Origin of the sequence: Dactylosporangium roseum (genome assembly GCF_025264685.1) — a bacterium.
GTDB classification, from domain to species: domain Bacteria; phylum Actinomycetota; class Actinomycetes; order Mycobacteriales; family Micromonosporaceae; genus Dactylosporangium; species Dactylosporangium roseum.
The window spans coordinates 3,483,431-3,944,803 of record NZ_CP073721.1; the positions used below are offsets into that span (position 1 = coordinate 3,483,431).

Here is a 461,373-nt window from a genome sequence, read left to right on the forward strand (position 1 = left end):
GGTCATGGTGCAGGAACCGACCTTTCCCGGCTGCCTCATCCGTTGCCGGGCCATTGGCATGTTCCGCATGCACGACGAGAAGGGACCCGACCCGAAGGTGCTGTGCGTGCCCACGGCTGACCCCCGCCTCGGGCACCTGGGCGACATCACGGATCTGGAACACTTCTACAAGCTGGAGATCGAACACTTCTTCCAGATCTACAAGGACCTTGAGCCGGGCAAGAGCATCGACGTCGAACGCCGGACCTGGGCCGACCGGGCCGAAGCCGAGGCGGAGATCACACGCTCGCAGGAACGTGCCCGCGCATCGCTGCCTTCCGGGTGAGCAGGACGCGGTCGATGTTCGTCGAAGTATGGCACCTGGCCAGGGCGCCGGTGATCGGACGGCAGACCTTCGCGTGTCGAGAGCGTTGCGCCACGCCGCCGGCGACGGTGTTGTCCGGGTCGCCACGCAGGACCTCGGCTGCGCCGAGGCCCGCGAACGTCATCGCGCGCAGTGCGGTGGACCGGCGGCTCGCGGCGACGGTGAACGCCGTCAACGCCTCGACGCGGATCCAGGGTGCCGGGCTGCGGGCCGCCGCAGTGCCCAGGCCCCACAGCGCGCGCCCCACCAGTCGCCGAGCCCGGGCTCGTCGGTCCAGCGCCGGTCGTGGGACAGCCGGTTGTGGAAGGCGCTGCTGCCGTCCTGTGCATGAGTGAGAAAACGCCAGGTAACACTCTGCGAACCGCAGCACGGTGTCGGAGGGGTCAACTTCCCGGCTGGTGACGACGAGCCCGCGGGCCACATCGTCGGTGCAGTAGCCGTGCCGGCGGCGAGGGATGGCGTGCCGCGCGTGCTCGAACAGTCCGGTGTCGTCGGTCAACCGGGCCAGATGTGCGAAGCTGGGGGCGGGCACGGCCGGGCTGGCTATCGGCACGGTCACGCCCGCGCCACCGTGGCGGAGACCGGGCTGCCGGCGCTCCGGAGCCGTTCGGCGAGCGTCTCATAGCGGGCCGCGACCGCTGGCCACAGCAGGGCCGGCGGCCGAGAGTGGCTGCTGAGAGCGAGACCGCCCGGATCGGTGAGAATCCGCCGGATTCCGGCCGCCGCAGGATCGCGGTGGGGCACGAGCAGCCCGGGGCCGTTGGTGAGCACAGTTCGACGGCGTGCGGGAAGGGCCTCACCGTGCCGCTCGCGGACTTTCGGGTGGGTCCGGCCGGCGACGGTGTAGGTCACAGCCGGCCGGAAATCCCGCAGGCGGGCCACCGCCCGTAGCGCCCACTCGATGCCTTTGCCCGGACCGAGTAACCCCCAGGTGAGCAGGTGCGGGCGCGGGCGCGGCTCGGCGAGCGCGCCAGCATGGTCGGCGGCGCCGTGCGGGATGACGCTTACCTTGGCGGCGTCCACCGCGTATCCGACAAGGAGCCTGTCACGAGCGGTGCCGGTCATGGTCACCACCGCACCGGCCGCGGCCACAAGCTGCTCCAGCACACCCTTCTGCCCGGCCGAGGGATGGGCAGGAACGTATGGAGGACCACGATGCTGGGTGCTCGCAGCCGACGCAGCAGTGGCACGACGTCGCCGCCGTCAGGCCCCGGATAGATGCCGTACTCGTGTTGCACGATCACGGTGTCGAAGCGGTCGAGGGCCATGGCCGCAGCCCTGCCAGCCGGCGATACCCGGCGTCGACCACGTGTGAACGACGGGCGGAACGGCTGCTCCAGGACGCATGCCCTGGCCGGCGTCGTCACCGCCCACATCGACCCTCACGACGCCCCCCGGCGAGTCGTCCGAGGTCAGGTGGGCGGCCAAAGCGGCGTTGAACGTGGCCAGTCCGCACTGCGTCGGTGGACGGGTGCTCAAGAAACCATAGCTGCCGGCCATCTATTGGCCCTTCCGGGTCATTGGCCGCCTTCGCTCGGGAGCACCGGCGACCCCACGCGATGAAGGGCGCCCACCGGCTAGCGTGTGTAGCGGGGCGAACGAATCCACGGGCGACCACCGCTGAGGCGGGACCTGGGGCCGACCAGGATATGACACCGGATCTCGGAGATTCATCGGTAGGGCTAACACTAGCACGTCGCGGCCGCTGGACCTGCGCGCCGGACTCAGCGTGATGGCCTCGTGGGCGGCAGCCCTTCCTCGTGATCGAGTTCCCGTTCGAGCACGCGGAGGCCCTCATCTGGCAGTCTGCCGGCGTCACGCCACTGCAGCAGTTCCTCCCGTTGGGCATCGATGACCTCCCTGCGGACGTACAACGCGGCTTCGTGTCGCGGCGACGTCGGCACGTGGACCAGGTCGGTGCTGCTCAGCTGATTTCGTCGATCCTGATGGTGGGTCAACTGGCCGCGGAGTTGCCCGCGCATCGTCTCGATCGCGTGGGTCTTGACGTCGTCGTGCGGTTGAGCCGCCAGCTCGTCGAGCCTTGCCATGGCAGCCTCGACAGCGGCCGAGCGCGCCTCGTTGCGTAGCCGCGCCTGGTCGACCTCATCGGCGCGCAGGCCGAGTGCCCGGACAAGCGGTGCGAAGGTGAGGCCTTGACCCACCAGTGTGACCAGTACGACGACGAACGTGCAGAACCGCAGCAGGTCGCGGTTCGGGAATGGAGCGCCGTTGGCGGTGACCAACGGCAGGGTGGAGATCGCCGCGAGGCTGATCACGCCTCGGGTACCGGACCAGCTGAGGGCTATGACGTCGCGGCCCGTGAGCCGCTGGGATACGCGTTCGTGTGGCGGTGCCGCCCGGGTCTTGTCAGTCCCAGCACGGTCGTCGTCGACGGTCTGGCCACCCAGCCAGGTGTGCAGCGATCGGGGCAGCGACTGGGTCAGCACCAGCCACACCGGGCGCAGCAGCAACACCACACTGACGGTGATCGTAACCGCGATGACAATCGTGGCCGGATCGTACTGCGCGAGTCCGCGTACAACCTCGGGCAACTGCTGACCGATCAGCAGGAACACGAAACCCTCGAGCAGGAAGTCGGCCAGCCGCCAGACCGCGCTCGTCTGCAGCCGGCTCGCGCCTGAGGCTGACCGTGGCCGGTGGTGCCCGACAATCAGCCCCGCGACGACCACCGCGAGCACACCCGAGACATGAACTTTTTCGCCGAGCAGGTATGCCCCGAACGGGGTGGCCAGGGAGACGGCGTTCGCCATCAACGGGTCGCCGCCCAGAGGTCGCGTCAACAGCCGGACACCGTAGGCGACCAACGCTCCGGCCGCGACGCCACCAGCCGCAGCGATCAAGAACTGACCGAGCGCGGACGGCGCTGAGAAACCGCCACCGGTGGCCGCGGCGACGGCCACACTGAGGATCGTGAGCGCCGTAGCGTCGTTGAGCAAACCTTCGCCCTGGATGAGGGTGAGGACTCTGGGCGGTAGGCCGACCTTGCGCCCGACTGCGAGCGCGGCCACCGGATCGGGCGGTGCGACCGCCGCTCCGACCGCGATACCGGTGGCCAGGGTCGCTCCCGCGACAAACCATTGGAAGCCGATGCCGATGATCAGAGCATTGAGGAAGACCAAGAGCACCGACAGGCTCACCACAGTACGTAGATTGCGGCGGATCGCGAGCAGCGACGAGTCCAATGCTGCGCTGTACAGCAGCGGTGGCAGGACGAACGCCAAAATTATGTCGGGGGCAAGGACGACCTCGAGTCCCGGCAACAGGGCGTAACCGACGCCGATGATCGACAGAAGCGCCGCAGCCGGCAAGCCGGTCCGGTTCGCGACCCACCGCACCAATACGACCACAGCGACGGCGGCAAGCACGAACAGCAATATCGACTCGACGCTCATTGCGTCCATTCTCTCGGACCTGACCAGCTAGGAGATGAGATGGGCGGCCTTACCGCGGTGACCGCCGAGGCGCCGCGAACCACCCGCTGACGGCACGGTTCGGAATCCGGAGAGGCACCATCGATGCTTACACGGTTCAGAACGAACCAGTACGCGTCTCACGGTACGGGGCCAGGCGTGCCCCCGATGACATGTGTGAAGTTCAGCAACAGTGTCGACGGCTGCGACTCCTGGCCGCCGTGGAGTGAGACAACCAGAGGCTGGATGGCCCCGTCGCTCGTCCACCCCGTGATGGCATCAGTATTCAAGGCGATGTCGTGCATGCGAATTACCAGTTCGGTTTCCCTGCCGACGACGAGCAGATACAGCAGGCCGGTCGGGCGTTCGTTCGTCATGGCGTCACAAGCTTCTTTGTCTTGCCCTTGGGTTTCTGTGCCTTGGTGCGCCGCGCCCGAGGTCCAAACAGCTGACGCCGCGAGTGGAATACGTCCTCCGTTTGGGCGCCGTACGGCGCCACGTGTAGCCTGTCCGCGCCGGCGTTGTGTGACCGCGCACACATCCTTACCCTATGCCGAATCGCACCGAGTCCAGGGTGAGCCCCTCTCCTCCCCGCACGACTAGCGGTCTCGCATACCGCGAGCCGGCACATACGTGCGTCCGCCGCGGCGATGTGAGGGCCTGGATGGAACCGCGTCGCTGCCCCTTTCCCGAAGATACGAGCCTCGTTCGGCGGGCACCGTCTCGACGGTCTCGGTGGCGGGCGTGCCGCGGCAGCCACCGCCGACGGCTGCGGCGATGTTGTATACCGCCGGAAGAGGAGCCGCACGTGCCCGCACTGCCGCACGACGCGCCCAGTCCGCCGCCGGCCTCCACGACGTGAACGCGCTGCCGCGTTCGGCGGGATGCCGGGCGTGGTGGCTCAAGGATCAATCCGGACAGGGAACACAGGTCGGCGGGTCAGGTGTCGAACAGATATTCCTCGTCGGCGCCCCGGCACTTGCGACACTGTAGGCCAGCACCGAGACGGCGCGCCGCTGCGGCGACACATTCCAGCGGGCTGCGGATGATACCGATTCGGCTCGGAGACGCTGCTACTTGTGAGGTCCGTTGAGGTCTCGACCGGGTACCAGCGTCAGCCGGACGCCGTCCCGCAGTTCCTCGACGCGGAAACGTTCCGCTTGGCCGTTCTCGGGCAGCATGGCGTCGTAGAGCTCAGCGTTGCTGATCTCGATCGTGCCGCCCGCTCTGCCGATCAGGACGCTGAGAACGGCGCGTAGGTTGACGTCACTGAGGTACTGCACGTGGACCGCCTCTATCTGTGAGACGGCGTCCCTCGCACCGGGTGGTACGTAGTGTGCCGTCCGGTCATCGATACTACCCGTGCAGGCACCGGCGCTCCGCCAGACGTTGACGGGGTTCGCCGTGGTCGTTCCGTCGCATGTGTGGCACGGCTCGTACCCACCCGGGCGTGGTACCGTGGGCGCGTTGTAGTTGTGATTTCCGAATACTTGGCCAGCGCCTGGTGGGTATCTGATCCCCTAGGCGCTCTGTGTTTTCCGGTCATCTCCGGATATGGGCGATCAACACCGCGACGCTGGGACCCGCACGGTGCGGGCCAGATCCAGCGTTTCAAGGAGAAGACCTGGCTATCGGCACCGTGAAGTGGTTCAACGCGGACAAGGGCTTCGGGTTCATCACCCCGGACGGCGACGGCGCCAACGTGTTCGCGCACTTCTCGGCGATCCTCTCGAACGGCTTCCGCGGCCTTGAGGAGAACCAGCGGGTCGAGTTCGACGTCACGCAGGGCGCCAAGGGCCCGCAGGCCGCGAGCGTCCGCGCCATCTGAACCCACCGTCGGCCGCGTGCCCGCCGTCCCAGGCGGTCGGCACGTGGCGGCGTCGGCGTATCACCCGCCCCGAGGAGGAGCGCATGTCCACAACGCCGCCGCAAAGCCGCACCGGAAGCCCGTACGCGCATCTGCTGCACCAGATCCGCGGCGCCGGACTGCTCGATCGCCGCACCCGGTACTACATCTGGAAGATCGCCGTCACCGGTCTGCTGTTCGCGGCCGGCTGGACGGCCTTCGGGTTCATCGGCGACTCATGGTGGGTGCTCATCGCCGCCGGATTCCTCGCGTTCGTCTTCACCCAACTCGGGTTCCTCGCACGGCTGCGTGGCGGCGCCCTCCCTGTCACGCTGAGATGAAACAACGGGGCACCTGCTGGCGGCCTACCGAACCCTGTTGCAGTGCGGGTCATTGCTGTTGCAGCGCGGGCTAGTACTGGATGGCAACGGTTGCGGATTACCGGGCAGCCGTTATGGTCGGCTTTCCGCGACGTGAGCTGAGGTGAGCGGTGACACTGTCGGTGGAGGTCCGGACCCGGTTGGCCGGACAGGTCGAGATCACCCTGCGCGGCGAACTCGATCAGGGCACTGCCGGGCACCTGCGCGACGCCGTCACCGCCGCCTTGGCGACCCGGCCCGCCCAGGTGTGCCTCGACCTGGCACAGGTCTCCTTCGTCGACTCCTCCGGTCTGGGCACGTTGGTCGTCGTGCACAAGATGTGCGGCCAGGTCGGCTGCCGACTGGCGCTGGAAGGCGTCGGCCCGACCCTTCACCAACGCCTACAGGTCACCGGTCTGACCGGCGTGTTCGACCTGACCGGGCCGCCACACTGGCCGGCTCAGAACCACGGCTGATCGTGGCGCTGTTCCGGCGAGCGGGCAACACCTGCTCGCGGCTGACGGGATCCAGATCGACGACGTCAGCCTCGTCGTCCACGCCGCTCCGCCGGTCGAGCATAAGGCGTACGTACCCGCACCGCTCCGGCCGCACGGCCCGGGCCGGTGCGCAAGGAACGGTCGTGACGCTCATGACCGGCCCGGCGTACAGCGGGACCTGACAGCAGGTCGGCCTTGTGGTCGCGGAGGCGACCCGGCGCACGAACACGTACTGCAGTAGTCCCACAACATAGTTCGGCACGGGGGCGTGCGCGTCATCGTGGAACTCCGCGAGGCCCTCCTCTGCTTGCCTGTTCCTCATCAACTACTCATCAACTACTCGTCGCCACTGCCGCTGCTGTGGTCGGCGGGGATCGGGTCAGTCGCCGGTGCCGGCTTGTCGGTGTCGCGGCACACCAGTTTGGTGCGTTTGGCTTGGGCTCGGCTATCGTCGCAGTCGACGAGGACGATGTGACCGTGCTGTAGCCGGCCGTGCAGGATCTGCTCGGACAGTGGGTCCTCGATCTGGCGCTGGACGGGGCGGCGCAAGGGCCGGACGCCCAGGACGGGGTCGTAGCCGATGGCACAGCAGGCGAGCGGCACAGAATCCCAATCGACCGCGGCGCAGTCTCGACCCATCGTTGAGGTTGCGTCCGCGTGGAACCAGATGACACACGCGCCTGGAACCCTATGTACTGTCCCCATCTGCAACGCCCATGTGCTGTGGACGATAACTACGTTGCCTGGCGGCGCTGTGGCTGTGATACGTCGCCCCGGCGAACTCCGGGGCGACGGCGCGTTAGATGGGCTGCCGAGCCTACCGGACGGTCCTCACCGCCGTGCTCAACCGTGTACTGCGTCAGTGATGCAGCGCGCTTACCGGCGCCCCTTGAGGCCGCCGATCGGCCGCCGTCGGTCGCGCTGATGAACCGCATTGACCAGTCCGTGAGTCCTGTCGATGGCGACAAGACACCGCTGGATGACCCGCGGAAGGACCGGGCAGCGGTGGGGCCTCCGCGGGCTCGGCGGGTGTCAGGCGGCAACGACGAATTGAACTTCAGGGGCGTTGGGGATCGATGCCCTGTCCTTGTGGCCGCGCTCGTAGTCCAGCACCGCGCGGATCTGGCCCTCGTCAACCTCCCGCAGCCGGGCACGGATCTCGCCGACGTTCATCCGGTCGTACCCCGGCCACGGCTCCGCGCCGTGCAGCTCCTGGATGGCCTCCAGGACCGGCACCCGGTCGAGCGTCGCCGCCTCGTAGGCCTCGACGGTGGACAGCTCCGACTGGGACAGCCGCGCCAGCCGGTCACGGATCTGCTCCACCGACAGGTTGTCGTAGTCCGGGATGATGGACTGTGCCTCCTGCCGCACGGCCCCGCGCCGGGCGAACCGCAGCACGTCAGCGGCCTCGTCTCGTAGCCGGTGCAGGCTCTCCCCCAACTGCGGCAGCCTCAGCATCTGCACCGCGCCGATACGTCCGATCTGGTAGACCGGCTCACCGTCGACCTCCTCGGAAATCACCGCCTCCGCGAGCCGGTCCAGGGACGCGTAGCACTCCGACAGCATCTCCTCACTCTCCGCCTGTAGGTCGACAGCGAGCTTCTCGGTGATCTTGTCTCGACAGGTGCGTGTGATCTGAGCCAACGCCCGATAGTTGGCGTCCACCACCGCCGTGGCCGCACACAGGTCCCGGGCGTTCTTCAACACCCGCTCCTCACCACCGGGGCCACGCAACAGTTGCACCGGTACCGTTACCAACGCCACGGCCTGCCCGCCGGTTACCCGGACGACGTCCATGCCCAGGTGCCGGATGCTGCGGCGAGCTCCGAGCTCACTCAGCCGGTCCGACACCCGGGATACCCGCTCACGGGACCGTCGCCGCTGCGTCTCCAGCCGCCGTCGATAGTCCCTTCCGGGGTGACGGCGATGTTGACGGCGAGCATGGTGGTCAAGGCGTACTCCGCCGCACGTGCGTCTTGCAGATATTGAACGACCTTGTCTCGGACAGTCGCCATGTCGTTTACTCCTCGGAAATCGGCGAAATCGTGGTGAGATCGATTCTGGTTCGGTTCGGATCGGTTCCGCGTCGGCTGTTCCTGCAGACAGCCGGTTCCCCGCAGACGCCCGGCAAACCGGCCGGCCCCCACATCGGCACACGGCACGACCGTCATCACCCGAACCCGGCCAAGAACTGACCCGTCCGGAGCGTGTAACGCAGCTTCCCGCCCACGCTCCCCTCGCGGCACGCCCTGCGCGGCAATGCCACCACCCCAGGTGCTGTCGTGGCCTCGGACGGCTGTGACAGCGGCCCAATGCTCATGCAGTCGCTACCGCCGGGGCGCCCGCCCACTCGTCGCCCGCCCTCCAGACACATGACCAGGCGTGCCTGTGGGACGGCGGCGGCGATGTTGGTGGCGCAGGCGAGGGGGTGAGCCGGTCACGGGCACCGACGAGCACCGTCACCGGGATCTGGGGCAGCGCTGCCAGTTCGGTCAGGCGCCGGTGCGTGTCAACCGCCGCGCCGAACGCGTCATAGCGCCGAGCGAATGACCGACAAGCACCACCCGATGGCTCGCGTGACAGCACCGAGCATCTCAGCAAGATCATCAGCGAGCCGGGCCACCGTCGCGGTGGTCCGCGTAACCGGCCCCGAACGGCCATGACCACGCGCGTCGTAAGCAACAACTGCGACGTCGCCCAGAGCGTCGACCTGCCAGGACCACACACGCCGGTCCAGCGACCAACCATGCAACAACACGACCGTCGGTGCGCCCTTCGCAGGGCCGTGCCGTTCATAACTCAGGCGGACCCCACCGCAGCCCCCATCGCTGGTCACGAAGTCCATGGAAGCCGCCCCGCAGCCTGACGATTCCAGCACACCATCTCAATCACGTCATCATCAGTTCGACACGCGAACCGCGACGGCTATTCCCCGAGTTGAGCAAGGAGAAACGCAATCCGACATCGTGTGGGGACGGCCGGCGGCATCATCCCGGCATAAGCTGGCAGCGTTCGCGCGGCAGGCTGTCGTACGGCGCCCCGGTGACCAGCGCTTGGGCGTCGACCCGGTGGGCGAGCATCCTCAGCGAGGCCGACTTGGCCCGCAACCTCGAGGAGCACCAGCTCGCCGAGTTCATCGAGAACGTCTACGCCACGTCCTGACCGTGACGAACCCGTCCATGACCGTCGCCGGCCGAGTCGGCGTATCCCTCGCTTCCCGGCCCACACCGCCCAGGGCAGCTTCCGTCAACTCGCGGCAGCCGCCGCGCACCTGCCCGTGGCTCGGCCTGCATACCGGGCGCAGGAGTGCACGCCAGAACTGCTGTACGAGCCGGTGTGCCGTGCGCTGGATCGCGGAGTTCGGGTCAGGATGTTACTGCGCGGCCGAACATCTCCGAGGCATCGCGGGCGGACGCATCGGCGTTCCAGAAGGCGGGGGGAATCTACGCCGACCGTCTACTCACGCCAAGGGATGCATTGCTGACGGAAGAACCGGTTCCGTGTTCTCCACGAATTTCATGACGGCGATGGGCCTCACTCGTGGTCACCGCCTTGCTGCTCGCCGCGGCCGCCGCAGCCGGGCGCGCATCGACGCGGCAAGTGACCGGCTCCGCAGTCGCAGCGAGGCGCTCCGGTCGACCACGGACCGCCTGCGCGGCGAGCGGGAGGGGGACCGGCAGGAGCGGGGTGAGCGGGAGGAGCGCGGACGGGCGTACGGCCGCGGCGACGAGCGGTACGAGCAGCGGTACAGGGATCGTGACGACGAGCGCGCGGAAGGCCGCTACGAGCGGCGGTACGAGGAACCGGTGCCGGTCGGGGCGGGGCGGGGCCGGTCACGGGGTGAGGACAGCGAGCCCCCGGTCCGCCGACGTGGATCGGCGGCGCTGCGATGAGCGCGGTACCGCACAACGGCCCCACGGGTGGCATCGGCGAGCGAGTCTCTCGTCTGGTGGCCAAGGAGTTGGGCAACCTCGCCGGCGCGGTCGGCGAGCGGGCCGTGGAGTCCCTGCGTGGCAGGGTCGGCGGCCTCACCGATCGGCTGACCGACTTCGCCGAGCGCTCCGAGAGCCCCAAGCTGGTGGCTGCGGCCAAGGGCGCGGAGCATCTGGCCGGGGGCGGGTCCCCGACGAAGGCCGCCGCCAAGGGCGGGATCGCCGGCGGGCTGGCCAAGCTGAAGCAGGCGTTCGGCAAGGGGAAGAAGAGCAAGAAGCTCAAGCTGACGAACATCGTGGAGTTCGTCGACGTCGGTGTGCCGGTGCGGGTGGCGTACAACCAGTGGACGGAGTTCGAGGACATCCCGCGTTTCACGAAGAAGGTCGAGAAGGTCGAGCGCGAGCAGGACGAGAAGCTCCACTGGCGGGCACAGATCTTCCTGTCGCACCGCGACTGGGACGCGCAGATCGTCGAGATGGTCCCGGACGAGCGGATCGTGTGGCGCTCGAAAGGGGCGAAGGGCTATCCGGACGGCGCCATCTCGTTCCATGCCCTCACGCCCACGCTGACCCGGGTGGTGCTGATCATCGAGTACCACCCCAAGGGCTTCTTCGAGCAGACCGGCAACCTCTGGCGCGCACAGGGCCGCCGGGCCCGGCCCGCGGCGAGGATCGGGAGCGGCGCGGGCGCGGGTGAGAGAGAAGGACCGCAAGGGCGCCCGGAACGCGGTGAAGGCCGCGAGGAGCACGAGCGCGGCGCCCGGCTGTTCCTGATCGGCGGCGCGGTTTACCTCGTGCTGTGGCTGTATGGCATGGTCATCGACCACGGCGCCGTCCGCGACCCGGCGCTCGGTTGTCGAGCGTAGCCAACCGGGTGTCATCCGGTTTCTCAGCCGGGGTGGGGTTAGGTGCCGGTCGTGGTAGGGCAGGTGACAGTCCACGTGAAGGGGGTGCGCGGGTTGGCTCTTGGGTCCGAAGCGAAGACCGAGGCCACGGTGGAGGGGGTCAGGGGGGCAAGCCGGCTCAGCGTTCGCGACCGCCTGCTCGGGGCCGCCGTGTGGTTGACCACGCCGCTGCTGCCGGACGACTATCTCGGGTTGCTCAATCCGCTGTGGTCGTCCCGGGAGGTGCGTGGGCGGGTCGAGGCGGTTGTGCCGGAGACTGCGGACGCGGCCAGCCTGGTGATCCGTCCCGGGCGTGGCTGGGGGCGGCACCGGGCCGGGCAGTTCGTCCGGGTCGGTGTGGACATCGGAGGGGTGCGGCATGCGCGCAGCTACTCGGTGTCCTCGCCGCCGGAGCGGGCCGACGGGTGTATCACGATCACGGTGAAGGCGGCCCGGGACGGGCTGGTCTCGCCCTACCTGGTCCATCGGACGGTGCCGGGAACCATCGTCCACCTCGCGCCGGCGCAAGGTGCGTTCGTGCTGCCGGAGCCGTTGCCGGCCCGGTTGCTGTTCCTGACGGCCGGTAGCGGGATCACTCCGGTGGCGGCGATGCTGCGCGGCCTGGCCGCGCAGGGTGAGATGCCGGACGTGGTGCTGGTGCACTCGGCGCCGACCGCGCAGGACGTCATCTTCGGTGTGGAACTGCGCGCCCTGGCCGCCCGGTTTCCGCGGCTGCGGTTGCACGAGTGGTACACCCGTGACGGCGGCCGGCTGACGATGGCGCAACTGCGCGGGATCTGCCGGGACTGGCGTCTGCGCGACGTCTGGGCATGTGGCCCGGCCGGTCTGCTCGAGCGGGCCGAGCGGCACTGGCGACGCGCCGGGCTCGGCGACCGGCTGCACGTGGAGCGATTCCGGCCCGACGTGACGTCGGGCGGCTGCGGGGGCCGGGTGATGTTCACTGTCAGCGGTCGGCACGCCGACGCCGGCGGCGCCACTTCGCTGCTGGTCGCCGGTGAGAACGCCGGTGTGCTGATGCCCAGCGGCTGCCGTATGGGCATCTGCTACACCTGCGTGGCCCGGCTGCGGGCCGGCCGGATACGTGACCTGCGCACCGGTCGGGAGCACGGCGACGAAGGAGCGCTGATTCAAACCTGTGTGTCGGCGGCCGCGGGCCCCGTCGAGATCGACCTGTAGCGACCAGTTGGAAGAGCTCTCAGATGACAGGTACCGTACCCGCGTCAGCCGGCCCCGCTGCCCATCTGTCCGAAGTCGACATCAAGGAGATCGGCCGCGAACTGGACCAGATCCGCGACAAGGTGATCGCCGGTCTCGGCGACGGCGACGCCCGGTACATCCGCCGGGTCATCACGCTCCAGCGGGGCCTGGAAGTCGGCGGCCGGGCACTGCTGATGGCCTCGCTGTTGCCGCCGGCCTGGCTGGCCGGCACCACGTGTCTGGCCGTCGCGAAGATCCTGGAGAACATGGAGATCGGTCACAACGTTCTGCACGGGCAGTGGGACTGGATGCGTGACCCGCAGATCCACTCCAGCACCTGGGAATGGGACTTCGCGTCGCCGGCCGGCATGTGGAAGCATTCGCACAACTTCGTGCACCACACCTACACCAACATTCTCGGTAAGGACCGCGATATCGGTTACGCATTCCTACGGGTCAGCCCCGAGCAGCCGTGGCACCCGGTCGACCTGGCCCAACCCGTCTCCAACGCGATCCTGGCGGCCGGCTTCGAATGGGGCATCGCCATCTACGACGTCGAGCTCGAACGGGCCTGGCGCGGCGAGAAGAGCTGGGCCGAGGCGCTGTCCCAGCTCGGCAGCGTCCTGCGCAAGGCCACCCGCCAGGTCGTCAAAGACTACGTCGCGTTCCCGCTGCTCGCGGGTCCGGCGTTCCTGCCCACTCTGCTCGGCAACCTCACCGCGAACGTCACCCGCAATGTTTGGTCGCACGCGGTCATCTTCTGCGGCCATTTCCCGGACGGCTCGGAGGTCTTCACCGAAGACCAACTCGAGGACGAGAGCCGCGGCGAGTGGTACATCCGCCAACTGCTTGGTTCGTCCAACATCGACGGCGGCCCGCTGCTGCACATCATGACCGGCAACCTCAGCCATCAGATCGAACACCATCTGTTTCCAGATCTGCCCAGCAATCGGTACACCGAGATCGCTCCCAAGGTCCGTGACCTGTGCCAGCGCTACGGGCTGCGGTACAACACCGGCTCTTTGGTCCGTCAGACCGCCAACGTCTGGAAGAACATTTTCCGTCTGGCGCTGCCTGGGCCGAAACCCCGGCCGCCGGACAACCCGCCGATCTCGGCGACCGCCTGATCAGCCGGGACGGAGCCATACCCCGGTCGCCGGTCACTACCGTCGACGGCGACCGGGACAACCCCGGCGCCCGGCCCTGAGGGCTTGTTGGCCGCTGCCAGACCCGTTTGGAGGGTCAGTGGGGCGTGCTGGTGGCGGTCGCAGGTGGAGGGTGCAGCGAGCCGTCGGCGATGGCCTGGGCGAGGTCGGACAGGCGCCGGTTGTGATTGCGGGCGCTGCCGCGCAGCGCTTTGAACAGCCGGGTCCGTTCGGAGGTGGGCGCAGCCACGACCTGCAACGTGGCACGGAAGACGTCCGCGACGCCGAAGCGGGTGACCGGGTTGGCGGCGTAGGCTCGCGAGTGGCAAGCCGGTGCGTGGCTCATCGCGGTCGACCCAGCCCTTGTCGTACGTCACCCGCCGGTCGCGACCGCACGGACCTTTGAGGTGCCGGAGGTACCGTTGAACTCGCGACGTGTTGTCGTGTGTCAACGCTACGGTCGGCGCTTGCGTCGCCGGTGCTGATCCGGTGACCGCTACCTCCGTTGTCGTCCAGGTGCCCGCGGTGCGGGCACCTGGACCATCGGGACCGGGTCGAATCCGCGCGCCCGGACCCGGCTGGATCGAAACGGGACGTGCGTTGGGGGCTTACCGACCGCGATCACCTGCTTCTACGGCCAGGACCTGCCCTACCCTGAGTGCTGGCAGCCACTGGGGTGCGCTGGCATCCAACGACGCTCATCGCAAGCCTGTCCACCGTGTTGTACCCCGTCTACAAACGAGACGGGCTCTCGCCGCACCGAGGAAGGACCGACCTCCGTCCCGGGTAGAGCAGTGGGAGGCACACGCGATTTGGAGGCACGACTATGAGTGAGATGCAGCGGCCGGCGTCGTTGTCGGCCGAGGATGTGTTGTATGAGGCGGCCCGCGTGGCGTGTCTGGCACCGTCGATCGAGAACTCTCAGCCCTGGCGCTGGCGCATCCGCGGCAACGCCCTTGAACTGCGCGCGGACCGCTCCCGCCAGTTGACCGTCACCGATCCGCAGGGCCGGTTGATGATTGTCAGCTGCGGTGCGGTCCTGCACCATGCCACCGTCGTGCTCGCCGTCCTCGGGGCCGCGGTCACCGTCGAACGGATCGACGATCCAGCCGATCCGGACCTGCTTGCCAGACTGACGCTCACCGGCCCGCACCAGGTTACAGCCGACGACATGCGCCTGCATCATGCCCTGCGCACGCGCTGCACCGATCAGCGCCCATTCCTGGGCGTCCGGCCGCTACCGGACGAGGTGATGGACCTGCTGCGCCACACCGCCGAACCGTTCGGGGTCAGCACGCACGCGTTCGACCCAGCACAGGTGGACGTCCGTGCACTCGTCGCACGGTCAGCGGCGACAGTCGAGCAACGCGACATCGGCTACCAGGACGAGATCGCCACCTGGCCGACCCACCGCATACCAGCGACCCGCGGCGGTGTGCCGACGACGGCGGACGTCCCGGCGGTGACACGGACTGGGCCGGCCCGCGACTTCGCTCCGGGAGCGTCGCCGGGCCTGGCTCCCGGCCCCGGCGACGACCGATACACCACCTACCTGGCGTTCGCGACCGCACAGGACACCAGGGCAGACTGGCTGCGCACCGGGGAGGCGCTCAGTGCGGTCCTGCTCACCGCCACAACCATCGGGGTGGCCTCGTCGGCGATGAGCGATGTGGTCGAGGTCCCCGGTGCGTGGACGGTACTACGCGGGGCGATCGCACCAGCCGGGTACCCACAACTGACCGTCCGGCTCGGCGTCAACGAGAGCGCGCCCCCGGCAGCGCCGGTACCGCGCCGCCCATGCGACGAGGTCATCGAAGTCATCGCGGTGGGTTGACCCGCGTCGCGCCGCAGACCACCCCGTACGCATCGTCGCCGCCGATGCGCGGCCGTCGGGAGGTCGGCACGCCAACGGCCGGTTCAGCCCTCGCTACGGCCGTTCGATGATCTGGTCGGCTGGCAGCCGCGGTGCGTGTGGCGCAACCTTTTCGGTCGGTTCGGTCGGTTCGGTCGGTTCGGTCGATCCGAGCCGCAGGACGAGGTAGGGCGGCCGAGGCCGGCGAGTGGTGCCCGCATCGCCTCATGGGTGGCGGCCACCTCGACGGTGGCGCTGAGCGGCAGGACCGATACACCCAACTCGGTGGTGGTGAGCCAGCCGGCTGAGAGCGCTTCGCCGGCGTGTAGCCAGTCCAGGGGGCGGTCCTCGCGGCCGTAGAGGATCGCGAAGATGGCGGATCGACGGGGCGTAGCCTGCAGCGGTGACAGCCCCAGCAAGCGCCTGGCTCGCGGCTTGCGCGTCGGGCCGGGTATCGGTCGGGTGGCACGACGTGTCATTCTGCGAGACCACCCTGCTGCGCTCCTACGCCGGGCCCTGCACCACCTCCGCCACGTCGGCCAACCACTACGCGCCACAACCGCAAGCTGACCCTCGTCAGGCCGTGACGACGACCTTGCCTCGGAGGGCGAGCTTCCCTTCGCGGGCGAGCATTTGCAGAACCTCGATCAGGTCGAACCGGCGGTTCCGAACGCAGGTCATGAGGTGTTCGCCGGCTCGGCTGGGACATGCCGTCGCGAGGGCTCCCGGGCGCTGTGGCCGCCTTCGTTGTCCCACACGGTGCCCGGGTCGACGCCTTCACTGCGCTCGGCGGTCGGTGCGGTGCGGGATGCGGCGAGGATGGCCGGAGCGCGCAGTTGGTTGGTCGGATCGGCGGCCGTGGCCATGGCGATGGCCGCAGTGGCGGTGGTGGCCTCGGGGGGCACGACGAGCAGGTCGATCTGGTCGCCGCGCTCGGTGGTGGCGATCAGCATGCCGGGGTCGACGGTGCTGAACCACCCGGCCCGCACCACGCGGGTGCCGACCGCGAGGCGCCGAAAGTGGCCATTCCAGGTGCTGCTGTTGAGCATCATCTGGCGGATCGGTCCGTACCGTTCGTTCAGGGCGAGGATCAACCCCGGTAGTTCCGCCACCGGATCCCGGGAACGGGGCCACCATCCGCCGTCGAGGACAGCTCGACTTGCCCGCACCGCAGCGAGCGATATCCTCGGCTGGGTCGGTGGTCCCGGCGGAACGACTGTGACGCGTTGGGCGGCGGTGAACATAACTGGCCCCTCTCCCGACCTACGGGCTGCCACCGGGAGGTGACCGGTATGGAAACCTGCAGCTTTACTCGGCGTGACTCGATTCGTGCTGCGCCGGCCGCGGTCCGTCGGCGGTGCATATTTCGGTCACCGGGGTCTCGGGTGCCAAAGCCAACTCTACGCCTGTAGCACGAGAACGGCGCGATGCCTCGTCGACGTTCTGACGATCCCTGCGATCTCAGCGTCACGGGTTTGCCGGGGGAGTGGAGGTGCCGGCCGCTGTACCGTCGGAAACGCCGTCGCGGCGAGCCGACGGTCAACGGATCCGACCGCAGCGCCGCACGATTCCCCGGGTGAGACGGTGGCCGCGAAGCACGCGAGGGGCGGAGCGTATGGAGTTCAGATCCGGTGCCGGGAGATCTACGAGGATCTCGAACCGGGCAAGACCATCGACGCCGAGCGTGGCGTCTGGGCCGACCGTGCCGAGGCGGAAGCGGAGGTCCGCTGAGGTCGATCGTGATCCGCCGCAAGTCCAGCTCAGCGTTGCGCCGCATCGCGGCCTCGACCGTTGCCTTGGTGCCGTCGGACGGCGGCGGCGACTCGAGCGAGATCTCGTTTGCTGACCTGCGTGACGCCCTTGAGGTAGGTGACCGCCCGTGCGGCGGCGTTGCGCTGGTACTCCCAGGCGAAGTGTCCGGAGAGGGTGATCTTGTGGTCCTGGACGTCGGCGGTGACCGCGTTCGGGGGGACGTCGACGGCCCACTCGAGGAACTGGCTGGCAGCCTGAGCGATGTCCTGATCGGTGATGCCCGAGGCGGAAGGCGTGCATACGGTGGTCTTGTGGTGACGTTCTTGACGCCGACCCGCATCGCGGCGTGTTTCACCGCGGGCCGTTCCGGCAGGCTGGCGACCTCGCCGACAACGTCACCGTTCCGCGGCTGACCTGCACTTCGAGGCCAGTCGCGTCAACGCTCGGGGTGTATTGCAGTTCCTCGGTCGCGACCGATGCGCCGTGTCGCCCGTCGAGCATGAAGTTGTCGTCACGGCCACGATTGGCGCGGTCGCCATCATTGTCCGATCGGGCCGGCCGGTTTGGGTGAGTCCGAATGAGCGTGGGGCCAATGTGTCGCCCTGGTCGACCGGTGAGGCGACGCGCCCTCATGCTCCCGGGTGCGGGCGATCTGCGACTACGTGTGGCGGCACGCGATGTACACGTCCGAGTCGAGCGGGCCCGCCACCGAGGCGGTGGACACACTGCTGTCCGCCTGTGGTGTGTGCCGCGACCTCGCACACCTCGCCGCCGCATTCTGCCGGGCGGTCGAGGCCCCCACGCGCGTTGCCGCCGTGTACGTCCCCGGCCTGGCCCTGATGGACTTTTACTCCGTGGTGGATCGAGGTGGACGGCCACTGGCAGGTGTGGGACGCGACACGGTTGGCGCTCCGCCCGACGTTGGTCCGCGTCGCTATCGACCGGGACGCCGCCGACATCGCGTTCACCACCGTGACGGCCGGTCGTGCCGAGCTGCGTAGCCTGGAGGTGAGGGCGGTGTCCGCCGGTGCTCTCCCCGTGGACGACCACGACCGCCCTGATCGCCTCGGCTGAGCCTCGAGAGTGCCGCGGCGAGTGTTCGAGATGGTGTCGTCGTGCAGGGAAGAGCGCGACGCCCTTGTTCCTGTGTCTTGGGCCGCGCATAGGCGTCATGGTGCAGCGGCGCAGGTCGTCGCTGCTGGGCTCAAGGCCAGATGATGCCGCGATGTCAACACCATGTCGCTTACGACCGGGACCCGGCGGTCCGCGCTGAAGAGCCCCGGCCGGTTGCCCGACGCAGCGATGAGCCGGGCCGCGAGCGCCTCGTATCCATGTGGCGACCGCGGGCCAGCGCAAGGTGGGCGTACGGGGCCGGGAAAGCCGGGCGGCCATGGCGGGGCCGGTGAGGGTGCGCCGGCCTTCGGCTTCCACCGTTTCGGCCGGGCGAGAAACCCATCCGCGACGGGCACCGCGAGCCGCCGGTCGGCCGACGTCATCGCCGCGGGCGGGACCCCGGAACGCCGCCCCTAGCGCCCGCCTTGTGTTGCTGGCGTGATCCGCACACTGACCGCGCCAGCCGGCCGCGGGGGCAAGACAGGCTCCGGGCGGGTAATCGCCCGGAGCCTGTCGATCCCCCCTCGAAGAAGGCCTCAAACTGTTACGCGGACGCCGGTCATCCACCCGGCCGGGCTTCGCGGCTTCGCACGGTGTTGGCACTGCCGCCGCATGCGGGCAGGTGAGCGCCGCCGCGCGCGGTGTTTGCCGTCGACCGGCACAGGGTCCGCCCTGCGGGAGCGGTGAGCTAGCGGGGTTGCCGCGTCGGCACAGATCATTGACGCCAACGGTCCGCAGGTAGCGCCTCGTGCGCGGCTGCTGCGCTGGATTACACGCGACGTGCTGGTCCCGCCCATGAAGGCCCTTCAGATAGCTGGCCAAAGCTGGAAGGTGCCACCGGGGACCAGGGAGGCGTCATCACTGTACACTCCGTCTGCCGGTGATCGCATGGATCTCGCTTCGGAGCGTAGGGTGGGCGTGTCGCCCAGGTCCCCAGTGGCCGCATATGAGTCGTCAACATCGCTCTGCGGCCGAGCTGATGGCTCGATGGGCATCGACAAGACCGCCATGGTCACGTCGCCGCTGTCCCGGTCCCGCCGCTCGTCGCCGGGCCAAGTGCCTGCGGGCGGTGCCACTGCGGTTGCGGTCGCGGGCGGAACGGCGGAGCAGGGCGAATGCCTCGTCGAGGTCGACGTGGAGGCCCCAGGCGAAGACGTCCATCGCCGGCGTTGCCGGCGTGATCCACAGATGTTCCGGTGCGGCCCAGCCACGGCTGCACTGCACGACTCCGTCCGCGTACCGCTCCCCGTGGTCAAGCGTCGGTGCGGTGCAGGCCGCGTCCATCATGGACGCCAGCCGGAACTCGCGCCGGCACGTCACAGGCGCCCACGCCCCGGCACGGAGGATCTTGATGGCGGCACGACGGCCGGTCGGCGTCACGGCCAGACAGACGTCGGCCGTCCCACCGGAACCCGAACGGTAATCGGCAACGCCGGCCGGGTCGGTCTCGCGAAGCGGCCAGGTGTTGTCTGCGCGGTCCGGGTCCAGTGATGCTGAACCACCCGGATGATGTCCACCTTGGCCGGTGTCGTCGGCTCGGCGGGGTCGGTGATAGTCGTGTTGGTTGCCGTTGGCGCGGCGCGAGCGGTCATGCTGATCGACCTGCACCGCTGGCGTTTTGCTCTCACGGTCCCGGGTGGCCGGCAGTCGGCGAAGTGCCGGATTTGTGGTCAGGCGGCGACTGGCAGGTCGAACGACGGCGTCACGGCCTCGGGGGTGGGTCCGATCCCGGACGGAACTTCAGATCTGACCGGTACGAGCGGCGGCGTGCTGGAAGGGGCGGCGAGGATGCCGAGCAGTCCGGTCAACGCCAGAACCCGACGGACGATGGGCTGCGGGTTGACGACCCGCAACTGGCATCCCGTCCGTGCGGCGGCCCTGCGCATGGCGACAAGCACGCCGAGTCCGATGCAGTCCATAAAGGTGACCCCGGCAAGGTCAACATCGAGGAAGTCGGGAGCCTGCGTGTACAAGGCGCTGAACAGCCCATCATGCAGCATGTGTGCGGTTGTCAGGTCGATCTCTCCGACTGCGACGGCCCGGACCGTGGCCGGGCACGAGCAGCTTATACCGATACGGAGCTGCGCCGATGGGGTCACCGGGGAAAGTGTGGACATGATTCCTCCAGCCCGATTGGTTCCAGGAACGGCTTGACAGGCGGGCGAGGGCTGGACCCGGGCCGGGAAGGCAACAACCCAACGTCGTGGGTGTTGCTGGCTCGACAAGGTGCGTGCGTCGGTACGGGCACCTGCCAGTAGAGTACACGTCAGATGTTCCCTTGGGCCCCCTCGCGGGTGTCTCGATCAGACATTGCCTGGTCGCCCAGCCAGCCGACGGCCTTTGTGGTGCAGCTTGCGCCCCGTCCGGCAACAACACCGAACCGCGCGCGACGGGCGTTGACACGGGCGAGATCCGCGCCATTCATGGTGAGCACAGGGCGCATCGCGGTGGCGCTGCGCCGGCGCGACCGCCGGGTCAACCGTAACTGGGTCGAGTGCATCATGCGCCAGCACCGCATCGCCGGCATCACCCGACGTCGGCGTGATCCCTGACGAAGCCCGGCGGCGCGGCGCCGGATCCGATCTGGCGGGACTTCACCGCACCGGCGGCGGGTCATGGTTCGCCGAGGGACTTCACCTCCCTGCCCACCGCCGAGGGCTGGCTGTATCTGGCCACCGCGATCGACCTGTTCAACCGTGAGGTCGTCGGGTACGCGATGGCCGGGCATAGGCGCGCGGAGCTGGTTAGCCCCGCGGCCTGGTCGAGCCCGGCGCAATCTGCACTCCGACCGCGGATCGCAGGGTAGTACACCTCGATCGAGTTCGCTTGGATATGGGTCCGTGGCCGGCTGTCCGGGTTCCGGGGCTGTCCAGGGGTGGGCTCAGTGGTGCTGGCGGCGGGTCAGGCGGCGTAGTTGGGTGATCCGGGCCGCGCCGATCACCATGGTCAGGATCGCGGCGCCGACGGCGGCGACCAGCAGGGCCATGGCCAGGGGCAGGTTGCCGTGCATTCCCAGGAAGGTGACCTCAACGCTGCGGGTGTTCTGCAGCATGAACACGATCAGCACCACGAGGATCAGCGCCGCGACGCAGATGCCGAACCAGGTGGCGCCGGTACGGGTGCGCGGGACCCGGCTGGCCGGTGACGTCACAGCCTGATCCGCCGGGTTCTGCGAGGGAGTTGCGGGGCCGGGCGGGGGTCCCGCGACGGACGGCTCGGCGGACGCACTTCGAGTGCGATGGAGGTCGTTGGCCGACATGACATCCCCTCTCATCGGGTTGGGCCGGTGCGGCGGGCACCTCAGGGCAGGGATGTCGTCGATTCCGGGATGGTTCGATCGTACTCTTGTTGTCCGTGTTCGACTGCGTCCGCAAGGAGATCGAATTCGGCAGGCACGACGATACGCATGGGGGCACTCCGTCACGTGATGTTGGCGACGGGCACGAGCCATCGATATACGTCGGATGATCAAGCGGGTCGGTGGGACGTCGAGCTGTCGGGACCAGCGAGGGTTGGGTAGTAGGGCCAGCCCACAGCCGGACAAGCGGATCGTTCTCGCGGCGGAGCTGGATGGCGAGCCGCGCGGCCCGGTGTGACAGCCACCCGGCCCGTTGCGGCCTGCGGCGGTGTGACGGCGGCTGGTGCGGCCGCGAAGCCGCAGCAGCGCCGTCGATGGCACCGTGGCGCGGACGTCAGCGTTCGTCGCTGCGGGGGCCGCGTGGTGACAGGGCGAGGCCGAGGCCGATCATGCCCAGGCCCAGGATCAGGTGCAGCCAGTTGTCCGCGGCGTTGACGGGGACGAAGTTGGCGTCGCTGCCGTGTCCGATCACCAGTCCGTACAGGAAGAGCACGAGGTAGATGGCGCCGCCGCCGATGAGGTACAGCCGGGCGGTGTCGGCGCATCGGGCCAGGGCCAGTCCGGCGACGCCGAACAGCAGGTGCACGATGTTGTGCAGGATCGAGACCTGGAAGACGCCGAGCAGCTCGGCGCCGGAGTCGTGGCCGGCGAACTGCAGCGTGTCGTAGTTCGTCGTGATGCCGGGGATGAACCCTGCCAGACCCACCACGAGGAAGACGATGCCGACGACGCGCGCGGCCGTGCGGATGGTGTGTCGGTCCGTGGTGCCGCGGGTGATGCCGGTATCGGATCTGCTGACCATAGTGTTTCCCTTCAATGGGCGTGCATTGATGCGTTGAGTGGCGTGCTCGCGGACGCCAAGGTCGCGGTACCGGGGTTATCGGGTGGTGCGTTGCCGCTGGGCGGCCAGCCGGAGCGGGGCGCCGACGTCGTGCAGGTGGCGCAGTGCCTGGCGGTATGACTCGATCAGGCTCGTCTGCGCGTAGGGAACCCCAGCCTGTTCGCAGTACTCCTGCACGATCGGCTGGGCTCGGCGCAGGTTCGGTGCGGGCATGGCCGGGAACAGGTGGTGCTCGATCTGGTAGTTCAGGCCGCCCAGCGCGATGTCGGTGAGCCGGCCGCCGGTGACGTTGCGGGACGTGAGTACTTGCTTGCGCAGGTAGTCCTCGTTTCCGGCGGGGTGCGGCATGCCTTTGTGGTTCGGTGCGAATGTCATGCCCAGGTACACGCCGAAGACGGCATGGTGTACCGCGAAGAACGCCAGGGCCTGCAGCGGGGACAGCACCAGCAGCAGAGCCGCGACGTAGGTGGCGAGGTGCAGGCCCATGAGGCTGGCCTCCCGGCCGCGGTGCTTCATCCTGGGTTGCCGCAGCGCCTTGAAGCTGGAGATGCGCAGGTCGATGCTGAGCAGTGTGAGCAGCGGGAAGAACAGTCCCGCTTGGTGGCGGTTGATGAAACCCTTGAGCCCGCGCCGGCCCCACGCGGACTCGGTGGCCCAGATCAGGACTTCCGGCTGCACGTCCGGGTCCAGGTCGTCATGGTTGGGGTTGTTGTGGTGGCGGGTGTGCTTCTCCGTCCACCAGCCGTAGCTCATCCCGACCGCGACGTTCGCCGCGAGCCAGCCGGCCCGTTCGCTGGACTTCTTGGTCCGGAAGACCTGCCGGTGGGCCAGGTCGTGCGCGACGAGCGCCACCTGGGAGAACACCAGACCGAGCAGCGCGGCGACCGCGAGCGTCCACCACGACCGTCCCACCAGCAGGAACGTCGCCCACCCGCCCAGCAGGGCCACGGCCACCACCGTGATGCGGACGGCGTAATGGGCGGGACGCCGTCGCAGCAGCCCGGCCTCGGTGATGCGCCGGTTCAACGCCGCGAAGTCGCTGCCGCCCGCAACCCGCGGCCGCTGCGCGGTGACTGTCACGACGCCACGCTTGTGAAAGAGTCGCTCTGCAATGTCGTGGTCGGACGGATTGGCAAACTATGGAGGGGACGGCGAGCGCCACCGGCTACGGCGGCAGCAGTCACAACACAAGCGCGCATGGAAAGACTCCTCAAGAAACCCACCGCCCGTGACGCGAGCGACATCGCTCGACGTACGGGCAGACGGACGCTGCCGGTGAGAGGCGACCGCAGGAGTCTGGGCGGCCCGCTGCGCTCCGCCGGCAGAGGCGGCACAGCGACAAACCCTCGGTCCACTGATACCCGTGGGTCGACCCCGCAAACGAGCCCGTCAGAGCCACGCCGTCCTCGGTGCACCGCGAAGAGCGACAGGCGTCGGCCCCGTACGGCACAAGGCTAGTTCGAATCCCTTCGGGCGCGCTTGATCGACTGGCGTCTGGCCTGCGGACACGCTTGCCGGGCGCCGTCCTCGTTTGTCCGGTGTGGACGGTGGGTGTCACGCGGGTGCCAGCGGTTGCGCGGCCCGCTCGGCGCGTTTCGGCTTCCTGGCCTGGGCTTCGCCCTCGACCCGGGAGTGGCGGGTGCGGGGCACCTGCTCGGTCCGTGCCGTCGTCGGTGGCGGCTTGCCGACTGCTGCGCACGTCCGGGGTCGTGGCCAGGTCAAGGACACCGCCCACCTGCACGACAAGACATCCACGGCCCGGCCGGGTTGTCAAGGACAGGTCCACGAACGGCCTCCAGTCGAAACGTACGAGCCACCGACTCCGGACGCCAGCTTAGGGGCCGGACGGATCCGCTGCCCGTACGTGGGTGTGCGCCTGCAGGCCAGGGCCATGCGAAGCAGCACATGCCCCGGTGCCGTCACGACGAACTGCGCGCCGTCCGACAACGCGGCGATCGACGGCAGCCCACGGCCGTTCGCCTGCGCGGGATCCGGGGGACGTGTCGGGAGTCTCCCACCTTCGGGCACGCGGCCGCGGTTGCCGACCTCCAGCACGCACGTGCCGGACTCGATGGTGATATGCAGATCGATGGTGGTCCCGGTGTCGCCGCGCCGCACGACGTTTGGCGCAGGCTTCGGTGAGCAGGATCGCCAAATGGTCCCGGACCTGGTCTTCGGCGGTGGTCAAGCTCAGCAGCACGGCAAGCATGTGCCGGGCTTCACCGATCGACGACGGCTGCCGCGGCAGCGACACCGTCATCATCAGCCGCATCCGTGACCCCTGGTCCGCGGATCGCCTCCCGGCCACGACGTGCTGTCGGTCACATCGAGACACTACCCCAACCGGATGAATGGAAACGGTGCACGAGAGGCCGTCCATGTCGGGCGATGCCGCGCCGGCCATCCCACATCGGTGCTCTGGTCGAGGGCGCCACCGTTGGATCGCCCGCCACCGACCGGTACCTGAGGTCGGGGCGGACACCGCAGGCTCCATCGAACGAGAGGTGGTCTCCGGTCACGCTTACGCGATCCTCGCACCCGAAGCCGTCGTTGACGGCCGGTGCGGACACGACAAGCCGACGTTCCTGTCGGTAGATGGTGTTGCAGACCCGATAACCCTGGGCCCCGGCGCACATGCGCCGGGGCCCTCGACCCGGAGGTGCCATGGCCCAACCCGACGACATACTGGACGACGAGGACTACCCCGCCTGCACCATGGGACGCGCCGCGGAGATCATCGGCGTCTCCCAAGACTTTCTGCGCCGTATCGGCGACCTGAAGCTGATCACCCCGCTGCGGTCCGCCGGCGGCCACCGCCGCTACTCCCGCTACCAGCTACGCCTCGCCGCACGCGCCCGGGAACTCTGCGACCAGGGCACCGCGCTGGACGCCGCCTGCCGCATCATCATTCTCGAAGACCAGCTCGAAGAAGCGCTCCGCCGCAACGAACAACACCGACAGCACTGACCGCGTGGCGGTGCCGCGACCGGCCGCCCGGTCCCGCGTCCCGCCGACGGCTGTCGACACCACCATGGACCTGTGGGGCTCCTAATCAGATTCGGCTACGCTGCCTGCGAGTATTCGTTGATCAACCCGCCCAGGCTCGGGCGCCTGTGGTGGTGTTCGAATCACGTCGATACCCGCGGCGGTGAAGACCGTGTCGAAGGCGGTCGTGAACTTGGTGTCGCGGTCGCGGAGCAGGAACCGGAATCCGTGGGCCCGCTGATCGAGGCGCATCAGCAGGTTCCGGGCCTGTTGCGCAACTCAGGCGCCGGCCGGGTGCGCGGTGACACCGACGGTATGGACCCGGTGGGTGGCCAGTTCGATGAAGAACAGCGCGTAGACCCGCTTCAGGAGCACGGTGTCGACCGCGAAGACGTCGCAGGCCAGCGTCGTGTGCGCCTGGGCGGTGAGGAACTGCTGCCAGGTCGGTCCCGTTCGGCGTGGGGCCGGGTCGACGCCGGGCCTGGTGCAGGATCTTCCAGACCGTGCTGGCCGCTGTCTGGTGGCCCAGCCGAGCCAGCTCACCCTGTATTCGGCGATGGCTCCAGGTCGGGTTCTCCGCGGCCAGACGCAGGACCAGTTCCCGGATCTCACGGCCGACGGGTGGCCGGCCGGGTCGCGCGTGTGGGTAGGTCCAGTGTCGTGCGATAAGCTGTCGATGCCAGCGCAGCGGGGTCGCGGGGGTGACGAAGAACGCCGCCCAGCGTTGCCGGGGCAACAGCCGCGACAACGCCGCCAGCACTACTCGGTCAGCGGGCTGCAGATCGGGTCGGTGTACCTGCCGGCGCAACACCGCCACCTGATGCCGTAACAATGCCCAACTGGACCATCACCATGCCCTGGGCCTGGAACAGTGCGGCACGGTGCTCGAACGCCTCGTCCAGCTCGTCCACGCCGGCGGTCCGTTCCTGACCGTCCAACAAGGTCGTCACGACCTGGTCGGCGAGCGTCAGCGCCCGGCCCAGCTCCGGTCTGGACATCGCCCCGGAGCTGGCCCGGAACACATCGAGGACGCCGAGGCGAGCTGCCCCGATCTGCAACGGAAACGCGAACACCGCCCGGACTCCCGCAGCCAGGACCGCGGTCGTGTACATCGGGCATCGGCGCATCGCCCCGTCGGCCAGGTCCGGTCAGCACGGGGGGGCCAGCCGCGGCCGCGTCGATGCACGGGCCTCCCGGAAGGTGAACTGCAACTCCTCGATCCGCGCGGTGTCGGGTCCGACGCCGCGGCCATGCCGTGAGCGCCGTCGGAGGTCATCAGACTCACCCCGACCCCGAGGCCGACAACAATACCTGCGCAGCGTAGACGCAGATCCCTTTGAGGACCGCACGAATCAGCGTACTGTTATGTCCAGGATGCGGTCTGCATCCCCGCGCCCGTCAGCCTTCGTGTCGGGCGCCTCTTCCGCCGCCCGGACCTCGCGGTGACGACCAGTGAGTCCGGCGCTTTAGCAGAGGCGCCGTCCCTGCCGATTGCTGCGGCTGTCCCCTGATGGGGCGTGGACCATGACTGTGCTCGCCGTGCCGACCCCGATCACCGAACCACCTCCGGATACTGAACGCACACCGCGGCCCGTGCCAATCCCTTCCGGGCCGCCGGCAACCGGCTTCGATGCTCCTGCCCTCAGCAGGCTGCACCTGCGCAGGGATACTCCGTTCCCGACGGAACACCTGCTTCGCGCACGCGGCCGCCTGCCGCTGGATCACCCTGACCGTGATGTCCTGCGGAGCCGAGCCGTCGAGGACAACCTGGCGCTGGCCAACCGGCTCGCGCGGCGTTATGCCGGTCGTGGGGAACACTACGACGACCTGCGACAGGTCGCCGCGCTGGCGCTGGTTAAGGCCGTCGACGGCTACGACCCGAACCGGACCACCCCGTTCGTCAGCTACGCCGCTCCGACCATCGTCGGCGCACTCAAACGGCACTTCCGGGACACCGCCTGGGCCATGCGCGTGCCCCGGGCTGCCCAGGAACTCCTCCTCGAGATACCGGCCGCCACCGAGCACCTCACGCAGCTACGTGGCCGTTCACCGACGTCGGCCGAGCTCGCAGACCACCTCCACGTCACCATCGCCCTCCTGCGGGCGGCGGTCAGCGCCGGTCAGGCGTACCGGCTGCCGTCGCTCAACGAGTCCGTCACCGGCCACGACAGCGCCGAGCTCATCGACCTCGCCGGCGCCGTCGATCCCCACTACGGCACCATCGACGACCACCTCACGCTCGGGCCGCTCGTCGCCGCGTTGCCGTCCCGGCAACGGCGCATCCTCACCATGCGGTTCTCCGAAGAGATGACCCAGGCCCGCATCGGCGCCGAGCTCGGCATTTCACAGATGCACGTCTCCCGCCTGCTGCGCGAAGCCATAGTCCAGCTCCGGGCCGGTTTCCTCGCCGAGACCGACGCATCACCGGTGGAAAGGCCACCGTATGCACACCGTTGACGTACAGCCTGCCCGAGATTCGCCGGCTGGGCCGGTGGCACCCGAATGGGCGGCACCAGCATCCCTGGCATAGCCATCCCCGGCCGGGCCCCCGGACCACTGGGCCCGGCCGCGACTTCGCCACCACGGCGACCTGGCCGTCAGCGCCACACGACAAGGCGGCGACGTTCGCCATCCTCCACGGCCGTACCGACACCACGGCCGTTCCAATCCAGCCCACGAACCATTCGTGTGAAGTCGGCGGGCGGAGCGGCTCAGGCCAGCCGGCGGGCGTGCTGGAGGGTGGAGAGCAGGGCGAGCGTGGACTCCGCGCCCTGGTTGGCGTTGTGCCCGTCGGCGGTGAGTCCGTCGTAGCCGCCGCCGGTGTCGGGATCGCGGAGGCTGACGCCGGTGTCGTTTTTCCCGATGAACCAGTCCACCGCCGAGACGAGCCCGGCCTCCCACCGCTCGTCCCCAGTGGTGTCGAGGGCACGCACGCACGCCTCGGCGATCGTGGCCGCCTCGATCGGCTGCTGGTCGAAGCCCGGCTTCCGGTTGCCCGGCTGCCCGCCGCCGGCCGGCGTGCAGGACAGGTGCCCGTGGTACGTCTCCTCGTCCAGCAGCCAGCGCAGCATGTTCAGCCCGTCGGTCAGCACGGCTGGGCGCCCGAGGTGCTGCCCGGCCGCGATCACGGCGTCCGCGAGCAGCGCGTTGGCGTACGTCAGCCGGGGCTCGGGCCACGGCCGGCCAGGGTCGTCGCGAGCCGGGCCGATGGTCGCCGCCGCGTCGTTGAGCAGCCAGCGCGCGCCGGAGTGATCCGGGCGCACCGACAGGATCTCGGCGGCGCCGAGCGCGGCGTAGGCCATCGACCGCGGCCAGCGCGACCGGCACCGCGCGGCGAGCTCGAAACATGTCAGGGCGCTCTCCCGTGCGGAGCTCAGTGGGCTGCGCACGGCGGCGGTTCCGGCGGCCCACACCGCTCGGCCCCACCAGTCGCCGGTGCCGGGCTCGTCCAGCCAGTGCCGGTCGTATCCGAGCCGGTTGTGGAACGTCCCGTCGGGCGACTGCGCGTGGATGAGGAACGCGAGGTACACCTCCGCCTGCCGCAGCAGCGCCTCCGGCGGGTCCGGCTCCCGGCAGAGCACCACGAGGCCGCGCGCCACGTCGTCGACGCAATAGCCGTGCCGCCGGAGAGGCACAGCGTGGTCGGCGTGCTCCAACAACCCGGTGTCGTCGCTGAGCCGCAGCAGGTGCTCGTATGAGGGCTCCGGGTACCGCGCCGTCACAGCGGCACCGGTGCCCGGCTCAGCAGCGTGACCGCGAGGGTGCGATACCGCTCGGCGACGACGGTCCAGCGGCTGTTCTGGGAGATGCGTGTGGCCTGGTGGTGCATGCCGCTGACCAGGTCGGGTTCGGTGAGGACTCGTTTGAGGGCGGTGCCGATCGCCTGTGCGTCGTGGTGTGGTACGAGTAGGCCGGCACCGTCGCTGAGTACTTCTACGGCGTGTGGGAAGGTGGTGGCGATGACGGGTTTGTGCGCGGCCAGTGCCTCGACGAGCACGCCCGAGGTGGCCTGGTCAGGTGAGTCGTACGGTAGCAGTACGACGTCGGCGCGGCCGACCAGCCGGTCGAGGCGGTCCTGCTCGAGGTAGGCGCGTTCGAAGGTGACCAGGCCGGCGACGCCGAGGGCTCGGACCCGGGAGTAGAGCATGAGCCGGTAGGCCTCGCCCTGTTCGGCGAGGACCTTGGGGTGTGTCTGGCCGGCGATGACGTATCGTGGCCGCGGCGTCAGGTGGCGGACCAGGCGGAGCCCGGCGATTGCCCACTCGATGCCTTTGCCGGGGCCGAGCAGGCCCCAGGTAAGGATCACCGGCTCGCCAGATGGGTTGAGCAGTCGCAGTGGCGGTGCCTCGGGCGCGCCGTGCGGTATGACGCAGACCTTGGTCGGGTCGACGTCATACCCGGCGATGAGCCGTGCTTGGGCTGCCTCGGTCATGGTGACGGCGGCGCCGGTGAGCGCGACGACTTGTTCGAGTACCGTTTTCTGGTGGGCGGTGGGCCGGCTCAGCACGGTGTGCAGTACAGCGATCGCGGGGGTGCGTAGCCGGCGCAGCACGGGCAGCAGGTTCTCGCCGTCGGTACCGCCGTAGATGCCGTACTCGTGCTGGACGATCACGATGTCGTGGCGGTTGAGCGTGTCGGCGGCCGGTATGTGGCTGTCGGGGGCGTGCGGCACCAGGTGTCCGACGACCTCTGGGCGATCGTTGTAGGTGGCTGATTCCACCACCCTTACCACGCCCGCGCGGTCCCCGCCGGCCGGCGAGGTGAGGGCGTGTACCAGCGAGGCCGTGAAGGTCGCCAGTCCGCATTGTGTCGGCGGGTATGTGCTCAGGAATCCGTAGGAGATCGTCATCGCCGTCGGCCGGCCGGCCGGGGATCGGCATGGACGCAGCGGTTGCCAATGGCTGTTGGCATGAGACCCACCCCTCAATGGCGGGTGCGGCGCCGGCCGGCGAGCGCAGAATGCTTACCCGGCGCTGGTCATTCGGTGCGAGCACCATGGTGGCGGCGGTTCGCCGCCGCAGACCCGGGACGTTGATCGAAACGGGTCAACACTGCCACCGTAGCACGTGGCTGAGCCGAGGCGACGACTCGATCTCGCAGGTGACGCGAGACGATTCACGGCGGACGCCACACGTCGCGTACCGCCCGGCACCCGTGACGTTGCGTCAGAGGCAAGGCGGCCCGAGTAGGGTATCTCAGCGATGTCAACCTACGCGCCGTACTCAACGTGCTGATCGGCCGGGCGGGCGGCACGATCGAGATCAGCAACGCTAGGTTCTACGACGCTGTGCTGCCCGACAGCGGCCAGGTCGAACGCTTCCGCGTCGAGGAACTGGGCGACGCCCTGCGCCTGACAGCGATGCCCCGGCCGGACCAACATTGATGCGCATCCGTCCCTGGCCGACGGTGATCAGGGCTCGATGACGAAGACCTCGGTCAGGCCGGTGATCTCAAGCATTCGCCGGAGGTCGGGTGCCGGTGCGTGGAGGATGAGCAGTCTGTTGTAGCGCTGGCCGGCTCTGTGGATGCGGACGAGGGCGCCGAGGCCGGCTGAGTCGCAGAAGCCGAGGTCGGTGAGATCGAGCACGATGGTGGCGACGGTGTTGGTGGCGGTGGCGTCCGTGGTGGCGGCGAGCAGGTGGTGGCAGGTGGTGAGGTCGAGGTCGCCGTGGGCGGTGATGGTGAGCATGTCGTCGTTGGTGGCGACTTCAAGGGTCAGCGCTGCTGTCATCCGGGCCGCTTGATGGTCGCCGGCGCCGCCTGCGGCGGGTGCGGGGTGCGCCGGTGGACGTGCTGATGGGTGGCGGTGGGCGGTGTCATGCGGGGAGGCGGACGGTGTCGGGCCAGAAACTGGTTGATCTGTCGGATGACGGCGGTAAGTCGTCGTAGGTCATGTCAGGGTCTCCTTCAGCCGTACCGTTCGTGGCCCGCGGAGTGTCGCCGGCGAAGGAGAAGCCGCTCGTTGCCGGCCGCCGCCGTAACGGACACCGTCACCGTACCCGCTGCGCGTGGCCCCGGCGACCGCTCCACGGCTCTGGCCGCGCCGCAATAGCTGCTCTCGGGTCCGCGTCAACCTCGCCATCGACGACCTGCCGCCCGCGGCCGAGCCGTTCAGAACGATCCGGTGCGCGTCTCGCTGTAGGGAGCGAGCCGTGCGCCGACCACGTGCCGGAAGTTCAGCAGGAGCGTGGAGGTCTGTTCGTCGCCGAACCGCGAGACCGTCAGCGCGTGGACGGACTCTTCCGCCATCCACGCGGTGAGCTGCTCGATGGAGAGTTCGGTGCCGTGCACACGCAGCACGAGTTCCTTGTCGCGGCCGACGGTGAGCAGGTACAGCAGGCAGGTCGGATGCTCGACGGTCATGGCGTGTGTCCCCTCGACGGGTTGCGACGACGTCCATCGTCCACAATGGACAATGACCACTGCGGTGCCGGCTCGAACCGCCGATGGGCGGCACGCCCAAACCTACACCTCCGGCGCGGATCCTGGCACGGCGCGAGGCGGTCGACAATGGACCGGCCCTGCTGCCAGCCCCGCTCGAACACCGGCCGGATGTCGCGGTCATCGACGTCCGCCCGCCGCCGACCGTCACCGACGAGGGGCTGCAGGCGGCGATCGCGGCCCGCACCCGCATCCCCGGCCCGCCGACGCTGATGCTCTCCCAGCACGTGGAGCCGCTCTACGCGCGCCGGACGAGCACGTCGACGCCGGCGTCGAGTGTTGCCGAGAACAGCAACCGCTGGCCGGACGGCGGGTCAGATCCAGCAGCCGCCGTACCGCAGGAAGAATGCCCAGGCCGGCCATATGATCGGCCTCGTCAAGGACGGTGATCTCCATCGCGCCCAAGCACGCGCGCCCGGACGCCACGTGGTCGGCGAGGCGGCCCCGGCAGGTCACAAGGACGTCCACGCCGGCCGCAGGTCGGCGATCTGAGCGGCCTCCCGACCCGCCGAAGACGGCCAGCGTCCGCAGCGACAGCGCCCTGGCCTGTGGTGCCATCGAGGCCTCGATCTGCGCGGAGAGCTCGCGGGTGGGCGCCAGGCTCAGCGCCCGCGGCCGTCCGGGCCGTCTCGGCGGGCTGCCGGCAGCCCGCCGGGCCAGCACCGCCAGCACGAACGCGTATAGGTCTTGCCCGACCCGGTCCGGCCCCGGGCGAGCACGTCACGCCCGGCGAGCGTGTCCGGCAGCGTCGCCGCCTGGATCGGTAGCGGCTCGGTGATCCCAGCGGCAGCGAGGACCGGTCAAAAGCCCGCCAGGCCTGCAGGCTGCCCAGGTCCGTGACGGCGAGTTGAGCGACGTCGCTGAACCGGCGGTTGTTGCCGCGGGCGTAGGCACGCAGCCGGGTGAATGCGGTGTCGACGGTAAGCGGACACGATGCTCATGACGGCCTCCCGACCTTCCCGAGTCTGGTGTTCGCGAAGAGCCCTCCGCGCTGTGCTGGTCCAGGCGCAGGCGACGGGTCACGATGTCCGTGGTCACGTCGTACATAGGGCCTCGGCGAGCGGGACACCGAGTTGGACCATCGCCATGCCCAGGGCTTGGAACAGCCCAGCGGTATGGTCGAATGCCTCGTCGAGGCCGTCCGTCCCGTCGGCGGTGCGTTCCTGGCCGTCGAGCAGGACCGTCACGGGCCGATCCGCGAATGTGAACTCCTGACCGAGTTCCGCCCGGGACAGCGACCCAGGGCGATCGCGGAACACATCCAGGACCCCGAGCGGAGCCGCGCCGACCTGCGACGGGAACGCGAACACCGCCCGCACCCCGGCATGGCCGCACCTTCCTCCGCAGGCGCTGCCATGGGCCGGGGCAGCCGGACGCCGGACCGGCGTCCCATCGTCCGAGCGTACTCGGCGACACCGGACCAGAGCCAAATCACCCGTAGGCGGGGGTTCCCTGGCCACGGCCACGGAATGGCACAGATCCTCATCGGAAAGCGCGTTACCCACTTCCCGTCCGGGGGTTATGACAGTGTAAGGTCAAGTCGCTCAGGACCCCGGCGACGGCTCGGTTCGTTGTAGATCGTGTCCGTGGGAGTCCGTATGCGCAGCGCTGTGCCTGCTGGCCGCCGTATCCCAGAGGCGGTCGTGCCTCAGGGAACCGCCTATTCCGAACTGTCCCGCCGCATCAAGCAAGCCGGCCTGCTCGACCGGCGTCCCGGTGACTATACGGGCCGGATCGCCGCCACCGTCGTGGCATGCGCCGCTGGCGTGGCCGGTTTCCTGCTCGTCGGCGATTCGTGGTGGCAGACGGCAGTCGCCGTCTACTTCGCGGTGATCTCCACGCAGTTGGGTTTCCTCGGCCACGATGCGGGGCACCGGCAGATCTTCCGGTCCGGCCGCGCCAACTACATCCTCGGCGTGGTCCTGGCGAACATCGGCGTCGGGTTCAGCTACGGCTGGTGGGTCGACAAACACAACCGCCACCACGCCCACCCCAACGACGAGGAGCGCGCCCCCGACGTCGGCGCGGGCGTCCTGGTGTTCACCACTGGACAGGCTGGAGCGAGCGGACCCGTCGGCCACTTCTTCCACCGTTACCAGGCATGGGGATTCTTCCCGCTACTACTGCTGGAAGCGCTGAATCTGAGGGTCGCCAGCGTGCGATACCTTATCAAGGACCGCACCCGGTCCCGGCTCCGTGAAGGACTCATGATGGGGCTGCACGTCGGGGTCTACCTGGCCGGCGTGTTCCTGGTCCTGCCGCCGGTGAAGGCGCTCGTGTTCATCGCGATCCATCAGGGCCTGTTCGGGCTGTACCTGGGCTGCTCCTTCGCCCCGAACCACAAGGGCATGCCGCAGCTCGACGCGCGCGACAGCGCCGACTACCTGCGCCGGCAGGTCCTGACCTCCCGCAACGTGCGCGCCCACTGGCTCACCGACCTCGCGCTGGGCGGGCTAAACTATCAGATCGAACACCACTTGTTCCCCTCGATGCCCCGAGGCAATCTGCGCCACGCACAACGCATCATCCGGGAATTCTGCGGCGCTCACGGAGTCTCGTACCTCGAAACCGGACTGATCGCCTCCTACATTCAGGCACTCCGGCACCTCGACACCGTGGGACGTTCACCCGCGACTCCCGCCGAAGCCTGACTGGCGGGTAGACTATTCGCAGTCCAACTTTATCTGCTCTGGACCTCGGCAGTCATGACTATCCTCCTGCCGAGGTGGTTGCGATGGGGGAAGAATCCGTCCGGCCGTGCGTCGTAGTTGATCGGCCGCACAGCCCGCGGTCGGTCGAGATCTCGTTGTTCGGCGTCATAGACATGGCCATCGAAAATGAACTTGGTAACGTGCTCGATCATGTGAGCAATGCCCTGCCATCGAGCATCGTGATCAATGTAGCGAATGTAACATTCGCGTGCTCGACGCTGGCGAATTTCATCGCTCGCCTGCGGAACATCGCTCCTGCCGCCCCTGTGGTGCTTTCGGGCTGTACACCGATGATTCATCGGATTCTGTGTCTCACCGGTGTGGACGACCTCGTCACACCCCACGACCACGCCGGGTTTCAAGCAATCGCCAACAGCTCGGGCGCCGGACGATCGCTTGGACCCTGCGACATACCTATTGATCACCGCGCCGTTAAGCCGGTCCGCCCAGGGCGCTTCCAGGACGTATTCAAGAGCTGATCGAGCTCAGCGCGGGACGGGACTCCCCGTGGGGTCTCGCCCTTGCCCGTCTTCTCTACAGTGGACAGACTGCCGCGGCGGCTGCGGCCCGGCCGCCCACTTGCGGCACCGGACGACGCGATCACGCTCAGCGCAAGCGGCGGTGTCGTCGAGGGGGGAGGGTTTGCCATGGAGTTCGACATGACCGTCGAGATCCCCGGGGGAAACGCGTAACAAGCACGAGGTGGATCGCCGCATGGGTCGAATCCGGCTGGACCGGACGCTGTTACCGCGACTCAGTGTCCGGCCGGCTACGGCTTCATCGAGGACACCCGGGGTGAGAGGACCGACCCGCTGGACGCCCTGGTGGTGGTGCGTGAGCCTACTGTTCCCGGCTGTTTGGTGCGATGCCGGGCCATCGGCATGTCCCGCATGCGCGACGAGCACGGGCCCGACCCGAAGGTGCTGTGTTTGCCCACCGCCGATCCGTGTCTGGGCCACCTGCCCGACATCGAGGATCTGGAACACTTCTTCCGGCTCGAAATCGAGCACTGCTTCCGGATCTACGTGGACCTCGATCCGGGCGCGAGGATCGACGTCGAGCGCCGGACCTTGGCTGACCGGGCCGAGGCCGAAGCGGAGATCGGACCGGCGCGGCGCCGCGCCCGTTCCTCGACGCCTACCGGGTGAGCGCCGTCCGCGAGCCTTTGCATGCCGGGCGCTCGTGCCAGGTCAAGCCGCAGCCATCATCCGGCCGGGACGGACAGCACGGCGAGGATGGCCGGAGCCTGCAACCGATTGGCCGGATCCGCCGCCTTGTCCATGGCGGCCTGGGCGGTGGCGGCCTTGACGCCGGGCGGTACGACCAGCAGGTTGATCTGATTCCCGGGCTCGGTGATCGCGATCAGCAGACTCGGCTCAGTCGTGCTGAACCAGCGGACCGGAACCGGGCCGGAGTTGACCGCGGTGGACTCCAGGCCGGTCCGCCAGACCTGGCTGTTGAGGATCAGTCGGCGGATCGGTCCGTAGTGCTCGGTGAGCGCAGCGATCAGACCCGGCAGCTCGGCAGCGGGCTCCCACGAACGTGGCCACCAGCCGCCGTTGAGGGTGGCGTTGGGCATCCGGCCCCCGGCCAGCGTGAGGCGGGGCTGGACGGGCGATTCAGGGGTTTGAGCGCCGGCAAGCATGGCTGGCCTTTCTGTCGGTGTGTGTCCAAGTGGGGGAGTGGCCGTCGAAGGCCGCTGGATGCCGCCTAGCGGCGTGCTCACCGGTGTCGGGCGAAGCGCCACCGGTCATGGAAGGTGGACGTATGTCCACACTACGTCCGGCCGCGGGTTGCGTCTGGTCACGCCGGGCGTCGTGACCGCGGATTCTCCAGGCAGGCACCGGCCAAGCGCTCATGTCCGCGTTTTCTCGCGCTCATCGGTGGGTATCAGTATGTTGGCCGTCTGGACGCCGCGGCACACGATCAGTCTCTCCGCTCGGCTGTCGCGGCTGCGTCAACGGCGCGGCGGGCTGCCGACAATCGCCCCGCCACCCCGCCGGGCAGCGACGCTCGGGCGATGCGCACAGTGCATGGCCGGGCGTAGCCCCTGACTCCCACAGAAGAGAGCTGCCGCTGTGAGCTGGCTGAGGCATACCCGTGACCGGGCGCAGCCGCGCCTGATCGCCGCCCGTCGCGGCACCCCGCCGCCGTTCATCGGCGGAGAGCCCGCCGATCGGACCGCACCGGCGCTGGTCGTCGAGGCGGCGCCCACCGTCGATGACGGCATCCCGCGGAGCGTCCGCGTTGCCAGCGCCTGGTCGTGGCGGGTGATCCTGTTCGTGGTCGCCGCCTACCTGCTGCTGCGGCTGCTCGGTGTGCTCAGCGTTGTGGTGATCCCGGTGGCGGTGGCGCTGCTCCTGGCGGCACTGCTCGAACCGGCCGCGGCCGCGCTGCGCAGCCGCGGCGTCAACCGCTCCCTCGCCGCCGGGACGGTGCTGGTCACCGGTCTGCTCGTGGTCGGTGGTGGCCTCACCCTGATCGTGCAGACGTTCATCAGCCAGTTCGACGCCCTGGCCGCCCAGGTCGGTCAGGGCGTCGACCAGGTGCAGACCTGGCTTGGCCAGGGCCCGTTGCACCTGTCCGACGCCCAGCTCAGCAGTGCAGTTGACAAGCTGCGGCAGACCGTCACCGCGCACCAGGGCGCGTTGACGTCCGGCGCGCTGAACACCGCGACGACCCTCACCGAGCTCCTCGCCGGCTTCTTCGTCGTGTTGTTCACCCTGTTCTTCTTCCTGCGCGACGGCGGTCAGATCTGGCAATTCCTGTGCCGTCTGCTGCCCCGGCCGGCCCGGGTGCCGGTCGCGCGCGCCGGTCACTACTCGTGGCTCACCCTGGTCTCCTACGTCCGCGCGACGGTCCTGGTGGCGTTCGTCGATGCGGTCGGCATCGGTATCGGCTTGGCGATCCTGCGGGTCCCGCTGGCGCTGCCGCTGGCGGCCCTGGTGTTCCTGGGCGCGTTCATCCCGGTCGTCGGCGCCACCCTGTCCGGGGGCATCGCCGTGCTCGTCGCGCTCGTGACCCACGGCCCGGTGACCGCGCTCATCGTGCTGGGGATTGTGGTCGCCGTCCAACAGCTGGAAGGCCACGTCCTGCAGCCGCTCATCATGGGCCGGGCGGTCGCCCTGCATCCGCTCGCGGTCATCCTGGCCATCGCCACCGGCGTCGTCACCGCCGGCCTCGTCGGCGGCCTCGTCGCCGTGCCGCTGCTGGCCGTCGGCAATACCGCCGTGCGCTATCTCGCCGACCAGCCCGCCGGGGAGCCGACCCCGGACCGGGAACCTCCTGGCAGCGAACCGACCGACCCCGACGTGGCCGCGGCGCAGCACGCCGTCGCGGTCGAGGAGGCGGCCCCCGACGCGCCACCCGCCGAGGCCACTTCGGTAGAGCCGCATCCCGGTCGCGCCGACTTCGGAGCCGGCGCCGTCGTTGCAGGCACCTGGACCCACCTGGACCGCGGATTACACCCCGGGCAAACCCGACGGTCCTGCTAGTGTGGGGCGGCGCCCATCGGACGATTCCACCGCAACCCGTCATCGAGCAGTCGCGAGCATCGCTGGATGCTCCGCAGCTCCTCGAGGTGGCCGCGGTCAGCACCACGAGGGCACGCCCGAGCACCCATTCCAGCCGCGCCGGGATTCCGACCTCGGCTGCGGCCTTCAGGCACAGCGCGTCCCGCCGGCGGCACCGCCTGGCAACCGCCCAAGACGATCGATCACCCTTCGGAGCGGACATGCGTGCAGCACACCCAGAGACTCGGCGGCGAATGAACGTCGACCACGACGCGGTCCGCCCGAGCCAGGCCGAGGCCGCCGACGACGGGCTCGACGCGCTCACGAGCTCGCACGCCAAGGGCCGGGCCGACAACGCCGACGTTGACGACATGGCCGGGCCGCTCTCGGCATCCGATCTCGAATCCATCGACGAAGAGATGTCCGTCCCCGTCGTGCCCATGCGGGGTGACGAATTCAGGTGCGGACGATGCTTCCTGATCCACCATCGCAGCCGGCTCGCCGACGATCACGGCGTTCAGGTCTGCCGCGACTGCGCCTGAACGGCACGGCGGTCAGACGCGGAGCGGCACGTGCGGGGCGCGCAGAGCGGTATCGCGCTGTGGTCCTCGGCGCTCTCGCTCCGGCAATGTGTCGCGCTCAACCGCAGGTCGTTGCCTCATGCGACAGGCGCGACCTGCCTGTCGGGGGTCAGGTCGCGGCGGGCGTTTGAGTCGGTGCCATCGCCGCGACGAGGGTGCGAAACACGCACGACGTCATGCGCGACCCGATGGCGGACCACAATGTCCAGAGCGCCACCTGGCCGTGCGATGGCGCCCGGATCTCGTCACGCGAACGACGCCTGGCTCGCTCACGCCGTCACCGGCGCCTTCGTCTCTCCCGGCGACCGCGCCGCAGTCGTCGGCGTGCCGCGCTCGCTTCCGGACGGGGCCTGTCCCTTGCCGGTCGGCGAACAGTAGCGAGCCGGTCCGCGGTGAGGTAGTGGAGGCGGCTGATCGGCGACGCATCGGCGGTCGGTGAGCTACTCCGCGGCGTTCGGCCGGTAGCCGTCGGCGGCGCGGGCGCGTACGGTAACTGTGTCACCCCGGTCCCCGGTGGCTGAGTCCTGCTGACATCGCGGCTCACCGACCACCTTGGGGTTCGCACGACCGGGTTTCTGCATTCGTTGTTCGTGGCCTGTCCGGCCGCTCCCCGGGCTGCGGTGGTGCCGTCGTGACCACGCCTGTCCGCATCGATGCTTTATTCGGAGGGGGAAGGTGGTATCCCGGACGGCACGCTGCCCGGGATACCACCACCACTCTCGGCGCTGCAGCGCGGAGGCCGAGAGACGGTGTCATCGCGGCGACCAGCAGCAACCCACCGCCCAGCAGATCTCCGACGCTCGTGCCGACCAACTGGCCCTCGCGAAGGTGGAGCTGGTCGAGAAGGGTAACCGGGCCCGGGCTCGGCGGCGGGCTGTGCGGGCAGGGACGATGCTGGCCTGGTTCGGGTCGGGCTGCTGCTCATCCTGATTTGTGGCTGCGCTGAACCTGGTCTGGCCGCTGTGGCTCGCGGGTACTGGTGAGGCGGTCGACGACGCCAAGCAGCGCCTCGGCGCCGCGGCGGAGTGGACACGCCGGACGGTGAGCGATACGGCGCCGTCGACAGTGGCGGACAAGGGTGGTACCGCGATTGGCCTCATGGCGGATCGGCGCCGCGGTGACGTCGACGCGCGACGCCGTCCGGCGCGCCGGCCTGCCGGCCGAGGCGCGCCGCCCGCTGTTTGTGGCAGTGATTGCGGTCATCCCCGCTGTGGCGGGGCGTGGTCGTGCCTGGGGCCATGCTTCACCGCGACGCGCGCCGCCTGCCGCGGACCCACAGGATCCAGCGCGATAGCCCATGAGCTACCAGTAGTGCCGCCGGCCGGCGACCGGCTTTCCAACTGAGCCCAGGATAAACAGCACCGCCCCGACCACGAGCAGGACCGCGCCGATAATCGTCAGGATCGGGATGTGCAAGAACAAGCCGAGTAACAGCAGGATGACGCCGAGTATGAACATTTGAGCTCCCAGAACGAATTTCGACTAGGAGCCGGGCTACCCTCGCGCGCTTGCGATAACCGTTGCGACCGCGGCGGTCCGTACCGGTGCCGCATGGTTCGGCTCCCCGAACGCCGCAACCCGGGCGCCGACCCTGGCGTTACCCGTACACCGGCCGGCGAGGGCACACTACCGGTTCGCGCACCAGTAGCACACAGCCCAAGTACGACGGGCCACCGGCCGATAATCACGCGTTCACCGCGAAGGCGACCTGCGTTACGGCACCGGCGTGTTCGCATTGGCCAAGGGCTGTGTACGCACACTGCGGCTGGCTGTTCAACCGCGAGGTCACCAACAAGCCCGCGTCTACGCCGGGCCAGACTGCGGCACCGACGTCGTGCAGCGTGCGGACGAGTGTGTCTGCGTGTAGCCGGCGTTTGGTGTTTACCTCCGCGCACGCGGGAAAGTGCAGGAGGTGCACATCGGCGCCATGCGGTCCGTCGTGGCGGACCTGGCGTCCTCGGCCCCTATACCCCCGCAGCCGGGCATGAGCTGGTTCGGGCCTTGGCGCGTACACCGACGGACCTGGCCCGCATACCCGCAACAGTGAAGACACCGCGGACCACGGATGCCGTTGTGGTGTTCGGGATGCGGCGTCCCTGCCGATCGTGGCTTTCTGTCCAACAGCCGAGGTGGACGTTGGTACAGGGGCAGCCGCCGGACCAAGCGATCATCCACCATCTGTTGGAGGACTGATGAGCTACGAACGGGACGCATACGGAGCCGGTGAAGGGCGGAGCGACGAGCCCATGCCGGCCCGGCGTGACACAGGTCGCGCCCGTGACCGCGATCCGCGCTTCGATGGTGCAGAGCCGGACGACGGTGCCCGCTCGGTGCCCACGGACCGGCACACGGTCCTCGACAGCGAGCAGCGCTACGGCGGGATCAAATGGGGTTCGGCATTCTTCGGCTGGCTCACCGCCATCGGCACCGCCGTCATCCTCACTGCGTTGCTCGCCGCCGTCGGCACCGCTGTTGGCGTGGCCGCCGGTACCAACGCCACGAACGCCGCCGGCAGGGCTGGCCAGCAGACAACCACGATCGGTATCGTCGGGGGTGTCGCGCTGCTGGTGATCCTGTTGGTCGCCTACTTCTGCGGCGGCTACGTCTCCGGCCGGATGGCGCGATTCAACGGTATCAAGCAGGGCATCGCCGTCTGGGTGTGGTCGATCGCGATCGCCGTGATCATTGCCGTCATCGGGGCGCTGCTGGGCAGTAAGTACGACATCCTCAGCAAACTCAACGGCTTTCCCCGGATCCCGATCAACGAGGGCGACCTGACGACCGGCGGCATCATCGCCCTGGTCGTGGCCATCGTCGCAGCTCTGGTCGGCGCAATGCTCGGTGGCGTGGCCGGCATGCGATTCCACCGCAACGTCGACAAGGCCGGTCTCGATCGTTGAGGACGGGTTACCCGGCCGCTGGAGGGAACAACGCCGACCCGCGCCTATGGGGCGCGGGTCGCTCGGTGGCCGGTCCGGGTCCGTAACGGGGTGCCATGGGTACTGCCGTCCCGCTGGCTGATTTCCGGCCCGACAGGGCGAGGCGGGCTGTGGTCTTGCAGACGCCGACGCGGGCGGAGTTGGCCTCTGCCTACCGACCGCCGAGAGCGCCGACCGCGGCACCGCGGAGGCATCGTTCTTCTGCTCATCATGGCCCAATCTTTCGATCGGCGGCCCGGGCGGGACTGTACAAATGACGGCGGACCTGCTGATCAAGGGAGAGACGCCAGATGACGACGGAGACCACCGTCGAGCAGGAGCCGGCTGCCGTGTCGGCGTCGACGGCCACCGCGACGTCCTCGGCATCTGGGCCGGTGACGGTGGTGAAGGCGCCAAGCACTGCACGTCCTCACCGAGCTCAAGAACCGCGGTGTGGCGGACGTGCTCATGCTCGTGTGACGGGTTGAAGGGCCTGCCGGACGCGGTCGCGACCGTGTGGCCGCGAACCATCGTGCAGACATGCGTGGTCCACCTCCTGCGCAACTCGTTCCGGTACGCGGCCCGGCAGGACTGGGACAAGATCGCCAAGGCGCTCAAGCCCGTCTACACCGCGGCGACCGAGGACGCCGCGACCGAGCGGTTCATGGAGTTCGCCGAGGCGTGGGGCAAGAAGTACCCGGCGATCGTGAAGCTGTGGTCGGACGCGTGGGCTGAGTTCGTGCCGTTCCTGGCCTTCGACGTGGAGATCCGCAAGGTTACCTGCAGCACCAACGGGATCGAGAGCGTCAACGCGCGTATCCGCAAGGCGGTGCGGGCTCGTGGGCACTTCCCCAATGAGCAGGCCGCGCTCAGGTGCGTGTACATGGCGTTGATGAGTCTGGACCCCACCGGGGTCGGCCGCCGGCGATGGACCATGCGCTGGTTGAGTCGGCACGAGGCGCGGTGACGGCATTGCTGCCGTTCCGTTTCCTCGTGCCGCTCGCCGAACCCGCCGTGCGCCTTGCGACGCAACGGGCTCTCCACGGTCGCTGCCGTCAGGCGCGGTTCGCTTTGATCCACGGGCTGGGGATCCGAGTTCCGCGATACCGGTAACGGGAGACCCGCACCGACGCGATGTTGAACAGCTCGATCCCGTCCGCCGACAACGGCAGCCATCGCCCATTAGGGAGGGTGAACCGTCGGCGGATGTCCTTCCACGTCCAGCGATGCAGTTTCATCAACCAGCGGAACACTCGCCAGTTGACGAAGTGTCGCAGTTGGTTGAGGGTGTGCTTGCACACCGCATGCCGGAAGTAGTTGGCCCAGCCTTGCTGGATCTGGTTGATCCGGGTCAGGATTCTGCCCGGGTCGGCTTGCGACAATCTGCTCGTCAAGGCACGGATCTTCGCTTTCACGGACCGGACCGGCCGGTCAGCGATGAATGTATAGACGTACCAGTGGTTCGTGCCCCGCTTGCGTTTCCACTGGATGCGGAAACCTAGGAAGTCGAACCCGTCGCTCATGTGCACGATCCTCGTCTTGGCCGGCGACAGTCGCAGGCCAAGCGGAGCAAGCACACCGGCGATGTCTTCGCGCAGGTCCTCCACGTCGCTGCGCTGGCCATGCACGAGCACGACAAAATCATCCGCATAGCGCACGATCCGCCAAGTCGGCAGGCCCTTGCCCCGACGTGCGTGACGGCGATACAGAGTCCCCATCGTGCCGTCCGGCCGCCACGGCGCCATCACCTGCTCATCGAGCACGTGCAACGCGACGTTAGCCAGTAACGGCGATAGGATCCCGCCTTGCGGGGTGCCGATGTCGGAGTCCTCAACGTCGCCGTGCTCGGTGAGCACACCGGCCTTGAGGAACGCCTTCACCAGCGCCAGCACCCGCTTGTCCTTGACCCGAACGCGCACCCGATCCATCAGGGCCGCGTGATCGATCGAGTCGAAGCACGCCTCGATATCGGCGTCCAGCACCCCACTGATAGCCGCGGGAGCCGAACATGTGAATCTCGGCGATCGCGTCGTGCGCCCGCCGCATCGGCCGGAACCCATACGAGACCGGCAGAAAGTCAGCCTCGAAAATCGGTTCCAGCACCAGCTTCAACGCCGCCTGGACCACCCGGTCAGCGATCACGGGAATGCCCAGCTTGCGGACCTTCCCCGATTCACCCGGCTTCGGGATCGCCCGTTCCCGCACCGGCAACGGCCAGAACGAACCGTCCTTCACCCGAGCCCGCAGGTCGTCCAGGAACCCCGGCACCCCAAGGTGTTCCTCCACCAACGCGACGGTCAACGCGTCCACGCCCGGCGTGTTCGCACCCCGGTTCCCGGCAACCCGGTCGAACGCCACCAACAGCGTCGCCGGGTCATACACGAAGTTGAACAGATCGTCGAACCTGCGGCCAGGATCGGCCGCCGCCCAACGGTGAAGCTTGGCCTGCATCTCCGATACCCGCCGGAACGGGCCAATGGCCGGTTCCGGCGGAGCGTCACCATTCGATGGCGCGTCTTCCGGCATTGCAGCATCCTCCCCACTCGCAACCGCTGCCGCCCTTCCCCATGTGACCGGCTTTCCCGGCCTCGGAGTACTACGACGGCTCCGCCCCGCTCCGGCCCGATCGGTCGACGGTGGACCCAACCCAACCGTCCACTCAGGACGAGCAGCGGCGGGTGAAGACCGGAACGGTTCCCGTGTTCACTGCTGTTCGCTCGACGAAGGAGGAGCCCGACTCTGCCCCAGCAGCCTCGCCGTGAGTACGCCGCAGACCTTCCTCACGGCCTCCCAGTCACCGGCTTCACGGCTTCCGGGAGTTCCCCGCCGACGTCACCGCCCACGGGTGCGCACTGCTCCCGACCCGCATCCACCAGGTTCGAGTCGGTATAGCGTTGAGGGGCTTTACACCGCCGGTTCCTCGCGTACTCCTCTCCATCCCGCTCACCAGACCCACGCCATCTGATGGTGCTGACGCGCCCTGGCTTTGTCGGGGCTGCTCCCACCCTCCCCGGCACCTCCCGGATCAGGCTGCCCCCAGCTCCTGCCGAGCCGCTGCGACGACCCGACGGTGGTGGCCTCTCACCTCCACTCGAACAACAGCGCCTCACGGCGCACGAAGGCACCGCTCAACACCTTCCAGATCGCGTTCGAGGGCCGGCTGACCCCGACCAACCACTGACCAATTCAACGAACGGCCAACGAGTCTTTGCGCAGTTCATGGCGGGGAATCCAGGCAACGATCACAATCTCGCGCAATGGGGGAGTCGACGTCCAACGACGCGATCGTGCTACTCAAGGACGACCATAGGGGTGTCGAGCGGCTGTTCGAGGGCGTTCCAGGCCGCGGATGACGGGACGGCCGCCCGCAGGCACAGATCGTGACGCAGATCCTCGAGGCGCTGACCGATGCCGCCGGCCCGACGTTACCGCTGGAATCCCGCCGTGCGTCTCGGGTCAAGGGCGCGTACGGTGAGCGTGTCGCCTGGGACCCCGGTGACTGACAGACTCGGCGCAGGTGTCGATCTGTCCGTGAGTTCGGGACGTCATGATCCGGGTTTGAACCGCCTTCGTGGCGCATGACCGGTCGTGCACATCGCCGCCGGACGGATCGGGTGCGTCATGGCACGAGTGATCGCGACGCGGCGCGGCGTTCGCCGGTGCCGTGCGTCTGGCGAGGCAACACTTCGCGAGCCATCGCATCGCGGAGACCCTGCTCCATGAACACCGATAAGGAATGTGAGTGCGATGGTCGACATCGCCGACACCCACAGCACCGCAGATCGCGGCCTGCCCGGCACCACCACCAACCCGCAGGTGCCCGACGGGAATCTGGAGCGAGACGTGACCGGATACCGGCGCACGGACCCCGACGGTGTCGCCTGGGCTACCGACGCTGGTGATCGTCGGACGTCCGTATCGGCGCCGGCGGCCCGGCGTTCGGCGACCGGCACCCGGTATCTCCTGGCCGCGATCCGGCTGGCGCTCGGCCGGATCTTCCTGCGGGCGTTCCTGGACAAGACATTCGGGCTCGGTCACGACACCGCCGTGGCAACGTCGGGGCTCAACGGCGGCGCCCCACCAAGGGATTTCCCGGCTCCGCGGCGAAGGGCGCCGTTCGCCGGGTTCTACCACGCGATTGCCGGGGCGGGTGTCACCGACGGGCTGTTCATGGCCGCGCTCCCCTCCAGGCCGACGGTGCGGGCGTATCGGCGAGGGTGGGTGGAGGACCACCCGGGGTCAGGGGCGCGACGGCGCAACGATACGCGGCGTCGGGCGGCGGCGAGATGAACGCTGGGGTTGCGGCCTGCGTCGCGGCGGGGCGTGCGGTACGTGGGCGTAGCGTGCAACTGCCATCCGTTGAGGAGTCAGTCGCGTTCGATCCGGTCTCTCGTCTTGTGCTGCCCGCCCGTCGCGGCCGCACGAACCGTTGGGGTATCGGAGGCGGCGTTCATGAGCGTTTCGTCGGTGCTCGGATGTCCGGATCAGGCAGCGTGGTGAGCACCGGCCACAGGCTGCGGCTGTGGAGCCTCGTCCCGGCGTATCCGGAAGGTGAACCCGTTACGGTCGAACATGTTTGCAACGCGGCGATGGCCGCGACGGCGACGGATGCCGTCGCCGCTGCGCTCGCGGCTGGTGTTTGAGATGGCTGAGACCACGCTTGCCGATGTGCTCGTCGAGATGGCGGACACGCTCGTCGATGAGTTCGACGTGATCGATTTCCTGCACGCGCTGACCGAACGGTGCGTGCAACTGCTCGGCGTCTCGGCCGCCGGGATCCTGCTCACCGACCAGCCGGAAACCCTGCAACTCGTGGCGGCGTCCTCAGAGCGGACCCGGCTGCTGGAGCTGTTCCAGCTGCAGACCGACCAAGGACCCTGCGTCGACTGCTTCAACACCGGAATGCCGATCTCGGTCCCGGATATCCGCTCCGCCGGCCGCTGGCCCCGGTTCACCGCCGCGGCCGCCGAGGTCGGTTTCGTCTCCGTCCACGCCCTGCCGATGCGCCTGCGCACCCAGGTCATCGGGGCCTTGAACCTCTTCGGCGTCCAACCGGGGCCGCTGGACGACGCGAGGCTGCGCGCCGGCAAGGCCCTCGCCGACGTCGCCACGATCGGCCTGCTGCAACAGCGCGCCATCCGCCACCGCGACATCCTCACCGACCAGCTACAGACCGCGCTGAACAGCCGGATCCTCATCGAGCAGGCCAAGGGCGTCCTCGCCGAACGCCTCCACGTCGACCTTGACCAGGCATTCGCCCTGCTCCGCCGTTCCGCGCGCGACCGCAACGGCCGCCTCGCCGAACTCGCGCAAGCCATCGTCGCCGGCACCGAAACCATCCCGGACACTCCAGTCGTAGCGCCCGCACACTGACCATTGGGCAGCTCGGGATCGAGTGGGGACCGAGTGGCGAGGCATCGTGAGTAGCGCGGACGGTCGAGGTCGATTTCGGTCACTGGCGCCGCGTTGACGGACCCCGAGGCCCGCGGTGTCGGCGGCGGGTCAACAACCATGACTGTCGTGCGCGATGGCCGGAGGCCGGACCACGTCGTCTTCGGTGACGTTGATCGTGACGTGGGTGCAGGCCGATAGTGGTCGCGGAGTTCGTCGATGACGCGGCGCTGCACCTCCCGGGCGATGCCGTTGACGGGTTCGCCGTAGGTGACAGCGAGGGCGAGTTCGATGGCGGCGGTCTGTCCGAGGACGCCGACGGCCGTGCGGGGATATCTGTGATGCCGTGGGGCGGTGTCGGCCAGGGTCGCCAGTGGCTCGTAGGTGCTGCGACCGAAGGCGATGCGTACCCCCTGGTCCGCGCATGGCGGCGTCACGGACCAGGACCGCCACGGCGCGGGCGGCCACCCGGATGCTGCCGGCGCCGGTCGGCTTAGGGTGTACAAGACGTCGTGGAGCAACTGGGCGAGGCGGCGCATGATGGTGGCGGTCATGGCCGGCGGCGCGGTGATTGGGATGGGGCGAAGGCGAGGATCGCGGTCCACAGCTCGGTCTACTGGGCGCGCGACGACAGCGCGGTCCGGCTCGGTGCCGGCCCTGCCTGCACCGGAGACAGCGAAACGGCTGCGGGCATGCATGTGTCCCGCGGCCGTTGACAACAGGGACAAGCCATCACCAGGGGTTCACGCATCTCCACCACAGCGACTTACCCGGACGATCGCTGTCACGGCCTCGGACGTCTGTGACAGCGGCCCAGTGCTCATGCAGTCGCTTCCGCCGGGGCGACCGCCCACTCGTCGACGTTCGACGCGCGTACCCGTGGCGATCGCCCAGGCCGCGGGATAGCCTCGGCGACCTGCGGCTCCCCGCCGTGAGCGACAACGTCTGACCCCGGTCAGCGTGGCGGAATCTTGTCCTTTGTGACCGCGTTTTCGAGATCCCGGGCGAAGGTGTCCGGATCGCGGGTACGCACGTAGGTCGACACGGCGTCGTAGAAGCCCTCCTGGAACTCCGGGCTCATGGCCTCGCCGTGGGCGATCGAAAGCAGCACCGACGAGCCCCAGAGGCTCTTCGAGGCGTCCCGCTGGTAGGCGGACAGGGACGAGATATCGACGTTCCGGAGCACCGGTACCGACCCCTTCGCCTTGCTGAACGGAATCTGGGTCGCTGGCTTGCTGATGTCGCTGAGGAAGGCGAGGGCGTTCTTGGCGTTCTTGGCCCTGGTCGCGGCCACGAAGACGTCGACAACCGCGAGGAAGCTGTCGCCGGTGCCGGGAAACGCCACAGCTCCGAACTCCTTGCCCTCCTGTGCGCCATAGGCGACCAGCTCGCCGTACGCCGAGTCGTTCAGGGACTCGAAGGCGCAACCACCGGTGGCGAGCTTCTTTGTCGCTGCGTCCCAGGTCAACGTGCCGGCCTCGGGATCGGCGTAGGCGAGGATGTCGTCGAAGGTCCGCAGCGCCGTCCGCACCTGCGCACTGCGCCAATTGAGGCGGTCGCCGGCCATGTCCTGCCAGCCCTTCACCCCGATGGTGCTGAGTAGCACGTTCTCGAACAGCTCGATGGTGGTGAACGGGTCCTTGCCACCGAGACACAGAGGGGTGGCTCCGGACGCCTTGACCTTTTGCAGGCCGTCCAGGAAGGCGGCGAGGGAGTAGTTGCTGGAGGGCAGCGTGACGCCGGCTCGGTTGAGTAGCCCGGTGTTGAACCACAGCATGTTGCTGCGATGGGCACCCGTCGGCACCCCGTACGGCTTGCCGTCGTGCATGAGCGAACGCAGGATGGTCGGCTGCATCGTCGCGTGCAGGTCAGCATCGGTGAAGATCGACGCGACGTCGCGGATGACGCCGCGATCGGCGTAGCCTTGCACGGACTTGCCCGCGAAGGTCTGCCAGACGTCGGGTGGCCTGCCACTCTGTAGCCGCTTGGCCAGCGCCACGACCGCCTGTGACCCGGCGCCGCCTGCGACCGCGGCGTTGACGACGTCGACATTCGGATTCGTCTGGTGCATGGCGGAGAAGAGCACGTTCAGCGCGGCGGCCTCCGACCCAGACGTCCACCACGACACGACCTCGAGCTGCTTGGTCTCCGTCGTGGCGCTCGTCGGCTTCTGCGCGCCGCAGCCGACCACGGCGAGCGCCATGGCCGCGACTGCCGCGGCCGCGCGGCCCCAGCGGCTCATGCCGCGCCTCCGGGCAGGCCCGGCTCGGTGCTCCTGCGGATGGACTCGGGCGCGGCCCTGAGGTCGTAGAGGGCGTAGAGCCCGACGACGGCGAAGCAGGCGGCCGGGACGACGAAGGAGATCGCCGCGCTCGTCTTGTCCACGAGTTTGCCCTGTGCGAGCGGCATGATCGCGCCGCCAACGATGGCCATCACGAGGCCGGCGGCGCCGAACTTGGTCGCTGGCCCGAGTCCTTTGAGGGCAACGCCGTAGATCGTCGGGAACATGAGCGACAGGCAGAAGGACAGGGCGACCACGGCGAGGACTCCGGCGAGGTTAGGACTCGAGATCGCGAACATGCAGAGCCCCACCGCCAGGAAGGCCAGCACGGCGAGCACTTTGGTGGCGCGCACGCGACCGATCACCCACGTCATCAGGAAGCGCGCTCCGAGGAAGACGAGCAAGCTGGCCTGAAGGTAGGCGCCGCCCTTCTGCAGGCTGCCGCCCAGTGCCTGCTGCACATACTGGATCAGAAACGTCCAGGTGCACACCTGAGCCGCGATGTTCGCAAACTGGGCGATCACCCCGAGGCGGTACCGCTTGCTGCGCCACAGCACGCCGAACAGGTGGCCGATGCCGCCGATGTGCGGGCCGGCATCGGGAAACTCCTCGACGATCGTCGGCGCCTTCTGGCTCGCGATAGCGACGGCGATGAGTACCAGGAGGAGGCCCAGCCCCAGGTAAGGGGCCATCACGGCGCCGAGCTCGGCGGCGCGGATGGCGTGCAGTTGGTCCTGACTCAGCGACGCGATGTCGACCGGTTCCGCGAGTTTGGGCAGGATGAGGGTCGATGCCAGCAGCACACCGATGTTCGTTCCCAGCGGATTGAATGCCTGGGCGAAGTTCAGCCGCCGGGTCGCCGTCTCTTCCGGGCCGAGCGACATGACGTACGGGTTCGCGGAGGTCTCCAGGATCGAGCACCCGGCGGCCATCGCAAACAGGGCAAGCAGGAACGCCTCGTACGTCATGATCTTGCTTGCCGGATAGAAGAGGAAGGCGCCCAACGCCGCCAGCCCCAGTCCGGTGAGGATTCCCGTCTTGTAGCCGAAGCGCTGGTTGATAAAGGCCGCTGGGAGCGCGAGCAGGAAGTAGGCGCCGAAGTAGGCCAACTGGACGAGCGACGCCTGGAAGGTACTCATCTCGAAGATGCGCTTGAAGCCCGCCACCATCGGCGTGGTCAGGTCCTGCGCGATGCCCCAAGCGGTGAAACAGCCGACCAGAGCAATGAAGAGCAGTAGCATCCCACGGCCGAGCAGCGGCGGCCGCTTTCCCTGCTCGTCTTCATCCGCTAGTGGCGGCGCCATGCTGGCCGTCGGCACTCCTTCCGTGAATCGCGCGCACCGGTGTGCGTGTCACGTGCGCGCCGTAACCCGGCCCGCACGGCACGGGTACGACCTAGCATGGAGGCAAGCCTGCACGGTTGCGCCGCCACGCGGGGCGCAAACCCTGGAAATCGCCCGGGATCCCGCTGGCCCCATTGCCGTATTCGACAGCTCGTGTGGGTGGCGGCCCCGTGTTCGAAGGCCCGCACGCCTTGTGCCTGCCGAAAGTGGTATCCGGCCAGGTCAGGCCTGTTGGGCTCGTTGACCGCCCAGAGCAGCCGGCTCCGGGCCCGTCCATCTGTGCGTGGCAGCGACCGGCGGGCGTTGCGGAGCACCGTGGCGGCTTCAGCGGTGGCCTGGTCGAGCAGACCGGCCAGCTCGCCGGTGATCCGCGCAACAGTCCGGTGGGCCTCCGCGCGGGCTGCCGCACCTCGCAGGTGCAGGCTCAGGGCGATCGCGCCGACCCGCGTGGCGGCGGCGCGGCCACAGCCGTGGAACCTCATGCGGGGTGCGGCGCCCACTGTCTTGATCCGCTGCACCAGCCGGCCGATCTTCACCACTGCCCTCTCGAGGAGGCAGGAGTCGGTCGGGTACTGCACGTTCGCCGACACCACGGTGGTGTCGGCGCGAACTTTCCCCGTCTTCGCCACCCCTGGCCGCGACCGCTGTGGCGATGAGTTCCTCGTTGAGTTCGGCCACCGCCTATTCCCCGCACCGGGTCGTGATCTTCATCAGTGTCGTCGGGTGCGGCACCCGGCTGTCGGGGGCACAGCCGAACACGCCGACAACCATCAATCTACTTATTCAGGCCGAAGTAAATAGGAAACCGGGCCGCAGCGAGCAGCGCGAGCGCCGCGACGACCGGCGCCGCGGAGAACAGGATGAGGCTCAATGTCACGTAGACGAGCGGTGCTCGCTCCCTATCGCCAGCGGCCTCGCTCGCCCTACAATGCCAGGAAGAGCGGAGCCGGATCGGCTTGCCGCTCCAGGTCGCCGGTGGCATCAGCTAGCTAGGTTCATTCTCAAATGTGGCTGATGCTGGTCGCGCTCGATCCTGGACCTGATCACCGGGTGGCGGCTCGAATGCCTGCGACGAGCGCGGCAACCAGTAGCACGAGCACGAGCACGAGCAATACAACAGGAAGCAGCAATAGCGTCAATATCAAGATCAACACCACAGCAAGTTTCACCTCGGGGCTTGCGCCCGACCAGGCACCCTTGACCGCGGCCCAGACAGGGTTCTTTCCCAGCAGCTTGGCTTTCAGCCCCTCGACGATCGCCTGCGTGGTGGGCCCTCGGCTCGCCACAAAATTGTTCAGATCGTCAGCCCAGTGCTCCACCGTCCGTGACGCCTTCGCAGTAGCGTACTGCAAGGCCGCTTCTCGCAGGTCACTTAGCGCGGGTGCGAGGCTCGTCGCCGCGGGGGCGCCCTTGGTCGCGCCGCTGGCGGTGCTCGATGGTGTCATGTCTTGGTCTCCTCTGCAAGACTACCCCCACGGTGCAAGCGGACGCTGGAAAATGGTTTGGCGCGAGAACCACCCCGTTTAGACTGCGAACGGTCTTGTTCACTCTTTATGGCAGTCCATGCTTCGTTTGGCCCCAAGCTGTCTAACGTCTCTCCGGCCTCGGCAAGCTCGTCTCGTTGCTTAAGGACATGGACCCAATCTCGCGTTTCGCGCCCGGTCGACGCTGGCCCGCTCTGATTGCACGGCGTTGCGTTCGACGGGGTAGATCCGGACTCGCCGGTGTTCGTTGTCGAGCTGGCCGTGCCGGGCGAGGTGATCCTGCCATGTTGGGCACTGATCGATCGGCTTGGCGGCAAGCTGCCATGAACCGATTTGGTCGGCTTCCGGCTACGCTCAGAAACACTCAGCCGCTTGGCAGCCTCTAAGTACGTGTAGAAGTTCTCGTCGTTGAGTTCCAACCCGAGCCTCCGTTCCGTGACCGTCGTTGCAGAGGGTAACGGTCGGCGGCATCCGAACCCGAATGGCGATTCGCGTTGATTGATGCGATTTGGCGCGGTTGAGGGGTTCGAGTCCCCTCAACCAGTGGGCCGTTCCGCCCCTGGTTGGGGCCGCGTGTGATGACTGACGGTAGCTTCTGTTGGAGCGGATGCGGTTCGCCGGTGAGCGCGGTTGTCGCTGCGGCGACCTCGTGGACGCCCGCGCGCACGTAGGCGGCGGTCGGGCCGGCATCGTTGCGGCCGGTGTGCCCGGCGAACGCGCGAGCAACGGCGTAGCTGAAGTTGCGTTCGACCCAGGTTTGGGTCGTGTGGCGCAGCCAGTGTCTGCTGATGTGCTGTGTGGCGACCCAGGGGAGGCCGCCACTGTTGCGTTGGGAATGGGAGGCCGTACGGCTCCGCCCGCGGCGTGACATCGGTGGATTGGGGGCTCAGGGTGTGGGGGTTCGACTCGTCGAGCGCGAACTCGTGTCGCCTCCGATAGATGGAGCTGGCTTCGGATGATGATCGGCGGCCTCGTCCGGCGAGCGGGCTTCGAGGTGCGGGTGGCCGCCGCAACGATCGTGTGCAGATCGTCCCCGTCGAGGGGTCGAGGTTCCCCAGCTTTCTCGGCACCCCTTGGCACCTCCCGATCATTCAGTCGATCGGGGAGGGTGGGCAAGTGTTCACACACTCCAGTACCGTCCAACCTCCGCCGCCGGGTAGGCCCGACTTCGCTGCGCTGTACGGGACATACGACCGAACCGGCGAGCCCCGCTTCACACCAAGGACCGCGTCCGCTGAGGTGGTGTACGACTCGCCCACTTTGAGTGGGGATGCCGGAATGGGAACGGCCACCGCTTGATCCTTCGAACTGACCAAAGATCGAAGGAGAGACCAAGCGATGGCCGCACCTGTGAGTGTGGACGGTGCCGCGTTCCTGCGCGAGCACATCGAGTCCGCGTCACCCGATCTGCTGCGCACGATGGTGAAAACGTTCGCCGAAGCGCTGATGTCCGCCGAGGCCGACGCGTTGTGCGGCGCGGCGTACGGCGAGCGCAGCGATGAGCGGGTCAACTCCCGCAACGGCTACCGGCCGCGGGACTGGGACACCCGCGCGGGCACAGTCGAGCTGGCGATCCCGAAGCTGCGCCACGGCTCCTATTTCCCGGACTGGCTGCTGACCCACCGCCGCCGCGCCGAGCAGGCCCTGGTGTCGGTCGTGGCCACCGCGTATCTGCTGGGGTCTCGACCCGGCGGGTGGAGAAACTCGTCGAGCAGCTCGGCGTCGCCTCGCTGTCGCGCAGCCAGGTCTCGAAGATGGCCGCCCATCTGGACGCGCAGGTCGAGGCGTTCCGCTCCCGGCCCCTGGACGCGGCGCACTACACGTTCGTGTGGATGGACGCCCTCGTGATCAAGGTCCGCGAGCACGGCCGGACGGTCAACGTCCACGCCCTGGTCGCGGTCGGGGTCAACGCCGACGGCCAGCGTGAAGTCCTCGGCCTGGACGTCGCCTCCGACGAGGACGGCGCCGGCCGGCTGGCTGGCGTTCCTGCGCTCGCTGACCGCCCGCGGGCTGTCCGGCGTCAAGCTTGTAATCTCCGACGCCCACCGCGGCCTAGTCTCCGCCATCGGCGCTGCGCTGCCTGGTGCGTCCTGGCAGCGCTGCCGCACCCACTACCTGCGCAACCTGCTCGCGAAAGTCCCGAAAACGGCGCAGCCGTGGGTGGCCACCCTGGTCCGCACGGTCTTCGACCAGCCCGACGCCGCGAGGTAGCAGGCAACCATGATCGTGAGCGCGGCGAAGAAGCCGCCGGGTAGGGGATGGAATCCCAGCACGTTGGCGAGGGGGGTGGCGGGCAGCAGCGTACCGACGGTGACCACGCCGAGGGCGGCGAGGGTCAGCGGGAGGCTGGGGTGGCTACGGAAGAACGGGATGTGGCGGGTGCGGATGGCGAAGATGACCAGGGTCTGGGTGGCGAGGGACTCGACGAACCAGCCGGTGCGGAACTGGGCCGGTCCGGAATGGAACACCCACAGCATGACGGCAAAAGTGGCGAAGTCGAACACCGAACTGAACGGCCCGAAGTAGAGCATGAAGCGGCGGATGAACCGGATGTCCCAGTGCGACGGGCGGCGTAGCTGCTCCTCGTCGACATTGTCGGTGGGGATGGCGAGTTGGCTGGTGTCGTAGAGCAGGTTGTTGAGCAGGATCTGGGAGGGCAGCATCGGCAGGAACTTCAGGAACATCGACGCGCCCGCGGCGCTGAACATGTTGCCGAAGTTGCTGGACGTGCCCATCAGGACGTACTTGACGGTGTTGGCGAAGATCCGTCGGCCCTCGGCGACACCGTCGGCCAGGATTTCTCCAGCAGGATGACGTCGGCGGCGTCCTTGGCCACGTCGGTGGCCGAGTCGACCGAGATGCCGACATCCGCCGCGTGCAGGGCGAGGGCGTCGTTGACCCCGTCGCCGAGGAATGCCACGGCCCGCCCGGTCATGCGTTGGAGCCGCACGATGCGTGCCTTGTGTTCGGGGCTGACCCGGGCGAACACTGTTGTGGTCGTGATCGCCGCCGCGAGGTGCGGGTCGTCGAGGTTGTCGATGTCCGCACCGGTCAGTGTCGTGCCGGCGGGCAGGCCGACGTCCTGGCAGACCTTGGCGGCCACCGCCGGGTTGTCCCCGGTGACGATCTTCACCGTGATGCCGAGCGTGGCGAGACGGCCCAGCGCGGCTGCCGCGTCGGGCTTGGGCGGGTCCAGGAAGACCAGCAGGCCGGCCAGCCGCAGGCTGTGTTCTTCGGCCGTGGTGAGTTGGGTGAGGCCGGGAGCGGGGCGGGTGGCGACACCCGGTTGCCGGCCGTGAACTCGGCGGCCAGGGCCGTCGCGGCGGTGGCCGGCACGTTGACGCAACACTCCAGGACGGCCTCCGGCGCACCCTTGGTGACCATCGTCTGAGCGCCGTGCTGGTCACGGACGAGCACGGACGCCATGCGCCGTTCGTGGTCGAACGGCAGGGTCGACAGCCGGGTGTCCCCGGCCACGGCAACGTGCTGGCTCAGCGCGGCCGGCGAGTCCCACAGCGCCATGTCGAGGGGATTGCCGCCGATCGCACGGCCGTCCTCGACGGCGGCTTCGGTGCAGGTCAGACCCCACCGCAACGGTGCGTCGGGGGAATCCGGATCGGTGGCGCCGGCGCGCATGAAGCTGATCCGGCCCTGGGTCAGGGTGCCGGTCTTGTCGGTGAACAGGGTGTCGACGTCGCCGAGGTCCTCGATGCAGACCAGGCGTTTGACCAGGACCTTGCGCCGGGCCATCTGCCGGGACCCGGCGGCCAGGCTCATCGACACCACCGCGGGCAGCAGCTGCGGGGTGATTCCCACCGCGATGGCCAGGGAGAACAGCAGCGCTTCGAGGATCGGCCGGTGCAGCACCACGTTGATGACGAAGATCGAGGTGGTGAGACCGGCGGCGACGTAGACCAGCAGCATCGAGAACCGTCGCAACCCGGCCTGGAACTGCGTCTCGATCGGGTGGCCGCCCAGGCCCCTCGCGATGCACCCGAACTGCGTGCGCGTCCCCGTTGCCGTCACCACCCCACGCCCGCTCCCAGCGTGTACCACGGTGCCCATCAGCGCGCAGCCGGACAGCCCGGCCAGCGGCGTGCCAGCCGGCACCGGAGCGGTGTTCTTGTCGACCGGCAGCGACTCGCCGGTCAGCACCGACTCGTCACACTCCAGCCCGGATGCCTCCAGCAGCCTGATGTCAGCCGGCACCACGTCACCCAGCCGCAGGTCGACGACATCACCCGGGACCAGCGCGGTCACGTCCACCGCGACCGGATGCCCGCCGCGCACGGCCAGCGCCCGATGGCTGATCTTCGAGTGCAGCGCCTCGGCCGCCTTCTCCGCCCGGTACTCGTTGACCAGTCCCAGACCGACGGACAGCGCCAGAATCACCCCGATGATGATCGCGTCGCTGCGCTCACCGACGAAGTACGACGCCACCGCGGCGACCAGCAACAGCACCAACAGCGGGGAACGCACCTGATGCCACAGCACCGGCAACAGCCGAGCCCGGTGCGTGGAGACCGCGTTGCGCCCGTACCGGGCCAATCGGCGCGCCGCCTCCCCGGCCGACAGCCCGCCGTGGCCCACGCCGAGGCCGTGCAGCACCTGCTCGGCGGGCAGTGCCGCGGCCCTGGACACGTCCAACCCGGACTCGAAGAGCTTAGGCAGCGCCCCGCCGGTCACCGTCACGATCGCCGACCATTCAACCCGGTACCCCCGCCCGCCTTTACTGCCGTCACACCGTCAGCCTGCCACGCACGCCCCCGGTGGATCAGGGCCGCTCGCCCGGACCGGCCGGGACCAACGAACCACGAGCGTTCGAAGCTGGCTGGCCGAAAAGAGCTGTTATGCGCCTCATGCACCTGATTCGGGTCGAAATGGGGACCTTCGGCCCTGCCATCCGCGCTGAGATCGAGCAACGGTTGAGTTTGAACGGGGCCGAAAACGCTACTCCTCGACTGCGAACACGTACGGAGCAAGCCGATGAAAACCTTCTTCATTGCCGTCGTCGTCATCCTGGTCCTCATCACGCTGGCGCTGGCGGTGCGAATCGTCAAGCAGTACGAACGCGGCGTGCTGTTCCGCCTTGGCCGGGTCATCGGCGCCCGCAAACCCGGACTGCGGCTAATCATCCCGATTGTCGACCAGCTGCACCGGGTATCGCTGCGCATCATCACGATGCCGATCCAGTCCCAGGGCATCATCACCCGCGACAACGTCAGCGTCGACGTCTCCGCAGTCGCCTACTTCCGCGTCGTCGACGCGGTGAAGTCGGTTGTCGCTATCGAGAACGTCCAGGCGGCGATCAACCAGATCGCCCAGACCACGCTGCGCAAGGTCGTCGGTCAGCACACCCTCGACGAGACACTGTCCGAAACCGACCGCATCAACATCGGCATCCGCGAGATCCTGGACGTCACGACCAGTGAATGGGGCGTCGAGGTGACCCTGGTCGAGCTCAAGGACATCCAGCTACCCGAAACCATGAAACGCGCGATGGCCAAGCAGGCAGAAGCCGAACGCGAGAAGCGCGCAAAGATCATCAACGCCGAAGGGGAATCCCTCGCCGCCGCCGCCCTCGGCGACGCCTCCGACACCATGATGGCCCACCCCCTCGCCCTGCAGCTGCGCAACCTGCAGAGCCTCGTCGAGATCGGCGTGGACAAAAACACCACCGTAGTGTTCCCCGCACCGCTGATGAGCACCATCGGAGAGCTCGGCTCCTTCCTGACCCGTGAGGCCACCGCCGCCGCGTCCCGGACCGTACCGTCCGGCGTTACCAAACTGACCCCGGTGGTCGTCGCGCCGACTGGAGCATCCGAGGCGGCCGCCGCACCTGCGAGGTAGCGCAACCGCGGGGGAGGTCATGGTCAGATCGCCGCAGGGCGGGTGGTTCACCCGGAGCAGTGGCGCCCACGGATCGGTCGAGCATGCTCACCTCGATCGCTTTGTAGATCCCGGAATGGTCGGTGATACCGGCCCGCGGGACCGTGACGCCCGGCCGGGCGGCGAAGACCTTGTCGAAGGCGGTCTCGGCGCCCTCGTCGTGCGAGGTGGCCTCGACGTACATCGGCGGCACGGGGCGGGAGCGCCAACGGCCGTCGTCTCATTCGGCGGTGCCGGGCACGCGGAACAGGGCGCGCTGGACCAGAGCGGGATGCCTGGGCGATCGCGGCGACGGCCGCGCCGGCGTCGATGACCAGCTGGGCGGTCCGTTCGGCGACCGGACGGTGGCCGTGGGAACGGCGTGGTAGGTCAATGAGCCGCGTTCGGCTCCGATCCGGAGATCTGGTCGGTGCCGTCGACGATGGCCAGCGCCAGCTCGGACAGATTGCGGTTGCGGTTGCGGGCCGCACCGCGGAGCAGGGCGAATGCCTGGTCGAGGCCCACGTGGAGGCGCTCGGCGAGCACGCCCTTGGCCTGCTCGATCAGCACCCGGCTGTTCAGCGCGGTCTGCAGCTGGTCGGTGAGGGTGTCGCGGTAGCGGATGGCGCGCTGCTGCAGCAGTCCGATGGTGGCGACGTCGGCGAGGGCCTTGCCGGCCCGCAGTTTGCCGGCGTCCAGTGTGCCGGGTTCGACGCCGAAGAGGTTCAGCGCTCCGATGACGTCGGCGCGCAGGCGCATCGGCATGGCGTGGACGGAGACGAAGCCGACCTCGGCGGCGGCGGCGGTGAAGCGTGGCCAGCGGCCCGCGGAGCGAATGTCCGGCACCGAAACGGGCTGGCCGGAGTTGAAGCAGTCCACGCAGGGTCCCTGGTCGGTCTGTAGCTGGAACAGCTCCAGCAGCCGGGTCCGCTCCGATGAGGCCGCTACGAGCTGCAGCGTGGCCTGCTGGTCGGTGAGCAGGATGCCGGCGGCCGACACGTCCAGCAACTGCACGCACCGCTCGGTGAGCACCTGGAGAAAGTCGATGACGTCGAAGTCGTCGACGAGCGTGTCCGCCATCTCGACGAGCACATCGGCAAGCACGGTCACGGCCATTTCAGACACCTTCGTCAAACGTCATGCCGTCAGGCGTTGGGGCACCTGTGGCGATGGGCCGACCGCAGGACAGTCGGTTCGAGCTTCCAGGGGTTGTCGAGCCGCTGGCCGTCATTGCTCACCCTGCGGGTCGCCGCCGGGATCGAACCGCAGCCGCCGGGCGACGACGTCACGGGCGACGTCCCGCAGCCGCCGTTCGTGTGCGTAAGCGTAGGCCCGAATCCGGATCAGAGCGAGCGCGGCCGACAGTCCGAGCTGCACGCTGACCATGCCGGTGGCCTGATGCACCTCCGGATGTTGCAGGCCGGCCGGCTCGGGGATCCGTCCGGGCGTCGCGGGCACGCCGGGCCCGGTGGTGTCGAGCAGCACCGCGCAGGCCGTGTCGGCCAGTAGCAGGGCGGCGAGCAGCTGCTCGTGGTCCAGTTCGCCCGGCTCGGTACGGCAGAGGGCCAGCACACCGAGCCGGATGGCGCCGATCTGCAACGGCAGTGCGAAGATCGCCCGGACGCCGGCGTGCACGGCGTCCGGGGCGAAGACGGGCCATCGACTCGTGCACGAGGCGTCACCCAGATCGGGAATCAGCGAAGGACCCCCGAAGAGCGCATCCACGCACGGACCCTCGCCGAGCGTCAGACTCAGCTCCTCCAGCTGCGAAGCGAGCTGACTACTGCTGAAGATCGTCTCGCGCGGGGTGGCGGCTAGCGCAACGGCGATCGCCGCACCGTCGGTCCCGGTCGCGATCATCGCCGCGGCGCACACGTGGCCGACCGTCACCGGCCCGCCGTCGGACTGTTCGACGACGAGGTGCCACAGCCGCACCCGGCGGTCGGGACTCACCGCGTCGCCCGAGCCGGGCGTCGGCGCATCGACGATTCGGTCACGTGTGCCGCCTCCGGTTTCCAACGGTTCACGCGGCCGCGACGATGGCCAAGCAGGGAAATTTCCGGATCGAAGGCGACTGACTCCGCAGCGTTGACGTCGTCACCCTTACGCGGTCTGGAACACGGCGGTGAGGACGCGCTCGCCGGCGCGCAAACCATGGAAGACGTTGTCACTGTACACCCGAATACTCGTCATCAGGTGGCTCCGCTCCGGCGCGTAGACTCGAGGCGCTGCTCCGGACCCCGGTGGCTGACGACCCGTCGATCGACTCGTCCCCACCGCCGCGGGGTTCTCTCGCGCCGCGCGCGTTTGACGATCGGAATGTAGCAATGGCAGTTTCGTACGGACTTCTCAGCACCCACCCGCCGACCCGATGCGGTCTGGCCACCTTCAACGCTGCGCTGGCCCAGCAGCTGACCGCCGCACCAAGGTCCGGCGGGATCGTCCGGGTCACCGCGACGGGCGACGATCCGCACCCCGGCCCCGGCGTGGTGCACACCTGGGCGGCCGGCAGCGTGGCCGGCTGGCTCGGTGCGGCGATGGTACTCAACGCCTTCGACGTCGCGGTGGTGCAGCACGAGTTCGGCATCTACCCCGGCCCGGACGGCCGGGACATCCTGCCGCTGCTGCGCCGGCTCACCGTGCCCAGCATCGTCGTGCTGCACACCGTGTTGAGCACTCCCACGTCGGGGCAGCGGGAACTCCTGGAGGCCATCGCCGGCACTACCGGGGCGGTCGTCACCATGACCGACACCGCCCGCGCCCGGCTGCTGCACGGCTACGCCATCGATCCCGGCAAGGTCGTGGTCATCCGCACGGCAGCGCCGCGCACACTGACCGGGCGGCCCCATCCGAGGGCGGGCTGCAGCTGCTCACGTGGGGGCTGCTCGGACCCGGCAAGGGCGTCGAATGGGCGCTGCGGGCCGTCGCACTGCTGCAGGACCTCGACCCGCCGCTGCGGTTCACCGTCGCCGGTCAGACCCACCCAAGGTCCTCGCGCGGCACGGCGAGGCGTACCGCGCCGGGCTGCACCGCCTCGGCGCGCAGCTCGGGGTCGCGCACGCCGTGGACTACCGGCCCGGCTACCTCGACGAGCAGGCCCTGGGCAGCCTCATCCGCTCGGCGGACGTGGTGGTCCTGCCCTACGACTCGACCGAGCAGGTCACCTCCGGCGTGCTCACCGAGGCGGTCGCCGCCGGCGTCCCGGTCGTCGCCACCACCTTCCCGCACGCCGTCGAGCTCCTGCATCACGGGCACGGGCTGCTCGTACCGCATCGCAACCCGGCCGCGCTGGCCGCCGCGATCCGCCGCGCCCTCACCGACCCCGCCGTCGCCACCCGGCTGGCCCGACCCCGCGCGGCCGCCGTGCGCTGGCCGGCCGTCGCCGCACAGTACGAGGCGCTCGCGGCCGGCCTCCTCGCCGCTCTGCCGGACGATCGCGCCCTGCTGGCCCGGCCCGCCGGGTCGCGGACGTGAACGGAACGGTCCGGACGACGCGCAACGCGTTGCAGCTGGTCCCCGACCCGCGGCGGGTGATCGTCAAGCTGTTCCTGCCCGGCGAGGATGCCGTGCTGGTCCATCGGCGCAGCCATGCGCTGGTCGACCGCATCGCCGGCCTGGACGACGCGGAGGCGGACAGCCTGCTGCGCCAGACCCTCGCCCGGTTCGGCCGGCGGCACCGCGATCTGGAGGACACGTTCCGCCAGCACTACGAGGTGATCCGCCATCAGGTGTCCCGCGCCGATGCGCTGTCGCCGGTGGGTCGGCTGCTGGTCGGCGCGTACTGCTCGCACGAGTACGCCGTGGAGGGTGCGGCGCTGTGCAACCCGTCGCTCGTGGAGCATCCGGACCAGACCGGACTCGACGAGGGCCAGTTGCGTGTCGTCATCAGCTTCCGGCAGATCGGCGAAGGGCATCTGTCGTCCGTCGGGTTCGCCAGCGCCGTGGTCGGGCCGGTCGGCCGCCTGGTCGTCGCCGGCCGGTCGGGCCCCCTCGTGGTTGGCCGGCGGACGGGCGCGGATCACCGGCGCGATCTGCTCGCCGCCGGCATCACCGACGCGGGCGGCAACAACGAAATCTCTGCCGGCGTGCTCGACGCCTTGCCGGCGTTCTTCGACGAGGCGGCGCTGGAGCGGGCCATCGGGCTCCTGCCTTCCGCCCTGCACTCGCGGGTTGCCGCGCAGGGCACCCTCGAGCAGCTGCGGCGGACCAACGCCGACAGCTACGCGACCGCCTTCCCTACCGACACCCTGCTACCGCAGCGGGTCCTGTGGCCCGGTACCCCCGCCGAGAGCAACGGCATGGAGGACGCCCGCTTCGTCAGGTTCCGGGACGCCGACGCCGAACCTGTCTATCAGGCCACCTACACCGGCTTCGACGGCCGGCGCATCGCGGCGCGGATGCTCAGCAGCAGCGACCTTCGCCGCTTCACCATGACGCCGATGCGTGGCCCCGGAGCCCAGAACAAGGGCATCGCGCTCTTTCCCCGCACCGTCGGCGGCCGGCACCTGGCGCTGAGCCGCAGCGACGGCGAGACCATCGGCCTCATCACGCTCGACGGGCAGAGCCGATGGAGCGCACCGGTACCGCTGCACGGCCCTCGTCGCAGCTGGGAACTCATCCAGGTCGGCAACTGCGGCCCGCCCATCGAGACCCCCATGGGCTGGCTCGTGCTCACCCACGGCGTCGGGCCCATGCGGCGGTACGCCATCGGAGCGCTCATGCTCGACCTGCACCATCCCGAAGACGTCATCGCCGAACTCGACGGCCCGCTCCTGGAGCCCGACGAGACCGAACGCGACGGCTACGTTCCCAACGTCGTCTACTCCTGCGGCGGCCTCGTCCACGACGGCGTCCTGTGGCTGCCCTACGGCGCGAGCGACGTCCGCGTCGGCTTCGCCACCATCCCGCTGGCCACCCTCATCGAGGCGATGACACCGATCCGGACGTCCACCGCTTTGAGGCCGTAGCCCGTGACCTCCAGTGCCGTCCGGCGGCCCTTCACCCGCGCGCCGGTCGGCCGGACGCAGCATGCGGAAGGTCGTCAGCGGGATTTCGTCAGCGGGATCTCGCCCGGGCTCTGAGCTGCCGGCGCTCCTCGGCCGACGAGGCGGTCGAGGCGGACGGCGGCGTAGCCGAGGGACGCCGCGGCCCCGACCAGGAGCAGGTCCGCGCCGCCGACCGGTTGGGTGTGGAGCAGCTCGCGCAGCGGCGGCACGTACACGGCGGCGAGTTGCAGTACCAGTGCGCTGCCGACGGCGGCGAAGAGCATCGGGTTGGTCCGGGTGCCGGGTCGGGCCCGGGAGCCGAGCGCGACGGCGAGCTGGGTGCCGCCGAGGGCGAGGAAGACCAGCGTCTGCCAAGGCCGGTCGGTTGCGTCGGCCCACACGCCGGTGCCGAGGGTGACGGCCGCGATGACCGCGCCGACGCGGGCGATGCGCTGCCACAGGCCGGCGCCGAGGACGGTCTCGGCCGGGGGTCGCGGCGGCTGCCGCATGGCGCTGGGGTCGCCGGGTTCGCTGCCGAGGGCGAGGCCGGGCAGGCCGTGGGTGAGCAGGTTGATCCAGAGCAGCTGGGCGGGCAGGAGCGGCAGCGCGAGCCCGAGGAAGGGGCCGGTGAGCATGACGAGGATTTCGGCGGTGCCGCCGGCGAGGGCGTAGAGCAGGAACCGGCGGATGTTGGCGTAGACGCGGCGGCCCTCCTCGGCGGCGGCGACGACGGTGCTGAGCTCGTCGTCGGCGAGGACGAGGTCGGCGGCTTGGCGGGCGACCTCGGTGCCGCGTTGCCCCATCGCGACGCCGATATCGGCGGCGTGCAGGGCGGGGCCGTCGTTGACGCCGTCGCCGGTCATCGCGACGACCGCGCCGGTGCCGCGCAGGGCCTCGATGATGGTGACCTTCTGCTGCGGAGTGGCGCGGGCGAAGACCCGGGTCCCGAGTGCGGCGGGTGGGCCGGGGTCGCCGGCGCGGCAGTCGTGGACCGGGTCGCCGGCGGCAATGATCCCGAGGTCGGCGGCGATCGCGGCGGCGGTGGCCGGGTGGTCGCCGGTGATGAGGACCAGGGCGATGCCGGCCCGCGTGCACGCCGAGATGGTGGTGGCGGCGGTGGCGCGGGGCGGGTCGAAGATCGCGACCAGCCCGAGCAGGTGCAGCCCTCGTTCCCCCTCGCGGGTGAGGTCGGGCCGGCTGGCCCGGTCGGCCCGGGCGACGGCGAGGACCCGGAATCCCGCGCCGGCGAGCTCGTCGGCCCGGGCGGCGGCGCGGTGCAGCAGGTCGGCGTCGTCGGCCAGCAACGGTGACTGGAGCAGCGCTTCGGGTGCGCCTTTGCAGATCACGCGGGTGGCGCCGGACCCGAGCCGGTGCGCGGTCGTCATGCGCTTGCGGTCACTGTCGAACGGCACCTCCGCCTGCCGGGGAAGGTCCTGCTGGAGCACGGTCCGGTCGATGCCGAGCTTGCCGGCCGCCGTGAGCAGTGCGACCTCGGTGGGGTCGCCGACGGGCAGCCAGGTCGTGGTGTCCCCGTCCGGTGGGCGGAGCGCGGCGTCGTTGCACAGCGCGACGGCGGTCAGCAACGCCATCAGGTCGGGTGCTTCGGCGCCGGATACGGTACGGCCGTCGCGGGTGACGTCGCCGGCGGGACTGTAACCGGCGCCGGTGACGGTGGCCTCGCCGGTGGGAGTCCAGAGCCGCCGGACGACCATGGTGCCTTCGGTGAGGGTGCCGGTCTTGTCCGTGGCCAGGATGGTGACGGACCCGAGGGTCTCCACCGCGGGGAGCCGCCGGATCAGCGCGTGGCGGGCCGTCATCCGCCGCGCGCCGAGGGCCAGGCTCAGCGTGACCACGGCGGGCAGCGACTCGGGAACGGCGGCGACGACGAGGCTGATCGCGGTGACGATCATGAGATCGAGGGGTTGCCCTCGGACCAGGCCGAGGGCGAGGACCACGGTGCACAGCACGAGCGCGACCCCGGCCAGGATCCGTCCCACGCCCGCGAGGCGCCGCTGCAGCGGGGTGAGCCCGGACTCGGTGACCAGCATCGCGGCGATGCGGCCCGTCGCGCTGGCGGCGCCGGTGGCGGTCACGACCGCGCGGCCGCGGCCGTGGACGACGACGGTGCCCGCCGACACCACCGCGTCGAGCGCGTCAGCCGCATCTGGACGCTGCGAGCCCGTGGGTCGGTGTTTCCCGACCGGGACGGACTCGCCGGTCACGGCGGCCTCGTCGACGAGCAGCGCCGCGGCCTGCACGATGCGGGCGTCGGCGGGCACGATGTCGCCTTCGGCGAGGACAAGCAGGTCACCGACGACGAGATCCGCGGCCGGGACCTGCCGCTGGGCCTCGTCGCGGACGACCCGGGCGTCGGGGGCGGTCAGTTCGGACAGGGCGGTGATCGCCCGTTCGGCCTTGACCTCCTGCACGACGCCGACGGTCGCGTTGACCACGATGACGAAGAGGATGACGCCCGCATCGGTGAAGTCGCGGGTGGCGATGGTGAACACGGCAGCGGCGAGCAGGACCAGGACGAGCGGGTCCCGCAGTTGGGTGACGACCCGCCGCCACAGCGGGGTTGCCGGACGCCGCGGCAGGACGTTGCCGCCGTCGCGGGCCAGCCGGGCCGTGGCCTCCGGCGACGACAGTCCCTGGTGCAGCGCTGTCGGCTGCACGAGGTCGCTCGTCATGCCACCTCCTCGTCGTGCTGGGCGGGCTGGACGGCTGGTCACAGTTTCTGCGCGAGCGTGGCGAGCATGCCTGTGACGACGGGTGCGGTGTCCCGGACACAGGTGCAGTCGTCGCCGTGGGTGGTGCGGTGCCAGGCGATGAGGTACTGCAGGGCGAGCTGGTTGACCTGGTAGTCGTGTTCGGCCTTGACGCGGTCGGTGTCCGCCTGGCGGTTCTGGCTGAGCAGGATCAGCGGCGCGGCGTACGCGGCCTGCGTGGAGAACAGCAGGTTGAGCAGGATGAACGGGTACGGATCCCAGCGCAGCGCGACGGCGACGATGTTCGCGGCGATCCAGGCGATGACGATGACGGTCTGCACGACGATGAACCGCCAGGAGCCGAACACGCCGGTGACGGAGTCGGCGAGGCGCTGCCCGGCCGTGCGGTGGTCGTGGCGGTACCGGTTGGCCGGATGCAGGTAGTGGCGGCGTGCGGCATGCTCGCCGTTCTCCGGCACGGCGATCGGTGGTGCCGGACAGGGTGTCTCCTGCATGAGTGTCGCCGCGCTACGACTGTTCGATGAGCTGGTCGGCCGGCAGGCGGGGGGCGTGCGGCGGTCCGGCGTCGGCCGGGTCGACGGCGCCGAGGCGCAGCACCAGGTACGGGTAGCCGGTGGAGGCGAGCACCGCCCGCATGGCCTGCCGGGTGCCGACGACCTCGATGGGGGCGCTGTGCGGCAGCACGGAGACGCCGTGTTCGGTGGCGGTCAGCCAGCCGGCGGACAGGGCCTCCCCACCGCGGAGCCAGTCGCGGGGCTCGTCGGTGCGACCGTGGAGCAGGACGAACACCGCGGCCTTGTCGTGTTCGGCGCTGACCGGCAGGGTCCCGCGGTGGCCGAAGTCGCGGCCGGGCACCGTCGTCAGGGTCGCCTGGCCGGGGATGGCCGCGTCCGGGATGCCGGCGCCGCCGGGCCGGGTGCCGCCGGTCCAGTAGGCGAGCTCGTCCCGCCAGGCCGACTCGTCGGCTTGGGTGCGCTGGGCATGGTCGGCGGCGCTGGCCAGTTCGAGGACCTGGTCGGCGGTCAGCGTGTGCAGCCAGGCGCCCTCGGCTTCGACGGCGGCGGTGATGGCCCGCAGATCCTCCGGTCGTACCTGAGCGCCGGTGACGGGTCGGCGGTCGGTGTGCCGCAGCGGGATGGTCCGCAGATGCAGCGCCGTCGGCTGGTCGGCCCGGGCCCGGCCGCTGACCTGAACGGTGGCGAGGTGGTCCGGATCGGCGGGTTCGGGGAACCGGGTCGTCGTGGCCTGCCAGCCCTGGGCGGCCAGTGACAGGCGGGCGTGGTGCAGGGCGACGCCACAGCTGAGCGTGGCCAGCCGGGCGTCGGGATCGGTCACGGCGAGGACGCGGCGGCGGTCGGTGTACAGGTCCAGGGTGTTGGCGGTCAGGCGCCACCGCCATGGCTGGGTGTTGTGGATCGACGGCGCGTAGCCGGCGGTCGTGGCCGCCTCGGTGAGCGCGTGGCGCATGGCCACGGCGTCGGTCGGGTGGGTCAGGGCGTCGTTGGACATGACAGGACTCCTCATGCGGTCGGCCAGGTCCAGTAGCGGACCTCGGGCAGGTCTTCCCCGGTACCGCGGACGTAGCCGCGGTGCTCGGCGCGTTTGTCGACCATCTGCTGCCGCAGGACGGCGGCGCGGCGGGCCAGACCGGGGACGCGGTCGATGACGTCGATGACGAGGTGGAAGCGGTCCATGTCATTGAGGACGAGCATGTCGAACGGGGTTGTGGTGGTGCCGTTCTCCTTGAAGCCGCGCACATGGAGGTTGGGATGTCCGGTGCGGCGGTAGGTGAGTCGGTGGATCAGCCAGGGGTAGCCGTGGTAGGCGAAGATGACGGGCCGGTCGGTGGTGAAGATGGCGTCGAACTCGGCGTCGGGAAGACCGTGCGGGTGCTCGGCGGTGGGCTGCAGCCGCATCAGGTCGACGACGTTGACGACGCGGACCTTCAGGTCGGGCAGGTGTCGGCGGAGCAGGTCGGTGGCGGCGAGGATCTCCATGGTGGGCACATCGCCGGCGGCGGCGAGGACGACGTGGGGGTCGCCGGCGTCGTTGCTGGCCCAGTCCCAGATGCCGAGGCCGCGGGCGCAGTGCAGGGCGGCGTCGTCGATGTCGAGCCAGGTGGGTGCGGGCTGCTTGCCGGCGACGATGACGTTGACGTAGTTGCGGCTGCGCAGGCAGTGGTCGGCGACGGACAGCAGGGTGTTGGCGTCCGGTGGTAGGTACACCCGGACGACCTCGGCCTTCTTGTTCATCACGTGGTCGATGAACCCGGGGTCCTGGTGGGAGGTGCCGTTGTGGTCCTGCCGCCAGACGTGCGAGGTGAGCAGGTAGTTCAGGGACGGTACCGGTTTGCGCCAGTCGAGGTGGCGGATGGTGCGCAGCCATTTGGCGTGCTGGTTGACCATCGAGTCGACGATGTGCACGAACGCCTCGTAGCAGGAGAACAGTCCGTGCCGGCCGGTCAGCAGGTAGCCCTCCAGCCAGCCCTGGCAGGTGTGCTCGGACAGGATCTCCATCACCCGCCCGTGCCGAGGTGCTCGTCGACCGCGGCGACGGGTGCCTGCCACGCCTTCTCGGTGACCTCGAGGACGGCGCCGAGCCGGTTGGATTCCGTCTCGTCCGGTCCGACGATACGGAAGTTGTGGTGGGCGTCGTTCGCGGTGAGCACGTCGCGGAGCCAGCCGCCGAGGACCCGGGTGGCTTCGGCCGGCTCGAAGGCCTTGACCCCGTGGACGCGGAAGTCGGGCAGTTCCAGCTCGTGCGGGCGCCGGCCGCCGTTGGTGTGGGGGTTGGCCGACATCCGCAGGTCGCCGCGGGGCAGCCAGTCCACGACCGATCGGGCCGGCGCGCCGAGCGCGTCGAAGAGCTCCTCCGGCCGATACGACCGCATCCACTCCTGCAGCAGGGCCAGGTGTCCCGGGTCGTTGCGGGCGGCGGAGAGCGGGACCTGGTGGGCTCGCCACGTGCCTTCGACCGGCAGGCCGTCGACCTGCTTCGGGCCGGTCCAGCCCTTCGGGGTGCGCAGCACGATCATCGGCCACCGCGGCCGTCCGGCGGCGCCGTCGAACCGGGCGGCGTACTGGATCGCGGCGATCTCGTCGAACACCACGTCCATGGTCGCGGCGAGCCGCTGGTGGACCTCGGCCTGGTCGTCGCCCTGCACCAGGTACGGCTTGTGTCCGTAGCCGGTGAGCAGCGCGGTCAGTTCGTCGTCGCCGATGCGGGCCAGGACCGTCGGGTTGGCGATCTTGTACCCGTTGAGGTGCAGGATCGGCAGGACCGCGCCGTCGCCGACGGGGTCGAGGAACTTGTTCGAGTGCCACGATGCGGCGAGGGGCCCGGTCTCGGCCTCGCCGTCACCGATGACGCAGGCGACGACCAGGCCCGGGTTGTCCAGCGCGGCGCCGTAGGCGTGCGACAGGGAGTAGCCGAGCTCACCGCCCTCGTGGATCGATCCGGGGGTCTCCGGCGCGACGTGGCTGGGGATGCCGCCGGGGAACGAGAACTGGGTGAACAGCCGGCCCATGCCCGGCTCATCGACGGAGATCCGCGGGTAGGTCTCGGAGTAGGTCCCTTCCAGCCAGGCGTTCGCGACCAGCCCGGGGCCGCCGTGGCCGGGACCGGTGACGTAGAGCAGATCCTGGCCGCGGGCGGCGATGATCCGGGACAGGTGGGCGTAAAGCAGATTGAGGCCGGGCGTGGTGCCCCAGTGCCCGAGCAGCCGGGGCTTGACCTGCTCCGGGAGCAGCGGCTCACGCAGCAGGGGGTTGCCCATGAGGTAGATCTGCCCGACGGACAGGTAGTTCGCCGCCCGCCAGTACGCATTGATCTGCGTCGCCTCCGCGGTACCCAGGGGTCGTGCGTCGACCACATGCATGGCTGTCCATTCTCGATTTCGCAAGGCGCGCTGTGCGGACAGGCCGAAGCCGGGCGGCCATGCGGTCGGCTGCGTCCGGCCGGCATGAACCGCAGTGTGCTGACGGTCAGCCGGCCCGGTCGGCCCGATGCAGAACGAGACCTCGGTGCGGCCCTTGCCCAAGCGACGGACGGATCGGTATGGGTTATGGCCGGTGGTGGCGGGACAGCCGGCGGATCTGGGCGATCCGGGCCGCGCCGATCGCCATGGTCACGATCGCCGCGCCGACGGCAGCGACCAGGAGCGCCATGGCCAGCGGCAGGTTGCCGTGCATGCCGAGGAAGGTGACCTCGACGCTGCCGGTGTTCTGCAGTATGAAGACGATCAGCACCACGAGGAGCAGCGCCGCGACGCAGATGCCGAACCAGGTCGTCCCGGTGCGGGTGCGCGGCTCCCGGTCGGCCGGCGACCTGCGCACATCATCCGCCGTGGTCTGGGTGGTCGCCACGGGACTCGAGGGCGGTCCTTCGGGCGCGGGGTTTGTCGTCGTCATGATCGCTCCATCAGCGGGCCGGAAATCCACAGCCGCCGGGGTCCAGGGCGAACACCATGTGCATACCCCGGCTGAGCGACGCGCCAAACGTCGCGAGGAACCGGAGACCGGGCCTGTCGTGCGGTGCAGAACGCTCCGGCGCGTGACGACTGCTCCAGCGCTTCGCCTGCGGGCGGGGTACCGTGACATTGCGGCCCAAGACCCCGGCGGCATCTCCCCAGCGCCGAACTGAAAGCCGCAGGCCATGATTTCTCAGCAGCTCCGCGCGGCCCAGACGCCGCCGCGCATCGGCAGCCAATACGCCCAGATGTCCCGCCAGGTGAAGCAGGCCGGCCTGCTGGAACGGCGGTTCGGCCATTACGGGCTCCGCATCGGCATCGTCGGGTTCGCGCTCGCCGCGACCTGGACCGCCTTCGTGATGATCGGTCCGTCGTGGTGGCAACTGCTCACCGCGGCCGTGCTGGCGGTGTTGTTCACGCAGGTCGGGTTTCTGGGCCATGACGCGGGGCACCGGCAGATCTTCCGGTCCGGCCGCGCCAACGACCTCCTCGGGCTGCTGCATGCCAATCTGCTCATCGGGTTGAGTTTCGGCTGGTGGATCGAGAAGCACAATCGCCACCACGCCAACCCGAACACCGAGGGCGCCGACCCGGACATCGTGGTCGCGCCGCTGGCGTTCACCGCCGGTCAGGCCCGCCCGCTGCGGGGGCTGCGGGCCGCGTTCGTGCGCCGCCAGGGGTACCTGTTCTTCCCCCTGCTCACGCTTGAGGCGCTGAGCCTGCACGCCAACAGCGTGGCGGCCGTGTTCGGGCGCCAGATGAAGCGCCGCCCGGCCGAGGGCGGCCTGCTCGGCCTGCACGCCGCGCTGTATCTGACGGCAGTGTTCATGGTGCTCAGCCCGCTGCAGGGCGTCCTGTTCGTCGCGGTGCACCAAGCGCTGTTCGGCGTCTACCTCGGCAGCGCGTTCGCCCCGAACCACAAGGGCATGCCGATCCTGCCGGCCGGCAGCACGCTGGACTTCTTCCACCGCCAGGTGCTGACCTCCCGCAACGTGCGCGGCAACACGTTCACCGACATCGCCCTGGGCGGGCTGAACTACCAGATCGAGCACCACCTGTTCCCGAGCATGCCGCGGCCCAACCTGCGCCGGGCCCAGATCCTCATCCGCCAGTTCTGCCACGACCACGGCGTCGAATACAGCGAGACGACGCTGCGGCGGTCCTGGCGCGAAGTCCTGCGCCACCTCGACACCGTCGGCAGCAGCGCCGCCCACCCGGCCTGAGCGGCGGCTTTCGCGCACGCCGGTGCGCACCGCCCGGGCAGTCCCGGACGGAGGCTGTTGGGCCCGGGCCTGGAGGCGTACCGCACCGGCGAATCGATCGTCAATGCCGACCCGGACTCGGCCGGTGAACGATGGCCGTCCACCCGACGGCGACGTCCGGGCCAGGCCGCCGTTTGTCGTGTCCATCGGCGGGTATGGGTGTGGTGTTCGGCCGTTGCGGCGGTGATGCCGTCGCGGGCCGAACCGGGCCGCCCGGACACCGCGGCAAACCTTCAGTATGTTTCCTTCGCAGGCGATCGCGCCACCGCACCGCGTCCGGGCAATGCCACCTTCGGGCAAGAATGACGCGCGCGGCCGGGTACATAGTAGAGAGCTGCCGCCTTGAGCTGGCTGAGACACACTCGTGACCGTGCGCAGACGCGCCTGATCGCCGCTCGTCGCGGCGCCCCGCCGCCGTTTACCGGAGGCGATCCCGCCGACAGGCAGCCGTCGGTGCTCGTCATGCGGTCGGACCCGACCATCGACGACGGCATTCCGCGCGGTGTCCGCGTGGCCGGGGCGTGGTCGTGGCGGGTGATCCTGTTCGTGGCCGCCGCCTACCTGTTGCTGCGGGTCCTCGGCGTGCTCAGCGTCGTGGTGATCCCGGTGGTGGTGGCCCTGCTGCTGGCGGCGCTGTTCGAACCGGCCGCCGCGAGCCTGCGCCACCGGGGCGTCAACCGCTCCCTCGCCGCCGGGATCGTCCTGGTCACCGCACTGCTCGTGGTCGGCGGCGGGTTCACGCTCATCATCCAGACGTTCATCAGCCAGTTCGACGACCTGGCCACCCAGGTGGGCCAGGGCATCGACCAGGTGCAGCACTGGCTCGCCCGCGGTCCGCTGCACATCTCCGACGCCCAGCTCAGCGACGGCGTCGACAAGCTGCGCCGAACCGTCAGCACCAACCAGGGCGCGTGGGCGTCCGGCGCGCTGAGCACCGCCACGACCCTCACCGAGGTGCTCGCCGGGTTCTTCGTCGTGTTGTTCACCCTGTTCTTCTTCCTGCGCGACGGCGGCCAGATCTGGCAGTTCCTCTGCCGGCTGCTGCCCCGCGCGGCCCGTGTGCCGGTCGCGCGCGCCGGCCACTACTCATGGCACACCCTCGTCTCCTACGTCCGCGCGACGGTCCTGGTCGCATTCGTCGACGCGGTCGGCATCGGCATCGGGCTGGCCGTCCTGCGGGTCCCCCTGGCACTGCCGCTGGCCGCCCTGGTCTTCCTGGGCGCGTTCATCCCGGTCGTCGGCGCCACGCTGTCCGGCGTCGTCGCCATCCTGGTCGCCCTCGTCACGCAGGGCCCGGTGACCGCGCTCATCGTCGTGGGCATCGTGATCGCCGTCCAACAGCTGGAGGGCCACGTCCTGCAGCCGCTCATCATGGGCCGCGCGGTCGCCCTGCACCCCCTCGCCGTCATCCTGGCCATCGCCACCGGCGTCGTCACCGCCGGCATCGTCGGCGGCCTCGTCGCCGTGCCACTGCTGGCCGTGACCAACACCGCCGTGCGCTACCTCGCCGACCACCCGACCGGCGAACCTACCCGGGACCACGAACCACCCGGCACCAAACCGACCGACCCCGGCCAGGCCGCCGCTGAACAGGCCGCCGACGACGCGGCCGGACAGGCCGACCCCGACCCCGATGCGCCCCCCGCCGGGCACACCTCGGTCGTGACGGGGCCGGAGCCACAGCACAGCCCCGCCGAAGTCGGTGGGGCCAGGTGACACGAGGGAAGCACAGCCCCGCCCTCACCACCGGCGATAGTTAGGAGCCCCATGAGCGTCGACTTCGATGCACCCCGCTTCGCCCCGACCGACGACACCAGGGACGGGATCGGTGTTCTCACAGTCTCCCGGCCCTCCGGCCACGACGACCCCGACGACGCTGCCGATCCTGACGGACGTGCCGGCTCAGGCCGGGTCGACGACCCCGAATCCGTCGACGAGGAGATGTCGGTTCCCGTGGTACCGATGCGCGCCGACGAGTTCCGATGTGGACGGTGCTACCTCGTGCATCACCGCAGCCGGCGCGCCGGCGGTCACGACGGACCGGTCTGCCGCGACTGCGCCTGAACTGGCCGAGTCGATCCGGATCAGCGGCAAGGCGCCGGAGGTCGGTGGTGGCGGGCGGAGCGCTATCGCGAGGATCGCGGCGGGAGGGAAGCACGGCAGCCGGCACGATGCCGGTCAGGGGCCGGCTCCACAACGAACGTGAGGAGAATCCCGTGCACATCGAAAAGGCTGAGATCGTCGCAGCCCTGCGGCGCAGAGGACTGGCCGCCAGGGCCGACTGGGTCGACGGGGAACTGCCTGGGCTCGTCGACACGAACCGGAACGCTGCGCTGCTGCAGATGCTCGGTATCGACCCCGCCGACATGTCACCGGCCGGGGCCACCACGCGGCAAGGATGACAGGACCTGCCCGATGACCGAGGCGGGAACGGCGCCGAGCTTCCCCGCGCTCCGGTGGCGAGCATCGCCCGGCGAACGGGCAGACGGTGAACGGCTGCGGGCGCACATGCGCTCGCAGCCGTTGGTGCTACTCGTGGTCAGGACGCGATGTGCAGCTCGTTGCGTACACTCGTCACGCCGGCGGCGCTCCAGGCGGCCCGCTCCGCCTCGCGGCGCTGCGCCCACGATCCGACGCTGCCGTGCAGCGTCAGCTCGGACCCGTCCAGATCGATCGTGATGTTGACGGGATTCAGCTCGGCGCTGCGCCGCAGGGCGGCCTCGACCGCTGCCTTGGTGCCGGCGGTCGGCGTCGTCGACGCGAGCTGGATCTCGTTGCTGACCAGTTTGACGCCCTTGAGGTAGGTGACGGCTCGCGCCGCGGCGTGGCGCTGGTAGTCCCAGGTGACCTGACCGGTCAGGGTTACCCGGCGATCATGGACATCGGCCTTCACGGTGTTCGCCGGCACGTCGACGGTCCACGTGAGGGCGCGGTCGGCCGCAAGGGCGAGGGCCTCGTCGTTGACGTCCGCGGGCATCGGAGCCCGCACGGCGGTCTTGTTGGTGACATTGGTGACGCCGCCCACCCGCATGGCGGCCTGTCTTGCCGCGAGCCGTTCCGGCAGGCTGTTGACTTCGCCGGAAAGCGTTACCGTTCCGCCGTCGACCTGAACCTCGACGCCGGATGCATCGACGTTCGGGGTGTAGTGCAGCTCCTCGGTCACGGCGGTCTTCAGTTCCTGGTCGGTCTTGTGCATTGTCTGTGTCACAGACACCACGATGTGCCACCTCCAGCTCCGGCGCCAGGCCAATTCGGCGTATATTTCCAAGTACTTTTGTGATGCGTGAAAATCGTCAGCATTTAAGGCGATACATGCCCTTCTCGAATGGCAACTCTTTGACGGTCGATCACCTCGTCGAGCGGGCCGGGAGACGCGGCCACCGCGGGCCACGAGTCGTCGATGCACTCCCGCGGGTCTGACGCCATGGCGCTTTCTGCGGCGATCAGGCGTAGGGTGATGGTGTCGCTCCGGTCCCTGGTGGCCGTCGAGCCGTTGCATCTTTGCTGCGAATGCGGCCTTCGGTTCCCCGTCCATCCGGGTCCTGCTCGATATGCCTCCGTCGTGAGGCGGTTGCACAGCTCTGCCTGCAAGCGCTCGCGCTGCGGGACACGATCCACAAGTCATGCAAAGGAATGTGAGCGCGATGGTCAACATCGCCAAGGACCACAGCACCGCAGTCAAGGGCGCCATCGGTACTCCCGCCAACCCCATCGTCCCGGACCTGGCTCCGGACAGCACCGGATACCGGCCCGTCGACCACACCAGCGTCGTGACGACCGCCGGTGACCGGCGCTCGTCCGCACCGGCATCGACCGCTCGGCGGAGCGCATCTCCGGCCGCCGCCCGATACCTGCTGGCCGGTATCCGGCTCGCGCTTGGCTGGATATTCCTGTGGGCTTTCCTGGACAAGCTGTTCGGCTTCGGGTTCGCCACCCCCTCGGCGCGGGCCTGGCTCAACGGCGGCAGCCCGACCAACGGATTCTTGAGCTCGGCCAAGGGCCCGTTCAGTGACTTCTACCATGCGATCGCCGGGACCACCGGCGCTGACGTGTTGTTCATGGGCGCGCTCCTGGCCATCGGCGTAGCGTTGATGCTCGGTGTCGGCATGTGGCTCGCCGCTGCCGGTGGCGCACTGCTGACGGTCATGATGTGGACCGCCGTGCTGCCTCCGGCCGGCAACCCGTTCATGGACGAGCACCTCGTCTACGCCGCCGTTCTGGTCGTCTTGGCCCTCCTCGGCGCCGGGAACACCTTCGGAGCGGGCCGTGCGTGGGCCGCCCTGCCGCTGGTGCGCCGCGCCCCCTGGCTGCGCTAGCCACACCGATGCGGACCAGGTCGGTCCGTGTCCCGGCCGCCCCTCGGGTTCCGGTGCTTCGGCGGACCTGACGGGGCGGCCACATCACACTCCGCAGTACGGCGAGCCGTCCGAGCAAGTACAAGCAGCCGGGCCGGCCCGTCACCGGCGGTGCCGGCCGGGCGGTCTGCGAGGAGCCCGCGAACGGCCGGGGTCATCGACCGGGCGCTGCTCATCCGCGCGTGGCAGCTGCTCGGTGGGGTGTCCGCCGTGCTGGTCATGGGTGGCTTCCTCGCGGTCCTTTGAGCGGGGCCGACCCCCGAGGGCGCCGCAGCGACGTCCAGCAATGCGCAGGGCAAGGAATCGAGGAGGTCACCATCGCCACCACCGCTGAGCGTGCCACGGCCGTTCCGACGGGACCGCCTACCCATCCGAGACTGGTACTCGCCCCGGACCGGTTGAACCGCGCTGTGCTCGACGGCGGGTGGTGGCCGCGCTCCGCGGACGCCCTCGCCGAGCTGCCGGGGCTCGTGCTGACCCTCGCCGCCCGCTTTGGACCCATCCGCCGGCTGATGCTCAACAGCGACAGCTGGGACGGGCACTTCCGCCGGCTGGCGGTGGGTGACCGGGTCGTACGGGCCGGATGGTTCGCCACCGTCGACGCGGCGGTGGTGATCGCAACGACCGAACAGGGCATGCAGATCGACCTGCTGGTGGTGCCTCCGGGCACCGGCGCGGCTGCCGCCGAGGCGGCAATGGCGACTGCGGCCGATCCGGCCAACCGGCTGCGCGCCCCCGCGATTCTCGCCGAACGGCCGGCGGTGGACGGTCGGCCCGGCGCCGGCGATTCGCAGTCGGTCTGGGACAACGAGGGCGGCCACGGCGCCGGCCCCGCGGTGCGCTGAGGCACTGCACCGGCCGCAGCGAGGCCGCGCTGTGACCGTCATCGTCGCCGGCGGGGTGGACCGGTCGGGCGGCGTCGCGCCGGCCGGCGGCGCGACGGAGTCCGTCCGTGGCCCGGGGCGGGGCCGGCCCGGACCGGCGCCGTCGATGGGGTCGGCGAGGGCCGGGTGGCGAGGTCGGTGACGGTTCCCCGGGTGCTGGTGGCGGCGAGCGCGGCGGCGAACAGGATGAGTTGGTTGAGCAGGCTCAGGAAGAGCAGGATGGCGACGGCGGCCGTGACGAGCTGGTAGGCCGGGTTGGCCTGGGCGCGCTGCACGTAGATCCGGCCGACCGTCTTGAGTAGCTCCAGGCCGGCGGCGACGAACAGCGCCGGCCCGAGCACCCGGCGCAGCGGCATCCGCAACCGTGGCAGGGCGGTCAGTGCGGCCACGGCCAGCAGGACGTTGACGGCGACGCCGAGCAGGTATCCGGCCGCTCCGAGGAGCCAGTGGCCGGCCGGGCCGGCCCGGTCCGCCGCGTCGTGCAGCAACCAGGCCAGCAGCGCCTGCGTGCCGGCCGTCAGCGCCAGCGACACGGCCAGCAGCAGCCCCAGCCCGGCCAGCACGGCGAAGTCGAGGACCTGGCGGAGAACGTAGTTGCCGGGGTACTGCGGCAGCCGCCAGACCGCCCGGATCGAGGAGCGCAGGGCGTCGACCCAGAACACTCCGGAGACGGGAAGCACGATGAACGCGACGAGGCCCGCCGCGCCGCGGGCCTCACGCAGCGCCGCCGCGTTCAGGCCCGGCAGGTTCTGCGACAGGTACGCCTGCACGGAGCGCAGCACGGGCGGGTCGTCGAGCACGTAGCCGAGGATCGCGAATCCCAGCAGGGCGAGGGAGAACGTGGCGAAGAAGGCGTAGTAGGTGACCGCCGCGGCGAGCCGTCCCCCGTCGGATCGGTCGTAGCGCCGGGCCGCTCGCGCGAGGTGATCGAGCCAGCCGAAGCGACGGCGGGCCCGCCCGAAGGTCGCCTTCACGCGCCGTGGCACACCCGGACGGTGCGCCGTGGTGGTGTCCGTGCCGCTACCGGTCGCCGGCCGCAGGAGGGCCGGCGACCGGGACTTGGGCGCTGAGCTCAGGATGCGCCGGCCGGGAGCGGCTTGCCGTTGGGCGGCAACGGGTTCGGCGTCGCCGCGGCGGTGGCCTCGCGGGCCAGGAACGCGCCGAGCTCGCCGATCGTGCTCATCAGCGGGGCCGGGAACACCACGGTGGTGTTCCGGTCGACGCCGATCTCGACCAGGCTCTGCAGGTTGCGCAGCTGCAGCGCGAGCGGATGCGCCATCATGACGTCGGCGGCGGTGCCGAGGGCGTCCGCGGCCAGTGCCTCGCCCTCGGCGGCAATGATCTTCGCGCGCTTCTCCCGCTCCGCTTCCGCCTGCCGGGCCATCGCCCGCTTCATGCTCTCCGGCAGCTGGATGTCCTTGAGCTCCACCAGCGTCACCACCACACCCCACTCCTCGGTCGCCACATCGAGAATCCGGCGGATGTCGACGTTGATCCGGTCGGTCTCCGACAGCGTCTCGTCGAGGGTGTGCTGTCCGACGACCTTCCGTAGCGTGGTCTGGGCGATCTGGTTGATCGCCGCGCCCACGTTCTCGATCGCCACGACCGACTTCACCGCGTCCGCGACCCGGAAGTACGCGACCGCCGAGACGTCGACACTCACGTTGTCCTTGGTGATGATGCCCTGTGACTGGATTGGCATCGTGACGATCCGCAGGCTCACCCGCTGCAGGACGTCGACCAGCGGAATGATGACGGTCAGGCCCGGTTCCCGGACGCCGACGACCCGGCCGAACCGGAAGAGCACGCCCCGCTCGTACTGCTTCACCACCCGCACCGCGAGCGAGAACAGTAGGAGCAGCAGAAGCATTACAGCAATGACGATCCATACGTACGGCATGAGACGACCTCGATCGTGGGACGTGTCCGTGAGCGACGGACGGTCGGCCACCGGGGTCTGGAGCAGCACCTTTCACGGTACACCGGATCGCCGGGATCGAGACGAGCCTCAATACCCTTCAGGCGCACCGTCAATATCGGCAAAGACTGTGATGCACTCGAGTTCGGTGACTGCTACGGTGAACCGCAACTTGCCACCCCGGTCCCCGGTGGCGGACGGCCGTTCGACTCGGCACCGCCGCGATGGGACACGAGGGAGGCCGTCGATGCCGCATCGGGTCCCGACCGGCCGGAAACCTCTGCTGCGCTCAATGCGAGCGGTGGGCCGGGCGTGCCGCCCAGCTGACGTTACTCCAGCACCAGGGGGAGGGCTCCCGGGCGGCATGCTGTGCCGGCCGGGAGCCCGGCACGCAACCAGCGCGGTGACCGGGTCCGGCCCCGCGGGCAAACCGTCCGGCGACATCTGCATGGCGCCGGGCTTCAGGCGGCGCCTGACGGCCGGAGCAGGGCCGCCAGCTCGGCGGCGATGTGTTCGTCGTAGCCGGCCGTCAGCTCCGCCGGCCGGGCGGATGATCGCCGGTATTCGGGGATACGCCGGTCCGCGATGGCCAGCAGCCACGCCTGTATGTCGCACGGCTGCTGCCTGGTGGGAGCCAGTCTCCAGACCTCGACGAAGACCGCGCGCGTGATCACCACTGCGGCTGCGGCGTCGCGCAGCTGCGTGCGGGAATGCACGAAGACGGGACGGACCATGAGGCGGTACAGCGCGTGGAAGGCGGCTGCTTCGCGGTCGGCGATCCGCTGGACCAGCCGGTCGTAGGCCGCTGTGGCGATGAGCGGTTTGGCGTGCTGGAGTGCCATCGACGCTCCTGACGATGCCCGGATGAAGGACACCGCTGGGGTCCGGAGCGGTGGGGAGTGCCCCGATGATAGGCCGTCGCCGGACCCGGTTGCCGATGTGACCGCCGGTTTCACCCGGCCGGGTCGCAGCGGGCCGCCGGACCCTGCTCGTCAGTCGCTTCGTCCGGCGCGGACGGGCACGCGGTCGATGCCGGTCGTGCGCGGTGAGGTCACTGCAGTTCCCGGGTAATTTCGGCGTGCGCGAGGGCTGATGGTGCCCGGCGGCCGACGATCGCCGGTGCCTCGCGGATGAGCGTGTCGTCGGTCAGGGCGGCGACCATGAACAAGGCGAAGTCCACCCGCCGGGTCTGGTTGCTGGACAGTTTCGGGTCGCCGACGTGCCGGCTCCACACCGGCAGGCCCTGGCTGGGACCTTCGGTGAGGTCGCTGCCGCGCACCACGGTCCACCGGGTGTTGCTGGCGAACACGCGCTGGCAGGCGTCGACCTGATCGTCGAGGTCGGCGAAGCGGGCGAGCTTGGCGAGCGGACTGGCGATCTTGACGATCGCCCTGAGTTTCCACGGGTAGACGTCGAGGCCGTCGCGGGAGATGTGCCATCCGCAGGAGAACACCAGGCGGGCACCGCCGCGGGTGTGGTCGAGCACCGCCTGCGCCGTGCCGGCCGCGTAGTGGTTGACCCCGCGCGGGACCAGCACCGTCAGGACGCCGTCGCATCCGTCGACCGCGCGGGCGATGACCGCCTCGTCGTTGGTCGCCCCCGTCACGACGGTGATGTGGTCGCGAAGCGCGCCGAGCTTGGCCACACTGGCGGCCCGGCACACGCCGACGACCTCGTAGCCCCGTTCGAGCGCGTGCTGCACCATGTATCGGCCGAGCTTCCCGGACGCCCCGATCACGCAGACCTTCAGCTTGGCGTTGCGATCGGCGGCGTATCGGTCCCGTACTGGCTCCATGGCTGCTCTTCTCGTCGGCGGCCGGCCGGGATGACTCCGGGGCGCGACCGCGCCCTGCGAACGGATTCGTGCCTGTGTACGGTGCGCCCGCCGGCGGGGGACACGATGCTCGGTACGGACCACGGCGGGCGGGCAAACGCGGCAGCCGTGCGCCACATACAGGCGTGCAACCGGTACCCGGACACGCCGCGCACTGCTGGTCACCAGGGTCCGGAGCGACGCTTGGACTGTACGCGCGGATTGGCCCGACATCGATAAGCAATGGCGGTCCCGGTCTCGGTGATGATCAGCCGGGCCCGGCTGTGAAACCTGTCGTGTCAGTGGCGAGCAGACCGGCCCGGAGCCGGTCCAGGGTCTGCCGCAGCAGCCTCGAGACGTGCATCTGCGACACGCCGAGCGCCGCGGCGATCCGCGCCTGGGTCATCTCGTCGTGGAACCGCATGGCGAGGATGCGCCGCTCGCGCGGTGGCAGCGCTGCGACGAGCGACCGGAGTGTCAGGTGATCGTCGATGCCGGTGTAACGCGGGTCGACCGCGCCGATGAGGTCGATGCGTTCAGCGGCGTGGGGTCGTCAAGAGGTTCGTTGAGTGACGGCAGCCGGTACGCCTGCGCTGCCTGTTTCGCGGCGTGGAGGGCGCCGATGTCGATGCGGAGATGCTCGGCGAGCTCGGCCGCGGTCGGTGCCCGACCGTGCAGGTGGGTGAGGTCGGTAACGGCTGGGCGTAGCGCGAGGAGCAGTTCCTGGCTGGAGCGCGGCACCCGCATGCCCCAGGCCGAATCCCGGAAGTGCCGTTTGAGCGCGCCGATGATCGTCGGGGCGGCGTAGCCAGCGAACGGGACGCCGCGCCCCGCATCGTAGCGGTCAACGGCCCTGACCAGCGCCAGCGCGGCGACCTGCCGCAGGTCGTCGAGGGGTTCCCCACGACCGGCGTATCGACCCGCAAGCCGGTGGGCCATCGGCAGGCAGCTCTCGATCGCCCGCCCTCGCAGGAGGTCTCGATCCGGGTGACCGGCCGGCAGCCCGCCGCGGGTCTCCAGCAGGTGTTCCGGCGCCCCCCAGTCGCCGCTACCGGCGGGGATCGCGGCGGACGCTCTGGACGGGCGGGGATAACGGTGGCCGGTACCGATACGAATGCGGTGAGCATGGGTTACGCCCCTTACGGGCCAGCCGCGAAAACCGGCAGCGATGACGCTTCCGGCCAAGCGCCCGGGCGTCGTGGGAATGACCGCGGGGTCCAGGCGGCGGTGGAGGCACCCTGCGCCGAGGCATATCGGCGCAGGGACGAGAAGCCGGTCCGGCCTCAACCTTAGAGGACGTCTGATTCACGAAGTTTGTGAGTTGTGTACGTTCAGGTGTCTCGCCAGGTTGGGGTGGTTTCGTCGGTGAGGCGTTTGGCGAGGTTGTCGATCATCGCGATGGTGATCATGCTGGCTGAGTTGTCGGGTCGGGTTTCGTAGTCACGCACGAGCCGGCGGTGGTGCATGAGCCAGCCCAGCGTTCGTTCCACGACCCAGCGGCGTTTGACGACCGAGAATCCTTTGATGGCAGGGTTTTTGGTGACGACCTCGACGTCGATGCCAAGTCTGGCACCGTGTTCGACGACGGTGTTCTTGAATCCGGCGTCGACCCATGTTTTGGCGAGCGTGGGATGGCGGGTGGTGGCCTCGTTGAGCAGGTCGACGCCGATGGCGTTGTCGCTGACGCTGGCGGCGGTGACGATGACGGCCAGGAGTAGGCCCAGGGTGTCGGTGATGATGCCCCGCTTGCGTCCCACCACTTTCTTGCCCGCGTCGGTGCCCTGTGTGGACAGTGGAACGTTGGTGGAGGTTTCACGCTCTGGGTGTCCATGATGGACGCGGTGGGGGTGGTCTGCTTGCCGGTGTGGTCACGGACCAGGCCGGTGAGGTCGTAGTTCAGTTCGGCGAAGATGCCTTCGTTGGTCCAGGCGGCGAAGTAGCCGTAGACGGTGCGGTAGGGCGGGAAGTCGTGGGGCAGGTAGCGCCAGGGGATGCCGGTGCGGTTGATGTACAGGATCGCGTTGAAGATTTCGCGTAGGTCGTGCGTCGGTGTGCGGCCGCCGACGCCGGCGTCGGTGCGGGTCTGGCGCCACGTGGTGAGTCGGGGGGCGATGAGGGCCCAGCGGGCGTCGGACAGGTCGGAAGGGGTACGCGCTGCGTTCAGTCATGCCGGTGTGCGTACGGTGGCGGTGGGCCGGTGTGACGGACAGCGGGTCCGTTGTTTCCGTGACGAAAGTGAATCAGACACGATCCGCTGCTGAAACGTCTCGTATGCGGCCGACTCGAATCGGCTGAAATGATGATGTTCTTGGCAACTTCAGGCACACGTGGGCAGTGACTGTCGATGGGCGGACCGGACGTTATCCATCCCAACCAGAACCAAACGTCCAGTAACGACGGCATGTCATCGGAGGCTGTAGAGGGCCTGGAGCCTGTTCTCGGTGAGCCGCTGCGCGGCTGGCGAGTCGATCGCAGGCGTGGCTGCCTCCACGGCTTGTCGCATCATGTCGATGGTGGCGAAGGCGTAGAACGCCGCCGTGGTCGACATGTTCTCGTGGCCGAGGAGCCGCATGATGACCGGCAACGGGATGCCCTGCTGGTAGAGGCCCATGGCCTTGGTCTTGCGCAGCATGTGGCAGTGGATGTTGTTCGGGATCGAGGGGCATCTCTGCCGTGCGGTCGTGGCGGCGTGCGTGAGCACTGCGGCGACGGTGTCGGTCGACAGCGCTGTCGGCTTGCCGTTGTGCAGGCTGTAGAACGCCGGCCGGGTCGCAGGAAGCTGCGTCGTGCCCGGGTGGAACTCGGCGAGGTAGGCGCCCAGGTGCTCGATCGTCTTGCCGGCGAGGGGGACGATGCGGGTCTTGTTCCTCTTGCCGGTGAGGACGACGTGTCCGGGCTTGCCCAAGCGGAGGTCCTGCAGCGTCAGGCTGGTGATCTCACCGACGCGGGCCGCGGTGTCGTAGAGCAAGATCAGCAGCATCCGGTTGCGGCGCGATTTCGCGGTGCGGCCGGTGCAGGCGGCGAGCACGGCCCGTGTCTCGGGTCCGGTGAGGTACTCGATCGGTTTCCTCGCGCTGGCCGGCGCGCGTAGCGCCGTGGCTGCCTGACTGAACGCGACGAGGGTGATGTCCTCGGCGGAGCAGTAGGTCAGGAACGCTTTGACGGTGGTCAGCCGCAACGCGATGGTCCTGGGCGCGTAGTGCCGCTGGTCGGCCATCCAGGCCAGCCAGCCTTTCAGGTGTGGCCGGTCGAAGTGGTCGAAGCTCACGTCGCCGCGGTCGATGTGCTCGCGCTCGGCGAGGTAGTGCAGGAAGCATTCCAGGCTGATCCGGTAGGCCTCGATCGTGTTCGGTGAGCGCCGGGCCACGGTGGGCAGGTAGGTGTGCAGGTAGGTGTGCAGGTAGTCCTGTAGTCCTGGGCGAAGCGGTAGAAGTCCGGGGCGCGGGTTGCCGGGTCACGTTTCATCGAACCCGACCTCCGGTAGCAACGACTGGCTCGCGGTGGTGAGGTGGGCGTAGGCGTGCAGGAACTCCGGCGAGGTGTGGATGTAGTAGAAGCTCGACTCGATGTCCGCGTGCCCCATGTAGCGGGCCAGGTAGGGAAGCATCGCCATGACGTCCTTGCCTTGGGCCATCCATCGTTCGACGTTGGCGTAGGCGAAGTGATGGCGCAAGTCGTAGGGCCGAGGCTGCTGAGCGCCCACCGGCCGTGGGAGACCGGCCTGGTCCCAGGCACGGTTGAACATCTTCCCGACGGTCGCGGCGGTGACCTGGTTACCGGCCGCGGAGACGAAGAACATGCCCCGCGTGGGGCCGAAGCGTGCGCGGGTGACCCGGTCGCAGTTGGCCAGGATCTCGGTGACTTCGCCGGTGATCGGCAGGCGTCGGGAGCGGTTGCCTTTGGAAGCCACGATGTCGAGGTGCCGGTCGCGAAGGTGCACGTGCTCGGGGCGCAGCAGGCGGGTTTCCCCGGTCCGCAGCCCGCACGAGTGCATCAGCGTGAAGAACGCGACCGCCTGCCACCGCCGCGGGGAGACGGCGTTCAGCGTTGCGGCGGCCGCGAAGAACGCCTCGATCTCGTCGGTGTTCAGCAGGTAGGGGTGGGCGGGAACGACTGCGGCCTTCCACCGATCGGACAGGACGTAGGCGTCACGCTGCCCGTGGGCCTGCAACCATCGGCCGACGTCGCGGATGTAGGACATCCAGGACCGGTACCGCCCTGAGCGAGTCAGCTGCTGGCTGACCCATCCCTCGACCGTGTCGCGGTCGAAGACGGTCCGCTCGTGTGTGGTGCAGTAGACGTCGAACTGCTTCAGGTACCAGATCCGGGAGGCGCCGTAGAAGCCCATCTTCTCCTTGAACGCGAGGTAGGCCTCCAGTTGCGGTGTGAAGGCACTGGTGAAGCCGCGGGCGTTCATGACCGCGTTCCGGCGGGGATGTCGAGGACGCAGTCGAGCAGACGTTCCTCATCGACGCTCAGATACAGGTCAGTCGATTCGGGGCTCGCGTGGCCCAGCACGGCCGAGATCGTCGGCAGCGGGACCGCCGCGCGCAGCAGCCGCGACGCGGCGTTGTGGCGCAACAGGCGAGTACCGGCCCTCACCCCGGTGACGCCTGCCTTGCCGAACACGGTGGCGATCACCCGGTGGATCGATGCGTGGTCCGACAGCCGCGTATGTGGCGCCACGCAACGGAGGAACACGTGGTCGTCGGGCGAGTCGGGCCGTTGGTCGAGGACGTAGTCGGCGAGCCTGCCGACCAGCAGATCGGTCAGCGGCACGGTCAGCGGGTTGTGCGTCTCCTGCTGCACGATGCTGGCGGTCCGTGCGCGCCAGTCGATGTCGGCCAGTCGCAGGTTGATGATGTCGCACGCGCGCAGCCCCGTCGTCACCGCGAGCAGGGTGATCGCGGCGTCCCGCGCGGCGATTGCCGGTGTCGCGCATGCGTGCACGACCAGGCGTTCAACCTCGTCGGGAAGCACCGGCAGGATCGCGTGGGAACGCCTGACCCTGGCCAGCCCGGCCGCGTCGACCAGGTCGTTACGGCCGGTGAACTTCAAGAACGGCCGGAAGTTCGACACCACCCAGAACAGCGACGACGTCGCCCACGTGCCTGTCAACGAGTCCAGGAACCCCAGAACGCTGGACCCGTCGGCGTCACCGAGGCAAGCGATCCCGCGTGCCTCCAGGAACACCAGGTAGGCGCGGCATACCCGGCCGTAGGCGTCGCGGGTGGCCAGCGCCAGGTCACGGCCGGCCATGTCGGCGTCCCACGCGGCAGCCAACGCGATGAACTCACGCGAGACCGGTCGTGGGCCACCCCCGCCACGCTTGCGGCACGCCAGCCCCACCCGGCCGGTCAGCACGTAGGCGTCGAACACGCCGACCAGCCGGCTGTAGTCGAAGCTGCGCTGCGCACTGAACCTGCCAGTACGCGGACTGATCGTCATCGACGCGAACGCAGCACCCAGGGCGGGCGTGTAGACGCCACCGCGCTCCGCGGCGAAGCACGCCAACGCTTTGATCGACTTCTCGTATTGGCCGATCGTCGACTCCATGTAGCCGGCTGCCCGCAACTCCGCGACAACCACCGACCCGATCCCTGTGACCGTCGTATCCATGGCCGTCTCCTCTCCACAGGGCGAATGGATACGGCGGACGGTAGCCACCAACCGCAGGATCGTTAAGCCGAGGAAACAGCCAAGTCCACCCGGCCACCACAGGCCATCCCACGATCCCTCGGCTTAACGCACGGCTCGGCGTAATCGGAGTGGTGGATCAACTGTTGGTCGCGCACGTCGCGGGTCCAGATGCCGTACTCGAGGGCACCGAGGATGAGGTCGGTGTCGCATCGGTCGCCGGCTTTCCAGCCGACGATGCGGTTGGAGAACGCGTCGCGGACGGCGGCGAGCCAGAACACCCCTTCACCGCAGCGGATGCGGGTGGCGTCGGCGACCCACAGCCGGTTCGGTACGGTGGCGGTGAAGTTGCGGTTTACCAGGTCCGGGGCGGGTATCGCGCGCGGGTCCTGGACGGTTGCGCCGCCGCGCCAGCCGCGGCGTAGGGACGCGCCCTGCCAGCCTTGCTGCGCCATCAGCCGCTCGACACGTTTGCGGCCCACGTGGATGCCGTCACGGCGCAGTTGCCGGTGGACCCGGTCCGCGCCGTAGGTGCAGCCGGACGCGGTCCAGATGTCGTGAATGTTGGACAGCAGCCCGAGGTCGACCAGGTCCCGGTCGCACGGCTGGGTGAACCGCGCGCGCCAGGCGTAGTAGGTGGAGGTGCTGATCTGCAGAACCCGAACAGGAGCGCGACCGCGAAGCGGTCTGAGTGTTCGTCGATGAACGTCATGACCGTCGCCGGGTCGGGTCGAACTCCGAGGCGAAATACGCGCTCGCCGCTTTGAGGATCTCATTCGCCCGCCGCAGCTCAGCGTTCTCCCGCGCCAGCCTGCGGTTCTCCTCCAGCAGGTCACTGGAGGGCCGGTCGGTGCGCTCCCCGGCGTCCGCCTCAGCCTGCCGGATCCAGTTGCGAAGCGCCTCATGATGCACGTTGAGCTGTTCGGCCAGCCGGCGGATCACCGGCTTCGGGTCCGACTCCCGATACAGCCGCACTGCACGCTGCCGCAGGTCGTCGAGGTACTTCTTCGGTGCTGGCACGGACCTTCCCTTTCCACGGCCATCAGACCATGATCAAGAAGCTCCATGAAAGCGGGGGTGACTCAACTCGACCTGCATGACGGTGCCCAGCAACGGCTGGTGTCACTCGCGATGAAGCTCGGCCTCACCCGCACTTCCATGGCCGATGTGCCGGAGTCCCTGCGCGATGCGATCGCCGAGGCACATGAGGAGGCGAAGATCGCCCTCACCGAGTTGCGCAGCTTCGTGCGCGGGCTGCATCCGCCAGTTCTGGAGGATCGCGGGCTCGACGCCGTGCTATCCGGGCTCTGCACAATCGCACCGATTCCGGTGCGGCTGCGGGTACGAGCGCCCCAACGCTGTCCACCGGTAGTGGAGGCGGTTGCCTACTTCGTCGTGGCTGAGGCGTTGACGAACGTGGCCAGGCACGCCCAGGCCGATCGCGCCGAGGTGGTTGTCGAGCGGCATGCGCATGGGCTGCATATCGAGGTCAGCGACGACGGCCGCGGCGGCGCTCGACCCGGCGCCGGCACCGGCCTGGTCGGCTTGGCGCAGTGGGTGGCCGCCGTGGATGGCACATTGAGCATCGAAAGCCCCACCGGCGGTCCAACCCGCATCACCGTGGACCTGCCGTGCGCATCGTGATCGCCGAAGACTCCGTGCTGCTTCGGGCCGGACTCACGACACTGCTCGAAGCGTTCGGCATCGCCGTCGCAGCTGCGGTACCCGACGCGGAGACGTTGCTGCGCTCGGTCACACAACACCGGCCCGACCTGGCCATCGTGGACGTACGGATGGCGCCGACCTACCGGGACGAGGGCGTGAAAGCGGCCCTCGTCCTGCGCCAACAATGGCCGCAGATCGGCGTACTGCTGCTGTCCCAGCACGTGGAAGAGCGATACGCCACCGAACTGCTCTCCACCTCGACCAGCAGCATCGGATACCTACTCAAGGACCGGGTCGCCGACGTCACAGAATTCCTCGACGCGTTGCGCCGGGTCGCTGCCGGCGGCACCGCACTAGACCCGGAGGTGGTCGCGCAGCTACTACAGCGACGCCAGGATCCCTTGGTCCGCCTCACCCCCCGCGAACTGGACGTACTGCGACTCATGGCCGAGGGCCGCTCCAACCAAGGCGTCGCAGCCGGCCTCAACATCAGCCCGAGCGCAGTGGAGAAACACGTCAACAACATCTTCACCAAACTCGACCTTCCACCCACCGACGTCGACCACCGCCGCGTACTCGCAGTCCTCCGCTACCTCGACGGCTGAGCATCTCCCATCCAGCCGTGGCGCTTGGCGGCACAAGTAATCCGACCGCAGCGAAGCCGCACGACAGACCACGCCGCAAGGTCGCCAGCCGCGACGCGGACACCGCGCACTCGTTGAACGACAGTCCAGATGCCGGGGACTCTCGAACCCGAAGAACACATCCAGGATCGCCACCGTCCACGACAAGGGCGTCGAGGCGATCCGGATCGCCCGCGCCGCCGGCGTCCGGATCGCCTCCGGGTCGGACCTGCTCGGCCCGCTGGCCCGCGACAAGGCCCTGGAACTGCACCTGAAGACGCAGGCCATGACCCCGCTGGAGGCTGTCGTCTCGGTGACCCTGACCAATGCCGAGCTGCTCGGTATCGCCGACGAGACCGGCACCGTCATCGACGGCAGGTACGCCGACCTGCTGGTCGTCGACGGCGATGCCCTGGCCGATCTGCGCATCCTGCGGGACCGCTCGCGGCTGGCGTTGATCATGCGGCAGGGCCGGGTGCGCAAGGCCGCCTACAAGATCGTCTGAGGTGGATCGTACCGTCCCCCGGCTGCGGTCAGTTGATATCGAACTCGTTGCCTTCCGGGTCCTTCATCCCGACCGCGTAGTGGTTGAGCCCTTCCTCGGACAACGCGCCAGTGAAAGTGGCGCCCAGGTCAGCCAGCCGCCTGGCCTCCGCGTCGACTCGATTCCTGCGGGTCTCGATCGGGTCCGTCCGTACGCCACTGGCGTGAATGTCCAAGTGCAGCCGGTTCTTGACTACCTTGGCATCCGGGACGGCATGGAACCAGATGCTCGGCCCGTGGCCCTCCGGATCGCTGATCCTGTCCGACCCGTCGACGAGATCCTCCTCAGGGCCCCCCAGCTCGCGGTAGAAGTCGTTCCAGGTAGCGAATCCAGCCGGGGCGGGTGCGAGCTCATAGCCCAGCGCGGCGGCCCAGAACTGGGCCAACCGGTCCGGGTCGGCGCAGTCGATGACCAACTGAATGCGGCCAGGCACCGGTTCCTCCTCAGGTCGTCGTTCGGCGTACTACAGCCCGAACAGATTGAAGCCGAACCACAGCAGCAAGAGCGCGGCTATGGTCACCGCGGGTGCCCACATCGCGTTGATCATGCTGCGTCGCAACCTGCGGCGGGCCAGGGCGAGCTGGTGTCGCGAGGTCCTCGCGGCACCTGGTGTGGTGACAGCCCCTAAGGTCAGGGGCAGCCGGGCGGTGACGGTGAAGCCGTCGACCGCCGGCCACGCATCGAGGGTGCCGCCGGCCAGCCGGACGCGCTCGTCCAGGCCGGCCAGTCCGTGGCCCGGTGCACCGGGCCGCCGGCGGGACGCGGTAGCTCGGTTAACGACAGTGACCACCGCCTCGGCACCCTGCCGCCGCAGCGTCACAGTGACCGGGGCACCCGGGGCGTGCTTCGTAGCGTTGGTCAGCGCCTCCTGCACCACCCGGTACGCCGCCCGGTGGGTCATCGGCGGTAGCGCCGTTCCTTCGTCATCCCCGGCCGGGGTCAGCTCGTCGACCAGCGTCACCGCGACACCGGAAGCCGTCGCCCGGTCCACCAACGACCGGACCGTGTCCCCGGCGGGCAGCATAGGAGCGGTCTCGTGGTCTTCTCGCAGCACCCCGATGACCTCGCGCAGCCGCGAGGTAGCCTCGGCCGCGGCCCGGCGCAGTTCGGCCGCGGCGTGTCGACCCTGCTTCCCGACGTCGGGCGCCACCTGCAGTGCGGCGGCGCGCAGCGCGATCATGCTCAGCTCGTGCCCGAGTGAGTCGTGCATGTCCCGGGCGATGCGTGAACGCTCACGTAGTCGAGCCTGCTCGCCGGTCAGTTCGTGTTCGCGCTCCAAGCGCTCCGCGAGCTCCCATCCGGTACGCACAAGCTCCGCCTGCTGACGAACGTATCGGCCGACGAGCCAGGGCAGGACGAGCGTGGTGAGTGCCAGGAAGACCAATGATGTCCCGCTGGTCATCACGGTGGCCGGCGTCACCAGGATGACCAGCAGGCCCGCTGCGCACGCCGCGATGAACAACAGTAGTGCCACCGCCTGCCCCGCCGCCCGGCGGCCGAGCAGATAGGCGAGCACCACTTGAGCGACGAGGTAGTTGTTGGTCAGCATCTCGGGTGTGGCCGCCAGCCCCAGCGCTGGGGGCACCGTCGCGGCCACCGTCGGATATCGGCGGCTCGCGAGCGCGGCCACGCCGAAGAGCGGCACTGCCGCGACCTGCGTCCACTCCAGCGGCACCACGGCGACCTGCCGGGCGTCCGGAAGCTCGTCGAAGCCGAACACAGGCGCCGCGATCACCAGCCACAGCGCCAGATCAAGCATCAGCTCCCGGCTCGGCAACCGTTGCACGACTGCCACCCGGCCACGGTACCGGACCCGGCCGGGCGCAGTACACCTGACGAAAGTCAGGGTGACTTCCTGCCGATCGTGCACGGCGGCGGGCACCGCCGGTTTCCTAGCTTCGACGGCATGAACGACGCGAATCCAGCGATTGCCGCCCGGGCCACCGAGCTGACCAAGATCTACGGTCAGGGCGAGACCCGGGTTACGGCGCTCGACGGCGTGTCCGTCGAGTTCCGCCCGGGTGAGTTCACCGCGATCATGGGGCCTTCCGGTTCCGGCAAGTCCACGCTCATGCTCTGCATGGCCGGCCTCGACACGTTCACCTCGGGGTCGGTTCAAATCGGTGCGACCGAGCTGACCGGGCTGAGCGACAAGCGTCTCACCCGGCTGCGCCGTGACAAGATCGGCTTCGTCTTCCAGGCGTTCAACCTGTTGCCGGTGTTGAACGCGACGGAGAACATCACCCTGCCGACGGACATCGCCCGCCGCAAGGCCGACAGCGACTGGCTGGGCCAGGTGGTGGAGTCGCTCGGCTTGGCCGACCGGCTCACCCACCGGCCGAGCCAGCTCTCCGGCGGCCAGCAACAGCGCGTGGCGATCGCCCGGGCGCTGGCCGCCCGACCGGAGATCATTTTCGCGGACGAGCCGACCGGCAACCTCGACTCCCGCTCCGGCGCCGAGGTGCTGAGGTTCCTGCGTAGCGCGGTGCGCGACCTGGGCCAGACCGTCGTCATGGTCACACACGACCCGGCAGCCGCGGCCACCACCGACCGCGTCGTATTCCTCGCCGACGGCCGCATCGTCGACGAACTGCGCGACCCGAGCGCCGAGGCGGTCCTCGACCGCATGAAGGACTGATCCCGATGCTCCGCATCGCACTGCGCAACGTGCTCGCGCACAAGGCCCGGCTGACGATGACGATCCTGGCCGTGCTGCTCGGCGTGGCCTTCGTCGCCGGTACCCTCGTCTTCACCGACAGTATCTCCGAGGCGTACCGAAGCAGCGCCGAGAAGAGTTTTACCAGCGTCGACGTCAGGCTGCGGCCGGCCCGCAGCCCGGCCGGCCCCGACACCGGCCGGCTGCTCGACCACGCGCTGCTGGACCGGGCCGCCGCGCTGCCCGGTGTCGCGAGCGCCAAGGGTGTGGTCTCCGGCTTCACCGCGCTCTCCGACAAGCACGGCCGGATGGTCGGTGAGGGCTGGGCCACGACCGGCGCCAACTACGACGCCCGGTATCCGATGCTCCGGGGGCGTCCGCCGACGACCCGGGGAGAGGTCGCCATCGACGCCCAGACCGCCGAGCGCACCGGCTACCGGGTCGGTGACACCGTCCGGCTGTCAGTGAGCGGGCCCGCCCTGGTGGCGACGGTCACCGGCATCTTCACCACCGACGACGGCAACGTCGCCGCCGGCGGAAGCCTCGCCCTCTTCGACACGGATACCGCGCAGCAGCGCTTCGCCGAACCCGGCCGGTACAACTACGTCGACCTCACCGCGGCTCCCGGGACCACCGCGGAGCAGCTGCGGCAGCGCGTCGAGGCGCTGCTGCCGTACGGCGTCGAGGCGATCACCGCAACCCGGCTGGCGGCCGAGCAAGCCGATGACAACGTCAGGGACTTTCGCACCCTGTCGCAGGTGCTGCTCGCCTGCGCCGGTGTCGCGCTGTTCGTCGCGGCTTTCCTCATCGTCAACACCTTCACCGTGCTGGTCACGCAGCGCAGCAAGGAGCTCGCGCTGCTGCGCGCGGTCGGTGCCAGCCGCCGCCAGGTGACCCGGTCCGTACTCATCGAGGCGGCCGTGATCGGTCTTACCGCCTCAGTTGCCGGCCTGGCGATCGGTATCGGACTCGGCGCCGCGGTGCGCTCCATGCTGTCCGCCACCCGCAGCACGCTGCCAGACGGGCCGCTGCTCGTGGAAGTCCGGACGGTCGTGGTCGTGCTGGCCCTCGGCGTTGGCGTCACCGTGTGTGCCGCGTGGCTGCCGGCCCGCCGTGCCACCAAGATTCCGCCGGTGGCAGCGATGAGCACACTGTACGCGCCGGCCACGGTCCGCTCACTGGTGGTGCGCAACACCGTCGGTGCCGTCCTGGCCAGCGTCGGCACCGGTCTGACGCTCGCCGCCGGCACCATGGCCGATGGCAAGGTCACGTTGGGGCTGGGCACCATGCTGCTGCTGACCGGTGTGTTCGTGTTGACACCGCTACTGTCCCGGCCGGTGATCGCGGCCGCCGACCCCGCGTTGCGGCGGTTCGGCGTGACCGGCAAGCTGGCTCGACAGAACGCCGTGCGCAACCCGCGCCGCACGGCCGCCACCGCCTCGGCGCTGACCATCGGTCTCACCCTGATCGCCGGTCTGAACGTGATCGGCGCGAGCGCGGACCGGGCGGTCCACAACCTGGCCGCCTCGGACTATGTGCGCGGCGACTACGTCGTCAGCATGGCCAACGGTGCCGCGCTCGCGCCGGACGCAGCGGCGACGCTGCGTGAACTGGACGAGGTAACCGCCGTGTCGCCGCGGCGCGAGATCCCGGCTGTGGTCGACGGCGTCCCACAGACGGTGGTCGGCTTCCGCAGCGCCGACATCGACAAACTGCTCAACCTCGGCATGACCGAGGGCACCTTCGGCGCCGGCAAGACCGCCATCGTCGACGTGGAGACCGCCGACGGCAGCGGCTGGCACGTCGGCGACAGCATCGACATCACTTGGCCGGACGGCATCCAGGAGCGGCTAGAGCTCACCGGTCTGTACCACAGCAGGTTCGACGGCGGAGTACGGACCGACCTCTCCTTGATGGACCAACACCTGGACCGCGTCGCCGACACGTCGATCTTCGTCAAGGTCGACGGCGGTGCCAGCCAGGCGAGGCAGCGGACCTTGCGCACCGCGCTGGGCGACAGCCCCGCGATCCGAGTCAAGGACCGGCGCGAACTCACCAACGACATCACCGGCGCGATCGGTCTCGTGTTGAACATCCTCTACGGCATGCTCGCGCTGGCGGTCGTCGTGGCCGTCCTCGGTGTGGTCAACACGCTGGCGATGTCGGTACACGAGCGAACCCAGGAGATCGGGCTGCTCCGCGCGATCGGGCTAGACCGCTCTGGCGTCAAGCGGATGGTCCGCCAGGAGTCGGTGGTGATCTCACTGTTCGGCGGGGTTCTCGGCGTCGGGCTCGGCATCTTCTTCGGCTGGGCGGTCGGCCGGCTGGTGGCCGCCCTGGGCATCGACACCTGGGCGTTCGTGGTGCCTTGGGGCCGGTTGGCGCTCGTTCTGGCCGCGGCCGCGGTGGTCGGCGTGGTCGCTGCCGAGTGGCCGGCCCGACGAGCCGCGAAGCTCGACATCCTCGCCGCGGTCAGAACCGAGTGACGTGGTGATTCGGTGCCCGGGCCCCGCACCACGGGCCCGGCACGAGGCCGGCTGCGAGCGTCCGCCGTTCAGGACGCCCTGTCCACCAGCCCCGCCTCGTACGCGAGCAGGGCCGCCTGCACCCGGTTCTTCACGCCCAGCCGGTTCAGCGCGGCGCTGACGTACGCCTTGACCGTCCCCTCCACCAGGAACAGCCGCCCGGCGATCTCCGCGTTCGACAGGCCGGCGCCCACGAGCGCCAGCACCTCCCGTTCGCGGGCCGTCAGCGCGGTGATCCGTTCCCTGGCCGCCGCCTGCCGGGTCATCCGGCCGCCGCTGAACTGCTGGATCAGCCGATGTGCGATCTGGGGAGAGAGGAATGCGGCGCTGCCGTGCACCGCACGCACCGCCGCCATCAGCTCGTACGGGTCGCCGGACTTGAGCAGGAAGCCGCTCGCACCGCTGTCCAGCGCCTCGATGATGTACCCATCCTCGGAGAAGGTCGTCAGCATCACCACAGCGGTGTCCGGTGCCGCCCGACGGAGCTCGGCCGCCGCGGTCAGCCCATCGAGCACCGGCATCCGCACGTCCAGCAGAACGACGTCCGGACGGTGGGCCCGGACCAACTCGAGCGCCTCGCGCCCGTTTCCGGCCTCCGCCACGACCTCGATGTCCGGCGCCGCGGCCAGAATGGCCCTCACACCGGCCCGCACCATCGCCTCGTCGTCGGCGAGCAGCACCCGAATCACACCCCGACAGTACAGCCGGGCACCGTTGCATTGGGCAGGGCCATCGAAACGTCGGTGACCGGTGGAGCCGCGTCATGCCGTGTTCCCGTCACGGTTCCTGGCCGCAGTTATTGATCCGTAAGGCAAATATGCCGTGATCATTCGGCGGCGTAGCGGACTTCCAGCTTGCCGAACAAGGCTTTCACGACATCGGGCCGGTTCTGCCGTCGGCGCAGGTGCCGGTCGGCTTCGACGGCCAGTTCGGCCTTGTCGGCCGGGTTTGCTTGCGCCACATGGCGTTTGAGATCCCCGTTGAGGAGTTCTTAGGGATTCAGCTCGGGGCTGTAGCTGGCAGGAAGTGCATCTCAATAGGGTGCTCATCAACCGGGTCAGGTCGGCGTTCGAGCGGCCGAACCGGGAAACCTCCAGCCCGAACACCGCGCCGACCTCGCCCATGCACAGCCGGGCGACGATCTCCCGGTAGCCGTCGCGGTCGGAGCCGAACCGGCCCGACACGCCCAGGTCGGCGTCGATGAGGACGATCTGCTCGGCCAGCCAGCCCAGCTCGGCGGCGGTGCCGGCCAGCGCGTACTGGCGGGTGGTCGACTCGGTGTTGTACCGCACCTGAGCCACCGTCGACTGGCGCACGTACACGATCGCCAGCCGGGACAGGTGAGACGAGGTGATCTTCGAGTTCGGGTTCACCGGCCGCGCTCCCGCGCAGCAGCGACTCGACCATGTTCGCCACTGCCATCACTGCCTGCCGACTGTCCCAGGTGGACATCCGCCCCCATCCTCGCTCGCACGTCGTTCTCCTCACCCGTCGCCGGCGCGACGCCGGTCCGATCTGCGCTGCCGATCGCGTCGACCAGCGCCCGCGCTGCGGTCAGCCCGTCCAGCGCCGACCGGTCCACCGACGGGGCACCCCACGGTCGGTCCACTCCTGGCGCACCGTGATCCGCCGCCTCTCCTCGACCTCGCACACGAAGAACAGCCCAGTGCGCGTGCGCAGCGTGTACAGCACCGGCAGGCACTGCCCCTTCGACGGATGGAAAGGATGAGTGATCACCAATGAGTCCAACGAACGACCCGACTGACGGGTTCTATAGAGCGAAGATTCCAACCAGAATCAAACGTCCATTTACCGGACGTTTGATTCTGGTTGGGACGGATAACGTCCGGTCCACCCATCGACAGTCACTGCCCACGTGCGCCTGAAATAGCTAAGAACACGATTATTACAGCCGATTCGCGCCTGCCGCATACGAGATGTTTCAGCAGCGGATCGTGTCTGATTCACTTTCGTCACGGAAACAACGGACCCGGTGTCCGTCACACCGGCCCACCGCCACCGTACGCACACCGGCATGGCTGAACGCAGCGCGTACCCCTTCCGACCTGTCTGACGCCCGCTGGGCCCTCATCGCCCCCCCGACTCACCACGTGGCGCCAGACCCGCACCGACGCCGGCGTCGGCGGCCGCACACCGACGCACGACCTACGCGAGATCTTCAACGCGATCCTGTACATCAACCGCACCGGCATCCCCTGGCGCTACCTGCCCCACGACTTCCCGCCCTACCGCACCGTCTACGGCTACTTCGCCGCCTGGACCAAAGAAGGCATCTTCGCCGAACTAAACTACGACCTCACCGGCCTGGTCCGTGACCACACCGGCAAGCAGACCACCCCCACCGCGTCCATCATGGACACCCAGAGCGTGAAAACCTCCACCAACGTTCCACTGTCCACACAGGGCACCGACGCGGGCAAGAAAGTGGTGGGACGCAAGCGGGGCATCATCACCGACACCCTGGGCCTACTCCTGGCCGTCATCGTCACCGCCGCCAGCGTCAGCGACAACGCCATCGGCGTCGACCTGCTCAACGAGGCCACCACCCGCCATCCCACGCTCGCCAAAACATGGGTCGACGCCGGATTCAAGAACACCGTCGTCGAACACGGCGCCAGCCTCGGCATCGACGTCGAGGTCGTCACCAAAAACCCTGCCATCAAAGGATTCTCGGTCGTCAAACGCCGCTGGGTCGTGGAACGAACGCTGGGCTGGCTCATGCACCACCGCCGGCTCGTGCGTGACTACGAAACCCGACCCGACAACTCAGCCAGCATGATCACCATCGCGATGATCGACAACCTCGCCAAACGCCTCACCGACGAAACCACCCCAACCTGGCGAGACACCTGAACGTACACAACTCACAAACTTCGTGAATCAGACGTCCTCTCAGAAGCACTGACCAACACGGCCAGACACGCCCACGCCACCGTCGTACACGTGCGGGCGACAGCCCAGAACGGCATCCTGCACCTGTCCATCCGCGACGACGGCATCGGCGGTGCCGACCCACACCGCGGGACCGGCCTCACCGACCTCCGCGACCGCGTCGAGGCGCTCGGCGGACACCTCACCATCACCAGCCCCGCAGGCGGTGGCACCCAGCTGCAGGCCATCATCCCGACCGCATCCTCACAAACCGGCTGATCGCAACGTCACTGCGGTGGCGCCTCCGGCCCGGCCTCGGCGCTGCTCGGTTCGGCAGGCCCGCTGACCGTCCCACTGTTCCTGGCCTGCGGGCTGACCCGCGCGGCGTACATCGGCATCGGCCCGAGGCGGCCAGCGCGCGCACCATGCACGCCTCGAAGATCGCCGCCCCGGGGCGCCGGGATCTGCGCACCTGGCGCGGTCTGCACACACTTCACGACCTTGACCGCAACCGTTGTCCGATGACAAAAAACCCACCTGATCGCAGTCCGATAGCTTCACCGGACCAGCTTCGATCATCCGGGTGGGAACATGGACTTCGCGCTGCACGTGCAGGGCCGCGCCGACGGGGGTACGGCCATCGCCGTGCGCGGCGACCTCGACTACGCCACGACCGCACGGTTCCTGGAGTGCATCGATCGAACCCTCCAGCAGTCACCGGCCACCCTGTACATCGACCTGCGCCTGACCACATTTCTCGACTCCGGCGGCATCGCCGCCCACGTCACCGCGCACAAAGGTGCTGCACGGGCCGGCATCCGCCTCATCGTCGAACACCCCATGTCAGCGATCCACCGGGTACTCCACCTGACCGGCCTCACGAATCTCCTGGGCCTTCCCCCGCTCTGATAGAGCTCGGAACCCCACCGTAATCCTTGGCGCTCCCTGCATCAGCTCGATCAGGTTGGCAGCCGCGGCAGAGAGTTGGTGCCGTCATCCTTGTTGTGCAGCTGCCACCCGCCGCAACCGCGGATCGGGTGATTCCCGTCGTCGCCGCGTTGGCCCGCGCCAAGGAACTGGTGCTGGTGATCGCCGAGCCGCCCGGCGGTGATGACCACCGAGCCACGATCGAATTTGTCGCGCAGTTGCGTGCGGCGCTACCCCCGTTCACCATCGGCGAGGTTGCCGCCGGTGGCGGGACCACGTGTGAAACCGATGACTATGCCACGGTGGCCGACCTGCTCAATGACGGCGCTCTCGTCGTGGTCGTCACTGACACCATCGATGCGCCGAACCTGGCCGCCTCGCTCGCTGACCGATTCGGCGCGGTGAAGCTCCTCCTCACCGCTGACAACGCCGAGAAGATCGCCAACGGCGTGCTGCACCACAACTCCCACCAGCACCGCAGCAACTCAGGATGATGACCCTGACACGGCGCGTCGTTGAGTGATCGGCAGCTCACCTATCCGCGTCACCTGCCGGGGTTGCTGCACGCCGATACCTCGTGCACATGGTCGTACGCGGTCTCCCCACGGAGCGTAGCGGTGCATGTGACACTCATCCTCGGCACAGGCCCCATGAAGGTGATGTGTGGAAGGACCACCCTCATACCGTGGCTCTACACCTTCTCCTTGCGTCACAAGGGCTTCGGGTATCACGACCGCCCGGACCGGGCGATTACCTACCGTTCTCTTGTCGTGGGAGCGGGTTGTCGGGGGTCAACCCCACGCTTGCAGACGGTCGCGGCGGACCCAGCGGTGTGAACCGCAGCAGCACCCGAGCGCGCGCACCGTCGTGCCGGCCTCCGTCGCAATCGGAGGGTGCCTGTTCAGACCACGCCGGTGAGGTACTGCGCACGTCGTTGCGGCTCGAACTTCTCGATCGCGTACCGCAGCATGACCCGTGGCATGGCCCGATGGTGTCGTGCCAAGAACTCCTCCTCCGCCGTTCGGTCGCGTTTGCCTACCTCACGTAGCATCCAACCCGCCGCCTTGTGCACGAGGTCGTGGGGGTCGTGTAGGAGCCGTTCCGCGAGCCGGAAGGTTCAGTCGAAGTCTCCGGCTTTGATGAACGCGAACGTCGCCATGATGGCGATCCTGCGGTCCCACAGCAGCCTCGACTCGACCAGCCGATCCAGCACGCCGCGGTCCTTGCCGATCAGCCACGGACCGACGATGTACGGTGCCGACGAGTCCACCAGGTCCCAGTTGTTGATTCGGCTGGTGTTGGCCAGGATGAGGTTGAAGACCCGGCCGCGCTCTTCCTCGTTCCCCTTGCGAACTTGCGTACCAGGATGAACAGCGACGTCAGCCGCTCCTCATGCACACCGCTGGTCAGCAGGTTCGCTGTTTCGGCCAGCGAGAGATCACACCAGTACAGGCCGGCCACCCTGCGCTGTTCGAGCACCGACACGCCGATGGCCCGGTCACCCTCGCCATACCCACCGGGAGTCATCCGCAGAAACCGGGCCACTTCCTTCGCCCGACGCGGGTCGGCCAGGCTGGCGAGTGCATGACGGACGTCGGCGGTCGTGGCCATGACTCTGCAACCTACCGCGGGCCGCCGGCACCGACGTCGACCACCGCCGGACCACCTGAGCACATGAGGCAATCGGCCGCGCGAGCACGTTCAGGCCGCACGAACGGGTTGGCGCAGGGTCGTACGCATCTTCGCCGTATCGATCTCGGCCACATCGGACAGATAGATCTCGTGGTGCAGACCATTGTTCACCAAGCCCTGTTCCGCCATGAAGAGGTCCATCCGGGCGAGGGTTTCCGGTTCGTCGTCGTAGGAACCGTGGTGCATCGCCTGCACACACGTACCCTCGGTGAACGTGACCAACTGGACTCGCGCCGCGCTGTTCAGCCCTGTCATCTCCCTTGCCTCGTCCACCCGAGCCGGCTTGACCGACTCGGGCAGGCGCAGGAACAGATGCCAGCGCCACTGCGAGCGCGGAACCGTCAGGGGCGGCCGGTCATCCTCGACCCACCAGCGTCCCTCCAGCGCTGGTGGCGCGTCGGCCAGCAGCGGCACGGCGACCGCGCACAGGGTCTGGATGGCGGCCATGTGCTCGGCGCCGCGAGGCTGACCCACGCCAGTCACACCCAACCCGCGTACCGGCCCGAACTCGACCAACTCGGGCCTGTCCGATGCCGAATACCAGTCGTTCACTCGCTCTCCTCAATCTTGATCATGACGTGGGTTACCAGTTGATCCGGGGCGGTCTGCCGCGGATCGCAGACGTAGACCTCGCGCAGCTCGCCGCGCGTCGTGTGGCCGTGCTCGCCGGTCCAGGCCAGTAGGGCGTGTGCGGTAAGGGATACCTGGTCATAGGGGCCGACATAGGTGGCCACAGCGAACAGCCCGCCGCTGAGGATGCCTCGCGTCGTCCCGGGAACCTCCTGCTCAACCTGCGCGGCGACCGTCACCGTCGCCTGCTCGGCGATGTCCAACGGGAACAGCCCGACCAAGGGCCTGTATGGTTGTACGCCCGCCGCTGCGAGCGCTGCGGTGAGACGCGCTACGCAGCCCGAGGTCACAACTGAGATCTCGCTGATGGTTCCCGCATCCTGCGTGGTCGCCACCGGGCGAGCGTCTTCGCGGCCCAGCCGGACCTCGGCCTGCGGCAAGCCATCGGTAAGGACTCGATCCAAGGTGGCAAGCATCCGGCGACGCCGAAGCAGATCGGCCTCCATCCGATCACGCACACCACCGAGCACGCCGGCGATGCCCCCTGCCCGCCAGCACCTGCCCGATCACCGGCAGAGGGACGTCAAGCGAGCGCAACAAGCCGATTGACAGTGCCTCGCGGGCCTGCCCGGATCGGTAGTAGCGGTAGCCCGAATCCAGATCGACCCACGCCGGTCGTAACAGGCCCACATCGCCGTAGTGCCGCAGCTGCTTCACACTCAGCCGGCACAAACGCGCGAAACGCCCGATCGGCATCAGCTCCCCGTCCACGCCATTAGCGCGGGTCTTTCGTTAAGGGTTGTCCAGATGCTGGGTCAATAGAGAACAGGTGCCGTCTGAGCTGGGAAGATAGGACTTGTCGAGGGTCCTTGTCCATCCCGCCCGGAGGGCACCTGCATGGTGAAGCGTACCGGAACGCGTCCGAGAATCGTGGTGAGCGCCGACGGTCGTGGCGTGGTCGGTCACGCCGGCGCCCGGCTGCTCGCCGATATCGCTGATGCGACGGGTCTGACCAGGGCGTGCAGTGAAGCGTTCGCCGGGTTGCGGCAGCGTCGTGGCGGCCACGAACCGGGTCGGATCGCGGTCGATCTGGCGGTGACGCTCGCCGACGGCGGCAAGGCGATCTGCGACCTGGCCGTGCTGCGGGACCAGGCAGCCCTGTTCGGTCCGGTCGCGTCCGACCCGACAGCGTGGCGGCTGTTGTCCATCATGGACAGCGCGGTGCTGCGCCGGCTGTCCACTGCGCGAGCACAAGCACGCGAAATCGCATGGGCTCAACGGATCGACACGTCCGGTGGGCTGCCACAGACCACCGCGGCCGGGCAACCGGTCCCAGGTCTGGTCCTCGACATCGACGCCTCCATCGTGATCTGCCACTCGGAGAAGGAGGCAGCGACCCCGACCTGGAAGAAGTCATTTGGGTACCACCCGATGTTCTGCTTCCTGGACAACACCCGCGAAGCGCTGTCCGGGCTGCTGCGCGAAGGCCGGACCGGGTCGAACACCACCACCGACCACATCACCGTCCTCGACGATGCCCTCACCCAGATCCCGGACGAGTACCGGCACGGCACCCCGATCCTGATCCGGTCCGACTCCGCCGGCTGCACCCACGGCCTGCTCACCCACATCCGCAACCTGCGCGCCACCGGCATCGACGCCCGGTTCTCCGTCGGGGTCGCGATCACCGAACCGATCCGCCAGGCGATCCTCACCGCCAAACAGCACCTGCAATGGGTGCCGGCCCTCGACAGCGACGGCGAACCCCGCGACGGCGCCGACATCTGCGAACTGACCGGCCTCGTCCCCGACGACGGCTACCCACCCGGAACCCGGTTCATCGTCCGCCGCGAAGAACCGCACCCGGGTGCGCAACTGTCGCTGTTCGACACCGTCGAGGGCCTCCGCCATCAGGTGTTCGCCACCGACACCCCACCCGGCAACGGCAGCATCCAGTTCCTCGAGGCCCGCCACCGCGGCCACGCCCGCGTCGAAGACCGCATCCGCACCGGAAAGGACACCGGCTTCGGCCGGTTCCCGTCCCGCATCTTCGCCATCAACGCCGCATGGCTGCAACTCGCCCTCACCGGCATCGACCTGCTCGCCTGGACCCAGATGCTCCTCCTGCACGGCACGCTCGCCACCGCCGAACCCAAGAAGCTGCGCTACCGGCTCCTACACGTCGCCGCACGGATCACCCACACCGCCCGCCAAACCCGGCTACGAATCGCCGAAACCTGGCCCTGGGCAACGGATCTCGTCACCGCGTTCGACCGCCTCACCGCACTCCCGCAACCAATCACCTGAGCACCACACCCAGACCCGACGAACATCCGGAGGAACCCGGCCACACGCCGGGCCGTCACCACGCCCAGATACCGAAACCCAGCGATGAAAGATCAACACACCGGACACGACCCTTGATCAACACCTAGCGAAAGACCGAGGCTAGTCTGACCCGCGACCAACGCCGCACCCGCCTCGCAAGACCGGGGCAGATGGGATGCGAACGGTTCGTGGATCTTGCATCCAGGCGTGCGTAGGCAAAAGGCCCGTGCGGGTCAAGGGCGCACCGCCTGCCGTCTCGATCGCTCCGCCCGCGAGCGGATCCGTGCCGCCTGACGCCAGCATGTCGCCTGCACAAGGGGTAGGGTCAAGCGCGGCAAAGCTCCGGCGGCGACAGCCGCCCTCGCCCGTTGGACGCTGTTCGCGGCGAGGACACGCGGGCCGGTCGAGGGTGGAAAAGCGACGAGGAGATCGACGTCGCTGTCTGGGCCGTCCTGGCTCAGGGCCGGCTGCTGAGGGTCAGGTTGACCGTGGGGGCCTCCCCGGGGCCGCCGGACGGGCCTGCTCACCGTAGCGGTCGATGCAGAACTCGCGCAGCCGCCCGGCGATGCGCTCTATCGTGGTCGCCCCGTGGTGGTCGATACGCCATGCGGCCCATAAGCTGATCTGCACCGGTCCGTCTCCTCCCACGAGCACCAGGGGATGCAGCCCGAACCTCGGGTCGTCCGACACGACCGCTACGCCCTTGCCGGAGGCCGCCACGGCCTGTGCCACCTCGGCCGTGTCGAACTCGTAAACCTCGCCGTACGCCAAGCTCGCCCGTGCCATTGCCTGGTCCAGCGCCCGGCGGGGGTGGAATTCCCGGTCCTGGACAAGCAGCCGCTGGCCCACGAGGTCCTCGATGGGCAGAGCGCGGCGATGGCGCCACCGGTGGGTGCGCGAAACGTAGGCGAACACTGGCAGGTTCGCCAGGGCCAACCCGGTCAGCGTCGACGGGGGAGGGGTGGTGCCGATCGCGAGGTCGGCGCCATGCTCGAGGGTGCCGTACACGACCGTGGGAATCTCCGCGCGAACAGAGGGCATCGGGTCGTCCTCGCGCAGCGTCGCGAGGAACGGAGCAACCACGTCGGTCAGTGTCGTACCGGGCGCCGCGATGATGATGTGCTCCATGCGTCCCGCCGCGATGGCTGCCGCCGTGGCCAGCGCCTCGTCTGCTTGGGCCACGAGTCGTCGGGCCGCTGGAAGGAACTCGCGGCCCGCGGCCGACAGCCGCAGCGGGCCCTCGTCCCGGGTGAACAGGATGAGGCCGAGATCGCGCTCGAGCTGGCGCAATTGGCGGGACAAGGAGGGCTGCGTCACGTGGACGACGCGCGACGCGGCGGTGACCGACCCGGCGCGCTCGACCGCGAGCAGGTAGCGCAGGGTGCGTAGCTCCATCGGCATGCCTCCCGGGCATGGACACAAGGCAAATCAGGCATTGGACAGCATGCCATGTCAAGGCGCACGCTGGGCGGGCCGGGACAGCCGGTGGACCCCCTATCCCTCCCACGGTTAGGAGCGCCATGGCCGCCGTCGAGCAACAGCGCCGAGTCGTCACTGCCATCCCCGGCCCGAGGTCGCAGGAGCTGCAGGCTCGCAGGCTGGCGACCGTCTCCGCCGGTGTGGGCACGGGGCTTCCGGTGTACGTCGAGCGAGCGGGCGGCGGCATCCTCGTCGACGTCGATGGCAACCAATTGATCGACTTCGGCTCCGGCATTGCGGTCACGACCGTCGGGGCGTCGAACCCGCGCGTCGTGGAGGCCGTCCAGCGGCAGGTGCGGGACTTCACCCACACCTGCTTCATGGTAACGCCATATGAGGAGTACCTCGCGGTTTGCGAAAAGCTTGCCCGGCTCACCCCCGGCGACCATGACAAGCGCTCGGCCTTGTTCAACTCCGGCGCCGAGGCCGTCGAGAATGCTGTGAAGATCGCGCGGGTCTACACCGGGCGCAGCGCCGTCGTCACGTTCGACCACGCCTACCACGGGCGCACCAACCTCACCATGGCTCTGACCGCCAAGTCGATGCCCTACAAGCAGGGCTTCGGACCGTTCGCCGGCGAGGTCTACCGCGCGCCGATGGCCTATCCCTACCGCTGGCGCGGCGCCGCCGATGACGTTGCCCGCGAAGCGTTCGAAGCGTTCGCCGGGCAGGTGCATACCCAAGTGGGCGAGCAGAACGTCGCAGCGGTTGTCATCGAGCCGATCCAAGGCGAGGGTGGCTTCATCGTGCCGCCGGCCGGGTGGCTGCAACTCATCGCCGACTGGTGCCACAAGCACGGCGCTCTGCTCGTCGCCGACGAGATCCAGACCGGCTTCTGCCGCACCGGAGACTGGTTCGCATGCGACCACGAAGGCGTCGTGCCCGATCTCATCACCACCGCCAAGGGCATCGCAGGCGGCCTGCCACTGGCCGCAGTCACCGGACGCGCGGACGTGATGAACGCGGTGCACCCCGGCGGTCTCGGGGGCACCTTCGGCGGAAACCCGGTGGCCTGTGTGGCTGCGCTGGCCGCCATCGAGACCATGGAGGCCGAGGATCTGCCGGCCAGGGCCCGCGCGATCGAGGAGCTCTTCACCACGAGGCTGCGCCGGCTTGCCGAGAGTTTCGACGTCATCGGCGACGTCCGCGGCCGCGGCGCGATGCTCGCCATCGAGTTCGTCCGCGGGGGCGGCGACACCACGCCGAACCCCGAGCTCACCGCCGCGGTCAACCAGCATTGCCACCGCGAAGGCTTGGTGACGCTCACCGCCGGCACCTACGGCAACGTGCTGCGGTTCCTGCCCCCATTGTCGATCTCGGACGACCTGCTCAACGAAGGGCTCGACATCCTCGAGCGTGCTTTCGTCACCCACGCCTGAGCAGCCTCTCGCGGGGAGGGGCCACTTCGACGGGTCTCGCCGCCCAATGGCGGTCCTGCTCCCCGCATCCGTCGTCAACCAAGGAGATCCGTATGTCGCTCACTCCCGCCGAGGCTGAACTCGTCGCATCGGTTCCCACCGGCCTGTTCATCGACGGAGACTGGCGCGAGTCGGGCGACGGGGCACACGTGGATGTGGAGGACCCGTCGACCGGTCTGGTCATCGCGTCCGTCGCCGACGCGACCGTCGCCGACGGCGACGCAGCCCTGGCGGCTGCCGCGCGAGCGCAGGAGCGCTGGGCTCGCACGCCGCCGCGCGAGCGAGCAGAACTTCTCCGCGTGGCATACGAGAAGCTCGTCGAACGGACCGAGCAGTTCGCCACCCTCGTGACGCTCGAGATGGGCAAGCCCCTGCCGGAGGCGCGCGGCGAGGTCGCCTACGGGGCAGAGTTCTTCCGCTGGTTTTCCGAGGAGGCAGTGCGCGTCTCCGGGCGGTGGATGACCGCCCCGAACGGCGCCACCCGCCTGCTGACCGTGAAGAAGCCGGTCGGACCGACCCTCATGGTCACGCCGTGGAACTTCCCCTTGGCCATGGGTACCCGCAAGATCGGCCCGGCCATCGCGGCGGGCTGCACCATGGTCGTCAAGCCGGCCACTCAGACGCCGCTGACCATGCTCGCGCTGGCGGAGCTGCTGCGCGAAGTGGGTGTGCCGGCAGGGGTGGTCAACGTCATCACCACAACCCGCACGGCCGAGGTCATGGAGCCACTGGTGCGCGACGCGCGTGCCCGTAAGCTCACCTTCACCGGCTCCACGCCCGTCGGTCGCACCCTCGTGGAGCAGTCGGCGACACAGCTCCTCCGCTTGTCCATGGAACTCGGCGGCAACGCCCCGTTCATCGTGTTCGAGGACGCCGACCTGGACGCCGCCGTGGACGGCGCGATACTGGCAAAGATGCGCAACACCGGCGAGGCGTGCACGGCCGCCAATCGGTTTCTGGTGCACGAGTCCGTGGCCGATGCCTTCGCGGCCCGACTGGCGGAACGGATGAGTGCAATGCCGGTCGGTCGCGGCACGCAGGATGATGTCAGCGTCGGCCCGCTGATCGACGCCGCCGCGGTCGCGAAGGTGTCCGCCCTCGTCAACGACGCCACCCGCAAGGGCGCCCGGATCGCCTGTGGCGGCGAGGAACTCGGGGAGCGAGGCTACTTCTATGCGCCAACGGTGCTGACCGACGTACCGACGGACGCCCGCCTAGTCCGGGAGGAGATCTTCGGCCCCGTCGCAGCCATCGGCACGTTCACCACGGAGCCGGAGGCGATAGCGAGAGCCAACGATACCGAGTATGGCCTCGCGGCCTACATATTCACCCGGGACCTGTCCCGGATGGTGCGGCTCGGCGAGGCCCTCGAGTACGGCATGGTGGGCGTCAACACGGGAATCGTGTCCAATCCCGCCGCCCCCTTCGGCGGGATGAAGGCATCGGGCTTCGGCCGCGAAGGCGGTTTCGAAGGGATCGAGGAATACCTCGAGACGACGTATCTCGGCATCGCCCCCTGACATAGCTCGGATGAATGAACGTGGGCCTTCGGCGGGGCGGGTCCAGTAAACCGCCCCGGCATGTCCGGAGACCGACTGGTGTGAAAGCCGAGCTGTTTGCCGGGCCGGGCGTTGAGCGTAGTAAAGGTCTCCCGCATGGGCCGGGCGTACCGCGTCGACCGCCGGGGTGGGTCCCGCGGTCGACTCACCGGAACGAAAGCAGGTGCGCCGACACGGCACCCGCCACAGTTGGCAGGGGCCCAAACCCGGGAAACGAGGGAAAGGTGGATCGCCATGGCCAAGCACGTTCTGGCGCCCCAGCAAGTGCGCGTCTCCGGCGCCAACAACTGGATGAAGCTCTACGACCAGGACCAGCTCGTGGGGCACGCGAGTCATTGGAGCGTCGAGTGGTCCGAGCACGGCCCCGGCTCGACCCTGTTCTTCTGGAGCAGCGCCACCGACAACGCGCCCAGGCTCCTGACTGACAACCTGAACATGGCCGCCTGGCTGCTGGACGAGCTCGAGTCGGCGGATTCACCGTTCACGACAAAGGCGAGCGAGCTCGTCCTTGCGACGTTCACCGTGCACAACGAAACTCCCCGACGCTTCGCAGTCACCGCAGCGTTCGACGGCGATCATCAAGTGGATGTCATCTGGGACGATTTGTCGGCGCCGGTGTGGGGCAACACCGAGCTAGAGTCGAACGAGACGCACAGCCACAGCTCTTGCTACGTGCCGGCCACGACGGCGCAGATGATTGTCGACGGTGTCTCCTCCGCGGGGATGGCATTGCCCGAGGACTGGTTCGGCACCCCGTCGTCCTCGGCATTCCTTGCGCAGTCGGAGGTCTGGCTCAGGCACTAGCCTCGCTCTTCGCTAAATGTCGATCATGGGATGCGCAGCCTGGTTCGTCTGGCGGTGTGGGTGATGCGGGCGGCGGCGTCCAGCAACCGGTAGCGCAGTTTCTTGGGTTCGGCGGCGGTCGGGCCGCCGTCCAGGAGCAGCGTCCGGGTCCGGGCGAGCAGATCGATGGCGGTGCGGGCCAGTTCGAGCCAGGCGGCGTTGATGGCGAAGACGCGGGAGGGAATCGGCCGAAGCCGGTGCCCTCGCGGGCGTGGCCGCGGTGACGGGCTTCGAGGTGCTGGACAGAACCGCCGCCAGATGCGGTGTCGGTGGCCATGACCCGGTAGCGCATGCCTTCGATGGTGTTGAACAGTGACAGTTGCGCGCGGGGTGCGGCCGCTCGCGGCGCACGATGAACCGGGTCCCGGCCGGGTACCGTCGTCGGGGGAGCAGGCCGGTCAGTTCGCAGATCTCGGCGCCGTGGCGGGGTTCACCGCCGGTGTCGAGGGCGGGCACCCACCGGCTGTGCTATTTGGCGGAAAGGATCGCCTGCCGGATCGGTTCGGTGATCTGAAGGGCCGAGGCTAGACGCAATGCCGGGTAGTTAAGCCCAGCGGTGGCTGGTCAAGTGGTGTGTTGGTGTGGATGTGGGCAGCGGGACTCCGGTAGAGAGGTACGTCCGCCAAGACATGCCTTGCTGCCGGGAGTCCCGCTGTTGGTTCAGTCTGTCATTACGCGTGTGGTGCGGGTCGCGGCAGGTCCGTTCGCGCCGGGTCATCTGGGTGAGTTGACCCAGCAGGTGCCGTTCGAGATGGTCGATGCCGTACTTGCTCAGACCCGCTGCATGCAGCGGCGGGTGCGGGATCTGCCGTCGCGGGTGGTGGTGTATCTGCTGCTGGCGGGTTGTTTGTTCGCCGAGTTGGGGTATCGGCAGGTGTGGCAGCGTCTGGTCGCCGGTCTGGACGGGCTGCCGGTCGCGTACCCGAGCGAGGCCGCGTTGACCAAGGCCCGCCGGCGGGTCGGCCCGCAACCGTTGCGGGCGTTGTTCGACCTGCTGCGCGGCCCGGCGGCGGCGATGGCGGGGCCGGTGCGCTGGCGGGGGCTGCTGGTCTGCGCGATCGACGGGACCATGTTGTTCGCGGCGGACAGCGCGGCGAACCTGACCCGGTTCAGCAAGCAGCGCGGCGGGCGCACCGGCGGGTCGGGTTATCCGATGCTGCGGCTGGTGACGGTGATGGCGTGTGGCACCCGGTCGGTGATGGACGCGGTGTTCGGGGCGATCACCTGCGGCGAGACCACCTATGCCAGGGATCTGTTGGCCCGGCTGCCCGCCGGGGTGCTGCTGCTGGCCGACCGTAACTTCGCCGCCGGGCATCTGCTCAAGATCGTGACCGGCCGGCAGGCGCATCTGCTGGTGCGGGCCAAGACCGGCCGCGGCGGCCCGAAACTGCCGATGCTGCACCGTTTCCGGGACGGCTCCTACCGATCGGTGTTCGGCGGCCAGCCGGTACGGGTCATCGACGCCGAGATCAGCATCGCGACCAAGGCCGGCACGGTCACCGGTGTCTACCGGCTGATCACCACCCTGCTGGACCCGCAGGCCCATCCGGCCACCGCGATGCTGCGGCTCTACCACGAACGGTGGGAGATCGAGACCGCCTACCTGGAGATCAAGTCCAGCATCCTCGGCGGCCGGGTCCTGCGGGCCCGGACCCCGGCCGGCGTCGACCAGGAGATCCACGCCTTGCTGGTCACCTACCAGATCCTGCGCACCGCCATGACCGACGCCACCAACAGCGACACCGCAGTGGACCCTGACCGGGCCAGCTTCACCATCGCCCTGCACGCTGCCCGTGACCAGATCGTGCACGCCGCCGGGGTGATCGCCGACACCGTCATCGACCTGGTCGGCAACATCGGCCGCCTCGTCCTGAACGATCTCCTGCCCGAGCGACGGCTCCGCGTCAACGCCCGCACCGTCAAACGAGCAATCTCCAAATACAACGCCCGCGGCCCGAACATCGACAGACGCACCTACCAAGCCACCATCAGCCTCACGATCCTCGCCGAACCCCCTTGACGACCAGCCCCGACCCTTAACTACCCGGCATTGAGGCTAGACGGGCACTCAGGGGACCGGTGTCAATGAGTCCCGTGCCGCGCCGTACGCCGTGATCATCGCAGATCTGTTCACCGGCGCGGCTCACTCGACACGTAAATCTCGCCGGCCTCCAACTTGACCGCATAGGTCAAGAGGCGCCGTCGCGCCGGCTGCGTAAGGACCTCACCAGTACGCACGCAGAACCGGGCGAAGTGATATGCGCACTCGATCACGTCTCCGGCGAGGAACCCTTCGCTCAAGGAGAAGTCCTCGTGGGTGCACGTGTCCTCGAAGCAGTGGATCGTCTCGCCGACGCGCGCCAGTGCGCGTGGCGGATCCATGGGCAGGTAGACGGGCTCATCCCGCACGGCTTCGATGGTCACTCCGGTGGCGATCCAGTTCCCGACGGTTTCCGCGCTCAGATCCATGCTTGCATGCTTGCATACTTGCATGGTGCATGCCAGAGTCTGTGCATGGGCGAGCGTGTGCGAATCGAGGACAACCGGTATCCCAGCGTGCTGTCGAAGGTGGACGCGATCCTGTCCGCCTTCACCCCGCAGCGCCCGACCATGTCGCTTTCGGAGCTGTCGCGTCGATCCGGTGTTCCGAAGGGGACGGCCCACCGCCTCACGGGGCAGTTGGTGGCCATGCGCCTGCTCGAGCATTCCTCGGACGGCGGCCTCTGTGTCGGCCTGAGATTCTTCGAGCTGGGCACGCTCTGGCATGTCGCGCAGTCAGTGCGGGACGCCTCGCGGGCCCATGCGGTGCACCTGCGCAACAACACGCGGCAGACGGTGCACGTCGGCGTCCTGGACGGCGACCAGGTCCTCTACATCGACAAACACATCGGCGTGCCGCTGCAGGCTCGACTGCCGTCCAAGGTCGGTGCCCGGATCCCGGCGCACGCCACCGCCCTTGGGAAGGCGCTCGCGGCCTTCCGTGAGGACTGGCGACCGGCCGCCGAGCTCCCGCGGCTCACCTCACAGACCACCGTTCTGCACCGCCAGCTCGAGCGCGAACTGGACCAGATCCGCGCGACGCAGATCTCCTTCGACCGGCAGGAGTCGAGCCCGGGCATAGTGTGCGTCGCGAGCCCGATCCTGGACTTCGGGGGTGCGGCCGTCGCCTCGATCTCCATCTCGGGGGAACTGGGCGTCATGGACCCCGAGGCGCACGCCGGAGCGGTGCTGACTGCCGCACGCGCAATCGGTATGCGCCTGCAGGACGGGCTCAAGGCATCATGACCACGGGGAAGGGATCTGAGCGAGATAGCTTCGACGCAAGGCGTCCGGAGGCCGTTCTGCTGGGCCAGTGGATCGAGGCGGCTCACGGGGCCGCCGAGCTCTCCCGGTGGCGCCCAGCGCTCGGCTGGCTCCGCCCCGAGTCGTTGGTGCTCAGCCCTGCGAGCATGCGGACCGCACTGACCAGCAGCGCGAGCTTCGAGGCGACGCTGGTGCGCAGGATCGCCACTGAGAACTGGGGCTTTCAACGGCTCCACTGCGAGGTGGACGAGCAGGCCGGTGGGGATCTCGCCTATCGCATCATCACCCCGGGCGAGACCTTCACGTTCGGCGCCAGATCAGTGGTCCGGCCCGACACCGGCACGAGAGCGGGTCGGCTTCGGGAGAATGATTTCGATCTCTACGGCGTGGTCTTCCCGGGCTCCGTGGATCGCGCAACCTTGTATGCCGAGCACGCCGAGCAGGTCGCCCGCGGCTGGAAGGGGCGCACGACCGCCTCCGCGCTGGGCTGGTCGTTCGCGAACCGCAGTTCCAGAACCTTCGACCACACGATTGAGTTGTTGGCCCGCGGAACGACACCAGAGGTTCGCTCGGTGTTGGGTGACGGTGGTTACCTCGTCCGCAACGCAGGCTTCTACGGCAACGGTCGGCACGGAACGATTCCGTGGCTCTCCCTGGACGAGCAGGGTCCGCTGGGCCATCCGTACCACCTCGACCTGCTCACGTTGTTCCTGTGGAAGCTGGCCTCGTTCGATCTGGTCGAAGGTGCGGCCGTGGCCCGAAACCGATTCGCCGCCCGGCTGCCGGGCGAGTTTCGCCGCGCTGTCGGCGTCGGGAACTCCTCGGGCATCGGCACTATCGCAACCCTGGTTCGGTGGCCGACAACATTGGCCGCCATGACCGTTGGCCGCGAGCTGGTACTGGCGCACGGACGCGCGGGCATGGCCCGGGGAGCGGCGACGGAGGGTCTGGGACAACGACTCGCGCACAGCCTGGACGCGCACCGGGCTGAGGCGATCGACCTCGTTGACGAGCAGACGGCGACCGCCCTGGACACCCGGATCGATCACCTGGTGGCCAGTGCGTGCGCGGGGAACTACCGGCCTGTCCAGCAGTTGCTCACGGAGAACGTCCCCACCCTCGCTGCGGCGATCGCCGCCGCAGCCGTCATCGACTCGGATCCCGCCGCAGCGACCGAGAGCATGCCGATCGTCGCTGGGCTTATGCGCTACCTCGTCGAGCCACGCCCGGAGATGACCGTTGCCGAGCTGGCCACGATCCTCACCTCCCGGTTCGGCTGGGCGCTCGCGCTCGGGCGCGCGGGGGACGTCGATCGCACGCACTTCTGGTACAAGTCGTCGGAAAACGGTGAGAATCGCCGTGGGGAGCGGGCCGTGGATCCGGGCCCGGAGTTCGAGACGTTCGTCGACGTCGCCTCCGCCGTCCGGCGGCTCGGCGAGTTCCTTTCGCATAGCGACCCAAGGTCTCTGGTGGGCCGACTCCTGCTGGCGCACCCCGAACTGACCGGGGTGGTGGCTCGAGTGCAGTTGGCCGCTCGTGTCCCCTACACCGAACTCTCGGCGAACCTCGTTTCGCGACACTTCGCTCCTGCCGACGTCATCCGGTACTTCCTGACCGGTCTTGGCACCCGCTGGCCGAAGCCCGCGAGTGATCTGTGGCTCGCCGGGGTCTTTATGAGCCTGTTCGAGGACGACGTACCCGTCGAGGTGGCGCCGGCGACCTGCGCCGCAACCGTCGAGCCTCTTGGTCAGGATCGGACTCCTGCATGCCACCCGTCTCCTGCGGAGGGTCTGGTGCTCGACCGCGTCGATCGCCAGATCCAGGTCGCCTACCCCGAGTTGCGCCGGTCAATGCACGACGTGCTTCGCGCGTTGCGCATTCCGTCGGCCATGACCAGCGAGGTCGCCGAGCTGATCGTGTGGACCCAGGCGGAGTTCGGCTGCGGGATCGACATCGTTCGGAGGTTGGCTGCCCGCTTGTCTGGGGAGGAAGGTGGGACAGGTTTGACCGGTGGGGCCGACGGCACTGGACCTGGGGGGTTCGGCGGACTCGGCGCGACCCTGCACGATGGCGTGGTCGACCTGAGGGGCCAGTCGCTCGCCGTGATGGGTATGCGGCTGGTCGACGTCGTTGCCATGGCCGGGGCTGGGCCAACCACCTTGAGCATCCGTAACGCTCGCGATCCGATGGCTGCGCCATACATGTGCAGGAGCTTGGCGGTTCGCGGGTTCCACGTCTCCTGCACGGTCCATGACGGCGTTGCACCGCGGACCATCGTTGCCACGACGGAGTCAGGCTCGCCCGTAGTGCGCGTGCAGCGGGCGGAGTCGGGGTGGGGAATCGCGACTCCGTGTGCCGGCCCGGCGGGCTCCATCCGATCCGGGGGAACGGGGGTCTCGACGCTCGAGCTCCGGGTCTCCCGACACGCGCTGCTGGGGACGCAGGCGGCCCGGAACACGGACCTTGTCGGCTCGGCCGCCGATGTCGCGATGAGGGGCGGAATGTACGTCCTGGCAACTGATTACGAAGCGCTTCTGGCACTTGCCGCGCGACTTCGAGTGGCGACATCGGAACGCTCAAGGAGCCAGGCCGGGTGAGCGTTCCTGCTGCGCTTCGGTTCGGGATTCGGCTCTTGAAGATGGCGTTCAGCTAGACGGAACGCTCCCGCCGGTTGGGCGTGGCCAGGTGGGAGTCTGGCTACCTGGGCCGCAGATCGTGAGGGAGGATGGCGGTGTTCGACTTCGCACTAGAGCTCGCGTTCGTCGAGATCGACACGACTCGACTTGGAGCGTGGAAGTCTCTTGCCGAAGAAGTTTTGGGCCTGGCAACCGAGTCCGTGGACGCTGACGGTCGAGCCGCCCTCCTTCTCCGCGCGGATCGGGCCCGCTATCGCGTTGTGGTCCGAGAGGCCGACGTCGATCGCATTGTGCGAATCGTCTACCGCGTCGGAGACCAGGCCGAGCTCGATCGCTTGACGCGACGTTTCGAGGAACTCTCGATCCCGCACGGCCGGGGCTCCGGATGGCCGTTGCCGACCGGTCGGCCGAGCGAGGCATACGTTGACGTCACGGACCCTGCCGGCAACGACCTTCGCTTCACCTGGGCCGTGCCCGAAGAGAGCGACAGTGCCCTTCCGTCGTCAGGAATCACGTACAGCGACCATCGTCTGGGGGCGCTGGGACACGTCGTTCTCATCGTTCCGGACCTCGTCGAGTCGGTCACGTTCTACACCGAGGTTCTGGGTTTCAGGATCAGCGACTACATCGGCGACGGACCGGGCCGACTGGCCTTCCTGCGTTGCAACGAACGGCACCACACTGTCGCCTTCCAGGCCGGGAGCACTCCACGGGTCGACCACCTCATGTTGGAGGTCGACGACATAGATGACCTTGGTTGCGTGTATGACAAGGCTCGGGCGCTGCCCGCAACGGTGCTCTCCGAACCGGGGCGCCATACGAATGACCTGGCGATCTCCTTCTATCTCAAGACTCCGCTGGAAGGTCTTGAAATCGAATTCGCGACAGGGGGCATCGACGTCACCGAACCCTGGAGCGTCAACTGGCACGAGGGCGGAAGTATCTGGGGTCACAAGCGACCGTGATCAAGGGCAATCGGGTATTGACGGCATGAAGAGGAACACGATGGAACAGAAGCTCTTTGATCCGACGGACGGCTCGGTGAGTACCGAGATCTATGCGAGCCCTGCCATCTACGAGCAGGAGCTCCAGTCGATCTTCGGACGCAGTTGGCTCTTCCTCTGCCCTTCGAGCGAGGTCGTGGGTACGGGCAGCTTCTACAGCACCTACATGGGTGAGGACCCGGTGATCGTCGCGCGCCAGAAGGACGGCAGCCTGAAGGTCTTCCTGAACCAGTGTCGCCATCGCGGCATGCGGGTGTGCACGGCCGACGCCGGCGTGACTCGGGCTTTCACCTGTGTTTACCACGGCTGGGTCTATGGCCTCGACGGCGGGTTGGCCGGCGTTCCCCACCTGGCCGATGCGTACTTCAACGACCTGGACCGGTCGAGATTTGGCCTGCACGAGGCGCCGCGCGTGGCCGAGTACAAGGGGCTCGTCTTCGCCAACTGGGACCCGGACGCGGTCGACTTCACCGACTACCTCGGCGACATGGCTTGGTACTTGGACGCCTTCCTCGACCGCTGGGACGGAGGGTTGGAGGCGATCCCCGGCGTCCACAAGTGGGTCATCAACACGAACTGGAAGCTGCCGTCGGAGCAGTTTTGTGGCGACCTGTACCACAGTGAGACGACACATGTCTCTGCACTGATGGCGCTTGCCGGGGACGATGCGGACCCCGATGAAGTGGACCCGTTCAAGAGTCTCGCGGGGTACCAATTCTCCTCCCCGATGGGTCATGGCCACGGCTTTTCAATCGTGGAGTACCCGGACTTTGCCGGTCCCGTGGTCGATCGGTACCGGGTCGCCACGTTGCCGAGCGCCGAAGCCCGACTCGGGTACTACCGAGCCCGGATGCGCGGGCACGGGACGGTGTTCCCGAACTTCTCCTTCCTCAGCGGCTACCACACGGTGCGCGCCTGGCACCCGCGCGGCCCCGGTCAGGTCGAGGTATGGGCGTGGGGTCTTGTTCCCAAAGAGGCACCCGCGGACGTACGGGACGCGTGGCGCAAGTCGATCCTGCAGACCTTCAGCCCTGCCGGCTATATCGAGCAGGATGACGGCGTCAACCTGGTCGAGATTCAGCGCATTCTTGCCGGTCGGCGGGCGCGCCAGTCCCGGTTCAACGTCGCCATGGCCCTTGGACACGAGCAGGCGCCCGTCGACGGGTTCGACGGTCCGGGACGCGTGCACAACAGCATGTTTGCAGAGATGGCTGCGCGCGGCTTCTACTCCCGATGGGGGGAGCTCATGCGGGCAGCACCCGGACAGAACGAGTCACCCGCCCGGCTGGGAGCCGACAGCGCACAGGGGCCGTCGCGATGACGACCGCAAACGGGACGACCACCCTCGACGACCTGCTCCGCCGGCACGAGCTGGAGAACTTCGTCTATGCGGAAGCCCGTGCCCTCGACGACCGGGACTATCGAGCCTGGCTCGGCTTCTTCGGCAAGGACATTCGCTACTGGGCGCCGACTCGCCTCAACCGTTGGCCCCGTGAGGCCCACTTGGAGATCGCCGGCGCTGACGGCGCTGCCATCTTCGACGAGGACTCTGCCTCCCTGAATGTGCGGGTCCGCCGGCTCGAGACCGATCGGGCCTGGGTTGAGTACCCCGCGTCGCGATCACGTCGCTTCATCACCAACGTCCAAGTCGATGGCACCGACGATCCGGATGTCTGGCGTGTCCGCTGCAACTTCCTCGTCTATGTGTCGCGGCGGGAGCGGGACGAGCAGTACTTCTTCGGAACACGCGACGACCTGATCCGGCGCGACTCGGGCGACCACGGCTGGGCCATCTGCTCGCGAACGGTGACCTTCGACCACACGACGATCCTGGCCGACGGCATCAGTGTCCTCTTCTGAGGCTGGAAGGAATCGCATGACCACCGTCTCCTCACCGGCTTCCCTCGGGACGCCCCCCACCGTGGCGCAGCTACTGCTTGGCTGCGAGACGCGCATTGTCCATGGCCAGCGTTGGCGACACCGCATCATCGAGTACGGGACCGGAAAGCCGCTCATCCTCTTGCACGGCAGCAACGGCCATGCCGACGTCTTCGCCAAGAACATGCATACGCTCGGTCAGGACTTCCGCGTCATTGCCGTCGACGCCCTCTATCACGGGTTCTCCAGCAAGGAGCCCTGGGTCAGTGGCTTCTACAAGCGCTTGGACATCCAGGCGGAAGGGTTGCTGGACCTCGTCGATGCCCTGGACCTGCCCACCGTCAGCATCGAGGGCGAGTCCATGGGCGCCGGGATCGGCCTCGAGTTCGCCTACCGATGGCCCGATCGCGTCGACAAGCTGATTCTGAGCACGGGGTTCGGCAGCGTGGACCTTGAGGGCTCGGTGTACATGCGCCGGAACGTGCCGGAGTCGGAGCTCACGCGACTCTCCCGCGTCGCCGTGACGCAGCCATCCTTCGAGTCGATGAGACGGCGTATGGAGTGGCTCGTCGCCTCGCCCGAGAGCGTCACGGACGAGCTGGTCAACCTGCGACTGAGGTTGTATGCGTTGCCTGAGATCGCCGAGATGATGCGGCGGATGTCGGAGCCCGGTGACGACGAGCCAACCCCCAAATACCAGGAGTCGGATCTCGCCGCGCTCACGGTCCCGACCCTCGTCATGTGGACCGACAAGAACCCCGGGGACGGGCCGGAGATCGGTGCTCGGCTGGCTTCACTCCTACCCAACGCGACGCTCGTCGTGATCCAAGACGCTGGACACTGGCCGCACTGGGAGCAACCGGCTCAGCACGACGCCATCGTGCGGGACTTCCTGCTTGGCGGTCCAGGCGCGGTGGCGTGATGAGCGAGCCGAGCGCGACCGGTTGGGGTGTCGGAGGGCTGCTCCGACTGTTCGTCGACGAGCGCGGCACGCCGGCGTTCGAGACGGACATCCACAGGCAGGTGGACGAGGTCGGGCGCCAGGAGCCCGGAACCGCCATCTACGGGTTCTTCCGGGAGCGGACTGCCGACCGGAGCGGACTCGCCGCGTACCTCCACGTCATGGTGTACCGGGACGAAGCAGCACAGCAGGCACACTGGGACGCCGAAGAGGTGTGGTGGTGGCCGGCACTCAGCGGTCATCTCAAGGCTCCGATCGAGTCCGAGCGCTTCACCGAAGACCAACTGCTTGATGCATGGCGGACCGGGGGCACGTCGCCCATCGGGCTGGTCGTCGCCGACGGCGACACCTCAGCGCTGGTCGCGTCGACGCGCGCACACAGTGCGTTCGGGTGGCTGGTCGGAAGGGCCGATTCCGAGAGTCCTGTTGTCTCCCCTGCGGGTGGGTCGCTGCTCGTCGTCGGCATTCATGAGGCACCACACCAGCGCGTCTTGGTCACTGCTCTGGGCGGAACCAGCCACGACGCCGTCGCCTGTCTGGTCCGAGGCTGAGTGGACCGTGAGGCAACCGTGAGCCCACTGTTCGCCGACGCAGGAGTTGCGCCATGGGAGAGCACCCACCGACTCCGCCGGGAGGCATGAGCGATGCTCCGCGCCATTCACTACTTCGGCAGTGCGCCGGGCTCGGCAGTCGACACTCACCGTTCCTCCCTGCCGGAGGAGGTCGAGGCCACCTCCTTCGTCTCCGCGAGCGGGTTCACCCTTGTTCTCGAGCTGTGGCCCACCGAGACGGGCTATGCGGAGCATTCCTTCAGTGCCTTCGAGTCCGGGCAACCGTTCTGGCAGGATCATGCACAGCCGAGTGAGCTCTATCCGCTCACTCGATTCACCCGGACCGATGGTGTCTGGCATCCGATCGAGGAACCGGATCACCGCATCGGCTGGGGCAACAGCCGGCCGGTGCGCGTGCTCTACGCGTTCAGTGCCCCTGCCGAGTCCGACTTCGCCAACGACATCCAGACCTTGGAGACGTTGCGCGAGCCAGGGTGCGAGCAGTTCGAGTACTTCGTGTCCGTCGAGGATCCCGCGCGCCATCTACTCCTCGAACTCTGGGGTGATCAGTATCTCTACGACCGGCACTGGGACCTCCGCCTCCGGACCGGGACGCCCCCAACCACGACCCTTCACCCAACGGACACGGTCGAGTTCTATCGGTTCGCCCAGTTCGACTGCAGCTACGGATGGTGGCATCCGACCGCCGAAGGGCCCGACCTCATTCCCGGCACCGTGCGGTGGTTGGGCTGAAGCCATCACAACAGGAAGGCAGATCGACACACCATGGCACACGACGACATCGATATCCGGAAGGTCATCACGAAGACCGAGATCCTGTGGCGAGAGGGAGGTCGCCCACTGGAGGATCGCACGCGCATCGCCGTTGCGGCGGCGGTCCTTCGGAATCCTTGGGCAGGGCAAGGTTTTGTCGAGGACCTGGCACCCAAGATCCACGAGATCGCCCCGGTGCTCGGGCAGATCCTCACCGATGTTCTCGTCGAGCAGATGGATGGGGCGCCCATTGAGGCCTACGGCAAAGCGGCGACAGTTGGTCTTTCCGGAGAACTGGAGCATGCCTCCGCGCTCATCCACACGCTCCGCTTCGGCAACATCCTGCGTGACCGGGTGGGAGGCAGTTCCTTCCTTCCCTTCACCAACCGCCGGGCGTCCGCGGACACGGTGACCTCGATCCCCATGGTGCACATCAAGGATTCCGGGATCCGCTCGCACTACTTGACCGCCGAGCTCCATGTGTCCGACGCCCCGCGCGACGACGAGCTCCTGGTGGCGATCGCCGGTGCCAGCGCCGGCCGCCCCTTCGCCAGGATCGGCGACCGTTACCAGGACATGGCCATCCTGGGAGTCGACCAGCGGAAGCGCCCGTGAACGCCGTACCGAGGTATGAGCACTGGATCGAGGGAGGTTGGCACACTCCGCTCAGCAGGCGCTACCTGGAGACGTTCGATCCGAGCGACGGGCGACCCTGGGCCTACATCGCGTCGGGTGACTCGGCAGATGTCGACCGTGCCGTGGAGGCGGCCCGGAAGGCTTTTCCTGCCTGGTCGGCGCGAAGCCCCCGGGAGCGAGGGGCTCTCCTCATGGCGTTGGCGGACGCGTTCGCAGACCATGCCGAAGAGCTTGCGCTGGTCGAGTCCAGGGACAATGGCAAGCTCCTGCGAGAAGTCAGGCCCCTGATCCAGTACCTGCCCGAGTACTTCCGGTACTTCGGTGAGTGGGCGGACAAGATCTCGGGAGACGTGATCTCGGCGGACAAGGCCGACATGTTCGCATTCCGCGAGTGGGCACCGATCGGGGTGTGCGCGCTCGTGACGCCGTGGAACTCGCCGCTGTATCTTCTGTCCACCAAGCTGCCTGCGGCGCTAGCGGCGGGCAACACAGTGGTGGTCAAACCATCGGAGCACGCCAGCGCCTCGACGCTGGAGCTCGTGCAGGTGCTCGAGAAGGCGGGCCTGCCGTCGGGCGTCGTCAACGTCGTGACTGGTCTGGGTCCGGACGTCGGTGCCGCGTTGGTCCGACACCCGCACGTGGGGAAGGTCGCCTTCACAGGCGGTCTGGCAGGTGCGCGGTCGGTCATCAAGGCATCCGCGGAAAACCTCGCCAAGCTTTCCTTGGAGCTCGGTGGGAAGTCGCCCCAGTTGGTGTTCGGCGATGCCGACACTGGGGCGGCGGTGGCCGGTGTACTTGCCGGCGTCTTCGCTGCCAGCGGTCAGAGCTGCGTGGCCGGCTCGCGCGTCTATGTCCAACGGGGCATCTACGAGCCGTTTGTCGCCGAGTTGGTGTCACGGGCCCAGCAGATCAAGATCGGCCCACCGAGCGACCCGGACAGCGACATCGGCCCCGTCGCCGTCCGAGACCAACTGGACAGTACCAGTGGGCTCATCAGCGACGCGGTCGCGCTGGGAGCCCGCGTGGCTGTCGGCGGGACCCCTTGGGAGGCGCCGGGCGGCTCAGGTTGGTATTTCCGACCGACGGTGCTGTGCGACGTACCGTCGGAAGCTGCGATCGCCCGTGAGGAGGTCTTCGGACCGGTGGTGGTGATCACGCCCTTCGACACCGAGCAGGAGGCGGTGCGGCTGGCCAATGACACCGAATACGGGCTGGCAGCCGGGATCTGGACCCGTGATCTCGCGCGGGCGCATCGGCTGATTCCGCAGATGCAGACCGGCCTGGTGTGGGTGAACACCTACCGGGTCGCCAGCCCGACCGTGCCCTTCGGCGGATGGGGCCTGAGCGGATACGGCCTGGAGGGCGGTCGCGAGGGCCTGCTCGAGTTCATGCACTCCACGTCGGTGTGGATCAACACCTCATCGGCGGCTATCGACGACCCCTTCAGGATGAGGTGAAGGATGGACGAGGAAGACACGAAGCTGCCGGGTCGCCAGTTCCGGGTGGAGCTGTTCGGGCAGGATGCGGTCGAACATGCCCTGCTCGGGGCAACAGCAACTCTGGCGCCCTGGATCACCGAGATGACGGATCGGGCCCTGTTCGAGGACATCTGGCAGGCAGAGGGACTCTCGACGCGCGATCGCTCGATGGTGACCGTCGCCGCACTGACCGCAATGGGACGCACCAACGAGCTTCGCGCCCACCTGAGTGCGGCGCTGCGCCTGGGCATCACCAAGGAGCAGCTTGTCCAAGTCATCGGCCAGCTAACCTTCTACGCCGGACTCCCGGCCGTTCACGCCGGACTCGCCGCCGCGCGAGATGTCTTCGAGGACGAGCATGGGGCTGACTGACTGGCACAGCCACATATGGGAAGCTGAGCACCTCGGCCCCGAGTTCGGACCGCAGTTGGACATGCACTACACCCACGTGCCATCACACAGCGGGACCCCTGAGGCCCACCGTGCCGCGATGGAGCGAGCCGGCGTCGAGGAGTGCATCGTGATCGGGCTGGTCAGCGACCACCTGGGCGTCCGAGTGCCCAACGACTACGTGGCGTCCTATGTCAGCACGTGGAACGGCAGGGCGGTCGGCGTCGCGTCGGTCGACCCGAACCGGGCATCTGCGTGCGACGACCTCCGCGAGGCGCACGAACTGGGGCTGCGCGGGGTCAAGCTCGCTCCCCCTTATCAGAACTTCCATCCGCACAGCAGAGACGCGTATGCCGTCTACGAGACCGCTACCTCACTTGGCATGTTCATCATCTTCCACCAGGGCGGCGTGAGTCATCGGCGGGGAGTGCTCGAGGTCGCGCAGCCTGTGCTGCTCGACCGGGTCGCTCGGGACTTCCCGGACACGACGATCATCGTCGCGCACATGGGACAGCCGTGGCACAACGAGGTCGTCACGCTGCTGCGCAAGCACCCACGTGTGATTGCCGACCTCTCCGCGCGGTGCGCGCGTACGAACCAGCTACGGCGGATCCTCAAGGACGCCAATGACTACGGCTTGCTGCCCAAGCTCGTATGGGGGTCAGACTTTCCGACGTTCGACCCGAAGGTGCACGCGGAGCAGTTGCTGGAGGCAGCGGAGACGTCGGGTGGGGAACTGCCGACCCCCGCTGAACTCGAACTGCTGCTCTCGCGGCCCCTGAGCGCGGTTCCCGGGATCGTCCAGTGAGGGTTGAAGGCTTGTGAGGTCACTTACCGTCGTCGGTGCCTCGGTTGCCGGCTGGCACCTCGTCCATGCCTTGCTGGCGCACGGCTACGAGGGGCCAGTAACGGTCGTGGATCGGCAAACGCACCATCCGTACGACCGCCCGCCCCTCTCGAAAGAGTTCCTGTTGGGGCGCCGAGGCGTCGAAGGCATGCGGTTCGGCGACTACCCGTCCGAGTCCAACGTGGTCTGGCGCCTAGGGGTCGAAGCCACGGCGCTCTCCGACGGGGCCGTCGAGCTGTCCGATGGCTCGATCCTCGCCCATGACGATCTGGTGATCGCCACCGGGTTGCGACGGCCTGATCTCAATCTCCTCACGTCGCCGCCCCAGGGTGTCCACGAGCTCCGCACCCTCGACGATGCCTTGAAGCTCCGCCTCGGCCTGGTGCGCGCCCGGAACGTCGTTGTCGTCGGTGGTGGCTTCATCGGCTGCGAAGTGGCCAGTGCGTGCCGACACCTCTCAGTGCCGGTCACTATCGTTGAGGCCGATGAGCGGCTGGGGGAGCGCTCCCTCGGGGTGCACGCCCATCTCGTTGAGGCCCTGCACGAGACCCACGGGACGAGTGTGATCACCGGAGCCAGGGTCACCGAGTTCGTCGGCGACCCGGTCACCGCGGTACGGCTCGCGGACGGCCGCAACCTTTCGGCCGACCTTGTGGTGGTCGGCATCGGCTCGATGCCCGCGACCAAATGGCTCGAGGGGTCGTCTCTCGAGCTGGGAAACGGAGTTCGTTGTGACACCCTGGCACGGACGAATCTCCCTGGTGTCTACGCCATCGGGGACGTCGCGGAGGTCGAGTCCGAATGGGCGTCGGGGCCCCGACGCTTCGAGCACTGGACCTCAGCGGTCGATCAGGCGATGACCCTCGCCGATCACCTCGTTGGGCGTCCACCGCGCAGCCCTTCGCCGCCGTACTGGTGGTTCGACATCTACGGCCATCGGATCCAGGTCGCCGGCCGCCTCGATCTGGAGGACGACGTGCGGGTCGTCGATGTCGGTGGCGGCTACCTGGCCACGCATCACGTCGACGGAGCACCGGTCGGAGTTGCCGCCGTCGACTCACCGCGGGAGTTCGCCCGTGTGCGTCGCACCCTCACCCCGCCGTTTCCGGGCCCCTCGGGCAGTTGGTCTGCGCGCTGATCAGTCGTCGAACTTCGCGTCAACCCGCAGCACGCATTCGCTTATATACTTGCATGGCACACGACCAGTTGCGCAGCACCGCAGTCGTGGGATCTACTCCGTTAGATCGGATCTCGGGAGGGGCAAATGGCGAGCACTGAGCCGTTCAGGGTGCACCAACAGCTTGTCGGTGCACGGCGCAATGCTCGAAGTGTCGTATTTGAAGAGCTGCGACGGATGATTACCTCAGGGGAACTGGAGCCCGATACCCCGCTCTCTGAGACCCGTCTGGCCAAGCACTTCGCGGTGAGCCGGACACCCGTGCGTGAGGCGTTGAAGGAACTGCAGGCCGAGGGGCTCGTCGAGATCAGGGCGCAGGTGGGAACCTTCGTCTCCCGACCGTCCCTGCAGCACGTCGATGAGATGGTCATCGTCACGGGCCTCCTGGAGTCCAAGGCAGCCGGCCTTACTGCAGCGAATCCGAGCGACGAGCTCTTGGGGCTGATGGCGGAGAACCTGCGTGACTCGGAGGAGGCGGCGAGTCGTGGAGATGCGGATGCGTATGCCCTTCTGGTACCGCGCTTCCACGACCTGATTCTGAGCGGCAGTGGCAACAGCACCCTCCGTCGCCTGCACAAGCTTCTCGCGAACCAACTCGCCTACCCCTCATTGGTGCGTAGCTCGCTGCATCAGCCCGGGAGGTTGCCCAAGTCAGTGGCTGAGCACCGGTCCATCTACGAGGCCATTTGTGCCCACGATGTCGAGCGGGCCGAGAGGGAAATGACGTCGCACGTGCAGTTCAGCCACGAGAACACGATGCGGGCACTTCGGGATGCCGACCGTGAGATCACCGGAGATCTCCCGAGGGCTGAGTCCCGGCTGTCGTGATGCCCTGTGTTCCAGCGTCGGGCTCTCCGGCACTGCTGACGTTCTGACCTACCCAGGAGCCATTTCCAAGCTGATCTTGTAGCTCGGAGCAGGTGCGGGGAGCCCGGCTATCGATGAGGCCGAGGCTCCGGGTAAGACGGCAGTCACCGCGATCGTGCAGGCCACCCTCGTCCTGCACCACGCCGACGTGAACCGCTACGCAGGATGAGAACGGCTCAAGAATGGCGACCTCGTGTCCCGGACGCTGAAGACGAGTATGGCGGCGTCGTTCGTGGCGAGTTTATCGGTGGTGTGAGAAGGCCCCGCGGGATGTTCTCGGCGGGGCCTTCGGCCGCAACCTGCCGGTCAGTGCGCGCTGTGCGCAGGCCACGCACATCCGTGAAGAGCCAAAAAGGCGTTCCACTCGACAGAACGAGGTATGGCCGGCACTCACCAGCACTGCGAGCCTCAGAACGGCTCGTAGACCTCGCTCGACCACCGAACGGTGCACCGCGATGGTCCAGAGGGCGATCGCCAGCTTTCATCATCGGACCGGACCTGCGATCCGGCCGTTGATGGCTCACCGAGTGACTAGGAGCGGGCATGTTCAGCAACTATCCCAAGCAGGAACGTCTCTCAGACTCGGACGCCCAGGCCGGGCGGAAACTCACGCGTCGCGGCGTCCTCCAGCTCGGTGGTCTCGGGTCGGCCTTCCTCATTGCCGGACCAGGTCTGCTGGCCGCGTGTTCGTCGGACACCACCCCGAAGAGCAGTGGCCTCCAACGCGGAGGTTCGTTGCAGATCGCCATCGGCGACGCTAGCACGACCGACGTGCTGGACCCGGCGAAGAGCATCAACCAGTTCACGGCGCTCCTGGGTGGGTTGATCTTCGACCCACTGCTGCGTCAGGACCTGGACTTCAAGCCGCAGCCGGCGCTGGCGACGAAGTGGTCGGTGTCCAGCGATGCGCGCCAGTGGACGTTCGACCTGCGTGACGACGTCGTCTTCCACGACGGTACCGCACTGACGTCGGAGGACGTCGCGTTCTCCATCGCGCGCCATCTCGACAAGTCCATCGGGTCGAGGCTGTATGGCCGTCTTTCGGCCAGCCTCAAGCCGGAGGGCATCAAGACCCCGTCGAAGACTCAGGTGGTCCTCAACCTCGAAACCCCGGACGGTCTGTTGGCGGTAGCCCTCGCAAGCCGGTACATGTTCGTGCTCAAGAAGGGCACCACCTCATTCGACGGCAAGGTTTCGGGAACCGGCCCGTTCGAGTTGGCCAACTGGACTCCTGGAGCCAGCTTCGTGGTCAAGCGTTCTGAGAAGTACTGGGCCTCCGGTCGCCCCTATCTGGACGAGATTCGGGGGATCGTCGTCGCTGACCCGGCATCGAGGCTGCGCAGCGTGACTTCCGGGCCTAGCGACATCCTGGACACGGTTGACTTCACCTTGGCGCCGAGCGTCGAGAAGCAGTCCAACGTGAAGCTCGCGAACCTGAAGTCCTCGTTCTTCGTAAATTTCGCCATGGACCAGACGCAGGCGCCCTTCGACGACGTTCGAGTCCGGAAGGCATTCAAGCTGGCGCTGGACAGGGAGAAGTTCCTCCAGGTGGTTTTCGGTGGCCACGGCACCATCTCCGGGGACGTGCCCGTGCTCCCCTCCGATCCCACCTATCCCGCCAACACCCTCGTGAAGCGGGACGTCGAGCAAGCCAAGAGACTCCTCGCCGAGGCTGGCTACCCCAACGGCATTGACGTGGAGCTCGTGACGGCACCACTCCGGGCGGGAATGGTGGACGCGGCGGTCGTCTTCGCGGAGTCCGTCAAGGACGCCGGGATTCGCGTCCAGGTCAAGCAGCAACCTTCGGCCAACTACTTCACCTCCATCTGGCTGAAGGTGCCGTTCTACGTGTCCTACTGGGCGACGCGCCAGTCAACCGAGGAGGCCGCGCTGACGCTGGTCTCGAACGGGACCTCGAATGAGTCGCGGTTCGCCAACCCGGAGTTCGACAAGTTGATCCAGGAGGCCAGGACCAGCGCAGACGAAGCGACACGTAACCAGAAGACCAAGCAGGCGCTCGAGATAGCTGCCATTGAATCGGGATGGATCATCCCCGCCATCATCGACACTCTGACCGTGATGAAGCGCAGCGTTCAGGATGTTGCCCTGAACTCGATGCAGATCCTGGACATGAGTGGCGCGTGGAAAGGGAACTCCTAGGCGTGGAACACTCCGCAACGTTCATCGAACCTAAGCAGCGACCGGTGACCCGCCTCCGCGCATTCCTCGCGTGGGCTCCGCGAGAGATCGCTGGTTTCCTCGGGGCCCTGCTGCTCATTTCCTTCGTCACATTCATTGCGGTGCGGGTAGTGAGTGGCGACATCGCGCTGAAGGCCCTTGGTCGAGAGGCGACGCCCGGGCAGTTGAGTGCCTTCCGGGAGACGCACGGCCTCGACGACCCGATGCTTGTGCAGTATTGGGACTGGCTACGCGGTTTCGTGTCCGGCAACTGGGGCCAGGATCTGATCAGTGGACGCGGCGTTTTCGCCAGCATCGTGAGTCCGTTCGCGTACACCGTCGTCCTTGCTGTCGCAGCTCTGGCGGCCAGCATTCCCCTGTCCATGATCCTCGGCGTCGCATCAGCTCTAAGGATGGGGGACGCTCGGGATCGGACGCTGATGACCATGAGTATCGTCACTGTTGCCACACCCGAGTTCGTGATTGCCGTCGGCGGGATCCTGGTTTTCGGCGTCTGGCTCAAACTGCTCCCAGTCGACAGCACGGCGTTGACGTACGAGGCGCCGTTCTTGGACAAGTTCTGGGCGTTTCTCTTGCCATGGGCGACACTCGTGATCGCGCTGACCGCGTATTTCTATCGGGTGGCGCGGGCTTCCTGCTATGACGTGCTGAAGAGCAAGTATGTGGAGGCGGCTCGGCTGCGTGGGTTCGGGCAATCGTTCCTTATCCGTCGGTACGTCATTCGTAACTCGGCCGGGCCGTTGATCAACGCGGTCGCGATCGGCGCGGTCCACCTCATCGGCGGTGTTGTGCTCGTGGAACAGGTTTTCGGATATCCCGGACTCGGTCAGGCGCTCATACAAACGGTCACCGGGGGCAGTCTCAAGATCGTCCAGGCGATCGTCGTTGTGCTGGCGGCAGTGTTCCTGCTCATCGGGGCGGTAGCCGACCTCGCCGTGAAGTACGTGGTCGGGCCGACCGGTCGTCAGTCGATGGATGCCAGGTAATGCGGGGCCGATCGTTTCCGCGCCTCTCTTGGGAGGCAGTCGTGGGCGCCGTGCTGTTGACCGCGACGCTCGCGGTCGTCGTCGTGGGACCGTTGGTGACCCCCTATTCGCCGACGCAGGTGGCGGTTGCTGCGCCCAACCTCTCGCCCTCTGCCGATCACTGGCTCGGTACGGACTGGCTGGGGCGGGACGTGTTCTCCCGATTCTTGGCCGGGGGTCGGGAGGTGCTGCTCCTGCCCTTCATCGCGGTGGTGTTCGCGTACGTGGTCGGAGGCATGATCGGCATTTACGCGACGCTCCGTGGCGGCTGGGTCGACGCTGTCATCGCGCGGGGCTTCAACCTCCTCTTGGTGCTGCCCCCGATGCTCCTGGGACTGGTGGTTCTTGGCGCTGCCGGAAGTTCGCGGCTCGCGATGGGGGGTCTTCTGGCCCTCGTGTCGCTTCCGCGTGCCGGACGCGTGATCCGAGGTGCCGCACAGACGGTGGCAGGGTCGGAATATGTGATGGCCGCCGTGGGGCGGGGCGAACACTCCCTCTACATCGTGAGGCGAGAGCTGCTTCCCAACATCGCGCTGCCAGTGCTCGCCGATCTCGGCGTGAACCTCACCTACCAGATCATCTTTGCCAGCAGCCTGAGCTTCCTCGGTTTCGGTGCCCAGCCGCCGACCGCCGACTGGGGAAGGATGGTCGCCGACTCTATCCCCATGCTGACAACCACACCCCTCGCCGCGCTCGTGCCCGCCGTCGGCATCGCGCTGGCCGCCATTTCGGTCAACCTGCTCGCCGAGGCGTTGGCGCAACGTCTCGGCGGCAACCGGGGAACCCGCCTGGGTAGAGGACGATCGCGTTCAGTGATCTCCGCACGCACCACGAATGTCAAGGCGGTGTGAGACATGCGGGTCGAGAACCTTCAGATTCAGTACCGGGGCCAGTCAGCCGCAACGGTCCGTGGCGTCAGCTTGGAATTGCGTCCAGGCCACATCATGGGCCTGGTCGGAGAGTCCGGCTGCGGGAAGTCGACGCTCGCGCGGACTCTCATGGGGATGCCGCCGGAGGGCGCCGAGATCGTCGACGGACGCATCCTGCTCGATGGAGTCGATTTGTTGAGACTGAATCCGGCGGACCTGCGGGCCTATTGGGGCATGCGGATCGCTTACATCAGCCAGGATCCCTCGTCGGCCTTGAACCCGACCCGGACCGTTCGAAAGCAGATCCTCGACACCCTAACCTGGCACGGTAGGTCACGGGGCGCGGAGCGTGCGCAGCGGCTCGGCGAGACACTCGCAATGGTGGGCTTCACGGAAGCCGAGAAGAACTTGCTGGATCGCTTCCCGAGCCAGCTTAGCGGCGGCCAGCGTCAGCGGCTGGCCCTGGCCACCGCCTTGGCCTGCAACCCACAGGTCCTGATCCTGGACGAGCCGACGACGGGCCTCGACGTCTCGACGCAAGCACGTCTGGTGGCCCTGCTCAAAGCGGCGATTTCGGCCACGCAGACCGCCGTGCTCTGGGTCAGCCACGACCTGGCCCTCATGAACGAGGTCGGTTCGGAGATCGCGGTCATGTATGCCGGGCAGGTGGTTGAGCGCGGCCCGGCAAAGCTCGTGTGCGCGAAGGCCAGACACCCTTATACACGGGCCCTGCTCGCGGCCACGCCCAACGTGCGGACCTCGGCACTCTCGAAGGGAATTCGGGGCCAGGTCCCCGATCCCTTCCATGCAGAGGGGTGCGGCTTCCGTGATCGCTGCGACTTCGCCGTGGTGGCGTGCGACACGGGGAACATCTCCATGTACGACATCACGCCGAAACATGAGGCGCGCTGCCTCCGTCTCGACGAAATCGAGGAAGGGAACCGCGACGACGTCGACGCGAGTCCCGGTCGGGGGCTGGTGCGGCCCACCGTCGACACCCCGGTGCTGAGGGCGAAAAACCTGGTGGTGGCGTATCGCGGCGCACGGACCAGAGCGTTGGACGATGTCTCACTCGAGCTCTGGCCGGGCGAGATCCTGGGTGTCGTCGGCGAGAGCGGCAGCGGCAAGTCGACCCTGCTGCGCGCCCTGGGCGGCTTCACTCCCGTTGATTCAGGTGAGGTCCGACTCGACGGGGTCACACTGGCCCCGAGAATCGAGAAGCGTTCGCGGAAGCACCGCCGACGGGTTCAGATGATCTTCCAGCATGCGGATCAGGCCCTCAACCCTCGGCACACCGTGCGAGAGATCCTGGGACGCGCGCGCTATGTCACAACCCAGTCGCGGGATGTCCAGACAGACGTCACCGAGTTGCTGCATCGGGTCCGGCTCTCCGCGAGCCTCCTCGATCGCTACTCGGGCGAGCTCAGCGGTGGGCAGCGGCAGCGGCTCGCGATCGCACGTGCGCTTGCCGTCGATCCGGAGGTTCTGCTGTGCGACGAGATCACCTCCGCGCTCGATGTCTCTGTTCAGGCCGCCATCCTGAACCTCGTTCGCGATCTGGTGGACGGGCAGGGCCTCAGTGCGATCTTTGTCAGCCACAACCTCGGTGCAGTGCGGTCGATCTGTGACCGCACGGCCGTCATGCAACAGGGTCAGGTGGTCGAGTTGAATGCCAGCGACGACGTCTGGGACGGGCCGACCCATGCCTACACCAAACACCTGATCGAGGTGACGCCGCTGCTGACCTGACTCGCGAACCACGTTGATGCGGTGCTGTGCGCAGATGCCGTGTCGTCAATCAAATTGTCACCGGTTACCACCACGCAGAGAAGTGAGGTAAGTCCGTTGTCCGAATTTCCACGCGAGGAGAGCACGTACTCCTTCGCCAGCCGGCCCGTTCGATACACCTGGTACTGCGACGTTGCACCCGGGGTGCGGAAGCAGGATGTCGACGACTTCCTCCTGGGCGCCGCCAAGGACCACTGGACGAACGAGCCGTACTGCCGAAGCTACGAGGTGTACGGGAACTTCCTTGCCGGCAGCCCCGATCGGATGGTCGTCATGGAGGTCGACGACATGGCGTCGCTTCAGGGTGCGTTCGCTCTGCCCGTCCGAGGTGACCTCCAGCCGGCGTTCATGCGGTTGACCGTCAATCGTCGGGCGAGCCTGTACCACCGGATGTACCCGGACTACACCGATCTGTCTTCGTAGTCCGCGAGAGCAGCTCGCTGGGCGGCGCCTCGACAGGCCCCGCCCGGCGAGCGCCAGCGCTCCGGTGTCACGGTGCTGGGGTCTGTACCACCGGATGTACCCGGACTACACCGATCTGTCTTCGTAGTCCGCGAGCGCCAGTTGAACGCACGCATTGAGGTAACGAGTCACTGCGCGTTCTCGCCCTTCGAACACCATCGACCTGTTGAGGTTGCCGATGCGCTATCGGATGCTTGACGGAACCGGCCTAGAGGTTTCGGAGCTCTGCTTGGGATCTGCGACCTTCGGTGTCGCGCCGGTGGCCGAGGCGGCGATCGCGCTGGTGCATCGTGCGATCGACGCCGGCATCAACTTCATCGACACGGCGAACAGCTATGGCAACCAGAGCAGGTTCGACCGGGCGGGCGTGGTGGCGGCACCTCACCGGGCATGGGCCGAGGAAATCCTCGGAACCGCACTCATGGGGTGTCGCGACAGAGTGGTGCTGTCCTCAAAGGTCGGCGAACCCGTCGGATCCACCCCGAACTCTGGCAGTTGGGAGGGCGGCGGACTGACGCGGCGCCACATCGTCGGGCAGTTGGAGACGACCCTCCGTCGCCTGGGAACGGACCATCTCGACATCTACTACGCACACCACCCGGACCCCAAGACACCTGTCGAGGAGTGGCTCTCGACCTTCGATGACCTGATCCGGGCTGGCAAGATTCGGCACTATGCGCTCTCCACCTTCACCGGATGGCAACTCATGGAGTCCGTGTTGTCTGCGCGGCCACGCGGGTTGCGTGCGCCGGCCTGCCATCAAACCCGATACAGCGTGGTCGACCGCTGGGTGGAGCGAGAGGTGCTGCCAGCATCGCGCCACGGCCACCTCAGCACGGTTGTGTTCAGCCCCCTCGCGGGTGGTCTCCTCACGTCGTCATACGGGAGTGCCTTGGTGGGTGCCTCGAGGTGGGGCGGGCCGGCCCCATCGCTGGCAACGGAAGCTGCGGTGCGGCGGTGTCACGACCTGGCGAGAGATTGGGGTCGGCCGGTCGAGGAGCTCGCACTTGGGTGGCTGCTCGCTCGGCAGGACGTGGGGAGCCTGGTGGTTGGTCCGGAGTCGAGTGTCCAATTGGAGGAGCTGGTCGCGGCGACCGAAGCCTCCCTCTCCGCGGAGGAGCTTGCCGAGCTGGACGGTGTTACACCCCCACCAGAACCGTTCTGGCATGGCCAGAGTTGATCAAATCGGCCATCGGGCCGAGGCCGAGGCCGATGGCCCGGCGCGCCTTCCGGCTACCCCTTACCTGTGGCGTTTGCTCTGCGGTGATCAGTCGTGACGGAAGGCGGGGATCCCGGTCAATGCCTGGCCGATGACGAGGGTGTGCATCTCGGCGGTGCCCTCGTAGGTGAGGACGGACTCGAGGTTGTTGGCGTGTCGCATGACGGGGAACTCGAGGCTGATTCCGTTGGCGCCGAGGATGGTTCGGGCGGTGCGACAGATCTCGATGGCCTTGGTGATGTTGTTGTACTTGCCGACGCTGACCTGCTCGGGACGCAGCGTGCCGGCGTCCTTGCGGCGGCCGAGGTGCAGCGCGAGGAGCTGGCCGCCCGCCAACTCGACGGCCATGTTCGCGAGTTTGGCCTGGGTCAACTGGAATCCCGCGATGGGCTGGCCGAACTGGTGGCGCTGCATGCTGTAGATGCGGGCGGCATCGAGGGAACTGCGGGCCGCGCCGAGCGCGCCCCAGACGATGCCGTAGCGGGCCTCGTTGAGGCACGAGAGCGGTCCCTTGAGCCCGCGCACGTCGGGGAAGACGGCGTCAGCGGGCAGGCGCACGTTGTCCAGGACGAGCTCGCTGGTGACCGAGGCGCGCAGCGACATCTTGTGCTTGATCTCCGGGGCGGAGAATCCGGGCGTGTCGGTCGGGACGACGAAGCCGCGGATGCCGCCGTGCTCCTCACCGGCGTTGGCCCACACGACGGCGACGTCTGCGATGGACCCGTTAGTGATCCACATCTTGGCGCCGTTCAGAACCCAGTCGTCGCCGTCCTTGCGGGCGCGGGTGCGCATCGAGCCGGGGTCGGAGCCGTGGTCGGGCTCGGTCAACCCGAAGCAGCCGATGACTTCGCCGGCGGCCAGTTGTGGCAGCCACTGCTCCTTCTGCTCCTCGGTGCCCCAGCGCCAGATCGCGCACATTGCCAGCGACCCCTGCACAGACACGAGGGAGCGGATACCGGAGTCGGACGCTTCGAGCTCCAGGCAGGCCAGGCCGTAGTCGACCGCGCTCATACCGGCGCAACCGTATCCGGTCAGGTGCATGCCCAGCAGGCCGACCTGCCCGAACTCCTTGGCCAACTCGCGCGCCGCGGGCAGCTCGCCGCGCTCGAACCAGTCGGCGATGAAGGGGTCGACGAATCGCTCGCATACCTGCCGCACGGTGGCGCGGATTGCCTTCTCCTCGTCGGTCAGGACGTCGTCGATGCCGACCAGGTCGGTCGGGTCGAGCCTGCCCTTAGGGGCTGTTGCGGACATGCGGTCACCTCTGGTCAGTCGTGGTCGTGGGGGCGGTCGGGGTGGGTCGGTCCGCGCCGAGCCAGGCGCGCACGTCATCGGTGTGCGTGCCGAGTTCCGGCGGTGGCGTGGGCGTCGCGATGCCGTATGCCGCCCACTTGATCGGGTGCCGTACCTGCCGCGCGTGTCCACCGCCGAGGTCGACGGTCGGCGCCAAGCCCAAACTCTCGGCTAGGGCGATGCCACCGCCGATCGTTTTCACCTGCCCGGCCGGTACTTGCGCGTTGTTCAGGACGTCGGCCCAGTACGCGGCCGGTGCGGTGATCAGGACACTCTCCAGCCGGTCGACGAGTTCCAGCCGGTTCGTGACGCGGGCCGGGTTTGTGACGAACCGCGGGTCGTCCGGCAGAGCGCTCAGCCCCAAAGCGGAGGTCAGCCGGCGGAACTGCTCGTCGTTGCCGCACGCGACCGCGAGCAGCCCGTCGGCGCAGCGCAGCGTTTCGTAGGGTGCGATCGATGGGTGGCGGTTGCCCGTGGGGACCGGCTCGATCCCGGTGGCCAGTTGGGCCTGGGCCTGGTTCGCGAGCGCCCCGAGGAGGCTCGTTAGGAGCGTGACCTCGAGGCGGTCACCGCGACCGGTGCGAGTTCGGGCTGTCAGGGCCGCGAGGATGCCGATGACGGCGTCCTTGCCCGTGAGCACGTCGACGAGGGCGACACCGGCCTTGGTCGGCTCCCCGCCGGGGTGGCCGGTGATGCTCATCAGCCCCCCGACGGCCTGGACGATGAAGTCGTAGCCGAGCAGCCCGGCCCCCTCGGCCGACCCAAACCCGCTGATCGAGCAGTAGACCAGCCCGGGGCTGGCCGGGGCGAGGTCCTCGTACGACAGACCGAGTCGGGTCATCGTGCCCGGCTTGAAGTTCTCGATGACCACGTCCGCCCGCTCGGCCAGGCGCCTGGCGGTGGCCAGGTCATCCGGGTCGCGCAGGTCGAGGGCGACCGACTCCTTCGACCGGTTGGCGCTGGCGAAATAGGTCGACGCGTGCTCGGTGAACGGCGGCCCCCACGAGCGCGTGTCATCACCGGCCCCCGGGCGCTCCACCTTGATGACCCGGGCCCCGAGATCAGCCAGAGTCATCGTCGCCAGCGGCCCCGCGAGCACCCGGCTGAAGTCGGCGACGACGATACCGGCGAGTGGCAGTTCGACGGTGGGAGCGGGACTGCCGTCCACGGTCGGGTCAGCCGCCTCGGTGACGGTCTCGGACTGGGTCACCGTCCGGTCCTCACAACGGGCAGGCCCCACGGGTTGTCGTCGCGCAGGAAGGCGGGCAGGTACGCCTGCGGCACATTCTGGAAGCAGACCGGGCGGGTGAACCGGAGCAGGGCTGCGGAGCCGACGCTCGAGGCGTCTGGGCGAGAGGTTGCAGGCCATGGCCCGCTGTGGTGCATGCCCCAGCTCGTCGCGACCCCGGTGGGCCAGCCGTCGGCGACAACACGGCCGACCTGGCGGGAGATCGTCTCGACGGCCGCAGCCGCATCGGGGTCGTCCTGGCCCGAGGTCATGACGCCGCCGGCGAGCGAGGGCTGCAGCCGGGCCACCGCGGCGAGGGCGTCGTCGAATGAGGCGTACTCGGCGACCAGGGCCACCGGGCCGAAGCACTCCTCCAGCAGGAACGAGCCGGGCTGGAGTGTGTCGAGGTCGACCCGCAGGGCCGCCGGGTACGCGGCGAGCCCCGTCTCACCACCTTCTTTGCCCTCACCGAGCGCCGTCGCACCGGCGTCGACCAGCCGCGCGAGCCCGTCACGGTAGCTGTCCGCGATGCCCTGGGTCAGCAGCCACCCGAGGGTCACCCTCGAGATGAGTGTCCCGACAGCCTCGGCGATACCGGAGCCCTCCGGGGCGAGCAGGAGCCCCGGCTTCGTACAGAGCTGCCCGTGGCCCAGGGTGAACGACGCGACGAAACCGGCGGCGACCTGCTCCGCCGAGGCGTTCCCTGCCGCGGCGGCCGACGGCGTCACGACGACCGGGTTGACCGTGCCCATCTCGGCGAAGACCGGAATCGGGCGCTCACGCTGCACGGCCCGGTCCACGAGCGCGAGCCCGCCACGCCGCGACCCGGTGAAAGCGACCGCGGTGATCGCCGGCGCGTCAACGAGCGCAAGCCCGGCCTTGAACCCGGAGACGAGGCCGAACGTCCCGTCCGGCGCGCCCACCTCCCGCAGGACCGTGGTCGCGAGCTCGGCAAGAGCGAATGATAGGCGCGGGTGGGCCGGGTGGGCCTTGACGACGACACTGCATCCGGCCGCGATGGCCGAGCACGTGTCGTGGCCGAGCACCCCGAACCCGAAGGGAAAGTTGCTCGCCCCGAAGACCGCGACCGGCCCGAGGGAGACGTTGGCCCGACGCAGCTCGGTCGGCACGGGACCGGGGACCGTGTCGACGAGCGCACCGACCCAGTGCCCACTGGTGGCGACGGTGCCGTAGAACCGAGCCGACGCGGCGCACTTGGCGAGCTCCCCACTTAACCGCGGGTCGCCGAGGGCGGTCTCCTCGTCGGCGAGCGCGCAAAGCTCGTCAGCCTTCGTCTCGAGCTCGCGCGCAATCGCCTCGAGCCACGCCTGCCGGATCGCGGGTGGCGTCGCCGCGACCAGCGGGAACGCCTCCACCGCGGCCGCGACGGCCGTCTCCACCTCGGCGGGGGCGCTCTCGGCGGGCCCGTCGACGTGGTTGCCGGTGCGCGGGTGGTATGACACTGAGCGGGCGATCGTGGTCATGATGAGACCCCCACGGGGTCGGCCGCCGCAGCATGCTGGCGGACCGCGTCAGCGAGGACGTCGAGCGCGTCATTCAGCAGGTCGTCGTCGATGACGAGGGGCGGCAGGAGCCGGATGACGTTGCCGAAGGTTCCGCAGACGAGGACGAGAACACCCTGCTCGTGACACGTCCTGGCGACGGCGACCGCGGTGGCGGGAGCTGGCTCGAGCGAGCCGGGCCGGACGAACTCGACGGCGAGCATCGCGCCGCGTCCGCGTAGTTGGGCGACCCCGTGGTCGATGTCGACGAGGGGGCCGAGCGCGGTGAGCACGCGTTGCTCGATGGCCCGGGCCCGGCCGGGCAGGTCCTCCCGCTCGAGGATGTCGAAGACGGCAAGGGCGGCCTCGCAGGCGAGGGGGTTGCCGGCATACGTGCCGCCGAGCCCACCGGGCGGGACGGCAGCCATGATCTCGGAGCGGCCCGTGACGGCCGAGAGCGGCAGCCCACCGCCGAGGGCCTTCGCGGTGCACACCAGATCGGGCACGAAGCTGTCGTGCTCTGAGGCGAAGAGGGTGCCGGTGCGTCCCAGCCCGGCCTGGACCTCGTCACCGACGACGATGATCCCGTGGCGACGGGCCGCCTCGGCGAGGCGCAGCAGGTAGCCGTCCGGTGGGACGATGAAGCCGCCCTCACCCTGGATGGGCTCGATGACTACGCACGCGAGCTGCTCCGCGCCCACCTCGGCGACGAGGTCCTCGAATGCCTGCAGCGCCTCGTCGGCCGCCTCCTCCGGACTCGGGGTTTCGGGCCAGCGCACCAGGTCGGGGAACGGTGCGCGGTACACGTGGTCGGTCGGCAGGGGCCCGAAGCCGGTCTTGTAGGGCGTGTCCTTCGCGGTCATCGCGAGAGTGAAGAGGGTTCGACCGTGGTAGGCGTTGCTGAAGACTACGACACCGGGACGGCCGGTGGCGGCCCGCGCGATCTTGACCGCGTTCTCGACCGCCTCGGCGCCCGTCGAGAAGAGGGCCGTGGTCTTGGCGAAGTCGCCGGGGGTGTGCGCGTTGAGCCACTCGGCGACACGGACGTACCCTTCGTACTGCGTCACGAGAAAGCATGTGTGGGTGAACCGCTGCGCCTGCTCGGCCACCCGGCGGACGACCTCGGGGTGGCTGGCGCCGACGCTCGTGACCGCGATGCCCGAGGCGAGGTCGACGATCCGGTTGCCATCGACGTCGACGATGATGCCGCCCGCCATGCGGTCGACGAAGACGGGCAGCGTCCTGCCGAGGCCATCGGGCAGCGCGGCGTCGCGATCGGCCTGCAGCGCGAGAGACTTCGGGCCGGGGATCGCGGTCTGCAGGTGTCGGGTCTGGGGGACCGCTGCCGCGGCGGTCGCGGTGTCGTTGGACATGTGACTATCCTTCGTCGAGTTGGGGCAACGGTAAGGCGGCCGCGGCGGAGCTGTCGTCGGATGATGCATCCCAAATCGAGAAGATGGTGGACGATATCTCCATGACCACACTTGCCGGGCTCAGCCGGTCGTTGGGCGACGACCTGGCCCGGGTCGGATCGGTCGAAGCGGCAGACGAGCCGCTCAGCGGGGTGCACGTCAGCGAGCTGCGCGACCCCCGCCCCTATCTCGCGGGCGGTGAGCTGCTGCTCACCACCGGGATGAACCTGACTATGCACACGGCCCCGTTGCGCGCCTACGCGACCATGCTCGTCGGGCACGGCCTGCGTGGGTTGGCCCTCGGCCTCGGACCCGTCCACACACGGGTGCCCCCGGTGCTGGTCCGGGTCTGTAACGAGGCGGGACTGCCGCTCTACGTCGTGCCCGAACCGACGCCGTTCCAGCTCGTTGCACGGCGCTACTGGGAACTGCTCGCCGCTGCCGGCCGGGCAGACCTCGACCTCGCGCTCGGGGCACAGCGCGACCTCGTGCGAGCCGCGACCGACCGCAACCCCGTAGCCGCAGTCGTGCGCGTGCTCGCCTCTGCCATGGACGGGTGGGCAGCACACCTCGACCCCGACGGCTCGGTCGTGACGGTCTGGCCCCGAGCCAGCCGATCGAGCGCGAGCCAGGTCGGTGCCGAGGTCCGTCGTCTGCGGGCGGCCGGGCCACACACGGCCGCGACGTTCCCCCTCGGCGACCTCGACGTCGCGGTGCAACCGCTCTCCCGGAGCGGACGCCTGCGTGGCTTCGTCGCGACCGCCGAACGGCAGCCGGGGACCCCGCGCAACCGGCAGTTGCTCGTCACAGCGACCTCACTCCTCGCCCTCGCGGTCGAGCTGCGCCACACCGGAGTCCTGCGTCGCCGATCCGAGCGGGAGGCCGTCGCCGCGCTGCTCCTCGCCGGTCGCGTCACCGCCGCACACGAGCTCGTGACGGCCATGTCACTCGACGTCCTGCCGGGCGCTGCCCACCTTGTCGTCACGGGGCCGCTGGGACGCGACGCCGCCGACGAGCTCCTCGACGACTGTGAGCGCCACCATCTCCAGGTCTGGGGCCACTGGCGGGCCGACCGGCTGCGCCTGCTCGTGCCGGTGGGCAAGCTCGCGCAGGTGATGGCCCTGCCGCTGGGCGACAGGGGACTCGTCGCGACCGGCGAGCTGGCGCTCACGGCAGCGATGGGCGGGGCGATCGCGACCACCCTGCGCGGAGCCGAACGGATCCTCGCCAGCGTCGGTGCCTGCACCCGGGTCGACCTCACGGCCAGCCCCGAACCGGTCGACAGGGGGCGCCGCGACTGGCTCGCCCTCCAGGCGCTGGGACAGCCGGAGCTCGAGGCCGCCGCTGCCGCCTACCTGCGCCACCGCGGAAGCTGGGAACGCGCGGCCACCGAACTGAACTGTCACCGCAACACCCTGCGCCACCGCATCGCGGCGGTGCAGCGCAGGGCCGGCATCGACCTCGACGACCCCACGAGCGCGGCCGGGCTCTGGCTAGCTCAACTGGAGCTTTCCGCATCGGCAGGCATGCAAATGCGTCCGCTTGACGGCTTCGCGCTGCCTCGAGGCGACGCAACTGGATCAAGGCGACGGCTCCCGGAGGATACGTCGTCATCTTCCCCTCGTTGACCAACACCCGCGCGGACGTCGCGACCGAGAGGGTGAGGCATGCGCAGCTCATCATCAAATCGCTACGCCGAGGCGGGGCGTGAGGGCGGGGCATCGATGCGGCGTGCACCCAGGCGTCCAGCAGGGGGCTGCGACGTCCGTACCGCCCTTCGAGACGAGGTCCCAACCGCGTCTCGCTGCGGGGGATCAGCGGAGATGATGTCGTCGAGGGCTTGGTGCCATGTCGTCGCCGCGGGTGGGTGCCGAGCTGAGGACAGCCTCACTGCGTTGACGGGGCAGAACTCGGCGGTCGAGCAGTCACCCAGCGCCGCGGCGTGGAGGAGGCAGCGGACGGCCTGCTCGGTAGACGCCTGTCAGAAGCTCGATTCCGCTGTGCCGGAAGCGGTGGCCGTGAGCGCTTCGGCCCTGACCACGGCTACGTGGGGTGGCTACGTCGGGTCCTTGCATCCACGGATCGGCGATGAGCGGGTCGCCGAGCGTATCGCCCGAGCGAGGCCCTGGGGCGAACACCGCAACCGGGCCGTGCGCCCTGCGCGACCTCAGCGTTGTGACGAGGTTGTCGGGCCGAGTGCTCGCGACCAGGACCGTGCCGGCCAGCCCGGCATCGACCCAGGTCACGGCCGCGACGCCGAAGTTGCAACTCACACGGTCCGACTCGAGGCGGACCGCCATGATCGTCTTTATCGACTGTGCACCATCGGGTCCGACCCGGCGAGCGTAAGGGCGATGTCGATGATCATGTCTTCCTGGCCCCCGACCAGCCGCCGACGGCCGCACTCCATGAGGATTTCGCGCACATCTACGTCGTACTGAGCCGCGGCACGTTCCGCGTGGCGTAGGAACGAGGAGTAGACGCCAGCGTAGCCAAGGGTGAGGGTCTCGCGGTCGACGCGCACCGGGCGGTCCTGCAACGGCCGCACGATGTCGTCAGCGGCATCCTGTAGCTTGAACAGATCGCAGCCGTGCTGGAAGCCGGAGATGTTGGCGACGGCGATGAATGCCTCGATCGGACAGTTGCCGGCACCGGCCCCGTGGCCGGCCAGCGAGGCATCGACCCGGTGGACGCCGCTCTCGACGGCAACGACCGAATTGGCAACGCTGAGGGAGAGGTTCTCGTGGGCGTGGATCCCGATCTCGGTCGACTGGTCGAGCACGTCGCGGTAGGCCCTCACCCGAGCGGTGACGTCGTTCATCGTGAGGCGGCCGCCCGAGTCGGTCACGTAGACGCAGTGTGCGCCATAGGACTCCATCAGCTTGGCTTGCTGCGCGAGTGCGGCGGGCTCGGCCATGTGCGAGAGCATGAGGAAGCCGGAGACGTCCATGCCGAGATCCCGGGCCGCCGCGATGTGCTGGGCAGAGATGTCGGCCTCGGTGCAGTGCGTGGCGATGCGTACTGACCGCACGCCCAGGCCGTACGCGTGCTTGAGCTCGTGGATCGTCCCGACCCCGGGTAGCAGCAGCGTGGTGAGGCGGGCGCGGCGCAGCACGCTCGCGGCTGCCTCGATCCACTCCCAGTCGGTGTGGGAGCCCGGCCCGTAGTTGACCGACCCGCCGGCCAGTCCGTCGCCGTGGGCGACCTCGATCGCGTCCACGCCGGCATCGTCGAGGGCGAGCACGATGCGCTGGACGTCCTCGGGGGTGATCCGATGGCGAACGGCGTGCATGCCATCGCGAAGGGTGACGTCCTGGACATAGACCGACGGCGTTTTCATGCGTTCACCTCCTGTAGTCGCTCGGCGACCTGCAGGGCGGCCGATGTCATGATGTCGAGGTTGCCCGCGTAGGCAGGTAGGTAATGCGCGGCGCCCTCCACTTCGAGGAAGACCGACACCTGGTGGGTCGGCCTGCGCCCATCAGCGTCGAGCAGAGTCCGCACGGGCTGGTCCTCAGGAATCTCGGTGACCTGTACCTGCTGCTTGAGCCGGTACCCTGGGACATAGACCGCGACATCAGCGACCATCTTCTCGATGCTTCGCCGGATCTCACTCGCGACGTCGGGTGCCGCCTCCAACGCGTCGACGAGCGCGAACACCGTGTCGCGCATGATCAGCGGCGGCTCGGCCGGGTTGAGGATGATGATCGCTTTGCCCCGCTGTGCGCCGCCGACCTGCGTGATCGCCGCGGACGTCGTTTCGGTGAACTCGTCGATGTTCGCCCGAGTGCCGGAACCGGCGCTCTTCGACGCGATCGACGCGACGATCTCGGCATACGGCACCGGCACAACACGGGAGATCGCCGCGACCACCGGGATGGTCGCCTGACCGCCACAGGTCACCATGTTCACGTTCGGGGCGTCCAGGTGCTGATCGAGATTGACCGCAGGGATGACGTACGGGCCGATCGCCGCCGGCGTCAGGTCGATGAGCCGCTTACCGAACGGTGCGAGCCGGCTTGCGTTGTACTCGTGCGACTTGGCGCTCGTCGCGTCGAAGACGATCTCGATCTCGTCGAAGTTCGGCAGTCTGATGAGGCCCTCGACGCCGTCATGGACCGTCGGCACCTTCATCCGCGCCGCCCGGGCGAGGCCGTCGGAGCTCGGGTCGATGCCGACCATCGCGCCCATCTCCAGGTGCTGCGCGGTACGGAGGACCTTGATCATCAGGTCTGTGCCGATGTTGCCCGACCCGATGATCGCGACCTTCGTCCTGCTCATGCTCACTCCTTGCTGAAGTTGAGGGTCACCGAGCCAAGGCCGGTAATCGTGGCGGCGGCGGTGGCGCCGGGGGCGACGGCGCGCATCGGCCCGAGAGCGCCCGACAGGACGATCTGGCCGGAGACGAGGGGGTAGCCGAACTCGCGCGCCTGAAGCGCCAGCCATCGGAGCGCGAGGAGCGGGTCGGCCAGACAGGCGGTGCCGGTGCCGGTCGACTCGTCTTGCCCGGTGACAGTCATGGTCATCGCGACGTCCTTGGGCCTGAACTCCGCGAGCGTCTTGCGGTCGTTTCCCAGCACGTACACGCCTGCCGAGGCGTTGTCGGCGACGGTGTCGACGAACGTGATGTCCCAGCCGTCGATGCGGCTGTCGGCGACCTCCATCGCCGCCACCGCGTAGTCGACCGCGGCCGCGACCTGGTCCAGCGAGAGGTCCCCCACGGCGAGGTCGTCCTTCAGCACGAACGCGACCTCGGCCTCGATCCGTGGCTGCATCAGCCGGTCGTAGGGCACCGTCTCGCCATCGGCGTACTGCATGTCGTCGAAGAGAATCCCGAAGTCCGGCTGGTTGACCCCAAGTTGCTGCTGCACGGCTGCCGAGGTGAGACCGATCTTGCGCCCCACGACGCGAGCACCGCCAGCGCGGCGCTGCGCCGCAATTGTGTCCTGGACGGCATAAGCCAGTGCGAGGTCGTCACTTCCGATGAGGTCGCGGACAGGCGAGCAGGCGACGCCAGCGGCGGCGGCCGTCCTCAGCCGCCGGGCTGCGGCCTCGACCGCGTCGCGGGTAGGGGCTTGCGTCATGCGGTCACTCTCGCCGTCGAGCTCACTCGCAACAAGCGTTCGTATCACTCAGTGATACGGTGCCGTGATGAGCCCGACGGGCGACCTCGACACCGCGCTGGGCAAGCGGTAACAATCCTGCGTGCCTTCGGCGTCGAGGTTGGTCAGCACAGCGCCAACGGCAAGCCATAACAGACCGAGTGAGGGCTGATAGTTTCCGGATATGTCGATCATCGTTTGCCCCGCCGCCGCGTCCGACATCCCATGACGCCGAACCTGCGCCGGTCTGTCCGTATCGTTCCAGGTTCAGGCCACGCAGCACCGGCGATGCGACGCCGAGCGGGTAGAACGGCACTGAAGTGGTCCATGACGTGGCCCGAGGCGAAGATCTCGCTGGAATGGACGGCCCCGCCGGCGTTCGGTCCGGCTTCGAGCACCGGCACGCTCCAGCCCTCGTCGGCGAGCAGGTTGGCCGCGACCAGGCCGTTGTGGCCGGCGCCGATGACCACCGCGTCGTACATCCGTCCAGTCACCCTGCCGTTCTTCCCTGCTCTGCCTGAGGTACTCGCCGCATCCGGCAACGCGCACGGTCGTCGGTTCAGGTGAACAGCGTGCGGAGCAGGACGCCGTTGAGCACGATGACCGATGCTGCCGTGACCGCCGCGAGGAGCGTGGTGGGGGGTCGGTTGGCGTGCTCGCCCATCAGGCGCCGCGACGCCGTGAACATGACGAGCGGGATCAGGGCGAACGGGATGCCGAAGGAAAGCACCACCTGCGACATGACCAAGGCCCGGGTCGGTTCGAGTCCGGCGGCGAGCACGACCATCGCGGGCGCGAGCGTCAGCAGCCGCCGCAGCCACAAGGGGATCCGCCGGTGCAGGAATCCCTCCATGATGACCTGGCCCGCGTAGGTGCCGACGCCGGACGAGGCGAAACCGGAGGCCAGCAGGGCCAGCGCGAAGGCGGTGGCGGCCGTCTCGCCGGCAAGGGTTCCCAGCCCGTCGTGGACCTGCTCCAGCGTGCCGGCGCCGGTGCCGGCGCCGGAGAACAGGGCGGCCGCGATGATCAGCATGACCGCGTTGATCAGTCCGGCCAGGCCCATCGCGACACCGATGTCGGTGCGCAGCCAGCCCATGACGTAACGGTGGCTCCGGACGCTGCGCGCCGTCGCATAGCGCTCGTCCGTCGTCAGCGCGGAATGCACGTAGACGGCGTGCGGCATGACCGTCGCGCCGAGGATCCCGGCGGCCAGCAGCACGGATCCGGTGCCCTCGAACCGCGGTAGCAGGCCGCCCGCCACCCCGGCGGCCTCGACCGGCGCGTGCGTGAGGTCGTAGCCGAAGCCGACCAGCACGACGAGGAGCAGCCCGCAGACCACCCTCTCGAACCGCCGCGGCCGGCGGGTCCGGATCATCGCCAGCACGACCGCGACGACGCCGGTGACGACACCACCGAGCGTCAGGGGCAGGTCGAAGAGCAGCCAGAGTGCCACGGCGCCGCCGAGGACCTCCGCCAGGTCGGTTGCCATCGCGACGGCCTCGGCCTGTAGCCACAGCGGGATGCTCACGAACCGCGGGAGGTTGTCGCGGCAGGTCTCGGCGAGGCCGGATCCCGTGACCAGGCCGAGTTTCGCCGACAGGAACTGGATGAGCACCGCCATGACGTTCGCCGCGACGATGACCCAGACCAGCAGGTAGCCGTGGCTCGCGCCGCTGGTGAAGTTCGTGGCGAAGTTGCCGGGGTCGACGTAGGCCACGGCCGCCACGAACGCCGGTCCGAGCAGCCGGATCCCGGCCCGGCCGGACGTCGTTCCCGGCCGCTGTGCGGTGACGCCGGCCGCGGTCACCGTGTCCGCCCGTGGCGGCGCACGAGGCGGTAGGTGAGCACGCCGGTGAGGACCGCGGTGGAGAGCCCGGCGTGCTGGGCGTCGGCCGGGAGGCCGGCGACGGCGGAACCCAGGAACAGCAGCAGCACTGCCACCGACGCCGTGTCCGCGCCGCCGTACGGCTGCGCACTCATGTGACTTCCCGCCGGATCGGCCCGTGTATCGGCGCCGGGCAGCTACCCGCGAGGTGGACGTCTGGTTCAACGAGGACCTGAAGCAGGCCAACGAGGTCTGCGACTGGATGCCGCTCGTCGGCGACGCCTCCCGGCGGGACGAGGTGATCCATCAGGTGGCGACCACGCCGCTGTACATGGCGCTCACCGGCGGAGGTCCGGACATGGTCAATTCGGCCGGCACGCCCTGGAGCGGCGGCTAGGTCAACGCCAACGGCGACCCGACCGTCGACGTGCGCAGCAACATCGCCGCGGAGTCCCGTGCGAAGATCGTGTACGAGTACCTGAAGCAGTTCACCGACGATCCGGGCGTGCAGGACACGTTGACGTTTCTGATGACCCGGGAAGTGGCGCACTTCCAGCAGTTCACCGCGGCACTCAACGAACTGCCCGTCAATTTCCCGCCCGGGCGCCTGCCCGGTGACGACCGCTTCCAGAACCTGACGTTCAACATGTCGGACTCGGGCTCGACGCGGGGGCCGTGGAACGAGGGCCAGGGACCTTGCCCGGTCGGCACGGAATGGCGCTACGTCGAACGGCCCACCGAGTGGATCGGTTCGGCCGAGCGGAGCAACCGGGGCGGGGAAGCCGGCGTCGAAGGCACTCCGGCCGTGCGCGGAACGCCGCCGTTCGTCCACCAGGAGCACGTGGCGGTCCGGGGCGCCGGCGCGTCCCGCTGAACGGCGCGGCTACATCGGGTGGTGCCGCGACATTACAGGCGAGGCCGGGAGAACCCATCGGAGCCGTCGACAACGCCGGCCCCGCATCGATTGGATCGCTGGTGACCATCGGCGGACATCGGACGTTCGTCCGTACCGACGGTCGCCGGCGGTGGTCGATCGGCCTGCCGCTCGGCAGTAACGGCACAGATTCCGGTCGACGGCGCCCGGTGCGCTCGCGCTCGGCATCCTCTTCACTACTGTGCGATCGCGCCGACGTGCGGGCTGTCACTGGGCAAGGGCATGTTCGCCGCAGCGAAGGCCGATGTACGGTCGCTGACCGCCTTCGAGGTGGATCTGTTCGGCTGGATGGCCTTGATGGTGTTGTGTTCCTACCAGGTCCCAGATGCACCCGGGCAGCGCGGTGTACCGGTTCCTCATGCAGGCCGGCATGGCGCTCGGCTTCCTTACCGCCTACCCGGTCAGCATCTGGCTGATCAGGAAGGGAATCAAAGAAGCGGTGCGGACCGTGCCGTTCACGTCCAAGTCTCGTACATTGGGGCTGCTCCCGCTTGGCCGCCGTAGGCCCGGCCGGGGCTGACACGGGGTCATATGTGTAGCCCATCGGTCTCTGCCGCCGTCGACGGCGTCCACCGGCCCGCAACGCGTCGTGCCGCGGACGTTCCAGCCAGTTCGCCTGCGGTGGCGGTCATTTTTGCCCGGATCTCCTCGGCCAGACGCTCGGAGGCGCCGCCGGCCTTGCGCAGCCGCCGCAGTCCAAGCGCGCCGAGTGCCACTGCACTGGCCAGGTAGCCCGCGGTGAGACCGGCTGCGGCTAACCGCCGGGGAAGGACGGCGTCGAGCAGACGGAGCAGCGTCGTCGATGCCGCCCCAGCCGCCAATGCCGTGCAGCCGCCGGCCGCCGCCATCAGGAGCCCGCCTCCGGCGGTCCCGCGGATGGCGGCCGTCCATTCGTCACGGAGCCCGGACAGTTCCTCGCGAATCAGGCCGGCCAGGTCGTTCGCGAGCTGGTCGCCGGCTGCCCGATTGTGGCCGGTCGTGGTGCCTGCGGTACCGCCTTCGGACATAATGCCGTCCTCCCTGCAGCGTTACGCGCGGCGCTCGGCCGGTTCACAACCTCGGGTCGGCGGCCGTGCGGTACGGATCCGTTCCCACTCGGTGCGGCCGTACACCTCAACACCCTGCCCATGTTCGAGCCTCGGGACGTTCATCCACCCGGGCGGGGCGCATCGGCGAGATCGGCTGTGCGGTCCCTGCGGTTGGTGGGTAGGACCCGGGATGTCCCGCTCCTACTCGAGAAGGAGGGACACGATGGGTGCCGATGACAAGATCCGCAACAAGGCCGAAGAAGCGGCCGGCAAGGTGAAGGAGGGCGCCGGCCGCGCCACCGACGACGAGCAACTCGAGGCCGAGGGCCGCTCGGACCAGGCCGGTGCCAACCTCAAGCAGGCCGGTGAGAAGGTCAAGGACGCGTTCAAGTCCTGATCGCTGGCTTCACCGCCGCCACGTGGGGCGGCGCCGCCGCCCTACGTGGCCGACGGCCCGGGTTTCACCCGGGATGGACGAGGGTAGCCACCACCTGCACGAACGCCGACAAGTCGGCGTCGACGAGTTCCGATGTGGGCCTTGGCGCCGACGGCATCATGGGGCAGGTGACCAAATGCCAGGGACCAAAGAGCGGCTGATCGAGGTCGTCAGCACCGCAGCCGGGGCGGCCGATCCCAAGACCGGGCTGGCCAAGGCGAAGTCGAAGGTGATGTCCACGCGGACCGTCGTGGTGGCCTGTTGCCTGCTGGTCACGTACCTCGCCGGCCGGCGCGCGGCCTGCCGCGGGAGAGGCTGACAGCCGGTATTTCCGGAGCGCTGCGCGCTCGACCGTGCCCGTCGATGCTGCCGACGCTGGTTGAGTGCCCACCGTCCGGGTAGCGCCGTACCGTCTCGTACGGCGTGGATGGAGGCTTCCGATGCCACAGGTTTCCGACTTCGTGCTCGACCGCCTTCGGCAGTGGGGTGTTCATTGAGTGTTCGCCTATCCCGGCGACGGCATCAACGGCATGCTCGGTGCGTTCGCCCGGGCCGGCAACGATCCGGAGTTCATCCAGCCCCGGCACGAGGAGATGGGCGCCTTCATGGCGTGTGCCCACGCCAAGTTCACCGGCGAGGTGGGGTGTTGCATGGCGACCTCCGGGCCGGGCGCGATCCATCTGCTCAACGGCCTGTACGACGCGAAGATGGACCACCAGCCGGTGGTCGCGATCGTCGGGCAGCAGAAGCGGATGTCGCTCGGCGCCCATTTTCAGCAGGAGGTCGGACTGGAGTGCCTGTTCGCCAACGTCTCGGCGTATTCGCAGACCGTGATGGATCCGGCACAGGTACGCAGTGTGATCGACCGGGCCTTCAAGATCGCGTTGACCGATCGGAGCGTGGCGGCGGTCATCATCCCGGAGGACTGCAGGAAGCGGAAGCCGTGCCCACGCCGTCCAAGGAACATGGCGCGGTCTTCAGCGGCGTCGGCTGGAGCAGGCCAAGGGTGCTGCCGGATGAGGACGAGCTACGGAAGGCGGCGGACATCCTCAACGAGGGCCGCCGCGTCGCGATGCTCATCGGCCAGGGCGCCGCGCATGCGGGGCCGGAGGTGGTAGAGGCCGCGGAACTGCTCGGGGCGGGTATCGCGAAGGCCTTGCTCGGCCGTGACGCGTTGCCCGACTCGCTGCCGTTCGTGACCGGTCCGATCGGGCTGCTCGGTTCCAAACCGAGCGACGACATGGTGATGAACTGTGACGTCCTGTTCATGATCGGTACCAGCTTCCCGTACGGAGAGTGGCTGCCGCCGGACGGGCAGGCCAAGGGCGTCGAGATCAACATCGACGGCCGGCTGATCGGGATGAGCTATCCGGTCCAGGCCAACCTCGTCGGCGACTCCAAGGAGACGCTGCGCGCGCTGAACCCGATGCTCAAGCGCAAGGCCGACCGCGGCTGGCGGGAAGGGATCGAGAAGAACGTCCGGGAATGGAACCGCATCCTGCACGACCGTGCCAGCCAGCACTTCTTCGGCAAGATCAATCCGCAGGCCGTCGCGCACGAGCTGTCGTCCAGGCTGCCCGACCGCTGCATCCTGACCGCTGACTCGGGCTCGTCGACGAACTGGTGGGCCCGCCACATCGAGATCCGCGAGGGAATGCAGGCGTCGCTGTCGGGCACGCTCGCGACGATGGGCCCCGGTGTGCCGTATGCGATCGCCGCCAAGCTGGCCTATCCGGACCGACCGGTGATCGCGTTCATCGGCGACGGCGCGTTCCAGATGAACGGCATGAACGAGATGATCACCTGCAAGCGGTACCTCGACCGGCTCGGCGGATCGCCGCCACTCGTGTTCGCGGTGTTCAACAACCAGGACCTCAACCAGGTCACCTGGGAGCAGCGGGCTGAGGCCGGAGACCCCCGGTTCCCGGGTTCGCAGTACATCCCGGACGTACCGTACGCCCGCTACGCGGAACTGCTCGGGCTGCGCGGCGTGTACTGCGAGGAGCCGGCCAAGGTGGGACAGGCCTGGGACGAGGCGTTGAACGGCTCGTGAGATCCACTTCGCTTCCGCCCTGCAGATGAAGTTCGACTTCTGCCGTGACCCTCGCGCGCTCAGCTATCACCCGCCCGCGCGCTTGGTCGATTGGGTCGGGTCCGGGTGGCATCGCCGGTGGACGCGGCGGACGCTGCCGGGCAGGTCGAGGTCGATGTTGCTCGACAGCCTGGATGACCTGCTCGGGTGTCACCACCAGATTGGCGGGGTCGAAAATGGTCCGTGCGAACGGTGTTGCCAAGTCCTCCAGGCCGGACCGTAGGGCGGCACTTAGGTACTGCTCGGGCAATAGCATTGAGAAGTCTGTTGCGCGGCGCTGAAAATGAGCATGAACGCGGCGTTGAGGGTGAGGACGTGGCGGAGTGAGAAGACCCCGCCGGGCGGGTGCCGGGCGGGGTCTTGGTGTTCAGGGTGCGTGCGTGGTGTTCAGTCTGCCGTGACTTCGGCGACGGCGGCGCGGGTGGAGGATTCATCGACGATGGTTTTGTCGGCGGTGTAGGCGGCGATGAGGGCTTGGACAGCGAGGTTGTTGACGGCGCGGGGGTAGCCGCGGCTGGTTTGGTGGATCAGGGCGGTGGCGTCGTCGGAGAACAGGGTGTCGGAGCGTCCGGCCAGGGCGAGGTGGTGGCGTAGATAGCTGCTGGTTTCCTGGTCGGTCATGGGTGGCATGGTGTAGCGCAGTCCGATGCGCTGGTCCAGGGCGGCCAGGACGCCGAGTTTCATGCGCCGGCGCAGCGTGGGTTGCCCGACCAGGAGGCAGGCGAACGGGCTGCGGCTGTCCATGTCGTGGTTGGTCAGCATGCGAATGGATTCCAGTTGCGGGTGGTCGAGCAGGTGGGCTTCGTCGAGGATCAGGACGGGGATGCGTCCGCGTTCGGCGTGCTCGGTGGCGAGGGCGTCGGCGGCTTGGGGGACGAGAGTGGCGTGGTGGACGCGGGGTTGGCCGCCGAGGGCCAGGACGATCTGGTGGTGGATGCCGCGGACGCCGATGGTGGGGTTGGGCAGGTAGATGATGGTGTGCCGGGTCGCGTCGAGGGCGGCGAGCGCTGCGCGGATGGCGACGGTTTTCCCGGCGCCGACCTCACCGGTGATCACGCCGATGCGGTGTTCGGTGATGCACCAGGTGATCCGGGCGACGGCTTCGCCGTGGGCCGCGTGGCGGTGCAGCATGCCGGGGGCGAGGTCGCGGCCGAACGGCATGCGGGTGAACCCGTAGAAGCCTTGCAGTTTCTCGATCATGTTGGGTCCTCGCCGGGGGTGTCGGGGTAGTGGCGGGTCAGGCGGGCCAGCAGCGTGCTCTTGGCGGCCTGGTAGGCGGCCCGTTCGGCGGGGTCGGCGCTGCTGCGGGCGTCGCTGAGGGCCCGGGCCCAGGCCAGCAAGCCGGCGATCTCGGTGGTGCCGGGCTGTCCACCGATGTCGGTGCTCATGGTGTGTCCGTGGGCTGGTGTCGGCTGGTAACCGTGTGGTCGGTCAGGGCGGTGTAGTTGATCTGTTCGCCGAGATGCCGCTGGTGTTGCTGGTCGACCAGCCGTAGGTAGTTGATGCCGGTCGCCACCGGCGGCTCAGCTGGTGTTTCGGGTCGGGCTTTGGGATGGGCATGACGGCCGATGCGGTGCGGGATGGCCAGGCCCATCGGTTTGCCCTGGGCGCGGACTTCGATGGTGGTCAGGTCGAACGGGTCGAAGACCAGCTCGACCCGGCGGCCGGTCAGGATCGGATCGACCTGGTAGGTGTTGCCGTGCAGGCTGACGGTGGCGGTCTTGGTGACCGTGCGGTACTCGGCCCACAAGAACGCCTCGGCCAGATCGGTCGGGGCGGGCAGCGGTAGCGGCCGGTCTGACCAGTGGGTTTGCCATCGGCGCAGCGGTGCCTGCCCGGTTTCGGAGTGCACCTGACGGTGGTAGACGGTCTCGGTCCACGCGGCGAACAACCGGTTGAGGGTGAGCAGGTCGTCGACCAGATGCCGGCCGGGCTGTGCGGCGGCCACGGCCGGTTCGCCGGTGACCTCGACGAGGAACTGATCCCGCACCGTGCGGAACAGCCGCTCGATCTTCCCGCGGCCCTGCGGCCGGCCGGGGGTGGAGTGGGTCAGCTTGATACCGAGCTTGGCGCAGGCCCGCAGCAGCCACGCATCGACGAACGCGGACCCGTTGTCGACATAGATCGACTCGGGGACGCCGCGGGATGCGAGGGCGGGACGCAGCGCCGCTGCCAGCCGGACGGTGTCCTCGGCGTGCCCGAACCGGTATCCGGTCAGCAGCCGGCTGTGATCATCAACAAACGCGAACAGGTAGGTCTTGCGGCCGGCCACCACCGGCCCGTGCAGGGCGTCGCCGGTCCACAACTCGTTCGGGCGTGCCGCCTCGAACCGGCCGAACACCACCGCAGCCCCGGCGGCCGCCGGCAGAGTGTCGGCCAGCCCGATCCGGTGGAAGTACCGGCGCAGCGTGGTCTCGTCCGGAGCCCAGCCCAGCTGCGCGCGCAGGATCCGGGCGATCCCGACCGGAGTGCGGGCCGGGTTCTCCCGTTTCAGGGCTACCCCCAGCTCCATCACCTCGCCCGGGGTGCGTGAGCTCGGCTGACGCGGGCTGGGCACCAACGCGTCGAACCCGCCGCGGCGCCAGTCCCGGATCCACCGATCGAGCGTCTGCCGCGACACCCGCACCGGCCGGCCGAACGGGCCCATGTGCTCGACCGCCGCGATCTGCCGGACCAAGGCCCCCCGCTCCTTGAACGAATGCGCCGGATCCGCCGCCTCACGGATCAACTGATAGCGGAACAACCCGACCGCGCGGGCCCGCTCAATGCGCTTGCCGTCTTCCTCATGAGCTGCCATTTGCGGCATCGCCTCCTCACCACTGACCACACAGGACAGTTCGTGAGGATCACCGACTCGACCGAAGCCACGTCAGAGTCAACTCGTGTTGATCAACTCAGGCAGGCCAGCCCGGCGCCAACAACCGGCCACCCGACATGGCCGACACCCACACCCACGACGGCACCCCGAACACCCCCAAACGGGTGACCGCCGCCGTCACCGCCGCGTCGATCACCGCCAGCGCGTCCGCCCACGCCCCGCCCGCCGGCGCCGGTATCACCGGATCCACGGCCACCGCCCGCAGCAGCACGGTGAACTGCCGCCGCACCGCCTCCGCCCGAGCGGCGAACCGCCGCACCCAGCCCCGCACCGTCTCCGGTGGGCGCCCCAGCCACCCAGCGATCCGCCGGAACCCCACACCAGCAGCCCCTGGCCGTCAACGCAGCCCCGATCACGACCACCGCGTCCGCCCGGCGCAGCAGCCACTGCACCGGCAGCAGCACATGCGTCACCCCGCACCCGGTGCACCGCGCTCGCCGGGGACACACCGGCACGGCACCCTCCTGCCCCCGAAGCCGCCGCGACCGGGCATACCCCCACCCCGCCAGGACACCCGAGCAGCCAGGGCAGACCAGCCGCCCCGCAACCAACCGCCGCTCGACCGCAGCGGCGTCACCGCCTACCGTGACCACGACGCCTCCACGCGTCACCGCACGGCCCTCCCGCAGCACTCCGGCCAAAGAGACAGCGGGAGGGCCGTCGCCTACCAGGACCTGATCACGGTGCCGCCGAACACCAACAAGGGCAACCACACAGTGGCTGCCCCAAACCCGTCCTCATCCCCAACGCCGCCGACTTACCCAAACCTGCTCATCCTGAGCGCCGTCTAACACGCGGTCCTGCTCCAACGCTGTCGCACCGGGCAGCGCACCGGGTTTGCGGACCAGGGCTTCCAGGTGGTGATCGAGGTCCAGGCGGGTGCCGCTCTTGGTCATCAGCCGCTCGTGCCGGGCGACCTCGACCCGGCCGTCATAGACGACCAGGTGCGAGGCGTGTAGGTGGACTCGGACCTGCCGTCCGACCAGCCGGACCGGGACCGAGTAGCGGTTGGTGCGGACCGTGACCTGGCTGAATCGGTCGACCCGTGGTGCGAGCCAGGTGCCGGTCTCGAACGATTCGTCCGGCAGCGGCGCCAGCAACGGTCGCTCGACCGCGAGGTGTTCACCGATGGTGTGTGGTCTGGTGCCGATGCGCCGGTGGTCGTCTGCGGCGTCCCATGCGTCGACCATCGTGTTGAGCTGTTCGAGGGAATCGACGTGCGGGACAGGGACCAGATGATTGCGGCGGAACCAGCCGATCTGGCCCTCGACGCCGCCCTTCTCGTGCGCGCCGGTGAGACCGGGCTGGCAGTAGAAGGCCTCGATGCCGTAGTGCGAGCGGAATGCCGTCCACCGCTGCGTCTCGATCCGCTGCCGGGCGAATCCGATCACCTGTGCCACCGCGGAACGCGGGTTGTCGTAGCGGATCTTGCCGGTGGGAACACCGCCCAGGACGGTGAACGCGTGGACGTGGCCTTCCAGGAACGCTTCCTGGCCGCCGGAGGCGAAGATCCGGTGCACCCGATTTGCCCGAGAACGAAAGCCGTAATGCGAACAACATGCAGGTGACTGGTTCACCGCGCAGGATGACGGCCACCTCACCGAAATCGACCTCGGCTTCAGCGCCTGGTTGGTGCGTCTGCTGCACGAACACCAGGGCCGGGCCGCGGCCGGCCTCAGCTCGGATCTTCGGTTTGTGCGCGGCGATGTAGGTCCGCACGACCTGATACGACACTCCGCGCATGTGTTGCTCGTCGATCAACCGGTCGTAGATGCGTTTGGCGGTGTGCCGCTGCTTGCGCGGAGCGTCCAGATCGGTGCGGAGCATGTCGTCGATGACCGGCTTGAACGGATCCAACTCGACGCCCGTGGCGGTAGCGGCTTGCGAGGCGGCGGCAATGCCGACGTCAACGCCGCCTGCACCGTATGCCGCTGACGTGGTACTTCGCCGCGATCACCCGACCGGACAGACCAGTCCGGGAATCGCGGCGGATCGCAGCGAACAGCTCAACCCTTGACATCCGCGACATCGGCAAGCTCCCGTCCCAGACCTGCCGATGCTCCCACCGGTGCAGGTGGCGCCGGAGCTGGCCGACATCGCAAACCACCCGATCGAGAACACCGAGCAGTGGCGCTCAGACTCGCGGACAAAGCGCAGGTCATCCACGGCGCCGCGTCGAACGGCCTACGAACGCGCCAGCACCGCCACGACCGCCTCGAGCGCAGCAACACGGTCGGGATGCTCACCGCGATACACGACGGCGACATCCGCTCGCCGTTCCGGCAACTCCAGAACGGCCAGCACCGCCGCATTCTCACGGATACCGCGCAGACGGACCTCACCCGCCAGCCAACCGTCGATGGCAGCGCTACGAGCCTGATGCTCCTTCACCGCACGACGCGCCTCGGCCAACGCAGAAACCATCACCGCCCGCGACGGCGCAGACGACAAGCCCGCACCCAGGAACGCAACGATCGCATCCGACCGGCGCTGACCCTCAAGTTCGTCCTGCTCGGCGCTGCTGCCACCTACTGACACAACCTGATCATCGCACCCCACCGGCCACCGGGTGCGGAGCCTGCCGCTGACCCTCGACAAACTCCTGTGACCGCGTGCGGAACGTCGCGACCGCCGACCCCGGTCGAGGAGCCGCGCTAGCTGGGTGCCCGGCTTGTTGCGCGTCGATCTTGCAGTTGTGGTGCCTTCCAAACCCGGACATTCAGGGAGTGTCAGGGCACCACAACTGCAAGATCGACGCACAAGGTGGACCCGGTCGACGTTAGTGGACGCCGCCCTAGCTGCAATGCCGGGTAGTTAAGGGTCGGGGCTGGTCGTCAAGGGGGTTCGGCGAGGATCGTGAGGCTGATGGTGGCTTGGTAGGTGCGTCTGTCGATGTTCGGGCCGCGGGCGTTGTATTTGGAGATTGCTCGTTTGACGGTGCGGGCGTTGACGCGGAGCCGTCGCTCGGGCAGGAGATCGTTCAGGACGAGGCGGCCGATGTTGCCGACCAGGTCGATGACGGTGTCGGCGATCACCCCGGCGGCGTGCACGATCTGGTCACGGGCAGCGTGCAGGGCGATGGTGAAGCTGGCCCGGTCAGGGTCCACTGCGGTGTCGCTGTTGGTGGCGTCGGTCATGGCGGTGCGCAGGATCTGGTAGGTGACCAGCAAGGCGTGGATCTCCTGGTCGACGCCGGCCGGGGTCCGGGCCCGCAGGACCCGGCCGCCGAGGATGCTGGACTTGATCTCCAGGTAGGCGGTCTCGATCTCCCACCGTTCGTGGTAGAGCCGCAGCATCGCGGTGGCCGGATGGGCCTGCGGGTCCAGCAGGGTGGTGATCAGCCGGTAGACACCGGTGACCGTGCCGGCCTTGGTCGCGATGCTGATCTCGGCGTCGATGACCCGTACCGGCTGGCCGCCGAACACCGATCGGTAGGAGCCGTCCCGGAAACGGTGCAGCATCGACAGTTTCGGGCCGCCGCGGCCGGTCTTGGCCCGCACCAGCAGATGCGCCTGCCGGCCGGTCACGATCTTGAGCAGATGCCCGGCGGCGAAGTTACGGTCGGCCAGCAGCAGCACCCCGGCGGGCAGCCGGGCCAACAGATCCCTGGCATAGGTGGTCTCGCCGCAGGTGATCGCCCCGAACACCGCGTCCATCACCGACCGGGTGCCACACGCCATCACCGTCACCAGCCGCAGCATCGGATAACCCGACCCGCCGGTGCGCCCGCCGCGCTGCTTGCTGAACCGGGTCAGGTTCGCCGCGCTGTCCGCCGCGAACAACATGGTCCCGTCGATCGCGCAGACCAGCAGCCCCCGCCAGCGCACCGGCCCCGCCATCGCCGCCGCCGGGCCGCGCAGCAGGTCGAACAACGCCCGCAACGGTTGCGGGCCGACCCGCCGGCGGGCCTTGGTCAACGCGGCCTCGCTCGGGTACGCGACCGGCAGCCCGTCCAGACCGGCGACCAGACGCTGCCACACCTGCCGATACCCCAACTCGGCGAACAAACAACCCGCCAGCAGCAGATACACCACCACCCGCGACGGCAGATCCCGCACCCGCCGCTGCATGCAGCGGGTCTGAGCAAGTACGGCATCGACCATCTCGAACGGCACCTGCTGGGTCAACTCACCCAGATGACCCGGCGCGAACGGACCTGCCGCGACCCGCACCACACGCGTAATGACAGACTGAACCAACAGCGGGACTCCCGGCAGCAAGGCATGTCTTGGCGGACGTACCTCTCTACCGGAGTCCCGCTGCCCACATCCACACCAACACACCACTTGACCAGCCACCGCTGGGCTTAACTACCCGGCATTGCGGCTAGGCCGACGGCGATGTGCGGATCACCGCCGGGGGTGCGGCAGATGCCGATGCTGACGCGCATCGGCCGGGTGATGCCGTCGATCGTGACCGGCGGCGCGACCGCCGCGGTCAGGGTGAAGGCGAGGGTCTGCGGGTCGCGTGCTGTGACGAGGACGAATTCGTCGCCGCCGAGGCGGGCGACGAGATCGCCGGGTTCGGCGGCGCGGACGAGCCGGCCGGCGAGCTCGGCGAGGTACAGGTCGCCGCCGTCGTGGGTGTGGACACTGTTGATGTCGTGCATGCCGTCGACGTCGATGAGGGCGACGGTCACGTCGGTGCCGGCGGCGTCGAAGATGCGCTGCTCGGCGACCCGGCGCACCGCGAGACCGGTGACTGGGTCCAGGTGCGCGACCGCGAGGTCCGCCTCCAGTTCAGCGATGCGCTGCCCGGCGCGCACAGCGCGGTTGCTCTCGACGGCCAGGAGCATCGCCTGTACGGCGAGGCTGACCATCGCGATCACGGCCGCCAGCGCTGTATGGCGCGACAGCAGCAGGACGAGCAGGACGGACAGGACCAGTGCCGTGCTGACGCGGGAGAGCCAGCGCCTGGCGGTCACCGATTGGGCGAGGTCCATACAGGTTCTCCTTCAGCGGGAGGGATCGGGCTGGAAACGCAGCGATGCCAGCGCAGGCGAACCGGACCGCGGCTCGCCTGCGCTGGCATGTACTGGGTCAATAGCGTGCGGACGCCAACTGGCGGGCGGTCCACACCGCGGGCGTCGGCGGCAGGACGGGGCCGGCTTCCCAGACGAGCGGTTCGGCTCGGCGGAAGGCGAGCATCGCTGTGGTGGCGAGTGTGTCGAGGTGTGCGTTGGCAGCGGTGAGGAAGCCCAGCCGCTGCGACAGCAGCGGGCTGCGAGCGCGCATCGGTTCTTGGTTCATGCCGGTGATGAGGGCGTCCCCAACCGTGGCCGCCAGCCGGTGGTAGGTGACGTAGTTGCGCTTGCCGGCCTGAAAGGCGTCCAGTTCGTCCGGGTCCAGATGGACAGACGGATGCGTGCGGTTATGGTGGACCATGGCCTCGACACGAGGCTGACGCAGGAACGCGCGGCGTGCAGCATGCAAGGTCCGGCCGTCGGCGCCGATACGGTGTGCCTGCGGCGCCCATGCGTGGGCGCGCGGTGTGCCCCGGACCACGTCGAGCCAGAGACTGTATCGATCGGCGGCGTGTTCGGCGCCGCGTTCACGGGTGGCGGTGACGTCGAACTCGTCGGCCAAGGCGGCGAAGTGCAGCTTCGGCGAGCCGAACGACACGTCCGCCACTGCCGTGGCACGTCGCTGCTCCCGGTGGGTACCGCGGCGCAGCAGTCGAAGGTCGAAGTCAACAGGCGCGCCGACGAGTCGGCGCACGGTAGCCATGTCGTAGTCACGGCCGTCGTGCATGCACACGAGGCCGGTCCGAATCCAGTACCCCACAGGGACGATGAAGCGGTCTGCGAAAGCGGTGTGACGACCGCGCTGGTTGCGGCGGTGCAGGTGAGATGACGCAACGATGGCCACGATCAAACCTCCTGGTTGCTGGGATGGATGTGCCGTCGGGCGAACCAGCCCGGGTTCACCCGACACGCGGCTCGGGGGTGGCACGCTGCGGTTAGCGGGTGCAGCAGGCAACGAGGTTGTCGCGGCTGGCGAGGGCGGTGATGTGCCGGTTCGCTTCGGCGAGGTAGGCGATCTGGGTGGCGTAGCGGTCGTTGTTGGCGGCCAGGTAGGTGCCGTCGAGGCAGACGACTGCGTCACCGGGTACGGCGCACAGCCAGCCGTAGTAGGTGTAGCCCTGCAGACCGGTCTGGAACGCCTCCAGATGACTGGTGGGCAAGTTCATGACCTTGTTGGGCAGGGCGTTGTAGGTGAGCATGCTCGCGATGCGCGGCTGGGCGAGGTAGTGCGCCTGCGCGGTGGCGAGGGGGTACTTGTGCGGGTTGGCCTGGTGCCGGTCCAGGAAGGTCCAGTACGGCTGGGCGGGCCTGGTGCCGGCGACGACCTGGTTCCAGATGTGCCAGCGGTACCAGGAGGCCCGGTGGGCGGCGGCGCGCATGGCGTCGAGGTCGAGCAGATGGACCGGTCCGCCGGCGGCGATGTCCTGCCACGGCTGGACAAGGCTTCCCCGGCGCAGCCGGGTGCTGATCGTGAAGTGGCCGGCAGGGCCAAGGTTGGTCCGCGGCGTGGCCGCGAGGCGGGTGGCGGCCGTGGTGGCCAGTTGGTCGGTGGGGGTGCCGTTGGGCAGGCACACGATGGTCAGGGACGTGTTGGGCACGGTTCCTCCTCGCAAGGGGTGTGGCGGGACTCGGGCAGCCGAGGTCGGCTTCCCGGAAAGCCGGAAAGAGGGGGTGGGGGCTTGACCGCGACAGCGGTCAGCGGCACGCAGGAAGAGACCCGCGGCGGGCGCTGGAAGGCGCGAGGTGGTGCTGTGGGGTGGGCGAGGCGCCTACGGGCGGGGCAGGCCGACCGGCCGGATGGCGGGTGGGCGGTTGCGACCGCGGTCGTGGGCGGCGTGGCCCGGATGGTGGTGCATGGGGGTTTCAAAAGATTTGAGCCCTCACCGTAGCCCGATCACCCAACAGGCCACCGACCGAGCGGATCGGTCAGAAACCCGCGCTGACCTGCGCTGTTGGGTACGCTGTGCGCTTGACGGCGCTGACGGTCAAGGCCCTGTTGGGTTGGCGTGACGCGTTGTTGGCCAACACCAACGGCCATCGGGTGGTTGTTGGGTAACCCGACGTGACGTCACTGGCCTGCGTCGCCGGACTTGGCGCGCCGCCCGCCGCCCCGCCCCGATCGCGCTGGGGAGCGGCGCCGCGGTCAGGCCGCTGGCCGCCGTGGTTGCGGGGAGGTGGCGCCCGGCGTGGGCACCGGGCGCGGCCTGCGGCGGTGGGCGGCACGTTCGGCGTCGACCTCGGCCTGCCAGGTGCTGAATCGGCGTCCGTCGAGTCGGCGCAGGAAGGCCGGGATGCGGTTGGCGGGAATGCCGACCAGCGGTGGTCCGAGGACGGCGAGCAGGTCGGAGGCTTCCTGCGACGACCAGCCGGCCTCGGTGATGGCCGCCTCGTCCGGAAAGACGTCAGCGACGCGGTCGACGGCCGGGTCGAGGGTCTGGTCCTGGGTGCCGCCGTAGGAGTACACCCAGAACAGGTTGGCCGGCGGGTCGGATTCGACCAGTCGCCGGAACCGGTCGACCTCTGTGGTGTAGCAGTAGAAGCGCACGTCCGGCCGGGCGCGGCAGATCCGCAGCCACGCCGCAAGGTACCGGTCGGAGAAGAAGTCGCCACTGTCATGGATGCGAATCCATCGGCCCATGAACGTGCTGCGCCCGAGTTCGATGGTCATGGCGGCTTCCCAGCCGGGTAGGTCGTCGAGGACAAGCATCAGGTTGGCCTGGTGCCGGACGCGCACGACGGGCCGCAGGTAGGTGCCGTTGCGGGCGTAGCAGACGCGGGCGCAGATGCCCGCCGATGGGCAGGTGTTGTAGGTGCGGCCGTCGGCGAGCCGGCCGGCCCACGCGGGCAGCCTCCAGTTCCGCATTTCGCGGTTCTGGGTAAGCAGACGTCTCGGGCGTGGAACGCCCGCTGCATGCGGCCCGGTGTCGGGATGGCTTGCAGGCATAGGTCTCCCTGGGTGTTTGATTCGGGTCGTCGACCGGCAGTGCGGCGCCGCGTGCGTGACCCGGCCTGCAGCCGTGGTCCGCGCGGCGTCGAGGTGCCCCGCAAAGCGGGAGCGAGCTCGGGTCCGTCTGGAGACGGACCCGAGCTCGGTTGCATCGCGGCGTGAGCGCCGCCGCCGGGCGTCAGCCGGTGGTGTCGAGGACCAGCCGGAGAGGGTGGTCGTCCGGTCGGGCCGGTCCGGGGGTGAGGGGGCCGGGTTGGCCGTGGCTGCTGGGCAGGTCGGCCAGGGTGAGTCGGTGGCGGCCGTTGCCGGCCAGCCGCCACACCGGGCCGGCGGGGTCGAGTCCGGATTCCGGCGAGGTGGTGGCAACGATGAGGGTCGGTTCGGGCCGGTCGGCCAGTTTGCGGTGCAGGTTTTGCTCGCGTAGCCGGCTGGGCAGGATGAACAGGATCGGGTACTGCGGGCCGCCCTCGGCGCGCAGCTTGCGGTGGGAGGCCAGCTTGTCGACCAGCCTGCCGATCGGCTCGGTGCCGCGGTCCAGCTCGGCGAAGAAGCCGGTCTCCTGGTCGCCGTCGGTCCAGACGCCGTGGCCGTCGGGCTTAATCCGATGCCCGAACGCTGCCGCCGTGGTGCGTTCGGACCACCAGCGGGTCAGCGCCGTGCCGGGATGGCGGCGGGCGTGCACGAGCAGGGAGACGAAGACATCGTTGACGGCGAGCAGGTGTTCCAGGGTCGGGCTGGAGTAGACCCGGTCCTGCCGTTCCCGCAGGGCTCTGGCGGTGGGTGGGCTCTCGTCGCGGGCCAGGGCCGTGTACCGGGTGGAGAGCAGGCCGGGCAGCCAGCAGACCGGGTTGGGTGCGCCTGGCCGGTTGCGGATGAACCGATCGATGAAGCCGAGCCGGCGCAGCAGCTGCAGGCGGTGCCGGCAGGTGGTGGGGTTGGCGAACAGGATCGAGGTGAGGTGCTCGGTGGTCAGGGTGGTGTGCTCGTCGAGAAGCGACGCGATGGTGTAGTCGCGAGGCCGGAGACGATGGGAGATGTCGATGAGGGTGTGGATGGAGGTTCGACGTGGGTCGGTCGTGCGGAGCACGACCAGGGGCGTGTCCCCCGCGGAGATTTCCCCCTGGGGGAAGTGTCGGGATTCGATGTTCGCGGACATGACGGCTCCTCGCTGGGCTGTTGGGTGGATGGGGGCAGCCTGGCTCCGGCAGTACGGCGCCGGGTGCCGGCCGAGTCGGCGGCTGTTGCGGTGACCGGGTCCTGGCCGAGTCGGCATTCCTTGGCTGGACCTGTCAGTCAAGAGCGGCGTCGATCTGGTGATCGCCGGGTCGCTGGGCGTACGCTGACGGCGTCCCTCAGCGGCTTCCCCCGTGGCCGCTGAGGGACGTTGCGTGTCCGTCCGTCGTGCTGCGCGAGCAGCGCCGATCGCGATGCCGCCCACGATGGCCGCGAACCCGATCATTGCTTGACGTGGCTGTTGGGTTACGCGGCGTCCTGTTGGGTGGCTGTTGAATTGCCCGGGTCCGGGTCGTTACCGCTCGGCGGGTCGGCCACGCCGGCGAGCCGGGCGATCGCCGACCGATTCCCAGCAGGGCCTGCTACGGTTCCGGCGGCAGCTTGCCGGACCGCGGTCGCTTCCCCGACCAGCGCCCGCGGCGGGTTGGTCCGCAGCGTGAACGCCGCGGTCTCGCGGCTGTTGACCACCAGCCGGCATGCCGCCCGGTAGGCGTCCAAATGGCTGAGGTCGTGCTCGTCGAGCTCGGGCATAGTGTGCCGAGCCAGTTGGTGAGCGTCCTCGGGGGCGCAGGAGAAGAACACCTTGTTGCGGGCGTTGGCGGAGATGGCCAGCTGCGTGTCCCGCGGCATCTGCGACAGGTTCTGGTGGGCCAACACGAGGCCGAAGTGGTAGCCGCGGGCCTCGGCGAGCATGTCCCCGACGCTGCCCGGCAGGTTCAGAAAGTTGTGCGCCTCGTCGATATAGGCGAACGAGTCCCGGCGGTCCGGCTCGGGTAGCCGGGCCCGACCGGTCGCGGTCTGCCAGGCCGAGGCGAGCACGAAGCTGCCCATCAGCCGGGCAGTCTCCTCCCCGATCTGCCCTTTCGGCAGGCGGGCGAGCAGGATGCCGCCGTCGAGGACGCGGCGCATGTCGAAGCTGGACTGCGGTGCGCCGAGGGTGCGGCGGACGAAGTCCCGCAGCAGGAAAGCGCGCAGGCGGGAGAGTACCGGGCCGATCACTTGCGCCCGCAGCGGCGGCGGAGTCGATTCGAACCACTCCCAGTAGCCGCGCAAACCCTCCGGATCGTCCAGGTCCTCGGTGAAGGCGAGCCGGAACTTCTTGTCGTTGAGCAGGGGCGGGATCAGCGTTAGCGTGGCGTTCGCGCGTCGGAGCAGGGTCAGGCAGGCGACGCGGAGGGTGTCGTCGATGCGCGGCCCCCAGTGTTTGGCGAAGATCCGTCCAAAAATCGACACGATGTTGTCCACGACCAGGTCGTGGTCGTCGCCCTGCAGCGGGTTGAGGGTCGTCCCGGCCGGCTGGTCAGGGTCGATGATCGTCAGCCGCTTGGCGTGGCTGGTCGGGATCCGGTCGAGCAGGTCGAGGACCAGGTCGCCTTTGGGGTCGATGACGACAACACCGCGGCGGGCGTGGATGTCGTCGAGGATCATGTTGAGCAGCAGCGTGCTTTTGCCGGAGCCGGTGGAGCCGAGCACGTGTAGGTGCTGGCGGGCATCGGCGACGTTGACGGCGACGGAGTGGCCGCCGACGTCGGCCTTGCCGAGCACCTTCGTGCCGCGCCCGCCCGAAGCGACGGCGACGGGTGCGGGCATCGGCTTGGCGCGGGCCCGGTCCAAACCGGGCACGGCAATGTCCTGCGGCAGCGCCGCGATCGTGGCCAGCTCCGTGGTCGAGAGCAGGATCCCGCGACGCAGCACCCGGGCGGCCAGGACCCGGGCCGGATCCTTGACCGACAGCCGGCGTAGCCGGTTGCGGCCGGTCCAGGACCCGAACGCGGAGGCGATGCCGTGGGCGAGGGTGACCAGCCGGGGCGTGATGTCGTCGGGGTCGCTGCGGCGGGGGTTGGTGTGCGCGACGCCGAAGCGCAGCGCCACCTCCCACTGCGTGCCGGCGAGCTTATCGACCCCGGCGCGGCCGTCACGCTCGCGTTGCGGATCACTGCCAGGTATCGGCGTGTGCCGTACGGCCGGATGAGTACGCCGGCCCGTGCTAAACAGCTCCAGGCTGAAGTCGAGGACGACCCGAAGCCAGGTGGCGGGGTCGAGCAGGTCGCGTGGTGGCCGTCCGGTGCGCAGCCCTTGTACGCCGCGGCGTAGCCGGCGGATCTGCCGGTTGGTGGCGGGCCGGGCCAGGACCTGCACGCAGGCCGACTCCGCGGCGTGCAGCCCGGACGCGGCGGCGATCAGGGTACGCATCGGGTCGTTATCGTGGTCGGTCTGCAGCGGATACCAGGCGGGCAGGGGGGCGAGCGCGCCGCCGACGTCGAGCGCGCCGGGCGGTAGCGGCGGGTCGGCGTCGGTGACGGTGCAGGCCGCGCCGGGCCAGGCGCCGCGGATCGCGGCCTGGATCGGCCCGTGCTGGATGGTGCGCGGCACCCAGACCGCGATGGTCAGTTCCCGGCCGCCCCACCGGTACTCGACCGCGAGGTGCGGACGGCCGTCGCGCAGGCGGCGTCGCCAGCCGGTGTGCAGGATCTCGGCGAGGGTGGCCCACAGGGTGGCGGCGCCGCCCGGGTCGACTTCCGGCGACGGGCTGATGGTGATCAGCTGCGCGTGCCGGGCCATCCGGGCGTGCCGGCGACCGGCCACAATGGTGCGCGCGGTGCAGCCGGCGGCGATGAGCAGCACGGCGACGAGGCCGAGCCAGGGCCGGTCCCGGCACCAGGCGCCGACGGCGGTGGCGGTGTCGAGCAGCCACTGCGACGGGCCGGGCAGCGGCGCCGCCGGCGGTGGAGTGGGGGAAGGCGCGGGCGTGGGGGAAAACGCGGGAATGCGCTCGAAGACGGGGCTGGCGTTCATTTATCAGGCCCTTTCGGAGAACAAAAAAGGGCTGTGGGCCGCCATTGCTGGCGGCCCACAGCCCTACACTGGTGTGGTCACGTCACCGCCGGTCCCGGCCGTGACGTTGTGGTGGTGGTGATTACTCGTCGTCGGGCAGCTCCAGGTCACCGATGCACAGCTGGTGCTCTTTCTTGTGGGCCACGGCCTGGAAACCGACTCGGTGCGTGCCGGACATGAGCAGGCCCTCGCCACGGCGGGCGCCGAGCAGCACCCTCGCCTCGCCGGCAGTGAGTCCGAACACGTCGGCGACGAGGTCGATCGCCTGCGGCGCCTGCCGCAGCAGGATCTGGGTGGCGGCGTTGGCGATGACGACCTGCCCGAGGTCGGAGCCGAGCAGGTCCCCGACGTCCTGGGTGATGACCGCCAGTCCGGCCCGACGTTTGCGGGCGGACTTCGCGAGGCGGGACAGGAACTTGGCGCCCTCGCCGTCGCGCAGCAGGGTCCAGGCTTCGTCGACGACGACCAACCGTCGCGGTGTGTGCGCCGAACGAATGGCCGGGGTGTCGACCTCACGCCAGATCGCGTCCAGCGCGAGGAGCATGCCGGGGGCGCGCAGCTCGTCGGCGAGCTGCCGGGTCGACCAGCACACCAACTGACCGCTCGGCACGGTCGTTGTGGGGCCGTCGAAGAGGTCCCGGAACGAGCCGGTGGTCCACGGCGTCAGCCGCGCCGCGAGGGTGTCGGCGGCTTCGGTGCGCTGGTCGGTGAGCGCGGTGGCGACGTCGCGCAGCAAGGGCGCCTGCCGGCGCCAGGTGGCGGGGTCGTTGGTGATCCCGGCCTGGTCGTAGGCGTCGTTGATGGCCTTGTCGAGGGCGGCCCGCTCCGACGGCGGTGGCTGCTGCGCCAACAGCACCGAGATCAGCGTGTGCAGGAACAACGCCCGGTACGTGCGGGCCTGCGGTCGGCGGTCGCCAGGCGGGATGTCGAGGGGGTTGAGCCGCACACCGCCGGCACCGAGGGCGATCGTGACGCCACCGACCGCGTCGGCCAAGCGGATGTACTCGTTGTCGGGGTCGATCACCGCCACGTGCACGCCGTCGGCGAGGGAGCGGAGCACTTCGAGCTTGACGAAGTAGCTCTTTCCCGCCCCGGATCTGGCAAGCACGACGCTGTTGGCGTTGTGCTGCGCCCACCGGTCCCACCACACCACCCCATTCGAATAGGGGTTGAGGCCGTAGAGCATGCCGCCGGTGGCGCCGGGTTCACCCGGTAGCGGCGCCGGCAGGTCGGAGGAGGCGAGGGGGAACGCTGACGCGATCGCGTCGGTGTCCATCACCCGCCGCATGCCGAGCCTGTCAGTGGCGAGCGGCAGGGTCGCCGTCCAGCCCTGCAGCTGCCGCCACTTCGCGGGCTGCGTGTCGAGCAGGACGGAGGCGGCGGTGGCCCGCACGTGCGCGACCGCCTCGTCGAGCTCGTCGAGGCTGGTGGCGTGCACGCACAGGTACAGCCCGACCCGGAACAGCTTCGACTGCCCGCGGGCGATCCGGTCGGCCAACTCCGCGGCGTCGTCGGCGGCGGCCTCGGTGATCGGATCGACGAGCCGGCCCTTCTCCGCGTCGGTGCGCCGGTTGGACTCCAACCGTGCCCGTTGCTTACGCAGCCGAGCCGCGGCGACCTGCGGCGGCAGCGGGTCGATGTAGACGACGACGTCGAGCCGGCCCGGCCAGGCCAGCAAGGGGTCCAGCCACGCGGGGCCGACCTCGGCCGGGTAGCCAGTCACGATGAGCGTGGCCGCGTACCCGTCCCCGATGCGCAGGTAGCGGGGCGTGTGTTGGATCGCGGACGGGCCCAGAACGGCCGCGAGCCCGGCCGAATCGGCCGGGCTCGCGTCGGTGTTGGTTGGCTTTCGCCGTTGCAGTAGGGGCATGTCAGTCTCCTGGTCCGGTGATGGCCGCGTCGGGCAGGGCACGAGCCCAGGTGACGTCGGCCGGGGTGTAGGGGTCGGCAGCGCAGGTCAGCACCGCGGCGGCTCGACCGCCGTCCAGCACGGCTGTCTGCGCCCCGAGGGCGGACAGTGCGGACGCCGCGTGCTCGGCGCGGCGCAGGACCTCGGTATCGCGGCCCTTGTCGCCGGCCGCGGTGACCGCGACGGTGACGGTCCGCCACAGCGGGTCCCGCCGCGCGGCGAGGTCGTCGAGGAAGTCGGCGTAGTCGCGGGCAGCGTCGGCCAGGGCCGGGTTGGCGATCGTCTCAGCGTTGTCGGCGATGCGTTGGGCGTGGCTGGACAGATCGACCCGCTGTGCGGAGATCACGATCTGTACCGGCCCGGACAGCGAGTTGAGCCACCGGCCGTAGCCAGCGATCAGGGCGGCCTGTTCGTTCCCGGTGCGCAGCCCGATGTTCACGGTGGTGCACGCGACCAGCGCCACGGCGTGCGAGCCGGCGTCGATGACGCCGGTGTCGTTGATCGCCGTGGCCGGCAGCCGCAGTACCGGCACCGTCGCCGCGGGCGTGTCAGTGGCCGGGGCCCAGGCCGGTGCCGCGGTGGGCCGGCCGGCCGCGGGGGCCAGCCGCTTCGGGCTGCGGGTGTGCCGCACCGCCGCCAGCAGCCAGGCGTCCATGGACAGCCCGTCACGGCGACCCAGGGCCAGCACGATCGCCGCACCGGCCAGCGGGGTGAGGATTGCCAGCAAGACCGGCTGCGGCAGCAGCGTCCCGACCGCTCGGAAGATGCCGTAGCCGGTCACACCGGCCACGGCCAGGATGGCCAACTGCCGGGCGGTCAGCCCATAAACGATCTTGTCCGGGGTGTCGACGTCGGCGGGAATCCGCGCGTGCGGGGCAGCGTCGTCGCTACTGCTCACGGTAGCCTCCGCGTGTCGTGGTGGTGTGGGCTTTCATCGCCTGGGTGTAGAGGTCGACGCCTTCGGCGATCTCCTCCCAGGTGTAGGGGTAGATGGGGCGGCCGGTCGGCCACGCGATGGCGACGATGTCGGCGCTGTTGGTGGTGAGATCGAGCGGCGTCGGGCCGGTCGTTGGGTCGGTCATCGCTTCCTCGGCGGTGTCCTGCGTTGTCATCTGGCTTCCCTTCCAAGTGGGTCAGTAGGTACGGCCCGTCCACGGCGCGGTTGAGGACGTCTGCGCCGCGGACGGGTTGTTCTTCGGGGCAGGGTGAGGGGACGGGTCAGCTCTTGCGGGCGGGTCGGTTCCAGCTGCCTGTGACCGGCTGGCGTACCGGCCGGGTACGGGGCATCGCGGTCGCCGGGTTGACCCCAGGCGAGACCGACAGCGGTGGACCCGGCCGCGGCGGCTGCGGGACGACGCCAGCGGCCCGGATCGGCGGCCTCGACGAGCTGGGGATGGCCGGCGCCTGCCGCTTCGGCACGGCGCGGGTGTAGAGGTCGACACCGCCCGCAAGTTCCTCGCGGGTGTACGGGCGTACAGGTCGACCGGTCGGGTAGGCGATGCCGGTCCGGCCAGGACCGGCGCCCGCCGGCCGCGGCAACGGCCGGAGTCCGGAACCGCTGGATCGAGGCGTCGGGGACGGCGTGGCGAGGCGACTGCGGCCTCCGCCGCCGCCTGAGTTCACCGGCCACGGCCGGTTGGCCCCACCCGCGCCCGTACCGCCGGCCCCGCCGCCGGCACGGCCGGCAGCCCGCGCGGCGCTCCGGCCGCCGCCGAACGCGCGGGAGATCCCGCGGGTCAGTTGCTGCACGAGCACGACACGCAGGATCGTGCCCATCGCGGTGGGCCGGTTCTGCGTGATGTAGCGGCGGATCAGTCCGGGGATCTTGACGACGCCGAACAGCAGGCAGACGACGATGAGCAGGTTCATGATCGCGTTGGGTTCGCCGCCGGGTATTGGCAGTCCGAGCACGCGGAGGTTGCTGTCCGGGTTGAGGAAGATCCGCAGCGTGGTGTGCAGGGCGACCGCCTGGATCACGACGATGCCGAGCGTGCCGAGCATCGTGCGCCACCACAGCTTTGCGGCACCCTCGGTCTGCGGGGTGCCGTGCAACGCGAGGGCGATCGGCGCGATGCCGACGGCGACGACGAGCACCCCGCACCGGATGATCCATTGCACGAGGAGGGTGCCGGTGAGCACCGCGATGAGCAGGCCGATGAGCAGCAGCAGGAAGCTGACCGGGCTGGTGCCGTTCTGGTCGCTCAGCGCGCTGACCGTGGTGATGCGCAGTTGCTGCATCGAGCCGGGCGCGGTGATGTCCTGGCTGGTCAACGCCGCGGTGAACGAGTTGGCCAGCCCGATGATGGTGGAGCACAGCGGGATGGCGAAGTTGGCGGCGATCAGGCCGATGACCAGGCGAGGGATCAACTCGCCCGGCCCGACCTGCGATTGGATGGTGTCGCGGCCCATCACCAGGATCGCCGTCCACAGGAACGCCAGCACGTAGCAGACATTCACGATGCCCAGCGACGTGCTGGCGAACGCATTGACCTGCGGCAGTTCGGTCACGTCAGGGCTGACGAACGCGGTGACCGATAGCAGGTCCCACAGGGCGTTGAGCGCGCCGATCACGGTCTCGGCGAACCAGGTGAGGATGGGGCCGATGAGTTGGTCGGCGAGCCAGCCGCCCATCTCAGCCCCCGATCCAGCCCTGTACGACCGCGAGCAGGATCGGCGCGAGGACCGCCAGGGCGTAGCCGATGAGGGCGTTCTTGAACGCGGAGTTGGACTTCTCGATCTCGGTCGGGTCACCACCGGCTGCCAGGCGGCGCAGGCCGCCGATAGTCAGAAACAAAGTGGCGACACCGACCAGCAGCCCGACGATCCAGGTCGTGATGTTGCCGATGATCACGGGCAGCGTGTAGGCGGCCAGGATCTGCGGCTCTGCCGCGTATGCCGGGGCCGAGCCGGCCACGGTCGCCAGGAACACGACCGTGACGGCGATGATGCGGCAGATGGTGTGGCGGAACATGGTGGGCACCTCCCGCCCCGCGTGCGGGGCTCGATTCGGGTTGAGGTGTGCCACCGGGGATGCGGGGCGGACCGTGGGAGCGTCGCTCCTTCCAGCCATGAGGTGATCGGGTGCGAACACGGCCACTCAGGCCGGCGCCGCCCCGATCCCCGGGGCGCCGACACCGGCCGCTGCTCGGTCCGATGTCTTGCCCACGAAGGCCCGCTGTTGGGTGGCCAACACGACGTCCGCCGCCGCGCTGCCACCCAACAGCGACCCAACAGCCCGTCGCTGTTGGGTCGCCGCCGCGGCACCGATGCGCTGTTGGGCGGCGGCCGTGCGCTGTTGGGTAGCGGCGACCCGCTGTTGGGTCGCACCACCTGTGGGAGCGACTCGCTGTTGGGCCGCAGCCATGCGCTGTTGGGTAGCGGCGACGCGTTGTTGGGTCGCGCCACTGCGGCGACGGCGTCGGCGGGGCCGCAGCGGCACGAACGCGAGGTCGCCCTCGCGGATGGATTCCAACAGGCGGCGTTCGGCCTTCAGCCGCCAGGACGAGGCCAGGCTGGCGGTGATGCCGATGCGTGCCCCTGCCTGGGCGAGGGTGGCGTTCTCCAGGCGGGTCGCGGCGATCAGGTTCGCCTCGTCGGCGTCGATGACGCCGGCCGCGACCGCACGCGCGAGGACCAGGTCCGGGTGGTCCCACGGCTGGACCGGTGCGATCGGCCCGGTCACGTCGGTGTGGATGAGCTGGGCGTCGGAGTCTGCGTCGCGGGCCTTGCGGGCGGCGCGCAGGCCGGCGTCGATGAGCCGGCCGACCACCCGCGGCGGCTGCAGGTCGATGGTCGTGAGCCGTTCGACAAACCCGGACAGCAGTTCCGCATCCAGGTCACGGGTGTCCCCGCGCCATCCCGCGGAGAGGAGCCCGGCGACGTGGCGGAGGCCGGGCAGGGCGATACCCACGGCGGCAACGACCCAGGCCGGGCCGTCCCGGCGAGCGCGGACGACCAGTTCACGCCATACCGCGTCGCGGACCTCGACGCTGGTCTGCGGCGCCAGCAGCAGCGCGCGGAGCCGTTCCAGCGGCAGGATCTCGTCGGGCAGACTGTCGAACCCGCGGCCGTCGAATCCGAGGTGGGTGGGCGGCTGGACCAGCAGGGTGAAGGCACGGCCGGCCGCGGCCAGCGGCGACGACGGCCAGGATCGAGCAGACATGGCATCCCTTGCGAGGCGCTCGGGCACCGCACCTTGACGGCGGTGCGAGACCTCTATCCGCGCACGCCTACCGAACAGTCCAAGATCACACGATTTGGTCCGACAGCCTGTTGGGCCTGCTCAGGAGGCATGTCCACCCAACAGCCAACAGCGACAACGTGCCCGGCGCCGTCGGGCGTGGCAGCCCAACAGAGCAGCTCACGGCCCTGTTGGGTGCTGTTGGCCGGGAAGATCCGCAGGTCGACGACTCTCGACCTCGGGCCACCACTGGTGATCGCTCGCCCGGATGAGGTGCAGGGGCACACTGAGCATGCGTCCCCGCGCATCTACGACCCTGATCACACCGCCCGGATTCGGGCACGGCTCAAGCGCCGGCTGGTATGGGCGGGTTCGGCCTGGTCCACGCCGCCTCGGCGGGCGGCACCGCCGTGGTGGTCGGGCACGTAGCAGCCGAGCCGCCGCCTACCGGGCTGGTCCAGGGCGGGTCTGGATCGCCGAATCGTTCCTGCCGGCGGGATCCCTGCTCGACCACGCCGTCGTCGCGGTGCTCCAGCGCATCTAACAGCCCAAACGCGCTGACCTCAACGCGGCGGACGCTGAAGCCGCCGGCGACACTCAACGCTCGCATAGCGAACGCCCGCCGTATCGACCCCTGACACCGTCGGTCCTGGCTGCCCTACCCGTCGTGCGAGGCCGCCGCCAGGAATCGCCTACCACAAGAGGCCGGCTGTTGGCTAGCCAACAGCGCGCACGGAAACTGCTGTTCGACCCAACACCAGACGCTGTTGGCCAACACCGACATCTGTTGGGTCGAACCCGAGAGACTGTTGGGCGAACGCACTCCTACTGTAGGGTAACAACGCCAACAGGCCCGAACCCTGTTGGGCGCTGTTGGGTACCCGGCCGTCGGCGACGATGCTCTCGGCCGCACCGGCGGGGCCATTCGTAGGTGCGAACACGGCCAGTCAGCGCGGGAGCCACCCCGCACATGACTGCTCTACCCGATTTCACGCCGAACGGCGCCGCACGCCCGAACCCGTCCAACCACGACGCACAACACCACGACGACGAGCCAGTCCTCGTCGGCGGCGACGTCCCGATCGCCGTCTGGCGGCTCGACGACCGCGACGACGCCGGAACCGAAACCACCCCGGACACCCGGCTTTCGTCGCGGTTGGCGCAGCGACTCGTCCTCGTCTACACCCGACGCGGCGACGCGGTCATCGACTTCGACAACGACCCGCACCTGGAGCACGCCAGCGCCCACACGTCCCGCGCGTACCGGTCGATCACCGACCCCAGCGCGGTCGCCGACCTCGACACCCTCACCGAACCCGTCAGCCTCATCGTCCTGCGATGGCCGCCACGGCACACCACCCGAACACCGGCCGGCATCACTGACCTGTTCGCCGCCTGCCGACTCATCATGACCGCCGACACCTGCGCCATCGCCGCTGTGAGCTCCGCGGCACCCGGCCAGCCCGGCACGACGTACGCCGAGCACCTCGGCGAACTCCTGCCGGCTGCCCGCGCCGCGGGCCTGACCCACGTCCTGCAAATCGTCGCGGTCACCGCCCCCGGCGACGGCGACGAGTTCCTCTACTACGCCACCCGGGCCGAAGCCGAGGCGGCACGGCAGGGCTGGTCAGCCGGCGACAACGGCCCGAGCTACGGCATCGACCTCCTGGTCTTCACCAACAGGTCGCCGACGTGACTCGCCGAAGCGCAAACGGCAACCGGGGTGGCGCGTCGCAGCGCGCCGCCCCGGCCCTGCCGGCCGCCCACAACGTGGCGGATGCCATCAACGAAGACGACGTCGACGAGTTCCGAGACGACGGTGAGTCAAAGTACCCTCCGCGCGGCCACGGCCGCCCCGCTCCCGAACCCCTCAAAGTCCGCGTCGAGCTGGTCGTCGTCGATGGCCAAGCAGGCAAAGAGCTGCTCAAACGACAAGCGGCGGCCGTCAGGGAAGCCCTGCAATGGTTCGCCGACCACCCACCCGACGAGGAGGAAGGAGACACCCCTCATGAGCACAAGTCTCCTGCCCACAACCGCTAGCAAACCGGACGAGATCAGCCTGCTCGACTGGCTACGAGAAGCCGCCGACCAAACCGTGCCCGAAGCACTGCAAAGCGCGGCCATCCCGGTCGCCTGGATCGGGCGCACCTCCACCGACGACATGCAGGACCCGACCCTGTCGCTACCCCGTCAGCTGGACTATGTCCGCAGCCGCCTGCCGGCCGGGTTCGTCATCGTCGCCAAGTTCTACGACGTGGAGTCCGGCCAGAACCTGATCCAACTGCGGGGCAAGGGCAGCGCGCACGAGCACCTCGACATTCCCATCCCACGCGACGGCAGCATCGCCGACTGCCTGGAAGAAGCGAAGCGGCCCGACCGGCGCTTCGTCGCCGTGGTCGTCGAGAACATCGAACGCATCGCCCGGGTCATGTACTTCAGCACCAAGATCGAGTACGAACTGGAACAAATCGGAATCCCGCTGTTCGCCGCCGACGAAGGCATCGACCCGTCGCAGATCCCCAGCTTGAACAACGGGTCCGCCCCGGGCCGGAGGGCGACTCAGACCCTGACCCGACGCATCAAGCAATCCATCGCCGAGTGGTACGCGCTGAACATGAAAGAACTGTCCTGGGGCGGCTTCAAGATCCACACCGATCAGGGCTTCAACATCGGCAAGCCGCCCTACGGCTACGTCGCAGACCGGATCAAGCACCCGGTCAAGGCCAAGGCCCACGAGGGCAAGTTCAAGCACCGGCTCGTTCCGGACCCGGTCCGCGGCGCGGCCGTCACACAGATCTTCCTGTGGCGGGCCTTGGAACGGCTCAGCTACAACGACATCGCCGACCGGCTCAACCTCGACCCCGAGCGGTACCCCCCCGACCCCATCCCCGGCGAGGGCCGCCGTCGCATCGGCGCGTGGACCGGCGGCAGCGTCCGCGAGGTGCTCGACAACCCCAAGCACACCGGATACATGGTCTGGAACCGCAGGAAGAACCCCCGCCCAAAGCGCGGCATCAAGGGCAGAGTGAACCCGCCCAGCGCCTGGGTCTGGTCCAGCCGCCCCACCCACGAACCGCTGGTAACCCGAGAAATCTTCAACGCGGCCAGCGCGGTCAGCCGCTTCCGGAAAGGATCACGCTCCAGCGCCGCGGCCAACGTCCACCCCGAGACGGCCCGCACCTACGTGCTGCGGTCCTACCTGCGCTGTGACATGTAACCGGCGCACCTACGGCAGTACCAAGAAGTCGTACGTCTACTACCGGTGCACCCCAAATGCGCGTAACCATTCGCATCTGCCCTGGTTCACCGGTCATCCCCGCTACGTCTTGGTCCGTGAAGACCAACTCATGGATCCCCTCGCCGCCTTCTTCGAGCAGCGGGTCTTCGGCGCGAGTCGGAAGGTCCTCCTCGGCGCCGCAGTCGATCATGACAGCGTCGACACCGACCTCGCCCGGCAGAAAGCCGCCCTCGTGGCCGAGATCCGGGACATCCAAGAACGCCAAGCACGACTGATCCAGGAACTGGAGAACCTCAAGCCCTCGGGCGACCCCGAGGTCGACGAAGCCTGGCGCTCCGGAATCCAAACCCGCTTCGCAGCCACCGTCGCCGAGCAGTGCACCAAGAAGGAACTGCTCGGCGAACTCGTCCGCAAGGAGAAGGCCGCCGCCCCCGTGGACCTCGACCTCCTCGACGTGCTGCCCCAGGGCCGAGTGGACCTGAACCGCCTACCCGAAGAGCAGCAACGTCGGATCTATGACGCCTTTCACCTCGAACTGCGCTACAACGCCCACCGGCGTGAAGTCACCATCCGGGTCAGCATCACGGGCGAGACCGCGCCCATCCTCGCCGCCACGATCGAGACGATCCTGGACGAGCGCGCACAAACACAAAAGACGGGGTCCGAGGCAAACGCCTCGGACCCCGGTGAAGTTGTCGCGGATGCTCTGCGTGCCCCCGGCAGGACACGAACCTGCGACAGCACAGCGGTGGGGTCGGCCATCGAGGAGGTTGCCTACCTCGATCCGCCAGGGCGGCGACAGGTGAGCCGACCGTCCTCGGGCGTGAATGTAGAGTGGCCGGTCCTGGACGCGGCTGCTGTCAGGCTGGGATTTGATATTCGGGATGCTGAGCGGGTTGCTGATCTTGCTGCGGTCGCTGTTACTCGGCTGGCGTGGCGCGATGGCCCTGTGGAGGACTGGCATTCGGTTCGGCTCCGGCGGATCACGGACCCCGAGATGATGCGGGCGAACACCGCGACGACCCGTGTCGTGCGGGAGTCGATCGGCCAACTTCCGCTGTTTGTGCGGCAGTTGCCGAGCATGGATGCGGATCTCTTCACGCGCATGGGGGACGTGCTGTGCGACCGGGCGCGGCGGTTGCCGGATGGTCGCAGGCTGCCTGATCTTGCGCCTGACCGTGGCCAACTCGCTCTGTACGAACAGCACGTCGCGGCGTATTGCGCTCAATGGCGATTGGTCGCCTCCGACGTGGGGCCGCAGAAGCTCTTCACGCTGCTGGCGTGCCATGCCGCCATCTTCAACTGGCGTTGGTGGCTGTCCACCGGCTGGAACCAGCTGGTCGCTGAATTCATCCGGCGCATCGACGATCCGAACCGCTGGGATGATCCGTGGGAGGTCGCCAATCTGCGCCGCCTCGGCCCGCTACCCGACGGTCTCACCACCGAGCAGCTCCATACAGTTCTCCTCGCCGGGCCGGATTACCTGAGTCCCGCCGTAGCCGGGTTCTGCCTACGCGCCGGCCTTGGTGCGCTGCACCCCGATGCCTGCGGACTCCCACCCGTCCAACGGCACCTTCTGCCAGCCCACTACCTGCGCATGCTCGAACCTCGGTGGCCCATCTGAGTCGCGTGGCGGGCATCCGCGGACGCCCGTGTTGCCGCGTCAGCGGCGTTGGCCTGATGCTGATCTTCCTTGGTGGTGGGGAGCCTCGACAGGCCCCCGTGGCCGGGTCGTCAGGGACGCGACGATGACATGCCGATCCAACTCGTGGAGCGGCGCTGTTGGGTGCTGTTGGGTCGCCGTCGCTCCGCGTTGGCTTCGTGGGCGGCGTTTGTTGGGCATTTAGTTGGTGCGAACACGGCCGTTCGGCGCGGGAGCCACCCGCCCATGACTGCCAACGACAACGCATTCTCAGACCCCCGCAAGGCCAACGAACACACAAGCGACCAAACGCCCGGCATCGAGACAGCCGACGGCGGCCAACCAACCGCACCCAACAGCAGCGACGACTTCCGCGGCGCAGCTGAGTCAAGCTACCCTGCGCCGGCTCCGCCGCGGGCCGCCCGGCGTGGCCGCACCGCCGATCCGACCATCGACGTGCATCCGCCGATGCAGCCACCAATGCTCGACCCGGCCGCCGCGCAGGCGCTGCTGACACTCCTGATCCATATGGCCAACACTGCCGACAACAACGGCACCGACCTACCGGAGGAACAAACATGATCCGCTTTGCCTTCTGCGGTCGATGCTCGACCGAAGACCAACAGGATCCGGAGTCCTCGCGCAGTTGGCAGCTGAGCCGCGCTACCGCACTGGTCGAACCTCGCGGTGGCGTCATCGTCGCGGAGTACTTCGACATTGGCCAGTCCAGATCATTGCCCTGGCCGCGCCGGCCACGAGCCCGCCTCCTACTGGAGGCGTTGGCCGACCCGCAGCGCGGGTTCGGCGCCGTTGTCATCGGCGAGCCGCACCGGGCCTTCTACGGCAACCAGTTCGGACTGACCTTCCCGCTGTTTACCCATTACGGCGTCACGTTGTGGGTGCCTGAGGTCGGCGGCCCGCTCGATCCCGACAATGAGGCCCACGACCTGGTCATGTCCGTCTTCGGTGGGATGAGCAAGGGCGAACGCAACCGCATCAAGATCCGTGTCCGCACCGCCATGGCCGCCCAGACCAAGATCGAAGGTCGGTTCCTTGGTGGCAGGCCGCCGTATGGCTATCGGCTTGTCGACGCAGGACCGCACCCCAACCCGGCCAAGGCCGCCGACGGCAAACGGCTGCACCGCCTCGACCTCGACCCGGACACAGCGCCCGTAGTGGCCCAGATCTTCACGAGCTACCTCGCCGGACGCGGCATCTTTGCCATCGCCGAGGAACTCACTCGCGAACGCATACCTTGTCCGTCCGCCCACGACCCGCAACGCAACCGGCATCGCAGTGGGATCGCTTGGTCCAAGATGGCCATCCGCGTCATCCTGACCAATCCCCGCTACACCGGCCGGCAGGTCTGGAACCGCCAACGTAAAGACGAAGTGCTCCTCGACGTCAACGACGTCGCCATGGGCCACCGCACGAAGCAGGTCTGGAACGACATCGAAAGGTGGATCTGGTCCGACAACCTCGCCCACCCCGCCATCGTCGACACCGACATCTTTGAGCAGGTACAAGCCAAGATCGCCACGAAAGGCGCCTCGACGAAAACTGTCAAGCCACGCCGGACGCCGCGCCCCTACCTGTTCCGCGGGGCGCTCATCTGTGGCATCTGCCAGCGACGTATGCAAGGCCACTGGCTACGCGACGCGGCGTACTACCGCTGTCGGTTCCCGACCAGTACGCGACTGCCAACAAGCTCGCCCACCCGCGCAACGTCTACCTGCGCGAAGACCAGCTCACCGAACCGCTCGACGACTGGCTGCTCACCGCCCTGGCACCCCACAACCTCGAAGCCACCATCGACGCCACGCACGCCAGCCAGCACGGCCACACCGTCCCGGCGCAGCACGAACCGATCGCGGAGATCCTGCAGGAATGCGACCGGAAGATCGCCAACTACCGGGCTCTGCTCGACGCCGGTACGGACCCGACCCTGGTCGCAGGCTGGATCGCCGAGACCACCGCGCAGCGAACCGCTGCCGAAGCGCGCCACCGCGCCCTGATCAAAACATCCGGACGGCCTATGCTCAGCAAAGACCAGATCCGCGACCTGATCACCTCGGTCGGTGATCTTCGCGACGCCATCCGACGCGCTGACGCCGCTCCTGCCAAGGGGGCCCTCTACGAGCGACTGCACCTACGCCTGACATACCAGCCAGCAACGAATAGCGTCCGGGCCGAGGCGAACCTCGATCCGGACGCTGTAGGCATCGGGTCAGTGTCGAAGGGGGGACCCCAGCCCACGCTTTGTGACAGCCTGCGCAACGCAGGTGTCCATATGAAGATCTTATGCGTTGGTCGATGCAATCTCAAACGTGCCTGCCGCATCAGCAACCGCGCAGGCCCCGACGCCTCGGGCTGGCGAATGCGGTCGGTTATGGGCTACAGAACACCTCAAATGTTCCCCGTGTTACGGCGTGGACGTAGGATTCTGCGCCAGCGAGGAGGCGTAGGTGTTCATCTGTGCAGCCCGCTTTTGAGAGGCCGGGCTGTACCAGCAATGTCCGGAACCTCGGTCGGAGCTGGCTGGCGAGCTGTCGGATACGGTATAGGCTTGCGATGTCGCCGACCTCGTAGGGGGAGACGCCGGTGCGGTTCGCGAAGCGTCGCGCTCGTCGGTCGAGGTGACGCAGGAGGGGCTGCGCCCCGTGTTGTCGCCATTTGGCGCCGCGGATGGCCTGGCCGCACAACTCATAGAGATCAGCGAGGCGTGCACCCGGGATGGGCTGCGATGAATATTTGCAGTGTACGAGGGTCACGATGAGTTCATTGTCAAGGATGCGAAGACCAACGAGGTCAGCTGCTTCGCCTGACCGGTCGTCGTCCAGCAGCACGTCAAACACCTCTGTGCTCTGAAGGTGTCGTGACATGAAGGCCTGGATGGAGTCCTGGCGCCGTTCAGGTCCCTGGGATTCCACGCCGAGGTCGACGCCGATCCAGCTCAATGTCGTGAGATGGGCGCGGTCGAACGGCTCGACGTCGTAGCGGGGCTGCAGGAGCCGGTCTTCGCCGGTGATCATGCGATCGCCCTCGAGGAACAGGGTGGGCTTGTGCTTGTTGATCCATGTCTCCAGCGGGACAGGTGCTGGGTGTGAGAGGACTTCTGCGTCGGCTCCCATTGGTGAGTAGGTGAGGCCTGCCTGGGTGAAGTCGGCCTGGTACTTGATTCGCCACGCGGGTGTTACCAGCGAGAAGCGGAACGGTCCGTCGGTACTGTAATCATCGACCTCGAACCCCACGTCGGCGGCTGGATAGCTGGCATCGTTGTAGGTGACCGTGACGCCGCCGCCTTGGCCCATAAACAGTTCCCAAGGCCATTCTAGGCCGAGGAGGACGTATGGTGTTCGTTCGGTGAGGTCAACGGGAACGATGAGCCCGTTGAAGACCTCCTCCAGATCGATGCCGTCGTCGAGCAGTTTGGTGCCCTGAACGTTGCACCAATCGGCCCACTCCTTTAGGTTTGGCGCCGATCGCATCGACCAGAAACGGCCGGACAGGGAAGCGCTGATAGTGATTCGTTCGCCCTGATCGAAACCGGAGGTGGCGATGTGCGTCTGGCTCTTGCCTTGCCGGTCGGCGGTGTTGAGTGCCTCCATGACGTCGCTGCCTACGTACATGGTGAACCGGTTGAAGTGGTCGCGGGCGTCGAGCAGGCCGATGTTCGTTGGGATCAGCCGGTCGAGGTGCGCAAGGACCCGGAATGTGCGAGGCCCCCGCAGCGGTCCGGGCTCGCCGCCCAGTACGGCGCGTGCGAGGTCTGCATAGTCGCCGGCGTTCTGGGAGCTGTAGATGTACAACAACCGTGTTGATTCGTCGAAGTACAGAATGATGAGTTCGAAGATCACCTGCTCAAGGTCGCGGACGCTGCCCCACCGCACGCCGGTCCGGTGCTCGACCACGAACCAGGCGATTGACGACGAGGCCCCGACGGCGACACGGTCGTTGAGGATGCGGCCCTCTCCGTAGAACGTGAGCGCTCGTTCGGGGTGCCAGGAGGACGAGAGTGCCCGATACGCGATCGCGCTCATCTTCGGCTCCAGCAAGGCGACAGCGACGTCGTCCGGTACGCCGCTGAAGGATGCTTCGAACTCGCTGACGATCTCCGCTGCGGCGCTGGCTCGCTCGGTGATGTCGGTGAGGAGGAGGTTCCAGTCCGCATCTTCGCGTAGCAGATCCCGCAGCGGTGACAGTGCGACAGAGGGGTCGCGGGCCACGAACACCGATGCCGTGCCGATCGTCGGAGTATCGGGCGCGCGGGTGAACCGTCCGATAAACTGGATCATCGGGCTCAGACTCTTCTTGACATCGTGCAGGGCCGCAACCTTGAGGGATGGCAAATCGAATCCCTCGCCGAGCATGTCGACGCACACGATGACGCGGCAGGAACGATCTTCCAATGCTTGCAGCACCGCGCGACGCTGTTTGATGCTCACCCCGTCGTGCAGCAGGGCTGGCGAGAGATCCGCAGCTCGCGCTTGGTACAGGAGGATGATCTCCTTGGCGCGGCTCACGCTGCGAGCTCGGGCCATAAGGATGTGGTTGAATCCGGCCGCCAGGTCTTGCCGCAGGCGCTCAACAGCAAGGTCTGCGATGACGGAGTCGGTTCCGGTCAGGCTCAGTACTGCCTGGTAGTCGATGTGAGTGAAGTAGTTGTCGCGTTGGGCCTCGCGCAGCGGGAATCTGAAGATGGTGCGCCCGGGGAGGTTTTTGCCATCCTCACGGAACGGCGTTGCTGTGAACAGTAGGACGGGTCGGTCGTCGAAGGTCTGGATGACGGCGGCCCAGCTCGGCGCTGGGGCGTGGTGGGCCTCGTCGACCATGAGGTGCGTGAACTGGGCCAAGAGGGCGTCGCGGGCTTCTGCCGAGCAGGCGTTGAGGGCGTGGGGCGTCGCTACCAGGACGTTGCACGCAGCGGCGAAGGCTTCGGCGTTCGCGGGGTCGTGTATTCCGTGCTCAAGCCGTCCCACCCGAGGGCGTAGCGCGGAAGGTTCGACGATCTGTCGCTCTTGGAGAATGCCGAGCGATTCGAACTTCCCGGCTACCTGGTGTCGCAGCGCAGCTGTGGGCACGAGGACCAGTAGCTTGTTGATCTGGCACGCCACCAGCAGGGCGATCATCGTCTCGGTCTTTCCTGTCCCGGTTGGCATGACAACGATGCCACGGTCATTGAGTCCGGAAGACCAATATCCGACTACCGAGTGCAATGCGCCGATCTGTGGACGTCGGAGGCTGTGCGGTTCCGTATGCGAGCGGAATGCGAAGGCGCCCACGTAAGACGCCAGCACGTCGCTCGGATCGATCGGGTTCCGAGAACCAATCCAGGCGACGCGCACCTTGCCGGTGCGAAGGACGGGAAGCTGCGCGGTCAGTGGGCCGTCTTTGTCCGTTCCGATGGCTCTCGTTGCCGGCCACCGCCCGCCGCGGCCCGCGACCCAGAGTCCCTCCGGTCCGTCCTGAACTTCGAGCTCGTCTTGGGGCACAAGAAGTTGGCGCACCGTGTTGGTCTCCACCGTCAGTTGACGGGCCCACACGTTCGCGGTGATGGCAACCAGCGTCATTACTCCTTTGGCGGACGATGTCCCAACCAAGGTCGGGCATGGGTGGGTGCTACGGAACGTACAAGCTGCGCCGTGACCTGGGGAATATCGCAGCTGCATCCGGCGGCGTTACGCGCAGACAAATGGCTGGTTGGCCTAATCATTCCGCGTGACCGTGGCATGTACGTTGGGCTTCCGGAGCCACGAGGGGGACCTGGATCTCATGCTTTACGCGGCCGGTGGCCGATGCTATCGCCGAGCATGGTCGGCCACTGGAAGACCTTCACGCCTCATTCAGCGGGGTACGGAGCCTGTTCTGTTGAGAGCCAAGTGGGCATGATCCACGGTGAGTGTTGCAGATCTTCCGCTGTGTCATCCCTGCGGTTAGTGTCGTAGCCGTGTCGCAGACGCTCGGTGACATCGGCTTCGCTCAGCGCGTCAAGGCGCTGGCGTGTACGGCACCCCTACATGACCTGGATAGTCGCAAGACGCAGGTCAAGTCGGCAGACTTCTCCGTCTACCAAATGAGCGAGCTGGCCCTCAACGCCATCGACGTCGTCACCTTGGCCATGGACTTCGACGCCGGTGCGGCACCCGAGCAGGTGGTGGTTGACCTCGCCGGCCACGTGTCGCGCCAGGCACCGGACCGGGATGCCGCCGAGCACGCCTTGGTAGCGCGGTGGGTCCTGGAGAACCTCATCAACGTGGGCTCCGCGGACCGCGGGTTCCGCGCCGTGTACGGCACGACTGGTGGCGACGGTACCTACAGTCGCTACGCGTTCGATTTCAAGCTCCTCGAGGAGGTGGCTGGGGCCGACGGTGCGATCTTCCTGCGGGCGACGAACGAAGCGGTCAACGTCCTAGTCGGCGCGCTGGACGTCGACATTGAGTCGGCGCAGATCGCAGCCGACCTGCGGCTGGAAACCCTCATCCGGCGCGGCCGGCTGTCCGACGCGCAGGCGGCCGCGCAGGCCGCGCGCTATCGCACCATCCAGTACGGCGAGAAGCTGCGCCAGCGGTTGGAGGCCACCGAACGAGACGTACGTACCGTCGACTGGCTGAACGAAATGCCCGAGTTCATCGCCGAGGCGCTGGAGCACATCGAGGCGCGGTACAAAGCAGAGAACGCCATCCTCGTGAACATCACGGAGATCCGGGATACCGCCGACACCGCAACTCGCAAGCTGCAGGCGGCCAAGCTCGTCGAGGTGGTCCGCGACTGCCTGCGCCGCCACGAACAGCTCCAAGCGGCGCTGCAGGGCGCGGGCCGGCGCTTCAGAGCGCAGCAGGATCGGCAGACGTTCGCCGCGGCCACGGCCGCCGCGACGCTGGATCTGCACGCCCAGCTGCTTGAGCCGGTGCTCCGCCTTCCGGTTTCGCAGGCCGACGAGGTACTCGCCGCCTACTTCGTGCGCAGCGCCGGTACCGTCGTGCCGCCGGCGGTTCGTCTGGTCGATCTGTTCACCGCGCTCGTCACGCCGCCCGCGGAACGCGAGTTGCTCGGTGGCGAGGTCGAGGATCCGGACCTCACCGACGAGGACGCAGTGCCAGCGTTTCCGGAGGAGTGCTACGACATGCTCGAGGAGCTGCTCGACCTGGACGTGGACGCGCCACGGCGGCTGTCGGGCCTCATAGAAGAGGCTCGACTCCGACACGAGCAGCTGGCCGAGCTGCTCGTCGTGCGAGTGATCGCGCTGGCCGCTCAGGAGATCCAGCCGGCGATCCGCCACAGAGCACCGAGCGTACTGATCGCCGTCGACGACGGCACACCGCTCGACGATCCGGACTATGGAGGCGCCGACCTCATCGTTGCACGCGCGTTGATCGAATTCGCGGCTCCGCCGACCGAGCTGGGAGCCGTCGCATGAGCACCGCTCAGCTGACGGCGGACGCGGCGCGTCTGATCGGGTACGGTCTGCGTCCCCGGCTCGTACCCGCCCGCGACGATGCCTACCGTGCGCTGATCCTGCGGGCCCGCACAGATGATGAGTTCGCTGCGGCCGTCCAGGCCGTCGCTGCCGGTCTGGACCTCGTTGTGCTGGAGATCAGTGAGCGCAGCGGTCTCGTGGTCGGCGCCACCGAGGACAGCGTGTTCGCGCTGCGGATGTCCGAGTACTCCCGCCGGGCCGGCGGCGAGGGCCGAGCGGCCGAGCGGGTCGTGCACGCGCTGGCACACTTGGGCGCGGCAACCCTGGCCTTTCCGCGCCCCGCCGACCTGGCCAACGAAGCCTATCTAGGCCGTATCACGGTTGAGGGCGTCGAGGCGTTCGTCCGTGAGGCGGCCAACCGTCTGGCCGCTGCGGCGGCTGACACAGACGCCGGCGATGTCGCTGTTGATGAGCCCGGACTCGAGGCGGCCTGGCGGGTCTACGCCCGCCGGGCGCAGACGGGCAGTACCGGGGATGGGCGCAAGCTGGCAACCAGCACGACCGGGATCGTCGGCAAAGCGCTGAACTTCCTGGCGGACCAGGGACTGCTCGTGCGTACCGGCGATGAGCGGGGCGGCACCTTTCGTACCACGCCGCGCTATCGGGCCCAGGTCCGCGAGGCAGGTGTGGTGATGTTCGACGAACTGCTTCGCCTCGGCATCACCGAGATCAGTGACGGTAGTGCCACGATCGCTGTCGGCTGGACGGCCGGCGCACTGGGCGAGCTGTAGGAAGCGCGAATGTATGAGCTCAACCGGATCAGGCTCTTCGGCATCGGCCCGCGAGGCGCCCGCTACACAGACGTCACCCTGGACTTGTCCGGTGTGGGGGCAGAACTTCCCGTGTCAGGCACGCTGTTCAGCTCGCCACCGCGCCGACCCAGCCCCTTCAGCCTCCTCCTGCTCGAAAACGGTGGGGGCAAGAGCGTGCTGCTCAAACTGCTGTTCTCCGTAGTTCTGCCGGGCAGGCGAAACGCTGTCGGCGGCTCGGCATCGGTGATGGAGAAGTTCGTCGTCGGCGATGACGCCGCACACATTGTGCTCGAATGGATGCACGTTCGCACCGGCGACAGGGTCGTCACCGGCAAGGTGCTCCAGCGGCGTCGCAGCGCGACCGCCGGAGAGCGGCTGGCCGAGCACTGGTGGTCGTTGCGGCCGCACGCCGGGGTCGAACTCGGTACCCTGCCGTTCGCCGCCGACGGGCGACGACTGCGGCTCGAAGGCTTCCGCGAGGCGCTGCAGGAGATCGACCGTGCGACGCCCGTCACCCAGCTGAACTGGGTCGGCCAGGAGATCGGGGCGTGGACTTCGCACCTGCGGGACATCGGAATCGAACCGGACCTGTTCAGCATTCAGCGCCGGATGAACTCCGATGAGGGCGACGCGGCGAACGCATTCAAGTTCGGGTCAAGCCGGGAGTTCGTCGAGTGGCTCCTCAAGGTTGTGCTCGATCCAGAGGACGCGGTCAGTGTCGCCGAGAACTTCGACAGCTATGCCCGTACCGTCGGCGACCGGCAGGCGCTGCTACTCGAGCGCGACTTCGTCGCGGGCGCGGTCGAGGCGCTACGACCAGTGTCGGTTGCGTTCGAGCGGCACCGAACGGCGCGTGGCGCGCAGCAGGCGGCGGAGGCCGATGCCGCCGTGCTGCTCCGGCGGGTGCGGGCACGGGTCGCAGCCGAGTCGGCGAGCACCGGACTGCTGCGGGAGGCGGCCGACACCGCGGCGGCCGCTGCCGGCGCCCGGGAATCTGATCGCGACCGCGCTCGCGACGTCGCCAACGAGATCCGGCGGCAGACGATCGCGCTGGAGCTCGACGCCGCCAAGGAGGAGCAGCAGCGCGCGATTGCGGGGCGCGACGTGGCCGAGGCCGACCAGCGCGGATGGGCACTGGCTGAACTGCTCGAGCAGCAGACCGAAGCCGACCAGTACGCCGCGCAGCTGGCGGCACGAGTCGCCGAAGCCGAGGAGACCGCGCTGCCGGCACAACGCGCCCGTGACACGGCCGCCGGCGCGCTGCTGCGCAAGCTGCAAACCGAGGCAGCCGCCGCCTACGCTGAACGCGACGCCAGAAACACTGCGGCGACGGAGCATGAACGTCGCGCGCGGCAGCTCGACGACGAACGTACCGATGCGATTCGGGACGGTCAGGGACAGCGGTCCGAGCGCGCGGCGATTGTCCAGGCGGTTGCCGGAGCCCGGGCGAAAGTCGAGGCGGCCGCCGTGGCCGGGCTGCTCGCGGCTGGCCAGGAAGTCGCCCAAGCGGACCGAGAGGCTGCCGCCGCGGCCACTGCAGCGGCCGACCTGGTCAAGGTGAGAGAACGGGCACAACTGGATGCGAGTGTCGTTGTTCGCGAGACAGCGGGCGCCGCGCGGCAGGCGCATGAGGAACTGGTGTCGGTTCGCGGTCGCCGTCATGAGGCTGCGGGCGCGCTCAGTGCGGTTGTGGACCGTGCCGAGGCATTGGCAAGTAGCGAGTACGTCCGGGTGGCGCTCGGCGCCGACCAAGTAGACGCCGCGACGCTCGACGCCTGCGCCGAAACGATCGTTGAACGGCTGCACGCCGATGCGAAACTGCGGGACGAACACCTGAGCGAGCTGCGAGCAGCCCAGCGTGACGACCAGCGCATCCTCGACGCGCTGGGCAATGGTGGCCTCCTTCCGTCGAGACCGGAGGTCGAACAGAGCCTCGATGCGCTGCGGACGGTCGGGATCGCAGCCCACGCCGGTTGGCGATATCTGGCCGAGAACGTACCCGCCGACGAGCGTGGCCAGATCATCTCCGACCACCCGCAGCTCGTTGACGGCGTCGTTGTCGTTGACGTCGGCGCCGTCGAGGCTGCGCGCACGGCGCTTGACGCCGCCCGCCTGCTGCCCGCCGCCGCGGTGGCGGTCGGAACCGGCGCACGCCTACTCCGAATGCACGGAGAGGCCAGTCCCACGCCCGAACATGCCAGCGAACCCGCAGCGGTAGAACAGTTCGTCGTCGAGCCGAACCCGGCGTTGTTCGACCCCGAGGCCGCGGAGCGCCGTCGTCTTGAGTTGCGCGGGGCGATGACTGCCCGGGGCGCCGAAATCCAGACCGGCGATGAGCTGTTGACCCAGCTGAGGGAGCTCCGCGCCGAGCTGACGGCGTGGCGGAAGACCTGCCCGCCGGGCCGGCTCGACGAACTGCGTCAGGCTCTCGCCCTTGCGGAGGAAGCCCTTGGAGCGGCCGTTGAAGCCGATCGCACCGCCCGTGATGCCGCGGGCGACGCTGCGGAGAAACTGGAGCAGATCGGTGCTGAGCTTGTTGAGCTGCGCACAGCTGAGCGTACCGCCGTCGAACGATCTATGGCGCTGCGACACCTGGCCGAGGCGGTCGAGGACGCGATGCAGCAGCGAGCGCGGCTCCCCGAGTTGGACGAGGCAATAAAACTTGCCGATCGCACCGTTGAAACACTGACCGCGGAGCGGGAACGGGCTCTTGAGCTGGCCTCCGAGGCAGCTCGGGCCGCGGAGAACGCGGCAGACCGCGCGGCGCGCCACCGCGACGGGATGCGTGACGTGGTAACCGCTACCGGAGAGCTGCCCGACGGCGTGCCGGACGACAGTCTCACCGAACTGCGGGCCGCCTATCTGGCGGCGGCCGCCACCTACGCCGCGGTCGAGGTCGGACACGACCTGCGCGCCGCCGCGGGAGCGGCGGAAACCGAGGCGGCACGGTTGCGTACCGAACTGGCCGGCCGCAACCCGTCCGACGTCGGCCGTGCCCGGGAACTGCTGGCCACCCCGGACGGCGCCGACTCCGCGGGCCGGCAGGCGGCGGTTGCCCGAGCCGAGCGCGAACGGACCCGCTGCGACGCGGCCGTCGGCGCCGCCACCGAACAGATCGGAAGGCTCCGCAACGAGCTGGCGTCGAACACGCCTTCCGACAACCGCAGGGTGTGGATCCAGCTGCCCGACGACCGGCGGCCGACGTCCGCCGAACACGGTAGGACGCTGCTTGCGGCGGCCGTCACCGAGCAACGCACGGCCCAAGAACGTCTCGAAGCCGCGAATGCTCACACTGCGGATCTCGAAAGCCGGGCGGCTGCCGCTGCCGAGGCGACGCGGGCCTTCCGCGAGGTCGTCACGCCGCTTGCCACCCTGCTCGAACAGACGGAGGCGGGCGACGAGCATGCAGATGCCGAGGCCGACGAGCCCTTTCCCGGGGAACCCGCCCAGGCGATGGGCGCGACCGACCGAGTGCGTGACCGGTTCCGGGTCACGGGATCCGAGGAACGCCGCAGCCGGACCGAGGTCGCCAGGCTCGTTGACGACGCTGTACGCTTCGCCGGAAACTCGCAGTTCGAGACGATGAACAACATGGCCCGCCGAGCCCTTGTCGGCCTCGACCGCGAGCAGGTGGCCGCTCGCGCCGGTGAGTTCACCACGCAGCTCGAACAACGCTTGGCTACCTTGACCACCGACCTGGACTCGGCGAGCCGCCACCGAAAGCTCATCGTCGACCGGCTGTCGGCCCTCGTTGATGGAGCCCTCAAGACGCTACGAACCGCTTCCCGGCTGTCGAAGCTCCCTGCCGGCCTCGGCGACTGGGTGGGCAAGGAGTTCGTGCGCATCCGCTTCACCGAACCCGACCCGAGCCTCCTCACCGCCCGGGTAGGCGAAGTCGTCGACGACCTTGCCACCGCAACCAGCAGCCGCAACGCGGGAAGCCGCGGCACGGCGCCCAAACGCGACGGACTCGCCCTGCTGCTGCGCAGCGTTGAGGCGGCGGTGCCGAAAGGCTTCGCCGTCGACGTTCTGAAGCCGGACGCGGTGCTGCGCGACGAACGCGTGCCGGTCGAAAGCATGAACGAGGTGTTCTCCGGCGGTCAGGAACTCACCGCCGCCATCGTCCTCTACTGCACGATGGCCGCGCTGCGAGCCAACGAACGCGGTCAGCTGCGCGCACGACACTCCGGGGTGCTGTTCCTGGATAATCCGATCGGCAAGGCCAGCGCCGAGTACCTGTTGGAGCTACAACAGGGTGTGGCTGCCGCGCTGGGGGTGCAGCTCGTGTACACGACCGGGCTGTCCGATGACCGGGCGTTGGCAGCGTTCCCGCTGTGGGTGCGTATGCGAAACGACGCCGACCTGCGGGCCGGGATGAAGCACATCAGGGTCGCAGAAATCGTCCGGCAGCAGCTCCCCGAACCGTTCAGCGGTGACGACGCGGCATCGGGCGAGATAGCGCCGGGCACGGTAACCGCCACTCGCGTCTTCCGTAGGCCGGGATGAACATCGCCGCATCGCACGATCACTCGTTGACCCCCCGGGCGGGCCGCCTCGCGGCTGAACTCGACGCATGGGACCGGCGAACCATCACGCTAGCCGAGCTCTGGCCACTCTTCGCCCGCGCCGACCCAGCATCCTCCACCCGTCCGACGCGCCGGCTCGACCTTGCCGCGACGATCGCTGCTCTGGCAGAAGCAGGCGTGGTCATACCGTCGAAAAGCCTCGACCGGTCGGCGGCACCACCGTTGCCAATCCGGCTGACCTTGCCGGCGCCTACAGCGACGGCGAGTGCTGCCGAGCTGGCCCGGGCGGTGCCATGGCGGCCAGAGCTCGCCTGGGCGGCCACGGCGAAGCTGACCGTCGGGCAGATCGGCGTGCTGCAGACGATCAACGGCTGGCTACGCGACCGAGGCCGCGATCGCGACGTCCTGCCGCTGCGGGAGCGGTCTTTGGAGGTGTTCGGGTACGAAAAGCGACTGGACGCATTGATCGGTACGTCGCTGTTCGGGCCGGGCCGGCTCACGCTCGATCTGCTGCGGACGTTCCGCGCGCACCCGCCGCTACCCGTGCGGCACGTCGGGAGCGGCCCGATCCTGCTCGTGGTGGAGAACGCCGACACGTTCGACTCGCTGAGCCGAGTCCTGCCCGGCACAGCTACGAACGTCGGATTTGTTGGATGGGGAGCCGGCGGCGCCTTCGAAGCGTCGGTGCTGAGCGTCGGCGAACTGCCGGACGTCCGGGACATCGCCTACTTCGGCGACCTGGACGCCGACGGGCTGCGCATCCCGGCAGCAGCCGCAACGGCGGCCGCCGCCGAGGGCCTGCCGGCTGTACGTCCGGCATACGGCCTCTATCGCTTGTTGCTTGACTGCGGCGCGGTTCAACCTGGGCAACCGCCAGTTGAACCGCAACGTGCCAGTGGCATCGCCAAATGGCTCGAACAGCTCGCGCTGCCGGCTCGAACACTACTGGTAAACGGGCAGCGCATTCCACAGGAGGCTGTATCTACGCGAGTACTCATGGACGCAGCGGCGACGTGGGCCGAGGATCTGTAGGCGGCCGTCCCTTCGCCCGGAGGTCTGCCTCACGACGCGTCCAGTCAGGTCTGGCCAGTCGAGCGTCGGGCGAGTCGTTCCCGCTCAGCGGCCACGACCTTGCGGGCGAGTTCGGCCTCGGAGAGGTCCACAGCCTCGGGAGCGGAGTCGGCCATGTCGCTGACCCTGGCGAAGTCGTCGAACAACCGCTTCTTGGCGGCCAGCAATTCGACGATCCGTTGATCGACACTGTCTTCGGACAGCAGCCGGTGCACCTGTACCGATTGCACCTGTCCCATCCGGTGTGCACGAGCGACCGCCTGGGCCTCGGTGGTGGGCTTGAGCTGGGGTTCGCAGATGACAATGACGGATGCGGCCTGGATGTTGAGTCCTACTCCGCCGGCCAGGATCTGGGCAACCAGGACGGCGCCGTGTGTGGCGGAGGAGAATCGGTCCACCATCTGCTGGCGCTGGTTCGCCGGTACCGAACCTGTCAGCGGTCCGAACACCGGGCCGGGCAGCGACTGGGCGACCAGGTCCAGCACCTGCCGGAAGTGGGAGAAGACGATGACTCGCCGCTCGTTGTCCGCCGCTTCACGGGCAATTTCGATCAGCCGTTGCATCTTCGTCGACTTCGGCCCATCGAGCATGGCCGCCTGCCGCATCTCCATGAAGTTGCCCTGCTCGACGGTGCCGCGGTAGCGGGCACTGTCTGCGGTCGACATCGGCAGCCACTCCTCGACCTCGACGAGCTCGGGGAGTTCCGTCAGCACGTCCTCCTGGTTGCGGCGAAGGTAGGCCGGTGCGATCTGCCGCCGGAACTTCCGCGGTGCCAGCTCCGTGGCGTCGACGGTGAGGTCCGGCCGCACGTACGAGGCCAGGTTGCGGAATTCTTCAAGCCTGTTCTCCAACGGTGTGCCGGTGAGCAGGATGGCGCGATCAGCGCGGGTGATGAGGGCCGTCGTTCTTCTGCTCCGCTGCGCCTGGGGATTCTTGATGTAGTGCGCCTCGTCGACCACGAGGCAGGCGAGGTCGCGCGGGCCGGTCAGCGCGGACTCCAGCCAGGCCAGGGTTTCGTACGTGCTGACGGCGACGCCGCCGTCCCGCATCCACGTGCGGGCCGCCTGGGTACGCTCGGGCCCGTGCACCCGGTACGGTCGCAGCTTCGACTTGCCGGCCACCTCGCGCAGCCAGTTCGTGACGACTGCGGCCGGGCATACCACCAGGAAGTGGGTGTCACCCCGGCTGCGGAGGTGGGCAAGGACAGCGATGGCTTCGACCGTCTTGCCGAGGCCCATTTCGTCCCCGATGATGACCTTTCGCTGCACGAGGGCGAAGCGGGCGGCGAAGCTCTGGTAGCCGCGCAGCGACGCTGTCAAGTGCTCACCGCTCAGCGCCTGGTTACGCACCGCCTCGATGATCTCCTCCGGGAGATCTCCGTGCACCGCGTTCTCGTCCGCGGTGATGAATCCGAGCTCGGAGAGCATGGCGAAGTAGTCGGCGGGCCGGGCCAGAAAGTCGTCCCACGGGTCCGCGCGGACGCCGGCGGCCCCCGACCCGGAGGACATGCCAAGCTGATCGGCCCGCCGTGTGACGACCTGGATGCTCTCGCGCAGATCGTCGACGGCAGCCGTCGCGGCCGGTATCACGAGCAGGTGGCTTGTCCAGACGCCGATGGCGGCGCGCAACGGAGCGAGCTCGGCCGCGCGCGCAAGGTCGTCGGCCGCGCCCCGGGTCACCCGGCACGCGTCCCAGTCGGCAAGGCAGCGCAGCAGGTGGGTGGTTTCCGGATGGCGCTTGGCGATGTCGATGCGGACCGGCATCTCATCGTACGTTGTGCGTTGCAGCGTCCGTGCCGCACCGAGCATGCGCCGCGCGGAGGTCTCGCCAACGCCGGGAAGCATCGCCAGGGCGTTTCCCCGGTGCAGTACCGCGTGCACGGTCGTGACGCCGGCATCGGCGAGCGGGCCCAGCCGGAGACGGTCACGGGTCGCGTCCTTGAGCGCCTCCAGCGGCATCTCCTGCAGGACGCGCTGTACCTCTGCCTTGCGAACCTTGTCACCTGCGGCGCGCGCCGCGGAGCGGTAGGAGTCCTCGCTCGCGACGACCTTGGCGATCGCGTCGAGCGCCGCAGGCAGACCGCTGAAGACGGACCGGTCGAGCATCTCCGGTCGTGGGCCGGACCGCCCCGACAGGAGTTCCAACCGCAGCGCCGGATCGAGCAGCGCATGCAACCCGGGCAATCCCGAACGGTAGGTCGCGTCGACGGAGCCGAGTTGCTCAAGGCGCTGCGGTCCGCGGGCTTTGGTGATCGCCGCATGGTGACGGCGCAGCGCATCAGCCGCAGCTTCAGCCGACTGCTTCTTCGCCGATCCGGTGAAGAAGCGACGTAGGCCGAGCAGCGGGCTGACCTCGGCGATGACCCGCGGCGCTTCCTTGGTGAGCAGCCGCTGCAGGGCGCGGTCGCCGGCGGTTTCCGCAGGCAGGTTCGCGCGCTGCCAGAGGTGTCCGACAATGCCCTGGTCGCTGGATTGGAGGGGAACAACGCGCCAGGCGATCCGGCCTGCTCGGTTGATCCCGACGCTGCGGGTTCGCAGGTTCTGTTCGCCGTTGGCCGCGGCGGCCTGGACGGCATGCCGCCGTGCCTGAATCTCTGTGGCTCGCCGGCCCCAGTGTTCGAGGTCGGCCGCGAGGCTTCGGATCTCTGCGCGCTCTGTCTTGTCCATGCCTCACTGCCGAACGGGTTGGCGTCTGGTGATGGTAAAGGATCCGCGATGCGGAACGGGATCGTCATAATGGCGAAGCTCGTGCGCACGTGCTGCGGCTGTCGGTGGAGGTAGGTTCATGCGGCTTGAGGAACTCACATCCGGTGTCCGGGTCAGCGGCGTGGTCCCCGGCGAGACGATCGTGGTTATCGCGGCGCAGTGGCATGGTTCGGATGCCGTGGAGCTGACCTACAAGACGCTGGACGGCGGGCTGCGCCAGCAGGTGCTGTTCCGTGCCGATGAGGCCAAGTTGAGTCGGTCCGATGCGAGCAGCCGGCCGTTCGACGCCGCCGCCGAGGAGTTCCGCCTGGTGGCCGAGGTCCAGCGGATTTCGCTGGCCGGGCTGTTCGACCCGATGCTGGCGGTGGCCACGAGCGACGTGCAGCCGTTACCGCACCAGATTCAGGCCGTGTACGGGGAGATGCTCGACCGCTCACCGCTGCGGTTCCTGCTTGCCGACGACCCCGGCGCCGGCAAGACGATCATGGCCGGTTTGTACATCAAGGAGCTGGTGCTGCGTGATGACGTGCAGCGGTGCCTGATCGTCGCGCCCGGCGGACTGGTCGACCAATGGCAGGACGAGCTCTACCTCAAGTTCGGCCTGCGTTTCGACATGCTCACTCCGGCCATGGTCGACGCGGCGTTCGGCTCGACCGTGTTCGAGCAGTACCCGCTGCTCATCGCCCGGATGGACCAGCTCGCGCGAAGTGAGGAGCTGACCGCTCAGCTCGACGACGCCGAGTTCGATCTCGTGGTGGTGGACGAGGCCCACCGGATGGGCGCGCACTACTTCGGCGGCAAGGTGAACAAGACCCGGCGGTTCCAGCTCGGTGAGCGACTGCGGGAACGTACCCGCCACCTGCTGCTGATGACCGCCACCCCGCACGCGGGCAAGGAGGAGGACTTCCAGCTCTTCCTCACGCTGCTGGAACGCGACGGCTTCGAGGGCAGGTTCAAGTCCGGTGTCCACAACGCCGACACCAGCGGACTCATGCGCCGCATGGTCAAGGAGGACCTCCTCACGTTCACCGGCAAACCACTCTTCCCCGAACGCATCGCCCAGACCGTGCCATACCAGCTCACCGCGGACGAGCAGGACCTCTACGAGCGCGTCACCAACTACGTGCGTGAGGGCATGAACCGTGCGGCACGGCTGGACGACAAACGCCGCAATACCGTCGGCTTCGCGCTCACGGTGCTGCAGCGACGTCTGGCGTCCAGTCCCGAGGCGATCTACCAGTCGCTGGTGCGGCGTGCCGAACGACTCGCGCGCCGCCGCGACGATTTGATCCACGGCCGCAGCATCGCCGAGCCTGCGGTGATCGACCCGGGACAGTGGGACGGCGACGAGTTCACCGCCGAAGAGACCGAGCAGATGGAGGAGGAGCTGCTCGACGCGGCCACCACGGCTCGCACCGTCGCGGAGCTCAACACCGAACTGGCCGATCTCGACCGGCTCATCCTGATAGCCCGGCGGGTCCGCAACCTCGACACCGATCGCAAATGGGTTGAACTGCGCAGGATTCTGGAGGACAACGACCTCATCCGTCCCGGTGCCGAGCGGCCTCGAAAGCTGATCATCTTCACCGAACACCGTGACACCCTGAACTATCTGACCACCAAGATCCGCGCATTGCTCGGCCGGCCCGGGGCGGTCCAGGCCATTCACGGCAGTGTGCGGCGGGCCGACCGGCGGGCGATCACCGAGGAGTTCACCAAGAACCCCGCCTGCCAGGTGCTTCTCGCCACCGACGCGGCCGGCGAAGGGCTCAACCTCCAAGCGGCCCACCTGATGGTCAACTACGACCTTCCGTGGAACCCCAACCGCATCGAGCAGCGCTTCGGCCGTATCCACCGCATCGGACAGACTGAGGTCTGCCGGCTATGGAACCTGGTAGCCGCGAACACCCGCGAGGGCGAGGTGTTCACCCGGCTGCTGCAGAAGGTCGAGGAACAGCGCAAGGCGTACGGCGGCAAGGTCTTCGACGTCCTCGGCTCGGCCTTCGACGAGACGCCGCTCCGCGACCTGCTCATCGAGGCCATTCGCTACGGCGACCTCCCCGAGACCAGGGCCCGGATGGAGCAGGTCATCGACGATTCGGTCGCCCACGGGTTGAAGGAGCTGCTCGAGGAACGCGCGCTCGCCCACGACACCATCGCGGACGCGGACCTGGTCCAGATGCGCCGGGACATGGAGGAGGCCCGCGCCCGGCGCCTGCAACCGCATTACATCGAGTGGGCCTTCCGCCACGCCTTCCAGCGACTCGGGGGCCGCATTGCCCGGCGCGAGCGCGGCCGCTACGAGATCAGCCAGATACCCGCAGCCGTCCGCGCCGTCACGAAGCACGGGCCGGTGGCCTCGCGCTACGAGCGGGTCACGTTCGAGCTCGACCGTATCCACGCGGACGGCAAGCCGCGTGCCGATCTCCTTGCCCCCGGCCATCCACTCCACGACGCCGTGGCCGACCTGACGACCACGCAGCTGCGAGCACTGCTGGAGCGCGGCACGATCCTGGTCTCGGCGGAGATCGAGGATCCGAAGGTACTTGTGGGCGTGGTGGAGGAGGTCGCCGACGGCACCGAAGCATCCGTCGCCCGGCGGTTCCGATATGCCTACGTCGATGCCGACGGTCGGGTCACGCCCGCCGGCCCGGCACCATATCTCGACTGCGTCCCCGCACCGCGCGCCGCTGCCGTGACCAGCGCTGCGAAGCTGCCATGGCTCGGCGAGGCCGAGTCGCGCGCCCGGACATGGATCATCGGTCACTCACTCCAGGAGTACCTCGCCGAGGTCTCGCCCCGCCGGCTCGCAGAGATCGAGCGGACCCGCATCCGGGTCGACCAGCGCCTGGCGCACGAATCGAACCGGCTTGTCGGCGAAGCGATGGCGGCGCGGGAACGAGAGCGAAGCGGCGTCAAGCCGAAGGAAAGCTCCGAGAGCCTTCTGCGCAAGGCGCAGGACCTCACGGTCCGCAGGCAGACCCGGCTGGCGCTGCTTGGGCAGCAGGCTCGCCTGGCCACCAGACCGCCCCGTATCACGACTGCCGCCCTGGTACTTCCCCTCTCCGCCGTCGGGAGCATGATCGCGGCGGACGCCCCGATCCGCGCAAGCGAGAACAAGGCCGTCGAACGGCGCGGCATCGATTTCGTCCTTGCCGTCGAGCGCGCGCTCGGCCGGCACCCGCACGAGGAGGCGTTCGGCAACCCCGGTTACGACGTCGTGTCGGTTCCGACCGACGGCGGCCCTTCGATCCGTATCGAGGTCAAGACCCGGTTTGAAGGTGCCGACGACTTCTACGTTACCCACAACGAGATCCTCACCGGCAAGAATGCCGCCCCGCACTACCGCCTCGCTCTGGTCACCGTCAGCCGCACCAGATCCGGTTATGGCGAAGTACGGTACCTCGCGGAACCCTTCATCGGCATCGACTCCGCTGACCTCACTGCGTCCGGGGTCAGGATTGGCTGGCGGAAGGCCTGGTCCGCCGGCTCCGCGCCGTTCTGATCCAAGCCGCCCGATTGGGCGGCTGATCAGGCGTGCGCCGTCATCGTGATCATCGTCCCAACTGCTCGCCGAAGCGCCTGCGGCAACTGGGCTGTCATATCGGTAATACTCGCCGCCGCCGGGATTCGAAGCCGGCGACCTGGTAGGTGGCGGTGATCTCTCGAGTTCGCTGGCGCGGCCCGTCCTCGGCTCGACGACTCGGCGTTTCCGCGTTCCTCATGCCGTCGGACCGCTCGGCATGAGGGAGAGTCTCAGCGGCGTTTCCTGGACGATATGACCGTAGTCGGACACTTGGATGTAGTTCACTGCGAGCCTCCCACGCTACGACCGGGAACGTCGCTGTCCAATCTCGCTCGGCCACTTGCAGGAGCTCGGCCACCGAGCCGTCAAGCTCGGGCGATGGCCGCAGGGCTGGCTCGGCTGTCCATCCAGATGAGGATGTCCGCGACACGGGTCAGCGGCATGGGATGTTCGCGGACGGGATGGGACTTGGCGAGCTCAATCATCCAGTCGCGGTTCGCGCACAGGTCGTCTCGCATGCGCTGCCGGACACGGCCGGGCACGGCGGTCGCGTAGAACGCCTTCACGGACGAGTCGATAATCGGTACAACCGGGGCGAGCCGGTGGAGCACCTTCGACACCGTCACCTCCGTCCAAGTTCTGTGGCGTTTCGGGTTATAGGGCTGCATCGCTCGAGCAGTCTGGTTGGCGTTGTCCAAAGCCGGCATTGCGATCTGCACGTCGTCGCAGTCCTCTAGGCCAGGCAGATGCCGAACCTCGTCGAGGGCGTCGTCCAAGGCCTGACGGAGAACAGAGAACCGTGACTCGGCCGCAGAGAAGAGCGGGGTGACGTCGGACCAACCCAGTCGAAGACTGAGCAGGTTGGCCATCAGGATGTCGGCCGCAGTAATCGGCCCGTCGTGTATCGCGGCTTGGTCGTAGGTTGTGAACGCGAAGCAGCCAGCCGGGTCGGTGTAAGCGTTTAGATACGCTGATGCATGCAACTTCAGCTCTGCGACGGACCTACGCTGTCTGCTCCGCTGTTTCACGATCAGGAGCGTACGTCGCCGGCATCTGGTGGATGAGGCAGGACACGTTCCCGGCACTATCATAGGGCTGGCTCCGGCTAGCCAGAGGTGGAGTGAACGTGAGCGAGGACCTTCGCCAACTGGCCGAACTGCTTCGGGCCCGCGACGAACTTGATTTCAAGATCGCGGAGGTGACGGGCCGCTCGGCTCGGCGGGGCGACGTCGGCGAGTTCATCGCCGCCCAAGTGTTCGACATCGAACTCGCGATGACGGCGACCCAACCGGGCCACGACGGCAGATTTCGGTCAGGACCGCTCCACGGCGCAACGGTCAACGTCAAGATGTACGGGGAGGCGGTTGCCGGGATCGACCTGAGCCCGCATCCGTGTGACTACCATTTGGTGCTTAGCGGACCACGGCGACCTGCAGGCGTGGTGCGCCATCACCGGTGGTGTATAGCCGCCGCGTACCTGTTCGCGACGGGCCGGCTGTTCGAGCAGTTGAACGAGCGGAACGTCAAAATCGGTATCGCCACAAGCATCCGCAAGTCTGACCTCGAAGCCGCCCGGATTTTCCCGGACGCCGGACCGACCCCGCCACTGTCGTTGTCAGCGAAGCAGCGTGCACTGCTGTCGCTGTTCTCGTAACTGATGTCTGGCTACCTGCAGGTTGCTCGGCGGGCGTACTGCAGTCTGCGGTTCCAGTTGAGTGGTTACGGACCTCTCGTTTCAAGATTGCGGTTTCCAACTGCGACGCTACTTGCGGTCGGTGTCGCGTGGGTCGTTGGCGACTCGTAGGAGAAGTGCAGTCCCGTCCAGCCCGACAGAGAGAGCACCTCCTGGCAGGCGGGATGCACGGCCGGCATGCCACCATCGGTACAGGCTGCCAGCGTTGCGCCGGTACGCGCGTAGGTCGCCGTCTCGGAGTTGGCGGTATACCTGTTGCTCGACACCGCGGAACACGATGAGCGTCTTGCCGTTGGTCAAGGGCATAGGCATCGATGTTCCCTCCAGGGTTGGTCCTCCGGGTAGGGTCAGTTGGTCGTTCGTCGTATCCGGCCAGGGCTCCTCCGTCCCAGGTAGCGCGCCGCTCAGTTCACCGCGTTGGCGGGGCGTCGTGTAGTCGGACGCTGCTGAGCTGTTTCCCGCGAAGAGCAGTACAGATGCGGCTGTCGCGCGGGTCAAGACCTGCGTGAACCATCCGCGCCGCACTTCCGGGATGTGAAACGGTGCCGGCGGTTGAGGCGGCTGCGGCGAGGTCGTTCCGTCGGGGGGCTCCGGCGAGTCGGGGACTGGCGGTGTCTGGGTCGCTGGGCCGCCATCATCACTAGCGTCCGAGGTTGATGGCTCTTCCGGCCGCCAGTCCTGCTCCTCGGGGACCTCGGCCAGCAGTTCGTCAAGTTCGTCTTCCGTGCCCGACCAGAGGCCGTCGTTGCCGGGAGGGTCGAGGATGTGGGACGTGATGCCGTTCTTGGAAAGCTGGGATGCCACCATCAGGCTGTAGAGGGTGTGGGTGCCGACCTGGACCGCACGCACCTGCAGGCAGGCGTCGGCCAACTGCTTGACGACGTCGGCGCGCTTGAAGTGCGTACCCTTACACTCCAGTACAACCACATGCACAACGCCTCGGTCCCAGCCGATCAGGAAGTAGTCCGGCCGCTTCCTCGTGCCTGCGGCATTTCGCACCTCTCCCGACACGCCTTCGATGAAGCCTGCGGCGAGTGCGACATCGGCGTCGACCGCGTGGAAGACGACGCCTGGATGTCGCCTTGCGAGCGCCGCACGCGCGACCACGAGCGCGAGCCCGATGCCGAGTTGCTCCGACTGGACCATCTTGTGGTGATGCACGACCTCGTCGGCGGCGTGCCGTGTCAGTGCCAGCATGCCTTTCGGGCTGTTGGTGAGCGTGGCGCAGTATCGGAGGTGCGCCCACTGCTGGGCGACCGCCACGAACGGCGACCGCGTCAGGAGCGTTGTGGCAACGCCCAACTCACGCAGAACGTCAGTGGGACTGGTCTGGACGATCTTGTCCGTCGCAACCGCTTCCGGCGTCTTGAGGTACCGCCGCGCCCCTGGCGGGCTGTCCGTCCCGCCATTTGCTTTTGCGAAGACCTCGCCAGCCAAGCTCGACGTGGAGTTGATCTGCAATCGTGCAGGTGTAGAAAGTTGTCGAAGAAGTATGTCGACATCCACACAGGCTCCGAGTGATAGACGATGGTGACTATATTAACGAGTTATCACGAAGAGCGACAGAGAAACAACCTTGAGTGAATGGGGTTGGCGGGCGGACTGGTCGGTCGCTAGCGAGACTGAGTCGGCATGTCACTTCCTCGGCGCCGCCTCGGGTGACCTCACCATGGTCGACACTCGTCCCAACTGGTCCGACGCGTGGTCCACCAGCTTCATGGCCTTCCGCTCCTCAGTGTTGGGCCTGTCCGGCCGCCGGACTACAGGGCACTCGAGATTGCGGACCGAGGATCCTGTGCGAGCCGACCGCGTCGGCGTCCACGGCTACCCAGGCGGTCGAAGATCGGTGGTTGTGGGAAGGAATTGCCCCATTTCTGGTCTGGCCTCAACCGTCCGGCACGTCAATTCACCTGTATGCAGGTGATCCGCGTGCTCGGGAGGTACTACCCTCCACGCGGAGATCGGCGTTGAGTAGTCTGAAGATCGCTATTGGCGACGGTGTCGCAGGTCAGGAGAGGGGTGGTCACGATCCGGCCGGATTCGCCCCGCTGGCGGGAGATCAACGCCAGCGACTATCCGCACGAGCGTGCCGGTCTGCAACAACTGCAGGCCCTGCTGCCGGACGGCGACCCGTACCACGCCTGGGCGAACGTCGAGTTCCAGGGAACGGACGGCTCGGTCAATGAGGTCGATCTGCTGGTGCTGGTGCCGCAGGGGCTGTACATCCTGGAGTTGAAGCACTGGCAAGGTGACATCTCCGGTGACGGGTTCCAGTGGCGACGGACGATGCCGAACGGCCGGGTGCGGCTGGTCGACAATCCGGTGATCGCGGCGAACCGCAAGGCGCGCCGGTTCCGGACGCTGTTGGAGCAGTACGCCGGAAGGGTGCCCGGACGCCGGGCCCGTGTGCCGTACGTCGACGCAGCGGTGTTCCTGCACGCCGCGAACGTCCGGTCGCAGCTGGATCCGGTCGGCCGGCAGCGCGTGTACGGCCCGCACGGTTCGTCCGCATCCGGGCTGGAGGACATCAACCGGCTGGTGACGCACCGCCCCGCCAGCGGCGGTATCGATCGGGCAGCGGCTCGAGAGATCGTCGCTCTGATCGAGGCGTGTGGGCTGCGGCCGTCGGTGTCGAAGCGGATGGTCGGGCAGCTCCTGTTGACCTCGAAGCCGTTTGCCGAAGGACCCGGCTGGCAGGACTTCCTCGCGGGGCACCAGCAGACCGATCTGGTACGACGGGTCCGCTTCTACCTGACCGAGCGAGCCGACGCCGACCGCGAGATGATCCAGCGCGCGGCGGAGCGGGAGTTCCGGCTGCTGCAGGGCATCCGCCACGACGGAATCGTCCAGGCGCACGATCTGATCGAGCACAGCTACGGCCCGGCGGTGATCTTCGACCACAACGAGGACTGGGTTCGCCTGGACCGATGGCTCGCCGAGCATGACGGCGAGCTGACCGTCGACCGGCGCCTGGAGCTGGTTCGCGAGCTCGGCGACATCATGCGATACGCGCACTCGCGGCACCTGGTGCACCGCAACCTCAACCCGCGGTCGATCTTCGTGCGGAAGCCGAACTCCGCGCGGCCAGGGCTAGTGGTGATCGACTGGCAGACCGGCGGCCGGATTCCCGGGACTACCACGACCTCGCAGGGCACCGTGCTGGGCACACAGCACGTCGAAGAACTCGCCGACGAGCACGCCCGCGTGTACCAGGCACCGGAGATCACCAACCCGGACGCGCCGGGAGTGCTGCTGGACGTGTTCGCGCTGGGTGCGATCACGTACCACATCATGAGCGGCCGTCAGCCGGCCACCAGCGTCGCCGAGCGAAAGACGGTGCTGGACCAGCTCGGCGGCCTCGACATCACCGCAGCCCTCGATGGCGCCCCGAGCAGCCTCGTCGACCTCATCTTCGACGCGACCTGCGTCGTGGTGCCGTCGCGTACGAAGACGGTCGCGCTGTTCCTGGAGGGTCTCGACCAGGTCGAGGAGGAGTTGACCGCCCCGGACCCGGTCCCGCAGGTCAACCCGTTGCAGGCGCGCAGCGGCGACGTGCTCGAGGGCGGTCTGACGGTGATCGACCGGCTGGGCGCCGGCGCAACGTCGGTGGCGATCCTCGTCCGCGACGAGCAGGGCACGCAGATCGTGCTCAAGGTAGCCCGGGACCCGGAGAAGCGGCAGCGGCTGTACGACGAGGCTGCCGTGTTGCGCCGGATCCCGCACTGGCAGATCGTCCGCCTGGTCCGAGACGAGCCGGTGGAGATCGGCGGCGAGGTCGGGCTGCTGCTGGAGTACGCCGGGCCGAAGACGCTCGCCGACCAGCTCGCCTCCGGTGGCCGGCTCAACCTGGAACTGCTCGACCGCTACGGCCGGGAGCTGCTCGACGTCGTCCGGGCCCTGGATGCCGAGGGCATCATGCACCGCGACATCAAACCCGCCAACCTGGCGGCCCGGCCCCGCTCGCGGGACGGCGAGCTGCACCTGTGCGTGTTCGACTTCTCCCTCGCCGCCGCGCCGGCCGAGCACCTGACCGCCGGCACACCGCCCTATCTGGACCCATTCCTCGGACCGCCGCGCCGGGCCCGCTACGACGCCGCCGCGGAGCGCTTCGCCGTCGCCGTCACCCTGTACGAGATGGCCACCGCGACACTGCCGAGGTGGGGCGACGGCTTGACCCCGCCCGAGCACCTGACCGACGAGGTGACGCTGGCACCGGAGCTGTTCGACCAGGACGCCGCCGAGGGCCTGGTCAACTTCTTCGCCAAGGCCCTCGCCCGGGACGCCCGGCAACGCTTCGACACCTACGAGGACATGACCGACGCCTGGCGGCGGGTGTTCACCGCCCTGCCGGCACCGGCCGTCGACCGCCAGCCGTCCGCCGAGGAGGTGCCGCTCGCGGTCGGCCGCGACACACCGCTGGAACGAGTCGGGATGACCCCGAAGGCCCGCTCGGCGCTGGAACGCATCGGCGTACACACCGTCGGCGACCTCATCGACCAAGACCAGATGGCGCTGTCCCGCCTGGCCGGTGTCTCCCAGGCGACCAAGACCGAGATCCGCCGCCGGACCCGCGAACTGCGGGCCGTCTTCGCCACCAGCCACACCGTCACCGCCGAACCGACCGACGACGGCGGCACCCCGCAGATCGCCGGCATCGAAACTGTGTTGGAGCTGCTAACCGGGCCCCCGACCCGGCGCAGATCAGGCGAGACGGCGATCGTGCCAATGCTGCTCGGCTCCGACATCCCGTCGAGCGACGACCACCCGCCTCACTGGCCGTCCCAGGTCGACCTGGCCCGCCACGCGGGGATCACCTCCCAGCGGGTGACGCAGATCCTGCACCGGCTCACCGACCGGTGGCGGGACCTGCCGGACCTGAGCCGCATCCGCGACGAGATCGTGGTACTCCTCGACGCCAACGGCGGAGTGATGTCCGCTGACGAGTTGGCCGGTGAACTCATCGCCGCACACGGGTCGTACAGCCCCGAACCGCGACGCACCACCCAGGCGATCGGCCTGGTCCGTGCCGCCGTCGAGGTCGAACTCGCCCGTGGCGGCGACGCCCGCGTCGACCAGCACCGCATCGACAAGGTCGTCCTCATCGGCCGCGAGCCCGACGACCCGGACGCCGAGCACACCGCGATGGACTTCCTGCAGTACGCGGCGCAGCTCGGCCGGATCGCGCACGGCCTGGCGAGCCAGCCGCTGCCGGCCACCCGCTCGCGGGCGCTGGAACGGCTACGTGAACCGACCCCGCCGCCGGCGATGCCGCAGATGTCAGACAGCCGGCTACTCTCTCTCGCCGCGGCCGCCGGTGGGGTAGCGCTCAGCCCACAGGAGCAGCTGTACCAGGTCGGCATGGCCGCCGAGACCGCGCTTCGGCTCGCCGCCGGTAGCCTCGCCGTCCCACCCGGCCGGTCACTGTCGATCGACGAGGTCCGCAAGCGGGTCCGGGCCCGGTTCCCGAAAGCCGCGGACCTCCCCGGCCGGCCCAAACTCGACCAGTACCTGACGGCCGCCGGTATCGCGCTCGAGTGGCGGCACGACCGCTACACCACCCCCACCAGACCCGGCAGTGACCTCTTCGCCAGCCGCACCCGCGGCACCCGCACCGGCCCGCTGCTGCCAGCCGGCCCGGACGCCGTCGCGGACGCCGACGCCCGCCTCGCCGCGGTCCTGGACCGTGACGGCTTCCTGGCGGTCCTGGTGAAGCCCGCAGCCCTGGCCGGCGCCCGCCAAGCACTGCTCGACCGATTCGGGCTCGCCGAGCTGAACATCACCGCGGTCCTGGTCGAGACGCTCCGCGCCCTGGGCGTGCCGTGGGAGCTGATCCTGGAATCAGACGCTCGTGAAGCCGCCCACCCCGATCGCCGCAACCTGGAAAGCGCCGTACGCGCCGAGGTGATGCCGCGCCTGACGGCCGCACTGAACACGGATTCTGCGGTACTGCTGAGCGAGGCGGCACCCCTCGCCCGGTACGGCTGCATGGACCTCATCGCCACCTTGGCCGACAACGGCGTGCCGCGCCCAGCCGCACGGCTCCTCCTCGTCGCGACCCGCGGCGGCAAGCAACTCCTCGACGACCAGCCCATCCCCGTCACGTCGTCCGGCCAGCTCACCTGGCTGCCCGACGCGTGGTGGCAGCCCGCCCAGGCCACCGGAAAGGCCCGCACGTGACCACACTCGCCGACCTGCAGCGCCAGCTCAAGGTCCTGGCCACCGATCTGCGCCAGCAGTCCGAGACCCTGCCGAAGCTCCAGTCGTGGTTGGAGGCGCAGTACAAGGCGGCGTACGGCAAGCGCACCGGCGCCACCTACGAGACGTGGCGCGAGGAACAGATCGACCAGGCGTCGGTGGCGTGGCTGCTCGGTACCGTCTTTGTCCGCTTCTGCGAGGACAACGACCTCATCGACCGGCAGTTCATCGCCGGGCCTGGTCAGCGCACCGACGACGCCGTTGAAGCCGCCACCGAGTACTTCCTGCAACATCCGACCCACAGCGACCGCGAATGGATCCGTCAGGCCTTCCAGCACCTCGCCGGCCTGCGCGCAACGAAGGCCCTCTTCGACGAACATAACCCAGTCTGGCACTGGGACCTCAGCGCCGATGCCGCCGTCGGCCTCCTCGACTTCTGGCGCCGCGGACCCGGCATCCACGACTATACCGACCCGCAGCTCAACACCCGATTCCTCGGCGACCTCTACGAGAAGCTGTCCCAGGACGCCCGTAAGCGGTACGCGCTGCTGCAGACGCCGGAGTTCGTCGAGGAGTTCATCCTCGACCTCACGCTGGACGAGTCGATCAAGGACTTCGGGCTGGAAGCTACTTCGCTCATCGACCCCACCTGCGGTTCCGGCCACTTCCTGCTCGGCGCGTTCCACCGCCTCGTGCCCTTGTGGGAACGTCACCATCCCGACCTCGACCGGCGAACCCGAGCGCAGAACGTCCTCGACCAGATCACCGGCGTCGACATCAACCCGTTCGCCGTCGCCATCGCGCGCTTCCGGCTCCTCGTCGAGGCCCTGCGGTACTGCGACGAGAAGCACCTCGCCGACGCCCCGGGCTTCACGATGCGCCTTGCCGTAGGCGACTCGCTGCTGCGATGGGGCGACGAGGACTCCTCGCACCAGGGCGACATGCTGCACCTGCTAGAGAGCGGCACCGCATACCCCTACTACACCGAGGACGCGCAGGCACTCAAAACGCTGCTCAAGTCGGGGCAGTATACGGTGGCGGTCGGCAACCCGCCGTACATCACGGTCAAGGACAAGTACCTCAACGACCTCTACCGTGGGATGTACGACTCCTGCTCCGGGAAATACGCACTGTCCGTACCGTTCGCGGAGCGGTTCTTCGAGCTGGTGCGCAGTGCGGACCCATCCGGCCGGTGTGGCACCGCGGGCCAGATCACTGCCAACTCGTTCATGAAGCGGGAGTTCGGCAAGCAGCTCATCAACGACTTCTTCGCCAAGAAGGTCGAGTTGAGCCACATCATTGACACGTCGGGTGCATACATCCCGGGGCATGGCACCCCTACGGTCATCTTGGTTGGCAAGCGCCGACCACCCAAGAGTCCGACATTGCGGGCAGTGCTTGGCGTCCAAGGCGAACAGGGTGTGCCCGACGACCCAGCTCGTGGCGACGTCTGGTCTGCCATCGCCGACAACTGGAATCGGCCGCAGGTGGCCAACGCGTTCGTGACGGTCATCGACGCTGCGCGGACCATGTTCGCCAACCACCCGTGGAGCCTTGCTGGAGGCGGAGCCAGCGATCTGATGGAGCGCATCGAGGACGAGGCCGCTCGGCGCCTCGCCGACCTCACCGCGCATCTCGGAATCATGTCGGTAACCGGCGAAGACGACCTGTACCTGTTTCCTGATGAGCGCTCGGCAGCACGACTCGGCGTAACCACGACTCGTCATCTTGTGGAGGGAGATGCGGTCAGAGATCACGCGATCGCGCGGGCCAGTGCCGCGATCTGGCCCTACTCCAGCCGATCTGGGGTTCGTCCGATCGCTGACCTCGGACAGACCGGTCACCTACTCCAGCGGTACAGGTCCGCCATCAACAAGCGACGCCGATTCGGCACGCCGATGGTCGATCGCGGCCTGGCTTGGTGGGAATGGCAGGAAGTTTACTGGGACAAGTTACATACGCCTTTCTCACTCACATGGGGAGAAGTGGCGACGCACAACCACTTCGTGCTGGATCGGGGTGGGAAGGTCTTCAACAGAACGGCGCCGGTCATCAAGTTGCCTGCCACCGCGACCGAGGACGATCATCTCGCGCTGCTGGGCCTGTTGAACTCCTCGACGGCGTGCTTCTGGCTCAAGCAGGTCAGCCACGACAAGGGCATACGAGGCGAGGGTGGCGGCTTTACCAGCAGCGACTGGGAGCGATTTTTCCAGTTCAACGCGACGAAGCTCAAGAGTTTCCCAATCCCCGCGCGTACGTCGACCGTGCGGGCGCGGGCGTTAGACCGGCTGGCTCAGGAACTCGCCGCGGTTCGGCCGGCCGCGGTCTGTGGGGCCGGCGTCCCGACACGGCAGACGCTCGACGCCGCGAAGGCTGGCTACGCGAGGATTCGGGGCCGGATGATCGCCCTGCAGGAGGAACTGGACTGGGAGGTGTACTGGCTGTACGGCCTGCTCGACGACGACCTGACCCTGCCGGATGACGCGGTGCCGGAATTGCGGCTCGGACAGCGGGCTTTCGAGATCATCATGGCTCGAGGCATCGCAGAGGGTGAACCGATCCCGGAGTGGTTCGTCCGGCATCGGTCGCAGCCAACGGCCACGCTGCCGGAGGAGTGGCCTAGCGCATACCGCGAAACGGTTCTGAAGCGGATCGCGGTCATTGAGTCTCGTGCGGACCTCGCGTTGATCGAGCGTCCGGAGTGTAAGCGGCGGTGGTCCTCGACGCCGTGGGAGGTGCAGGAGCAGCAGGCGCTGCGGGACTGGCTGCTCGACAGGCTCGAGGCGGAGGAGCTGTGGCGGGGGTCCGCCGGTGGCCGGATCATGACGGTCGGCGTGCTGGCAGACCGGGTGGGCACTGACGCAGATTTCCGATCGGTGCTGGCGCTGTACTGCGGGCACGACGCCTACGACCTCGCCAGTGAGTTGGCGAAGCTGGTGGTGGACGAAACGGTGCCGTTCCTGGCCGCGTACCGGTACAAGCCGTCCGGGCTTGTCAAACGCAAACAGTGGGAGGACGTCTGGGCGTTGCAGCGGCGGGAGGACAAAGCCGCGGAGAAGGGCGAACGATTCACGGAGCCGATTCCGGTGCCGCCAAAGTACGCCCAGGCCGACTTCGCGCGGACGTCGTACTGGCGTAACCGGGGCAAGCTCGATGTGCCGAAGGAGCGGTTCGTGCTGTACCCGAACGCCGGCCGGGACACGTCGCCGGTGCTCGGCTGGGCGGGCTGGGATCATCTGGAGCAGGCGCAGGCCCTGGCGAATCTCTACATGGAGCGCAAGCAGCAGGACGGTTGGCCGAAGGAGCGGCTGCTGCCGCTGCTGGCGGGGCTGGGGGAGTTGGAGCCGTGGCTGCATCAGTGGCATTCTGATGATTTGCCGGAATACGGCGGTAGTCCGGCCGATTTCTATACCGCGTTTGTTGATGCAGAGTTGGCGACGTTGGAGGCTGACCGGGCCGAGATTGCGTTGGGGGTGCTGGCGTGACCATGCTGCGTGAGGTCATCGCGATTCCGGAGCGGGTGACCGACTCGGACTACGTGATGCGGTTGGCGGAGGGTGTCAGCCATGCGCAGCAGACCCTCGCCGATTACGTGGTCACCGACAGCTTGAAGACGGAGTTCGTCAAGGCGCTCGGGCTGGTCGCGCAGGCGCTGGAGACGGGCCGGTCGCAGGCAGGGTTCCTGCACGGGTCGTTCGGTGCCGGGAAGAGCCACTTCATGGCGGTGCTGCATGAGATCCTGCGCCGCAACCCGGACGCCCTGGCCGTCGAAAACCTGTCGGAGCCGGTCGCGGACGCGGACAAGTGGCTGTCCGGCCGCAAGGTGCTGACGTTGACCTTCCACCTGCTGGGTGCCCGGTCGCTGGAGGCGGCGGTGCTCGGCGGGTACCGCCAGCAGGTGATGGCGTTGCACCCGGATGCCCCGCCACCGGCGGTGCATCGGTCGGATGCGCTGCTGGTCAACGCCGCAGACTACCGGGCCGAGGTAGGCGACGAGCGGTTCTTCGCCCGGCTGAGCGAGGCCTCGGGCGGCGGGTCCGCGGGGTGGGGGCAGTGGCGCGGTGGTTGGGATGCCGCCCGGTACGACGCTGCCGCGGCGCAGCCGCCCGGCACGCCCGACCGGGACCGGCTGGTCTCCGACTTGACCGCGACCCTGTTCAAGGGGGCGGTGCACAGCGGCGAGTTCCTCGACATCGACGAGGGCCTCGCGGTGATCACGCAGCACGCGAAGTCGCTGCAGTACGACGTGATCGTGTTGTTCCTCGACGAGCTGATCCTGTGGCTGTCGCAGCACCTGTCGAACCTGGAGTTCGTCAACCAGGAGGGTGGCAAGCTCGCGAAGTTCGTCGAGTCGGCCGATCAACACAGGTCGGTGCCGCTCGTGTCGTTTGTTGCCCGGCAGCGGGACCTGGTGGAGTTCCTCGGGCCGCATGTGCCAGGTGCGGAGCGGCAGGCGTTCTCCGACGTGTTCCGGCACGGCCGGGGCCGGTTCACCGAAATCGTGCTGCCGGACCGGAACCTGCCGCAGATCGCCGAGCGGCGGCTGCTGAAGAAGATCGGCGACGGCGAGCGCATCCTCCGGGAGGCGTTCGAGGCGGTCCAGCGCCGCCGTGACGTGTGGGACACGCTGATCGCCGGTAACCAGTACGGCGACGCCGGTGTCGGCTCCGATCCGGCGGTGTTCCGGCGGCTGTACCCGTTCAGCCCGGCGCTGGTGGCGACGCTGGTGGCGCTGTCGCAAGCGTTGCAGCGGGAGCGGACCGCGTTGAAGGTGATGGCCCGGCTGCTCGTGGCGGGCCGTGATCGGCTGCGGGTCAACGACGTCATCGGGGTCGCCGAACTCTTCGACGAACTGGTCGCGAAGGGGGAGCTGCCGGACAACCCGAAATTGAAGAAGCAGTTCGAGACCGCCCGGGCGCTCTACGGCCGGCTGCGGCCGGTGCTCCTTGAGCAGCACCAGCAGACCGAGGCAGGCGTCGCCGCGCTGCCGCCCAGCCATCAGTACAACGTCGACGACCGATTGATCAAGACACTGTTGCTTGCGGCGCTGGTGCCGGAGGTGCCGGCGCTGGCGAACCTGACCGCGGTCCGGCTGCACGCGTTGAACTACGGCTCGATGGTCAGCCCGATCATCGGCTCGGAGCCGCCGATGGTGCTCAAACGGCTGCGGCACCTGTCGGTGTACATCCCGGAGATCCAGATCGGCGAGGGTACCGATCCGGTGATCCGGATGGAGCTGTCCGAGGTGGACGCGTCGGTCCTCCTCGAGCGGGTGCCGACCACGGAGGACACGCCAGGTGCCCGGCGTCGGCTGCTGCGGGATCTCATCTGTGCCGAGTTGGGCATCACCCCGCCGGACGGCATGTTCGCCGCACAACAGCAGCCGCGGGATTGGCGGGGCCGCCGGCACCACATCGACGTCATCTTCGCCAACGTCCGGGACCCCAACGAACTGCCCGAGTCGGACGTCGCAGCGGACGGTGGGCGCTGGCGGGTGGTCATCGACTACCCCTTCGACGACGAGACCCACACCCGGCGCAGCGACACCGCCCGTATCCAGGCGATCAACGCGCACTTGAACAGCAATACGCTGTTCTGGCTGCCGTACTTCCTCACCGAGGAACGGCTGGGTCTGGTCGGTACCCTGGTGAAGCTGAACTATCTGCTGGCGGGCAGCGGCGACGACCGGTTGCGCACGATAGCCTCCGACTTTTCCACAGACGAGCGGCTGCAGGCGAAGGCGATGCTGGAACAGCAGCAGCGCACCACTCGTGCCCGGCTCGTCGACTGTCTCAAGCAGGCGTACGGAGTGGTGGGTGCCCTGCCAGCGGACGTTGCCGACGACCCGGACCCGGTGCTGCAGACGATTGCACCTGGCTTTACTCCCGCAAAACCGATCGGTGGGACGCTGCGCACCGCGTTCGACCACCTGACCGGGCAGATGCTCACCTGGATCTACCAGGGTCATCCGAACCTGCCCGAGAACGAGCCCCTGGTCACCGTCGCGCAGCTGCGCAAGGTACTTGAGTACGCCCAGCAGGCCATGGCCGATCCAGCTCGTCGAGTGTTGGTGGAGTCCGCCGATCGGCGGCATGTCCGCCGGATCGCGAACCAATTGAAGATCGGCGAGTGCACCGAGGAAGGTGTCTACACCCTCAACCCCACGTACCTGTGGTGGACCGGGCACTTCCTGCAGCAGGCCAAGGCGCTGGAAGGCGCGACGGACCGGTTCTCCGTCTCGCTGCTGCGCCGGCTGACCGACGTGCCGCAGCCGCGTGGCCTGGACCGCCCCGTGCAGCAACTGCTGATCGCGGTGTTCGCGCTCGACCAGGACCTGTCCTGGTACCGGGACGACCGGAAGATTCCCGCTCCTGTGCTCGACGGCATCGCCGACGACATGGAGCTCCGGATGGATCGCCGCCCCGACGAGCAGCAGTGGAAAGCCGCGCTCGCCACCGTCAGCGGGCTGACGCCGTTGCGGCTGCCACCGCGGCTGTCCGCGGCGAACCTTGCCCGGTTCGGCGCGACGGTGCGCGAGCACCTCAAAGGCACCCTGCCTGCGGTCCGGCAACTGGTCGCCGCGCTGGAGCGGCACGCCGGGCAGCTCGGCATCGATCCGGCCGCCACGACCGGGCGGCTGCACACCGCCCGGCGTCTGGTTGCCCTGCTCGACGCCGTCGTGGACGAGCTCGATGACGTGGTCCTCGTCGATCTGCTGGCCGATCCCGACCTCGGCGGCGTGGAACCGGTCACCGCCAGCGTTTACCTCACCCGAGCTGCGGCGCTGACCGAGGCGCTGGCCCGCACGCCGTGGAACATGCTCAGCACTGTCGCCGGGCTGCAGGACGACCGCGCCGAAGCGGCGCGCCTGCTGCTGGAGAAGCTGGCCGATTCCGCGCGCCGCGAGCAGCTGCACGCCGACCTTGCCGAAGCGCTATCCACGGCGGCCCACGAAGCGACCGAGCTGCTGGCCCGGACGCCGCCGCCGGTCGTCGTCCCGCCGCCGGTCATCGACCCGCCGGTCGTCGTCACACCACCCGTTCCTACGCCGCCGGTGACCCCGCCGCTGGTCCGGACCGGCGGTGAGGTCAGCATCGACGACGACGCCTCGTTCGAGGACGCGGTCGCGAAGCTGCGCCGCTTCCGGGCGGCGAACGCGGGGCGGCGGATCCGGGTGGAATGGTCGGTGGAGTGAGCACCACCGCCGCCGGTATCGCCGCGCCGAGTGCGACGGAGGCGCAGGTGCGGGCCATGGTCGCCGACTGGCTGCGCAGCGGCCGTCCGGAGCGCGCTCTTGCGCTGAAGGCGCGCCCGGAGTGGAGCGGCTCCCCGACGATCCAGGTCGGCGGCACCACCGTCCGGGTGGTGCCGGCTGTGTCGTCGCTGGCGATCCGGGCGGCGTTGGTCGAGCTGCCGGACGAGGAACGTCTGGTGGTCCTCACCGATCGCGATGACGACGACCTCGGCGCCGGGCTGCTGTCGCGCTGCTCGACACACACCGTGATCAGTATCGACCCATGGGAGATCGTCCGGACGCATTTCGAGGCCGCCGCGCTCGACCCGGCGCTTGTGCGGCAGCGCCGCCAGCTCGCCGAGGCATTGCTGGAGCACGCGCCGCCGGGCGGCTGGCCGCCGGTGCGCGGGGGAGTGGTGACCCGCGACGCCGCGATGCGGTTGCTGGCCGCCCGGCTGCTGGGATTGGCCGTGGACGACCTCGACGCGACCGGGCTGCTGCAGTGGACCCTGCGCGGCGCCGACGTCGTGCGGTACACCGCCGTCGACGCCGAATTGCGAGGCATTGTCGCCGGCTGGCTCGCTGAGACCGCCGGCGCCACCGCATGGTGGGCGATCGCCGCTGTCGACAGCGGTCACGGCACCGACGCCATTCCCCTCGGGCTGGTCGCGGGGCTGCTGTGGGACGGCCGCGCGCCGAACGCGGACGTGGCCGCCGCCCGGGTGCGGTTCGAGCAGTACCTCGGCGGTACCGCCCCGCGTGAGAGCGAAGCCGCGGAGTGGAGCACCACCGTCCTGGCCTGGGTCACCCGGGCGCTGGGCGGCGAGGATCGCGCGGAGGCGCAGCGGCTGCTCGGCCGGGCCGAGGAACTCGCCCGGGGGCTCCAGGCGAGTCGGCTCATCGGCCGGTCGGACCTGCTGCCCGGCGGGCTCGACGCCCGGTTCGCGACCTTCGCCGAGGAACTGCGTCTGGCCCTGCGCAAGCCGACCAGCCGCACGCTCGAGGCGGCGGAGGCCGCCCTGCGGATGGTGGCGCGGCACCGGCTCGCCCCGGTCGGTGACCGGTACCCGACGGCGGTGCTGGCGATGCGCGCCATGCGCTGGCTGACCACTCCGGACGACACGCCGAAGACGTTGGCGGAGGCGGTACACCGGCAGACCGCTACTGACGGATGGGTCGACCGGGCCGGGCTTCGGCTGTGGGTCGGGGTGAGCGATCCCGCGCTCGCCGCGGTGTACCGGGATCTCCACACCGCCGTCGCCGCCCGCCGCGACCACCACGACGAGCAGTTCGCGGCGCTGCTCGCCGCGAACACCGCGGCCGACAGCGCACCCGGCAGCCTGCTGTACGTGGAGGACGTCGTCCGGAGGGTCGTCAAACCGGTCGTCGACGCGGGCCGGCCGGTGCTGCTGCTCATCGTCGACGGGATGAGCGTGGCCGCCAGCACCGAACTGGTCGAGTCGGCGGTAGCCGCAGACTGGTGGGAACTCACCCCGGACGGTGGGCCGCGTGTCGGTGTGCTTGCCGCGCTGCCGTCGGTGACCGAGGTAAGCCGGACCAGCCTCTTCGCCGGCGAGCTCCGCCGGGGCGGCCAGGCCGACGAACGCGCCGGGCTGACCAAGCAGCTCGGTGCCGACGCCGTGCTGTTCCACAAGGGTGACCTGCTCGCTGGTGCCGGACAAAGCCTCGCCCCGTCCGTCGTGACGGCGCTGCGCAACCCCGACGTCCGCACCGTCGCCGCGGTCGTCAACACCATCGACGACGCCCTCGACCGCAGTGACCCGGCCGCGACCGCCTGGACCTTGGAGACCGTACGGTTGGTCCGCCACCTCCTCGACGCCGCCCGCGGGCGGGTCGTGGTGCTGCTCTCCGACCACGGGCACGTCGTGGACCGCGGACCCGACGGCGACCTGCGCAGCGCAACCGGCGCACTGTCCGCTCGGTGGCGGCCCGCCAGCGGCGACGCACCCGGCGACGGCGAAACCCGGATCACCGGGCGGCGAGTCCTCCTCGGCGACGGTGACGTGGTCCTGCCCTGGCGAGAGACGATCCGTTACACCGCCCGCAAGGCCGGCTACCACGGTGGCGCCAGCGCGGCCGAGGTCGTCATCCCGCTCACGATGTTGACCTCCGCCGGGGAACCGTCGCCGGCCGGATGGTCGCCGGCACCGGTGGCGTCGCCGCCGTGGTGGCGCGGGCCGGTCGACCTGTCCAGCGCGGCAGTCACCCTGGCTGAGCCGACGCAGGAGGGCACCCTCTTCGACGTTGTCGCCCCGGTCGCTGCGCCGACCCCAGCGGACGCGCTCGGCCTCACCCCGCCGTTCGTGACCGCCTTGCTGGCCAGTCCCCGGTACAAACAGAACCAGGCGCTGCGGCTGGCCGGCCGCCCGGTGCTGCCCGACGAGCGGGTCACCGCCCTGCTCACCGCCCTGCACGAGGCGGACGGCCATCGGCTTCCGATGGAGGCCCTCGCGGCCCGCTCCGGCGTCCCCGCGCAGCGGATCGGCAACATCGTGACGATTCTGCGGCGGGTCCTCGCCGTCGAGGGCTACCAGGCCGTCGACGTCGACGGCGAGATCGTCACACTCGACGAACGCATGCTGCGCGAGCAGTTCGAGCTTGGGACCAGCCGTGACCGTTGATGTCAGCGCGCGGCGCCGCCGCGAGGTTATTGACGCGCTGCGCCGGGGCACCGTCCCCGGCAACGGACTCGACCTGCTCGCCGTCGGGCTGGACCGGTTCGAGGCCGCCATCGACGCCGAACTCGACACCGCGTCCGCCGGCGGTGCGGTGTTCAAAGCGGTCCGCGGCGAGTACGGCGCTGGCAAAACGTTCTTCACTCGCTGGCTCGCCGAACGCGCGAAACACCGCGGGATGGCCACCGCCGAGGTCCAGATCTCCGAGACCGAAACCCCTCTGCATCGGCTGGAAACCGTCTATCGGCGCATCTGCGACAACCTCACCACGGCCGAGTTCCCGCCGTCGGCGCTGCGGCCTGTCCTTGACGCCTGGATGTACAGCCTCGAGGAAGACGTCCTGGCCACTGGCGACATTGCCGAGACCGACAGCGATGCCCTCGACGACGGCGTCGACCGGCTCCTCGACCGACGCCTCGGCGAGATCGCCCGCAGCGCACCAGCCTTCGCCGCGGCCCTGCGCGGCTACCGAACCGCCGCGGGCGCCGGAGACCAGGCCACCGCCCAAGGCCTCGCCGCCTGGCTCGGCGGCCAGCCCAACGTCGCCTCCACCGTCCGCCGCGCCGCTGGCCTGAAAGGCGAGCTCGATCACTTCGGCGCACTGGCCTTCCTACAAGGGCTGCTGACCGTGCTCCGCGGCTGCGGACACCCAGGACTGCTCGTCGTCCTCGACGAGGTCGAAACGCTGCAACGCATGCGCTCCGACGTCCGTGACAAGGCCCTCAACGCGCTGCGGCAGCTCATCGACGAGGTCGACGGCGGCCGGTTCCCCGGCCTCTACCTCGTCATCACCGGGACCCCGGCATTCTTCGATGGCGTGCAGGGCGCCCAACGCCTGCCACCTCTCGCGCAGCGCCTCGCCACCGACTTCACCGCCGACGCCCGCTTCGACAACCCGCGCGCCGTCCAACTCCGGCTACCCGGTTTCACCACCGAAGGCCTGCGCGAACTCGGAGGTCGAGTGCGCGATCTGTTCATCGCCGGTCTGCCTGACCGGGACCGGGTTGCCGCCACCGTCGACGACGCCTATCTGGCCCTACTCGCCGACACCGTCACTGGCCGGCTCGGCGGCAAGGTCGGCGTCGCCCCCCGGGTTTTCCTGAAGAAGCTCGTCGCGGATGTCTTGGACCGCACCGAGCAGTTTCTGGACTTCGACCCGCGTCGCGACTACCCGGTGACGGTGACCGCCGCCGAGCTTACCGACGTTGAACGCAACGCCGCCGGTCTCGCCGTCGAGTCCGTCGACGACATCGACCTCACCCTGCCGTGACCGCCGTCGACCGGCTCCACCCGGGCGTCGCCCACCACATCGTCAACACCCTCGGCTGGCGCACACTCCGCCCGCTGCAGGAAGCCGCCATCGAACCCGTCCTCGCCGGCGACGACGCCCTGCTGCTCGCCCCGACCGCTGGCGGCAAGACCGAAGCCGCGGTGTTCCCGGCCCTGACCGCCATGGCGGAGGGCGCCTGGACCGGCATCTCGGTGCTGTACTTGTGCCCGCTGCGCGCCCTGCTCAACAACCTTCACCCGCGGATCGCCGGCTACGCGAGCTGGCTCGGCTGCACGGCCGGCCTCTGGCACGGCGACACGTCCGCCACCCAGCGCCGACGGCTGCGCCTCGAACGACCCGACATCCTGCTCACTACGCCTGAGTCCCTCGAAGCGATGCTCGTGTCCACGCTGACCGACCCTCGGCAGGTCTTCGCCGACCTGCGGATGGTCATCGTCGACGAGGTTCACGCCTTCGCCGGGGACGACCGAGGCTGGCACCTGCTCGCCGTTCTCGAACGGCTGTCCCGCATCGCCGGACGCCGGGTGCAACGCATCGGCCTGTCCGCGACCGTTGGCAACCCCGGCGACCTTCTGCACTGGCTGCAGGGCACCAACGCCGCCCACCGGCCCGGCACCGTGGTCGCGCCGAGCGCACCGCCCGGCCCGACCCCGGCCATCGACGTCACGCTCGACTACGTCGGCGGCGTCGACAACGCCGCCACCGTCATCGCTGCCCTGCACCGCGGCGAGAAACGCCTCGCCTTCTGCGACAGCCGCGCCCAGGTCGAACAACTCGCCCTCGCCCTGCGGGCCAAGGGCGTTCGCACGTTCGTGTCCCACTCTTCCCTGGCCGCCGACGAACGCCGCCAGGCCGAGCAGGCATTCGCCGAGGCCCGCGACTGCGTCATCGTCGCCACCGCCACCCTCGAACTCGGCGTCGACGTCGGCGACCTCGACCGCGTCATCCAGCTCGATGCACCACGCACCGTCGCCTCTTTCCTGCAGCGACTGGGCCGCACCGGCCGCCGGCCCGGCACCGACCGCAACACCCTCTTCCTCGCCACCAAGCACGACACGCTGCTCAAAGCCGCCGGGCTGCTCAACCTGTGGCTGGACGGATACGTTGAGCCGGTCGTGCCGCCGCCGCGACCCCGGCACATCGCTGCGCAACAGATTCTCGCGCTGTGCCTGCAGGAACACCGGATCGGCGGTGGGACGTGGCCGTCCTGGTACGGCGACCTGGCGATCTTCGACCAGACCACACCCGCGATCGTGGAATGGCTCGTCCAATCCGGGCACCTCGACCGCGACACCGGCATGCTCGCCATCGGACCGCAGACCGAACGCCGGTACGGTCGGCGGCACTTCATGGAACTGCTGACCGTCTTCGCCGCCGCCCCCGAGTTCACCGTCCTGCATGGCCGCCGCGAAGTCGGCAGCACCGACGCGATCGTGCTCACCATGAAGGTCGACGGCCCGCGCGTCATCGTCCTCGGCGGCCGTGCGTGGAAGGTCACCCACATCGACTGGAATCGGCAACGCTGCTACGTCGAACCCACTGACCTGCCTGGTCGCAGCCTCTGGCACGGTTTCCTGCCGCCGGAGTCCTGGAGCCTCGCCCAAGCCCAGCGCCGGGTGCTCCTCGGCGCCGACCCGGACGTCACGTGGTCCAACCGTTCTGTACAGGCCCTTGCTGCGGTCCGCAGGGAACGGGCCGATCACGCCTGGGCCGGCGGTAGCGTCGTCGAGGCACGGGAGGACGAACATCGCTGGTGGACCTGGGCCGGTCGGCGCGCGAACGCGACCATCGCCGCGGCCCTGCCCAAGGCCGTCGTGGATGGCGCCCGCCTAGACGACCACATGGTGCGGCTGCGCCGGGACCTGACCGCCGGTGAGCTTCGGCACCTGGTCGACGCCGTTGACGTCGAGCGGCTTGCGGCACCCGACATCGACGAACGAGCCGTCGCCGGCCTCAAGTTCGGCGACGTGCTGCCACCGCACCTGGCAGTCGCCACGCTCGCCGAGCGGGCCGCGGACCCCGTCGGCGCCGCGGAGATCCTGAGCGCACCCCTGCGCTGGGTCAACTCCCCGTAGGGTGCAGCTCAGCCGACTCGTAGTCCAGCTGATACACCGTCACGGCGCCGCGGCGCAGTCGGTACAACACGATCGTCGACAACAGGCTTTCCTCGACGATGCGCGCGCGTTTGCGGTACCGCTCGCTGTCATCGATCCACGCCTCGACACGGTCCGGCAACGTGAACGTCAGCCGGTATGCGTCCGGACGCTCGCGGGGGAACAGTTCCCACTGGGTCACGTGCGAGTCGGACCGGCGCCGGCGCAGGCCGATCGAGTGCCGCTGCTTGTGTTGGGTGAACGTCAGGAAATGCTGCATCGTGTACGGCGGTTGCGCCGTCAACGTCAGCACGAACGGCGCCGGCGGGAAGCCGAGGAGCAGCTCACCGCCCTGCGCCACCTGAAGCCCGTGCCCCATCCCGGCGGCGATCTTCGCCAAGGCCTGCTCGATCGCGTCAGACCACCACGACGGCGTGGTGAGCTGCGGCAACACCGATCCACCGGTCTCCAGGTGGCGGCGAACCGCTTCGCGTAGTTTGGCGCGCGGAACCGACTGTTGCAAAGACGCCTCGAGCTGGCGCACCTCGTCTGCCGCGTCCGCGACCGCCGCTCGCAGCCATGCAAAGCTGTCGCCGGACAAGTCCACGAGGGAGATCTGATGCGCGATCGCGTACTCCTGAGCGGGGGCGGAAAAGCCTGAAGTGGAGAACAGCGTGACACGTACCGGTAGCGACGTCGTGGTCTCCGGCCCGGACCCAGCTGGATGTAGTTCTCGTTCACGTCGCTGACGACCCCGAACGCGTTGCGAACCTCATGGATGCCGGTGGTCCCGGCTCGGAACTTCGCCTCCACGAACAGCCGGATCGGCAGTGAGAACGGCGGCACGAACGCGAACTCGCCGAGCGTGTCCGCCTGGTGGTTCGCCCCACGTCCCACCACGGACAGGCCGTTGCCGGCCCATTCGAGCGCGCCATCCGGGTCGTCGCCCACATCCGTCAGCAGACGGTATCCGCTCGCGCGGACCAGCCACGCGATAGCCTCCTCCAGGAGATGCCCGCGCAGCACCTCGACAGACGTCACTGCCGAACCATACCGGCCGTGCGACCTTGCATCGGGTGCGGTGTTCGGAGATGACCAGATGATCATCTATCCGGCGCACGGGCGCCGGGGCTGCTACCTCGCATCCGAGCTTTACTGTGGGGTAATTCGCTTCGAGCCGAAGCGCTCGCACGCTGCTCGGGCGGGCGGGCGGGCGCAGCGGCGGGGGAGCGGAGCATCAACTTCGGCGGGTTCGCCAGCTGTGCCGTCTCGCGTCCTCTGTACGAAGGGCTGTACGCGCAGGCCGATGCTGAAACCGCCGCCGCCTCTGATCTTTGCAGGTGGGAGCCGATATGGCCATGACCTATTCACTCGTAATGATTAGGTCTTCCCGCTAAAGCATGTACTACCTACGCTGGATTTTCCAGCCGCAAATTCGGTCGGTTCTGAACTCATTTCGCATTGAGCCCTCCTCGTGGTGTGGGGAGTGGCATTCGGCCGTCGGAGACCTCATTGTCCTAGGATGCTTGAGGCGATGGGGTCGGAGTTGCGGTTACATGCAGCGGAGAGTGTGGGAGGTTAGGATGCCGTATTCCGCCAGCTCGGCCAACGGCGGTGGAGAAGTGGAGCCGGCAGGGAAGCTGCTGACGATCGATGCAGTGGCGGAGCTTCTCGGGGTCTCATCGCGGTGGCTTGCGGACGAGTGCCGTGCCGGTCGGATCGCTCACGTCCACATCGCTCGGAAGCGGCGCTTCACCGCCAAGCAGGTGGATCAACTCATCGAGCGCTTCAGCGTGCAGCCGCAGCAGGAGGAGCCGGAGCGGCTGCATCCAGCTGTCAGTAATCGGGTTTACCGCCGGCTTCAGCGGCAGGGCGTGATCCCGCCGACGAGACCGGCGTAGGGCTTGGGCGCCGTGGCCGGTCAAGGTGGAGATCCGGTCAGGCCCCAAGCCGTTCAGCGTTGTCTGCTGCGCGAATCCGTACGGCGTCGAGGAACTCTTGCTGGGTCGGGCTGCCGCGTGTGGCCTCCAAGCCTTCCGCATGCGCTGCTTCCCGGTTGATGTATTCCGCGTACACGGTCCAGCATCCACGGATGCCGGCCACGAACTGCTCCAATAGGTCAGAGGCCGGTCGGTGCGGGGCGAGCGGAGTGAGCCTGACCCGGTCGACCTGCTCAAGGTTGTAAGGATTGCTGTCGTCGGCCTCCGCGAGCCGGATCGCCTCCACGATCGCGTCCCTGGCTCCGTAGAGATCGACAGCTTCCCCGTCGGCGATGGCGGTCGCCTGCTCGACCAGGTCGATGACCGCGTCACGCGGCGTGCACCGCAACGACATCATCTCCAGGACTGTTGTCGCCGCCGTGTGGGGGAGTGCCTCGATGTTGTCTGCCGCGTCCAGGACTGCCGTGGTGGGGATGCCGGAGATGTCCGCGACGACGCTGACGGCCGCCTCGAGCCAGTGCGCCGCGGCGACGGCGGCGGCCGTTGGGTCCAGCGTCGTGAACAGCTCCTCGCTGCCGAGCGGCTCGCGGTGGAGCGCCTGGTCCGCGGCGACGACCTGAACCGGGGACACGTCGAGCCGACTTAGCGTCACCGCTTGACGGGCTCGTCCCGAAAGGTCGCCTCGCGCAGCAGCCTCGACCGACGCGACTTCGCGCCGTACTTCGGCAAGCACCGCACCGTCCAGGTCGGCATTTCCGACGAGGTCCAGCGCTGTCGCGATCCGGTGCGCGGCATCGTCGATCGGGTCGTAGAAGGCAATGGGCACGTCCGCGGCGGTGCCGGTTCGATGTTGCACGACCGCGGCGATCCAGTCGCTCAGCGCATCGCCGCGGTCGAGATGCGCGTCATCAATGATCGTGCCAGCTCCCGGGACTGCATCAGCCCGGACATAGGACTCCCACAGTGTTGCCGAAAGCGTCGACAGGGCCTCCGTCAGATCCGCGCCGTGTTCGGCCGCCACGCCAGCAGGCAGCGTTGCCACCGTCTGCGCTACGCCGCCGAGCCCAGCCTGCCACATGGCGATCAACAGCCCGCGATCGCCGTCAATCCCGTAGATCGTCATGAAACCTCTTTCGGAGAGACGCCCAGGCCGCCGCGGTGTGGGGCTGTCGATGCACCACGAGGTGCTGAGGCGAGTGGATGCGGCTCGCCGGTGAGTGCGGCTATCGCTGCCGCGACCTCGTGGACGTCCGCGCGGACATACGTGGCGGTCGGACCCGCGTCGTTGCGGCCGGTGTGGCCGGCGAACGCGCGAGCCACGGCGTAGCTGAAGTTCCGTTCGACCCAGGTCAGCGTCGTGTGCCGCAACCAGTGCGTGCTGATCTGCTGCGTGGCGACCCAGGACAGGTGCCGGCCGAGGCGCTGCCAGATGTAGTCGTACCGTCGGCGGGTGATCGTTCGGCCGTTGCGGTAGCGCAGCAGCTGCTCTCGCGTACCGGCGGCCGCACCGCGCTGTTCGGCATGCGCCAGGAGGTGCTGCATCAGCGAAGGCGAGACCGGCTGCCAGCGAACAGTCTCGCCCTTCTCTCGGAGCCGGACAAGGCACTGCTCCACGTCCAGGTCAATGCGACGCAGGGCCAGCGCGCCGCCGCGGCGGCATGCCGTTTCCACGTGCAGCCGCAGCAGCAGCGTGTCGAGCTCGGGGTCATTGCCGGTCGTCGAGGCCAGCGCGAACACCTGCGTCAGCTGCCCGTCGGTCAACGCGTGCCGGGTGCTGGCCAGCCGCCGCGGCTTCGAGACCCGCACCGCCGGATTCGCCGCCTCCGACAGCAGCCCATCCGCCACCGCATGCTGATACAGGCACCGCAACGCCGAGATCATGTGCTCCGCGGCGCTACGCCCACCCCGCGAGTTGCTGCGCACCACAGCCGACCGCTTCGCGCTCTCAGCGAGCTGCTTGATCTCCGAAGCGGTCGGCTCGTCGAGCCGCCGATGACCCCAGACTTCCCGAATTCGCCGCCAATATGAGGCATAGGCTCGCCGGCTGCCCGGCGAGACTGCGTCGGCGATCCGGTCGAGGTACTCATCGAACGTCGGTACGGTGCGTGGTGCCGAGTTTACGACGAGGTCGCTGACGGAGACGCCAAGGCGGTCCAGCAACAGCCGAACCGTCTCGAGGTCGACCGCTCCGGACCGGTCCTCCGCCAGCGTCACTGTGAAGGCCCGAACACGGGATGCAGCAGTTCCGCGAGGACCGGCATCGAATAGATCATCACGGTGTCGAGAGCCGGTCGTGCCACGGCAAGGACGCGGTCGCCCTGGACCAGCCCGACGGCATGCCGGATCTCCGACGGCAGCCGAAGGTACCCCTGCTTCGTGACGGCCACGCCGCTGTCCTGCGCCGTGGACAGCTGGACCACACCCGCGGTGATGACGATGGTGAGCAGCTGACCCGGCAACCACCCGAGCACGCGAGCCGGCGAACCATCCGCCAACCGCCCACGCGCGTCAACCGTCGTCACCACACAGTACATATCCTCGGCCGCCGCCACCGACCGCAGAGCGGGCATAGGCAATCCGGCGAGGCTGTGCGGCTCGGCGAGCTCGGGAAGGAACGTCACGATGTAACCCTGACCCAAACCGTGGCTTGGCCGGCACGTGTCATCGCGTGTGGCCACGTGCCGGCCACCGAACGGCTAGACCAGCGGGTGAGGCTCGCCGGTCAGTGCCGCGACGGCCGCGGCGAGCTCTTCGACGGTCGCTTTGACGTACGTGGCGGTGCTGCCGACGTCGCTGCCGCGGTCGGTGTGGCCGGCGTAGCCGCGGGCGATCGCGTACCCGAAGTTCCGTTCCACCCACGTCAGGGTCGTGTGCCGTAGCCAGTGCGTGCTGATCTGCTGCGTCGCCACCCATGGCAGCGCCTCGCCGATCCGGCCCCACAGCGTGTCGTAGCGGCGGTGGGTGATCGGCCGGCCGTTGCGGTATCGCAGCAGCTGATCGTCCGGCGGCGCCTGCCGCTGTTCGGCGTGCAGCAGCAGGTGCTGCATGAGGGTGGGGGAGACCGGCTGCCAGCGGACCGTGTCTCCTTTCTCCTGGAGTCGGATCAGGCACTGGGTGGGGTCGAGGTCCCTCGGCCGCAACGCCAAGGCGCCGCCGCGGCGGCATGCGGTCTCCGTGTGCAGCCGTAGCAGCAGACTGTCGAGGTCCGGGTCCTCGCTTGTGCGGGCCGCGGCCTCGTTGATCTCCGCGAGCCGGGTGTCCGGCACCGCCCGCCGCGTGGACGGCATCCGGCGCGGCTTGCTGACCTTCAACGCAGGGTTCTCACCCTCCGACAGCAGCCCATCGGCGACCGCCCGTCGATACAGGCACCGCAGCGCGGCGATCAAATTCTCGGCCGACCCGTGCCCGCCGCGCGCGTTGCGCCGCTGCACCCGATTGGCCTTTACATGCTCGGACAGCCGCTCGATATCCGACGCCCGGACCTCATCGATCCGCCGCTGCGACCAATGCTCAAGGACCCGGTTCCAGTACGTGTTGTACGCCTTGCGACTGCCTTCACTGACCGCCTCCCGCACTACCGGGATGTACTCGGCGAACGTCGGCGCCGCTGGCCGCCCAGCGCCGACGAGATCAGCGGGAGAGATGCCCATCCGCGCCAAAAGCAGCCGAGCCGCCTCCAGCTCCGCCGACCCCGCCGCGGCGGTCACGCCGGGTCTCCGAGACGGATTGCGTGCAGCTGCTCGACCATCGCGTCAATCGCCTCCGGCGGGTGTACGACGATCAGGTTCCGGTCCGGGTCACCGGCAAGCAGAACCCGATCACCGGGCTGCAAGCCTGCCCACCGCCGCACCGCCACCGGGATCAGCAGATGCCCGGTCCGGCTGACGTGGAATACGCCCTGCTCGTCCAGGACGGCAGCGATCAGCCGACCCTGCTCGCGGACGTTCAGCCGGGTGCCGGCCACCCACCCGACTGCCCGGACGACCGACGTTTCGGCAACCCGGCCGCGGTTGTCGATCGTGGAGACGGCGTAGTGCCACGAACGAGACCGCCCCTGCGCCAGCGCGGCGAGAGGGAGCGGCGGCCGGGAGAGCGGACGGCGCGGCTCACCGTCCGCTGATGACAGGATGAGAGGTGTGACCGGGCGCGTCATGACGCACCACCGTGGGTGTGCAGAGATGCGTAAGGCGAGTGTTCAGAACCACTTGAACACTCGCCACCAAAGTAGGGCAGGTATGCCACAAAAGTGTGTCGAAGGGGGGACTTGAACCCCCACGCCCTTGCGGGCACTAGCACCTCAAGCTAGCGCGTCTGCCATTCCGCCACTTCGACCGGCTTGCGAGGCAACACATTACACGCTCCCCGAAGATCTTGGCGAATCGGGGGTCCCGACACGCCTGGGACCAGCACAGAGGAGGCCCCGGCATGCGGTCGCCGGGGCCTCCTCTGTGCTGGGGTGGCCCGAGAGGGAACCGGGCCACCCGCGTCTAGACGTTGAAGATGCTGACCCCTCCTGGGCCGACCAGCAGTGCGACGACGATGAGGATGATGCCCCACAAGATCTGCCGGCGCAGGAGCGCGACGACACCGGCGATGCCGATCAGCACCGCGATGATCCACAGGATGGTTGCCATGACTGTTTGATACCTCCGGGGTGAGATTGATAAACGTGTCCGTGTCAGAGGTCCTCGGCCCAGGTGGTACGGCCGGAGAGGGCGTCACGGACCTTGTCGACGACGCCGACGGCGGGGTCGACGAGTTTGTTGAGCGGCGGCGTGGCGGGTGTGCCCGGGTGCGGCCGCGTCGGTGCGGCACCGCGGGCGATCTCGACCCGGTTGCCGAGCCGGACCAGGTCGGTGTCGGTGCAGGACGCGCGGAGGCGGGGGAACATTTTCCCGGCGGTGCGGCGGGTGTGCTTGCGCACGTGCTCGGCGACCGCCTCGAGAGCGGCGCGGTGCGCGGCGGCCTCCTGCCGGGGAGTGATGTGCAGGCGACGCAGTGCCACCAGGAGCTCTGCGTCGGCCTCGATCTCCCGGGCGGCGATCGGCTCGCCGTCGGGCAGCACAGCCCGTACTGTCGGATAGAGATACTGCTCCTCGGCGGAAAGGTGCCGGGACAGTGTGGCCACCAGCACGTCCTCGACGTCCTGCGACGTCTCGTCGTCGGCCAGCCGGTGGCATAGCTGGTCGATCAGCCGGTGGTCCTCGTCGAGCAGGTCCAGCATGCTGTGCCCGGGGACCTCGAGCTCCTCGGCGACGGGCGGCAACGGTGGGAGCGGGACCGCGTTCACGTCGACCCTCCTCGATCACGTGTAGTGACCGCGGATTACCCGGGGCGACGATTCTTGAAACCGGGGTCCGGCCGCCCGGCAAATTGTCAGTGCCGCCTGATATGACTTCTGCATGGACGCCACCGACGAGGTCATCGAGCTCTGCCGCGATCTGCTGCGCATCGACACCACCAACACCGGCGACCTCGACACGAGTGCGGGGGAGCGGGTGGCCGCTGAATACGTGGCCGAGAAGCTCGCCGAGGTCGGGCTCCAGCCCCAGATCCTCGAGAGCGCGCCGGGCCGGGCCAATGTCGTGGCCCGGTTCGAGGGGGCGGATCCGTCGCGTGACGCCCTGCTCATCCACGGTCACCTGGACGTGGTGCCCGCCGACGCCTCGGAGTGGTCGGTCCACCCGTTCGGCGGCGAGATCAAGGACGGGTATCTGTGGGGGCGTGGCGCCGTCGACATGAAGGACTTCGACGCGATGGTCCTGGCGTTGGTGCGGCGAATGCGTCGCGAAGGCCGCAAGCCTCCGCGTGACGTCGTCCTGACGTTCCTGGCCGACGAAGAGGCCGGCAGCACGTACGGTGCGCAGTTCCTCGTCGACGAGCACCCGCACCTCTTCGAGGGTGTCACCGAGGCGATCGGCGAGGTCGGCGGCTTCTCCGTCAGCGTGGGCGGCGACCAGCGGCTCTACCTGATCGAGACGGCCCAGAAGGGCATCGACTGGCTGCGCCTGCACGCCAAGGGCCGCCCCGGCCACGGTTCGATGATCAACGATGACAACGCCGTGACCGCGCTCGCCGAGGCCGTCGCGCGGGTCGGCCGGCACCGCTTCCCGATCGTGGTGACCCCGACAGTGCAGGCGTTCCTGGAGCACGTGTCGGAGATCCTCGGCATCGAGCTCGACCTCGACGACCCGGAAGCGGCCGTCGGCAAGATCGGCCCGATCGCCATGATCATCGGTGCGACGCTGCGTAACACGGCCAACCCGACCCGCCTCGCCGCGGGGTACAAGGACAACGTCATCCCCGGCCGGGCCTCGGCGACCATCGACTGCCGGACGCTGCCGGGTCAGTCCGAGATCTTCGAGCAGCAGCTACGGGATCTCGTCGGGCCCGACATCGAGTTGGAGTACGTCCACCGCCAGCCGGGCCTCGAGACGACCTTCGACGGGGCGCTCGTCGACGCGATGTCCGCCGCGCTCAAGGCCGAGGACCCGGGCGCGCTCCCGGTGCCGTACATGCTCAGCGGCGGCACCGACGCCAAGCAGTTCCACAAGCTGGGCATCCGCTGCTTCGGGTTCTCCCCGCTGCGCCTGCCGGCCGACCTGAACTTCGGCGCGTTGTTCCACGGCATTGACGAGCGCGTTCCCGTGGAGGGACTACAGTTCGGCGTGCGAGTCCTCGACCGGTTCCTGCAGCAGTCCTGATCCACCCGCGAAACCACCCGTGAAGACCCACTGACCGGCACCACTCACATCGACCCCAGGGGGAGTCTCATCATGACCGACCGGCACGCGGAGCTCGACGCCGCGCTCGAGCGCGTGATCTCGGCGGCCCGCGACCATCTTGCCGCGGTCAAGGCCGCCGACGGGCGGGCCGACGACGACGAGGTGTGGCGCGCCTACGTGGAGCTCAACAACGCCTCCAACGGCTACGACGAGCTGCTGCTCGACGCCTTCGGTGAGGTCACCCCGTGGGACGTCGAGGCGATCGACCCCGACGAGGCCGACCGGCAGTTCGGTGTCGGCATCGGCGGCGTCGACGGATCCGAGGCCGAGGACCCGCACCCGCGGATCATCTCGGTCCGTCAGCGCCGCGACTACCGGGTTCCCAGCGTCGCCGCGCTGCTGCGGCTCGCCGACGCCGCCCGCCGCACCAATCCCGGCGACGGCGACACCTCCGCGGTCGAGACGGTCGGCGAGGCCGTCCTCGAGCTCATGCAGGCCGGCGACGGCTCCCTCGGCGCCCTCGACATCCCCGAGCTCGAGTCCCTCGACGGCGTGGTGATCGTCGCCGAGGTCGAGTCCCCGCTCGACCCGGAGGCGTTCGAGGACACCGACGGCACCGGCCCGTTCGCTCTCAACGACGGCGAGCGGGTCGTCGACCGGCTCGACGAGCACGCCTATGTCGACCTGGACGAGGAGCTCGACGAGGACGAGGAGGGCGACGGCGTCGACGCCGGCCTGTCCGAGCCGCCGGGCGAGGGCTCCGGCGTGGGCGAGGCCGCCGACCGACGCTGACCGTTCGCCGTCCCGGCGGGTCGGCCCCCGCCGACGCTGAGACCTGCTACGACCGGCGCGTCGGGCCGAGCCTTCGAGGCGCTCGGCCCGACGCGCCGGTGTGTTGTGGGCGACCGCTGTTCCCGGGTGCCGGATCTGGGTGATTTGCCCGCGTGGACGCCCTGGACGAGGACGGCGGGTCGGCCGGGGCGGCTCGCGGCGCTTCAGGGCGGTGCCGGATGCCGCCGCGCTCTGTGGCGCGGGCGGTGCCGGGTGCTGGCGCGCTCCGTGGCACTGGGTGCCGGCTGTCGGCCCGTCCTGCGGTTCGGGTGATGCCGGCAAGCCAGTCCGGAGGCAGCGCTCGGCGGACTGCTTCGCGCCGCGTCCGATGGGCAGCGCCGGGGGTGCTGCCTACGGCCGCGGTCGCCATCGAGTTGACCTGACCGGAAACCGGCGGAGGGGCTGGGCGCAGCCGGCGTGCGGCGGGCCGCGTCGGTCACGCCAGAGCATCAGGGCGGTCCGGGGGCAGGGCCCGAAAGCATGCGCGGGCCGCGGCCGCGGGCCGAGAGTCGGCGGCAAGGTCACAGGTCGAGGGGGAGGTCACCCGCTGGCGCAGGAATCACTCACCGTCACCGAGGTGTCGCGGTGCCGGGGCTGGTGCGTGGCGTCGGAGCGTCAGGTGCTCAGACCGGGCAGGGTGTCGTTGGTGACCCTGCGGCGGAGCATCACCTGGCGGGTGCCGTCGGGGTAGAGGCGGACGCGGGCGAGCTCCCAGCCGCCGAACTCTGCGTGGATCGTCAACTGCGCGTTGGCGGTCATCCGATCGACATTCGACGGCAACCGCAACGGCACGTACTCGTAGTCCATCTTTGGAAGGTCACCCCAAACCGATATATCAGCAGCTCAACGCACATATTATGGAACGCTGGCGGCTGACTCCATAGCGTAGTGGGGGCACCCCGAGGGCGCGCACCACCTGAAGCAGCGTCCTCGCACCGTACTGCTGCGCCAGCAGTCGAGCCAACAGCGGAACGGGCCGCGCCGTCCCGCACATACACGGCGACACCCTGGTGGCTTTCAACAAGGTCCCGCTCGCGCGGCGCCCGCTGCACCGTCGACGGCGACACCCCCGTACCGCTCACACAGCTCCCGCTGCGACGGCAGCGCGGCGCCCTCCGCGAGCTGCCCCGACGTGATGCCCTCGACGATCTCCCGCACGATCCGATCGGCATGAGTTTCACGTTTGGGCATACCGGCTCATCTTCCGGCGACAACGGGGCACTCTGCTAGGTGCACCTATTTGATCACTCGATGCGAGCGACGTGAAGTATTGTGCGGCGCCGATGCGTCGTGTGGAAAACGTCACTCGACCTGTTCGACCCAAGTGGTCCATATCGATAGCGTCCGACCAGTCGTCCGCCGGTAGGCACTCTGCTAGGCAGCCGAGTGGCACTGCCGACGGCGGCCATCGCCGCGTTCACTGCGCCTGCGTCTCGCGCAGCCGATCGGCTTCGTCGACGATCTGCAACGCCCGGCTTCGATGAGGCTCCGTGGCCACCCGTGCGATCCCGCCTGCGGGCCGGTGACCAGCCCGATCCAGCGGGTGTGACCAGGACCGGGAAGCCGATGCGGTGCACGCGCCCGCCGGGCGAGGAACGGGCGCGCTGGAGGGCGGTGTGGCCTCCGCTCAGATCGGAGCGGACATGAGCATCATTTTCGACTCGCAGTGCTGGAACTGCCGCCACTACCGGTCCTGGCCCGAGTCGCCGCGCCACTTTGGCACCTCGACGTGCGCGGCGTTCCCCGACGGCATCCCGCGGCGCGTCCTCTCCGGCGCCGTGGATCACCGCCAACCTCTCCCGGGCGACAACGGTGTCCGGTGGGAGTCCAACGGCCGGCGGTGGCCGGAGCTACCGCCCGAGGTGCAGGCAGTCCTTGACCAGCGGTAGTCGCCGATGCGGCGGGTACGCTGTGTGTGGTGCACGTGGACTCTCGGGAGGTGTGGGCGGTCGGCCCGTGGCCGCATGCTTCGCAGATGCGCAGTAGGCAGGCAGGACGCGAGATCGGCGATCCCACCAACGGCAGCGCCGAGCATCAGGCCGACGGCGAGCCCGCCAGCGGTGAACATCAGTGGGCGCCAGCCCAACTGCGTGCCGGGCGATGCCGGGATTTGTGGTGGCGCGGCCGCCGGTGGCTCCTCACTGAGCGGGGGGGACGTATGGGACGTCGTGATCCCGGTCGGATCGCGACGGCGAGAAGGACGTGCGGGCTGCGGACCTCGCGGCCGTCGGTAACGGCGAGCGTAACGGACCGACAATGCGATACGTTAGGAGCCTGATTTACATATTTGGATATATATCCGAGGCGGCACGTGCCTGAAACCCACACCAGTCCACCGAGCCCCGATGGGCTGACCACGTCGGCGGAGTTCGTCGCAGCACTCGCCTCGCTGCGGCGATGGTCAGGCTTGACGTACCGCCAACTCGCCGCGAAGGCGGAAGCCTCTGGCACCGTCCTACCGTCGAGCACGATCGCGTCGGCACTGAGCCGCGCGACGCTGCCCAAGGCCCAGGTGGTCGAGGCGTTCGTGCGCGCCTGCGGCCTCGACGACGAGGCCGCCGCGCGGTGGTCGGCGGTCCGGCAGGCCCTCGCCGTCACCACGGCGCCGGACGCGCCGACACCCCAGCCCGTCGAGCACCCACGGACATCGAGTACGCCCACCGAAGCCAGTCGGGGCCGCGGACCTTGGGTGATCGCGGCGGCGGGCGGGCTGCTGATCGCGATCATACTCGGCACACTGCTGATCACCGACCGGGACAGCGACAACGCGGGCTCTGACACTCCGGTCCGCGCTGACGGCTGGTACGTCATGAAACCCGTCCACATCACCGATCAGGACCTCTGCCTCGGCGAAGGACGTGAACGCAACGGACACACCGACCGACCCATCGTGGTCCAGCGACCGTGCGACGCGGTCTCGCCTGACACCTACCTGAAGGCCGTCGGCAGCGGGGTCTACGAGATCCAGTGGCACAATCCTGTTCAGGGCACCGCCTGCCTGACGGTCGACGACGCGATCATCAGCGGTGGCGCGCTCCTCGCACCGGCGGACTGTGCCGGCGCCGCACATCAGCGGTTCCTGCTCGAAGCGATGAGCGCCCCGGCGCACGGTGGCTTCCGCCTGCGGCCGGTCCACAGCGGACTGTGTATCGGCATACTCGGCGGCCCCGCCGAGATGAACAGTGGCGCGGAAGCGGTCCAGATGCCGTGCACCGGGGCTGCCGATCAGGAGTTCCTGATCGAGCTCACCACTCGGGTGAACCGACCTTCCTGACGTCCTTCCCGCCATGAAGCGGTGATTCCGGCCTGTCACGCCGCTTTCGCGGCAGACTTCTGGCAGGTTGCCGCTTCGCCGCGCGGTGTTGCGAACGCCGACCATCCGGCGTCGTGTGACGAGAGTGTCCTTTTCGAGCCGAGCTGGTCAGGTCCTAGACAAACCCGATCATCGCAGCTCGAAGGACACTCTCGTCACATCTCCACGCCGCTTTTGGTCACCGCGGACCAATCCGGTCCACGGATCGAGGCTCAGACGTTGTTGTTGATCCAGGGTGCCTCCTCGATGCTCCCCGGGTTGCATGAGTTGGCCACGACATATCGGCGGCAGACTTGGAACCGAATCTTGCTGCCTTTGTGGTTGTAGTAGTTGGCGCTGGAGGACTCGTAGTAATCCTTGTTGCAGGTGCCCCAGTGGGGGGCGCCCAGGTCGTTATTGCACCAACCGTGCCGGAATGGCTGCCACGAGGAGCCATTCCAGAGCCAGTTCTCCCAGTAGATGAAGGTTTGGCCTCCTTCCGCGAAGCCGTCTTGAACGCGCCAGACGTCGCCATGCCTGGTGAAGCAGCCTTTGGCGGTCATGATGTATCCGACCTCGGGTACGACGTTCCATTGTTCTGTGCAGTACTCGCCGCCCGTTTCATAGGTGATGGTGGATATATCGTCTTCGAACGGTTTCACGAACCCCGCGGCGGCTAGGGCCTGGCCTTGTCCTCCTATCAGGACGGCGATGATGACTGCGGCTATGGTGATCATTCTCTTCATGACATCGATGAAATCGAGTCGCCCGCGAGCTGGCAACGGATGCCGGTGTTCGAGACTGTCCGGGACTGTTCGGGACGGTTCAGCGATCGTCTTTGGCGCAGCCGGCGGTCAGTGCAGTCCGCGACTCCTCGGCGTAGTCGACACCAGCCTGTTCGCCAGGGAATCGGCGCTGAATCTCCTCGACGAGCTCGCACGCGTTCATGGCCAGCGATGGCAGCGACTCGCGGCCCAGGGTGACCGCGCGCCGGCCCGCGCCGACGGCGGCCTCTAGGTCCCCGGCCCGGGCGGCGAGAACCCCCAGGGTGATCTCCGCCTCGGCGACCCGCCTCGGCCGCAGCACGGCGCCGTCGATGTCGGTGCCGGTAGTTGCCGGGCAGCCGGTCCGGATGCCCGGTCGCGGTCCATGACGCGCCGGCGTGCGGGCGGATGGTCAGCGGCCCGAACTCGTCGAACGCGAACACCCGGTCCGGGAATGTCGTGGTGACCTCCTCGATCTGGGCGAGTTTGGCCTCGGCGTTCGGGTCGTTGGTTTCTTCCAGGTCTTGGTCCGCTGGAAGGTGATGTCGTGCTGGTGCAACAACCCCCGGAGCCGTTCCCGGCCCACGACCACGCGGCGCGTTCCGTGCCGGGCGACTCCATGATCATGGGAAGGATGTGGCTGCCCCGATAGCCGGATCTTTCCCATGATCATGCAAGACCGGGAAGTTAAGCCGCTGGGGCTGTTGTCAATGGGCTGGTTGATGTGCCGATAGCGATGGCGATGTCGGTGATCCGGTGGATGATCTTCGGGGTTTTCAGGTTCTTGTAGGCGTAACGGGAGATCGGCCGTTTCACCACACGTGGGCTGATCCGGGCGCGTCGGGCCGGTAGCAGGTCAGCCAGCACAGCACGACCGATCGCACCGACCAGGTCGACCGCGATAGTGATCACCCCGACAGCGCGGATGGTCAGATCGCGGGCGGTCTGCACGGCGATGGTGAAGCTGGCCCGGTCCGGGTCGGCCCCGGTGGTGTCCGTGGCCCAGGTCATCGTCTGCCGCAGCGCCTGATAGACGGTCAGCAGTGCGTAGAGTTCCTGATCGACGCCGTCCGGAGTGGTCGAACGCAGCACCCGCCCAGCCAGCAGGGTGTGCTTGATCGCCAGGAAGGTCGACTCGACCTCCCACCGCTCGTGGTAGAGCTCGATCAGCGCCCCGGCCGGATAGCGGCGCTCGTCGGTGAGGGTAGTGACCAGCCGCCAGACACCGGTACGGGTCGAACCATCCGCACAGGACAGCGTGACGACCGCCTCGACCACCCGAACCCGCACCCCAGCCACCACACTGGCGTAGGAACCGTCACCAAGACGGTCCAGCACCGGCAGCTTGCGACTGGACTTGACCCGCAGCAACAACCCCGCCCCAGCGGCGGTGACCTTCGTCATGAACATGTTGGTGTCATAGCCACGGTCGGCCAGCAGCAGCATTCCCGGCCGCAGCAGACCCAGCAACCCCACGGCATAACTGGTCTCACCACTCTCACCGCCCACGCCGGTACCGAACACCGCACCGAACACCGCCCGAGTCCCGGTCTCCACCAACGCCACCACCCGCACCAGCGGATACCCCGGCTCACCGGCACGGGCCATCCGCTTGCCGTACACCGCCCGATTCGCCGGCGAATCCGGCACATTCACCGTGGACCCGTCGATCGCCACCGTACGCAGCCCCCGCCACCACGCCCCGACCGTGTCGCGACCCGCCACCGGCCCGGCCAGAGTCTGGAACAACCGCCGCAGCGGCGGCACCCCCACCCGCCGCCGCGCCTGCGCCAACCCCGACGACGACGGACACACCCCCAACCCGGCCACCACACCCAACCCACCGACCAACGCTCCCCACACCCGCCGATACGACAACGAGCCGAACAACCCCAACCCCAACAGCCAATACACCACCACCCGCGACGGCAACCGCTGCACCCGCCGCTGCACCCGCCCCGTCTCGGCCAACACCGCATCCACCAACTCCACCGGCACAGCCCGGGTCAACTCACCCAGATGCCCCGCCGCGAACACCCCCACCGGCACCGACCCGACCCCGGCAATGACAGACTCCTCCGACAACGGGACTCCCCCCACAGGCTGATCTTGGTCGACTGCCTGTTCTACCGGAGTCCCGTTGCCTTATCACCCCACCACACCGCAACCACACACCCTTGACAGCAACCCTCACGACTTAACTTCCCGGTCTTGCATGATCATGGGGTCGCCCGGCCTGGCGGCGGGATTGCGCGGGAACGCGTGCCGGCCGGCGCTCTCGGCGGCGACGCCTCCGAGGGCAGCGCCCCGAATTGTCGGCCTGGTCCGGGTTGACAAGAGGCCGTTGGGCCTAACTTCGCGGCCTTGGTGATCATCGCTCGTCGCAGCCTGATCGGTGACCCCGTACCACGCCGCACGATCTGCTGTGATCGCCGGCCCTCGTCATCACTGAGACGCCGCGCCCGAACGGGTTCCGCCATCCCGACAGCCTGAACCCCACCCCACACCAACGTTTCCGGTCAGAGCACCAGGGAGGCTTCGCCTCGGACCGCCGAGATGGGTAGCTGACCTGGTCTAGCCGGTTGCGGTAGTCGCATCCTCTATGCACGGATGTGATTGCCGGAGGTGAGCGGCCGTGGCTTCGCGTGTGGTCAGGACGAATCCGGTGACGGTCAACGATGTGCTCGACGGCCGGAAGCTGCTGGAGATCGACTGCGTGGACCGGGTCTATCTCACCTTGTCGGTGCCGAACCTGATGGTGGGCGGGCAGGTCGTCGGCTTCCTCACCGGACATGAGGGCCAGCCCATCCCATCGCCGGCGCTGCTGGAACGGCGCGGGCAGACGTTCCGCCGCGCGGTGGAGTCCTTCGCCCGGTCCAACAACATCCCGGTCATCACTTTCACCGGCAAGCGGGACAAGAGCCGTCCAGGTGTGCTCGCCGACAGCCCGTGGCCGGAACGCAAGATCGATCAAGTGATGCCGCTGATCCGCAAGGCCGCCGCCACCGGCCGGTCCCAGGTGGTCGCGATCGGCGTGGCCCAGGAGTATCAGCGGGTGTTCACCGGCAGCAAGTCCGAGACCGGCACCGGGGCGGTGTGGTTCACCTACCAGCGCACCGAACGGCGGGTGACCTGCTACTACTTCTACCTGTGGGATGCTGACATCGGCCCGGCGTTTATCAAGATCTGCGCCTACTTCCCCTACCCCGGCAAGATCTGGCTCAACGGGCACGAGTGGGCCAAACGTCAAGCCACCAAGGCCGGTATCGGCTTCCGCGACCTGTCCAACGGCTTCGCCGCTACCGATGATCCCGCCGCCCTCCAAGCCATCTGCGACCGCCTCGGCCCCGCCACCATCAAGGTGTTCACCGAACGCTGGTGGGCTCGGCTACCACTGCCGTTCACCCCCACCGACCGGGCCGCCGGCTACTGGTGGGACATCTCCATGCGCCAGATCGAGGTCGCCAAAACCATCGTGTTCACCGCACCCCGCCACGCCCGCGCCTTCTTCGAAGCCCTCACCGCGGACAACCTCGACATCGGCCGTCCCGACAACATGGAAATCATCTTCAACCGGCAGATCCGCGCCAACACACACGGCGTATTCCGCACCGCCGTCGACCGCGACAACGACGGCGTGGTCGTCAACGCCTTCTACCGCCACTCCCGCATCAAGTACTACCTCAAAGACCGCCGCGCACTGCGCATCGAAACCGTCGTCAATGACACCTACGACGTCGGCGTGCTGCGCCGCCTGGAACACCTCGACGAACTCATCGCCAAAGCCCGTGACGTCAACCGCCGACTGCTGGACACTATCCGGGTCGGTCAGGACTGCGTCCTCGCGAGCCCAGCCATCGAGCGGGTCGCGCAACCCACCCTCACCGAGGATGGCAGGAGGGCCCCAGCCCTACGCTTCGGCGACCCTCGGGTCATGGCCCTGACCGGCGCCCTCTGCCTCAACCTCTTCGCCGTCACCGGCATCACCAACAAGAGCCTTCGCGCCTTGACCACCCGGCTGCTCGGCACCCCCTACACCACCAGCCAGATGACCTACGACCTGCGCCGCCTACGCCTCAACGGCCTGCTCCGACGCGTCGAACACACCCACACCTACCTGCTCACCCCCGACGGGCAACGCCTGGCAATCTTCTACACCAAACTCCACGACCGTCTCCTGCGCCCGCTCATGGCAGCCGACCAGCCCCAAGCCCCACCCGCCCTCCGCCACGCGCTGACCACCATCGACCAGCACGTCGAGGACTACATCACCCGCGCACGACTCAAAACCGCAGCCTGAAAACCTGACTCCCCTGTTCAGATTCTCAAACCCAAGGATCTAGTTGAATTCGGTGCCCTGAGGTGCGTTTGGCCCCTTTTGCTGGTGACTGTACGTGCCGAAAAACTCTGACGCACGTACTCGCAGTCCATGCGCCGATAGTGCTACGACCCTATCCGCTGCACCAGCCCCTCCGCGGAGCCGGCGACCGCGACCTTGCCGGACCGCGGATCCACCGAGACGGCGACCGGGAGGCGGACCGACGGGTGGCGGGCCACCTCACGCGGTGTGCCGCCGGAGAGGTCGTAGCCCACGATCTCGTTGCGCTGCGTGACCGCGACCCACAGGGTGCGGCGCGTGGGGTCGTACGCGGCGCCGAACGGGGTGCCGGCGACCGGGTGGCGCTGCCGCAGGATGACCGGGCCGGTCTCGAACACCAGCAGCTCGCCGTCGCGGGCGTCGACGACCATGAACCGGCCGGTGCCGCCGGCGGTCACGGTGACCGCGCCGTCGCCGGCCCGGATCGCCTCCTGCTTGGCGCCGTTCGCGGCGCCGAACATGGTCAGTGACGACTGGGAGGCGTCGACGACCGCGATCCGGGTGTCGTCGGCGGCCACCGCCGTGGGGCGGCCGCCCGCGTCGATCGTCCGGGTGACGGTGCCGGTGGGGGAGAGGATGATCACGTCGCCCCGATCGGGGACGGTCACGGCCGTCCAGTCACCCTGCGGAGGGACGGCGAGGGCCGACCCCGCGGCGGGGAGCGCCCAGCGGGCGAGCCCCGGCCAGGCACCACCGGAAGGCCCTGTGGCGGAAGGGCCAGAAGCGGAGGGAGCGGCGGCCGGGGCGGAGGGGCCCGGGGACGACGCGCCGGTCGACGAGGTGCCGGTCGAGGAGGTGCCGGTCAACGGCGGCAGGTTCAGCACGGTCGCGCCGGCCAGTGCCCGGAAACCACCGCCCGGCAGGGCCACCACCGCCCGGGCCGGCTGGTCGACGGGGACGCGGGCGAGCTCGGTGCCGCGCTCGTCCAGTACGACCACCGCTGTGTCGAGGGCGACGGCCGTGCGGCTCCCGCCCACCTCGACCGCGACGGACGCCGGCGCTCCAGCGACCTTGGCCACCGTCCCGGCGGGGGAGGCGGTGAGCGAGGGCGCCCAGGTGGGCGTCGGGACCGTGGCGTCACGATGACTCTTCGGAGCGTCAGCAGTGCAGGCGGTCAGTCCGAGGGACAGCAGAGCGGCGGCGAGCAGCAAACCAGACCGGGGCATGATCAGCCAATTATGTCTGGCGTTCCGGATAGCCTGACGGCGGCGCCGACACGTCGTCGAGCGCGGCCCGGATCTCCCGGGGCAGGACGATCTCCTCGGTCTGCAGCGCGCCGAGGAGCTGCCCGACCGTGCGGGCGCCCAGGACCGGCGCGACGACACCGGGGCGGTCGCGGACCCAGGCCAGGGCGACCTCGAGCGGCGACACGCCGAGTCCGCCGGCGGCGGTGGCCACCGCCTCGACGATGCCGGCGCAGCGGTCGTCGAGGTACGGGGCGACGAACCGCTCGAAGTGCGGCGACGCGGCCCGTGAGTCGGCGGGGACCCCGGTGCGGTACTTCCCGGTCAGCACCCCGCGGCCCAGCGGCGACCACGGCAGCAGGCCGATCCCGAGGGCCGAGCAGGCCGGGACGACCTCACGCTCGATGCCGCGCTCGAGCAAGGAGTACTCCACCTGCGTCGAGACCAGCGGCGCGCGGCCCGGCCACGCCGCCTGCCAGGTGGCGGCGCGCGCGGTCTGCCAGCCGGAGAAGTTCGACACGCCGACGTAGCGGGCCCGGCCGCTGCTCACCGCCAGGTCCATGGCGCTGAGCGTCTCCTCGAGCGGCGTGTCGGGGTCGTAGCCGTGGACCTGCCACAGGTCGACGTGGTCGGTGCCGAGCCGCTGCAGGGACGTGTCGAGGGCGCGCAGCAGGTGGCCCCGGGAGCCGTCACGGCGGCGGGCCATGCCGGGCCGCAGGCCGGCCTTCGTGGCGATGACCAGCTCGTCGCGCGGTACCAGCCGGCCGACCAGGGCGCCGATCACCGACTCCGCCTCGCCGTCGGCGTAGACGTCGGCGGTGTCCAGCAGCGTCCCGCCGGCGTCGCGGAACGTCTTGAGCTGGGCGGCCGCATCGTCGGCGTCGGTGTCGCGCCCCCAGGTCATGGTGCCGAGGGCCAGCCGGGATACCGCCAGCCCGCTACGGCCGAGCGGTCGCTGTTGCATGCATGGAACGATACGGCCGGATGGCGTCTTCGTACGGTAGGCGGGCCCCGGGCTACCCTGGTGCCGCCCGTGCGGGGCGGTGCGGAGGACCCTGGAGGCGGATGTGCGGCTCGCGTTGAACCTCGGATACCTGTCGTCGTGGAACGATCCCATGAGCCACCTGGCGATCGCGCAGGAGGCCGAGCGGCTCGGTTATTCCTGCGTGTGGGTCGCGGAGGCCTACGGATCCGACGCCCCGTCGATGCTGGCGTGGATCGCCGGGCAGACCGAGCGGATCGAGCTCGGCTCGGCCGTGTTCCAGATTCCGGCCCGCACCCCGGCGATGGCGGCGATGACCGCCGCCACGATCGACAAGCTGTCCGGCGGGCGCTTCCGGCTCGGCCTCGGCGTGTCGGGGCCGCAGGTCTCGGAGGGCTGGCACGGGGTGCGTTTCGGCAGGCCGCTGGCGCGCACCCGCGAGTACATCGACATCGTCAACCTGGCGCTGACCCGTAAGGTCGTGCGGTACGACGGCCAGCACTACCGCCTGCCGCTGCCCGACGGCCCCGGCAAGGCGCTCAAGCTCATCCTGCATCCGGTCCGCGACCATGTGCCGGTCTACCTCGCCGCGGTCGGGCCGAAGAACCTGGAGCTGGCGGGCGAGGTGGCCGACGGCTGGCTGGCGATCTTCTTCTCGCCCGAGTTCGCGCACGAGTCGATGGCCTCGATCGCGGCCGGGCGCGCGAAGGCCGGCAAGACCCTCGAGGGGTACGAGGTCGCCGCTGGGGTGCCGGTGGTGTTCGGCGACGACGTGACCATGTGCGCCGAGTTGGTGCGCCACTACGCCGCGCTCTACGTCGGCGGCATGGGCAGCCGCGAGCAGAACTTCTACAACGCCCTCGCCACCCGGATGGGCTACGGCGACGCGGCCCGCGAGGTCCAGGACCTCTACCTCGCCAAGCGGCACCGCGACGCGGCCGCCGCCGTGCCGCTGGAGTTCATCGACCGCACGTCCCTGCTCGGCCCGGTCGAGCGGGTGGCCGAGCGCCTGCGGGCCTACCAGGAGGCCGGCGTGACCGAGATCTCGACCCTGATCTTCGGCGACGCCGACCACGGCATCCAGACGCTGCGCCAGTTGGCCGCCGCGTGGGAGAGGGCGGGTCTGTAGGGTGACGACCGTTCTGCTGCTGCGTCACGGCCGGACCGGCACCAACGCCACCGGAGTGCTGGCCGGCCACCAGCCGGTCGGCCTCGACGAGGTCGGCCGCGCCCAGGCACAGGCCGTCGGCGAGCGCCTCGCGGCCGCGAAGCTTCCGTTGAAGGCCGTCGTCTCCAGCCCGCTGCCGCGCTGCCTGGAGACGCTGTCGCTGGCCTTGCCCTCCTGGGAGGGTGTGCAGGTCGACGACGGCATCATCGAGTGCCGCTACGGTGACTGGACCGGCCGCCGGCTCGGGGAGCTCGCCAAGGAGCCGCTGTGGGCGACCGTCCAGGCGCATCCGTCGGCGGCCCGGTTCCCCGGTGCGGACGCCGAGTCGATGGCGGAGATGTCCGCCCGTGCCGTCGGCACGATCCGCGCCTGGGACGCCCGCGTCTCCGCCGAGCACGGCCCGGAGGCGGTGTGGCTGGCGTGCAGCCACGGCGACATCATCAAGGCGGTCGTCGCCGACGCCCTCGGCATGCACCTGGACCTGTTCCAGCGCATCGCGGTCGAGCCGGCGTCGGTGACGGTGGTCCGCTACACCCCGCTGCGCTCGTTCGTGCTGCGCCTCAACGACACCGGCGGTGATCTGTCCGGGTTCCAGCCCCCTGCGCCGTCGGAGGAGGCTCCGTCGTCGGATGCCGCCGTTGGTGGCGGTTCGGGCGGTTCTGTGTGATCTTGGTGCCCATGTGGGGCGGTTGCCCGCCGGGGCGGATAGAGTTTCGGACATGAGCCACCAGGTGTACGCGTTCGAGCCGCCGGAGCGGTTCGTTGCCGGGACCGTGGGTGCGCCGGGGGAGCGGACCTTCTTCTTGCAGGCGCGCGGAGGGGGCCGCCTGGTCAGCGTCGCCCTGGAAAAGGTGCAGGTGTCGCTGCTCGCGGAGAAGCTCGAGGAGCTCCTCGTGGAGGCGCAGCGCCGCTTCGGTGTCGACCTGCCCGTCGAGCCGCCCGTCGAGGTGGCCGACAACGATCCCCTCGACACGCCGCTGGACGAGGAGTTCCGGGTCGGCACGCTCGGCCTCGCGTTCGACGTCGACACCGCGACCGTGGTCATCGAGGCCATCGCGGTCGGCGAGGACGAGGCCGAGGAGGCCGAGGAAGAGGACGAGGACGAGATCATCGCGGCCGACCGGGATCGGCTGCGGGTCCGGTTGACGCCGCAGGCGACCCGTGCCTTCATCGAGCGGGCCAAGCGGGTCGTCGCCTCCGGCCGGCCACCGTGCCCGCTGTGCGGCCAGCCGCTGGACGCGCGCGGGCACCTCTGCCCCCGTCACAACGGCTACCGCCGGTAGCCGGTCGTGCCGTCGCTGGCCGCGGACGAGGCGCTGGAGCTGCTGCACCACGGCGCCATCGAGATCGAGGGGCGGCTCATGGACGCCTCCAACGCCACCCTGCGCGCCGTCATCACGCTCGGCGGCACCGTCGCCCGGTGCGTCTACAAGCCGGTCAGCGGCGAGCGCCCGCTGTGGGACTTTCCCGACGGCACGCTCGCCGGCCGGGAGTACTGCGCGTGGCTGCTGTCCGAGGCCACCGGCTGGCGGATCGTGCCGCCGACGGTCCTGCGCGACGGCCCGCTCGGCCCCGGCATGGTCCAACTGTGGATCGACGACGAGTCGCAGCGCGACGAGGCCATGCTGGGCTTCGTACCGGCGAACAAGGTGCCGGCGACGTGGCGGCGCATCCTGTCCGCGCGTGACGAGCGGGGACGGCCGTTCGTGCTCGCCCACGCCGACGACCCGCGGCTGGCCCGGCTGGCCGTCTTCGACGCGGTCGTCAACAACGCCGACCGCAAGGGCGGCCACGTCATCGACACCGTCGACGGCCGTGTCCTCGGCGTCGACCACGGCATCTGCTTCCACACCGAGGACAAGCTGCGCACGGTCCTGTGGGGCTGGGCCGGCGAGCCGCTGCCGGACGAGGCGGTCGAGGTCCTCGAGAAGGTCCGCGCCCAGTACCAGGCCGGCCTGGCCGAGTCCCTGTCGGCGCACCTGACCCCGGCGGAGGTGGCGATGGTGTCGGTACGGGTGGGCGCGCTGCTCCGGTCCCGCACGTTCCCGGAGCCGGACGAGGACCGCCACGCGATCCCCTGGCCCCCCGTCTGACCCACCGCGTCGATCTTGCACTTGTGGTGCCCGGACACGCCGGATGTGCCCGGGTTCGCCGCCACCACAACTGCAAGATCAACGAGGTGGGGGGCGGGGTTCATCACATGCCTGGTGGAGGCTGCTCGCCTATAGGCTGTTGGTCATGGAGTCCTGGACGGCACCGGCGGTGCCCACGCTGCCCCGCACCGGCACCGGTCGCGCCCCCCTCGCACTCTTCGACTCGGCCCGCCGGGAGATCGCCCCGGTCGAGGTCGACGGGCGGCCCGCCACCATGTACGTCTGCGGCATCACCCCGTACGACGCCACCCACCTGGGCCACGCCGCCACCATGATCGCCTTCGACCTCGCCAACCGGGTCTGGCGTGACGCCGGCCTCGACGTCGACTACGTGCAGAACGTCACCGACATCGACGACCCGCTGCTGGAGCGCGCCGCCCGCGACGGCGAGGACTGGGTGGTGCTCGCCATGCGCGAGACGGCCCTGTTCCGCGAGGACATGGAGGCGCTGCGGATCATCCCGCCGAAGCGCTACGTCGGCGCCGTCGAGTCCATCCCGCAGATCGCCCGCAAGGTGTCCGCGCTGATCGCCTCCGGCCACGCGTACACCCTCGATGACGGCACCGGCGACGTGTACTTCTCCATCGCGACCGCGCCGCGCTTCGGCACGGAGTCGAACCTGTCCCGCACCGAGATGCTGCGCGTGGCCGCCGAGCGCGGCGGCGACCCGCAGCGCGCCGGCAAGCGCGACCCGCTCGACCCGCTGCTGTGGCGCGGCCTGCGCGAGGCCGAGCCGGCCTGGGACGGCGGCGACCTCGGCCCCGGCCGCCCCGGCTGGCACATCGAGTGCGCGGTGATCGCCCAGAGCCTGCTCGGCGACCAGATCGACGTCCAGGGCGGCGGCAACGACCTGCTGTTCCCGCACCACGAGTGTTCGGCGGCCCACGGCGAGGCGCTCAGCGGGAAGGTGCCGTTCGCGAGCCACTACGTGCACGCGGGCATGATCGGCCTCCACGGCGACAAGATGTCGAAGAGCCAGGGCAACCTGGTCTTCGTGTCGCGGCTGCGCGGCGACGGCGTGGATCCGATGGCGGTGCGGCTCGCGCTGCTCGCCGACCACTACCGCAACGACCGGCAGTGGACCGACGACGTGCTCAAGACCGGCCAGCAGCGGCTGTCCCGCTGGCGGGAGGCGGCCCGGTCCGGCATCGGCCCGTCCGGCGTGGAGCTGCTCGCCGGGGTCCGCGAGCGGCTCGCCGACGACCTCGACTCGCCCGGCGCCCTGGCCGCCGTGGACGACTGGGTCGACGCGACCCTCGCCGACGCCGGCGACGACCGCGAGGCCCCGGCACTGATGACCACGCTGGTCGACGCGCTGCTGGGGGTCAGACTCTAGAGGACTTCGGCGCTGGCCACAGGTCGGACGGTGGCCAGCGCCGACGCAGCACCCACCGATCACCCGCCGGGCCGGTGCCGGGCAGTGGCACGGCTCGTACCGTCGCGGAATGATGCGCACGAAGCGCCGGCTCCGGCAGGATCGTCCGGCCCGGTGGCGTGGTCGCCGCTGGACTCGGGACGGCGCGTTCCGGGCCGGGTGGCGCGATGATCATGGGAAAGATGTGGCTATCGGGGCAGCCGGGTCTTTCCCATGATCATGAGGTCGGGCGGCACGGCGGCGGGTTGCGGCGGGACGCGCGCCCGAATTGTCGGCCTTGTTCGGCCAGTAAGGGCCGTCGGCCCGGCTCAGCCCAGCGCGAGGCCAGGCTCGTCGTCCGGCAGGCCCGGCCGGGGGCCCGGGATGCGGTACTCCTCGGTGAGCGACGTCATCGGCCCGGGCCATGCCGCCTGGGCGACTTCGATGGGGCGGTGGTCCTCGTCGTACGCGACGTGCAGCAGCACGAGCACCGGCGTGTCCGGACGGATCTGCAGCAGCTCCGCCTCCTCGCGGGTGGGCAGGCGCGCGCTGACCTGGTCGCGGGCGCTGGCGTACCGCCGGCCCAGCTCCTCCTCGACCTCCTGGTAGAGCGGCCGGTCGAAGACGTCGGGCCGCTCGATCGACGTGCCGCGCACGTCGTTGGGCTTGAACCAGGACGCGCCGACCTCGACCGGCGCGTCGCCGGTGCGCACCAGGTGGCGGCGGACCAGCAGCGGCGTGCCGTGGTCGACGCCGAACGCCTCGGCGACGTCGGCGGGGGCGGGCATCTGGGCGACGATCATGAGGTGTTGCCGGTATCGCGTGGCGAGCTCCGCGTGGTAGCCGCGTTCGGCGCCGTAGCGCCCCCGGGAGAGGCGGTTGAGCCGCCGTTTCGTGCCGCGCACGAACGTCCCCGACCCGGGCCGGGTGATCAGCAGGCCCTCGATGCGGAGCTGGTCGATGGTGCGCTGGACGGTCTGCTTCGCCACGCCGAACTGGGTGGCGAGCGCCGGGATCGACGGCAGTCGCTCGCCGGGGCCCCAGTCGCCCCGGCTGATCCGGGCCCGCAACTGGGCGGCGATCTGCCGGTGCGGGAACTCGGCGGCGCCCGGGTTGATGGTCATGGTCGTAACCTAGCCTCCTAGGATGCTCGACGCAAGGAGGCGGGGCTCGCCACATTGTGGGAAGTGGCTACGAGCCGATGGGACGGCGGCTCGTAATGTGGCTGCCATGCAGGTGACACAGTCCGCGAAGCTGGCCAACGTCTGTTACGACATCCGCGGACCGGTGATGGCCGCCGCGAAGCAGATGGAGGCCGAGGGCCACCACATCCTCAAGCTCAACATCGGCAACCCGGCCCCGTTCGGCTTCGAGGCCCCGGAGGAGATCCTCCAGGACGTCATCCTCAACCTGCCGTCCGCGCACGGGTACGGCGACTCCAAGGGCCTGCTGTCGGCCCGCCGGGCCGTGGTGCAGTACTACCAGCAGAAGCAGGTGTACGGCGTCGACATCGAGGACGTGTATCTCGGCAACGGCGTCTCCGAGCTCATCGTCATGGCGCTGCAGGCGCTGCTCGACAACGGCGACGAGGTGCTGATCCCGTCGCCGGACTATCCGCTGTGGACCGCCTCGGTGAGCCTGTGCGGCGGCCGGGCCGTGCACTACCGCTGCGACGAGACCAACGACTGGCTGCCCGACGTCGACGACCTCGCGGCCAGGGTGACGCCCCGCACCAGGGCGATCGTCGTCATCAACCCGAACAACCCGACCGGCGCCGTCTACTCGCGCGAGATGATCGAGCGGATCGCCGAGGTCGCCCGCCGCCACAACCTGCTGATCTTCTCCGACGAGATCTACGACAAGATCCTCTACGACGACGCCACGCACGTGTCCACCGCCGCGGTCGCCCCCGACCTGCTGACGATCACCTTCAACGGCCTGTCCAAGGCCTACCGGGTCGCCGGCTTCCGCACCGGCTGGCTGGTGCTCGCCGGCCCGAAGCAGCACGCCTCCAGCTATATCGAGGGCCTGGACATCCTGGCGAACATGCGCCTGTGCCCCAACGTGCCGACCCAGCACGCCGTGCAGACCGCACTCGGCGGCTACCAGAGCATCAACGACCTGATCCTGCCCGGCGGGCGCCTGCTCGCCCAGCGTGACGTCGCCTGGAAGCTGCTCAACGACATCCCGGGCGTCAGTTGTACCAAGCCCAAGGGCGCGCTGTACATGTTTCCCCGGCTCGACCCGGAGATCTACCGGATCAAGGACGACCTGCAGTTCGCCCTCGACCTGCTGCGGCAGGAGAGGCTCATGGTGGTGCAGGGGACCGGCTTCAACTGGCATCACCCGGACCACTTCCGCATCGTGACGCTGCCGCGGGTCGCCGACCTGGAGGACGCGGTCGGCCGGATCGCCCGCTTCCTGTCGACGTACAGTCAGTACTGACCGCGTTGATCTTGCACTTGTGGTGCCTGACAAACCCGGACATCCTGGGAGCGTCCCGGCACCACAAGTGCAAGATCAACGCTAGGAGGGAGCTACCAGGCGCCGGTCGCGGACGGGCCGGCCTGGCCGCCGCGGCGGCGCAGGTACTTCTCGAACTCCTGGGCGATCTCGTCGCCGGTGAGCGGCTGCAGGCCCGCGTCGCCGGAGCGTTCCTCCAGTTCGCGGACGTACTCGGCCAGCTCGGCATCCTGCTCGGCGGCCTGCTTGAGCCGCTCCTCCCACTCCGCGGACTGCTTGGCCAGGTCGCCGGTCGGCACCGGCAGGTCGAGGATCTCCTCGACCCGGTGCAGCAGCGCCAGGGTGGCCTTCGGGCAGGGCGGGTTGTTGGCGTAGTGCGGCACGTGCACCCAGAACGACACGGCCTCGAGATCGGCACGCACACAGGCGTCGTGGAGGACGCCGACGATGCCGGTCGGGCCCTCGTAGCGGGTCGGCGTCAGGCCCAGACGCTCCGTGGACTCCGAGGACGTGTGCGACGGCGCCGAGCCGCTCACCGGCAGCGGCCGCGTATACGGCACGTCGGCGAGCAGCGCGCCGAGCAGCACGATCCGGCTCACCTCGAGGCTGTGGCAGACCTCGAGGATTTCCTCGCAGAACGTGCGCCAGCGCATGCTGGGCTCGATGCCGCGGATGAGCACGATGTCGCGCTCCGCCTCGGGCGGGGTGGCCACCGAGAACCGGGTCGTCGGCCACTCGATGCGCCGTGTCTCGCCCTCGGACATCAGCACCGTCGGCCGGTTGACCTGGAAGTCGTAGAAGTCCTCGGGGTCGAGTGCGGCGATGGGCTCGGCGCCCCACTCCTGTTCGAGATGTTCGACGACGGCGGTCGACGCGTCGGCAGCGTCATTCCACCCTTCGAACGCGGCAATCGCGACAGGGGAGCGCAACACGGGCAGGCCGTCGAACTCGGTCACGCCCCCAGCCTACGTGTGCCGTCGCCGGATGGCTTGCCGGCCGCGCGGGGTTGTCCGATTCCGGGGGCCATAACCGGGGCCCGCGGTGGACCTCGTCCCACCTGGTGGGCAAGCCTCGGGCAGTGGCCAGGATCGCCCACGCCCGGGGCCGACCGGATGCGGACGTCCCGATAGCCTTTGGAGTATGGCGGACACGTTTCTGACGACTCTCCGTGAGCGGGTGCTGCTCGCGGACGGCGCGATGGGCACCATGCTGCAGGCCGCGGACCTCAGCCTCGACGACTTCGAGGGCCACGAAGGCTGCAACGAGGTACTCAACGTAACCCGCCCCGACGTGGTCCGCGGAGTCCACGAGGCGTACTTCGCGGCCGGCTCCGACGCCGTGGAGACCAATACGTTCGGCGCAAATCTCGCAAACTTGGGCGAATACGGCATCGAGTCGCGCATCCGGGAGCTGTCCGAGGCCGGTGCCCGGCTGGCGCGTGCGGCCGCCGACGCGCACAGCACCCCCGACCGGCCGCGGTTCGTGCTCGGCTCGATCGGCCCCGGCACCAAGCTGCCGACGCTCGGCCACGCGCCGTTCCGGACGCTGCGCGACGCGTACTTCGACAACGCCGCCGGCCTCATCGACGGCGGCGCCGACGCGCTGATCATCGAGACCTGCCAGGACCTGCTGCAGACCAAGTCCGCGATCATCGGCGCGCAGCGCGCCATGGTGTCGGCCGGCCGGACCGTGCCGATCATCTGCCACGTCACGGTCGAGACCACCGGCACGATGCTGCTCGGCTCGGAGATCGGCGCCGCGCTGACCGCGCTGGAGCCGCTGGGCATCGACCTCATCGGCCTCAACTGCGCGACCGGCCCGGCCGAGATGAGCGAGCACCTGCGGTATCTCGCCCAGCACGCGAAGGTGCCGGTCTCCGTCATGCCCAACGCCGGGCTGCCGCAGCTCACCGCCGACGGCGCCTACTACCCGCTGACCCCGCAGGAACTGGCGGAGGCGCTGCAGCGGTTCGTCGTCGACTACGGCGCGGGCCTCGTCGGCGGCTGCTGCGGTACGACTCCCGCGCACATCAGCGCCGTCGCGCGGGCCCTCGACCGCACCGCGCCGCACGGCCGGTCCCCGCAGGCCGAGCCGGGCGTCGCCAGCATCTACCACCACGTGCCGTTCCGGCAGGACGCCTCCATCCTGATGGTCGGCGAGCGCACCAACGCCAACGGCTCGAAGGCGTTCCGCGAGGCGATGCTCGCCGCCGACCACCAGACCTGCCTGGAGATCGCCCGGCAGCAGGCCCGTGACGGCTCCCACCTGCTCGACCTCAACGTCGACTACGTCGGCCGCGACGGCGCGCAGGACATGCGGGAGCTGGCCGGCCGGTTCGCCACCGCCTCGACGCTGCCGATCATGCTCGACTCGACCGAGCCCGAGGTCATCGAGGCCGGCCTGGAGATGCTCGGCGGCCGGTGCATCGTCAACTCGGTCAACTACGAGGACGGCGACGGCCCCGGCTCCCGGTTCGCGCGCATGATGCCGCTGGTCAAGGAGCACGGCGCGGCCGTGGTCGCGCTGACCATCGACGAGGAGGGCCAGGCCCGCACCGCCGAGTGGAAGGTCCGGGTGGCGAGCCGCCTCGTCGACGACCTCACCGGCAAGTGGGGGATGGCCATCGAGGACATCCTCGTCGACTGTCTCACCTTCCCGATCACGACCGGGCAGGAGGAGGTCCGCCGGGACGGCATCGAGACGATCGAGGCGATCCGCGAGATCTCCCGGCTGCACCCGGGGATCAACTTCACGCTGGGCATCTCCAACGTGTCGTTCGGCATCAACCCGGCCGCTCGGCAGGTGCTCAACTCGGTCTTCCTGCACGAGTGCCAGGAGGCCGGGCTCACCAGCGCGATCGTCCACGCGTCGAAGATCCTGCCGATGAACAAGATCCCGGAGGAGCAGCGCAAGGTCGCGCTCGACCTGGTCTACGACCGCCGCGCCGAGGGCTACGACCCGTTGCAGAGGTTCATCGAGATGTTCGAGGGCATCGACGCCGCCTCCGCGAAGGCGTCGCGGGCCGAGGAACTGGCCGCGCTGCCGCTCGACGAGCGGCTCAAGCGGCGCATCATCGACGGCGAGCGCAACGGCCTGGAGGCCGACCTCGACGAGGCGCTGGCCGGCAGGTCCGCCCTGGTGATCATCAACGACGTGCTGCTCGACGGCATGAAGACCGTCGGTGAGCTGTTCGGCTCCGGGCAGATGCAGCTACCGTTCGTGCTGCAGTCCGCCGAGGTGATGAAGTCCGCCGTCGCCTACCTCGAGCCGCACATGGAGAAGTCCGAGAACGACGCCGGGAAGGGCCGGATCGTCCTGGCCACGGTCAAGGGCGACGTCCACGACATCGGCAAGAACCTCGTCGACATCATTCTGTCCAACAACGGCTACGAGGTCGTCAACATCGGCATCAAGCAGCCGATCTCCGCGATCATCGAGGCCGCCGAGACCAAGCAGGCCGACGCGATCGGCATGTCCGGGCTTCTCGTCAAGTCCACGGTGATCATGAAGGAGAACCTGGAGGAGATGAACCAGCGCGGCGTCGCCGAGCGCTGGCCGGTCCTGCTCGGCGGCGCGGCCCTGACCCGCGCGTACGTCGAGGACGACCTGCGCACCCTGTACCACGGTGACGTCCACTACGCCCGTGACGCCTTCGAGGGCCTGGCCCTCATGGACCGGGTCATGACCGCGAAGCGCGGCGGTGCCCCCGTCGTCGACGAGGCGCGGGAGGCGGCCCTCGCGGCGCGGCGGGAGCGGCGGTCCCGCACCGTCGAGCTGCGCGACGACCTGCCCGCCCTCGACGACGCCTCGGTGCGCTCCGACGTGGCCGAGGACGCGCCGGTGCCGGTCGCGCCGTTCTTCGGCACCCGCGTGGTCAAGGGCATTCCGCTCGCCGACTACGCGGCGCTGCTCGACGAGCGGGCCACGTTCCTCGGCCAGTGGGGCCTCAAGGGCGCCCGCGGCGGCCAGGGGCCGACCTACGAGGAACTGGTCGAGGCCGAGGGTCGGCCGAGGCTGCGGTACTGGCTGGATCGGCTCGCCTCCGACCGGGTGCTGGAGGCCGCCGTCGTCTACGGCTACTTCCCCTGCTACTCGGAGGGCAACGACCTCGTCGTCCTCGACGAGAACGGGCACAGCGAACGGGCCCGCTTCTCCTTCCCGCGGCAGCGCCGCGACCGGCGCCTGTGCATCGCCGACTTCTTCAAACCGCGCGACTCCGGTCAGCTCGACGTCATCGGTTTCCAGTTGGTCACGGTCGGCCAGCCGGTCTCCGACTACACCGCCAAGCTGTTCGCCGAGAACGCCTACCGCGACTACCTCGAAGTGCACGGCCTGTCGGTGCAGCTCACCGAGGCCCTGGCCGAGTACTGGCACAAGCGGGTCCGGGAGGAACTCGTCCTGCCGGGCGGCCGCAAGGTCGTCGACGAGGACCCGACCGAGCTCGACGGGCTGCTGCGCACCGAGTTCCGCGGTTGCCGGTACAGCTTCGGCTACCCGGCCTGCCCGGACCTGGAGGACCGCGCGAAGACGGTCGCGCTGCTGCGCCCGGACCGGATCGGCGTGTCCCTGTCGGAGGAGTTCCAGCTCATGCCCGAGCAGGCCACCGACGCGCTCATCGTGCACCACCCCGACGCGTCGTACTTCAACGCCAAGTAGCGCGCGCGACGACCGGCCGGTCAACCGTGTCAGACCGCGGTTGACCGGCCGGCCCGCGATCGCACCACCGGTCGGCGCCGGCCATCATCGCCTTGCGCCGCAGCCGGTCCGCGGCGGCGCCGGCGAGCAGCCCCAGCAGCAGGTCGCGGCCGCCGTGACCGGCGCCGCCGAGGCCCCGGCCGTGAGCTTGGGCACGAACACCGGGATTCCGCGCCGCCGCTTGGCAGGATTCTGGTGTGGCGATGCAGGCGGTGCTCTTCGACATGGACGGAACCCTCGTCGACAGCGAGAAGGTCTGGTCCGTCGGCCTGACCTTGCTCGCCGACCGCTACGGCGGTGAGCTGTCCGACGCGGCGCGCAAGGCGATGGTCGGCACCAACATGACCGACTCCATGCGCATCCTGCACGAGGACCTCGGCCAGCCGATGACGAAGGACGCGACCGACGCCAGCGTGGTGTGGCTGGAGGAGCGGGTCAAGGAGCTCTTCCACGGCGGCCTGGTCTGGCGTCCCGGCGCCAAGGAGCTCCTCGCGTCGCTGCGGGCGGCGGACGTACCGCTGGCGCTGGTCACCGCCACCCACCGGCACCTCGTCGACGTGGCCCTGGTCACCATCGGCGCCGACAACTTCGACGCCGTCGTGGCCGGCGACGAGGTCGACCAGACCAAGCCCCACCCGATGCCGTATCTCACCGCCGCCCGCCTCGTCGGCGCCGACCCGACCCGCTGCGTGGCTGTGGAGGACTCGCCGAACGGCGTCCGCAGCGCCCGCGCCGCCGGCTGCGCCGTCCTCGGCGTCCCGTGCGAGGTCGACCTCGACGCGGAAGGCGTCACGCTCGTCGGCTCGCTGCTCGACGTCGACGTCGACTACCTGCACAAACTCGTCGGATAGCGGTGCTGCCGGACGCTCAGCGGATCCGTCAGCAGGGCGGCGGACCCGCTCACTGCTCCGTGATGATCTGGATGAGGTTGCCGCAGGTGTCGTCGAAGACGGCCACGGTCACGGTTTCGAGGTCGGTCGGCGGCTGGGTGAACTCGACGCCGGCTGCGCGGAGCCGCTCGTGCTCGGCGTAGACGTCGTCGACCGCGAACTGCGCCACGGGGATGCCGTCGGCGACGAGAGCGTCGCGGTAGGGCCGCACGGCCGGGTGGCTGATCGGTTCGAGGAGCAACTGGGGACCGTCGGGCGCGTCGGGCGAGACCACGGTGAGCCAGGAGTGGCTCCCGACGGGGATGTCGTGGCGTTTCCGGAAGCCGAGGACGTCGGTGTAGAAGGCGAGCGCCTTGGCTTGGTCATCGACATACACACTGGTCAGCGAGATTCTCATGTCGTGCTCCGGACTGATGCCACGCCTTCACCATAGGCAAGTCGCTACTTGCGAGTCAAGGCGGGCGAGGTGCTCGACGCACTGCGACCGCCCGTACCGGCGGCCGCAGGACCCGCCGAGGTGGGCCGGTGACCGTGCGGCGTCAACCGGCACCGCCTCGGCGGGTCGGACCGGGACCGTCCCGGTCTCGGCTGTGAACAGGCGCTAGTCGTGGGCGATGGCCTGCAGGACGTTGACCCGTGCGGCGCGGATCGAGGGCAGGACCGCGGCCACCACGCCGACCAGGGCGGCCAGCAGCAGGTAGGTGGCCATCTGCTGCCACGGGAACGCCACCCGGGTGAAGCCCTCGTCCTTGAGGGCCTTGACCACCGAGGCGCCCAGGCCGACGCCGACGCCCAGGCCCAGCAGCGCGCCGAAGACCGAGATGACCACCGCCTCGACGGTGACCATCCGCATCGTCTGCGCCCGGCGCATGCCGATCGCCCGCAGCAGGCCCAGCTCCCGGGTCCGCTCCAGCACCGACAGGGCGAGGGTGTTGACGATGCCGAGGACCGCGATGAGGATCGCGAGGGCCAGCAGGACCTGGATCATCGTGAGCAACTGGTCGAACTGCGCCGCCTGCTGCGCCACGAACTCGGCCCGGTTCGCGACCGACACCTCAGGGTTGTCCGCGAGCAGCGCGTCGACCCGCTGCTGCACATCGGCGACCGCGGTGCCCGGGGCCACCCGCACGAAGCCCCAGGACGGTTGCGGGCTGCGGAAGTCCTTGATCACGTCGCCGGAGACGACCATGCCGCCGGTGACGTCGCTCGTGTTGTACACACCCACGATCTTGATCTTGTGGACCTCTCCGTGGGTGAACTGGATGTCGACCGTGTCGCCGAGCTTGAGGTTGCGGTCCGTCGCATTCCGGGCGTCGATGACCGCCTGGTCGGTCCCGGTCCACCGCAGCTCGCCGGACGCTGCGGTGAGCTTGAACATCCCGGCGTAGGCGGCGATGTCGGGCGCCGCCGACACGCCGCGGTTCTCGCCGTTGACCGAGGCGAAGTCCCAGTACTCGCTCGCGACGCTCGCCACGCCGGGCAGCTTCGCCGTCTCGGTCATCACCTTCGGGTCGAAGCGGGCCGGGCCGGTGTTGTCCCCGTCGCCGGAGATGATCAGGTCGACCGTCACGTCCTTCTCGACCTGATTGCTCAGGCTCTGCTTGGCCGAGGCGAGGATGACGTTGACACCGGTGATGAGCGCCAGGCCGACCATCAGCGCCGCCGCGGTGATCGCGGTGCGCCGCGGGTTGCGGCCCGAGTTGAGCCGGCCCAGCTTGCCCGGCACCGACCAGGAGAACAGCCGGCCCAGCAGCGACACGACGGGCCGGGCCAGCAGCGGGGTGAGCAGCGCGACGCCGATGAAGGTGATGAGCACGCCGCCGAGGATGAGCCACAGCGTGTTGTCACCGCCCTTGCCGGCCAGGCCCAGGCCCAGCAGCGTGCCGCCGGCCGCACCGACCAGGGCCCCGCTGACGGTGAGCTTCGTGAGCGGCCGGTCCGGCGTCGCCACCTCCTGCAACGCGGCCATCGGCGGGATGCGGCTCGCGCGCAACGCCGGCAGTACCGCCGCCACCACCGTCACCACCAGGCCCACCACGAACGCGCTGACGACCGCCGTCGCCGGCACCCCGACGCCGGCCAGGGTCACGCCGCTGACGTTGCCGAACACCCAGGCCAGCAGGACCCCGACGCCGATGCCGGCGGCCAGGCCCAGGACCGACGCGATCAGGCCGATCGCGACCGCCTCGATGAGCACCGACCCGAGGGTCTGGCCGCGGCTGCCGCCGAGCGCGCGCATCAGCGCCAGCTCGCGGGTCCGCTGCGCCACGATGATGGAGAACGTGTTGAGGATGAGGAACGTGCCGACGAACAACGCCACCCCGGCGAAGCCGATCAGGATGTTGTTGAAGAAGCCGAGCCCTTCCTTGACGCCTTTGACCGTCTCGTCCTGCGACTGCTTGCCGGTCTTCGCGAGGTAGTCGGCGCCGAGGGCGGCGGCGACGTCGTCACGCAGCCGCTCGTTGGTGACGCCTGGGGCGGCCTTCACGTCGATGCTGCTGTAGACGCCCTTCTCGCCGAGCATCAGCTCCTGGGCGACCGGGGTGGTGAACGACACCTCCAGGGCCCCGCCGAGGGAGTCGCGGTTGCCGCTGTACCCGAAGATGCCGACCAACTTGAAGGTCTTCTTGCCCGGCTGGAGGGTCAGGACACCGACTTCGTCGCCGACCTTGAGCCCGGCGGCCTTCGCGGTGGTCACGTTGACCGCGATCTCGTCGTCGGCGGACGGGCCGTGGCCCTCGCGCAACTGGAGCAGGTCGTTGGTGCCGGTCCAGTTCCGCCCGATCCGCGGCGGGCCGAACGTGGTGACGACCTTGCCGTTCTTGCCGACGACCCGCGCGCCGTCCGCGGAGGCGATGCCGGTGGCGCTCGCGACGCCCGGCACGGCCTTGACCTTGTCGAGCACCGAGGCCGGGATGTTCGCCGAGGTCTCCGGGCCGTCGAACTCCGCGGCGGTGACCTTCGGCTTGGCGGTGACGCTCACGTCCGTGCCCTCGAAGACCGACTTGAACAGGCTGTCGAAGGAGCGGCCCAGGGTGTCGGTGAGCACGAACGCGCCCGACACGAACATCACCCCGAGCACGACCGCGAGGGCCGACAGGGTGAGCCGCAGCTTCCGGGAGAGGAGGCTCTTGATCGTGGCTCTCAGCATCGGTCAGGCCTCGATCTTGTCGAGCCGCTTGAGCCGGTCGAGGACCGCGTCGGCGGTCGGCGCGTAGAGCTCGTCGACGATGTGCCCGTCGGCGAGGAACACCACGCGGTCGGCGTACGAGGCGGCATTGGGGTCGTGGGTGACCATGACGATCGTCTGGCCGAAGTCGCGGACCGAGTTGCGCAGGAACGACAGGACCTCGGCGCCGGAGCGTGAGTCGAGGTTGCCGGTCGGCTCGTCGGCGAAGATGACCTCGGGCCGGGAGACCAGCGCGCGGGCGCAGGCGACGCGTTGCTGCTGGCCGCCGGAGAGCTGGCTGGGGCGGTGCCCGAGCCGGTCCTTGAGCCCGACGGTGGCGATGACCGTGTCGTACCAGGCCTTGTCGGGTTTGCGGCCGGCGATGGACAGCGGCAGCAGGATGTTCTCCTCGGCGGTCAGCGTCGGCAGCAGGTTGAACTGCTGGAAGATGAAGCCGACCTTGGTCCGCCGCAGGTTCGTCAGCCCCCGGTCGGACAGGTCGGTGATCTGGGTGTCGCCGATGAACACCTGCCCCCGCGTCACGGCGTCGAGGCCGGCGAGGCAGTGCATGAGCGTCGACTTGCCGGACCCGGACGGGCCCATGATCGCGGTGAAACGGCCCCTGTCAAGCTCGACGGAAACGCCGCCGAGCGCGTTGACCTGCGCCTCGCCGGTGCCGTAGACCTTCCAGACGTCGACCGCCCGCGCGGCCACCTCGGTGCGCGTCGCAACCGATGTAGTCATGATTCCCCCTGGTGAATGGTGTGCGTTCATCGTCGGGGCGGCAGGGCCCGGTCTCGTCCGCCCGCAGGGCGAGCTGACCACCGGTTTTCTGCTGGGGGAGGCTCCCCTAGCCCACCTCAGGGACAACCCTTATGCCGTGGGTCTCAGCATTCTCAGCAATGGCCGTGAAAAGGCAAGGGCCGGTCGGGGAAACCCCGACCGGCCCCATTTCGTGAATGCTATTCGTATGCGATGGCGTTGAGGACGTTGAGCCGCACCGCCCGGATCGACGGGATGAGCCCAGCCACGGCGCCGATGAACAGCGACGCGATGAAGTACACCACCATCAGCCCCCACGGCAGGGTGACCGCACCGAAGCCGAGGACCTCCTTGAGCGCGGTCACGATCGCCGCGCCGAGGCCCGCGCCGACGGCGAGACCGAGCACCGTGCCGAACACCGTGATCACCACCGACTCCGTCGTCACCATCAGCCATGTCTGCCGTCTGCGCAGCCCGACCGCGCGGAGCATGCCCAGCTCGCGGGTGCGCTCGATGACCGACAGCAGCAGCGTGTTGATGACACCGAGGACCGAGATGGCCAGCGCGATGAGCAGCAGCACCTGGACCACGACCAGCGCGACGTCGAAGCCCTTCTGGTTCGTCTCGACGAACTCATCCTTGGTGTAGACGTTGACCTCGGGATTGTCCTTGATGATCGAGGCCACGGCGTCCTTCGTGGCACTGACGGACGCGCCGTCCTTCACGCTGATGAACGCCTGCCACGGCTGGGGGAACGAGAATCCGGTCGTGGCGTCGGCGTAGGAGACCACGATGCCGCCGGCGATCGCGGACTCGCCGCTGATGCCGACGAGCTTGAGGGTCTTGTCGCCGGTCTTGGCGAACGTGACCGTGATCGTGTCGCCCAGCTTCAGCTTGCGGTTCTCGGCGGTCTTCTTGTCCACGATGAACTCGCCGCTGTCGAGCCGGTCGATGCGGCCCTCCGCGGCCTTGAGCTTCAGCACCGTCATGGCCGCGCCGACGTCCTCGTACGACAGGACGAAGTTCTGCTCGCCGTTGACCTCCACCGCGTCGGCCGTGCGCGCCGCCACGGTCCCGGCGCCGGGCAGCGCCTTGATGTCCGCGAGCTCCTCCGGCGTGATGACCGGCGGGATCGCGGACGTCTGCTGGCCCAGCACCACCAGGTCGGCCTGGAGGTCCTTGTCCAGCGTGTCACCGATCGCCGTGGACAGCGACGAGAAGATCGTGCTGATCGCCGTGACGATCGCGATGCCGATCATCACCGCACCCGCCGTGATGGCCGTGCGCCGCGGGTTGCGGGACGAGTTGCGCCTGCCCAGCTTGCCCGGCACCGTCCAGGAGAAGACCGAGCCGAGCGCCGCGACCAGCGGCTTGCTGATCACCGGGGTCAGCAGCGCCACCCCGACCAGCAGCCCGAGCACGCCGCCGAACACCAACCACAGCGTCCCGTCGCCGGCCCCCGTCAGACCCCACGTCAGGGAACCGATCGCGAGCGCCGTCACGACGCAGCCCGCGATCGTCACCTTGGTCAGCGGCCGGTCGGTCGCCGCGGACTCCCGCATCGCCGCGATCGGCGCCACCCTGGCCGCCTTGAGCGCCGGCATCAGCGCGGCGACCATCGTCACCAGGATGCCGATCGCGAACGAGGCGACGATCGCCGAGACCGGGAAGCCCAACCCGGCCACCTCGGCGCCGTCGGCGAGCCCCACGAAGAGGTACGCGCCGAGCGCGCCCAGCCCGAGGCCGACGGCGAAGCCGAACGCCGAGCCGACGACCCCGATGAGCAGGGCCTCCAGCAGCACCGAGCGCATCACCTGGCCCCGGCTCGCGCCCATCGCCCGCAACAGCGCCAGCTCCTGCGTGCGCTGCGCGACGATGATCGAGAACGTGTTGAGGATCAGGAAGATGCCGACCAGCAGCGCCACCGCGCCGAAGCCCAGCAGCACGTAGTTGAAGTAGTTCAGGAAGCCCTTGATGGCCTTGCTGGACTCCTCCGACAGCTCCTGGCCGGTCCGCGCCAGGAACGCGTCGCCGAGCTGCGCCTTGACGTTGTCACGCAGCTTCTCGTCGGTGACGCCCGGCTCGGCCTTCACGTCGATGACGTTGAACTGGTCCTCGGCGCCGAGCATCGCCTTCTGCGCCGTCGGAGTGGTGAAGAAGATCGTGCTCTCGCCGGCCATCGAGTCGCGGCCGCCGGCGTACTGCATCTCGCCGACGATCGTATAGGTCTTGCGCTGCTTGTCGCGCGTGATGACGTCCATCGAGTCGCCGACCTTGACGCCGGCCGACTTCGCCAGGCCCCGGTTGACGACGATCTCGTTGTCCGCGGCGGGCGCCTTGCCCTCCACCAGCTTCACGAGGTCGTCCTCGCCGATCCAGTTCGCGCCGAACTGCTGGCCGGTCTGGTTGGCCACGACCTTGCCGTTCCTGCCGATCGGGACGGCGCCGTTGAGGAAGACCTGGCCGGTCGCCTTCGCGACGCCGTCGACCTTGGCCACCTCGTCGACCGTGGCGGCCGGGAACGGCAGCGTGCCGCTCTCCCCGCCCTGCGATGCCACCTGCGACTTCGCCGCCACCTGCACGTCGGTGTAGGTGTAGATGTTGGCGAACAGATTGTCGAACGTGCGGCCCAGCGTGTCGGTGAGCACCAGCGAGCCCGACACGAACATCACGGACAGCACGACGGCGAGCGTCGAGAGCGTCAGCCGGAGCTTGCGCGCCAGCAGGCTCTTCAGGGTCGCGCGCAGCATCGCCTACTCGCCCGCCTTGTCCAGGCCCTTGAGCTTGTCCAGCACCGCGTCCGCGGTCGGCTCCCACAGCTCGTCGACGATCTGGCCGTCGGCGAGGAAGATGACCCGGTCGGCGTACGAGGCCGCGTTGGGGTCGTGGGTCACCATGACGATCGTCTGGCCGAAGTCGCGGACCGAGTTGCGCAGGAACGACAGGACCTCGGCGCCGGAGCGTGAGTCGAGGTTGCCGGTCGGCTCGTCGGCGAAGATGACCTCGGGCCGGGAGACCAGCGCGCGGGCGCAGGCGACGCGTTGCTGCTGGCCGCCGGAGAGCTGGCTGGGGCGGTGCCCGAGCCGGTCCTTGAGCCCGACGGTGGCGATGACCGTGTCGTACCAGGCCTTGTCGGGTTTGCGGCCGGCGATGGACAGCGGCAGCAGGATGTTCTCCTCGGCGGTCAGCGTCGGCAGCAGGTTGAACTGCTGGAAGATGAAGCCGACCTTGGTCCGCCGCAGGTTGGTCAGGTCCCCGTCGGACATCCCCGTGAGCTTGGTGTCGCCGACGAAGACCTCACCCCGGGTCACCGAGTCCAATCCGGCGAGCGTGTGCATCAACGTCGACTTGCCGGACCCGGACGGGCCCATGATCGCGGTGAAGTGACCGCGCTCGAGCTCGACGTTCACCCCGTGCAGCGCGATGACCTGGGCCTCGCCGCTGCCATACACCTTCCACACGTCAACCGCGCGGGCGGCGACCGCCTGCCCGGTCGTGACTGTCGTGGTCACGCCTCGTCCCCCTCGGATGTGGTCCTCTTGACCATCTCACGCTACGGGGTGTGCGCACGCGGTCCCTCGTTCGGTGGCGGGAAACCGGGCTACTCCCTGGGGAGGAGTCAGGACCCCGGGCGGACCAGGCCCGTCTCGTACGCGAGGACGACTGCCTGCACCCGGTCGCGGAGACCCAGCTTCGTCAGCACGTGGCCGACGTGTGTCTTGACCGTCGTCTCGCTCACCGACAGCGCCCGGGCGATCTCGGCGTTGGACAGCCCCTTCGCGAGCTGCACCAGTACCTCACGTTCCCGGTCGGTCAGCGCCCGCAGGTCCCGCGGCGGGGACGCGTCGGGGTCGGGCAGCGTGTCGGCGAACTTGTCCAGCAGCCGCTTGAGGATCCGGGGTGCCACGACGGCCTCACCGGCCGCCACCGTCCGGATCGCGGTGACCAGGTCGTCGGCCGGCACGTCCTTGGCCAGGAACCCGCTGGCGCCGGCCCGCAGCGCGCCGACCACGTATTCGTCCAGGTCGAACGTGGTCAGGATGAGGACTCGTACGGGCAGCTTCGCGTCGACGATCGCCCGCGTCGCCGCCACCCCGTCCATGCGGGGCATGCGGATGTCCATGAGCACCACGTCGGGCAGCAGCCGCCGGGCGAGCTCCACCGCCTCGACGCCGTCGCCGGCCTCGGCCACGATGTCGAGGCCGGGCTCACCGCCGAGCACCATGCGGAACCCGGTGCGCAGCAGCGGCTGGTCGTCGGCGAGCAGGAGCCGGATGGGACGCGCCTCGGTCAACTCGCCAACTGCCTTTCGGAGACCGTTTCCAGGGGTATTCTCGCGTGCACACGGTAGCCGCCCCCGGGCCGGGGTCCGGTGCGCAGCGTCCCGCCGTAGAGCATGACCCGCTCCCGCATGCCCAGCAGTCCGTGCCCGATCGCCGCCGTGCCCAACTGCGGCCCCCGGCCGGTGTCGCAGATCTCGATGACCACGTCGGTGCGGGTGAACACGAGCCTGACCTCCACACTCGCGGCCCCCGCGTGCTTCAGCGCGTTGGTCAGCGCCTCCTGCACGATCCGGTACAGCGTCAGCGACACGCCCGGGTCCAGCGGCGCCGGCTCGCCCTCCACCTTGAGCACCGCGGGCAGCCCCGCCTCGCGGATCTGCTCGACGAGCCCCTCGACCCCCGCCAGCCCCGGCTGCGGCGCCAGCTCACCCGCCGGCTCGGCCTCGGTGCGCAGCACCGTGAGCAGCCGCCGCATCTCCCGCAGCGCCGTGCGCCCGGTCTCCTCGATGGTGGCGAGCGCCTCGTCGGCCGCGGCCGGATCCCGCCCGAGCATCCGCCGCGAGCCGGTCGCCAGGACCCCCATCACGCTCACGTGGTGCGCGACGACGTCGTGCAGCTCACGCGCGATCCGCCGGCGCTCCTCGGCCACGGCCTTCTCGGTGAGCGCCCGCTGGCTGGTCTCGGCGGTCCGCGCCCGGTCCTCGAGCGCGGCGATGTACGCTCGGCGGGTCGCCACGGTCCGTCCCACGGTGAAGCAGACCAGGGCGCCCATCGTGTTGAACATCAGGAAGAGCTGCGGCTCCAGGACGAACGGCGCCTGACCGGTGCGCCCGAGCAGCACCGCCAGCGCGCTGCCGGGCACCCACATCAGCGAGGCCGCCGCCAGCGCCGGGCGCAGCGGCAGACCGGCGGCCACGGTGTACGTCATGACGATGATGCCGAGCCCGCCGCTCATCATCGGCGGCACGGCGACGAACGGCACGACCGTGTGCACGACGGTGACCAGGACGGCGAACCACAGCCACTTGCGCCGCAGGGCGACGGCCACCATGCCGAGCGTGTCGTAGGCAAGCTGGACGGACAGGTTGTGCGTGCCGAAGGCGTCCCGCCCGACGATCGTCAGCCCGGCGCTGAGCACGGCCAGCCCGACCGCGAGCAGGATGTCCTTGGCCAGGGGCGAGGCCTGGCGCCCAAGGATCCGTTCAAGCGCACGCACATCATGACCGTAACGGGTGCGAACGCGCACAGATTCGTCGCCGAGCCGGACATCCGCCTACTGCTCAAGGATGACACCGCCCGTGGCGGAGGGTGCGCTCCTCCTGGAGCCGGACCGCCTCTTGCGCCCGGGAGTCACCGGACCGACTCGGATTCGATGATCGTGGAGCGTCTTTGCACCCCTGGCAGCAAAGACGCTCCACGATCATGCAAGGCCGCGAAGTTCAGCCGTTCGGTCGTCTGTCCACCCCGGTATTGCGCTACTGGATGGTGCCGCACAGTCGTGCGGCTGGTGGCTGTCGCTCATGATCGCTGCTGGACCCGGGCGGCGCGTTCCGTGCCGGGCGACTCCATGATCATGGGAAAGATGTGGCTGCCCCGATAGCCGGATCTTTCCCATGATCTGGAGTCGCCTGGCCTGGCGGCGGGATTGCGCCGGAGCGCGTGCCGGTCGGCGCCCTCGGCGGCGACGCCTCCGAGGTCGGCGCCCGAATTGTCAGCCTGGTCCGGGTTGACGAGAGGCCGTTGGCTTAACGTCGCGGCCTTGCACGATCAGGGAACGGCGGCCGAGCCGGACGACCGCCTCCAGCCGCTGTACGCATGATCACGATCACAACGCCGCGCGCCGGCCGCCCGCGCCGGCCGGGTCGGCAGCTTCCCTGCGGGCAGCCAGGAGGCGAAGAGCCGGGAGGCGGGCCGGTGGGCTACTCGTCGCGGCCGGCCGGTGGCTCGTCCTCCACGTCCGGGGGCAGCCGGGCCGGCTCCGGGAACGGGGGCGGGGTGCCGCCATACGCCGGGCACAGCGCCTGGTGGGCGCACCAGCCACACAGGCGGGACGGCTGGGCGCGGAAGTCGCGGTCGGCCGTGGCCTTCTCGATCGCCTGCCACAGTGCCAGCAGGGTGCGCTCGAAGCGGGCCAGCTCGTCCGCCTCCGGGGAGAAGTCGCAGACCTCCCGGTCCTTGAGGTACATGAGGCGGAGCACCCGGGGGACGACGCCGCGGGTGCGCCACAGGACCAGGGCGTAGAACTTGAGCTGGAACATGGCCCGCGCCTCGAACGCCTCGCGCGGCGCGCCGCCCGTCTTGTAATCCACGACGCGCAGGTCACCGGCGGGGGAGACGTCAAGGCGGTCGATGTAGCCGCGGATGACCAGCCGGCCGTCGACCTCTGCCTGGACGAACGCCTCTCGCTCGGCCGGCTCCAGCCGGTTGGGGTCCTCGACGGCGAAGTAGCCGGCGAGCAGCTCGCGGCTGGCCGTGAAGAACTCCTCGGCGGTCACGGCGGTGCCGCTGAACAGCTCGGCGAGGTCCTCCTGCTCGGCCAGCAGGCGCTGCCACTGGGGCTCGACCAGCTCCGCGGCCCGCTCGAGGGTCCGCTCGCCGGCGGGGGTGTCGAACAACGTCTCCAGCACGGCGTGCACCAGCGTGCCGCGCGCCTGGTCGGGGGTCGGGCGCTCGGGGAGCCGGTCGATGCTGCGGAACCGGTAGAGCAGGGGGCAGGTCTTGAAATCCGCGGCGCGCGACGGCGACAGGGTGGGCAGTTCAGTGGCGACAGGCACCGTCATGCCCGAAAGGTTATGCGAGGGGTACGACGAAAACCGACGCCGAAGCGCCCGAAGCGCCCGGGCCGCCGATCTTCGTGAACCCGTAGCATCGGGGGTAATGGACGAATACCGCTCGGGACCACCTCCGGCGCCGCCGGCCGCCCGCACCGGACCGCGGGAGCGCGGCGCCGGGATCCTGCTGGGCCGGCTGGCGGGCGTCCCCGTCTACCTGGCGCCGTCGTGGCTCTTGCTCGCGGCGCTGATCACGCTGACGTATGGCCAGTTTCTGTCGATCCGCCGGGACCTGCCGCTGAGCACCGGGTTCGCGGTCGGGTTCGGGTTCGTCGTGTGCCTGCTGGTGTCCGTGTTGCTGCACGAGCTCGGGCACGCCGTCACCAGCCGCCGCAGCGGCATCGGTGTGCGCGGGATCACGCTCGAGATGCTCGGCGGCTACACCGAGATGGAGCGGGAGGCGCCGCGCCCCGGCGTCGAGCTGTTCGTCTCCCTCGCGGGCCCGGTCGTCTCGCTCGTGCTCGGGCTGCTCGCCGCGGGGACGGCCGTCGTGCTGCCGTCCGGCGGGATCGCCGAGACGTTCGCGTTCCAGTTGGCGCTGTCCAACATCGTGGTCGCCGTGTTCAACGCCCTGCCCGGCCTGCCCCTGGACGGCGGCCGGGCCCTGCAAGCGCTGGTCTGGAAGGCCAGCGGCGACGCCAACCTCGGCCGCCGGGTCGCCGGCTGGGCCGGACGCCTCATGGCCCTCGCGACCGCCGGCACCGTGCTGGTGCTCTACTGGCGAGGGGTGCTCGAGGGGTTGTTCGGGCTGGTGTTCACGCTGCTCGTCGCGGTCACCATGTGGGTCGGCGCCGGCCAGGCGATCCGGCACGGCAGGATCGCGGCGAGCCTGCCGCCGTTCAGTGCCCGGGAGCTCGCCCGGCCGGTCGTCGCGGTGACGGCGGCCACCCCGCTGTCCGAGGCGGAGCGGATCGCCGCCCAGAGCGGCCAGCAGCACCCGGTCGTCGCCGTCGTCGACGGCACGGGCGGGCTGATCGGCTTCGTGCACGGCGCCTCGGCGCGGGCCGTACCGCCGGAGCGGCGGCCCTGGGTGCCGGTCGGCGACGTCGCCCGCCGGATCGACGGCCAGCACGTGCTCGCGGGCGATCTGCGAGGCACTGACCTGCTGCAAGCCATCCGGGACGACCCGGGCGGCGACTACCTGGTGGTCTCGGGCGAGGATGTGCACGGCGTCCTGCGCGGCGCCGACCTCGTTTCGCTCGTGGAGCCGAGCCGGCCCACCGTCCGGAGGAAGAGCACGTGACCTTGTCCAGCCCCCTGTCCCTCGACGCGCCGATCACGGGCGAGGCCCGCCGCGGGCCCTTCCGGCCCGGTGACCGGGTCCAGCTCACCGACCCCAAGGGCCGGATGCACACGATCGTGCTGGAGCGGGGCAAGGCGTTCCATACCCACCGGGGCGTGCTGGAGCATGACGCGCTCATCGGGCTGCCCGACGGCAGTGTGGTCACCTCGTCCGGCGGGACGGCGTACCTCGCGCTGCGGCCCCTGCTGTCCGACTACGTGCTGTCGATGCCGCGCGGTGCCCAGGTCATCTACCCGAAGGACGCGGCGCAGATCGTCGCGATGGGCGACGTCTTCCCCGGCGCCAAGGTGCTGGAGGCCGGCGCCGGCTCCGGCGCCCTGACCTGCTCGCTGCTGCGGGCCGTGGGTGCCGGGGGCAGCGTCACCTCGTACGAACTCCGGGAAGACTTCGCCGCGATCGCCCGGCGCAACGTGGAGGCCTTCTTCGGCGGGCCCGTCGACACCTGGACGTTACGGGTCGGTGACGTGGCCGGCTGCGAAGATGCCGGATTTGATCGGATAATCCTAGACATGCTCACACCGTGGGAGATGCTGCCGCTCGTGTCGCGGGCGCTGATCCCCGGTGGGGTGTTCATCGGTTACGTGGCGACAACGCCGCAAATGTCGGAGTTGGTCGAGGCCTTGCGCGAGGATGGCGGGTACACCGAGCCTCGTGCCTGGGAGAGCCTCGTGCGGGACTGGCACGCGGAGGGCCTGGCCGTGCGGCCCGACCACCGCATGATCGCCCACACGGCGTTCCTCGTCAGCGCCCGCAAACTGGCGCCCGGGGTCACCGCGCCGCCGCGCCGGCGCAAGCCCAGCAAGGGCGCGGAGGCATACGCGGCCCGGCGGTTGGCGGCCGCCGCGGCCGCCCGGGAAGGGGACGAGGAGGAGGCGACGTCATGAGCGGACCGGAGCGGAGCGCACCATGAGCCGGCCGAGCTTCAGCGACCTGCCCGCCGTTTTCCCGGACTGGTCGCCGTATCCCGACCTGGAGTCCGCGGCCCGGGCCTACCTGCGGGATCCCGACATCGCGCTGGATGCGATGGCGGGTGTACTGCGGGGGCAGAGCGTGCTGGGCTTCACCCTCGAGAGGTTCGTCAACGACGTCAACGGCGTGTGGCAGGAGGTCGTGGTCTGCGACGGCACGCGGCTCATCCTGTGGCACGGCGAGGACATCCCGCCGGAGGAGGCGCCGCCGGGCTCGATGACGTCGTCGCTGCGGGTGGTGGCCCTCTCGGCGGTGACCGAGGTCGGTTGCCGGCGACGGATCAGCCGGCAGCCCAACGGCGCGGCACGGGTCGACAGCGTCGACGTCTACCTGCTGCTGACCTCGCTGGACGAGGCGAACGTCGCCGTGGAGGACGCCGGGTCGGTCATCCGCCACGACGCGCTGCGCTTCGGCAAGACCCTCGACGACGGCGGCGCGGGCCAGATCGCCCGGCTGGAGGAGTTCGCCCGGCTGGTCGCCTCACTCGTCGGCAAGCCGATGCTGTAGGAGCCTCAGTCCTCCGCGTCGGGGCCGGCGACGGGTGCGTCGTCGGCCGCGCGGTGCACGTGGATGCACTCGCCGGGGCACTCCTTGGCCGCGTCGATGACCTCGAGCCGCAGGTGGGCGGGCACGTCCACGCGGCTGCCCGGCGCCAGGAGCAGCTCGCCGTCGGGCCCCTTCACGTAGGCGAGGCCGTCGACGTCGAACTCGAAGACCTCCGGGGCATACTGCACACAGAGGCCGTCGCCGGTGCAGAGATCCTGGTCAACCCACACTGCGAGGGCCTGCTCGGTGGTCTGTCCGGTCGTGTCCACGCTCACGACTATGACGCTACCCGACGTCCGGCCATCCGGCGCAGGACCCGTGACGTACACCGCAGAGGGACCGCGAGGGCACGAAGAAGGGTGTCGGACAGGGCACTTCACCGCTCAGGATTTGTAAACACCCTGTGGCGCACGTGGCCGAAGGGGCCCGAACCGGCGATCAGCAGTTAGTGTTAGAGCACAACGTTCAAAGCCCCCGGGGAGGTGGGACGTGGCACGCAGCGACGACGCGGAGACGCGCGCCGCACGATGGGAGAAGGACGCCCACGATCTCTCCACGCAGGTCGCGTTTCTTCAAGAGGAACTCGCCCTGGTGCGGCGCAAGCTGACGGAGACCCCGCGACACGTGCGGCAGCTCGAGGAGCGGCTCGCGGCGGCGCAGGCGCAGATTGCCCGGCTGACCGAAAACAACGAGCGGCTCGTGGCCACCCTCAAGGAGGCCAGGGCCCAGATCGTGACGCTGAAGGAAGAGGTGGACCGCCTGGCGCAGCCGCCGAGCGGTTACGGCGTCTTCCTCGCCCGCCACGACGACGGCACCGTCGACGTGTTCACCGGCGGGCGCAAGCTGCGCGTGGCGGTCTCCCCGGCCATCGAGGTCGAGGAACTGCGTCGCGGCCAGGAGGTCCTGCTCAACGACGCCCTGAACATCGTCGACGCGCTCGGGTTCGAGCGGGCCGGCGAGGTCGTCATGTTGAAGGAGGTCCTCGAAGGTGGGGACCGCGCTCTCGTCATCTCGCACGCCGACGAGGAGCGGATCGTCCACCTGGCGGACATCCTCGTCGACGCGCCGCTGCGCGCCGGCGATTCGCTCATGATCGAGCCCCGCTCTGCGTATGCGTACGAGCGGATCCCGAAGAGCGAGGTCGAGGAGCTCGTGCTGGAGGAGGTGCCCGACGTCGACTACGCCGACATCGGTGGTCTCTCCCGGCAGATCGAGCAGATCCGCGACGCGGTGGAGTTGCCGTTCCTGCACGCCGATCTGTTCCGGGAGCACCAGTTGCGCCCGCCGAAGGGCGTTCTGCTCTACGGCCCGCCCGGCTGTGGCAAGACGCTCATCGCCAAGGCGGTGGCCAACTCGCTGGCCAAGAAGATCGCCGAGAAGCGCGGCGAGGAGCGCCGGACCAGCTACTTCCTCAACATCAAGGGCCCTGAGCTGCTCAACAAGTACGTCGGCGAGACCGAGCGGCACATCCGGCTCATCTTCCAGCGCGCCCGTGAGAAGGCGAGCGAGGGCACGCCGGTCATCGTGTTCTTCGACGAGATGGACTCGGTGTTCCGGACCCGTGGCTCGGGGGTCTCCTCCGACGTCGAGAACACGATCGTGCCGCAGTTGCTCAGCGAGATCGACGGCGTCGAGGGGCTGGAAAACGTCATCGTCATCGGCGCCTCGAACCGCGAGGACATGATCGACCCGGCGATCCTGCGCCCGGGCCGGTTGGACGTCAAGATCAAGATCGAGCGTCCGGACGCCGAGGCGGCGAAGGACATCTTCTCCAAGTACATTCTGGAGAGCGTGCCGCTGCACAGGGACGACCTCACCGAGCACGGTGAGTCGGCCGAGGCCACGGTCAGCGCCATGATCGACGCCGTCGTGCTGCGGATGTACTCCGAGACCGAGGAGAACAGGTTCCTCGAGGTCACCTACGCCAATGGTGACAAGGAGGTCCTGTACTTCAAGGACTTCAACTCCGGCGCGATGATCCAGAACATCGTCGACCGGGCGAAGAAGATGGCGATCAAGGACTTCCTCGGCAACGGGCAGAAGGGCATGCGCCTCCAGCACCTGCTCGACTCCTGCGTCGACGAGTTCCGCGAGAACGAGGACCTGCCGAACACCACCAACCCGGACGACTGGGCGCGGATCTCCGGCAAGAAGGGCGAGCGGATCGTGTACATCCGCACGCTCGTCTCCGGCGGCAAGGGTGCCGAGGCCGGCCGGTCGATAGAGACGGCCACCAACACCGGCCAATATCTGTAACCGCGATGCTGCGCGTGGCGGGCGGTGATCTCATGGTCACCGCCCGCTGTGTTTTCGGCCAAACTGGCCCGCCCGGTGTGGGCCGAGTGTCAGTCCGTGCGACTAGGGTTGTGACATGAGTGTGCGGCGTGTGATGGGCACCGAGGTCGAATACGGTGTTTCGGTGCCCGGCCAGCCGGGGGCAAACCCGATGGTGACGTCCTCCCAGGTGGTCAATGCCTACGGGGCGCGACCCGAGCTCACCAAGGGTGGCCGGGCCCGGTGGGACTACGAGGAGGAGTCCCCGCTGCGCGACGCGCGGGGGTTCACCTATTCGGGTGCTCTTTACGATCCGGCGGAGGCGTTGGCCGACGAGGACCTCGGCCTCGCCAACGTGATACTGACCAACGGCGCCCGGCTCTACGTCGACCACGCCCACCCGGAGTATTCGACGCCGGAGGTGACCAACCCGCGGGACGTCGTCCTGTGGGACAAGGCCGGCGAGCGGGTGATGGCGGAGGCGGCCCGGCGCGCCGCGACGATCCCCGGCACGCTGCCGATCCACCTCTACAAGAACAATACGGACAACAAGGGCGCCAGCTACGGAGCCCACGAAAACTACCTGATGCGGCGGCAGACCCCGTTCGCCGACATCGTCATGCACCTCACCCCGTTCTTCGTCACCCGGCAGATCGTGTGCGGTGCGGGACGGGTCGGCATCGGGCAGGACGGCTCCGGTCCCGGCTTCCAGATCTCGCAGCGCGCCGACTTCTTCGAGGTCGAGGTCGGGCTCGAGACCACGCTCAAGCGTCCCATCATCAACACCCGTGACGAGCCGCACGCCGACGCCGACAAGTACCGGCGGCTCCACGTCATCATCGGCGACGCCAACCTGTCGGAGATCTCGACCTACCTGAAGGTCGGCGCCACCTCGCTCATCCTCAGCATGATCGAGGAGAAGGCGCTCTCCGGCGACCTGGGCATCGCCGACCCGGTCTCCGAACTCAAGGCGGTCAGCCACGATCCCGAGCTCAAGCACCTCATCCGCATGCGTGACGGGCGCCGCCTGTCCGCGCTCGACATCCAGTGGGCCTTCTACGAGCGGGCCCGCGCCTTCGTCGAGCAGCGCGAGGGTGACGACGTCGACGAGATCACGGCCGACGTGCTCGACCGCTGGGAGAGCGTGCTCGACCGGCTCGGCCGTGACCCGATGCTGTGCGCCGGTGAGCTCGACTGGGTCGCCAAGCTGCGCCTGCTCGAGGGCTACCGCGAGCGTGAGTCCCTCGGCTGGTCGTCGCACAAGCTCCAGCTCGTCGACCTCCAGTACTCCGACGTCCGTCCCGAGAAGGGGTTGTACCAGCGACTGGTCGCCCGCGGCTCGATGGCCACGCTGTTCTCCGAGGAGGAGGTCCAGCGCGCCGTCGTCGAGCCGCCGGACGACACCCGGGCCTATTTCCGGGGCCGCTGCCTGGCGAAGTACCCCGCGGAGGTGGTGGCCGCGAGCTGGGACTCCGTCATCTTCGACGTGGGCCGGGAGTCGCTCGTGCGGGTGCCGATGATGGAGCCCGAGCGCGGGACCAAGAAGCACGTTGGCGCGCTGTTCGATCGGTGCCCGAGCGCGAAGGATCTGCTCGAAGCGATCACTTCCGGGTAAGTTCGATACAGCGGTTGGTTTGGTGGTCCCCCCGAGGAGGATGAGGCATGGCTACGAGGGAAACGGGCGGGCAGTCCCAATCCGGGAAGTCGCGGCGCACCGAGGAAGAGGACGTCGTCGCGCCTGAGGTCAACCCGGAGGTGGCCGAGCGGGTCGAGCAGATCGGCGAGGACGTCGACGACCTCCTCGACGAGATCGACTCCGTGCTCGAGGAGAACGCCGAAGAGTTCGTCCGCGGATACGTGCAAAAGGGCGGCGAGTAGCCGTCACCGCTGAGCGACCCGCCCGTCCGGCCGTAGCCGGGCGGGCGGGCCGTATCAGGCCGCCGCGCGAGCTTCCGGGTTTCGCCACGGCTGGACCCCCGGTTTCGCGCAGAGCGTCGTGGCGCACCGCCGTGCGGCGCGGACACGGTGCCGCGGCGGCGTATTGTTGGCCCACCAGAGTCGATCACCACGGTCGATCAGCGACCGATCGTTGAGAGGAGCTCCGTTGCCGACGGGTCTTGACCACTCCGGGCGCCTGCCTGGCGCGTTCCACGCCGCCGGGACCTCGTCGTTCAGCGAGTTCCTGGGGCAGGTGGCGCCCGACATGCTCCCGGGACGCCGGCCCCTGCCGCCGGGAATGGCGGCCGACGTGAGCGCACACGCCACCACGATCGTCGCGATCACCTGCGCCGACGGTGTGCTCATGGGCGGCGACCGGCGCGCGACGATGGGCAACCTCATCGCCCAGCGCGACATCGAGAAGGTCTTCGCCGCCGACGCCTACTCCCTGGTCGGCATGGCCGGCACCGCCGGCTTCGGACTGGAGATGATGCGCCTGTTCCAGGTCGAACTGGAGCACTACGAGAAGATCGAGAGCTCGATGCTCTCGCTCGAGGCCAAGGCCAACCGGCTGGCCAGCATGGTCCGCAACAACCTCGGCGCCGCGATGCAGGGCCTGGCCGTCGTGCCGCTGTTCGCCGGGTTCGACACGGACGCCAAGTCGGTCGACAAGGCCGGCCGCATCTTCAGCTTCGACGTCGCCGGCGGCGTCTACGAGGAGCGCGGCTACGACTCGATCGGCTCCGGCTCGCTGTTCGCGAAGTCGTCGCTCAAGAAGCGGTACCGGCCCGGCGTCACCACCGACGAGGCCGTGCGGATCGCGATCGAGGCGCTCTACGACGCGGCCGACGACGACACCGCCACCGGCGGCCCGGACCTGCTGCGGGGCATCTTCCCGGTCATCATGACGGCGACGGTCGAGGGCACCCGGCGGTACACCGACGAGGAGATCAAGAACGTCGCCGAGCAGATCATCGCCGAGCGCGCCGAGAATCCCGGCGCCTGATCCCATCGACCAGACCGAACCGAAGGAGAACCCGCCACCGTGGCCATGCAGTTCTACGCCTCGCCCGAGCAGATCATGCGGGATCGCTCGGAATACGCGCGCAAGGGCATCGCGCGTGGTCGCAGTGTCGTGGTGCTCAGCTACGAGGGAGGCGTGCTCTTCGTCGCCGAGAACCTGTCGACCGCCCTGCACAAGGTCAGCGAGATCTACGACCGGATCGGCTTCGCCGCCGTCGGCCGCTACCCGGAGTTCGAGAACCTCCGCTCGGCCGGCGTCCGGCTCGCCGACCTGCACGGGTATTCGTACTCGCGGCGCGACGTCACCGGCCGGCAGATCGCCAACGTCTACGCGCGCACCCTCGGCGCCATCTTCACCGAGCAGCAGAAGCCCTTCGAGGTCGAGATCTGCGTCGCCGAGGTGGGCGCGGCGGTGGAGGACGACGAGCTCTACCGCATCACCTACGACGGGTCCGTCCAGGACGAGCCCGGCCTGGTGACGATGGGCGGCCAGTCCGACGCCATCTCCGGTGCCGTCAAGTCCCGCCTGCGGCCCGACCAGACGCTCGCTGAGGCCTTGAAACTGGCGGTGGAGGGTCTGGGCAGTGTCGGCGGGGAGAACAGCCAGCCGCGCAAGCTGACGGCCAACCAGCTCGAGGTGGCGGTCCTCGACCGCAACCGCCCGGGCCGGACCTTCCGCCGGCTGACCGGGCTCGCCCTGACCGCGATCCTGGAGGACACCACCGCCAAGCCGGCCGCCACCCCGGAGACGGGCCTGGAGGACAAGCCCCAGCCGCCGGCCTCCCCGAGCACTCCGGCCGACAACGCCTCCGGCCCGGCTCCGTCCGCCGGTGCGGCGGAGGAGAGCCCGGAGGCCGGCGACAAGCAGGACGACAAGTAACCAGCGCCGCGCACGACGCGGTGGTCCGCCGGAGCGGGCCACCGCGTCGTCGTCTGTCGCCGGCCGCCACCCGGACGAGGTGAGGAACAGCGGCAAGGCCGCGACGTCCAGCCCGACAACCCAGGTCGACCCGGACAGGGCCGGCAACTCGGGCACGGGCTCGCGAGGTGTCGCCGCCGAGGCCCGCCGGCCGCCGCGCGTTGCGGAGCGCGCCGTCCCGGGTCGAGCGGCGACCGCGATCGACAGATGCCACCCGCGCGACTGTGCGGCACAGTCTCGTAGCGCAACACCGGGTGGACAGACGACCGCACGGCCCTTCGGCCTAGCGGGCCGGACGGACCCCGGACAAGGTCAGCTTGGTAGCCGGTTCGCCGCCCTGCTGCATGACGTACAGCGGCTGGCGGGTGTCGTAGCCACGCCACTGCAGGCAACTACCGACCCGGATGGGCAGGTCCGGCGCGAGGCCCGGCAGCGACGACGCGGCGATTCGGTGGCTCGTGTGGAAGTCGCCGTCGGTGATCGCGATCCGCGCGTCCCCCAGATCGCCGGCGTCACTCGACAGCGTGGCGAGCGGGTAGTCGACGAGGTTGACGCCGGCCGGCAGGTCGATCCGGCCGACCATGTCCGTCGTGGTGCGCCACGCCTCGACGCCGCCGCCGACCGGACCGGCCACGGGCACCACACGACCGTCCGGGAACCGCACCGACTTCGCGTCGCCGGGCGGGGAGCCGGGCACCGGATGGAGCTTGTTGTCCGCGCCGAGCAGGTACAGCGCCGGGCGCGCACCCTCGGCGAGCGCCGCGGTGAGCTGAAACCCGCTGTCCCTCGCCGCCGGTTTGGCCAGCGTGGTGGCCACATCGGGGCGCGCGCCCGACACGGCGGCCGAGGCGACCACCTCGCCGTCGTCGACCAGCACCACGCTCCGGGCGGGTGTCCCGGTCGCGCTGTCGACCGCCCAGCCGGAGACGTCCACGATGGTCTTCGGTGCCCATGACGTGATCGGGACGTCGACCGACGGGCCGGTGGCCACCGAGTCCAGATAGTTCGGGCTCGCTCCCCAGTCACAGGGTGAGCCGCTGAACCACAGGTCGGTGGTCAGCGGTGGTTCCTGCAACGCCGGCATCGGCACGCCGCCGGCGGCGAGGTCCCGCCGCAGCAGGATCAGGGTTCCGTGGGTGCGCAGCACCGGCACCCAGCCGTCCAGGATGTACTGACTGACCTCGTAGTGCCGGATGTTGCTGCGGATGTCGTCCCAGCTCGGAAGGCCCATGAGCGTCAGGGGCGCCACACTGCCCCGAACCCCCCACGGCCAGGCGTCGAAGACCACGACCGGCGGCCTGGACTCCTTCAGCTCGTCGATGAGGATGCGTTGCGCTCCGGGCGGGATGGCCATGTCGACGTGGGTGAACCTGGTGCCGGGCACGCGCTGCAGCAGGAAGTAGATGTAGCCGAGGCTGGAGGTCATGTCGAACACGGGCTTGTCGGCACCGGCGTAGGTCCGCAGTGTGGTGTCCAGATCAGCGATCATGGTCGCGTCGATCCAGCCCGTCCGGGCGTAACCGATGCGGGGCACGCCCGACACGACGGACCCGCGGACGCGGTGCTGGTCGCCGAGGTGCTCGAGCCTGCTCTGCAACACGCTCATACTCAGCACCACGGCGAGGACCAGGGCCGCGGCCGCGGTTGCGCGGGCGGAGAAGCCGGGCCTCGGCACGCGCCACCGCAGCCGGTCGGCCATCACGTCGGTGAGTCCGGCGACCTTCCACAGCCAGTACAGGATCAGCGGTATCGCCACCTGGAACACCTGACCCACGTGGGGCGTGTCGAAGCGGCCCAGCGCCTTCTCCTCGTAGAAGGCCAGGAATCCCGCCAACGCCACGGCCACCCAGTCCCGCGAGCTCCAGTCGGTCCGGCGGTACATCCGCCACGCCACGGCCGCGATGGTCAGCAGGACGGCGACGATCCCCGCGCCCCACGTGCGGAAGTCGCGGGTCGAGGCCGAGCTCAACGGCAGCGCGCCGGCCTCGTTGTGTCCCGGCCCGAAGATGACGTAGTAGTCGACGAACGGGCGCAGCGTGCCCGACGCCGCCAGGACGACGCCCAGGATCACCAGTGCGACGACGCCGGTGCCGGCGCACCACCGGCTGCGCAGCAGCGCCTGCCACAGGCTCAGCCCGGGCCTGCGGTGCCGGAGGTCCGCGGCGACCACGCAGGCCAACGCGGGCAGGGCGAGGAAGGTCGTCTCCGGGACCAGGATCGCCTGGACGAACAGCACCAGGGTCAGCCCGACCGACCAGCCGCGGCTGGTGCGGCGCAACGTCGCGCCGAGCAGGATCAGTGATACCGGAACCAGGACGAACCTGGTGTCCAGATACGGCGACATGCCCAGGAACGCCACGCCGAAGAAAGCGGCGAACCACGGGTTGCCGTTCGAGACCCAGACCGCGAACAGGTACAGCCCGACCACGGCCAACGGGGTGACCAGGACCTCCAGGCCGGTCCAGGCACCCCAGACGCTCGTGCCGAAGATGTGCATGGCCACGTTCGCCTGGAGGACGTCCGCGAACAGGCCATGGATGAACAACTGGTCCCGCCAGGGCATGAACCCGCGGTTGAGCAGATCACCGCCGGTCATGTGCTGGGCGTCGTCGAACCCCTGGAACCCCGCCACGTTGCCGATGAGCCGGGACGTCGCGAGGAAGACGGCGACGGATCCGACGACGTGGACGCCGAGCGTGCGTTCCACCGCTCTGGCCGGCCGTCCGGCACGCAGTTGCCGGACCGTCCACCAGGACACCGCGAGGATGCCGAGGATCGCCAGCCACCAGGGCAACCAGGGGTAGTGGTGCTCGAAGCCCCGCCCGATCATCACCGTTCTGTCGGACACGAACCACACGCCGGCGATCGCCGCGATCGCCCCACCGGCACCGTTGGCCACGGCCAGCGCCGGCCAGAAGGCGATCGCCCGGCGCTCCGGCCGGTCCTCCGCCGGCCGCCGCGACGACCACCAGGTGCCTGCCGCGGCCGCCGCGCCCACGACGATCAGGTAGAGCAGTCCACACGCGACAGTGAACCGGCTTATCAGGTCGCCGCCGCGCACGGCCGCGCTCATGACGACGACGCCGGTCGGCGCCGCTGTCCGGGCCAGCACGCCCCACCAGCCCTTGCCCGGCGGATCACGGTCGGGATCCACCAGCGCCACCGGAGTCCCGGTCGACGGGCGCACCGGCCGTCGCAGCGGACCCCACCAGGTGAGCAACGCGAACAGGGCAATAGCGACGATCGGGAAGATATCCACCACGAGCCGATACGCCCAGAACGATGCCATGAACGGGTAGTTCGCGAACACCGGGTAGCCGACGATGCCGGTCGGCCGGGGCAGTGAACGCGGCACCACGGACCACATCGCCAGACAGGCCGCGGCCGAGCCCAACATGGCGATCCCGAGCCGGGCCGACGTCCGGCGCCAGTCATCTGTCCGGCGTCGCTCGGACGGCGCGTTCGGGGCCGTGGATTCCTGCGCGACACTGTCGACGCTCACTGCTGCTCCCTCGCTCACCCTCGGTACGGAGGATGTTGTCGGTAGAGCGTGCCATACGCATCAAGCGGGCCGGTCGCTACCGATGGCGACCGTCACGATCGCCCCGTATCATCCGTTTTTTGAGGCTGGTGCCTGGTGCCGTAGCGCCTGACTTTTCGCGCACTTCCGGATGTTCTATTGTCATCCAGTTACGACGCCCACCCCCAACCTCCACGGTTCTGACGAGCCAGGAAGCGACCGAGGAATGACCCCTGCTGTTGAGTCGGCTACTCGAACGCTGCCACCGCAACCGCACGATGTCGAGCTCCTGCTCCCGGCTGATGACGTGGCCGACCCCGAAGTGACCATTCTGATCCCGGCGGTGAACGAAGAGCTCACTGTGGGTGATTTCGTCGCGTGGTGCCATGAGGGGCTCCAGGACGCCGGCGTGGTGGGCGAGATACTCATCGTCGACAGTTCGACCGACGCGACGGCGGAAATCGCGCTGGCCGGCGGCGCGCGGGTGCTGCGGACTCCGAAGCGCGGGCTGGGCCGGGCGTACATCGACGCCATTCCGTTCGTCCGCGGTCGCTACGTCATCATGGGCGACGCCGACTGCACCTATGACTTCCGGCGGCTGGGGCTCTTCGTCGAGGCGATGCGCGACGGCAGCGAGTTTGCGATGGGCTCGCGCTGGCGTGGCTCCATCGAGCCGGGCGCGATGCCTCGGCTGCATCAATATTTCGGCACTCCGGTGACCACCTGGGCACTCAACGTGCTGTACGGCAGCAAATTCACCGACATCCACTGCGGTATGCGCGGCATCACCCGGGAAGCGCTGCTCCGGATGGGACTGGTCTCCCAGTCATGGGAGTATGCCTCGGAGATGGTGCTCAAATCGGTCCGGATGCAACTGCGGACCACCGAGGTGCCGGTCACGTTCCTCAAGGACCGCGACGGCCGGCTGTCGCATCACAAGCGGTCGGGCTGGTTCTCGCCGTTCGCGGCGGCCTGGATCAACCTGCGGGCCATGTTCATCCACGGCGCCGAGTTCTTTCTGTTCAAACCCGGCATCGCCTTCCTGGCGCTGGGCCTGCTCTTCACGTTGCCGCTGAGTTTCGGTCCCATCACCGTCGGTCAGGTGACGTTCAGTCTCTACACCATGCTGATCGGCGTCGCGTTGGCCGTGGTCGGGCTGCAGAGCATCTATTTCGGCTGTCTGGCCCATATTTTCCTGGACTATTCCGGTCTGCGACGAGAACGCTGGCAACGTCTGTTCAAGTACACCCGTACGGTGCTCGCCAGCGCCGCACTCTTCGTGGTCGGTCTGGCGCTGGTCGTCACCCTCGTGGTGGTGTACGTGCAAAATTCGTACGCCCTCCCCGATCCGCAGGCGATGGTCAACCACCTGGCCATCACCGGCCTGCTCCTCATGATCGTCGCGTTCTCCACCTTCTGCTTCACGCTGCTGCTGCACGCCACCCAGGTCCGCTACGGAGCCCGCGATGACCGTTCCTGACACCCGCACCACGTCGTTCGGTGAGCAGGCCGACCTGACCATGGTGGACCGTTTCGGCGTCTGGCTCTCCCAGCGCCAGATCCGCCGCACCGTCGGCGACCTGACGGGCCGGGACGTCGCCGACTTCGGCTGCGGCTACGACGCGAAGACCATGCGGCACTATCTCGGGGTGGTGCGCACGGCCACGCTCGTGGACCTCAGCCTGGCCCCGGATCTGCTCACGGTGCCGAACGTCCGGGCCATCGAGGGCCCGCTGCCGGACAGCCTGGCCGCCCTGCCCGACGCGTCGCTGGACGTCGTGATGTGCATGTCGGTGCTGGAGCATCTGTGGGAGCCGCAGCTCAGCCTCAACGAGTTCCGCCGGCTGCTGCGCCCCGGCGGGGTCTGCGCCGTCAACGTGCCGTCCTGGCTGGGCAAGCGGGCGCTCGAGTACTCCGCCTTCAAGCTCGGGAAGTCTCCGGTGGAGGAGATGAACGACCACAAGACGTACTACGATCCCAAGGATCTCTGGCCCTTGCTGGTGAAGGCCGGCTTCCGGCCCATCAACATCCGCTGCTTCCGGCACAAGTTCCGCCTGAACACCTTCGCGCTCTGCCGGGTCGACAAGGAGTCTGTGACAACGTGACCTTTACCAAGGAGTTCCTGGCCGAGACGGTCGCGGTGGTCGAGGCCATCGACGCGGAACAGGTCGAAGCGGTCGCCCGGGGCATCGCGGCGGTCCGCGAGCGCGAGGGCCGGCTGTTCATCCTCGGTGTCGGCGGCTCGGCCGGGCACGCGTCGCATGCGGTGAACGACTTCCGCAAGATCTGCGACATCGAGTCGTACGCGCCCACCGACAACGTGTCGGAGCTGACCGCCCGGGCCAACGACGAGGGCTGGCACACCACGTTCGCCGCCTGGTTGCACGGCTCCCGGCTGTCCGAGAAGGACGCCCTGCTGATCTTCTCGGTCGGCGGCGGCGACGAGGCCAAGGGCGTCTCGACGAACATCGTCGCGGCGCTCAAGCTGGCGGTGGAGCGCAAGGCGCCCATCTACGGCATCGTGGGTCGCGACGGTGGCACCACGGCCGGCCTGGCAACGGCGTGCGTGGTGATCCCGCCGCTGTTCCCGAACCACATCACCCCGCACACCGAGGGCCTGGCCGCGGTCGTCTGGCACCTGCTCGTCAGCCATCCGGCGCTGGCCCGGGTCGCAACCCGTTGGGAGTCCCTCACGTGACGACGCTGCGACGCATCGCGGTCATCGGCGGCGCGGGCTTCATCGGCGGGCATTTCGTCGAGACCCTGCTGGCCCGCCAAGGGGTGGAGCAGGTCACCGTCTACGACAACTTCTCCTCCGGCCGGCGCTGGCACCTCGCCGACGTCGCCGACGACCCGCGCCTGCGCGTGGTGGTCGGCGACGTGCGCGACCTGGAGCCGCTGTGCGCGGCGGTGGACGCTCACGACACCGTGATCCACCTCGCCTCCAACCCGGACATCGCGGCCGCCGTGACGAACCCGGCGGTCGACTTCGACCAGGGCACCATGCTGACCCACCACGTGGCCGAGGCGGCTCGGCGGGGCGGCGTCGAGCTGGTGCTGTACGCCTCGGGCAGCGGGGTGTACGGCGACCTCGGCGAAACCGTCGCGCAGGAGGACCACGGCCCGATGGTGCCGGTGTCCACGTACGGAGCGAGCAAGCTCGCCGGCGAGGCGCTGCTGTCCGCGTACGCGTTCATGTTCGGCGTGCGCGCCCGGTGCTTCCGGTTCGGCAACGTGGTCGGCCCACGGCAGACCCACGGCGTCGGGTTCGACTTCGTCCGGCGGCTCATCGCCGACCCGGCCCGGCTGCGGATCCTCGGCGACGGCCGGCAGAGCAAGTCCTACGTGTACGTCCACGACGTGATCGCGGCGGTGCTCACCGCCGCCGCGGACGGCACCGCCCCCTTCGCGGTGTACAACGTCGCCACCGAGGACTACATCACGGTCAACGAGATCGCCGAGCTGGCGATGGAGGTGCTCGACCTGCCACCCGGCTCCACCGTCTTCGAGCACACCGGCGGCGACCGGGGCTGGAAGGGCGACGTACCGGTGGTCCGGCTGGACTCCGACCGCATCCGTGCCCTCGGCTGGAAGAACGAACGGTCCTGCCGGGAAGCGTTGCGCGACTCGATGGCCGCGATGGTGGACGACGCCCGGCTCGGCAGGTTCGACACTTGAGCGGGACGACGCGGCGACCGGCGGTGTTCCTCGACCGCGACGGCGTGCTCAACGAGGTGACGGTCAGCGGTGGCACGCCGCTGCCGCCGCCCGACGCCGCGCACATGCGCCTGCTGCCCGGTGTGGTCGAGGCCTGCCGCCGGCTGCACGATCTGGGCTACGTCCTCGTCGTGGTGACCAACCAGCCGGACCTCGCCCGCGGCAAGCAGTCAGCCGGCGAACTGGACCGCATGCACGCGTTCCTCACCGACCGGCTGCCACTCGACGACATCGCGGTGTGCACGCACGACGACGCCGACGACTGTGCCTGCCGCAAGCCCCGCCCCGGTCTGCTGCTGGATGCGGCCGACCGGCTCAACCTCGACCTGACCGGCAGCTTCATGGTCGGGGACCGCTGGCGTGACGTCGAGGCGGCGCAGCGCGCCGGAGTGACGTCCATCTACATCGACCGCGACTACGGCGAGCGCAAGGCCGTGGATGCCGATCTCGTCGCGTCGAGCCTGCTTGACGCATTGCCCTTCATCGAATCCCGACACGTCTCCGGGGGGAGTCAACCGGTGGTTGGAGCCGCATTGAAGCACGTCAAGATCTTCGCCGACGGCGCGGACCTCGAAAGCATCGTCGCGCTGGCCGGGCGACCGGACATCGCCGGGTTCACCACCAACCCGACACTGATGCGCAAGTCCGGAGTCAGCGACTACGAGCCGTTCGCCCGCAAGGTCCTGGAAGCGATCACCGACCGGCCGGTGTCGTTCGAGGTCTTCGCCGACGACCCGGACGGCATGATCCGGCAGGCGCGGCTGATCGCCTCGTGGGGACGCAACGTGTACGTCAAGATTCCGGTGACGGACACCCGCGGCCGGTCCACGGCGGACGTGATCCGGCAGCTCACCGCCGACCGGGTCCAGCTCAACGTGACAGCGCTGCTGACGCTGCCGCAGGTCGAGGAGGTGACCGCGGCGCTCGACGGCACCCGCGGCGCCGTGGTCTCGGTGTTCGCCGGCCGCATCGCGGACACCGGCCGTGACCCGGTTCCGGTCATGACCGACGCGCTGCGGATCACCTCGGCGCAGGCCAACGTCAAACTCCTGTGGGCCAGCCCGCGGGAGATCCTCAACGTGCGCCAGGCCGACGACATCGGGGTCGACATCATCACCGTCACCCACGACCTGCTGGCCAAGCTTCCGTTGTTCGGCAAGTCGCTGGACGACTATTCGCTCGAGACCGTGCGGATGTTCCACAACGACGCGGCGGCGGCGGGATACACGCTGTGACCCGGCGCCGCACCACCCCATTCACCGGCGATATTCGCACAGGGGAGCAGTCACCATGACCCAGCAACCCGTGGTGGACAACTCACCGCAGGATCCGAACGACTGGGACCACCACTGGGACGCCTACGGCGAGGCCGCCGAGGGCAACCCCGCCAACGTGTACCGCCGGCAACTGATGCTGCGACTGCTGGGCCGCCCGGCCGCCGGCAGCACCGTCCTGGACATCGGCAGCGGCCAGGGCGAGTTCGCCGTCCACCTGCAACGCACGTACCCCGACGTGGCGGTCTGGGGGGTGGAGTACAGCGCCGAAGGGGTCGCCCGCAGCCAGGCTGTCGCCGCGAAGGAGGGCGTGGCGGCCAAGTTCCGGCAGGTCGACCTGCTGCAGCCGGTCGACCTGCCCGACGGGCCGCCCCCGGCGGCCTACGCGGTGTGTTCCGAGGTGCTCGAGCACGTGGACGACCCGACGCTGTTGATCCGGAACGCCCGTGCCCTGCTCGCGCCGGGTTGCCGGGTCGTGATCACCGTGCCCGGCGGCCCCCGCTCCGCGTTCGACCACCACATCGGGCACTTTCAGCATTTCACCGCGGCCAAGCTGCACGGCGTCCTGACCGATGCCGGCTACACCGTCGAGCGTGTGCTGCGCACCGGCTTCCCGTTCTTCAACCTCTACAAACTCGCGGTCATTGCGCGCGGCCGCAAGCTCATCGAGGACGTCGAACGGCGTGAGCCCGGCAGTCGCACGGTTCCGGGTGAGCGGGCCATGAAGGCGTTCTTCGACTTCGGATTCCGGCACAGCATGGACAATTTCCCGCTGGGCTGGCAAATGGCCGCGGTGGCCACCGTACCGCCGGACGCCGCCTCATGATCATTACTCGTACCCCGCTGCGGATCACGCTCGGCGGCGGCGGGACCGACCTGCCCTCGTACTACGAGCGGTTCGGTGGCCTGCTGATCTCGGCGGCGATCTCCAAGTACATCTTCATCTCGATCAACAAGACGTTCACCGACGACTACTTCCTCAAATACTCCGCGCTGGAACGGGTGGACCGGGTCGAGAACATCGAGCACCCCATCGTCCGGGAAGCGCTGCTGAGCCACAACGTGGCGCCGTCGGTCGAGATCGTCAGCATGGCGGACATCCCGTCCGGCACCGGCCTGGGTTCCTCCGGCGCGTTCACGGTCGGTCTGCTGCGGGCCATCTACGCGATGCGGCGCGATCACGTCAGCGCCGACGAGGTCGCCGCCGAGGCCTGCCGGATCGAGATCGAACGGCTGTCCCGGCCGGTGGGCAAGCAGGACCAGTACGTCGCGTCGTTCGGCGGTCTCAAGACCTACTCGTTCGAGCCGGACGGCACGGTCAACGTCACCCCGCTGGCAGTGTCCACGGAAACCTTCCACGACCTCGAAGAGCACCTGCTGATGTTCTTCACGGGCTACTCGCGGGCGGCCGACCAGGTGCTCGAGGAGCAGCGCAGCAAGTCCACCGCCGGCGACGCGTCGATGATCGACAACCTGCACTACGTCAAGGAACTCGGACTGCGCAGCAAGGTCGCACTGGAGGCCGGTGACGTCGAAGGCTTCGCGGCGCTGATGCACGAGCACTGGGAGCACAAGAAGAAGCGCTCCGGTGCGATGTCCAACCCGAACATCGACCGCTGGTACGAGGTCGGACGCGCGAACGGTGCGTTGGGCGGAAAGCTGGTCGGCGCCGGGGCCGGCGGGTTCCTGTTGTTCTACACCCGCGATCCCCGGCGGTTGCGCGCGGCGATGGCGGCGGAAGGGCTGGCCGAGGTCCGGTTCACCTTCGACAGCGACGGCAGCGTTGTGGTCGTCCGGGACTGAGGCATCGCGATGCAATGTGTGATCCTGGCAGGCGGCATCGGCACCCGGATGTGGCCCGAGACCCGCACCGTGCCCAAGACGCTCCTGCCGGTCAACGGGCGGCCGTTCGCCGCCTGGCAGCTCGACTGGCTGGCCGGGGCCGGCATCACGTCGATCGTCTACTCCATCGGCTACCTCGGCGCGGAGGTCCGTGACTTCGTCGGGGACGGATCACGGTGGGGGCTGTCGGTCGACTACGTCGACGAGGGTCAGCAGTTGCGCGGGACGGCCGGTGCGCTACGGCTGGCCTGCGACGAGGGCGTCCTGGCCGAGGACTTCCTGATCCTGTACGGGGACTCGTGGCTGCAGGTCGACCCGGCCGCGGTGCTGTCCGCGGCCCGCGAGCGGCCGGAACCCGCCCTGATGACGGTGTTCGCCAACGACGGCCGGTGGGACACCAGCAACGTCGTCTTCGACGGCCATCGGGTCGAGCGGTACGCCAAGGGACTGGCCCAGCGGCCGGCGGCTATGCGGTGGATCGACTACGGCCTGGCCGTGATGCGCCGCGATCTCGTCGTCGCCCGGGTCCCGCCGGCCACCGTCGCGGACCTGGCACCGTTGCACACCGCGCTGGCCGACGAAGGACTGCTGGCCGGTCTCGCGGTCGCCGACCGCTTCTACGAGATCGGCTCGGCCGAAGGTCGCCGCGAACTCGAACAGTTCCTCGAGAAGCCGCCCCTGTGACCGCCCCGGGCACCGGCACGCTGGGGCGGGCAGTGCCGGTCGCGGCCGGCCTGGCGATCCAGGCGATCACCGCCTATCTCACGCTGATCGTGGCCGGGCGGGTGCTGGGTGCCGCTGAGTTCGGCAAGCTGGCGGCCCTGTACACCGTCATTTCCAGCGTCGCCAACGGCCTGTACCAACCCTTGGAGCAGGAGGTGTCCCGCCGCCGCGGCCGGGAGTGGGAGACCGGCCGGGCCGAGGCGGCGCTGTTGCGCCGCGCGCTGCTGTTCGCGACCTGCCTGTCCCTACTGGTCATCGCCCTTGGGCTGGGCCTGCACGACATGGCCGTACGACTGCTCGGCGGGGACCCGCAACTGCTGGCCGCCCTGTGCGTGGGGTTGCCCGGATACGCCCTGTGCTTCGTCTCCCGAGGTGCCCTGTCCGGGGCCCGCCGGCTTCGCCGCTACGGCCTGCAACTCGCCGTGGAGGGAGTGTTCCGCCTGGTAGGGGTGGTCGGTCTGGCCCTGCTCGCGGTGCACACCGTGCCCTGGTACGGCTGGCTGTTCGGCCTCGCGCCATGGCTCGCGCTGGCGGTTTCGTCCGTCGGCCTGCGCCCGGCCGCGAACCACCCCGTGGCATCGGCGACACCGCTGGTCACGCCGTTGCTGCTGTTGCTGGTCAGCGCGTTGGCCACCCAACTGCTCATCGGCGCCGGGCCGGTGGTCGCCCAGCTCTTCGCCGGCGCCGCCGATCAGGCCCAGATCGGCGCGTTCCTCGCGGCGCTGGTGGTGGTACGGCTGCCGGTGCTGCTGTTCACGGCGATCCAGCCGAGCGTGCTGCCGGCACTGTCCGCGCATGTCGCGGCCGGCCGCGCCGCCGCGTTCCGGGCGCTGCTGGTCAAGGTGCTCGCGGCCCTGGCCGCGCTGGCGCTGCTGACCACCGCGGCCACGGCCGGCCTGGGCCCCTGGGCGTTGCGGTTGCTGTTCGGGTCCGACTACGTGCTCTCCCGCGGTGTCTTCGCGCTGATGGGTGCCTCGGTGGGCACATACGTGATCGCCACCGGCCTGAGCCTGGTTCCGCTCGCGTACGGGCGACACCGGTTGGTCGCGCTGGGCTGGCTGACCGGGCTGGCCGGCCTGGCCGCCGGCACGGGGCTCGCCCACGACCCGGTCCTTCGGGCGACGATGGGCCTGCTGATCGGAGCCGCTGCCGCCACGGTGGTGTTCGCCCTGGTGTCCTGGCGCGCGATGACCCGCCGGACGGGCGTTGTGGAAGGTGCCGAGCAGCCGCCGCCCACCACCGCCGAGCTGACCGGCGCGGGCCCGGTCTGAGCGGCTCCCGGTCCGCGCCGGCGATCAGGGGAACCTTCCGCAGGAACAACGGAGCGCCCCGGGGAAACTCCCCGGGGCGCGTCATCCGCCGAAGCAACTCAACCCTTGCGCCAGAGCGCCCATCCGTGGTTCGGATCGGTCACCACGAGCCGGAAGCCGTACCGCGATCCGTCCCACGCCTCCACCTCGGCGTCCGACGGCGGGTCGTAGGGCGCGATGACCACGTTCGCCTCGCTCGGCGGGGTCGGATCCGACGTCTGGTCCCAGATGAGCAGGGGAGTCCAGTAGATCTCGCGCATGTGATTGTACTGGAGGTACCAGACGACCTGCTGTTTCGCGAACGCGACCCGATCGCCTTCGCGGACGTGACCTTCACGGACGATGAGCGGGGTGCCGGGACGGTACTGGTTGACCTCCATCGGAATGCTGATCTTCTGCGTCGCGACCACCATGTTGGCGGCGACCACCAGCGCCATGCCGGCCATCACCAGCGCCGAGCCCCAGCGAGGACGCCGGATGAGCACGATGATCCCGGCCAGCAGGACCAGCGTGACGATGGTGGGCCGGGTCACTCCGATCTGGTGCCATCGCCAGCCGAGGAAGGACATCTCCGGCGCGTCGAAGCCGAGGAACTTGCCCCAGCCGTGCACGCGGGTCCGGATCGACACGACCGCACCGGTGAGCAGTGTCAGCGCGGCGGCGGAACCGCCGAGCACCAGGACCTGGCGGCGGGTCTTGGCCGACAGCAGCGCGGCGAGGCCGATCAGCAGCCAGAGCGGGAACAGCATGTGGATGTAGCGCGGGTAGGCGAAGTAGTTGATCCGGTTGTCGCCGGGGGGCAGCGCGGCCGAGCTGAGCAGCGCGATGAGCAGGGTGGTGAACAGCGTCGCGGTCACGACGATCCGGCGGGCCGCGGTGGCCGTCTCGCTCATCTCGGCTCGCAGCGCCCGCCAGCGGGTCAGCGGCAGCACCGCCGTGATGACGCCGACCGCACCGACGCCGAACGTGCCGATGCACAGATACCAGAGCTGGCCGTCAGCGGTGCCCAGCATCCGGCCCAGGCCGCTCAACGTGGTGATCGCGTTGACGGTCGTGCCCGTCGGGCTGTTGCCGGCGGTGTCGATCGCGTCGGCGCTGACGGCTTTCAGGATCGGGTCGAGCGTCATCACCACGCCGGCCCCGGCGATCGCGGCGAGGGTCGTCGCCCAGCCGCTGCGCCGCAGGACCAGCACGGTGACGGTCAGCAGGACGTGCACGAGCACCACCATGGTGCCGCGGATGTGGGTGACGAACAGCAGGCCCGCCACGGCGCCGGAGCCCAGCGCGCCGAGCACCCGCGCGTGGGTCGTGGTGCCGGCCAGCCAGGTGTGGGCCAGCACGAGCCAGGCGATGACCATGGTGCCGAGCACGGCGTCGGTCAGCGCGAACTGCGAGTAGAACACCACTGCCGGCATGGCGGCGGCGACGAACGCCCCGCCGAGCGCCGTGCGCGTCGGCAGCACGAGGGTCCGCCGGGCGTAGAGATACAGCAAGGGGAAGACCAGCGCGTTGAGCACCGCGTTGATGACGAGCACGCTGCGGTACACCGTGAACGCGTCCTGGGTGAACCAGTACACCGGGGAGATGAGCATCGGATAGCCCATGCGCCGGAACGTCTCGTTGTCGGTGGTCTGACCGCCGGCGTCGCCGGCCAGCACGCGAGCGGCCACCAGGTAACCGTCTTCGTCGGCGTGGGCGGCCGGCACGTCGAGGTGCCGCGACAACCAGACTCGCCAGCCGACCTGGAGGAGGTAGCCCACGACGACGGCGACGACGATCCAGCGCCCGCTGAGCCGCCGGCCGGGGGTCTCCGACGCTGCCGCGGGTGGGGCGCCGGTCGACTGATCGGAACTCGAGTCCTGCGCGGTTGGTGTCGCCGCTGACGTGACCCCGTCCGGCGGGCTCACAATCTGTTGGGCAGGGTCCTGCTGGGAAGGCTTCGCCACAGCGGCGTCACTGTGCTGACTTACCATCGTCCCCTCGATGTGTCGCGGATTGTGGCTCGCCATCGACCGAGCGAGCACCGCTCAGAACGCGCCGACGCTACCACAATGCGAATGAGCGTGTCGGCGTCGCGCAACAGGGCGATCGTGGGTTGAGCGACATCGGCTGGTGACCGTCGGTGATCGATGGAACGATGGGAGGCTGGTCGGCGGCCGTGGAGGTCCCGGTCAGCCGAGACGCATTCTCCGTGTCACCGGTTGGGGGGCACGGCGCGCACGATCTGCACCTTGTCCGGGTACCGGGCCGCCAGATACTCGGCTGCGTCAATGTTCGATTTGGCCCGGGGATCACCGTATGCCGACCGGGTGACGCCGGGCTGCGCCGACGCCCGGACCGGATGATCCGGATCCAGCACGAGGAAGCTGGCCGCGGGATCGTAAACGAAGAAGCGAATCGGAACCGGGCTGTCCCGCACCATGGCTTCCAGCGTTTCGAGTGTCTTCGGCTTCGACAGCGGGTCCTGCCACAGGTACCAGACCTGCGCGTACCGGTAGTTGCGTTGCATCACGGACGCGTAGAGCGACGCATACCAGTTCCGGTACGGCGAACTCATGAAGTCGACATTCATCATGCCGCCGCCGTCCGGAAACATTCGAGTCATGAGAATGGCATCACGCGCGCCGTCGGGTGAGCCTCGCTCGAGCGCGGCCGCCAGCCGCAGCCCGTTGCTGGTGGGCTGGCTGTGCCAACGGCCGCCGGCCACGATCAGCGCGACGACGAGCGGCAGGACCACGGCGAAGGCGGGCACCGTGCGGTGCGGCAGCACGCGGACCAGCCCGCCGAGACCGACCAGCGCCACGATGATGACCAGGTGCAGCGTCTTCTCGAAGTAGTAGATGGTGCGGCCGATGGTGATCAGTTGGAAGGCGGCGAGCGCCACCGACAGCGCACCCGCGACCACGATGCCGAGGGTCGCGCTGCGGTGTCCCGGTGCCCGCAGGCCACCTCGCCGGGCCAGGGCGAGCAGCGCCAGCACGATGAGCACCAGCGTCGCGGCCCGGTCGGCGACCTGGGCGGTGCCGGGCAGGGTGAGCTGGTAGCCGCTGGCCGCCTTGGCGTTGAGCAGCGGGGTCAACAGCACCGGAGCCGCGATGAGCACCGCGGCCAGCCATGCCACCGGGCGGCGCCAGAGCCGTTCCCGCCAGGCCCAGACGCCGACCATGATCACCGAGTACGGCAGGAAGAGGTGGTAGCTGAACGAGATGCCGACCAGCAGGAGCGCCATCGTGGCGAGTTGCTCGCCGGAACTGGCCAGCGGGCGGGCGACCAGCGCGGTCAGCACCGCCGCGAGAGCGAGGCCCACCAGCTCGTTCGGGTATCCGCGGGTGAGCACCGACACCGGGTCACCGAAGAACAGCCAGGCAGCGATCAACCCGACCGTGGCGAGCAGCCGGACCGGGCTCGCGCCGGCTCCGGCGACCCGGCGCGCGCCCCACAGCACCGCCAGGATCAGGAACACGAAGGCGGCCACGCAGAGCCAGACCATCACATCCATCGCGACCGTGCCGTCGGCCGACACCGTGGCCGACGAGCGGACGAAGCGGTCCAGCACGGCGAAGGAGAAGTGGGTGCCTTGCGGATAGTTCCGGATCCCCTCGGCGAGCACCTCCGGTGCGTACCGCAGCGACTCCCGCGGGTGGAAGAAGGCGTAGCCCCCCACCTGTCCGATCATGTCGAACAGCAGGAAGTGCCGGGACATGTCCTCGCCGGGGATCAGCACGCCCAACCGGCCACCCAGGTCGCGCAGCACGAACGGCTCCAGGGCCAGCGCCGTCGCACCGCCGAAGCCGACCGCCAGCACCCAGTCCCGCGCTCGCCACCGACCGGGCCGCGCCGGTCGGCGGCCGGTGAGCAGCGACAGCAGTACCAGGACCGTCAGGGCGAACCCGCCCACCGCCACCGGGTGCAGGTGCCAAGGCCAGACCGAGAACAGCAGTCCGGCCACGCACAACGCCGGGAACAACTGGGCCAGGCTGACCACCGTCCGGTCGAACCATCCGACCGTGCCCCGCTGCAGGCTGGCCAGTCCCGCCACGACCAGGACGGGCAGCAGGACGTCGGCGTGGATCAGATGGGTGACCAGCGGTAGCAGCCAGGCCAGTGTGAACGCGGCCAGCCAGCCCAGTGGTGTCCGCAACCGCCGGGTCGGTGCCGCTCGTTCCGCGACTGTGGCGTTGCCCGAGGTGGCGACGGTCAACGGAGGGGCTCCTTGGGGTCAGGCGCGGATCAATGCGAGCAGCAGGACCACGCCGGCGCGGCCGAGGTAGATCGATGCCTTGACGGGTGAGTTGCTGGGGATGCCCGCCATGCGTGGCCGCATGGCGACCGGGATCTGCGTGATCTTGTACTTCATCCGGGCCGTCCGCACCAGGACTTCGATGGTGTCGCCGAGATACTCGGCCGGATACCAGTTCGCGAACAGCTCGATGAGCTCGCGGTTGCACGCGCGGTGCCCCGACGTGGTGTCGGTGAGCCGGGTGTGGGCCAACCAGGAGATCACCCTCGACAGCAGCCGCATCGCCCACTTCCGCGGCCCCTTGACCGCATATCCGCCCTCACCGGCGAACCGGGCGCCGATGACGAGGTCGTGGTCGTCGAGCGCGTCCACGAGCTTCGGGATGTACCGCGGGTCGTGCTGACCGTCGGCGTCCACCTGGATGGCCACGTCGAAACCGTGGTCGCGGGCATACCGGTAGCCGGTCCGCATGGCGCCGCCGACACCGAGGTTGTACGGCAGCCGCGCGACGATCGCGCCGGCGGCCGCGGCCCGCGCCGAGGTGTCGTCGGTGGAGCCGTCGTCGACGACGATCACGGACACCTCGGGCAGTTCGCCCTTGACCTCCGCGACGACGTCCGCGATCGAGGCGGACTCGTTCCACGCCGGGATGATGATGAGGACGCGCTTACCGTTGATCATTGCTGCGCTCCCGCTCGGCGCTGCGCTTCCGCTCAGCGCGAATCAGCGCGATGTCCTCCGCAAGGGTTCTGGTCTCCTCCTCGAGCCGGCTGACCTCCCAACTCAGGTGCACGCACACGAGCAACAGGAAGACGATGCCGAGGAACAGCACCAGGCTGACGCCGGACGCGACGCCGATGGCCTTCGCCACCGTGTCGGCCAGCGTCGGGAAGAACCCGAGCGGCAGCACCACGAGGCTGACGCCGAGCCAGAGCATCGCGTACTTCTCCTGGAGCTGCCGCCTGCGCAGCAGCTCGATCATGAAGGCGAGTGCCGCGAGCGCGGTCAACCCGGTGATGATGGTGAGCTTCATGCCGGTCCCTTTCCGAGGCCGGATGGCCGATTCGACAGCGCTGCGGTCAGCATCTCACGCCATTCGCGCATCGGGCGAACCCCGGCCGCCTGCCACCGGCCGTGCCCGAGCACGCTGAACGCGGGCCTGAGCGCGGGTCGCGCGAAGCGTTCACTGGTCGTGGGCCGGACCCGGGCCGGGTCGAGCCCCGCCTCGGTGAAGACGGCCTGGGCCAGACCGAACCAGCTCGTCCGGCCGGCCGCGGTGCCGTGGTAGACGCCGGCCGGCGCGGTGCCGGCCAGGGCGGCGTCGGCGAGCGCGGCGAGCTGCGCGGCGAGGTCGCCGGACCAGGTGGGCTGGCCGATCTGGTCGTCGACCACGTCGACGAAGTCCCGCTCACCGGCCAGCCGGAGCATGGTCGTCACGAAGTTGCGCCCGTGCGTGGCGTACAGCCAGGCGGTGCGGACCACGTATCCGTGCGCCGGCAGGATGGTCAGGACCGCCTGCTCGCCGACGAGCTTGCTGCGGCCGTAGGCGTTCAGCGGCGCGGTCGGCGCGTCCTCGGCGTACGGCTCGCCGGCGTTGCCGGCGAAGACGTAGTCGGTCGAGACGTGCAGCAGACGCGCCCCGGTCGCGGCGCAGGCCGACGCCAGGTGGGCGACGCCGGTGCCGTTCACCGCGGTGGCGGCCGCCTCGTCGGACTCCGCACCGTCGACATCGGTCCAGGCGGCGGCGTTGATCACCACATCGTGGCCGTCGACCGTCGCGCGGACCGCCGCCGCGTCGGTGATGTCCAGGTCGGCCCGCTTCACGGCGGTGACGGTGTGCCCCGGCGCGCCGGCGCGGCCGGACAGCGTGTCCAGCACGTCCTGGCCCAGCATCCCGCCGGCGCCTGTCAACAACCACCTGGTCATGCGCCCAGGGATGCCCGGTTCTTGAGCGGCTCCCACCACGGCCGGTTGTCCCGGTACCACGCGACGGTGTCGGCGATGCCGCGGTCGAAGCTGACCGCCGGCACGTACCCGAGCTCGTTCTGGATCTTCTCGATGCTCAACGAGTAGCGCCGGTCGTGGCCCTTGCGGTCCTCGACGTACTCGACGCTGGCGTCCCAGTCCCGGCCGCAGGCGGCGAGGAGCTGTTCGGTGAGCTCGCGGTTGGTCAGCTCCTGGCCGCCGCCGATGTGGTACACCTCGCCGGGCCGGCCCTTCTCCAGCGCTAGCTGGATCCCGGCGCAGTGGTCGGACACGTGCAGCCAGTCCCGGATGTTGCCGCCGTCGCCGTAGAGCGGGACCTTCCTGCCGTCGAGCAGGTTCGTGATGAAGAGCGGAATGACCTTCTCCGGGAACTGGTACTGTCCGTAGTTGTTCGAGCACCGGGTCACCACGACGTCCATCCCGTGGGTGCGGTGGTAGGCCAGGGCGAGCAGATCGGAGCCGGCCTTCGAGGCGGAGTACGGCGAGTTCGGGGCGAGTGGCCACTCCTCGGTCCACGAGCCCTCGGCGATCGATCCGTAGACCTCGTCGGTGGACACGTGCAGGAAGCGACCGACGCCGGCGCGCAGCGCGGCGTCGAGCAGCACCTGGGTGCCGAGCACGTTGGTGGTGACGAACGGTCCGGCGCCGAGGATCGAGCGGTCGACGTGCGACTCGGCCGCGAAGTGGACGACCGCGTCGTGCCCCGGCAGCACCTGGGCGACCAGGTCCGCGTCGCAGATGTCGCCCTGCACGAACGTGTAGGACGGATCGCTCGCGACGGGGCGCAGATTGTCTAAATTGCCGGAATAGGTCAACTTGTCCAGCACGGTGACTTGAGCCCCGGCATAGGCGGAATATCCGCCTTGCAGCAGGGTCCGGACGTAGTGGGAGCCGATGAATCCGGCACCGCCGGTGACAAGGATTCTCACGAGGTCGGGAGTGTAGTCCACGTCATGTGCGCGGCCGACTCGCCGCCGGGTCGACCGGACGTCCGGATCGCCCACTAAGGTGTCCGGCGTGCGTGGCATCATCCTCGCCGGCGGGACCGGCTCGCGACTCTGGCCACTGACGAAGGCTGTCTCCAAGCAACTCATGCCGGTCTTCGACAAGCCCATGATCTACTACCCGTTGACCACGCTGGTGATGGCCGGCGTGCGAGAGATCCTGGTCATCACCACGCCCGAGGACCAGGCGCAGTTCCAGCGCCTGCTCGGCGACGGCACCCAGTGGGGCCTCTCCCTGTCGTATGCGGCGCAGCCGCGGCCGGAAGGCCTCGCCCAGGCGTTCGTCATCGGCGAGGAGTTCATCGGCGATCAGTCCGTGGTGCTGGTGCTCGGCGACAACCTCTTCCACGGCGCGCAACTCGGCCAGCGACTGGCCGAGAACGCCGACGTCGTCGGCGGCCGGGTCTTCGCCTATCCGGTGGCCAGTCCGCAGGACTACGGCGTGGTCGAGTTCGACGCGCACGGCCGGGTCCTGTCGATCGAGGAGAAGCCGAAACAGCCGAAATCCCGCTACGCGGTGCCCGGCCTGTATTTCTACGACAACCAGGTGGTCGGCATCGCCCGCCGGCTCAAGCCCAGCGACCGGGGCGAACTCGAGATCACCGCGGTCAACGCGACGTACCTCGAGCGCGGCGAGCTGCACGTGACCGTGCTCGACCGCGGCACCGCCTGGCTGGACACCGGCACGTTCGCCTCGCTGGTGCAGGCCTCCGAGTTCGTGCGGGTGATCGAGGAGCGGCAGGGCTTCAAGATCGGCTGCGTGGAGGAGGCCGCCTGGCGGGCCGGCTTCATCGACGACGCCCACCTGAGGTCGCTCGCCGAACCGTTGCGCAAGAGCGGATACGGCGACTACCTCCTGCAGCTCGTGGACTGGCCCTCCTGAACGGGTGACGTTCCACGTGCCGGTCACCCGGCTGTCCCGATCCGGGTGAAGTGGGGCTACTTGCCCCGGGTGAAGCGGTCTGAGAGGGTGACACGGTGAGTGAGACCTTGAAGGCATCCGGCGGCACCACCGAGGGCGTTGACTACACGGATCGTCTCCAGCGGCTCAGCGGTGCCGGCTGGAAACGGACACTGAACGTGCAGGCGCCGTATCGATGGAACATCCGCCGGCTGGATCTCGGCTTCACCCTCGACGTCGGCTGCGGCATCGGCCGCAACCTCTCGCACCTCGACGGCAACGGGGTGGGCGTGGACCACAACGCGACCTCGATCGCGGCTTGCCGGGCCGCGGGCTTCACCGCGTTCACCGTCGAGGACTTCTTCAAGTCCGAATACGCCACCCCCGGGCGCTTCGACGCGATCCTCGGTGCGCACCTGATCGAGCACGTCGAGGAAGACCAGGCCAAGGAGATCATCGACTCCTACCTGCCGTTCCTGCGCTCGGGCGGGCGTGCCGTCTTCATCACGCCGCAGGAGCGCGGTTTCGCCAGCGACGCCACGCACGTCAGGTTCTCCGGCTTCGACGAGGTCGGCAAGATCTGCACCGATCTCGGGCTTACGCTGGACCGGCAATACTCGTTCCCGTTCCCGCGCCCGACCGGCAAGGTCTTCACCTACAACGAGTTCGTGACGGTGGCCCGCAAACCATGAAACTCCGCCAATTGTCGATCGCCGACGCCTGGGAGATCTCACCCGTCCTGCACGGCGATCCTCGAGGCTTGTTCACGGAGTGGTATCGCTTCGACCGGCTCGAGGCCGAGATCGGTCACCCGCTCCGGCTCGCCCAGGGCAACCTGTCGGTCTCGGCGAAGGACGTCGTCCGGGGCATCCACTTCGCCGACGTGCCACCCGGTCAGGCGAAATATGTGATGTGCACACGCGGCGCGGTCCTCGACGTCATCGTCGATCTGCGGGTCGGCTCGCCGACGTTCGGCCGGTCGGAAAGTGCCCTGCTCGACGACGTCGACCGCCGCGCGGTGTACATCGGCGTGGGCCTCGGCCACGGGTTCTGCGCGCTGACCGATGACGCCACGCTCACGTATGTGTGCTCGGAGGTCTACAACCCGACCGGTGAGCACGGCGTGCACCCGCTGGATCCCGACCTGGCCATCGAATGGCCGGTCGAGACGCCGCAACTCTCGGCGCGCGACGCGGCGGCGCCCACGCTCGCCGAGATGCTCGCCGCCGGCCGCCTGCCGGACTACCACACCTGCGAGGCGTACACACAAAGTCTGCGAGCGCAATAGAGCGGAATCGGCCCCACGGCGGCTAATGTCTGTACATGGACCGGCGAATTTTCGGCCTTGAGACCGAATACGGGGTCACGTGCACCTACCGTGGGCAGCGCCGCCTGTCCCCGGACGAGGTGGCCCGTTACCTGTTCCGGCGCGTCGTGTCGTGGGGCCGTTCCAGCAACGTCTTCCTGCGCAACGGCGCGCGCCTCTACCTGGATGTCGGCTCCCACCCGGAATACGCGACGCCCGAGTGCGACTCGGTGCCCGACCTGGTCGTCCACGACCGGGCCGGCGAGCGGATCCTCGAAGGCCTGCTGGTCGACGCCGAGCGTCGGCTGCACGACGAGGGGATCGCGGGCGAGATCTACCTGTTCAAGAACAACACCGACTCGGCGGGCAACTCCTACGGCTGCCACGAAAACTACCTGGTCAGCCGCCATGGGGAGTTCGGCCGCCTGGCCGACATCCTCATTCCGTTCCTGGTCACCCGCCAGCTCATCTGCGGCGCCGGCAAGGTGCTGCAGACCCCGCGCGGCGCCGTGTACTGCCTGTCGCAACGCGCCGAGCACATCTGGGAGGGCGTCTCGTCGGCGACCACCCGCTCCCGTCCGATCATCAACACGCGCGACGAGCCGCACGCCGACGCCGAGCGGTACCGCCGGCTCCACGTCATCGTCGGCGACTCGAACATGAACGAGGTCACCACGCTGCTGAAGGTCGGCACCGCCGACATCGTGCTGCGGATGATCGAGGCCGGGGTCGCGATGCGTGACCTCTCCCTGGAGAACCCGATCCGCGCCATCCGCGAGGTGTCGCACGACGTCACCGGCCGCCGCCGGGTCCGCCTGGCCAGCGGCAAGGAGGTCAGCGCGCTCGAGATCCAGCAGGAGTACTTCGACAAGGCCACCGAGTTCCTGGACCGCCGCGGCGCCGACGCGGCGACGAAACGGGTCATGGACCTGTGGGGCCGGGTGCTCGCCGCGGTCGAAACCGGCAACCTCAAGGGGGTCGAGCGTGAGGTCGACTGGGTGACCAAGCTCGGGCTCATCGAGCGGTACCAGGCCAAGCACGACCTGCCGCTGTCGCATCCGCGGGTCGCGCAGATGGACCTGGCCTACCACGACCTGCGCCGCGGCCGGGGCCTCTACGGACTGCTGGAGAAGCGCGGGTCGGTCGACCGGGTCGCCACCGACCTCGAGATCTTCGAGGCGAAGGAGACCCCGCCGCAGACCACCCGGGCCAGGCTGCGCGGCGAGTTCATCCGCCACGCCCAGGAGCGCCGTCGCGACTTCACCGTCGACTGGGTGCACTTGAAGCTCAACGACCAGGCGCAGCGCACCGTGCTGTGCAAGGACCCGTTCCGCGCCTACGACGAACGGGTCGACCGGCTGATCGCCAGCATGTGACGACAATGTTACCGATGAGTTGAGTCGCCGCCCGGGCGCCAGGGGCTAGGCTGGCCGAGCTATGTATGACGAGCCCGACCAGCCCGACCCCCGGCCCCGCTCGTTCCCGAAGGCGGACTTCAATCCGGACCGTCCGAAGACGACGCGGCAGGGCCGGCGCCTGCAACGCATCCGCGAGGAGATCGAGCGCAACCGCACCGAGGGGCCGGCGATCCCGACCTGGGTCCTCGCGCTCGCCCTGGTGGTCATCGTCGGCGGCTTCGCGGCCATCGTCGTCTTCTCGGACGGGTGACCGCCCGTGAAGCGGTCCCTGATCGTCCCGCTGCTCCTGGTGGCCGGGCTGGCGGCGGCCTGCACCGACGACGGTGAGCGGCACAGCCCGCTGCCCGCCGGCGCGCCGCCGAGCGCCGGGGAGTCGCTGCTGCCAGTACCGTCGCCGAGCCTGCCGCCGCCGGTGAACACCGACGGCTGCCAGGGCCTCATCACCGCCGGCCAGGTGCAGAAGTCCACCGGCCTGGCCGTGCGGCCCGGCACGGGCGACGGCGCCGCCGCCGTGGCGCAGTACGGGCAGGCGGTGCGGAGCCTCGGCCTCAGCGCACGCGCCCGGATGTGCCCGTTCGGCAACCCCGCCGGCGACCAGGTGACCGTCGTGGCCCTCACCTTTCCCGACGCCGGCCAGGCGCAGCGGCTGTGGACGACGATCGCCTCCCTGGAGGCCGTCGGCGGCGTCGGCGAGGCAGCCCTGAGCGACCGGTCCAAGACGCTGCTCGCCAGGCGCGGCAAGGCGATCGTCGCCGTCTACCTGGTCGCCGGTGCCGCCCCGGACGCCGACCATCTGCCGCAACTGCGGTCAGTCGCCGACGCCGCGCTGAGCAAGGCCTGACGCGGCCCGTCGTCCTGCCGCGGCGGCGGCGAGGAAGTACGCGCGGTCCTCGGCGAACCCTCGGCCCATCGTCGACAGCTTGACCGGGAGCGACTCCAGCGCCGCCGTCAGATCCGCCGACGGCACCTCGACCAGCGTGTGCGGCGGGGTCAGCGGCGCCAGCGCGGCCCGCACGGCGGCGGCCAGGTCCGGCGCCAGATCCGCCGGCACCACCAGCTCCGCCGGGGCCAGCGCGACCCGCCCGAACGCGGTCAGGCTGTGATGGGACACGCCCCGGTGCCGCGGCCGGGGATCGGCGTCGGAGATCCGCGGCGCCGCGATCGGCCGGCCGCCCAGCGCCGCGACCGCGTTGACCGCCTCGCCCGCGGCGACCCCGGAGAACCCCCACGACGTACCGGTGCCGAGGTTGCCCGGCCCCTGGGTGACCACCGCCAGGTCGGCCCGCAGGCCGTGCCGGGCGGCGAGCAGCCCGCTGTGCACGTTGGTCGACTCGAGGTCGCCGCCGAACGCCTGCCCGGTCGTCACCGTGCCCGTCAGCAGCCCGCGCAGCCCGTCGAGCGTGCGGGAGAACCAGGCCGGCAGCGCGCCGCCGTCGGTCATCACGTAGGCGATCCGAGCGCCGGGTGCCTCGGCGAGGGCGCCCGCGACCACGGCCGGCAGCGCCGAGTGCAGGTCCGCCACGACGACCGGCATGCCGCCCAGGTCGGCCGCCCCGGCCAGCGCGCCGCGCAGCGGGGAGGCCTCCTCGTCGGCGGCCAGCACGATCGCCTGCAGCGGTGTGTACCGCGCCTTGACCACGTGGCCGGGCACGTCGGCGTCCTCGGGCAGCCGGTCCGGGACGGCGACCACGAGCGCATAGCCGCCGGTCCCCAGGCCCAGGGCCAGGGCGTTGAGGTTCAGCAGCACCCGGTCGCCCGGCCGCGGGGTGCCGACGAGCGCCGGGTACGCCAGGGCCCGTACCGCCGCCGGATCCCCGGGACGCCGGGCCTCGACCGTCACGTCCAGCTCGAGGCTGCCCCGCCACGCGCGGTGCACCCCGACGACCGTTCCCCAACGCCAGCGGACCACGGCGCATACCGTAGTACAGCCACAGAATGTTCACGTGCCGTGACGGTCCGAGATGGAGCGGGCGGTGCCCGCGTGGGCGACGCAGAACAGGCGTTCGGGCTGGTAGGTTCGCTGGGTGTCGCGTACCCGAACCGAGCGCCTGGTCAATCTGGTGATCTGCCTGCTCGCTACGCGCCGCTTCCTGACCGCCGACCAGATCGCCACGATCGTTCCCGGCTACGAGCACGACCCGCAGGACGAGCGCGACCACGAAGCGTTCCAGCGCAAGTTCGAGCGGGACAAGGCCGAGCTCCGCGAGCTCGGCGTCCCGCTGGAGATGGGCACGGCGAGCATCTTCGACAGCGAGCCCGGCTATCGCATCGCCCGCCGGGAGTATGCGCTGCCCGACATCCGCCTCGCCCCCGACGAGGCCGCCGCCGTCGGCATCGCCGCGCGGCTGTGGCAGCAGAGCGGCCTCGCCGCCGCCGCCTCCTCGGGCCTGGCCAAGCTGCGCGCCGGCGGCATCGACGTCGACCCGCACGCCACCCTCGGCGTCGAGGCCGTCGTCAACGTCGACCCCGCGTTCGAGCCCCTCACCGCGGCGGTGCGCGACCGGCAGGCCGTCACGTTCGACTACCACGTGCCCGAGCGCGACACCGCGCACGCCCGCCGCCTCCAGCCGTGGGGTGTGGTCTGCTGGCGCGGCCGGTGGTATGTCGTGGGACACGACCTCGACCGCGGCGCGGAGCGCTGCTTCCGGCTCTCCCGGATCGTCAGCGGGGTGCGCCGCATCGGCCGCCGCGGGGCCTACGAGCCGCCCAAGGCCGACCTGATCGGCTATGTGGCCAGCACCAGCGGCCCCGTCGAGCGCACCGGCAGGGCCACCGTGCTGGTCCGGCCGGGCCGGGCCGCCGGCGTGCGCCGCTGGGCGGAGGAGTGCGTGCCCAGGCCCGACGGCGACCGCCTCACGCTGCGCTTCGCCGACGTGGACTTCTTCGCCGGCTGGCTGGTGGGCTACGGCGCCGACGTCGTCGTGCTCGACCCGCCGGAGATCCGCGACGCCGTCGTGCAGCGCCTTCGCGCGATCGAGTCCTCCTACGACGCGGCCGGCGGCCGGGTCGAGGCGGAGCAGCTCGGGATGGGGGTGCCGGCGTGAGCAACTCCGCCGAGCGGCTCGGCCGCCTGCTCAACCTGGTGCCCTACCTCCAGGCCCGCCCCGGCATCACCCTCGCCGAGGCCGCCCACGACCAGGCCATCACCGAGCGGCAGTTGCGCGAGGACCTCGAGCTGCTGTGGCTGTGCGGCCTGCCCGGATACGGGCCCGGCGACCTGATCGACATGGCGTTCGTCGGCGACAGCGTCACGCTGACCTACGACGCCGGGATCGACCGGCCCCTGCGGCTCAACCCCGACGAGGCGCTCGCGCTCATCGTGGCGCTGCGGATGCTCGCCGAGACCCCGGGCGTCGCCCAGCGCGACGGCGTGCATCGCGCCCTCGCCAAGATCGAGCACGCCGCCGGCGACCTGGCCGACGCGCCGGTCGAGGTCCGCCTGCCCGGCAACGCCGACCGCCTGGAGGAGCTGCGCGGCGCCGTCGAGCGGCGGCGGGCGCTGCGGATCACGTACTACACGGCGGCCCGCGACGAGACCACCGACCGGGTCGTCGACCCGATGCGGGTGCTCGTCGTCGGCCGCTGGGCGTATCTGGAGGCGTGGTGCCGCCGCGCGCAGGCGGTCCGGCTGTTCCGGGTCGACCGCATCGACGCCTCCACCGAGCTCGACGAGCCGGCCCAGGTGCCCGTCCAGGCCCGCCCGACCGACACCCGCGGTGGCACGCTGTTCACGCCGACGCCGGACCTGCCGCTGGTCACCCTGCGCGTCGGCCGCGGCGTCCGGTGGATCACCGAGCACTACCCGTGCGAGGAGGTCGTCCGCGGCCCGGGGGAGCACTGGACGGTGTCACTGCGCGCCTCCGACCTCGACTGGGCCCGGCGCATGGTGCTCGGCCTGGGCGCCGAGGTGACGGTCCTGTCGCCGCCGGAGCTGGCCCAGGCCGTCGCCGCCGAGGCCCGTGAGGCCTTGGCGGCCTACGCCACCCTGCCCTGAGCCGGCCGCTCCGCGCCGGCGCTCGGGGCACTTCGGCGGCGTCGGCCACAGGTCGTTCGTCGTGGCGGCGCTGCCGGTCCGCGGCCGGTGCACTAAGGTCGGTTCGTGGCTTGGCTGATCTCCGGCGGCATCGTGCTGTTCGCGCTCGTCCTGCTCGTGATCGTGGCGGCGAAGGCGGCCGGCAGTCTGCGCCGGTTCGGCATCGCCGCCGCCTCCCTCCAGCGGCGCCTCCTCGACGGCCAGCACCGCGTCGAGCCCCACCTGGCGCAGCTCCAGTCGACGGTCGAGGCGATCCGGCCCCGCCTGCTCGATCTCCAGGACAAGGCGCTCGTCCTCCAGGCCCGCCGTGGCGCCGAAGAGAACAGTTAACAAACTTAGCGGATCAACCGGGCAAATAGCGTGTTTGTCCAAACGAATGGTTGACGATCGGGCAGTTCACCGTCAACACTCGTCAAGACTTCAGCGGCCGGCTCCCTTCCTGCCAACCCGGCCTCTGCCCCCACCCTCTGACGGCCAGTACGATGGGGTCGGGCAGCTCAAATACAGTGAGGTGGCTTCACATGGGTGCAGTTAGGCCATGGCACATCATCGTCCTGGTGGTGGTGCTGATCCTGCTGTTCGGCGCCAAGCGTCTGCCGGACGCCGCGCGGTCGCTCGGGCGGTCGCTCCGGATCATCAAGGCCGAGACCAAGGGCCTCGCTGACGACGACGTCGACGCCAAGGCCGAGGCGCAGTCCGGCCGGCAGCCGTTGAGCGGGACGATCGACGACAACAAACCGTCGGCGCGGCCGACGGTTGACCCGATCGACCACGTTCGCGAGCGCTGAGGCACTCCCGGACCGTGAGCATCCTCGCTCGGCGGCGAAACCAACAGCCGTCGCAGTTCCAGCGTGCCGCAGATGGCTCCATGACCCTCATGGAGCACCTGCGGGAGCTGCGGTCCAGGTTGTTCAAGGCGTGCCTGGCGATCCTCATCGGCATCATCGTCGCGTGGTTCTTCGCCCAGCACGTGCTGACGATTATCCAAGACCCGTATTGCGAGCTGGCGCTCAAGCAGACGATGAAGGCGAACGGCAACGTGGTGCCGGAAGGCTATCGGTGCCCGTTCGTCAACCTCAAGGTCACCGACCCGCTGCTGCTGCAACTCAAGATCTCGCTCTGGACGGGGCTGATCCTGGCCTGCCCGTTCTGGCTCTATCAGCTCTGGGCGTTCATCGCTCCCGGCCTGCACCGCAATGAGCGCAGGTGGGCGTACGTGTTCGCGTCGCTCGCCGCGCCGCTGTTCGCCCTGGGCTCGGTCCTGGCCTTCTACGTCGTGAAGACCGGCCTCGAGGTGCTGCTCTCCTTCACCGGCACCAACACGAGCAACATCCTCGAGGCGATGGCGTATGTCGACTTCGTCACCGGCATGATGCTCGTCTTCGGTGTCGCGTTCGAGTTCCCGCTCGGTGTCATGCTGGCCAACATCGCCGGCATCGTCACCGGCAAACGGCTGCTCGGCTGGTGGCGGGTCGCGGTCTTCACGTTCTTCGTCTTCGCGGCCATCGCGACGCCGACCGCCGACCCGTTCGGCATGACGTTCCTGGCGCTGTGCCTGTCCGCGCTCTACTTCGGCGCGGTGGCCTTCGCGATCATCAACGACCGGCGGAGGGGCCGCAACCAGCCGGCCTACGCGAACATCGGCGACGACGAGGCCTCCTCGCTCGACGACTACGAGGTCGAGCCGGTCGCCGCGGCCACGTCGGTCGGCGGCTACGACCCGATCGAGCCGCCGACCCCGGTCGACGGCCCGACGCCGGTCGAGCGCCCGCAGTCGCTGGACCGCCGCTACGACGACGTCACATAAGGCTCGAAACAGCCGCACAACGCCCCCGGACACGATTGTGTGCCCGGGGGCGTTGAACGTTTAGCATCCCTGCCGTGAACGTCGCGTTGCTTGCCAACCCCACGGCCGGGAAGGGCCGGAAGGCGGCGCTGCTGCCCGTGGTCGTCGCGCGGTTGCGGGCCGAGGGGGCGGACGTTCGCGTCGTGGCTGCCCGTACCGTCGCGGAAATGGCCGAACGGGCGCGGGAGGCCGTCGAGGGCGGCTCCGCCGTCGTGGCCATGGGCGGGGACGGGACGGTGCACCTCGGACTACAGGCCGTGGCCGGGACGGGGGTGCCCTTCGGGATCGTGCCCGCCGGCACCGGCAACGACTTCGCGGCACGGCTCGGGCTGCCGCCGGACCCGCTCGACGCCGCCCGTGCCATCGCCGTCGCGGTGCGGGACGGCACGACCCGGGCGATCGACCTCGCGCACGTGGCGGGGGCGGACGGGACCGAGGCCTGGTTCGGGGCGGTGCTCGCGGCCGGGTTCGACGCGTTCGTCAACGAGCGGGCCAACCGGATGCGCTGGCCGCGGGGGCCGCAACGGTACAACCGGGCGATCCTGGAGGAACTCCTGGCGTTGCGCGCCCGCCGGTACCGCATGGTGCTCGATGGCGCGCCCAGCGAGTTCGACTCGGTGCTCGTGGCGGTGGGGAACACGGAGAGCTACGGCGGGGGGTTCCGGATCGTCCCCGACGCCGATCCCACCGACGGGCTGCTCGACGTCGTCGTGGCCGAGCCGATCGGCCGGCTGACACTGATGCGGCTGCGCCCGAAGGTGTTCTCGGGTGCGCACGTGCTCGACCCGCGCGTGTCGACGTACCGGGCCAAGACCGTCGAGCTGGCGGGGGAGGGCGTCACGGTGTACGCGGACGGCGAGCGCATCTGCCCGCTCCCGGTGACGATCACCTGCGTACCGGCCGCCCTGTCCCTCCTGGCCTGATCCCCCTCCCCCGGGGCGTTGATCTTGCAGTTGTGGTGCTGGACAAACCGGGACATCCGGGGAGTGTCGCGGCACCACAACTGCAAGATCAACGCGGGAAACGGGGTAAAGGGGTAAAAGGGTCAGGCGGCGTTTTTGATGCGGATGGTCACGCCGGTGGGTGAGGGCTCCGTCTCGACGTCGGACTGGTCGACGCCGTCCGGCAGCGAGAAGCTCCGGGCGAACGAGCTGGAGCTCGACGAGCTCGACGAGAAGTGCACACCACCCTGGTCGAAGCTGTCCGACGTGTTGCTGCCGCTCCGGCCCCGGACGGTCAGGGTTCCGCCGGCGACCCGCACGTCGACGTCCGACGGGTCGATGCCGTCGACGGTGATGACCAGGTCGTCGCCGTCGGTGCTGGTCCGCACCGACGTGGAGTGCGCGTGCTGGGCGGCGTTGCCGACCTCGTTCTCGATGCGAGCCAGGGCGCTCGCGGGGTCCCAACGGCTCAAGGGCATGACGTACCTCCGGAAATCGCTGTAGTGGTCCCTGCACTGTCACCCGGGGGAAGGGAACCGACAAGAACAGAGGCGGTGTTGCGACACTGTTTCCCGGGGGCGGTCGTTTCCACACCTGGCCCCTACAGCAGCCGGAGGACGGCTCCCAGCCCGTGAACCTCGCCAGGTTCACTCTCCGGGAGGACAAGGACACTGCACCCGGCCGCCGCCGCGCCCGCGTCCGCCGGGGTGTCGCCGACCATCAGCGCCCGTTCCGGATCGACCCGCAGTGCGGCGCACGCCTTGTGGAAGATCGCCGGGTCGGGCTTGGTCCGGCCGATCTCGTAGGACAGCACGAACTCGTCGACGAGGTCGGCGAGGCCCAGCTCACCGGCGAGGTCGCGCAGGTCGAAGCCGATGTTGCTGACGACCGCCACCGGCACCCCGGCGGCCCGCAGCGCCCGCAGGGTGGGCAGCGTGTCGGCGTAGAGCTCCCAGCCGTCGGCGGCCAGCACCCGGTCGTACAGGGCCGGGGCGAGGCCGGCGTCGACGGCGGCCGCCAGCCCCTCGTACGCGGCCCGGTGCGCCTGCTGGGAGAGGTCCCGGTCCGCCCACACCTCGGCAAGGTGCGGCGGCACCCGGTGCGGCTTCGGCCCGCCGGCCCGCCCGGCCGTGGTGAGCCGGTCGGCGAGGACCGTCGCCCTGCCCCGGTCCAGCGTGGTGCCGAGGGTCTGCGCCGCCTTCGTCACCCAGCGGACCGGGTCCTCCACCTGCGCGAGCGTCCCGTGGAAGTCCAGGAGCACCGCCTCGATCGGTCGTCGGAAGAAGTGTGGCTGAGCGCTTTCCGGCACGCCAGCACCATACCCATGCGCGGATCCGGGGATTCTTCGCCTAGCCTTGGGGATGTGAGCGGTACCGAGGAAGTGGACCTCAGCCCAGCCGACCGGTACCAGGCGGCCCGCCTGCGGGCGGAGCGGGCGGCACGGCACCCGGCACTGGCGGAGTTCGTCGAGGAGATCGACTTCACCCTCGACCCGTTCCAGGCCGAGTCCTGCGAGGCGCTCGAGCGCGGGGCCGGCGTGCTGGTGTGCGCGCCGACGGGCGCCGGCAAGACCGTCGTCGGTGAGTTCGCCGTGCACCTGGCACTGCGCCAGGGCCGCAAGTGCTTCTACACCACGCCGATCAAGGCGCTGTCGAACCAGAAGTACAACGACCTCGTCGAGCGGCACGGCCCCGCGCGGGTCGGCCTGCTGACCGGCGACAACGCGATCAACGGCGACGCGCCCGTGGTGGTCATGACCACCGAGGTGCTGCGCAACATGCTGTACTCCGGCTCGTCCGCCCTCCAGGGGCTGTCCTACGTCGTGATGGACGAGGTGCACTACCTCGCCGACCGCTTCCGCGGCGCGGTGTGGGAGGAGGTGATCATCCACCTGCCCGAGTCGGTGACGCTGGTGTCGCTGTCGGCCACGGTGTCGAACGCCGAGGAGTTCGCCGACTGGCTCGTCACCGTCCGCGGCGAGACGACCGTGGTGGTCAGCGAGCACCGGCCCGTACCGCTGTGGCAGCACATGCTCGTGGGCAAGCGGATGTTCGACCTCTTCCACGACGCCGAGGCGGCGCAGAAGCACGACGTGCATCCCGAGCTGCTGCGCTACACCCGCGAGATGCTGCGCCGGCTGGAGAGCTCCGGCGACTTCCGCGGCCGTGGCCGGACCCGCAGGTTCGCCGGCCCCTACCGCCCGGAGATCGTGGAGCGGCTCGACAACGAGGCGCTGCTCCCGGCGATCCTGTTCATCTTCAGCCGCGCCGGCTGCGACGCCGCCGTGCAGCAGTGCCTCGCCGCCGGGCTGCGCCTCACCGGGCCCGACGAGCGGGCCGAGATCCGCGCCGTCGTCGAGTCGCGCACCAAGCACATCCCGGCCGAGGACCTCCAGGTGCTCGGGTACTGGGAATGGCTCGACGGCCTCGAGCGGGGCCTCGCCGCGCACCACGCGGGCATGCTGCCGGCCTTCAAGGAGGTCGTCGAGGAGCTGTTCGTCCGGGGGCTGGTGAAGGCGGTCTTCGCGACCGAGACCCTCGCCCTGGGCATCAACATGCCGGCCCGCTGCGTGGTGCTGGAGCGGCTCGTCAAGTTCAACGGCGAGGCGCACGTCGACCTGACCCCGGGGGAGTACACGCAGTTGACCGGCCGGGCCGGCCGCCGCGGCATCGACGTCGAGGGCCACGCCGTGGTCGTCTGGCAGCCCGAGGTCGACCCCCGCCACGTCGCCGGGCTCGCCTCCACCCGCACGTATCCGCTGAAGTCCAGCTTCCGCCCGTCGTACAACATGGCGGTCAACCTCGTCGGCGGCGTCGGCACCGCCGCGGCGCGGGAGCTGCTGGAGAGCTCCTTCGCCCAGTTCCAGGCCGACCGCTCGGTCGTCGGCCTCGCCCGGCAGGTGCAGCGCAACCTCGACACCATGGCGACCTACAGCCGGGAGATGGCCTGCCATCTCGGGGATTTCCAGGAGTACTTCGGGATCCGTGTCTCGATCGCCGAGCGCGAACGGGCGATCGCCCGGCTGGGTGCCCAGCAGCGGCGGGCGGCGGCCATGGAGTCCCTGGAGAGGCTGCGGCCCGGCGACGTCATCCGGGTGCCCGCCGGGCGCCGCTCCGGTCTGGCCATCGTCATCGACCCGGGCACCGGCGGCCGCAGCTTCGGCGAGCCCCGGCCCCTGGTGCTCACCGAGGACCGCTGGGCCGGGCGCATCTCCGCCGGCGACTTCACCAGCCCCGCCGAGCCCCTCGGGCGGGTGCGGGTGCCGAAGCAGTTCAACTACCGCTCCGCGCAGGACCGGCGGGACCTCGCCGCGCAACTGCACCGGCTCGACCTCGACCCGGCCGCGCGGCAGTCGGGCCGGGGCCCGCGGAGCCGGTCCCGCAACGTCGCCGCGACCGACGACCACGAGCTTGAGTCGCTGCGGTCCGCGCTGCGCCGCCACTCCTGCCACCGCTGCCCGGACCGGGAGGAGCACGCCCGCTGGGCCGAGCGGCGTCACCGCCTGGAGCGCGACACGGAGGCCCTGCGGGGCAAGGTGGCCAGCCGGACAGGGTCGCTCGCCCGGACCTTCGACCGGGTCTGCGGCCTGCTCACCGACCGCGGCTACCTGACGCCGGAGGGGACCGTCACCGCCGCCGGCCGGACGCTCGCCCGCATCTGGAACGAGACCGACCTCCTGGTCGCCGAGTGCCTGCGTCGCGGGGTGTGGGACAAGCTCGGCCCCGGCGAGCTCGCCGCCGCCGTGAGCGTGCTGGTGTACGAGGCGCGCCGCGAGGCGGAGGACCGCGCGTCCATCCCGCGCGGCGACGTCTCCGACGCCGTCGACGCGACGCTCAAGCTGTGGGCCGATCTCCGCGACGACGAGGACTCGCGGGGGTTGCAGTTGACCCGTGAGCTCGACCTCGGGTTCGTGTGGCCGGTGTACCGGTGGGCACGCGGCGAGTCGCTGACCAAGGTGCTCGGCAGCGTGCACGGCATCGACGGCGACATGCCGGCCGGCGACTTCGTGCGCTGGTCCCGCCAGGTGCTCGACCTTCTGGATCAGCTCACCGACGCGACCGGCGTGCCCGAGCCGGTCCGCCGCACCGCACGGCAGGCGATGACGGCGATGACACGTGGCGTACTGGCGTATAGCGTGATGTTCTGATCACTGAGTGAATTTTCATCGACGGGATTAGGCGAATGTCGTTCGGATCCGCGATGATGCTCACGCCGGTTGATGCCGGCTGTGCTGCTGTCGGCGTGGGAGGGCATTCGTGGGCGAGCTGCACCATTTCACGTACGGCGCGATCACGCCGATTTTCGCCTTCGCGATGTCCTTTCTCGGCTGCCTGCTCGGTCTGGTCAGCACGGCGCGAGCCCGGGCCGCGACCGACACCCGGCGCCGGGCCTGGCTGCTCGTGCTCGCCGCGTGGGCGATCGGCGGCACCGGCATCTGGGTCATGCACTTCATGGCCATGGTCGGCTTCAGCGTCACCGGCTCGCCGTTGCGGTATGACGTGCCCATCACGATCGCCAGCTTCTTCATCGCCGTCGTGACCGTCGGCGTCGGCCTGTTCATCGTCGGCCTCGGCAAGCGGTCGATGTGGAAGGTGCTCGTCGGCGGCCCGATCACCGGCGTGTCCGTCGCGTTCATGCACTACACGGGCATGGCCGCGATGCGGATCAACGGCTCGTTCGAGTACGACACCCTCCTCTATCTGACGTCCTACGCGATCGCCGTGGTCGCCGCGACGGTGGCGTTGTGGTTCACCGTGGTGGTCCGCGGCATCCCGGCGACGATCGCCGCCGCGGCCGTCATGGGCGTCGCCGTCTGCGGCATGCACTACACCGGCATGGCGGCCATGCACGTCCACCTGTCCAGCACGATCGACACGGTCCCCGGCGTCGACGTCAACTGGTTCCTGGCCCCGATCGTGCTGTTCGTCCTGGTCGTGGTGATCGCCCTGGCCAGCGCGGTGATGGCGGTGCCGTCGGAGCGCGAGCAGGCCGAGGCCGACGCGGTCCGCGAGAAGATCGCCGCCGGTCAGACCCTCCACTCCGGCGGCCCGGTCTTCGGCGGCCCGACCAGCACGTCCGGCGGCCTGTCCGGCGACAACCCCACCAGCGGCAACGCCACGCTCCCGCCGCACCCCAACGGCGGCGGCAAGGCCGCTCAGGCGTTCGCGGCTCGTGCCGCGAACGGCGTCGCCGACGCCCGCCGCCAGCGCGGCCGCTGACCGCCGCCGGCCACGGCCTCGACCCTTCCGCGTGGTTCGTCCGTTTTGGGCTGTGCATCCCGTGTGGGAGGGGCTGGAGCGGCGGCCGGCGCGCCGTACGGGAGCAGCGCAGAAGTTGCGAGCCGACCGACATGTCCGTATAAGGTCGGTAAGACAGGTGAAGTGCCTACCCGGCGCGGTGGCCAGGGTCGAGTGTCGCGGTATGCCCGTGATGTCCTGACCCGGGGGAACGGGGAGGAGATACTGAGCACGTGACCGAAGCCCGGTCCCGGCCCGAGATGCGCACCGTCGGCGGGACGCTCGAGGACTTTGAGCGGGACCTCATCAGCAACCTGTACTACCAGCGTGGCACCACCGTCGAGTCCGCCAGCGGTCCCGACGCCTACCACACCCTCGCCGTCACCGTGCGGGACCGGCTCGTCGACCGGTACGCCCGCACCGCCGCCGCGCACTACGCCGCCAACCCCCGGTTCGTGTACTACCTGTCCGCCGAGTATCTGCTGGGGCGGCAACTGCGGCAGAACCTCCTCTACACCGGCACCGAGCCGTGGCTGCGGCCGGTCGCCGAGGATCTCGGGGCGCCGCTGGAGGAGCTCGAGGCGTACGACGTCGAGCCCGGCCTCGGCAACGGGGGCCTTGGGCGGCTGGCGGCGTGCCTGCTCGACTCGATGGCGACGCTCGACATCCCCGCCGTCGGCTACGGCATCAGGTACGAGTTCGGCATCTTCAAGCAGGCGTTCCGCGACGGCGCGCAGGTCGAGCGGCCCGACGACTGGACGTTCTACGGCAACCCGTGGGAGTTCCCGGCGCCGGACGACCGGCAGGTCGTCGGCTTCTACGGCACCACCGCCCGGTCCCTCGACGACCCCACCGGCCTGCGCCGGCAGTGGACGCCCGGCGAGACCGTCCGCGGCGAGCCCAGCCACATGCTCGTCCCGGGCTTCGGGACGCAGACGGTCAACATGATCCGGCTGTGGCGGGCGAGGGCGAGCCGTGAGTCGTTCGACCTGAGCCGCTTCAGCGCCGGGCAGTACAAGGAGGCCGTCGAGGACATCGTGCGGGCCGAGAACATCAGCAAGGTGCTGTACCCCGACGACAGCACCGAACAGGGCCGCGAGCTGCGCCTGAAGCAGCAGTACTTCCTCGTCGCCTGCTCGCTGCGGGACATCATCCGCCGGTACCGGCTGCGCAACACCGGCTGGGACGCGTTCCCGGCGAAGGTCGTCGTCCAGCTCAACGACACCCACCCGGTCATGGCGATCACCGAGCTGATGCGGCTGCTCGTCGACGTGTACCGGGTCGACTGGGACCTGGCCTGGTCGATCACCCGCCGCACGTTCAACTACACGTGCCACACGTTGCTGCCGGAGGCCCTGGAGACCTGGCCGGTCGCGCTGCTGGAGCGGCTCCTGCCCCGGCACCTGGAGATCATCTACTCGATCAACCACTTCTTCCTGCAAGAGGTCGCGGCGACGTACCCCGGCGACGTCGACAAGCTGCGCCGGCTGTCGATCATCGAGGAGGGCCCGGAGCGGCGGGTCCGGATGGCGCACCTCGCGGTCGTCGGCAGCACCGCGGTCAACGGCGTCGCCGAGCTGCACACGCGGCTGCTCACCGCGACGACGCTGCGCGACTTCGCCGAGCTGTGGCCGTACAAGTTCCACAACGTCACCAACGGCGTCACCCCGCGCCGGTTCATCCGGCTCGCCAACCCGCGGCTGTCGGCCCTCATCACCGACCGGCTCGGTGACGAGGGCTGGCTCACCGACCTCGAGCGCCTGGAGCGGCTCGGTGACGCGGTCGACGACCCGGAGTTCCTGGCGCGCTGGCGGGAGGCGAAGCGGCAGAACAAGGTCGACCTCGCGCGGCACGTGGAGCGGTCGACCGGCGTCGTCATCGACCCCGAGGCGATGTGCGACGTGATGATCAAGCGGTTCCACGAGTACAAGCGGCAGCATCTCAAGCTGCTCCACGTGATCACGCTGTTCAACCGGATCCGCGAGAACCCCGACCTCGACGTCGTGCCGCGCACCGTGCTCTTCGGCGGCAAGGCGGCACCCGGCTACCACGCGATGAAGCTGCTGATCCACCTGGTCAACGCGGTCGCCGAGGCCGTCGACACCGACCCGGTGGTCTCCCGGCGGCTCAAGGTCGTGCTGGTGCCCGACTACAACGTCACCAAGGCGCAGTTCATCATCCCGGCGGCCGACCTGTCCGAGCAGATCTCCCTCGCCGGCAAGGAGGCGTCCGGCACGGGCAACATGAAGCTCGCCCTCAACGGCGCGGTCACGATCGGCACGCTCGACGGCGCGAACATCGAGATCCGCGACCGGGTCGGCGCGGAGAACTTCTTCCTGTTCGGGCTCGACACCGCCGAGGCGGCCGACCTGCGCCACCACTACCGGCCGCGGGCGTTCTACGAGCAGGACCCCGAGCTGCGCGCGGCCGTGGACGCGATCGCCTCCGGTGTCTTCGCCAAGGGCGACCGCGCCCTCTTCGCGCCGGTCGTCGACGCGATGCTCGGCCGTGACGAGTACCTGGCCCTGGCCGACTACCGCTCCTACGTCGACTGCCAGGAGGCGGTCGACGAGGCGTGGCGCGACCAGGACCGCTGGACCCGCATGTCGGTGCTCAACTCGGCCCGGAGCGGCTTCTTCTCCTCCGACCGCACCGCCCGCGACTACTGCGACCTGATCTGGCGAGTCGAACCGGTCCCCGTCCCGTCCTAGCCCCGCCACCCACCCCCGCGCCCCACTCCACCCCCGCGCCCGCGCCCCGCGCCTCACCCTGCGTTGATCATGCAGTTGTGGTGCCTGACAAACCCGGACATCGTGGGAGTGTCCTGGCACCACAACTGCATGATCAACGCAGGGGTGAGGCGCGGGGCTGGGGTGAGGGTCAGCGGCGGCGGGCTCGCAGCACGGCGTCGTGGATCGTCACCCGCTGGCCGGTCTCCGGGTGGGCCACGGTTCGCGGGCGGGCCTCGGCGGCCTGTACCTCCCACTCGTCGGGCTTGAGCGAGGCGGCGATCTCCTCGCCGGTGAAGAACAGCTCTGGAACGTCCGGGCGGGGGACCACGCCCACGTCGGACGGGTGGTGGCCGCCGATCAGCAGCGTCCCGCCGGGCGCGACCGCGTCCGCGAGCCGCGCGAACAGCGCCTCCCGCAGCCCGGTCGGCACGTGGACGAACTGGGCGGAGACCAGGTCGTACCGGCGGGGCTCCGGCGTCCACGACAGCGCGTCGGCGTGGACCCACGTGGTCCGCGCGGCCACGTCGTCGCCGGCGGCGGCCGCGTGCGCGGCGGCGCGCTCCAGCGCGGTGGGGGAGATGTCGGCGCCGGTGACCCGCCAGCCGCGCCGCGCCAGCCAGATCGCGTCCCCACCCTCGCCGCAGCCGACGTCGAGGGCCTCGCCGGGTGTGAGGTCCTCGGTGTCGGTGACGAGGTGCGGGTTCGGCCGGCCGCTCCACAACGCGGACCGGCCGGCGTACCGGTCCTCCCAGTACGCCTCGGTGAACATCTCGGCGACGTGGGGCGCGATCCCCTCGACCCCCTTGCGCGCGGCCACCGCGACCCGGATCTCCTCGGCGATCAGGTCCGCGTTGATCGCGCCGGCCGCGGTCAGCCCCGCGGCCGCCGACCCGATGACCTGACCGAGGGGGTCGGCGACGTTCCCGGCCACGTACACGCCGGGCACGGCGGTCGCGCCGGTCGGCTCGGCCGGCACGTACGTGCCGACGACGGCGTCACCGACGCGCCGCTCGGCGGTCTCCAGCCCGAGCGGGCCGAGCAGGTCCGCGCGGGCCCGCAGCCGCGTCTGGACCACCACCGCCTCGCGCGGGACGAGCGTGCCGTCGGCCAGGCGCACCCCGGTCAGCCGGTCGCCGTCGGCCTCGACGCCGGTGACCTCGCCGGTCACCACCGCGATCCCGCGGGCGGCCAGCGCCTCCCACGTGTCGTCGGGCAGGTCGCCGAGCGTGTGCGGGAACAGCGTCACGTCGGCGCTCCACTGCCGCCAGAGCTGCGCCGCGTGCACGGCCATGGGGCCGGTGGCGATGACACCGACCGCCCGGTCCCGCACCTCCCAGCCGTGGCAGTACGGGCAGTGCAGCACGTCGCGACCCCAGCGCCCGGCCAGGCCCGGGATGTCCGGCAGCTCGTCGGTCAGCCCCGTCGTCACCAGCAGGCGGCGCCCGTGGACGTGCCGCCCGTCGGCGAGCGCGACGCCGAAGCCGCCGCCGCCACGGGTCAGGCGCGTCACGGTGCCGGTGACGACCTTGGCGCCGTACGACTCGATCTCCCGCCGGCCGATCGCCAGCAGCTCGGCCGGGGGCGTGCCCTCGCGGCCCAGATAGTTGTGCACGTGCCCGGCCGGGGTGTTGCGCTGCTCGCCCGCGTCCACCACGAGCACGGACCGGCGGGCCCGGCTCAGCGCCAGTGCCCCGCTCAGGCCGGCCGCGCCGCCGCCGATGACCACCACGTCGTATCGCTCGTTCATGCTCCGAACTGTGCGCCCATGTTCGCCGCTTCGACAAGAACCCTTGCCGCTTTGGCAAACTGGTGGGGTGACTGAAGACTTCGCGGAGGTCCTGGACAACGTCGGCCCCCGGCTGCGCCGGTTGCGGCAGCAGCGCGGCACCACGCTGACCGACCTGTCGGCCGCCACCGGCATCTCCGTCAGCACGCTGTCCCGGCTGGAGTCCGGGCAGCGCCGCCCGACGCTGGAGCTGCTGCTGCCGCTCGCTCGGGCCCATCAGGTGCCGCTGGACGAGCTCGTCGACGCCCCCGCCACCGGCGACCCGCGCGTGCACGCCCGGCCGATCGTGCGCAACGGTGTCACGTTCCTGCCGCTGACCCGCCGGCCGGGCGGCGTGCAGGCGTTCAAGCAGATCTTGCCGCCCCGCCACCAGTGCGGCGGCGAGCAGAAGACCCATGAGGGGTACGAGTGGCTCTACGTGCTGTCCGGGCGGGTGCGGCTCCTGCTGGGTGAGCACGACATCGTGCTCACCGCGGGGGAAGTCGCCGAGTTCGACACCCACGTGCCGCATGCGATCAGCAACCCGGACGACGTGCCGGCCGAGGTGCTGAACCTCTTCGGCCCGCAGGGCGAGCGGGTCCACGTCCGGGCCCGCCCGGCCGGGAGAGACCCGAAGGCGCGCTAGCGCGCGAGGGCGTCGACGATCCGCTTGGCCGCGCCGGCGAGGCCCCACCGCTGGGCCAGCTCCACGAGCCGGTCGCTGTCGGCGGGGGCCGTGGGCAGCTTGGTCTCCAGCGGCCCGATCGGCACCGTCCGCGAGACGGCCACCACGTCGCGGGCCTTCTCCAGGTAGTCGCGGCCGGCGACGATCTTCGCCCGCAGCCCGGGCGCGAAGCCCGCCGCCGGGTCGTCCAGCGCCGCGAGGATGCCGTCGAGACCGCCGTAGCGGTCGACGAGCCGGGCGGCGGTCTTCTCACCGACGCCGGCCACGCCGGGCAGGCCGTCGCTGGGGTCGCCGCGCAGGGCGGCGAAGTCGGCGTATCCGGCCGCCGGCACCCCGTACTTCGCGTGCAGTGCCGCGTCGTCGAGGACCTCGAGCTTCGCGACGCCGCGCCCGCAGTACAGCACCCGCACGTTCCGGGCGTCGTCGATGACCTGGAAGAGGTCCCGGTCGCCGGTGGCCACCTCGACCGGGACCGGCTCGCGGGCGGCGAGGGTGCCGATGACGTCGTCGGCCTCGTGGTCGGGCGCGCCGACGGCGGTGATGCCGAGGGCGGCGAGGAAGTCGAGGATGATGGGCACCTGTGCCGCGAGGGCGTCGGGGACCTCCTCGCCGCCGGCCGGGGTGAGCCGGTGCGCCTTGTAGGACGGCAGCAGCGCCACCCGCCACGCCGGGCGCCAGCTCTCGTCGAGCGTGCAGACCAGGCGGTCGGGGTTGCGGCCCCGGACGAGCGTCGAGAGCATGTCGAGGAAGCCCCGCACGGCGTTGACCGGGGTGCCGTCGGGTGCCTTGGCGGCGGACTCCGGCACGCCGAAGTAGGCGCGGAAGTACAGGCTGGCGGAGTCGATCAGCAGCAGCGGGCGGGCGTCCACCGAGCCAGCCTACGTCACCCGGATCGCCCGATACCCACCCGTCGGTACGGGCCGCCGGACTCCCGCCCGCACCCGAACGTTCGTTAAGCTTGAGTCCGTGTCCCACCAGGATCTGCACCCCCCGTCCCGGCTGGCCGACGCCCGCCGCGCCATGACCGAAGCGGGCCTCGACGCCCTGCTCATCCCCCCGAGCGCCGACCTGCGCTACCTGACCGGCTACGACGCGCACGCCCTGGAGCGGCTCACCCTGCTCGTCCTGCCCGCCGAGGGCGAGGCCACCCTCATCGTCCCGCGCCTCGAGCGGCCCGCCGCCGAGGCGTCACCCGCCTCCGGCATGGGCGTCAAGCTCGTCGACCACGACGACGGCACCGACCCGTACCAGTTGCTGCGCACCGTCCTCGCCGGGCCGGTCCGCGCCGTCGGCCTCGGCAACCGCATGTGGGCCGAGCAGGTCCTCGCGCTGCGCGCCGCGCTGCCGGGCGCCGAGCAGCGCCTCGCCGGTGCCGTGCTCGCCGGCCTGCGGCTGCGCAAGTCGCCGGCCGAGGTCGAGGCCCTCCGCCGGGCCGGCCGGGCCATCGATGCCGTGCACGCCCACATGGCCGAGTGGCTGCGCCCCGGCCGCACCGAGGCCATGGTCGCCGCCGACATCGCCGCCGCGATCCGCGCCGCCGGCCACGCCACCGTCGAGTTCACCATCGTCGCCGCCGGTCCCAACGCCGCCAGCCCCCACCACGGCGTCTCCGACCGGGTGATCCGCCCCGGCGAGCCGGTCGTCGTCGACATCGGCGGCCGGATGCCCGACGGCTACTGCTCCGACTCGACCCGCACCTACAGCGTCGGCGAGCCGCCCGTCGACTTCCTCGCCTACTACAGCGTCCTGCGAGAGGCACAGCACGCCGCGGTCGCCGCCGTCCGTCCCGGCGTCACCGCCGAGGCCGTCGACGCCGCCGCCCGCGACGTGATCGCCGCCGCCGGCTACGGCGACGCGTTCCTGCACCGCACCGGGCACGGCATCGGCCTCGACGGCCACGAGGATCCCTACATCGTCGCCGGCAACAGCACGCCCCTGGAGCCCGGCATGGCCTTCTCCGTCGAGCCCGGCGTCTACCTCGCCGGCCGGCACGGCGCCCGCATCGAGGACATCGTGGTCTGCACCGCCGGCGGCGTCGACCGGCTCAACACCATCGACACCGGGCTGGTGGTCCTGTGACCGTCGAGCGTCCCTTCCTGCCCGAAGCGGGACGCGAGCTCATCGGCCTCGTCCGCGAGATCGCCGACGGCGAGCTGGTGCCCCGCGTCGCCGAGTTCGAGGCCGAGGGCCGGTTCCCGCGCGACCTCTTCCGGCTCCTCGGCCGGGCCGGGCTGCTCGGCCTGCCCTACCCCGAGGAGTTCGGCGGCGGCGCCCAACCCTACGAGGTGTATCTCCAGGTCATCGAGGAACTGGCCGCCCGCTGGCTCGCCGTCGCCGAGGGTGTGTCCGTGCACACCCTCTCCTGCTACCCGGTCGCCGCGTACGGCACCGAGACGCAGCGCAAGCGGCATCTGCCCGACATGCTCGGCGGCGAGCTGCTCGGCGCCTACTGCCTGTCCGAACCGCAGAGCGGCTCCGACGCCGCGTCCCTGACCACGAGGGCCGTCGCCGGCGCCGACGGCTGGCGGGTCAGCGGCACCAAGGCGTGGATCACGCACGCCGGGCAGGCCGACTTCTACAACGTCTTCTGCCGCACCGGCGGACCGGGCACCTCCGGCATCTCCTGCCTGCTGCTCGACGCCGGCACCCCCGGCCTCCAGCCGCAGGCGCCGGAGCGGACCATGGGCCTGCGCTCCTCGACGGTCGCCCAGATCGTCCTCGACGGCGCCCCCGCCCCCGCCGACCGGCTCGTCGGCGACGAGGGCGGCGGCTTCCGCATCGCGATGAGCGCCCTCGACGGCGGCCGGCTCGGCATCGCCGCCTGCGCCGTCGGGCTCGCCCAGGCCGCGCTCGACTACGCCGTCGCCTACGCGCGGGAGCGGCACCAGTTCGGCCGCCCGATCCTCGAGTTTCAGGGCCTCGGCTTCATGCTCGCCGACATGGCCACCCAGATCGCCGCCGCCCGCTCGCTCTACCTGGCCGCGGCCCGGCTGCGCGACGCCGGCCTGCCGCATGGCGCGGAGGCCGCCAAGGCCAAGCTGTTCTGCACCGACACCGCGATGCGGGTCACCACCGACGCGGTGCAGGTCCTCGGCGGTGCCGGCTACGTCACCGACCACCCCGTCGAGCGATACATGCGCGAGGCCAAGGTGCTGCAGATCTTCGAGGGTACCAACCAGATCCAGCGCATGGTGATCTCCAGGTCGCTGTGACACGTCGCGCAGGGCGATAAGGTTCCACCGTGGAAGAGACCGATCGCGCGATCGTGGCGGCACTGGCCGCCGACGGCCGCCTGTCCTACACCGACCTGGCCGAGCGGGTCGGGCTGTCGGTGTCGGCGGTGCACCAGCGGGTGCGCCGCCTCGAACAGCGGGGCGTCATCAAGGGCTATGCGGCCAGCATCGACCACGACGCGCTCGGCCTGTCGCTCACCGCGTTCGTCGCGATCCGGCCGCTCGACCCGTCGCAGCCCGACGACGCCCCGGAACGGCTCGCCAAGCTGCCGCAGATCGAGTCGTGCTACTCGGTGGCCGGCGAGGACTTCTACATGCTGCTCGTCCGGGTCGAAAACCCGCTCGCCCTGGAGCGGCTGCTGCAGGAGATCCGCTCGGCCGCCAACGTGACGACACGGACCACGGTCGTGCTGTCCACGCCCTACGAGAACCGCCCCAACGTGAGGCAGCCCGGCAGCTCGCCCAGCGCTCCGAATGCCTAACGTCCGGCCTCCGTGATCGCGTCGAGCACCCGCTGGGTGTCGGCGAGGTTCTCCAACGTCACGTGGGCGCCGGCGGTCCGCAGCTCCGCCACGGAGAACCGGCCGGTGGCCACCGCCACCACGCCCGCGCCGGTGCTCAGCGCCGCCTCCACGTCCAGCGGGGTGTCGCCGATCAGGACCGTGCGGTTGCCCGGGAACCGGCGCCGGTGCCGGCCGGCCGCCGCGGCGCGGGCCACGTGCACCAGGTGGCCCCGCACGGTGTCGCTCCAGCCGTAGGCGCCCGAGTCGAGGTCGAGGTACTTCGTGAGCCCGAACGGGCCCAGCTTCACCTCGGCTATGCGCCGGACGTTGCCGGTGAGCAGCGACTGCACCGCCGCCGTGGTCCGCACGGCCAGCAGCGCCTCATGCGCGCCCGGCAGCGCCCGCCCCCGGGCCGGTAGCTGCTCGGCGAGCTCGTCGAGCGCGGCCTCCGCGGCGGCCCGCATGGCCTCCAGGTGCCGCTCCGGGCTCGCCACACCGTTGAGCCGCAGCATGTCCAGCGCGATCGCCCGGTCCGTGCGCCCGGCCATCGGCGGCTGGTGCACGACCGGCCGGTCGAACAGTCGCAGGAACGCCAGATCGTACGCCTCGCGCCCGAGCCCGTCGACGTCGACCAATGTGTGGTCGACGTCCCACAGCACCAGAAGCCCGTCCACGCGTGCAGCGTAGCGGTACTCCGGGTTCCCCGGTCCGTCCCGACCGGCCCCCGGGGCAGAATGGGCGGGTGGGCGAGATCGTCGTGGTGCGGCACGGGCAGACCGAGTGGAGCGCCAACGGGCGGCACACCTCCACCACCGACCTCGACCTCTTGCCGGAGGGTGCGCAGCGCGCACGGCGCCTCGCCGGGGCGCTGGCCGACCGCTCCTTCGTCGCCGTCGTCAGCAGCCCCCGCAAGCGGGCCCTGCGCACCGCCGAGCTCGCCGGCCTGACCGTCACGGAGATCGACGCCGATCTCGCCGAGTGGGACTACGGCGACTACGAGGGCCTCACCACGCAGCAGATCCGCGCCGAGCGGCCCGGCTGGGACCTGTGGACCGACGGCTGCCCCGGCGGCGAGACGCCCGAGCAGGTCACCGTCCGCATGGACCGGTTCCTGGGCAAGGCGCGACCCATGCTGACCGTCGGCGACGTCGCGGTGGTCAGCCACGGCCACGCCTCGCGGTCCCTGGCCTCGCGGTGGCTGGACCAGCCCGTCTCCTTCGGCGCCCGGCTGAGCCTCGACACCGCGACGCTGTCGGTGCTCGGCCACGAGCACGGCAACGCGTCCCTGCGCGCCTGGAACGCTCCCGTCGCCTGACCGCCACCGGCCGCCGGTGCTCGACGGGCTCCGGGTGCCGGCCGCGCTCACGCCCCGCCGGCGAGGGAGATCCAGTAGCGGCGGGCGGTCCCCAGCCACGTCTCACGGACATCCTCCAGCACGCCGCCGTTGCGCTCGATCACCAGGGCCGACGCCCGGTTGTCCACCGCGCACGACACCAGCACCCGGTCGAGGCCGAGGCCGCGCGCCTCGTCCAGCACCGCGGCCAAGGCCCAGGTCGCCAGGCCGCGGCCCCGCGCCGACGGACGCACGCCGTAGCCCACGTGGCCGCCGGCCTCCAGCAGCCGCTCGTTCAGCCGGTGGCGCAACGTGATCGCGCCGAGCACGGCCCCGCCCTCGACGATCCACCAGTACGACGCGCGCACGCGGTCCGCGTCGACCGGCACCGTCTCGTCGGACTGGCGGCTGAGCCGGTCGACCCAGGCCCCGAACCCCTCGGGCGAGTCGACGTCGTCGGATTCGTGGAGGCCGCTGCCGTCCTGATGCGCTCCGCGGCCCCAGTCGTCGCGGGATTCGAGCCAGGCATGGTGCAGGTCGACGGTGGGTCGGACGAGTTCCGGCATGACGTACAAGATAAACGCATTGTGCTCCGGCTGGCGAATGCGTATCGTATTCATCAGCACCGAGAAGGGCCGGGAAAGAAGCCGGCCCGAAGGACACGGCTCGGTCACCACGGATTGGAGGATCGCCATGACGCGACACCCCGCGCTCGCACCGCATCGGCTCACGCCGTGCGGTGAGGCCGTCCTTCGCTGTGACGGCGGGCTCGGCAGCGTCGATGAGCTGGGTTATCTCGACGAACGGGAGATCGGGCACCTCGGCAGGCGGTGCGGCTGACAGCCCACCGGCTCCGCGGCCGCCGCCTCCCAGCACCGGGAACGGCGGCTTTTTCTTTGCCTTCCTCCACTCGCGGCAGGGCGTGATCCACGCTGCCCTGGAATCGCATTTCGACACGGCACGGTATTGCACAGCAGGCTGCCCGGAAATGGTCGGGATGGCGTCGCGCATTGACAAGTTCACAGTGGATGGCACACATTTTCCGGAGCGAGGGAGACGGAAACCCACGCGCCTTGGGAGCGCGAGACACCCCGTTCGACTCGGGGGCTTCGGACCATGCCACGCGGGCCCCAGGCCGGCGGTGGCAGCACCGCCCGTGAGGCTGAGGTGGGTAGACCCCCGGATTCTCACTCCGGAAGACCGGGTTCAACCCCCGGACGGGCGACGTGTCAGCACAAGTGTCGGTGCGGTAGTCGTCCAACCGGCAGGACACCTGCCTTCCAAGCAGGCACAGACGGGGTTCAAGTCCCCGCTACCGCTCTGGTGCCGGCCGGGATCAGCGAACGGGGGGACTGATCCCGTCCGGCCACCACGTTGCCGTCGTAGCTCAGTCGGTCAGAGCAAGGCCCTGTCGAGGCCGAGGTCGCCGGTTCGAATCCGGTCGGCGGTGCGCAGCACCACGCGGTTGTAGCTCAGTCAGGTCAGAGCGTCGCCTCGCCGTGGCGAAGGTCCCGGGTTCGAGTCCCGGTTGCCGCTCAGGTTTCCAGTGTTTCGGTTCCGTGTTTTCGCGAGCTTCACCCCCGGTCCGGGCGGGCCATCACCCCGCCCGGCCCCCGCCCTCGTGGCCCAACAGGCAGAGGCACGACGTTGAGGACGTCGACGGTGCGCGTTCGAATCGCGCCGAGGGCACGCACACGTCCCGGAAGCCGGGACATGGCGCGGTGGACGAATTGGGAGAGTCGCCTGGCTTTCACCCAGGACACTTGCGGGTTCAAGTCCCGTCCGCGCTGCTCGCAGGGTAGAGGAGTTCGGCCGTCCTCGCCGGTCTCATAAGCCGGAGCATCGTGGGTTCAAATCCCACCCCTGCCCCCAGCCCGTGTAGCTCAGGGGGAGAGCGCCGCCTTCACACGGCGGAGGGCCCAGGTTCGAGACCTGGTGCGGGCACGTTGACCGTCGGGCACGGGGCCGGCCGGTCATCTCCGCGGGTGCGCCGACGTCGGAGAGTCGGGGCTGGCTGTAACCCAGTCGCCAGTGGGCTCAGGGGGTTCGAATCCCTCCACCCGCACGAAGCCCGTCACGGTCTGTTGCGGTCTGGCACGGCACGGCACGGCCCGGCACGGCCCGGCACGGCCCGGCACGGTCGCATGCCCGAGTGGTCAGGGACCCGCCTGCAAAGCGGGGGACGCCGGTTCGAGTCCGGCTGTGGCCTCGTCCGTGTGCGGTCCACTGTGCCGGGCCGGCTGCCCTTGGCCTCGCAGGCGGCAGTTGGGGGTCGCTGAAACGCCGATCTTGCTTGAGGGGTGCTCGGGGCTCGCTGGTTCGGCGGTGGTCCTGTCGGGGTTGTCGGTCAGGTTGGGTCGTGGGTCCTGCCGGAGTCGTCGGCTCGGAGTCGGCGGGTTGGAGTCGGCGAGGTGGTGCACGTGAACGCTCTCCGGGCCCCTCGGCAGCGCCAATCCGCCGATCTTGCGTACCGACGCCGTCGCCGGGGCCAGGGTGTGGAGCGTGATCCGCTTCGGGTCGCGCGCTTCGCCGGCCGGTGAGATCCTGGGGAACGCATCGATTGACGTCGAGGTGATTCGGGTCGATTCATCATGATTGTGGAGACTTTTTGTCCGGTGGGCTACCACAATGCTCCACGATCATGAGAAAGCTCATCCATCGATAGGTGTCGTTGCACCAAGATGTCCGAAATGTCCCCCACGGCCGCCTGGGTGCGGCTATCGAACGGTGCCACCTCCGAACCCCGGCGGCTCGAACACCCATCGCGCACCCCCCGGCATCTCGAGCTCAATGACGGCTCAACCACCGTCGACGGCCGCCGAAGGAACTGCCGCCCGCGAACGCCTCCGCGATGCCGCACAGCCGCCCCGCGTTCTCCGGCCGCCGCCTCGTCGATGCGGGCGTCGGCGAGCCGGGCGGCCAGCCGTCGCCGATCCGCCCGGGCATCCGCGGCTTGTGCCCGTCGATCCGGATGCCGGTGTCGTGCGCGGCGCCCGGGCCGGGATGCGCGCCCCGGAGCAGGTGGTGCTCCCCGGAGACCCGCGCTGACCGGTCCGTGCTCCAGAGCGTGTGGCGCACCGCGACGGCGTCTCCAAGTGCCCGCGACAGACCCGGCGGCGTACGGCGTGTGCCGCCCATGCCCACGATCGCGTCCCAGAACGCGCCGGCGCGGCCGGCGGGCGCAGCGGCAGGTTGGCCACGTCCGGGAACACCGAGATCCGTGGCCGTAGCCGGCCGTGCGGACAAGCTTCCGCGCAGCCCGTCCATCAGGGACCGCGCGGCCCGCGACGAGTGCGGGATCACGTCGTCCCACCGGTCCGCCGTCACGGCGTCCGTGCGGGCCGCGGCCGGACCGCTCACGACATGGCGGCCACATGGCGCTTGATGCGGTCGGTGGCCCACGTCGGGGGCGTGAGGAACTGCAGCCCGATCTCGGTCTGCGTGTCCATGCCGAGGCAGTGCATGGCCTGGGCGTGCATCTGCAGCGGCCCGTCGTCGAGCGCCAGCTCGACGCTCACGGTGTCGCCGGCCCGCACCGGCGCCCCGGCGGCGGCGCGGCAGCGCAGGCCGCCCTGGCTGAGGTCGAGCAGTTCGGCGGTGACGACCTCCCGCCCGCCGTCGACGCTGATGCGCACCGGGCCGGTCGCGCCGATCCGCTCCGCGTGCCGGCGCTCGAGCTGCTCGGCGAGGGTCGACATCTGTTGAATGCGCTCCAGGGTCTCGTTGACCCGGCCGTTGAGCCGCTCGACGACCGCATGCTGGTCCAGCGCGACGGTGTGCAGCACCCCGGTCGCCTCCCCGACGCCGCCGACCCCGGCCACCATCGCCTCGATCGTGTCCGCCATCTCCGCCGCGTGGCGCTCCAGCGACGTGATCGTGGCCGAGATCTGCTCGGTGGACTCGGCGGTGCTGCTCGCGAGGTCCTTCACCTCGTTGGCGACCACGGTGAAGCCGCGGCCCGCCTCGCCGGCCCGTTCCGCCTCGATGGTGGCGTTGAGCGCGAGCAGCCGGGTCTGGGCGGCGATGCCCGCGATGATCTGGGTCGTGCCGGCGACCTGGCGCAGGCTCTCGCCGAGGGCGGCGACTACCCGCTCGGCCTGGCCGGCGCGGTCGACCACGGAGGCGGTGGCGCGGTCCGCCGAGGCGACCCGGTCCTCGATGGTCCGGGCGGCGCCGCGTACCTCGTGGACCTGCGCCACGACCTCCCGCAGCTCCCGCGTGATCGCGCCGACCGACTCGTCGACGGCGTTCTGGGCCCGTTCGCGCAACTGGCGCTGCCCCTCGCGCTGTTGTTCGAAGCTCGCGTGGAGCTGCTCCTCGCGGATGCGCCGGCCGCGTCGCAGTTCCTCCTCCTGCTCGGCCAGGCGGTGCCGGGCCTTGTCCAGGGCCCGGCCGATGTCGCCGAGCTCGTCGCGGCCGGACGGCAGTTCGCGCCGGCTGAGGTCGCCGTCCGCGGTGGCGGTGACGCCGGCGACCGTGAGCCGCACGTCGTGCCGGGTACGCCACCAGACCGCGGCGGCGAGCCAGATCGCGATGACCAGGCCGGCGGCGGTGACGGTCAGGTTGATCGTGCGGCCCTGCGCCAGCCGGTCGTACCGGACCCGCAGCAGCCGGCGCAGCGCGTCGGTGGCCGGGTCGAGCGTGGCACCGGCCGCCTCGGCCACCGGGCGGGCATCGCCGGGCGCCGGCTCCCGCAGCGCGGCGGTGAGGGCGCCGGCGAGCGCGGCGACGGCGTCGGCGGTGGCGTTCAGCGGCGCGAGGCTCCTCGCCAGGGTGAGGTCGGCGGTCTGCCCGACCGCGGTCGCCTGCCCGGTCCGGATCGCCGCGGCGGCGTTGGCGAGCGTGCCGGCGTGGATCGCCTTCGCGGCGACCAGGTCGGCCGCGGCGTCGCTCGGACCGGTGCCCGGTGCGGCCGCCGACGAGGCGGCGAGCAGGGCCCTGGGCAGTTGGACGACCAGGATGTCCATCACGTAGAAGGAGTCCAGGTCCGGGTCGAGGACCAGGTTCGAGCGGTTGCCGGTCTCGGTGACGAGCGCGGCGAGGGCGGTGGCCGCGGGCACTCCGCCGCCGTCCGGGACCGCGCCCAGCTCGTCGCCGAGGTTCAGCTCCGGATGGTCGCCCACGGCGGCGCGCAGCGGCGCCAGGTCGGGTGCGCGGCCCGAGGTGATCGTGACCATCGCCGCCAGCGCCGGGCGGACCACCTCGGTGCCGTGGATCTCGCTGCCGGTGAAGTCGACCTGGCCACCCACCGAGGTGCTGTACGCGTACGTGGCGCCGAGCCCCGGTACCAGCAGGACGACACACAGCACGGCCAGACGGGTGCTCGTCCGGACCCGGTCGGACAGCCACAGGACCGGCGCGAGCAGCGCAGGCCGCCGCGAACCACTCATACCGCTCGGTTCGGCACGCCCGGCGCGGTCCTGAGGTTTCCGGCGGCGGACCCGGTGCGGCCGCCGCCGAAACCGGCGGGGTGCGGCCGGCCCGCGTCCGCTCGACCCGGGTGACGGCCCCGACTCGGCCGGAGCCGGGTGAACGGGTGCTGGCGGCCGTGTCCCACAATGGTCCGGTCCAGGGCGGTGGTCGGCGCTGATCACGCTTGGATCATGTTCACCGGCGCCGCGAACCGCGCGGCGGCAGAAAGCGTCGGAGGCGGTGTGAGCGCAACGCTCGGCGGTGTCCCGGGGTCCGCCGATCCGTCGGTCGTGCCCGACGCCGGCATCCCCCGGCAAAGCTCCACTACCGCGGCCCCCACGCCCGCCGCGGCACCGGTCGTCGCGCCGGTCCACCGGCCTGACCGGCCGGCGCGGCAGCGGCTCACCACCGCCGGCCTGCTGCTGTCCGGGCTGGCCGTCATGGTCCTGGGCTACCTGCGGATGGCCCGCGCCAAACCGGTCAACGCCGACGCCGGCGCCAACGCGCTCCAGGCGTGGGACATGGTGCACGGCAACGTCCTGCTGCGCGGCTGGACGCTCAGCGACGTCTCGTTCTACACGACGGAGCTGGTGCAGTACGCGATCATCGAGTTCTTCTACGGGCTCGACCCGGACGTCGTGCACGTCGCCTCGACGAGCACGTACACGCTGCTGATCGTCTTCGCCGCCCTCGTCGCCAAGGGCGCGGCGACCGGTCGCGCCGGCTGGGCCCGCGCCGGCCTCGCCGTCGCCGCGCTGCTCGTCCCCGTGCCGGACAGCGGCTGGGCGATCGTCCTCTACGCGCCCAACCACACCGGCACCGCCGTGCCGCTGCTGGTGACCTGGCTGCTCGTCGACCGGCGCGCCGGCACGCCGCTGCGGCGCTGGTGGCCGGCCGGTGTCGCCGGCCTGCTCGCGATCGCCCAGGTCGGCGACCCGCTCGCGCTGTTCGTCGGCGCGCTGCCGCTCGCCGGGGTCAGCGCGCTGCGCCTGCTGCGCGACCGCACGTGGCGTGGCGCCGACGCCCACCTGCTCGTCGCCGCCGTCGGCTCGATCGCCGTCGCGCACGGCGTGCTCGCGCTGATCTGGCGGGCCGGCGGGTTCTCCGTGCACGCGCCGATCGCGCAGTTCAGCCCGCTCGGCGAGATTCCCGGGCACCTGCGGCTCGCGGCCCAGGCGATCGCGCTCAACTACGGCGCCTACTTCCCGCACTTCGGCGACGCGCCGGTCGCGCCGCTGGCGGTCGCCGCCGGGGTGGTCAGCCTCGGCCTGCTGATCCTGGCGGCGGCCGCGGTCGGGACCGTCACCGTCCGCGCCCTGCGGGGGCCGTGGAACCGGCCACCGGTCCGGGGCCGGGCGGGCGCGGCCGAGCGGGACCGCGTCGCCGAGCTCCTCGTCGCCGCGATCCTGGTCAACCTCGGCGCGTTCGTCGTCTCCACCCAGGCCGACGGCCTGCTCAGCGCCCGCCAGATCGTCGTCGTCCTGCCGTTCGGCGCCGCTCTGGCCGGCCGGGTCTGGGGTGACCGTCTGGCGGCGCTGGCCACCCGCCCGGTGACCGGCCCGGTGACCGGGCCCGCCGGGTCGCCGGCCCTGCCGCGGCTCGTCCTGGGCACCCTGGCCGGCGTGCTGGTCGCCGCGTTCGCCGTCCAGGCGGCGACCGCGACGCCCCAGCCGGCGGAGGGCAGCCCGGCCGCGGACTGGCTGGTCGCCAACGACCTGCGCTACGGCCTCGGCGGCTACTGGGCGGCGAACAGCATCACCCTCGCCACCCGCGGCGCCGTCCGGGTCGCGCCGGTGATCGGCCCGGACATCCGGTCGTTCCGCTGGGAGTCCAACGCCGACTGGTACGACGCGACCCGCCACGACGCCCGGTTCGTCGTCGTCGACCTCGACAACCCGGTCTACGGCACCGTGGAGGCGGTGGTCGACCGGTTCGGCCCGCCCGTCGAGCGGCAGGACCTCGACCGCTGGGTGGTGCTCGTCTACGACCGCAACCTGCTGGTCGACCTGCCCGCGCAGTGCGGCGGGCTCGCCGTCGCCACGCACACCCACTGCCCGCCGCTGAGACCGAGGATCCCGGGTGCGTCCCTGATCACCGGCCGGCCGGACTGAGCGGGCGGCTGCGGGACTTCATCAAGGCACAGCACCTTCTTCACCGCGACCGCGCCGCTGGCCGGCGGCCTGCCCGGCCTGCCGCTGCCATTACCACCCACCCCGGCTTCCTGAAGCCGGTCAGTACTTGTCCGCATCTTTCGCGATGATGGCCCTGACAACGTCGCGAGAGAAAGGTGTGGACATGCCGGGCAACGTTTCACCGGTCGGGGACGAGCGGGAGGGCCTCCTGGCCTTCCTGGAGCAGCAGCGGCAGGCCGTGCGCATCGCGGCCTTCGGGCTGACCGACGAGCAGGCCCGCACGGCGCCGGGCGCCAGTTCGCTGACCGTCGGCGGCCTGGTGAAGCACCTGGCGCAGATGGAGCGCAACTGGATCGGCATCATGCTGCGGCGCCCCGGCCCGGAGATCGACTACGTCGCCGGGTTCACGCTGCTGCCCGGGGAGACGCTCGCCGGGGTGGTCGCCGACTACGCGGCCGCGGGCCGGGAGACCGACGAGGCGGTGGCCGGCATCGCCGACCTGGGTGCGCCGGTGCCGGTGCCGAAGGGTGTGCCGTGGTTCCCCGACGACGTCGACGCCTGGTCGGTCCGCTGGGTGCTGCTGCACCTCATCGAGGAGACCGCCCGGCACGCCGGCCATGCCGACATCGTGCGCGAGTCGCTGGACGGCGCGACCGCGATGCCGCTGATGGCCGCCGTCGAGGGCTGGCCGGCGACCCCATGGTTGCGACCCTGGCAGCCGCCGGCCTGAGCGCCCGCCGTCCAGTACGCTGAGGTCTGACCGAAAACGATCAGGGTGACGGGGTGGGAGCCATGACCTCCGGACCGCGCCGTGCCGGTGTTGCCGTCGGCGTCACCGCGGCGGCGCTCGCCCTCGCCGGCACCGCCGCGGTCTGGGGCGGCACGCGCGACGGCGCGCTGTCCCTCGCCGCGCAGTCGGGGGTGCCGGCCCTGCCGCAGGCGGCGCCGGGCGCGGGCTCGGTGACCGGCTCGGGGTCGCCGTCCGCGTCGATGTCCCCGGTGCCGTCCGCGTCAACGTCCCCGTCGTCCCCGTCGTCCCCGTCGTCCCCGTCGTCCCCGGCGGCCTCGCCGGTGCTCACCGGCCTCGGCGCCGTCAACTGCGCCGAGGTGCCGATCCGGTCGGCCGGGCTCCTGCCCGCCGACCGGCCCGGCGAGCTCGTGCCGTTCGGCGCGGTCTCGATCACCCGGTGCGAGACGGCACTGCGCGGCACCGGCGCCACCGTCGCGCCGCCGCGGACGCTCACGACCGGGGTGGACAGCTTCGTCCGGCTCCTCAACGCCCTGCCGGCCGCGGCGCCCGCCCAGCCGTGCCTGCGCATCGCCCTGCCGACGCAGGTGAGCTTCGTCTTCGTCTTCGACCGCCGTCTCGCACGCCTGCCGCTCGTCGTCGCGGTCGACCGGAACTGTTCAGCGCTCGTCACCGTCGACAAGGCACGCTCGTACGCCTCCCTCGACCCGATGCCGGTCTTCGAGCGGCTCCTGGCCGTCCCGCCGAGCCAGGGTCAGTCCGGGACCTGAGCCGGATCCGCGTAGGCGGTCATCCGGACCACCTTGCCGCCGGCCACGGTGAACACGTCGACCACGGTGGCCTCGTGGACGCTGAGGTCCCGCAGGACGCCGTGGACGCGGTGGACCACGACGATCCGGTCGCCGCGGCGCGTCGCGGACGGCTCGGAGTGCAGCTCCAGCCAGCCGTCGTACGACGCCCGCAGGTAGCGGGCGACGGCGGCCGGGCCGACGTGGCGGCCCCCGTTCGGGAACTCGTCCGGCTCGATCCACTCGACGGCGGGATGCAGGTCACGGACGGCGCCCTCGATGTCGCCGGCGGCGAACGCGGCGTAGGCCCGCAGCACCAGCTCGACGTCCGGGTCCATGACCTCGACCGTGAAGCCGCCGGCCACGCTGGAGTGCGCCGGCGCCGGTCGTTCGGTGTTCGCCGGGCGGGAGAAGACCCGGCCCCGGCCCTGGAGGGCGGTGCGGGACGTGACCCGGCACGGCACCAGCCGCACCGGCGCCGGGGGCGTGGCGAAGCGTCCGGCGCCCCAGCGCACCCACAGCGCCACCCGGCCCGCCGCCGCCTCGGCCGCGAGCTTCTCCAGGGTGCGCCGCCGGTCGGAATGGTCGACCTCCACCACGACGGGCGGGCCGTCAGTGCGGGCACAGCCGACGTCGACGACGGAGCGCCGCGACTCGTACGGCGGCGGCAGCGGCACCACGCTGGCCGCGCGCCGGTAGACCCGCCAGCCCCGGGCCCGCCCCCAGCCGGCGACGGCGTCGAGGATCAGCTCGGTGACCTGGTCGGCGGTGCGGTCGGTGAACGTGAGCCGGTCGAGGTGCGCGGCGAGCGCACCGGCGAGCCCGTCGGCGTCCGTCTCGTCGGTGTTCATCGCCGCGAGCCTATCGACCGCCGGAGCGGTGGCCGGTGGCACGCCCGCGCGGGAGACGCACGCCGTGCTCGGCCGTGCCTTGTTCGACGTGGTCGAGCACGGCACGACCCCCGCGATCACAGCGCGTCAGACGTCGACCCCGTTCCGGGCGGTTGACGGCGGATAAATGTTGTTAGGTTCGATGGATGCAGCATCGGTACCGCGAGCAGACGCGCTTCAGTGACCCCGGCCGGTTCGGCGCACTGCTGGACGACCTGCCGGCCGACGTGCCGGCGTTGATGAGCATCATCCGCAACGTGCTCGTGCACTACGTGGCGGCCGGCATCACGTTCACCGGCTCGCGGCTCGCCGAGGTCGACTCGCGGTTCGCCGAGCGGCTCCTGGAGCTGGACCAGCGCCGGTTCCCGGCGCCGCTCGCCGAGCCGCGGCCGGAGCGGGACCGGGTCGTCGTCTGCTGCCGCGACTTCGCGCTGCTCACCGTCGCGGCGCTGCGCCACCGCGGCGTCCCGGCCCGGATCCGGGTCGGGTTCGCGCCGTATCTCGCCGAGGACTGGAACTACGACCACGCCGTCGCCGAATACTGGAACGGTTCGCGCTGGGTGCTCGCCGACGCCCAGCTCGACCCCGAGCGGTACCCGTTCGACACCGCCGACGTCCCGCAGTTCGTGACGGCGGCCCAGGCGTGGGACGCGCACCGGCGGGGACTGCTCGACGCCGACACCTACGGCGTGTCGCCGTTCCTGCCGTTCCGCGGTCACCAGTTCCTGCTCGACTCGGTGCTGCTGGAGGTCGCCCACCGCCAGCGCGACGAGCTGCTGCTGTGGGACCAGTGGGGCGCCATCACCGACCGGGTCGCCGACGAGCTGGCGGCGATGCTGCTGGCCGCGGACCGGGGCGACACCGCGGCGGAGCGGGCCCTCGCCGAGCGTTACGCGACCGACCCGGACCTGCGCTTCGACGGCCGGGTCCACTGCATGTCCCCGAGCGGCTTCGACGGCTGGGTGTCGGTCTGAGCTCGGGCCGCGGCCACCGCGCCCACCGCGGCTACCGGGACTCGGACGCCGCGCGCAGGCCCTCGGCCTCCAGGTGGACGTAGCGGCGGATCAGGCCGCCGTAGAGCAGGGTCGTCACGCGGGCCAGCGGGCCGGCGAACGACAGCGTCAGCTCGACCTCGCAGGTGCCGTCGTCGTGGTCGGTGATCCAGTGGCCGGCCACGTTGCGGATGCCGGGGGACCGGGACACCCACTCGAAGCCGGTGCCGCCGGCCTTCGTCACCGTCCACGTCGACGGCGGCAGCTTCGGCTGCCGCACGGTGACGATCTCGCCCACGGTCAGCGGGCCGGAGCCGTCGCGGTCCACGGTGGACACCGACGCGGTCCAGGTGGGCCAGGCCTCGACCGCCTGGACCACGTCGTTGACAACGGCGGCGGGGGCGGCGATTCGGACCGTTTCGCGGAAGTCGACCGGCATGCGGTCAGCCTACGGACCCGGCGCACGCCGCCCCGGCCCGGGTGGCGGGTCAGCCGAGCCTGAGCCAGAGCGCGCCCAGCGGCGGCACCCGCAGCTCGGCGGAGGCCGGCAGCCCGTTGCACGGCGCCGCCTCGGCCTCGACGGCGCCGAGGTTGCCCACGCCCGAGCCGCCGTAGACGTCGGCGTCGGTGTTGAGGATCTCGGTCCAGCGACCGGCGAACGGCAGGCCGAGGCGGTAGCCGTCGTGCGGGTGCGCCGCGAAGTTCACGACGACCGCGACCACCGACCCGTCGCCGCCCCACCGCAGGTACGAGAACACGTTGTTGCCCGAGTCCTCGTTGTTGATCCAGCGGAAGCCGTCGGGTGTGGTGTCCTGGTTCCACAGGGCGGGCGTGCGCCGGTACGTGCCGTTGAGGTCGCGGACGAGCCGCTGGAGGCCGGCGCGGAACGGGTCGTTGAGCAGGCCCCAGTTGAGGCCGCGCTCCTCGCTCCACTCCTCCTCGTCGCCTAGCTCGCAGCCCATGAACAGCAACTGCTTGCCCGGGAACGACCACATGTAGGCCAGCAGCGCGCGGGCGTTGGCGATCTTCTTCCACAGGTCGCCGGGCATCTTGCCGACGAGCGAGCCCTTGCCGTGCACGACCTCGTCATGGCTGATCGGCAGGACGTAGTTCTCGCTCCACGCGTAGACGGTCGCGAACGTCATCTGGTTGTGGTGGTACTGGCGGTAGATCGGATCCTTGCCGACGTACGTCAGCGTGTCGTGCATCCAGCCCATGTTCCACTTGAAGCCGAACCCGAGGCCGCCCTGCTCGGTGGGGCGGGTCACGCCCAGCCACGCCGTCGACTCCTCGGCGATCATCATGATGCCGGGGTGGTGCTTGTAGACCGTCGCGTTGGTCTCCTGCAGGAAGGAGATCGCGTCGAGGTTCTCCCGGCCGCCGTACTGGTTGGGGGCCCACTGGCCGTGCTCGCGGGAGTAGTCGAGGTACAGCATCGAGGCGACGGCGTCGACGCGCAGCGCGTCGGCGTGGAACTCCTCGCACCAGTACAGGGCGTTGGCGACGAGGAAGTTGCGGACCTCGCTGCGGCCGAAGTCGAAGATGAGCGTGCCCCAGTCCGGGTGCTCGCCGCGGCGCCAGTCGCCGTGCTCGTAGAGCGGCGTGCCGTCGAAGCGCGCGAGGGCCCACGAGTCCCGCGGGAAGTGGGCCGGCACCCAGTCCAGGATGACGCCGATGCCGGCCTGGTGGAGCCGGTCGACGAGATGGCGGAACTCGTCGGGCGAGCCGAACCGGGCCGTCGGCGCGTAGTAGCCGGTGACCTGGTAACCCCAGGAGCCGCCGAACGGATGCTCCATGACCGGCAGGAACTCGACGTGGGTGAAGCCGAGGTCGGTGACGTACTCGGTGAGCTGGTCGGCGAGCTCCACATAGGACAGTCCGGGTCGCCAGGACCCGAGATGCACCTCGTAGATGCTGACCGGCTCCTCGTAGGGGGTGCGCTCGGCCCGCCGGGTCAGCCAGTCCGCGTCCTTCCAGTCGTACGTGGACTGCGTCACCACCGACGCGGTCGAGGGCGGCGTCTCGGTCTGCCGGGCCAGCGGATCGGCCTTCTCCACCCATTCGTCGTCCGGGGTGAGGAGGCGGTACTTGTACCGCGCCCCGACCTGGACGCCCGGGACGTACAGCTCCCAGACCCCGCTGCCGCCGAGGGAGCGCATCGGCCAGCCGTCGTGCGGCCCCCACCCGGCGAAGTCGCCGACGACCCGGACCCCGCGGGCGTTCGGCGCCCACACCGCGAACGCGACACCGTCGGGGTTGGCCTGCGCGCCGAGCACGGTCCACAGCCGCTCGTGCCGGCCCTCGCGGATGAGGTGCAGATCGAGCTCGCCGATCGTCGGCAGGTGCCGGTACGGGTCGTCGGTGACCGTGCCGTCGGCGTCGATGCGGTAGTCGCCGACGGTGCCGGGGACCTCGGCCTCGAAGATCCCGTCCGCGTGCACCCGCGCCATCGGGTGCCGCTCGTCGCCGATCACCACCGCGACGTCGGAGGCGCCGCGGCGCAACGCCCGGATGACCGTCGTGCCGGCGCCGGGATGGGCGCCCAGGACGCCGTGGGGGTCATGGGCCCGGCCGGTGATCAGGTCGTCGAGATTCATGGGGTCGGTCACCTTGTCCGTAGGCGGTTCGTCAGCGTCCTGCACTCAGGTCCGAGCCGTTGACCATCCGCTCGATCGACTGCAGCGGGATGCGCAGCCAGCTCGGCCGGTGGCGGGACTCGTACGCGGTCTCGTAGACCGCCTTGTCCAGCTCGTACGCGCACAACAGGGCCTGGTCGTCGCGCGGGTCGTAACCGGCGGCGGCAGCATAGCCGTCGCAGAACGCGTCCCTGTTACGGTCGACCCACTGCCGGGCCCGCTCGGCCAGTTCCTCGTCGTCCTCCTGGCCGACGAGCAGGTGGTAGGCCGCGTACTCGTACGAGCGCAGCATGCCGGCGACGTCCCGCAGGACGGAGTCCGGCCGGCGGCGCTCCTCGACGGCGACACCCGGCTCGCCCTCGAAGTCGATGAGCAGCCACGACTCGGGGGTGCGCAGCACCTGGCCGAGATGCAGGTCGCCGTGGACGCGCTGGGTCCGCACCGGCCCGTCGCCGAAGGTGCGCAGCATGTCGCGGATGCCGGGCAGGAGCTGCGACAGCTCCGGGACGGTCGGCGCCGCGGCCTCCAGCCGGGCCAGCATCGCCTCGGTCGGCGGCGGGGCCGTCCGGGTGCCGAGCTCCTCGGCCAGGGTCCGGTGGACGTGCGCGACGGCCTCGCCGAGACGCATCGACTCGCCGGCGAAGTCGCCGCCGACCTCGTCGGGGTTGCGGTCGTGCTCGGCGAACAGGTCCCGGGCGCTCGCGGCCGCCATCGCCCAGCCCTCGGCGGAGTTCCGCGCGTATTCGGTCACCATCGCGAGGGTCATCGGCTCGCCGTCGTCGGTGCTGCTCTCGACCGCGCCGAGCAGCCGTGCCACGTTGGGGCAGCCGGCCCGGGCGAGGACCCGGTTGAGCTCCAGGTCCGGGTTGATCCCGGCGGCGACCCGGCGGAAGACCTTGAGGATCGCGGCGTTGTCGAACACGACGCTGGTGTTGCTCTGCTCGGCGCCGCCGATCCGCGCCGGCGCGTCGACGGGCAGCGCGACGCCGGGCTCGGGCACGAACCGCAGGCCGTCGACGACCGCGCCGGTGTCGATGAGGGCCAGCAGCCGCTGGGCGGAGTGCTCGTCGTACAGGGCGTCGGAGCCGGCCCGGTCGCCTTCCGAGCCGATGAACGCCGCCGCGGACAGTTCGGCGGCCACGTTGAGGTCCCAGCCGACGAAGACCTGGTAGCGCTCGGTGCCGCCGTCCGCGTAGCGGGCGTCGAGCAGGACGTGGTCGAGCCCGTCGGGCAGCGGCGTCACCGCGGCCGGCTCGACCCCGGCCAGGACGCGGTTGCGGCCGGCGTACCACCGCTGATGCGGCAGCCAGTCGGTGAACGGCAGTGACGTCATCGTCGGAATCTCCTAAGACTGCTCACTGGGGCTGCTCGGCGGGCTGGACGAGCTGGAACCAGTAGAAGCCGTGCCCGGGCAGCGTCAGCAGGTACGGCAACTGCCCGATGTTCGGGAACTGGACATGGCCGGTCAGCTCGATCGGGGTGTACCCGGCCCACTCTTGCAGGTTGAGCTCGATCGGCTGCGGGAAGCGCGAGAGGTTGTTCACGCACAGCACGACGTCGTCGCCGTGGATGCGCACGAACGCCAGGATCGACGGGTTGGAGCCGCCGAGCTCGCGGAACTGGCCGGCGGCGAAGGCCTCGTGCCGCCGGCGCACCGCGAGCATCGTGCGGGTCCAGTTGAGCACCGAGGTGGAGCTCTCCTTCTGCGCCTCCACGTTGACCGACTGGTACCCGTAGACGGGGTCCTGGATCACCGGCAGGTACAGCCGTCCGGGGTTGGATTGGGAGAAGCCGGCGTTGCGGTCCGGGGTCCACTGCATCGGGGTGCGCACGCCGTCGCGGTCACCGAGCCAGATGTTGTCGCCCATGCCGATCTCGTCGCCGTAGTACAGCACCGGCGAGCCGGGCAGCGCCAGCAGCAGCGCGGTGAACAGCTCGATCTGGTTGCGGTCGTTCTCCAGCAGCGGCGCGAGTCTGCGCCGGATGCCGACGTTGGCGCGCATCCGCGGGTCCTTGGCGTACTCCGCGTACATGTAGTCGCGCTCCTCGTCGGTGACCATCTCGAGGGTCAGCTCGTCGTGGTTGCGCAGGAAGATGCCCCACTGGCAGTTCGCCGGGATCGCCGGGGTGTGCGCGAGGATCTCCGAGATTGGGAAGCGGGACTCGCGGCGGACCGCCATGAAGATGCGCGGCATCAGCGGGAAGTGGAACGCCATGTGGCACTCGTCGCCGCCGGTCGCCGGGTCGCCGAAGTACTCCACCACGTCCGCCGGCCACTGGTTGGCCTCGGCGAGCAGGACCCGGCCCGGGTACTCGTCGTCGATGACCTTGCGGCAGCGGCGCAGGAACTCGTGGGTGTCCGGCAGGTTCTCGCAGTTGGTGCCCTCGGCCTCGAACAGGTAGGGCACCGCGTCGAGCCGGAAGCCGTCGATGCCGAGGTCGAGCCAGAACCGCAGCACGTCGATCATCTCGCGCTGGACCTCGGGGTTGGCGTAGTTGAGGTCCGGCTGGTGCGAGAAGAACCGGTGCCAGTAGAACTGCCGCCGCACCGGGTCGAAGGTCCAGTTGGACTCCTCGGTGTCGACGAAGATGATCCGGGCGTCGGCGTAGCGGGTGTCGGTGTCGCTCCAGACGTAGTAGTCGCCGTAGGGCCCGTCGGGGTCGCGGCGGGACTCCTGGAACCACAGGTGCGAGTCGGAGGTGTGGTTCATGACCAGGTCGGTGATGACCCGGATGCCGCGCTTGTGGGCCGCGTCGAGCAGGGCGACGAAGTCGTCGACCGTGCCGAACTCGGGCAGCACCTTGTAGAAGTCGCGGATGTCGTAGCCGCCGTCCCGCAGCGGCGAGTCGTAGAACGGCGGCAGCCAGAGGCAGTCGACGCCGAGCCACTGCAGATAGTCGAGCTGGCTGATGAGGCCCTTGAGATCGCCCGAGCCGTCGGCGTTGGAGTCGGCGAAGGCTCGGACGAGGACCTCGTAGAACACCGCTCGCTGGAACCAGGTGGTGTCGGCGGGCAGCACCCGCGCCTGACCGAAGTCGCTGGCCGACGGGTGCTCGACCATGCCGTCCGCGACGTGGGTGCCTTCGTCCGTCATCTTGGTACCTACCTTGCTGCTGTCGCCGGTGCTGTCAGCGGTGGCGGTGCACCGTGAACACATGGGCCGGCTCGTACAGGGGATCGAGCCGGACCGCGTTGTGCTGTCCCCAGTCGAAGGTCGCGCCGGTGATCTCATCTCGCACCGTGAACCGCTCGTGCCAGTCGAAACCCAGCGCGGGCATGTCCAACGTCGTGTTACCCCACTGCACGTCGTGCGAATCCAGCGACACCACCACGAGGACGGTGTTGTCGCTGTCCGGGTCGCGCTTGGAGAAGCAGAGCAACCGCTCGTTGTCGATGCCGTGGAAGACGGTGTTGCGCAGCCAGTGCAGCGCCGGGTTGGCCTTGCGGACCGCGTTGAGGCGGCGCAGGTACGGCGCCAGGGACTCGCCGTCGTGCTCCTTGCCGATCCAGTCGCGGGGCCGCAACTGGTATTTCTCGTTGTCGAGGTACTCCTCGGAACCCGCCCGGGCCACGTGCTCGAACAGTTCGTAGCCGGCGTACATGCCCCACGACGGGCTGAGCAGGCTCGCCAGCACCGCGCGGGTCTTGAACATCGGTGGCCCGCCGTGCTGCAGGTGCTCGGGCAGGATGTCCGGCGTGTTCGGCCAGAAGTTGGGCCGCATGTGGTCGGCGGCGGCGATGAGCTCCCGCACGTACTCGCGCAGCTCCCACGCCTGCACGCGCCACGTGAAGTACGTGTACGACTGGCTGAAGCCGATCTTGCCCAGGCCGTGCATCATGGCCGGCTTGGTGAACGCCTCGGCCAGGAACAGCACGTCGGGGTCGACCGCCTTGACCTCGTCGATGAGCCAGTGCCAGAACCCCACGGGCTTGGTGTGGGGGTTGTCCACCCGGAAGATCTTCACGCCCTGCGCGACCCAGTGCAGCACGACCCGCAGGATCTCGGCCCGGATGCCCTCCGGGTCGTTGTCGAAGTTCAGGGGATAGATGTCCTGGTACTTCTTGGGCGGGTTCTCGGCGTAGGCGATGCTCCCGTCGGCCCGCGTGGTGAACCACTCGGGGTGCTCGGTGACCCACGGATGGTCCGGCGCGCACTGCAGCGCGAGGTCCAAGGCGATCTCGACACCCGCGTCGCGGGCGGCGTCGACGAACGCCCGGAAGTCGTCGAGCGTGCCGAGATCGGGGTGGATCGCGTCGTGGCCGCCCTCCGCCGCGCCGATCGCCCACGGCGAACCGACGTCCCGCGGCCTGGCGACCAGCGTGTTGTTCGGCCCCTTGCGGTTGACCCGGCCGATCGGGTGGATCGGCGGCAGGTACACCACGTCGAAGCCCATGTCGGCGACCTGCCGCAGCCGCGGGACGGCGGTGCGGAACGTGCCGTGCGTGACGGGCAGGTCGGCATCGTCGACGACCGCGCCCTCGGAGCGCGGGAAGAACTCGTACCACGCGGAGAACAGCGCCCGCTGCCGGTCGCACCAGATCGGCAGCGGCTCCGACCGGGTCACGTGCTGGCGCAGCGGGTGCCGCCACAGCACGTCGGCCAGCCCGAGGGCGGGGGAGACCCGGGCGAACAACGGGATGCCGGTGTCGGCGAGCGCCAGGGCCGCGCCGGTGACCCGGTCCCGCTCCCGCTCGGGCACGCCCTTGGCGGCGTCGTGCAGCAGCGCCGAACCCTCGGCCAGGTCGTTGGCGAGGTCCTCCAGACCCTGCCCGGCGGCGATCTTCTTCGAGACCGCGTCGTGCCAGGTGAGGTACGGGTCGCTGAACGCCTCGACGGCGAACGTCCACCTGCCGACCGCGTCCGGGCGCACCTCGCCGAACCAGCGGTCGGTGCCCGGCGCGCCCGGCCGCATGCGGGCGAACGGCCCCTCCCGCCCGTCCGGTCCGATGAGGACGACGTTGCAGCCCATCATCGCGTGGCCCTCGCGATAGGAGACGGCGGAGACCGGGACCCGCTCGCCGACGACGGCCTTGGCCGGGAACCGCCCGCCCTCGATCGACGGCGTGACCTGCTCGATCGGGAACCGCTGGCCGAGCCCGAGCTCGTCCCAGGGCCAGCCGGCGGCGGACCCGGCGGCACCGGCCGCCGCGTCCGCGGGCCGGGTGGACGCCCGGAAACTGGCGGCGGGCGACTCGGCCGTCTCCACGGTGTCCTGCGTGGCGAGGGCGACTTCGGTGTCGGTGGGTTTCGTCGTGGCGATCTCCGTCTTGAGGGCTTCGGGCGGGTGCTGCTCCGCGGGGTTACCCATGATCCTCACCGTATCGAATCCGCGCCGAGTTGGCAGGGTTGTCAGGTGTTGTCCGGTATCGCGGCCGGTTTCGCGGCCGGTTTCGCAACCGTCGTCGCGACCGTTGTCCCGGCTGCTGGCACGACTGTCGGCACTGTCGTCACGACCGGCCGGCAGGCGGCCGGCGCGTCACCGCCGCTACGGCTCGACGCGTTGACCCTTGCCGATGACCACGACGCCCCCGTCGGACACGGTGTAGCGCTGCCGGTCCCGGTCCAGGTCGACGCCGATCTCCATGCCCTCGGGCACGATGACGTTCTTGTCCAGGATGGCGTTGCGCACCACGGCGTGCCGCCCGATGTCGACGCCCTCCATGAGCACCGCACCCTCGACGTGGGCCCAGGAGTGCACCCGGACGTTCGGCGAGACCACCGAGTTTTCCACCAGCGCGCCGGAGATGACCGCGCCCGGGGAGATCATCGAGCCGACCGCGCGGCCGACCCGCTCGCCCCAGCCATGCACGAACTTCGCGGGCGGCCACGGGCTGTTGCCGGTGAAGATCGGCCACTCGAAGTTGTACAGGTTGAAGATCGGCTGCACCGCGATGAGGTCCATGTTGGCCTCGTAGTACGAGTCGAGCGTCCCCACGTCCCGCCAGTAGCCGCGTTCGCGGTCCGAGCTGCCCGGCACGACGTTGTCGTTGAAGTCGTAGACGGCGGCTTCGTTCCTCGCCACGAAGAACGGGATGATGTCGCCGCCCATGTCGTGCTTGCTGCCCGGGTCCTGCGCGTCGCGGGTCACCGCGTCGATCAGCGCGTCGGTCGTGAACACGTAGTTGCCCATCGACGCGAAGATCTCGTCGGGGGAGTCCGGCAGGCCCCTGGCGTCCGTCGGCTTCTCCCGGAACGCGCTGATCTGCTGCCCGCCGGCGCCGACCTCGATGACACCGAACTGGTCGGCGGTAACCAGCGGCTGCCGGATCCCGGCCACCGTCGCCGCGGCACCCGACTCGATGTGCTGGCGCACCATCTGCTCCGGGTCCATCCGGTAGATGTGGTCCGCGCCGAAGACGATGACGTAGTCGGGCCGCTCGTCGTTGATGAGGTTCAGGCTCTGGTAGATGGCGTCGGCCGACCCGGCGAACCAGCGCGGGCCGAGGCGCTGCTGCGCCGGCACCGGCGTCACGTAGTTGCCGAGCAGCGTCGACATCCGCCAGGTCTTCGTGACGTGCCGGTCCAGCGAGTGCGACTTGTACTGCGTCAGCACGACCATCTTCAGATAGCCGCCGTTGGCGAGGTTGGACAGCACGAAGTCGATCAGCCGGTAGATCCCGCCGAACGGCACCGCCGGCTTGGCCCGGTCGGTGGTCAGCGGCATCAGCCGTTTGCCCTCGCCTCCGGCGAGGACGATCGCGAGGACCTTCTTGGCAGCCATGGCGCAGACGCTAAACGTGTCCGGCATGTCGCGCCAGACGAACGGCACTAAGGTTTGGGACGTGCGTGTAGACCTGCTTACTCGAGAGTATCCCCCGGACGTCTACGGCGGCGCGGGTGTGCATCTGGAGTACCTTGCGCGCGAGTTGCGCAAGCTCCCGCTGGACGTGCGCGTCCACTGCTTCGGCGGGCCGCGCGCCGAGGCCGGGGTCACCGGCTACGCCGATCCGGCCGGCCTCGCCGGCGCCAACGCGGCCCTGCGCACCATGGGGGTCGGCCTGGAGATGGCCGCCGGCTGCGCCGGGACGAGCATCGTGCACAGCCACACCTGGTATGCGAACCTGGCCGGTCACACCGCCAAGCTGCTCTACGGCGTCCCGCACGTGGTCACCAGTCACAGCCTTGAGCCGCTGCGCCCCTGGAAGGCCGAGCAGCTCGGCGGCGGCTACGCGCTCTCGTCGTGGATCGAGCGGACCGCCGTCGAGGCCGCCGACGCCGTCATCGCCGTCTCCGCCGGGATGAAGGCCGACGTGCTGCGCGCCTATCCGGCCGTCGATCCCGACCGGGTCCACGTGGTCTACAACGGCATCGACACGGAGCAGTACGCGCCGGACCCGGCCACCGACGTCCTGGAGCGCCTCGGCATCGACCCGCGGCGACCCTCCGTCGTCTACGTCGGGCGCGTCACGCGGCAGAAGGGGCTGCCGTATCTCCTGCGCGCTGCCCGCCACCTGCCACCGGACGTGCAACTGGTCCTGCTGGCCGGCGCGCCGGACACCCCGGAGATCGCCGCCGAGGTCACCGGCCTCGCCGGCGAGCTGCGCGAACACCGCCAGGGTGTCGTGTGGATCCAGGAGATGCTGCCCAAGCACGAGGTGATCCAGGTCCTCAGCCACGCCACGCTGTTCGTCTGCCCGTCGATCTACGAGCCGATGGGCATCGTCAACCTGGAGGCCATGGCCTGCCGGACGGCGGTCGTCGCCACCGCGACCGGCGGCATCCCGGAGGTCGTCGCCGACCGCGAGACCGGCCTGCTCGTCCCGATCGACCAGGTCACCGACGGCTCCGGCACCCCGCTGGACGAGGCGAGGTTCGTCGCCGACCTCGCCGACGCCATGAACGAGCTGCTCGAGGAGCCGGCCCGCGCGGCCGAGTTCGGCCGGGCCGGCCGCCAGCGGGCCGTGGACCACTTCTCCTGGTCCGCGATCGCCGACCGCACGCTGGCGGTCTACCAGTCGGTCAGCTAAGCACGTGGTCCAGCACCAGGTGGGCGACCGCCTCGGGCTGCTCCACGTTGGCCAGGTGGGCCGCGTTCGGCACCACCGCCAGGCGGCTGCCGGCGATGCCGGCGTGGATGACCTCGCCGTGCTCCGGCGGGGTCGCCGGGTCGTCGGCGCCCGCGACCACGAGCGTCGGCGCGGTGATCCTCGACAGGTCGTCGCGCAGGTCCATCCCGGCGATCGCCTCGCAGCCGCCGGCGTAGCCCTCGGCCGGACTGGCGGCGATCATCGCCCGGAAGGGCGCGACGCGGGCCGGTAGCGCCGCACGGTACCGCGGCGTGAACCAGCGGCCGAGGACCGCGTCGGCGATGCTGCCCATGCCCCAGGAACGCACCTGCCCGGCCCGGGTCAGCCAGCCGTCGGCCGGCGGCAGGTGCGCCGCGGTGCAGATCAGCACCAGCCGCTCGATGCGCTCCGGCGCGTGCGCGGCCAGCCACATCCCGACCATCCCGCCGAGGGAGAGCCCGCAGTACGACGCCCGCTCGATGCCCAGCCGGTCGAGCAGCGCCAGCACGTCCCGTCCCAGATCCTCGATGCGGTACGGGCCGGGCGGCACCGGCGACCCGCCGTGCCCGCGATGGTCGAACCGGACCACCCGCAACCGCTCGGCGAACGCCGGAAGCTGGGGACGCCACATGTCGAGGTTGCTGCCGAGCGGCCCACCGAGCAGCAGGGTCGGCGCCCCGAGGCGGCCGCTGGTGCGCTGGAACAGCGTCGTTGCCGTCACGGCATCCTTCTATCACTGTTCGGGTCGGCAGCGCCAAGCCGGTGACGGTAAGGTGATGAAGGGCAGTGCGCCTGCCCGAGCCACACGCCGCCCGCGCGGCGGCACGGCCAAGAGGCCTCGACTCAGCGCATCCACCTTTCCGTGACGGTTGGCGGGTGCGGTGCTCGTGTTGATCGGGAGCGGCCCCGCCGGAAGGCGTGATGGCGATGTTCGAACGATTCACCGACCGGGCCCGCCGGGTCGTCGTCCTGGCCCAGGAAGAGGCCCGGATCCTCAACCACAACTCCATCGGCACCGAGCACGTCCTGCTCGGACTGCTCCACGAGGGTGAGCGCGCCGGGGAGGGCGGGGAGCCCGGAGCCGCCACCGATGCCCTGCGCCACCTCGGCATCTCCCTCGACGCCGTCCGCCGCGAGGTCGAGGACATCGTCGGCACCGGGCGGCAGGCGCCGGGCGGGAGCATCCCGTTCAGCCCCCGGGCCAAGAGGGTCATCGAGCTCGCCCTGCGCGAGGCGCTCCAGCTCGGCCACGACCACATCGGCGCCGAGCACATCCTGCTCGGTCTCATCCGCGAGGGCGAAGGCGTCGCCGTGCAGATCCTGATCCGGCTCGGCGCCTCCCTCGGCGCGGTCCGGGCGCAGGTCGTGCGGGCCTTGTCGGGGCACCCGTCGCTGGACGACGCGGCGCCCGCGGCGGCGTCCCCGGCGGCGTCGCCGACCGGCAGCCCCGTCCTCGACCAGTTCGGGCACAGCCTCACCGACGCCGCCCGGGCCGGCGACCTCGACCCGGTCATCGGCCGCGACGCCGAGATCGAGCGGGTCGTGCAGGTGCTGTCCTGCCGGCGCAAGAACAACCCCGTCCTGACCGGCGCGGCCGGCGTCGGCAAGACCGCCGTCGTCGAGGGCCTCGCCCAGCGGATCGTCGCCGGGACCGTCCCCGCCGCGCTCGCCGGCAAGGTGCTGTACTCGCTCGACCTCGGCTCACTCGTCGCCGGGGCCCGCTACCGCGGCGACTTCGAGGAGCGCCTGCGCAAGGTGATCAAGGAGATCCGCACCCGCGGCGACGTCATCGTGTTCATCGACGAGCTCCACACCCTCGTCGGCGCCGGCGCGGCCGAGGGCGCCATCGACGCCTCGTCGCTGCTCAAGCCGCTGCTCGCCCGCGGCGAGCTGCGGACCATCGGCGCGACGACCCACGAGGAGTACCGCCGGTACGTGCAGCGGGACGCCGCCCTCGACCGGCGCTTCCAGCCGGTGGAGGTCGCCGAGCCGACGCCCGCGCAGGCGCTGGAGATCCTGCGCGGCCTCCGGGAGCGGTACGAGACGTTCCACGGCGTCTCCTACAGCGACGCCGCGCTCGAGGCGGCCGTGTCGCTCGGCGGCCGGTACGTGCCGGACCGCCACCTGCCGGACAAGGCGATCGACCTGCTCGACCAGGCGGGCGCGCGGGTGCGGCTCGGCGGCGGATCGGCCCCGGCCGGCCGGGACGGTGCCGGCCAGGATCACGTCGATCAGGACCATGTGGCGTCGGTGGTCGCCCAGTGGACCGGCATCCCGGTGCAGCGGCTCACCGAGGGGGAGACCACCCGGCTCCTGCGCATGGAGGACGAGCTGCACCGGCGCCTCGTCGGGCAGGACGCCGCCGTCCGGGCCGTCGCCACGGCCGTCCGCCGGGCCCGCGCCGGCCTCGCCGACCCGCGCCGCCCGACCGGCTCGTTCATCTTCGCCGGACCGTCCGGCGTCGGGAAGTCGTCCCTGGCGAAGGCGCTCGCCGAGGTACTCTTCGGCGGCGCGGACGCGCTGATCCAGTTGGACATGTCCGAGTTCCACGACCGGTACACGGTGTCCCGGCTGGTCGGTGCGCCACCCGGATACGTCGGCCACGACGACGGCGGTCAGCTCACCGAACGGGTGCGCCGCCGGCCGTGCTCCGTCGTGCTGTTCGACGAGATCGAGAAGGCCCACCCCGACGTCTTCCACACCCTGCTGCAGATCCTCGAGGACGGCCGGCTGACCGACGGCCAGGGCCGGGTCACCGACTTCACGAACACCGTCATCGTCCTCACCACGAACCTGGGCACCCGCTTCGCCGCGACGGCCGGCTTCGGCGACCTGGCGTCCTCCGCGGCGCAGGAAGCGGTGCGGGACCTGCGGCAGCACTTCCGGCCCGAGTTCCTCAACCGGATCGACGAGACCGTCGTCTTCGACCCGCTCACCACCGCCGACCTGCTGCGGATCGTCGACCTCCTGGTCGAGCGGGTCGCCGCGCGGCTCGCCGCGCGCGGGGTGACCCTGGCGCTGACGGCGGCGGCGCGGTCGCGGCTGGCGGCGGCCGGCCACGACCCGCGTCTCGGCGCGCGGCCGCTGCGCCGCGCCGTGCGGCGGGAACTGGAGGACGAGCTCTCGACGCGGATCCTGCGCGACGAGCTGGCCGCGGGCCGGACGGTCCTGGCGGACGCCGGCCCGGACGGCCTGGTCCTGACCGTGTCGGGCGCGCCCGCTACAACACCAGCGCCGGAGCGTCCGACTCCTGTCCCGGCAGGATGACGATCTCCTCGGGCTTGCAGGTGCGGGTCGCGGCCTCGCCGTCGATCCGCACCTCGTAGCCGGTCGGCGGGCCGCCCGGCCCCCAGCGGGCGCCCACGACGGTGCCCTCCGCGCGTGGACTGCTGCCCACGGTCCGCACGCGGGTGCCGGGCGCGTGCCCGTCGTCGGCGATCACCAGCAGGGCGTCGAGCACCTGCCGCACCCCCGCCCAGGGCGCCCTGACGACGAACGGCTCGCCGGCGGCGTCCTCCCCGGGCGTGACGAACGCGCGGTAGGCCAGCACCAGCAGGTCGGCCTCGTACCGCACCCGCCACTCCCGGTCGTGCTGAGCCTTCACCAGGGCGGCCTCGATCCGCCGCCACCGTTCGGCGACCCCGCCGTCGAGGACCCGCCGGGCGGCGCGGTCGAGATCCGCGCAGACCGCGTCGACGGCGGTCTCCTCACCGAGCTCGGCGGTCCAGGCGAGGTCGAGCGCCGCCGGCACCAGCCCCGGGCTGTCGTCGGCGACGACGAGATACACGAGCGCGAGCAGCTCGGCCCGCCGCTCCCCGGCGTAGAACGCGTCGTCGAGCCCCGGCGGGAACCGCTCGACGAGGTGCTCGGCCCGGCCGCCGGGCAGCCGCCCGGCCCGCCGCGCGTCGGCGAGCTTGACCTCGGCCCCGCGCGCCTCCCGGGACACGATCGTCCACCGCTCCCCGTGGCCGATCCACGCCGGATACACGGTCCGGCCCGCGTTGCCGAGCGTCTCCCCGGCCCGCAGGCGGGCGGCCTTGACCTGCCGTGCCGCGACGGAATATGCCACACCGGCCTGCGCGGCATGCGCCCGCACCGCGCGCCGCCGGGCCCGGTCCGGTCGCGGTTTCCGGCCGGGCCGCTTCGGGATGCTCCCCCCGGAGGGGGACTGCGCGGCGCCCTGTCCGGGATCGTCTGCGGGATCGTCTGCGGGGTCGCCTGCGGCAGGGGTGCCCTGCGGTGTTTCCTCGGCCATCACGAGTCCTCCGGCGTCGACCCACGCTCGCACCGATCGGACGGCGAGACTCCCGCCGGGCATCCTGCACCGATGCGCTGAGTCGGGGACTCTTGGCCTCGTGCACGGCCGGCGTGGGCGGCCGTGGCGGGCGCGGGCAGGCGCACTGCCCGAGGCCAGGATACCGCGTCCCGCCGCCACCCCGCAGCAGGGCGACGGCGGGCCGTGCGGAGGTGGCGATCGCCCGCTCAGAGCGTGACGAGCGACCGGACGGCGAGGGCCGACCCGACGACCAGCACGAGTGCCGCGGTCCCGATGGGTGCGAGGCGGGTGAGCCGGGCCAGTCGATCACCGAGCCGATCACCGAGCCGATCACCGAGCCGATCACCCGGCCGGAGCCTGCCCGCCCACCGGTCGCGGACCTTGATCAGCACCAGGCCGGCGGCGGTGAGGACGGCGGCCATGCCCAGACCGTACGCGAGCACCAGCAGCACACCGAACCACGTGCGCCCCAGGCCGACCGCCCCGAGGAGGACGACGAGCGCCGACGGGCTGGGCACCAGGCCACCCGCGACACCCATCCCCACGATCGCGAGCCGGCCGGGTCGCCCGCCGTGGTCGTGCGAATGGGAGTGGTCGTGCGAATGGGAGTGGGTGTGGGGGTGCGCCGGCCGCCGCCGGCGGGACAGCAGCATTCCCAGGCCCACCGCCGCCACCAGCACACCGCTCGTCACGCCCAGCCAGCCGAGCACCGTCTCGCCGGCCAGGCCGGCCGCCGTCGTCAGCAGCAGGCCCAGCACCAGCACGCCGCCGGTATGGGTCAGCGTCACCGTGGCGCCCACGGTCAGGGCGTCACGCGGGCGGCCGCGCCGGCCGGCGAGGTACGCGGCCATCACCGTCTTGCCGTGGCCCGGCAGCGCGGCGTGCGCGCCGCCCAGCACCAGGGCCAGCAGCACCGCGAGGACGCCGACCCACGGGGTCAGCTCGCGGGTGCCGGCCCAGCCGCGCAGCGTCGCCTCCGCGCGGCCCAGCGGGCCCGGGAGGACGGGGGCCGCGGCCGCGGTGCCGCCGGGGGAGGCGACGGTGCTGCCGCCCGGCTCCACCGTCAGCCGCGCCGACCGTACGTCCGGCGGGGAGCTCAGCAGGTCGCCGGGGTAGCCGCGCAGCCCGTCGCTGCGGCTCGTGGCGGGCAGCGACGGCGACACCAGGTGTACCCCCGAAGCCGTCGCCGTCAGCTCACGCCACCCCACCCGGTCGGTCCGGTATCGATTCTCCACGTCCACGGTGGACGGTGACGTCAGCGGGGCGGGTGCGGACAGCGTGCACTCGAGGCGGCTGGTCCGCAGCCCGGCGCTGCCGTCGGTGTAGGTGTACGACGAGGTCTCGACCGTCCAGGCCAGCGGCGCGCCACCGACCCGCACCGAGAAGGCCCCCGCCAGGGCCGAGCATTCCCGCGCGGCCCAGGCCGGCGCGCCCATCGAGTCCACTGTGGACTGTTCCTGGAGCGTCGGCAGCTCGGCGAGGTCCACGAGGGCCAGCACGTCGACCCGGGACGGGTGGAACGTCAGCGCGCCGAGCTGGTTGACGGAGAAGTTGCCGAGCGGGTGGGCGTGCGCGGAGCCGGGTGCTAGGAGCGCGCCGGCCACGACCGCGGCAGCGGTACCGAGGAGCACGAGCAGGCGGCGCATCACGGCTCCAGCGAGGCGAGGGTGCGCCCGGCGATCGGCGCGTCGACGGGGGAGAACCTCGGGTTGAGCGACAGCGCGAGCCGTAGCTGGCCGCGCGCCGTCGCCCGGTCGCCGTTGGCGAGCGCGATCATTCCGTGGTGGTAGGCGAGCGTGGCGTCGACGCGGCCCAGCGCGCCGGCCCGCCGCGCGTACGGCATCGCCTCGGCGGCCCGCCCGGCCCGCAGCAGGCTCCAGCTCAGCACGTCGGCGACGTCGGCGAACTGCCGCCGGTGCCACTCGTTCGTCGCCAGGTCCACGGCCTCGCCGGGCCGGTCCGCGGCGAGGGCCAGGGCCGCGGCGCCGAGGTCGTCGGTGCCGCCGTTGGCGGTGAAGAGCTGGTGCGCCGCCCGGGCGAGGCGCAGCGCCGGCGCCGGGTCGCGGCCGGCGAGCCGCAACAGGCCGGCCTGTTCGAGCAGCACGTCGACGGTGGGCGTGCGCGCCACCACCTTGTCGAGGTCGGCGAGCGCGGTCTCGAGGTCGCCCGCGGCGGCGGCCAGCCTGGCCTTGAGCTGCCAGAGTCCGGCCGCCGCCCCGGCTGTGGTTTCGGCCGCGGCCAGCCCGAGCGCCACGTGCCGCGCCGCGGTCGCCGTGTCGCCCGCGGCCCACGCCAGCCCGGCCAGGTGCTGGTGGCAGAACGCGACGTCGGCCGGCTCGGTCGCCGCCTCCAGCGCCCGCTCCATCAACGCGATCGCCTCGGTCCGCCGGCCGTGCTGCTCAAGATCATAAGAGCCGCGGGTGTACGAGCTGAGGCCCGGCTTCAGGTCGAGCATCCGCTGGACGGCGGCGGTCGCCTCGGCGGGGTGCCCGAGCTGCGTCTCGGCGTCGGCGAGCACGCCGTACGCCGTCGCGGAGTACGGGTTCACGACGAGCGCCTGCTGCGCGTGCCGCTTCGCGCCGGCGAAGTCGTGCCGGGCGTTGGCCAGGGCGCCGAGTCCGGCGAGCGCGGGCTCGTTGCCCGCCGGGCGGACCTCCAGCGACTTGCGCAGGGCGCCCTCGGCCTTCGGGTAGTAGGCGGGGTCGGCGCCGGTCCGGGACTGCTCCAGGTACGCCTCGCCGAGCGCCGCCCAGGTGGTCCAGTCGCCCGGCACCGTGCGCAGCCGCTCCTGGTAGGCGTCGATCGAGGCGGCCAGCCCGGTGGACACCGGTGGGCGGTCGACGAACGTGGCCGTGCCGGGGTGGCGCTCCGGCAGGCCGGCGACGGCGCCGAGGCCGAGAAGCAGCGCGGCCGCCGGTACCACCACAAGAAACGCACGCAGTCGCACTACATCCTCCTCGGGGAGTGCCAGGGTTTGTTGCGCGTCGATCTTGCAGTTGTGGTGCCTGACAAACCGGGCATTCAGGGAGTGTCTCGGCACCATAACTGCAAGATCGGCAAGGTGGGCCGGGTCGACGTTGGTGGATAGCGTGCTAGTGCTGGTTGGTGCCGCGGCGGCGGCGCCACCAGCCGACGAACATCAGGGTGCCGAGGCCGGCCGCGACGACCGACGTGCCGACCGCTACGGCGGTCATGCCCGTGCCGGACTCGACGGCCGACGGCGTCGTGTCCGGGGCCGCCTGCGCCGACGGGCTCTTCGCGGCACCGCCGCCACCGCCGGTCACGGCACCCCCCTTGCCCTGGTTGACCGACTCGCTGTTCGGCAGGGCCAGGTACGGGAACTCGGCGCCGAACGTGTTGTCGTTGGCGTCGACCTTGTCGCCGGCCGCCAGCGCGCCGACGAGCTTGCCGGTCTGTGCCGCGCCCTCGACGGCCTGGACCGCGATGTCGACCGCGTCGTCGGTGAGCCGCCGGCCGTTCGGGAAGCCTTGCAGGTCACCGGCGAGGACACCCAGCCGGTTCGGCCGCGCGGTCACCGGCACGGACAGGTTGAGCCGCAGCATCTCCGCCGGGCGGAACCTGCTCGCGTCCACGTCGGCGTTGTCGAGCTGCGAGTTGAGGTCCGCCTTGATCGGCCCGCCGGCCTTCGTGGTGATGCCGGTCAGGAAGATCTCGACGAGGTCGTCGCGCGGTGCCGGGGGCGCGGGCACCCGGTAGACGGCCTCGACGAGCCTCGGCAGCTCCGGGTCGGTGACCCGGGCCACGACCGCCGGGATGTCGGCGTCCTTGTCGGGGCTGATCGAGTTGAACGCGTCCTTCAGCGACGCGGGCACGACCACCTCGTTGACCAGCGGATTGCCGAGCCGGGACACCTGGACCCGGTCACCGCCGACGGCGGCCGGCTGGCCGGTCACGCGGGTCTTCGCCCGCTCGGTCGTGGTCCAGACGCCGATGACCGGGTTGCGCTTCGCGTCGCCCTTCAGGGCCACGTCGGAGAACGGGACCTGGAGGGCGATCGTGTTGACGTTGAACCCGGCGAGGGTGTCCTGGCCGACCTCGCTCAGGTCCCCGCCGTACAGCAGGTCGAACACCCGCAGGTCGAGGAAGAACGGGTCGTCGGCCTGGCCGGCGAAGACGTTCCAGCCGCCCGGCAGGCGCTTGTTCGCCTCGCCGCGCAGCTTGGCGTAGTCGGGCATGGTGGCCTTGCCGACCCGCGACGGTGCCACCGGGGCGCCGGTGACGCGGGTCTTGAACGGCTGGCCGTCGAACGACGACTCGAGCGTGTAGGTCTGCCGGAAGAGCAGGTTCTCGTCGTCGATCGAGCTGACCGGCCCGTTGGCGTAGAGGAAGGTGTTGCCGCCGCGCCTGTCGACGTTCTGGAACGTCCACCGGAAGATCGCGTCGGCCTTGGCGTCGCCGTCGTTGTCGACGTTGACGGTGTAGACGGCGTCGGTCGCGAACGGGTAGAAGTTCGGGCCGCCGCTGGGCTCCTCGAACGGCTGCCAGTTGGCGATGAACGTGACGTAGCCGGCGCGCTCGGGGCTGACGAACGCGTAGAGGTCGGTGTTGTCGACGGCCGGGTCGGCCGCGATCAGCGGGGCCTCGCGGTGGCTCGACGCCGCTGAGGTGGCCGGGCCCAGGCCGAGGAACGCGACTCCGGCCGCCGCGAGGACGGCGGCCGCGGCGCGCCACCGGCGACCGGCAGGGGTTGCAGTGCGCATGTCCGTGGTCCTCCCACATCGGTGGCGGTCCGGGCTGTCGAACCGCCTGCGGAAGGACTTCGGAGCTACCGCGCTCGATGGCTGGTGAGTGTGAGATACCGGTCACCGACCCATCCGCACCGGCCGCGGCGCCGAACCGGAAGTTTCGGCGGTTGTCACGGCGGCTCGCAGGTCGCGACTTTTGCCGTACGGCAATTTCTTGTACAGTCGACACGTCCCACCGATGTGCGCGGAGCCGTCCAGCAACGGCGGCAACCCGCAGTGTGGTGACACCGGAGGTTCTCCGCCGGCGCTCAAGACACGGGTGCTGTGGGTGACGTACCTGACCGGTCTGACGAGCCCGCCCTCTTGAGTCAGCCCCTGCCCGGGCCTGCTCCGTGTGAGGTGCCCGCTCGATCACCCACCGAAACTCCTGGTTCAGGGGTCCGTCGTGGCACCGATCGAAAGGCGATTTGTCGTGACTGTCGATATCGAGCACACCGCTCCCACCGCTCCCACCGCTCCCACCGGCCGCAGCGTCCCCGCGGACGGGCGCACGCACGCCCCGTCGCGGGCCAACCGGGAGACCGACGCGCAGGCCAAGGCATTGCTGTCGCTCATGGCCGACCTGCCGGCCGGCGCGGACCGGGACCGGGCCCGCACGCGGCTGATCGAGCTGTACATCCCGCTGGCCGAATACCTCGCCCGGCGCTTCCGCAACCGCGGCGAACAGTTCGACGACCTCGTCCAGGTCGCCAACCTCGGCCTGATCAAGTCCGTCGACGGCTACGACCCGACGCGCGGCGCCGCGTTCACCAGCTACGCGATCCCGATGATCGTCGGCGAGCTCAAACGACACTTCCGCGACAAGGGCTGGGACGTCCGCGTCCCCCGCCGCCTCCAGGAACTGCGCCTGGAGATCAGCAAGGTCTCCGGCGACCTCGCCCAGGACCTCGGCCGCTCCCCGACCGTCACCGACCTCGCCACCCGCCTGAACGTGAGCGAAGAGGAGATCATCGAGGGCCTGGACTGCGGCCAGGCGTACCGGGCGCTGTCGCTCGACGCACCGGTCGGCGACGCCGGTGACAGCGGCGCCAACGGCCTCGGCGACCTGCTCGGCGGCGAGGACCCCGACATGCGCAACGTCGAGAACCGCGAGGCGCTGCGGCCGCTGCTGGCCAAGCTCCCCGAGCGCGAGCAGAAGATCATCGCGATGCGCTTCCACGGCAACCTGACCCAGTCTCAGATCGCGGCCGAGCTCGGCATCTCCCAGATGCACGTCTCCCGCCTCCTGGCCGGCGCGCTGCGCTCGCTGCGTGCCCAGTTGAGCAAGGACTGAGGCGTGCTGCCCGCGCCCGGCTGCGGCTCACCCACACGGGTGCCATCCGCCGCCGCCTCCGCGTGGCCGCGCCCGCCCGGCCCGGCGAGCCCCTACCGTTGGCTGCGAGGGGGTGGGCGAAATGGGTAAATCGCCGGAGTTGAAGTGGGTTTTGCGGCCGGACCGGAGCGGTGCCAACCATGCGGCACTCGCGGAGCACGCGGGCAAGGAGATCTACGCGTTCGGTGACACCGATCCGGCGGGCCGGGTCGAGGTGACGCTCACCGACGGCACCCGGGTGCGCGTCCGCCGCTCCGAACTCATCCCCTGCTGACCCTTTCCCTGCGTTGATCTTGCAGTTGTGGTGCCGGACAGACCCGGACATCGTGGGAGTGTCGCGGCACCACAACTGCAAGATCAACGGGGTGGGGGGAGGTGGAACACCTGGCGGTACGTCCCCGGGGTGACGCTTGTCTGTCGTACGAAGTGGGTGCGCAGGTTGGCGGGGGTGCCGAAGCCGCTGCGGTGCGCGATCCGCTCGATCGAGTCGTCCGTCGTCTCGAGCAGCTCCTGCGCCAGCCGCACGCGCTGCCCGACCAGCCACCGCAGCGGCGTGGTCCCGAGGCTCGCACGGAACCGGCGGGCGAACGTCCGCGGGCTGAGCCGCGCCTGCCGCGCCAGGTCGGCGACGGTCAGCGGCTGGTCGAGCCGCTCCCGCGCCCAGTCGAGCGCACCGGCGAGCGTGTCGGGCGTCCGGGGCCGCTGGGGCAGGTTCGCGAACTGTGACTGCCCGCCGTCGCGGTGCGGCGGCACCACCATCCGGCGCGCGACCTCGTTGGCGACCGCCGCGCCGTGGTCGAGCCGCACCAGGTGCAGGCACAGGTCGATCGCCGCGCCGGTCCCGGCGGACGTGAACACGTTGCCGTCCTGCGTGTAGAGCACGTCGGGGTCGAACGTGACGGCCGGGTAGCGCTGGGCGAAGTCGAACGCGTTCATCCAGTGTGTGGTGGCCCGGCGGCCGTCGAGCAGGCCGGCGGCGGCCAGCACGTACGCCCCCGTGCAGATCGCGACGATCCGCCGGCCGTTCTCGTGCGCCTTGCGGACGGTGCGGACCAGCTCGTCGGGCGGCTCGATCTGCCTGGCCCGCGCGAAGGCCGGCAGGATCAGGGTGTCGACGTCGGCGAGGGTTTCGAGGGGGTACGGCGCGTCGACCGTCAGACCCGACCGCGCCGCGTGACGGCCCGGTGTCGCGGCCGCGAAGCGCAGCTCGTACCACGGGTCGGCCAGGTCGGCCCGGTCGATGCCGAAGACCTCGCAGGGCACCGCGAGCTCGAAGACCGGCAGGTCCTCGGTGACGGCGACCCCGACCACGTGACGGCGCTGCGCACTCATGGCACGAATGTATCCGAGGATGGCATTCCTGCCACTCACGGCTCAGGTCGTACAACATCCAAGATGAAGATCATGATGACTGTGCCACAAGGGGCGGCGTTGTCGATCGGGGCGGTGCTCGGCACCGGGGTGATCGCCCTGCCCGCGCTCGCCGCCCAGACCGCGGGCCCGGCGTCGCTGCTCGCCTGGGCCGCGCTGATCCTGCTGTCCGTCCCGCTCGCCGCGACCTTCGCCGCGCTCGGTGCCCGGCACCCGGACGCGGGCGGCGTCGCGACCTACGTGCGGCGGGCCTTCGGCGGGCGGGCCGCGGCGGTCGTCGGCTGGTCGTTCTACTTCGCGGTGCCGGTCGGCGCGCCCGCCGCCGCACTGTTCGGCGGCGCCTACGTCGCGGCGGCGCTCGGCGGCGGTACGCGCACCGTGCTGCTCACCGCCGTCGGGCTGATGCTCATCGTGACCGTCGGCAACCTCGGCGGGGTTCGGGTCTCCGGCCGGCTCCAGCTCGGCCTCGCCGCGCTGCTCATCACGCTCCTGCTCACCGCCACCGCGACGGCGCTGCTGCACGCCGACCCGGCCAACCTGCGCCCGTTCGCCCCGCACGGCTGGTGGGCCGTCGGATCCGCCGCGGCGGTGCTGGTCTGGGGCTTCGCCGGCTGGGAGGCGGTCACCTCGCTCGCCGCGGACTTCCGCCGCCCGGCACGCGACCTGCCCCGCGCGACCGCGATCGCGCTGCTGGTCGTCGGCGTGCTGTACCTGGGCATCGCCGCCGCGAGCATCCTGGTGCTCGGCCCGGCCGCCACCGGCGACGCGCCCCTCGCCGAGCTGCTGGCCCGCGGCGTCGGCGGTCAGGTGCGGGCCATCGCCGCGACGGCGGCCGTGCTGCTCACGCTCGGCACCATGAACGCCTACTACGCGGGCGCCGCCAAGCTCGGCGCCGCCCTCGGCCGCGACGGCGCGCTGCCGGCGTGGTTCGCGCGCGGCTCCGGCGCCGGTGAGGTGCCCCGCCGCAGCCTCGCCGTGGTGGCCGGGCTCGCCGGCGTGTCGATGCTGGTGGTGGCCCTGACCGGGACCGCGGCCCGGGCCCTCGTCCTGCTCACGAGCGGCGCGTTCGTGCTGGTGTACCTCATGGGCTCCGCCGCCGCCGTCCGCCTCCTGCCGCACCGGTCCCCGGCGTGGTGGTGCGCCGGGGTCTCCCTGGCCGCGTCGCTCGTCCTGCTGGTGCTCACCGGGTGGTACATGCTGAGCACGCTCGTCGTCGCCGCCGGTGCCCTGCTCTACGCGCGCCGGACCCGGACGGCGGCCGTGGCGCGATCCGCGGAGGAATCGTCCGGAGAACGTTGCGAGCGCGCTGCCGAATCCTGGAGCGGCGCCTGAACGACACGGGCGGGCCGGCACCCCACTCCCCGGGGTGACCGGCCCGCCCGTGCTACCGCCGCCCGGCCCGTGGCGTGTACCGGGCGGAGGCTCACCAGGGAGCGTGGCTCAGGAGGACGTTTCAGCCGTCGCGCGCTTGGCGGGTCCGACCGGTGCGGCCAGGTTCGCTGAGCCGGCCGGGCGGACGCGGGCCGAGCGGCGTCACCTCGCCAGCCTCTCCAGCGCCGGGAGTGCGGCGGCGATCAGCGTCCGGTCCTCCGGCGACAGGTCGATGAGCAGCGCGGCGAGGTGCTCGGCCCGGTGTGCGCGGCGCCGCGCGAGCAGGTCCCGGCCGGCGTCGGTGACGTGGACGAGCACGACCCGCCCGTCGTCCGGGTCGGTGGCACGGCCGGTCACCCCGTCCCGCTCGAGGCGCTGGACGAGCTGGCTCATGGCCGGCTGGGTCACGCCCTCGGCGGCGGCGAGCTCGGTGAGCCGCCGGGGACCTTCACGCTCCAGGCGCCACAGCGTCGAGGCGGCCGTGAGGCTGATGTCGTTGGGGGGATTCCCGTGCCGCAGGAGGCTGAAGAGCCGCTCGACGGCGCCGGTCAGCCGCGCGGGGTCCAGTGCGGTGCGCGGTGCGGTCTCGGCGGCGGGCATGCCTCAATTCGTATCACGTGCTTATAGAAGTGCCTTGTGCATTGCGATGTACTTCACGCGAACCCTCACCCTCGGCGGCGCCGGTCGATGCTCCACCGGCGCCGCTTCCGGGCATCGACCGGCGCCCTGTCAGCTCCCGATGTCTAGATGCACTTCGGTTTCTCGACGATGGTCAGCCCGTCGACGAGGTTGCCGTAGCCCTCGTCGGTCGACGCGCTCTCCACGGCCGTCAGCGTGACGCGGGTCGAGGTCTGGTTCGGGCCGGTCCTGTACCAGCCGTACAGCCGCTTCCACCGCACGTCGTCGGCGGAGTTGCTGTACGCGAAGGTCGAGCCGACACCGTTGACGCTGCCGTCGTTCTTGGGTGTGCGGCCGAAGTGGATCTGGGTGGCCTCGACGTCCTTGGCGCCGGACGTGTCCCGGGCACGGATCCAGAACGACCAGTAGATCTTCGTGTTCGGCCTGGTCTTGATGTCCTGGTAGATCGAGTTGCCGGAGCCGGTGGCGTTGAGCTCGGCGAACTGCTTGCCGAAGCGGGGCTGCACGCCCTGGCCGCCGTCCCAGATCTCGATCTGGCCCGCCGGGTCGTCGGTGCGCCACGCCGGCACGTCTTCCTCGTCGAACTGCGCCCAGTCCTGGTTGACGCCCAGCTTCGGTGTCTCGAAGCCGCCGTTGACGGTCAGCTCCTTGCAGACCGCGGCCGGCTTCTTGGCGCGCTGGGCGCCGAAGGTCGCGCCGCCGTCACCCGGGCCGCCGGCCGCGTGGGCCGGGGCACCGACCAGCGTGGCGAACAGTGTCGCCGCGCCGACGGTGCTCACCGCGGGCAGGGTGCGGTTGAACTTGAACATGGTCATCCCCCGTCGTCCGCCACGGCAGCACTGCCGTGGCACCTCCGACGGAGAGCCAAACATGGCAGATAGCAAAAAATCGGGTGTATGCAAGAAAATCCGCGTTTCGGGCATAGTTGGCCGGCCGTTCGCGGCTTCGCGGCGGGCCGGGTGGCTCGTGCGGGACTGCTCACGAGGCTTTCGCCGCGCGCCTGCGCAGGTAGAAACGGGCGAGGGGTTCGGCGCCCCGGGCGAGGAGCGGGCCCAGGACGGCCAGCATCAGCACGTACGCCGCGGCCAGCGGGCCGAGTCCGGCGTTGGCGCCCGCGGCGACCGCGAGCCCAGCTATGACGATGTTGAACTCACCGCGCGGCAGCAGCGCCGCACCCGCCCGGGCCCGGCCGGTCAGCGCCACCCCGGCCCGTCCCGCCGCGATCCAGCCGGTCACCAGCTTCGACAGCATGCCGCACACCGCGAGGATCGCCGCCACGCCGAGGACCGGCGGCAGGGCCCGCGGGTCGGTCTGCAGGCCGAAGAAGACGAAGAACACCGCCGCGAACAGGTCCCGCAGCGGGGTCAGCAGCTCCCGGGCGGTGTGCGCGAGCGGCCCGGACAGCGCGATGCCGATCAGGAACGCCCCGACCGCCGCCGACACCTGCAGCAGCTCGGCGACGCCCGCGACGAGCACCGTCAGGCCCAGCACCTTCAGCAGCAGCACCTCGTCGCTCTCGCTGGCGACGAAGCGCTCCACGATGTGCCCGAACCGCAGCGCGACGATGAGCACGAAGCTGATGGTGGCGGCGGCGATGGCGAGGGTCACGGTGCCGCCCAGCAGGCCGACGCCGGCCAGCAGGGCCGTGAGGATCGGCAGGTACAGCGCCATCATCAGGTCCTCGAAGACCAGCAGCGACAGCACGACCGGCGTCTCCCGGTTGCCGAGCCAGCCGAGATCGTTGAGCACCTTCGCGGTGATCCCGGACGAGGTGACGTAGGTGATGCCGCCGAGCGCGACCGCGCCGACGACACCCCAGTCGAGGACCAGGGCGGCGGCCACGCCCGGCGCGGCGTTGAGGACCAGGTCGATCAGGCCGGCCGGCGCCGACGAGCGCAGCGTGCTGACGAGCTCGGGCGCGGTGTACTCCAGGCCGAGCGTGAACAGCAGCAGGATCACGCCGATCTCGGCCCCGGCGGAGATGAACTCGGTGCTCGTCGTCAGCGGCAGGATGCCGCCGACACCGAACGCCAGCCCGGCGATCAGGTACAGCGGGACCGGTGAGATCGAGAACCGCAGCGACAGGGCCCCGAGGAGCCCGAGCGCGAGGATGATGGCGCCGAGCTCGACAAGGATCGTGTCGTGATGCACGAGCCGGCCTAACCGTCCGTGAGGAGCGTGGCGACGCCCTCGGCCCCGGCGGCCGTGCCCACGACGACGACCAGGTCACCGGCGTGCAGCCCGAAGTCGGGCCGCGGGCTGGCGACGACCTCGTTGCCCCGCACGACGGCGACGATCGACGCGCCGGTGCGGGTGCGGGCCCGGGTGTCGCCGAGGGTCCGCCCGGCGTACGGGGAGCCGGGGGTGATCACGAGCTGCTCGGTGACGAGGCCGGCGACCTGCCGCTGCATCTCGGCGAGCTGCTCGACGATCCGGGCGGTGCCGAGGTATTCGGCCAGCGCGTTGGCCTCGTCGGCGGACAGCGCGACCGACACGATGCTCGTGTCGGGGTCGTGTTCGTCGTAGACGACCAGGTCGCGCCGACCGCTGCGGTGCGAGACGATGCCGATGCGCCGACCGCGGGCGGTGGTCACCACATGGCTCGTGCCGATGCCGGGGAGGTCGGTGCGCTGGACGTCCATAGCCCATGGTACCGAACAGTGGATCTTTCTCCCGGACTACCCTTGCAGGGCGGTCGCCAGCTCGCGGCTCGCGCGGAGGACACACACGGCGACCTCCTCGGCGTGGTCGTCGGTCAGCCGGGCCAGCGGCACGCCGCAACTGATCGCGTCGTTCACCGGGCCGCCGGAGGAGGGCACCGCGGCGGCGATGCAGCCGACGCCGGGGACGACCTGCCCGCGCTCGTAGGCCCAGCCGTGGGCCCGGCACTCGGCCAGTTCGCCGAACAGGGCGTCCCGGTCGACGACCGAGTCGACGGTGTGCGCCTCGATCCCCTGATCGAGGATCGCCTCCACCTCGGCCCGGCCGCGCTGCGCCAGGATCGCCCGCCCGCTGGCGGAGCCGTGGGCCGGCATCCGCTTGCCGACGACCGGCCCGACGAGGTCGTGCGTCGCCTCGCGGCTGGCCAGGCAGACGATGGCCGCACCGTCGAGACGGACCAGCCGGAACGACTCGTCGACCTGGTCGCGGGCCCGGGACAGGATCGGCCCGGCGCGCCGGACGGCCCGGTCACCGCCGAGGAACGCGCTGGCGGGCCGCAGGGCGGCGACCCCGATCGCGAAGGTGGCATGGTCGAGACCGTCGGCCGGCCGGGCGTCGACCCAGCCGCGGTCGACGAGCTGCTTGAGCCGGCCACGGAGCACGTCAGGCGGCAGGCCGACCTGGCGCACCAGGGCGTCGAACGTCATCCGGTCGGGGGCGGCGGCGAGCCGCTCGAGCAGGTCGAGCGTCAGGCTCTCACTTCCCATGCGGCACTGTTCCCATCTTCATCCCCCGGAACAGTCTCACCTCGCCCGCGCCGTCTTGACAAGCGGGAACGGCAACGTCTCGCGGATCGAACGGCCGGTCAGCAGCATCACGAGCCGGTCGACGCCCAGGCCCAGCCCACCGCTGGGCGGCATCGCGAACTCGAACGCGTCGAGGAAGTCCTCGTCGAGCTCCATCGCCTCCGGGTCGCCGGCCGCGGCCCGCAGCGACTGGGCGGTGAGCCGGGCCCGCAGCTCGACCGGGTCGACGAGCTCGGTGTAGGCGGTGCCGAGCTCCATCCCGAACGCGACGAGGTCCCACCGCTCCGCCAGCCGCGGATCGGCGCGGTGCTGGCGGGTCAGCGGCGACACGTCGACCGGGAAGTCGGTGTAGAACGTCGGCCGCACGGTCGCGCCCTCGACCAGGTGCTCGTACAGTTCCAGCACCAACTGCCCGTGCGTCCACCCCTCCTGCCAGGCGATGCCGAGCTTGTCGGCGAGCTGCCGCAGGTCCACGACCGCCATGTCCGGCGTCACGGACGTGCCCGCCGCCTCCGACACCGCGGTGTAGACGGGCACCACCGGCCACTCGTCGCGCAGGTCCACGACATCGTCGCCGCGCCGCAGCACGGTGTCGTCGCCGGCCGCCGCGAGGACCAGGTCGCGTACCAGACCGCGCATCGTCGTGTAGTCGCCGTACGCCTCATACGCCTCGAGCATCGTGAACTCGGGGTTGTGGGTGGCGTCGACACCCTCGTTGCGGAAGTTGCGGCCGATCTCGAAGACCCGCTCGACCCCGCCCACGGCGAGGCGCTTGAGGTACAGCTCCGGTGCGATCCGCAGATAGAGCCGCATGTCGTAGGCGTTGCTGTGGGTGACGAACGGCCGCGCGTTGGCGCCGCCGTGCACCGGCTGCAGCACCGGGGTCTCCACCTCGACGAAGCCCCGCTCGTGCAGGACCCCCCGCAGCGCGAAGCCCACCCCGGACCGGGTGCGCACCATGGCCCGGGCGTCCTGGTTGACGATCAGGTCGACGTGCCGCTGCCGGACCAGCGCCTCCGCGTCGGCCATGCCCTTGTACTTGTCGGGCAGCGGCCGCAGGCACTTCGCCGTCAGTTGCCAGGCGTCGGCGAACACCGACAGCTCGCCCCGCCGCGACGTGCCCACCTCGCCGGTCACGCCGACGTGGTCGCCGAGGTCGACGGTCCCGGCGAACCCGGCGCTGTGCTCCCCGGCCAGCAGCACCTGGAGATCACCGCTCCAGTCGCGCAGCGTGGCGAAGCACAGCCCGCCGTGGTGGCGCAGCCGCACCACCCGCCCGGCGACGCCGACCCGGTCGCCGGTGTGCGTGTCGGGCGGCAGGTCCGGGTGCGCGGCCCGGACCGCGGCGAGGGTGTGGGTGCGGCCGAACCCCGCCGGATACGGCTCCACGCCCGCCGCCCGCAGCGCGTCGACCTTCGCCAGCCGGACGCGCGTCTGCTCGGGCACCCGGCGCTGCGCGGCCGGCTGCTGCCGCCGCGGCGATGGTGTCCCGGGCCCCGGCCCGGTCACGATCAGCTCGCGCCGCAACTCCGGCGCCGGCGCCGCCGCGCCCCGGCGCAGCAGCGTGCGCAGCCGCGGCACCACGACGAACCCCTCGGCGGCACCGGACGCGAGCCCCACCTTCGCCAGGTCGCGCACGTCCTCGAAGCACAGGAACCGGGGCAGCCACTGCGGGTTGTACTTCACGTTCGACCGGTACAGCGACTCCAACTGGAACCAGCGCGACGCGAACAGCAGGACCCGTCGCCAGAGCCGCAGCACCGGCCCGGCCCCGATCCGCGCGCCCTCCTCGAACGCCGCCCGGAACACCGCGAAGTTCAGCGACACCCGCTCGACCCCCAGCGGCGGCGCCTGCCGCATGAGGGTCGCCACCATGAACTCGATCAGCCCGTTGTCGGAGCTGCGGTCCCGCCGCATCAGGTCGAGCGAGAGCCCGGTGGCGCCCCACGGCGTGAACGACAGCAGCGCCACCTCCCGCCCCTCGCGGTCATGCGCCTCGACCAGCACGCACCGCCCGTCGTTCGGGTCGCCGAGCCGGCCCAGCGCCATCGAGAACCCGCGCTCCGTCTCGGTGTCCCGCCACCGCGCGGCGAGCTCGATGATCCGGCCCATCTCCGCGGCGCCGATCTCCGCGTGGCGGCGGATCCGCACCGTGTATCCGGCCCGCTCGACCCGGTGCACCGCCTGCCGGACCTGCCGCAGCCGCGGCGCGTCGAGGTCGAAGTCCCGCACGTGCAGGATCGCCTCGTCGCCGAGCTCGAGCACCCGCAACCCGGCCCGGGCGAAGGCGGTCGCGCCCTCCTCGCTCGCGCCCATCACCGCGGGTGTCCACGCATACTCGCGGGCCTCCCGCATCCACGCCTCGATCGCCGGCGGCCAGGCCTCGGTCGGGCCGAGCGGGTCTCCGCTGGCCAGGGACACGCCGAACACGACCCGGTAGGTGACCGCGGCCCGGCCCGCCGGCGAGAAGACGACCTCCTTGTCGCGGCGCGTCGCGAAGTATCCGAGCGAGTCGCGCTCCCCGTGCTCGGCGAGCAGCTCGCGGATCCGGCGCTCCTCGTCGGTGTCGAGCGACGCGATCATCCGCTGCGAGCGCAGCAGCGCGAACAGCGCGGCGAACAGCGCGATCGCGCCGAACGCGCCGAGGACCAGGTTGACCCAGCCCGGCGCCCGGCCGTGCCGCCCGACGTCGAACGCGAAGGCCCCGCCGAGGACGATCCGGCCGCTGTACGCGAGCCGGCCCGCCCCGGGCCCCAGCGACCCCGGGAACATCTCCACCAGCCCCCACCCGGTGGCCGTGAACACCGTGAGCAGCACGGCGAGCGTGACCAGTGCCTTCGGCAGGCTGGCGCGCTGCACCTTCGCCCGGAACTCGCCGCGGGCCAGCCACAGCAGCACCAGCAGGACGGCGGTGACGGCGACGTTGGTATAGGCCGCACCCACCCCGTGCCACGGCAGCCGCAGCTCCCGCGCCTCGGCGCCGCGCTCGCCGACGTCGGACAGGAAGAACACGTCATAGAGCATCTGGAGCCCGAAGAAGGTGGCGAGCAGCCAGTACATCACGTGCTTGCGGTTGTGCACCCCGGCGGCGAGCGTCGCGAGGAACGCCGCATAGCCGAGGTTCGCCGGTGCCGGGACGAGCAGCGCGTCGACCGTGGCACGGACCGGATGGACCCGCGTGCCGAGCGCCGCACTGACCGCGGCGGTGGCGCAGAGCGCGGCGACGACGAGCAGCCCGGCGGCATACCAGTCCGGCACCCGCCGTGTGACGCTGCCCGGTCCGCGGCCGGACGGCCCGCCATACCATCCTCGGTCGAGGATGGTATGGATGTCATGCGCGATCTCGCGTAGCCGACTGCCCACGGCGCTCATCATGCCCGAGCGGGCCGACAATTTTCCGCCGCCGGCCCACCTTCGTCACTCGCTGTGCTGTTCGATGTACCGCTGCGGATCCTTGTCCCGGAACGTGAGCCCCTTGCCGGCGGGGTGCTCGCCGTAGAAGGTGAGCCACTGGTCGCCCAGCTCCAGCCGCAGGTCCAGGCCCGCGTGCCGGCGGAAGTCGGGCAGCACCTCGTCCTCCTCCTCGGCGAGATGCTCGCTGTTCTCCCTGCGTGCGTCGCGCACCGCGGCCCACCACTCCGCCGAGCCGACCGGGTGCTGTTTCGCCGCCTCGATCGCGTCGCGGATCTTGTTGTGGTCGCGGATCGCGTCGTCGGTCTCCTCCTCGGCGTCGTCGGTGCGCTGCTTGAGCAGGTGCGGGTAGAGGATCCGCTCCTCGGCCTCGGCGTGGATGTCCAGGTGCAGCGCGAGCGCCTCCCAGACGGCGCTGAGGTGCTCCACGCCCTCGGCGTCGTCGAGCCGGGCGAAGCCGCGCCGGAACGCGGCGTGGTCATCGAGGATGAGTGCGGTGATGTCGTCCATGCCGCCTTCATCACCCGCCGCGTGCGGTTCTAAACAGCCGGTCGTGCCACCCGCGCCTCATCCGGCCCCGATGTCGTCCAGCCGGTGGTCAGTCGGCGTCGTGGAGGTCGTAGCCGCGTTTGGTGAGCTGGGTTTCGATGGTGTGGCAGACCTGTTCGACGACGGTGACGCGGGCGTACTGCTTGTTGTCACCGGCGATGAGATGCCATCGGGCGCGGGGCTTGTCGGTCTTGGCGAGCATGTCCTCGACGGCGGTCTCGTAGTCCGCCCGGCGCTCGCGATTGCGCCAGTCCTCGTCGGTGAGTTTCCAGGACCGGAGCGGGTCGCCGGCCCGGTCCTGGAAGCGGCGGAGCTGTTCCTCGGGGGAGACGTGCATCCAGAACTTGATGAGGACCATGCCCTCGGCGGTGAGGGTCCGCTCGAACTCGGTGATCTCGTCGTAGGCGCGCATCCACTGCCGCTCGGTGGCGAAGCCTTCGACGCGTTCGACGAGAACCCGCCCGTACCAGGAACGGTCGAGGACCGCCATGCCGCCCCAGCCGGGCAGCACGGCCCAGAACCGCTGGAGGAAATGGTGCCGCTTCTCGTCGTAGGTGGGTGCGGCGAACTGCGCGACGCGGACGTGGCGGGGGTCGAGCGGGGCGACGAGGCGTTTGATGACGCCGCCCTTGCCGGAGGCGTCCCAGCCTTCGAAGACGACGCACAGCGGCGGGCCGATCTGGTGGTCGCCGAGTTGGCCACCCAGGAGCAGGCGTAGCCGGAGGAGGCGTTGCTGTGCGGCCTCGAGCCGTTCGAGGCCTTCCTTCTTCGAGAGTCTGGCCGACAGGTCGACCTTCGGCAGGCGTGTCATGCCGCCGTCCTCGCCTCGCGGTCCGAACGTCCGCCGGCCGGGTGACTGGTCCACTCCACGACCTCAGCCTGGCACAGTCGCGACCCGCCGGCATCCCGCTCGCGCCGCGGCCGGCGCCGGGCCGCGTCCCCGCGCCCGGATCGACGGCCTGGACCACGACGCGTCGCGTACGGCGCAGGTCAGACAGGGCAGCCAGGATTTGGCGCCCACAGGCTATGCTTGCGCCGTTTACGGCAGCGTCGTCCCGTTTGATCGAAGGATGCGCACATGACACAGGATTCTGCGGTCACCGGTGTTCCGCAGGAGAGCCCCAAGGTGGACACGTCCGTGCCGCAGACGGCCCGGATCTGGAACTACCTGCTGGGTGGTAAGGACAACTTCGCCGCGGACCGCGCGGTCGGTGATCAGATCCTGCAGACCCTGCCGCGCCTTGCCCAGAACGCGCGGCTGTCCCGGTCCTACCTTGTCCGCGCGGCGCGATACCTGGCCGGTGCGGCCGGCGTGCGGCAGTTCCTCGACATCGGCACCGGGCTGCCCACTGCCAACAACACCCATGAGGTCGTCCAATCGGTGGTGCCGGAGGCCCGCGTCGTCTACGTCGACAACGACCCCCTCGTGCTGGCCCACGCGCGGGCGCTGCTCACCAGCAGCCCGCGAGGTGTCACCGACTACATCGACGCCGACCTGCGCGACACCGACACCATCCTGCGTGAGGCGGCCAGGACCCTCGACCTGACCCAGCCGGTGGCGCTGTTCCTGATGGGGATCCTCGGTCACATCGAGGAGGACGACGAGGCCAAGTCGATCATCAACGCGATCATGGCCGGGCTGCCGTCCGGCAGCTACCTCGCGATGTACGACGGCAGCGATACCAGCGAAGCGGTCGCCGAAGCCGTCCGGATCTGGAACCTCTCCGCGAACCCCCGCTACCACCTGCGCAGTCCCGAGCGGATCGCCGGCCTGTTCGAGGGCCTGGAGCTGGTCGAGCCCGGTGTGGTGTCGGTCAACGAGTGGAAGCCGGACCCGTCCACCCCGCCGGACATCATCGACCAGTATTGCGCGGTCGGCCGCAAGCCCTAGCTGGCGCCTGTTCCGGCCTCTGGGAGTCCAAGCCGGTACGGAGACGCGGGGAACCGCGGCACAGGGGTCGTACACAGACGGTTGCCCGGGGCGAACCGGCCCCGGGCAACCGTCTGTGTACGACCCCTGTCAGTGGATGATGACCGGGGCCGCCGGGCGCTCGCCCTCGGGCTGGTCGTCCAGGAGGTGCGAGACCTCCCGCTTCTTGGGCAGGAACGCGATCGGGATGAGCGTCGCCAGGACCAGCGCGAAGCCCACCCAGAAGGTCGTGGCGAACGAGTCGGCCACGAAGTCCAGGCCCTTGCGGATGAGCTCCGGCGGGATGCCGGGCGGCAGCATCTCCGGGTGTGTCTGGGCGGCGATGGCGAGGGCCGCCTCGGTGACCGGCTTGCCGTCGGGGCCGGCCGGCGCGCCCGGGACGGGGGCCGACTCGTTGAGCCGGCTGGTGAGGATGACCGACATCACCGCGCCGCCGACCGAGCCGCCGATCTGCTGGATGATGTTGGTCAGGGTGGAGCCGCGGGCGACCTCGTGGTGCGTCAGGGTCCGCAGGGCGGAGGTCATCATCGGCATCATCGTGCCGCCCATGCCGAGGCCCATCACGAACAGCGACCCGCACAGCAGCCAGTACGACGTGTCGGTCCCGACCTGGGTGAACGTGAAGAATCCGGTCGCGATGAGCGCCATCGCGAACGGCACCGTGCGCCCGACCGGGATCTTGTCGGCGAGCATGCCCGCGATCGGCATGGTCAGCATCGCGCCGATGCCCTGCGGAGCCATGAGCAGGCCGGCGTGCAGGGTCGACTCGCCGCGCACCTGGAGGAAGTAGCTCGGGAACAGCAGGCCGGCGCCCATGAAGGCGATGATGAACACGAACAGCGAGATCGTCGCGATGGTCAGGTTGCGGTTGCGGAACAGCCGCAGGTCGAGCAGCGGGTGCTGGGGCTTGAACGAGTAGAAGACGAACCCGATGACCAGGGCCGCGCCGAGCACCATCGGCAGCCAGACCTTCACCGCGGTGATAGTCCCGGTCTCGGGCAGCGACGATACGCCGAAGAGGAACGAGGCGAGACCCGGCGAGAGCATCAGCATGCCGAGGAAGTCGAACGACTCGGACGGCTCGGGGTTGTCCTTCGGCAGCGCGCGCCAGGCGTACACGAGGGCGACCGCGCCGATCGGCAGGTTGATCAGAAAGATCCAGTGCCAGTTCGCCACGTCGATGAGCCAGCCGCCGAGGATCGGGCCGCCGATGGGGCCGAGCAGCATCGGGATGCCCAGGACGGCCATGAGGCGGCCGATGCGGTCCGGGCCGGCCGCGCGGGTCATGATCGTCATGCCGAGCGGCATGAGCATGCCGCCGCCGAGGCCCTGCAGCACGCGGTACCCGATGAGCTGGCCGATCGAGTCGGCCGTGGCACACAACCCGGAGCCGGCCGTGAAGAGCACGAGCGCCAGCATGTACAGCCGTTTGGTGCCGAACCGGTCCGCGGCCCAGCCGCTGAGCGGGATCACCGTCGCCAGGGCGAGGGTGTAGCCGGTCATCGTCCAGGCGACCCGCGCGTACGACGCGTCGAACTCGTTCTGGAACGTCGGCAGCGCGACACTGACCACGGTCACGTCGAGAATCGACATGATCGCGCCGAGCACGACCACGCCCGCGATCTTCAATACTGTTGCGTCAAGTTTGCTGGCAGCCGCCACCGGCTGATTCGCCACGAGTTCCCCCCACACTGAGGCACTGATCGATCGACGCCACCGAACCCGGCGTCGTGTGCAACGTCGCTGGTCGACGCCGCTGCAGCCGAACCCTGCACACATTACGCGGCCCGAGTTTCGAGGCGCCGCCGAGTTCCGGATGGCCACAGAGCTGGGGAATGGTAGCAATACCGCACAGCGGGACGCACAGGATTTTTCGGGAGTTGTACCGGCTGTGCCGCGCGCCGACGCGAGGCCGGGGCTGCTGTGAGGCTACGCTAAGCTTTTTCGGGTGAACGACGAGGCGCACGACGTCGAACCGCACCCGGTCCGGCGCAATACGAAGCAGCGCGACGCCGTGATGACGCTGCTCAGCGCCGTCGACGGCTTTCACAGCGCGCAGGAGTTGCACGTCATGCTCCGCGAGCGCGGCGCCAACGTCGGCCTCACGACCGTCTATCGCACGCTCCAGTTGCTCGCCGAGACCAATGAGATCGACATCATGCAGGTTCCGGGCAGTGATACTCGTTACCGTCGTTGCAGCGACCGCCACCATCACCATCTCGTCTGCCGTAGCTGCGGCCGCACGGTCGAGGTTCTCGGCCCGGCGGTGGAGCGCTGGGCGGACCGCGTCGGTGAAGAGCACGGCTTCACCGACGTCAGTCACACACTGGAGATCTTCGGCACCTGCGGCCGCTGCTCACGGTAGCGGGACCGCGATGGCGAGCCGCCGGGCCGCGCTACAGGAGTTCCCGCAGCGCCTCCACCAGCAGCCACGCGCCGAACAGGGCGAACAGGAGCGCCGCGCCGTACTTGACGGCCCGCTCCGGCAGGCGTTTGCCGAGCATGCGGCCGACCAGGATGGCCAGCGCGTCGGCGGCGACCATGCCGATCGTCGAGCCGACCCAGGTGCCGAACCAGCCGTGCTGGGTGGCGAGGGTGATGGTGGCGAGCATCGTCTTGTCGCCGAGCTCGGCGAGGAAGAACGCGCCACCGACGGCGAGGATCGCCGAGCCCGTGCTGCGTTCGGCCTTGCGCTTCTCGTCGTCGGTGAGGCTGTCGCCGCGCAGGGTCCAGGCGCCGAACGCGAAGAACGCGAGCGCCGCGATCAGTGAGATCCAGCCGGTCGGCAGGGTGGCGCCGAGGCCGTAGCCAACACCGACGGACACGAGATGGACCACGGCGGTGGCGATAGTGATGCCGATGAGGACCGGCGCCGGACGGAAGCGGGTGGCGAACGTCAATGCCATCAACTGCGACTTGTCGCCCAGCTCGGCGACGAAGATGACGGCGAAGCTGATGACCAGCGCCGCGAGGAAACCGCTCAAGGTCTTCCCTTCCCGCTGACGACCGGGAAGGAGCGTCAGGGGACGACCTCGACCCGGCCGTCAGCACATGTCTGCTGTTGGCTGAGCCGAAAGTCTCGTCCGCCGTGATCATGGGAAACGATCACGGCCGCGTGGCCGGGAGTCCGGGGACTCCAGTATGTCGACCACGCTGTTGAGGACTACTCCCCTTCGCGTGATCAAGCGTACCAGAGGCCCGTTGGGCTTGACTTCGCGGCCTAGGGTCGCCACCTGTCGACGCTCGACGGCCGGCCGGGACCGGAGCCCCGGCCGGCCGTCGTACACCTGGCCTCTGGCCAACCCGGACAGGACCGACGATTCGGGCGCTGGGCCCGGAGGTGTCGCCGCCGGCGCGCGCGTTCCGCCGCAATCCGCCGCCGATCCGCTCGATCTCATGATCATGGGAAAGATGTGGTTACCCCGATAGCCACATCTTTCCCATGATCATGGAGTCATGGAGTCGCCCGGCCCGGAACGCGCCGCCCGGATCTAGCGGCGACCACGAGCGACCAGGCGCCACCCGCACGACTGTGCGCCACCATCCCGTTGCGCAGCACCAGGGGTTGATAGATGACCGCACGGCGGTGGTGCCCGCCTACTTCTTGCGGGACGGCTTGCTGATCCGGTCGGTGCCGACGCGGTCGCGCAGCACCTCGGGCACCAGGACCGAGCCGTCCTCCTGCTGGTACTGCTCCAGGATCGCCGGGAAGATCCGGCTGGTGGCCAGGGCCGAGCCGTTGAGCGTGTGGACGAAGCGGTTGGTCTTCGAGCCGGGCACCCGGTAGCGGATGCCGGCACGGCGGGCCTGGTAGTCGCCGGCCCACGACACCGACGACACCTCCTTGTACTTCCGGGTGCTCGGCATCCACACCTCGATGTCGATCGTCTTGCGCATCGAGGCGCTGGCGTCGTCGGCGGCCAGCAGCGAGCGGCGGAAGTGCAGGCCGAGCGCGTCGACGAGGCCCTCGGCGTAGTCGACCATCTCCTCGAGGGTCTGCTCGCCGTCCTCCGCGCTGGTGAACTGGAAGATCTCCACCTTGTTGAACTGGTGGCCGCGGACCGTGCCGCGCTCGTCGGAGTGTGAGCCGGCCTTTTCGCTGCGATAACAGGGGGTGTACGCGTACGCCTTGTGCGGCAGGTCCCCGGCCTCGAAGATCTCGTTCTGGTAGGCGCCGAGGATCGCCGTCTCCGACGTCGGCAGCAGGAACTGGCCGCGCTCGCCCTCGCCGACGGCGAGGTGGAACACGTCGTCGTAGAACTTCGGGAACTGCCCGGCCGCGTAACCGGCCGAGTCGAGCAGCAGGTGCGGCGGCAGCATGAACTGGTAGCCGGCGGCGAAGTGCCGGTCCACGAACCAGTTGACGAGCGCCCACTCCAGGCGCGCGCCCCAGCCGGTGTAGATCCAGAAGCCGGAGCCGCCGAGCTTCACGCCGCGCTCGAAGTCGACGAGGCCCAGCTCGGTGGCGAGCTGCACGTGGTCGCGCACGTTGTCGATCTTCGGCGGCGCGCCGAAGACCTTGACGACCTGGTTGGCCTCCTTGCCGCCGGCCACGACGTCGTCGGCGGGCAGGTTGGGCAGCTCGCTCATCGCCGCGTGGAGCTGCTCCTGCACGCCGGCGAGCCGGTCCTCGAGCTCCTGGAGCGCCGCCTTCGCGTCACGTGCCGTCGGCTCGACCGCCTGACCGGCCTGCTTGGCCGCGGCGAACGCGCGGGCCTCCTCCTTGCGCCGCTGCCGCTCCGCGTCGATCTCGCCGATGAGCTCGCGGCGCTGCCGGTCGAGGCCGGCGATCGAACTCAGCGCACGGGACACCTCGGACGGGTCGAGCCTCTTGGACAGGGCGGCCTCCACCGAGGCCCGGTCCTTGCGAATCAACTCGATGTCGAGCATGCTGCCGCGCACCTTTGACTAGGGTTCGTTGGGTCTTCCAGATGCTACTCGTTGTCGCGACGCCGTTTCCGAGGCCGCGCCCATGAGTGGGTCGACGCCCTTGCCCGTCGCCGAGCCGCCGGACCGCCCGCGACCGCGCCTGACAACCGTGTGCCGCGGCCGGCCCGAGCCACCCGGACGGTGACGTCGCTCTCCGACCGGTGGATGGCCTGGCACACTGGTGGCACCATTGATGCATGCGCATCGAAGTTGTTGATCTGATCGATGGACAACTCCTGGACACGGCCTGGACGCAGTACAGCGAAGCGTTCTCCGGGCTGCGCACCACCGCCGTACAGCGGCACGTCATGCACCGCGACGAGTTCGACGCGATGATGGCGGACCGGCGGGTGCGGAAGTTCCTCGCCTGGAGCCCGCAGGGCGAGTTGCACGGACTCTCGACGTTCACGAACCACCTCGACGCGATCCCGCTCATCTCACCCGACTACTTCCGAGCCCGTTTCCCCGACCGCTACAACGCACGCCAGATCTGGTACGTGGGGTTCGTCGCGGTCCACCGCGAGGGCCGCCAGCCGCAGATCTTCGAGCGTCTCATCACCGCGATGCGCCACCACGGCGGCGACCAGCTCGCCATGGTCGTCATCGACGTCTGTCGGCTCAACGGCGAGGAGCTGCGCCTGCCGGACGCGGTCGGCCTGATCCTGCGCCGCCGCTTCGGCGACGTGCGCCGTGACCGGCTCGACGAGCAGACCTACTGGGGCTATACGTTCCCGCCGGACCAGATCGCCGCCGCCTGACCAGAACCCAGGTCGAAGCACCGGCGGATGCCGGAATTGTCAGAGGGCCGGTGGATGATGCGGTGGGTCCGCTCGGCGAGGCGCCGGCCCTCGGGCCGGGCGGAGCCCGCCGCGCTGTCAGGGCCGAGATGCGGTCAGATCCTGTCCTCCACACAGCGGGGGTCCGTCGACGGCGCAGTGCCGCCGTGGCGCCGCCTCCGGCCGGACCTCCGGCGCCGCGGCGACCGGCTTCTCCGGATTGCGGATCGTGACCGCGGCGACCAGGCCGGCCGCGACGCAGAGCAGCGCCGAGATCAGCACGGCGTGGTGGAAGCCGGTCGAGAAGAGGTCCGGGTGGTGGTACGCCGCGCCGGTGATCCCGGCGATCGCCGGCAGTACCGCCACCGCGACGAGACCGGCGGCCCGCGCGACGTCGTTGTTGACGGCCGAGGCCATCCCGGCGTGGTTGGCCGGCACCGCCGCGAGGACGGTCGCGGTCAGCGGCGCGACCGTGATCGCCAGGCCCAGCCCGAGGACGGCCACCGCCGGCAGGACCTGGGTGAGGTAGCCGCCGGCGGCGTCGATCCGCGCGAAGAGCGCCATGCCGGCCCCGGCGACGATCGGCCCGGCGCTCATCTGCAGCCGCGGCCCGATCTGGGCCGCGAGCGCGCCGGAGCGGGCCGACAGCAGCAGCATGATCACCGTGACCGGCAGCAGCGCGACCCCGGCCGCGAGCGGCGTGTAGCCGGCGACGTTCTGCAGTTGGATCGGCAGCAGGAACAGCGCACCGCCGAGGGCGCCGTAGACGATGAACGTGACCACGTTGGTGGCGGTGAACCGCACCGAGCCGAAGAGGCTCAGCGGCAGCATCGGGTGCCGCGCCCGGGTCTGCCACCGGACGAACACGGCGAGCAGCAGCACACCGCCGACCAGCGCCCCCGTCACCGGCAGACTGGACCAGCCCTGGGCCTGGCCCTCGATGAGGCCGTACGTGACGCCGATCAGCCCGGCCGTCACGAGCGCCCCGCCGACGAGGTCGACCCGGCCGGTCGCCGCCGGATTCCGCGACTCCGGCACGTGCCGCCGGGTGATCAGCACGACGGCGATCGCGATCGGCACGTTGACGGCGAAGATGAGCCGCCACGAGTCCGCACCGAGCCCGACCAGCCAGCCGCCGACGAACGGCCCGATCGCGGTCGCGACCCCGCCGAGACCCGACCAGGCGCCGATCGCCTTGCTGCGGTCGTCGGGCCGGAAGGACGCCTGGAGGATCGCGAGACTGCCCGGGGTGAGCAGGGCCGCCCCGACCCCCTGCAGCGCCCGCGCCGCGATGAGCGTCCCGGCGTCCGGCGCGATCCCGCACAGCACCGACGCGAGCGCGAACCACACGATGCCGACGGTGAAGACCCGCCGCCGCCCGTAGCGGTCGCCGAGCGCCCCGGCGAGCAGCAGCAGCCCGGCGAGCGTCAGCGTGTATGCCGTGACGACCCACTGCAGGGTCTCCAGTCCGGCGTCGAACGACCGCCCGATCGCCGGCAGCGCGATCCCGACCACGGTCGCGTCGATCGCGGCGATCCCCGACCCGAGGATCGTCGCGGTGAGGACCCACCGCCCGGCGGCACCGGCATACAGCAGCCGGCCCTCGCCATCCACCCCGCCGCCGGTCGCCATCCGCCCGCTCCTCACCGGTCGCCGCCGCCGGGACCGACCGTATACCTCCGCCGGCGAATCCGCCGGTCCGGCGCGATGACGACCACCGTCATCCGCCGAGCGCCTCCAGCAGGGAGTCGTACGTGCCGTCGACGTCGCCCTCCACACTCGTCACGATCCGGGTCGCCGGACGGGCCTCGACGACGGTGAGCAGGCGGTCGTACATCGCGGCCAGTTCGGCCGGGCCGTCGGCGCGTTCGAGGAGCCGGCCCACCTCCCGGTGCGCGGGATCCGTGCTGGTGCGGCTGCGCTCGGTGAACCGGCGCACGGCGTTGCCGCGCGAGTCGAGCAGCACGATCTCCACGAACCGCGCACCCACCTCGGTCGCCAGGGCGGCGGCCCGCTCGATGAACTCGGGCCGGCCCAGGTACTGCGGCACCACCACCTCGTGCCCGGCCAGGAGGTGCGCCCGCGCGGCCGCGAGCGCGGCGGCGCGGGCCAGGACGCCGGCCGCCGGGCGGTGCTCCCGCCACGCGCCGACCAGGTCGCGGAGCCGGTCGATGTCGAGGTTGAGCGTCAGCGGGTGCTCGTCGGCGTATCGGCGGGCGAGCGTCGACTTGCCACACCCGGGCGGGCCGTTGAGCAGGATGAGGCGGGGCAGGAGTGCCATGGCTCAGTGCCGATGGGCCGACCCGGACCTGAACGACATCGCCGGGCCCGGGGTCGGGGCCGTCTTCGTCGCCAGGTCGAGACGGTGGACCTCGCGGATCGGGTGGCCGGCGAACTCGAGGTCCCTGGTCGCGGCGCGGACCATGGCCACCGCGACCGGGTCCAGCCGCACGGTCTCCATCAGCGTGTAGCGGACCGTGGGGATGCGCTTCACGTCGTCGGTGACCGCGCCCCCGGCGAACAGGGCGCCGGCCTCGTACCGGCGGGCCTTGGCCCGCCGGTACCGCTGGTCGCGCAGCGGCAGCCGCGTCCGGAACACCGGCCCGTGCGCGCGGTAGACCCGGGCGAGGAGTTGGCCGGGATCGTTGCCCATGTCGAGCGCGCTGTCCAGGAACGGCAGCCCGCAGGCCCGGAGGGTCCCGCGCCGCGGTGCCGTCGCTGTGACCGTCATGAGCGCCACCTCTCGGTGCGGGTCGCCGGCTTCCGTCGCCGGGGCACGGGGCCGCGCCGCGCCACGGCGAACGATGGTATCGAAGAGCACGGTTCCCGGCGTCCCGCGTGGTACCTCCCGACGGCACACTGTGTGGATGCGGCTGCGGCATTGGCACGAGGACGACCTCGAGGTGTTCTTCGACCTCTACTCCCGCTGGGAGGTGATGCGCTGGCTCGGCCCCCAGCCCCGCGGTGTGTTGCGGGACCGCGAGGAGGCCCGCGCGCGGATGGCCCGCTGGCACGAGCGCGAGCGCGACCTGCCCGACCCGTTCGGCCTGTGGGCGATCGTCCCCGACGACGCCGGCCGGGGTCGTCCCGTGGGGACGGTGCTGCTGTTGCCGCTGCACGACGCGAACGGGCCGACCGACGAGATCGAGATCGGCTGGCATCTCCACCCGGACCACCAGGGGCGCGGCTACGCGACGGGTGCCGCGCGGCTCCTGCTCGACCGGACGCCGCCCGGCGTCCTCGCCCTCACCGACCCCGACAACCACGCCTCGCAGGCCGTCGCCCGCCGGCTCGGCATGCGCGACGAGGGACTGACGGACCGCTGGTTCGGCCTCACCACCCGCCAGTTCCGCGCCTGAACGAGATGTTCAACCTAGCCTCCTAGGATGTCGATCGCGGTCGCCGCCGAACCCGGGCCGGCGCGCTCCGACCAGGGCGACTCCATGAGCGGGCCTTGTTGAACATCCGTGTCGCCGGTCTCACCGCCGCAGGCTGCGTGTGTCATGCGTTTTTGACAATGATTGTCATCAGCGGGGAGACTTACCGCCATGTTGCGTCGCTGTCTGCTCGCCGTCTCCGTCCTGCTGTCTCTTGTCGTCGCCGGGTGCGGGAACGACGCCGGAGGCGGTGGGGACGGGAAGGTGAAGGTCGTCGCGGCCTTCTATCCGCTCCAGTTCATCAGCGAGCGCGTCGGCGGGGACCGGGTCACCGTCACCAACCTCACCAGGGGCGGCGCCGAGCCGCACGACCTGGAGCTCCGGCCCAACCAGCTCGCCCAGATCGAGGACGCCGACCTGGTGGTGTACCTCGACGGGTTCCAGCCGGCCGTCGACGAGGCGGTGCGTGGGCAGGCGAAGGACCGGTCGTTCGACGTCGCCGCGGTCGAGGCGCTCAAGGACGGGCCGGCCGGCAAGGACCCGCACGTCTGGCTCGACCCGGTGCGGCTGTCGGTGGTCGTCGGGCAGCTCGCCGACCGCATGGCCAAGGTCGACACCGCCGGCGCGGAGGAGATCAGGAGCCGCGCCACGCGGTTGCAGGGTGAGTTGCGGGAGCTCGACAAGGAGTTCAGCACGGGGCTGGCGAACTGTGCCCGGCGGGACATCGTCACCAGCCACGCCGCGTTCGGGTACCTCGCCGGCCGCTACGAGCTCAACCAGATCCCGATCAACGGCCTCGACCCGGAGGCGGAGCCCGGCCCGCAGCAGGTGACCGAGGCGGCGCGGCTGGCGAAGGAGAGGGGCGTGACCACGATCTTCTTCGAGGCGCTGGTCAGCCCGAAGCTGTCGGAGACGGTGGCGAAGGAGATCGGGGCCAAGGCGGCGGTGCTCGACCCGCTGGAAGGGGTCGAGGGGGGTGACACGTACTTCACCGTCATGCGGGCGAACCTCACGGCGCTCCGCGACGCGCTCGGCTGCGGCCAGTCGTGACGGTCAGGCAGGTTCGAGGCACGGACGCACACGCGACCGTGGAAACGACGTTGGGCGTACTAGCCTTGGGCCGGTGCGACGAGCCGCTCTGCGACGAGCTCCCTTGCTGAGTGCCATCACCGCCGCGGCCGTGCTGCTCGCCGGCTGCGGCACCTCGGTCACGACCGAGGCCCGCCGCCTGGGGGTGCCGCGGCCGTTGCCGAGCGTCGCCGTGGGTGGCGGCAACACCGACGGCACGTCGACCCCGGTCGCCGATCCGATCTATCCGGCCTACGGCAATCCGGCGATCGACGTCCAGCACTACGGGTTGACGCTGGCCTGGGCGCCGGACACGAAGACCCTCACCGGCACGGCGACGATCAAGCTGCGTGCGGTGCGGGCGGTGCAGCAGGTGCGGCTCGACTTCTCCAGCGCGTACCGCATCGGGAAGACGAGCGTCGACGGCGTCGACGTCGCCGGGAGGATCGTCAGCGGCGACCTGACCGTCGACCGGCCGCTGGCGGCGGGGGCGGTGGCGACGCTCTCGGTCGAGTACCAGGGGACGCCGGCGCCGGTGCCGATGCCGTCGCACCGCGGGGACAGTGAGCCGCTCGGGCTGACGGTGACGAGGGACGGCGAGCTGTGGACGATGCAGGAGCCGTACGGGGCGTCGACGTGGTATCCGGCGAACGACCAGCCGTCGGACAAGGCGCTGTACGACATCGCGGTGACGGTGCCGGCCGGCTGGGCGGGGGTCGCGAGCGGCACGCCGAAGGGTCGGTCCGGTGACACGTTCAGCTACACGACGGCGCAGCCGGTGGCGAGCTACCTGACGACGCTGGCGGTGGGCAGGTACACGAAGACGGAGGTCACCGGGCCGCGGGGGCTGCCGATCACGTTGTGGACGCGCACCGGGAAGGACGACGCGTTCATCCCGGAGCTGCGGCGGTCGCCGGAGTACCTGGGCTGGCTGGAGGAGCGGTTCGGGTCGCACCCGTTCCCGAGCACCGGCGCGGTGATCGTGCCGTCGGAGTCGGCGATGGAGACGCAGCAGATGCTGACGATCGGCGGTGACGTGCTGGGGTCACGGCCGCAGCTTGCCAATCTGGGCCCGGTGCTGGTCCACGAGTACGCGCACCAGTGGTTCGGCAACGCGGTCGGCCCGTCCACGTGGAAGGACCTGTGGCTCAACGAGGGCTGGGCGACGTACGTCGAGCAGTTGCACAACGCGTCGCACGGCGGGCCGGCCGTCGAGCGGTGGGAGCAGACGGCGCGGCAGCAGGACGCGGAGCTGCGCAGACGGCTGGGGCCGCCGGGCAGCCCGCGGGCGGACAGCTTCGCGGAGGGCAACGTGTACCTGTGCTCGGCGCTGATGCTGCGGCAGCTCCACAAGGCGCTGGGCGACGAGCGGTTCTTCGCGCTGGGCCGGGCGTGGGCGGGCAGCCACGTGGGGACGGCGCAGGACCGGGCGGCGTTCATCGCGTTCGTAAACCAGCAGACGGGCCGGGACTTCACCGGCCTGATCGACAACTGGCTGGACTCGCCGACCACACCCGCCCGGTAGGGCCTACTCGTGCAGGCCGCCGGCGACGACGTGGATGAACGCGGCCTGCACGTCGTCGGCGGTGACGGCGTTGTCGACGTAGACGTCCACCGGCTTGAGGGATTCCTTGAGCCGGTCGGCGGCGTCCTTCTTGCCGAGGACGGCGATGCTGATCGTCACCGGCTTGTCGGGGTCCTTGAGCGCGGTGAGCCTCCTGACCATCTCGTCGACGGCCTGGACGTCCGCGCTGTCCTTGTGCTGGTCGTCGGTGATGATGAAGACCTGGTTGAACATGTCGTCGCGCCAGTCGTCGCGGATGGACTGGTAGCCCGCGACGATGGCGTCGAGGAGGCCGGGGCCGGCGCGGCGCGCGGTCAGGTTGCCGACGGACCTGGTGAACGTGGTGCGGGTGGTGTCGTCGAGCCGGTCGGTGGGCAGCAGTTTGCGGTAGCCGGGCTCGCCGGTGCCGACCTCCCACAGGCCGAGGCGGGCGCCGACGGGCATGAGATCGGCGAGCTGGCGGCAGCCCTGTTTGAGCACGTCGATCGGTTGCTGGCGGGTGGTGCCGGGCGGTGCGGAGGTGCTGCCGCTGGTGCCGGCGATGTCGACGATGATCAGCAGGTTGCTGCGCCGGTCCTCGGGGTCCCAGGTGGCGAAGACGTGCTGGACGTGGTGCGCGCCGAGCACCTCGAACGGTTTGGCGGTCGGCTCCGGCAGGATGTCGGCGCCGTCGAAGACGGGCCGGAGGTTGTCGGGGCCGCGCAGCCCGGCGGCGGCCAGGGCGCGTTTGCCTTCCTGAGAGGTGAACGCGGCGTAGAGGCGCTTGAGCGCGGCGGCGCGTTTCGGGTTGTTCGCGGCGGCGGCCGACGGCAGCCAGGTGTAGCGCAGCAGCGCGGTGTGGTCGGCGCCGATGATGTAGCGGCGGTCGGTCCGGGCCAGGCGGAGCGTGGCGAGGAGTGCGTATTCGGGGACGAGGCCGACCTCGCCGGGGGCGGCGGGGGTGGCGGCGAGGTCGTGGTTGACGGTGCGGGTGACCGGCAGCATGTTGGCCAGGGCGAGGGAGGAGGTGTCCATGCCCTTGTCGAGCCAGACCGCCTCGCCGACGGCGCCGGCGGCGACCATGCCGTCGCCGGACATGGCCGGGTTGCGCACGGTGAGCCGCACGCCGGAGGTGTGGGCGTTGAGGAGGTTGGCGAGGGCGAGCCAGCCACCCCCGGCGACCTTGATCTTCTCCGCGGTGGCGGGGTCGGTGACCATGTAGATCGGGCTGGTCGCGAGGGTGTCGTACGCGTTGAGGGTGCCCTTGGTGGCGAGGAACTGCGGCGGTGCGAGAGCGTCCCAGGCGGCGTCGTCGGGGATCCACACGTCGGCGGAGACCTGGCTGAGCTGTGCGGCGGCGGGGCGGCCGTCGGCGTTGGTGGTGTCGACATGGACGCAGTCGGATCCGGCGCGCAGGGTGCGGCCGGCGGCGGAGACGGCGTTGGCGATCGACGACGCGGCGACGACCCGCAGGGTGGTCGGGCAGGTGCGGCCGTCGCCGGTGGTGCCGGCGCCGCGCAGCACGTACCACCCGGCGCCGGCGACGAGGCCGGCCGCGAGCAGGAGGGCCAGCCCGCGAAACAGCGTGCCGAGAGCTATGCGTCCGGCTTGATGCTTGCTCATGGCTGCAACCGCCTGCGGTCGGAAGGGGGGTGGCTGTTGACCGCGGGCAAGTATGCCATCGAGCGGGGCGGATTCGGGTTGCTCTCCGCCGTCCGGCGGGCACCCCGGACCGATCAGCCACCGTTTCTCGGACTGGTGGCCGGAGCCGGCGCACCGAGGGTGACCCGGCCGTGACCGGCGCGCCGGCGGCGGTCAAACCCCGGTGGTGGTGAACCTGGCGGTGAGCGGGTACATCAGTGGGATGGCTGACCTCTCGCTCGACGACTACCTGGTCGAGGACGACGACGATGACGACCCGGTGCTGCTGCGCAAGGACGGCCGGCCCGTGGACACGTGGCGTGAGGACTACCCGTACGACGAGCGGATGACCCGCGACGAGTACGACCGCGTCAAGCGGCTCCTGCAGATCGAGCTGCTCAAGCTGCAGAACACGGTGAAGGCCCGCGGCGACCGGCTCGTGGTGCTCTTCGAGGGCCGCGACGCCGCCGGCAAGGGCGGCACCATCAAGCGGTTCATGGAGCACCTCAACCCGCGCGGCGCGCGCGTCGTCGCGTTGGAGAAGCCCAGCGAGCGCGAGTCGACGCAGTGGTACTTCCAGCGGTACATCCAGTATCTGCCGTCGGCCGGCGAGATCGTGCTGTTCGACCGGTCCTGGTACAACCGGGCCGGCGTCGAGCGGGTCATGGGCTTCGCGACCCGCGCCGAGTATCTCGAGTTCATGCGGCAGGCCCCGGAGCTGGAGCGGATGCTGGTGCGCTCCGGCATCCGGCTGGTGAAGTTCTGGTTCTCGGTGTCGCGCAACGAGCAGCGCACCCGGTTTCTCATCCGGCAGGTCGACCCCGTCCGGCAGTGGAAGCTGTCACCGATGGACCTCGCCTCCCTCGACAAGTGGGACGAGTACACCGAGGCCAAGGAGGCGATGTTCTTCTACACCGACACCGCCGACGCGCCGTGGACCGTGGTGAAGAGCAACGACAAGAAACGCGCCCGGCTCGAGGCGATGCGGCACGTGCTGAGCCGGTTCGACTACGACGGCAAGGACCACGAGCTCGTGGGCATTCCCGACCCGCTGATCGTCGGTCCCGCCGCGCTCGCCGACGACTCCGCCGACGATGCGCCGCGGCTGTGACCCTCCCTCCTCGTGACACCTGGTTGTCACCGGGCCGGCAGTAGCGTTGGAACCGTGACCGAGACCCACCATCGGGGCCGTGTCCGTGTCGAGACCGGTCCCAAACGTGTCCGTGCCTTCCTCGGCGGCAGCCTCGTCGCCGACACGACCCGCCCCGTGCTCGTGTGGGAGGTGCCCTACTACCCGGCCTACTACATCCCCGCCGCGGACGTGCGCGCGGAGCTCGTCGGGACCGGCGGGACCGAGCACTCGCCCAGCCGCGGCACGGCGGAGGTCTTCGACGTCGTCACCGCCGGCGGGGTCGCGAAGGGGGCCGCGAAACGGTTCACCGACTCGCCGCTGCCGGAGCTGCGTGACGCGGTCCGCCTCGACTGGGCCGCGATGACCGAGTGGTTCGAGGAGGACGAGCCGGTCTACACCCATCCGCGCGACCCGTACAAGCGCGTCGACATCCTCGCCAGCAGCCGGCACGTGCGGGTCGAGCTCGACGGGACCGTCCTGGGCGAGTCCCGCAACCCGCGGATGCTGTTCGAGACCGGCCTGCCGACGCGATACTACCTGCCGGTCACCGACCTGCGGATGGACCTGCTGCGGCCCTCGGCGACGCAGACGCACTGCCCGTACAAGGGGACGGCGAACTACTGGTCGGTCGAGCTCGACGGGAGGGTCCACGACGACCTGGTGTGGATCTACCGTACGCCGCTGCCGGAGAGCCAGAAGATCGCCGGGCTCGCCTGCTTCTACAACGAACGCGTCGACGTGTTCGTCGACGGGGTGCGACAGCACCGCCCGGCGTAGCGCCGCCGCGTCGGCGCCGACAGCGTGCCCGCACTCGTGCTTCGCGACCAGACCAGTGGGGTATGACGTTCCCGTGTCCACTCCGGCAGAGCCGCTGAGCGCCCGGGCCGCCGCGCACGGCGTCGCCACCTGGTATGAGACCGCCGGCCGGCGGCGTGTCGACATCGACCCCGCCGTCGTCGAGGCGGTGCTCGGCCTGCTCGGGCCGCGGCCGGCGCCCCGGTCACGGGCCGGCGGGGCCGCCGCCCTGCCCGAACCGCCGCGCACGTGGGGGTGGATGCTCCAACTGTACGGGGTGCGTTCCGCCCGCTCGTGGGGCGTCGGTGACTTCGCCGACCTCGCCGCGTTCACCCGCTGGGCCGCCTCCACCGGTGCCGGCGCGATCCTGGTCAACCCGCTGCACGCCGTCGCGCCCGTCGACCCGCTGCCCGCCTCGCCGTACTCGCCGTCGAGCCGCCGGTTCGTCAACCCGCTGTACCTGCGCATCGCCGACCTGCCCGAGTACCGCGCCGCGGAGCCGGCGCTGCGGGCACAGGTCGACGCGCTGCGGCCGGCGCAGTCGACCGCCGAGGGGCTGATCGACTACGGCGGCGTGTGGCGCGCCAAGCGGGCCGCGCTGGAGCTGCTGTTCGACGCCGGAGCGGCGTCCGGCACGGAGCCGGAGCCGGCGCTGCGGGACTTCGCCACCTACACCGCGCTCGCCGAGATCCACGGCGCCGACTGGCGGCGGTGGCCCGGCGAGCTGCGCCGTCCCTCGCCGGACGCCTACGCGGCCGCGCCCGCCGGCCGGGTCGCGTTCCACGCCTGGCTGCAGCGGCGCTGCGCGGAGCAGCTCGCCGCCGCCGACGAGGCCGCCGCCGGGATGGCCGTCGGGATCATCCAGGACCTCGCCGTCGGCATCGACCCGGGCGGCGCCGACGCCTGGACCCTCCAGGAGGTCATCGTCCAGGGCGCACGCATCGGCGCGCCGCCCGACGCGTTCAACCAGCAGGGCCAGGACTGGGGCCTTGCCGCCTGGCGCCCCGACCGGCTCGCCGCGAGCGACTACCGCGCCTACCGGGACCTGCTCCGCGAGATCTTCCGGCACGCCGGCGGGTTGCGCGTCGACCACGTCGCCGGGCTGTGGCGGCTGTGGTGGGTGCCGCCGGGCCGCGGCGCCGCCGAAGGCACCTACGTGCACTACGACGACGCCGCGATGCTCGACATCCTCGTCGAGGAGGCCGTCCGGGCCGGTGCCGTGGTCGTCGGCGAGGATCTCGGCACCGTGGAGCCCGTCGTCACCACCACCCTGCGGGAGCGCAACATCCTCGGCTCCGCGGTGCTGTGGTTCACCCGTGACGCCGGCGGCGCGTTCCGGCCGCCCGCCGAGTGGCCCGCCAACGCCGTGGCCAGCATCTCCACCCACGACCTGCCGACCGCGGCCGGGTTCCTCGCCGGTGAGCACGTCCTCGCCCGCGCCGCGGCCGGGGTCCTCGGCCGCGACGCCAAGGACGAGTGGGCCGACGCGGCGAGGGAACGCGCCGCGCTGCTCGACGTGCTCGACGCCGAAGGGCTCACCGAGCCCGACAGCACCGACGAGGAGATCGTCCTCGCCATGCACCGGCTGCTCGAACGCACCCCGTGCCGGATCGTGCTCGCCTCGCCCTACGACGTCCTCGGCGTCGTCCGCCAGCCGAACCTGCCGGGGACGACCGACCAGTACCCGAACTGGCGCATCCCGCTGCCGCTGTATCTCGACGACCTGATCGGCGACGCCCGCATGCGCCAGATCGCGGACCTGTTCGACCGGCGTTAGTCGGCGGGGCGGCTGGAGCCCCGCGGGATCTCCTGCAGCAGCCAGGTGTTGCCGTCCGGGTCGGCGAACGCGGCGTAGAGGATGCCGCCCAGGTCGTCGACGCCGGCGACCTCGACGCCGCGGGCCAGCAGCGCCTCGCGGGACTTGTGGATGTCGTCGACGACCAGGTGCAGGCCCCGCAGCGTGCCCGGTGGCAGGTCCAGGCCCGGCAGGTCCTTGTAGAGCACGATCGAGCACGACGAGCCGGGCGGGGTCAGTTGCGTGACCCGGGAACCGTTGCCGGGCCGCACGTCGTGGTCGACGGTGAAGCCGAGCCGGCCCTCGTAGAACGCGAGCGCCGCGTCGACGTCGGCGACCGGCACCGGCACCAACTCCAGGCGCATCGCGGGCATGGCGACGGCCGGTTCGACCGTCGCGAGGTACGCCTCCAGCCGCGCGTGACCCGCGTCCAGGCCGTCCTTCATGCCGCTCTGCAGGGCGGCGTCGCGGGCCTCCTGCGAGACGTGCCGGATCGTGGTGGTGATCGTCGTGCGTCCGTCGTGCTCGGCGAACGTCACCGTGTTGCGGGTCTCCGGCCAGTCGCCGCTCCACGCCTCGCTGCTGACCAGCCGGTCGGGGCGGATCACCTCGTGGAACGTGCCGGCGATCGTGAGCTCCTCATCCCCGGCCGACCGCCACACGTAGCGGAACCGGCCGCCGGGACGCAGGTCGATTTCGCACACCGGCATCGTCCAGCCGGGCGGGCCGACCATCCACTTCGGCAGGTGCTCGGCCCTGGTGTGGACGTCGAAGACGAGCCCGCGGGGCGCGGCGACGGTCCGGACGATCCGGACCTCCTCGTCGCTGGGCAGCTCGAACGTGGTGACGCCCAGCTCACCGGTCATGACCATCGTGTGGCTCCTCGTGTCGGGGAAGCGGGTCCGGGATCGTCTGATCCTGGACGAGTTGCAGGTAGGCGTCGAGCCGTGTGTAGCTCTCGTCCCAGAAGCGCCGATATGCGTCCGTGAACTCGGCCACCTCCTTCAGCGGCGCGGCCTCCAGCCGGCACGGCCGCCACTGAGCCTCGCGGCCGCGGGAGATGAGACCGGCCTTCTCGAGCACCCGGAGGTGCTTGGAGATCGCCGGCCCGCTCATGTCGAACGGTGCGGCGAGTTCCTTGACGGTGGCCTCACCCTGCGTGAGCCGGGCCAGGATGGCCCGCCGGGTGGGGTCCGCCAGTGCCGCGAAGGTGGTACTGAGCCGATCAGTGACCATCAGTTACCTTACCAGTAGGTTACCTAACCTACTGGTTATCCAACCCGGCCCCCTCCCCCCCTGTCAACCCCAAAAACTGCGTCGATCTTGCAGTCGTGGTGCCCGGACACGCCCGAAATGGTCCGGTTTGGTGGGAACCACAAGTGCAAGATCGACGCAGTAGGGGGAGGGGAGGGGAGGGGAGGGGGTTAGAGGATCAGGGCGGACTCGGCCGGGAGGGTCGCCGAGCCGGACTGGAGGAACGCCGCCTCGTCCGTCGTGAACAGGATGCGACCGGCGGACAGCGGGACCGTCCGCGGGTTCTTCGTCAGGTTGGCCACCACCGTTCGGGCGCCCCGCTCGATCAGCAGCACACCCTCGTCGTGGACGACTCGCACCCGGTCCAGCCGCGGATCCGCCAGGTCCGGCACCGACTTCCGCAGGCGGATCAGCGTCCGGTACAGGTCCAGCATCGACTCGTCCCGCGCCGACCAGTCCAGCTTCGACCGCTCGAACGTCGCCGGGTCCTGCGGGTCGGGCACGTCGTCCGAGAGCCAGCCGTGCTCGGCGAACTCCGACCGGCGGCCGTCGGCGACCGCGGCGGCCAGGGCCGGCTCGGGGTGGCTGGTGAAGAACTGCCACGGGGTGCGGGCCGCGAACTCCTCGCCCATGAACAGCATCGGGGTGAACGGCGAGGTCAGCAGCAGCGTCGCGGCGACGCGCAGCAGGCCGGGGGACAGCGACGCCGTCAGCCGGTCGCCCACCGCGCGGTTGCCGATCTGGTCGTGGTTCTGCAGGCACACCACGAACCGGTGGCCCGGGATCCGGGACCGGTCGACCGGCCGGCCGTGGACCCGGCGCCGGAACGACGACCACGTCCCGGCGTGCCAGAACGCGGACGTCCACACCGCGGCGAAGCACGCGGGGGAGCCGAAGTCGCCGTAGTAGCCCTGCCGTTCGCCGGTCAGCAGCGCGTGCAGGGCGTGGTGCACGTCGTCGTCCCACTGGGCGTGCAGGCCGTAGCCGCCGCCCTCCCGCGCCGTGACGAGCTTGGCGTCGTTGAGGTCGGACTCGGCGATCAGCGACAGCGGACGGCCGAGCGCCGCGGACAGCGCGTCGACCTCGACCGCCAGCTCCTCCAGCAGGTGCGTCGCGCCCCGGTCGACCAGGGCGTGGACGGCGTCGAGGCGCAGGCCGTCGGCGTGGTAGTCGCGCAGCCACTGCAGGGCGCTGTCGATGACGAACCGGCGGACCTCGCCGGAGTCGGCCTCGTCCAGGTTGAGCGAGCGTCCCCACGTGTTCGCGCCGCCGGACAGGTAGGGGCCGAACCGCGGCGCGTAGGCCCCCGAGGGGCCGAAGTGGTTGTAGACGGCGTCGATGATCACGCCGAGACCGGCCCGGTGGGCGGCGTCGACGAAGCGTTTCAGGCCGTCCGGCCCGCCGTATGACTCCTGGACCGCGTGCCAGCCGACGCCGTCGTAGCCCCAGTTCCACTCGCCGTTGAACGTGTTGACCGGGAGCAGTTCGATCAGGTCGACGCCCAGCTCCGACAGGTACGGCAGGCGAGCCGCGGCCGCGTCGAAGGTGCCCTCGGGCGTGAACGTGCCGACGTGCAGCTCGTAGACGACGCTGCCGGGTAGCTGCCGGCCGGTCCAGGCCGCGTCGCCCCAGCGGTGGCGCGAGTGGTCGTACACCCGGCTCAGGCCGTGGACGCCGGACGGCTGCCACCGGGAGCGCGGGTCCGGCAGCGGCGTGGACTCGTCGTCCAGGACGAACCCGTAGTCGGTGCCGTGCCCGGCCTCCGCCGAGGCCACGAACCACTGCCCGGCCCGCGTCATCGGCACCGTGTCGGCGCCGACCCGCAACGAGACCCGCCGCGCGGCGGGCGCCCACACCCGGAACTCCACCGTCAACCCCCCATCATCGGCGGACCAGCAGGGCCACCGGATACGTGGCGAGCAGCTCGGCCAGGCCCGGGCCGGCGACCGGGCGGCCGGTCAGCACGTCGGTCCAGTCGCCGCCGGGCAGCTTCAGCTCGGTGCGGCCCCAGCCGCCCCGCGCGGCCAGCCCGACCGGCAGCCGGGTGGCCACGGTCAGCGCCCCGCCCCGGTCGAACGCCACGACGTGGGACGCGCCCTCGCCGGTCGCCCGCACCGGTTGGTACCGCTGGAACAACGAAGGGCGGCTCCGTCGCAGCCGCAGCGCCCGGCTGACCACCAGCAGCTTCGCCGCGCCGGAGACGTCGACGGGCGGGCGGACGGTGCCGGCGTCGAGGGCCGCCAGCATGTCGCGTAGTTCGCCGAAGTCGACCGGCCGGCGGTTGTCCGGGTCGACGAGCGAGTTCTCCCAGAGTTCGGTGCCCTGGTACACGTCGGGGATCCCGGGCATCGTCAACTGCACCAGCTTCTGGCCCAGCGAGTTGCTCCAGCCGAACGGGGTGATGCGGGCCGCGATCTCCTCGACCTCGCCGCGCAGGTCGGTGAAGACCCGGTCGAGCACGGCGGCGACCGCCGCCTCGAACGCCTCGGACGGGTCGCTCCAGGACGTCGAGCGGTTCGCCTCCCGGGCCGCCTTCACGAAGTAGGCGTGCAGGCGGTCGCGCGAGATCGGCCAGGCGCCGACGATCGTCTGCCAGAACAGGTCCTCGAACGACGGGTCCGGCAGCGGCGCCGCGGCCCGCCAGCGGGCCGACACCGAGGCCCACTCCCCGGGCAGCTCGCTGAGAACGGCCAGGCGGGCCCGCACGTCCTCGTCGCGCTTGGTGTCGTGGGTCGACAGTGTGGTCATGCCGGCCGGCCACTCGGCGAGGCGGCGTTCCGCGGCGGCGTGAAACTCCTCGGGCGGCACGCCGAAGCGGGACGGGTCGCCGCCGACCTCGTTGAGGGCGACGAACCGGTTCCAGCGGTACATCGCCGTGTCCTCGACGCCCTTGGCCATGACCGCGCCGGTGAGCTGCTGGAACCGCGCGGCGAGCTCGTCGGCCGGGTCGGTGAGCCGGGGGACCAGCGCGTCGAAGTCCAGGTCGGGCCGCCGGCGGCGGGCCTCGGTGATCGCGTGGTCGAAGTCCGCGAGCCCGTACGGCAGGTAGGTGCGGTACACGTCGTAGCACGCCGCCAGCTCGGCGAGCGCCTCCTCCCAGGCTGGATCGCCGAGGCGCCCGAGGCGGTGCAGCTCGGCCCGGAACAGCCGCCTGGTCACGTCGAGCTTCTGCGCGTGCGCCTCCTCGGGCCAGGAGGTGTCACCGTTGTCGGCGGCCGGGTCGACGAACAGGCCGCACACCTCGGCGAGGGCGTCGTAGCCGGTCGTGCCGTCGACCGGCCACTGCGGCGGCAGCGGCTCGCCGCGCTCCAGGATCTTCTCCACCACCAGCCAGACGTCCGGGGCCCGCTCGCGCAGCCGGGCGAGGTAGCCGCCGGGATCGCGCAGCCCATCCGGGTGGTCGACCCGGATACCGTCGACGAGGCCCTCGCGCACCCAGCGCAGGATCTCCGCGTGGGTCGCCTCGAAGACCGCGGGGTCCTCCACCCGCAGGCCGGCCAGCTCGGTCACCGCGAAGAACCGGCGGTAGTTGAGCCGTTCGTCGCCCTCCCGCCAGTACACGAGCCGGTAGTGCTGCCGCTCGTGGACCTCCTGCGGCGCGCCGTCGCCGGTGCCGGCCGCGATCGGGAACCGGTGCTCGAAGTACCGCAGCTCACCGTCCTCGACGCGGAGGTCGCCGACGGCTGACGGCGAGCCGAGCACCGGCACGACGAGCGGACCGGCGTCCCAGTCGACGTCGAACCAGTCCGCGTACCGCGAGCCGCGCCCGTTGGCCAGCACGTCCCACCACATCGGGTTGGCGGCCGGCTGGAACAGACCCATGTGGTTGGGCACGATGTCGACGACCAGGCCGAGGCCGTGCGTGCGCAGCGTCCCGGCCAGCCGGTCCAGGGCCGGCGCCCCGCCGAGGCGCGGGTCGACCTGCCGCGGGTCGACGACGTCGTAGCCGTGCGGCGAGCCGGGCGTCGCGGTCAGCAGCGGCGCCGTGTAGAGGTGACCGACGCCCAGGTCGTGCAGGTAGCCGGCCAGCTCCGCCGTCGTGTCGAGGTCGAAGTCCGGCCGGACCTGCACCCGGTAGGTGCTCGCCGGGACACTCATGCGGTGCGGTCCAGCACGACGAGCGAACGGTCCGGCACGGTGATCGTGCCGCCGGCGGTGTACGAGCCGCCGTCGCGGGCCGGGCCCGCCGCGGTCGCGATCACCAGCTCCCACTCCTTGCCGTAATCCTGGGACGGCACGACGAACTCCAGCGGCTCGGAGTGGGCGTTGAAGCACAGCAGGAACGAGTCGTCGACGTGCCGCTCGCCGTGCGAGCCCCGTTCGGTGATCGACTCGCCGTTGACGAACAGCATCACCGCCTTGCCGAAGTGGTTGTCCCAGTCCTCCTCGGTCATCTGCCGCCCGTCGGTGGCGAACCAGGCCACGTCCGGGATCGGGGTGCCCTCGGCGCGGGCCACCGGCCGGCCGGTGAAGAACCGGCGCCGGCGGAACACCCGGTGCCGCTCCCGGAACAGGGCCAGGCCGCGCGTGAACGCGAGGAGCTGCTCGTCGACGTGCTCCCAGTCGATCCAGCTCGTCTCGTTGTCCTGGCAGTACGCGTTGTTGTTGCCCCGCTGGGTGCGGCCCAGCTCGTCACCGGCGCAGATCATCGGCACGCCCTGCGACAGCATCAACGTGGTGAGGAAGTTGCGCCGCTGCTTGGCGCGCAACGCGTTGATCTGCGGGTCGTCGGTCGGCCCCTCCACGCCGCAGTTCCAGGACCGGTTGTGGCTCTCCCCGTCCCGGTTGTCCTCCATGTTGGCCTCGTTGTGCTTCTCGTTGTACGAGACCAGGTCGTTGAGCGTGAACCCGTCGTGGCAGGTGACGAAGTTGATGCTGGCGAACGGTCGGCGGCCGTCGTCCTGGTAGAGGTCGGCCGAGCCGCAGATCCGCGACGCGAACTCGCCCAGCGTGGCCGGCTCGCCGCGCCAGAAGTCGCGCACGGTGTCCCGGAAGCGGCCGTTCCACTCCGTCCACAGCGGCGGGAAGTTGCCGACCTGGTAGCCGCCCGGCCCGACGTCCCACGGCTCGGCGATGAGCTTCACCTGGTTGACGACCGGGTCCTGCTGCACGACCTCGAAGAACGTCGACAGCCGGTCGACCTCGTAGAACTCGCGCGCCAGGGTGGAGGCAAGGTCGAAGCGGAAGCCGTCGACGCGCATCTCGGTCACCCAGTACCGCAGCGAGTCCATGATGAGCTGCAGGGTGTGCGGGTTGCGGACGTTGAGGCTGTTGCCGGTGCCCGTGTAGTCGGTGTAGTAGCGGTTGTCGTCGTCCTCGAGCTTGTAGTAGTGGCCGTTGTCCAGGCCCTTGAACCCCAGCGTCGGGCCCAGGTGGTTGCCCTCGGCGGTGTGGTTGTAGACCACGTCGAGGATCACCTCGATGCCGGCCGCGTGCAGCGCCTTGACCATGCCGCGGAACTCCTGGACCTGCTGTCCCCGGTGCCGGCGGGCGTAGCCGTGGTACGGCGCGAAGAAGCCGATCGTGTTGTAGCCCCAGTAGTTCGACAGGCCGAGCTCGACGAGGCGCTGGTCGTGCACGAAGTGGTGCACCGGCAGCAGCTCCAGCGCGGTGATCCCGAGCCGCTTCAGGTGCTCGATGATCGCCGGGTGGCCGATGCCCGCGTACGTGCCGCGCAGTTCCTCCGGGACGTCCGGGTGGCGCATCGTCATGCCGCGGACGTGCGCCTCGTAGACGACCGTATGGTGGTACGGCACCCGCGGGGCGGCGTCGTTGCCCCAGTCGAAGTACGGGTTGACGACCACGGCCTTCGGCATGAACGGCGCGGAGTCCGTCGTCGACATCCGCTCGGGATCGTTGAAGTCGTACCCGTAGACGGCCGGATCCCAGTTGATGTCGCCGTCGATCGCCTTCGCGTACGGGTCGAGCAGCAGCTTGTGCGGGTTGCAGCGCAGCCCACGCGCCGGGTCGTACGGCCCGTGCACACGGAATCCGTAGCGCTGTCCGGGCTCGACACCCGGCAGGTAGGCGTGCCACACGAACGCGTCGACCTCGACCAGCCGGACGCGCTCCTCGACGTCGTGGTCGTCGAACAGGCACAGCTCGACCGACTCGGCCGCCTCGCTGAAGATCGCGAAGTTGGTGCCCTGCCCGTCGTAGGTCGCGCCCAACGGGTACCGGTCGCCCGGCCAAACCTGCATGTCCGCCCCTGTCCTGCTCTGTCCTGCTCTGTCGCGGCACTCGGTGTGCCACTCGGTGTGACGCCGCTGCTCAACGGTTCCACCGTTGCCACAGTGTTCCGTGCTTCGAAAGTTCACGCGCGGGTACGCGCGAAGCTGGCTGGCATATGCCCAATGCACTCGATAATGAATCGTCGGTGGTTGGCCGTCGGATTTCCGACAGGGGTCGAGTGTGAACCTCCGGCGAATTCCGTCGTGGCGAGCGTTTGAACCAAGGGGGTTCGGATCATAGTTGGACACATGCCCCCAGGATCGGTGACCTTCGGCCCGCATGTCTGCACATCGGCCCCGGGGTTCGAGTCGGAATGGCTGGTCACCGACGGGCTCGGGGGATATGCGACCGGCACCGTCGCGGGCCTGCGCACGCGGCGCTATCACGGGTTGCTGGTCACCCCCGACCGGCGTCTCGCACTCGCCGCGCTGGACCCGGTCCTGACGCTGCCCGGCGGGATCACCGTCCGGCTCGGCGTCCACGAGTGGGCCTCGGGCGCCATCGCGCCGACCGGGCACCTGCTGCTGGAACAGTTCCAGCTTACCGAGGGTGTGCCGCGCTGGCGGTGGCGCGTCGGCGAGTTCGTGCTGGAGCGCGAGCTGGCCATGGTCCACGGCCGCAACGCGGTGGCCGTCGTCCACCGGCTCGTCGGCGCCCCGGCCGGAAGCTCGGTGGGGCTGACGCTCACCGCCCTGTGCACCTGGCGCGACGCGGACACCGAGCGTGACCGCACCGGCCCGCCCCTCACGGTCGAACCGATCGAGGACACCGGCTGGGTCGAGGTCGAGGGGGCGTACCGCATCGCGGGCCCCGGCTTCCAGCCGGCCGGGGACTGGTACCTCGGTGCCTGTGCCCGCGAGGAGGCCGCCCGGGGCCTGAACCCGGTCGAGGACCTGTGGGCCGCCGGCACCTTCGCCGCCACGCTCGCCGTGGGGGAGGCGCTGGACGTCACCGCCTGGTCCGGGGATCTCGACACCGCGCCGCCGCGCGCCGGCGCCGTGGTTCAGGAGGCCCGCCGCCGGGCCCGCCGGCTCGTGCGGGCGGCCGGCGCGCGGGAGGCCGCCGACAAGGCGCTCGTCCTCGCCGCCGACCAGTTCATCGTGACCGGCGCCGACGGGGCACCGGCCGTCATCGCCGGCTACCCCTGGTTCGGCAGCTACCTGCGCGACACGATGACCGCGTACGAAGGACTGTTCCTGCACACCGGCCGGCACGACGAGGGCCGGCGGCTGTTGCGGGCCCACGCGTCGCTGGGCGAGCGGATGCGCACCGCGGCGCTCGGCGACGCCGACGGGCCGCTGTGGTACGTCCACGCCGTCGAGCGGCACGTCGCCCGTACCGACGACACCGGCCTCGCCGCCGAACTGCTGCCCGCGCTCGAACGGGTCGTCGCCGCGTACACCAAGGGCACCCGCGACGGCGTCACCGTCGACCCCGCCGACGGGCTGCTCGTCATCGACGCCGACCACTCCGGCCTCACCTGGATGAACGCGCGGCTCCCCCGCGGCCCGGTGACCCCGCGCGACGGCAAGCCGGTCGAGCTCAACGCCCTGTGGGCCAACGCCCTCGGTGCCGTCAGCGCCCTGCGGGAACGGTGCGGCCGCGACGCCTCCGTGGTCCAGGGCCGCCGGGACGCCGTCCGCGCGCAGTTCATCAAGCGGTTCCGGGCGCCCGACGGCTGGCTCTTCGACGTCGTCGACGCGCGGCCCGCGCCCTACCCGAAGGGCGGCGGCGGGGTCCACGACGACGCCGTGCTGCGCCCCAACCAACTCCTCGCCTTCAGCCTGCCGTTCGCGCCGGCCGCCGACGAGCCGCACCTGCGTGAGACCGTGCTGCGCGCGGTGGGCTCCACGTTGCTGACCCCGCTCGGGCTGCGTACGCTCGCGCCCAGCGAGTTCGGATACCACGGGAGCCATCGGGGCGGAGTGGTACCGCGGGACACCGCATATCACCAGGGAACGGTGTGGCCGTGGTTGCTCGGTCCGTACGTCGATGCGCGGTGTGCCGCCGGCCTGCCGGTGGACGCGGCGCTGACCGCCGTTGAGGCACATTTGGGCGAGTGCGGTCTCGGATCGGTGAGCGAGATCGCGGAGGGTGACGCACCACACCGCGCGACCGGCGCGCCGTTCTCGGCGCGGTCCGTCGCGGCGGTGCTGCATGCGCGTGCCGTGATCAGGCAGAGCTACAGGTTGCAACCTGCACAGAACGGGAAGCCGGGAACAGTGAAGTTGACCCGCGAAGGCGGTCCGCGTCAGCGCCGGAACGCGCTACGGTGACAGTCGGCGACGAGAGGGATCCGCAATGCGCGTGTTGATGATCGCCTGGGAGTGTCCATCCATCGAGCCGACAGGGCGGATCGCCGCTCTCTCCGCCGCGCTGGTCGCGGCGGGACATGAGGTCACCGTCGCGACGCGCCACTGCGGCGGGCCGGACACCGTCGTCGACGGTGTGCGCGTCGTCCACGCCCCGGCCGCGCCGGGCGCGACCGACGACCCCGACCTCAGTCACACCATGGCGGTCAACCACCTCCTCGCCGACACGGCGATCCGCACCGCGCCCGCCGGCGGCTACGAGGTGATCCACGCGCACGGCTGGCTCGTCACCCACGCCGCCGTCACCCTCAAGGAGCACTTCGGCGTCCCGTTCGTCGCCTCGCTGCAGGCCACCGAGGCCGGCCGCCACCAGGGGTACCTCCCGGGCGAGACCAGCCGCTCGGTGCACTCCGTCGAGTGGTGGCTCGGCTCCGAGGCCTGCCGGGTGATCGTGCCGACCGAATACCTTCGCTGGGAGGTCGAGCACCTCTTCGACGTCCCCGCCGAGCGGGTCGACGTCGTGCCCAACGGCATCGACCCGGAGGCCTGGACCGCGGAGCCCCGCGCCGTGCTCTCGGCCCGCCTGCGGTTCGCGGGTGAGGGGCCGCTGCTGGTGTACGCCGGGCGCCTCGTCGCCGAGAAGGGCGTCCAGGACCTCCTGGCGGCGCTGCCCGCGATCCGCGAGCGGCACCCCGGCACCCGCGCCGTCGTGGCCGGTGACGGCGACCAGCGCGGCGCGCTGATCGAGGAGGCGCGCCGGCTCAAGCTGCACCGCGCGGTGAGCTTCCCCGGCCGGCTCGACCAGCGCACGCTCGCCGCCGTCCTGGCCGCCGCGGACGCGTTCGTGATGCCCAGCCGGTACGAACCCACCGGCACCGTCGCCCTGGAGGCGGCCGCGTCCGGCGCGGCCCTCGTGGTGGCCTCGGCCGGCGGGCTCGCCTCGATCGTCGAGCACGGCATCACCGGTGTCCGGTTCCCCGTCGGGGAGCCCGACGGCCTCGCCGACGCGGTGGATGCCCTGCTCCAGGACCCGCTGTTCGCCCAGACCCTCGCCACCCGCGCCCGGCAGATGGTCCGCGACCGGCACTCCTGGCACGCGATCGCGGCCCGGACCGCGGCGATCTACGGCGCCGCCGTCGACGAGGCCCCGGCCTTCGAGGCCCGGCGCGCCGCCACCGTCCTCGGCGGCGGCCTGCCGGTGGTGTTCGTCCCGCCGGGCAACCTGCTCGCCGACGCGCCCGCCGTCCCGGTCGCCGCGCCGCGCCGCGCCGTGTCCGACGCCGAGACGGAGGCCGCGCAGGAGGCGGCGTGGCAGGCCGGCGCGGACGCGGCCCGGGCCGCGATGCGCGCCGAGGGCCACCTGTGGACCGAGGCGGCCGCCCGCGAGGCCGCCGAACGGGACGTGGTCGCCCGCGCCGCCACCGACCAGTTCGACGTCGTCATGGCGGCCGTCGAACGGCGCTAGCCGGGTGCTAGCCGGTGTGCGCCTCGAGCCACTCCTGGAGCGGGGCGCAGGTCCGGTAGAACCGCTCCAGGTGCCCCTTGGCCTTCGCCGTGCCCAGCCACGGCGCCAGGGGGAACTGGTGCCAGGCGACCAGGCCCTTGAGCCGCAGGAGGTCGGCCCGCGGGTGCTCCTTGTCGAAGCCCCGCGGGACCGACTTGAGCTGGTCGTGTGACGTGATCGAGTAGTGCTTCCCGGTCAGGTCGTCGACGATCTTCCGCAGCGCCTCGCCGCTGCTGTCGTCGGCGACCGCCTGGCGGAACCGGGCCAGCCGCGGCGCGTCCATCAGGTAGGCGCCGATGCCCGCCGCCAGGCCCTGCGCGGTCAACTGGACGTAGCCCCCGCGCTCGAACGTCGCCGCGCACGAGGTCTTGTACGGCGACTTGTCGGCGCTGAACCGCACGTCCCGATACGGACGGAAGATCTTCGCCGGGCCGAACTCCGGCTCCAGCTCGGCGAGCAGCTCGGTCATCGGCCCGCGCACCAGCTCGTCGTAGACCGCCTTGTGCGCGGTCCAGTACGTCTTCGAGTTGTCCGCCTCGAGCCCCTCGTAGAACTCGAGCGCCTCGACCTTCCAGCCGCGGAATGCCATGCGCGCAGCCTATCGACCCGCGGCTGACCGGCCCGTATCGGCGCGCGGCACGCCGGTCGGCTCAGCCCGCCCGGCGGCGGGCTCGGCGCAGGGCCAGCTCGTCGCCCGTGTCGGGGAACTCGTCCGGGGTGGCCGGGAGGTCTTCGCCGGGGGTGGCGGTCTCGGCCGGGAGGTGGGACAGGGTGCCCTCGATCTCCTTGAACGCGCCGGAGATCGCGATGCCGAAGACGCCCTGGCCGCCCTGGAGCAGGTCGACGACCTCTTCCGGGGAGCGGCACTCGTAGACCGTGGTCCCGTCGGAGATGAGCGTGATGCCGGCCAGGTCGCCGACGCCGCGGGAGCGCAGGGTTTCGATCGCCTTGCGGATGTTCTGCAGCGACACGCCGGCGTCCAGGAGGCGCTTCACGACCTTGAGGACGACGATGTCACGGAACGAGTAGAGGCGCTGGCTGCCGGAGCCGGCGGCGTCGCGGACGCTGGGGACCACGAGGCCCGTCCGGGCCCAGTAGTCGAGCTGGCGGTAGCTGATACCGGCAGCGTGGCAGGCCGTCGGCCCGCGATAGCCGACGTCGTCGGCGTCGACACGGCTGCCGGACGTCACCTGTCCGGCATCGGCGGCCTGTTCGGCGGCATGACCGGATATCCCGGGATCGGGCGGCTGTTGCATTGCGACCCACCTCCAGCGTCAACACCCGCAACCCTATAGCGCACCTTGAGGGTCTGCGGGGAGGTAATGCCGCGACACGCCGCGTGATTTCCCACCAGGTGGCGCGGGGCGCGATCAGCCCGCGAAGTCCTCCGGACGGACCTGCTCCAGGAACTCGCGGAACTTCTCGACCTCGTCCTCCTGCTCGTCCGGGATGACGATGGCGGCCTCGGTGAGGACCTGGTCCGCGCAGCGGATCGGGGCGCCGACCCGCAGCGCCAGCGCTATCGAGTCACTCGGACGGGCGGAGACCCGCACGTTGTCGCCGATGACCAGCTCCGCGTAGAAGATGTTGTCGCGCATCTCCACGATCTCGACGGCGCGCAGCGGCGCTTTCAGGGCCGCCAGCATGTCCCGCATGAGATCGTGGGTGAGCGGCCGGGCGGGCTTGACCCCCTGCTGCTCATAGGCGATCGCGGTCGCCTCCACCGCACCGATCCAGATCGGCAGGTAGCGGTCGCCGTCGACCTCCTTGAGCAACACGATGGGCTGATTGGTAGGCAGCTCCACACGAACCCCGACCACATTCAGCTCTCGCACTGCCGCCTCCGTGTCGACTTGCCTCTCCCTGCACGTTACACGGACCGGGCGGCAGTCGTGCCACTCGCGAGGCCGCTCCGATGCGCCCAGTGGCGAAGATCGCCCGCCGTCCGGCCGGTGTTCACCGGCTTCCCCGCCGGACTTCACGCCACCAATGGGTCATTTGCCCAGGATTTCGCGGAGCCCGGCGCGGACCAGCGCGGCATGCACCCGCTGGGTGAGCGCGGCGAGCTCGTGGACCGTGTCGGCGGCCCGGGCCCGGCCCGCCGGCCCGCTCTGCCGGGTCAGCGGCGCGACGAGCTGGTTGAACAGGCCGATCTCGCGGTCGGCGGCGGCCCGGTAGGCCCGGAGGTGCCGGGGCTCGACGCCGAACTCGGCGAGCCGGGCCGCGGCCGTGGCGACCTCGAGCGCGTCGGCGTCGTAGCCGTTGCGGGCCCGGATGAGGCCGTGCTCCTCCAGGGACTTGAGCAGCACGTCGTCGACGCCGGACCGCTCCAGCAACTCGTCGCGGGTGAGGCGCACGTCGACCGCGGGCGCGGCCGGCTGCGGCGCGACCTCGGTGAGCGGCTCCCGCATCGTCGCCAGGTGCTCACGAATCACCCGCAGGGGGAGATACTGGTCGCGCTGCGCGGTCAGGACATAGCGCAGCCGGGCGACGTCGGTCCAGGTGTACTTGCGGTAGCCGGCCGGCGTGCGGCGCGGCTCGACGAGGCCTTCCGCCTCCAGGAACCGCAGCTTCGAGATGGTGATGTCGGGGAAGTCGCCGCGCAACTGCCCGAGCACCTCACCGATGCTCATGAGACGCTCGCCCCGGGTGACCTCGTCACCCGGGGTCGCATGATTCCAGGCGGCCGCCGACGCCCCTGTCATCGCCTCAGCTCTCGTCGGGGCGCGGTCCTGCCACGAATACGAGGCGGAACTTGCCGATCTGGACCTCATCGCCATTGCTCAGCGTCGCCGCCTCGACCCGCTCGCGGTTGACGTAGGTGCCGTTGAGGCTGCCCACGTCGCGAACCGTGAACGTGCCGCCCTCGCGGTGGAACTCGGCGTGCCGCCGGGAGACGGTGACGTCGTCGAGGAAGATGTCACTGTCGGGGTGGCGGCCGCTCGTCGTCACGTCGTGGTCGAGCAGGAACCGGGCGCCGGCGTTGGGCCCGCGGCGGACCGCGAGGAGCGCGGTGCCCGGTGGCAGGGAGCCCGACACGCGGGTGGGCACCACGTCGGTGTCCGGCCCCTCGATGGCATCCTCAATGGCGCCAAGGTTGAGCGTGGACGTGACGTCGAGCGGGGGAAACTCGTCGTCTGGGCGCGTCATCGAACCACCTCACGGTCGGTCTTCACGGGTGTCTTCCGATGCGACAGGGGGTGTGCGCGCGGCCGGCTGCCGCGGCACCGATGTCAAGAACACATACGGTTGACTGAGCGAGCCTAGTCACGCCCGAAATATCGGGTCAACCGGACGCGCGGTCGCCGCCCACCGTATTCCCTGTCACTTGCCACTTACGCTGCTTCGGTCAGCTCGCGATAGGCGGCCGCGTCGAGCAGGCCGTCGACCGCGGACGGGTCGTCGGCCTTGAGCCGCACGAGCCAGCCGTCGCCGTACGGATCCGAGTTGAGCAGCTCGGGCGTGCTCTCCAGGGCCGCGTTCACGGCCACGACCTCACCGGAGACCGGCGCGTAGATCTCCGAGACGCTCTTGGTCGACTCGATCTCGCCGAACGAGTCGCCGGCCTTGACCGTGGCGCCCACCTCGGGAAGCTGGACGAAGACGATGTCGCCGAGCGCGTCCTGGGCGAAATGGGTGATGCCGACCTTGAAGGCGCCCGCATCGGCGGGTGCGAGCCACTCGTGCTCGGCCGTGTAACGCAGATCCTCGGGAATCACGTCGGTCCTTCTTCTCAGGCGGGCTTCGCGTATCTCAACTCACCGGCATTGTGCAACGCGGTCACGTGCACCGGATCCGCTTCGCGCAGGGAAACCGTACCGCCGTGCTGCCGGACGCTGTCCACGACCCCTCCCGGGATGTTCAGCGCCGTCCGCATGGTGTCAGGTCCGCCGATGACCATGATCGTATACGGTGCGGTGAGATTCGACCCGTCGACCACCAGCCGGCCGTCGTCCCCGTCGACGAAGTACGTCGACGCGACGATCCGCACCGCTGCGCCGTTGGCGCCGTTGACCTGCATCGCCTCGGCTCCGGCACCGCGCAGTTCCTGCACCGCGTCGAGGATCGTCTCGGACTTGATCCGCTCGGTGCCGGGTGTGAAGCCGATCTCCAGCCCGGGCCCTTCCGCGGGCCGGGTCCCGGCGAGGATGCCCAGCTCGTCGGCGCGCTTGCGGGCCTCGGCGAGGGCGGCGTCGCGGCTCTGGGCGCCGGAGTCGAGCTGGCGGCGGGTCTCCTCGAGGTCGTTGATCTCGCGCCGGAGGCGGTCCTGCTGGGCGTCGAGATCGGACAGGATGCGGACCAGGTCCTCGGGGCGGGCGGAGGTGAGCTCGGCGTCGGAGTCGCTCGCCTTGAACTGCACGACGAGCGCGAACCCCAGCAGGGCCAGCAGCGCCGCGATGACGACGTCGGCGGGGACCGCCCGCCCGCGCGATCTCGGCGTGGCGGTCCCCGAGGTCGCCGGCGGGTCCGACTCGTCCGGGACCGCGCCGCCGAGATCGCGCGGGTGCCGGGGGCCCGGCGGCGGCGGGGTGGCGGTCATGCGCGGAACAGGTGCCGGCGGATGGCGGCCACGTTGCCGAAGATGCGCACGCCCAGGACGACCACGACGCCGGTCGAGAGCTGACCGCCCACGCCCAGTTGGTCGCCGAGATAGACGATGAGCCCCGCCACCAGCACGTTCGACACGAACGAGACGACGAACTGCTTGTCGTCGAAGATGCCGTCCAGCTTGGCGCGCACCCCGCCGAACACCGCGTCGAGCGCCGCCACCACGGCGATCGGCAGGTACGGCTGCAGGCCGAGCGGGACCGTGGGCTCCAGGAAGATGCCGGCCGCCACCCCGATGGCGAGGGCGATTACGGCGATCATCGGGGACCTCCAGAGGGAGACGGGGACGGCGGACGGGCGTACCGCAGCGGCGGCTCGGGTGCGGCGGCCAGCACCAGGCCCGTGCGTTTCTTCACGCTGAACTGCATGCGGTACGAGTCGACGTACCGCTTGAACCGCTTGGCCGTCGGCGACTTCTCGAACGTGGCGGCGAGCTCGCCCGGCCCGATGGCGGCCACCTCGTACGGGCTGGTGACGGGCTTGAAGTCGACCAGGATCACGCCGCCGGCGGCGCGGATCGTGCTGGTCGAGGTGAGCCGCTGGCCGTTGATCGCGATCGCCTCGGCGCCGCTCAGCCACAGCCCGTTGGCGATGTCCTGGAGGTCCCGGTCGAGGACCAGGCCGAGGTTCTCCTCGTCGGTCTCGCCGGTGACCGGGTCGACCTTCGGCGGTGCGTCGACGACCCGGACGACCGCACCGTCCCCGGTGACCCTGCCGGTGCCGGCGCCGGCGGCCAGCCGGCGGAGGTGGCCGGCACTGTCGCTGTCCGCGAGCGCGTCGTCACGCGCCTGGTCGACCTGCGCGCGCAACGCTTCGGCGCGCCGCTGCAGGTCGTCGGTGGTTTTCTGGCGCGACCGCAGGTCGGCGACCAGGTCGGCCCGGGCCCGGCCGGCGCTCGGCGCCTCGGCGACCACCTGGTGGTAGGCCACCGCGAGCAGGAACCCCGTCGCGGCGAGTACCACCGCCCGCGCCCAGCGGCCCCACCTGGCGGGCGGCTCGCCGGACGCGGCCGCGGCCGCGTATCCGGGATCGAGTGGTGCGCGGAACAGCTCGGCCAGCAGGTCGTCGCGGCGAGCCGAGGTCACGGTGCGTCGGCGGCTTCCGCGCGACCGGCCCGCACGTGCGTCCCGGCCTGGACGAAGTAGAAGACGGCCGCCAGCCAGTACAGGACGATGCCCCACCACAGCAGGGCCCAGCCGCTCGGCTCCGCCCAGGGCCGGGCCGCCTCGCTGTACTTCGCGAGCAGCATCATCGGGAAGCCCATGAGCAGGACGGCGGTGGCCGTCTTGCCGACGTAGTGCACCGGCGGCGGTCCGTGGCCGAGGATCCGCAGCACGACCAGGCACAACACCATGACGGCCTCACGGGCGAGCAGCGCGATCGTGAACCACCACGGCACGACGTTCTCGTACGTCAGCGCGAAGAGGGTCGCCAGGATGTACAGCCGGTCGGCGAGCGGGTCGAGCAGCTCGCCGAGGCGGCTGACCTGCTTGAGGCGCCGCGCGGCGAACCCGTCGACCCAGTCGCTCAGCCCGCCGACGACGAGCACGCCGATCGCCCAGCCGGTCGCGTCGGTGGCGAGGAAGAGATACATGAACAGGGGCACGCCGAGCAGGCGCGCGAAGCTGATGAGATTGGGGACGGTCAGGACGGGCCCGAGCCCCTGCCGGTCCACCACGCTCACTTCCCCCCGGCTCGCAGGTAACCGGGGGAATGCTAGCAGCACGGCAGGGTGACTCCGTGGAGGCGCAGCGGCCGCCGGAGCACCCGGCCCGATGGCGTACGGCGCAACGAGGTCCGCGGCGCCGGCGCCGTCAGGCCGGCCCGTGGAGCAGCGCGAGCGTGAGGTCGCCGGCGTCCGGGTGGTACGAGTGGTCGAGCACCCAGTGGTCGGTGATCGCCGACGCGATCCGTGCCATCGTCGCCGGGTCGACGTAGAGCTCGTCGTCCGCCCGCGCGTCCGCCGGGCGGGCCGCGCTCAGGAACGTCGCCGCGGCGGCCCGCGTGGAACTGTCGTACATGGTCTCCAGGATGTCCAGGTGGTAGCCGGGGTCGTCCGGATCCCGGAACTGGAAGATGCCGCTGGCGAAGACGTAGTCGTAGGCGCGTCGCGGGCGGAAGCCGGGGCCGGCCGGCTCGACGTGCGGCACGCCGCGGCCCGTCGCCAGTTCGACCATGCGCGGGTCGAGGTCCACGCCGGTGTAGTCGAAGGGCAGGCCGAGCGTGCGCAGGTGGAAGTAGAGATCGGCGGGGCCGCAACCCCAGTCCAGGACGGAGCCGCCGGCGAAGGCGGTGGTGCGCAGCAGGGCGTCGAAGCGGATCCGCTGCAGCTCGGCACTGCCCCAGCCGGCGACCTTCCAGGTCGGGCCGGTGAGACCGGCGTGGAACGCGAGGATCGCGGATGACCGGTCAGCCATGGCCGAGACGGGTCCGGATGAGCAGCGCGTCGAGGGCCTTGCCGGCCGACGGCGCCGCCGGCAGGCGTGCGGCGGCGCGGGCGGACTCCAGCGTGCCGGTCAGCGCCCGCACGTCGGCGGCCAGCCGCTCGCGGGACACCAGGCCCTCCGGCAGGAGGCGGTGCTCGCCGGCCCGCTTCGCCTCGATCAGGTCGGGGAGGTAGGGCAGGGAGGCGAGCACGCGCAGGTCGGCCTGGATCTCGCCGGTGCGCATGAGGTGGATGCCGGTGTGCAGGACCCGCAGCGTGTAGAGGGCCGGTTTGAGCTCGCCGGTCCGCTGGAACAGCTCCCACTGGCCGGCGGCGAAGCCGAGGTAGTGCCGGGCGTGTTGCGAGGTCCGGCAGTGGCGCGACAGGGCGGTCAGCTCCTCGTGCAGCGGCGAGGTGCGCACGACCAGCGGGGAGAGGAGCTGCTCCAGGACGTAGCCGTTGGGCTTCAGCAACAGCCGGATGAACTTCGCCAGCTCCTGACTGACGACGTCGAGCTCGACGCCGGCACGCTCGCCGCCGACCTGGAGGGTGTCCGGGCCGGTGTGCAGGCCGACGACCGCGCCGAGCGGCAGCACGTGGCAGGAGCGCAGGTCGAGGTCGGAGTCGACGGAGGAGAAGCCGTAGAGGTGCGCGCCGCTGACGGTGGCGAACACGACCGGGTAGGGCAGCTCACCGACGACGTCGTCCGCCCACTCGGGCACGTCCGCCGCCCGGACGGCCGGGGGAGTGCCGACCACGGCGGGGGAGGACGCCGGCGGGAAGGCCGGCGGCGGGAGGCCGGCCCCGCACAGCGCGTCCCGGCGGCGGGCCTCCACCAGGAACGCGTCCACCGTGGCCCGGTCCGGCTCCTCCGGGAGGGTGGTCGTGGCCGCCGCCGACCCGAGGTCCTCCTCCAGGGACGCCGCCAGCTCACCGAACGACTCCCAGGACAGCTCGCCCCGGCGGATGGCGAGCAGCTCGCCGCGCCACGGGCTGACGTCGACCAGGACCTCACCCGTGCGCAGGACGTGGGCGCCGGCGCGCAGCAGCCGCGCCATGTGCATCGCCTGCTTCCAGCGGATCTCGCCGGTGCGCGCCCGGACCGACCGCAGTTTCGCGAGCTGGCTGCGGGCGTAGTCACCGTACGTGACGGCGGTCCGGCGGGACAGGAACGCGCCGCGGATGGCCAGCAGGTCGCGGCCCGCCTCGGCGACCGCCTCGACGAGCGGGGACCACAGGCACTCCAGCACCGTCGGGTTGGCGGCCAGCGCCAGCGAGCAGGCCCGCTCCAGCTCCCAGAAGAGCTGCTCGGGCAGGGGACCGTCGACGTGTGTGGGCGGTTTGTCCAGGTGCCAGTAGGACCCCGTCGGCGCCTGGAACACCCCCCGGCGGTCGGTGTCCGACCGCGGGCCGGCCAGCCCGTAGGCCCGGGAGCCGACGATCGCCGAATAGATCGTGTGCGACGCCACGATGGTCAGATCATGCACAGTTGGTAGATTAGGCACGCCGGCAATACCCACGCGGGAGAGATCGCCGGCCGGGCCGGCGACCACCGGCGCGGCCACGAGCAACGGCGGCGCCGAAGGGGCAAATCCTCCCCGGAACCTCTCAGGCAGAAGGACCGCGACGGGTTGGCACCTCTGGAGTCTGGCGACAGAGGGGGAGGAGCTTCACACGGCCCCCTGTCCTCGACCCAGAAGAGTGTGGCTATGACGACCTTCGCCAGCCGGCACATCGGACCGTCCGCCGACGAGCAGGCGCGCATGCTCAAGACTGTCGGCTACGAGTCCGTCGAAGACCTGATGACCGCGGCGATCCCCGGCTCGATCCGGTGGCACAAGCCGCTCAACCTCCCCCTGGCGGCGTCCGAGGCCGAGGTGCTGGCCGAGCTGCGCGCCCTCGCGTCGGCGAACCGCACGCTGGTGTCGATGATCGGCCTCGGCTACCACGGCACGCACACGCCACCGGTGATCCTGCGCAACGTGCTCGAGGACCCGTCGTGGTACACGGCCTACACGCCGTACCAGCCCGAGATCAGCCAGGGCCGGCTCGAGGCGCTGCTCAACTTCCAGACCGTCGTCGCCGACCTCACCGGCCTGCCCGTGTCCGGCGCCTCGCTGCTCGACGAGGCCACCGCCGCGGCCGAGGCGATGACCCTGGCCCGTCGCTCGTCGAAAGTGAAGTCCGACGTCTACGTCGTCGACGCCGACGTGCTGCCGCAGACCCTCGCCGTCGTCCGGACCCGGGCCGAGCCGCTGGGCATCGAGGTCCGGGTCGTCGACGTCACCGCGGAGGAGCTGCCGGCGGAGTTCTTCGGGCTCCACCTGCAGTATCCGGGGGCGTCCGGCGCCGTCCGGGACCACGAGGCGCTCGTCCGCGCCGCCCACGACCGGGGCGCGATCGTCACCATGGCCGCCGACCTGCTCGCGCTGTGCCTGTTGCGGGAGCCGGGCGCGATCGGCGCCGACGTCGCCGTCGGCAGCGCGCAGCGCTTCGGCGTGCCGATGGGCTTCGGCGGGCCGCACGCCGGGTACATCTCGGTCCGCCAGGGCCTCGAGCGCACCCTGCCGGGGCGGCTCGTGGGCGTCTCGAAGGACGCCGGCGGCGCCCCCGCGTACCGCCTGGCCCTCCAGACCCGCGAGCAGCACATCCGCCGGGAGAAGGCCACCTCGAACATCTGCACCGCGCAGGTCCTGCTCGCCGTCGTCGCGAGCATGTACGCGGTGTACCACGGGCCCGACGGCCTGGCCGGGATCGCGGCCCGCACCCACGACATGGCCGTGCGGCTCGCGGCGGGGCTGCGCGCCGGCGGGGTGACCACCGAGCACCGCGCGTTCTTCGACACCGTCACCGCCGTGGTGCCCGGCCGGGCCGAGGAGATCGTGGCGACGGCCGCCGCCCGCGGGGTCAACCTGCGCCTCGTCGACGCCGACCGCGTCGGCATCGCCTGCGACGAGACGACCACGTTCAGCCACCTCCGGGACGTGCTCGCCGCGTTCGGGCTGTCCCACGTCGACGTGACCGCCCTCGACACCGCCGACGCGGTGCCGGCCGGCCTGCGCCGCACGTCGGACTTCCTGACCCACCCGGTGTTCTCCAGCCACCGTTCGGAGACGGCGATGCTGCGCTACCTGCGGCGCCTCTCCGACAAGGACTACGCGCTCGACCGCGGCATGATCCCGCTGGGTTCGTGCACGATGAAGCTCAACGCGACCGCCGAGATGGAGCCGATCACCTGGCCCGAGTTCGCCAACGTGCACCCCTTCGCGCCGGCGGCGCAGACCCAGGGGTACCGCCGGCTCATCAGTGATCTGGAGCGCTGGCTGGCGGAGGTGACCGGATACGACGCGGTGAGCCTCCAGCCCAACGCCGGTTCGCAGGGTGAGCTCGCCGGGTTGCTGGCGATCCGGGCGTACCACCGGGAGCGCGGCGACACGGGACGGGACGTCTGCCTGATCCCGTCCAGCGCGCACGGCACCAACGCGGCGAGCGCGGTCATGGCCGGCATGCGGGTGGCCGTCGTCGCCTGCGACGACCAGGGCAACGTCGACCTCGGTGACCTGGACCGGAAGATCGAGCAGCACGCGGGCCGGCTCGCCGCGATCATGGTCACGTACCCGTCGACCCACGGCGTGTACGAGGAGGGCATCTCGGCCCTGTGCGACAAGGTCCACCGGGCCGGCGGTCAGGTCTACGTCGACGGCGCGAACCTCAACGCGCTGCTCGGGTACGCCAAGCCCGGCCAGTTCGGCGCCGACGTGTCGCACCTGAACCTGCACAAGACGTTCTGCATCCCGCACGGCGGCGGCGGCCCCGGCGTCGGGCCGGTCGCGGTGCGCCGGCACCTCGCGAAGTACCTGCCGTCCCACCCGTTCCTGGCGGCCGACGCGCCGGTCGGCCCGGTGTCGGCGGCGCCGTGGGGCTCGGCCGGGATCCTGCCGATCCCGTGGGCGTACCTGCGGCTGATGGGCCCCGACGGCCTGACGAGGGCGACGGCGACGGCGGTGCTGGCGGCGAACTACGTCGCGGCCCGGCTGCGCGAGCACTACCCGGTGCTGTACAGCGGCAGCGCGCACCTCGTCGCGCACGAGTGCATCCTCGACCTGCGCGGGATCACCAAGGCGACCGGCGTGACGGTGGCGGACGTGGCGAAGCGGCTCATCGACTACGGCTTCCACGCCCCGACGATGTCGTTCCCGGTGTCGGGGACGCTGATGGTGGAGCCGACCGAGAGTGAGGACCTGGCGGAGCTCGACCGGTTCTGCGACGCGATGATCGCGATCCGGGAGGAGATCGACCGGGTCGGGACGGGAGCGTGGCCGGCGGACGACAATCCGCTCGTCAACGCGCCGCACACGGCGGCGGTGGTCACGGCCGACGAGTGGGGGCACGCGTACCCGAGGTCGGTGGCGGCCTACCCGGGTCGCAACGCCGACGAGGACCGCTCGGCGAAGTACTGGCCGCCGGTGCGGCGGATCGACGACAGCTACGGCGACCGGAACCTGGTCTGCGCGTGTCCGCCGGCATCGGCCTACGAGGAGTAGCGGCTACGCTGCGTGGCAGCCTGACCACTACGCACCGTAGTGGTCAGGCCGCATTGACCAGCGTGTGCGGCGCGGGGCCGCGATGGGGCTCGATCACCCTGCAATCGGGCAAAAGCTCACCGGTGTCCTCGAAAACGATCACGCCATTGCACAGGAGGCTCCATCCCTGCTCGGGGAAGAAGGCGGTGACGCGGGCGGCATCGCGGTCGGTGTCGTCGGCCGAGGGGCAGGCTGGCTGGTGCTGGCAAAGCATCGGGGGTCTCCGATTGAGAGGTTCAGTTGGGGTCTGTGTGGTTCTTCACATGACCAGTGATGCACGCTACTACGCCCAACGACACGATTCCGCACACGTTACGACACATTCTCGGGATAATCCACCGTTCGTATGAGCACACCAGGACCGGTCGTCGGGTGCCGGCTCGGGTCGTTGGATCTTCTTCCGCCCCGGGTGCCGGCGGCATGTCGTACCCAGATCTGGGAGCGCTCCCGACTGGAGTGGCGTTGCCACGAGGGCGGCGATCCCCTTCGATTGCTCTGCGAGTTTCTGTCGTCGCACGGAGTGCCGGTGGGCGACCTCTCGACATCACCCAGGGTGATCGATTCCTCGGTATGTGGCGCCGCCGTGCTCCTGTCGCCACCCTCTGTGAAGGCGTCACCGACGACCACCGTGCCGGCGCTGGTGGCCGTCGTCTACGAGCACGGCCCGCGGCGGGCACCCGACGCCGACGGGCCCGCCCGCCCGGTGCCGGGCCCGTGGCGGGGAAGCTTGCCGGGAAGCGGGACCGGAAGCTTGCCGGGAAGCTGGACGGGAAGCTGGACGGACGCGCAGCACGCCCGCGCGGTCGAGGAGGTGCGGGCCGCGATCGCCCGCGGCGACGTGTACGTGGTGAACCTCGTCGGCCACGCCAGCGCCCCCTTCGCGGGCGACCCCCGGGCCGCCCTGGCGAGGGTCGCGGCCCTCCCCGGGGCACGCTACGGCGGCGTCCTGCGCGGGGACGGGTGGTGGGTCGCCTCGGCCTCACCCGAGACGCTGGTCGAGGTCTCCGGCGGGCGCGCCGTCACCCGGCCCATCAAGGGCACCCGGCCGGCCACCGCCGAGGGGCGGGCCGAGCTGCTCGCGTCGGCGAAGGAGCGCGCCGAGCACGTCATGATCGTCGACCTCGAGCGGAACGATCTCGGCCGGGTCGCCCGCGTCGGCTCGGTCCGCGTCGACGAGCTGTTCGCGATCCGCCGCTGGTCCGGTCTCTGGCAGGCCGAGTCGACCGTCAGCGCCCGCCTGGCCGGCGGGGTGGGCCTCGCCGAGCTGCTCCGCGCCGTCTGGCCCGGCGGCTCGGTCACCGGCGCGCCCAAGCTGGCCGCGATCGAGGTCGCCACCCGGCTCGAGCCCGTCGGCCGGGGGCCGAGCATGGGGGCGTTCGGCTGGATCGGGCACGGGCCCGGCGGGGCGCTCACGGTGGACCTCGGGCTCACCATCCGTACCGTCGCCATCGCCGGCGGCCGGGCACACGTGTGGGCCGGCGGGGGCATCGTCTGGGACAGCGACCCGCAGGCCGAGGTCGCCGAGGCGGCGGCGAAGGCGGCCCCGGTGAAGGCCGCCCTCAGTGGTGGTCGCGGCGAAGCGTGATCCGGTTCGCGCGCGACGACGGCGTCAGGACCCCGGTGAAGTACGCGAATAGCGTGCAGGTCAGCGGGGCGTCGTCGGCGCTGACGCGGTGCGCGGTCACGCGCGGCGAGTCCCAGTGGACCCGTGGCAGCTCGTCGCTCGGGCCGAAACACGCGTCGAGCTCCGACCGGGTGAGCGCCGGGCCGGCGAAGGAGATCTCCACCGTCGACAGCCCGGCACACGCGTTCATGTAGATCTGCAACGACGTCGTGCCGGGCGGGCTGGGCTGCACGAACAGTTGCCCGAACTCGTCCTGCGTCGGCGCGGGCAGCCCGAGCAGGGCCGCCACCTCCGCCGCGTGTTCGGTCGTCACGCCGCAGATCAGCCGGGCCCACGTCCGCAGCAGGTCGGTCGTCACCGGCCGGCCCACGAGGTCGAGCAGATGCGACGGCACCGGCGGGCGCTGCCATACCTGCGGCCAGTCGTCGAGGTCGGCCAGCTCGGCGCCGTCGACGAGGAGCGTGTAGAGCGGCGCCACCGGGAAGTCGTTGACGCGAACGGTCAGCACGCGCCCGTCGACCTCGGCGTGGTACGGGAACTCACCGTCGCCCGAGCGCTGCCACCGGATCGGGATGGCGGTCAGGTCGCTCATGGCCGAGTCCTGTCGATCATGGCTTGGATCCTCAAGACGGCAAAACGGTCGCCGACAGCGTATGACGTGTCCGCAAACCCACACTTGACCGCGGTCACAGTCGGCACACATCGGGGAGGCGGAGCGATAGCGTCGAGGGCGTCATGCGCCGCTATCTCATGTGGACCATCGGACTCGTCGCGTACGTTCTCGCCGTCTTCCACCGCTCCTCCCTCGGCGTCGCCGGGGTCGCGGCCACCGATCGGTTCGGTGTCGGCACGGCTCTGCTGGCCATGCTCTCCGTGGCCCAGCTCGCCGTCTACGCGGGCATGCAGATCCCCGTCGGCGTCCTGCTGGACCGGTTCGGCTCACGCCGGCTGCTCGTCGCCGGGGGCCTGCTCATGGTCGGGGGCCAGGTGCTGTTCGCGTCCGCGGACCACATCGGCCCGGCGATCGCGGCGCGGGTGCTGATCGGCGTCGGTGACGCGATGACGTTCATCAGCGTGCTGCGGATCGTCGCCATGTGGTTCCCGCCGTCCAGCAACGCGCTGATGGTCCAGCTCACCGGCATGATCGGGCAGCTCGGCGCGCTGTGCTCGGCCGTGCCGCTGGTGTTCCTGCTCAGGAACGCGGGCTGGCCGGCGACGTTCCTCGCCGCTGCCGGACTGGGGGCGGTGGCGGTGGCGCTCGTCGTCGGCGCGCTCAAGGACAGCCCCGACCCGGCGGCGGCGCCGGAGCGGCGCGACCTCGGCCTGCGCCACTCGTGGGCGCACCCCGGCACCCGGCTGGGCCTGTGGACCCACTTCGTCACCCAGTTCTCCGGCGGCGTGTTCGCGCTGCTGTGGGGTTACCCGTTCCTCACCCAGGGTGAAGGGCTCGCCCCGGCGACGGCGGCCCTGCTGCTGTCGCTGCTGACCGTCGGCGGCATCGTCATGGGCCCGCTGATCGGCCACTTCTGCGGCCGGCTCCCGTATCATCGCTCGACCCTCGTCCTCGGCATCGTCGGCAGCTCGGCGGCCGCGTGGACGGCCGTGCTGCTGTGGCCCGGCCGCGCCCCGCTGTGGCTGCTCACGCTGCTCGTGCTGGTGCTGACGGTCAACGGCCCGGGCTCGATGATCGGCTTCGACTACGCCCGCTCGTTCAACCCGGCGGCCCGCCTCGGCGGCGCGACGGGCATCGTGAACGTGGGCGGCTTCGTGGCGTCGATCGTGCTGATCGTCGCCATCGGCGTGGTGCTCGACGTCCTCACCCCCGCGGGTGCGGCCAACTCGTCGCTGGGCGCCTTCAAGGTGGCCTTCGCGGCGCAGTACCTGTTGTGGGCCTTCGGTGCGGCCCAGGTCTACCGCTACCGCCGGACCACGCGCCGCGTGGTCAGTGACGGGCCGGTCCTCCGCCTGGCCTGACCGGCCCGTCCCCGCGCACCGTGCGCCCGTCAGGAGTCCGGCGCCAGGGTGCGCCACAGGAACTCGAACGCCAGCGCCCACTTGAAGGCTAGCTGGGCGTTGTCCGCCGCGCCGCCGTGGCCGCCCTCGATGTTCTCGTAGTACGTCACGTCCTTGCCGTGCTCGCGCAGCGACGCCACCATCTTGCGCGCGTGACCGGGGTGGACGCGATCGTCGCGGGTCGAGGTCGTGATGAGCGTCGGCGGATACGGCACCGCCGCCCGCACGTTCTGATACGGCGAGAACAGCCGCAGGTACGCCCAGTCCGAGGGATTGTCCGGGTCACCGTACTCCGCCATCCACGACGCGCCGGCGAGCAGCAGGTGGTAGCGCTTCATGTCGAGCAGCGGCACCGCGCAGACGATCGCGCCGAAGAGCTCCGGGTAGCGGGTCAGCATCACACCCATGAGCAGGCCGCCGTTGGAGCCGCCCTCGATGCCGAGCTGTTCGCGGGTCGTGACGCCCCGCTCGACCAGGTCGGCGGCGACGGCGGCGAAGTCCTCGTAGGCGCGCGGGCGCTGCTCGCGCAGCGCCGACCGGTGCCACTGCGGACCGTACTCCCCGCCGCCGCGGATGTTCGCCACGACATACGTGCCGCCCCGGGCCAGCCAACCGCGGCCGATGATGGAGTTGTACGTGGGGACGCGCGAGACCTCGAACCCGCCGTACCCGCTGAGCAGGGTCGGGCCGGGTCCGGCGCCGGGCCGCCCGACGACGAAGTAGGGGATCTGCGTGCCGTCGGCCGACGTGGCGAAGAACTGCTGCGTGGTGAGCCCTTCGGCGGGGAAGTACGCCGGGCTCTGCTTGAGGACCGTGGGCCCGTCACCGCCGAGCACCCCGTGCCGCAGCGTCGGCGGTAGCGTGAAGCCGCTGGAGAGCAGCAGGTACTGCTCGTCGGTGTCGGCGTTGGTGTCCCACACGTCGGTCTGGCCGAGCTCGCTGCCGAGGACCGTGCGGTGCCACTCGCCGTCCGCGCCGTACGACAACAGCTCCAGGCGGCTCCGCACGTCCGCGAGCAGCACGAGGATCAGCCCCGTGCGGGTCCACTGGCTGTAGCTCAGCGACGTGTGCGGGTCGGGCGTGAACAGCGGGGTCAGGTCGCGCGAACCGGCGAGGTACGTGTCGAGCCGGGCGATGAGCAGCGAACCGGCCGCGTAGGTGGTGTCCGCGACGGTCCAGTCGGTGCGCACCCGGATGAGCAGCCACTCCCGGTGCACCTCGACGCCCGCGTCGTCGGGCACGTCGAGTTCGGTCAGCTCGCCGTCGACGAGGAGGTGCCGCCGGGCGTGGAAGAAGTCGACGGCCTGCCGGATGATCGCCCGCCGGCCGCCGGAGGACACGTCGGTCGTCGCCCGCACCGAGACGTCGTCGGCCGAGCCCTCGAAGACCAGTTCGGCGTCGGTGACCGGGGTGCCCCGGCGCCACCGCCGGACCTGCCGCGGGTAGCCGGAGGAGGTCATCGATCCCGGGCCGGTGTCCGTGCCGACGAAGATGTGGTCCTCGTCGATCCAGCTCACGTCGCTCTTCGCCTCGGGCAGGGTGAAGCCGTCGGCCACGAACCCCAGCCGTCGCAGGTCGAACTCGCGCACGACCGCCGCGTCGGCGCCGCCACGCGACAGGGCGATCAGGGCCCGGTGCTCACCGGCGAGCGGGCCGGTGCGCAGGAAGTCGACGCCCTGCCACACCCAGTTCTCGCCTTCGGCGGCGGCGAGCGCGTCGAGGTCGAGGACCGTCTCCCAGTGCGGCTCGTCGCCGCGGTAGTCGTCGAGGGTGGTGCGCCGCCACAGCCCGCGCGGGTGGTGCGTGTCCTTCCACAGGTTGTAGACCCGGTCCCCGTGCCAGGCGACGAGCGGGATGCGGTCGTCGGCGTCGAGCACTGCCTGGATGCCGTCGCGCAGCTCCGCGAAGCGATCACCGCCGGTCAGCGCCTCGACGGTTTCGGCGTTGCGCTCGCGGACCCACGCCAGGGCTTCGGTGCCCTCGACCGCTTCCAGCCACAGGTATGCGTCGTCCCGGGTGATCGTTTCCGTCATCAGCTCAGTCTGACCGAGCGGCGACCCGTTCGCCCACCCCGCCCAGTGACCAGCGCGCCGCGAACTCGGCCGGCGGAACGGCCTTGCCCCACAGCCAGCCCTGCGCGAGCGGCACCCCGAGGGTGACGAGCACGTCGCGCTGGGCCTCGGTCTCGACGCCCTCGGCGACGACCGACAGGCGCAGCGCGCTGCTCATCGCCACCACGGCCCGGACGATCTCCTCGTCCTCGGTGCTCGTGCCGAGGCCCTTGACGAACGAGCGGTCGATCTTCACTCCGGTGACGGGATGGCGGCGCAGGTAGCCCAGCGCCGAGAAGCCGGTGCCGAAGTCGTCGACGGAGATCCGCACGCCGAGCGCGCGCAGCTCGACGAGCACCCGTTCGGTCAGCTCGCTGCCCTCGACCATCACCGACTCGGTGATCTCCAGGACCAGGTTGGTGGCCGGCACCCCGGCCTGCCGCAGCACCGCCGCGAGCCGCTCGGCGAACGCCGCGTCGCCGAGCTGGCGCGGCGACACGTTGACCGACATCCAGAAGTTGTCGTCGACCACCCCGTCGGCCCGCCACCGGGCCAGTTGCCGCACCGACTCCCGCAGCACCCAGGAGCCCAGCGCCGAGATGAGGTTGGAGTCCTCGGCGACGGCGATGAACACGTTCGGCTCGAGCCAGCCGCGCACCGGGTGCTCCCAGCGCACGAGCGCCTCGACGCCGGCGGGCCGGCCGGCCGGCAGCTCGACGATCGGCTGGTACGAGATGCTGAGCTGCTCCTGGGCGACCGCCGCGCGGAGCGCGACCTCGATCTCAACGCGCTCGCGGACGGCGTCGCGCATGGAGGCGTCGAACACCTTCCAGCGGTTACGGCCCTCCTCCTTCGCGCGGTACATCGCCGTGTCCGCGTCGCGCATGAGCGCGTCGGCCTGCTCCTGCCGGTCGGCGCGGACGATGCCCATCGACGCGCCGACGACCACCTCCGCGGTCGCCCCCTCGGCGGCGACGACGACCAGGGGGCGCTCGACGCACTCCATGATCTTCCGGGCGTCGGCCATCGCCTCCGGCTCGGTGCAGCGCCGGACGACGACGAACTCGTCGCCGCCGACCCGGGCGATGGTCGCGGTGCCGGGCAGCGCGTCCCGCAACCGGGCGCCGACGTCGATGATGAGCTGGTCGCCGACCGGGTGCCCCCACGAGTCGTTGACGAGCTTGAAGCCGTCGAGGTCGAGGTAGAACACCCAGACGTCGCCGGGTGCCCGCTCGGCGAGCAGGCGCTCGATCATGCTGCCGAGCAGCCGCCGATTGGGCAGGCCGGTCAGCGGGTCGTGGGTCGCCTGGTGCTCGAAGCGGCGCTGTGCGGCCGCGTGGCTCTGCACCGCGTCGGAGGCGCGCACCAGCAGCAGCGCGACGATCGCCGCGCCGCCGAGGCCCAGGATGAGCCGGGACGCGGTCGACTCGTGCGCGAGCAGCACGGTGAGCAGGAACGGCACGGCCACCGCCGGCCCGATGAGCAGCATCCGCGGCAGCGACCACGCCTGGATCGGCAGCGGCGTGGCCAGGCTCAGGCCCTTGGCCGTCGGGTGCAGCGCGGCGGCGCCGCCGAGCGTGAACGCGAGCAGGAACGGCAGGTCCATCAGGCGGGAGCCGTTGACCTCGCCGCTGCGCCCGATGATCGCGTAGCCCAGGTCGCCGGCGAACACCAGGACCATCATGCCGCCGAGCAGCACGAAGGCCGGCTGGCGGACCGCGGTGGTGAACGCCAGGTTGGCCACCAGCAGCACGGTGATGGTGTCCAGCAACGGGTACAGCCCGGCGAGCGCCGTGACGACCAGTGGCCGGTCCGGGATCGTCGCGGCGGGCATGACGAACAGCAGCAGCGACGCGACCACGCTGCTGATGCAGACGATCAGGCCGTCGAGCAGGGCGTGCCGGTCCATGCCCCAGCGGTTGAGGAACGACACCAGGCCGGCGATGAAGAACCCGAATCCGCAGACCGAGAAGGCGTCGCCGAACTGCGCCTGGGGCGCCGGCAGGTCGACCAGGAGCGCGCGGAGGAGGATCCCGGCGAGGAAGAACAGCCCGGCGGCGGTGAGCAGCCGCCACGGCCGCCGGGGACGCACGTCGTGCAGCCGCGGCCCGCACGCCCAGGCGGTCACGCAGCCGACGCCGACGACGGTGAAGGCCAGGCGGGGCAGCACGCCGGCGGCGTAGGACACGGTCGCGGCGCCGCCCAGCGCGAGATACGTCAACCACAGCCGGTCGCGGCGCCAGGTCACCCGCCACCCCCAGCCTGCTCGCGTTTCGCACTCCATCGGCCGTACCGCGAACCACCTTAGGGTTTCCAGGTGGTCAGACCCACGGCAAGTTTGTGCGTCACGCGAATATTTGCGTGTCGCGCAGATTTGGTATTCTCGTGGCATGGGCCTCCGCGAGCGCAAGAAGCGGGCCACCCGGCAGGCGCTCGCGCTCGCCGCGCTGCGGCTCGCCGTCGAGCGCGGCTTCGACCGGGTGCTCGTCGAGGACATCGCCGCCGACGTCGGCGTCTCCCCGCGCACGTTCAACAACTACTTCGGCAGCAAGGCCGAGGCGATCTGCGCGCTGGCCGTCCACCGCTCCGAGCGCGTCGGCGACGCCCTGCGCGCCCGGCCCGCCGACGAGCCGCTGTGGACCGCGATCACGGAGGCGGTGCTCGCCGAGTTCGGCGCGGGCACCGTCCCCGAGGAGGTGCCGGACCGCGTGTGGATCGCCGGCCTGCGGCTGGTCGTCACCACCCCGGCGATCCAGGGGGAGTACCTGCGCGCGCAGGCCGCGACCCAGGCCGCGCTGGCCGCGGCGATCCGCGAGCGGCTCGGTGTTCAGGTCTCCTCCGGCGTTCAGCTCTCCTCCGGTGGTGAGGTCTCCTCCGGTGTTCAGCTCTCCTCCGGTGTTCAGCTCTCCTCCGGTGCTCAGGTCTCCTCCGGTGCTCAGGTCTCCTCCGGTGAGTGCGTCGACGACCTCGTGCCCGACGTGCTCGGCGGCGCGGTCGCCGCCGCGTACGGCGTCGCGATGCAGCGGTGGCTGTGGGCCGACCCGCCGGAACCGTTCGGCGCGCTCCTGCGCCGGGCCCTCGACCGGCTCTCGGCCCACATCGCGCCGCAGGCGAGGTGACGAGCACCGCGCTGCGCCGGCCTGGGCCGCGGACCGACGACGGTGGCGCGCGCCCGGCTGCTGTCCCGGCTCGGTGACCCCGCCGGCCGGTGCCGGAGCCGCGCGGAGACCTATCCTGCGTGATGCTCCGCGAGCACCGCGTCGGACAGGGCCGGCCAGGCCTCCGCGGCCCAGTCGCCGAAGTCGCGGTCGGTCAGGCAGCCGACGGCGAGCCGCGCCCGCGGGTCGACCCACAGGAACGTGCCGGTGCGGCCGAAGTGACCGAAGGTCGCCGGGGAGTTGCGCGAGCCGGTCCAGTGGGGCTGCTTGCCGTCGCGGATCTCGAAGCCGAGGCCCCAGTCGTTCGGATCCTGACGGCCGAAGCCGGGCAGGACGCCGGAGACGCCCGGGAACTGTACCGTCGCGGCCTCCGTCATCAGGTCGGGCGCGAGGGTGGGGTCGAGCAGTTCCTGGCCGAGCAGCGCGAGGTCGGAGGCCGGGCCGATCGCGCCGGCCGCGGGGGAGCCCGCCAGCCGGGTGCCGCCCATGCCGAGCGGGCGCAGCACCGACTCGGTCATCAGTTCGGCGAACGTGCCCCCGGTGCGGGTCAGCACGAAGTCGGCGAGCATCTCGAAGCCGCGGTTGGAGTACACCCGCTTGCGCCCGGGGGCCGCCATCCGCGAGTCGTCGTCGAAGGCGACCCCCGAGGTGTGTGCCAGCAGATGCCGGACGGTGGCGCCCTCGGGGCCCGCCGGCTCGTCCAGCGTGACGTCGCCGCGGTCGACGGCCACCAGTACCGTCAACGCGGTCAGCAGCTTGGTGACCGACGCCCACGGCAACGCCACGTCCGGCCCGGTGCGGTCGCGGACGCCTTTCGCGTCCACGACCACAACCGCTGCGGTTTCCACGGGCCAGGTGCCGACGATGTCGAGTGCGCTCACACTCTCGAACCTACGGCACGCCGTTACGGCACGCCGTTCAGGAAGGGCTCCTGGGCGGTCATGAACTCCCCGGTTGTGGTACCGGCCCCAGTTGATCGACCAGCTCATGAGCCCCCGGAACGCGGGCGTAGGCGTCGGTGGTCACGAGAACGCCGGGACCAGCGTGGCTGCGGCGCCGACGGCGATGACGACGCGTTCCATGGACGGACCTCCATGGACGGTGATCGCCATTATTACGTTTGTTAACTATTTCTGTCCACAGGGCGGCGGCTTGACGGCCACTATGCATTCGATGAATAGTGGTCCTCGTGTTCGCACCGCTCGTGCTGCTCGGCCTGCTCGCGGCCGGTCCCCGGCACGGATACGACCTGAAACGCGCCTATGACCGCACCCTGCCGCGCGCCAAGCCGCTGGGCTTCGGCCAGGTGTACGCGACGCTGGGCCGCCTGGAGCGGGACGGCCTCGTCGTCCGGTCGGGCCACGAGCGCGACGGTGGCCCCGACCGCACCGTGTATGCGCTGACCGACGACGGGCACGTCCGGCTCACCGAATGGCTGGGGACCGTCGAGGAGCCGGCGCCGCACGTCGCGAGCACACTGCTGGCCAAGGTCGTCGTCGCGCTGCTGGCCGCCGGGCCGGAGCAGGCGCTGGCATACCTCGCCGCACAGCGCAAGGCGCATGCCGCGCGGCTGCGCGGGCTCACCCGTACCAAGGCCGAACCCGGCGCCACCATCGGCGACGTCATCGCGGCCGACTACGCCATCGCCCACCTCGACGCCGATCTCACCTGGCTCGCCGCCACGATCGAGCGCGTCGCCCGTCAGCAACCGGAGGAACCGTCATGATCCTCTCCGCGCGTGGGGTGGTCCGTTCGTACGGGCCGACCCCCGCCGTCCGCGGTGTCACGCTCGACGTCGCGGAGGGCGAGATCCTCGCCGTCACCGGGCCCAGCGGCTGCGGCAAGTCGACGCTGCTGCACTGCCTCGCCGGCATCATCCGGCCCGACGCGGGCGAGGTGACGTACCGTGACCAGCGCGTCGACCTCATGTCCGAGGCGGCCCGCTCACGGCTGCGACGCACCGAGTTCGGCGTCCTGTTCCAGTTCGGTCAGCTCGTGGCCGAACTGACCGCGGCGGAGAACGTCGCGCTCCCGCTGCTGCTCGCCGGCACGGGGCGGCGAGCAGCGCGCACGGCGGCGCTGGCCTGGCTCGACCGGGCCGGCGTCGCCGACGTCGCCGACCAGCGCCCCGGGCAGATGTCCGGCGGCCAGCAGCAGCGGGTCGCGATGGCCCGCGCGCTCGTCACCGAGCCGCGGATCGTGTTCGCCGACGAGCCGACCGGCGCGCTCGACACGCTCGCCGGCGAGCAGGTCCTCGGCCAGCTCGTCCGGGTCGCCCACGAGCACCGCACCGCCGTGGTGCTGGTCACGCACGAGGCGCGCGTCGCCGGCCACGCGGACCGGGAGCTCGTCCTGCGTGACGGCGCGCTCGACGACAGCGGACTCGGCATCGCCGTGCCCACCGGCAGGCACGGCCGGTGAGCCCGCTGACCCTGCTGCGCCTCGGCCTGGCCGGCACCCGCGTCGACGGCGTCCGGGTGTCGCTCACCGCGCTCAGCTCCGCCTTCGGCGCACTGGCCGTCCTCGCGGCGCTCAACGTCCTCGCGATCGGCCGGCGCGTGCCCGCCGGCGTCCTCGCCGAGCAGTACAGCAACGCGGTCCTCCGCGAGCCCGGCCTGCGCTCCGGCGTCGTCACGACGCTGATGCTCGTCACCATCCCGGTCTTCGCGCTCGCCGGCCAGTGCGTCCGCCTGGGTGCGCCGGCCCGCGACCGGCGGCTCGCCGCGATCCGCCTCGCGGGTGCCACACCGCGTCAGGCGGTCACCGTGGCCTCGGCGGAGACGGCCGTCGCGGGTCTCCTCGGCTCGCTCGCCGGTCTCGCCGGGTACCTCGTCGGCCACGCCCTGCTGCACCGGCCCGACGCCACCGGCAGGCTGCCGTTGCCCACCGACATCTTCCCGCCGGCCTGGCAGATGGTCGCCGGCGCGCTCGCGATCCCGGTCGTCGCCGCGGTCGCGGCCGCCATCGCCATGCGCCGGGTGCTCATCAGCCCGCTGGGGGTGGTCCGCAAGGCCCGCCGCGAGCGGCCGCCGGCACTCTGGGCCGGGCTGGTCATCATGCTCGGCGTCGCCTGCCTCGCCGTGGTCGGCCCGTTCATGCGGCTGGCGGACCAGGACAAGGCGAAGTGGATCACGTCGACGTATCCGATCCTGATGTACGCCGGGGCGGCCCTCACCGGGCTCGGCATCGTGCTCGGCACGGCCTGGGTGTCGTACACCGCCGGGCGCGTCCTGCACCGCTTCGCCCGCCGCCCCGCGACGCTGCTGGCCGCCCGCCGGTTGACGGCCGACCCGTGGAACGGCTCCCGCACCCTGGCGGTCCTGCTCATCTGCGTGCTGTTCGCCGCCGGCACGGCCTGGTTCCGCGCGTGGTTCGAGACCGACGGCCTGGCCCAGCGGCGGTACCAGGAACTGACCAACCCCGGCATGCCGCCGTCCGTCGATCCGTTCTACCTGCGCACGATGGACCTGGTGGACGTGGCGGTCCTCGCCGGCATCGTCCTGACAAGCTTGGGCATGCTGGTGGCGATGGGCGACAGCATCGTCAGCCGGCGGCGGGCCTACGCCTCGCTGGTGGCGACGGGTGTGCCACGGTCGGTCCTGGCCCGATCCATCCTCTGGCAGGCGGTGGTCCCAGCAGTCCCGGCGATCCTGGCGGCGTTGGCGATCGGTGTGGGTGTGGTGCACGGTTTGAGGTCGGAGGTATCGTATGGAGGCTTTGAGAGTTCGAGGTGCACGGGCACCGAGACCCAGTGCGCCGCGAATCCGATGGACGAGTCGTTGTGGACGTCGACGCGCACGCCGGAGGTGCACCTCCCGATCCCGATCCCGTGGGACGATCTGGCCCGGGACGGCGGCCTGGCTCTGGCCGCGGTGCTGCTGACGGTGGCGATAGGCCTACTGTTCCTGCGGTCGAGCACAGATCTGGACGAAATCCGCACCACGTAGCGCCGGTTTCGACCTGGTGAGCGATATCGTCGTTCAACGTTCCTCGACCACGAGTCGCCCCCGCCGGCCGACGGGATCCCGCCCCCAACTCCTCCACCGGCGTCCCAGCCCCGACGCGGCGTTGCCTGGCGCGTCTCAGCCCCGCACCTGTCCCGGCCCTGGCTCGTCCTGGCCGGGCGTCCGTTCCGGGCCCCGCACGTGTCCCGGCCCTGGGGCGCGTCCCGGCCGGGCGTCCGGTCCGGGCCCGCACGTGTCTCAGCGCCGGGTACGTCCCGGCCCTGGGGCGTGCCCCGGCCTTGGGCGCGTTCCGGCCGGGCGTCCGGTCCGGGCCCGCGTGTGTCAGCCCCGGGCGCGTCCCGGCCCTGGGCGCGTCCCGGCTCACCTGCTACTGGGCCGAGAATGCGACCTGACCCAGAGCACGGCGGCCGGCTGCGGCCAGTTCCAGGCGCGGCCAGTTCCAGGCGCGGCTGGTCCAGAGTGCGGCTGGTCCAGGGTGCGGCCCGGCCGCGGCTCGGTTCGGCGTGGCCAGGCCCGCTCGGCTCCATGAGGCGGCGCACGGTCTGCCCCGGGTGTTCCTCGGGTGTTGCTCGGACCTGGGCTCCGCCTGGCCCGCGACTCGGCACCGGGCTCCCGGCGGCGCGGCGCAGTACGCCCGGCCGGATGGTCTCGCGGCGCGGTTCCGCCGATTCCGCGTGCTCGTACTGCTTCGGCCTACCCGAACCTCCACATCGGACGTTCCATTCTCCTGGCACTCGGCAGCTCGAACCGGCACCGTCCCTCCACGGCCGTGTCGCCGACTGACGGACCGCGATCAAGCGCGACAACACCTCTGCGCCTGGTCGAGAGCATGCACGTCCGAGCGAGCCGGCGTCATCACGAGGGTGAGCTGGACGTCGGCTCCGGACGTCATCCGGTGGGATCCGACGCCACGCGCTCCAGGTGAACAGAACCATCGCGACCCGGCTCCGGTCGCCGGTGAACAGGGGCGGTTCCCCGCCCGGATCCGGGTCTTCGGCGCACGTGTGCCGGTAACGCAGGTCGACCGGGGAGCACAGCGCAGCCACTGGCGGCGGACGCTGTCCCGGTGCTTCGCCGACCCTGTCGCCCGCCCACCGTCCGCCGCGGAGTCCGGTGACGAATCAGGGGCACCTGACAACTCCGCCGATGCGAAGAGACACGAGCCGGGGTGTCGTCCACCAGAGGCTCCTGCGGTGCGCAGCTCCGCTCGCCGCCAGCAGATGAGCTGGTGAGACTCGTAGATTGCCGAGATCGAGCCGCCGTGCCAGGGCCGTGCAGGTCGCTGTCGTCAGGCCGCGGGCCACCCGCCGTCGTGGCGGGCTGGGTCGGGCTACCGGCCGTCGTGGCGGGCTGGGCCGACGACCTACCGGCCGTCGTGGCGGGCCGGGTCAAGGTGGTCGTGCTCGGCGGTGTGGCGGACCCGCTACCGGCCGCCGTAACACGTCGGGTCTGGCTCCCTGCGGTCGCGATGGGCCGGGCCGACTGACTGGCTGCGGCAAGACGTCGAGTCGGGCTTCCTGCGGTCGCGATGGGTCGGGCCGCCTCGCCGGTCGTCGCGGCACGTCGGGCCGAGCGGCCAGCCGTCGCGACACTCTCGGCAGAGTCGCTGGTCGTCGCGGCGTGTCGGGCAGAGTCGCTGGTCGTCGCGGCGCGTTGGGCGGGGCCGCCGGCCGTGGCGCGCTGGGCGTCTGGGCCGAGCCCGACGCCGCTAAGCTGTGGACCGTGGAGGTCGCGCTCGCGGGCGAGGGTGTCCAGGCGGGCGAGCTTCGCCGCGTGACGGGCGTGGAGGCCGTGCCGGCGAGCCTCGGCGAACTCCGCCCGCATCGCCTGCCGGGCCGCGCGCCGGGCGTGCCAGGCCGCCATGTTCGCCGCGAACCGGGCGTCCCAGTCGATCCCCGTCCCATCCACGCACCCAACCTACCCACCAGGTATGACAATTTCCGGCGCGAAGCCCGGAAGCCCGGATTGCGCGGATTCGGAAGCACGGATTGCGCGGACATACGGAAGCACGGAAGCGTGGACGCACGAGTTACGGCAGCGCGAACACGCGAGAGCGCGAACACGCGAGAGCGCGAACACGCGAGAGCGCGAACACGCGAGAGCGCGGAAGTACGGACGTGCGGGTTGCGCGGATGTCGGAGGGAAGCGGTGCGAACACGAGCCGAAGGAGAGGAGCGGGGCGGCCGAACAACACGGTACGGCCCTGGTGAGGGCGGGCCTCACCAGGGCCTTGTAACCGATGTACGGGTCAGACGCGCACGGGCTCGCGTTCGGTGGACGTCGAGAGGTGGTGGCGGAGCTTCTCGCCCTCGATGTCGACGTTCGGCAGGATCGCGTTCAGCCACCTCGGCAGCCACCATGCCGCACGGCCCAGCAAGGAGACGACCGCCGGCACGATGGTCATCCGCACCAAGAATGCGTCGATCGCCACGCCGATCGCCAGGGCGAAGCCCATCGACTTGATGATTGGATCCTCGACCAGGATGAAGCCGCCGAAGACCGACGCCATGATGACCGCGGCCGCTGTCACCACCCGCGCGCCGTGGCCCATGCCGCTCACCGTGGCCTCCTGCGGCGACGCCCCGTGAACGTAGTCCTCCCGCATCCGCGACACGAGGAACACCTCGTAGTCCATCGCCAGGCCGAACAGGATGCCGATGAGCAGGATCGGCAGGAAGCTCACCAGCGGCCCGGGTGTGTCCAGCCCGACCAGCGACGCCAGGTGGCCCTCCTGGAAGACCAGCACCGTGATGCCGAACGTCGCGCCGACCGTGAGCAGGAACCCGACCGCGGCCTTCAGCGGTACGAGGATCGACCGGAACACGAGCATCAGCAGCAGCACCGACAGCCCGACGACCAGCAGGAGGTACACCGGCATCGCGTCGGACAGTTTCTCCGACACGTCGATCCCGACGGCGGTCTGGCCGGTCAGTGCGACATCGGCGCCCTGGACGGCCTTGACCTTCGTGCGGACGTCGTGGACCAGGTCCTCGGTCGCGGTGTCGGTCGGGCCGGTCTTCGGGATGATGGCGAGCAGGCCGGTCTTGCCGTCGCGGCTGAAGTTCGGCGGGGTGACCGCCAGCAGGTTGTCGGTGCCCTGCAGCGCACCCATGACCTCCTGCGCCTTGGCCTGGGTCGTCTCGGGCGAGCCGGTCGACACGACGAGCGCGAGGCGGCCGTTGAAGCCCGGGCCGAAGCCCTGCTCGATGAGGTCCGCGGCCTTGCGGGCGGGACTGTCGACCGGCCCGGCGCTGGCGCCCGGCAGGGCGATGCGCATGTCCGCCGCGGGAATCGCCAGGGCGCCGAGGCCCAGGACGCCGACGAGGATCACCGGGATGCGGAGCCGGATCACGCCGCGCGCCCACCGGAACCCGAAGTTGCGCGTGTGATGGCCGAGGTCGCCGGCGACGAGTCTGCGCTGCCGGCGGGACAGGATGCGGCGCCCGGCGAACGCGAGCAGGGCCGGCTGGAGGGTGATCGCCACCAGTACCGCCACCGCGACGGTTCCCGCGGCGGCGAGGCCCATGACGGTCAGGAACGGGATGTTCACGACCGCCAGGCCGGCGAGCGCGATGACCACCGTGGCGCCGGCGAAGACGACCGCGGAGCCGGCGGTGCCGACGGCACGGCCGGCCGCCTCCTCGGGGGCGAGATCCTCCAGGAGGTGCTGGCGGTACCGCGAGGTGATGAAGAGCGAGTAGTCGATGCCGACCGCGAGGCCCAGCATCAGCGCGAGAACCGGCGCGGTACTGGTGAGCTCGACGGTGCTGGACAGCGCGTACAGGCCGGCCATCCCGGCGCCGACGCCGAGCAGCGCGTTGAGCATCGTCATGCCGGCCGCGACCAGCGAGCCGAACGTCACGAGCAGCACGATGAGCGCGATGGCGACACCGATGCCCTCCCGGCCGCCGACCTCGGGCTCGCTGTTCATCACCTCGCCGCCGTGCTCGACCCGCAGTCCGGCCTGTTTCGCCGTGGCGCCGGTGTGCTCGTACGCGCTGCGCTGCTCGTCCGTCACCTTGTCCGTACGCTCGACGAACTGCACCTGGATCAGTGCATACCGCCCGTCCTGGGACACGGCCCCGGTCTCGAACGGCGGCAGCGCGCCGACCACGCCCGGGATCTTCGAGGCCTCCAGGACGAGGCCGTCCACCACGGCCTTGGACGTCGCCAGTTTCTGGCCCTCCGGCGCGGCGACGACGATCGTGCCGGTCGCCCCGCTCGCCTCCGGGAACTGCTGCTTCAGCGCGTCGATCGCCCGCTGCGACTCGGTGCCGGGCATGGTGAAGTTGCTCGACGTCGGGCCGATGAACGCGGCCGCCGCGCCGCCGAGTCCGCCCAGCACGACGATCCACACGATGAGCACGAGCCAGCGGTGCCGGAACGAGGCCCGGCCGAGCCGGTAGAGCACTGTAGCCATGTCGCGTCCTTGTCGGTGTCATTCGAGAGGTGCGAGGATCCTGCCGGCCGCCTCGATGAGAGCCGGCCGGAGGTCTTCGTCGGAGTGGTCGGTGCAGGCGAACGCGGTGGCCGAGACCCCGGCCAGCACAATCTTGGCCGCGACCTGCGTGGTGAGGGTGGCGGACGACCCGGCGAGGCATTCCTGCAGCCGTTGCGTCATGAGTTGTACGTGCTGAAAAGCCGGCTGCTCGAGCAAAGCCGGCAGGTCGCCGTAGATGACCTGGATCTCCTTGCGGTACCGCATCACGAGATCGACGAATCCCTCGATCGCCGCCACCCGCGCGGACTCGGGGCCCAGGGCGGTGAGGCGCGTGTCGAGCTCGGCCAGCTCGGCGATGGCCGGCGCGCACAGCTCGGTGAGGATCGCTTCCTTGCTGTCGAAGTGGTACAGGAGCGCGGCCTTGGAGCAGCCGACCTCGACCGCGATGTCGTGCAGCGAGGTGCCCTTGAACCCGGCGGCGGCGAACTGGCGCGCGGCCGCGGCCAGGATCTCGTCGCGCGTGTTGCTTCGGGCCACCAGGAACACCTCCGCCGCTCATCGTATCTGACCGATCGGTCAGAAGCTGACCGATCGGCCAGTTCTGAGAGTGGCCTCACACCCGCCCCCAGCACCGCCCTCCTCGTGTGCCACCGCCTCCCCTTGCGCCGCTACCCCTCGTGCGCCGCCGTCCCCTGCGTCGCCCCTCCTGCGCCGCCCACTCCTGCGCCGCCCCCTCGTGCGCCGTCCCACTCCTGCGCCGCCGCTCCTGCGCCGATCTTGCAGTTATGGTGCCCGCTTCGCCTGCCATATCCGGACATGCCGGAACCACAACTGCAAGATCGGCGCGGGAGGGGCGGCGGGGGAAGGGCGGCGGCGGGAGGGGGCGGCGGTGCAGGGGTGGGGCGGCGGCGGGAGGGGGCGGCGGTGCAGGGGTGGGGCGGCGGCGGGAGGGGGCGGCGGTGCAGGGGTGGGGCGGCGGTGCGAGGGGGCGGCGGCGCAGGAGTGGGGCGGCGCGCGAGAGGGGCGGGGAGCCGACCTTGGTGCGGCGGTCGGTCCGGCCCGCTTGTGGTGGCGGGCGTCGAACGGCACGACGCGGACGCCCGCAGAGCCGTGCTCGGGTTCGCGGCGGCCGCCGGCGCCTCGGTGGCGACGCGGGGTGGCGGCGGGGAGTTGACCCAGGCGAAGAACCGTCACGACAGCCACCCGAGGTGGTCGCGGTCGGCGGTGAGCGGCTCGCCGGTCAGCGTGTCCCCGCCGTCGTGCTGGCCGACGAGCGGGTGCGCGAGCAGCGCCCGGTGGCCGCGGTCCCGGTCGCCGTGCAGCGCGGCCTCGATGACGAGTTCCTCGTATGCGGAGACGGCGCCGACCCGGCAGGTGACCTCGATGACCGCGTCGTCGGACAGGAACGGCAGGAAGCCCCGGCTGCGCACGTTGACGGCGTGGATGCCGCCGTCGTCCTGGTGCGGCCACGCTATCAGGCCGGCCGCGGCCTCGGCGTAGAACGCGCCGCCGAGCAGGTCGGGCTTGGTGGTGAGTGCCGGGTCCCCCTCGGACGGATCGGCGCGCCGGGCGATGTCGAGCACGAGCGGCGCCGTCCGCAGCGCCGGTCGTCTCCTGCCCGACGCGGTCGCACACGAGCGCAGTCGACGTGGTGGGGGCGGGTCAGGCCCGCCACTCGCGCAGGATCGCCTCGACGTCCAGGGGCGGCAGGATCGTCGGTGGGCCGTCGAGGAGGCCGCGCCTCGCGCGCTCGATGCGCTCGTTGAGCTCACGCACCGCCGCGGCGACGTGCTCCTCGGTCCGGAGCTTGCGGACCGTCTCCGGGAAGTCTTCCACGTCGCGCCGCAGGCGCAGCGTCGGCGGGATGCCGCCGGCCAGCTCCTCCCGCCGGGCGAGGTCCTTGATCCACCAGTCCTCGTCGTAGAGCTCGCCGTGGTCGGGCAGCGGCTTGCCGGACCCGGGCAGGTTGTCGAACTGGCCCCGCTCCTGCGCCTCGCGGATCTGCCGGTCGATGTGTGACTCATACCAACTGGTCATCGTCCTCCCAGCGTACCCGTGGCATGATCGGTGTCCCGTGGAGTGGTTGCACCGGTACGGCTACCCGGCACTCGCGCTCATTGTCCTGCTGGAGGGTGTCGGCGTCCCCACCCCGGCCGTCACGGCGATCGTCGTGGCCGCGGGATTGGCCGCACATGGTTCGCTGAGCCTCCCGGTGGTCGCCGTCGTGACGTTCCTGGCCGCGGTGGCGGGGGACAACCTGGGCTATCTTGTCGGGCGCCGCGCCGGTCGTCCTGCGGTCCTGCGCTGGGGTCGCCGGATCGGCCTGACCGAGTCGCGGTTCGCGCGTGCCGAGGAACTGATCACCCGACGGGGCCGCAACGTCGTGGTGATCGCCCGGTTCATCGACGGGCTGCGTCAGACCAACGGCATCATCGCCGGCACCGTCGCGATGTCCTGGCCGCAGTACGCCGTCCGCGACGCTGCCGGTGGTGTGGTGTGGACCGCTGTGTGGGTCACCGTGGGCGCCGAGGTCGGCGGGAACATCGAGCGCGTCCACGCCGTCGTCGGCCGCTACCGGGTCGCGGCGATCGTCGTGGCGGCGGTCCTCGTCCTGGTGCTGCTGCTGTGGTACCTCCTGAGGCGCCGCGCCCGGCGAAGATGACCGGTCAGCAGGCCTTGTCGGCCCGGTGCTCGTACGCCGTGCGGGACATGGTGACCACGTCCGACCGGCGCTCGCGCACGGTGCGTACCTCGTCGGCGCCGAGCCGGGCGACGTCGTCGAGCGTGAAGCGGACCGACGCGGCCCGCGGATCGGTGGAGCCCGCGAGCCGGTAGACCAGGTCCGCGCGCAGCGACAGCGGACCGGGTTCGCGGGCCGCCCAGCCCGCCGGCACGACACCCAGCTCGATCACCCGTGACCGGGCGTCGTCGGTCTCGTTGTCGACGCGCCACACCTCGTCGGCGACGGTGTCGCCCTCGGCCGCGCCGTAGAGGGCGATCGAGGCGTCGCGGTCGGGTGCGCACAGGCGCACGTGCGCCACCGGCCGCCCGGCCTCGGTGCGGCCCACCGCCAGCAGCGGTTCCCCGGGAGGCGAGCAGGCGACCAGCGCCGGGGTCCCGAGCATGAGCAGTGCGCCGGCGCGCACGGAAAGCGTGGCGGCCCGGCGCTGGTGGTGTCGCCGGAGCGAGTCGGCGGCGCGCGCGGAGGTGCGGTGCATGGCGGTGAGTATGCGATGACCCCGCCCGCCGCGCTGTCTCCGCTTCGACACCGGGGTTGGCCACGTTAGGTCACCGCACGAGTGCATTGAGTGACGAAATTTCGCGAAATATCCGTCTTGGACTCGCATTTCGGGTTAGGTGGAGGTCGCGACGGACGTTCCCCGTCGATCACTCGTCGAAAGGTCGTCATCATGAAACGCTGGCTCATCCGGTCGGTGCAGGTCGCCGCGCTGGCCATGGGTGGCCTCGCGCTCACCGGTACCGCGGCGCACGCGGACTGGGACAGCGGTCCCAACGTCGGTTTCCTCAACGGCAACCAGTCCTCGACCACGGTCCAGGCGCCGGTGAACATCTGCGGCAACTCCCTGGCGATCATCGGCTTCGCCAGCGCCAACTGCGACGGCGGGGCGTACGCCTACTCCGGCAACGGCGGCAACTCCAGCGGCGCCGGTAACGGCAACGGCTACGGCAACGCTGACTCGAGCAACAAGAAGAAGCACAAGAAGTACCGGAACAACGCCAACGCCAACGCCAGCGCCAACGGTGGCGGCGCCTACGCGTACAACAGCGGCAACGGCAACTGGACGACGGGCTACAACGCCGGTTTCCTCAATGGCAACCAGTCCTCGACCACGGTGCAGGTGCCGATCAACGTGTCCTGCAACTCGGTGGCCCTGATCGGCTTCGCGTCGAGCTGCTGACCGCGGACCTCGAGGTCCGCGGAGGCGCCGCCTGCCTCCGCGCGCCGACATGAGCGTTGGCCGCTGTCCGTGGGATCAGCCCTCCCGCGGTACGACGGCCAACGCTCTTTGCCGGTGTCGGTCCCTCGACCGGTGGTCCGCTCGGCCTTCGACCGGGCGTTCATCGGCCGGCGGCGAGGCGTGCCAGGTCCGCCGCGCCGGGGTCCCGGGGGGCGGCTCTCGCCGTAGAGCCGCACCACAGGGCCGCGGGCGGCGCGCTCGAACGGCCCGCGCAAGAGCCGCCAGCCGAACAACGGCTCGTCATCGCGCAGCCCGGAGCTGTCGCGGGCGACGACGACCTGCGCGCCGTGCACCTTCTCGGTCGCCACCCAGGTGCCCCGGCGAGGGCGCCGCCGAGCTGCCGCGCGGTCGGGATCTTCGGGTGCGCCAGGTGCGCCACGCCCGCATCCTGCCCGCCGGACCGCCCGCGGCGCCGGCACAATTCCGGGATCGGGCGCCCGGTGGCGCGGCCGTCAGCGTCCCGTGAGCCGCTGCCGCAACCAGGCCAGCATGACCGCCGCCTGGTCACGCTGGAAGTCGCGCAGCGTGGGCAGGCCGCGGGGCGCGGGCAGCCGGGCCTTGTCCGTGAAGAACGCCGTCAGGCCGGCCACGCAGCCGGTGACGTCGTCTGGGTCGGGCTCGAAGTGGTCCAGGACGTCGTCGGTGAGCGCGCCGCCGAACAGGCGGACGTTGAGGATCAGCGACAGCGTGTCGAACCACGCCGGGCCGGCCGCCCCGAACGGCCAGTCGACGACCACCACCGAGCCGTCCGCGCGGATCAGCAGGTTGTCGGCGCGGAGGTCGCCGTGCACCAGCCGGTCGCCGCCCAGCGCCGCGACGCCGCGGTCGCCCCACGCCACCAGCTCGTCGAGGTGCCGCGCCACCCACGGGTCGAGCCCGTCCGGCGGATCGGCCGCGACGCGCCGCCAGCCGGCGAAGTCCGCGCCGAGCTTGTCGCGCGACGACGGCAGCCCGGTGACCGGCACCGCGAGCCGCCGCAGCGCGTCGAGCACCGCGTCAAGCTCCTCCGGCAGCCACGGTACGTGCGGCGGCCGCCCCTCGACGTCCTCGAAGACGAGCGCCACCCAGTCTCCGTCGTCGTGGAAGCCCAGCAGCCGCGGCGTCGGCGCCGAGCCCGGCAGCGCCGCGGTCACCCGGGCCTCGGAGCGGTGCATCGAAGGGGTCGACTCGTTGAGCCCGGCACCGACCGCCTTCACGAACGCCCGGGTCCCGGCCGCCGTCACCACCCGGGCGGCGGTCCCGGGCGAGAACCCGCCCGGCTGCGACTCCGCCGACACGACCGGGCTGCCGAGGATGTCCACGACCGCCCGCCGGACCGGCTCCGGAAGATCGGACCAGCCGATGCGCGCCATCGCCCGATTACAGCAGTACCACCGCACCGCGACCAGCCCATATCCGCGGGCCGGCCCGCCCGTCCTTCCTGCCGCGTTGATCATGCAGTTGTGGCCCCCCACAAAGCTGGACATCCTGGGCGCGTCCGGGCACCACGACTGCAAGATCGACGCGGAGGGGGGAGGGGAGGGGGGAGGGGGGTGTGGGCATAGGGCGGTATGGTGAAAGGGTGAGGGGAGAGGGCGAGGGGGATCGGGTGGCGGCGCTGGTCGTTCATGCCGGACTGGCGGAGGCGTCCGCCATGGTCACGGCGGCGCTGGAGGAGGTGGCCGCGGCGACCGCGACGGACCGGTTTCAGCGGCTGGTGCGGATCTGCCGACGGTTTGACCAGGTTGACATCTACCGGGTCGCGGCGGCGGCCCTGACCCGCCTCGCGGACGCCGGGCCGCCGCGCCGATGAACGCGCGGGCGGTCAGGTCGGGACGCCGGCACGCCGGCCGTTCGTGGGACGGGCGCGCGGGGCGGCCTGCTTCGCCTGGGCGGCGGCGTGCGACAGCCCCGCGGCGAGCACGCCGGCGAGCAGGATCAGATGGCCCTTGTCGGCGTTGGTCAGCGCACCGGGTTGGTCGGTGTCCAGCACCAGCAGCCCGAACGGAGTGTCCCCGGCCCGCACCGGGACCGCGATGAACGACCGGTAGCTCCGGCCCTTCGCGTCGGCGAAGTGTGGCGGCGGTGCCGCGTGCAGGTCGTCGACCACGAGCACCTCCTCGCTCAGCGCGAGGCGGACCGCCTCGGTGTCGTGGGCGGTCGCGCCGAGCCGGAAACCGCGCCTGGGAGCGTTGGACTGGCGCCCGGCGTAGGCGCGGCGCTCCAGCCGGTCGTCGCCCTGCAGCGCGTAGAAGACCGCCCGGCGGGCCGCGTGCGGCGTGCGGCGGCGCCGGCCGCAGTGATGGTGTGCGATGTCGACGGCACGGTGGACGAGCACGTCGAGCGCGGCGGTGCGCGCCGCCTGGGTCGGGGCCGTGGTGAGGTTGCCGAGCGCGGCGAGCAGCGGCGCGCCGGCCTCGTTGAGCCCCGTCGCGAGGTGCGCCTCGGCGGCGGCCGCCGCGCTCTCCGCGGCGGCCGTCTGCCGGTCGCGGCGGACCGCGACGACCGCGGTGGCGGCGGTGCCGGAGACGGACAGGACGATCCAGAGCAGGCGGGCCGTGCCGTGCGCCACGGCGGCAGCCGCGGAGGCCGCCGCGGCGACGACCGGGAACAGGACGGGCAGGACCAGACGCAGGCCGAGGCGTCGCCAGCGAGCGGTCGGGCGCTCATCGGGCATGTGGGCGCGGGTTCCTCTCAGTCGACGTCGGCGGTCCAGTCCTCGGCGAGGTACAGCACGTAGGAGATGAGCGTGGGCGCGCGGGTCCCGGCGCCGTCGTGGCTGAGCACGGCGATGCGTTCGTAGCTCAACAACTGGCCCGTGTCCTCGTCGATGACGGCGACGTCGCGGGTGCGGCCGGCGCTGTCGTCCCGGTCGGCGCTGAACGCGACGCCGTCGCGCCCGGCCCGGTCGACCACCGGTCCCCGATAGACCAGGCCGGGCGTGTTGGCCAGCACCCGCAGGACCGCCGCGCGCTGTGCCGGGTTGAGGACGTGGTATCGATACATTTCGGCGACCGCCTCGAGGGTGACGTCCGGACCGGAGCGGTCGGAACGGTAGGTCGACAACTGGGCGGCGAGGACGGCCTGGTCGGCCGAGGGCACCTCGTTGAGCCAGGCGAGCTGGCCCGGGGCGTAGCTGCGGTGCGCGGCGCCGGTGGCACCGGTGGTCGGCGCGCCGGTCGACATGACCCGCACCTGCCCGGCCGGTTGTGGCGGCAGCAGGGTGCTGCGGCGAACCGCGGTGCGTTGCGGTGTCCAGCACAGCCGGTCGTCGACCGCGACGAACGTGTCGCCGGCCGCCGGGGCGCTCGGGGTGTCCGGCCCGGACGGCCAGTACTGCGTGTGGATGCACACGTCGGGCCCGGCCGCGGGTCGCTGCGGCAGTCGGGCGACCGTCGCGGAGAGCCGGTCGAGCGCGGTCTGCGCCGGGTCGGTCGTGTCCGTGACCAACTGCGGTAGGAGCCCCGGCGCGGCCCGCACCGGCGGGGCCGGCAGGTCGTGGTCGTCGCGCCCGGCGGCGACCACGGCGACCGCGGTGAGGGCGACGGCGGCGACCGTGGCCCAGACGACGACCGGCAACCGGCGGCGGAGCGGGTGGCCGGGCCGGCGCCACCACGGGACGCCGCCGGCCGCCCGCGTCGTGCCGGCCGGCGCCATCGGGGTCAGGCCGTCGGCACGGGCGCGCAGCTCGGCCGCGGAGATCACGGGTGGGGGCACGACCCGGCCCCGGGCCGGGTCGTTGTGTTCGGCGAGCTCCCGGATCGCCGCGTCAACGGCGTCGCCGTGCGGATCCACTCTGGCCTCCTCTTCCGATCGTTTCGGACAGTCCGGCTCCGGGCGGGGTGTCGCCGTCGCCGTCCCGTAGCAGCGCGCGGGCGCGTTCGCGGGCCCGTTCGAGCCGCTTCCGTGCCGTGGCGGCGCTGATGCCCAGCACCTCGCCGATCTCCTCGCCGGTGCGCCCGTCGACGTCGGCGAGCAGGAGTATGCGCTGGTCGTCCCGGCTGAGCCGGGACCACGCGCGGTGCAGGTCGAGCCGTGTGCATGTTGACGCTCCGTCGTCGTCGCCGGCCGCGCCGCACACCCAGTCGTCCTGGGTGGTGTCGACCGGAGCGGGGTGCCGGCTGAGCCATCGGTGATGCTCGCGGGCGTGGTTGTGCGCCGTCTTGAGCAGCCAGCCGATCGGCTTGTCGGGGACCGTGTCGCGCTTCGCCCAGGCTGTCTCAAAGGTCTTCTGAACGAGGTCCTCCACGTCGGAGAACGCCACTTCGCGGAACAGGAACCGGTGCACCACCGGCTGGAAACGTCTGTACAGCGCGTCGTGCCACGCTGGTCCACGGCGGCTGTCGCCGTCCAAGTCACGACTCCTCGACGTTCGGCCGACCGCGAGCGACGCGGACGGGGGATCTTCGTCGATCCCGCAGAGAAGTGACCGCGGAGGGTCGTCGTGTGACCGGTGCGGACAAACATCACGGAGATCGTTACCTGAAGCTGGACGGCTACTCCGAGTGACGGATCTTCCAGTCTCGTTCGCTTCCGAACATGAACGAACAGTGTGACATTCATTCATGGACATATTTTGTGCTCACTGTACGCAGTGTGCTGTCCCCTCCTTACTCTGGGTCGCATTCCGTCAGAGCGTCCGACCGACCTCGGACCGAGCGGCGCCGGCCGATCAGCGTGCCGGCGTACCGAACGCCCGGAGGTAACCGTGCGCATCAACGTCATGGCGGCCGTCGTGACCGCCGTCCTGCTCGTGTCCCTGTCTCCCCTTCCGGCATCCGCCGATCCGTCGCCTGTCGCCGTCGAGCAGCAACGTAAGGTAGCGGCCGAACTGGCCGCGCATCCGGGTGGCGTGCAGATCGGCCCGAACCAGATCGCCTACCCGGGCGGGCTGATCGTCACCGTGACCCGGCCGGGGACCGCGGCCGCCGCGCCGCAGCCCGACTGCCCGTCCGGCTGGTTCTGCTTCTACGAGCAGCGCCAGTTCGGCTATCCGCGTGGACAGCTCTCCGACCTCGGCTGGCAGGACCTCGCCACCTGGAGGTGGCAGGACCGGACCGAATCGGTCCACAACAACCTCCCGTGCGGAGCCGTGGTGTACCTCAACCATCCGGCGGGCACGAGCAGTCACGGCGGCGACATGCGGCTCTTCGAGGCGTCGGCGAGGCAGTCCATCGCGGATCTCGGCGCGAACCGCAACATCGCCGACCACGTGTACCGCTACTGCTGACCGTGCCGCCCGCCACCCCGTGCCGTCCCGCGCCGGCCCGGCGGCCGAGCGCCGAGCGCGTCGGCGAAGGCGGACACGGCGGGGTGGCGGGCGGCGCCGGCGCGGTACGCGAGGCGGGTCCGGCGGCGGGTCTCCAGCGGGGTCAGCACCACGCCGCCCGGGACCGGCGCGGCGGCCAGTTCCGGCACCACCGCCACGCCCTGACCGGCAGCCACGAACGTCAGCACCGTCACGAAGTCGTCGGCGTGGTGGCGCACCCGCGGGATGAAGCCCGCCGCCTCGCAGGCGCGGACGGTCATCGTGTGGCACAGCGTGCCCGGACTGGCGAGGATCCACGGCTCGTCGCGGCAGGCGGGCAGGTCACGCGGGCCCGTGGCGGCGATGAAGATCGTCTCGTCGAGCAGCGGCGCGGTCTCGAGGGCCGGGTCCGGCTCGATCGGCACCAGGTCGTAGTCGTGCACCAGGGCCACGTCGAGCGTGCCGTCGCGCAGCTTGGGCGGTACCGCCGCCGGGTCGAGCTCTTCGACGCAGAGGTCCAGGCCGGGATGCGCCCGGCCGAGCGCGACGAGCGCTGGCGGCAGCAGGGTGCGCATCGCGGTCGGGAACGCGCCGATGCGCAGCGGACCGGACAGGCCGGTGCGGGTGGCGGCGAGCGCCGCGGTGGCCCGCTCCAGCGCGGCCAGCACGTCCTCGGCGTGCGTGACCAGCACCCGGCCGGTGGGGGTGAGCGCGACCCGCCGGCCGGTCCGCGCGAGCAGGGCCGCACCCGCCTCCCGCTCGAGCGCGGCGAGCTGCTGGGAGACGGCGGACGGGGTGTAGGCGTGCGCCTCGGCGACGGCGGCGATGGTGCCGAGGTGGGCGAGGTCGCGCAGCAGGCGCAGCTTCCGGACATCGAGCATCAGGTGAGCTTACGATCGACGGTACAAATGTGAACTGGACCTGTCGCTCGATGTTCGCCAGGCTGCTCACATGGAGCTTTCCGGGATCTTCGTACCGCTGGTCACGCCCTTCGCCGCCGACGGCTCGGTCGACCTGGCGGCCCTCCACGACCTGGCCGCGTCCGTGCTCGACGCCGGCGCCGCGGGGCTCGTCGCCCTCGGCACGACGGGGGAGCCCTCGACGCTCGCCGCCGCCGAGCGCGAGGATGTGATCGCGGTGTGCGCGAAGTTCGGCGTGCCGCTGCTCGTCGGCGCCGGCGGCAGTGCCACCGCCGATTGTGCGGAGGCCGTCCGGGGCCTGCCCGCCGGGTCGGCGGCGATGGTGGTCGTGCCGCCCTACGTCCGGCCGGGCGACGCGGGTGTACTGGCGCACTTCCGCGCGGTCGCCGCGGCCTCGCCGGTGCCGGTCGTGATCTACCACGTCCCGTACCGCACCGGGCAGGCACTGACGACGGAGACGCTGCTCGACCTCGCGGCGATCCCGAACGTCGCCGGCTTGAAGCTCGCCGGCGGCCCGGTCTCCGGCGACACGGTCGCGTTCCTCGGCGCGGCGCCGCGGTCGTTCGCGATTCTCGGCGGCGACGACGCGGTGATCTCGCCGATGCTGGCGCTCGGCGCGCGTGGCGGTGTCCTCGCCTCGGCGCATGTCGCGACCGCGGCGTTCGTGGGGCTGTTCGAGGCGTGGCGCGACGGCGACGTGGACCGGGCCCGGCCGCTGGGCCACCGCCTGGCCGCCCTGTCGGCGGCCCTGTTCGCCGAACCGAACCCCGCGGTGATCAAGGCCGTGCTGTACGCGCAGGGGCGGATCCGCACCCCGGCCGTACGGCTGCCGCTCCTGCCGGCGTCACCGGGAGCACTCGCCGCGGTGGCACGTTTCCGGGATTTGACGGGTCCGCTGAGCTCCTAACGTTCATGTCATCGCAGCGAGCGACTCGACTACAGGTCCAGGGGGACGGGATGAGCGACATCGACACCTACGACGGCGCGGACGTCGACTACGGCCACTACGAGGCCGGCGAGCAGCACGACGCGCTCGACCAGCTCCACCAGGAGCACGCCAGCCAGGCGGACTACAACAACGAGTACGCGGTCTACGAGCAGGACCACGCGGCCGCCGAGAACACCAGCTTCCAGCAGGGCCACAACGTCCAGTGGACCGACGGCAACGGCGCCAGCTACTCGGAGACCGACTACACCAACTACAACCACTCGGCCGCCGAGACCGACCACGTGTTCGCGGCCGAGGGCAGCGAGTCGTCGTACACGGCGGAGTACGACGAGCTCGACGAGCTGCGGGCGCGCTTCGACGCCGCCTTCGTCGAGGGCACCGCGTTCCACGGCGGCGACTACGAGATCGCTGCCAGGTAGCCCTGCCGCGGAACCAGCGCTCCACCCCTGGCGTCAGGCCGGTCACCACCGCGGTGACCGGCCTTCGCCATATGCGTCACTGTTCCGGCTTCTCCTGCTCCCGCTCGCGCAGTTGCTCCTCGCGGCGGCGCAGGTCGGCCTCCCACCGGCTCAGCAGGTCCTGGTCCTCGCGCCGGCTCTGGGCCAGGCCGCGCAGGAACTCGGGATCGTCGTCCGGCGCCACCGGTGGCCGAGGCCGGGCGGCCTCGGGGAACCCGCTGCCGGCCCGCCAGGAGGCCCCGGCTCCGGTCCGCGCCCGTTGCGGTCGCCCGGCGGCGAACCACGCGATCCAGCCGACGGGCGAGAACAGCAGGATGATGAACACCCAGGCGATCTTGGGCAGGTTCCGTACCTCGTGCTCATCCGTCGACAGGCAGTCGATCAACGCGATCACGAGCACGACGAGATCGATGAGGAAGAGCAATCCGTAGAGGCGAATCACGCCGGACATCATGCCTGATCGCGGCCCGGTTGTCCGTCCCGCCCGCGGCCCGGTTGTCCGTCCCGCCCGCGGCCCGGAGCCGGCCGTTAGCGCGCGCGGTGACCGGTTTCGCTCATGAGGCGGGGGAGCGGATCGCCGGCGCCCGCATGATCACGGAGGTGCTGGGTGGCGGTGGGGCAGGGCCGCGAAGTTCAGCCCGTCAGTCCCTGGCCAACCCGGACAAGGCCGATAATTCGGTCGCGCGACTCGGGGATGTCGCCGCCGGGGCGCGCCAACCGGCCCGCGATGCCGCCGCGATCCCGCCGCGATGCCGCTCGATCTCATGATCATGGGAAAGATGTGGCTGCCCCGGTAGCCACATCTTTCCCATGATCTGTGGAGTTGCCCGGGCGGAACGCGCCGGCCCGGGTTCAGTGGGTCACGAGCGCGTAGCGCGGCGCGCGGGTGGGTATGCGACCGTCCGGTTTGTCTTCGTGATCATGAGGGAAGTCGAGGTGTGCCGGCCGTCAGAGGGACCGGGCCTCGGCGCCGATCGTCGTGTCCGGGCCGTGGCCGGTGTGCACCACCGTCTCCGGGGGGAGGGTCAGCAGGCGCTCGCGGATCGAGCGCAGGATCGTGGGCTTGTCCGAAAATGATCGGCCCGTCGCGCCCGGGCCGCCCTGGAACAGGGTGTCGCCGGAGAACACCACGCCCAGGGCCGGGGCGTGGAGGCACACCGCGCCGGGGCTGTGGCCGGGAGTGTGCAGCACCGTGAGGTCGACGCCGGCGACGCTGAGTGTCTGGCCGTCTGCGAGGTGCGTGTCCGGCTCGACGTCCGGGTGCCTCATGTGCCACAGCGTCAGGTCGTCGGGGTGCAGCAGCATCGGGGCGCCCGTGCGCAGTGCGAGCTCGGGCGCCGCGTCGATGTGGTCGTCGTGGCCGTGCGTGCAGACGATGGCGCGGAGCTGCCGGCCGTCCAGCGCGTCGAGGATCGCCCCGGCATCGTGGGCCGCGTCGATCACCACGGCCTCGTGGTCGTCGCCGACGATCCACACGTTGTTGTCGACGTCAAAGGTCTCGCCGTCGAGCGAGAAGGTGCCGGAGGTGACGAGTCGGTCGATGCGGGCCATACCCCCAGCCTAGGCCCGCCCCACCCTACAGGCCCGGGAACCTCCCGTTGCGGAACAGGTCGACGAAGATCTGGTGGTCGGCGCGGGCGCGGGCGCCGTACTCGTGGGCGAAGCCGACCAGCGACGCGACGAAGCCCGCCTCGTCCCGGTCGATCGCCGCCACGATCGCCTCCTCGGTGGAGAAGTCCACCAGGTCGTGACTGGACTCGTCGTCGGCGACGGAGTGCATCCGCGCGGTCGCCCGGCCCAGGTAGCCGGTGACGCTGGTGAGCTCGTCCAGCTCGTTGACGTCGTTCCAGTCGAGGTCCGCGGCGTAGGGCGACACCTCCGCGACCACCTGTCCCACGTCCCGCAGCACCGTGTGGCCCGCCCAGGCGTCGGCGTGGGCCTGCAGGGCGCGCTGCGACTCGCTGGTGCGGTGGCCCTGGTGCTTGAAGTACCCCTTCACGCGCGGGTCCGTGATCCAGCGCGACACCGCCGGGGTCTGCCCCTGCTTCATGTAGATGACGACGTCGTTCTCCAGCGCCTGCGTGTGCCCCTCGAGCAGCAGGTTGTAGGACGGCAGGCCGGCCGAGCCGATGCCGACGCCCTTGCGCATGACGACATCCTTGATCCGGTACTTCTCCGGCCGCTCGGGATCCCACGAGGGCAGCGTCGGCAGGTACGCCGCGAACGCCGATTCGACCTCGGCCCGCGTCTCACCGTCGACGGGGTAGACGCCGTCCGCCATCATGAACCGGCGGTCGTAGTCCACGATCACGGTCTGCTCGTCGAGCAGGGCGACGCGCGTGTTCAGGCGGGCCCGCTGCAGCACGTCCCGCAGCACGCCCTCGGTGGTGTCGATCGTGAGCGACCCGATCGCCTCCTCGCCACCGGCGGCGATCGCCCGCAGCTCCGCGACGTACGTGCGGGCGTAGCGGGTGACCAGTTCGCCGATGACCTGGTCGGAGAGCGCCTTGGCGTAGCCGATCAGCGCGACGCTCGCCGCGAACCGCTTGAGGTCCCAGATGAACGGGCCGACGTACGCCTCGTCGAAGTCGTTGACGTTGAAGACCAGGACGCCCTCGGAGTTGAGGTAGGTGCCGAAGTTCTCCGCGTGCAGGTCACCGTGGATCCACACGCCGGAGGTGCGCTCGTCGAGGAACGGATCGGGCTGCCCGTGCACGTCGGCGTAGAACACGCACGCGCTGCCGCGGTAGAACGCGAACGGTGAGGCGGCCATCTTGCGGAACTTGCGCCGGAACGCGGCCGGGTCCACGGCCATCAGCTCGCCGAACTCGGTCACCAGAACGTCGACGAGCTCGTCGGCTCGCTGCTGAGTCTCAACCACCGATCCAACGTATGCAGCGGGCGGACGGTTCGAGCCGGGGATGCCCGAAACCTGACCGAAAGCCGTTGCGCCGTGCCAGACGTGCACGGACTTGCTACATTCAGCGGCCAGTCGGATTCTCGAACCGAAGGACCCCCCTTGAACACCGGCCTGGTAGTGCTCGTCGTGCTGCTGCTCGTCGTCGTGGCGGTGCTCGTCGTCGTCCTGGTGCGCCGCCGCACATCGGCCCCGGCCGCTCCGGCCGCACCGCAGGACCCGTTCCGTGACACCGGCGAGGACGTGCTGCGCGGCGACCCGCGCAAGCTCAAGGCCGGTGACCTCGTCGAGATCCGCGGCACGACCTACACGGTGCGTGGCAGCCTGCACTACACGGAGCAGTCGTGGGGCTGGACCGAGCACCTGCTCGACGACTCGACCGGCGGCCGCAAGATGTGGCTCTCCGTCGAGGAGGACCCCGACCTGGAGCTGGCGCTGTGGCACGAGGTGCCGTCGGCGACCGTGACGCCCGGCCCGTCGACGGTCGACTTCGACGGCCGGCGCTACAAGAAGGACGAGTCCGGGACGGCGAAGTTCGTCTCCAGCGGCACGACCGGGCTCAACGGCTCCGGCACCGCGAAGTACGCGGACTACGAGTCCGGCGACGGCGCGCTGCTGTCGTTCGAGTCCTACGCCGGACCCGGCGAGCCGGACAAGTGGGAGGTCGGCCGCGGTGAGCCGCTGACGCGCGCCGAGGTGCGCGTGTGGGCGCAGGGCGGCTGAACGTGCTCGTCACGCTCGACACACCGTACATCGACACGACGGCGGCCGACCTGCGGTTCGCGCTCGGCCTGCCGCTCCAGCCCGCGCTGCGCACGCTGAGCGTGGCCCTGCCCGACGGCGAGGAGGTCGTGCTGCGGCTGCTGGGCGCCTCGCACCAGGTGCGCTTCCGGGACGTCGACGAGACGGTCGCCTGCCTGCCGTCGCTGCCCGCCGGGCTGCCGTCGACCTTCGCGCGCCCCGGCTACCGCTTCACGGCCGCCGTCCGCACGCTGTCACCCGACGAGTTCGCCGCCGCGTGCGACGAGCTCCGCCGGCGGGCCCGGGCGGAGGAACACGCCCTGGCCGGGGCCTTCCCCGGCGCCCGCGACGCGCTCACCGTGCTCGCCGCGCGACCCGTTCCCGGCGGTGCCGGCTGGTGGACCGCGCACGCCTACCCGCAGACCGGTGAACTCGTGACGACCGAGACGGTGGTGACACAGCAGCGATGAGACGCATCTGGTACGTGATGGCCGCCTGCCTCGGCGTGATCGGCCTGTTCATCGGCGGCTTCACGCTGTTCTCCGGCAGCTTCTCGCCCCGCGCGTACGTGTCGAAGCACTACCAGCGGGCGGCGGCGCGGGACATCGGCACCGACGCCCGTGCCTACGTCACCACCAAGTCCCCGACACGCGCCGCGAACGAGATCGCCGGCGCCTGGAAGCCGGCCGGCCGGTACGCCGACGGCACGGGCATCTACCTGCGGTACTCCAAGGACTCCGTGGTCCTCAAGCCCAACGGCACCGGCACCCTGATCCTGGTGGAGCCGCTGCGGACCGCCTACAACCGCTACTCGGGCACGGTCGGCGGCAGCGGCTGGGTCGGGCGCGGCGACGGCAACAGCGGCCGCGGCGGCGGCCCCGGCACCGGAAAGTAGTCGACATGCTCGAACTCGTCACCGACCTGGCGGTCACCCTGGGCTACGCCGCGATCGGCATCGTGCTCATGGGCATCGGCGCCGTGCTCGTCGACGTCGCCACCCCCGGCTCGCTGCGGCACCTCATCTGGGTCGACCGGAACGCCAACGCGGCCATCCTGCTCACCTCCAACCTCGTCGCCGTCGGCACGATCACGGTCACCGCGATCGTGGCCAGCAACGGCGACTTCCTCCAGGGCATCGGCTCGACCGTCGGCTACGGCCTGATCGGCCTGCTGGTGATGACCGTGGCGTTCGTCGTCGTCGACCTGGCCACCCCCGGCAAGCTCGGCGAGCTGCTGGTGCACTCCGAGCGGCACCCGGCCGTGTGGATCACCGCCGTCGTCCACCTCGCCGTGGGCGCGATCATCGCCGCGGCGATCCTCTGATGGACACGTCCGCGTCCACGGGCTCGAAGAGCAAGGTCAAAGAGGGCGTCTGGATCGCCGTCGTCGTGGTCGTCGGCCTCTGCGCCTGGGGCTTCTTCGCCTCCGGCGACAACGACCCGGTGACCGCCGCTGACCCCGTCGACGTCACCGCGGTCGTCGCCGACCTCGACCGCGCCGCCACCGCCCACGGCATCTGCTACGGCTGGCAGTTGCTCGACTCCTCCAGCCCGGTCAGCACCGGCTCCAACCTCGGCGCCGGCAGGCGGGTGACCGACGACCCGCAGCGGTGCCCGAAGTACGTCGAGGTCCGCGGCAGGTACCGCTACTACCCGGACAGCAGCGAGTCCGAGGACTACGCCACCTACAGCATCACCACGAACCTCAGTAACGCGAGCCATCTCGACCCGAGCGCGTTCGACCGGCTCGGCGCGGGCACCTCGCGGCTGCTCGCCGACCCGACGTCGACGATCCTCGACGCGGCCCAGGCGCTGCCGCTGCTGGCCCAGGAGGCCGGGGTCGCCACCGGCGCGGTGCCGGCGGCCAGCGCCAGCGGCACCCCCGCGCCGCTGCCGAGCGCCGGCAGCGACTTCTGGCGTGACCGCTGGGTGCTGCTGGTCGTCACCGGTGTGCTGCTGGCCGGCGCCGTCGTCACGCTCCTGCTGGGCATCCGGTCGTCGCGGCGGATGCAGCGCGGCGAGGAGACCGACGCGTTCGAGAAGACGGCCGCGGAACGGTGACGCGGTTGCGCAGGACCGCGGTCCTGCTGGCGGTCTTCGTGTGCGCGGCGTGCGGCCTGGTGTACGAACTCGCCCTGGTCGCCCTGGGCAGCTACCTGATCGGCGACACCGCCGCGCAGGCGTCGATCGTGCTGGGCGTCATGGTGTTCGCCATGGGCATCGGCGCGCTGGCCGCCAAGCCGCTGCAGCGGCACGCACTGGTCGCGTTCGCCGCGATCGAGCTGCTGCTCGCCCTGTTCGGCGGCCTGTCCGTCCTGGCCCTCTACGCCGCGTTCGCCTACCTCGACCTCTACGCCCCGGCGCTGGTCGCGATGGCGCTGCTCCTCGGCATGCTCATCGGCGCCGAGATCCCGCTGCTCATGGTGCTGCTCCAGCGCATCCGCCAGCAGGACGCGGGCAGCGCCGTCGCCGACCTGTTCGCCGCCGACTACGTGGGCGCACTGCTCGGCGGCCTCGCGTTCCCGTTCCTGCTGCTGCCGGTGTTCGGCCAGCTCCGGGGCGCGCTGGTGGTCGGGATCGTCAACGCCGTCGTGGGCCTGGTGGTCGTCCTCGCCGTGTTCCGGCGCGACCTGCTGCGCCGGTCGACGGTCTCGCTCACCGCGGCGGCGGTCGCCGTGCTGGCCGTGCTCGGCGCGTCGTACGCGCTGTCGCAGCGCTTCGAGGTGACCGCGCGCCAGGAGCTCTACGCCGACCCGGTCGTCTTCGCCGCGCAGAGCCGCTACCAGGAGATCGTCCTGACCCAGTCGATCGACGGCGCCGACGTGCGGCTGTTCCTCAACGGCGACCTGCAGTTCGCGTCCAGGGACGAGTACCGCTACCACGAGGCCCTGGCGCATCCGGTGCTCGCGGGCGCCCGGCGTGACGTGCTGATCCTCGGCGGCGGCGACGGGCTGGCGCTGCGCGAGGTGCTGAAGTACCCGGACGTCGGGTCGGTCACCGAGGTCGAGCTGGACCCGGCCGTCGTCGAGCTGGCCCGCACCGACCCGCGACTGCGCAAGCTCAACCAGGACGCGTTCAGCGATCCGCGCGTACACCTGCTCAACACCGACGCGTTCGCCTGGCTCCGCGACGAGACGCCGCGGTTCGACGTGATCATCGTCGACATGCCCGACCCGGACGAGACCGCGACCGCGAAGCTGTACTCGGTCGAGTTCTACGCCATGGTGAAGAAGGCCCTGGCCCCCGGCGGCCGGGTGGCGGTGCAGTCGGGCTCGCCCTACTTCGCCCAGCGGTCGTACTGGTGCGTCGGCGCGTCGATGGCGGCGGCCGGCCTGACGGCGGTGCCGTACCACGTCGACGTGCCGTCGTTCGGCGACTGGGGCTTCTTCCTCGCCGCCGCCGACGGACCGGCGCCGGAGCTGCGGCTCGAACCGCCCACCCCGCTGCGCTTCCTCGACGCCGACGTGCTGCGCGCCGCCACGGTGTTCCCGGCCGACCGCCGCCGGGTCGACGTCCCGCCGTCGACGCTGATGGAACCGCGGATCCTCGAGTACGCCCGCGAGGAGTGGAAGGGCTACTGACGGTGCCGGCACCACCGGGGCCGCGTTCAACGCGCTGCGGATCGCCGCGCTCAGCCTGGTGGGAGCGTACGCCGTGGCGCCGCCACCGTTCCGTGAACTCGCACGTACGCTGTGCGGGTGGCCAGGTACTTCGACGTGCACCCGGACAACCCCCAGCCGCGGCTGCTCAACCAGATCGTGACGCTGCTGCGCGACGACGGGCTCGTCGCCTATCCGACCGATTCCTGCTACGCGCTCGGGTGCCAGCTCGGCAGCCGGCCCGGGCTGGAGCGCATCCGGGACATCCGCAAGCTCGACGATCGGCACCACTTCACCCTCATGTGTCGCGACTTCGCCCAGCTCGGGCAGTTCGTGCAGATCAGCAACTCGGTCTTCCGGCTGGTCAAGGCGGTCACCCCGGGCAGCTATACGTTCATCCTGCCGGCCAGCCCCGAGGTGCCGCGCCGGCTGCTGCATCCCAAGAAGCGCACCGTCGGCGTGCGCATCCCGCAGCACACGGTCACCCAGGCGCTGCTGGCCGAGCTCGGCGAGCCGCTGGTGTCCAGCACGCTGCTACTGCCCGGTCACGACGAGCCGATGACGCAGGGCTGGGAGATCAAGGAACTGCTCGACCACCAGCTCGACGCCGTGATCGACGGCGAGTGCGGGACCGAGCCGACCACGGTGGTCGACCTGTCGACCGACGAGCCGGAGATCCTGCGGGTGGGCGCCGGCGATCCCGCCCGCTTCGAGTAGCGGCACCACCCCGGCCGGCCGCCGGCTCAGGCGTCGAAGCTGATCAGCACCGGTTCCTCGGTCAGGACCAGCTCGCCACCGGCGGTCAGGCGCCTGCTCGTGCCGTCGAGGCGGGACAGCTCGGCGGCGCCCGGGTCGGTGCGTATCGTGGCCGTCGCCGTGTGGACCCAGCGGATCACCGCGCGGCGGCGGCCGAGCGGGGTGTCGACGGTGAACTCGCACTGCCAGGCGTTGACCGGCAGGTTCACCGCCGGGCCGTGGCCGCACGAGCGGATCTCCGCGCCCGTGAGCCAGCGCTGGAGCTGGGCGACGGCGAGCCCGGCCGCGGTCGGCTGCCCGCCGTCGGCCTGGAGCACGATCGGGATCTTCGTGCCGCCCCAGTTGTAGAAGTACATCCGCTCGAGGTTGACGTTGCGCGCAAGGAGCCCGACCAGGAAGAACCGCACCGCGTAGTCGCGTGCCTTGGCCTCGTCGAGCGAGCCTTGGAGGGGGATGGCGTACGTCGTGCCGGTGTTCCACAGCGGCGGGTGCACGCCGGCCTCGTGGAAGGTCCGGTCCACGAGGCCGGTCAGCTCCAGCATCGTCTCCGGCGGATCCTCGGCCGTGCGCTGGTGCAGCTTGATCCCGGCGCCGTCGCAGTGGTCGTAGCCGCCCAGCTCGGCGAAGCGGCGCAGCACCCGCTGGGCCTCCGCGGTCCACAGGTTGCCCATGCCGGGGCAGACGACTCTCGCGAGCGGGTCGGCGGCCCGGATGATCACGCTGGCCCGGCGGGTCATCTCGACGAGGGTCTCGACGCTGCCCGAGTACAGGCGGGCGTCGTTGGCGAAGACCCACACCTCGTACGCCTCGATCCGGCCCCGGTACCGCTGGGTCAGCGCCCTCATGTACGTGTCCCAGTCCGCGAGGTCGTCGGGCGGGGCCGACCGCGCGTCCTCCGGGTAGACCGAGCGCCGCCCGCCGGGCGCGGCCCAGCCGGGGGTGCCGCCGGCGACGTACAGCACCGGTAACCCGGCGTGCTCGGCACCGGCGACGAGGCGGTCCAGGACCGACCAGTCGAAGACGCCCTTCGCCGGCTGGATCTGCGCCCAGCGCGTCTCGCTGTCCCACAGCCGCAGGGCACCCACGGTGAAACCGGGCGTGTTGCCGGTCGAGCTGTTGACGGTGACCCCGAAGAACGACGGCGGCACCGGCGCGGGCGGCAGCGTCCACGTCGGGCCGCTGATCCACTGCGGGTTCGCCGACGGGTCCGGCCGCGACGGCGCGGCGGGGGAGCGGATCACCACCGTGGTGACCACGACCGCCACCAGTGCGGCGACCGCGGCGGCGGCCAGCGCGTAGCGGCGCCGCGGTCCGGCCTTGACCGGTAGGTCCGGCGAATCCGGCGAATCCGGCACGTTCGGCGAATCCGGCACGTTCGGCGGGGATGGCAGGAGCGGCGACGGCGAGGACGGCGAGGGCGGCGCCGGTGGGGAACGCCGGGCCGAGGTGGCCGGGACGTCGGTGGCCGGAGGGACGGTGTTCTCCCGCGCCGGGCCGGGCGCCGGGTCCTCGCCGGTCGCGCCGGGTCCGGCGTCCGTGCCGGTCGCGGTCGGCCGCTCGGTGCCCTCGCCGCCGCTGACCAGGGCCGGCGTCTCACGGACCGCCACCGTCCACACCGCGTAGAGCCGGTCCAACTCGGCCGGGCTCGCGCCGCAGGCCCGGGCGATCCGCTCGACGGTCCCGAACTCGTGCGGCACCGCCTGGCCGGCGCAGTACCGGTGCACGGCGGACTTGCTCGCGTTGACCTTCCGGCCGATCCAGGCATAGCTGAGTCCGCTGCGTTCCTTGAGGTCGGTCAGCAGCGCGGCGAGATCCCCATGGTCCTGGTGCATCGCCGCCTCCTCTCCCGGGGTCGCTTCGGCAGGGGTGGCGGCATCGTACCGGTCGAGGGTGACAAGCGTCCCGGGACGCAGGCGTTCGCGCTGGTCAGGACGGGAGAGGGTGTCCCAGCGTCCCGGATGTGCGGCCCGCCCTAGCCGCCGCGGCGCTCGCGTTGGCAGACTTCCGCCGCTGGTCGGCACGAGGTGACCGGGGACGAGGAGAACGGGGGGTCTCCGGTCGCCGGGTGTCAGGTCACGCAGGCGAGGAGGAAGTCGGCGGCGGGCACGGCGAACGCCGCCGACACCACCGCCATCCGCGCGATCGACGGCCGGAGGGTGAGCAGCGCGTAGAGGAGCACGAGGACCGGCGCCGCGGCGTCCTGCAGCGGCCACGCGGCGCGGGTCACCAGCAGGCCGAGGTGGCAGGTGGCGAGCCAGACGAGCACCGCGGCGGTCCACAGCGCGAGCCCGATCCGGTGACAGCCCTCCGGGGTCCACCGCACGGCGCTGGTCAGGTCGCCGGCCGCCCGGTCGGCGTCGACGTCGATGACGGTCGTCGGGAGGTACAGCGCGGCGCCGAGCAGCAGCCCGAGCAGGACCATCACCGGCGGGTAGTCCAGCGGCGACCGGTGCAGCGACCAGCCGGCGAGCGGTCCGAGCACCCCGACGGTCAGGGCATTGACCGCCACGTCCGCGCCGGCGCGGGCCTTGAGCCGCCACGGCGGGGCGCTGTAGAGATACCCGAGCAGCAGGACAAGCGCCGTGCCGGCGAGCGCCCACCAGCCCGCGACGGCGGCGACGGCGAGCGCCGCGACCGTGCAGCGGCGGGCCCAGCGGGCCAGCTCCGCCTCGGTGAGCGCGCCGGTGACGAGCGCTGCCGTCGCCTTGCGCGGGTTGCGCCGGTCGCTGGGCAGGTCGTGCCGGTCGTTGACGGCCAGCACGGCGCCCCAGACGAGCGGTCCGAGCACGACGAGCAGCGCCACCGTCCCGGGCGTGACGGGCGGCAGCCAGACCCGGGTGGCGAGCACCGCGCCGAGATAGGCGCCCGCCCACCCCAGGGGCCAGAACCACGGCCGGGTCAGGTGTCCCACCGTCCACACCGGCGCGGCGGCCGGGAACCGCCCCACCAGCCGTTCCCGGACCGTGGCCCGCGGCCGCCCCGCCACCCCCGGCGGGCCGGCCGCCCCCGTTCGGCCCGGCACCTGCGCAAGATTCTCGATCCGCGGCCGGTCCGCCGTCCGGCCGCCCCGCACCTCGACCACGACGTCGACGTTAGGCAGCGCGCGGCGCGGAGAACTCCCGCGCCGGAGCCACCGCCCTCCCCCGCGCGGGGGAGCCGGCGGGCCCGTCGTCCGGCCGGCGGCCGCGGCCGCGCGGCCGGCTCACAGGTCGCCGGCGACCAGCAGGGACCGTAGGCGCAGGGCCTCGCGCAGCGGGGCGTCGCCGGGCAGGTCGTCGACGACGCAGGCGGTGCCGAGCCACTCGGCCCCGATCTCGGCGACCATCTGCCGGGCGGCGTCGGCCTGCGCGCCGCTTTCGATCCAGTCGTCGACGCAGAGGACACGGTCGCCGGGCCGGATCAGCGCCCGGCGGAAGCTCAGCAGCGCGCCGCCCTCGTGGTACTCCGGCGGCAGGCGCCGCCACAGGTAGGCCGTCGAGTGCTGGGCGGCCCGGTCGTTCTTGCGCAGCTCGACCAGGCCCACGCCCAGGTGGGCGGCCACCAGCGCGCCGAGCAGCGTGCCGCGGGACACCGGGCCGATCACGACGGTGGGGGTGCCGGGCGCGAGCGCGGCGAGCGCCGGCGGCAGGTCGCGCAGCACGACCGGGTCGCGCCACCACTCGGTCACGTCGGCGAAGACGACGTCACCGCCGCCGCGCCAGTGGAAACCGACCCGCAGCCGGTCGAGCAGCGAGGCCACGGCGTCAGAAGCCGAACACCGGCGCGGGCTGCCACCGCCAGCGCGGCGGGCAGTCCGGGTCGTTGGCGGCCAGGACGGCGCGCAGGACGCCGTCGGGGTCGCAGCTATAGAGTCCGGAGCTCCACACGTTGTTGACCTCCAGCACCGCGAACTGGCCGGACTCGGTGCGGCCGATGTCGATGACCGCCGTCGGCGGCACGTCCGTCTCCGGCAACTCGGCCAGCATCATCGCGACGAACGCCGCGGCCTCGTCGTGCCACGACGCCCGGTGCGTGCGCAGCGACGGGCTCCACTCCTCGCCCTCGACGAGATACGGCGACCAGGCGACCGGCTGGCGGCCGATGGTGAAGACGCGGTACTCCGAGGCGAGGTCGAGCCAGTGGTCCATGATGATCAGCGTGCTGGTCGCCGGGAGCCGCGCGGTTCGCAGCCGGTTGCGCAGGTCGTCGGCGTCGCGGACCCAGGCGGCCGAGAACGCCGGATGCTTCTCGTCGGCGAGCTTGGCGACCGCGGGCCGGGGCCCGACCAGGTCGGGCGCCTCGCCGACGCTGACCAGCCGGACGTCGCGGCCGGTCACGTCGCGCGGCAGGCCGGCGAACCAGGCCGGGTCGGCGCCGTGCAGCCGGATGTCGGCGCCCGCGGCGATGAGCGTCGTCAGGTAGCCGCCGGCGGCCCGCCAGGCGACGCCGTCGGCGGAGTGCAACCCGGTGACCTCCGCCGGGTCGCCGGGCAGGTGCGCGACCGGCAGGCCGATCCGTTGCGCGGCGTGCGTCAGCGCCGCACTCGCCTCGGGCGAGCGCACGCGCATGGCCAACGTCCGGTACTGACGCACCCTCACATCCTGCCAGCGAGCTTGGTCAGTGTCCTTCCCGCCCACCCGAGACGGCACATCGGCGGACCGTGACCGGTGACACGTTGGGGGACATTTGCGCGCGACCGGCGGGCCAAAAAGGGATTAATCGGGCAATGTACCGGTATGGTTACCGAGCTTCGCACCCGGCCCGTCGTCCCGCCGGTCGTGCGCCGCGCGCGGGCACGGCGGCGCCGCCGGCTGGTCGTCGCCGTGGCGCTGCTGGTCGTCGCGCCGGGCGCGGCCGCGGTGAGCACCTACGCCGGCGACGTCGACCGCGGCGTCCACGTCCTCGGTGCCGACCTCGGCGGCCTGTCCCGCGCGGAGGCCGAGGCGAAGCTGCGCGCCAAGGACACCCGCGGCCCGGTCGACGTGCGGGTCGGCACCGAGCGGGCCACCGTCGACCCGGCCACCGTCGGGCTGCGGCTCGACGTCGAGGCCACCGTCGACCGCGCGGTCCGGGTCACGCCCGGCCCGTTCGAGTGGCTGCACGGCGGGCGCGAGGTCGAGCCGGTGATCCACGTCGACGCCGAGCGGCTCTACGCCGCGCTCATGGTCCACCTCGGCCCGCAGGGTGACGCCCCGGTCCTGCCCGCGGTCCGGTTCGACAAGCTCCGCCCGGTCCCTGTCCACCCGGTCAGCGGCCGCGGCCTCGACCGCCGGGCGGTCGCCGGCATCGCCGAGCGGGGCTGGCTGCGCGGCGGGCCGATCGACTTCCCCGTCGTCGACCTGGTGCCGAGAACGAGCCGGGAGGAGGTCGACCGCCTCGTGGCCGAGCTCGCGGCCCCGGCCGTCGCGGCGCCGCTGGTGCTGGTCACGCCCCGCGGCGAGGTCACCGTCCCGGCCACCGCGATCGCCGCCGCGCTGCGCATGGAGTCCGACGCCGACGGCCGCGTCGAGCCCACCATCGACGCCGCCGCCCTGCGCCGGGCCGTTCCCGCCGTGTTCGCCAAGGTCGAGATCCCCGCCACCGATGCCGCCTTCCGGATCGCCGACGGCAGACCGGCCGTCCAGCCGCAGACCGACGGCCAGCAGGTCGACCTCGCGCCGGGACCGATCCTCGCCGCGCTGCGCGGCACCGTGACGCCCCGCCGGGTCGAGGTCGGCTTCGTCCCGGCCACGGCGAAGACGACCACCGCCGAGCTGGCGAAGCTGGGCGTGACCGAGAAGGTCTCGACCTTCACCACGACCTTCACGCAAGGCCAGCCGCGTGTGGTCAACATCAGGATCATGGCGGAGGCGCTGCGCGGCGCGCTGGTGCGGCCGGGCGAGACGTTCAGCCTCAACGCGCACGTCGGCGAGCGGACCCGCGCCAAGGGGTACGTCGACGCGCCCGGCATCGAGAACGGGAAGATCAAGAACTCGCCCGGCGGCGGGGTCTCGCAGGTCGCCACGACCCTGTTCAACGCCGCCTACTACGCCGGGCTGGAGGACGTCGAGCACCGGCCGCACAGCTACCACTACGACCGGTACCCGGCCGTCATCGAGGCGACCGTGGTCTACCCGTCGCTCGACCTGCGGTTCCGCAACGACGGCGCCACCGGCATCCTCGTCGACACCGCGACCACGGACTCCTCGGTCACGGTGACGCTCTACGGCACCCGCCGCTTCGACGAGATCACCACGCAGTACGGCCCGCGCACGAAGGTCGTCCAGCCGAAGACGGAATACCTCCAGGAGGAGGACTGCAACCCCACCGACGGGCTGCCGGGATACCAGCAGGAGGCCTTCCGGGTCTTCAAGAAGGACGGCAAGGAGGTCCGCCGGCAGCGGTTCTTCTGGCGGTACGACCCGGAGCCGCGGTTCGTGTGCGGCGCACCCCCGTCGGCCCTGTCGCCGAACCGGCCCGCCGGCACTCCTTGATCGCGACTGAAGCCTGGTGGGGACGGTGACGCGCATCTCAGGCACGGACCCTCGCGCTCGTCGGGTCGTAGAAGGGCCGGAGCGAGGCCCGCGCCGGATACACCGAACCGGCGATCTCCACGGTCAGGTCCCCGCCGTCCAGCCACGCCTGGTCCAGGGCGGTGTCGCCGGCGTCGAGCATCGCCAGCCCGACCGCACCGCCGAGCGTGTGCCCGTAGGAGGCGGCCCGCACGTAGCCGACGTCCCGGCCGTCGCGCCGCACGACCTCGCCGTGGTGCAGCACCGCCTTCGGGTCGGTGACCAGGACCTGCGCGAGCCGCCGGGTGAGCGGCCCGGCCGCCTTGCGGGCGAGGACCGCGTCCCGGCCGACGAACGCGGGCTTGTCCAGCGCGACCGCGAAGCCCAGCCCGGCCTCCAGCACACCGTCGGTGTTGTCGATGTCGTGGCCGTAGTCGCGGTAGCCCTTCTCCATCCGCAGGCTGGCGAGCGCCTTGAGCCCGGCGTGGCGCAGGCCGGACGCCGCGCCCGCGGCGACCAGCCGGTCGTAGACGTGGACGGCCTGCTCCGCCGGGACGTACAGCTCGTAGCCCAGCTCGCCGACGTAGGTGATCCGCAGGCACAGCACCCGCGCGTAGCCGATCTCGATCTCGCGGGCCCCGCGAAAGGGGAACGAGACGTCCGAGGAGGACACGGCGGACAGCAGGGACCGCGACAAGGGGCCCTGGACGTTGATCTGCGCCCAGCCCGACGTCACGTCGGTGACGAACGCGTGCCGGTCGCCGATCCGCCGGCGCAGCCGCGCCTCGACGTGCCGGTGGGCGGTGTCGGAGGCGACCACCCAGAACCGGTCCTCGTCGAGCATCGTGACGGTCAGGTCGGCCTCGATCGTGCCGCCCTCGTTGAGCCACTGCGTGTAGGTCACGGTGGCGGGGCGCGAGACGCGGTTGGCCGACAGCTCCTCCAGGACCGCGCCCGCGTCGCGCCCCTGCACCAGGAACTTCGCCATGAAGGACAGGTCCATGAGGATCACGCCCGTACGCGCCGCCCGGTGCTCGGCCGCCCACTGCTCGAAGTAGTCCGGCCGGCCCCACGACAATGACAGCGGACCGGGGAAGCCGTAGACGTCGGGCATCTCCCAGCCGGAGACGTCACGCAGGTACGGCTGGTGCGTGGCGAGCCGGTCGTGCAGCGGGGACCGTTTGGCGTCGCGCGCCGACCGCATCGGCCGGCCGGGGAAGTGCGTCTGGTAGACCATGCCGAGCGCCTCGGCGGTCCGCTCCGCCCGGTACTGCCGGTTGCGCTGGTACGGCCGCAGGCGGTCGGCGTGCATGCCGGTCACGTCGACGTCGGCCCGCCCCTCGGCGATCCAGTGCGCGAGCGCCCGCCCGATCCCGCCGCCGGTGAGGATGCCGATCGAGTTGAGCCCGGCCGCGACGAAGTAGTTGCGCAGCTCCGGGGCCTCGCCGAAGATCGGCGCCAGGTCGGGGGTGAAGCTCTCCGGGCCGCAGAAGAAGGTCCGCACACCCGCCGTCGCCGTCACCGGGATACGGCCCATCGCCGCCTCCAGGTAGGGCGCCATCCGCTCCCAGTCCGGCGGCAGCGTCCCGAACGAGAAGCCGTCGGGCACCCGGTCGACGCTCCACGGCGCGGCCCGGCCCTCGAACAGCCCGACCATGAGGCCGCCGGTCTCTTCCCGGAAGTACCCGTAGGCCCCCGGATCCTCGAGGACCGGCAGGTCGGCGGTGACCCCTTCGATCGGCTCGGTGATGAGGTAGTAGTGCTCGGCGGCCTGGAGCGGGATGCTGACCCCGGCCTCCTCGCCGAGCTGGCGGGCCCACATGCCGGCGCAGTTGACCACCGTCTCGGCCTCGACGTCCCCGAACGGCGTCCGCACCCCGGTGACGGTGTCCCCATGGCGGAGCACCCCGGTGACCGGCACCCCCTCGCGGATCGTCGCGCCTCGCAGCCGGGCACCCTTGGCGAGGGACATCGTCACGTCGACCGGGTTGGCGCGCCCGTCGCCGGCGACGTAGAACCCGGCGAGCACGTCGTCGGTCCGGGCGAGCGGGAAGAGGGAGTGCACCTCGGCGGGGGAGATCTCCTCCACGTCGACGCCGCAGTGGCGGTTGAACGCGGCGACCCGGCGGTACTCCTCCAACCGTCCCGGGTCGGTCGCCAGTTCGATGAACCCGCACTGGCGCAGCCCGGTGGACAGACCGGTCTCCGATTCCAGGCTCGCGTACAGGTCCCGCGTGTACTGTCGCATGCGCGTCGAGGTCTCCGACAGCGAGCCGAAGGTGACCATGAGACCGGCCGCGTGCCAGGTGGTGCCGGCGGTCAGCCGGTCCCGCTCCAGCAACAGCACGTCGGTGACGCCCTGCCGCGCCAGGTGGTAGGCGACGGAGGTGCCGATCACGCCCCCGCCGATGACGACGACGCGGGCCCGTTCAGGGAGGTTCATGACCAGCAGGGTAGTGGTCGTCGGAGCGGGCATCGCGGGCCTCGCCTGTGCGCGTCTGCTGATCGAACGTGGACTGGACGTCCGCGTCCTGGAGCGGGGCGAGGTGCCCGGGGGTCGCCTGGCCAGCCCCGAGGTGGACGGCCGGCCGGTCGACCTCGGCGCCGCCTACCTCACCGTCGGCGACCCGGGCTTCGGCGCGGTCGTCGCCGGCTGGCACGAGCGGGGTCTCGTCCGGCCGTGGACGTCGCGTTTCGAGGTGTACGGGCCGAGCCCGCACCCCCCGGACACGCCTGGCCCGCGGCGCTGGTCGGCGCCGCGCGGCCTCGGTTCGCTCGCCGCGGATCTGGCGGCGGGCCTGCCGGTGGAGTACGGCGTGGCCGTGCGCGACCTCGCCGGTCTGGGCGCCGCGCGTGTGGTCCTGGCGATGCCCGCCCCGCAGGCCGCGGCGGTCCACCCGCCGGCCGCCGCCGTCGCCGGCGACCAGGACTGGCAGCCCTCGCTCGCGGTGGCGCTGCGCTACCCGGCGCGCTGCTGGCCCGACTTCGCGGGCGCCTTCGTCAACGACCACCCGGTCCTGGTCACCGTCTGCGACGACGGGGACCGCCGTGGGGACCGGGCTCCCGTCCTCGTGGCGCACACGACCCCCGGCTACGCCCGGCAGGACGCCGCGGCGGAGGTCGAGGCCGCCGTTCGGGAGGTGCTGCGCCTGCCGTCCGCCGGGACCGTCACCGCCGTCCGGCGCTGGCCGCACGCCCGGCCGGCACACCCGTACAGCTCCGGCTTCGCGAGCGTCGAAGGGGTGCTCCTGGCCGGGGACGGGTTCGGCCGGCCCCGTGTCGAGGCCGCCTGGCGCTCCGGGCGGGCGGCGGGCAGGGAAATCTCAGGGGAGATCTCCGGGAAGATCTCCGGGACGGAGTCTGCGAAAAGGCCGTCAATCGGGGACGCGCCGAGGTAGCCTCGTGGGCGCCAACGCTGTTGATATGTCCACAGTGGACCGATTCGCCGTTCCCGCGGCGTGAATCGTGCCACAGGACATTCATTCATGTCGGTCGGGAACACATCCGGAGCCGGCGGCGTTCGTTACACAACCAGGTCACCATGAAGGGGTGAACGCCATGGCCATCAGCACCGACTACGACGCGCCGCGGCACCCGGCCAGCAGCGATCTCGCCGAGGACAGCCTCGAGGAGCTCACTGCCCGCCGCGCCACGGCACAATCGGCGCTCGTCGACGTCGACGAGAACGACTCAGGCTTCGAGCTGCCGGGCGCCGAGCTGCCCGACGAGGAGCTGACCGTGCCCGTCGTCCCGATGCGCGGCGACGAGTTCCGCTGCTCGAGCTGTTTCCTGGTACATCACCGCAGCCAGTTGGCCCGCGAGAAGAACGGCGCGCCGATCTGCCGGGAATGCGACTAGTCCGACGGCGAGGTTCCTGGCCCGGGTGATCAGGGACGGCGGGCCGGGACCCGGATCCGAGTCAGGTCCTCCGCCACCACGACCTCGCCGTCGAACCGCGCCTCGGCCTCCCGCCGGAACACCGCCGGGTCGTCGTAGCGCTGCGAGAAGTGGGTGAGCACCAGCGTGCGCACCCCGCACTCCGCGGCCACCGTCGCCGCCTGGCCGGCGGTGAGATGGCCGTGCGCCGCGGCCAGATCCGCGTCGCCGTCGAGGTAGGTCGCCTCGATCACGAGCAGGTCCGCCGCTTCGGCCAGCTCGAACACCCCCGGGCACAGCCGCGTGTCCATCACGAAGGCGAAGCGCTGACCCCGCCGCGCTCACCGGCTCGGCCCGGACGTCGACCACGTCGTGGAAGCTCGAGGGCCGGTTACGAGAGCACCCGCAGTTGCACGGTCGTGGCCATGTCGCTGAGCTGGGCGAGGATCTCCTGCGGGTAGTCGATCGCGATGTCGGCGAGCAGGTAGCCGTATTCACCGCGGGTCGCCAGGATCTGGCCCTCGACGTTGACCTTGTGAGCGGCGAGGATGCTGTTGACGTCGGCGAGGACACCCGGCACGTTGTGGTGCAGCAGGGCGATCCGGTGCGTGCCGGAGGCCTGCTGCAGGTTGAGCGACGGCAGGTTGACGCTCAGCGTCGTGGAGCCCTCCGCCACGTACTTGTGCAGCTTCTCGGCGACGAACGAGCCGATGTCGGACTGCGCCTCCTCGGTCGACCCGCCGATGTGCGGCGTCAGGATGACGTTGGGCAGGCCGCGCAGCGTCGAGACGAACTCGTCACCCTTGCCCTTCGGCTCCTTCGGGAACACGTCGACGGCGGCGCCGGCGAGGTGGCCGTTGTCGAGGTGGCGGCGCAGCGCGTCGTGGTCGATGACGAACCCGCGGCTGAGGTTGAGGAAGATGCTGCGCGGGCGCATCTTCGCGAACTGCTCCTCGCCGAAGAACCCGCTGTTGCCCGGCCGGCCGTCGACGTGCAGAGTGACCACGTCGGAGCGTTCCAGCAGCTCGTCGAGCGACTCGCAGCGCTGTGCGTTGCCCAGCGCGAGCTTCTCGGCGGTGTCGTAGAAGTACACCCGCAAGCCGAGGTTCTCGGCGAGGACCGAGAGCTGCGTGCCGATGTTGCCGTAGCCCACGATGCCGATCGACCGGCCGCGGATCTCGTGGCTGCCCTCGGCGTCCTTGTTCCAGACGCCGTTGTGCATGGCGGCGTTCTTCTCGGTGAGCCGGCGGGTCAGGGCGATGATCTCGGCGACGGCCAGCTCGACGACACTGCGCGTGTTGGAGAACGGCGCGTTGAACACGGCGATGCCGGACTCGGCGGCCGCCCGCAGGTCGATCTGGTCGGTGCCGATGCAGAACGCGCCGATCGCGCGCAGTCGCGGCGCCGCGGCCAGCGCGGCGGCCGTGACCTGCGTCTTCGACCGGATGCCCAGCAGGTGGACCCCGTCGAGCCGGGAGATCAGCTCGTCCTCGTCGAGCGCGCGCCCGATGGTCTCTACCTGGTATCCCTCGGATCGCATCCGCTCGACCGCGACCGGGTGGACGTTTTCGAGGAACAGGACCCGCACGGGGTCGGACTGGGAAGTCAATGGCTGCACAACACCTACCCTAAGTGACCCTCGGGGGCGCTGGTACGTGAGCCGCGACTCGTCCCGCCCTGTGGGGCGCCCTCCGCAGCGGCCCGCGCCAGCGCGTGCCGCTCCCGCAGCCGGTCACGGATCTCCTCCGGCGTGTATGCCCTGCGGCGCCGCTCGGCCCGTGCCACCATGACCCCGGTCGCCGCCACGCCGACGACACCCGCGAGGCCGACCACCTTCCACCACTTCACCTTCATGAGGCCCTAGGCTAGCGGCGGTGACCGTCGATCTGGATGAGGCCGTGCGGATGACCCGCACCGGCGACCTCTGGGTGTTCCGCGGCCGCTCGACCGCCGACCGGGCCATCCAGACGCTGACCAACAGCCCGGTGAACCACGTCGGGATGGCCGTGGTCCTGGACGACATGCCCCCGCTCATGTGGCACGCCGAGCTGGGCAGGTCGCTGCGTGACATGTGGACCGGCACCCAGCACCGCGGCGTCCAGCTCCACGACCTGCGCGACGCGGTGCTGGTGTGGGGCCGGCGGTACGGCCAGCGTGCCTGGCTGCGCCAGCTCCACCACGAGGTCGACGCCGCGACGGAGGACGCGGTGCTGCGCACGATCGCCCGCCTGGACGGCACACCGTTCCCGTCCACGGCCCGCCTGGCGGGCCGGTGGTTCCAGGGCCGGCTGCCGAACATCCGCCAGCGCGGCGAGTTGTCGCTGGAGAGCGCCTACTGCGCCGAGGTGGTCGCCGTCACCTATGCGGCCATGGGCCTGCTCCCCGGCGGGAAGCGGGCGAACTGGTACGACCCCGGCAAGTTCTGGAGCGGCGACGACCTGGAGCTGCTGCTCGGGGCGCGGCTGGGCGAGGAGATCTCCGTGACCTTGCCGTCGGCATAACGCTCAGGCCGGGGCCGGGCCGTCCGATTGGCGTGGTTGACGTCCGCCAGTTGGGGAGCCGCGCCATGACCACTGCAACAAGCCCGCGACGCCGGTCCATGATGTCCGCCTTCCGGGACCTGTCGGTCGCCTGGAAACTGCGCATCGTCGCCATCGTGGTGTGTGCCCTGCTGGCGGCGGTCGGGGTGATCGGCCTGCTGTACCTCGGCAACAGCCAGGACCGGCTCGACGCGCTCTACAACCAGAACCTGCGATCCGTACAGGTGCTCGACGATGTCGCCGGGGACTACAAGGAGGTCCGCCTCCAGTCCCGGGCCCTGGCGCTCGCCCAGACCGACGCCGAGAAGGAGACCGCGACCAAGGGCGTCGAGAACGCGGTGGCCGGCCTCGAGGAGAGCTGGAAGGACTTCACCACCCGGACCGACGGCGCCGACACCGAGCAGGACCGCAGCACCTTCTCCGCCGCCTGGACCACGTACAAGCAGATCCTCACCAGCAAGTCGATCCCGGCCGCCCGCGCGAGCAACTACGTGGAGTACAACCGGATCAGCCGTGAGGAGGTCGAACCGGTCGCGGGCCGGATCGCCATGTCGCTGGACAACCTCGTCCAGCGGGAGAACCGGGCCGCGAAGTCGGCGCTCGACGCCTCGGCCGCCGACTACCGCACCGCACGGCTGCTCCTGCTCGGGCTGACGCTGCTCGCCATCGTGATCACGTTCTCCATGGTGACGGTCGTGGTCCGCGCGGTGTCCCGCCCGCTGCGCGAGACCGTCTCGGTGCTGTCCGGCCTGGCCGAGGGGCGGCTCGACCAGCGGCTGCCGGTGACGAGCCAGGACGAGGTCGGCCGGATGGGCGCCGCGCTGAACAGCGCGCTCGACCGGCTCTCCGAGACGGTGCGCACCGTGATCGACTCGGCCCACCAGCTCGCCAACGCCTCGAACCAGATCAGCGGCGCGTCGCAGAGCCTGTCGCAGGCCGCGACCGAGCAGGCCGCGAGCGTCGAGGAGACGACGGCGAGCATGGAGCAGATGACCGCCAGCATCAGCCAGAACAGCGACAACGCCACGACCACCGAGGGCATCGCCGGGCAGGCGGCCGGTGAGGCGCACGAGGGCGGCGAGGCCGTCGAGAAGACGGTCGACGCGATGAAGCAGATCACCAGCAAGATCGGCATCATCGACGACATCGCGTTCCAGACGAACATGCTGGCGCTCAACGCCACCATCGAGGCGGCCCGGGCCGGCGAGCACGGCAAGGGCTTCGCCGTGGTCGCCACCGAGGTCGGCAAGCTGGCCGAACGCAGCCAGATCGCCGCCCAGGAGATCAGCGAGCTGGCCGCGGGCAGCGTGCGGACCGCGGAGCACGCCGGCGACCTGCTCGACAAGATCATCCCGAGCATCACGCGGACGTCGGACCTGGTCCAGGAGATCGCGGCGGCGAGCAACGAGCAGACCACCGGCGTCCGGCAGATCAGCATCGCGATGACCCAGATCGGCAAGGTCACCGAGCAGACGGCGTCGTCGAGCGAGGAACTGGCGGCCACCGCGGAGCAGATGGCGGCGCAGACCCATCAGCTTCAGGATCTGATGACGTTCTTCACCACCGGCGACGAGCAGTCCCGGCGGGCGAGCGGCCGTACGTACGCCACCGACGCCCGGGGACCGCAGGAGCGCGGCGCCCACCGGCACAACGGCAACGGCCGCGCTCAGCGGCCGGTGCCGGCGCTCGCCTCCCGGTCCGCCGAGGTGTCCGTGCCCGACATCGACGAGACGAAGTTCGACCGGTTCTGATGCCGGGCGGCCGCCGCCCGGCGCTGCCTGTCGCCGGTGATGTGCTGGGCCATGAGCGCGTCGATGTCCAGGATCAGCGCGACGTCACCGGTGCCCAGGATCGTCGACCCGCTCACCGACCGCACGTCCTGGAACAGCTTCCCCAGGGGCTTGATGACGGTCTGCGACTGGCCGAGCAGGTGATCGACGACGATCCCGGCCCGCTGGCCGGAGTGCTCGACCACGACCACGCTCTGCCGGCGTGACGGCTGTCCGGACAGGCCGAACGCCTGCCGCAGCCGCACGAACGGCAGCACCTCCTCGCGCAGGTGCATGAACGACCGGCCGTCGGCGTCGGCGGGCAGCTCCACGCACTCGGTCACCCGGTCGAGGGGGATGATGAAGTGCGCGTCGCCGGTGCCGACCAGGAAGCCGTCGATGATCGCCAGGGTGAGCGGCAGGCGGATCTGGATGGTCGTACCGGCACCGGGCGTCGTCTGCACGTCGATGTTGCCCCGCAGCGCGGTGATGGCACCGCGCACCACGTCCATGCCCACGCCGCGGCCGGACAGGTTGGAGACGGTGTCGGCGGTGGAGAACCCGGGCTCGAAGATCAGCGCGTAGACCTCGTGGTCGGTGAGCACCGCGCTGCGGCCCACGAGGCCCCGGTCGACGGCCTTGGCGAGGATCCGGTCCCGGTCGAGCCCGCGGCCGTCGTCGGCGACCTCGATGACGATGCTCCCCGCGTCGTGGAAGGCGTTGAGCCGCAACCGGCCCCGGACCGGCTTGCCGAGCCGCTCGCGTTCGGCGCGCGGCTCCATGCCGTGATCGAGGGCGTTGCGGACCAGGTGCAGCAGCGGGTCGCCGATCCGCTCCACGAGTGCCTTGTCCATCTCCGCCTCACCGCCGGTGATGACCAGGTCGACCTCCTTGCCCAGGTCGAGACACACGTCGCGGACCACCCGCTCGAAGCGGCGCAGGGTGGTGCCGATCGGCACCATCCGCAGCGACAGCGCGGTGTGCCGGACCTCCTCGACGAGCCGCAGCACGTGCGCCTGCGCCTCGGAGAGCCCGTCGACCGTGCCCACGCCGGCCTGCGCGATCACCAGCTCGCCGACGAGGTCGATGAGCTTGTCGAGGCGGGAGGCGAAGACCCGGATCGTCTGGTTGTCGTGCTGGCGGCTCTCCGCCGTCCTGCGCTGCCGGTCCAGCGCCGCCTCCACGACCGGCTGCCGGACGATGTGCTCCTCGACGAGGATCTCGCCGAGCGGCCTGCCGGACGACTCGCCGGGGCGGATCGTCTCCTGCTGGATCTGCAGGGCCTTGGCGAGCTCCAGGTCGGTGACCATGCCGCTGCGGCGCAGCAGATCCCCCAGCCGGTCGTTCTCCGGCAGCGCCGCGATGAGCTCGACGGCGCTGCCGGCCGGCAGGATGGTGATCGTGCTGTCGTCACGGACGAACTCGAAGACGCTCTCGATGTCCGCCTTCGCGGCGGTGCTCAGGAACTCCACCTCGAAGCCGAGGTAGCAGCTCTCGGGGTCGGCCTCGTCGGCCCGCGGCAGGGCGTCGCGGACCGTGATCACCCGGGCCACCGTGCCCATCGTCGCCAGGTACCGCAGGAACGACAGCGGATCCATGCCGTTGCGCAGGCAGTCCGGACCGAACCACAGGCTCAGCAGCCAGGTGCGCGGGCCGTCCGGCGCCGGGGCCGCCGGGGGAGCCGTGCCGTCCGGCGCACCCGACTGGAACGGCTGCAGCGCGGCGAGCAGCCGTGCGCTGACATCCGCCTCGGCGGCGGTCGGCTCGGTCCGCCCGCCGGCCACCCCGTCGACGAGGACCGTGATGTGGTCGGCGCAGGGCAGCAGCGCGCTCACCAGCTCGGGGGTGACCTGTAGGCGGCCCCCGCGCAGCTCGTCGAGGACCGATTCGAGCACGTGCGCGAACGAGACCAGGTGGCCGAGCCCGAACAGGCCCGCGGAACCCTTCAGCGTGTGCATCGCGCGGAACAGCCCGTTGACCGCCTCCGGCCCGTCCGGCCCGGACTCCAGTTCGAGGAGGCCGTCCTCGAAGTCCTGCACCAGCTCGCGCGCCTCGGTGATGAACGTCTCCAGGGCATCGCGGATGTCGTCGTCGTTCACGCGGCCTCCTCAGCGTCGGCGGCGTCGGCGGCGTCGGCCAGGTCCGGGGTGAGCCAGGCGAGCGCCAGCACGTCACGGACCGCCGGGCTGGGCGCACACAGCCGCAGCGCCGCGCCGCGCCGCTCGGCCTCGCCGCGGGCCAGCAGCAGCACCTGGAGTCCCGCCGTGTCGAGCTCGGTCACCGCCGACAGCCCGACCTCCAGCCACGGTCCTTCGGCCAGGAACCGCTGGAGGCGCTCGTGGTGCTCGGCCGCGGTGAGCACGGTGAGCTCGCCCTCGATGTCGAGCCGGACCGGCCCGGAGGCCGTGTGCTCTCCGCTCCGCTCCGGCCGCGTGACTTCCGGGCCGGTCACGGCGCGATGAGTTTCGACACGGCGGCGAGCATCTGCGCCGGCTGGAACGGCTTCGTCACCCACGCCTTCGCGCCGGCCGCCTGCGCCTGCCGCTTCTTCTCCTCTTGCGACTCGGTGGTCAGCATGATGATCGGGGTGAACCGGTACGCGGCCTGCTTGCGGATCTCGCCGACCAGCGTGATGCCGTCCATGTTGGGCATGTTGACGTCCGAGATGACCAGATGGATGCGCTGGCCGTTGAGCTTGCGCAGCGCGTCCTGGCCGTCGACGGCGTCGATGACCTCGTAGCCGGCGCCCTTCAGCGCGATCGTGACGACCTGCCGCACCGACGCCGAGTCGTCGACGACGAGAACGGTCTTGGACATGGAGCCTCCTAGAAGAACGTGATCTCCGACTCGGGTACCGGGGCCGCCACGCCGGACCGGTGGGCGTGCCGCTCGCCGTGCATGGTGTAGGTGCGTTCGAGGTCGTCGAGCAGCGGCCGCGCGTCCGGGCCGCCGTCCGGCGCCGACCGGACGTGGTCCGGCATCCGCTTGATGTTGTCCTCGAGATGCTGCAGCACCTGCCCGATCCGGTCCTGGAACTGCAGGTTCACCAGCGCGTCGGCGATCGCCGCCCGGATGCCGACGGCGGCGTCCTCGAGCCGGCCCGACGACTCCCGCGACCGCATGACGGCGGCCAGCAGGTCGTCGATCACCTCCTGCACGTCGCTGTTGGCCCTGGTGACCGCGACGCTCTCCCGTTCCGCGTCGCCCTCCGCGGTCGCGAGCACCGCCTCGATCGCGGCGCCGATGCCGTTGACCTTCTCCGCCATCTGCACGCTGGTCTCCATCGAGCGGTCGGCCAACTGCCGGACCTCGAGCGCCACCACGCCGAAGCCGGCGCCGGCCGCGCCGACCCGCGCCGCCTCGATCGAGGCGTTCAGCGCCAGCAGGTTGGTCTGCGCCGCGATCTGCGCCACCTCGGCCGTCATCTGCTTGAGCTCGTCGTTGAACCCGGACAGTCCGGCCAGGTCCTGCACGGCCTTGCGCTTGGCCTTGAGGGCGTTGTCCAGTGTGGTCACCACGTTGCCGAGCCGTTCCCGGCCCTGCTGGAACGATCCGGCGCCGCCGTGCTGGTCGAGCGCCGACGTCGACGAGGCGAGGACCGAGTCGAGGTTGTCCACGATCTGGCTGAACCGCTGCGTCACCGCGCCGATCGCCGACTCCATCTGCGCGCGTGACGACTCGATCTGCGCCGACCACACCGGGGCGACCGCGCCGGCGAACTCGTCGACGCCGCGGCGGTAGTCGCGCGGCGCCGGCCCGGTGGGCGACGGGGTGCCGCGGGCCCGGCGCCTGCCGAGCGCGAGGCCACCGGCGAGACCGGCGAGCAGGGACACGACGACGTACAGGAGCTCAGCCATGTTTGCGGATCACCTCTGCTATCGCGAGGAGCGGTATCTCGCGCTCCACGGCCCCGATCAGGACCGCCTCTTTGGGCATGCCGTAGACGACGCAGGTGTCCTCGTCCTGGGCGACCGTGGCGGCACCGGCCAGGCGCATCTCCAGCAGGCCACGGGCACCGTCGTCGCCCATGCCGGTCATGATGACGCCGAGCGCACCGCTCCCGGCGACCTTCGCGACCGACCGGAACAGCACGTCGACCGACGGTCGGTGCCGGTTGACCGGCGGGCCGTCGAACACCTTCACCCGATAGCCGGGCCCGTCCGCGACCAGCTCCAGATGCCGGCCGCCCGGGGCGACGAGCACCAGCCCGTCGGTGACCTGGTCGGCGTCGGCGGCCTCGCGCACCTCGACCGCGCACAGCTCGTTCATCCGGTCGGCGAACGCCGCGGTGAACCGCTCCGGCATGTGCTGCACCACGACGACGCCCGGGCCGCCGGCCGGCAGGGCGGTGAGGACCCGTTCGAGGGCCTGGGTGCCGCCGGTGGAGGTGCCGATCGCGACGACCCGCGGCCCGCCCGGGCGCGGACCGGGCACGGCGTCCGGCGGGCGGGCGGGTGCGCGCCCGATGCGGCGGGCCCGGCCGGCCGCCGCCGCCCGTACCGCCGACACGACGTCGCCGCTGTCGTCGGTGAGGTACCGCTTCAGCCCGGTCGTCGGCTTCGGCACGGCGCTCACCGCGCCGGCGGCCAGCGCGTCCATGGTGGTCCGGGCGCCGTGGCCGACGAGCGTGGAGCAGATGACGATCGGGGTGGGCCGGATCGACATGACCTGTTTGACGAACGTGATGCCGTCCATGCGCGGCATCTCGATGTCGAGGACCACCACGTCGGGCCAGTCACGGTTCATGAGCCTCATCGCGAAGATCGGATCGGCGGCGGAGCCGATGACCTCGATCCCCGGCTCCGCGCCGAGCCGTGCGGACAGCACCTGCCGCACGACCGCGGAGTCGTCGACGATCAGCGTCCGGATGGGCGCGCCGGTGGTCATGACGCCTCGTCCAGGAGGCTGCGGTCGTTGTGGTACATCCAGACGTCGCCGGTCGCCAGGTCGAACCGCAGGCGGCGGGCGCCGGTGCCGCCGAGGTGCCGCGCCACGACCGTGAAGCCGTGCTGGTCCAGCAGGCTGAGGCCGGCCGCCGCGTTGGCCCGGGCGACCCTGTCGCACAGGACCTGCGCGCCGCCGCCGAAGAGCTTCGCCTCGTACTCGGCGGGCCGCGTCCCGGTCCGCTCGAGCTCCCGCCGGAACAGTCCGAACGCGTCGGTCGCGTACCGCCCGTCGAGTGCCCGGACCTGCGCCGGCCGGCCGCGGTGCGGGAGCATGAAGTGGCACATGCCGCCGATGCGCAGCCGCGGATGCCAGAGGCTGACCGCCACGCACGAGCCGAGCAGGGTCGCGATCCGCGTGCCCGGCCCGGCGAAGTGGAACTCGCCGGGATTGAGGAACACGGTGCGCGGCCTGGTCACGGGCGCCCGCCCGGGAGCCGGTAGATCGACGGCCGGACCATCCGCAGCCGCGACGGGATGCCGTTGAGCGTCTCGGACAGGCTGACGATGAGATGCCCGCCGGGGTACAGCATCTCCTGCAACCGCTGGATCAGCGCCGTCTTCGTGGGCAGGTCGAAGTAGATCATGACGTTGCGCAGCAGGATGACGTCGAACCGCCCCAGGTCGTGCAGGTCGTGGAGCAGGTTGGCGTGCAGGAAGGTGACGTGCTCGCGGAGCACGGCGCCGGCCGTCATCAGGCCGGCGTACTCGTCGCGGCCCTTCAGCCAGTACCTGCGCAGCAGGTCCGGCGGGATCCGGCCGGCGGCCTCGAGCGGGTAGAGCGCCCGGCGGGCCCCGGCGACGATCCGGGTCGAGACGTCGGTGCCGATGATCTCCCAGGACCCGGCCGGTGGCCGCTCGGCCAGGACCATCGCCGCGGTGTAGGCCTCTTCGCCGCTGGAGCTGGCGGCGCTCCACAGCCGCAGGACGCGGTCGTCCGGCTGCTCCGGCACGATCATGTCACGCAGGTAGTCGAAGTGCTGCGGCTCGCGGAAGAACGAGGTCTCGTTCGTCGTCAGCAGATCGATCGCCCGGTGCAGCTCCTGCTCGTCCTGCTGGTTGAGCAGCCGGACGTAGTCGGCGTAGGTCCGCACGCCGAGCTGCCGCAGCCGCCGGTTCAGCCGCCCCATGACCAGCGTCTCCTTGCCCGGCACGAGACGGATCCCGGTGCGCTGGTGCAGCAGCGCGCTGATCGCCGCGAACTCGGTCCCGGTGATCTCCGGTGGCGCGTCGACGGCGCGGGTCACGGGGTGTGCGCCGTTCCGCTCTCGCCGGGGGACTCGCGGCCGCCCCGGGACAGCTCGGCGATCTCGTCCGGCGACAGGACACGGTCGAGGTCCAGGACGATGAGGAAGTCGTTCTCCCGCCGGGCCATGCCGCTGATGAACTCGGGCTGGATGCCGGTGCCGAAGCTCGGCGTCGGCTCGATGTCGCCGGCGCCGAACCCGACGACCTTGTTCACCATGTCGACGAGGATCCCGATGTCCTGGCCGTCGGCCGCGTCACTGCTGTGCACGATGATGATGCTGGTCCGCCGCGCCACCGCGGTGGCGCCCTGGCCGAACCGGATGCCCAGGTCGACCACGGGAACCGCCCGTCCCCGCAGATTGATCACGCCCCGGACGAAGTCGGGCGCCATCGGCACGGCGGTGAGGGCGCGGTACTCGATGATCTCGGTGATGTGGAAGATGCTCAGCGCGTACGCCTCGCCGTTGAGCGTGAACGTCAGGTACCGCCCGGCCTCGGCGCCGCCGGCGCGCTGGGCGTCGTCTGCAGTGCTGGTGCTCACCGGTCTGCCCGTCCTGTGCGTGTGCTTGCGAAAACGTCCTACCGATGCTGATCGGCGATGCCGGGCGGCTCTGAAGGTTTCCTACAGCAACTGTGGTGCCCGGTCCGGAGACGGCGCACCATCCGGGGCCCGGCCCGTCGCTGGCGGGTGGGCGAGCAGCCAGTCGTCGAACGGCACCGGCGCGCCCGTCCCGTAGCCCTGCGCGTGGTCCACGCCGATCAGCCGCAGTTCGGCCAGCACCACGTCGTCCTCGACGAACTCGGCGACCGTGCGCAGCCCCATCTCGTGGCTCACCCGGTTGACCGACTCGACCATCGCCCGGTCCACCGGATCGCTGGTGATGCCGCGGACGAAGCTGCCGTCGATCTTCACCAGGTCCACCGGGAGCTGCTTGAGGTACGCGAACCCGGACAGCCCGCTGCCGAAGTCGTCCAGCGCGAACCGGCAGCCCAGCGCGCGCAGCTCGGAGATGAACGCCACGGCCCGCCCCAGGTCGGCGATCGCGACCGTCTCGGTCACCTCGAAGCACAGCGCACGCGGCGGGATGCGGTGCGCGCGCAACTGGTCACGGATGAACGCGAGCAGGGCGTCGTCCCCGAGCGAACCGCCCGACAGGTTGATCGAGAACGTCTCGTCGCCGGGCACGCCGTCGCGGTACCGCCCGGCGAGGCGCTCGAGGGCGGCCCCGATGACCCAACGGTCGATGGCTGTGACGAGGTTGTACCGCTCGGCCGCCGGCAGGAACGCGCCGGGGCCGATCAGCGACCCGTCCTCGCCGCGCATCCGCACCAGCAGTTCGCCGAAGTGCCCGCCGCTCGAACGGCCGGTGGGGACGATCGGCTGGTAGTACAGCACCAGCGCGTCGTTGTTGACGGCACCGATCACCCGCTCGGCCCAGCGCGCCAGGCCGCGGTGCCGGTCGAGCCGGTCGTCGTCGGCGGCCACGACGTGCACCCGGTTGCGGCCCGCGTGCTTCGCGGCGTAGCAGGCGGCGTCGGCGGCCCGTAGCGCGTCCTGTGCGTCGACACCGCCGGGCGTGATCGGCACGACACCGATGCTCAGGCCGACCGAGAAGACCCGCCCGTCGTGCGGGAAGCGGTGCCGCGCGACGGCGTGCTGGATCCGCTCCGCGGTCGCGGCGGCGGCTTCCGGCGTGCGGTCGAGCAGCAGGACGACGAACTCGTCCCCGCCGACCCGGGCCAGGACGTCCGCGTCGTCCAGCTCGCCGTTGATCAGGCCGGTCACCTGGCACAGCAGGATGTCGCCGGCGCCGTGGCCGCAGCTATCGTTGACGATCTTGAAGCGGTCGAGATCGAGGAAGCACAGCGCGTGACCGGCCGGCGGGATCCGCCCCTCGAGCGCCGCGGCGAGCCGCCGGTCGAACTCGCGGCGGTTCAGCGCGCCGGTCAGCGGGTCGTGGCTCGCCTCGTGCGCCAGCCGTGCCGCGATGGCCCGCTCCGCGTCCTGTGCCCGGTCGGCGAAGCGCCAGTTGACGATCGCGGCCGCCGCGGCGCCGGCGACGAACAGCGCGTGGATCGCCGCCCACCGCACCGGATGGCGCCACGCGTCGGCATGGTTGTAGACGAGCTGCGGCGCGAGCACGCCGACGACCGCGTGCTCGACGAGCACGAACGCGGCCGCCAGCAGGAACGTGCGCCATTCCTGGTAGAAGGTGATGACGACGAGCATCACGAAGAAGTGGAAGTGCATCTCGATCATCCCGTGCCCCAGGTGCACCAGGACGGCCGAGGACCCCAGCAGCCCCAGCGTGGCGGCGGCGGAGCGGATGTGGCGGGACAACCCCCGCGCCCCGGCCACCCCGAGCGCGCCGATCAGCGGGGCGACGTCGGCGAACGCGTGCTGGACGGGCAGGCCCTGCAGCAGTGCGTAGGCGAAGAGGCCGGCCGCGTGCACGGCCACGATCCACAGGATGGCCCTGTGCCGGGCGCGCCAGTCCTGCTCGGGCAGCGGCCGCCCGCTCGGCAGCATCCGAATCAGCGTTCGCATGCCGGCTTCATCGCTGCCCGACCACCCGTCCTGAGCGTGCGAACCGTACTGCTCCGGTTCCTTCCCGAACCGCTCCGCGCGCCACCCGGCATCGGACGTCACGCCACTCGGCGTGGCCTAACGTCTGGCTTCGGGTGGCTCCTCGGCGGCGAGCCGGACGGTCGGCGTGTCATCGGCGCCGAGCAGCCGGACCGTCGGCGGCTCGTCGGCGGGCTCCTCGGGGTCGGGCGGGACGACCCGCGGGACGACCCGGTGCACCGTGGCCAGGACCGACGCCACCGTCAGGCCCGCCGTCCCGGCGATGCCGAGCGCTCCCCCCGCGTACGCCGCGAACAGCCGGCGCCGGCCGAGATCCTCGACGGCGGTCGTGACGACGTCGTTCGTGAGGTACAGGGCCAGCCCCGCACCGGCGAGCAGGCCCAGGGACACCAGCGCCAGGAACAGCGTCATGTAGGTGCTCGGCGGACCGTACTCGACGCCGCCGTGCCGCCGCTGCGCCAGCACGATGAACAGCCCGGTCACCGCCGCCCACGCGCCGACGATGAGCAGCGCGGCGACCGCGTCGCTCGGCCGGTGCCACCCGGCGGACAGGGTCGCGACCCCGGCCAGGGCGGCGAACAGCGCGGCGACGAGCGCGCCCGGCCCGCGTGTCCTGGCCGGTAGTACGAGCACGAACGCCACCGCCACCGACGCCGCGACCGTGGTGTGCCCGCTGGGCAGGCTGTTGCCGGCCGCCGCCCGCTCCACGTCGACACCGAGGTCCGGCCGGTAGATGACCGCCTTGAGCACCTGGGTGGTCGCGTTGGCCCCGCCGATCAGCAGCACCGCCCCGACGGCCAGGGCGACCCGGCGCCGGGCGAGGGCGATGAACCCGATGACGACCGTCGCCACGGCCAGCGACAGCACGGAGATCCCGTTGAGCGTGTTGTCCACGATGCTCTCGACCCGTGCGCGGCCGATGCTGTTGCCCGTCAGCGCGACATAGTCGAGCAACTGCCCCTGCTCGGTCTGCACGAAGAACCGCCACACCTCGACGAAGCCGACCGTCCCGGCGACCGCCAGCAGCAGCAGCCACAGAACCAGCCCAACGGGCCACCCACGCATGGCGAGCAACATAGCGGAAGTCTCCGATCGCCGCAGTGTCCGGTTGGCCGCTGTTGTCCCCGCGTCCGAACCGTTCGGGCATCCGCCGGGCATCCGCCGGGATCCGCCGGGATCCGCCGGCGAACCGGTCGCGGCGCCCGGGAGCGCCGACCGGCCGACCCGCGAATCACCCTCCGGGAGGGACGGGGACTGGACCGGGCGCCACCAGCATGGGGCCTGACACCCGCAGGGAGGGGAACACCGTGGACGAGCGGGAATTCGCCGCAGCGGTCGCGCAGCGCGCCGGCCTCGCCAAGGAGGAGGCCGCCGACCTCGTCCGCGGCACGCTGGAAGAGGTCGGCAACCAGATCAGCGGCGGAGAGGTCAAAGGGCTCGCCGTCGACCTGCCCCCCGGCCTCGCCGGCCACCTGCCCCGGCACGACGGGCGGTCGCGCCCTGTGCCGTTGCAGGAGTTCATCCGCCGGCTCAGCGAGCGCACCGGTCTCACCGAGAACGACGTCAGCCGCGGGGTCGGCGCCGTCCTCAGCGGCCTGGAGCGGCTGCCCGACGGCGGGCACGTCCGGCACGCGCTGTCCCAGCTCCCGTCCGACTACCGTCGCCTGATGGCGACGGGCTGACGTCGCCGGTCGGCCGACCTCAGGCGGCGGGCACCGCGCGAAGTGGATCGAGCGCCTAAGATGCACAGGTGCTGACGACGTTCCTGCGCGCTTGGCTCGGTAGCTGGCCGTCCCCGGGCGGGCTCCTCGTCGTCGGGCACCCGGCCCGCGAGAAGCCCCGCTGGGACGGGGGTGAGCAGTTCGCCCTCGGCGTGACCGACGCGGACGGCAACGGGGTCCTGTCCGTGCCGCCCGCCCGCCGCGACGCCGTCGCGGCGCTGGTCGCCGGCCTCGACCCCGCCACCGTCGAGGCGGCTCTCGCCGCCGAGCTGCCGGCGCTCGTCGGGCGGCCGGAGCAGCGCTGCTTCACCGGGGTGTTCCGGTGGTCGCAGGCCCCGGCGGCGCTGCCCGACGCCGGGGAGTGGGAGCCGTCCGACGCTCCCGGGCTGCCCGGCTGGCTGCGGCCGTTCCCCGGCGAGGTCCTCG

Annotated in this window: 410 protein-coding genes, 11 tRNA genes, 16 pseudogenes and 1 riboswitch (2 of these 438 only partly in view); of the genes and pseudogenes, 211 read left to right on the plus strand and 226 right to left on the minus strand. The window is 70.3% G+C overall.

Going from position 1 to position 461,373, the window contains the following annotated elements:
• A protein-coding gene (locus tag Drose_RS16230) for an inorganic diphosphatase (RefSeq protein WP_260729035.1) crosses the window boundary here: on the plus strand, positions 1–325 show its 3' portion. The gene continues 176 nt to the left of window position 1, outside the view; the window shows 325 of its 501 coding nt (coding positions 177–501); the start codon falls outside the window, past its left edge; the stop codon is at positions 323–325.
• On the opposite strand, the gene Drose_RS16235 is transcribed toward Drose_RS16230, so the two are convergent.
• The 5 genes from Drose_RS16235 to Drose_RS16255 form a co-directional block, all read right to left on the minus strand.
• On the minus strand, positions 279–923 hold the full coding sequence (locus Drose_RS16235) for a hypothetical protein (protein WP_260729036.1): 645 nt from the start codon (positions 921–923) through the stop codon (positions 279–281). The two genes, Drose_RS16230 and Drose_RS16235, sit on opposite strands and share 47 nt — an antisense overlap.
• The gene (locus Drose_RS16240; protein ID WP_260729037.1) at positions 920–1,471 is read right to left on the minus strand and encodes a glycosyltransferase family protein; all 552 of its coding nucleotides are present in this window, start codon (positions 1,469–1,471) and stop codon (positions 920–922) included. The genes Drose_RS16235 and Drose_RS16240 overlap by 4 nt, the downstream gene beginning before the upstream one ends.
• A gap of 617 nt (positions 1,472–2,088) precedes the next feature.
• The gene (locus Drose_RS16245; protein ID WP_260729038.1) at positions 2,089–3,777 is read right to left on the minus strand and encodes a Na+/H+ antiporter; all 1,689 of its coding nucleotides are present in this window, start codon (positions 3,775–3,777) and stop codon (positions 2,089–2,091) included.
• 158 nt (positions 3,778–3,935) lie between these two features.
• Entirely contained in the window at positions 3,936–4,172 is a 237-nt protein-coding gene (locus tag Drose_RS16250; RefSeq protein ID WP_260729039.1) for a hypothetical protein, read from the minus strand.
• Between the two features lie 696 nt (positions 4,173–4,868).
• Positions 4,869–5,078 carry a hypothetical protein gene (locus Drose_RS16255; RefSeq protein ID WP_260729040.1) on the minus strand — a complete coding sequence of 70 codons (210 nt, stop codon included), beginning with the start codon at positions 5,076–5,078 and terminating at the stop codon, positions 4,869–4,871.
• Between the two features lie 341 nt (positions 5,079–5,419).
• Between Drose_RS16255 and Drose_RS16260 the strand changes: the two genes are divergently transcribed.
• The 4 genes and pseudogenes from Drose_RS16260 to Drose_RS16275 form a co-directional block, all read left to right on the plus strand.
• Positions 5,420–5,623 (plus strand): cold-shock protein, encoded by a 204-nt coding sequence (locus tag Drose_RS16260; protein WP_260729727.1) that lies wholly within the window; start codon positions 5,420–5,422, stop codon positions 5,621–5,623.
• Between the two features lie 83 nt (positions 5,624–5,706).
• Entirely contained in the window at positions 5,707–5,982 is a 276-nt protein-coding gene (locus Drose_RS16265) for a hypothetical protein (RefSeq protein WP_260729041.1), read from the plus strand.
• 149 nt (positions 5,983–6,131) lie between these two features.
• Positions 6,132–6,476 (plus strand): STAS domain-containing protein, encoded by a 345-nt coding sequence (locus Drose_RS16270; RefSeq protein ID WP_260729042.1) that lies wholly within the window; start codon positions 6,132–6,134, stop codon positions 6,474–6,476.
• A gap of 34 nt (positions 6,477–6,510) precedes the next feature.
• Positions 6,511–6,655: pseudogene (locus tag Drose_RS16275) on the plus strand (DEAD/DEAH box helicase); the annotation flags it as partial.
• A gap of 178 nt (positions 6,656–6,833) precedes the next feature.
• Here the strand turns inward: Drose_RS16275 and Drose_RS38775 are convergent.
• From Drose_RS38775 to Drose_RS16295, 4 genes are all read right to left on the minus strand, one after another.
• Positions 6,834–7,136 (minus strand): hypothetical protein, encoded by a 303-nt coding sequence (locus Drose_RS38775; RefSeq protein ID WP_313900023.1) that lies wholly within the window; start codon positions 7,134–7,136, stop codon positions 6,834–6,836.
• A 393-nt stretch (positions 7,137–7,529) separates the two neighbouring features.
• Complete coding sequence (locus tag Drose_RS16285) at positions 7,530–8,348, minus strand: hypothetical protein (protein WP_260729043.1); 819 nt, start codon at positions 8,346–8,348, stop codon at positions 7,530–7,532.
• A complete protein-coding gene (locus tag Drose_RS16290) occupies positions 8,333–8,668 on the minus strand; it encodes a hypothetical protein (RefSeq protein WP_260729044.1) in 336 nt (111 codons plus the stop codon). The genes Drose_RS16285 and Drose_RS16290 overlap by 16 nt, the downstream gene beginning before the upstream one ends.
• Positions 8,669–9,027: 359 nt before the next feature.
• Positions 9,028–9,342 carry an alpha/beta fold hydrolase gene (locus tag Drose_RS16295; RefSeq protein ID WP_260729045.1) on the minus strand — a complete coding sequence of 105 codons (315 nt, stop codon included), beginning with the start codon at positions 9,340–9,342 and terminating at the stop codon, positions 9,028–9,030.
• A 682-nt stretch (positions 9,343–10,024) separates the two neighbouring features.
• Between Drose_RS16295 and Drose_RS16300 the strand changes: the two genes are divergently transcribed.
• The 4 genes from Drose_RS16300 (at position 10,025) to Drose_RS16315 (ending at position 13,658) form a co-directional block, all read left to right on the plus strand.
• A complete protein-coding gene (locus Drose_RS16300) occupies positions 10,025–10,390 on the plus strand; it encodes a hypothetical protein (RefSeq protein WP_260729046.1) in 366 nt (121 codons plus the stop codon).
• A complete protein-coding gene (locus tag Drose_RS16305) occupies positions 10,387–11,295 on the plus strand; it encodes an SRPBCC family protein (protein ID WP_260729047.1) in 909 nt (302 codons plus the stop codon). The genes Drose_RS16300 and Drose_RS16305 overlap by 4 nt, the downstream gene beginning before the upstream one ends.
• Positions 11,296–11,424: 129 nt before the next feature.
• Positions 11,425–12,510 (plus strand): ferredoxin reductase, encoded by a 1,086-nt coding sequence (locus tag Drose_RS16310; protein ID WP_260729048.1) that lies wholly within the window; start codon positions 11,425–11,427, stop codon positions 12,508–12,510.
• 23 nt (positions 12,511–12,533) lie between these two features.
• Positions 12,534–13,658, plus strand: coding sequence for a fatty acid desaturase family protein (locus Drose_RS16315; protein ID WP_260729049.1), 1,125 nt, complete (start codon positions 12,534–12,536; stop codon positions 13,656–13,658).
• Between the two features lie 115 nt (positions 13,659–13,773).
• Here Drose_RS16315 and Drose_RS16320 read toward each other — a convergent pair whose 3' ends face one another.
• Entirely contained in the window at positions 13,774–14,022 is a 249-nt protein-coding gene (locus tag Drose_RS16320) for a hypothetical protein (protein WP_260729050.1), read from the minus strand.
• A 480-nt stretch (positions 14,023–14,502) separates the two neighbouring features.
• On the opposite strand from Drose_RS16320, the gene Drose_RS16325 reads away from it, so the two are divergent.
• Entirely contained in the window at positions 14,503–15,510 is a 1,008-nt protein-coding gene (locus Drose_RS16325) for an Acg family FMN-binding oxidoreductase (RefSeq protein ID WP_260729051.1), read from the plus strand.
• 695 nt (positions 15,511–16,205) lie between these two features.
• On the opposite strand, the gene Drose_RS16335 is transcribed toward Drose_RS16325, so the two are convergent.
• Entirely contained in the window at positions 16,206–16,772 is a 567-nt protein-coding gene (locus Drose_RS16335; RefSeq protein ID WP_260729052.1) for a DUF5994 family protein, read from the minus strand.
• Positions 16,773–17,112: 340 nt separating this feature from the next.
• Between Drose_RS16335 and Drose_RS16340 the strand changes: the two genes are divergently transcribed.
• The 4 genes and pseudogenes from Drose_RS16340 to Drose_RS16350 all read left to right on the plus strand — a co-directional run bounded on the left by Drose_RS16340 (position 17,113) and on the right by Drose_RS16350 (position 18,354).
• Positions 17,113–17,259 carry a hypothetical protein gene (locus tag Drose_RS16340; RefSeq protein ID WP_260729053.1) on the plus strand — a complete coding sequence of 49 codons (147 nt, stop codon included), beginning with the start codon at positions 17,113–17,115 and terminating at the stop codon, positions 17,257–17,259.
• Between the two features lie 8 nt (positions 17,260–17,267).
• Positions 17,268–17,693, plus strand: a complete 426-nt coding sequence (locus tag Drose_RS39355; protein WP_260729054.1) for a hypothetical protein — start codon at positions 17,268–17,270, stop codon at positions 17,691–17,693.
• Between the two features lie 264 nt (positions 17,694–17,957).
• Positions 17,958–18,050: pseudogene (locus tag Drose_RS39085) on the plus strand (hypothetical protein); the annotation flags it as partial.
• Between the two features lie 97 nt (positions 18,051–18,147).
• Positions 18,148–18,354 (plus strand): hypothetical protein, encoded by a 207-nt coding sequence (locus Drose_RS16350; protein WP_260729055.1) that lies wholly within the window; start codon positions 18,148–18,150, stop codon positions 18,352–18,354.
• Between the two features lie 1,709 nt (positions 18,355–20,063).
• Here the strand turns inward: Drose_RS16350 and Drose_RS16355 are convergent.
• From Drose_RS16355 to Drose_RS16375, 4 genes are all read right to left on the minus strand, one after another.
• Positions 20,064–20,510 carry an STAS domain-containing protein gene (locus Drose_RS16355; protein ID WP_260729056.1) on the minus strand — a complete coding sequence of 149 codons (447 nt, stop codon included), beginning with the start codon at positions 20,508–20,510 and terminating at the stop codon, positions 20,064–20,066.
• Positions 20,511–21,274: 764 nt separating this feature from the next.
• On the minus strand, positions 21,275–21,544 hold the full coding sequence (locus Drose_RS16365) for a LapA family protein (protein WP_260729057.1): 270 nt from the start codon (positions 21,542–21,544) through the stop codon (positions 21,275–21,277).
• Between the two features lie 541 nt (positions 21,545–22,085).
• Positions 22,086–22,553: a DUF4383 domain-containing protein gene (locus Drose_RS16370; RefSeq protein WP_260729058.1), complete on the minus strand. Its 468-nt coding sequence runs from the start codon at positions 22,551–22,553 to the stop codon at positions 22,086–22,088.
• A 75-nt stretch (positions 22,554–22,628) separates the two neighbouring features.
• Positions 22,629–23,672, minus strand: coding sequence for a fatty acid desaturase family protein (locus Drose_RS16375; protein ID WP_260729059.1), 1,044 nt, complete (start codon positions 23,670–23,672; stop codon positions 22,629–22,631).
• A 1,009-nt stretch (positions 23,673–24,681) separates the two neighbouring features.
• Between Drose_RS16375 and Drose_RS16380 the strand changes: the two genes are divergently transcribed.
• Complete coding sequence (locus Drose_RS16380; protein ID WP_260729060.1) at positions 24,682–24,870, plus strand: hypothetical protein; 189 nt, start codon at positions 24,682–24,684, stop codon at positions 24,868–24,870.
• A gap of 386 nt (positions 24,871–25,256) precedes the next feature.
• The gene (locus tag Drose_RS16385) at positions 25,257–25,559 is read left to right on the plus strand and encodes a helix-turn-helix domain-containing protein (protein ID WP_260729061.1); all 303 of its coding nucleotides are present in this window, start codon (positions 25,257–25,259) and stop codon (positions 25,557–25,559) included.
• Between the two features lie 297 nt (positions 25,560–25,856).
• Here the strand turns inward: Drose_RS16385 and Drose_RS16390 are convergent, their stop codons facing one another.
• Complete coding sequence (locus Drose_RS16390) at positions 25,857–26,120, minus strand: hypothetical protein (protein WP_260729062.1); 264 nt, start codon at positions 26,118–26,120, stop codon at positions 25,857–25,859.
• A 224-nt stretch (positions 26,121–26,344) separates the two neighbouring features.
• The gene (locus tag Drose_RS16395) at positions 26,345–26,689 is read right to left on the minus strand and encodes a hypothetical protein (RefSeq protein WP_260729063.1); all 345 of its coding nucleotides are present in this window, start codon (positions 26,687–26,689) and stop codon (positions 26,345–26,347) included.
• A 481-nt stretch (positions 26,690–27,170) separates the two neighbouring features.
• On the opposite strand from Drose_RS16395, the gene Drose_RS16400 reads away from it, so the two are divergent.
• Positions 27,171–28,034, plus strand: coding sequence for a SigB/SigF/SigG family RNA polymerase sigma factor (locus Drose_RS16400; protein WP_260729064.1), 864 nt, complete (start codon positions 27,171–27,173; stop codon positions 28,032–28,034).
• Between the two features lie 254 nt (positions 28,035–28,288).
• Here Drose_RS16400 and Drose_RS16405 read toward each other — a convergent pair whose 3' ends face one another.
• Positions 28,289–29,299, minus strand: coding sequence for a glycosyltransferase (locus Drose_RS16405; protein WP_260729065.1), 1,011 nt, complete (start codon positions 29,297–29,299; stop codon positions 28,289–28,291).
• Positions 29,296–30,297 carry a glycosyltransferase gene (locus Drose_RS16410; protein WP_260729066.1) on the minus strand — a complete coding sequence of 334 codons (1,002 nt, stop codon included), beginning with the start codon at positions 30,295–30,297 and terminating at the stop codon, positions 29,296–29,298. The genes Drose_RS16405 and Drose_RS16410 overlap by 4 nt, the downstream gene beginning before the upstream one ends.
• A 507-nt stretch (positions 30,298–30,804) precedes the next feature.
• Here Drose_RS16410 and Drose_RS16415 point away from each other — a divergent pair.
• Positions 30,805–30,960 (plus strand): hypothetical protein, encoded by a 156-nt coding sequence (locus tag Drose_RS16415; RefSeq protein WP_260729067.1) that lies wholly within the window; start codon positions 30,805–30,807, stop codon positions 30,958–30,960.
• Between the two features lie 27 nt (positions 30,961–30,987).
• Here Drose_RS16415 and Drose_RS16420 read toward each other — a convergent pair whose 3' ends face one another.
• Together Drose_RS16420 and Drose_RS16425 are read right to left on the minus strand one after the other, a co-directional pair.
• Complete coding sequence (locus Drose_RS16420) at positions 30,988–31,308, minus strand: STAS domain-containing protein (RefSeq protein WP_260729068.1); 321 nt, start codon at positions 31,306–31,308, stop codon at positions 30,988–30,990.
• A 380-nt stretch (positions 31,309–31,688) separates the two neighbouring features.
• Positions 31,689–31,940, minus strand: a complete 252-nt coding sequence (locus Drose_RS16425) for a hypothetical protein (RefSeq protein ID WP_260729069.1) — start codon at positions 31,938–31,940, stop codon at positions 31,689–31,691.
• Between the two features lie 137 nt (positions 31,941–32,077).
• Between Drose_RS16425 and Drose_RS16430 the strand changes: the two are divergent.
• Positions 32,078–32,266 (plus strand): annotated as a pseudogene (locus tag Drose_RS16430) (DNA-binding response regulator); the annotation flags it as partial.
• Here Drose_RS16430 and Drose_RS16435 read toward each other — a convergent pair.
• Both Drose_RS16435 and Drose_RS16440 read right to left on the minus strand, forming a co-directional pair.
• Positions 32,263–32,815 (minus strand): annotated as a pseudogene (locus Drose_RS16435) (DEAD/DEAH box helicase); the annotation flags it as partial. The pseudogenes Drose_RS16430 and Drose_RS16435 sit on opposite strands and share 4 nt — an antisense overlap.
• 237 nt (positions 32,816–33,052) lie before the next feature.
• Entirely contained in the window at positions 33,053–33,328 is a 276-nt protein-coding gene (locus tag Drose_RS16440) for a hypothetical protein (RefSeq protein WP_260729070.1), read from the minus strand.
• 288 nt (positions 33,329–33,616) lie between these two features.
• Here Drose_RS16440 and Drose_RS16445 point away from each other — a divergent pair, with 288 nt between their 5' ends.
• The 3 genes and pseudogenes from Drose_RS16445 (at position 33,617) to Drose_RS16455 (ending at position 35,877) form a co-directional block, all read left to right on the plus strand.
• A complete protein-coding gene (locus Drose_RS16445; protein WP_390891400.1) occupies positions 33,617–34,669 on the plus strand; it encodes a fatty acid desaturase family protein in 1,053 nt (350 codons plus the stop codon).
• 83 nt (positions 34,670–34,752) lie between these two features.
• The gene (locus Drose_RS16450) at positions 34,753–35,208 is read left to right on the plus strand and encodes an STAS domain-containing protein (protein ID WP_260729072.1); all 456 of its coding nucleotides are present in this window, start codon (positions 34,753–34,755) and stop codon (positions 35,206–35,208) included.
• A 168-nt stretch (positions 35,209–35,376) separates the two neighbouring features.
• Positions 35,377–35,877: pseudogene (locus tag Drose_RS16455) on the plus strand (inorganic diphosphatase).
• Between the two features lie 56 nt (positions 35,878–35,933).
• Here the strand turns inward: Drose_RS16455 and Drose_RS16460 are convergent.
• Entirely contained in the window at positions 35,934–36,308 is a 375-nt protein-coding gene (locus Drose_RS16460; protein WP_260729073.1) for a DUF5994 family protein, read from the minus strand.
• A 499-nt stretch (positions 36,309–36,807) separates the two neighbouring features.
• Between Drose_RS16460 and Drose_RS16465 the strand changes: the two are divergent.
• Together Drose_RS16465 and Drose_RS16470 are read left to right on the plus strand one after the other, a co-directional pair.
• Positions 36,808–38,004, plus strand: a pseudogene (locus Drose_RS16465) (AI-2E family transporter); the annotation flags it as partial.
• Between the two features lie 491 nt (positions 38,005–38,495).
• A complete protein-coding gene (locus tag Drose_RS16470) occupies positions 38,496–38,783 on the plus strand; it encodes a DUF4193 domain-containing protein (protein ID WP_260729075.1) in 288 nt (95 codons plus the stop codon).
• Positions 38,784–40,124: 1,341 nt separating this feature from the next.
• On the opposite strand, the gene Drose_RS16475 is transcribed toward Drose_RS16470, so the two are convergent.
• Complete coding sequence (locus Drose_RS16475; protein ID WP_260729076.1) at positions 40,125–40,280, minus strand: DUF6131 family protein; 156 nt, start codon at positions 40,278–40,280, stop codon at positions 40,125–40,127.
• A gap of 734 nt (positions 40,281–41,014) precedes the next feature.
• On the opposite strand from Drose_RS16475, the gene Drose_RS16480 reads away from it, so the two are divergent.
• A complete protein-coding gene (locus tag Drose_RS16480; RefSeq protein WP_260729077.1) occupies positions 41,015–41,722 on the plus strand; it encodes a hypothetical protein in 708 nt (235 codons plus the stop codon).
• 247 nt (positions 41,723–41,969) lie between these two features.
• On the opposite strand, the gene Drose_RS16485 is transcribed toward Drose_RS16480, so the two are convergent.
• Positions 41,970–42,161 carry a hypothetical protein gene (locus tag Drose_RS16485; protein ID WP_260729992.1) on the minus strand — a complete coding sequence of 64 codons (192 nt, stop codon included), beginning with the start codon at positions 42,159–42,161 and terminating at the stop codon, positions 41,970–41,972.
• Between Drose_RS16485 and Drose_RS16490 the strand changes: the two genes are divergently transcribed.
• Positions 42,126–42,707 carry an IS256 family transposase gene (locus Drose_RS16490; protein ID WP_260729728.1) on the plus strand — a complete coding sequence of 194 codons (582 nt, stop codon included), beginning with the start codon at positions 42,126–42,128 and terminating at the stop codon, positions 42,705–42,707. The genes Drose_RS16485 and Drose_RS16490 overlap by 36 nt on opposite strands.
• A gap of 88 nt (positions 42,708–42,795) precedes the next feature.
• On the opposite strand, the gene Drose_RS16495 is transcribed toward Drose_RS16490, so the two are convergent.
• Complete coding sequence (locus Drose_RS16495; protein ID WP_260729729.1) at positions 42,796–43,668, minus strand: group II intron maturase-specific domain-containing protein; 873 nt, start codon at positions 43,666–43,668, stop codon at positions 42,796–42,798.
• Positions 43,571–44,266 (minus strand): reverse transcriptase family protein, encoded by a 696-nt coding sequence (locus tag Drose_RS16500; RefSeq protein WP_260729078.1) that lies wholly within the window; start codon positions 44,264–44,266, stop codon positions 43,571–43,573. Before Drose_RS16500 ends, Drose_RS16495 begins: the two co-directional genes overlap by 98 nt.
• Before the next feature lie 854 nt (positions 44,267–45,120).
• Here Drose_RS16500 and Drose_RS16505 point away from each other — a divergent pair.
• From Drose_RS16505 to Drose_RS16515, 3 genes are all read left to right on the plus strand, one after another.
• Positions 45,121–45,243: a hypothetical protein gene (locus Drose_RS16505; protein WP_260729079.1), complete on the plus strand. Its 123-nt coding sequence runs from the start codon at positions 45,121–45,123 to the stop codon at positions 45,241–45,243.
• A 244-nt stretch (positions 45,244–45,487) separates the two neighbouring features.
• Positions 45,488–46,030 (plus strand): hypothetical protein, encoded by a 543-nt coding sequence (locus tag Drose_RS16510; RefSeq protein WP_260729080.1) that lies wholly within the window; start codon positions 45,488–45,490, stop codon positions 46,028–46,030.
• Between the two features lie 354 nt (positions 46,031–46,384).
• A complete protein-coding gene (locus Drose_RS16515) occupies positions 46,385–47,113 on the plus strand; it encodes a GAF and ANTAR domain-containing protein (protein ID WP_260729081.1) in 729 nt (242 codons plus the stop codon).
• 973 nt (positions 47,114–48,086) lie between these two features.
• Here Drose_RS16515 and Drose_RS16520 read toward each other — a convergent pair.
• The 3 genes from Drose_RS16520 to Drose_RS16530 all read right to left on the minus strand — a co-directional run bounded on the left by Drose_RS16520 (position 48,087) and on the right by Drose_RS16530 (position 52,200).
• Positions 48,087–49,373, minus strand: a complete 1,287-nt coding sequence (locus Drose_RS16520; RefSeq protein WP_260729082.1) for an ABC transporter substrate-binding protein — start codon at positions 49,371–49,373, stop codon at positions 48,087–48,089.
• A complete protein-coding gene (fucP, locus tag Drose_RS16525) occupies positions 49,370–50,716 on the minus strand; it encodes an L-fucose:H+ symporter permease (RefSeq protein ID WP_260729083.1) in 1,347 nt (448 codons plus the stop codon). The genes Drose_RS16520 and fucP overlap by 4 nt, the downstream gene beginning before the upstream one ends.
• A gap of 1,082 nt (positions 50,717–51,798) precedes the next feature.
• Positions 51,799–52,200: a hypothetical protein gene (locus tag Drose_RS16530; protein ID WP_260729084.1), complete on the minus strand. Its 402-nt coding sequence runs from the start codon at positions 52,198–52,200 to the stop codon at positions 51,799–51,801.
• A gap of 1,377 nt (positions 52,201–53,577) precedes the next feature.
• Between Drose_RS16530 and Drose_RS16535 the strand changes: the two are divergent.
• Positions 53,578–54,441 (plus strand): annotated as a pseudogene (locus tag Drose_RS16535) (IS256 family transposase); the annotation flags it as partial.
• Here Drose_RS16535 and Drose_RS16540 read toward each other — a convergent pair.
• From Drose_RS16540 to Drose_RS16550, 3 genes are read right to left on the minus strand one after another with little or no spacing between them, the layout of a single operon-like run.
• Positions 54,351–54,974 carry a cation transporting ATPase C-terminal domain-containing protein gene (locus tag Drose_RS16540; protein ID WP_313900024.1) on the minus strand — a complete coding sequence of 208 codons (624 nt, stop codon included), beginning with the start codon at positions 54,972–54,974 and terminating at the stop codon, positions 54,351–54,353. The pseudogene Drose_RS16535 and the gene Drose_RS16540 sit on opposite strands and share 91 nt — an antisense overlap.
• On the minus strand, positions 54,974–55,462 hold the full coding sequence (locus Drose_RS16545; protein ID WP_260729731.1) for an HAD-IC family P-type ATPase: 489 nt from the start codon (positions 55,460–55,462) through the stop codon (positions 54,974–54,976). Before Drose_RS16545 ends, Drose_RS16540 begins: the two co-directional genes overlap by 1 nt.
• Positions 55,369–56,931, minus strand: a complete 1,563-nt coding sequence (locus Drose_RS16550) for an HAD-IC family P-type ATPase (RefSeq protein WP_260729085.1) — start codon at positions 56,929–56,931, stop codon at positions 55,369–55,371. The genes Drose_RS16545 and Drose_RS16550 overlap by 94 nt, the downstream gene beginning before the upstream one ends.
• A 294-nt stretch (positions 56,932–57,225) precedes the next feature.
• On the opposite strand from Drose_RS16550, the gene Drose_RS16555 reads away from it, so the two are divergent.
• Positions 57,226–58,089, plus strand: a complete 864-nt coding sequence (locus Drose_RS16555; RefSeq protein ID WP_260729086.1) for a slipin family protein — start codon at positions 57,226–57,228, stop codon at positions 58,087–58,089.
• A 408-nt stretch (positions 58,090–58,497) separates the two neighbouring features.
• On the opposite strand, the gene Drose_RS16560 is transcribed toward Drose_RS16555, so the two are convergent.
• Together Drose_RS16560 and Drose_RS16565 are read right to left on the minus strand one after the other, a co-directional pair.
• Positions 58,498–59,223 (minus strand): GAF and ANTAR domain-containing protein, encoded by a 726-nt coding sequence (locus Drose_RS16560; RefSeq protein ID WP_260729087.1) that lies wholly within the window; start codon positions 59,221–59,223, stop codon positions 58,498–58,500.
• A gap of 111 nt (positions 59,224–59,334) precedes the next feature.
• Positions 59,335–60,060: a GAF and ANTAR domain-containing protein gene (locus Drose_RS16565; RefSeq protein ID WP_260729088.1), complete on the minus strand. Its 726-nt coding sequence runs from the start codon at positions 60,058–60,060 to the stop codon at positions 59,335–59,337.
• Between the two features lie 1,110 nt (positions 60,061–61,170).
• Here Drose_RS16565 and Drose_RS38780 point away from each other — a divergent pair.
• Positions 61,171–61,581 carry a glycosyltransferase gene (locus Drose_RS38780; protein WP_313900025.1) on the plus strand — a complete coding sequence of 137 codons (411 nt, stop codon included), beginning with the start codon at positions 61,171–61,173 and terminating at the stop codon, positions 61,579–61,581.
• Positions 61,578–63,074: a glycoside hydrolase family 130 protein gene (locus Drose_RS16575; protein WP_260729089.1), complete on the plus strand. Its 1,497-nt coding sequence runs from the start codon at positions 61,578–61,580 to the stop codon at positions 63,072–63,074. Before Drose_RS38780 ends, Drose_RS16575 begins: the two co-directional genes overlap by 4 nt.
• A 74-nt stretch (positions 63,075–63,148) precedes the next feature.
• Here Drose_RS16575 and Drose_RS16580 read toward each other — a convergent pair whose 3' ends face one another.
• The 5 genes and pseudogenes from Drose_RS16580 to Drose_RS16600 form a co-directional block, all read right to left on the minus strand.
• Positions 63,149–65,782: a cation-translocating P-type ATPase gene (locus Drose_RS16580; RefSeq protein ID WP_260729090.1), complete on the minus strand. Its 2,634-nt coding sequence runs from the start codon at positions 65,780–65,782 to the stop codon at positions 63,149–63,151.
• Between the two features lie 38 nt (positions 65,783–65,820).
• Entirely contained in the window at positions 65,821–66,315 is a 495-nt protein-coding gene (locus Drose_RS16585; protein WP_260729091.1) for a DUF1003 domain-containing protein, read from the minus strand.
• A 13-nt stretch (positions 66,316–66,328) separates the two neighbouring features.
• The gene (locus tag Drose_RS16590; RefSeq protein ID WP_260729092.1) at positions 66,329–67,330 is read right to left on the minus strand and encodes an Acg family FMN-binding oxidoreductase; all 1,002 of its coding nucleotides are present in this window, start codon (positions 67,328–67,330) and stop codon (positions 66,329–66,331) included.
• An 11-nt stretch (positions 67,331–67,341) separates the two neighbouring features.
• Positions 67,342–69,698 (minus strand): annotated as a pseudogene (locus Drose_RS16595) (phosphoketolase family protein).
• Positions 69,699–69,882: 184 nt separating this feature from the next.
• Positions 69,883–70,230: a LapA family protein gene (locus Drose_RS16600; protein ID WP_260729093.1), complete on the minus strand. Its 348-nt coding sequence runs from the start codon at positions 70,228–70,230 to the stop codon at positions 69,883–69,885.
• Positions 70,231–70,474: 244 nt separating this feature from the next.
• Between Drose_RS16600 and Drose_RS16605 the strand changes: the two genes are divergently transcribed.
• The 4 genes from Drose_RS16605 (at position 70,475) to Drose_RS16620 (ending at position 73,953) form a co-directional block, all read left to right on the plus strand.
• On the plus strand, positions 70,475–71,512 hold the full coding sequence (locus tag Drose_RS16605; RefSeq protein WP_260729094.1) for a fatty acid desaturase family protein: 1,038 nt from the start codon (positions 70,475–70,477) through the stop codon (positions 71,510–71,512).
• A 501-nt stretch (positions 71,513–72,013) separates the two neighbouring features.
• On the plus strand, positions 72,014–73,267 hold the full coding sequence (locus tag Drose_RS16610; protein WP_260729095.1) for an AI-2E family transporter: 1,254 nt from the start codon (positions 72,014–72,016) through the stop codon (positions 73,265–73,267).
• Positions 73,268–73,318: 51 nt separating this feature from the next.
• Positions 73,319–73,615, plus strand: coding sequence for a DUF4193 domain-containing protein (locus tag Drose_RS16615; protein WP_260729096.1), 297 nt, complete (start codon positions 73,319–73,321; stop codon positions 73,613–73,615).
• A gap of 152 nt (positions 73,616–73,767) precedes the next feature.
• On the plus strand, positions 73,768–73,953 hold the full coding sequence (locus Drose_RS16620; protein WP_260729097.1) for a hypothetical protein: 186 nt from the start codon (positions 73,768–73,770) through the stop codon (positions 73,951–73,953).
• 137 nt (positions 73,954–74,090) lie between these two features.
• On the opposite strand, the gene Drose_RS16625 is transcribed toward Drose_RS16620, so the two are convergent.
• On the minus strand, positions 74,091–74,747 hold the full coding sequence (locus Drose_RS16625) for a BON domain-containing protein (RefSeq protein ID WP_260729098.1): 657 nt from the start codon (positions 74,745–74,747) through the stop codon (positions 74,091–74,093).
• A 448-nt stretch (positions 74,748–75,195) separates the two neighbouring features.
• Between Drose_RS16625 and Drose_RS16630 the strand changes: the two genes are divergently transcribed.
• Entirely contained in the window at positions 75,196–75,867 is a 672-nt protein-coding gene (locus Drose_RS16630; RefSeq protein WP_260729099.1) for a DoxX family membrane protein, read from the plus strand.
• Between the two features lie 449 nt (positions 75,868–76,316).
• On the plus strand, positions 76,317–76,751 hold the full coding sequence (locus tag Drose_RS16635; RefSeq protein ID WP_260729100.1) for a DUF5994 family protein: 435 nt from the start codon (positions 76,317–76,319) through the stop codon (positions 76,749–76,751).
• A 38-nt stretch (positions 76,752–76,789) separates the two neighbouring features.
• Here the strand turns inward: Drose_RS16635 and Drose_RS16640 are convergent, their stop codons facing one another.
• The 12 genes and pseudogenes from Drose_RS16640 to Drose_RS16695 form a co-directional block, all read right to left on the minus strand.
• The gene (locus Drose_RS16640) at positions 76,790–77,776 is read right to left on the minus strand and encodes a YihY/virulence factor BrkB family protein (RefSeq protein WP_260729101.1); all 987 of its coding nucleotides are present in this window, start codon (positions 77,774–77,776) and stop codon (positions 76,790–76,792) included.
• An 86-nt stretch (positions 77,777–77,862) separates the two neighbouring features.
• Positions 77,863–78,690: a slipin family protein gene (locus Drose_RS16645; protein WP_260729102.1), complete on the minus strand. Its 828-nt coding sequence runs from the start codon at positions 78,688–78,690 to the stop codon at positions 77,863–77,865.
• A gap of 479 nt (positions 78,691–79,169) precedes the next feature.
• On the minus strand, positions 79,170–79,550 hold the full coding sequence (locus Drose_RS16650; RefSeq protein ID WP_260729103.1) for a sigma-70 family RNA polymerase sigma factor: 381 nt from the start codon (positions 79,548–79,550) through the stop codon (positions 79,170–79,172).
• 209 nt (positions 79,551–79,759) lie between these two features.
• Complete coding sequence (locus tag Drose_RS16655; RefSeq protein ID WP_260729104.1) at positions 79,760–80,503, minus strand: NAD(P)-dependent oxidoreductase; 744 nt, start codon at positions 80,501–80,503, stop codon at positions 79,760–79,762.
• A 286-nt stretch (positions 80,504–80,789) separates the two neighbouring features.
• Positions 80,790–80,945, minus strand: coding sequence for a sigma factor-like helix-turn-helix DNA-binding protein (locus tag Drose_RS16660; protein WP_260729105.1), 156 nt, complete (start codon positions 80,943–80,945; stop codon positions 80,790–80,792).
• A gap of 53 nt (positions 80,946–80,998) precedes the next feature.
• Complete coding sequence (locus tag Drose_RS16665) at positions 80,999–81,460, minus strand: sigma factor (protein WP_260729106.1); 462 nt, start codon at positions 81,458–81,460, stop codon at positions 80,999–81,001.
• Between the two features lie 392 nt (positions 81,461–81,852).
• Positions 81,853–82,689 (minus strand): annotated as a pseudogene (locus Drose_RS16670) (IS5 family transposase).
• Between the two features lie 236 nt (positions 82,690–82,925).
• The gene (locus Drose_RS16675) at positions 82,926–83,888 is read right to left on the minus strand and encodes a tyrosine-type recombinase/integrase (RefSeq protein ID WP_260729107.1); all 963 of its coding nucleotides are present in this window, start codon (positions 83,886–83,888) and stop codon (positions 82,926–82,928) included.
• 87 nt (positions 83,889–83,975) lie between these two features.
• Complete coding sequence (locus Drose_RS16680; protein ID WP_260729108.1) at positions 83,976–84,938, minus strand: tyrosine-type recombinase/integrase; 963 nt, start codon at positions 84,936–84,938, stop codon at positions 83,976–83,978.
• Entirely contained in the window at positions 84,935–86,140 is a 1,206-nt protein-coding gene (locus Drose_RS16685; protein WP_260729109.1) for a tyrosine-type recombinase/integrase, read from the minus strand. Before Drose_RS16685 ends, Drose_RS16680 begins: the two co-directional genes overlap by 4 nt.
• A 62-nt stretch (positions 86,141–86,202) precedes the next feature.
• Positions 86,203–86,934 carry an IS3 family transposase gene (locus Drose_RS16690; RefSeq protein WP_260729110.1) on the minus strand — a complete coding sequence of 244 codons (732 nt, stop codon included), beginning with the start codon at positions 86,932–86,934 and terminating at the stop codon, positions 86,203–86,205.
• Positions 86,867–87,178: a transposase gene (locus Drose_RS16695; protein ID WP_260729111.1), complete on the minus strand. Its 312-nt coding sequence runs from the start codon at positions 87,176–87,178 to the stop codon at positions 86,867–86,869. Before Drose_RS16695 ends, Drose_RS16690 begins: the two co-directional genes overlap by 68 nt.
• A 45-nt stretch (positions 87,179–87,223) precedes the next feature.
• Here Drose_RS16695 and Drose_RS16700 point away from each other — a divergent pair, with 45 nt between their 5' ends.
• The 3 genes from Drose_RS16700 to Drose_RS16710 all read left to right on the plus strand — a co-directional run bounded on the left by Drose_RS16700 (position 87,224) and on the right by Drose_RS16710 (position 88,951).
• Positions 87,224–87,802, plus strand: coding sequence for a sensor histidine kinase (locus Drose_RS16700; protein WP_260729112.1), 579 nt, complete (start codon positions 87,224–87,226; stop codon positions 87,800–87,802).
• The gene (locus Drose_RS16705; protein WP_260729113.1) at positions 87,790–88,428 is read left to right on the plus strand and encodes a response regulator; all 639 of its coding nucleotides are present in this window, start codon (positions 87,790–87,792) and stop codon (positions 88,426–88,428) included. Before Drose_RS16700 ends, Drose_RS16705 begins: the two co-directional genes overlap by 13 nt.
• 229 nt (positions 88,429–88,657) lie before the next feature.
• Positions 88,658–88,951 carry an amidohydrolase family protein gene (locus Drose_RS16710; protein WP_260729732.1) on the plus strand — a complete coding sequence of 98 codons (294 nt, stop codon included), beginning with the start codon at positions 88,658–88,660 and terminating at the stop codon, positions 88,949–88,951.
• A 28-nt stretch (positions 88,952–88,979) separates the two neighbouring features.
• Here Drose_RS16710 and Drose_RS16715 read toward each other — a convergent pair whose 3' ends face one another.
• Positions 88,980–89,423 carry a VOC family protein gene (locus Drose_RS16715; protein WP_260729114.1) on the minus strand — a complete coding sequence of 148 codons (444 nt, stop codon included), beginning with the start codon at positions 89,421–89,423 and terminating at the stop codon, positions 88,980–88,982.
• A 30-nt stretch (positions 89,424–89,453) separates the two neighbouring features.
• Positions 89,454–90,785, minus strand: coding sequence for a sensor histidine kinase (locus Drose_RS16720; RefSeq protein ID WP_260729115.1), 1,332 nt, complete (start codon positions 90,783–90,785; stop codon positions 89,454–89,456).
• A 111-nt stretch (positions 90,786–90,896) separates the two neighbouring features.
• On the opposite strand from Drose_RS16720, the gene Drose_RS16725 reads away from it, so the two are divergent.
• Together Drose_RS16725 and Drose_RS16730 are read left to right on the plus strand one after the other, a co-directional pair.
• The gene (locus Drose_RS16725) at positions 90,897–91,628 is read left to right on the plus strand and encodes an ABC transporter ATP-binding protein (RefSeq protein WP_260729116.1); all 732 of its coding nucleotides are present in this window, start codon (positions 90,897–90,899) and stop codon (positions 91,626–91,628) included.
• Positions 91,629–91,633: 5 nt separating this feature from the next.
• Positions 91,634–94,132: an ABC transporter permease gene (locus tag Drose_RS16730; RefSeq protein WP_260729117.1), complete on the plus strand. Its 2,499-nt coding sequence runs from the start codon at positions 91,634–91,636 to the stop codon at positions 94,130–94,132.
• Between the two features lie 68 nt (positions 94,133–94,200).
• On the opposite strand, the gene Drose_RS16735 is transcribed toward Drose_RS16730, so the two are convergent.
• From Drose_RS16735 to Drose_RS16745, 4 genes and pseudogenes are all read right to left on the minus strand, one after another.
• A complete protein-coding gene (locus Drose_RS16735; protein WP_260729118.1) occupies positions 94,201–94,860 on the minus strand; it encodes a response regulator in 660 nt (219 codons plus the stop codon).
• 137 nt (positions 94,861–94,997) lie between these two features.
• Positions 94,998–95,132, minus strand: coding sequence for a hypothetical protein (locus Drose_RS16740; protein WP_260729119.1), 135 nt, complete (start codon positions 95,130–95,132; stop codon positions 94,998–95,000).
• Between the two features lie 133 nt (positions 95,133–95,265).
• Positions 95,266–95,544: pseudogene (locus Drose_RS39090) on the minus strand (hypothetical protein); the annotation flags it as partial.
• Between the two features lie 181 nt (positions 95,545–95,725).
• A complete protein-coding gene (locus Drose_RS16745) occupies positions 95,726–95,908 on the minus strand; it encodes a Y4bD/Y4pK family protein (protein ID WP_260729120.1) in 183 nt (60 codons plus the stop codon).
• Positions 95,909–96,206: 298 nt separating this feature from the next.
• Here Drose_RS16745 and Drose_RS16750 point away from each other — a divergent pair.
• The 4 genes and pseudogenes from Drose_RS16750 to Drose_RS16765 all read left to right on the plus strand — a co-directional run bounded on the left by Drose_RS16750 (position 96,207) and on the right by Drose_RS16765 (position 98,484).
• Positions 96,207–97,045: pseudogene (locus Drose_RS16750) on the plus strand (IS5 family transposase).
• 90 nt (positions 97,046–97,135) lie between these two features.
• The gene (locus Drose_RS16755; RefSeq protein ID WP_260729121.1) at positions 97,136–97,342 is read left to right on the plus strand and encodes a sensor histidine kinase; all 207 of its coding nucleotides are present in this window, start codon (positions 97,136–97,138) and stop codon (positions 97,340–97,342) included.
• Positions 97,343–97,654: 312 nt separating this feature from the next.
• Complete coding sequence (locus tag Drose_RS16760; protein ID WP_260729122.1) at positions 97,655–97,972, plus strand: STAS domain-containing protein; 318 nt, start codon at positions 97,655–97,657, stop codon at positions 97,970–97,972.
• A 128-nt stretch (positions 97,973–98,100) separates the two neighbouring features.
• The gene (locus Drose_RS16765) at positions 98,101–98,484 is read left to right on the plus strand and encodes a hypothetical protein (RefSeq protein WP_260729123.1); all 384 of its coding nucleotides are present in this window, start codon (positions 98,101–98,103) and stop codon (positions 98,482–98,484) included.
• Positions 98,485–98,891: 407 nt separating this feature from the next.
• Here the strand turns inward: Drose_RS16765 and Drose_RS16770 are convergent, their stop codons facing one another.
• The 6 genes and pseudogenes from Drose_RS16770 to Drose_RS16795 all read right to left on the minus strand — a co-directional run bounded on the left by Drose_RS16770 (position 98,892) and on the right by Drose_RS16795 (position 101,023).
• Complete coding sequence (locus Drose_RS16770) at positions 98,892–98,993, minus strand: DNA alkylation repair protein (RefSeq protein WP_260729993.1); 102 nt, start codon at positions 98,991–98,993, stop codon at positions 98,892–98,894.
• A pseudogene (locus tag Drose_RS16775) lies at positions 98,994–99,260 on the minus strand (DNA alkylation repair protein); the annotation flags it as partial. It abuts the gene before it with no gap.
• Positions 99,221–99,601, minus strand: coding sequence for a DNA alkylation repair protein (locus tag Drose_RS16780; protein ID WP_260729124.1), 381 nt, complete (start codon positions 99,599–99,601; stop codon positions 99,221–99,223). The gene Drose_RS16780 and the pseudogene Drose_RS16775, both read right to left, overlap by 40 nt.
• 90 nt (positions 99,602–99,691) lie before the next feature.
• Positions 99,692–100,234 carry a GyrI-like domain-containing protein gene (locus Drose_RS16785; protein ID WP_260729125.1) on the minus strand — a complete coding sequence of 181 codons (543 nt, stop codon included), beginning with the start codon at positions 100,232–100,234 and terminating at the stop codon, positions 99,692–99,694.
• Positions 100,231–100,758, minus strand: a complete 528-nt coding sequence (locus tag Drose_RS16790) for a GyrI-like domain-containing protein (protein ID WP_260729126.1) — start codon at positions 100,756–100,758, stop codon at positions 100,231–100,233. The genes Drose_RS16785 and Drose_RS16790 overlap by 4 nt, the downstream gene beginning before the upstream one ends.
• A 4-nt stretch (positions 100,759–100,762) precedes the next feature.
• Positions 100,763–101,023, minus strand: coding sequence for a MerR family DNA-binding transcriptional regulator (locus Drose_RS16795; protein ID WP_260729127.1), 261 nt, complete (start codon positions 101,021–101,023; stop codon positions 100,763–100,765).
• 126 nt (positions 101,024–101,149) lie between these two features.
• On the opposite strand from Drose_RS16795, the gene Drose_RS16800 reads away from it, so the two are divergent.
• Complete coding sequence (locus Drose_RS16800) at positions 101,150–102,559, plus strand: IS1380 family transposase (protein ID WP_260729128.1); 1,410 nt, start codon at positions 101,150–101,152, stop codon at positions 102,557–102,559.
• A gap of 498 nt (positions 102,560–103,057) precedes the next feature.
• On the opposite strand, the gene Drose_RS16805 is transcribed toward Drose_RS16800, so the two are convergent.
• On the minus strand, positions 103,058–103,975 hold the full coding sequence (locus Drose_RS16805; RefSeq protein ID WP_260729129.1) for a LysR family transcriptional regulator: 918 nt from the start codon (positions 103,973–103,975) through the stop codon (positions 103,058–103,060).
• Positions 103,976–104,100: 125 nt separating this feature from the next.
• Here Drose_RS16805 and gabT (Drose_RS16810) point away from each other — a divergent pair, with 125 nt between their 5' ends.
• The 3 genes from gabT (Drose_RS16810) (at position 104,101) to Drose_RS16820 (ending at position 107,840) form a co-directional block, all read left to right on the plus strand.
• Positions 104,101–105,438 carry a 4-aminobutyrate--2-oxoglutarate transaminase gene (gene gabT, locus Drose_RS16810; protein ID WP_260729130.1) on the plus strand — a complete coding sequence of 446 codons (1,338 nt, stop codon included), beginning with the start codon at positions 104,101–104,103 and terminating at the stop codon, positions 105,436–105,438.
• Positions 105,439–105,530: 92 nt separating this feature from the next.
• Positions 105,531–106,997 (plus strand): NAD-dependent succinate-semialdehyde dehydrogenase, encoded by a 1,467-nt coding sequence (locus Drose_RS16815; protein ID WP_260729131.1) that lies wholly within the window; start codon positions 105,531–105,533, stop codon positions 106,995–106,997.
• Positions 106,998–107,270: 273 nt separating this feature from the next.
• Positions 107,271–107,840, plus strand: a complete 570-nt coding sequence (locus Drose_RS16820) for a hypothetical protein (RefSeq protein ID WP_260729132.1) — start codon at positions 107,271–107,273, stop codon at positions 107,838–107,840.
• A 29-nt stretch (positions 107,841–107,869) separates the two neighbouring features.
• On the opposite strand, the pseudogene Drose_RS16825 reads toward Drose_RS16820, so the two are convergent.
• A pseudogene (locus Drose_RS16825) lies at positions 107,870–108,413 on the minus strand (transposase); the annotation flags it as partial.
• A 193-nt stretch (positions 108,414–108,606) separates the two neighbouring features.
• Between Drose_RS16825 and Drose_RS16830 the strand changes: the two are divergent.
• Positions 108,607–109,899 carry an IS4 family transposase gene (locus Drose_RS16830; RefSeq protein WP_260729133.1) on the plus strand — a complete coding sequence of 431 codons (1,293 nt, stop codon included), beginning with the start codon at positions 108,607–108,609 and terminating at the stop codon, positions 109,897–109,899.
• Positions 109,900–110,009: 110 nt separating this feature from the next.
• On the opposite strand, the gene Drose_RS16835 is transcribed toward Drose_RS16830, so the two are convergent.
• Positions 110,010–110,348 (minus strand): Rieske 2Fe-2S domain-containing protein, encoded by a 339-nt coding sequence (locus tag Drose_RS16835; protein WP_260729134.1) that lies wholly within the window; start codon positions 110,346–110,348, stop codon positions 110,010–110,012.
• Between the two features lie 99 nt (positions 110,349–110,447).
• On the opposite strand from Drose_RS16835, the gene Drose_RS16840 reads away from it, so the two are divergent.
• From Drose_RS16840 to Drose_RS16935, 20 genes are all read left to right on the plus strand, one after another.
• Positions 110,448–111,164 carry an IclR family transcriptional regulator gene (locus Drose_RS16840; protein ID WP_260729135.1) on the plus strand — a complete coding sequence of 239 codons (717 nt, stop codon included), beginning with the start codon at positions 110,448–110,450 and terminating at the stop codon, positions 111,162–111,164.
• A gap of 164 nt (positions 111,165–111,328) precedes the next feature.
• Complete coding sequence (locus tag Drose_RS16845; protein WP_260729136.1) at positions 111,329–113,779, plus strand: hypothetical protein; 2,451 nt, start codon at positions 111,329–111,331, stop codon at positions 113,777–113,779.
• A gap of 128 nt (positions 113,780–113,907) precedes the next feature.
• Complete coding sequence (locus tag Drose_RS16850; protein WP_260729137.1) at positions 113,908–114,783, plus strand: VOC family protein; 876 nt, start codon at positions 113,908–113,910, stop codon at positions 114,781–114,783.
• A 40-nt stretch (positions 114,784–114,823) separates the two neighbouring features.
• The gene (locus Drose_RS16855) at positions 114,824–116,143 is read left to right on the plus strand and encodes an aromatic ring-hydroxylating oxygenase subunit alpha (RefSeq protein ID WP_260729138.1); all 1,320 of its coding nucleotides are present in this window, start codon (positions 114,824–114,826) and stop codon (positions 116,141–116,143) included.
• Positions 116,140–116,682 (plus strand): aromatic-ring-hydroxylating dioxygenase subunit beta, encoded by a 543-nt coding sequence (locus Drose_RS16860; RefSeq protein WP_260729139.1) that lies wholly within the window; start codon positions 116,140–116,142, stop codon positions 116,680–116,682. Before Drose_RS16855 ends, Drose_RS16860 begins: the two co-directional genes overlap by 4 nt.
• A gap of 16 nt (positions 116,683–116,698) precedes the next feature.
• A complete protein-coding gene (locus Drose_RS16865; RefSeq protein ID WP_260729140.1) occupies positions 116,699–117,622 on the plus strand; it encodes an alpha/beta fold hydrolase in 924 nt (307 codons plus the stop codon).
• Positions 117,622–118,212 carry a hypothetical protein gene (locus Drose_RS16870; RefSeq protein WP_260729141.1) on the plus strand — a complete coding sequence of 197 codons (591 nt, stop codon included), beginning with the start codon at positions 117,622–117,624 and terminating at the stop codon, positions 118,210–118,212. Before Drose_RS16865 ends, Drose_RS16870 begins: the two co-directional genes overlap by 1 nt.
• Before the next feature lie 93 nt (positions 118,213–118,305).
• On the plus strand, positions 118,306–118,965 hold the full coding sequence (locus Drose_RS16875; protein WP_260729142.1) for a putative quinol monooxygenase: 660 nt from the start codon (positions 118,306–118,308) through the stop codon (positions 118,963–118,965).
• Between the two features lie 33 nt (positions 118,966–118,998).
• On the plus strand, positions 118,999–119,601 hold the full coding sequence (locus tag Drose_RS16880) for an amino acid synthesis family protein (protein ID WP_260729143.1): 603 nt from the start codon (positions 118,999–119,001) through the stop codon (positions 119,599–119,601).
• A complete protein-coding gene (locus Drose_RS16885; protein ID WP_260729144.1) occupies positions 119,598–121,079 on the plus strand; it encodes an aldehyde dehydrogenase in 1,482 nt (493 codons plus the stop codon). Before Drose_RS16880 ends, Drose_RS16885 begins: the two co-directional genes overlap by 4 nt.
• 3 nt (positions 121,080–121,082) lie before the next feature.
• Complete coding sequence (locus Drose_RS16890) at positions 121,083–121,472, plus strand: carboxymuconolactone decarboxylase family protein (RefSeq protein WP_260729145.1); 390 nt, start codon at positions 121,083–121,085, stop codon at positions 121,470–121,472.
• A complete protein-coding gene (locus Drose_RS16895) occupies positions 121,459–122,298 on the plus strand; it encodes an amidohydrolase family protein (RefSeq protein WP_260729146.1) in 840 nt (279 codons plus the stop codon). Before Drose_RS16890 ends, Drose_RS16895 begins: the two co-directional genes overlap by 14 nt.
• A gap of 13 nt (positions 122,299–122,311) precedes the next feature.
• Positions 122,312–123,475 (plus strand): NAD(P)/FAD-dependent oxidoreductase, encoded by a 1,164-nt coding sequence (locus tag Drose_RS16900; RefSeq protein ID WP_260729147.1) that lies wholly within the window; start codon positions 122,312–122,314, stop codon positions 123,473–123,475.
• 126 nt (positions 123,476–123,601) lie between these two features.
• On the plus strand, positions 123,602–124,342 hold the full coding sequence (locus Drose_RS16905) for a GntR family transcriptional regulator (protein WP_260729148.1): 741 nt from the start codon (positions 123,602–123,604) through the stop codon (positions 124,340–124,342).
• Between the two features lie 582 nt (positions 124,343–124,924).
• On the plus strand, positions 124,925–126,541 hold the full coding sequence (locus tag Drose_RS16910; protein WP_260729149.1) for an ABC transporter substrate-binding protein: 1,617 nt from the start codon (positions 124,925–124,927) through the stop codon (positions 126,539–126,541).
• Positions 126,542–126,585: 44 nt separating this feature from the next.
• The gene (locus Drose_RS16915) at positions 126,586–127,566 is read left to right on the plus strand and encodes an ABC transporter permease (protein WP_260729150.1); all 981 of its coding nucleotides are present in this window, start codon (positions 126,586–126,588) and stop codon (positions 127,564–127,566) included.
• Between the two features lie 41 nt (positions 127,567–127,607).
• Complete coding sequence (locus tag Drose_RS16920; RefSeq protein ID WP_260729151.1) at positions 127,608–128,456, plus strand: ABC transporter permease; 849 nt, start codon at positions 127,608–127,610, stop codon at positions 128,454–128,456.
• Positions 128,457–128,459: 3 nt separating this feature from the next.
• Positions 128,460–130,223, plus strand: a complete 1,764-nt coding sequence (locus Drose_RS16925) for an ABC transporter ATP-binding protein (RefSeq protein ID WP_260729152.1) — start codon at positions 128,460–128,462, stop codon at positions 130,221–130,223.
• Between the two features lie 96 nt (positions 130,224–130,319).
• The gene (locus Drose_RS16930) at positions 130,320–130,685 is read left to right on the plus strand and encodes a hypothetical protein (protein WP_260729153.1); all 366 of its coding nucleotides are present in this window, start codon (positions 130,320–130,322) and stop codon (positions 130,683–130,685) included.
• 205 nt (positions 130,686–130,890) lie between these two features.
• A complete protein-coding gene (locus Drose_RS16935; protein WP_260729154.1) occupies positions 130,891–131,904 on the plus strand; it encodes an aldo/keto reductase in 1,014 nt (337 codons plus the stop codon).
• A gap of 87 nt (positions 131,905–131,991) precedes the next feature.
• Here the strand turns inward: Drose_RS16935 and Drose_RS16940 are convergent, their stop codons facing one another.
• Genes Drose_RS16940 through gabT (Drose_RS16955) form a run of 4 tightly spaced genes read right to left on the minus strand, consistent with a single transcriptional unit; the run spans position 131,992 to position 137,339 of the window.
• Positions 131,992–133,197 carry an acyl-CoA dehydrogenase family protein gene (locus Drose_RS16940; protein ID WP_260729155.1) on the minus strand — a complete coding sequence of 402 codons (1,206 nt, stop codon included), beginning with the start codon at positions 133,195–133,197 and terminating at the stop codon, positions 131,992–131,994.
• 4 nt (positions 133,198–133,201) lie between these two features.
• Positions 133,202–134,446, minus strand: coding sequence for a CaiB/BaiF CoA transferase family protein (locus Drose_RS16945; protein WP_260729156.1), 1,245 nt, complete (start codon positions 134,444–134,446; stop codon positions 133,202–133,204).
• Entirely contained in the window at positions 134,443–135,948 is a 1,506-nt protein-coding gene (locus Drose_RS16950; RefSeq protein ID WP_260729157.1) for an aldehyde dehydrogenase family protein, read from the minus strand. Before Drose_RS16950 ends, Drose_RS16945 begins: the two co-directional genes overlap by 4 nt.
• Positions 135,945–137,339, minus strand: a complete 1,395-nt coding sequence (gabT, locus tag Drose_RS16955) for a 4-aminobutyrate--2-oxoglutarate transaminase (RefSeq protein ID WP_260729158.1) — start codon at positions 137,337–137,339, stop codon at positions 135,945–135,947. Before gabT (Drose_RS16955) ends, Drose_RS16950 begins: the two co-directional genes overlap by 4 nt.
• A 101-nt stretch (positions 137,340–137,440) precedes the next feature.
• Here gabT (Drose_RS16955) and Drose_RS16960 point away from each other — a divergent pair, with 101 nt between their 5' ends.
• The gene (locus Drose_RS16960; protein WP_260729159.1) at positions 137,441–139,006 is read left to right on the plus strand and encodes a PucR family transcriptional regulator; all 1,566 of its coding nucleotides are present in this window, start codon (positions 137,441–137,443) and stop codon (positions 139,004–139,006) included.
• 680 nt (positions 139,007–139,686) lie between these two features.
• Here the strand turns inward: Drose_RS16960 and dmpG are convergent.
• The 6 genes and pseudogenes from dmpG to Drose_RS16990 all read right to left on the minus strand — a co-directional run bounded on the left by dmpG (position 139,687) and on the right by Drose_RS16990 (position 144,460).
• The gene (dmpG, locus tag Drose_RS16965; RefSeq protein ID WP_260729160.1) at positions 139,687–140,718 is read right to left on the minus strand and encodes a 4-hydroxy-2-oxovalerate aldolase; all 1,032 of its coding nucleotides are present in this window, start codon (positions 140,716–140,718) and stop codon (positions 139,687–139,689) included.
• Positions 140,715–141,659: an acetaldehyde dehydrogenase (acetylating) gene (locus tag Drose_RS16970; RefSeq protein WP_260729161.1), complete on the minus strand. Its 945-nt coding sequence runs from the start codon at positions 141,657–141,659 to the stop codon at positions 140,715–140,717. The genes dmpG and Drose_RS16970 overlap by 4 nt, the downstream gene beginning before the upstream one ends.
• A 2-nt stretch (positions 141,660–141,661) precedes the next feature.
• Positions 141,662–142,462, minus strand: a complete 801-nt coding sequence (locus Drose_RS16975; protein WP_390891401.1) for a 2-keto-4-pentenoate hydratase — start codon at positions 142,460–142,462, stop codon at positions 141,662–141,664.
• Between the two features lie 268 nt (positions 142,463–142,730).
• A pseudogene (locus Drose_RS16980) lies at positions 142,731–142,962 on the minus strand (FAD-dependent oxidoreductase); the annotation flags it as partial.
• A gap of 77 nt (positions 142,963–143,039) precedes the next feature.
• Positions 143,040–144,287, minus strand: coding sequence for an Nramp family divalent metal transporter (locus Drose_RS16985; protein WP_260729163.1), 1,248 nt, complete (start codon positions 144,285–144,287; stop codon positions 143,040–143,042).
• Positions 144,284–144,460 (minus strand): hypothetical protein, encoded by a 177-nt coding sequence (locus tag Drose_RS16990; protein ID WP_260722682.1) that lies wholly within the window; start codon positions 144,458–144,460, stop codon positions 144,284–144,286. The genes Drose_RS16985 and Drose_RS16990 overlap by 4 nt, the downstream gene beginning before the upstream one ends.
• Before the next feature lie 23 nt (positions 144,461–144,483).
• On the opposite strand from Drose_RS16990, the gene Drose_RS16995 reads away from it, so the two are divergent.
• From Drose_RS16995 to Drose_RS17005, 3 genes are all read left to right on the plus strand, one after another.
• The gene (locus Drose_RS16995; RefSeq protein WP_260729164.1) at positions 144,484–144,702 is read left to right on the plus strand and encodes a hypothetical protein; all 219 of its coding nucleotides are present in this window, start codon (positions 144,484–144,486) and stop codon (positions 144,700–144,702) included.
• Positions 144,703–144,732: 30 nt separating this feature from the next.
• Positions 144,733–145,179 (plus strand): manganese catalase family protein, encoded by a 447-nt coding sequence (locus Drose_RS17000; RefSeq protein ID WP_260729165.1) that lies wholly within the window; start codon positions 144,733–144,735, stop codon positions 145,177–145,179.
• Positions 145,180–145,564: 385 nt separating this feature from the next.
• Positions 145,565–145,759, plus strand: a complete 195-nt coding sequence (locus Drose_RS17005) for a DUF4396 domain-containing protein (RefSeq protein ID WP_260729166.1) — start codon at positions 145,565–145,567, stop codon at positions 145,757–145,759.
• Between the two features lie 7 nt (positions 145,760–145,766).
• Here the strand turns inward: Drose_RS17005 and Drose_RS17010 are convergent, their stop codons facing one another.
• The gene (locus Drose_RS17010) at positions 145,767–146,246 is read right to left on the minus strand and encodes a phage holin family protein (RefSeq protein ID WP_260729167.1); all 480 of its coding nucleotides are present in this window, start codon (positions 146,244–146,246) and stop codon (positions 145,767–145,769) included.
• 244 nt (positions 146,247–146,490) lie between these two features.
• Here Drose_RS17010 and Drose_RS17015 point away from each other — a divergent pair, with 244 nt between their 5' ends.
• The 4 genes from Drose_RS17015 to Drose_RS17030 all read left to right on the plus strand — a co-directional run bounded on the left by Drose_RS17015 (position 146,491) and on the right by Drose_RS17030 (position 148,756).
• Positions 146,491–146,664 carry a CsbD family protein gene (locus tag Drose_RS17015; protein ID WP_260729168.1) on the plus strand — a complete coding sequence of 58 codons (174 nt, stop codon included), beginning with the start codon at positions 146,491–146,493 and terminating at the stop codon, positions 146,662–146,664.
• 175 nt (positions 146,665–146,839) lie between these two features.
• Entirely contained in the window at positions 146,840–147,022 is a 183-nt protein-coding gene (locus Drose_RS17020) for a hypothetical protein (RefSeq protein WP_260729169.1), read from the plus strand.
• Between the two features lie 178 nt (positions 147,023–147,200).
• Entirely contained in the window at positions 147,201–147,821 is a 621-nt protein-coding gene (locus tag Drose_RS17025; protein ID WP_260729170.1) for a thiamine pyrophosphate-binding protein, read from the plus strand.
• Positions 147,710–148,756 carry a thiamine pyrophosphate-dependent enzyme gene (locus tag Drose_RS17030; protein ID WP_260729171.1) on the plus strand — a complete coding sequence of 349 codons (1,047 nt, stop codon included), beginning with the start codon at positions 147,710–147,712 and terminating at the stop codon, positions 148,754–148,756. The genes Drose_RS17025 and Drose_RS17030 overlap by 112 nt, the downstream gene beginning before the upstream one ends.
• A gap of 426 nt (positions 148,757–149,182) precedes the next feature.
• Here Drose_RS17030 and Drose_RS17035 read toward each other — a convergent pair whose 3' ends face one another.
• The 5 genes from Drose_RS17035 to Drose_RS17055 all read right to left on the minus strand — a co-directional run bounded on the left by Drose_RS17035 (position 149,183) and on the right by Drose_RS17055 (position 153,193).
• Entirely contained in the window at positions 149,183–149,995 is an 813-nt protein-coding gene (locus Drose_RS17035; protein ID WP_260729172.1) for an ExeA family protein, read from the minus strand.
• Positions 149,992–150,183, minus strand: a complete 192-nt coding sequence (locus Drose_RS17040; RefSeq protein ID WP_260729173.1) for a hypothetical protein — start codon at positions 150,181–150,183, stop codon at positions 149,992–149,994. The genes Drose_RS17035 and Drose_RS17040 overlap by 4 nt, the downstream gene beginning before the upstream one ends.
• The gene (locus Drose_RS17045; RefSeq protein ID WP_260729174.1) at positions 150,180–151,592 is read right to left on the minus strand and encodes a DDE-type integrase/transposase/recombinase; all 1,413 of its coding nucleotides are present in this window, start codon (positions 151,590–151,592) and stop codon (positions 150,180–150,182) included. Before Drose_RS17045 ends, Drose_RS17040 begins: the two co-directional genes overlap by 4 nt.
• Before the next feature lie 97 nt (positions 151,593–151,689).
• On the minus strand, positions 151,690–151,992 hold the full coding sequence (locus Drose_RS17050; RefSeq protein WP_260729175.1) for a hypothetical protein: 303 nt from the start codon (positions 151,990–151,992) through the stop codon (positions 151,690–151,692).
• A 418-nt stretch (positions 151,993–152,410) separates the two neighbouring features.
• A complete protein-coding gene (locus tag Drose_RS17055) occupies positions 152,411–153,193 on the minus strand; it encodes a Mu transposase domain-containing protein (protein WP_260729176.1) in 783 nt (260 codons plus the stop codon).
• Positions 153,194–153,302: 109 nt separating this feature from the next.
• Here Drose_RS17055 and Drose_RS17060 point away from each other — a divergent pair, with 109 nt between their 5' ends.
• Positions 153,303–153,608, plus strand: coding sequence for a hypothetical protein (locus tag Drose_RS17060; protein WP_260729177.1), 306 nt, complete (start codon positions 153,303–153,305; stop codon positions 153,606–153,608).
• A gap of 192 nt (positions 153,609–153,800) precedes the next feature.
• A complete protein-coding gene (locus tag Drose_RS17065) occupies positions 153,801–154,208 on the plus strand; it encodes a hypothetical protein (RefSeq protein ID WP_260729178.1) in 408 nt (135 codons plus the stop codon).
• Positions 154,209–154,507: 299 nt separating this feature from the next.
• On the opposite strand, the gene Drose_RS17070 is transcribed toward Drose_RS17065, so the two are convergent.
• From Drose_RS17070 to Drose_RS17130, 13 genes are all read right to left on the minus strand, one after another.
• A complete protein-coding gene (locus Drose_RS17070; protein ID WP_260723845.1) occupies positions 154,508–155,800 on the minus strand; it encodes an IS4 family transposase in 1,293 nt (430 codons plus the stop codon).
• Positions 155,801–155,979: 179 nt separating this feature from the next.
• Positions 155,980–156,615, minus strand: coding sequence for a GGDEF domain-containing protein (locus Drose_RS17075; RefSeq protein ID WP_260729179.1), 636 nt, complete (start codon positions 156,613–156,615; stop codon positions 155,980–155,982).
• Positions 156,616–156,712: 97 nt separating this feature from the next.
• Positions 156,713–157,540: a hypothetical protein gene (locus tag Drose_RS17080; protein ID WP_260729180.1), complete on the minus strand. Its 828-nt coding sequence runs from the start codon at positions 157,538–157,540 to the stop codon at positions 156,713–156,715.
• Positions 157,541–157,631: 91 nt separating this feature from the next.
• Positions 157,632–158,294 carry a hypothetical protein gene (locus Drose_RS17085; protein ID WP_260729181.1) on the minus strand — a complete coding sequence of 221 codons (663 nt, stop codon included), beginning with the start codon at positions 158,292–158,294 and terminating at the stop codon, positions 157,632–157,634.
• Between the two features lie 545 nt (positions 158,295–158,839).
• A complete protein-coding gene (locus tag Drose_RS17090; RefSeq protein WP_343871457.1) occupies positions 158,840–159,640 on the minus strand; it encodes a GP88 family protein in 801 nt (266 codons plus the stop codon).
• Between the two features lie 181 nt (positions 159,641–159,821).
• Positions 159,822–160,799 (minus strand): replication-relaxation family protein, encoded by a 978-nt coding sequence (locus tag Drose_RS17095; RefSeq protein WP_260729183.1) that lies wholly within the window; start codon positions 160,797–160,799, stop codon positions 159,822–159,824.
• Between the two features lie 323 nt (positions 160,800–161,122).
• Complete coding sequence (locus Drose_RS17100) at positions 161,123–163,672, minus strand: helicase HerA domain-containing protein (protein ID WP_260729184.1); 2,550 nt, start codon at positions 163,670–163,672, stop codon at positions 161,123–161,125.
• Positions 163,673–163,793: 121 nt separating this feature from the next.
• Positions 163,794–165,581, minus strand: a complete 1,788-nt coding sequence (locus Drose_RS17105) for a VirB4 family type IV secretion system protein (RefSeq protein ID WP_260729185.1) — start codon at positions 165,579–165,581, stop codon at positions 163,794–163,796.
• 1 nt (position 165,582) lies between these two features.
• Entirely contained in the window at positions 165,583–166,518 is a 936-nt protein-coding gene (locus Drose_RS17110; RefSeq protein ID WP_260729186.1) for a PrgI family protein, read from the minus strand.
• Complete coding sequence (locus Drose_RS17115; RefSeq protein ID WP_260729187.1) at positions 166,508–166,732, minus strand: hypothetical protein; 225 nt, start codon at positions 166,730–166,732, stop codon at positions 166,508–166,510. The genes Drose_RS17110 and Drose_RS17115 overlap by 11 nt, the downstream gene beginning before the upstream one ends.
• Positions 166,733–166,838: 106 nt before the next feature.
• Complete coding sequence (locus Drose_RS17120; RefSeq protein WP_260729188.1) at positions 166,839–168,251, minus strand: hypothetical protein; 1,413 nt, start codon at positions 168,249–168,251, stop codon at positions 166,839–166,841.
• 1 nt (position 168,252) lies between these two features.
• Entirely contained in the window at positions 168,253–168,591 is a 339-nt protein-coding gene (locus tag Drose_RS17125; protein ID WP_260729189.1) for a pilin, read from the minus strand.
• A 126-nt stretch (positions 168,592–168,717) separates the two neighbouring features.
• Positions 168,718–169,782 (minus strand): hypothetical protein, encoded by a 1,065-nt coding sequence (locus Drose_RS17130; RefSeq protein ID WP_260729190.1) that lies wholly within the window; start codon positions 169,780–169,782, stop codon positions 168,718–168,720.
• A 988-nt stretch (positions 169,783–170,770) separates the two neighbouring features.
• Between Drose_RS17130 and Drose_RS17135 the strand changes: the two genes are divergently transcribed.
• The 6 genes from Drose_RS17135 to Drose_RS17160 all read left to right on the plus strand — a co-directional run bounded on the left by Drose_RS17135 (position 170,771) and on the right by Drose_RS17160 (position 176,695).
• Positions 170,771–171,496 (plus strand): hypothetical protein, encoded by a 726-nt coding sequence (locus Drose_RS17135; protein WP_260729191.1) that lies wholly within the window; start codon positions 170,771–170,773, stop codon positions 171,494–171,496.
• Positions 171,493–171,840 (plus strand): hypothetical protein, encoded by a 348-nt coding sequence (locus Drose_RS17140; protein WP_260729192.1) that lies wholly within the window; start codon positions 171,493–171,495, stop codon positions 171,838–171,840. Before Drose_RS17135 ends, Drose_RS17140 begins: the two co-directional genes overlap by 4 nt.
• On the plus strand, positions 171,809–173,017 hold the full coding sequence (locus tag Drose_RS17145; protein WP_260729193.1) for a recombinase family protein: 1,209 nt from the start codon (positions 171,809–171,811) through the stop codon (positions 173,015–173,017). The genes Drose_RS17140 and Drose_RS17145 overlap by 32 nt, the downstream gene beginning before the upstream one ends.
• Before the next feature lie 130 nt (positions 173,018–173,147).
• A complete protein-coding gene (locus tag Drose_RS17150; RefSeq protein ID WP_260729194.1) occupies positions 173,148–174,662 on the plus strand; it encodes a hypothetical protein in 1,515 nt (504 codons plus the stop codon).
• Positions 174,663–174,926: 264 nt separating this feature from the next.
• Positions 174,927–175,262, plus strand: coding sequence for a hypothetical protein (locus Drose_RS17155; protein ID WP_260729195.1), 336 nt, complete (start codon positions 174,927–174,929; stop codon positions 175,260–175,262).
• Positions 175,259–176,695 carry a recombinase family protein gene (locus Drose_RS17160; RefSeq protein WP_260729196.1) on the plus strand — a complete coding sequence of 479 codons (1,437 nt, stop codon included), beginning with the start codon at positions 175,259–175,261 and terminating at the stop codon, positions 176,693–176,695. The genes Drose_RS17155 and Drose_RS17160 overlap by 4 nt, the downstream gene beginning before the upstream one ends.
• A gap of 372 nt (positions 176,696–177,067) precedes the next feature.
• Here the strand turns inward: Drose_RS17160 and Drose_RS17165 are convergent, their stop codons facing one another.
• Positions 177,068–180,250 carry a DEAD/DEAH box helicase gene (locus Drose_RS17165; RefSeq protein ID WP_260729197.1) on the minus strand — a complete coding sequence of 1,061 codons (3,183 nt, stop codon included), beginning with the start codon at positions 180,248–180,250 and terminating at the stop codon, positions 177,068–177,070.
• Positions 180,251–180,627: 377 nt separating this feature from the next.
• Here Drose_RS17165 and Drose_RS17170 point away from each other — a divergent pair, with 377 nt between their 5' ends.
• The 4 genes from Drose_RS17170 to Drose_RS17185 are packed head-to-tail and all read left to right on the plus strand — an operon-like array spanning position 180,628 to position 188,467.
• Positions 180,628–182,097 carry a hypothetical protein gene (locus Drose_RS17170; RefSeq protein WP_260729198.1) on the plus strand — a complete coding sequence of 490 codons (1,470 nt, stop codon included), beginning with the start codon at positions 180,628–180,630 and terminating at the stop codon, positions 182,095–182,097.
• Positions 182,094–182,888 carry a hypothetical protein gene (locus tag Drose_RS17175; RefSeq protein WP_260729199.1) on the plus strand — a complete coding sequence of 265 codons (795 nt, stop codon included), beginning with the start codon at positions 182,094–182,096 and terminating at the stop codon, positions 182,886–182,888. Before Drose_RS17170 ends, Drose_RS17175 begins: the two co-directional genes overlap by 4 nt.
• 9 nt (positions 182,889–182,897) lie before the next feature.
• Entirely contained in the window at positions 182,898–187,415 is a 4,518-nt protein-coding gene (locus tag Drose_RS17180; RefSeq protein WP_260729200.1) for a hypothetical protein, read from the plus strand.
• The gene (locus tag Drose_RS17185; RefSeq protein WP_260729201.1) at positions 187,412–188,467 is read left to right on the plus strand and encodes a DUF2220 domain-containing protein; all 1,056 of its coding nucleotides are present in this window, start codon (positions 187,412–187,414) and stop codon (positions 188,465–188,467) included. Before Drose_RS17180 ends, Drose_RS17185 begins: the two co-directional genes overlap by 4 nt.
• A 44-nt stretch (positions 188,468–188,511) precedes the next feature.
• On the opposite strand, the gene Drose_RS17190 is transcribed toward Drose_RS17185, so the two are convergent.
• Positions 188,512–191,172: a DEAD/DEAH box helicase gene (locus Drose_RS17190; protein WP_260729202.1), complete on the minus strand. Its 2,661-nt coding sequence runs from the start codon at positions 191,170–191,172 to the stop codon at positions 188,512–188,514.
• Positions 191,173–191,290: 118 nt separating this feature from the next.
• Here Drose_RS17190 and Drose_RS17195 point away from each other — a divergent pair, with 118 nt between their 5' ends.
• Positions 191,291–194,716, plus strand: a complete 3,426-nt coding sequence (locus Drose_RS17195; RefSeq protein ID WP_260729203.1) for a helicase-related protein — start codon at positions 191,291–191,293, stop codon at positions 194,714–194,716.
• A gap of 386 nt (positions 194,717–195,102) precedes the next feature.
• On the opposite strand, the gene Drose_RS17200 is transcribed toward Drose_RS17195, so the two are convergent.
• Entirely contained in the window at positions 195,103–195,765 is a 663-nt protein-coding gene (locus Drose_RS17200; RefSeq protein ID WP_260729204.1) for a DUF6308 family protein, read from the minus strand.
• A 98-nt stretch (positions 195,766–195,863) separates the two neighbouring features.
• Between Drose_RS17200 and Drose_RS17205 the strand changes: the two genes are divergently transcribed.
• A complete protein-coding gene (locus Drose_RS17205) occupies positions 195,864–196,391 on the plus strand; it encodes a hypothetical protein (protein ID WP_260729205.1) in 528 nt (175 codons plus the stop codon).
• 108 nt (positions 196,392–196,499) lie between these two features.
• Here Drose_RS17205 and Drose_RS17210 read toward each other — a convergent pair whose 3' ends face one another.
• Complete coding sequence (locus tag Drose_RS17210) at positions 196,500–197,891, minus strand: hypothetical protein (RefSeq protein WP_260729206.1); 1,392 nt, start codon at positions 197,889–197,891, stop codon at positions 196,500–196,502.
• Positions 197,892–198,449: 558 nt separating this feature from the next.
• On the opposite strand from Drose_RS17210, the gene pglW reads away from it, so the two are divergent.
• The 6 genes from pglW to Drose_RS17240 are packed head-to-tail and all read left to right on the plus strand — an operon-like array spanning position 198,450 to position 215,921.
• Positions 198,450–202,607: a BREX system serine/threonine kinase PglW gene (pglW, locus tag Drose_RS17215; protein ID WP_260729207.1), complete on the plus strand. Its 4,158-nt coding sequence runs from the start codon at positions 198,450–198,452 to the stop codon at positions 202,605–202,607.
• Entirely contained in the window at positions 202,604–206,110 is a 3,507-nt protein-coding gene (gene pglX, locus Drose_RS17220) for a BREX-2 system adenine-specific DNA-methyltransferase PglX (protein ID WP_260729208.1), read from the plus strand. Before pglW ends, pglX begins: the two co-directional genes overlap by 4 nt.
• A 2-nt stretch (positions 206,111–206,112) precedes the next feature.
• On the plus strand, positions 206,113–209,820 hold the full coding sequence (locus tag Drose_RS17225) for a phage resistance protein (RefSeq protein ID WP_260729733.1): 3,708 nt from the start codon (positions 206,113–206,115) through the stop codon (positions 209,818–209,820).
• A complete protein-coding gene (pglZ, locus tag Drose_RS17230) occupies positions 209,817–212,501 on the plus strand; it encodes a BREX-2 system phosphatase PglZ (protein WP_260729209.1) in 2,685 nt (894 codons plus the stop codon). Before Drose_RS17225 ends, pglZ begins: the two co-directional genes overlap by 4 nt.
• Positions 212,491–213,825 carry a BREX system ATP-binding protein BrxD gene (brxD, locus tag Drose_RS17235; protein WP_260729210.1) on the plus strand — a complete coding sequence of 445 codons (1,335 nt, stop codon included), beginning with the start codon at positions 212,491–212,493 and terminating at the stop codon, positions 213,823–213,825. Before pglZ ends, brxD begins: the two co-directional genes overlap by 11 nt.
• Positions 213,822–215,921, plus strand: a complete 2,100-nt coding sequence (locus Drose_RS17240) for a DEAD/DEAH box helicase (RefSeq protein ID WP_260729211.1) — start codon at positions 213,822–213,824, stop codon at positions 215,919–215,921. The genes brxD and Drose_RS17240 overlap by 4 nt, the downstream gene beginning before the upstream one ends.
• Here the strand turns inward: Drose_RS17240 and Drose_RS17245 are convergent.
• On the minus strand, positions 215,908–216,546 hold the full coding sequence (locus Drose_RS17245) for a hypothetical protein (RefSeq protein WP_260729212.1): 639 nt from the start codon (positions 216,544–216,546) through the stop codon (positions 215,908–215,910). The two genes, Drose_RS17240 and Drose_RS17245, sit on opposite strands and share 14 nt — an antisense overlap.
• 976 nt (positions 216,547–217,522) lie before the next feature.
• Between Drose_RS17245 and Drose_RS17250 the strand changes: the two genes are divergently transcribed.
• Complete coding sequence (locus Drose_RS17250) at positions 217,523–217,840, plus strand: helix-turn-helix domain-containing protein (protein WP_260729213.1); 318 nt, start codon at positions 217,523–217,525, stop codon at positions 217,838–217,840.
• 37 nt (positions 217,841–217,877) lie between these two features.
• Here the strand turns inward: Drose_RS17250 and Drose_RS17255 are convergent, their stop codons facing one another.
• From Drose_RS17255 to Drose_RS17290, 8 genes are all read right to left on the minus strand, one after another.
• Entirely contained in the window at positions 217,878–219,002 is a 1,125-nt protein-coding gene (locus tag Drose_RS17255; RefSeq protein ID WP_260729214.1) for a hypothetical protein, read from the minus strand.
• Entirely contained in the window at positions 218,999–220,093 is a 1,095-nt protein-coding gene (locus tag Drose_RS17260; RefSeq protein WP_260729215.1) for a tyrosine-type recombinase/integrase, read from the minus strand. Before Drose_RS17260 ends, Drose_RS17255 begins: the two co-directional genes overlap by 4 nt.
• Positions 220,090–220,431: a hypothetical protein gene (locus Drose_RS17265; RefSeq protein ID WP_260729216.1), complete on the minus strand. Its 342-nt coding sequence runs from the start codon at positions 220,429–220,431 to the stop codon at positions 220,090–220,092. Before Drose_RS17265 ends, Drose_RS17260 begins: the two co-directional genes overlap by 4 nt.
• A gap of 144 nt (positions 220,432–220,575) precedes the next feature.
• The gene (locus tag Drose_RS17270; RefSeq protein WP_260729217.1) at positions 220,576–221,586 is read right to left on the minus strand and encodes a tyrosine-type recombinase/integrase; all 1,011 of its coding nucleotides are present in this window, start codon (positions 221,584–221,586) and stop codon (positions 220,576–220,578) included.
• A complete protein-coding gene (locus Drose_RS17275) occupies positions 221,583–221,843 on the minus strand; it encodes an AbrB/MazE/SpoVT family DNA-binding domain-containing protein (RefSeq protein WP_260729218.1) in 261 nt (86 codons plus the stop codon). Before Drose_RS17275 ends, Drose_RS17270 begins: the two co-directional genes overlap by 4 nt.
• 285 nt (positions 221,844–222,128) lie before the next feature.
• Positions 222,129–222,211, minus strand: a tRNA-Leu gene (locus Drose_RS17280).
• Between the two features lie 155 nt (positions 222,212–222,366).
• The gene (locus tag Drose_RS17285) at positions 222,367–222,513 is read right to left on the minus strand and encodes a GPGG-motif small membrane protein (RefSeq protein ID WP_259863962.1); all 147 of its coding nucleotides are present in this window, start codon (positions 222,511–222,513) and stop codon (positions 222,367–222,369) included.
• A gap of 44 nt (positions 222,514–222,557) precedes the next feature.
• Complete coding sequence (locus Drose_RS17290) at positions 222,558–223,169, minus strand: hemerythrin domain-containing protein (protein WP_260729219.1); 612 nt, start codon at positions 223,167–223,169, stop codon at positions 222,558–222,560.
• A gap of 112 nt (positions 223,170–223,281) precedes the next feature.
• Between Drose_RS17290 and Drose_RS17295 the strand changes: the two genes are divergently transcribed.
• Together Drose_RS17295 and Drose_RS17300 are read left to right on the plus strand one after the other, a co-directional pair.
• Positions 223,282–224,583, plus strand: coding sequence for a M20/M25/M40 family metallo-hydrolase (locus Drose_RS17295; protein ID WP_260729220.1), 1,302 nt, complete (start codon positions 223,282–223,284; stop codon positions 224,581–224,583).
• A 72-nt stretch (positions 224,584–224,655) separates the two neighbouring features.
• A complete protein-coding gene (locus Drose_RS17300; protein WP_260729221.1) occupies positions 224,656–225,396 on the plus strand; it encodes a hypothetical protein in 741 nt (246 codons plus the stop codon).
• Between the two features lie 654 nt (positions 225,397–226,050).
• On the opposite strand, the gene Drose_RS17305 is transcribed toward Drose_RS17300, so the two are convergent.
• The gene (locus Drose_RS17305) at positions 226,051–226,242 is read right to left on the minus strand and encodes a DUF5703 family protein (RefSeq protein WP_260729222.1); all 192 of its coding nucleotides are present in this window, start codon (positions 226,240–226,242) and stop codon (positions 226,051–226,053) included.
• A 210-nt stretch (positions 226,243–226,452) separates the two neighbouring features.
• Positions 226,453–226,626: a GntR family transcriptional regulator gene (locus Drose_RS17310; protein WP_260729223.1), complete on the minus strand. Its 174-nt coding sequence runs from the start codon at positions 226,624–226,626 to the stop codon at positions 226,453–226,455.
• Positions 226,627–227,078: 452 nt separating this feature from the next.
• On the opposite strand from Drose_RS17310, the gene Drose_RS17315 reads away from it, so the two are divergent.
• The gene (locus Drose_RS17315) at positions 227,079–227,324 is read left to right on the plus strand and encodes a hypothetical protein (protein WP_260729224.1); all 246 of its coding nucleotides are present in this window, start codon (positions 227,079–227,081) and stop codon (positions 227,322–227,324) included.
• A gap of 422 nt (positions 227,325–227,746) precedes the next feature.
• The gene (locus Drose_RS17320) at positions 227,747–228,709 is read left to right on the plus strand and encodes an XRE family transcriptional regulator (RefSeq protein WP_260729225.1); all 963 of its coding nucleotides are present in this window, start codon (positions 227,747–227,749) and stop codon (positions 228,707–228,709) included.
• A 251-nt stretch (positions 228,710–228,960) separates the two neighbouring features.
• On the opposite strand, the gene Drose_RS17325 is transcribed toward Drose_RS17320, so the two are convergent.
• From Drose_RS17325 to Drose_RS17340, 3 genes are all read right to left on the minus strand, one after another.
• The gene (locus Drose_RS17325; RefSeq protein ID WP_260729226.1) at positions 228,961–229,473 is read right to left on the minus strand and encodes a hypothetical protein; all 513 of its coding nucleotides are present in this window, start codon (positions 229,471–229,473) and stop codon (positions 228,961–228,963) included.
• 79 nt (positions 229,474–229,552) lie between these two features.
• Entirely contained in the window at positions 229,553–229,813 is a 261-nt protein-coding gene (locus Drose_RS17330; RefSeq protein ID WP_260729994.1) for a hypothetical protein, read from the minus strand.
• 365 nt (positions 229,814–230,178) lie between these two features.
• Positions 230,179–231,576, minus strand: a complete 1,398-nt coding sequence (locus Drose_RS17340; protein ID WP_260729227.1) for an IS4 family transposase — start codon at positions 231,574–231,576, stop codon at positions 230,179–230,181.
• A 580-nt stretch (positions 231,577–232,156) separates the two neighbouring features.
• Here Drose_RS17340 and Drose_RS17350 point away from each other — a divergent pair.
• Positions 232,157–233,791, plus strand: coding sequence for a hypothetical protein (locus Drose_RS17350; RefSeq protein ID WP_260729228.1), 1,635 nt, complete (start codon positions 232,157–232,159; stop codon positions 233,789–233,791).
• Positions 233,792–233,934: 143 nt separating this feature from the next.
• Here Drose_RS17350 and Drose_RS17355 read toward each other — a convergent pair whose 3' ends face one another.
• Together Drose_RS17355 and Drose_RS17360 are read right to left on the minus strand one after the other, a co-directional pair.
• Entirely contained in the window at positions 233,935–235,035 is a 1,101-nt protein-coding gene (locus tag Drose_RS17355; RefSeq protein WP_260729229.1) for a YncE family protein, read from the minus strand.
• Positions 235,036–235,045: 10 nt separating this feature from the next.
• A complete protein-coding gene (locus Drose_RS17360; RefSeq protein WP_260729230.1) occupies positions 235,046–236,017 on the minus strand; it encodes an aldo/keto reductase in 972 nt (323 codons plus the stop codon).
• A 103-nt stretch (positions 236,018–236,120) separates the two neighbouring features.
• Here Drose_RS17360 and Drose_RS17365 point away from each other — a divergent pair, with 103 nt between their 5' ends.
• From Drose_RS17365 to mshC, 5 genes are all read left to right on the plus strand, one after another.
• Positions 236,121–237,164 carry an LLM class F420-dependent oxidoreductase gene (locus Drose_RS17365; protein ID WP_260729231.1) on the plus strand — a complete coding sequence of 348 codons (1,044 nt, stop codon included), beginning with the start codon at positions 236,121–236,123 and terminating at the stop codon, positions 237,162–237,164.
• A gap of 1 nt (position 237,165) precedes the next feature.
• Positions 237,166–237,870 carry a histidine phosphatase family protein gene (locus tag Drose_RS17370; RefSeq protein WP_260729232.1) on the plus strand — a complete coding sequence of 235 codons (705 nt, stop codon included), beginning with the start codon at positions 237,166–237,168 and terminating at the stop codon, positions 237,868–237,870.
• 52 nt (positions 237,871–237,922) lie between these two features.
• A complete protein-coding gene (locus Drose_RS17375; RefSeq protein ID WP_260729233.1) occupies positions 237,923–238,486 on the plus strand; it encodes a DUF3090 domain-containing protein in 564 nt (187 codons plus the stop codon).
• Positions 238,487–238,564: 78 nt separating this feature from the next.
• On the plus strand, positions 238,565–239,296 hold the full coding sequence (locus Drose_RS17380; protein ID WP_260729734.1) for an SCO1664 family protein: 732 nt from the start codon (positions 238,565–238,567) through the stop codon (positions 239,294–239,296).
• A 145-nt stretch (positions 239,297–239,441) separates the two neighbouring features.
• Positions 239,442–240,692 carry a cysteine--1-D-myo-inosityl 2-amino-2-deoxy-alpha-D-glucopyranoside ligase gene (mshC, locus tag Drose_RS17385; protein WP_260729234.1) on the plus strand — a complete coding sequence of 417 codons (1,251 nt, stop codon included), beginning with the start codon at positions 239,442–239,444 and terminating at the stop codon, positions 240,690–240,692.
• A gap of 347 nt (positions 240,693–241,039) precedes the next feature.
• Here mshC and Drose_RS17390 read toward each other — a convergent pair whose 3' ends face one another.
• Complete coding sequence (locus Drose_RS17390) at positions 241,040–241,834, minus strand: GntR family transcriptional regulator (RefSeq protein WP_260729235.1); 795 nt, start codon at positions 241,832–241,834, stop codon at positions 241,040–241,042.
• A 106-nt stretch (positions 241,835–241,940) separates the two neighbouring features.
• On the opposite strand from Drose_RS17390, the gene Drose_RS17395 reads away from it, so the two are divergent.
• Positions 241,941–243,155: a pyridoxal phosphate-dependent aminotransferase gene (locus Drose_RS17395; protein WP_260729236.1), complete on the plus strand. Its 1,215-nt coding sequence runs from the start codon at positions 241,941–241,943 to the stop codon at positions 243,153–243,155.
• 92 nt (positions 243,156–243,247) lie between these two features.
• On the opposite strand, the gene Drose_RS17400 is transcribed toward Drose_RS17395, so the two are convergent.
• On the minus strand, positions 243,248–244,129 hold the full coding sequence (locus Drose_RS17400; RefSeq protein WP_260729237.1) for a PAC2 family protein: 882 nt from the start codon (positions 244,127–244,129) through the stop codon (positions 243,248–243,250).
• Between the two features lie 184 nt (positions 244,130–244,313).
• Between Drose_RS17400 and metH the strand changes: the two genes are divergently transcribed.
• Both metH and Drose_RS17410 read left to right on the plus strand, forming a co-directional pair.
• Positions 244,314–247,829, plus strand: a complete 3,516-nt coding sequence (metH, locus tag Drose_RS17405; RefSeq protein ID WP_260729238.1) for a methionine synthase — start codon at positions 244,314–244,316, stop codon at positions 247,827–247,829.
• Between the two features lie 251 nt (positions 247,830–248,080).
• Positions 248,081–248,719, plus strand: coding sequence for an HAD family hydrolase (locus Drose_RS17410; RefSeq protein WP_260729735.1), 639 nt, complete (start codon positions 248,081–248,083; stop codon positions 248,717–248,719).
• 49 nt (positions 248,720–248,768) lie between these two features.
• On the opposite strand, the gene Drose_RS17415 is transcribed toward Drose_RS17410, so the two are convergent.
• The 8 genes from Drose_RS17415 to Drose_RS17450 form a co-directional block, all read right to left on the minus strand.
• A complete protein-coding gene (locus Drose_RS17415) occupies positions 248,769–249,155 on the minus strand; it encodes a VOC family protein (RefSeq protein ID WP_260729239.1) in 387 nt (128 codons plus the stop codon).
• Between the two features lie 204 nt (positions 249,156–249,359).
• A complete protein-coding gene (locus tag Drose_RS17420) occupies positions 249,360–251,909 on the minus strand; it encodes an ABC transporter permease (protein WP_260729240.1) in 2,550 nt (849 codons plus the stop codon).
• Positions 251,910–251,912: 3 nt separating this feature from the next.
• Positions 251,913–252,671, minus strand: a complete 759-nt coding sequence (locus Drose_RS17425; RefSeq protein WP_260729241.1) for an ABC transporter ATP-binding protein — start codon at positions 252,669–252,671, stop codon at positions 251,913–251,915.
• A gap of 218 nt (positions 252,672–252,889) precedes the next feature.
• Positions 252,890–255,439, minus strand: a complete 2,550-nt coding sequence (locus Drose_RS17430) for an ABC transporter permease (RefSeq protein WP_260729242.1) — start codon at positions 255,437–255,439, stop codon at positions 252,890–252,892.
• 3 nt (positions 255,440–255,442) lie between these two features.
• Complete coding sequence (locus tag Drose_RS17435; protein ID WP_260729243.1) at positions 255,443–256,201, minus strand: ABC transporter ATP-binding protein; 759 nt, start codon at positions 256,199–256,201, stop codon at positions 255,443–255,445.
• 107 nt (positions 256,202–256,308) lie between these two features.
• Positions 256,309–256,914 (minus strand): response regulator transcription factor, encoded by a 606-nt coding sequence (locus tag Drose_RS17440; protein WP_313900048.1) that lies wholly within the window; start codon positions 256,912–256,914, stop codon positions 256,309–256,311.
• Between the two features lie 65 nt (positions 256,915–256,979).
• Complete coding sequence (locus Drose_RS17445; protein WP_260729245.1) at positions 256,980–258,188, minus strand: sensor histidine kinase; 1,209 nt, start codon at positions 258,186–258,188, stop codon at positions 256,980–256,982.
• Positions 258,189–258,891: 703 nt separating this feature from the next.
• Positions 258,892–259,752 (minus strand): RecB family exonuclease, encoded by an 861-nt coding sequence (locus Drose_RS17450; RefSeq protein WP_260729246.1) that lies wholly within the window; start codon positions 259,750–259,752, stop codon positions 258,892–258,894.
• A 97-nt stretch (positions 259,753–259,849) separates the two neighbouring features.
• Here Drose_RS17450 and Drose_RS17455 point away from each other — a divergent pair, with 97 nt between their 5' ends.
• From Drose_RS17455 to Drose_RS17465, 3 genes are read left to right on the plus strand one after another with little or no spacing between them, the layout of a single operon-like run.
• A complete protein-coding gene (locus Drose_RS17455) occupies positions 259,850–261,046 on the plus strand; it encodes a site-2 protease family protein (protein WP_260729247.1) in 1,197 nt (398 codons plus the stop codon).
• A 2-nt stretch (positions 261,047–261,048) separates the two neighbouring features.
• Positions 261,049–261,990: a tRNA (adenine-N1)-methyltransferase gene (locus tag Drose_RS17460; RefSeq protein ID WP_390891441.1), complete on the plus strand. Its 942-nt coding sequence runs from the start codon at positions 261,049–261,051 to the stop codon at positions 261,988–261,990.
• Between the two features lie 22 nt (positions 261,991–262,012).
• Positions 262,013–262,582 carry a hypothetical protein gene (locus Drose_RS17465; protein WP_260729248.1) on the plus strand — a complete coding sequence of 190 codons (570 nt, stop codon included), beginning with the start codon at positions 262,013–262,015 and terminating at the stop codon, positions 262,580–262,582.
• Between the two features lie 5 nt (positions 262,583–262,587).
• On the opposite strand, the gene Drose_RS17470 is transcribed toward Drose_RS17465, so the two are convergent.
• Positions 262,588–262,890 (minus strand): ferredoxin, encoded by a 303-nt coding sequence (locus Drose_RS17470; protein ID WP_260729737.1) that lies wholly within the window; start codon positions 262,888–262,890, stop codon positions 262,588–262,590.
• Between the two features lie 220 nt (positions 262,891–263,110).
• Between Drose_RS17470 and arc the strand changes: the two genes are divergently transcribed.
• The 5 genes from arc to prcA all read left to right on the plus strand — a co-directional run bounded on the left by arc (position 263,111) and on the right by prcA (position 268,736).
• Positions 263,111–264,877 carry a proteasome ATPase gene (gene arc / locus Drose_RS17475; RefSeq protein WP_260729249.1) on the plus strand — a complete coding sequence of 589 codons (1,767 nt, stop codon included), beginning with the start codon at positions 263,111–263,113 and terminating at the stop codon, positions 264,875–264,877.
• A 115-nt stretch (positions 264,878–264,992) separates the two neighbouring features.
• Positions 264,993–266,510 (plus strand): depupylase/deamidase Dop, encoded by a 1,518-nt coding sequence (dop, locus tag Drose_RS17480; protein WP_343870848.1) that lies wholly within the window; start codon positions 264,993–264,995, stop codon positions 266,508–266,510.
• Between the two features lie 47 nt (positions 266,511–266,557).
• Positions 266,558–266,773 (plus strand): ubiquitin-like protein Pup, encoded by a 216-nt coding sequence (locus Drose_RS17485; RefSeq protein WP_260729250.1) that lies wholly within the window; start codon positions 266,558–266,560, stop codon positions 266,771–266,773.
• Positions 266,774–266,999: 226 nt separating this feature from the next.
• Positions 267,000–267,839: a proteasome subunit beta gene (gene prcB / locus Drose_RS17490; RefSeq protein WP_260729251.1), complete on the plus strand. Its 840-nt coding sequence runs from the start codon at positions 267,000–267,002 to the stop codon at positions 267,837–267,839.
• Between the two features lie 39 nt (positions 267,840–267,878).
• Entirely contained in the window at positions 267,879–268,736 is an 858-nt protein-coding gene (prcA, locus tag Drose_RS17495) for a proteasome subunit alpha (protein ID WP_260729252.1), read from the plus strand.
• A 322-nt stretch (positions 268,737–269,058) separates the two neighbouring features.
• Here prcA and Drose_RS17500 read toward each other — a convergent pair whose 3' ends face one another.
• Complete coding sequence (locus tag Drose_RS17500; protein WP_260729253.1) at positions 269,059–272,277, minus strand: hypothetical protein; 3,219 nt, start codon at positions 272,275–272,277, stop codon at positions 269,059–269,061.
• Positions 272,278–272,602: 325 nt separating this feature from the next.
• Here Drose_RS17500 and Drose_RS17505 point away from each other — a divergent pair, with 325 nt between their 5' ends.
• From Drose_RS17505 to Drose_RS17545, 9 genes are read left to right on the plus strand one after another with little or no spacing between them, the layout of a single operon-like run.
• A complete protein-coding gene (locus Drose_RS17505; protein ID WP_260729254.1) occupies positions 272,603–273,775 on the plus strand; it encodes a glycosyltransferase family 2 protein in 1,173 nt (390 codons plus the stop codon).
• Positions 273,762–274,400, plus strand: a complete 639-nt coding sequence (locus tag Drose_RS17510) for a class I SAM-dependent methyltransferase (protein ID WP_260729255.1) — start codon at positions 273,762–273,764, stop codon at positions 274,398–274,400. Before Drose_RS17505 ends, Drose_RS17510 begins: the two co-directional genes overlap by 14 nt.
• Positions 274,397–274,993, plus strand: a complete 597-nt coding sequence (locus Drose_RS17515) for an SIS domain-containing protein (protein WP_260729256.1) — start codon at positions 274,397–274,399, stop codon at positions 274,991–274,993. The genes Drose_RS17510 and Drose_RS17515 overlap by 4 nt, the downstream gene beginning before the upstream one ends.
• Positions 274,990–275,973 carry an NAD-dependent epimerase/dehydratase family protein gene (locus Drose_RS17520; protein ID WP_260729257.1) on the plus strand — a complete coding sequence of 328 codons (984 nt, stop codon included), beginning with the start codon at positions 274,990–274,992 and terminating at the stop codon, positions 275,971–275,973. Before Drose_RS17515 ends, Drose_RS17520 begins: the two co-directional genes overlap by 4 nt.
• Entirely contained in the window at positions 275,970–277,247 is a 1,278-nt protein-coding gene (locus Drose_RS17525) for a transaldolase (protein WP_260729258.1), read from the plus strand. Before Drose_RS17520 ends, Drose_RS17525 begins: the two co-directional genes overlap by 4 nt.
• A 55-nt stretch (positions 277,248–277,302) precedes the next feature.
• Positions 277,303–278,112 carry a class I SAM-dependent methyltransferase gene (locus Drose_RS17530; RefSeq protein ID WP_260729259.1) on the plus strand — a complete coding sequence of 270 codons (810 nt, stop codon included), beginning with the start codon at positions 277,303–277,305 and terminating at the stop codon, positions 278,110–278,112.
• A complete protein-coding gene (locus Drose_RS17535; RefSeq protein WP_260729260.1) occupies positions 278,109–279,089 on the plus strand; it encodes a GHMP family kinase ATP-binding protein in 981 nt (326 codons plus the stop codon). The genes Drose_RS17530 and Drose_RS17535 overlap by 4 nt, the downstream gene beginning before the upstream one ends.
• A gap of 18 nt (positions 279,090–279,107) precedes the next feature.
• Positions 279,108–279,812 (plus strand): sugar phosphate nucleotidyltransferase, encoded by a 705-nt coding sequence (locus tag Drose_RS17540; protein ID WP_260729261.1) that lies wholly within the window; start codon positions 279,108–279,110, stop codon positions 279,810–279,812.
• Complete coding sequence (locus Drose_RS17545) at positions 279,809–281,122, plus strand: lipopolysaccharide biosynthesis protein (RefSeq protein WP_260729262.1); 1,314 nt, start codon at positions 279,809–279,811, stop codon at positions 281,120–281,122. Before Drose_RS17540 ends, Drose_RS17545 begins: the two co-directional genes overlap by 4 nt.
• Positions 281,123–281,220: 98 nt before the next feature.
• Here the strand turns inward: Drose_RS17545 and Drose_RS17550 are convergent, their stop codons facing one another.
• The 6 genes from Drose_RS17550 to rfbB all read right to left on the minus strand — a co-directional run bounded on the left by Drose_RS17550 (position 281,221) and on the right by rfbB (position 288,316).
• The gene (locus Drose_RS17550; RefSeq protein ID WP_260729263.1) at positions 281,221–283,107 is read right to left on the minus strand and encodes a hypothetical protein; all 1,887 of its coding nucleotides are present in this window, start codon (positions 283,105–283,107) and stop codon (positions 281,221–281,223) included.
• Between the two features lie 248 nt (positions 283,108–283,355).
• The gene (locus tag Drose_RS17555; RefSeq protein WP_260729264.1) at positions 283,356–285,362 is read right to left on the minus strand and encodes a hypothetical protein; all 2,007 of its coding nucleotides are present in this window, start codon (positions 285,360–285,362) and stop codon (positions 283,356–283,358) included.
• An 18-nt stretch (positions 285,363–285,380) separates the two neighbouring features.
• Positions 285,381–286,082 carry a glycosyltransferase family 2 protein gene (locus Drose_RS17560; protein WP_260729265.1) on the minus strand — a complete coding sequence of 234 codons (702 nt, stop codon included), beginning with the start codon at positions 286,080–286,082 and terminating at the stop codon, positions 285,381–285,383.
• Positions 286,069–286,434 carry a DUF2304 domain-containing protein gene (locus Drose_RS17565; RefSeq protein WP_260729266.1) on the minus strand — a complete coding sequence of 122 codons (366 nt, stop codon included), beginning with the start codon at positions 286,432–286,434 and terminating at the stop codon, positions 286,069–286,071. The genes Drose_RS17560 and Drose_RS17565 overlap by 14 nt, the downstream gene beginning before the upstream one ends.
• The gene (gene rfbD / locus Drose_RS17570; RefSeq protein ID WP_260729267.1) at positions 286,431–287,327 is read right to left on the minus strand and encodes a dTDP-4-dehydrorhamnose reductase; all 897 of its coding nucleotides are present in this window, start codon (positions 287,325–287,327) and stop codon (positions 286,431–286,433) included. Before rfbD ends, Drose_RS17565 begins: the two co-directional genes overlap by 4 nt.
• Entirely contained in the window at positions 287,324–288,316 is a 993-nt protein-coding gene (rfbB, locus tag Drose_RS17575) for a dTDP-glucose 4,6-dehydratase (protein WP_260729268.1), read from the minus strand. The genes rfbD and rfbB overlap by 4 nt, the downstream gene beginning before the upstream one ends.
• 88 nt (positions 288,317–288,404) lie before the next feature.
• On the opposite strand from rfbB, the gene rfbA reads away from it, so the two are divergent.
• From rfbA to Drose_RS17605, 6 genes are all read left to right on the plus strand, one after another.
• On the plus strand, positions 288,405–289,274 hold the full coding sequence (rfbA, locus tag Drose_RS17580; RefSeq protein WP_260729269.1) for a glucose-1-phosphate thymidylyltransferase RfbA: 870 nt from the start codon (positions 288,405–288,407) through the stop codon (positions 289,272–289,274).
• A 95-nt stretch (positions 289,275–289,369) separates the two neighbouring features.
• Positions 289,370–289,984 carry a class I SAM-dependent methyltransferase gene (locus tag Drose_RS17585; RefSeq protein ID WP_260729270.1) on the plus strand — a complete coding sequence of 205 codons (615 nt, stop codon included), beginning with the start codon at positions 289,370–289,372 and terminating at the stop codon, positions 289,982–289,984.
• Entirely contained in the window at positions 289,981–290,580 is a 600-nt protein-coding gene (locus Drose_RS17590) for a dTDP-4-dehydrorhamnose 3,5-epimerase family protein (protein ID WP_260729271.1), read from the plus strand. Before Drose_RS17585 ends, Drose_RS17590 begins: the two co-directional genes overlap by 4 nt.
• Positions 290,581–290,615: 35 nt before the next feature.
• On the plus strand, positions 290,616–291,974 hold the full coding sequence (gene pafA, locus Drose_RS17595; protein WP_260729272.1) for a Pup--protein ligase: 1,359 nt from the start codon (positions 290,616–290,618) through the stop codon (positions 291,972–291,974).
• A 61-nt stretch (positions 291,975–292,035) separates the two neighbouring features.
• Entirely contained in the window at positions 292,036–292,266 is a 231-nt protein-coding gene (locus tag Drose_RS17600) for a hypothetical protein (RefSeq protein ID WP_260729273.1), read from the plus strand.
• A gap of 6 nt (positions 292,267–292,272) precedes the next feature.
• Positions 292,273–292,857 carry a hypothetical protein gene (locus Drose_RS17605; RefSeq protein ID WP_260729274.1) on the plus strand — a complete coding sequence of 195 codons (585 nt, stop codon included), beginning with the start codon at positions 292,273–292,275 and terminating at the stop codon, positions 292,855–292,857.
• On the opposite strand, the gene Drose_RS17610 is transcribed toward Drose_RS17605, so the two are convergent.
• A complete protein-coding gene (locus Drose_RS17610) occupies positions 292,825–293,925 on the minus strand; it encodes a DUF3866 family protein (protein WP_260729275.1) in 1,101 nt (366 codons plus the stop codon). The genes Drose_RS17605 and Drose_RS17610 overlap by 33 nt on opposite strands.
• Positions 293,926–294,040: 115 nt before the next feature.
• Between Drose_RS17610 and Drose_RS17615 the strand changes: the two genes are divergently transcribed.
• From Drose_RS17615 to Drose_RS17640, 6 genes are all read left to right on the plus strand, one after another.
• Entirely contained in the window at positions 294,041–295,060 is a 1,020-nt protein-coding gene (locus Drose_RS17615; RefSeq protein ID WP_260729276.1) for a helix-turn-helix transcriptional regulator, read from the plus strand.
• Complete coding sequence (locus Drose_RS17620) at positions 295,057–296,010, plus strand: helix-turn-helix transcriptional regulator (RefSeq protein WP_260729277.1); 954 nt, start codon at positions 295,057–295,059, stop codon at positions 296,008–296,010. Before Drose_RS17615 ends, Drose_RS17620 begins: the two co-directional genes overlap by 4 nt.
• 105 nt (positions 296,011–296,115) lie before the next feature.
• Positions 296,116–296,379, plus strand: coding sequence for a hypothetical protein (locus Drose_RS17625; protein WP_260729278.1), 264 nt, complete (start codon positions 296,116–296,118; stop codon positions 296,377–296,379).
• A gap of 191 nt (positions 296,380–296,570) precedes the next feature.
• Positions 296,571–296,837, plus strand: coding sequence for a Sec-independent protein translocase subunit TatA (gene tatA / locus Drose_RS17630; RefSeq protein ID WP_313900027.1), 267 nt, complete (start codon positions 296,571–296,573; stop codon positions 296,835–296,837).
• 80 nt (positions 296,838–296,917) lie between these two features.
• On the plus strand, positions 296,918–297,856 hold the full coding sequence (gene tatC, locus Drose_RS17635) for a twin-arginine translocase subunit TatC (RefSeq protein WP_390891403.1): 939 nt from the start codon (positions 296,918–296,920) through the stop codon (positions 297,854–297,856).
• A gap of 65 nt (positions 297,857–297,921) precedes the next feature.
• Positions 297,922–298,818, plus strand: a complete 897-nt coding sequence (locus tag Drose_RS17640) for a diacylglycerol kinase (RefSeq protein WP_260729739.1) — start codon at positions 297,922–297,924, stop codon at positions 298,816–298,818.
• Positions 298,819–298,940: 122 nt separating this feature from the next.
• Here Drose_RS17640 and Drose_RS17645 read toward each other — a convergent pair whose 3' ends face one another.
• Positions 298,941–299,315, minus strand: a complete 375-nt coding sequence (locus tag Drose_RS17645) for an Hsp20 family protein (protein ID WP_260729280.1) — start codon at positions 299,313–299,315, stop codon at positions 298,941–298,943.
• A gap of 122 nt (positions 299,316–299,437) precedes the next feature.
• Complete coding sequence (locus tag Drose_RS17650) at positions 299,438–300,106, minus strand: HAD family hydrolase (protein WP_390891442.1); 669 nt, start codon at positions 300,104–300,106, stop codon at positions 299,438–299,440.
• A gap of 93 nt (positions 300,107–300,199) precedes the next feature.
• Between Drose_RS17650 and Drose_RS17655 the strand changes: the two genes are divergently transcribed.
• The 3 genes from Drose_RS17655 to Drose_RS17665 all read left to right on the plus strand — a co-directional run bounded on the left by Drose_RS17655 (position 300,200) and on the right by Drose_RS17665 (position 306,784).
• A complete protein-coding gene (locus Drose_RS17655) occupies positions 300,200–302,983 on the plus strand; it encodes a DEAD/DEAH box helicase (protein WP_260729282.1) in 2,784 nt (927 codons plus the stop codon).
• 109 nt (positions 302,984–303,092) lie between these two features.
• On the plus strand, positions 303,093–304,055 hold the full coding sequence (locus tag Drose_RS17660; protein ID WP_260729283.1) for an MHYT domain-containing protein: 963 nt from the start codon (positions 303,093–303,095) through the stop codon (positions 304,053–304,055).
• Positions 304,056–304,306: 251 nt separating this feature from the next.
• Positions 304,307–306,784 (plus strand): glycogen/starch/alpha-glucan phosphorylase, encoded by a 2,478-nt coding sequence (locus Drose_RS17665; protein WP_260729284.1) that lies wholly within the window; start codon positions 304,307–304,309, stop codon positions 306,782–306,784.
• A 169-nt stretch (positions 306,785–306,953) separates the two neighbouring features.
• On the opposite strand, the gene Drose_RS17670 is transcribed toward Drose_RS17665, so the two are convergent.
• A complete protein-coding gene (locus Drose_RS17670; protein ID WP_260729285.1) occupies positions 306,954–308,552 on the minus strand; it encodes an NAD(P)/FAD-dependent oxidoreductase in 1,599 nt (532 codons plus the stop codon).
• A gap of 67 nt (positions 308,553–308,619) precedes the next feature.
• On the opposite strand from Drose_RS17670, the gene Drose_RS17675 reads away from it, so the two are divergent.
• Entirely contained in the window at positions 308,620–309,216 is a 597-nt protein-coding gene (locus Drose_RS17675; RefSeq protein ID WP_260729286.1) for a helix-turn-helix domain-containing protein, read from the plus strand.
• Here Drose_RS17675 and Drose_RS17680 read toward each other — a convergent pair.
• Positions 309,213–310,124 (minus strand): 5'-3' exonuclease, encoded by a 912-nt coding sequence (locus Drose_RS17680; RefSeq protein WP_260729287.1) that lies wholly within the window; start codon positions 310,122–310,124, stop codon positions 309,213–309,215. The two genes, Drose_RS17675 and Drose_RS17680, sit on opposite strands and share 4 nt — an antisense overlap.
• Positions 310,125–310,275: 151 nt before the next feature.
• Here Drose_RS17680 and Drose_RS17685 point away from each other — a divergent pair, with 151 nt between their 5' ends.
• From Drose_RS17685 to Drose_RS17695, 3 genes are read left to right on the plus strand one after another with little or no spacing between them, the layout of a single operon-like run.
• The gene (locus tag Drose_RS17685) at positions 310,276–311,334 is read left to right on the plus strand and encodes a M24 family metallopeptidase (RefSeq protein ID WP_260729740.1); all 1,059 of its coding nucleotides are present in this window, start codon (positions 310,276–310,278) and stop codon (positions 311,332–311,334) included.
• Positions 311,331–312,467, plus strand: coding sequence for an acyl-CoA dehydrogenase family protein (locus tag Drose_RS17690; protein WP_260729288.1), 1,137 nt, complete (start codon positions 311,331–311,333; stop codon positions 312,465–312,467). Before Drose_RS17685 ends, Drose_RS17690 begins: the two co-directional genes overlap by 4 nt.
• Before the next feature lie 29 nt (positions 312,468–312,496).
• The gene (locus tag Drose_RS17695; RefSeq protein ID WP_260729289.1) at positions 312,497–312,970 is read left to right on the plus strand and encodes an Lrp/AsnC family transcriptional regulator; all 474 of its coding nucleotides are present in this window, start codon (positions 312,497–312,499) and stop codon (positions 312,968–312,970) included.
• Here the strand turns inward: Drose_RS17695 and Drose_RS17700 are convergent.
• A complete protein-coding gene (locus Drose_RS17700) occupies positions 312,967–313,665 on the minus strand; it encodes an HAD family hydrolase (protein ID WP_260729290.1) in 699 nt (232 codons plus the stop codon). The two genes, Drose_RS17695 and Drose_RS17700, sit on opposite strands and share 4 nt — an antisense overlap.
• A gap of 68 nt (positions 313,666–313,733) precedes the next feature.
• Between Drose_RS17700 and Drose_RS17705 the strand changes: the two genes are divergently transcribed.
• Positions 313,734–314,306: a histidine phosphatase family protein gene (locus tag Drose_RS17705; RefSeq protein WP_260729291.1), complete on the plus strand. Its 573-nt coding sequence runs from the start codon at positions 313,734–313,736 to the stop codon at positions 314,304–314,306.
• Between the two features lie 47 nt (positions 314,307–314,353).
• Here the strand turns inward: Drose_RS17705 and Drose_RS17710 are convergent, their stop codons facing one another.
• On the minus strand, positions 314,354–314,890 hold the full coding sequence (locus Drose_RS17710; RefSeq protein WP_260729292.1) for a GNAT family N-acetyltransferase: 537 nt from the start codon (positions 314,888–314,890) through the stop codon (positions 314,354–314,356).
• Between Drose_RS17710 and Drose_RS17715 the strand changes: the two genes are divergently transcribed.
• The 11 genes from Drose_RS17715 (at position 314,889) to Drose_RS17765 (ending at position 316,533) form a co-directional block, all read left to right on the plus strand.
• On the plus strand, positions 314,889–315,164 hold the full coding sequence (locus Drose_RS17715; protein ID WP_260729293.1) for a hypothetical protein: 276 nt from the start codon (positions 314,889–314,891) through the stop codon (positions 315,162–315,164). The genes Drose_RS17710 and Drose_RS17715 overlap by 2 nt on opposite strands.
• 311 nt (positions 315,165–315,475) lie before the next feature.
• Positions 315,476–315,549 (plus strand) — tRNA-Glu (locus Drose_RS17720).
• Positions 315,550–315,570: 21 nt separating this feature from the next.
• Positions 315,571–315,644 (plus strand) — tRNA-Gly (locus tag Drose_RS17725).
• Positions 315,645–315,700: 56 nt separating this feature from the next.
• Positions 315,701–315,774: transfer RNA gene (locus Drose_RS17730), tRNA-Asp, on the plus strand.
• 11 nt (positions 315,775–315,785) lie between these two features.
• A tRNA-Gly gene (locus tag Drose_RS17735) sits at positions 315,786–315,860 on the plus strand.
• A gap of 79 nt (positions 315,861–315,939) precedes the next feature.
• Positions 315,940–316,013, plus strand: a tRNA-Leu gene (locus Drose_RS17740).
• 26 nt (positions 316,014–316,039) lie between these two features.
• A tRNA-Glu gene (locus Drose_RS17745) sits at positions 316,040–316,114 on the plus strand.
• Between the two features lie 2 nt (positions 316,115–316,116).
• Positions 316,117–316,196, plus strand: a tRNA-Met gene (locus Drose_RS17750).
• Positions 316,197–316,268 (plus strand) — tRNA-Val (locus Drose_RS17755).
• Between the two features lie 37 nt (positions 316,269–316,305).
• Positions 316,306–316,389 (plus strand) — tRNA-Tyr (locus tag Drose_RS17760).
• A 73-nt stretch (positions 316,390–316,462) separates the two neighbouring features.
• A tRNA-Cys gene (locus Drose_RS17765) sits at positions 316,463–316,533 on the plus strand.
• 578 nt (positions 316,534–317,111) lie between these two features.
• Here Drose_RS17765 and Drose_RS17770 read toward each other — a convergent pair.
• Positions 317,112–317,684: a hypothetical protein gene (locus Drose_RS17770; protein ID WP_260729294.1), complete on the minus strand. Its 573-nt coding sequence runs from the start codon at positions 317,682–317,684 to the stop codon at positions 317,112–317,114.
• Positions 317,681–319,714, minus strand: a complete 2,034-nt coding sequence (locus Drose_RS17775) for a methyl-accepting chemotaxis protein (RefSeq protein WP_260729295.1) — start codon at positions 319,712–319,714, stop codon at positions 317,681–317,683. The genes Drose_RS17770 and Drose_RS17775 overlap by 4 nt, the downstream gene beginning before the upstream one ends.
• 264 nt (positions 319,715–319,978) lie before the next feature.
• On the opposite strand from Drose_RS17775, the gene Drose_RS17780 reads away from it, so the two are divergent.
• The 3 genes from Drose_RS17780 (at position 319,979) to Drose_RS17790 (ending at position 323,386) form a co-directional block, all read left to right on the plus strand.
• Positions 319,979–321,847, plus strand: a complete 1,869-nt coding sequence (locus Drose_RS17780) for a hypothetical protein (protein WP_260729296.1) — start codon at positions 319,979–319,981, stop codon at positions 321,845–321,847.
• Positions 321,848–322,031: 184 nt separating this feature from the next.
• Positions 322,032–322,598 carry a DinB family protein gene (locus Drose_RS17785; RefSeq protein ID WP_260729297.1) on the plus strand — a complete coding sequence of 189 codons (567 nt, stop codon included), beginning with the start codon at positions 322,032–322,034 and terminating at the stop codon, positions 322,596–322,598.
• Between the two features lie 62 nt (positions 322,599–322,660).
• Complete coding sequence (locus tag Drose_RS17790) at positions 322,661–323,386, plus strand: hypothetical protein (RefSeq protein ID WP_260729298.1); 726 nt, start codon at positions 322,661–322,663, stop codon at positions 323,384–323,386.
• On the opposite strand, the gene Drose_RS38785 is transcribed toward Drose_RS17790, so the two are convergent.
• Positions 323,371–324,255, minus strand: coding sequence for a nuclear transport factor 2 family protein (locus tag Drose_RS38785; protein ID WP_313900028.1), 885 nt, complete (start codon positions 324,253–324,255; stop codon positions 323,371–323,373). The two genes, Drose_RS17790 and Drose_RS38785, sit on opposite strands and share 16 nt — an antisense overlap.
• A 185-nt stretch (positions 324,256–324,440) precedes the next feature.
• Between Drose_RS38785 and Drose_RS17805 the strand changes: the two genes are divergently transcribed.
• A complete protein-coding gene (locus Drose_RS17805; protein ID WP_260729299.1) occupies positions 324,441–325,268 on the plus strand; it encodes a transglutaminase-like domain-containing protein in 828 nt (275 codons plus the stop codon).
• Positions 325,269–325,299: 31 nt separating this feature from the next.
• On the opposite strand, the gene Drose_RS17810 is transcribed toward Drose_RS17805, so the two are convergent.
• From Drose_RS17810 to glgC, 6 genes are all read right to left on the minus strand, one after another.
• A complete protein-coding gene (locus Drose_RS17810) occupies positions 325,300–325,725 on the minus strand; it encodes an SRPBCC family protein (protein ID WP_260729300.1) in 426 nt (141 codons plus the stop codon).
• Between the two features lie 49 nt (positions 325,726–325,774).
• Positions 325,775–327,883 carry a 1,4-alpha-glucan branching protein GlgB gene (gene glgB / locus Drose_RS17815; RefSeq protein ID WP_260729301.1) on the minus strand — a complete coding sequence of 703 codons (2,109 nt, stop codon included), beginning with the start codon at positions 327,881–327,883 and terminating at the stop codon, positions 325,775–325,777.
• 31 nt (positions 327,884–327,914) lie between these two features.
• Complete coding sequence (locus Drose_RS17820) at positions 327,915–329,255, minus strand: maltokinase N-terminal cap-like domain-containing protein (RefSeq protein WP_260729302.1); 1,341 nt, start codon at positions 329,253–329,255, stop codon at positions 327,915–327,917.
• Between the two features lie 22 nt (positions 329,256–329,277).
• Positions 329,278–331,017 carry a maltose alpha-D-glucosyltransferase gene (gene treS, locus Drose_RS17825; protein ID WP_260729303.1) on the minus strand — a complete coding sequence of 580 codons (1,740 nt, stop codon included), beginning with the start codon at positions 331,015–331,017 and terminating at the stop codon, positions 329,278–329,280.
• Between the two features lie 34 nt (positions 331,018–331,051).
• On the minus strand, positions 331,052–333,232 hold the full coding sequence (locus Drose_RS17830; protein ID WP_260729304.1) for an alpha-1,4-glucan--maltose-1-phosphate maltosyltransferase: 2,181 nt from the start codon (positions 333,230–333,232) through the stop codon (positions 331,052–331,054).
• Positions 333,233–333,409: 177 nt separating this feature from the next.
• Positions 333,410–334,645 (minus strand): glucose-1-phosphate adenylyltransferase, encoded by a 1,236-nt coding sequence (glgC, locus tag Drose_RS17835; RefSeq protein ID WP_260729305.1) that lies wholly within the window; start codon positions 334,643–334,645, stop codon positions 333,410–333,412.
• Between the two features lie 61 nt (positions 334,646–334,706).
• On the opposite strand from glgC, the gene glgA reads away from it, so the two are divergent.
• Positions 334,707–335,891, plus strand: a complete 1,185-nt coding sequence (glgA, locus tag Drose_RS17840; protein ID WP_260729306.1) for a glycogen synthase — start codon at positions 334,707–334,709, stop codon at positions 335,889–335,891.
• Here the strand turns inward: glgA and pcaD are convergent.
• Positions 335,884–336,651, minus strand: coding sequence for a 3-oxoadipate enol-lactonase (gene pcaD / locus Drose_RS17845; RefSeq protein ID WP_260729307.1), 768 nt, complete (start codon positions 336,649–336,651; stop codon positions 335,884–335,886). The genes glgA and pcaD overlap by 8 nt on opposite strands.
• A 206-nt stretch (positions 336,652–336,857) precedes the next feature.
• Here pcaD and Drose_RS17850 point away from each other — a divergent pair, with 206 nt between their 5' ends.
• Positions 336,858–339,197 (plus strand): ATP-dependent Clp protease ATP-binding subunit, encoded by a 2,340-nt coding sequence (locus Drose_RS17850; RefSeq protein WP_260729308.1) that lies wholly within the window; start codon positions 336,858–336,860, stop codon positions 339,195–339,197.
• Here the strand turns inward: Drose_RS17850 and Drose_RS17855 are convergent.
• The 4 genes from Drose_RS17855 to Drose_RS17870 all read right to left on the minus strand — a co-directional run bounded on the left by Drose_RS17855 (position 339,151) and on the right by Drose_RS17870 (position 344,927).
• Positions 339,151–339,999 (minus strand): hypothetical protein, encoded by an 849-nt coding sequence (locus Drose_RS17855; protein WP_260729309.1) that lies wholly within the window; start codon positions 339,997–339,999, stop codon positions 339,151–339,153. The two genes, Drose_RS17850 and Drose_RS17855, sit on opposite strands and share 47 nt — an antisense overlap.
• A 413-nt stretch (positions 340,000–340,412) precedes the next feature.
• A complete protein-coding gene (locus Drose_RS17860; RefSeq protein ID WP_260729310.1) occupies positions 340,413–341,852 on the minus strand; it encodes a nickel/cobalt transporter in 1,440 nt (479 codons plus the stop codon).
• A complete protein-coding gene (locus Drose_RS17865; protein ID WP_260729311.1) occupies positions 341,852–343,153 on the minus strand; it encodes a tetratricopeptide repeat protein in 1,302 nt (433 codons plus the stop codon). Before Drose_RS17865 ends, Drose_RS17860 begins: the two co-directional genes overlap by 1 nt.
• A gap of 145 nt (positions 343,154–343,298) precedes the next feature.
• Positions 343,299–344,927 carry a DUF4331 domain-containing protein gene (locus Drose_RS17870; protein WP_260729312.1) on the minus strand — a complete coding sequence of 543 codons (1,629 nt, stop codon included), beginning with the start codon at positions 344,925–344,927 and terminating at the stop codon, positions 343,299–343,301.
• Between the two features lie 457 nt (positions 344,928–345,384).
• Here Drose_RS17870 and Drose_RS17875 point away from each other — a divergent pair, with 457 nt between their 5' ends.
• Positions 345,385–346,245 carry an RNA polymerase sigma factor SigF gene (locus Drose_RS17875; RefSeq protein ID WP_260729313.1) on the plus strand — a complete coding sequence of 287 codons (861 nt, stop codon included), beginning with the start codon at positions 345,385–345,387 and terminating at the stop codon, positions 346,243–346,245.
• 139 nt (positions 346,246–346,384) lie between these two features.
• Positions 346,385–346,558: a hypothetical protein gene (locus Drose_RS17880; RefSeq protein WP_260729314.1), complete on the plus strand. Its 174-nt coding sequence runs from the start codon at positions 346,385–346,387 to the stop codon at positions 346,556–346,558.
• Positions 346,559–346,641: 83 nt separating this feature from the next.
• On the opposite strand, the gene Drose_RS17885 is transcribed toward Drose_RS17880, so the two are convergent.
• Positions 346,642–347,616, minus strand: coding sequence for a GlxA family transcriptional regulator (locus Drose_RS17885; protein WP_260729315.1), 975 nt, complete (start codon positions 347,614–347,616; stop codon positions 346,642–346,644).
• Positions 347,617–347,688: 72 nt separating this feature from the next.
• On the opposite strand from Drose_RS17885, the gene Drose_RS17890 reads away from it, so the two are divergent.
• Positions 347,689–348,987, plus strand: coding sequence for an APC family permease (locus Drose_RS17890; protein WP_260729316.1), 1,299 nt, complete (start codon positions 347,689–347,691; stop codon positions 348,985–348,987).
• Positions 348,988–349,188: 201 nt separating this feature from the next.
• Here the strand turns inward: Drose_RS17890 and Drose_RS17895 are convergent, their stop codons facing one another.
• From Drose_RS17895 to Drose_RS17930, 8 genes are all read right to left on the minus strand, one after another.
• Positions 349,189–349,626 carry a MarR family winged helix-turn-helix transcriptional regulator gene (locus Drose_RS17895; protein ID WP_260729317.1) on the minus strand — a complete coding sequence of 146 codons (438 nt, stop codon included), beginning with the start codon at positions 349,624–349,626 and terminating at the stop codon, positions 349,189–349,191.
• A 143-nt stretch (positions 349,627–349,769) separates the two neighbouring features.
• Entirely contained in the window at positions 349,770–350,480 is a 711-nt protein-coding gene (locus Drose_RS17900) for a hypothetical protein (RefSeq protein WP_260729318.1), read from the minus strand.
• 163 nt (positions 350,481–350,643) lie between these two features.
• Positions 350,644–351,816, minus strand: a complete 1,173-nt coding sequence (locus tag Drose_RS17905; protein WP_260729319.1) for a cation:proton antiporter — start codon at positions 351,814–351,816, stop codon at positions 350,644–350,646.
• A gap of 8 nt (positions 351,817–351,824) precedes the next feature.
• Positions 351,825–352,307: a cation:proton antiporter regulatory subunit gene (locus Drose_RS17910; protein ID WP_260729320.1), complete on the minus strand. Its 483-nt coding sequence runs from the start codon at positions 352,305–352,307 to the stop codon at positions 351,825–351,827.
• Between the two features lie 36 nt (positions 352,308–352,343).
• Positions 352,344–353,093: an IclR family transcriptional regulator gene (locus Drose_RS17915; RefSeq protein WP_260729321.1), complete on the minus strand. Its 750-nt coding sequence runs from the start codon at positions 353,091–353,093 to the stop codon at positions 352,344–352,346.
• Positions 353,094–353,129: 36 nt separating this feature from the next.
• Positions 353,130–356,507 (minus strand): bifunctional lysylphosphatidylglycerol synthetase/lysine--tRNA ligase LysX, encoded by a 3,378-nt coding sequence (gene lysX, locus Drose_RS17920; RefSeq protein ID WP_313900029.1) that lies wholly within the window; start codon positions 356,505–356,507, stop codon positions 353,130–353,132.
• 42 nt (positions 356,508–356,549) lie between these two features.
• Positions 356,550–357,053, minus strand: a complete 504-nt coding sequence (locus Drose_RS17925) for a hemerythrin domain-containing protein (RefSeq protein ID WP_260729323.1) — start codon at positions 357,051–357,053, stop codon at positions 356,550–356,552.
• A gap of 88 nt (positions 357,054–357,141) precedes the next feature.
• A complete protein-coding gene (locus tag Drose_RS17930) occupies positions 357,142–357,903 on the minus strand; it encodes a polyphosphate kinase 2 family protein (RefSeq protein ID WP_260729324.1) in 762 nt (253 codons plus the stop codon).
• Between the two features lie 267 nt (positions 357,904–358,170).
• Between Drose_RS17930 and Drose_RS17935 the strand changes: the two genes are divergently transcribed.
• Positions 358,171–358,983, plus strand: a complete 813-nt coding sequence (locus tag Drose_RS17935) for an SAM-dependent methyltransferase (protein ID WP_260729325.1) — start codon at positions 358,171–358,173, stop codon at positions 358,981–358,983.
• A 129-nt stretch (positions 358,984–359,112) separates the two neighbouring features.
• Here the strand turns inward: Drose_RS17935 and Drose_RS17940 are convergent, their stop codons facing one another.
• A complete protein-coding gene (locus tag Drose_RS17940; protein WP_260729326.1) occupies positions 359,113–360,699 on the minus strand; it encodes a DHA2 family efflux MFS transporter permease subunit in 1,587 nt (528 codons plus the stop codon).
• 340 nt (positions 360,700–361,039) lie between these two features.
• Here Drose_RS17940 and Drose_RS17945 point away from each other — a divergent pair, with 340 nt between their 5' ends.
• Entirely contained in the window at positions 361,040–361,387 is a 348-nt protein-coding gene (locus tag Drose_RS17945; protein ID WP_260729742.1) for a Fur family transcriptional regulator, read from the plus strand.
• A gap of 31 nt (positions 361,388–361,418) precedes the next feature.
• Here the strand turns inward: Drose_RS17945 and Drose_RS17950 are convergent, their stop codons facing one another.
• Both Drose_RS17950 and serS read right to left on the minus strand, forming a co-directional pair.
• Positions 361,419–362,006, minus strand: a complete 588-nt coding sequence (locus tag Drose_RS17950) for a TMEM165/GDT1 family protein (RefSeq protein WP_260729327.1) — start codon at positions 362,004–362,006, stop codon at positions 361,419–361,421.
• A 613-nt stretch (positions 362,007–362,619) separates the two neighbouring features.
• On the minus strand, positions 362,620–363,912 hold the full coding sequence (serS, locus tag Drose_RS17955) for a serine--tRNA ligase (protein ID WP_260729328.1): 1,293 nt from the start codon (positions 363,910–363,912) through the stop codon (positions 362,620–362,622).
• Positions 363,913–364,148: 236 nt separating this feature from the next.
• Between serS and Drose_RS17960 the strand changes: the two genes are divergently transcribed.
• Entirely contained in the window at positions 364,149–364,709 is a 561-nt protein-coding gene (locus Drose_RS17960) for a hypothetical protein (RefSeq protein ID WP_260729329.1), read from the plus strand.
• Between the two features lie 117 nt (positions 364,710–364,826).
• On the opposite strand, the gene Drose_RS17965 is transcribed toward Drose_RS17960, so the two are convergent.
• The 3 genes from Drose_RS17965 to Drose_RS17975 form a co-directional block, all read right to left on the minus strand.
• The gene (locus tag Drose_RS17965) at positions 364,827–366,359 is read right to left on the minus strand and encodes a DHA2 family efflux MFS transporter permease subunit (protein ID WP_260729330.1); all 1,533 of its coding nucleotides are present in this window, start codon (positions 366,357–366,359) and stop codon (positions 364,827–364,829) included.
• 88 nt (positions 366,360–366,447) lie between these two features.
• Positions 366,448–367,008 (minus strand): ATP-binding protein, encoded by a 561-nt coding sequence (locus Drose_RS17970; protein WP_260729331.1) that lies wholly within the window; start codon positions 367,006–367,008, stop codon positions 366,448–366,450.
• 3 nt (positions 367,009–367,011) lie between these two features.
• Positions 367,012–367,458, minus strand: a complete 447-nt coding sequence (locus Drose_RS17975; RefSeq protein ID WP_260729332.1) for a cytochrome P450 — start codon at positions 367,456–367,458, stop codon at positions 367,012–367,014.
• Positions 367,459–367,594: 136 nt separating this feature from the next.
• Between Drose_RS17975 and Drose_RS17980 the strand changes: the two genes are divergently transcribed.
• From Drose_RS17980 to Drose_RS17990, 3 genes are all read left to right on the plus strand, one after another.
• Complete coding sequence (locus Drose_RS17980; RefSeq protein WP_260729333.1) at positions 367,595–368,086, plus strand: GNAT family N-acetyltransferase; 492 nt, start codon at positions 367,595–367,597, stop codon at positions 368,084–368,086.
• Between the two features lie 189 nt (positions 368,087–368,275).
• Positions 368,276–369,154, plus strand: coding sequence for a metal ABC transporter substrate-binding protein (locus tag Drose_RS17985; RefSeq protein WP_260729334.1), 879 nt, complete (start codon positions 368,276–368,278; stop codon positions 369,152–369,154).
• Between the two features lie 103 nt (positions 369,155–369,257).
• Complete coding sequence (locus tag Drose_RS17990) at positions 369,258–370,697, plus strand: M1 family metallopeptidase (protein WP_260729335.1); 1,440 nt, start codon at positions 369,258–369,260, stop codon at positions 370,695–370,697.
• Positions 370,698–370,700: 3 nt separating this feature from the next.
• Here the strand turns inward: Drose_RS17990 and Drose_RS17995 are convergent, their stop codons facing one another.
• A complete protein-coding gene (locus tag Drose_RS17995) occupies positions 370,701–372,338 on the minus strand; it encodes a substrate-binding and VWA domain-containing protein (RefSeq protein ID WP_260729336.1) in 1,638 nt (545 codons plus the stop codon).
• Between the two features lie 241 nt (positions 372,339–372,579).
• On the opposite strand from Drose_RS17995, the gene ppk2 reads away from it, so the two are divergent.
• The 3 genes from ppk2 (at position 372,580) to malQ (ending at position 376,060) form a co-directional block, all read left to right on the plus strand.
• Positions 372,580–373,467, plus strand: a complete 888-nt coding sequence (gene ppk2, locus Drose_RS18000) for a polyphosphate kinase 2 (protein WP_260729337.1) — start codon at positions 372,580–372,582, stop codon at positions 373,465–373,467.
• 54 nt (positions 373,468–373,521) lie between these two features.
• Positions 373,522–374,265: a DUF427 domain-containing protein gene (locus tag Drose_RS18005; RefSeq protein ID WP_260729338.1), complete on the plus strand. Its 744-nt coding sequence runs from the start codon at positions 373,522–373,524 to the stop codon at positions 374,263–374,265.
• Between the two features lie 73 nt (positions 374,266–374,338).
• Positions 374,339–376,060: a 4-alpha-glucanotransferase gene (malQ, locus tag Drose_RS18010; protein ID WP_260729339.1), complete on the plus strand. Its 1,722-nt coding sequence runs from the start codon at positions 374,339–374,341 to the stop codon at positions 376,058–376,060.
• On the opposite strand, the gene Drose_RS18015 is transcribed toward malQ, so the two are convergent.
• From Drose_RS18015 to glgX, 5 genes are all read right to left on the minus strand, one after another.
• Complete coding sequence (locus Drose_RS18015; protein ID WP_260729340.1) at positions 376,057–376,950, minus strand: SRPBCC domain-containing protein; 894 nt, start codon at positions 376,948–376,950, stop codon at positions 376,057–376,059. The genes malQ and Drose_RS18015 overlap by 4 nt on opposite strands.
• A complete protein-coding gene (locus Drose_RS18020) occupies positions 376,934–377,314 on the minus strand; it encodes an ArsR/SmtB family transcription factor (protein WP_260729341.1) in 381 nt (126 codons plus the stop codon). Before Drose_RS18020 ends, Drose_RS18015 begins: the two co-directional genes overlap by 17 nt.
• A 188-nt stretch (positions 377,315–377,502) precedes the next feature.
• Positions 377,503–379,206, minus strand: coding sequence for a malto-oligosyltrehalose trehalohydrolase (gene treZ / locus Drose_RS18025; RefSeq protein WP_260729342.1), 1,704 nt, complete (start codon positions 379,204–379,206; stop codon positions 377,503–377,505).
• A 7-nt stretch (positions 379,207–379,213) separates the two neighbouring features.
• On the minus strand, positions 379,214–381,430 hold the full coding sequence (treY, locus tag Drose_RS18030; RefSeq protein WP_260729343.1) for a malto-oligosyltrehalose synthase: 2,217 nt from the start codon (positions 381,428–381,430) through the stop codon (positions 379,214–379,216).
• On the minus strand, positions 381,427–383,532 hold the full coding sequence (gene glgX, locus Drose_RS18035) for a glycogen debranching protein GlgX (RefSeq protein ID WP_260729344.1): 2,106 nt from the start codon (positions 383,530–383,532) through the stop codon (positions 381,427–381,429). Before glgX ends, treY begins: the two co-directional genes overlap by 4 nt.
• Before the next feature lie 279 nt (positions 383,533–383,811).
• Here glgX and Drose_RS18040 point away from each other — a divergent pair, with 279 nt between their 5' ends.
• Entirely contained in the window at positions 383,812–385,839 is a 2,028-nt protein-coding gene (locus Drose_RS18040; protein ID WP_260729345.1) for an amylo-alpha-1,6-glucosidase, read from the plus strand.
• A gap of 25 nt (positions 385,840–385,864) precedes the next feature.
• Complete coding sequence (locus tag Drose_RS18045; RefSeq protein WP_260729346.1) at positions 385,865–387,340, plus strand: glycosyltransferase family 4 protein; 1,476 nt, start codon at positions 385,865–385,867, stop codon at positions 387,338–387,340.
• Positions 387,341–387,347: 7 nt separating this feature from the next.
• Here the strand turns inward: Drose_RS18045 and Drose_RS18050 are convergent, their stop codons facing one another.
• From Drose_RS18050 to Drose_RS18110, 13 genes and pseudogenes are all read right to left on the minus strand, one after another.
• The gene (locus Drose_RS18050) at positions 387,348–387,968 is read right to left on the minus strand and encodes a DUF2461 domain-containing protein (protein ID WP_260729347.1); all 621 of its coding nucleotides are present in this window, start codon (positions 387,966–387,968) and stop codon (positions 387,348–387,350) included.
• A gap of 61 nt (positions 387,969–388,029) precedes the next feature.
• Positions 388,030–388,635 (minus strand): MerR family transcriptional regulator, encoded by a 606-nt coding sequence (locus Drose_RS18055; protein ID WP_260729348.1) that lies wholly within the window; start codon positions 388,633–388,635, stop codon positions 388,030–388,032.
• A gap of 114 nt (positions 388,636–388,749) precedes the next feature.
• Entirely contained in the window at positions 388,750–389,214 is a 465-nt protein-coding gene (locus tag Drose_RS18060) for a bifunctional nuclease family protein (RefSeq protein ID WP_259865241.1), read from the minus strand.
• Between the two features lie 159 nt (positions 389,215–389,373).
• Positions 389,374–390,012, minus strand: a complete 639-nt coding sequence (gene ftsR, locus Drose_RS18065) for a transcriptional regulator FtsR (protein WP_260729743.1) — start codon at positions 390,010–390,012, stop codon at positions 389,374–389,376.
• A 76-nt stretch (positions 390,013–390,088) separates the two neighbouring features.
• Positions 390,089–390,529 carry an oxoglutarate dehydrogenase inhibitor Odhl gene (gene odhI, locus Drose_RS18070; protein WP_190250201.1) on the minus strand — a complete coding sequence of 147 codons (441 nt, stop codon included), beginning with the start codon at positions 390,527–390,529 and terminating at the stop codon, positions 390,089–390,091.
• A 185-nt stretch (positions 390,530–390,714) separates the two neighbouring features.
• Entirely contained in the window at positions 390,715–391,098 is a 384-nt protein-coding gene (gene gcvH, locus Drose_RS18075; RefSeq protein WP_260729349.1) for a glycine cleavage system protein GcvH, read from the minus strand.
• Positions 391,099–391,112: 14 nt separating this feature from the next.
• Positions 391,113–391,919, minus strand: coding sequence for a DUF881 domain-containing protein (locus Drose_RS18080; protein WP_260729350.1), 807 nt, complete (start codon positions 391,917–391,919; stop codon positions 391,113–391,115).
• Positions 391,916–392,248: a small basic family protein gene (locus Drose_RS18085; protein ID WP_260729351.1), complete on the minus strand. Its 333-nt coding sequence runs from the start codon at positions 392,246–392,248 to the stop codon at positions 391,916–391,918. Before Drose_RS18085 ends, Drose_RS18080 begins: the two co-directional genes overlap by 4 nt.
• A complete protein-coding gene (locus Drose_RS18090; RefSeq protein ID WP_260729352.1) occupies positions 392,245–393,072 on the minus strand; it encodes a DUF881 domain-containing protein in 828 nt (275 codons plus the stop codon). The genes Drose_RS18085 and Drose_RS18090 overlap by 4 nt, the downstream gene beginning before the upstream one ends.
• Positions 393,069–393,665 (minus strand): CDP-alcohol phosphatidyltransferase family protein, encoded by a 597-nt coding sequence (locus Drose_RS18095; RefSeq protein ID WP_260729353.1) that lies wholly within the window; start codon positions 393,663–393,665, stop codon positions 393,069–393,071. Before Drose_RS18095 ends, Drose_RS18090 begins: the two co-directional genes overlap by 4 nt.
• Before the next feature lie 136 nt (positions 393,666–393,801).
• The gene (locus tag Drose_RS18100; RefSeq protein ID WP_260729354.1) at positions 393,802–394,404 is read right to left on the minus strand and encodes a class I SAM-dependent methyltransferase; all 603 of its coding nucleotides are present in this window, start codon (positions 394,402–394,404) and stop codon (positions 393,802–393,804) included.
• Entirely contained in the window at positions 394,397–395,170 is a 774-nt protein-coding gene (locus Drose_RS18105; RefSeq protein WP_390891443.1) for a nucleotidyltransferase domain-containing protein, read from the minus strand. Before Drose_RS18105 ends, Drose_RS18100 begins: the two co-directional genes overlap by 8 nt.
• Before the next feature lie 66 nt (positions 395,171–395,236).
• Positions 395,237–395,890: pseudogene (locus Drose_RS18110) on the minus strand (nucleotidyltransferase domain-containing protein); the annotation flags it as partial.
• A 33-nt stretch (positions 395,891–395,923) separates the two neighbouring features.
• Positions 395,924–396,046, plus strand: a riboswitch (glycine riboswitch).
• A 75-nt stretch (positions 396,047–396,121) separates the two neighbouring features.
• On the opposite strand from Drose_RS18110, the gene gcvP reads away from it, so the two are divergent.
• A complete protein-coding gene (gene gcvP, locus Drose_RS18115) occupies positions 396,122–398,956 on the plus strand; it encodes an aminomethyl-transferring glycine dehydrogenase (protein ID WP_390891405.1) in 2,835 nt (944 codons plus the stop codon).
• Between the two features lie 43 nt (positions 398,957–398,999).
• On the opposite strand, the gene Drose_RS18120 is transcribed toward gcvP, so the two are convergent.
• A complete protein-coding gene (locus Drose_RS18120) occupies positions 399,000–399,209 on the minus strand; it encodes a DUF5999 family protein (RefSeq protein WP_260729356.1) in 210 nt (69 codons plus the stop codon).
• Between the two features lie 132 nt (positions 399,210–399,341).
• Here Drose_RS18120 and Drose_RS18125 point away from each other — a divergent pair, with 132 nt between their 5' ends.
• The gene (locus Drose_RS18125; protein ID WP_260729357.1) at positions 399,342–400,580 is read left to right on the plus strand and encodes a chorismate-binding protein; all 1,239 of its coding nucleotides are present in this window, start codon (positions 399,342–399,344) and stop codon (positions 400,578–400,580) included.
• Here Drose_RS18125 and Drose_RS18130 read toward each other — a convergent pair.
• A complete protein-coding gene (locus tag Drose_RS18130) occupies positions 400,555–401,211 on the minus strand; it encodes a hypothetical protein (RefSeq protein WP_260729358.1) in 657 nt (218 codons plus the stop codon). The two genes, Drose_RS18125 and Drose_RS18130, sit on opposite strands and share 26 nt — an antisense overlap.
• A 143-nt stretch (positions 401,212–401,354) precedes the next feature.
• On the opposite strand from Drose_RS18130, the gene Drose_RS18135 reads away from it, so the two are divergent.
• Positions 401,355–402,593: an MFS transporter gene (locus Drose_RS18135; protein WP_260729359.1), complete on the plus strand. Its 1,239-nt coding sequence runs from the start codon at positions 401,355–401,357 to the stop codon at positions 402,591–402,593.
• Positions 402,594–402,622: 29 nt separating this feature from the next.
• On the opposite strand, the gene Drose_RS18140 is transcribed toward Drose_RS18135, so the two are convergent.
• Both Drose_RS18140 and Drose_RS18145 read right to left on the minus strand, forming a co-directional pair.
• Positions 402,623–404,665, minus strand: coding sequence for a prolyl oligopeptidase family serine peptidase (locus Drose_RS18140; protein WP_260729360.1), 2,043 nt, complete (start codon positions 404,663–404,665; stop codon positions 402,623–402,625).
• 4 nt (positions 404,666–404,669) lie between these two features.
• Positions 404,670–406,931: a putative bifunctional diguanylate cyclase/phosphodiesterase gene (locus tag Drose_RS18145; protein ID WP_260729361.1), complete on the minus strand. Its 2,262-nt coding sequence runs from the start codon at positions 406,929–406,931 to the stop codon at positions 404,670–404,672.
• Positions 406,932–407,073: 142 nt separating this feature from the next.
• Between Drose_RS18145 and Drose_RS18150 the strand changes: the two genes are divergently transcribed.
• Entirely contained in the window at positions 407,074–407,802 is a 729-nt protein-coding gene (locus Drose_RS18150) for a TetR/AcrR family transcriptional regulator (protein ID WP_260729362.1), read from the plus strand.
• Between the two features lie 110 nt (positions 407,803–407,912).
• On the opposite strand, the gene Drose_RS18155 is transcribed toward Drose_RS18150, so the two are convergent.
• On the minus strand, positions 407,913–408,722 hold the full coding sequence (locus Drose_RS18155) for a serine hydrolase domain-containing protein (RefSeq protein WP_260729363.1): 810 nt from the start codon (positions 408,720–408,722) through the stop codon (positions 407,913–407,915).
• A 308-nt stretch (positions 408,723–409,030) separates the two neighbouring features.
• Here Drose_RS18155 and Drose_RS18160 point away from each other — a divergent pair, with 308 nt between their 5' ends.
• The 4 genes from Drose_RS18160 (at position 409,031) to Drose_RS18175 (ending at position 413,292) form a co-directional block, all read left to right on the plus strand.
• Positions 409,031–409,567 carry a PadR family transcriptional regulator gene (locus Drose_RS18160; protein ID WP_260729364.1) on the plus strand — a complete coding sequence of 179 codons (537 nt, stop codon included), beginning with the start codon at positions 409,031–409,033 and terminating at the stop codon, positions 409,565–409,567.
• A complete protein-coding gene (locus tag Drose_RS18165; RefSeq protein ID WP_260729365.1) occupies positions 409,564–410,262 on the plus strand; it encodes an ABC transporter ATP-binding protein in 699 nt (232 codons plus the stop codon). The genes Drose_RS18160 and Drose_RS18165 overlap by 4 nt, the downstream gene beginning before the upstream one ends.
• Entirely contained in the window at positions 410,259–411,788 is a 1,530-nt protein-coding gene (locus Drose_RS18170; protein ID WP_260729366.1) for an FtsX-like permease family protein, read from the plus strand. Before Drose_RS18165 ends, Drose_RS18170 begins: the two co-directional genes overlap by 4 nt.
• A 1,330-nt stretch (positions 411,789–413,118) precedes the next feature.
• Positions 413,119–413,292, plus strand: a complete 174-nt coding sequence (locus Drose_RS18175) for a hypothetical protein (RefSeq protein ID WP_260729367.1) — start codon at positions 413,119–413,121, stop codon at positions 413,290–413,292.
• Between the two features lie 762 nt (positions 413,293–414,054).
• Here Drose_RS18175 and Drose_RS18180 read toward each other — a convergent pair.
• The 4 genes from Drose_RS18180 to Drose_RS18195 form a co-directional block, all read right to left on the minus strand.
• Positions 414,055–416,226, minus strand: coding sequence for an MMPL family transporter (locus Drose_RS18180; protein WP_260729368.1), 2,172 nt, complete (start codon positions 416,224–416,226; stop codon positions 414,055–414,057).
• Between the two features lie 18 nt (positions 416,227–416,244).
• Positions 416,245–416,784 (minus strand): TetR/AcrR family transcriptional regulator, encoded by a 540-nt coding sequence (locus tag Drose_RS18185; RefSeq protein WP_260729369.1) that lies wholly within the window; start codon positions 416,782–416,784, stop codon positions 416,245–416,247.
• Positions 416,785–417,437: 653 nt separating this feature from the next.
• Positions 417,438–417,830, minus strand: a complete 393-nt coding sequence (locus Drose_RS18190) for a Rossmann-fold NAD(P)-binding domain-containing protein (protein ID WP_260729370.1) — start codon at positions 417,828–417,830, stop codon at positions 417,438–417,440.
• Between the two features lie 79 nt (positions 417,831–417,909).
• On the minus strand, positions 417,910–418,284 hold the full coding sequence (locus Drose_RS18195) for a DnaJ family domain-containing protein (protein ID WP_260729371.1): 375 nt from the start codon (positions 418,282–418,284) through the stop codon (positions 417,910–417,912).
• Between the two features lie 37 nt (positions 418,285–418,321).
• On the opposite strand from Drose_RS18195, the gene Drose_RS18200 reads away from it, so the two are divergent.
• Positions 418,322–418,909, plus strand: a complete 588-nt coding sequence (locus Drose_RS18200; protein WP_260729372.1) for a DedA family protein — start codon at positions 418,322–418,324, stop codon at positions 418,907–418,909.
• 4 nt (positions 418,910–418,913) lie between these two features.
• Here the strand turns inward: Drose_RS18200 and Drose_RS18205 are convergent, their stop codons facing one another.
• Positions 418,914–419,465: a hypothetical protein gene (locus Drose_RS18205; protein WP_260729373.1), complete on the minus strand. Its 552-nt coding sequence runs from the start codon at positions 419,463–419,465 to the stop codon at positions 418,914–418,916.
• 192 nt (positions 419,466–419,657) lie between these two features.
• Between Drose_RS18205 and Drose_RS18210 the strand changes: the two genes are divergently transcribed.
• On the plus strand, positions 419,658–420,167 hold the full coding sequence (locus Drose_RS18210; RefSeq protein WP_260729374.1) for a chaplin family protein: 510 nt from the start codon (positions 419,658–419,660) through the stop codon (positions 420,165–420,167).
• A gap of 512 nt (positions 420,168–420,679) precedes the next feature.
• On the opposite strand, the gene Drose_RS18215 is transcribed toward Drose_RS18210, so the two are convergent.
• Positions 420,680–421,579, minus strand: a complete 900-nt coding sequence (locus tag Drose_RS18215) for a phosphotransferase (protein ID WP_260729375.1) — start codon at positions 421,577–421,579, stop codon at positions 420,680–420,682.
• Positions 421,580–421,788: 209 nt separating this feature from the next.
• On the opposite strand from Drose_RS18215, the gene Drose_RS18220 reads away from it, so the two are divergent.
• Complete coding sequence (locus Drose_RS18220) at positions 421,789–422,019, plus strand: hypothetical protein (RefSeq protein ID WP_260729376.1); 231 nt, start codon at positions 421,789–421,791, stop codon at positions 422,017–422,019.
• A 12-nt stretch (positions 422,020–422,031) separates the two neighbouring features.
• Here the strand turns inward: Drose_RS18220 and Drose_RS18225 are convergent, their stop codons facing one another.
• From Drose_RS18225 to Drose_RS18235, 3 genes are read right to left on the minus strand one after another with little or no spacing between them, the layout of a single operon-like run.
• Positions 422,032–422,883 (minus strand): GAF domain-containing protein, encoded by an 852-nt coding sequence (locus Drose_RS18225; RefSeq protein WP_260729377.1) that lies wholly within the window; start codon positions 422,881–422,883, stop codon positions 422,032–422,034.
• A gap of 17 nt (positions 422,884–422,900) precedes the next feature.
• Entirely contained in the window at positions 422,901–424,001 is a 1,101-nt protein-coding gene (locus tag Drose_RS18230) for a hypothetical protein (protein ID WP_260729378.1), read from the minus strand.
• A complete protein-coding gene (locus Drose_RS18235) occupies positions 423,976–424,560 on the minus strand; it encodes an RNA polymerase sigma factor (protein ID WP_260729379.1) in 585 nt (194 codons plus the stop codon). Before Drose_RS18235 ends, Drose_RS18230 begins: the two co-directional genes overlap by 26 nt.
• A gap of 354 nt (positions 424,561–424,914) precedes the next feature.
• Here Drose_RS18235 and Drose_RS18240 point away from each other — a divergent pair, with 354 nt between their 5' ends.
• The gene (locus Drose_RS18240; RefSeq protein ID WP_260729380.1) at positions 424,915–425,436 is read left to right on the plus strand and encodes a peptidase inhibitor family I36 protein; all 522 of its coding nucleotides are present in this window, start codon (positions 424,915–424,917) and stop codon (positions 425,434–425,436) included.
• Here the strand turns inward: Drose_RS18240 and Drose_RS18245 are convergent.
• Positions 425,427–426,335, minus strand: a complete 909-nt coding sequence (locus Drose_RS18245) for a LysR family transcriptional regulator (protein ID WP_260729381.1) — start codon at positions 426,333–426,335, stop codon at positions 425,427–425,429. The two genes, Drose_RS18240 and Drose_RS18245, sit on opposite strands and share 10 nt — an antisense overlap.
• Positions 426,336–426,405: 70 nt before the next feature.
• Here Drose_RS18245 and Drose_RS18250 point away from each other — a divergent pair, with 70 nt between their 5' ends.
• Entirely contained in the window at positions 426,406–427,281 is an 876-nt protein-coding gene (locus Drose_RS18250; protein WP_260729382.1) for a dihydrodipicolinate synthase family protein, read from the plus strand.
• Between the two features lie 50 nt (positions 427,282–427,331).
• Entirely contained in the window at positions 427,332–427,742 is a 411-nt protein-coding gene (locus Drose_RS18255) for a hypothetical protein (RefSeq protein WP_260729383.1), read from the plus strand.
• Between the two features lie 76 nt (positions 427,743–427,818).
• On the opposite strand, the gene Drose_RS18260 is transcribed toward Drose_RS18255, so the two are convergent.
• The 3 genes from Drose_RS18260 to Drose_RS18270 all read right to left on the minus strand — a co-directional run bounded on the left by Drose_RS18260 (position 427,819) and on the right by Drose_RS18270 (position 430,596).
• On the minus strand, positions 427,819–428,223 hold the full coding sequence (locus Drose_RS18260; RefSeq protein WP_260729384.1) for a PLD nuclease N-terminal domain-containing protein: 405 nt from the start codon (positions 428,221–428,223) through the stop codon (positions 427,819–427,821).
• Between the two features lie 506 nt (positions 428,224–428,729).
• Positions 428,730–429,332 (minus strand): MBL fold metallo-hydrolase, encoded by a 603-nt coding sequence (locus tag Drose_RS18265; protein ID WP_260729385.1) that lies wholly within the window; start codon positions 429,330–429,332, stop codon positions 428,730–428,732.
• Positions 429,333–429,357: 25 nt separating this feature from the next.
• Positions 429,358–430,596: a DUF2252 domain-containing protein gene (locus Drose_RS18270; RefSeq protein ID WP_260729745.1), complete on the minus strand. Its 1,239-nt coding sequence runs from the start codon at positions 430,594–430,596 to the stop codon at positions 429,358–429,360.
• Positions 430,597–430,800: 204 nt separating this feature from the next.
• Between Drose_RS18270 and Drose_RS18275 the strand changes: the two genes are divergently transcribed.
• The 7 genes from Drose_RS18275 to Drose_RS18305 all read left to right on the plus strand — a co-directional run bounded on the left by Drose_RS18275 (position 430,801) and on the right by Drose_RS18305 (position 435,754).
• Positions 430,801–431,421 (plus strand): DUF4178 domain-containing protein, encoded by a 621-nt coding sequence (locus Drose_RS18275; RefSeq protein WP_260729386.1) that lies wholly within the window; start codon positions 430,801–430,803, stop codon positions 431,419–431,421.
• 2 nt (positions 431,422–431,423) lie between these two features.
• A complete protein-coding gene (locus tag Drose_RS18280) occupies positions 431,424–431,909 on the plus strand; it encodes a DUF2617 family protein (protein WP_313900049.1) in 486 nt (161 codons plus the stop codon).
• The gene (locus Drose_RS18285) at positions 431,906–432,334 is read left to right on the plus strand and encodes a DUF4247 domain-containing protein (protein ID WP_260729388.1); all 429 of its coding nucleotides are present in this window, start codon (positions 431,906–431,908) and stop codon (positions 432,332–432,334) included. Before Drose_RS18280 ends, Drose_RS18285 begins: the two co-directional genes overlap by 4 nt.
• 5 nt (positions 432,335–432,339) lie before the next feature.
• Positions 432,340–432,762: a DUF350 domain-containing protein gene (locus Drose_RS18290; RefSeq protein WP_260729389.1), complete on the plus strand. Its 423-nt coding sequence runs from the start codon at positions 432,340–432,342 to the stop codon at positions 432,760–432,762.
• On the plus strand, positions 432,762–433,499 hold the full coding sequence (locus Drose_RS18295; RefSeq protein ID WP_260729390.1) for a hypothetical protein: 738 nt from the start codon (positions 432,762–432,764) through the stop codon (positions 433,497–433,499). Before Drose_RS18290 ends, Drose_RS18295 begins: the two co-directional genes overlap by 1 nt.
• Positions 433,496–435,019 carry a polyamine aminopropyltransferase gene (locus Drose_RS18300; protein WP_260729391.1) on the plus strand — a complete coding sequence of 508 codons (1,524 nt, stop codon included), beginning with the start codon at positions 433,496–433,498 and terminating at the stop codon, positions 435,017–435,019. The genes Drose_RS18295 and Drose_RS18300 overlap by 4 nt, the downstream gene beginning before the upstream one ends.
• A gap of 117 nt (positions 435,020–435,136) precedes the next feature.
• Entirely contained in the window at positions 435,137–435,754 is a 618-nt protein-coding gene (locus Drose_RS18305; protein ID WP_260729392.1) for an L-threonylcarbamoyladenylate synthase, read from the plus strand.
• Between the two features lie 26 nt (positions 435,755–435,780).
• Here Drose_RS18305 and Drose_RS18310 read toward each other — a convergent pair whose 3' ends face one another.
• The 4 genes from Drose_RS18310 to Drose_RS18325 all read right to left on the minus strand — a co-directional run bounded on the left by Drose_RS18310 (position 435,781) and on the right by Drose_RS18325 (position 440,364).
• Entirely contained in the window at positions 435,781–437,625 is a 1,845-nt protein-coding gene (locus tag Drose_RS18310; RefSeq protein ID WP_260729393.1) for a helix-turn-helix domain-containing protein, read from the minus strand.
• 236 nt (positions 437,626–437,861) lie between these two features.
• On the minus strand, positions 437,862–438,875 hold the full coding sequence (locus tag Drose_RS18315; RefSeq protein ID WP_260729394.1) for a UbiA family prenyltransferase: 1,014 nt from the start codon (positions 438,873–438,875) through the stop codon (positions 437,862–437,864).
• A 120-nt stretch (positions 438,876–438,995) separates the two neighbouring features.
• The gene (locus Drose_RS18320; protein WP_260729395.1) at positions 438,996–439,532 is read right to left on the minus strand and encodes a phosphoribosyltransferase family protein; all 537 of its coding nucleotides are present in this window, start codon (positions 439,530–439,532) and stop codon (positions 438,996–438,998) included.
• A 4-nt stretch (positions 439,533–439,536) separates the two neighbouring features.
• Complete coding sequence (locus tag Drose_RS18325) at positions 439,537–440,364, minus strand: ATP-grasp domain-containing protein (protein WP_260729396.1); 828 nt, start codon at positions 440,362–440,364, stop codon at positions 439,537–439,539.
• A gap of 144 nt (positions 440,365–440,508) precedes the next feature.
• Between Drose_RS18325 and Drose_RS18330 the strand changes: the two genes are divergently transcribed.
• The gene (locus tag Drose_RS18330; protein WP_260729397.1) at positions 440,509–442,245 is read left to right on the plus strand and encodes a VanW family protein; all 1,737 of its coding nucleotides are present in this window, start codon (positions 440,509–440,511) and stop codon (positions 442,243–442,245) included.
• A 37-nt stretch (positions 442,246–442,282) separates the two neighbouring features.
• Here Drose_RS18330 and Drose_RS18335 read toward each other — a convergent pair whose 3' ends face one another.
• Positions 442,283–444,706: a GcvT family protein gene (locus tag Drose_RS18335; RefSeq protein WP_260729398.1), complete on the minus strand. Its 2,424-nt coding sequence runs from the start codon at positions 444,704–444,706 to the stop codon at positions 442,283–442,285.
• On the opposite strand from Drose_RS18335, the gene Drose_RS18340 reads away from it, so the two are divergent.
• Together Drose_RS18340 and Drose_RS18345 are read left to right on the plus strand one after the other, a co-directional pair.
• A complete protein-coding gene (locus Drose_RS18340; protein WP_260729399.1) occupies positions 444,705–445,661 on the plus strand; it encodes an NAD(P)/FAD-dependent oxidoreductase in 957 nt (318 codons plus the stop codon). The genes Drose_RS18335 and Drose_RS18340 overlap by 2 nt on opposite strands.
• Before the next feature lie 166 nt (positions 445,662–445,827).
• A complete protein-coding gene (locus tag Drose_RS18345; protein WP_260729746.1) occupies positions 445,828–446,121 on the plus strand; it encodes a DUF4193 domain-containing protein in 294 nt (97 codons plus the stop codon).
• A gap of 29 nt (positions 446,122–446,150) precedes the next feature.
• On the opposite strand, the pseudogene Drose_RS18350 reads toward Drose_RS18345, so the two are convergent.
• Together Drose_RS18350 and serA are read right to left on the minus strand one after the other, a co-directional pair.
• Positions 446,151–446,477 (minus strand): annotated as a pseudogene (locus tag Drose_RS18350) (MBL fold metallo-hydrolase); the annotation flags it as partial.
• A gap of 53 nt (positions 446,478–446,530) precedes the next feature.
• Positions 446,531–447,757: a phosphoglycerate dehydrogenase gene (serA, locus tag Drose_RS18355; protein ID WP_260729400.1), complete on the minus strand. Its 1,227-nt coding sequence runs from the start codon at positions 447,755–447,757 to the stop codon at positions 446,531–446,533.
• Positions 447,758–448,013: 256 nt separating this feature from the next.
• Here serA and Drose_RS18360 point away from each other — a divergent pair, with 256 nt between their 5' ends.
• The gene (locus Drose_RS18360) at positions 448,014–448,640 is read left to right on the plus strand and encodes a hypothetical protein (RefSeq protein WP_260729401.1); all 627 of its coding nucleotides are present in this window, start codon (positions 448,014–448,016) and stop codon (positions 448,638–448,640) included.
• 65 nt (positions 448,641–448,705) lie between these two features.
• Positions 448,706–450,430: a methyl-accepting chemotaxis protein gene (locus Drose_RS18365; RefSeq protein WP_260729402.1), complete on the plus strand. Its 1,725-nt coding sequence runs from the start codon at positions 448,706–448,708 to the stop codon at positions 450,428–450,430.
• Here the strand turns inward: Drose_RS18365 and Drose_RS18370 are convergent.
• The 10 genes from Drose_RS18370 to Drose_RS18415 all read right to left on the minus strand — a co-directional run bounded on the left by Drose_RS18370 (position 450,346) and on the right by Drose_RS18415 (position 460,291).
• Positions 450,346–452,547, minus strand: coding sequence for a chemotaxis protein CheA (locus Drose_RS18370; RefSeq protein WP_260729403.1), 2,202 nt, complete (start codon positions 452,545–452,547; stop codon positions 450,346–450,348). The genes Drose_RS18365 and Drose_RS18370 overlap by 85 nt on opposite strands.
• A complete protein-coding gene (locus Drose_RS18375) occupies positions 452,544–452,900 on the minus strand; it encodes an STAS domain-containing protein (RefSeq protein WP_260729404.1) in 357 nt (118 codons plus the stop codon). Before Drose_RS18375 ends, Drose_RS18370 begins: the two co-directional genes overlap by 4 nt.
• Entirely contained in the window at positions 452,897–453,265 is a 369-nt protein-coding gene (locus Drose_RS18380; protein WP_259865336.1) for a response regulator, read from the minus strand. The genes Drose_RS18375 and Drose_RS18380 overlap by 4 nt, the downstream gene beginning before the upstream one ends.
• Positions 453,266–453,273: 8 nt before the next feature.
• Positions 453,274–454,305, minus strand: coding sequence for a methyl-accepting chemotaxis protein (locus tag Drose_RS18385; RefSeq protein WP_260729405.1), 1,032 nt, complete (start codon positions 454,303–454,305; stop codon positions 453,274–453,276).
• The gene (locus tag Drose_RS18390; protein ID WP_260729406.1) at positions 454,298–455,335 is read right to left on the minus strand and encodes a protein-glutamate methylesterase/protein-glutamine glutaminase; all 1,038 of its coding nucleotides are present in this window, start codon (positions 455,333–455,335) and stop codon (positions 454,298–454,300) included. The genes Drose_RS18385 and Drose_RS18390 overlap by 8 nt, the downstream gene beginning before the upstream one ends.
• Positions 455,332–455,811 (minus strand): chemotaxis protein CheD, encoded by a 480-nt coding sequence (locus Drose_RS18395; RefSeq protein ID WP_260729407.1) that lies wholly within the window; start codon positions 455,809–455,811, stop codon positions 455,332–455,334. The genes Drose_RS18390 and Drose_RS18395 overlap by 4 nt, the downstream gene beginning before the upstream one ends.
• On the minus strand, positions 455,808–456,638 hold the full coding sequence (locus Drose_RS18400) for a CheR family methyltransferase (RefSeq protein WP_260729408.1): 831 nt from the start codon (positions 456,636–456,638) through the stop codon (positions 455,808–455,810). The genes Drose_RS18395 and Drose_RS18400 overlap by 4 nt, the downstream gene beginning before the upstream one ends.
• Complete coding sequence (locus Drose_RS18405) at positions 456,635–457,180, minus strand: chemotaxis protein CheW (protein WP_260729409.1); 546 nt, start codon at positions 457,178–457,180, stop codon at positions 456,635–456,637. Before Drose_RS18405 ends, Drose_RS18400 begins: the two co-directional genes overlap by 4 nt.
• Positions 457,181–457,261: 81 nt before the next feature.
• Complete coding sequence (locus tag Drose_RS18410) at positions 457,262–459,187, minus strand: putative bifunctional diguanylate cyclase/phosphodiesterase (RefSeq protein ID WP_260729410.1); 1,926 nt, start codon at positions 459,185–459,187, stop codon at positions 457,262–457,264.
• A 117-nt stretch (positions 459,188–459,304) separates the two neighbouring features.
• Positions 459,305–460,291: a phosphatase PAP2 family protein gene (locus Drose_RS18415; RefSeq protein WP_260729411.1), complete on the minus strand. Its 987-nt coding sequence runs from the start codon at positions 460,289–460,291 to the stop codon at positions 459,305–459,307.
• 242 nt (positions 460,292–460,533) lie between these two features.
• Here Drose_RS18415 and Drose_RS18420 point away from each other — a divergent pair, with 242 nt between their 5' ends.
• Together Drose_RS18420 and Drose_RS18425 are read left to right on the plus strand one after the other, a co-directional pair.
• Positions 460,534–460,908 carry a DUF2267 domain-containing protein gene (locus Drose_RS18420; protein WP_260729412.1) on the plus strand — a complete coding sequence of 125 codons (375 nt, stop codon included), beginning with the start codon at positions 460,534–460,536 and terminating at the stop codon, positions 460,906–460,908.
• Between the two features lie 68 nt (positions 460,909–460,976).
• Positions 460,977–461,373 carry the 5' portion of a GNAT family N-acetyltransferase gene (locus Drose_RS18425; protein ID WP_260729413.1) on the plus strand. Its footprint extends 272 nt past the window's final position, so 397 of the gene's 669 nt are visible here — the first part of the coding sequence; its start codon is at positions 460,977–460,979; the stop codon falls past the right edge of the window.

Excerpts from the sequence above, each read along its gene's own strand:
- fucP (WP_260729083.1), bottom strand. The coding sequence starts at position 50,716 with ATGGCGCCGCCACTAGCGGATGAAGACGAGCAGGGAAAGCGGCCGCCG.
- Drose_RS16530 (WP_260729084.1), bottom strand. The coding sequence starts at position 52,200 with ATGACACCATCGAGCACCGCCAGCGGCGCGACCAAGGGCGCCCCCGCG.
- Drose_RS17190 (WP_260729202.1), bottom strand. The coding sequence starts at position 191,172 with ATGGACAAGACAGAGCGCGCAGAGATCCGAAGCCTCGCGGCCGACCTC.
- Drose_RS17250 (WP_260729213.1), top strand. The coding sequence starts at position 217,523 with ATGCCGTATTCCGCCAGCTCGGCCAACGGCGGTGGAGAAGTGGAGCCG.
- Drose_RS16805 (WP_260729129.1), bottom strand. The coding sequence starts at position 103,975 with ATGGAGCTACGCACCCTGCGCTACCTGCTCGCGGTCGAGCGCGCCGGG.
- Drose_RS17440 (WP_313900048.1), bottom strand. The coding sequence starts at position 256,914 with ATGGTGCTCGGCGGTGAGCCCGGCCTCGACATCGTGGCCGAGGCCGGC.
- Drose_RS17115 (WP_260729187.1), bottom strand. The coding sequence starts at position 166,732 with ATGACAACGCAGGACACCGCCGAGGAAGCGATGACCGACCCAACGACC.
- Drose_RS17805 (WP_260729299.1), top strand. The coding sequence starts at position 324,441 with ATGCAGCATCGGTACCGCGAGCAGACGCGCTTCAGTGACCCCGGCCGG.
- Drose_RS17930 (WP_260729324.1), bottom strand. The coding sequence starts at position 357,903 with ATGACACGCCTGCCGAAGGTCGACCTGTCGGCCAGACTCTCGAAGAAG.
- Drose_RS17300 (WP_260729221.1), top strand. The coding sequence starts at position 224,656 with ATGACCGACCGGCACGCGGAGCTCGACGCCGCGCTCGAGCGCGTGATC.
- Drose_RS16470 (WP_260729075.1), top strand. The coding sequence starts at position 38,496 with ATGAACGTCGACCACGACGCGGTCCGCCCGAGCCAGGCCGAGGCCGCC.
- Drose_RS38775 (WP_313900023.1), bottom strand. The coding sequence starts at position 7,136 with ATGGGTCGAGACTGCGCCGCGGTCGATTGGGATTCTGTGCCGCTCGCC.
- Drose_RS18020 (WP_260729341.1), bottom strand. The coding sequence starts at position 377,314 with ATGGTCACTGATCGGCTCAGTACCACCTTCGCGGCACTGGCGGACCCC.
- Drose_RS16540 (WP_313900024.1), bottom strand. The coding sequence starts at position 54,974 with ATGGGCACGTCCAGCAACTTCGGCAACATGTTCAGCGCCGCGGGCGCG.
- dop (WP_343870848.1), top strand. The coding sequence starts at position 264,993 with ATGAGTGTGCGGCGTGTGATGGGCACCGAGGTCGAATACGGTGTTTCG.
- Drose_RS18335 (WP_260729398.1), bottom strand. The coding sequence starts at position 444,706 with ATGAACCTCCCTGAACGGGCCCGCGTCGTCGTCATCGGCGGGGGCGTG.
- Drose_RS16890 (WP_260729145.1), top strand. The coding sequence starts at position 121,083 with ATGGACGAGGAAGACACGAAGCTGCCGGGTCGCCAGTTCCGGGTGGAG.
- Drose_RS17645 (WP_260729280.1), bottom strand. The coding sequence starts at position 299,315 with ATGCCCTTGAGCCGTTGGGACCCCGCGAGCGCCCTGGCTCGCATCGAG.
- Drose_RS18100 (WP_260729354.1), bottom strand. The coding sequence starts at position 394,404 with ATGGCTGACCGGTCATCCGCGATCCTCGCGTTCCACGCCGGTCTCACC.
- Drose_RS16420 (WP_260729068.1), bottom strand. The coding sequence starts at position 31,308 with ATGACAGCAGCGCTGACCCTTGAAGTCGCCACCAACGACGACATGCTC.
- Drose_RS18140 (WP_260729360.1), bottom strand. The coding sequence starts at position 404,665 with ATGACGGAAACGATCACCCGGGACGACGCATACCTGTGGCTGGAAGCG.
- Drose_RS18080 (WP_260729350.1), bottom strand. The coding sequence starts at position 391,919 with ATGACCGCCACCCCGCCGCCGCCGGGCCCCCGGCACCCGCGCGATCTC.
- Drose_RS16800 (WP_260729128.1), top strand. The coding sequence starts at position 101,150 with ATGGTGAAGCGTACCGGAACGCGTCCGAGAATCGTGGTGAGCGCCGAC.
- Drose_RS16615 (WP_260729096.1), top strand. The coding sequence starts at position 73,319 with ATGAGCGTCGACTTCGATGCACCCCGCTTCGCCCCGACCGACGACACC.
- Drose_RS17095 (WP_260729183.1), bottom strand. The coding sequence starts at position 160,799 with ATGTCCGCGAACATCGAATCCCGACACTTCCCCCAGGGGGAAATCTCC.
- Drose_RS16500 (WP_260729078.1), bottom strand. The coding sequence starts at position 44,266 with ATGCCGGAAGACGCGCCATCGAATGGTGACGCTCCGCCGGAACCGGCC.
- Drose_RS17535 (WP_260729260.1), top strand. The coding sequence starts at position 278,109 with ATGATCATTACTCGTACCCCGCTGCGGATCACGCTCGGCGGCGGCGGG.
- Drose_RS17715 (WP_260729293.1), top strand. The coding sequence starts at position 314,889 with ATGACGTACAAGATAAACGCATTGTGCTCCGGCTGGCGAATGCGTATC.
- Drose_RS16625 (WP_260729098.1), bottom strand. The coding sequence starts at position 74,747 with ATGCACAAGACCGACCAGGAACTGAAGACCGCCGTGACCGAGGAGCTG.
- Drose_RS16835 (WP_260729134.1), bottom strand. The coding sequence starts at position 110,348 with ATGGATCTGAGCGCGGAAACCGTCGGGAACTGGATCGCCACCGGAGTG.
- Drose_RS17395 (WP_260729236.1), top strand. The coding sequence starts at position 241,941 with ATGCAGGTGACACAGTCCGCGAAGCTGGCCAACGTCTGTTACGACATC.
- Drose_RS17185 (WP_260729201.1), top strand. The coding sequence starts at position 187,412 with ATGAACATCGCCGCATCGCACGATCACTCGTTGACCCCCCGGGCGGGC.
- Drose_RS18130 (WP_260729358.1), bottom strand. The coding sequence starts at position 401,211 with ATGAGCGACCTGACCGCCATCCCGATCCGGTGGCAGCGCTCGGGCGAC.
- Drose_RS17305 (WP_260729222.1), bottom strand. The coding sequence starts at position 226,242 with ATGGACTACGAGTACGTGCCGTTGCGGTTGCCGTCGAATGTCGATCGG.
- Drose_RS17870 (WP_260729312.1), bottom strand. The coding sequence starts at position 344,927 with ATGCGCACTGCAACCCCTGCCGGTCGCCGGTGGCGCGCCGCGGCCGCC.
- Drose_RS16250 (WP_260729039.1), bottom strand. The coding sequence starts at position 4,172 with ATGACGAACGAACGCCCGACCGGCCTGCTGTATCTGCTCGTCGTCGGC.
- Drose_RS17430 (WP_260729242.1), bottom strand. The coding sequence starts at position 255,439 with ATGCTGCGCGCGACCCTGAAGAGCCTGCTGGCGCGCAAGCTCCGGCTG.
- Drose_RS16895 (WP_260729146.1), top strand. The coding sequence starts at position 121,459 with ATGGGGCTGACTGACTGGCACAGCCACATATGGGAAGCTGAGCACCTC.
- glgX (WP_260729344.1), bottom strand. The coding sequence starts at position 383,532 with ATGCAGGTTTGGCCGGGCGACCGGTACCCGTTGGGCGCGACCTACGAC.
- Drose_RS17075 (WP_260729179.1), bottom strand. The coding sequence starts at position 156,615 with ATGGACCTCGCCCAATCGGTGACCGCCAGGCGCTGGCTCTCCCGCGTC.
- Drose_RS17975 (WP_260729332.1), bottom strand. The coding sequence starts at position 367,458 with ATGACGGTCACAGCGACGGCACCGCGGCGCGGGACCCTCCGGGCCTGC.
- Drose_RS16245 (WP_260729038.1), bottom strand. The coding sequence starts at position 3,777 with ATGAGCGTCGAGTCGATATTGCTGTTCGTGCTTGCCGCCGTCGCTGTG.
- Drose_RS17685 (WP_260729740.1), top strand. The coding sequence starts at position 310,276 with ATGACCGAAGCGGGCCTCGACGCCCTGCTCATCCCCCCGAGCGCCGAC.
- gabT (WP_260729130.1), top strand. The coding sequence starts at position 104,101 with ATGGCCGCCGTCGAGCAACAGCGCCGAGTCGTCACTGCCATCCCCGGC.
- Drose_RS17040 (WP_260729173.1), bottom strand. The coding sequence starts at position 150,183 with ATGAGCACCGACATCGGTGGACAGCCCGGCACCACCGAGATCGCCGGC.
- Drose_RS16880 (WP_260729143.1), top strand. The coding sequence starts at position 118,999 with ATGGCACACGACGACATCGATATCCGGAAGGTCATCACGAAGACCGAG.
- Drose_RS17155 (WP_260729195.1), top strand. The coding sequence starts at position 174,927 with ATGACTGCCAACGACAACGCATTCTCAGACCCCCGCAAGGCCAACGAA.
- tatA (WP_313900027.1), top strand. The coding sequence starts at position 296,571 with ATGGGTGCAGTTAGGCCATGGCACATCATCGTCCTGGTGGTGGTGCTG.
- Drose_RS18290 (WP_260729389.1), top strand. The coding sequence starts at position 432,340 with ATGCTCGAACTCGTCACCGACCTGGCGGTCACCCTGGGCTACGCCGCG.
- Drose_RS17885 (WP_260729315.1), bottom strand. The coding sequence starts at position 347,616 with ATGAGTGCGCAGCGCCGTCACGTGGTCGGGGTCGCCGTCACCGAGGAC.
- Drose_RS17775 (WP_260729295.1), bottom strand. The coding sequence starts at position 319,714 with ATGAGTGGTTCGCGGCGGCCTGCGCTGCTCGCGCCGGTCCTGTGGCTG.
- Drose_RS16335 (WP_260729052.1), bottom strand. The coding sequence starts at position 16,772 with ATGTTCACCGCCGCCCAACGCGTCACAGTCGTTCCGCCGGGACCACCG.
- Drose_RS17890 (WP_260729316.1), top strand. The coding sequence starts at position 347,689 with ATGATGACTGTGCCACAAGGGGCGGCGTTGTCGATCGGGGCGGTGCTC.
- Drose_RS17325 (WP_260729226.1), bottom strand. The coding sequence starts at position 229,473 with ATGAAGAGAATGATCACCATAGCCGCAGTCATCATCGCCGTCCTGATA.
- Drose_RS16395 (WP_260729063.1), bottom strand. The coding sequence starts at position 26,689 with ATGTACACGACCGCGGTCCTGGCTGCGGGAGTCCGGGCGGTGTTCGCG.
- Drose_RS17090 (WP_343871457.1), bottom strand. The coding sequence starts at position 159,640 with ATGCCTGCAAGCCATCCCGACACCGGGCCGCATGCAGCGGGCGTTCCA.
- Drose_RS17485 (WP_260729250.1), top strand. The coding sequence starts at position 266,558 with ATGGCTACGAGGGAAACGGGCGGGCAGTCCCAATCCGGGAAGTCGCGG.
- Drose_RS16655 (WP_260729104.1), bottom strand. The coding sequence starts at position 80,503 with ATGGAGCCAGTACGGGACCGATACGCCGCCGATCGCAACGCCAAGCTG.
- Drose_RS17315 (WP_260729224.1), top strand. The coding sequence starts at position 227,079 with ATGAGCATCATTTTCGACTCGCAGTGCTGGAACTGCCGCCACTACCGG.
- Drose_RS18165 (WP_260729365.1), top strand. The coding sequence starts at position 409,564 with ATGATCCTCTCCGCGCGTGGGGTGGTCCGTTCGTACGGGCCGACCCCC.
- Drose_RS16780 (WP_260729124.1), bottom strand. The coding sequence starts at position 99,601 with ATGGCCACGACCGCCGACGTCCGTCATGCACTCGCCAGCCTGGCCGAC.
- Drose_RS17910 (WP_260729320.1), bottom strand. The coding sequence starts at position 352,307 with ATGGACGTCCAGCGCACCGACCTCCCCGGCATCGGCACGAGCCATGTG.
- Drose_RS18135 (WP_260729359.1), top strand. The coding sequence starts at position 401,355 with ATGCGCCGCTATCTCATGTGGACCATCGGACTCGTCGCGTACGTTCTC.
- Drose_RS17985 (WP_260729334.1), top strand. The coding sequence starts at position 368,276 with ATGTTGCGTCGCTGTCTGCTCGCCGTCTCCGTCCTGCTGTCTCTTGTC.
- Drose_RS16370 (WP_260729058.1), bottom strand. The coding sequence starts at position 22,553 with ATGGTCAGCAGATCCGATACCGGCATCACCCGCGGCACCACGGACCGA.
- Drose_RS17310 (WP_260729223.1), bottom strand. The coding sequence starts at position 226,626 with ATGCCCAAACGTGAAACTCATGCCGATCGGATCGTGCGGGAGATCGTC.
- Drose_RS16630 (WP_260729099.1), top strand. The coding sequence starts at position 75,196 with ATGGTCAACATCGCCAAGGACCACAGCACCGCAGTCAAGGGCGCCATC.
- Drose_RS16975 (WP_390891401.1), bottom strand. The coding sequence starts at position 142,462 with ATGACGCAAGCCCCTACCCGCGACGCGGTCGAGGCCGCAGCCCGGCGG.
- Drose_RS18365 (WP_260729402.1), top strand. The coding sequence starts at position 448,706 with ATGACCACTGCAACAAGCCCGCGACGCCGGTCCATGATGTCCGCCTTC.
- Drose_RS17195 (WP_260729203.1), top strand. The coding sequence starts at position 191,291 with ATGCGGCTTGAGGAACTCACATCCGGTGTCCGGGTCAGCGGCGTGGTC.
- Drose_RS16660 (WP_260729105.1), bottom strand. The coding sequence starts at position 80,945 with ATGCGGTTCCACGACGAGATGACCCAGGCGCGGATCGCCGCGGCGCTC.
- tatC (WP_390891403.1), top strand. The coding sequence starts at position 296,918 with ATGACCCTCATGGAGCACCTGCGGGAGCTGCGGTCCAGGTTGTTCAAG.
- Drose_RS17125 (WP_260729189.1), bottom strand. The coding sequence starts at position 168,591 with ATGTTCCGCCACACCATCTGCCGCATCATCGCCGTCACGGTCGTGTTC.
- Drose_RS18125 (WP_260729357.1), top strand. The coding sequence starts at position 399,342 with ATGAGCACACCAGGACCGGTCGTCGGGTGCCGGCTCGGGTCGTTGGAT.
- serS (WP_260729328.1), bottom strand. The coding sequence starts at position 363,912 with ATGCTCGACATCGAGTTGATTCGCAAGGACCGGGCCTCGGTGGAGGCC.
- Drose_RS16905 (WP_260729148.1), top strand. The coding sequence starts at position 123,602 with ATGGCGAGCACTGAGCCGTTCAGGGTGCACCAACAGCTTGTCGGTGCA.
- ftsR (WP_260729743.1), bottom strand. The coding sequence starts at position 390,012 with ATGAGCATCGGTGAGGTGCTCGGGCAGTTGCGCGGCGACTTCCCCGAC.
- Drose_RS17420 (WP_260729240.1), bottom strand. The coding sequence starts at position 251,909 with ATGCTGAGAGCCACGATCAAGAGCCTCCTCTCCCGGAAGCTGCGGCTC.
- Drose_RS18045 (WP_260729346.1), top strand. The coding sequence starts at position 385,865 with ATGCGCGTGTTGATGATCGCCTGGGAGTGTCCATCCATCGAGCCGACA.
- Drose_RS18195 (WP_260729371.1), bottom strand. The coding sequence starts at position 418,284 with ATGACCAGTTGGTATGAGTCACACATCGACCGGCAGATCCGCGAGGCG.
- Drose_RS16510 (WP_260729080.1), top strand. The coding sequence starts at position 45,488 with ATGGTCGACATCGCCGACACCCACAGCACCGCAGATCGCGGCCTGCCC.
- Drose_RS18180 (WP_260729368.1), bottom strand. The coding sequence starts at position 416,226 with ATGGCTACAGTGCTCTACCGGCTCGGCCGGGCCTCGTTCCGGCACCGC.
- Drose_RS17830 (WP_260729304.1), bottom strand. The coding sequence starts at position 333,232 with ATGGGTAACCCCGCGGAGCAGCACCCGCCCGAAGCCCTCAAGACGGAG.
- ppk2 (WP_260729337.1), top strand. The coding sequence starts at position 372,580 with ATGGCTGACCTCTCGCTCGACGACTACCTGGTCGAGGACGACGACGAT.
- Drose_RS16520 (WP_260729082.1), bottom strand. The coding sequence starts at position 49,373 with ATGAGCCGCTGGGGCCGCGCGGCCGCGGCAGTCGCGGCCATGGCGCTC.
- Drose_RS17465 (WP_260729248.1), top strand. The coding sequence starts at position 262,013 with ATGAGCCGGCCGAGCTTCAGCGACCTGCCCGCCGTTTTCCCGGACTGG.
- lysX (WP_313900029.1), bottom strand. The coding sequence starts at position 356,507 with ATGATGAGCGCCGTGGGCAGTCGGCTACGCGAGATCGCGCATGACATC.
- Drose_RS16560 (WP_260729087.1), bottom strand. The coding sequence starts at position 59,223 with ATGGCCGTGACCGTGCTTGCCGATGTGCTCGTCGAGATGGCGGACACG.
- Drose_RS18255 (WP_260729383.1), top strand. The coding sequence starts at position 427,332 with ATGAGCGACATCGACACCTACGACGGCGCGGACGTCGACTACGGCCAC.
- treY (WP_260729343.1), bottom strand. The coding sequence starts at position 381,430 with ATGAGTGTCCCGGCGAGCACCTACCGGGTGCAGGTCCGGCCGGACTTC.
- Drose_RS17380 (WP_260729734.1), top strand. The coding sequence starts at position 238,565 with ATGGACGCCTCCAACGCCACCCTGCGCGCCGTCATCACGCTCGGCGGC.
- Drose_RS16925 (WP_260729152.1), top strand. The coding sequence starts at position 128,460 with ATGCGGGTCGAGAACCTTCAGATTCAGTACCGGGGCCAGTCAGCCGCA.
- Drose_RS16380 (WP_260729060.1), top strand. The coding sequence starts at position 24,682 with ATGGTGGTCCCGGTGTCGCCGCGCCGCACGACGTTTGGCGCAGGCTTC.
- mshC (WP_260729234.1), top strand. The coding sequence starts at position 239,442 with ATGGAGTCCTGGACGGCACCGGCGGTGCCCACGCTGCCCCGCACCGGC.
- Drose_RS16855 (WP_260729138.1), top strand. The coding sequence starts at position 114,824 with ATGGAACAGAAGCTCTTTGATCCGACGGACGGCTCGGTGAGTACCGAG.
- Drose_RS17450 (WP_260729246.1), bottom strand. The coding sequence starts at position 259,752 with ATGACGGTGCCTGTCGCCACTGAACTGCCCACCCTGTCGCCGTCGCGC.
- glgB (WP_260729301.1), bottom strand. The coding sequence starts at position 327,883 with ATGAATCTCGACGACCTGATCACCGGCCGGGCCCATGACCCCCACGGC.
- Drose_RS16700 (WP_260729112.1), top strand. The coding sequence starts at position 87,224 with ATGAAAGCGGGGGTGACTCAACTCGACCTGCATGACGGTGCCCAGCAA.
- Drose_RS16820 (WP_260729132.1), top strand. The coding sequence starts at position 107,271 with ATGGCCAAGCACGTTCTGGCGCCCCAGCAAGTGCGCGTCTCCGGCGCC.
- Drose_RS18390 (WP_260729406.1), bottom strand. The coding sequence starts at position 455,335 with ATGACCACCGGCGCGCCCATCCGGACGCTGATCGTCGACGACTCCGCG.
- Drose_RS18250 (WP_260729382.1), top strand. The coding sequence starts at position 426,406 with ATGGAGCTTTCCGGGATCTTCGTACCGCTGGTCACGCCCTTCGCCGCC.
- Drose_RS17670 (WP_260729285.1), bottom strand. The coding sequence starts at position 308,552 with ATGAACGAGCGATACGACGTGGTGGTCATCGGCGGCGGCGCGGCCGGC.
- Drose_RS16515 (WP_260729081.1), top strand. The coding sequence starts at position 46,385 with ATGGCTGAGACCACGCTTGCCGATGTGCTCGTCGAGATGGCGGACACG.
- Drose_RS17945 (WP_260729742.1), top strand. The coding sequence starts at position 361,040 with ATGACGCTGCTCAGCGCCGTCGACGGCTTTCACAGCGCGCAGGAGTTG.
- Drose_RS18380 (WP_259865336.1), bottom strand. The coding sequence starts at position 453,265 with ATGTCCAAGACCGTTCTCGTCGTCGACGACTCGGCGTCGGTGCGGCAG.
- Drose_RS17045 (WP_260729174.1), bottom strand. The coding sequence starts at position 151,592 with ATGGCAGCTCATGAGGAAGACGGCAAGCGCATTGAGCGGGCCCGCGCG.
- Drose_RS17175 (WP_260729199.1), top strand. The coding sequence starts at position 182,094 with ATGAGCACCGCTCAGCTGACGGCGGACGCGGCGCGTCTGATCGGGTAC.
- Drose_RS18150 (WP_260729362.1), top strand. The coding sequence starts at position 407,074 with ATGGGCCTCCGCGAGCGCAAGAAGCGGGCCACCCGGCAGGCGCTCGCG.
- Drose_RS17225 (WP_260729733.1), top strand. The coding sequence starts at position 206,113 with ATGCTGCGTGAGGTCATCGCGATTCCGGAGCGGGTGACCGACTCGGAC.
- Drose_RS16790 (WP_260729126.1), bottom strand. The coding sequence starts at position 100,758 with ATGGAGGCCGATCTGCTTCGGCGTCGCCGGATGCTTGCCACCTTGGAT.
- Drose_RS16300 (WP_260729046.1), top strand. The coding sequence starts at position 10,025 with ATGGGCCTCACTCGTGGTCACCGCCTTGCTGCTCGCCGCGGCCGCCGC.
- Drose_RS17165 (WP_260729197.1), bottom strand. The coding sequence starts at position 180,250 with ATGACGCTGGTTGCCATCACCGCGAACGTGTGGGCCCGTCAACTGACG.
- Drose_RS16870 (WP_260729141.1), top strand. The coding sequence starts at position 117,622 with ATGAGCGAGCCGAGCGCGACCGGTTGGGGTGTCGGAGGGCTGCTCCGA.
- Drose_RS17860 (WP_260729310.1), bottom strand. The coding sequence starts at position 341,852 with ATGCGCCGCCTGCTCGTGCTCCTCGGTACCGCTGCCGCGGTCGTGGCC.
- Drose_RS16320 (WP_260729050.1), bottom strand. The coding sequence starts at position 14,022 with ATGAGCCACGCACCGGCTTGCCACTCGCGAGCCTACGCCGCCAACCCG.
- Drose_RS17180 (WP_260729200.1), top strand. The coding sequence starts at position 182,898 with ATGTATGAGCTCAACCGGATCAGGCTCTTCGGCATCGGCCCGCGAGGC.
- Drose_RS17120 (WP_260729188.1), bottom strand. The coding sequence starts at position 168,251 with ATGGGCGGCTGGCTCGCCGACCAACTCATCGGCCCCATCCTCACCTGG.
- Drose_RS16685 (WP_260729109.1), bottom strand. The coding sequence starts at position 86,140 with ATGGATACGACGGTCACAGGGATCGGGTCGGTGGTTGTCGCGGAGTTG.
- Drose_RS16970 (WP_260729161.1), bottom strand. The coding sequence starts at position 141,659 with ATGAGCAGGACGAAGGTCGCGATCATCGGGTCGGGCAACATCGGCACA.
- Drose_RS17035 (WP_260729172.1), bottom strand. The coding sequence starts at position 149,995 with ATGATCGAGAAACTGCAAGGCTTCTACGGGTTCACCCGCATGCCGTTC.
- Drose_RS16940 (WP_260729155.1), bottom strand. The coding sequence starts at position 133,197 with ATGTCCGCAACAGCCCCTAAGGGCAGGCTCGACCCGACCGACCTGGTC.
- Drose_RS17135 (WP_260729191.1), top strand. The coding sequence starts at position 170,771 with ATGACTGCTCTACCCGATTTCACGCCGAACGGCGCCGCACGCCCGAAC.
- dmpG (WP_260729160.1), bottom strand. The coding sequence starts at position 140,718 with ATGAAAACGCCGTCGGTCTATGTCCAGGACGTCACCCTTCGCGATGGC.
- Drose_RS16875 (WP_260729142.1), top strand. The coding sequence starts at position 118,306 with ATGCTCCGCGCCATTCACTACTTCGGCAGTGCGCCGGGCTCGGCAGTC.
- Drose_RS18265 (WP_260729385.1), bottom strand. The coding sequence starts at position 429,332 with ATGGCCCGCATCGACCGACTCGTCACCTCCGGCACCTTCTCGCTCGAC.
- Drose_RS16590 (WP_260729092.1), bottom strand. The coding sequence starts at position 67,330 with ATGTCCAACGACGCCCTGACCCACCCGACCGACGCCGTGGCCATGCGC.
- Drose_RS17965 (WP_260729330.1), bottom strand. The coding sequence starts at position 366,359 with ATGGCGACCGGCGGCGGGGTGGATGGCGAGGGCCGGCTGCTGTATGCC.
- Drose_RS16690 (WP_260729110.1), bottom strand. The coding sequence starts at position 86,934 with ATGAGATCCTCAAAGCGGCGAGCGCGTATTTCGCCTCGGAGTTCGACC.
- Drose_RS16495 (WP_260729729.1), bottom strand. The coding sequence starts at position 43,668 with ATGGATCGGGTGCGCGTTCGGGTCAAGGACAAGCGGGTGCTGGCGCTG.
- Drose_RS16950 (WP_260729157.1), bottom strand. The coding sequence starts at position 135,948 with ATGACCACGATCGCCCGCTCAGTGTCATACCACCCGCGCACCGGCAAC.
- Drose_RS17150 (WP_260729194.1), top strand. The coding sequence starts at position 173,148 with ATGGATCCCCTCGCCGCCTTCTTCGAGCAGCGGGTCTTCGGCGCGAGT.
- Drose_RS18385 (WP_260729405.1), bottom strand. The coding sequence starts at position 454,305 with ATGGCTGAGCTCCTGTACGTCGTCGTGTCCCTGCTCGCCGGTCTCGCC.
- Drose_RS16865 (WP_260729140.1), top strand. The coding sequence starts at position 116,699 with ATGACCACCGTCTCCTCACCGGCTTCCCTCGGGACGCCCCCCACCGTG.
- Drose_RS18340 (WP_260729399.1), top strand. The coding sequence starts at position 444,705 with ATGACCAGCAGGGTAGTGGTCGTCGGAGCGGGCATCGCGGGCCTCGCC.
- Drose_RS18055 (WP_260729348.1), bottom strand. The coding sequence starts at position 388,635 with ATGCAACAGCCGCCCGATCCCGGGATATCCGGTCATGCCGCCGAACAG.
- Drose_RS16815 (WP_260729131.1), top strand. The coding sequence starts at position 105,531 with ATGTCGCTCACTCCCGCCGAGGCTGAACTCGTCGCATCGGTTCCCACC.
- treS (WP_260729303.1), bottom strand. The coding sequence starts at position 331,017 with ATGACGGACGAAGGCACCCACGTCGCGGACGGCATGGTCGAGCACCCG.
- Drose_RS16645 (WP_260729102.1), bottom strand. The coding sequence starts at position 78,690 with ATGCCGTACGTATGGATCGTCATTGCTGTAATGCTTCTGCTGCTCCTA.
- Drose_RS16610 (WP_260729095.1), top strand. The coding sequence starts at position 72,014 with ATGCGGTCGGACCCGACCATCGACGACGGCATTCCGCGCGGTGTCCGC.
- Drose_RS17895 (WP_260729317.1), bottom strand. The coding sequence starts at position 349,626 with ATGCCCGCCGCCGAGACCGCACCGCGCACCGCACTGGACCCCGCGCGG.
- Drose_RS18015 (WP_260729340.1), bottom strand. The coding sequence starts at position 376,950 with ATGGTCATGACCGGTGAGCTGGGCGTCACCACGTTCGAGCTGCCCAGC.
- Drose_RS16760 (WP_260729122.1), top strand. The coding sequence starts at position 97,655 with ATGGACTTCGCGCTGCACGTGCAGGGCCGCGCCGACGGGGGTACGGCC.
- Drose_RS17530 (WP_260729259.1), top strand. The coding sequence starts at position 277,303 with ATGACCCAGCAACCCGTGGTGGACAACTCACCGCAGGATCCGAACGAC.
- metH (WP_260729238.1), top strand. The coding sequence starts at position 244,314 with ATGGCGGACACGTTTCTGACGACTCTCCGTGAGCGGGTGCTGCTCGCG.
- rfbD (WP_260729267.1), bottom strand. The coding sequence starts at position 287,327 with ATGACCAGGTGGTTGTTGACAGGCGCCGGCGGGATGCTGGGCCAGGAC.
- Drose_RS17255 (WP_260729214.1), bottom strand. The coding sequence starts at position 219,002 with ATGACGATCTACGGGATTGACGGCGATCGCGGGCTGTTGATCGCCATG.
- Drose_RS17915 (WP_260729321.1), bottom strand. The coding sequence starts at position 353,093 with ATGGGAAGTGAGAGCCTGACGCTCGACCTGCTCGAGCGGCTCGCCGCC.
- Drose_RS16295 (WP_260729045.1), bottom strand. The coding sequence starts at position 9,342 with ATGGACTTCGTGACCAGCGATGGGGGCTGCGGTGGGGTCCGCCTGAGT.
- Drose_RS17455 (WP_260729247.1), top strand. The coding sequence starts at position 259,850 with ATGGACGAATACCGCTCGGGACCACCTCCGGCGCCGCCGGCCGCCCGC.
- Drose_RS16850 (WP_260729137.1), top strand. The coding sequence starts at position 113,908 with ATGGCGGTGTTCGACTTCGCACTAGAGCTCGCGTTCGTCGAGATCGAC.
- Drose_RS16450 (WP_260729072.1), top strand. The coding sequence starts at position 34,753 with ATGGGGGAAGAATCCGTCCGGCCGTGCGTCGTAGTTGATCGGCCGCAC.
- Drose_RS16475 (WP_260729076.1), bottom strand. The coding sequence starts at position 40,280 with ATGTTCATACTCGGCGTCATCCTGCTGTTACTCGGCTTGTTCTTGCAC.
- Drose_RS16725 (WP_260729116.1), top strand. The coding sequence starts at position 90,897 with ATGAACGACGCGAATCCAGCGATTGCCGCCCGGGCCACCGAGCTGACC.
- Drose_RS17425 (WP_260729241.1), bottom strand. The coding sequence starts at position 252,671 with ATGACTACATCGGTTGCGACGCGCACCGAGGTGGCCGCGCGGGCGGTC.
- Drose_RS16845 (WP_260729136.1), top strand. The coding sequence starts at position 111,329 with ATGCGGACCGCACTGACCAGCAGCGCGAGCTTCGAGGCGACGCTGGTG.
- Drose_RS18040 (WP_260729345.1), top strand. The coding sequence starts at position 383,812 with ATGCCCCCAGGATCGGTGACCTTCGGCCCGCATGTCTGCACATCGGCC.
- Drose_RS18330 (WP_260729397.1), top strand. The coding sequence starts at position 440,509 with ATGGTTACCGAGCTTCGCACCCGGCCCGTCGTCCCGCCGGTCGTGCGC.
- Drose_RS16460 (WP_260729073.1), bottom strand. The coding sequence starts at position 36,308 with ATGCCCAACGCCACCCTCAACGGCGGCTGGTGGCCACGTTCGTGGGAG.
- Drose_RS16555 (WP_260729086.1), top strand. The coding sequence starts at position 57,226 with ATGAAAACCTTCTTCATTGCCGTCGTCGTCATCCTGGTCCTCATCACG.
- Drose_RS18310 (WP_260729393.1), bottom strand. The coding sequence starts at position 437,625 with ATGCACCAGGACCATGGGGATCTCGCCGCGCTGCTGACCGACCTCAAG.
- Drose_RS17100 (WP_260729184.1), bottom strand. The coding sequence starts at position 163,672 with ATGAACGCCAGCCCCGTCTTCGAGCGCATTCCCGCGTTTTCCCCCACG.
- Drose_RS17355 (WP_260729229.1), bottom strand. The coding sequence starts at position 235,035 with ATGCCCCGGTCTGGTTTGCTGCTCGCCGCCGCTCTGCTGTCCCTCGGA.
- Drose_RS17005 (WP_260729166.1), top strand. The coding sequence starts at position 145,565 with ATGCACCCGGGCAGCGCGGTGTACCGGTTCCTCATGCAGGCCGGCATG.
- Drose_RS17020 (WP_260729169.1), top strand. The coding sequence starts at position 146,840 with ATGCCAGGGACCAAAGAGCGGCTGATCGAGGTCGTCAGCACCGCAGCC.
- Drose_RS17925 (WP_260729323.1), bottom strand. The coding sequence starts at position 357,053 with ATGGACGACATCACCGCACTCATCCTCGATGACCACGCCGCGTTCCGG.
- Drose_RS16305 (WP_260729047.1), top strand. The coding sequence starts at position 10,387 with ATGAGCGCGGTACCGCACAACGGCCCCACGGGTGGCATCGGCGAGCGA.
- Drose_RS17015 (WP_260729168.1), top strand. The coding sequence starts at position 146,491 with ATGGGTGCCGATGACAAGATCCGCAACAAGGCCGAAGAAGCGGCCGGC.
- Drose_RS17785 (WP_260729297.1), top strand. The coding sequence starts at position 322,032 with ATGCCGGGCAACGTTTCACCGGTCGGGGACGAGCGGGAGGGCCTCCTG.
- Drose_RS16860 (WP_260729139.1), top strand. The coding sequence starts at position 116,140 with ATGACGACCGCAAACGGGACGACCACCCTCGACGACCTGCTCCGCCGG.
- Drose_RS17980 (WP_260729333.1), top strand. The coding sequence starts at position 367,595 with ATGCGGCTGCGGCATTGGCACGAGGACGACCTCGAGGTGTTCTTCGAC.
- Drose_RS18270 (WP_260729745.1), bottom strand. The coding sequence starts at position 430,596 with ATGGCCGTGGACCCGGCCGCGTTCCGGCGCAAGTTCCGCAAGATGGCC.
- Drose_RS17390 (WP_260729235.1), bottom strand. The coding sequence starts at position 241,834 with ATGACCATCAACCCGGGCGCCGCCGAGTTCCCGCACCGGCAGATCGCC.
- Drose_RS17375 (WP_260729233.1), top strand. The coding sequence starts at position 237,923 with ATGAGCCACCAGGTGTACGCGTTCGAGCCGCCGGAGCGGTTCGTTGCC.
- Drose_RS17360 (WP_260729230.1), bottom strand. The coding sequence starts at position 236,017 with ATGCAACAGCGACCGCTCGGCCGTAGCGGGCTGGCGGTATCCCGGCTG.
- Drose_RS17820 (WP_260729302.1), bottom strand. The coding sequence starts at position 329,255 with ATGACGTCACTGCCGTTCACCGACTGGCTGCCGCATCAGCGGTGGTAC.
- gcvP (WP_390891405.1), top strand. The coding sequence starts at position 396,122 with ATGACGACCTTCGCCAGCCGGCACATCGGACCGTCCGCCGACGAGCAG.
- Drose_RS17105 (WP_260729185.1), bottom strand. The coding sequence starts at position 165,581 with ATGCCCCTACTGCAACGGCGAAAGCCAACCAACACCGACGCGAGCCCG.
- Drose_RS18295 (WP_260729390.1), top strand. The coding sequence starts at position 432,762 with ATGGACACGTCCGCGTCCACGGGCTCGAAGAGCAAGGTCAAAGAGGGC.
- Drose_RS16385 (WP_260729061.1), top strand. The coding sequence starts at position 25,257 with ATGGCCCAACCCGACGACATACTGGACGACGAGGACTACCCCGCCTGC.
- Drose_RS16580 (WP_260729090.1), bottom strand. The coding sequence starts at position 65,782 with ATGACGAGCGACCTCGTGCAGCCGACAGCGCTGCACCAGGGACTGTCG.
- Drose_RS17600 (WP_260729273.1), top strand. The coding sequence starts at position 292,036 with ATGTATGACGAGCCCGACCAGCCCGACCCCCGGCCCCGCTCGTTCCCG.
- Drose_RS17995 (WP_260729336.1), bottom strand. The coding sequence starts at position 372,338 with ATGAGCAAGCATCAAGCCGGACGCATAGCTCTCGGCACGCTGTTTCGC.
- Drose_RS17415 (WP_260729239.1), bottom strand. The coding sequence starts at position 249,155 with ATGAGAATCTCGCTGACCAGTGTGTATGTCGATGACCAAGCCAAGGCG.
- Drose_RS18415 (WP_260729411.1), bottom strand. The coding sequence starts at position 460,291 with ATGCGTGGGTGGCCCGTTGGGCTGGTTCTGTGGCTGCTGCTGCTGGCG.
- Drose_RS16315 (WP_260729049.1), top strand. The coding sequence starts at position 12,534 with ATGACAGGTACCGTACCCGCGTCAGCCGGCCCCGCTGCCCATCTGTCC.
- Drose_RS18215 (WP_260729375.1), bottom strand. The coding sequence starts at position 421,579 with ATGGCGCGCATCGGCTGGTCCGATCTTCCGGAGCCGGTCCGGCGGGCG.
- Drose_RS17900 (WP_260729318.1), bottom strand. The coding sequence starts at position 350,480 with ATGACCATGTTCAAGTTCAACCGCACCCTGCCCGCGGTGAGCACCGTC.
- Drose_RS18285 (WP_260729388.1), top strand. The coding sequence starts at position 431,906 with ATGAGACGCATCTGGTACGTGATGGCCGCCTGCCTCGGCGTGATCGGC.
- Drose_RS16585 (WP_260729091.1), bottom strand. The coding sequence starts at position 66,315 with ATGCAGGAGACACCCTGTCCGGCACCACCGATCGCCGTGCCGGAGAAC.
- Drose_RS16290 (WP_260729044.1), bottom strand. The coding sequence starts at position 8,668 with ATGACGGTCGTGCCGTGTGCCGATGTGGGGGCCGGCCGGTTTGCCGGG.
- Drose_RS16605 (WP_260729094.1), top strand. The coding sequence starts at position 70,475 with ATGATTTCTCAGCAGCTCCGCGCGGCCCAGACGCCGCCGCGCATCGGC.
- Drose_RS16990 (WP_260722682.1), bottom strand. The coding sequence starts at position 144,460 with ATGAGTGCGCAGCCGTACGGCGGCGCGGACACGGCGTCGGTGGCAGTG.
- odhI (WP_190250201.1), bottom strand. The coding sequence starts at position 390,529 with ATGACGCGCCCAGACGACGAGTTTCCCCCGCTCGACGTCACGTCCACG.
- Drose_RS17970 (WP_260729331.1), bottom strand. The coding sequence starts at position 367,008 with ATGGCACTCCTGCCCCGCCTCATCCTGCTCAACGGCCCGCCCGGGTGT.
- Drose_RS17130 (WP_260729190.1), bottom strand. The coding sequence starts at position 169,782 with ATGTCTGCTCGATCCTGGCCGTCGTCGCCGCTGGCCGCGGCCGGCCGT.
- Drose_RS16960 (WP_260729159.1), top strand. The coding sequence starts at position 137,441 with ATGACCACACTTGCCGGGCTCAGCCGGTCGTTGGGCGACGACCTGGCC.
- Drose_RS17565 (WP_260729266.1), bottom strand. The coding sequence starts at position 286,434 with ATGAAGCTCACCATCATCACCGGGTTGACCGCGCTCGCGGCACTCGCC.
- Drose_RS16730 (WP_260729117.1), top strand. The coding sequence starts at position 91,634 with ATGCTCCGCATCGCACTGCGCAACGTGCTCGCGCACAAGGCCCGGCTG.
- glgC (WP_260729305.1), bottom strand. The coding sequence starts at position 334,645 with ATGGCTGCCAAGAAGGTCCTCGCGATCGTCCTCGCCGGAGGCGAGGGC.
- Drose_RS17285 (WP_259863962.1), bottom strand. The coding sequence starts at position 222,513 with ATGGCAACCATCCTGTGGATCATCGCGGTGCTGATCGGCATCGCCGGT.
- Drose_RS16355 (WP_260729056.1), bottom strand. The coding sequence starts at position 20,510 with ATGTCCACACTTTCCCCGGTGACCCCATCGGCGCAGCTCCGTATCGGT.
- Drose_RS17295 (WP_260729220.1), top strand. The coding sequence starts at position 223,282 with ATGGACGCCACCGACGAGGTCATCGAGCTCTGCCGCGATCTGCTGCGC.
- Drose_RS16600 (WP_260729093.1), bottom strand. The coding sequence starts at position 70,230 with ATGACGACGACAAACCCCGCGCCCGAAGGACCGCCCTCGAGTCCCGTG.
- Drose_RS17010 (WP_260729167.1), bottom strand. The coding sequence starts at position 146,246 with ATGTCCGAAGGCGGTACCGCAGGCACCACGACCGGCCACAATCGGGCA.
- Drose_RS17710 (WP_260729292.1), bottom strand. The coding sequence starts at position 314,890 with ATGCCGGAACTCGTCCGACCCACCGTCGACCTGCACCATGCCTGGCTC.
- Drose_RS18120 (WP_260729356.1), bottom strand. The coding sequence starts at position 399,209 with ATGCTTTGCCAGCACCAGCCAGCCTGCCCCTCGGCCGACGACACCGAC.
- Drose_RS16480 (WP_260729077.1), top strand. The coding sequence starts at position 41,015 with ATGAGCTACGAACGGGACGCATACGGAGCCGGTGAAGGGCGGAGCGAC.
- Drose_RS18225 (WP_260729377.1), bottom strand. The coding sequence starts at position 422,883 with ATGCCCGATGAGCGCCCGACCGCTCGCTGGCGACGCCTCGGCCTGCGT.
- pafA (WP_260729272.1), top strand. The coding sequence starts at position 290,616 with ATGGACCGGCGAATTTTCGGCCTTGAGACCGAATACGGGGTCACGTGC.
- gabT (WP_260729158.1), bottom strand. The coding sequence starts at position 137,339 with ATGTCCAACGACACCGCGACCGCCGCGGCAGCGGTCCCCCAGACCCGA.
- Drose_RS16650 (WP_260729103.1), bottom strand. The coding sequence starts at position 79,550 with ATGGCACTCCAGCACGCCAAACCGCTCATCGCCACAGCGGCCTACGAC.
- Drose_RS17960 (WP_260729329.1), top strand. The coding sequence starts at position 364,149 with ATGCGCATCGAAGTTGTTGATCTGATCGATGGACAACTCCTGGACACG.
- Drose_RS38785 (WP_313900028.1), bottom strand. The coding sequence starts at position 324,255 with ATGAACACCGACGAGACGGACGCCGACGGGCTCGCCGGTGCGCTCGCC.
- Drose_RS18085 (WP_260729351.1), bottom strand. The coding sequence starts at position 392,248 with ATGATCGCCGTAATCGCCCTCGCCATCGGGGTGGCGGCCGGCATCTTC.
- Drose_RS18210 (WP_260729374.1), top strand. The coding sequence starts at position 419,658 with ATGAAACGCTGGCTCATCCGGTCGGTGCAGGTCGCCGCGCTGGCCATG.
- Drose_RS17160 (WP_260729196.1), top strand. The coding sequence starts at position 175,259 with ATGATCCGCTTTGCCTTCTGCGGTCGATGCTCGACCGAAGACCAACAG.
- Drose_RS17510 (WP_260729255.1), top strand. The coding sequence starts at position 273,762 with ATGACCGTTCCTGACACCCGCACCACGTCGTTCGGTGAGCAGGCCGAC.
- Drose_RS18050 (WP_260729347.1), bottom strand. The coding sequence starts at position 387,968 with ATGGCATTCCGCGGCTGGAAGGTCGAGGCGCTCGAGTTCTACGAGGGG.
- Drose_RS16325 (WP_260729051.1), top strand. The coding sequence starts at position 14,503 with ATGAGTGAGATGCAGCGGCCGGCGTCGTTGTCGGCCGAGGATGTGTTG.
- Drose_RS18205 (WP_260729373.1), bottom strand. The coding sequence starts at position 419,465 with ATGCACCGCACCTCCGCGCGCGCCGCCGACTCGCTCCGGCGACACCAC.
- Drose_RS18245 (WP_260729381.1), bottom strand. The coding sequence starts at position 426,335 with ATGCTCGATGTCCGGAAGCTGCGCCTGCTGCGCGACCTCGCCCACCTC.
- Drose_RS16680 (WP_260729108.1), bottom strand. The coding sequence starts at position 84,938 with ATGAACGCCCGCGGCTTCACCAGTGCCTTCACACCGCAACTGGAGGCC.
- Drose_RS16910 (WP_260729149.1), top strand. The coding sequence starts at position 124,925 with ATGTTCAGCAACTATCCCAAGCAGGAACGTCTCTCAGACTCGGACGCC.
- Drose_RS17145 (WP_260729193.1), top strand. The coding sequence starts at position 171,809 with ATGAGCACAAGTCTCCTGCCCACAACCGCTAGCAAACCGGACGAGATC.
- Drose_RS16665 (WP_260729106.1), bottom strand. The coding sequence starts at position 81,460 with ATGGCCCACCGGCTTGCGGGTCGATACGCCGGTCGTGGGGAACCCCTC.
- Drose_RS17810 (WP_260729300.1), bottom strand. The coding sequence starts at position 325,725 with ATGCCGGTCGACTTCCGCGAAACGGTCCGAATCGCCGCCCCCGCCGCC.
- Drose_RS17560 (WP_260729265.1), bottom strand. The coding sequence starts at position 286,082 with ATGATCAACGGTAAGCGCGTCCTCATCATCATCCCGGCGTGGAACGAG.
- Drose_RS18410 (WP_260729410.1), bottom strand. The coding sequence starts at position 459,187 with ATGCGAACGCTGATTCGGATGCTGCCGAGCGGGCGGCCGCTGCCCGAG.
- Drose_RS16425 (WP_260729069.1), bottom strand. The coding sequence starts at position 31,940 with ATGACCGTCGAGCATCCGACCTGCCTGCTGTACCTGCTCACCGTCGGC.
- Drose_RS16445 (WP_390891400.1), top strand. The coding sequence starts at position 33,617 with ATGCGCAGCGCTGTGCCTGCTGGCCGCCGTATCCCAGAGGCGGTCGTG.
- Drose_RS17850 (WP_260729308.1), top strand. The coding sequence starts at position 336,858 with ATGTTCGAACGATTCACCGACCGGGCCCGCCGGGTCGTCGTCCTGGCC.
- Drose_RS17790 (WP_260729298.1), top strand. The coding sequence starts at position 322,661 with ATGACCTCCGGACCGCGCCGTGCCGGTGTTGCCGTCGGCGTCACCGCG.
- Drose_RS16265 (WP_260729041.1), top strand. The coding sequence starts at position 5,707 with ATGTCCACAACGCCGCCGCAAAGCCGCACCGGAAGCCCGTACGCGCAT.
- Drose_RS17935 (WP_260729325.1), top strand. The coding sequence starts at position 358,171 with ATGACACAGGATTCTGCGGTCACCGGTGTTCCGCAGGAGAGCCCCAAG.
- Drose_RS17590 (WP_260729271.1), top strand. The coding sequence starts at position 289,981 with ATGAAACTCCGCCAATTGTCGATCGCCGACGCCTGGGAGATCTCACCC.